Source organism: Mucilaginibacter sp. BGA-UO-ETr-C110 (assembly GCF_059567985.1).
Window position 1 is genome coordinate 5650635 of record NZ_JCAQPB010000002.1, and the last position, 461373, is coordinate 6112007.

390 protein-coding genes, 4 tRNA genes, 3 rRNA genes and 2 pseudogenes (2 of these 399 running past the window's edge) are annotated in these 461373 nt (G+C 43.1%); 190 read left to right on the forward strand and 209 right to left on the reverse strand.

The window, feature by feature from the left end:
• The 3 genes from AC57BQ_RS24335 to AC57BQ_RS24345 form a co-directional block, all read right to left on the reverse strand.
• Positions 1 to 492, reverse strand: the start of a protein-coding gene (locus AC57BQ_RS24335; RefSeq protein ID WP_496408721.1) for a M14 family zinc carboxypeptidase. Its footprint begins 1257 nt before the window's first position; the window shows 492 of its 1749 coding nt (coding positions 1-492); its start codon is at positions 490 to 492; its stop codon lies off the left edge, out of view.
• Between the two features lie 63 nt (positions 493 to 555).
• Positions 556 to 921 (reverse strand): MmcQ/YjbR family DNA-binding protein, encoded by a 366-nt coding sequence (locus AC57BQ_RS24340; protein WP_496408722.1) that lies wholly within the window; start codon positions 919 to 921, stop codon positions 556 to 558.
• On the reverse strand, positions 918 to 1670 hold the full coding sequence (locus AC57BQ_RS24345) for a hypothetical protein (RefSeq protein ID WP_496408723.1): 753 nt from the start codon (positions 1668 to 1670) through the stop codon (positions 918 to 920). Before AC57BQ_RS24345 ends, AC57BQ_RS24340 begins: the two co-directional genes overlap by 4 nt.
• A 78-nt stretch (positions 1671 to 1748) precedes the next feature.
• On the opposite strand from AC57BQ_RS24345, the gene pepT reads away from it, so the two are divergent.
• From pepT to AC57BQ_RS24360, 3 genes are all read left to right on the forward strand, one after another.
• Positions 1749 to 2999, forward strand: a complete 1251-nt coding sequence (gene pepT, locus AC57BQ_RS24350) for a peptidase T (protein WP_496408724.1) — start codon at positions 1749 to 1751, stop codon at positions 2997 to 2999.
• Between the two features lie 12 nt (positions 3000 to 3011).
• The gene (locus tag AC57BQ_RS24355; RefSeq protein WP_496408725.1) at positions 3012 to 3506 is read left to right on the forward strand and encodes a GNAT family N-acetyltransferase; all 495 of its coding nucleotides are present in this window, start codon (positions 3012 to 3014) and stop codon (positions 3504 to 3506) included.
• Between the two features lie 65 nt (positions 3507 to 3571).
• Positions 3572 to 4129, forward strand: a complete 558-nt coding sequence (locus AC57BQ_RS24360) for a hypothetical protein (RefSeq protein WP_496408726.1) — start codon at positions 3572 to 3574, stop codon at positions 4127 to 4129.
• A gap of 67 nt (positions 4130 to 4196) precedes the next feature.
• Here AC57BQ_RS24360 and AC57BQ_RS24365 read toward each other — a convergent pair whose 3' ends face one another.
• The 3 genes from AC57BQ_RS24365 to AC57BQ_RS24375 form a co-directional block, all read right to left on the reverse strand.
• Positions 4197 to 6248 (reverse strand): M13 family metallopeptidase, encoded by a 2052-nt coding sequence (locus tag AC57BQ_RS24365; protein WP_496408727.1) that lies wholly within the window; start codon positions 6246 to 6248, stop codon positions 4197 to 4199.
• Between the two features lie 231 nt (positions 6249 to 6479).
• Entirely contained in the window at positions 6480 to 8531 is a 2052-nt protein-coding gene (locus tag AC57BQ_RS24370) for a M13 family metallopeptidase (protein WP_496408728.1), read from the reverse strand.
• Between the two features lie 87 nt (positions 8532 to 8618).
• Entirely contained in the window at positions 8619 to 8861 is a 243-nt protein-coding gene (locus AC57BQ_RS24375; RefSeq protein ID WP_496408729.1) for a helix-turn-helix domain-containing protein, read from the reverse strand.
• Positions 8862 to 9261: 400 nt separating this feature from the next.
• Between AC57BQ_RS24375 and AC57BQ_RS24380 the strand changes: the two genes are divergently transcribed.
• Entirely contained in the window at positions 9262 to 10401 is a 1140-nt protein-coding gene (locus tag AC57BQ_RS24380; protein ID WP_496408730.1) for an acyl-CoA dehydrogenase, read from the forward strand.
• A 233-nt stretch (positions 10402 to 10634) separates the two neighbouring features.
• Positions 10635 to 11879: a peroxiredoxin family protein gene (locus AC57BQ_RS24385; protein WP_496408731.1), complete on the forward strand. Its 1245-nt coding sequence runs from the start codon at positions 10635 to 10637 to the stop codon at positions 11877 to 11879.
• Between the two features lie 165 nt (positions 11880 to 12044).
• On the opposite strand, the gene AC57BQ_RS24390 is transcribed toward AC57BQ_RS24385, so the two are convergent.
• Positions 12045 to 12794, reverse strand: a complete 750-nt coding sequence (locus AC57BQ_RS24390) for an ABC transporter ATP-binding protein (protein WP_496408732.1) — start codon at positions 12792 to 12794, stop codon at positions 12045 to 12047.
• Between the two features lies 1 nt (position 12795).
• Positions 12796 to 14271, reverse strand: coding sequence for a DUF5687 family protein (locus tag AC57BQ_RS24395; protein WP_496408733.1), 1476 nt, complete (start codon positions 14269 to 14271; stop codon positions 12796 to 12798).
• A 218-nt stretch (positions 14272 to 14489) separates the two neighbouring features.
• On the opposite strand from AC57BQ_RS24395, the gene AC57BQ_RS24400 reads away from it, so the two are divergent.
• Together AC57BQ_RS24400 and AC57BQ_RS24405 are read left to right on the forward strand one after the other, a co-directional pair.
• On the forward strand, positions 14490 to 14858 hold the full coding sequence (locus AC57BQ_RS24400; RefSeq protein WP_496408734.1) for a hypothetical protein: 369 nt from the start codon (positions 14490 to 14492) through the stop codon (positions 14856 to 14858).
• Between the two features lie 233 nt (positions 14859 to 15091).
• Positions 15092 to 15505 (forward strand): BrxA/BrxB family bacilliredoxin, encoded by a 414-nt coding sequence (locus tag AC57BQ_RS24405; RefSeq protein ID WP_496408735.1) that lies wholly within the window; start codon positions 15092 to 15094, stop codon positions 15503 to 15505.
• A gap of 202 nt (positions 15506 to 15707) precedes the next feature.
• Here the strand turns inward: AC57BQ_RS24405 and AC57BQ_RS24410 are convergent, their stop codons facing one another.
• Positions 15708 to 16988 (reverse strand): replication-associated recombination protein A, encoded by a 1281-nt coding sequence (locus AC57BQ_RS24410; protein ID WP_496408736.1) that lies wholly within the window; start codon positions 16986 to 16988, stop codon positions 15708 to 15710.
• Positions 16989 to 17188: 200 nt separating this feature from the next.
• Between AC57BQ_RS24410 and AC57BQ_RS24415 the strand changes: the two genes are divergently transcribed.
• A complete protein-coding gene (locus tag AC57BQ_RS24415; RefSeq protein WP_496408737.1) occupies positions 17189 to 17839 on the forward strand; it encodes a DNA-3-methyladenine glycosylase family protein in 651 nt (216 codons plus the stop codon).
• 212 nt (positions 17840 to 18051) lie between these two features.
• Here AC57BQ_RS24415 and cphA read toward each other — a convergent pair whose 3' ends face one another.
• Positions 18052 to 20685: a cyanophycin synthetase gene (gene cphA, locus AC57BQ_RS24420; RefSeq protein ID WP_496408738.1), complete on the reverse strand. Its 2634-nt coding sequence runs from the start codon at positions 20683 to 20685 to the stop codon at positions 18052 to 18054.
• Positions 20686 to 20953: 268 nt separating this feature from the next.
• Here cphA and AC57BQ_RS24425 point away from each other — a divergent pair, with 268 nt between their 5' ends.
• The 13 genes from AC57BQ_RS24425 to AC57BQ_RS24485 all read left to right on the forward strand — a co-directional run bounded on the left by AC57BQ_RS24425 (position 20954) and on the right by AC57BQ_RS24485 (position 34915).
• On the forward strand, positions 20954 to 21874 hold the full coding sequence (locus AC57BQ_RS24425) for a cyanophycinase (protein WP_090472677.1): 921 nt from the start codon (positions 20954 to 20956) through the stop codon (positions 21872 to 21874).
• A 187-nt stretch (positions 21875 to 22061) separates the two neighbouring features.
• Complete coding sequence (locus AC57BQ_RS24430; RefSeq protein WP_496408739.1) at positions 22062 to 22904, forward strand: isoaspartyl peptidase/L-asparaginase; 843 nt, start codon at positions 22062 to 22064, stop codon at positions 22902 to 22904.
• 76 nt (positions 22905 to 22980) lie between these two features.
• A complete protein-coding gene (locus tag AC57BQ_RS24435; protein WP_496408740.1) occupies positions 22981 to 23991 on the forward strand; it encodes an outer membrane protein assembly factor BamB family protein in 1011 nt (336 codons plus the stop codon).
• 223 nt (positions 23992 to 24214) lie between these two features.
• The gene (locus AC57BQ_RS24440) at positions 24215 to 24838 is read left to right on the forward strand and encodes a tetratricopeptide repeat protein (protein WP_496408741.1); all 624 of its coding nucleotides are present in this window, start codon (positions 24215 to 24217) and stop codon (positions 24836 to 24838) included.
• Between the two features lie 188 nt (positions 24839 to 25026).
• Positions 25027 to 27177 (forward strand): carboxy terminal-processing peptidase, encoded by a 2151-nt coding sequence (locus AC57BQ_RS24445; RefSeq protein WP_496408742.1) that lies wholly within the window; start codon positions 25027 to 25029, stop codon positions 27175 to 27177.
• A gap of 388 nt (positions 27178 to 27565) precedes the next feature.
• Positions 27566 to 28027, forward strand: coding sequence for a MaoC family dehydratase (locus tag AC57BQ_RS24450; RefSeq protein ID WP_090472680.1), 462 nt, complete (start codon positions 27566 to 27568; stop codon positions 28025 to 28027).
• A 115-nt stretch (positions 28028 to 28142) separates the two neighbouring features.
• Positions 28143 to 29162, forward strand: coding sequence for an LLM class flavin-dependent oxidoreductase (locus tag AC57BQ_RS24455; protein WP_496408743.1), 1020 nt, complete (start codon positions 28143 to 28145; stop codon positions 29160 to 29162).
• Between the two features lie 158 nt (positions 29163 to 29320).
• On the forward strand, positions 29321 to 29575 hold the full coding sequence (locus AC57BQ_RS24460) for a hypothetical protein (protein WP_496408744.1): 255 nt from the start codon (positions 29321 to 29323) through the stop codon (positions 29573 to 29575).
• Positions 29576 to 29629: 54 nt separating this feature from the next.
• On the forward strand, positions 29630 to 30364 hold the full coding sequence (locus AC57BQ_RS24465) for an acyl-CoA desaturase (protein WP_496408745.1): 735 nt from the start codon (positions 29630 to 29632) through the stop codon (positions 30362 to 30364).
• A gap of 384 nt (positions 30365 to 30748) precedes the next feature.
• Positions 30749 to 32005, forward strand: a complete 1257-nt coding sequence (locus tag AC57BQ_RS24470) for a pyridoxal phosphate-dependent aminotransferase (RefSeq protein WP_496408746.1) — start codon at positions 30749 to 30751, stop codon at positions 32003 to 32005.
• A 277-nt stretch (positions 32006 to 32282) separates the two neighbouring features.
• Positions 32283 to 32867 carry a DUF4142 domain-containing protein gene (locus AC57BQ_RS24475; RefSeq protein ID WP_496408747.1) on the forward strand — a complete coding sequence of 195 codons (585 nt, stop codon included), beginning with the start codon at positions 32283 to 32285 and terminating at the stop codon, positions 32865 to 32867.
• Positions 32868 to 33365: 498 nt separating this feature from the next.
• Positions 33366 to 34385: a Gfo/Idh/MocA family protein gene (locus AC57BQ_RS24480; RefSeq protein ID WP_496408748.1), complete on the forward strand. Its 1020-nt coding sequence runs from the start codon at positions 33366 to 33368 to the stop codon at positions 34383 to 34385.
• Between the two features lie 41 nt (positions 34386 to 34426).
• Positions 34427 to 34915, forward strand: a complete 489-nt coding sequence (locus tag AC57BQ_RS24485) for a TlpA family protein disulfide reductase (protein WP_496408749.1) — start codon at positions 34427 to 34429, stop codon at positions 34913 to 34915.
• A 104-nt stretch (positions 34916 to 35019) separates the two neighbouring features.
• Here AC57BQ_RS24485 and AC57BQ_RS24490 read toward each other — a convergent pair whose 3' ends face one another.
• From AC57BQ_RS24490 to AC57BQ_RS24500, 3 genes are all read right to left on the reverse strand, one after another.
• Positions 35020 to 35991: a transglutaminase family protein gene (locus tag AC57BQ_RS24490; protein WP_496408750.1), complete on the reverse strand. Its 972-nt coding sequence runs from the start codon at positions 35989 to 35991 to the stop codon at positions 35020 to 35022.
• A 15-nt stretch (positions 35992 to 36006) separates the two neighbouring features.
• Positions 36007 to 36942: an alpha-E domain-containing protein gene (locus AC57BQ_RS24495; RefSeq protein ID WP_090472688.1), complete on the reverse strand. Its 936-nt coding sequence runs from the start codon at positions 36940 to 36942 to the stop codon at positions 36007 to 36009.
• A gap of 138 nt (positions 36943 to 37080) precedes the next feature.
• A complete protein-coding gene (locus AC57BQ_RS24500; RefSeq protein WP_496408751.1) occupies positions 37081 to 38529 on the reverse strand; it encodes a circularly permuted type 2 ATP-grasp protein in 1449 nt (482 codons plus the stop codon).
• 261 nt (positions 38530 to 38790) lie between these two features.
• On the opposite strand from AC57BQ_RS24500, the gene AC57BQ_RS24505 reads away from it, so the two are divergent.
• Complete coding sequence (locus tag AC57BQ_RS24505; protein ID WP_496408752.1) at positions 38791 to 39156, forward strand: hypothetical protein; 366 nt, start codon at positions 38791 to 38793, stop codon at positions 39154 to 39156.
• 61 nt (positions 39157 to 39217) lie between these two features.
• On the opposite strand, the gene AC57BQ_RS24510 is transcribed toward AC57BQ_RS24505, so the two are convergent.
• From AC57BQ_RS24510 to AC57BQ_RS24525, 4 genes are all read right to left on the reverse strand, one after another.
• On the reverse strand, positions 39218 to 40348 hold the full coding sequence (locus AC57BQ_RS24510) for an acyltransferase family protein (RefSeq protein ID WP_496408753.1): 1131 nt from the start codon (positions 40346 to 40348) through the stop codon (positions 39218 to 39220).
• Positions 40349 to 40455: 107 nt separating this feature from the next.
• Entirely contained in the window at positions 40456 to 42225 is a 1770-nt protein-coding gene (locus AC57BQ_RS24515) for a RagB/SusD family nutrient uptake outer membrane protein (protein ID WP_496408754.1), read from the reverse strand.
• Between the two features lie 22 nt (positions 42226 to 42247).
• A complete protein-coding gene (locus tag AC57BQ_RS24520) occupies positions 42248 to 45736 on the reverse strand; it encodes a TonB-dependent receptor (protein ID WP_496408755.1) in 3489 nt (1162 codons plus the stop codon).
• A 235-nt stretch (positions 45737 to 45971) separates the two neighbouring features.
• Positions 45972 to 47030, reverse strand: a complete 1059-nt coding sequence (locus AC57BQ_RS24525; RefSeq protein ID WP_496408756.1) for a FecR family protein — start codon at positions 47028 to 47030, stop codon at positions 45972 to 45974.
• Positions 47031 to 47273: 243 nt separating this feature from the next.
• Between AC57BQ_RS24525 and AC57BQ_RS24530 the strand changes: the two genes are divergently transcribed.
• Positions 47274 to 47840, forward strand: coding sequence for an RNA polymerase sigma-70 factor (locus tag AC57BQ_RS24530; RefSeq protein ID WP_496408757.1), 567 nt, complete (start codon positions 47274 to 47276; stop codon positions 47838 to 47840).
• A gap of 19 nt (positions 47841 to 47859) precedes the next feature.
• On the opposite strand, the gene AC57BQ_RS24535 is transcribed toward AC57BQ_RS24530, so the two are convergent.
• The 10 genes from AC57BQ_RS24535 to AC57BQ_RS24580 all read right to left on the reverse strand — a co-directional run bounded on the left by AC57BQ_RS24535 (position 47860) and on the right by AC57BQ_RS24580 (position 55888).
• Positions 47860 to 48345, reverse strand: coding sequence for a hypothetical protein (locus AC57BQ_RS24535; protein WP_496408758.1), 486 nt, complete (start codon positions 48343 to 48345; stop codon positions 47860 to 47862).
• A gap of 26 nt (positions 48346 to 48371) precedes the next feature.
• On the reverse strand, positions 48372 to 49013 hold the full coding sequence (locus AC57BQ_RS24540; protein WP_496408759.1) for an energy transducer TonB: 642 nt from the start codon (positions 49011 to 49013) through the stop codon (positions 48372 to 48374).
• A 96-nt stretch (positions 49014 to 49109) separates the two neighbouring features.
• Positions 49110 to 49796, reverse strand: coding sequence for a peptidoglycan DD-metalloendopeptidase family protein (locus tag AC57BQ_RS24545; protein ID WP_496408760.1), 687 nt, complete (start codon positions 49794 to 49796; stop codon positions 49110 to 49112).
• A 9-nt stretch (positions 49797 to 49805) separates the two neighbouring features.
• A complete protein-coding gene (rbfA, locus tag AC57BQ_RS24550) occupies positions 49806 to 50177 on the reverse strand; it encodes a 30S ribosome-binding factor RbfA (RefSeq protein WP_176852138.1) in 372 nt (123 codons plus the stop codon).
• Positions 50178 to 50283: 106 nt separating this feature from the next.
• Complete coding sequence (locus AC57BQ_RS24555) at positions 50284 to 50655, reverse strand: hypothetical protein (RefSeq protein WP_090472700.1); 372 nt, start codon at positions 50653 to 50655, stop codon at positions 50284 to 50286.
• A 9-nt stretch (positions 50656 to 50664) separates the two neighbouring features.
• Positions 50665 to 51891, reverse strand: coding sequence for an ABC transporter permease (locus tag AC57BQ_RS24560; RefSeq protein WP_496408761.1), 1227 nt, complete (start codon positions 51889 to 51891; stop codon positions 50665 to 50667).
• Between the two features lie 108 nt (positions 51892 to 51999).
• The gene (locus tag AC57BQ_RS24565) at positions 52000 to 52638 is read right to left on the reverse strand and encodes an MBL fold metallo-hydrolase (RefSeq protein ID WP_496408762.1); all 639 of its coding nucleotides are present in this window, start codon (positions 52636 to 52638) and stop codon (positions 52000 to 52002) included.
• Positions 52639 to 52808: 170 nt separating this feature from the next.
• The gene (locus AC57BQ_RS24570; RefSeq protein WP_496408763.1) at positions 52809 to 53420 is read right to left on the reverse strand and encodes a SprT-like domain-containing protein; all 612 of its coding nucleotides are present in this window, start codon (positions 53418 to 53420) and stop codon (positions 52809 to 52811) included.
• Between the two features lie 126 nt (positions 53421 to 53546).
• Positions 53547 to 55661 (reverse strand): ferrous iron transport protein B, encoded by a 2115-nt coding sequence (gene feoB / locus AC57BQ_RS24575; protein ID WP_496408764.1) that lies wholly within the window; start codon positions 55659 to 55661, stop codon positions 53547 to 53549.
• Between the two features lie 11 nt (positions 55662 to 55672).
• A complete protein-coding gene (locus AC57BQ_RS24580) occupies positions 55673 to 55888 on the reverse strand; it encodes a FeoA family protein (RefSeq protein WP_076373926.1) in 216 nt (71 codons plus the stop codon).
• A 99-nt stretch (positions 55889 to 55987) separates the two neighbouring features.
• Here AC57BQ_RS24580 and AC57BQ_RS24585 point away from each other — a divergent pair, with 99 nt between their 5' ends.
• Positions 55988 to 56470 (forward strand): immunity protein Imm33 domain-containing protein, encoded by a 483-nt coding sequence (locus AC57BQ_RS24585; protein WP_496408765.1) that lies wholly within the window; start codon positions 55988 to 55990, stop codon positions 56468 to 56470.
• A 54-nt stretch (positions 56471 to 56524) separates the two neighbouring features.
• Here the strand turns inward: AC57BQ_RS24585 and AC57BQ_RS24590 are convergent, their stop codons facing one another.
• The 4 genes from AC57BQ_RS24590 to AC57BQ_RS24605 all read right to left on the reverse strand — a co-directional run bounded on the left by AC57BQ_RS24590 (position 56525) and on the right by AC57BQ_RS24605 (position 58347).
• Positions 56525 to 56683 (reverse strand): hypothetical protein, encoded by a 159-nt coding sequence (locus tag AC57BQ_RS24590; RefSeq protein ID WP_496408766.1) that lies wholly within the window; start codon positions 56681 to 56683, stop codon positions 56525 to 56527.
• Positions 56670 to 57065, reverse strand: coding sequence for a VanZ family protein (locus AC57BQ_RS24595; protein ID WP_496408767.1), 396 nt, complete (start codon positions 57063 to 57065; stop codon positions 56670 to 56672). The genes AC57BQ_RS24590 and AC57BQ_RS24595 overlap by 14 nt, the downstream gene beginning before the upstream one ends.
• Positions 57066 to 57443, reverse strand: coding sequence for a glycine cleavage system protein GcvH (gene gcvH / locus AC57BQ_RS24600; RefSeq protein WP_496408768.1), 378 nt, complete (start codon positions 57441 to 57443; stop codon positions 57066 to 57068).
• Between the two features lie 187 nt (positions 57444 to 57630).
• Positions 57631 to 58347, reverse strand: coding sequence for a hypothetical protein (locus tag AC57BQ_RS24605; protein ID WP_496408769.1), 717 nt, complete (start codon positions 58345 to 58347; stop codon positions 57631 to 57633).
• A 56-nt stretch (positions 58348 to 58403) separates the two neighbouring features.
• Between AC57BQ_RS24605 and AC57BQ_RS24610 the strand changes: the two genes are divergently transcribed.
• Positions 58404 to 59111 (forward strand): SAM-dependent methyltransferase, encoded by a 708-nt coding sequence (locus tag AC57BQ_RS24610; protein ID WP_496408770.1) that lies wholly within the window; start codon positions 58404 to 58406, stop codon positions 59109 to 59111.
• Between the two features lie 94 nt (positions 59112 to 59205).
• Positions 59206 to 60804, forward strand: coding sequence for an FAD-dependent oxidoreductase (locus AC57BQ_RS24615; RefSeq protein ID WP_496408771.1), 1599 nt, complete (start codon positions 59206 to 59208; stop codon positions 60802 to 60804).
• Between the two features lie 70 nt (positions 60805 to 60874).
• On the opposite strand, the gene AC57BQ_RS24620 is transcribed toward AC57BQ_RS24615, so the two are convergent.
• The 8 genes from AC57BQ_RS24620 to AC57BQ_RS24655 all read right to left on the reverse strand — a co-directional run bounded on the left by AC57BQ_RS24620 (position 60875) and on the right by AC57BQ_RS24655 (position 67179).
• A complete protein-coding gene (locus AC57BQ_RS24620; protein ID WP_496408772.1) occupies positions 60875 to 61408 on the reverse strand; it encodes a hypothetical protein in 534 nt (177 codons plus the stop codon).
• Positions 61409 to 61513: 105 nt separating this feature from the next.
• Positions 61514 to 62251: a dioxygenase family protein gene (locus tag AC57BQ_RS24625; protein ID WP_496408773.1), complete on the reverse strand. Its 738-nt coding sequence runs from the start codon at positions 62249 to 62251 to the stop codon at positions 61514 to 61516.
• Positions 62252 to 62373: 122 nt separating this feature from the next.
• Positions 62374 to 63075: a LytR/AlgR family response regulator transcription factor gene (locus AC57BQ_RS24630; protein ID WP_496408774.1), complete on the reverse strand. Its 702-nt coding sequence runs from the start codon at positions 63073 to 63075 to the stop codon at positions 62374 to 62376.
• Between the two features lie 5 nt (positions 63076 to 63080).
• Positions 63081 to 64247: a sensor histidine kinase gene (locus AC57BQ_RS24635; RefSeq protein ID WP_496408775.1), complete on the reverse strand. Its 1167-nt coding sequence runs from the start codon at positions 64245 to 64247 to the stop codon at positions 63081 to 63083.
• Positions 64248 to 64316: 69 nt separating this feature from the next.
• Positions 64317 to 64916 (reverse strand): MiaE family protein, encoded by a 600-nt coding sequence (locus AC57BQ_RS24640; protein WP_496408776.1) that lies wholly within the window; start codon positions 64914 to 64916, stop codon positions 64317 to 64319.
• A gap of 64 nt (positions 64917 to 64980) precedes the next feature.
• Positions 64981 to 65553, reverse strand: a complete 573-nt coding sequence (gene nadD / locus AC57BQ_RS24645) for a nicotinate (nicotinamide) nucleotide adenylyltransferase (RefSeq protein ID WP_090472714.1) — start codon at positions 65551 to 65553, stop codon at positions 64981 to 64983.
• A gap of 87 nt (positions 65554 to 65640) precedes the next feature.
• Positions 65641 to 66243 (reverse strand): guanylate kinase, encoded by a 603-nt coding sequence (gene gmk, locus AC57BQ_RS24650; RefSeq protein WP_496408777.1) that lies wholly within the window; start codon positions 66241 to 66243, stop codon positions 65641 to 65643.
• A gap of 60 nt (positions 66244 to 66303) precedes the next feature.
• Complete coding sequence (locus AC57BQ_RS24655) at positions 66304 to 67179, reverse strand: YicC/YloC family endoribonuclease (protein WP_496408778.1); 876 nt, start codon at positions 67177 to 67179, stop codon at positions 66304 to 66306.
• Positions 67180 to 67381: 202 nt separating this feature from the next.
• Here AC57BQ_RS24655 and AC57BQ_RS24660 point away from each other — a divergent pair, with 202 nt between their 5' ends.
• Entirely contained in the window at positions 67382 to 68179 is a 798-nt protein-coding gene (locus tag AC57BQ_RS24660) for a hypothetical protein (protein ID WP_496408779.1), read from the forward strand.
• A 181-nt stretch (positions 68180 to 68360) separates the two neighbouring features.
• Here the strand turns inward: AC57BQ_RS24660 and rnc are convergent, their stop codons facing one another.
• From rnc to AC57BQ_RS24675, 3 genes are read right to left on the reverse strand one after another with little or no spacing between them, the layout of a single operon-like run.
• A complete protein-coding gene (rnc, locus tag AC57BQ_RS24665; RefSeq protein ID WP_090472719.1) occupies positions 68361 to 69086 on the reverse strand; it encodes a ribonuclease III in 726 nt (241 codons plus the stop codon).
• Positions 69087 to 69098: 12 nt separating this feature from the next.
• Positions 69099 to 70352 carry a beta-ketoacyl-ACP synthase II gene (gene fabF / locus AC57BQ_RS24670; protein WP_090472720.1) on the reverse strand — a complete coding sequence of 418 codons (1254 nt, stop codon included), beginning with the start codon at positions 70350 to 70352 and terminating at the stop codon, positions 69099 to 69101.
• A 19-nt stretch (positions 70353 to 70371) separates the two neighbouring features.
• Positions 70372 to 70608, reverse strand: a complete 237-nt coding sequence (locus AC57BQ_RS24675) for an acyl carrier protein (protein WP_031266521.1) — start codon at positions 70606 to 70608, stop codon at positions 70372 to 70374.
• A gap of 148 nt (positions 70609 to 70756) precedes the next feature.
• Between AC57BQ_RS24675 and AC57BQ_RS24680 the strand changes: the two genes are divergently transcribed.
• Together AC57BQ_RS24680 and pyk are read left to right on the forward strand one after the other, a co-directional pair.
• Positions 70757 to 71182 (forward strand): IPExxxVDY family protein, encoded by a 426-nt coding sequence (locus AC57BQ_RS24680; RefSeq protein WP_255367033.1) that lies wholly within the window; start codon positions 70757 to 70759, stop codon positions 71180 to 71182.
• A 68-nt stretch (positions 71183 to 71250) separates the two neighbouring features.
• Complete coding sequence (gene pyk / locus AC57BQ_RS24685) at positions 71251 to 72687, forward strand: pyruvate kinase (RefSeq protein ID WP_496408780.1); 1437 nt, start codon at positions 71251 to 71253, stop codon at positions 72685 to 72687.
• Between the two features lie 211 nt (positions 72688 to 72898).
• On the opposite strand, the gene AC57BQ_RS24690 is transcribed toward pyk, so the two are convergent.
• Positions 72899 to 73393: a thioredoxin family protein gene (locus tag AC57BQ_RS24690; protein ID WP_496408781.1), complete on the reverse strand. Its 495-nt coding sequence runs from the start codon at positions 73391 to 73393 to the stop codon at positions 72899 to 72901.
• Between the two features lie 283 nt (positions 73394 to 73676).
• On the opposite strand from AC57BQ_RS24690, the gene AC57BQ_RS24695 reads away from it, so the two are divergent.
• The 3 genes from AC57BQ_RS24695 to AC57BQ_RS24705 all read left to right on the forward strand — a co-directional run bounded on the left by AC57BQ_RS24695 (position 73677) and on the right by AC57BQ_RS24705 (position 80114).
• On the forward strand, positions 73677 to 77003 hold the full coding sequence (locus AC57BQ_RS24695) for a vitamin B12-dependent ribonucleotide reductase (RefSeq protein WP_496408782.1): 3327 nt from the start codon (positions 73677 to 73679) through the stop codon (positions 77001 to 77003).
• Positions 77004 to 78573: 1570 nt separating this feature from the next.
• Positions 78574 to 79362: a DUF1835 domain-containing protein gene (locus AC57BQ_RS24700; protein ID WP_496408783.1), complete on the forward strand. Its 789-nt coding sequence runs from the start codon at positions 78574 to 78576 to the stop codon at positions 79360 to 79362.
• 2 nt (positions 79363 to 79364) lie between these two features.
• A complete protein-coding gene (locus tag AC57BQ_RS24705) occupies positions 79365 to 80114 on the forward strand; it encodes an SDR family NAD(P)-dependent oxidoreductase (protein ID WP_496408784.1) in 750 nt (249 codons plus the stop codon).
• Here AC57BQ_RS24705 and AC57BQ_RS24710 read toward each other — a convergent pair whose 3' ends face one another.
• On the reverse strand, positions 80115 to 81677 hold the full coding sequence (locus AC57BQ_RS24710) for a glycoside hydrolase family 10-like protein (protein WP_496408785.1): 1563 nt from the start codon (positions 81675 to 81677) through the stop codon (positions 80115 to 80117). It lies immediately after the preceding gene.
• A 350-nt stretch (positions 81678 to 82027) separates the two neighbouring features.
• Between AC57BQ_RS24710 and AC57BQ_RS24715 the strand changes: the two genes are divergently transcribed.
• Positions 82028 to 82942, forward strand: coding sequence for a DUF8428 domain-containing protein (locus AC57BQ_RS24715; RefSeq protein WP_496408786.1), 915 nt, complete (start codon positions 82028 to 82030; stop codon positions 82940 to 82942).
• Positions 82943 to 83094: 152 nt separating this feature from the next.
• Here AC57BQ_RS24715 and AC57BQ_RS24720 read toward each other — a convergent pair whose 3' ends face one another.
• The 10 genes from AC57BQ_RS24720 to prfA form a co-directional block, all read right to left on the reverse strand.
• On the reverse strand, positions 83095 to 83895 hold the full coding sequence (locus AC57BQ_RS24720) for a hypothetical protein (protein ID WP_496408787.1): 801 nt from the start codon (positions 83893 to 83895) through the stop codon (positions 83095 to 83097).
• Positions 83896 to 83916: 21 nt separating this feature from the next.
• Positions 83917 to 84417 (reverse strand): heavy-metal-associated domain-containing protein, encoded by a 501-nt coding sequence (locus AC57BQ_RS24725; protein WP_496408788.1) that lies wholly within the window; start codon positions 84415 to 84417, stop codon positions 83917 to 83919.
• A 77-nt stretch (positions 84418 to 84494) separates the two neighbouring features.
• Positions 84495 to 84884 (reverse strand): HYC_CC_PP family protein, encoded by a 390-nt coding sequence (locus tag AC57BQ_RS24730; protein ID WP_496408789.1) that lies wholly within the window; start codon positions 84882 to 84884, stop codon positions 84495 to 84497.
• Positions 84885 to 85032: 148 nt separating this feature from the next.
• Positions 85033 to 85713 carry a YiaD family glycine zipper/OmpA-like lipoprotein gene (locus AC57BQ_RS24735; protein WP_496408790.1) on the reverse strand — a complete coding sequence of 227 codons (681 nt, stop codon included), beginning with the start codon at positions 85711 to 85713 and terminating at the stop codon, positions 85033 to 85035.
• Positions 85714 to 85944: 231 nt separating this feature from the next.
• Complete coding sequence (locus AC57BQ_RS24740; protein WP_496408791.1) at positions 85945 to 87279, reverse strand: sensor histidine kinase; 1335 nt, start codon at positions 87277 to 87279, stop codon at positions 85945 to 85947.
• Between the two features lie 3 nt (positions 87280 to 87282).
• A complete protein-coding gene (locus AC57BQ_RS24745; protein WP_496408792.1) occupies positions 87283 to 87966 on the reverse strand; it encodes a response regulator transcription factor in 684 nt (227 codons plus the stop codon).
• 6 nt (positions 87967 to 87972) lie between these two features.
• On the reverse strand, positions 87973 to 88851 hold the full coding sequence (locus AC57BQ_RS24750) for a hypothetical protein (protein WP_496408793.1): 879 nt from the start codon (positions 88849 to 88851) through the stop codon (positions 87973 to 87975).
• Between the two features lie 29 nt (positions 88852 to 88880).
• Positions 88881 to 89210: a hypothetical protein gene (locus AC57BQ_RS24755; RefSeq protein WP_090472735.1), complete on the reverse strand. Its 330-nt coding sequence runs from the start codon at positions 89208 to 89210 to the stop codon at positions 88881 to 88883.
• Positions 89211 to 89401: 191 nt separating this feature from the next.
• Complete coding sequence (locus AC57BQ_RS24760; RefSeq protein WP_496408794.1) at positions 89402 to 90349, reverse strand: FAD:protein FMN transferase; 948 nt, start codon at positions 90347 to 90349, stop codon at positions 89402 to 89404.
• Positions 90350 to 90662: 313 nt separating this feature from the next.
• Positions 90663 to 91736 (reverse strand): peptide chain release factor 1, encoded by a 1074-nt coding sequence (prfA, locus tag AC57BQ_RS24765; protein ID WP_090472737.1) that lies wholly within the window; start codon positions 91734 to 91736, stop codon positions 90663 to 90665.
• Between the two features lie 241 nt (positions 91737 to 91977).
• Between prfA and AC57BQ_RS24770 the strand changes: the two genes are divergently transcribed.
• Positions 91978 to 92220 (forward strand): hypothetical protein, encoded by a 243-nt coding sequence (locus tag AC57BQ_RS24770; protein ID WP_496408795.1) that lies wholly within the window; start codon positions 91978 to 91980, stop codon positions 92218 to 92220.
• A 6-nt stretch (positions 92221 to 92226) separates the two neighbouring features.
• A pseudogene (locus AC57BQ_RS24775) lies at positions 92227 to 92298 on the forward strand (SHOCT domain-containing protein); the annotation flags it as partial.
• A gap of 2 nt (positions 92299 to 92300) precedes the next feature.
• Here AC57BQ_RS24775 and AC57BQ_RS24780 read toward each other — a convergent pair.
• Positions 92301 to 93053 carry a UDP-2,3-diacylglucosamine diphosphatase gene (locus tag AC57BQ_RS24780; RefSeq protein WP_496408796.1) on the reverse strand — a complete coding sequence of 251 codons (753 nt, stop codon included), beginning with the start codon at positions 93051 to 93053 and terminating at the stop codon, positions 92301 to 92303.
• A 115-nt stretch (positions 93054 to 93168) separates the two neighbouring features.
• Between AC57BQ_RS24780 and AC57BQ_RS24785 the strand changes: the two genes are divergently transcribed.
• Together AC57BQ_RS24785 and AC57BQ_RS24790 are read left to right on the forward strand one after the other, a co-directional pair.
• The gene (locus AC57BQ_RS24785) at positions 93169 to 93417 is read left to right on the forward strand and encodes a hypothetical protein (RefSeq protein WP_496408797.1); all 249 of its coding nucleotides are present in this window, start codon (positions 93169 to 93171) and stop codon (positions 93415 to 93417) included.
• 61 nt (positions 93418 to 93478) lie between these two features.
• Positions 93479 to 93820: a hypothetical protein gene (locus AC57BQ_RS24790; protein WP_496408798.1), complete on the forward strand. Its 342-nt coding sequence runs from the start codon at positions 93479 to 93481 to the stop codon at positions 93818 to 93820.
• 73 nt (positions 93821 to 93893) lie between these two features.
• Here AC57BQ_RS24790 and AC57BQ_RS24795 read toward each other — a convergent pair whose 3' ends face one another.
• Positions 93894 to 94646 carry a hypothetical protein gene (locus AC57BQ_RS24795; protein WP_496408799.1) on the reverse strand — a complete coding sequence of 251 codons (753 nt, stop codon included), beginning with the start codon at positions 94644 to 94646 and terminating at the stop codon, positions 93894 to 93896.
• A 365-nt stretch (positions 94647 to 95011) separates the two neighbouring features.
• On the opposite strand from AC57BQ_RS24795, the gene AC57BQ_RS24800 reads away from it, so the two are divergent.
• The 3 genes from AC57BQ_RS24800 (at position 95012) to AC57BQ_RS24810 (ending at position 100494) form a co-directional block, all read left to right on the forward strand.
• Positions 95012 to 97105, forward strand: a complete 2094-nt coding sequence (locus AC57BQ_RS24800) for a prolyl oligopeptidase family serine peptidase (RefSeq protein WP_496409494.1) — start codon at positions 95012 to 95014, stop codon at positions 97103 to 97105.
• A 106-nt stretch (positions 97106 to 97211) separates the two neighbouring features.
• Positions 97212 to 97982: a GDSL-type esterase/lipase family protein gene (locus tag AC57BQ_RS24805; RefSeq protein ID WP_496408800.1), complete on the forward strand. Its 771-nt coding sequence runs from the start codon at positions 97212 to 97214 to the stop codon at positions 97980 to 97982.
• Positions 97983 to 98223: 241 nt separating this feature from the next.
• Positions 98224 to 100494, forward strand: coding sequence for a Tex family protein (locus AC57BQ_RS24810; RefSeq protein ID WP_496408801.1), 2271 nt, complete (start codon positions 98224 to 98226; stop codon positions 100492 to 100494).
• Positions 100495 to 100611: 117 nt separating this feature from the next.
• Here AC57BQ_RS24810 and AC57BQ_RS24815 read toward each other — a convergent pair whose 3' ends face one another.
• Positions 100612 to 101088 carry an Lrp/AsnC ligand binding domain-containing protein gene (locus tag AC57BQ_RS24815; RefSeq protein ID WP_076373882.1) on the reverse strand — a complete coding sequence of 159 codons (477 nt, stop codon included), beginning with the start codon at positions 101086 to 101088 and terminating at the stop codon, positions 100612 to 100614.
• Positions 101089 to 101240: 152 nt separating this feature from the next.
• Between AC57BQ_RS24815 and AC57BQ_RS24820 the strand changes: the two genes are divergently transcribed.
• From AC57BQ_RS24820 to AC57BQ_RS24835, 4 genes are all read left to right on the forward strand, one after another.
• A tRNA-Asp gene (locus AC57BQ_RS24820) sits at positions 101241 to 101352 on the forward strand.
• A gap of 320 nt (positions 101353 to 101672) precedes the next feature.
• Complete coding sequence (locus AC57BQ_RS24825) at positions 101673 to 102563, forward strand: ParA family protein (RefSeq protein ID WP_496408802.1); 891 nt, start codon at positions 101673 to 101675, stop codon at positions 102561 to 102563.
• 6 nt (positions 102564 to 102569) lie between these two features.
• Positions 102570 to 102995 carry a hypothetical protein gene (locus AC57BQ_RS24830; protein WP_496408803.1) on the forward strand — a complete coding sequence of 142 codons (426 nt, stop codon included), beginning with the start codon at positions 102570 to 102572 and terminating at the stop codon, positions 102993 to 102995.
• A gap of 347 nt (positions 102996 to 103342) precedes the next feature.
• Positions 103343 to 106765: a ThuA domain-containing protein gene (locus AC57BQ_RS24835; protein ID WP_496408804.1), complete on the forward strand. Its 3423-nt coding sequence runs from the start codon at positions 103343 to 103345 to the stop codon at positions 106763 to 106765.
• Positions 106766 to 107024: 259 nt separating this feature from the next.
• Here the strand turns inward: AC57BQ_RS24835 and AC57BQ_RS24840 are convergent, their stop codons facing one another.
• A complete protein-coding gene (locus AC57BQ_RS24840) occupies positions 107025 to 107597 on the reverse strand; it encodes a porin family protein (RefSeq protein ID WP_496408805.1) in 573 nt (190 codons plus the stop codon).
• 261 nt (positions 107598 to 107858) lie between these two features.
• Positions 107859 to 109367: a MocR-like pyridoxine biosynthesis transcription factor PdxR gene (gene pdxR, locus AC57BQ_RS24845; RefSeq protein ID WP_496408806.1), complete on the reverse strand. Its 1509-nt coding sequence runs from the start codon at positions 109365 to 109367 to the stop codon at positions 107859 to 107861.
• A 523-nt stretch (positions 109368 to 109890) separates the two neighbouring features.
• On the opposite strand from pdxR, the gene AC57BQ_RS24850 reads away from it, so the two are divergent.
• The 5 genes from AC57BQ_RS24850 to AC57BQ_RS24870 all read left to right on the forward strand — a co-directional run bounded on the left by AC57BQ_RS24850 (position 109891) and on the right by AC57BQ_RS24870 (position 114803).
• Entirely contained in the window at positions 109891 to 110532 is a 642-nt protein-coding gene (locus AC57BQ_RS24850; protein WP_496408807.1) for a pyridoxamine 5'-phosphate oxidase family protein, read from the forward strand.
• Between the two features lie 727 nt (positions 110533 to 111259).
• Positions 111260 to 111475, forward strand: coding sequence for a hypothetical protein (locus AC57BQ_RS24855; RefSeq protein ID WP_090472749.1), 216 nt, complete (start codon positions 111260 to 111262; stop codon positions 111473 to 111475).
• Positions 111476 to 111528: 53 nt separating this feature from the next.
• Positions 111529 to 113283: a S41 family peptidase gene (locus AC57BQ_RS24860; RefSeq protein WP_496408808.1), complete on the forward strand. Its 1755-nt coding sequence runs from the start codon at positions 111529 to 111531 to the stop codon at positions 113281 to 113283.
• A 122-nt stretch (positions 113284 to 113405) separates the two neighbouring features.
• Positions 113406 to 113912 (forward strand): hypothetical protein, encoded by a 507-nt coding sequence (locus tag AC57BQ_RS24865; protein WP_496408809.1) that lies wholly within the window; start codon positions 113406 to 113408, stop codon positions 113910 to 113912.
• Between the two features lie 225 nt (positions 113913 to 114137).
• Complete coding sequence (locus AC57BQ_RS24870; protein ID WP_496408810.1) at positions 114138 to 114803, forward strand: hypothetical protein; 666 nt, start codon at positions 114138 to 114140, stop codon at positions 114801 to 114803.
• A 65-nt stretch (positions 114804 to 114868) separates the two neighbouring features.
• On the opposite strand, the gene AC57BQ_RS24875 is transcribed toward AC57BQ_RS24870, so the two are convergent.
• The gene (locus tag AC57BQ_RS24875; protein WP_496408811.1) at positions 114869 to 117334 is read right to left on the reverse strand and encodes a TonB-dependent receptor; all 2466 of its coding nucleotides are present in this window, start codon (positions 117332 to 117334) and stop codon (positions 114869 to 114871) included.
• 124 nt (positions 117335 to 117458) lie between these two features.
• Here AC57BQ_RS24875 and AC57BQ_RS24880 point away from each other — a divergent pair, with 124 nt between their 5' ends.
• Positions 117459 to 118112 (forward strand): metal-dependent transcriptional regulator, encoded by a 654-nt coding sequence (locus AC57BQ_RS24880; protein ID WP_496408812.1) that lies wholly within the window; start codon positions 117459 to 117461, stop codon positions 118110 to 118112.
• 7 nt (positions 118113 to 118119) lie between these two features.
• Here the strand turns inward: AC57BQ_RS24880 and AC57BQ_RS24885 are convergent, their stop codons facing one another.
• The 18 genes from AC57BQ_RS24885 to pdxA all read right to left on the reverse strand — a co-directional run bounded on the left by AC57BQ_RS24885 (position 118120) and on the right by pdxA (position 135044).
• Entirely contained in the window at positions 118120 to 118692 is a 573-nt protein-coding gene (locus tag AC57BQ_RS24885; RefSeq protein ID WP_496408813.1) for a hypothetical protein, read from the reverse strand.
• A gap of 60 nt (positions 118693 to 118752) precedes the next feature.
• On the reverse strand, positions 118753 to 119256 hold the full coding sequence (locus tag AC57BQ_RS24890) for a hypothetical protein (RefSeq protein ID WP_496408814.1): 504 nt from the start codon (positions 119254 to 119256) through the stop codon (positions 118753 to 118755).
• Between the two features lie 126 nt (positions 119257 to 119382).
• Complete coding sequence (locus AC57BQ_RS24895; protein ID WP_496408815.1) at positions 119383 to 119808, reverse strand: DUF6326 family protein; 426 nt, start codon at positions 119806 to 119808, stop codon at positions 119383 to 119385.
• A 331-nt stretch (positions 119809 to 120139) separates the two neighbouring features.
• The gene (locus AC57BQ_RS24900; RefSeq protein ID WP_496408816.1) at positions 120140 to 121123 is read right to left on the reverse strand and encodes a pyruvate dehydrogenase complex E1 component subunit beta; all 984 of its coding nucleotides are present in this window, start codon (positions 121121 to 121123) and stop codon (positions 120140 to 120142) included.
• A 221-nt stretch (positions 121124 to 121344) separates the two neighbouring features.
• The gene (locus AC57BQ_RS24905; RefSeq protein WP_496408817.1) at positions 121345 to 121890 is read right to left on the reverse strand and encodes a dihydrofolate reductase family protein; all 546 of its coding nucleotides are present in this window, start codon (positions 121888 to 121890) and stop codon (positions 121345 to 121347) included.
• A 24-nt stretch (positions 121891 to 121914) separates the two neighbouring features.
• On the reverse strand, positions 121915 to 123306 hold the full coding sequence (locus AC57BQ_RS24910; RefSeq protein WP_496408818.1) for a LutB/LldF family L-lactate oxidation iron-sulfur protein: 1392 nt from the start codon (positions 123304 to 123306) through the stop codon (positions 121915 to 121917).
• Between the two features lie 118 nt (positions 123307 to 123424).
• A complete protein-coding gene (locus AC57BQ_RS24915) occupies positions 123425 to 124996 on the reverse strand; it encodes a M28 family peptidase (protein ID WP_496408819.1) in 1572 nt (523 codons plus the stop codon).
• Between the two features lie 70 nt (positions 124997 to 125066).
• Complete coding sequence (rpiB, locus tag AC57BQ_RS24920) at positions 125067 to 125501, reverse strand: ribose 5-phosphate isomerase B (RefSeq protein ID WP_496408820.1); 435 nt, start codon at positions 125499 to 125501, stop codon at positions 125067 to 125069.
• A gap of 321 nt (positions 125502 to 125822) precedes the next feature.
• A complete protein-coding gene (gene tatC / locus AC57BQ_RS24925) occupies positions 125823 to 126686 on the reverse strand; it encodes a twin-arginine translocase subunit TatC (protein WP_496408821.1) in 864 nt (287 codons plus the stop codon).
• A 72-nt stretch (positions 126687 to 126758) separates the two neighbouring features.
• Entirely contained in the window at positions 126759 to 128093 is a 1335-nt protein-coding gene (gene accC, locus AC57BQ_RS24930) for an acetyl-CoA carboxylase biotin carboxylase subunit (RefSeq protein ID WP_496408822.1), read from the reverse strand.
• A gap of 138 nt (positions 128094 to 128231) precedes the next feature.
• Entirely contained in the window at positions 128232 to 128708 is a 477-nt protein-coding gene (gene accB, locus AC57BQ_RS24935) for an acetyl-CoA carboxylase biotin carboxyl carrier protein (protein WP_496408823.1), read from the reverse strand.
• Between the two features lie 173 nt (positions 128709 to 128881).
• Positions 128882 to 129871: a beta-ketoacyl-ACP synthase III gene (locus AC57BQ_RS24940; RefSeq protein ID WP_496408824.1), complete on the reverse strand. Its 990-nt coding sequence runs from the start codon at positions 129869 to 129871 to the stop codon at positions 128882 to 128884.
• 11 nt (positions 129872 to 129882) lie between these two features.
• Complete coding sequence (gene plsX, locus AC57BQ_RS24945; protein ID WP_496408825.1) at positions 129883 to 130821, reverse strand: phosphate acyltransferase PlsX; 939 nt, start codon at positions 130819 to 130821, stop codon at positions 129883 to 129885.
• A gap of 16 nt (positions 130822 to 130837) precedes the next feature.
• Positions 130838 to 131029, reverse strand: a complete 192-nt coding sequence (gene rpmF, locus AC57BQ_RS24950) for a 50S ribosomal protein L32 (RefSeq protein WP_090472767.1) — start codon at positions 131027 to 131029, stop codon at positions 130838 to 130840.
• Positions 131030 to 131043: 14 nt separating this feature from the next.
• Positions 131044 to 131568, reverse strand: coding sequence for a YceD family protein (locus tag AC57BQ_RS24955; protein WP_496408826.1), 525 nt, complete (start codon positions 131566 to 131568; stop codon positions 131044 to 131046).
• 258 nt (positions 131569 to 131826) lie between these two features.
• Positions 131827 to 132630: a hypothetical protein gene (locus AC57BQ_RS24960; protein ID WP_496408827.1), complete on the reverse strand. Its 804-nt coding sequence runs from the start codon at positions 132628 to 132630 to the stop codon at positions 131827 to 131829.
• 92 nt (positions 132631 to 132722) lie between these two features.
• Positions 132723 to 133907 carry a DUF5009 domain-containing protein gene (locus AC57BQ_RS24965; protein ID WP_496408828.1) on the reverse strand — a complete coding sequence of 395 codons (1185 nt, stop codon included), beginning with the start codon at positions 133905 to 133907 and terminating at the stop codon, positions 132723 to 132725.
• 81 nt (positions 133908 to 133988) lie between these two features.
• On the reverse strand, positions 133989 to 135044 hold the full coding sequence (gene pdxA, locus AC57BQ_RS24970; RefSeq protein ID WP_496408829.1) for a 4-hydroxythreonine-4-phosphate dehydrogenase PdxA: 1056 nt from the start codon (positions 135042 to 135044) through the stop codon (positions 133989 to 133991).
• Positions 135045 to 135262: 218 nt separating this feature from the next.
• Here pdxA and rsmA point away from each other — a divergent pair, with 218 nt between their 5' ends.
• On the forward strand, positions 135263 to 136051 hold the full coding sequence (rsmA, locus tag AC57BQ_RS24975) for a 16S rRNA (adenine(1518)-N(6)/adenine(1519)-N(6))-dimethyltransferase RsmA (protein WP_496408830.1): 789 nt from the start codon (positions 135263 to 135265) through the stop codon (positions 136049 to 136051).
• 477 nt (positions 136052 to 136528) lie between these two features.
• Positions 136529 to 137836: an alkaline phosphatase family protein gene (locus AC57BQ_RS24980; protein WP_496408831.1), complete on the forward strand. Its 1308-nt coding sequence runs from the start codon at positions 136529 to 136531 to the stop codon at positions 137834 to 137836.
• Positions 137837 to 138238: 402 nt separating this feature from the next.
• On the opposite strand, the gene AC57BQ_RS24985 is transcribed toward AC57BQ_RS24980, so the two are convergent.
• The 3 genes from AC57BQ_RS24985 to AC57BQ_RS24995 all read right to left on the reverse strand — a co-directional run bounded on the left by AC57BQ_RS24985 (position 138239) and on the right by AC57BQ_RS24995 (position 140336).
• Positions 138239 to 138802: a hypothetical protein gene (locus tag AC57BQ_RS24985; RefSeq protein WP_496408832.1), complete on the reverse strand. Its 564-nt coding sequence runs from the start codon at positions 138800 to 138802 to the stop codon at positions 138239 to 138241.
• Positions 138803 to 138988: 186 nt separating this feature from the next.
• Positions 138989 to 139519 carry a hypothetical protein gene (locus tag AC57BQ_RS24990; protein ID WP_496408833.1) on the reverse strand — a complete coding sequence of 177 codons (531 nt, stop codon included), beginning with the start codon at positions 139517 to 139519 and terminating at the stop codon, positions 138989 to 138991.
• Positions 139520 to 139622: 103 nt separating this feature from the next.
• The gene (locus AC57BQ_RS24995; RefSeq protein ID WP_496408834.1) at positions 139623 to 140336 is read right to left on the reverse strand and encodes a hypothetical protein; all 714 of its coding nucleotides are present in this window, start codon (positions 140334 to 140336) and stop codon (positions 139623 to 139625) included.
• Between the two features lie 249 nt (positions 140337 to 140585).
• Between AC57BQ_RS24995 and AC57BQ_RS25000 the strand changes: the two genes are divergently transcribed.
• The 3 genes from AC57BQ_RS25000 (at position 140586) to AC57BQ_RS25010 (ending at position 142798) form a co-directional block, all read left to right on the forward strand.
• Entirely contained in the window at positions 140586 to 141515 is a 930-nt protein-coding gene (locus tag AC57BQ_RS25000; RefSeq protein WP_496408835.1) for an NAD(P)-dependent oxidoreductase, read from the forward strand.
• 309 nt (positions 141516 to 141824) lie between these two features.
• Complete coding sequence (gene greA / locus AC57BQ_RS25005; RefSeq protein WP_090472776.1) at positions 141825 to 142298, forward strand: transcription elongation factor GreA; 474 nt, start codon at positions 141825 to 141827, stop codon at positions 142296 to 142298.
• Between the two features lie 104 nt (positions 142299 to 142402).
• On the forward strand, positions 142403 to 142798 hold the full coding sequence (locus AC57BQ_RS25010; RefSeq protein WP_496408836.1) for an HIT family protein: 396 nt from the start codon (positions 142403 to 142405) through the stop codon (positions 142796 to 142798).
• Between the two features lie 169 nt (positions 142799 to 142967).
• Here the strand turns inward: AC57BQ_RS25010 and ruvC are convergent, their stop codons facing one another.
• From ruvC to AC57BQ_RS25030, 4 genes are read right to left on the reverse strand one after another with little or no spacing between them, the layout of a single operon-like run.
• Complete coding sequence (ruvC, locus tag AC57BQ_RS25015) at positions 142968 to 143546, reverse strand: crossover junction endodeoxyribonuclease RuvC (protein WP_496408837.1); 579 nt, start codon at positions 143544 to 143546, stop codon at positions 142968 to 142970.
• Between the two features lie 57 nt (positions 143547 to 143603).
• A complete protein-coding gene (gene aat / locus AC57BQ_RS25020; protein WP_496408838.1) occupies positions 143604 to 144239 on the reverse strand; it encodes a leucyl/phenylalanyl-tRNA--protein transferase in 636 nt (211 codons plus the stop codon).
• An 11-nt stretch (positions 144240 to 144250) separates the two neighbouring features.
• Positions 144251 to 146194: a DUF3857 domain-containing protein gene (locus AC57BQ_RS25025; RefSeq protein ID WP_496408839.1), complete on the reverse strand. Its 1944-nt coding sequence runs from the start codon at positions 146192 to 146194 to the stop codon at positions 144251 to 144253.
• 6 nt (positions 146195 to 146200) lie between these two features.
• Positions 146201 to 148132 carry a DUF3857 domain-containing protein gene (locus AC57BQ_RS25030; protein ID WP_496408840.1) on the reverse strand — a complete coding sequence of 644 codons (1932 nt, stop codon included), beginning with the start codon at positions 148130 to 148132 and terminating at the stop codon, positions 146201 to 146203.
• A 284-nt stretch (positions 148133 to 148416) separates the two neighbouring features.
• Between AC57BQ_RS25030 and hflX the strand changes: the two genes are divergently transcribed.
• Together hflX and AC57BQ_RS25040 are read left to right on the forward strand one after the other, a co-directional pair.
• A complete protein-coding gene (gene hflX, locus AC57BQ_RS25035; protein WP_496408841.1) occupies positions 148417 to 149601 on the forward strand; it encodes a GTPase HflX in 1185 nt (394 codons plus the stop codon).
• 26 nt (positions 149602 to 149627) lie between these two features.
• Positions 149628 to 150176 (forward strand): hypothetical protein, encoded by a 549-nt coding sequence (locus AC57BQ_RS25040; RefSeq protein WP_496408842.1) that lies wholly within the window; start codon positions 149628 to 149630, stop codon positions 150174 to 150176.
• A gap of 173 nt (positions 150177 to 150349) precedes the next feature.
• Here the strand turns inward: AC57BQ_RS25040 and AC57BQ_RS25045 are convergent, their stop codons facing one another.
• The 6 genes from AC57BQ_RS25045 to mqnB form a co-directional block, all read right to left on the reverse strand.
• Positions 150350 to 151537, reverse strand: a complete 1188-nt coding sequence (locus AC57BQ_RS25045; RefSeq protein ID WP_496408843.1) for a hypothetical protein — start codon at positions 151535 to 151537, stop codon at positions 150350 to 150352.
• A gap of 79 nt (positions 151538 to 151616) precedes the next feature.
• The gene (locus AC57BQ_RS25050; protein WP_496408844.1) at positions 151617 to 152513 is read right to left on the reverse strand and encodes an alpha/beta fold hydrolase; all 897 of its coding nucleotides are present in this window, start codon (positions 152511 to 152513) and stop codon (positions 151617 to 151619) included.
• Positions 152514 to 152750: 237 nt separating this feature from the next.
• Entirely contained in the window at positions 152751 to 153245 is a 495-nt protein-coding gene (locus AC57BQ_RS25055; RefSeq protein WP_496408845.1) for an SRPBCC family protein, read from the reverse strand.
• 26 nt (positions 153246 to 153271) lie between these two features.
• A complete protein-coding gene (locus tag AC57BQ_RS25060; RefSeq protein WP_496408846.1) occupies positions 153272 to 153616 on the reverse strand; it encodes an ArsR/SmtB family transcription factor in 345 nt (114 codons plus the stop codon).
• A gap of 250 nt (positions 153617 to 153866) precedes the next feature.
• Positions 153867 to 154727 (reverse strand): menaquinone biosynthesis family protein, encoded by an 861-nt coding sequence (locus AC57BQ_RS25065; RefSeq protein WP_496408847.1) that lies wholly within the window; start codon positions 154725 to 154727, stop codon positions 153867 to 153869.
• A 91-nt stretch (positions 154728 to 154818) separates the two neighbouring features.
• Positions 154819 to 155439, reverse strand: coding sequence for a futalosine hydrolase (gene mqnB / locus AC57BQ_RS25070; RefSeq protein WP_496408848.1), 621 nt, complete (start codon positions 155437 to 155439; stop codon positions 154819 to 154821).
• Between the two features lie 76 nt (positions 155440 to 155515).
• Between mqnB and AC57BQ_RS25075 the strand changes: the two genes are divergently transcribed.
• From AC57BQ_RS25075 to AC57BQ_RS25090, 4 genes are all read left to right on the forward strand, one after another.
• The gene (locus tag AC57BQ_RS25075) at positions 155516 to 155932 is read left to right on the forward strand and encodes a 6-pyruvoyl trahydropterin synthase family protein (protein WP_076373999.1); all 417 of its coding nucleotides are present in this window, start codon (positions 155516 to 155518) and stop codon (positions 155930 to 155932) included.
• Between the two features lie 9 nt (positions 155933 to 155941).
• Positions 155942 to 156589 (forward strand): GTP cyclohydrolase I FolE, encoded by a 648-nt coding sequence (folE, locus tag AC57BQ_RS25080; protein ID WP_090472788.1) that lies wholly within the window; start codon positions 155942 to 155944, stop codon positions 156587 to 156589.
• A gap of 111 nt (positions 156590 to 156700) precedes the next feature.
• Complete coding sequence (fabD, locus tag AC57BQ_RS25085) at positions 156701 to 157585, forward strand: ACP S-malonyltransferase (protein WP_496408849.1); 885 nt, start codon at positions 156701 to 156703, stop codon at positions 157583 to 157585.
• 120 nt (positions 157586 to 157705) lie between these two features.
• Entirely contained in the window at positions 157706 to 161437 is a 3732-nt protein-coding gene (locus AC57BQ_RS25090) for a sensor histidine kinase (RefSeq protein WP_496408850.1), read from the forward strand.
• Between the two features lie 66 nt (positions 161438 to 161503).
• Here AC57BQ_RS25090 and AC57BQ_RS25095 read toward each other — a convergent pair whose 3' ends face one another.
• Entirely contained in the window at positions 161504 to 162061 is a 558-nt protein-coding gene (locus tag AC57BQ_RS25095) for a YfiT family bacillithiol transferase (RefSeq protein WP_496408851.1), read from the reverse strand.
• 89 nt (positions 162062 to 162150) lie between these two features.
• Between AC57BQ_RS25095 and AC57BQ_RS25100 the strand changes: the two genes are divergently transcribed.
• On the forward strand, positions 162151 to 163977 hold the full coding sequence (locus AC57BQ_RS25100) for an FAD-dependent oxidoreductase (RefSeq protein WP_496408852.1): 1827 nt from the start codon (positions 162151 to 162153) through the stop codon (positions 163975 to 163977).
• Positions 163978 to 164030: 53 nt separating this feature from the next.
• Here AC57BQ_RS25100 and AC57BQ_RS25105 read toward each other — a convergent pair whose 3' ends face one another.
• The gene (locus AC57BQ_RS25105; protein WP_496408853.1) at positions 164031 to 164549 is read right to left on the reverse strand and encodes a GNAT family N-acetyltransferase; all 519 of its coding nucleotides are present in this window, start codon (positions 164547 to 164549) and stop codon (positions 164031 to 164033) included.
• A gap of 88 nt (positions 164550 to 164637) precedes the next feature.
• On the opposite strand from AC57BQ_RS25105, the gene AC57BQ_RS25110 reads away from it, so the two are divergent.
• Positions 164638 to 167001, forward strand: a complete 2364-nt coding sequence (locus AC57BQ_RS25110; RefSeq protein WP_496408854.1) for a S9 family peptidase — start codon at positions 164638 to 164640, stop codon at positions 166999 to 167001.
• Between the two features lie 9 nt (positions 167002 to 167010).
• Here the strand turns inward: AC57BQ_RS25110 and AC57BQ_RS25115 are convergent, their stop codons facing one another.
• Positions 167011 to 167532 (reverse strand): hypothetical protein, encoded by a 522-nt coding sequence (locus tag AC57BQ_RS25115; protein WP_496408855.1) that lies wholly within the window; start codon positions 167530 to 167532, stop codon positions 167011 to 167013.
• Positions 167533 to 167678: 146 nt separating this feature from the next.
• Between AC57BQ_RS25115 and AC57BQ_RS25120 the strand changes: the two genes are divergently transcribed.
• The 10 genes from AC57BQ_RS25120 to AC57BQ_RS25165 all read left to right on the forward strand — a co-directional run bounded on the left by AC57BQ_RS25120 (position 167679) and on the right by AC57BQ_RS25165 (position 182664).
• The gene (locus tag AC57BQ_RS25120; protein ID WP_496408856.1) at positions 167679 to 168092 is read left to right on the forward strand and encodes a hypothetical protein; all 414 of its coding nucleotides are present in this window, start codon (positions 167679 to 167681) and stop codon (positions 168090 to 168092) included.
• 132 nt (positions 168093 to 168224) lie between these two features.
• The gene (locus AC57BQ_RS25125) at positions 168225 to 169262 is read left to right on the forward strand and encodes a hypothetical protein (RefSeq protein WP_496408857.1); all 1038 of its coding nucleotides are present in this window, start codon (positions 168225 to 168227) and stop codon (positions 169260 to 169262) included.
• Between the two features lie 499 nt (positions 169263 to 169761).
• Positions 169762 to 170226: a ribosome assembly cofactor RimP gene (gene rimP, locus AC57BQ_RS25130; RefSeq protein WP_496408858.1), complete on the forward strand. Its 465-nt coding sequence runs from the start codon at positions 169762 to 169764 to the stop codon at positions 170224 to 170226.
• A 3-nt stretch (positions 170227 to 170229) separates the two neighbouring features.
• On the forward strand, positions 170230 to 171465 hold the full coding sequence (gene nusA / locus AC57BQ_RS25135) for a transcription termination factor NusA (RefSeq protein ID WP_076373832.1): 1236 nt from the start codon (positions 170230 to 170232) through the stop codon (positions 171463 to 171465).
• 59 nt (positions 171466 to 171524) lie between these two features.
• Positions 171525 to 174551, forward strand: a complete 3027-nt coding sequence (gene infB, locus AC57BQ_RS25140; protein WP_496408859.1) for a translation initiation factor IF-2 — start codon at positions 171525 to 171527, stop codon at positions 174549 to 174551.
• 495 nt (positions 174552 to 175046) lie between these two features.
• Positions 175047 to 175787, forward strand: coding sequence for a hypothetical protein (locus AC57BQ_RS25145; RefSeq protein ID WP_496408860.1), 741 nt, complete (start codon positions 175047 to 175049; stop codon positions 175785 to 175787).
• An 89-nt stretch (positions 175788 to 175876) separates the two neighbouring features.
• Entirely contained in the window at positions 175877 to 178672 is a 2796-nt protein-coding gene (locus AC57BQ_RS25150) for a carboxypeptidase-like regulatory domain-containing protein (RefSeq protein WP_496408861.1), read from the forward strand.
• A 97-nt stretch (positions 178673 to 178769) separates the two neighbouring features.
• Entirely contained in the window at positions 178770 to 179939 is a 1170-nt protein-coding gene (locus AC57BQ_RS25155; protein WP_496408862.1) for a DUF4249 domain-containing protein, read from the forward strand.
• Positions 179940 to 179990: 51 nt separating this feature from the next.
• Complete coding sequence (locus AC57BQ_RS25160; protein ID WP_496408863.1) at positions 179991 to 182381, forward strand: hypothetical protein; 2391 nt, start codon at positions 179991 to 179993, stop codon at positions 182379 to 182381.
• A 209-nt stretch (positions 182382 to 182590) separates the two neighbouring features.
• Positions 182591 to 182664 (forward strand) — tRNA-Asp (locus tag AC57BQ_RS25165).
• A gap of 725 nt (positions 182665 to 183389) precedes the next feature.
• On the opposite strand, the pseudogene AC57BQ_RS25170 reads toward AC57BQ_RS25165, so the two are convergent.
• The 27 genes and pseudogenes from AC57BQ_RS25170 to AC57BQ_RS25300 form a co-directional block, all read right to left on the reverse strand.
• Positions 183390 to 184181, reverse strand: a pseudogene (locus tag AC57BQ_RS25170) (recombinase family protein); the annotation flags it as partial.
• A gap of 196 nt (positions 184182 to 184377) precedes the next feature.
• Positions 184378 to 184803: a hypothetical protein gene (locus tag AC57BQ_RS25175; RefSeq protein WP_496408864.1), complete on the reverse strand. Its 426-nt coding sequence runs from the start codon at positions 184801 to 184803 to the stop codon at positions 184378 to 184380.
• Entirely contained in the window at positions 184787 to 185590 is an 804-nt protein-coding gene (locus AC57BQ_RS25180; RefSeq protein WP_496408865.1) for a DUF3560 domain-containing protein, read from the reverse strand. Before AC57BQ_RS25180 ends, AC57BQ_RS25175 begins: the two co-directional genes overlap by 17 nt.
• A gap of 7 nt (positions 185591 to 185597) precedes the next feature.
• Positions 185598 to 186410: a DNA adenine methylase gene (locus tag AC57BQ_RS25185; protein WP_496408866.1), complete on the reverse strand. Its 813-nt coding sequence runs from the start codon at positions 186408 to 186410 to the stop codon at positions 185598 to 185600.
• Positions 186411 to 186452: 42 nt separating this feature from the next.
• Positions 186453 to 187400 carry a hypothetical protein gene (locus tag AC57BQ_RS25190; RefSeq protein WP_496408867.1) on the reverse strand — a complete coding sequence of 316 codons (948 nt, stop codon included), beginning with the start codon at positions 187398 to 187400 and terminating at the stop codon, positions 186453 to 186455.
• A gap of 23 nt (positions 187401 to 187423) precedes the next feature.
• Positions 187424 to 188419, reverse strand: a complete 996-nt coding sequence (locus AC57BQ_RS25195) for a hypothetical protein (RefSeq protein WP_496408868.1) — start codon at positions 188417 to 188419, stop codon at positions 187424 to 187426.
• On the reverse strand, positions 188416 to 188712 hold the full coding sequence (locus AC57BQ_RS25200; protein ID WP_496408869.1) for a hypothetical protein: 297 nt from the start codon (positions 188710 to 188712) through the stop codon (positions 188416 to 188418). Before AC57BQ_RS25200 ends, AC57BQ_RS25195 begins: the two co-directional genes overlap by 4 nt.
• A 30-nt stretch (positions 188713 to 188742) precedes the next feature.
• Entirely contained in the window at positions 188743 to 189006 is a 264-nt protein-coding gene (locus tag AC57BQ_RS25205; RefSeq protein ID WP_496408870.1) for a hypothetical protein, read from the reverse strand.
• A 14-nt stretch (positions 189007 to 189020) separates the two neighbouring features.
• Positions 189021 to 189845 (reverse strand): hypothetical protein, encoded by an 825-nt coding sequence (locus tag AC57BQ_RS25210; RefSeq protein WP_496408871.1) that lies wholly within the window; start codon positions 189843 to 189845, stop codon positions 189021 to 189023.
• A 33-nt stretch (positions 189846 to 189878) separates the two neighbouring features.
• Positions 189879 to 190379, reverse strand: coding sequence for a hypothetical protein (locus tag AC57BQ_RS25215; protein WP_496408872.1), 501 nt, complete (start codon positions 190377 to 190379; stop codon positions 189879 to 189881).
• 51 nt (positions 190380 to 190430) lie between these two features.
• Entirely contained in the window at positions 190431 to 191264 is an 834-nt protein-coding gene (traN, locus tag AC57BQ_RS25220; RefSeq protein ID WP_496408873.1) for a conjugative transposon protein TraN, read from the reverse strand.
• 19 nt (positions 191265 to 191283) lie between these two features.
• Positions 191284 to 192513, reverse strand: a complete 1230-nt coding sequence (gene traM / locus AC57BQ_RS25225) for a conjugative transposon protein TraM (RefSeq protein ID WP_496408874.1) — start codon at positions 192511 to 192513, stop codon at positions 191284 to 191286.
• Between the two features lie 7 nt (positions 192514 to 192520).
• Positions 192521 to 192823 (reverse strand): hypothetical protein, encoded by a 303-nt coding sequence (locus tag AC57BQ_RS25230; protein ID WP_496408875.1) that lies wholly within the window; start codon positions 192821 to 192823, stop codon positions 192521 to 192523.
• Positions 192824 to 192828: 5 nt separating this feature from the next.
• Positions 192829 to 193446 (reverse strand): conjugative transposon protein TraK, encoded by a 618-nt coding sequence (gene traK, locus AC57BQ_RS25235; RefSeq protein WP_496408876.1) that lies wholly within the window; start codon positions 193444 to 193446, stop codon positions 192829 to 192831.
• Between the two features lie 22 nt (positions 193447 to 193468).
• Positions 193469 to 194461: a conjugative transposon protein TraJ gene (gene traJ, locus AC57BQ_RS25240; protein WP_496408877.1), complete on the reverse strand. Its 993-nt coding sequence runs from the start codon at positions 194459 to 194461 to the stop codon at positions 193469 to 193471.
• Between the two features lie 27 nt (positions 194462 to 194488).
• A complete protein-coding gene (locus tag AC57BQ_RS25245; protein ID WP_496408878.1) occupies positions 194489 to 195127 on the reverse strand; it encodes a TerB family tellurite resistance protein in 639 nt (212 codons plus the stop codon).
• Between the two features lie 75 nt (positions 195128 to 195202).
• The gene (locus tag AC57BQ_RS25250) at positions 195203 to 196039 is read right to left on the reverse strand and encodes a hypothetical protein (protein ID WP_496408879.1); all 837 of its coding nucleotides are present in this window, start codon (positions 196037 to 196039) and stop codon (positions 195203 to 195205) included.
• Between the two features lie 40 nt (positions 196040 to 196079).
• Entirely contained in the window at positions 196080 to 196724 is a 645-nt protein-coding gene (locus AC57BQ_RS25255; protein WP_496408880.1) for a hypothetical protein, read from the reverse strand.
• Between the two features lie 18 nt (positions 196725 to 196742).
• On the reverse strand, positions 196743 to 197171 hold the full coding sequence (locus AC57BQ_RS25260) for a hypothetical protein (RefSeq protein WP_496408881.1): 429 nt from the start codon (positions 197169 to 197171) through the stop codon (positions 196743 to 196745).
• 34 nt (positions 197172 to 197205) lie between these two features.
• Positions 197206 to 197880, reverse strand: coding sequence for a conjugal transfer protein TraI (locus AC57BQ_RS25265; RefSeq protein ID WP_496408882.1), 675 nt, complete (start codon positions 197878 to 197880; stop codon positions 197206 to 197208).
• A complete protein-coding gene (locus AC57BQ_RS25270) occupies positions 197877 to 198410 on the reverse strand; it encodes a hypothetical protein (protein WP_496408883.1) in 534 nt (177 codons plus the stop codon). The genes AC57BQ_RS25265 and AC57BQ_RS25270 overlap by 4 nt, the downstream gene beginning before the upstream one ends.
• 6 nt (positions 198411 to 198416) lie before the next feature.
• Positions 198417 to 200954 (reverse strand): TraG family conjugative transposon ATPase, encoded by a 2538-nt coding sequence (locus tag AC57BQ_RS25275; protein ID WP_496408884.1) that lies wholly within the window; start codon positions 200952 to 200954, stop codon positions 198417 to 198419.
• Positions 200878 to 201291 (reverse strand): DUF4133 domain-containing protein, encoded by a 414-nt coding sequence (locus AC57BQ_RS25280; protein ID WP_496408885.1) that lies wholly within the window; start codon positions 201289 to 201291, stop codon positions 200878 to 200880. Before AC57BQ_RS25280 ends, AC57BQ_RS25275 begins: the two co-directional genes overlap by 77 nt.
• Before the next feature lie 2 nt (positions 201292 to 201293).
• Positions 201294 to 201815: a hypothetical protein gene (locus AC57BQ_RS25285; RefSeq protein ID WP_496408886.1), complete on the reverse strand. Its 522-nt coding sequence runs from the start codon at positions 201813 to 201815 to the stop codon at positions 201294 to 201296.
• On the reverse strand, positions 201778 to 202143 hold the full coding sequence (locus tag AC57BQ_RS25290; protein WP_496408887.1) for a hypothetical protein: 366 nt from the start codon (positions 202141 to 202143) through the stop codon (positions 201778 to 201780). The genes AC57BQ_RS25285 and AC57BQ_RS25290 overlap by 38 nt, the downstream gene beginning before the upstream one ends.
• Before the next feature lie 29 nt (positions 202144 to 202172).
• The gene (locus tag AC57BQ_RS25295; protein WP_496408888.1) at positions 202173 to 202466 is read right to left on the reverse strand and encodes a DUF4134 domain-containing protein; all 294 of its coding nucleotides are present in this window, start codon (positions 202464 to 202466) and stop codon (positions 202173 to 202175) included.
• A 175-nt stretch (positions 202467 to 202641) separates the two neighbouring features.
• Positions 202642 to 203061: a hypothetical protein gene (locus AC57BQ_RS25300; RefSeq protein WP_496408889.1), complete on the reverse strand. Its 420-nt coding sequence runs from the start codon at positions 203059 to 203061 to the stop codon at positions 202642 to 202644.
• 180 nt (positions 203062 to 203241) lie between these two features.
• On the opposite strand from AC57BQ_RS25300, the gene AC57BQ_RS25305 reads away from it, so the two are divergent.
• Positions 203242 to 203682, forward strand: coding sequence for a hypothetical protein (locus AC57BQ_RS25305; RefSeq protein WP_496408890.1), 441 nt, complete (start codon positions 203242 to 203244; stop codon positions 203680 to 203682).
• Between the two features lie 2 nt (positions 203683 to 203684).
• On the opposite strand, the gene AC57BQ_RS25310 is transcribed toward AC57BQ_RS25305, so the two are convergent.
• Together AC57BQ_RS25310 and AC57BQ_RS25315 are read right to left on the reverse strand one after the other, a co-directional pair.
• Positions 203685 to 204551, reverse strand: coding sequence for an RteC domain-containing protein (locus AC57BQ_RS25310; RefSeq protein WP_496408891.1), 867 nt, complete (start codon positions 204549 to 204551; stop codon positions 203685 to 203687).
• 309 nt (positions 204552 to 204860) lie between these two features.
• On the reverse strand, positions 204861 to 205301 hold the full coding sequence (locus AC57BQ_RS25315) for a hypothetical protein (protein WP_496408892.1): 441 nt from the start codon (positions 205299 to 205301) through the stop codon (positions 204861 to 204863).
• Between the two features lie 76 nt (positions 205302 to 205377).
• Between AC57BQ_RS25315 and AC57BQ_RS25320 the strand changes: the two genes are divergently transcribed.
• Positions 205378 to 206220: a LytR/AlgR family response regulator transcription factor gene (locus AC57BQ_RS25320; protein ID WP_496408893.1), complete on the forward strand. Its 843-nt coding sequence runs from the start codon at positions 205378 to 205380 to the stop codon at positions 206218 to 206220.
• 31 nt (positions 206221 to 206251) lie between these two features.
• Here the strand turns inward: AC57BQ_RS25320 and AC57BQ_RS25325 are convergent, their stop codons facing one another.
• From AC57BQ_RS25325 to AC57BQ_RS25335, 3 genes are read right to left on the reverse strand one after another with little or no spacing between them, the layout of a single operon-like run.
• Positions 206252 to 207481 carry a restriction endonuclease gene (locus AC57BQ_RS25325; RefSeq protein WP_496408894.1) on the reverse strand — a complete coding sequence of 410 codons (1230 nt, stop codon included), beginning with the start codon at positions 207479 to 207481 and terminating at the stop codon, positions 206252 to 206254.
• 39 nt (positions 207482 to 207520) lie between these two features.
• Positions 207521 to 208102: a hypothetical protein gene (locus tag AC57BQ_RS25330; protein ID WP_496408895.1), complete on the reverse strand. Its 582-nt coding sequence runs from the start codon at positions 208100 to 208102 to the stop codon at positions 207521 to 207523.
• Positions 208099 to 209388, reverse strand: coding sequence for a hypothetical protein (locus tag AC57BQ_RS25335; RefSeq protein ID WP_496408896.1), 1290 nt, complete (start codon positions 209386 to 209388; stop codon positions 208099 to 208101). The genes AC57BQ_RS25330 and AC57BQ_RS25335 overlap by 4 nt, the downstream gene beginning before the upstream one ends.
• Positions 209389 to 209593: 205 nt before the next feature.
• Here AC57BQ_RS25335 and AC57BQ_RS25340 point away from each other — a divergent pair, with 205 nt between their 5' ends.
• The gene (locus AC57BQ_RS25340; protein WP_496408897.1) at positions 209594 to 212416 is read left to right on the forward strand and encodes a lantibiotic dehydratase; all 2823 of its coding nucleotides are present in this window, start codon (positions 209594 to 209596) and stop codon (positions 212414 to 212416) included.
• Positions 212417 to 212421: 5 nt separating this feature from the next.
• Here the strand turns inward: AC57BQ_RS25340 and AC57BQ_RS25345 are convergent, their stop codons facing one another.
• Positions 212422 to 213144 (reverse strand): LytR/AlgR family response regulator transcription factor, encoded by a 723-nt coding sequence (locus AC57BQ_RS25345; protein ID WP_496408898.1) that lies wholly within the window; start codon positions 213142 to 213144, stop codon positions 212422 to 212424.
• On the reverse strand, positions 213141 to 213743 hold the full coding sequence (locus AC57BQ_RS25350; protein WP_496408899.1) for a sensor histidine kinase: 603 nt from the start codon (positions 213741 to 213743) through the stop codon (positions 213141 to 213143). The genes AC57BQ_RS25345 and AC57BQ_RS25350 overlap by 4 nt, the downstream gene beginning before the upstream one ends.
• A gap of 1035 nt (positions 213744 to 214778) precedes the next feature.
• Here AC57BQ_RS25350 and AC57BQ_RS25355 point away from each other — a divergent pair.
• Both AC57BQ_RS25355 and AC57BQ_RS25360 read left to right on the forward strand, forming a co-directional pair.
• The gene (locus AC57BQ_RS25355) at positions 214779 to 215240 is read left to right on the forward strand and encodes a MauE/DoxX family redox-associated membrane protein (RefSeq protein WP_496408900.1); all 462 of its coding nucleotides are present in this window, start codon (positions 214779 to 214781) and stop codon (positions 215238 to 215240) included.
• Between the two features lie 108 nt (positions 215241 to 215348).
• Entirely contained in the window at positions 215349 to 215603 is a 255-nt protein-coding gene (locus AC57BQ_RS25360; protein WP_496408901.1) for a hypothetical protein, read from the forward strand.
• 56 nt (positions 215604 to 215659) lie between these two features.
• On the opposite strand, the gene AC57BQ_RS25365 is transcribed toward AC57BQ_RS25360, so the two are convergent.
• From AC57BQ_RS25365 to AC57BQ_RS25380, 4 genes are all read right to left on the reverse strand, one after another.
• Positions 215660 to 217159 carry a TlpA family protein disulfide reductase gene (locus AC57BQ_RS25365; protein WP_496408902.1) on the reverse strand — a complete coding sequence of 500 codons (1500 nt, stop codon included), beginning with the start codon at positions 217157 to 217159 and terminating at the stop codon, positions 215660 to 215662.
• A 7-nt stretch (positions 217160 to 217166) separates the two neighbouring features.
• A complete protein-coding gene (locus AC57BQ_RS25370; protein WP_496408903.1) occupies positions 217167 to 218495 on the reverse strand; it encodes a RagB/SusD family nutrient uptake outer membrane protein in 1329 nt (442 codons plus the stop codon).
• A 54-nt stretch (positions 218496 to 218549) separates the two neighbouring features.
• Positions 218550 to 222089, reverse strand: a complete 3540-nt coding sequence (locus AC57BQ_RS25375; protein ID WP_496408904.1) for a SusC/RagA family TonB-linked outer membrane protein — start codon at positions 222087 to 222089, stop codon at positions 218550 to 218552.
• Positions 222090 to 222200: 111 nt separating this feature from the next.
• The gene (locus tag AC57BQ_RS25380; protein ID WP_496408905.1) at positions 222201 to 223211 is read right to left on the reverse strand and encodes a FecR family protein; all 1011 of its coding nucleotides are present in this window, start codon (positions 223209 to 223211) and stop codon (positions 222201 to 222203) included.
• 458 nt (positions 223212 to 223669) lie between these two features.
• On the opposite strand from AC57BQ_RS25380, the gene AC57BQ_RS25385 reads away from it, so the two are divergent.
• Genes AC57BQ_RS25385 through AC57BQ_RS25395 form a run of 3 tightly spaced genes read left to right on the forward strand, consistent with a single transcriptional unit; the run spans position 223670 to position 224840 of the window.
• Positions 223670 to 224038: an ArsR/SmtB family transcription factor gene (locus AC57BQ_RS25385; RefSeq protein WP_496408906.1), complete on the forward strand. Its 369-nt coding sequence runs from the start codon at positions 223670 to 223672 to the stop codon at positions 224036 to 224038.
• Positions 224035 to 224622: a mercuric transport protein MerTP gene (gene merTP, locus AC57BQ_RS25390; protein ID WP_496408907.1), complete on the forward strand. Its 588-nt coding sequence runs from the start codon at positions 224035 to 224037 to the stop codon at positions 224620 to 224622. Before AC57BQ_RS25385 ends, merTP begins: the two co-directional genes overlap by 4 nt.
• A gap of 2 nt (positions 224623 to 224624) precedes the next feature.
• Positions 224625 to 224840, forward strand: coding sequence for a GDCCVxC domain-containing (seleno)protein (locus tag AC57BQ_RS25395; RefSeq protein ID WP_496408908.1), 216 nt, complete (start codon positions 224625 to 224627; stop codon positions 224838 to 224840).
• Here the strand turns inward: AC57BQ_RS25395 and AC57BQ_RS25400 are convergent, their stop codons facing one another.
• The 6 genes from AC57BQ_RS25400 to AC57BQ_RS25425 all read right to left on the reverse strand — a co-directional run bounded on the left by AC57BQ_RS25400 (position 224841) and on the right by AC57BQ_RS25425 (position 230741).
• On the reverse strand, positions 224841 to 225254 hold the full coding sequence (locus AC57BQ_RS25400; RefSeq protein WP_496408909.1) for a VOC family protein: 414 nt from the start codon (positions 225252 to 225254) through the stop codon (positions 224841 to 224843).
• The gene (locus tag AC57BQ_RS25405) at positions 225241 to 225861 is read right to left on the reverse strand and encodes an ankyrin repeat domain-containing protein (protein WP_496408910.1); all 621 of its coding nucleotides are present in this window, start codon (positions 225859 to 225861) and stop codon (positions 225241 to 225243) included. Before AC57BQ_RS25405 ends, AC57BQ_RS25400 begins: the two co-directional genes overlap by 14 nt.
• A 160-nt stretch (positions 225862 to 226021) precedes the next feature.
• Positions 226022 to 226861 carry a DUF2971 domain-containing protein gene (locus AC57BQ_RS25410; RefSeq protein ID WP_496408911.1) on the reverse strand — a complete coding sequence of 280 codons (840 nt, stop codon included), beginning with the start codon at positions 226859 to 226861 and terminating at the stop codon, positions 226022 to 226024.
• Positions 226862 to 227027: 166 nt separating this feature from the next.
• A complete protein-coding gene (locus AC57BQ_RS25415; RefSeq protein WP_496408912.1) occupies positions 227028 to 227621 on the reverse strand; it encodes an RNA polymerase sigma factor in 594 nt (197 codons plus the stop codon).
• A gap of 112 nt (positions 227622 to 227733) precedes the next feature.
• The gene (locus AC57BQ_RS25420; RefSeq protein WP_496408913.1) at positions 227734 to 229767 is read right to left on the reverse strand and encodes a hypothetical protein; all 2034 of its coding nucleotides are present in this window, start codon (positions 229765 to 229767) and stop codon (positions 227734 to 227736) included.
• Between the two features lie 176 nt (positions 229768 to 229943).
• Entirely contained in the window at positions 229944 to 230741 is a 798-nt protein-coding gene (locus tag AC57BQ_RS25425) for an XRE family transcriptional regulator (protein WP_496408914.1), read from the reverse strand.
• Positions 230742 to 230812: 71 nt separating this feature from the next.
• On the opposite strand from AC57BQ_RS25425, the gene AC57BQ_RS25430 reads away from it, so the two are divergent.
• Genes AC57BQ_RS25430 through AC57BQ_RS25445 form a run of 4 tightly spaced genes read left to right on the forward strand, consistent with a single transcriptional unit; the run spans position 230813 to position 237798 of the window.
• Positions 230813 to 231556, forward strand: a complete 744-nt coding sequence (locus AC57BQ_RS25430; protein ID WP_496408915.1) for an ImuA family protein — start codon at positions 230813 to 230815, stop codon at positions 231554 to 231556.
• 3 nt (positions 231557 to 231559) lie between these two features.
• Positions 231560 to 233059, forward strand: a complete 1500-nt coding sequence (locus AC57BQ_RS25435) for a Y-family DNA polymerase (RefSeq protein ID WP_496408916.1) — start codon at positions 231560 to 231562, stop codon at positions 233057 to 233059.
• A 13-nt stretch (positions 233060 to 233072) separates the two neighbouring features.
• Entirely contained in the window at positions 233073 to 236303 is a 3231-nt protein-coding gene (locus AC57BQ_RS25440; protein WP_496408917.1) for an error-prone DNA polymerase, read from the forward strand.
• On the forward strand, positions 236233 to 237798 hold the full coding sequence (locus AC57BQ_RS25445; protein WP_496408918.1) for a hypothetical protein: 1566 nt from the start codon (positions 236233 to 236235) through the stop codon (positions 237796 to 237798). Before AC57BQ_RS25440 ends, AC57BQ_RS25445 begins: the two co-directional genes overlap by 71 nt.
• Before the next feature lie 31 nt (positions 237799 to 237829).
• On the opposite strand, the gene AC57BQ_RS25450 is transcribed toward AC57BQ_RS25445, so the two are convergent.
• From AC57BQ_RS25450 to AC57BQ_RS25460, 3 genes are all read right to left on the reverse strand, one after another.
• Positions 237830 to 238297: a macro domain-containing protein gene (locus AC57BQ_RS25450; RefSeq protein ID WP_496408919.1), complete on the reverse strand. Its 468-nt coding sequence runs from the start codon at positions 238295 to 238297 to the stop codon at positions 237830 to 237832.
• Positions 238298 to 238303: 6 nt separating this feature from the next.
• On the reverse strand, positions 238304 to 243415 hold the full coding sequence (locus tag AC57BQ_RS25455; RefSeq protein ID WP_496408920.1) for a DarT ssDNA thymidine ADP-ribosyltransferase family protein: 5112 nt from the start codon (positions 243413 to 243415) through the stop codon (positions 238304 to 238306).
• Positions 243416 to 243479: 64 nt separating this feature from the next.
• A complete protein-coding gene (locus AC57BQ_RS25460) occupies positions 243480 to 243968 on the reverse strand; it encodes a GNAT family N-acetyltransferase (RefSeq protein WP_496408921.1) in 489 nt (162 codons plus the stop codon).
• 86 nt (positions 243969 to 244054) lie between these two features.
• Between AC57BQ_RS25460 and AC57BQ_RS25465 the strand changes: the two genes are divergently transcribed.
• Positions 244055 to 245017 carry a DUF6615 family protein gene (locus tag AC57BQ_RS25465; protein ID WP_496408922.1) on the forward strand — a complete coding sequence of 321 codons (963 nt, stop codon included), beginning with the start codon at positions 244055 to 244057 and terminating at the stop codon, positions 245015 to 245017.
• Positions 245018 to 245028: 11 nt separating this feature from the next.
• Here AC57BQ_RS25465 and AC57BQ_RS25470 read toward each other — a convergent pair whose 3' ends face one another.
• The 8 genes from AC57BQ_RS25470 to AC57BQ_RS25505 all read right to left on the reverse strand — a co-directional run bounded on the left by AC57BQ_RS25470 (position 245029) and on the right by AC57BQ_RS25505 (position 254035).
• Positions 245029 to 245814: an abortive infection system antitoxin AbiGi family protein gene (locus AC57BQ_RS25470; protein ID WP_496408923.1), complete on the reverse strand. Its 786-nt coding sequence runs from the start codon at positions 245812 to 245814 to the stop codon at positions 245029 to 245031.
• 304 nt (positions 245815 to 246118) lie between these two features.
• Positions 246119 to 246919, reverse strand: coding sequence for a hypothetical protein (locus AC57BQ_RS25475; protein WP_496408924.1), 801 nt, complete (start codon positions 246917 to 246919; stop codon positions 246119 to 246121).
• A gap of 50 nt (positions 246920 to 246969) precedes the next feature.
• Positions 246970 to 248955, reverse strand: a complete 1986-nt coding sequence (mobC, locus tag AC57BQ_RS25480; protein ID WP_496408925.1) for a conjugal transfer protein MobC — start codon at positions 248953 to 248955, stop codon at positions 246970 to 246972.
• Between the two features lie 30 nt (positions 248956 to 248985).
• Positions 248986 to 250260 carry a relaxase/mobilization nuclease domain-containing protein gene (locus tag AC57BQ_RS25485; protein ID WP_496408926.1) on the reverse strand — a complete coding sequence of 425 codons (1275 nt, stop codon included), beginning with the start codon at positions 250258 to 250260 and terminating at the stop codon, positions 248986 to 248988.
• A complete protein-coding gene (locus AC57BQ_RS25490; RefSeq protein WP_496408927.1) occupies positions 250245 to 250652 on the reverse strand; it encodes a plasmid mobilization protein in 408 nt (135 codons plus the stop codon). Before AC57BQ_RS25490 ends, AC57BQ_RS25485 begins: the two co-directional genes overlap by 16 nt.
• Before the next feature lie 158 nt (positions 250653 to 250810).
• Entirely contained in the window at positions 250811 to 252421 is a 1611-nt protein-coding gene (locus tag AC57BQ_RS25495; RefSeq protein WP_496408928.1) for a hypothetical protein, read from the reverse strand.
• Between the two features lie 46 nt (positions 252422 to 252467).
• Positions 252468 to 253082, reverse strand: a complete 615-nt coding sequence (locus AC57BQ_RS25500; RefSeq protein ID WP_496408929.1) for a hypothetical protein — start codon at positions 253080 to 253082, stop codon at positions 252468 to 252470.
• On the reverse strand, positions 253079 to 254035 hold the full coding sequence (locus AC57BQ_RS25505; RefSeq protein ID WP_496408930.1) for a DNA cytosine methyltransferase: 957 nt from the start codon (positions 254033 to 254035) through the stop codon (positions 253079 to 253081). Before AC57BQ_RS25505 ends, AC57BQ_RS25500 begins: the two co-directional genes overlap by 4 nt.
• 514 nt (positions 254036 to 254549) lie before the next feature.
• On the opposite strand from AC57BQ_RS25505, the gene AC57BQ_RS25510 reads away from it, so the two are divergent.
• The 7 genes from AC57BQ_RS25510 to AC57BQ_RS25540 all read left to right on the forward strand — a co-directional run bounded on the left by AC57BQ_RS25510 (position 254550) and on the right by AC57BQ_RS25540 (position 263712).
• The gene (locus AC57BQ_RS25510; protein WP_496408931.1) at positions 254550 to 254945 is read left to right on the forward strand and encodes a response regulator; all 396 of its coding nucleotides are present in this window, start codon (positions 254550 to 254552) and stop codon (positions 254943 to 254945) included.
• A gap of 199 nt (positions 254946 to 255144) precedes the next feature.
• The gene (locus AC57BQ_RS25515; RefSeq protein ID WP_496408932.1) at positions 255145 to 261315 is read left to right on the forward strand and encodes a glycohydrolase toxin TNT-related protein; all 6171 of its coding nucleotides are present in this window, start codon (positions 255145 to 255147) and stop codon (positions 261313 to 261315) included.
• Positions 261316 to 261318: 3 nt separating this feature from the next.
• On the forward strand, positions 261319 to 261555 hold the full coding sequence (locus AC57BQ_RS25520) for a hypothetical protein (protein ID WP_496408933.1): 237 nt from the start codon (positions 261319 to 261321) through the stop codon (positions 261553 to 261555).
• Between the two features lie 260 nt (positions 261556 to 261815).
• A complete protein-coding gene (locus AC57BQ_RS25525; RefSeq protein WP_496408934.1) occupies positions 261816 to 262130 on the forward strand; it encodes a hypothetical protein in 315 nt (104 codons plus the stop codon).
• A 2-nt stretch (positions 262131 to 262132) separates the two neighbouring features.
• Entirely contained in the window at positions 262133 to 262369 is a 237-nt protein-coding gene (locus tag AC57BQ_RS25530) for a hypothetical protein (protein ID WP_496408935.1), read from the forward strand.
• 9 nt (positions 262370 to 262378) lie between these two features.
• Complete coding sequence (locus tag AC57BQ_RS25535) at positions 262379 to 263224, forward strand: porin family protein (RefSeq protein ID WP_496408936.1); 846 nt, start codon at positions 262379 to 262381, stop codon at positions 263222 to 263224.
• A 2-nt stretch (positions 263225 to 263226) separates the two neighbouring features.
• The gene (locus AC57BQ_RS25540; RefSeq protein ID WP_496408937.1) at positions 263227 to 263712 is read left to right on the forward strand and encodes a T9SS type A sorting domain-containing protein; all 486 of its coding nucleotides are present in this window, start codon (positions 263227 to 263229) and stop codon (positions 263710 to 263712) included.
• Between the two features lie 616 nt (positions 263713 to 264328).
• Here AC57BQ_RS25540 and AC57BQ_RS25545 read toward each other — a convergent pair.
• Positions 264329 to 266920 (reverse strand): DEAD/DEAH box helicase, encoded by a 2592-nt coding sequence (locus AC57BQ_RS25545; protein ID WP_496408938.1) that lies wholly within the window; start codon positions 266918 to 266920, stop codon positions 264329 to 264331.
• A complete protein-coding gene (locus AC57BQ_RS25550; protein ID WP_496408939.1) occupies positions 266907 to 267851 on the reverse strand; it encodes a HamA C-terminal domain-containing protein in 945 nt (314 codons plus the stop codon). The genes AC57BQ_RS25545 and AC57BQ_RS25550 overlap by 14 nt, the downstream gene beginning before the upstream one ends.
• A gap of 124 nt (positions 267852 to 267975) precedes the next feature.
• Here AC57BQ_RS25550 and AC57BQ_RS25555 point away from each other — a divergent pair, with 124 nt between their 5' ends.
• Positions 267976 to 268887 (forward strand): restriction endonuclease, encoded by a 912-nt coding sequence (locus AC57BQ_RS25555; protein ID WP_496408940.1) that lies wholly within the window; start codon positions 267976 to 267978, stop codon positions 268885 to 268887.
• Between the two features lie 80 nt (positions 268888 to 268967).
• Here the strand turns inward: AC57BQ_RS25555 and AC57BQ_RS25560 are convergent, their stop codons facing one another.
• The 21 genes from AC57BQ_RS25560 to AC57BQ_RS25660 form a co-directional block, all read right to left on the reverse strand.
• A complete protein-coding gene (locus AC57BQ_RS25560) occupies positions 268968 to 270260 on the reverse strand; it encodes a YecA family protein (RefSeq protein WP_496408941.1) in 1293 nt (430 codons plus the stop codon).
• 73 nt (positions 270261 to 270333) lie between these two features.
• Entirely contained in the window at positions 270334 to 271050 is a 717-nt protein-coding gene (locus AC57BQ_RS25565) for a metallophosphoesterase (RefSeq protein ID WP_496408942.1), read from the reverse strand.
• Between the two features lie 400 nt (positions 271051 to 271450).
• Complete coding sequence (locus AC57BQ_RS25570) at positions 271451 to 271618, reverse strand: hypothetical protein (protein ID WP_496408943.1); 168 nt, start codon at positions 271616 to 271618, stop codon at positions 271451 to 271453.
• An 88-nt stretch (positions 271619 to 271706) separates the two neighbouring features.
• Entirely contained in the window at positions 271707 to 271877 is a 171-nt protein-coding gene (locus AC57BQ_RS25575) for a hypothetical protein (RefSeq protein ID WP_496408944.1), read from the reverse strand.
• 45 nt (positions 271878 to 271922) lie between these two features.
• Positions 271923 to 272462 carry a sigma-70 family RNA polymerase sigma factor gene (locus AC57BQ_RS25580; protein WP_496408945.1) on the reverse strand — a complete coding sequence of 180 codons (540 nt, stop codon included), beginning with the start codon at positions 272460 to 272462 and terminating at the stop codon, positions 271923 to 271925.
• 1 nt (position 272463) lies between these two features.
• A complete protein-coding gene (locus AC57BQ_RS25585) occupies positions 272464 to 273159 on the reverse strand; it encodes a metallophosphoesterase family protein (protein ID WP_496408946.1) in 696 nt (231 codons plus the stop codon).
• Positions 273159 to 273929: a metallophosphoesterase family protein gene (locus tag AC57BQ_RS25590; protein ID WP_496408947.1), complete on the reverse strand. Its 771-nt coding sequence runs from the start codon at positions 273927 to 273929 to the stop codon at positions 273159 to 273161. Before AC57BQ_RS25590 ends, AC57BQ_RS25585 begins: the two co-directional genes overlap by 1 nt.
• Entirely contained in the window at positions 273929 to 275020 is a 1092-nt protein-coding gene (arsB, locus tag AC57BQ_RS25595) for an ACR3 family arsenite efflux transporter (protein ID WP_496407779.1), read from the reverse strand. The genes AC57BQ_RS25590 and arsB overlap by 1 nt, the downstream gene beginning before the upstream one ends.
• Before the next feature lie 33 nt (positions 275021 to 275053).
• Positions 275054 to 275689, reverse strand: a complete 636-nt coding sequence (locus tag AC57BQ_RS25600) for a hypothetical protein (RefSeq protein WP_496408948.1) — start codon at positions 275687 to 275689, stop codon at positions 275054 to 275056.
• A gap of 28 nt (positions 275690 to 275717) precedes the next feature.
• Positions 275718 to 276044, reverse strand: a complete 327-nt coding sequence (locus AC57BQ_RS25605; RefSeq protein WP_496408949.1) for a hypothetical protein — start codon at positions 276042 to 276044, stop codon at positions 275718 to 275720.
• An 87-nt stretch (positions 276045 to 276131) separates the two neighbouring features.
• On the reverse strand, positions 276132 to 276557 hold the full coding sequence (locus tag AC57BQ_RS25610; protein WP_496408950.1) for an arsenate reductase ArsC: 426 nt from the start codon (positions 276555 to 276557) through the stop codon (positions 276132 to 276134).
• On the reverse strand, positions 276554 to 276982 hold the full coding sequence (gene arsN2 / locus AC57BQ_RS25615) for an arsenic resistance N-acetyltransferase ArsN2 (RefSeq protein WP_496408951.1): 429 nt from the start codon (positions 276980 to 276982) through the stop codon (positions 276554 to 276556). Before arsN2 ends, AC57BQ_RS25610 begins: the two co-directional genes overlap by 4 nt.
• Before the next feature lie 11 nt (positions 276983 to 276993).
• Positions 276994 to 277560, reverse strand: a complete 567-nt coding sequence (locus AC57BQ_RS25620; protein WP_496408952.1) for a DUF6428 family protein — start codon at positions 277558 to 277560, stop codon at positions 276994 to 276996.
• Between the two features lie 53 nt (positions 277561 to 277613).
• Positions 277614 to 277943, reverse strand: coding sequence for an ArsR/SmtB family transcription factor (locus AC57BQ_RS25625; protein ID WP_496408953.1), 330 nt, complete (start codon positions 277941 to 277943; stop codon positions 277614 to 277616).
• Positions 277944 to 278332: 389 nt separating this feature from the next.
• The gene (locus AC57BQ_RS25630; protein WP_496408954.1) at positions 278333 to 281389 is read right to left on the reverse strand and encodes an efflux RND transporter permease subunit; all 3057 of its coding nucleotides are present in this window, start codon (positions 281387 to 281389) and stop codon (positions 278333 to 278335) included.
• The gene (locus AC57BQ_RS25635; RefSeq protein ID WP_496408955.1) at positions 281386 to 282333 is read right to left on the reverse strand and encodes an efflux RND transporter periplasmic adaptor subunit; all 948 of its coding nucleotides are present in this window, start codon (positions 282331 to 282333) and stop codon (positions 281386 to 281388) included. The genes AC57BQ_RS25630 and AC57BQ_RS25635 overlap by 4 nt, the downstream gene beginning before the upstream one ends.
• A gap of 1 nt (position 282334) precedes the next feature.
• Positions 282335 to 283570, reverse strand: coding sequence for a TolC family protein (locus AC57BQ_RS25640; protein ID WP_496408956.1), 1236 nt, complete (start codon positions 283568 to 283570; stop codon positions 282335 to 282337).
• A 144-nt stretch (positions 283571 to 283714) separates the two neighbouring features.
• Positions 283715 to 284974, reverse strand: a complete 1260-nt coding sequence (locus AC57BQ_RS25645) for a sensor histidine kinase (protein ID WP_496408957.1) — start codon at positions 284972 to 284974, stop codon at positions 283715 to 283717.
• The gene (locus tag AC57BQ_RS25650; RefSeq protein WP_496408958.1) at positions 284971 to 285648 is read right to left on the reverse strand and encodes a response regulator transcription factor; all 678 of its coding nucleotides are present in this window, start codon (positions 285646 to 285648) and stop codon (positions 284971 to 284973) included. The genes AC57BQ_RS25645 and AC57BQ_RS25650 overlap by 4 nt, the downstream gene beginning before the upstream one ends.
• An 86-nt stretch (positions 285649 to 285734) precedes the next feature.
• A complete protein-coding gene (locus AC57BQ_RS25655; protein WP_496408959.1) occupies positions 285735 to 286739 on the reverse strand; it encodes a YncE family protein in 1005 nt (334 codons plus the stop codon).
• 666 nt (positions 286740 to 287405) lie between these two features.
• A complete protein-coding gene (locus AC57BQ_RS25660; RefSeq protein ID WP_496408960.1) occupies positions 287406 to 287987 on the reverse strand; it encodes an RNA polymerase sigma factor in 582 nt (193 codons plus the stop codon).
• A 138-nt stretch (positions 287988 to 288125) separates the two neighbouring features.
• Here AC57BQ_RS25660 and AC57BQ_RS25665 point away from each other — a divergent pair, with 138 nt between their 5' ends.
• The 5 genes from AC57BQ_RS25665 (at position 288126) to AC57BQ_RS25685 (ending at position 297234) form a co-directional block, all read left to right on the forward strand.
• The gene (locus AC57BQ_RS25665) at positions 288126 to 289292 is read left to right on the forward strand and encodes a FecR family protein (protein WP_496408961.1); all 1167 of its coding nucleotides are present in this window, start codon (positions 288126 to 288128) and stop codon (positions 289290 to 289292) included.
• A gap of 205 nt (positions 289293 to 289497) precedes the next feature.
• Positions 289498 to 292845, forward strand: coding sequence for a TonB-dependent receptor (locus AC57BQ_RS25670; protein ID WP_496408962.1), 3348 nt, complete (start codon positions 289498 to 289500; stop codon positions 292843 to 292845).
• Between the two features lie 10 nt (positions 292846 to 292855).
• On the forward strand, positions 292856 to 294376 hold the full coding sequence (locus tag AC57BQ_RS25675) for a RagB/SusD family nutrient uptake outer membrane protein (protein WP_496408963.1): 1521 nt from the start codon (positions 292856 to 292858) through the stop codon (positions 294374 to 294376).
• 249 nt (positions 294377 to 294625) lie between these two features.
• Positions 294626 to 296656, forward strand: coding sequence for a PAS domain S-box protein (locus AC57BQ_RS25680; protein ID WP_496408964.1), 2031 nt, complete (start codon positions 294626 to 294628; stop codon positions 296654 to 296656).
• 107 nt (positions 296657 to 296763) lie between these two features.
• The gene (locus AC57BQ_RS25685) at positions 296764 to 297234 is read left to right on the forward strand and encodes a carboxymuconolactone decarboxylase family protein (RefSeq protein ID WP_496408965.1); all 471 of its coding nucleotides are present in this window, start codon (positions 296764 to 296766) and stop codon (positions 297232 to 297234) included.
• Between the two features lie 78 nt (positions 297235 to 297312).
• On the opposite strand, the gene AC57BQ_RS25690 is transcribed toward AC57BQ_RS25685, so the two are convergent.
• Complete coding sequence (locus AC57BQ_RS25690; RefSeq protein ID WP_496408966.1) at positions 297313 to 297789, reverse strand: YybH family protein; 477 nt, start codon at positions 297787 to 297789, stop codon at positions 297313 to 297315.
• A gap of 263 nt (positions 297790 to 298052) precedes the next feature.
• Between AC57BQ_RS25690 and treF the strand changes: the two genes are divergently transcribed.
• The 9 genes from treF to AC57BQ_RS25735 all read left to right on the forward strand — a co-directional run bounded on the left by treF (position 298053) and on the right by AC57BQ_RS25735 (position 315844).
• Positions 298053 to 299618, forward strand: coding sequence for an alpha,alpha-trehalase TreF (gene treF / locus AC57BQ_RS25695; protein WP_496408967.1), 1566 nt, complete (start codon positions 298053 to 298055; stop codon positions 299616 to 299618).
• A 111-nt stretch (positions 299619 to 299729) separates the two neighbouring features.
• Positions 299730 to 301355, forward strand: coding sequence for a SusR family glycan utilization regulator (gene susR / locus AC57BQ_RS25700; RefSeq protein WP_496408968.1), 1626 nt, complete (start codon positions 299730 to 299732; stop codon positions 301353 to 301355).
• 599 nt (positions 301356 to 301954) lie between these two features.
• Positions 301955 to 304924: a SusC/RagA family TonB-linked outer membrane protein gene (locus AC57BQ_RS25705; RefSeq protein ID WP_496408969.1), complete on the forward strand. Its 2970-nt coding sequence runs from the start codon at positions 301955 to 301957 to the stop codon at positions 304922 to 304924.
• A 26-nt stretch (positions 304925 to 304950) separates the two neighbouring features.
• On the forward strand, positions 304951 to 306474 hold the full coding sequence (locus AC57BQ_RS25710) for a RagB/SusD family nutrient uptake outer membrane protein (RefSeq protein WP_496408970.1): 1524 nt from the start codon (positions 304951 to 304953) through the stop codon (positions 306472 to 306474).
• 131 nt (positions 306475 to 306605) lie between these two features.
• Positions 306606 to 307535: a GyrI-like domain-containing protein gene (locus AC57BQ_RS25715; protein WP_496408971.1), complete on the forward strand. Its 930-nt coding sequence runs from the start codon at positions 306606 to 306608 to the stop codon at positions 307533 to 307535.
• 13 nt (positions 307536 to 307548) lie between these two features.
• A complete protein-coding gene (locus AC57BQ_RS25720; RefSeq protein ID WP_496408972.1) occupies positions 307549 to 310836 on the forward strand; it encodes a VCBS repeat-containing protein in 3288 nt (1095 codons plus the stop codon).
• Positions 310837 to 311086: 250 nt separating this feature from the next.
• Complete coding sequence (locus AC57BQ_RS25725) at positions 311087 to 313117, forward strand: kojibiose hydrolase (protein WP_496408973.1); 2031 nt, start codon at positions 311087 to 311089, stop codon at positions 313115 to 313117.
• A gap of 97 nt (positions 313118 to 313214) precedes the next feature.
• Positions 313215 to 314573 carry a vanadium-dependent haloperoxidase gene (locus AC57BQ_RS25730; RefSeq protein WP_496408974.1) on the forward strand — a complete coding sequence of 453 codons (1359 nt, stop codon included), beginning with the start codon at positions 313215 to 313217 and terminating at the stop codon, positions 314571 to 314573.
• A gap of 98 nt (positions 314574 to 314671) precedes the next feature.
• Positions 314672 to 315844, forward strand: a complete 1173-nt coding sequence (locus AC57BQ_RS25735) for a glycoside hydrolase family 130 protein (protein ID WP_496408975.1) — start codon at positions 314672 to 314674, stop codon at positions 315842 to 315844.
• A gap of 440 nt (positions 315845 to 316284) precedes the next feature.
• Here AC57BQ_RS25735 and AC57BQ_RS25740 read toward each other — a convergent pair whose 3' ends face one another.
• Complete coding sequence (locus tag AC57BQ_RS25740) at positions 316285 to 316695, reverse strand: ester cyclase (RefSeq protein WP_496408976.1); 411 nt, start codon at positions 316693 to 316695, stop codon at positions 316285 to 316287.
• A 67-nt stretch (positions 316696 to 316762) separates the two neighbouring features.
• Positions 316763 to 317656: a helix-turn-helix domain-containing protein gene (locus tag AC57BQ_RS25745; protein ID WP_496408977.1), complete on the reverse strand. Its 894-nt coding sequence runs from the start codon at positions 317654 to 317656 to the stop codon at positions 316763 to 316765.
• A gap of 327 nt (positions 317657 to 317983) precedes the next feature.
• Between AC57BQ_RS25745 and AC57BQ_RS25750 the strand changes: the two genes are divergently transcribed.
• Positions 317984 to 318454: a DinB family protein gene (locus tag AC57BQ_RS25750; RefSeq protein WP_496408978.1), complete on the forward strand. Its 471-nt coding sequence runs from the start codon at positions 317984 to 317986 to the stop codon at positions 318452 to 318454.
• 10 nt (positions 318455 to 318464) lie between these two features.
• On the forward strand, positions 318465 to 319154 hold the full coding sequence (locus AC57BQ_RS25755; RefSeq protein WP_496408979.1) for an ArsR/SmtB family transcription factor: 690 nt from the start codon (positions 318465 to 318467) through the stop codon (positions 319152 to 319154).
• Here the strand turns inward: AC57BQ_RS25755 and AC57BQ_RS25760 are convergent.
• Entirely contained in the window at positions 319143 to 320543 is a 1401-nt protein-coding gene (locus tag AC57BQ_RS25760) for a serine hydrolase (RefSeq protein WP_496408980.1), read from the reverse strand. The genes AC57BQ_RS25755 and AC57BQ_RS25760 overlap by 12 nt on opposite strands.
• A 149-nt stretch (positions 320544 to 320692) precedes the next feature.
• On the opposite strand from AC57BQ_RS25760, the gene AC57BQ_RS25765 reads away from it, so the two are divergent.
• The gene (locus AC57BQ_RS25765; RefSeq protein WP_496408981.1) at positions 320693 to 320863 is read left to right on the forward strand and encodes a hypothetical protein; all 171 of its coding nucleotides are present in this window, start codon (positions 320693 to 320695) and stop codon (positions 320861 to 320863) included.
• 3 nt (positions 320864 to 320866) lie between these two features.
• Positions 320867 to 321151 carry a hypothetical protein gene (locus AC57BQ_RS25770; protein ID WP_496408982.1) on the forward strand — a complete coding sequence of 95 codons (285 nt, stop codon included), beginning with the start codon at positions 320867 to 320869 and terminating at the stop codon, positions 321149 to 321151.
• Positions 321152 to 321166: 15 nt separating this feature from the next.
• Here the strand turns inward: AC57BQ_RS25770 and AC57BQ_RS25775 are convergent, their stop codons facing one another.
• The 3 genes from AC57BQ_RS25775 to AC57BQ_RS25785 all read right to left on the reverse strand — a co-directional run bounded on the left by AC57BQ_RS25775 (position 321167) and on the right by AC57BQ_RS25785 (position 323597).
• Positions 321167 to 321577, reverse strand: a complete 411-nt coding sequence (locus AC57BQ_RS25775) for a nuclear transport factor 2 family protein (protein ID WP_496408983.1) — start codon at positions 321575 to 321577, stop codon at positions 321167 to 321169.
• 259 nt (positions 321578 to 321836) lie between these two features.
• The gene (locus AC57BQ_RS25780; RefSeq protein ID WP_496408984.1) at positions 321837 to 322643 is read right to left on the reverse strand and encodes a helix-turn-helix domain-containing protein; all 807 of its coding nucleotides are present in this window, start codon (positions 322641 to 322643) and stop codon (positions 321837 to 321839) included.
• 72 nt (positions 322644 to 322715) lie between these two features.
• Positions 322716 to 323597, reverse strand: coding sequence for an oxidoreductase (locus AC57BQ_RS25785; RefSeq protein ID WP_496408985.1), 882 nt, complete (start codon positions 323595 to 323597; stop codon positions 322716 to 322718).
• A 384-nt stretch (positions 323598 to 323981) separates the two neighbouring features.
• Between AC57BQ_RS25785 and AC57BQ_RS25790 the strand changes: the two genes are divergently transcribed.
• From AC57BQ_RS25790 to AC57BQ_RS25815, 6 genes are all read left to right on the forward strand, one after another.
• A complete protein-coding gene (locus AC57BQ_RS25790) occupies positions 323982 to 326141 on the forward strand; it encodes a DUF5703 domain-containing protein (protein ID WP_496408986.1) in 2160 nt (719 codons plus the stop codon).
• Between the two features lie 7 nt (positions 326142 to 326148).
• Positions 326149 to 327531 carry a GDSL-type esterase/lipase family protein gene (locus AC57BQ_RS25795; RefSeq protein ID WP_496408987.1) on the forward strand — a complete coding sequence of 461 codons (1383 nt, stop codon included), beginning with the start codon at positions 326149 to 326151 and terminating at the stop codon, positions 327529 to 327531.
• A 497-nt stretch (positions 327532 to 328028) separates the two neighbouring features.
• The gene (locus AC57BQ_RS25800) at positions 328029 to 330593 is read left to right on the forward strand and encodes a galactose oxidase (RefSeq protein ID WP_496408988.1); all 2565 of its coding nucleotides are present in this window, start codon (positions 328029 to 328031) and stop codon (positions 330591 to 330593) included.
• A gap of 677 nt (positions 330594 to 331270) precedes the next feature.
• The gene (gene pheS, locus AC57BQ_RS25805) at positions 331271 to 332305 is read left to right on the forward strand and encodes a phenylalanine--tRNA ligase subunit alpha (RefSeq protein ID WP_496408989.1); all 1035 of its coding nucleotides are present in this window, start codon (positions 331271 to 331273) and stop codon (positions 332303 to 332305) included.
• The gene (locus AC57BQ_RS25810; protein ID WP_496408990.1) at positions 332302 to 332709 is read left to right on the forward strand and encodes a Rieske (2Fe-2S) protein; all 408 of its coding nucleotides are present in this window, start codon (positions 332302 to 332304) and stop codon (positions 332707 to 332709) included. Before pheS ends, AC57BQ_RS25810 begins: the two co-directional genes overlap by 4 nt.
• Positions 332710 to 332717: 8 nt before the next feature.
• On the forward strand, positions 332718 to 333299 hold the full coding sequence (locus AC57BQ_RS25815; RefSeq protein ID WP_090472850.1) for a TetR/AcrR family transcriptional regulator: 582 nt from the start codon (positions 332718 to 332720) through the stop codon (positions 333297 to 333299).
• A gap of 3 nt (positions 333300 to 333302) precedes the next feature.
• Here the strand turns inward: AC57BQ_RS25815 and AC57BQ_RS25820 are convergent, their stop codons facing one another.
• Positions 333303 to 333731, reverse strand: coding sequence for a hypothetical protein (locus AC57BQ_RS25820; protein ID WP_496408991.1), 429 nt, complete (start codon positions 333729 to 333731; stop codon positions 333303 to 333305).
• A 287-nt stretch (positions 333732 to 334018) separates the two neighbouring features.
• Between AC57BQ_RS25820 and creD the strand changes: the two genes are divergently transcribed.
• The 6 genes from creD (at position 334019) to AC57BQ_RS25850 (ending at position 339607) form a co-directional block, all read left to right on the forward strand.
• Positions 334019 to 335371 (forward strand): cell envelope integrity protein CreD, encoded by a 1353-nt coding sequence (creD, locus tag AC57BQ_RS25825; protein WP_496408992.1) that lies wholly within the window; start codon positions 334019 to 334021, stop codon positions 335369 to 335371.
• A 14-nt stretch (positions 335372 to 335385) separates the two neighbouring features.
• Positions 335386 to 336138, forward strand: coding sequence for a ferritin-like domain-containing protein (locus AC57BQ_RS25830; RefSeq protein ID WP_496408993.1), 753 nt, complete (start codon positions 335386 to 335388; stop codon positions 336136 to 336138).
• Positions 336128 to 336502: a hypothetical protein gene (locus AC57BQ_RS25835; RefSeq protein ID WP_496408994.1), complete on the forward strand. Its 375-nt coding sequence runs from the start codon at positions 336128 to 336130 to the stop codon at positions 336500 to 336502. The genes AC57BQ_RS25830 and AC57BQ_RS25835 overlap by 11 nt, the downstream gene beginning before the upstream one ends.
• 600 nt (positions 336503 to 337102) lie before the next feature.
• A complete protein-coding gene (gene rlmD / locus AC57BQ_RS25840) occupies positions 337103 to 338524 on the forward strand; it encodes a 23S rRNA (uracil(1939)-C(5))-methyltransferase RlmD (RefSeq protein WP_496408995.1) in 1422 nt (473 codons plus the stop codon).
• A 113-nt stretch (positions 338525 to 338637) separates the two neighbouring features.
• The gene (locus AC57BQ_RS25845) at positions 338638 to 339036 is read left to right on the forward strand and encodes a hypothetical protein (protein ID WP_496408996.1); all 399 of its coding nucleotides are present in this window, start codon (positions 338638 to 338640) and stop codon (positions 339034 to 339036) included.
• 61 nt (positions 339037 to 339097) lie between these two features.
• Positions 339098 to 339607 carry a phosphoribosyltransferase family protein gene (locus AC57BQ_RS25850; RefSeq protein ID WP_496408997.1) on the forward strand — a complete coding sequence of 170 codons (510 nt, stop codon included), beginning with the start codon at positions 339098 to 339100 and terminating at the stop codon, positions 339605 to 339607.
• 6 nt (positions 339608 to 339613) lie between these two features.
• Here the strand turns inward: AC57BQ_RS25850 and AC57BQ_RS25855 are convergent, their stop codons facing one another.
• From AC57BQ_RS25855 to AC57BQ_RS25870, 4 genes are read right to left on the reverse strand one after another with little or no spacing between them, the layout of a single operon-like run.
• The gene (locus AC57BQ_RS25855; RefSeq protein WP_496408998.1) at positions 339614 to 340120 is read right to left on the reverse strand and encodes a shikimate kinase; all 507 of its coding nucleotides are present in this window, start codon (positions 340118 to 340120) and stop codon (positions 339614 to 339616) included.
• Between the two features lie 7 nt (positions 340121 to 340127).
• Positions 340128 to 341186, reverse strand: a complete 1059-nt coding sequence (locus tag AC57BQ_RS25860) for an ABC transporter permease (RefSeq protein WP_496408999.1) — start codon at positions 341184 to 341186, stop codon at positions 340128 to 340130.
• A gap of 2 nt (positions 341187 to 341188) precedes the next feature.
• On the reverse strand, positions 341189 to 342340 hold the full coding sequence (locus AC57BQ_RS25865) for a BT_3928 family protein (protein WP_496409000.1): 1152 nt from the start codon (positions 342338 to 342340) through the stop codon (positions 341189 to 341191).
• A 9-nt stretch (positions 342341 to 342349) separates the two neighbouring features.
• A complete protein-coding gene (locus AC57BQ_RS25870) occupies positions 342350 to 342832 on the reverse strand; it encodes a DUF1599 domain-containing protein (RefSeq protein ID WP_496409001.1) in 483 nt (160 codons plus the stop codon).
• Positions 342833 to 342987: 155 nt separating this feature from the next.
• Here AC57BQ_RS25870 and folP point away from each other — a divergent pair, with 155 nt between their 5' ends.
• Together folP and AC57BQ_RS25880 are read left to right on the forward strand one after the other, a co-directional pair.
• On the forward strand, positions 342988 to 343854 hold the full coding sequence (gene folP, locus AC57BQ_RS25875) for a dihydropteroate synthase (protein ID WP_496409002.1): 867 nt from the start codon (positions 342988 to 342990) through the stop codon (positions 343852 to 343854).
• Between the two features lie 318 nt (positions 343855 to 344172).
• Complete coding sequence (locus tag AC57BQ_RS25880) at positions 344173 to 344631, forward strand: nuclear transport factor 2 family protein (RefSeq protein WP_496409003.1); 459 nt, start codon at positions 344173 to 344175, stop codon at positions 344629 to 344631.
• A gap of 230 nt (positions 344632 to 344861) precedes the next feature.
• Here the strand turns inward: AC57BQ_RS25880 and AC57BQ_RS25885 are convergent, their stop codons facing one another.
• The 6 genes from AC57BQ_RS25885 to AC57BQ_RS25910 form a co-directional block, all read right to left on the reverse strand.
• Positions 344862 to 345413, reverse strand: a complete 552-nt coding sequence (locus tag AC57BQ_RS25885; RefSeq protein WP_496409004.1) for an NUDIX hydrolase — start codon at positions 345411 to 345413, stop codon at positions 344862 to 344864.
• Entirely contained in the window at positions 345406 to 345810 is a 405-nt protein-coding gene (locus AC57BQ_RS25890) for a hypothetical protein (protein ID WP_496409005.1), read from the reverse strand. Before AC57BQ_RS25890 ends, AC57BQ_RS25885 begins: the two co-directional genes overlap by 8 nt.
• 70 nt (positions 345811 to 345880) lie before the next feature.
• On the reverse strand, positions 345881 to 346687 hold the full coding sequence (locus AC57BQ_RS25895) for a TPM domain-containing protein (RefSeq protein ID WP_496409006.1): 807 nt from the start codon (positions 346685 to 346687) through the stop codon (positions 345881 to 345883).
• Positions 346688 to 346699: 12 nt separating this feature from the next.
• Positions 346700 to 347134 (reverse strand): TPM domain-containing protein, encoded by a 435-nt coding sequence (locus AC57BQ_RS25900; protein ID WP_496409007.1) that lies wholly within the window; start codon positions 347132 to 347134, stop codon positions 346700 to 346702.
• Between the two features lie 119 nt (positions 347135 to 347253).
• A complete protein-coding gene (locus tag AC57BQ_RS25905) occupies positions 347254 to 347832 on the reverse strand; it encodes a LemA family protein (RefSeq protein ID WP_496409008.1) in 579 nt (192 codons plus the stop codon).
• Positions 347833 to 348405: 573 nt separating this feature from the next.
• Positions 348406 to 348975 (reverse strand): RNA polymerase sigma factor, encoded by a 570-nt coding sequence (locus AC57BQ_RS25910; protein WP_496409009.1) that lies wholly within the window; start codon positions 348973 to 348975, stop codon positions 348406 to 348408.
• Positions 348976 to 349442: 467 nt separating this feature from the next.
• On the opposite strand from AC57BQ_RS25910, the gene AC57BQ_RS25915 reads away from it, so the two are divergent.
• From AC57BQ_RS25915 to AC57BQ_RS25925, 3 genes are read left to right on the forward strand one after another with little or no spacing between them, the layout of a single operon-like run.
• Positions 349443 to 350993 carry an NAD(P)/FAD-dependent oxidoreductase gene (locus AC57BQ_RS25915; RefSeq protein WP_496409010.1) on the forward strand — a complete coding sequence of 517 codons (1551 nt, stop codon included), beginning with the start codon at positions 349443 to 349445 and terminating at the stop codon, positions 350991 to 350993.
• Positions 350990 to 351475, forward strand: coding sequence for a DinB family protein (locus AC57BQ_RS25920; protein ID WP_496409011.1), 486 nt, complete (start codon positions 350990 to 350992; stop codon positions 351473 to 351475). The genes AC57BQ_RS25915 and AC57BQ_RS25920 overlap by 4 nt, the downstream gene beginning before the upstream one ends.
• Entirely contained in the window at positions 351468 to 351833 is a 366-nt protein-coding gene (locus AC57BQ_RS25925; RefSeq protein WP_496409012.1) for a CoA-binding protein, read from the forward strand. Before AC57BQ_RS25920 ends, AC57BQ_RS25925 begins: the two co-directional genes overlap by 8 nt.
• 118 nt (positions 351834 to 351951) lie before the next feature.
• On the opposite strand, the gene AC57BQ_RS25930 is transcribed toward AC57BQ_RS25925, so the two are convergent.
• A complete protein-coding gene (locus AC57BQ_RS25930) occupies positions 351952 to 353325 on the reverse strand; it encodes a methyltransferase RsmF C-terminal domain-like protein (RefSeq protein WP_496409013.1) in 1374 nt (457 codons plus the stop codon).
• 789 nt (positions 353326 to 354114) lie between these two features.
• Here AC57BQ_RS25930 and AC57BQ_RS25935 point away from each other — a divergent pair.
• The 6 genes from AC57BQ_RS25935 (at position 354115) to AC57BQ_RS25960 (ending at position 360257) form a co-directional block, all read left to right on the forward strand.
• Positions 354115 to 355636 (forward strand): 16S ribosomal RNA (locus tag AC57BQ_RS25935).
• Positions 355637 to 355861: 225 nt separating this feature from the next.
• Positions 355862 to 355936: transfer RNA gene (locus AC57BQ_RS25940), tRNA-Ile, on the forward strand.
• Positions 355937 to 355950: 14 nt separating this feature from the next.
• Positions 355951 to 356024 (forward strand) — tRNA-Ala (locus AC57BQ_RS25945).
• Positions 356025 to 356396: 372 nt separating this feature from the next.
• Positions 356397 to 359277: ribosomal RNA gene (locus AC57BQ_RS25950) — 23S ribosomal RNA — on the forward strand.
• Positions 359278 to 359492: 215 nt separating this feature from the next.
• Positions 359493 to 359604 (forward strand): 5S ribosomal RNA (gene rrf / locus AC57BQ_RS25955).
• Together the 16S, 23S and 5S rRNA genes with 2 tRNA genes alongside form the textbook arrangement of a ribosomal RNA operon.
• A 164-nt stretch (positions 359605 to 359768) precedes the next feature.
• On the forward strand, positions 359769 to 360257 hold the full coding sequence (locus tag AC57BQ_RS25960) for a hypothetical protein (RefSeq protein WP_496409014.1): 489 nt from the start codon (positions 359769 to 359771) through the stop codon (positions 360255 to 360257).
• Here the strand turns inward: AC57BQ_RS25960 and AC57BQ_RS25965 are convergent.
• The 3 genes from AC57BQ_RS25965 to AC57BQ_RS25975 all read right to left on the reverse strand — a co-directional run bounded on the left by AC57BQ_RS25965 (position 360248) and on the right by AC57BQ_RS25975 (position 362163).
• Complete coding sequence (locus AC57BQ_RS25965) at positions 360248 to 360559, reverse strand: response regulator (RefSeq protein ID WP_496409015.1); 312 nt, start codon at positions 360557 to 360559, stop codon at positions 360248 to 360250. The two genes, AC57BQ_RS25960 and AC57BQ_RS25965, sit on opposite strands and share 10 nt — an antisense overlap.
• Positions 360560 to 360673: 114 nt before the next feature.
• Positions 360674 to 361390: a pirin family protein gene (locus AC57BQ_RS25970; protein WP_496409016.1), complete on the reverse strand. Its 717-nt coding sequence runs from the start codon at positions 361388 to 361390 to the stop codon at positions 360674 to 360676.
• 188 nt (positions 361391 to 361578) lie between these two features.
• Complete coding sequence (locus AC57BQ_RS25975) at positions 361579 to 362163, reverse strand: Crp/Fnr family transcriptional regulator (RefSeq protein WP_496409017.1); 585 nt, start codon at positions 362161 to 362163, stop codon at positions 361579 to 361581.
• Positions 362164 to 362402: 239 nt separating this feature from the next.
• On the opposite strand from AC57BQ_RS25975, the gene AC57BQ_RS25980 reads away from it, so the two are divergent.
• The 7 genes from AC57BQ_RS25980 to AC57BQ_RS26010 all read left to right on the forward strand — a co-directional run bounded on the left by AC57BQ_RS25980 (position 362403) and on the right by AC57BQ_RS26010 (position 371943).
• Entirely contained in the window at positions 362403 to 363575 is a 1173-nt protein-coding gene (locus AC57BQ_RS25980; protein WP_496409018.1) for a glycoside hydrolase family 172 protein, read from the forward strand.
• Positions 363576 to 363597: 22 nt separating this feature from the next.
• On the forward strand, positions 363598 to 364455 hold the full coding sequence (locus tag AC57BQ_RS25985; protein ID WP_496409019.1) for a fumarylacetoacetate hydrolase family protein: 858 nt from the start codon (positions 363598 to 363600) through the stop codon (positions 364453 to 364455).
• Between the two features lie 7 nt (positions 364456 to 364462).
• The gene (locus AC57BQ_RS25990; protein WP_496409020.1) at positions 364463 to 365680 is read left to right on the forward strand and encodes a DUF6786 family protein; all 1218 of its coding nucleotides are present in this window, start codon (positions 364463 to 364465) and stop codon (positions 365678 to 365680) included.
• Between the two features lie 44 nt (positions 365681 to 365724).
• Entirely contained in the window at positions 365725 to 367002 is a 1278-nt protein-coding gene (fucP, locus tag AC57BQ_RS25995) for an L-fucose:H+ symporter permease (protein ID WP_496409021.1), read from the forward strand.
• Positions 367003 to 367031: 29 nt separating this feature from the next.
• Positions 367032 to 367820, forward strand: a complete 789-nt coding sequence (locus AC57BQ_RS26000; protein ID WP_496409022.1) for an SDR family oxidoreductase — start codon at positions 367032 to 367034, stop codon at positions 367818 to 367820.
• 202 nt (positions 367821 to 368022) lie between these two features.
• Positions 368023 to 369627, forward strand: coding sequence for a SusR family glycan utilization regulator (gene susR / locus AC57BQ_RS26005; protein WP_496409023.1), 1605 nt, complete (start codon positions 368023 to 368025; stop codon positions 369625 to 369627).
• Between the two features lie 177 nt (positions 369628 to 369804).
• The gene (locus tag AC57BQ_RS26010) at positions 369805 to 371943 is read left to right on the forward strand and encodes a glycoside hydrolase family 97 protein (RefSeq protein WP_496409024.1); all 2139 of its coding nucleotides are present in this window, start codon (positions 369805 to 369807) and stop codon (positions 371941 to 371943) included.
• 115 nt (positions 371944 to 372058) lie between these two features.
• Here AC57BQ_RS26010 and AC57BQ_RS26015 read toward each other — a convergent pair whose 3' ends face one another.
• The 6 genes from AC57BQ_RS26015 to AC57BQ_RS26040 form a co-directional block, all read right to left on the reverse strand.
• Positions 372059 to 372835: a GLPGLI family protein gene (locus AC57BQ_RS26015; protein WP_496409025.1), complete on the reverse strand. Its 777-nt coding sequence runs from the start codon at positions 372833 to 372835 to the stop codon at positions 372059 to 372061.
• A 4-nt stretch (positions 372836 to 372839) separates the two neighbouring features.
• On the reverse strand, positions 372840 to 375659 hold the full coding sequence (locus tag AC57BQ_RS26020) for an outer membrane beta-barrel family protein (protein ID WP_496409026.1): 2820 nt from the start codon (positions 375657 to 375659) through the stop codon (positions 372840 to 372842).
• A 327-nt stretch (positions 375660 to 375986) separates the two neighbouring features.
• The gene (locus AC57BQ_RS26025; RefSeq protein WP_496409027.1) at positions 375987 to 377207 is read right to left on the reverse strand and encodes an ABC transporter permease; all 1221 of its coding nucleotides are present in this window, start codon (positions 377205 to 377207) and stop codon (positions 375987 to 375989) included.
• 9 nt (positions 377208 to 377216) lie between these two features.
• Positions 377217 to 377966 (reverse strand): ABC transporter ATP-binding protein, encoded by a 750-nt coding sequence (locus AC57BQ_RS26030; protein WP_496409028.1) that lies wholly within the window; start codon positions 377964 to 377966, stop codon positions 377217 to 377219.
• Entirely contained in the window at positions 377963 to 379249 is a 1287-nt protein-coding gene (locus AC57BQ_RS26035; protein WP_496409029.1) for an efflux RND transporter periplasmic adaptor subunit, read from the reverse strand. Before AC57BQ_RS26035 ends, AC57BQ_RS26030 begins: the two co-directional genes overlap by 4 nt.
• 12 nt (positions 379250 to 379261) lie before the next feature.
• Positions 379262 to 380608, reverse strand: a complete 1347-nt coding sequence (locus AC57BQ_RS26040) for a TolC family protein (protein WP_496409030.1) — start codon at positions 380606 to 380608, stop codon at positions 379262 to 379264.
• 337 nt (positions 380609 to 380945) lie between these two features.
• On the opposite strand from AC57BQ_RS26040, the gene AC57BQ_RS26045 reads away from it, so the two are divergent.
• The 7 genes from AC57BQ_RS26045 (at position 380946) to AC57BQ_RS26075 (ending at position 396535) form a co-directional block, all read left to right on the forward strand.
• A complete protein-coding gene (locus AC57BQ_RS26045) occupies positions 380946 to 383531 on the forward strand; it encodes a Kelch repeat-containing protein (RefSeq protein ID WP_496409031.1) in 2586 nt (861 codons plus the stop codon).
• A 1318-nt stretch (positions 383532 to 384849) separates the two neighbouring features.
• Positions 384850 to 388020 carry a SusC/RagA family TonB-linked outer membrane protein gene (locus AC57BQ_RS26050; protein WP_496409032.1) on the forward strand — a complete coding sequence of 1057 codons (3171 nt, stop codon included), beginning with the start codon at positions 384850 to 384852 and terminating at the stop codon, positions 388018 to 388020.
• 16 nt (positions 388021 to 388036) lie between these two features.
• On the forward strand, positions 388037 to 389944 hold the full coding sequence (locus AC57BQ_RS26055; RefSeq protein ID WP_090473625.1) for a RagB/SusD family nutrient uptake outer membrane protein: 1908 nt from the start codon (positions 388037 to 388039) through the stop codon (positions 389942 to 389944).
• Between the two features lie 11 nt (positions 389945 to 389955).
• Positions 389956 to 390705, forward strand: coding sequence for a DUF3823 domain-containing protein (locus AC57BQ_RS26060; RefSeq protein WP_496409033.1), 750 nt, complete (start codon positions 389956 to 389958; stop codon positions 390703 to 390705).
• Between the two features lie 74 nt (positions 390706 to 390779).
• Entirely contained in the window at positions 390780 to 392960 is a 2181-nt protein-coding gene (locus tag AC57BQ_RS26065) for a hypothetical protein (RefSeq protein WP_496409034.1), read from the forward strand.
• A 43-nt stretch (positions 392961 to 393003) separates the two neighbouring features.
• Positions 393004 to 394023: a hypothetical protein gene (locus AC57BQ_RS26070; protein ID WP_496409035.1), complete on the forward strand. Its 1020-nt coding sequence runs from the start codon at positions 393004 to 393006 to the stop codon at positions 394021 to 394023.
• Between the two features lie 232 nt (positions 394024 to 394255).
• A complete protein-coding gene (locus AC57BQ_RS26075; protein WP_496409036.1) occupies positions 394256 to 396535 on the forward strand; it encodes a GH92 family glycosyl hydrolase in 2280 nt (759 codons plus the stop codon).
• 265 nt (positions 396536 to 396800) lie between these two features.
• On the opposite strand, the gene AC57BQ_RS26080 is transcribed toward AC57BQ_RS26075, so the two are convergent.
• The gene (locus AC57BQ_RS26080; RefSeq protein WP_496409037.1) at positions 396801 to 398117 is read right to left on the reverse strand and encodes an amino acid permease; all 1317 of its coding nucleotides are present in this window, start codon (positions 398115 to 398117) and stop codon (positions 396801 to 396803) included.
• 161 nt (positions 398118 to 398278) lie between these two features.
• Here AC57BQ_RS26080 and AC57BQ_RS26085 point away from each other — a divergent pair, with 161 nt between their 5' ends.
• Together AC57BQ_RS26085 and AC57BQ_RS26090 are read left to right on the forward strand one after the other, a co-directional pair.
• On the forward strand, positions 398279 to 399004 hold the full coding sequence (locus tag AC57BQ_RS26085) for a hypothetical protein (RefSeq protein ID WP_496409038.1): 726 nt from the start codon (positions 398279 to 398281) through the stop codon (positions 399002 to 399004).
• 110 nt (positions 399005 to 399114) lie between these two features.
• Complete coding sequence (locus AC57BQ_RS26090) at positions 399115 to 400863, forward strand: PQQ-dependent sugar dehydrogenase (protein WP_496409039.1); 1749 nt, start codon at positions 399115 to 399117, stop codon at positions 400861 to 400863.
• A 20-nt stretch (positions 400864 to 400883) separates the two neighbouring features.
• Here the strand turns inward: AC57BQ_RS26090 and AC57BQ_RS26095 are convergent, their stop codons facing one another.
• On the reverse strand, positions 400884 to 403451 hold the full coding sequence (locus AC57BQ_RS26095; protein ID WP_496409040.1) for a hypothetical protein: 2568 nt from the start codon (positions 403449 to 403451) through the stop codon (positions 400884 to 400886).
• A 356-nt stretch (positions 403452 to 403807) separates the two neighbouring features.
• Between AC57BQ_RS26095 and AC57BQ_RS26100 the strand changes: the two genes are divergently transcribed.
• The 4 genes from AC57BQ_RS26100 to AC57BQ_RS26115 all read left to right on the forward strand — a co-directional run bounded on the left by AC57BQ_RS26100 (position 403808) and on the right by AC57BQ_RS26115 (position 419299).
• Positions 403808 to 415789, forward strand: a complete 11982-nt coding sequence (locus AC57BQ_RS26100; protein ID WP_496409041.1) for an Ig-like domain-containing protein — start codon at positions 403808 to 403810, stop codon at positions 415787 to 415789.
• A 78-nt stretch (positions 415790 to 415867) separates the two neighbouring features.
• Entirely contained in the window at positions 415868 to 416869 is a 1002-nt protein-coding gene (locus AC57BQ_RS26105; protein WP_496409042.1) for a PorP/SprF family type IX secretion system membrane protein, read from the forward strand.
• An 11-nt stretch (positions 416870 to 416880) separates the two neighbouring features.
• Positions 416881 to 418875: an OmpA family protein gene (locus tag AC57BQ_RS26110; RefSeq protein WP_496409043.1), complete on the forward strand. Its 1995-nt coding sequence runs from the start codon at positions 416881 to 416883 to the stop codon at positions 418873 to 418875.
• 91 nt (positions 418876 to 418966) lie between these two features.
• Positions 418967 to 419299, forward strand: coding sequence for a hypothetical protein (locus tag AC57BQ_RS26115; protein WP_496409044.1), 333 nt, complete (start codon positions 418967 to 418969; stop codon positions 419297 to 419299).
• A gap of 82 nt (positions 419300 to 419381) precedes the next feature.
• On the opposite strand, the gene AC57BQ_RS26120 is transcribed toward AC57BQ_RS26115, so the two are convergent.
• Complete coding sequence (locus AC57BQ_RS26120; RefSeq protein WP_496409045.1) at positions 419382 to 420245, reverse strand: NmrA family NAD(P)-binding protein; 864 nt, start codon at positions 420243 to 420245, stop codon at positions 419382 to 419384.
• A gap of 577 nt (positions 420246 to 420822) precedes the next feature.
• On the opposite strand from AC57BQ_RS26120, the gene AC57BQ_RS26125 reads away from it, so the two are divergent.
• Together AC57BQ_RS26125 and AC57BQ_RS26130 are read left to right on the forward strand one after the other, a co-directional pair.
• Complete coding sequence (locus tag AC57BQ_RS26125) at positions 420823 to 421926, forward strand: DNA alkylation repair protein (RefSeq protein ID WP_496409046.1); 1104 nt, start codon at positions 420823 to 420825, stop codon at positions 421924 to 421926.
• A 20-nt stretch (positions 421927 to 421946) separates the two neighbouring features.
• Entirely contained in the window at positions 421947 to 422519 is a 573-nt protein-coding gene (locus tag AC57BQ_RS26130) for a Crp/Fnr family transcriptional regulator (RefSeq protein WP_496409047.1), read from the forward strand.
• Between the two features lie 15 nt (positions 422520 to 422534).
• Here the strand turns inward: AC57BQ_RS26130 and AC57BQ_RS26135 are convergent, their stop codons facing one another.
• Positions 422535 to 423020 carry a GNAT family N-acetyltransferase gene (locus tag AC57BQ_RS26135; RefSeq protein ID WP_496409048.1) on the reverse strand — a complete coding sequence of 162 codons (486 nt, stop codon included), beginning with the start codon at positions 423018 to 423020 and terminating at the stop codon, positions 422535 to 422537.
• Between the two features lie 138 nt (positions 423021 to 423158).
• Positions 423159 to 423899: an SDR family oxidoreductase gene (locus AC57BQ_RS26140; RefSeq protein WP_496409049.1), complete on the reverse strand. Its 741-nt coding sequence runs from the start codon at positions 423897 to 423899 to the stop codon at positions 423159 to 423161.
• Between the two features lie 164 nt (positions 423900 to 424063).
• On the opposite strand from AC57BQ_RS26140, the gene fabF (AC57BQ_RS26145) reads away from it, so the two are divergent.
• The 3 genes from fabF (AC57BQ_RS26145) (at position 424064) to chrA (ending at position 427522) form a co-directional block, all read left to right on the forward strand.
• A complete protein-coding gene (gene fabF, locus AC57BQ_RS26145; protein WP_496409050.1) occupies positions 424064 to 425308 on the forward strand; it encodes a beta-ketoacyl-ACP synthase II in 1245 nt (414 codons plus the stop codon).
• Between the two features lie 358 nt (positions 425309 to 425666).
• Entirely contained in the window at positions 425667 to 426146 is a 480-nt protein-coding gene (locus tag AC57BQ_RS26150) for a DoxX family protein (protein WP_496409051.1), read from the forward strand.
• A 47-nt stretch (positions 426147 to 426193) separates the two neighbouring features.
• Positions 426194 to 427522, forward strand: a complete 1329-nt coding sequence (gene chrA / locus AC57BQ_RS26155; RefSeq protein WP_496409052.1) for a chromate efflux transporter — start codon at positions 426194 to 426196, stop codon at positions 427520 to 427522.
• Positions 427523 to 427677: 155 nt separating this feature from the next.
• Here the strand turns inward: chrA and AC57BQ_RS26160 are convergent, their stop codons facing one another.
• The 4 genes from AC57BQ_RS26160 to metK all read right to left on the reverse strand — a co-directional run bounded on the left by AC57BQ_RS26160 (position 427678) and on the right by metK (position 431685).
• The gene (locus tag AC57BQ_RS26160; protein ID WP_496409053.1) at positions 427678 to 428532 is read right to left on the reverse strand and encodes an NAD(P)-dependent oxidoreductase; all 855 of its coding nucleotides are present in this window, start codon (positions 428530 to 428532) and stop codon (positions 427678 to 427680) included.
• A 111-nt stretch (positions 428533 to 428643) separates the two neighbouring features.
• On the reverse strand, positions 428644 to 429417 hold the full coding sequence (locus tag AC57BQ_RS26165; RefSeq protein ID WP_496409054.1) for an SDR family NAD(P)-dependent oxidoreductase: 774 nt from the start codon (positions 429415 to 429417) through the stop codon (positions 428644 to 428646).
• A gap of 568 nt (positions 429418 to 429985) precedes the next feature.
• The gene (locus tag AC57BQ_RS26170; protein WP_496409055.1) at positions 429986 to 430405 is read right to left on the reverse strand and encodes a hypothetical protein; all 420 of its coding nucleotides are present in this window, start codon (positions 430403 to 430405) and stop codon (positions 429986 to 429988) included.
• 29 nt (positions 430406 to 430434) lie between these two features.
• Positions 430435 to 431685 carry a methionine adenosyltransferase gene (gene metK, locus AC57BQ_RS26175; RefSeq protein WP_496409056.1) on the reverse strand — a complete coding sequence of 417 codons (1251 nt, stop codon included), beginning with the start codon at positions 431683 to 431685 and terminating at the stop codon, positions 430435 to 430437.
• 218 nt (positions 431686 to 431903) lie between these two features.
• Between metK and AC57BQ_RS26180 the strand changes: the two genes are divergently transcribed.
• From AC57BQ_RS26180 to AC57BQ_RS26325, 30 genes are all read left to right on the forward strand, one after another.
• On the forward strand, positions 431904 to 432794 hold the full coding sequence (locus AC57BQ_RS26180) for a diacylglycerol/lipid kinase family protein (protein WP_496409057.1): 891 nt from the start codon (positions 431904 to 431906) through the stop codon (positions 432792 to 432794).
• A gap of 94 nt (positions 432795 to 432888) precedes the next feature.
• The gene (locus tag AC57BQ_RS26185; protein WP_496409058.1) at positions 432889 to 433224 is read left to right on the forward strand and encodes a translation initiation factor; all 336 of its coding nucleotides are present in this window, start codon (positions 432889 to 432891) and stop codon (positions 433222 to 433224) included.
• 401 nt (positions 433225 to 433625) lie between these two features.
• Positions 433626 to 434465 carry a MotA/TolQ/ExbB proton channel family protein gene (locus AC57BQ_RS26190; RefSeq protein WP_090473579.1) on the forward strand — a complete coding sequence of 280 codons (840 nt, stop codon included), beginning with the start codon at positions 433626 to 433628 and terminating at the stop codon, positions 434463 to 434465.
• 113 nt (positions 434466 to 434578) lie between these two features.
• A complete protein-coding gene (locus tag AC57BQ_RS26195) occupies positions 434579 to 435205 on the forward strand; it encodes an ExbD/TolR family protein (RefSeq protein ID WP_496409059.1) in 627 nt (208 codons plus the stop codon).
• A gap of 6 nt (positions 435206 to 435211) precedes the next feature.
• Complete coding sequence (locus tag AC57BQ_RS26200) at positions 435212 to 435757, forward strand: ExbD/TolR family protein (RefSeq protein ID WP_496409060.1); 546 nt, start codon at positions 435212 to 435214, stop codon at positions 435755 to 435757.
• 39 nt (positions 435758 to 435796) lie between these two features.
• Positions 435797 to 436624, forward strand: a complete 828-nt coding sequence (locus AC57BQ_RS26205; RefSeq protein WP_496409061.1) for an energy transducer TonB — start codon at positions 435797 to 435799, stop codon at positions 436622 to 436624.
• Positions 436625 to 436843: 219 nt separating this feature from the next.
• Positions 436844 to 437770 carry a PstS family phosphate ABC transporter substrate-binding protein gene (locus AC57BQ_RS26210; RefSeq protein ID WP_496409062.1) on the forward strand — a complete coding sequence of 309 codons (927 nt, stop codon included), beginning with the start codon at positions 436844 to 436846 and terminating at the stop codon, positions 437768 to 437770.
• A 6-nt stretch (positions 437771 to 437776) separates the two neighbouring features.
• Entirely contained in the window at positions 437777 to 439465 is a 1689-nt protein-coding gene (locus AC57BQ_RS26215; protein WP_496409063.1) for a tetratricopeptide repeat protein, read from the forward strand.
• Between the two features lie 114 nt (positions 439466 to 439579).
• Positions 439580 to 439951 (forward strand): NADH-quinone oxidoreductase subunit A, encoded by a 372-nt coding sequence (locus AC57BQ_RS26220; RefSeq protein ID WP_090473572.1) that lies wholly within the window; start codon positions 439580 to 439582, stop codon positions 439949 to 439951.
• A 265-nt stretch (positions 439952 to 440216) separates the two neighbouring features.
• The gene (locus tag AC57BQ_RS26225) at positions 440217 to 440759 is read left to right on the forward strand and encodes an NADH-quinone oxidoreductase subunit B (protein WP_076375850.1); all 543 of its coding nucleotides are present in this window, start codon (positions 440217 to 440219) and stop codon (positions 440757 to 440759) included.
• Positions 440759 to 441262: an NADH-quinone oxidoreductase subunit C gene (locus AC57BQ_RS26230; RefSeq protein ID WP_166091090.1), complete on the forward strand. Its 504-nt coding sequence runs from the start codon at positions 440759 to 440761 to the stop codon at positions 441260 to 441262. The genes AC57BQ_RS26225 and AC57BQ_RS26230 overlap by 1 nt, the downstream gene beginning before the upstream one ends.
• Before the next feature lie 102 nt (positions 441263 to 441364).
• Positions 441365 to 442576, forward strand: coding sequence for an NADH-quinone oxidoreductase subunit D (locus AC57BQ_RS26235; protein ID WP_496409064.1), 1212 nt, complete (start codon positions 441365 to 441367; stop codon positions 442574 to 442576).
• Complete coding sequence (locus AC57BQ_RS26240) at positions 442569 to 443093, forward strand: NADH-quinone oxidoreductase subunit NuoE family protein (protein WP_496409065.1); 525 nt, start codon at positions 442569 to 442571, stop codon at positions 443091 to 443093. The genes AC57BQ_RS26235 and AC57BQ_RS26240 overlap by 8 nt, the downstream gene beginning before the upstream one ends.
• 117 nt (positions 443094 to 443210) lie before the next feature.
• Complete coding sequence (gene nuoF / locus AC57BQ_RS26245; RefSeq protein WP_496409066.1) at positions 443211 to 444575, forward strand: NADH-quinone oxidoreductase subunit NuoF; 1365 nt, start codon at positions 443211 to 443213, stop codon at positions 444573 to 444575.
• Between the two features lie 167 nt (positions 444576 to 444742).
• On the forward strand, positions 444743 to 445732 hold the full coding sequence (locus AC57BQ_RS26250) for an NADH-quinone oxidoreductase subunit G (protein ID WP_369829207.1): 990 nt from the start codon (positions 444743 to 444745) through the stop codon (positions 445730 to 445732).
• Positions 445732 to 446778, forward strand: coding sequence for an NADH-quinone oxidoreductase subunit NuoH (gene nuoH, locus AC57BQ_RS26255; protein WP_090473566.1), 1047 nt, complete (start codon positions 445732 to 445734; stop codon positions 446776 to 446778). Before AC57BQ_RS26250 ends, nuoH begins: the two co-directional genes overlap by 1 nt.
• Before the next feature lie 4 nt (positions 446779 to 446782).
• Positions 446783 to 447280 (forward strand): NuoI/complex I 23 kDa subunit family protein, encoded by a 498-nt coding sequence (locus AC57BQ_RS26260; protein ID WP_419699959.1) that lies wholly within the window; start codon positions 446783 to 446785, stop codon positions 447278 to 447280.
• A gap of 58 nt (positions 447281 to 447338) precedes the next feature.
• Entirely contained in the window at positions 447339 to 447836 is a 498-nt protein-coding gene (locus tag AC57BQ_RS26265; protein WP_090473565.1) for an NADH-quinone oxidoreductase subunit J family protein, read from the forward strand.
• Between the two features lie 2 nt (positions 447837 to 447838).
• Positions 447839 to 448168: an NADH-quinone oxidoreductase subunit NuoK gene (gene nuoK / locus AC57BQ_RS26270; RefSeq protein WP_090473564.1), complete on the forward strand. Its 330-nt coding sequence runs from the start codon at positions 447839 to 447841 to the stop codon at positions 448166 to 448168.
• Between the two features lie 108 nt (positions 448169 to 448276).
• On the forward strand, positions 448277 to 450193 hold the full coding sequence (gene nuoL / locus AC57BQ_RS26275) for an NADH-quinone oxidoreductase subunit L (protein WP_496409067.1): 1917 nt from the start codon (positions 448277 to 448279) through the stop codon (positions 450191 to 450193).
• A 23-nt stretch (positions 450194 to 450216) separates the two neighbouring features.
• Positions 450217 to 451689, forward strand: coding sequence for a complex I subunit 4 family protein (locus AC57BQ_RS26280; RefSeq protein WP_496409068.1), 1473 nt, complete (start codon positions 450217 to 450219; stop codon positions 451687 to 451689).
• A gap of 49 nt (positions 451690 to 451738) precedes the next feature.
• A complete protein-coding gene (locus AC57BQ_RS26285) occupies positions 451739 to 453115 on the forward strand; it encodes an NADH-quinone oxidoreductase subunit N (RefSeq protein WP_496409069.1) in 1377 nt (458 codons plus the stop codon).
• 57 nt (positions 453116 to 453172) lie between these two features.
• Positions 453173 to 453814, forward strand: coding sequence for a DedA family protein (locus AC57BQ_RS26290; protein ID WP_496409070.1), 642 nt, complete (start codon positions 453173 to 453175; stop codon positions 453812 to 453814).
• Positions 453815 to 453832: 18 nt separating this feature from the next.
• Positions 453833 to 454378: an inorganic diphosphatase gene (locus AC57BQ_RS26295; RefSeq protein WP_370997112.1), complete on the forward strand. Its 546-nt coding sequence runs from the start codon at positions 453833 to 453835 to the stop codon at positions 454376 to 454378.
• Positions 454379 to 454385: 7 nt separating this feature from the next.
• The gene (locus AC57BQ_RS26300; protein ID WP_496409071.1) at positions 454386 to 455726 is read left to right on the forward strand and encodes a hemolysin family protein; all 1341 of its coding nucleotides are present in this window, start codon (positions 454386 to 454388) and stop codon (positions 455724 to 455726) included.
• Between the two features lie 88 nt (positions 455727 to 455814).
• Positions 455815 to 456522, forward strand: a complete 708-nt coding sequence (locus tag AC57BQ_RS26305; RefSeq protein ID WP_496409072.1) for a 16S rRNA (uracil(1498)-N(3))-methyltransferase — start codon at positions 455815 to 455817, stop codon at positions 456520 to 456522.
• A gap of 44 nt (positions 456523 to 456566) precedes the next feature.
• Complete coding sequence (locus AC57BQ_RS26310; protein ID WP_496409495.1) at positions 456567 to 457181, forward strand: DUF4159 domain-containing protein; 615 nt, start codon at positions 456567 to 456569, stop codon at positions 457179 to 457181.
• A 112-nt stretch (positions 457182 to 457293) separates the two neighbouring features.
• Positions 457294 to 457791, forward strand: a complete 498-nt coding sequence (locus AC57BQ_RS26315; protein ID WP_496409073.1) for an acyl-CoA carboxylase biotin carboxyl carrier protein subunit — start codon at positions 457294 to 457296, stop codon at positions 457789 to 457791.
• Positions 457792 to 457918: 127 nt separating this feature from the next.
• A complete protein-coding gene (locus AC57BQ_RS26320) occupies positions 457919 to 460978 on the forward strand; it encodes a SusC/RagA family TonB-linked outer membrane protein (RefSeq protein ID WP_496409074.1) in 3060 nt (1019 codons plus the stop codon).
• A gap of 15 nt (positions 460979 to 460993) precedes the next feature.
• Positions 460994 to 461373 carry the beginning of a RagB/SusD family nutrient uptake outer membrane protein gene (locus tag AC57BQ_RS26325; RefSeq protein WP_496409075.1) on the forward strand. 1033 nt of this gene lie beyond the right edge of the window, so only the first 380 of its 1413 coding nucleotides appear in the window; it begins with the start codon at positions 460994 to 460996; its stop codon lies off the right edge, out of view.

Below are 461373 nucleotides of genomic sequence, written 5' to 3' on the forward strand. Positions count from 1 at the left end.
GTTGCGGTAATTACCTCTAAAGCCATAAGCCACCGGGCCGTTTTGGCTAACCCGGCTCAGACCGCGGTTCAGGTTGCCATCAATATTATATAAAGCGATGAGGCAGATCACCACATCCTTGGGTAGTTTATTGTCTTTAAGCAGATCGCGCACCAGCATCATACTGGCGTCAATGCCTTCGGGCTCGCCGGGATGTATACCATTGTTAATGAGCAATACCCGTTTGTTTTGTTTTTTGATCAGTGCCGGATCAAAAACCTTATCGCGCGACAGTACAATGAGCGTAAGGGGTTTGCCCACGTCGGTAGTGCCATAATTGATCAGCTTCATTTGTTGGGGATAACGCTTATTGAGGTTTTGATAATAAGCGATAACCTCGGCATAGGTGGCTGTATAGTTGTGGTCTTTGCTTTGCTCAAACGGAGTTATCTGAGCTTGTGCAGTAGTAATAGCAACAAAACAGATCAACAAGGCGGATAGAATTCTCTTCATCAGGATGTATTATTGCCCAAATATAAGGTTAAGTATATAGCCCCGGGAAGTGTAAGTGCTTTTTTACTGTTCGCCTTTTAAGGCCTCCAATTCAGCCTGTAGTTTTTTTGGTAGGCCCAGGATCACCTGCTCGTAGGAATGATCTATCATTTCGCAAAGTTGCTTGTGGGTTAATGATCCATCCATATAAACGGTGTTCCACATTTTTTTGTTCATGTGGTAACCGGGCTGTACTTCGGTATAGCGTTCGCGCAGGTCAACGGCACGCTCGGGCTCGCATTTAACATTAAACCGGTTACCGCTTTCCAGTCCGATTAGTAAAAACAATTTACCAGCAACTTTAAAAACGAGGGTATCCTCTCCAAAAGGAAAACCTTCTGTTACTCCTGGCTTTTGCAGGCAATAATCACGTAGTTCTTCTATATTCAAAATCCGAAATCTCTTACCAGTTTATTGTATGATACCGTATTACCAAAATTGTACCGGAAACCTATGGTGAAGTGGGCATATTGATCTGGGGCGTTGTTTTTAAACTGTGCCGGAGGATCATTGTAGCCATCAAGCCCTTCGCCAAAAGCATAACTATGTTCATAGCCGAGGGTAATGGTATAACCTACCTGCTCATAGGAATCATAAATCTTAAACTCATAACCAAACCGCAGCGGTAACACCACGTTGGTACTTTTGTCTTTCCCCTGGAAACCGTTGGTGCTGCCCACCGCGCCGTTTTGAGCATATGCAGGTAAGTTAGTGCGCTGTATATCTTTCATGTTGTTGGAGATAGCACCTATCCCCGTACCCACATAAAAGTTCTTGATCACATTTAAAAAACCATTGTTGGAATAGTCAATAAAGCTGCCCAGCTGAACATCGGCATGGATCACTAAAGCTTTGTATGCGTTTTTATAGATCCGGCCGAAAGCATCTTTATCAGGGGTACGGCCACCACCCGAAAGCGTACCAAACTGATACTCCAGCGCAATAGGTACGTAGGGGTTAAAATTATAGGCTATGTTAAAGTTGTAAATAGGGTGGTAGTCCTGTTTTTTGGTATCGGCATAAGCCCTGCCATAGCCAATACCGCCGCCAACACCCCATTCGTAATAGTTGTATCCGTCCTGCGCCTTTGCGGTAAACCCGGCAAAGCCTAAAACAAAAAACAGAATAAATTTTTTCAAAGCTAAATTTTAATCAATATTTACAAATGGAACATGCCGGAATCGGTTGCCGGTAAAATTTTACTAATATAGAGCTTTATGAATTTTAATTCATTACTAAACTTCACCGTAACCGAACGCTTTTTACGTTACGTTACCATTGATACGCAATCAGACCCCTCTTCTGTTTCATTTCCGTCGACAGAAAAGCAAAAAGATCTGGCCCGGCTGCTGGTTGATGAGCTTTTAGCAATAGGTGTTGCCGATGCCCATATGGACGAATACGGCTATGTATACGCTACTATACCTTCCAATACAAACAAGCAGGTACCCGTAATTTGTTTTTGCTCGCACATGGATACCGCGCCCGATTGCAGTGGAAAAAATGTAAAACCTATTGTTCATAAAAATTACCAGGGACAGGATATTATATTACCTGATGATGCCTCGCAAATCATTAAGCAAGCGGAGCACCCCGATCTGAAAAATCAGGTAGATAATGACGTGATAACCGCCAGCGGAACTACGTTGTTAGGCGCCGATAATAAAGCCGGTGTTGCCGAGATCATGGACGCCTGCTACCAACTGATAAACCACCCTGAAATAAAACACGGGGATATCCGGATATTGTTTACCCCTGATGAAGAGGTAGGGCATGGCGTGGATCATGTAAATATTGCCAAACTGGGCGCTTATGCAGGTTATACCATGGACGGTGAAAGCGCAGGCAACATGGAGAACGAAACTTTCTCTGCCGATGGCGCAAGATTGACTATCAACGGAGTAAGTTCACACCCGGGTTTTGCCAAAGGGAAAATGGAAAGCGCCATCAAGATTGCAGGCGAGATCATCGCGGCTTTACCTGATGACCTGTCGCCGGAGCATACCGAAGGGATGGAGGGGTTTATACACCCCGTAGCTATTGAAGGGCATGTAGAAACCGCGGGTATTGATTTTATCATCCGTGATTTTGACGCGAAGAAGCTAAGCGATCATGCTGATGTGATCCGTAAAACGGCAGATGAGGTATTGAAAAAATATCCCGCATCAACCTATAGCTTAGCGGTGAGCGAGCAATACCGCAACATGAAAAATGTGCTGGATGAACACCCTGAGATTGTTGAGTATGCCATGGAGGCCATCAACCGCACAGGAATTACTGCTAAACTTTGCAGTATAAGAGGTGGTACCGACGGATCCAGGTTGTCGTTTATGGGTTTACCTTGTCCCAATATTTTTGCCGGTGAACATGCTTTTCACAGCAAACAGGAATGGGTATCGGTACAGGACATGCAAAAAGCCGTGGAAACCATACTGCACTTGTGCATGATATGGGAAGAAAAAAGTTAAGAAAATTTGAATATGTATACTATAAGAACAGCTACCGTAAGTGACACGGAAACCATTATAGAAATAGCCGACCAAACCTGGTGGGTTACTTACGGCCCTTTATTAGAAAAAGAACAGATCACATTTATGCTGAATGAGATCTACGCGGCAGATAAGATCAGGAAACAGATTGAAACCGGCGCGCAAACTTTTATCATGTTATTGGAAGATGAAGAACCGGTTGCATTTGCCGCCTATTCACCACGTGAAGAGAACGCCGATATTTATAAACTACATAAATTGTATTGCCTTCCCAAAACACAGGGCAAAGGCTATGGTAAAGTGCTGATCAACGAGGTGGTCCAACGAACTATAGATGCCGGCAAAAAAGTGCTGGAATTGAATGTGAACCGCTACAACAACGCCAAAACCTTTTATGAAAAAATGGGCTTTGCCGTTGCTTCTGAAGAAGATATAGCCATTGGCCCATATTGGATGAATGATTATGTAATGCGGAAGGAATTGTAGCAGGGCAGTAAAACTTTTGGAATGCTGTCTATAATGAATAAATTCGTACTACTAACCTGAATTTTATGCAACCATTCATAAGTCCAAGATCTAAACTAAAGTTAAAAATATTTGGTTGGTATCAGATAGTAGGGGGCATCATTGGCTTATTAATTACCATTTGGCTTTTAGCTCATACCGGTCAGATAAATGGGTTAATGCTGTTACTGCTTTTGATTGCCTTTGGACTTTATGGTTTTTCCATTTACTGTGGACGGCTGTTGTTTACAAACTATATCAAAGGGCTTAATTTATCTGTTATTAATCAAATACTTCAAATAGTTCATTTTGCTATGCTCGGATACGCCTACCAATACGTATCTGGTTTAGTTTTTGAAATCGGAATGAGCAAACAGCCAGGGTTCAATTTGATTTTTAATTTCAATTTTACTAATTCCACTTGGCAACTGTCAGTCGGAACTAGTGACAGGTCATTCGTTTTCGCCATTAATCTTGTGGCTATCGCTTGGTTATACTACATTGAAAAGTTAAGAAAGACTTTAAATATTGAGCAGGAAAGCTTTGAAAACTTGAGCATTGGTAACGTTCCTCAAGTTGATGCAGATGTTCCGGCTGTTGAATAATGACGTTATAAAAATTAAAAGAAAATAGCCCGATAAGGTTAATTCTTTATCAGGCTATTTTTTTATCCTACCAAATCTTCACCCGCTTAGCCGGGTCTACCCACATTTTATCGCCTTTTTTTACCTTAAATGCTTCGTAAAATTCGGGGACATCGCTAAAAGGGCCATTCACCCGCAGAAAACCGGGGGCATGCACATCTGTTAATATTTGGTTAGCCAACGCCTCATCCCGTTCCTGACCCAGCCAGCCTAGCGCGTAGCCTAAAAAGAAACGCTGCATTGGGGTTAATCCATTAATGAGCTTGCCTTGTTTATATTGTTGGGTCTTTTTAAAGGCATCAATACCCAAAACTATACCGCCCAGGTCGGCAATGTTTTCGCCCAAGGTAGCTTTACCATTTACATGGAGGCTATCCAATACTACATAACCGCTAAACTGGTCGGCCAGTACTTTGGCGCGTTGGGTAAATTTAACCGAGTCGGTGGCCGTCCACCAGGTTTTCAGGTTGCCTTTGGCATCAAACAGGCGACCTTCATCGTCAAAACCGTGCGTAATTTCGTGCCCGATGGTTGATGCCGCTACATAACCATAAGCCACCGCATCATCCACCTCGCTATCCTTAACACCGGGAATGGTGAACTGGGCAGCAGGCAGCGTGATCTCATTATTAGAGGGGCTATAGCTGGCATTATAGGTTTGCGGCGTCATGCCCCATTCGGTATGATCAACAGGTTTGCCTAATTTGTTAATGTTTACGGTATAAGCCCAATGCCTGGCGCGTATCACATTGCCTGCGTATGACTCGCGATCCATCACCAGGGTCGAGAAATCTTTCCATTTATCCGGATAACCCACTTTTGGGTGTATGGCGTTCAATTTTGTTAATGCTTTTTGCTTGGTTTCGGGACTCATCCAATCCAGTTTGGCAATGTGCTCACGGTAGGACTGCCTGATAGCTTCCACCATTTCGGTATAGCGTAGTTTAGCTGTAACCGGGAAATATTCTTTCACAAATAGCAGACCCAAAGCTTCGCCCATCAATCCGTTTTCGGTATCCAGTACACGCTTCCAGCGGGGTAATTGCTCTTTCCTGCCCGATATCACTTTACCACTAAAGCGGAAACTTTCCTGTTCGGCGGCAGCATTGAGATAGGGTGCATAAGATGAGATCAGTTTCCAACGGAGGTAGGCTTTCCAGTCATCAAGCGGGAATGTTTTCAGCGCGGTATTAACGGCCCTGTAATATTCAGGCTGACCCACAATTACGGTATCTACCGGTTTTAATTCCAATGTTTTAAATACAGTTGTCCAGTTGATATTGGGGGTGAGTGTATTTAATTGGGCAACAGTCATTTTATGATAGTTGCGATAAGGGTCGCGCAGGTTTTCGAGTTTACGGCTGCTGTCGGCCAAAAACTGTTCTATCTTAAAAATACTTTCGGCTCCTTTAGCTGCCTGTTGCTCATCCCAGCCACTGATTTTAAGCATGGTTGGCAGGTGATTGGTTTTATAATCGGTACGCACACGGGTAGTGCGGGCATCGGTTTTAAAATAATAATCGCGGTTGGGTAAACCCAGGCCAGCCTGTCCCAGCTGCAACATCATTTTTGAACTGTTTTTGGCATCCTGACCAACCCTGCTGCCAATAAAATTGCGGGCGCCTGTGGTAGTTAAAACAGCTGCGGCGCTCAGTATATCATTAGCGTCCCTGGCCTGATCTATCAGGTTCAATTGCGCTTTTAGTGGGTTGATACCTTGCTTTTCGATGTTGATGGTATCCAGACCGCTATAATAAAAATCGCCGATCTTTTGGGTGGTGCTTCCTTTTGGCGGATTGGCGGTTAAGGCATCTTCATTGATTTTTTTTAACCGGTTGCGGATCTCTTCCTGAACCACATTGCCAATTCCCCAATTGGAGTATGCCGCCGGGATAGGGTTGCGTTTAAGCCATCCGCCATTGGCATATTTAAAAAAATCGGAACGGGGATCAACAGATTTATCCAGGTTATCGTAAACCGGATCATGAGGGGTTTCGCCTTGCTTAACCCGATAGGCGCTTAATGCTAAAAGCGCTACAGAGGCGCAGCCCAGAAGAGTTGTTTTGTAAAGTTTTATCATACGGTTATAAGTTTTCCATCAAATTTAAATAAAAACGAGCTGTTGATTTACTGCTGATTGTAACAGTATTGATGGGGGGTGACCCGGCCTTTCGAAAACGCGTCATTGCGAGGCACGAAGCAATCCCTATGCTGTACAGAGTAAACAGAAAAGCATAACACCGTTTATAGTGACCTACCTGTGTAGAGATTGCTTCGTGCCTCGCAATGACGTGGTTTTTATAAGGGCGTACTACCAGATCTTCACCCTTTTATCAGGATCCAACCACATTTTATCGCCTTTTTTAATATGGAATGCTTCGTAAAACTCCGGCACATCGGTAAATGGCCCGTTTACGCGCATAAACCCAGGGGCGTGGGGATTGGTCAGTATCTGGCTGGATAAAGATTCCTGGCGATCCTGCCCGAGCCAGCCCAATGCATAACCCAGAAAATAGCGTTGTACCGGGGTTAATCCGTTGATGGTTTTTCCTTCTTTATATTGTTCGGTTTTCTTAAAGGCGTCGAGTCCTATCACAATGCCGCCCAGGTCGGCAATATTTTCACCTTGTGTGGCTTTACCATTTACATGCAGGCCGTAAATGCTATAGCCGTTGAATTGATTCACGAGCATTTGCGCCCTTTGGGTAAACTTTACGGAATCCTGTGGCAGCCACCATGCTTTCAAATTGCCTTCGGCGTCAAACTGGCGACCTTCATCGTCAAAACCGTGGGTCATTTCGTGACCGATGGTAGAGGCTGCGGCATAACCATATATCACCGCATCATCAATATCCTCGTCTTTGGCGCCCGGAATAGTAAATATGCCTGCGGGTAATACAATTTCATTGTTTGATGGATTGTAATAGGCATTATAAGTTTGCGGAGTGATGCCCCATTCGGTACGGTCAACCGGTTTGCCCAGTTTGGCGGCGCTGTATTTATGCCAGAAATTATTGCCTCGCATTACATTTAAAGCATAGGGGCCGCGGTTAATCTCCAGGGTCGAAAAATCCTTCCATTTATCCGGGTAACCAACCTTAGGCATTACTTTGCTCAGTTTATAATAGGCTTTTTCTTTGGTGGCGGGACTCATCCAGTCCAGCTTTTCAATATGTTCTTTGAATGAGGCTCGCATTACTTCCACCAGTTTCACATAACGCTCTTTAGTTTTTTCGGGAAAATACTCTTTTACAAATATCTGCCCCAAAACTTCACCCATAACTCCGTTCTCGGTATCCAGTACACGTTTCCAGCGTGGTAACTGTTCTTTTTTACCGTTAAGAATGGTGCCGTAAAAACGGAAGAGCTCCTGGTCAAAGGGTTTGCTCAGGTAAGAGCCAAACTCAGATACCAGGTTTTTGCGCAGGTAATTTTTCCAGTCGTCTATACTATAGGTATGGAGTGCTTTGCTGAAAGCGCGGTAATATTCGGGCTGACCAACAATAACGGTATCCACCTTCTTGTAATCCATTTTTTCAAATGTCGATTTCCAGTCTACCTCCGGTACCAGTTTACTTAAACCAGCCAGCGGCATTTTATTATAGTTATGATAGGGATCGCGTAGATCTTCGAGTTTGCGGCTGCTGTCTGCCAGTGATTTTTCGAGGGCGTATGTCTGTGTGGTGGCCAAAGTAGCTGCATCAGGCTGCAAACCGATCAACTTAAATATTGCAGGTAAGTGTTTTTGCTGATAATCGTTCCGAACGGCAACGCTATGCGCGTCCGTATTAAAATAATAATCACGATCAGGCAGACCTATACCATCCTGACCGAGCTGCAGAACGATCTTGGCGCTGTTTTTAGCATCCTGCCCGGCATAGGTACCCAGGGGGGTAGTGACGCCGATGGTACCCAGGTGTGCAAACTCTTCTATTAAGCCTTTAATATCTTTTACCTGGTCAATTTTGGCCAGCTCATCTTTAAGGGGCGATAAGCCTTGCTTCTCGATATCAACAGTATCCATACCGCTGTAATAAAAATCACCAATTTTTTGGGTATTACTGCCTTTGGGGGCACCGGCTTTAAGCGCATCCTCATTTATTTTTTTCATGCGGTTGCGTAATTCCTCTTCTACCACATTACCTATTCCCCAGGCTGAGTAAGCTGGCGGGATCGGATTTTTTTTGAGCCAGGTGCCATTCGCATACTTAAAAAAATCGTCGCCGGGTTTTACTGATGTATCCATATTTTTAAACACGGGATCATTATCGGCATAGGTCTTGGTTTTATCGTTACAGGCCGAAAGCGCCAGCAAGCCAAAAGCAAAAGCGATAGCTGTCGCGGAGGATGTTCTTTTGATCATAAATTTTTTATTGTGTATGTTAAAAAATACAACGGATGTATGGAATAATAGAATTTGAAATAGCAATTTAATAAAAAAAATACCTGTTTAATAAATGCCTTGAAAAAAACCGGCCAAAGAAACATCAAAATAGTAACAAACTTTCCTTAATGTATCCAGCCTGATATCGATTTTACCTGATTCTAAACGGGCTATATTGATGTTTGTTTCGGTAAAGAATTTCTCCTGAGTTACCTGGTTCTGCCTTCTCAGATTTTTGATTTGCAGCGCTACTTTTTTCTTAAAAGCTTCGTCGGAGTTGGTAAGGTATTCAAAATCAGTAAGTAGCATGTGCGGTATCGGCTTGGTTTATATATCGGGAAATTACCTTTATGAAAAAATAAATAACTATAAGTATTTAAAATTGCGGAAAAATATTGATAATAATATATGTCTGAACGGATATTTAATGACGTTTAAGTTAGCAAAAATTAAAAATTGTGGCAACAAAATTGTTTACTACAACTCGCCCTGCATTTGATCTGTGAAAAAATTAAAAAATCATCTACCAATGAAAAACTTTTTTTGAATTCTCAGACGCCCAAGTTGAGATTTTTTGTTCTTTGTTTTGGGTTTAATCAATAGTTTAAATTAATTAGGGGAAAGGGAGCTTTGAAAAAAGCTCTCTTTTTTTATGGAATAAATTTGCTATGCGTGCATAGTAATTGCTATATTTATTTTTTTAAATATTATGCATTTCGAATTTACAGAAGAACAACTCATGATACGCCAGGCGGCCCGCGATTTTGCACAAACAGAATTGAAGCCGGGAGTGATAGAACGCGACGAACACCAAAAGTTTCCGGCCGAGCAAGTAAAAAAACTGGGAGAACTTGGTTTTTTAGGGATGATGGTTTCGCCGCAATACGGGGGGAGTGGTATGGATGCGATATCCTATGTACTGGTGATGGAAGAACTATCCAAAGTTGATGCATCGGCATCAGTAGTGGTTTCTGTTAATAACTCCCTGGTTTGCTATGGTCTGGAAAAATATGGCTCTGAAGCTCAGAAACAAAAATACCTGGTGCCGTTAGCTAAAGGCGAAGTGATAGGCGCATTCTGCCTTTCGGAACCGGAAGCCGGCTCAGATGCTACCTCGCAACGCACCACCGCCATTGATATGGGCGATCATTATTTATTGAATGGCACCAAAAACTGGATCACCAACGGAAACTCCGCGTCGACCTATATTGTAATGGCCCAAACAGATGCTTCCAAAAAACATCATGGCATCAACGCGCTCATTGTTGAAAAGGGGATGGAAGGTTTTACTATAGGCCCAAAAGAAAATAAAATGGGGATACGTGGGTCTGATACCCACTCCCTGATGTTTACCGATGTGAAGGTGCCTAAAGAGAACCGTATTGGTGATGAAGGCTTCGGCTTTAAATTTGCCATGAGCACTTTAGAAGGCGGCCGTATTGGTATTGCAGCCCAGGCATTAGGGATAGCCTCGGGCGCCCATGAACTGGCCGTTCAATATGCCAAGGAGCGTAAAGCCTTTGGTAAAACCATTGCCGACTTGCAGGCTATCCAGTTTAAACTGGCTGATATGGCTACAGAAATTGAAGCTGCCCGCTTACTATGCCTTAAAGCAGCCTGGTTAAAAGACCACGGGAAATCATATACACAGGCAGGCTCCATGGCCAAGCTTTTTGCATCAGAAGTGGCTATGCGCACTACTACCGAAGCTGTGCAGATACATGGTGGCTATGGCTTTGTAAAAGAATACCACGTAGAACGGTTGATGCGAGATGCCAAGATCACCCAGATATATGAAGGGACATCAGAAATACAGCGGATTGTAATTTCACGTGAAGTTTTGAAATAATTCATAAAAAGTGATTTCCCGGGAAGGGTGTCATGCTGAGCACCGTCGAAGCATGTGGGTAAGGCCTCTGCGCTCTACCCTTCGACAGCGCTCAGGGTGACACCCTTTTTTGAACGTTACTTATTTGTCATATCTTTTCATACGATATGGTCCCCATAGGTAAATAGTTTTGAAATGGCTGGCAGTTTTTATACTTTTGACAAAGTATATCAACTTAGTAGACTATTTTAAAAATGAACTATAGATCGATCATAGCATTCCTGGTACTCGTTTTTCTTTTACAGGTATCATTTGCTCAAACCAAACTTAAAACCGGTATTTGGCGGGGCGCCCTTAAAACAGCATCGGGTACAGATATCCCCTTCAATTTTGAGGTGAAAGATAATGCAGGCAAACAAGAGCTATTTGTGATTAACAGCACCGAGCGATTGAAAGTAACCGATGTAGTCACCAAAGGCGATTCGGTGTTTATCCGTATGCCTTTGTTTGATTCGGAATTTAAGCTGAAGCTGGAAGCCGGCAATTTAAAAGGGAATTGGATAAGGCATTTAGGCGAGCGCGACGCTTTGATCGGGTTTTCGGCCGAACCAAATACTTCATGGAGATTTACCGCGACACCAGAAAAACCTGCCTTTGACATTAGCGGACGTTGGTCGGCCGTGATTGGTGAAGGTGCACACGCCGATACTACCGTTGGTGAATTTAAACAGATCGGCAACAAACTTACCGGTACATTTTTAACCACAACCGGCGATTATCGTTTCCTGGAAGGATCGGTGTCGGGTAATAAATTATACTTGTCATGCTTTGATGGCGGGCATGCTTACACTTTTACGGCAACCGTTAATGATGCACAAACCATAACCGAGGGTAAATTTATAGGTACATCGTTTGTACAAGCGTGGACAGCTGTTAAAAATGCGAATGCAAAACTACCCGACGCGTATTCGCTTACCGCGTTGAACCCGGGATATAAAAGAATAGATTTCAGCTTTAAAGATATGAACGGCAAAGAAGTTTCGCTTCAGGACGCCCGTTATAAAAATAAAGTGGTTATAGTGCAGATATTAGGCTCCTGGTGCCCCAACTGTATGGATGAGACGGCCTACATGGTAAACTATTACAAAAAGTTTCAGCCCAAAGGTGTGGAGGTTATAGGCCTGGCATACGAGCGTACCAATGATTTTGAAAAATCAAAAAAGGCGCTGCAGCAAGTGAAAAACCGGTTTAATGTACCTTATCCTTTGCTGATAACCGGCTACACCAGCAACAAGGCCGAAACAGCAAAAAGCCTGCCCATGCTGGCCAAAGTAGTAGGTTTCCCTACAACTATCATTATTGATAAAAGCGGTGATGTACGTAAGATCCACACTGGTTTCAGCGGCCCCGGCACCGGTGAATACTATACCGAATTTATCAGTGAGTTTGAGAAGCTGACGAATGATCTGTTGGCTGAAAGGACAGTGGCTTCTAAGTAGACCGCCTTATTATTTATAGACATATGGGGGCTTGTCACCCTGAGCCTGTCGAAGGGCGCGCGTAGAGGCCTTTGCCCACGAGTCTTCGACAAGCTCAGACTGACAGGCCTTTTTTTGCAGCGTTTTTCCAGCTTTAAGCCTTGTGCTTTCGGCTTTTAGCTCCTCCTAATGATTCTCTTCCTGGTCAATACCTACAACCGGTGCAGATCCCACTGTTTGTCCCACACCAAAATAGCTTTCCAACTCGTTTAAAGTAGATGAACTGGTGGCGATGTCTTTAATGATTACCCCTTTTTCCATCAGCAGGATACGGTCGCATACATCCGTAATGTGGTTAAGATCATGGCTGGATACGATGGTGGTAATGCCCTTGCTTTTATTCGCCTCCTTCAGCATATTTTTTAGCCGGAACTGTGTACTGGGATCGATATTGGCGAAAGGTTCATCCAGCATCAATAATTGCGGGTTTTGCAACAGGCATGATGCCACACCAACCTTGCATTGATTACCTTTTGAAAGGTCGCGGATGTATTTGCCCCGGTTTAATATTTCGCCATTGAAAAAATCGCCCAAAGCAGCCAATGCTTCATCAACCTGGGCGTGATTTTGCTGATGCAGGCCGCCGATAAAATACAGGTACTCTTCGGGAGTAAGGTATTCTATCAAAAAGCCTTCATCCAGGTATGATGCGGTGTAAGCCTTCCAGTTTTCGTGCCCGGCAACTATTTCGCCGTTTGACAATATTTCACCGCTTTCCGGACGTATCAGGTCCAGTATCATCCGGAAAAGAGTGGTTTTGCCTGCGCCATTGTTACCAACCAGGCCAACACTTTCGCCTTTGGCTATACTCAGGTGCGGAATGTCAACAACAGTAACTTCGTTATATACTTTTTTTAGGTTTTTGATCTCAATCATATTATTTGTTTCTGAAGCCTTCGGCTATCTGGTATCTTTTGGAGTAATAGTCGGCCTCCAGTTGTTTTATCCAATAATTACGGGTTAGTATAAATAGGGTAGCAATAACGCCAAGAGCTATCAGCCCCATATCCTGGTGTTTAAAAACCAAAAAAGGCAGGTAAATAAAATATGGTGCTAAAATAAGCGGGAACGACAGCAGCAATTGCGTTGCGCCAACACCCTCCCAGTTAAATGATGCCCCTTTTGACAGGTCGATGCGTTTAAAATTACGATTGGCAAAAAACAGCACCATCGTAGTATTAATGCCGATGTTCCATAGATACATGATAAAATGTACTACCACTATCTTCCACCCAAAATAAGCGTAGGGGGTGGTTAATAAAAATGCTACGGTTGATACCATAGTAAACAACAGGTATTTAGCCTTTAAAAAATCGGAGAAACTGATGTTACTCACCAACAGGCCATCAAAATGGGAGCCCTGCCAGCTAAACATAAACTGACCGTAACTGATAATGAATATACCGGTCATGAACATGCCCACAAAAATGTACCAGCTTTGACCGTATTGACTGTTGGTATAAAAGATAAGCCCGTAAAACATAAAGAACAGTCCCATAACCAGGGCCGAACGGGGGCGCTTGTTACGCATTATCAGTTTTATTTCGTTAGCAGCAAGGTCGCCAACTGCGCCAAAGCGAGCCAGGACCGGAATATCAGTACTGCTTTTATAATTTTTTACTTTATGCGCGGTAAGCGTTTCCAGGTACATGTTTTGTTTCAGGTACTGGAAGTTAAAATAGTACATCACAATTCCTAATATCAGTGGCACAACGGCCAGAGCAGGGATAGTGATTAAGCGACCGAAAAAGGCATAAGATATATCATGCAGGGAGTATAAGTGCCATTTAAAATCACAGGTGGTAATCAATATCAGTACAGCGGCGGAAACCAGGAAAACCCAGCCGTTTAAGTTCGATCTTCTTTTGATGTATAGTGCCAGGTAATTGTTAAAAACGGTAAGTCCGACAATAGCTATAATAAAAGCAAGGGCGGTAATAAAACCGGAATCGGGGACAATGATCTTGAATATAAAAGGCAGGAATAATATGAAGGGCCACAGGTTAAATACCGAAAAAACGGCAGTGAGCGCCAAATACCTTACCAGGGTATTTCTTTTAATAGGCAAGTGCAGATAAGGTTGTACCCTTAAGGTGGGTAATTCCTGTAATTGCAGGCGCATCAGGAGGTCAAACAGAAAGTAGATCAGAAGGATACCACAGAACGATTTAACCAGATCATCATTGGCGAATATTACTCCCAGGGCCTTGTCTAAAAAGATACCTACAAATAATACATTCAAAAATAAATAAAGAATGAGCAGCGCCATGACCACACGTATAGCAACGCTTTTCCCCGTGTTTTTTGATCGCCAGAAAGCTTTTAATTCATGCCTTATGAAAGTAGATACCATGGGCTGTTTAAAGTATTAGGTTAAGTATGGGCTCAATATACAAAATAAGATATTAGATAGGAGAGTCAAGAATTGAGAACCAAGAATAAAGAGCGGAAAAAAACAGATCCTGTGAAATTTGCAGAGGCGGGTAAACGCCTTTAAAATATTAGTTATAAGCGCGTTAAACCAAAGCAAAAGCTTTAGTCTATACATTAAACAATAACTCAAATTTAGCTATGAAAAAAGCAATTCTGGTCCTGGTGTTGGTTATTAGTTCGGTTTATGATTCCTATGCTCAGCAAAATGGTAAAACCAAACATATGATCATCTCTATTATGGAAAAATCTGGTAAGCCAGTGTTTGGCCGTACTCCTCCAAATGTATTTATTACCCGCGATGATACAGTTCAGGTTCAAAAATATGTAGAATTTAACCTCAAAGTTAAAGCGAGTGAGCAGGAGGCGGCTCACGAGAATCAGATAATGCAGTTACTGGAGCCTTATTATAGTGGTGGCTGGAAATTGGTTAGCGTTTCCCCGGCTCAAACTTTTAATGTTGATGACAATGAAGACATGACCAGGTTTTTCTTTACCAAAGACGAGTAGGGAAGGGTGACAGGAGGCAAGCGTCAGGAATGAGGATTCGAGGAAAGTCGCCTGTTGGTTGATTTAGTTTAAAATATATGGAAACTAATTTATTTATTAAAATATGTGGAAAAGTCTCAGGTTTATACGCTTTGTTATATAGTATTTTTTCATTTATATTTATAATGATATTCAATTGTAATAATAATACCTTAAAACCTTAACCATATTTACTCACCTTAAAATAATAGTTTATGCCTTACTCTCCTTTATTAATAAAACCCTTCAGAGACGAAATATCAGAAGTGGGCGTTCAAGAATTACTCACGTCGAATGACGTTGATGAAATCATGAAACAGACTGGCACTACGCTGATTTTTATCAATAGCGTTTGCGGTTGTGCCGCCGGTACTGCACGCCCTGGAATTAAATTGGCGCTGGAACATGATAAAAAGCCCGGCAGAGTAGCCAGCGTGTTTGCCGGGCAGGACCTGGATGCAACCGCACGGTTCCGCACTTATGTATCGGATATTCCCCCATCCTCTCCCTCAGTTGCGCTGTTTAAAGACAATGAGTTGGTTTATTTCATTCCCAAACACAGGATTGAAAGCCGGGACCCAAGTGCACTCGCGAGTGATTTAATGGGAGCATTTGATGAGTTTTGTTAAAGCAGATAACTTCTTTTGCTAAGATTTACCTCTTGCGCTCGTTTGCAACGAGTGCTTATTGTGGCGTGGCGATTGTTTCGCCATAGCGTTTAAAACGCAAACCCATGTTAAGCACTCGTTGCAAACGAGCGCAGGGGTGTAAGAGTCAAAAACCTGATGGAAATTCCCCCTTTTCACACTCTTGATTCTAATATCTTGCTTCTCAATATTTATACCTGTCGCCCCAGAGTTTTTTTAGCTTTTCTTTCAATTCATTCTCTTTGGCATTGTTACCGGGTTGGTAGATCTGAGCGCCGCGGATAGCATCGGGTAAAAAATCAAGATCGGTAAAATTACCCTCGTAGCTGTGAGCGTATTTATAGTCTTTACCGTAGCCTATGTTCTTCATGAATTTGGTTGGCGCGTTACGCAGGTGCAAGGGAACGGGCAGATCGCCGGTTTGGCGTACCAGGGCTATGGCCGCGCCAATGGCTGTTGTGGCCGAATTACTTTTGGCCGACGTAGCCAGGTAAATAGCCGTTTGTGAGAGGATCAATTGCGATTCGGGCATGCCGATCTTGTTAACCGCTTCAAAACAGCTTTGGGCCAGCAAAAGTGCATTGGGATTAGCATTGCCAATATCTTCAGATGCCAGGATGAGCATCCGCCGGGCAATAAATAAAGGGTCTTCGCCACCTACGATCATACGGGCCAGCCAGTACACCGCGCCGTTAGGATCGGAACCCCGCATGGATTTTATAAAGGCCGAAATAATATCATAATGCTGTTCGCCGGTTTTATCGTACAAGGCCATGTTTTGCTGTACATGTTCCAGTACAACTTCATCGGTTAAAACTATTTCGGGTGTGTCAAAGGCGTTTACCAGCAGCTCGAATATATTGAGCAGTTTACGGGCATCTCCACCGGAAAGGCGAAGCAGGGCTTCATGATCTTTGATAACGATCTTTTTATCCTTCAGTACCACATCTTCCTTCATGGCTTTGTCCAGCAGGTTCAGCAGGTCTTCCTCGGCTAATGACTGCAGGATATACACCTGGCAACGCGACAGCAAAGCCGAGATGACCTCAAACGAGGGATTTTCGGTAGTGGCGCCAATGAGGGTTACAATACCACGTTCCACAGCGCCTAATAACGAATCCTGCTGCGATTTGGAAAAACGGTGGATTTCATCAATAAACAATACAGGTAATGTTTCGCCCAGTTCTTTCAACTGGGATGCTTTTTCAATCACCTCCCTAACATCTTTTACACCGGAGTTAATAGCGCTCAGGGAGAAGAACGGCCGGTATAGCGACTGCGAAATGATATAAGCCAAAGTGGTTTTACCAACCCCCGGTGGCCCCCAGAATAACATGGAAGGCAGTGAGCCCGATTCAATCGCTTTACGTAGAACCGCGCCCGGTCCTACAAGATGTTTTTGCCCCACATAATCGTCGAGCGATCCCGGGCGCATACGTTCGGCTAAAGGAGGCAGATTGTTCATAAAGGTAAAATTCAGAAAACTAAATCCTAAATCCTAAAAAAATTAGTAATTTAATCGGCGTTATACCCAATTCGTCATTGCGAGCGCAGCGTGGCAATCCCCGATAGGTAGGGCCAACTTGCATTACTACTCTGTAAAGTTAGGGATTGCCACGCTGCGCTCGCAATGACATATTGGTTAATATCATTCATCACAAACCTATGTTAAAACAGTTTAACCATTCCAATTACCATTCCATCTGCGATAAACTGGCCCAATCTGATGCCGACCTGGCTCATATCATTAATACCCATGGTTATCCGCCTTTATGGTCAAGGCCAAATACCTTTGAAACTTTGGTGCACATTATTCTGGAGCAACAGGTTTCGCTGGCATCTGCTTTATCGGCATTGAATAAATTGCGGGAATATATACAGGAGGTCACCCCGGCAAGAGTATTACTGTTGACGGATGAAGAATTTAAGGCCTGCTATTTTAGCCGACAGAAAACTACGTATACCAAATACCTGGCCGAGGCCATCCTGAGCGGACAGATCAACCTGACCGAACTGGAACAATTGCCGGATGATGTTATCCGCGCCAAACTAACCGCCCTCAAAGGCATAGGCAATTGGACTGCTGATGTATACCTGATGTTTGTACTGCAACATGCCGATATTTTTCCCATAGGTGATTTGGCTGCGGTAAATGCTTTAAAAAGAGTAAAATCATTACCCAAAGAAACCACCCGGGAGGATCTGATCACCATAGCCGAAAAATGGGCACCATATCGTACGGTGGCGAGTATGTTGCTGTGGCATTATTACCTGAGCGCGCCAGCCCCAAGATCGCCTAAGCCCCCTAACCCCTGAAGGGGGAATGAATAAACGAGGTTAACCATTCTCTCTACACGTCATTGCGAGCGCAGCGTGGCAATCCCCAATTAGCAGAGCCGCTCTGTATAGCTGGGGATTGCTTCGTCGTTCCTCCTCGCAATGACGTGAGAATAAACAAAAAACGCGCGGCTCCAGAAGCCACGCGTAAATAAGATTTTCAAAAGCTCCCCCTTCAGGGGGCTGGGGGGTTATACGTTAAACAACCCGTTCCTCTCCTGTTCCTGGTAATTTTGTACGGTTTCAATGGCATTGTCTATCACATCGCTCAGGGCGGTGATGAATGTGCCGGGTTTGGCAAGGCTCATGGCATGCTTAATGGCGTCAACCTCTTTAGGTACTATCTCCACGGGTTTATTCACATCAACAGATGCTATGCCTTCTTTCAATAAACCGATGATGTTTTCGGCGGTACGGCCGCGCAGGTGTTTTTCCTGGCGTAGGATGATATAATCAAACATCTCGGCCGATAGTTTACCGAGCTCGCGGATGTCATCGTCGCGCCTGTCGCCGGTGCCGGCTATGATACCTATTTTAAGCGGCGAATCGATATGGCTTAAAAACGCCTTGATACCATTATACCCATCAGGATTGTGTGCGAAATCGATCATGAAGCGGAAATCTCTGAACTCAAAGATGTTCATCCGGCCCGGTGTTTGCGCTGCCGATGGGATAAAGGTTTCCAACGACATTTTGATGTCCTCGGTCTTAAATCCCCATAAAAACGTAGCCAATGTAGCGGCCAGTACGTTCTCGATCATGAAAGGCACGGTGCCCCCAAAAGTAAGCGGAATGAGGATGGTACGCTGCACGCGGATCTTCCAGTCGCCTTTTTGAATGGTGATAAAACCATTCTCGCAGATGGCGGCTATACCACCCTTGCGGCAATGCGATTTAATGATCGGGTTGTTTTCATTTAAGCTGAAATAGGCAATGTTACAATCGGCCTTGTTGCCAATACGCACGCAATGCTCATTATCGGCATTCAAAACACCCCAGCCATCTTTCTTAACCGAATTCAACACTACACTTTTTACACGGGCCAGATCATCAAGAGAGTGAATGTCGGCCAGTCCCAGGTGATCTTCCTGTATGTTGGTCACCACGCCTATATCGCAAAAGCCAAAACCCAGGCCCGAACGCAGGATACCCCCACGGGCGGTTTCCAGAACGGCAAAATCAACCGTAGGATCGCGTAATATAAATTCGCTGCTTACCGGGCCGGTGGTATCACCCTTCAACATCATGTTGTTCTGTACATAAATACCATCGGAAGTGGTAAAACCTACCCGGTGGCCGTTGTTTTTTACAATGTGGGCTATCAAACGTGTGGTAGTGGTTTTACCATTGGTGCCGGTAATAGCAATAATAGGTATCCGTGCCGATTTACCGGTAGGATAAAGCATATCCAGTACATGGCCAGCCACGTTGCGCGGCAGACCCTCGCTCGGGGCAATGTGCATGCGGAAACCCGGCGCTGCATTTACCTCCAAAACCACGCCGCCATTTTCGGTCAGCGGTTCGGTGAGGTTTTCGGCCATGATATCGATACCGCATATATCCAGACCAATAATTTTGGAGATACGCTCACAGATAAAAATATTTTGTGGGTGCACATGGTCGGTCACATCCACAGAGGTACCACCGGTGCTCAGATTGGCGGTTGATTTTACAAAGATCTTTTCGCCTTTTGCGGGTACGGTTTCCAGCGTGTAACCTTTCTTTTCCAAAAGGTCGAGCGTATCACGATCAATATCGATCAGTGTTAAAACCTTCTCGTGCCCGTAGCCGCGGCGTGGATCGGCATTTTCTTTATCGATTAACTCCTGTATCGTCAAACTTCCATCACCTATAATATGTGCCGGATCGCGTAGGGCGGCCGCCACCATTTTATTATCGATCACCAGTACGCGGAAATCATAGCCGGTAACAAAACGCTCCACAATTACTTTGTATGATATTTTGGCGGCATGCTGGTACGCAGCAATAGCTTCTTCTTCAGTTTTAATATTGATGGATATGCCGCGCCCGTGGTTGCCGTTAAGCGGTTTAAATACCAATGGGAACCCTATTTTGCGGATGGCTTCGGCCACGCCTTCCAAGGAGGATATGGTGATGCCTTTGGCAACAGGGATGGCCTGTTCCTGTAGCATGCGTTTGGTTTCGTCCTTATTGCTGGCAATATCAACAGCTATGCTGCTGGTTTTTTCGGTCATGGTAGCGCGGAAACGTACCTGATTTTTACCATAACCCAACTGCACCAACGATTGATTATTCAACCTGATCCAGGGGATATCGCGGGCAATAGCTTCTTCCACAATAGATCCGGTACTTGGTCCCAGGCGAGTATTTTCCCGTATCTCGCGCATTTGCTGTATATCGGCCTCCAATTGCAAGGTATAATCCTCGTCTGCTATCAGGGCTTCGGCTATGCGCACTGCCGATTCGGCTGCAAAAACACCAACTTTTTCTTCCAGGTAGGCAAACACTACATTATATACACCTTTGGTTTTGGTTTCGCGGGTACGGCCAAAGCCGGTATCCATGCCCGCCAGGGTTTGAATCTCTAATGCGATGTGCTCTATCACATGCCCCATCCAGGTACCGGCTACTACCCGCTGAAAAAAACCTCCGGGTACACCGGGGGAGCAACGATGGCTGTACAGGCTGGGCAACAGCGTTTCCAAACGGTTATAAAAGCCCTCAATTTCATTGGTGGGCTTATGCTCCATTTGCTGCAGGTCAAGCCGCATTTGTATTAATTTTTTACGACGGATGCTCCAGATGTTTGGTCCGCGTAACACTTGTATATTCTCGATCTTCATACCTTGGTTACAAAAATTTTAGCCGGCTTAATTTCTTTAAAACTATAAAACTTAATAGTGTAAATAAAACTTTTAAAGCTAAAAAGGCATTAAATGTTCACAACAGTCTGCGTTTGTGCGGGTTTTTATCTTAATTTGTATTTAAAACCGGTTGATTAGGTGAAAAAGTTGACGGAGTAAATGGTTATTTATGGGATATTGCCCAATTTAGGCTAACTCGGTCGGCCTGATATAGCCCAATCAGCCCCTTCAACTAAATATAAGAACTATGACTGTCCCGAAAGGAAAACTAATCATTATAGGCGGAGCTGTAGACATGGGGAGTAACGTGACCATCCAGGAGCACATCATGCAGCCCGATTATATTAAATTTTTTGAACAGGGAATTTTAAAGCGAATTATTACCGAATCTGACAAACACGAAGGTTCATTAATTGAAGTAATAACCACAGCCTCGCAGATCCCGGAGCTTGTTGGCAATGAGTATGTGAAGGCTTTTGGGCAACTAAATGTAACCAATGTAAACGTATTGCACATTAAAAGCCGGGAGGATGCCGGTAACCCGGAATATCTCGACCGGATCCGGAAGGCCGATGTGGTGATGTTTAGTGGTGGCGATCAATTAAGGCTTACGGCTATTTTTGGCGGCACCGAATTTTTACAGATACTGAAGCGACGTTATCAGAACGAAAACTTTGTGATAGCTGGTACTTCGGCAGGTGCGGCGGCAGCCTCAACACATATGATATACCGGGGGCAAAGTAATGAAGCTCTGATCAAAGGCGAAGTGCAAATCACAGCCGGCTTGGGTTTTATCGATTCGGTAATTGTGGATACCCACTTTGTACAGCGTGGCCGTATTGGCAGGTTAATGTATGCGGTGGCTACTAATCCCGGCATTTTGGGTATTGGTTTGGGTGAAGATACCGGTCTGTTGATCACGGAAGGCAATATGATGGAGGCGATAGGCTCGGGTTTAATTATCCTGGTGGATGGCCGTAATATTGTGGCCACCAATATTTATGATGTGGAGATGGGCTCGCCGGTATCTATCGATAACCTCAAAGTACACGTAATGTCTATATTTGATATATATGATCTTTCTCAGCACCGCTTGATCATCAAAAAAACAGTGAAGGTAGAGGAAGGTGTTTTTATACAGGCCCCGGATAGCGACCTGTTACAATAAAACCAATTATTAAAGTCATCCAGAATTTATTTCGGGATCTCATAGAACGTTTAACAGCCATGTTGTATACCATGCATGTGGGATGCTGAAACAAGTTCAGCATGACAAGCTGGTTTGCTAATCAAAATAAACCCATCACAAAAGAGTTATAGTTTATACAGCTTTTGATCAATTAACTCAGTTTAATATGAAGATCATTATACACGGCGGTTTCTTTAGTGAATCGCGAACCAACCAGGAAGTAAAGCAGGCCAAACAACAGGCTTTGAAAGAAATAGTAGAGGCCGGTCATAAATACCTGCAAACGCATAACGCCCTGGAAACAGTAGTGTACACGGTTAGGTTATTGGAAGATTGCGACCTGTTTAACGCGGGTACCGGTTCGCAAATTCAAAGTGATGGCCGGATTAGGTTGAGCGCTTCGCTGATGGACGGTAAAACACAGCGCTTTTCTGGAGTGATCAATATTGAGGATGTTAAAAACCCAATATGTATAGCCGAAAAGCTATTGGCTTATGACGATCGCGTATTGAGCGGCAAAGGAGCCCGTGATTTTGCTACCGAAAATGGCATAGGCTATTATAACCCCGAAACCCCGCAGCGGCGCCACGAGTATGAACAAAAACTGCGTGATTCTATTCGCCTGGGTACCGTAGGCTGCGTAGCACTTGATATTTATGGCGACCTGGCGGCGGCCACCTCAACAGGAGGTAAAGGTTTTGAGATACCGGGTCGTGTGAGCGATTCGGCCACTACTGCCGGTAACTATGCCAATGCCCATGCGGGTATTTCCTGCACCGGTGTTGGAGAGGATATTGTAAGCGGATCCGTGGCTTCAAAAATTGTTACCCGGGTTACCGATGGCATGCCTATATCTGCGGCTACCGATAAAACCCTGGATGAATTAAAGCCTTTTGACGGTTTTGCAGGCATCGTCGGAATATCAGCCGATGGTCATATTTATCATGCCGATACCCATCCTTATATGGTTTGGGCCCTGCATGACGGCGATGTAGAGGTTTTTGAATAAGCAGGCGACCTTCTCCTGTCTCCTTTGTCATGAATTGAGAAATTACTCCATTATAAAATGTGTTAATTTGCTAAGGATGAAATCATTAGTATTTATACTTCTTTTTATAACCGGATGCAGCTTTAAAAGCCCGAAAACGGATGATAAAAATAGGGATATAATTTCCAGCTCATTAACTGTCACAGATTCCCTGTTGATATATGCCACATGGTCAAACGAAATTATTGTTGAAAATATAAGATCACGAAAAATACTATTTACCAAAAAAGCTATCAGCACCTGTTACGCCCGCCCCGTTTTAATCGAAAAAAAACTTTATTTTCCGATAGCCGATTCCATTTTTACATGTATTGATATAGCTACTTCCAAGACTATTTGGAATACCCGTTTGGGCGGGAGATGCAGTGATTTTCATATTATTGATAATTCAATTATTGCTGATTCCAAAAGTTATGGGTTAGTTGGAATGGACCAAGAGTCGGGGAAAGTAAAATTTGAATTGCGATATAAATATGGCGTTGGATGCACAATCCCGGACTTATCGCCTTACAAGATATCATTTGATAAAAAAGCATTCTATGTTTGCGACTGGCAATGTGCAAGTGTATCTGCTTATCATATTGCAGATGGTAAGCGTTTATGGCAAAAAGTAACAGACTTTAGCAACAGTAATGTTAAGTATGTGGATGGGGTGTTATTTTGGGGCAGAAATAAATTTTATAAAGGCGGAGAGATCTTGTTGTTAGACCCCACAAACGGATCGGTTTTATATCAGGAGCAGTCTAAATTTGAGGCGAATTTTAATCCCATTGCTTATGCTCGCTATGTTTACTACTACTCATATGATGGTAAACTAAATGAGTTTGATGTAAAAACGAGGAAGAATAAGGTTGTTTATGTTTTTAAGCCAGAGAATGATGTGAGCGGGCACCAAATGTATTTGTTAAATGGAAGTTTATATTACAGCGCTCAAAACAAGGTATATCAGCTAAATCTAAAAGGTTTTAGTAATAAGGTAGTTAAGAGTGATGTTAAAGATATTTACGGCGTTTATCAAGATAAAGATAAGGTTGAGTTTATATTTTAATGAATTTTCTAATCCTCCGTAGATAGCTTTGCCATGCTTCAAATGATGATGTAGCGGTTTTGAATAAAAATTAAAATAATTAATTATAACATTAGGTAGGATTACTGCGTTAAAGGAACTATCTGTGTAAACTACCCACATACAGGGTATTGCATATAATAATATTTATATTATTATATTTGTTTACTGATTAATTTAAATTAAACCCAGTTAAAAAGATTAAATGAGAATCATTTTACTTGTATTCTTATGTTCACTTAGCCTTTCTGCGTCTGCACAATGGTATAAGTACAACCCTTTCAGAAAGCATGAACGCTATCCGCAGATCGCGCTTTTGAAAGATCATTCCATTAAAAGACTGCCCGTTGCACAAGTAGCGAAACCTAAGATCATGTATGCTCAAATAGAGCGCACACCATATGCCCTTTTCCTGATGGAAGCATCGGTGATGAAAACGGCCCAGCATAATATGCGTTTCCGGGTGTATAATTCGGCCAGCTATAATTTTAGTGATCTGGCTCAGATGTATTTGAAACAGAATAGGTTATCGGAAGCTAAATGGTATTTGCTGCAAAGCCTGCAGATATCGCGCCAGCAAAATGATAATAGGCATACCATCACCAACCTTATTAACCTGGCCGCGGTAAAAACCGGCTATGGCGATTTCCCGCAGGCTAAACAGGATCTGATCGAGGCTCGTACCATTGCCAATTCATTGGGCCTTACCATGGATGTGGCCGCGGTTGATAAACAAATGCGTTATTTGGAAGAGAATAAGACCCGTTTAAAAACCGAGATCCGCTATGCGGAAACCGCTGATACTGACTCCAAAGCAGCTATAAAGTAAAATTTTTATGTAACATTAGCGTAAAATGCTGGTAGTTATATACTACAAGCAAAACATTATCGTATAATTGTTATTGTAATTAAGAGACAGTATTTCAACTGTCTCTTTTTATTTACATTTAGCAAATTAATAAAAAGGCACAAGTATTGATGTTTTACACGAACCCCGATTTAACTACAGTAAAAGATATGTTTAAGAAAGTATATTTAGTATTGCTACTGGCTGCCGCACTTGCTTGTAAGGCGTCGCCGTCAAAACCAATAAAAGTCCCCGGCTCAACTGATCTGCAACCTGATGAACAACAAAGTGTTGTTTGTAAGCAGATTACCTCATTGATTTTAAACCACAACTATAAAAAGGTTGATCTGAATGATTCTATTTCGAACGTAGTTTTTGACCGGTACATAAAACTGCTGGACGAAAACCACAGTTATTTTTTGGCATCTGATATCAAAGAGTTTGAAAAATATAAAACTGTTTTGGATGACGATCTGAAGAGTGGAAATTTGAATGACGCGTTTTATATATTCAATGTGTTTCAAAAAAGATACCTGGAACATGTAAACTATTCCCTGGCACAGATCAATACCAATTTTGATTTTAACAAAGATGAAACCTTTGTTTATGACCGCGATAAGTTGCCATGGCCTGCTACTCAAGCCGAAATGGATGCCATGTGGGCACAACGTGTAAAATACGACCTGCTGAATCTCAAATTAGCCAGTAATGATATGGCTAAAAACAAAGAAACGCTTAAAAAACGTTACCAGAATTTGTTGACGCAAGCCAATAAACTATCCAACCAGGATGTTTTCCAGTATTTTATGGATGCCTTTACCGAGGCTATCGACCCGCACACCAATTACTTTAACCCATCAAACGCGGCAAACTTTAATATCGAAATGTCGCGCCAGTTAGAGGGTATTGGAGCTTCGCTGCTTACAGAAAACGAATATGTAACTATTAAAACAATAGTACCGGGCGGCCCTGCCGATAAAAGTCACCAGGTTAATATCAACGACCGTATAGTTGGTGTTGCACAAGGTAAAACCGGCGAGTTTCAGAATGTAATAGGCTGGCGGGTTGATAACGCCATTGCTATCATACGCGGATCTAAAGGTACTGTAGTCCGGCTTGAAATATTACCTGCAGGTGCCGGTGCCGGCAGTAAACCCAAGGTTATTGAACTGGTGCGCGAAAAGATCATCTTAAAAGATCAATCGGCCAAAAAAGAAATACGCACCTATAACAATAATGGTAAAGCCGTTAAAATAGGGGTGATATCAATACCTGCCTTCTATATCGACTTTAATGATTATAAAGCAGGTAACCCGAATTACAAAAGCACAACCCACGATGTTAAGCTGATACTGGACTCCCTGAAACAGCAAAATGTAGATGGTGTAGTTATTGACCTGCGTGAAAATGGTGGTGGTTCCTTAATGGAGGCGATCGAGCTTACCGGTTTATTTATCAAAACCGGACCGGTAGTACAGGTTAAAGATACCCAGGGGCAGATAGAGGTGGATAAGGACGATGACGCGGCGGTGGCCTATTCTGGTCCGCTGAGTATCCTGGTTGATCGTTTCAGTGCTTCGGCATCAGAAATATTTGCCGGTGCGATACAGGATTATGGCCGTGGTATTATCATGGGTACACAAACCTATGGTAAAGGATCAGTTCAAAGCGCTATTGATCTGGACAGGGTCTTAGGTTCGCCGATACGTGACAAAATTAACCAACTGGCAGGTGCCGCAGCCGGAGGAAAGAAAGCAATATCAACAGGAAGCCAAAGCACTTACGGTCAGCTTAACCTGACCATTGCCAAATTTTACCGCATCAGTGGTAATTCAACACAGCATAAAGGTGTAACGCCTGATATTGCATTCCCATCGTTAATCCCATTGGATAAATATGGTGAAGATACCGAGCCTTCGGCTATGCCATTTGATATCATCGCTAAAACCGACTTTACCAAAGCAGGCAGCTTTTCCGGTGTTTTACCACAGCTTCAGAAATTGCATGATCAGCGTATGACCACCAGCGACAGCTATAAATATATGCTGGAAGACATTGCCGATTTCAAAAAACACGATGCCGAAGACAGCGTAACCTTGAACGAGGCGGCATTAAAGAAACAACGCGACGCGGATGAAAAGAAAGCGTTTGAACACAATAACCTTCGCAGGGTAGCTTTAGGATTGCCAGCCCTTAAAAAAGGACAGGCTAAACCAAAAGACGAAGACCTTGACTTTGTGAAACGCGAAGCCGGCCAGATCATGACGGATTATATTAGCCTGGAGCCCAAACTAACAAGTACAGGAATGATGAAACCGTAAGCTCCAAACTAATAAAGGCTTATAGAAATATTATTCAAAACAAGGAAAACCCGCCTTTTAAAGGCGGGTTTTCCTTGTTTTATACCCAGGCGTCATTGCGAGGTACGAAGCAATCTCTATGCTATACAGAGCGAATAGAACTGTTTAAACCTTGAATGACTAAGCTGCTTGCGTAGGGATTATTAATCTTTTGATTGTTTTTTATTGGTATTAATGAGCTCCCTCCGGTCGGTTGTCTTCGTACCTCGCGATGACGTATTTGTTGTTGAAAGGTTGAATATGCAAATCAAAAGCTTCCCCTTTAGGGGGCTGGGGGGAATTTAATTTTAGTTCATGTAATTAAATTTATTGTAATTACTTTGCTGTACAAATTATAAACCGAATACTGATGATCATTGTAAATAATTATAACGAGTTTGAGGCGCAATTAGGTAAAGAGTTAGGCGTGTCTGAATGGCATACCATAACCCAGGAACAGATCAATAAATTTGCCGATGCCACGCTCGATCACCAGTGGATCCATACCGATCCGGAAAAAGCCAAAACCGAAAGTCCTTTTAAAACCACCATTGCCCATGGTTATTTAACCCTGTCGCTCATCCCGTATCTGTGGAAACAGGTGGCCGATATTCGTAACCTTAAAATGGAGATCAACTACGGCATCGAGAGCCTGCGTTTTGCGCAACCGGTGTTGGTAAATGATAAAGTACGACTGAAAGTTAAACTCTCCAACCTGATCAACCTGCGCGGGGTTACCAAAACCACCATGGCTATCGAACTGGAAATTGAAGGTCAAAAGAAACCCGCCTTTGCCGGCGATGTGGTTTTCCTTTATCATTTTATTGATTAAGAGCCTCACCCAACCCTCTCCAAAGGAGAGGGCTTACAAAGTAATCCCAATGCCATAAAAAGCCCCTCATAAACCCGGGCAGCAACCCTATCATTACATTTGTGTTTATCATATTATGGACACAAAGAAAATCCGTTTAAGCGTGCTCGATCAGTCGCCGATAAGAAAAGGCGCCACCGCCGAGCAGGCCGTAAAAGAAACCATCGAATTAGCAAAATATACCGAACAGCTGGGCTATACCCGTTACTGGGTTTCCGAGCATCATAACACCGGCATCCTGGCCGGCTCAACACCCGAGGTGCTCATTGCCTACCTGGCCTCACAAACCCAACGCATGCGTATTGGCTCGGGTGGTATCATGATGCCGAATCACAGCACCCTAAAGGTTGCCGAAAACTTCAGGATGCTGGAGGCGCTCTTTCCTGGTCGTATTGACTTGGGTATGGGCCGCGCGCCGGGTACCGACCGTATTACCGCGTCTGTGCTCAATCCATCAAACCAGTTTAGGGAAGATGATTTTGTAGAACAGTTGACCGATCTGAACAATTATTTTCATGACACCTATGAGCCGGGTACCGTACAGGCCAGGATAAGAGCCATTCCGCAGGTAAAAACAGTGCCCGATAAATGGCTGCTGAGCTCCAGCGGACAAAGCGGTTTGTTTGCCGCGCACTTTGGCATGGGCTTTTCCTTCGCGCATTTTATAAATCCCAGCGGTGGTCCGCTCAATGTAAAACTATACCGCGAACGTTTTCAACCATCCGGCGATCTGGCGCAGCCGGAAGTGAACGTTGCCATATTTGTTTTTTGCTCGGAGGATGAAGAAAAAATAAAACAGCACAGGGCTGTAATGAGCCATCGCTTTTTGCAGTTTGAAAAAGGCGGCCCCATTGTACCACTGAGTTATGCTGATGTGAAGGATGTGGTGTATGACCCGAGCGAACTGGAGCGCATCAGGCAGAACAGCTATCGCGTAATTACAGGTAACCCCATGGAAATAAAGAAAAAGCTCACCTGGCTGGCCGAAGACTATGATGTAGATGAAATTATGGCTGTAACCATCACCGAAAACTTTGATGACCGCTTAAAATCATATGAATTGCTGGCCAGGGAATTTGAATTGGAAGCATTTTAAGTAATATTAAAATTTAAAGTGGCGGCCCAGTGCGATTCCCTCCCAACGGGAGGGGGAGGGAGGGGTTTATTCACGATGATCGTCGCAGAAACCTCTCCCTGCTACAACACAATCCATCGCACCCCTCCCGTGGGGAGGGAATTTAATCTGCGACGAGTATGCATCATAAACAACTTGTCATCCTGAGCGATAGCGAAGGATCTTCTTCAACAGGCATGACGTACAATAGATGCTTCACTGCGTTCAGCATGACAAATAATATTAAAGAGCTTGTCATCCTGAGCGATAGCGAAGGATCTTCTTCGCCATGCCCATCATCCAATAAAAAACTTTCCCCTGATAAACACACAACCGCCTTTTTTGCGTTAGATAGTAATCATTCTGAAACTGTAAAAACTTTATTTGGGTTTTAATCGTATCTTTGGAAAGATTATAAATAACATTCAAATTCTAATTCATTCAATTCAGTGGTAATCATAATATTCTTTATAGCGCACTGGTTTTTGTCGCTATTCTTCCAAACGTTCTTTTTACACAGGTATGCTTCTCACAAAATGTTCACTACTAACAAGTTTTACGAAGGGACATTTTACCTGCTTACTTATATCTGCCAGGGCTCCTCGTTTTTAAATCCAAGAGCTTATGCCATCATGCACCGCGAGCACCATGCTTACAGCGACACCGAGAAAGATCCGCATTCACCACACTTTTTTAAGGATGTTTTTCAGATGATGATCTACACCTCAAAAAGCTACAGCATGCACGTTAAAAGGTTGTCAAATCCCGAAGAGCGTTTTAAAGGAAACATCCCCGAGTGGCGTTTTGTTGACTACGTAGGTTCGTCCATGGTGTCACGTATATCATTTGGTATCCTGTATATCGCTTTTTATGTGGTTTTTGCCACACAATGGTGGATGTACCTGTTAATCCCGATCCACTTTTTAATGGGGCCTATTCATGGCGCTATTGTAAACTGGTGCGGTCATAAATACGGTTATGCGAATTTTGACAATGGCGACAAATCAAAAAATACTACCCCTTTCGATTTCTTAATGCTGGGCGAATTATTTCAGAACAATCACCACAAAAACCCAAACAGGGCCAACTTTGGCGCCAAATGGTTTGAGATAGATCCAGTTTACCCGGTGATGAAACTGATGCACTGGATGCGCATTATCAAATTAAGAAAAGCGTATTTATAAGCTGAAAGCCGAAGGCTCAAAGCTGAAAGCGAAAAGTAAGATCTCCGGATGTTACTTTTCGCTTTTTTGTTTTATATAAAAATAACGTCATTGCGAGGTACGAAGACAACCGACCGAAAGGAGCTCATTAATACAGATAAAAACAATCAAATATTAATAATCTCTATGCTATACAGAGCCGCTCTGTAAATCGGGGATTGCCACGCTACGCTCGCAATGACGCTTCTTTTAAGAACCTAACACAGATCGGGTGAGTCTAATCGTCGTTTTTATAGCTTTATGCCTTAAGCTTTCTGCTTTCTGCTTATTTTCGGCTTTCCGCTTTCAGCCTTTCGCTTTCAGCTTTTCCCCGTATATTTGCCGCTCATAAAATTCATATTTCCAATGAGTATTTCCGTATTAGCTCAAAATCTGCGCGGCTCCGAGATCATCAAGATTGCAGGCGAGATAAACGAATTGAAAAGACAAGGCCAAAACATCGCCAATTTAACCATCGGCGATTTTGACTCCAATATTTATCCTATCCCGGCCGAACTGAAGGCTGGTATTGTGGAGGCGTATAACCAAAACCAAACTAATTATCCACCGGCTGATGGGATGCTGAACCTGCGCCAGAGTGTTTCGGCTTTTTTAAAGAAGAGCTTTAACCTGGACTATTCGGCCAATGAAATACTGATCTCTGGCGGTTCACGTCCCTTGATCTATTCTACCTTTCTGGCGGTTGTTAATCCCGGCGAAAAAGTGGTATTCCCTTTACCATCATGGAACAATAACCACTACAGCGATCTGTTAGGCGCCGAAGCCATCATGATACCAACTACTGCCGAAAATAACTTTATGCCTACTGCCGACGAGATCCGTCCGCATTTAAAAGGCGCGGCATTGCTGGCTTTATGCTCGCCATTAAACCCAACCGGTACCATGTTTGGCAAAAAAGACCTGGAAGAAATTTGCGACCTGGTTATTGCCGAAAATAAAAGTCGCCCGGCAGGCGAAAAACCATTGTACCTGATGTATGATCAGATCTATTCGCAGCTGACCTTTGGCAGCTTCGAGCATTTTGATCCGGTTACTTTGCGTCCGGAACTGAAAGACTATACCATATTTATTGATGGCGCTTCCAAATGTTTCGCTTCAACAGGTGTAAGGGTAGGCTGGGGCTTTGGTCCGGCACATGTTATCGATAATATGAAAGCTATTGTAGGCCACATGGGGGCATGGTCGCCAAAAGCCGAACAAGTGGCTATGGCCAGCTTTATTACCAATGATGCGGCGGTAGATGCTTATCTGACAGACATCAAAGCTAAAATTCAGGCCAGTCTGAATACGCTGCACGAAGGTTTCCAGGCATTAAAAGCCGAAGGTTTCCAGGTAGATTCGATCCAGCCGATGGGAGCCATCTATTTGACCTTAAAAATTGATTACGCCGGCAAAACCACACCGGACGGAACCGTGCTGAAAGACTCGGCCGATATCAACTTTTACCTTATCAAAGAAGCCAAGGTAGCCCTGGTGCCGTTCTCGGCCTTTGGTACAGGCGATGATGTAAACTGGTTCCGTGCCTCGGTAGGCGCCAGCACCCTGGAAGATATCCAACAACTGATCCCACGCGTAAAAGCCGCTTTGGCAAAGTTGAAATAAAGGATTTATTTATAGATTTAAAAAGGCCATCATGCTTGCATGATGGCCTTTTTTTACACCTCTTTCTCTGTGCGTCATTGCGAGGTACGAAGCAATCTCTATGCTGTACAGGGCGAATTTTCATAACCGATCTGCCTACGTAGAGATTGCTTCGTACCTCGCAATGACGTGGTAGATGTAGTGTGTTATTTGTATTAAATTATTTTACAAATAAGAAAATGAAACTTATGTGAGTAAAAATTGTTGACTATAAAAACAATATAAACACTCACTTACTATGAAAAGATTAAGTTTAATGATGATGTTCGTGCTATCGGCATGGATGTTCCAGGCATGTAATAATGGTACCAAAACAGATAGTAAAGAAAGCGCTGACAGTGCCAATCATACCAAAGACACCACCACAAGCGGCGCTACAGGCATCGCGGTAGACCAGGGTGATTCTAAATTTGCAACGGATGCTGCCAATGGTGGCCTGGCCGAAGTTGCGGTAGCCACAGTCGCGGTGCAAAAAGCCATTAATCCGAAAGTAAAGGCATTTGCCGAAATGATGGTAAAGGACCATAGCAAAGCTAATGAAGAATTAGCCGCTATCGCCAAAATCAAAAACATCACCCTGCCTGCCGCGCCAAGCGAAGACAAGCAAAAAGAGCTGGCAGATCTTTCGGCTAAATCAACCACCGATTTTGACAAGGCCTTTGTGGATGCTATGGTTGATGGACATAAAAAAACCATCGCGATGTTTGAAGATGCTGCCAAAAACTGTAAAGATGCCGATCTGAAGGCCTTTGCTACTAACACACTACCGATTATAAAAGGTCACCTGGCCGAAATAGAAGCCATTAAAAAAGGATTGAGATAAAAATAGATGTGCGGATGTGCAAATTACAGATGTGCAGATGATTTGTTTCATTTCAAATGTTCTGATTTACACCGGTTATTTTGACTGTTTTATAGGGAAATAAACCGAAATAATTGCGTATCTTTAGGTGTATCACCTCCACGGCCCTGCTTGCTTTGAAAAATGTAAGCAGGGCCGTTTGGTTAAAGGAATAAAAAGGGTAAAAAACAACCTGTTTTTTATTTAGTTCATTGAAAATCAATAATCTAATACTTTTTAAAGTTTTTAAAACACGTTAAAACCGCGTTAAAATTTGTTAAAAAGTGTTAAAATAGATGATTTTGAATGAATTTTGAGCTTTTTTTACACCGTTTTTGACCAGAAATTTGTTAAAATTTGAGGGTTAAAAAGTATTTTTGAGATACACGTTGTTTGATTTTTGTAATACGACTAAAAAACTAAACAGGCAAAAGCTTTCGGCCTTCGGCATTGAGCTTTTGGCTTAAATAAATTCTATCTATGTCATCAAAACCAATCGTTACCGGCCTTATGGCCTACGGCATGTCGGGCCGGATATTTCATGCGCCATTTTTAACCACTAATCCGGGTTTTACCTTTAAAGCTGTTGTTGAACGCCACGAAAAAAAGGCCGGAAAGGTTTATCCTGATGTGATCAGCTATAATACCACCGGTGAGCTGCTGAACGATGCTGAAATTGAACTCATAGTCGTAAACACCCCGAACAATACACACTTTGACTATGCCATACAAGCCCTCAACGCGGGCAAGCATGTGCTGATCGAAAAGCCGGCGGCGGTGACATCGGCAGAGGTGAAAACCCTGTTCGACCTGGGTAAAAAATTGAATCTGAAGGTGATGATCTATCAGAACCGCCGGTACGACAGTGGTTTTATATCGGTAAAAAAGGTGATTGAAAGTGGTAGGCTGGGTGAACTAATTGAAGTGCATTTCAGGCTGGACAGGTACCGCATGCCTATTGGACCTAAAGTATTTAAGGAAACCAAAGACACCCCCGGAAATGGGCTTACCTACGATTTGGGCGCGCACCTGGTGGATAATGCTATCAGCATATTTGGCAAACCGCTGAGCTATGTAAAAACAACAGCCTCGCACCGCCCAGGTTCGCAGGTAGATGATTATTTTAATATCCATTTATCATATCCTAACCAACTGAACGTATACTTAACATCGGGTTTGCTGATAGCCGAACATTTACCCGGCTTTGTGATCCACGGAACACTGGGGAGCTTTGTAAAGCTGCGTACAGATGTGCAGGAAGCGCAACTGGATGCCGGCATGAAGCCAACCGATGATGGTTTTGGTATTGAACCCGAGGGCAGCGAAGGCAAACTGGTGCTGATGGGAGTTGATAACCAGAAAACCGTAGAGTGGGTTGCGTCAGACAAGGGTAATTATAATGGTTTATTTGACGCGGTTTATCATACGGTACGCGAAAATGCGTTGTTCCCTATAACCGAAGAGCAGATAGCCTGGCAGCTGGAATTGCTGGAAAGTTAAAAATATCGTAAATATGCTTAATGAAATACTATATTAATCTAATGAAAAAGATATATCTGTTCCTTTGTTTGCTTATCGCGGCTGGCTGTACACAGGCCCAAACCCTTGGCGCCAATACGGGCATTCCGCCATATCATATATTGACTACTGATAGCGTATACGTTACCCCGGCCAATTTGAAAAAGAACAAACCTGTGATGCTTATCTATTTTTCGCCAGATTGCGGCCATTGCCAGCATTTGATGTATGACCTGAAACCGCAGTTAAAAAACCTGCAGAATATGCAGATAGTGCTGATCACTTTTGTAACGCAATTGAAAGCCATACAGGTTTTTCAGCGCGATTTTGACCTGGCCAAATATCATAATATCACTATTGGGACCGAAGGATATACCTACCTGGTGCAAAAATACTTCCAGATAAAAAATACACCATTTATTGCCATTTATGACCGTAATGGTAAGATATCAAAAACCTATGATAGGGTGCCAACTATCCCGGTATTGGTAGCCTCTGCTAAGAAAGTATAAACCGAAGATGTGCGAATGTGCAGATTTTAGATGTGCAGATGATTGGAAGATTTTCATTCACTTTTTCATCTGCATATTTGCACATCTGAAATCTGCACATCAATTCACTGCTGCTGTTGTTGTTGCTGTTGAATGATCTCCATATGGCGCTGATAACTGTTTTTGGTGTATTCCGTCACGGGTTGCAGCGGAGCGGTTTCATGGATAGCATTATTATAGTAAGCAGGTGAGTTTTCATCATCAACCGATACTGAAACCTCCAGTTTATGTCCCGATGAGCCTTTGTAAACACCTTTTACGGGTGAGCAATCCGGGAAACTACGACCAACAGCCAGGCGTACATGAGTTTCATTAGCTACGCAGTTATTGGTAGGGTCGATGCCTAACCAGCCATAATCCGGAATATAGGCTTCGGCCCAGGCATGGGTGGCGCCCTCACCACGCATGGCACTGCTATGGGTACATATATAACCACTCACGTAGCGTGCCGGTATTTTGAGCGAACGAAGCATCACCATTAAAATATGAGCAAAATCCTGGCAAACACCAGCCTTTAATTTCCAAACCTCGTCGAGCGTGGTTTCAACGGTAGTAACACCCTTGATATATTCAAAATTCTGGTACACATAATTGCAAAAACGGAGCGCTATCCGGTAAGGTGTATCGTCCTTTGATCTTTCCTGTTCTACAATAACCTGTAGCTCGGGCAGGCCTTCAAAATACTCCTGTTTTAAGAAATCAATGTAGGGCACCATGTATTGCAGGCGTTTCAGATCTTCCCACTGCTGTTCGGGGAAAATATCGTTCACGGGTAGGGGGCGTTGGCGGGTGATCACATCCAGCTTGGAGTTGATGGTTAGCTGGGAATGCTGTTCGCTATAAGTAAAACTGCCTACCTCGTTGCCATAATAATCAATATGGGTGTCAACAACCGGGTTGCCGGTTATATGCAGTTCCTGTTTTACTACATCCTGATACTCATCTTTTATGGGGAAAAGAATGATCTGATTGGCACTGTCACGTACCAGGCTTTCGTAAGTATAACGGGTTATATGTTGTATTTTAAATTCAGGCATGGCGTTCAAATTAAATTATGAATTGGCAAAATAGTACTCATTCAGCGAGTTGCCTACGTTGTATAATTCAGTCCGGATCTGGGTGAGAAATCCGTGCAGGCCTTCCTGTTTGATGCTGCGTACCGAACTGTACTTGATGCGACTTTGTAAGCGTCCTATCTGGAATGACATTTCCCGGTAGGTATCCACATTGGTATCGTTTTTCAACCTGTCGAAATAGCGCTGGATATTGTTTACCGAATAAATTACCGACCGCGGGAAATCGTTGTTTAAAACTACCTGCTCCAGGATGTTTTCGGCCTCAAAACCTTCGCGATAGGTTTTCAGGTACAGCTCATAGCCGCCTAGGGAAAGCAACAGGTGTTTCCAATAGGTGGTGTCGGTGAGCAAGTTGGGATTGTCACTTACCGAGCTGAATTTGGTATCCAGGATATCGACCGATTGTATGGCTCGCTCCAGGTATTTGCCGATGTTCATAAAGCTGCGACCTTCGCCACGTTCCATCGTGATCTCGACGGTGCCGTAATAGAGCATTACCTGTTTTATTAAAATATCGAGTACGCCGATAGGGTCTTCCCGCTGCAGGGCCCGCTCTATGCGCGGATCTTTTACAGCATGATAGTACTCGTTGAGGCATTGCCACAAGTCCTTGGTGATGTGTTCCTGAACGCCACGGGCATTTTCACGGGCCAGCGTAATAATATTCAGTATGGAATTTGGGTTGTTTTTACCCGTAACCATATATTTTAAAACCGACCGGCTATCATTATCCAGGGTGTCAGCGTCGGTCTCATGCAGACCAACAAATATCCTGATCACAGGCTCCCAGGTAAATTCCTGTACGGTATCCTGCGATGAGGCATAGTTTATTTTGAGCATCCGCAGCATACCGTCGCTGCGCTCAATATAACGGCTTAACCAATAAAAACTTGCTGCAACCCTGCTTAACATATATCTTTTTATTTCGGATATCGAATTTTCGATTTCGGATTTATTTTCAATTATTTATTGTGCCGGATTTACGGAGTTTAGAATTAGGAGAGTAATGGACAACCACCAAATCCGAAATCAAAATTCCGAAATCCCAAATCAGGCCAGCACCCATGTATCCTTGCTGCCGCCGCCCTGTGAGCTGTTCACTACCAATGAGCCTTCTTTAAGGGCCACCCGTGTTAAGCCGCCAGGAACTATCTCAATGCCGTCCGGGCCATAAAGGGCATAGGGACGAAGGTCGACACGGCGGGGCTTTAATAAACCCTGCATGTAACAAGGTGCCGCCGAAAGACTAATAGTTGGCTGAGCAATAAAATTGCGCGGATCTTTCAGGATCTCTTTTTTATAGTCGTCAATTTCCTGTTCAGTAGCGGCATGGCCCATGAGCATACCATAACCTCCGCTGCCATTGGTTTTTTTAACCACCATGTTGTTCAGGTTTTTGAATACATGTTCGCGTTCATCAGGGTTACCTAATTGGTGCGTGGGTACGTTTTTAAGGATCGGCTCTTCGTTCAGGTAATAACGTATCATATCCGGAACGTAGGCGTAAACCGCTTTGTCGTCGGCAACGCCGGTGCCTATAGCGTTTACTATGGCTACATTGCCTTTGCGGTAAGCACCCATAATGCCGGCAACGCCCAGCATGCTTTCCGGGTTAAATACCAGCGGATCAAGGTACTCGTCGTCAACGCGGCGGTATATTACATCTACCTGCTGCAGACCGGTGGTGGTTTTCATGTATACCTTATGGTTGTTCACCACCAGGTCACGGCCTTCTACCAATTCAACGCCCATGAGGCGGGCCAGGGTAGTATGCTCAAAATAGGCCGAGTTGTATATGCCCGGGCTTAGCAATACGATAGTTGGGTTTGATATTTGCCTGGGCGAAAGCGCCAAAAGGTTTTTATACAATATGGTTGGATACTCGGTTACACTGCGAACCCCGCATTGCGGCAGCAGATCGGGAAACAAACGCTTGGTGATCTCGCGGTTTTCGAGCATATAGCTTACGCCAGATGGAGTGCGCAAATTATCCTCCAGTACATAAAAAGTACCATCCTCATCACGAATCAGGTCGATGCCTGATATGTGTACGTAAATATCATAAGGTACTTTGAGCTGGTACATCTCGCGCAAAAAATGCGGGCAAGAATAAATAATATCAATAGGTACTATGCCATCTTTTACAATAAACTGGTTGTTGTATATGTCCTTCAGGAACAGGTTAAGGGCGGTAAGCCGTTGTTTGATGCCTTTCTCTACAAAGGCCCATTCGCTGGCTGTAATAATGCGTGGGATGATATCAAAAGGGAATATCTTTTCGATACCCTCGCCGCTGTTATAAACCGTAAAAGTAATACCCTGGCTCATGAAAAGGCTCTTGGCCAATTCTTCTTTTTTGTTCAGATCATCGGCCGATTCTTTTGAAATATATTCGATTACTTTCAAATAATGGTCGCGAACGCTGCAATTAGCGCCATACATTTCGTCCCATACGCCGCTAATGGGGTCGTATTTATTAAAATAAGCTGATTCCTCCATATAAAATCGTAATAATTAGAAATCTACCAATCAGTTATTTTTAAAAATGTAATTTATGAAGTGTTTTTGATAAAAAAGCAAATTTTTATTAAAAAAATTCAATTATTTATATCAAATTTTCATTTTAGATGAATTTATGCTTGATAATTTCATTTTTTAATTCTTTATATATGTAGTTATTGATTTTTATGCAGAAGAATTATAAATACAGTAATTGAAATTAATGATCGGCGGAGTTTTATCTTTACCTTTTTTAAGATAATGATGGATTTTAAGATCACTTTCCCGTCCGGATATAACGAGGTCAACGAACTTGATGGCAATATTGATGTACACATTGTGCTTGAAAGCGGCGATGTGTTGGTGGCGACCTTATTTACGTTGGCTAATATTCAAAAAATGATCACGCAGTTTAATTCGGCAAGTTTCTGGGCCTCTGATATGATCATTGTTAAAAACCTGAGCCATGAAACGATAAGGGATGCCATACAGGAAATAATTGATGATGAATACCTGGAGCATGCCTGTACTCATATTGGCAGAGTAGAAAAACGTTACCCGGGGATGTCGTTCGAACAAATACCCGATATGGCCGATGGTTACAAGCTTATTGCAAACCGGGACTGATACAACAAGGGGCAGCCGTTGATAACGGCCACCCCTTTAGCAATATATTTAGGTTGAAAATTTAAACACGGATATAGATCTTCTTTTTATCCAGTATCCAGCCTACACACCAGCAAATAAGCATATAGCTTATGGCAAACAACAGTGAGCCGATAGCTCCCGGGGCTATTACCTGGTAAACAGAAGTATTGATCCAGTCATAAAAGCTGGTTCCTTTTACGCTGAGCATATAAAAGAATATCACCAGTATTTCTGACAGTACATAAATAGGCAGCGGGTTTTTACCCAGGATAGTAAAAAAGCGTGTCCAGTTCCCTTTGTTCCAGTTATTGATCTCGAGCGCGTAAACAAGGAATGAAAGGATCACCAAATCGAGTCCGGTGGTAACCAGCACAAAGGAGCTTGTCCACAATTTTTTATTGATCGGGAATACCATGTTCCAGCAAAGGGCCAGAAATATGAGCAACGTTCCGGTAAGCAACATTTTAGCAATGGTGTCATAACCCTTGCCTTTTTGCTGTATGAACTTACCTGCATAATAGCCAATAATTACATTCACGATAGCGGGCAGGGTACTCAGGATGCCTTCGGGATCAAAGGCTATTTTTTCACCATGATACATATGGCTATCGCCCAGAATAAACTTATCCAGGAATATGCCTGCATTGCCGGTCATACTCAGGGGATCATTAGGGTCGCCAAAAGCCAGCAGCAAGATCCAGTAGCCAACTAATAGCAACACAGATAAAATAACCACCGATTGCTTCGACAGAAAGTGGATCATGAGTGACGCAAAACAATAACACAAGGCTATGCGCTGTAATACACCCATGATGCGGGTATCTGCAATAGGAGATAAGGAAATGTGGCCGCCCTTGAAGTTAAAAAACGGGAACCAATACATAAGGTAACCTATTAAAAAAATAAGCAGGGTACGTTTAAATATTTTGCCTAAAACTGCGGCATTGCCCATTTCCTGATAGCGTTTCATCGAGAAGCTCATGGCGTTGCCCACCGCGAACAAGAATGAGGGAAATACCAGATCGGTAGGGGTGAAACCATGCCAGGCCGCGTGTTCAAGCGGCGAAAATGCAGCCGCGCCACTCCCCGGTGTATTTACTATGATCATAAAGCAGATGGTCATACCGCGAAATACATCCAGCGATAAAAACCGCGTTGATGATTTATTCATAAAAATTAATATTTAGGTTTTGAATGCTTAAAACAGGAGAGGTGATAAGCGATGGTTAAAAAACTTACCGGAATAATACGTCCCGGTAAGTTTTGGTTGAATTTTTATTAATATCCAGAGTTTTGTTTAAGTACCGGGCTGCCACCACTTGCGCTTAAGTCAATTTGCCGTTGCGGAATAGGGTAGTAATCGTTTTTGCCTTTAACATACTTTCCACTTCTAAGGTCAGTTGTCACGGTATTTTGGTATTTAAAATAATTATTCAGCTCGGTATCGGCAATACCCCACCTAACCAGGTCAAAAAAGCGGTGGCCTTCCATGGCTAGCTCAATCTTACGCTCAAAGTAAATGGCTTTTAAAGCATACGCCTGACTTGAAAATGCACCACCTGGATACGGGCTTACTTTATAATTAGCCGCCGGTATATTTGTAAAGCCCTTGGTAGGATTTGCAGGATCTATATAAGTATGTACAAAGCCAATTGGATTTGCCGCCCTGTTACGTACCTGGTTCACATAATCCTCTGCCTTGGCCAAATTGCCCTGCTGAGCCTCAACTTCGGCAGCCATTAAAAGCACATCGGCAAAACGGATCACGTTATAGTTAATAGCTGAGCCTGGAGCCCAGGAGTGGTTATCCCCGTCGACGTCTTGTGTTCCATTCCAGTAAACGTTTTTTATTGGCGAATACGGGCCGGCATAACTTTGATCTCTTACCCATGAATCGCCGGGATGTACGCCCCAGTCAAGATATGGAATGCCACGGCGGCCTGCTGTCCAATCCAAACGTGGGTCGATGTTACCCGCATCAGGTGTAAAATCTGCCGAAGATGGCAAATGCATATCATTTTTTATAGCGTGACTGTTAAAATCATCCAGGTAGGGCAAACCACTATTATCTGTACGGAAGTGATTTACCAGATCGGCAGATGGCTGATAAAAGCCGCAGCATGGAAATGGGCTGTTTGTGCCGTACGGAAAATTCAGCATGTCGCCATTATTGGCATTGGTAGGGCCGTCCGGGTCAACATTGGCTGCCATTTGTATAGCAAACACAGCTTCTTTGGAGTTTTCAGTTTCCGGCGTAAAATTGTCATCAAACTTATCATTCAAGCCATATTTAAGACCATTTGAGGTCACCCCATTCAAAATAACATCATCAAATACCGTTTTTGCCTGTGGGTATTTTTGCTCGTATAAATAGGTTTTTGCCAGGTAAGAGCCCGCGGCCCATTTATTTACCATGCCAACGCTTGCTTGAGTAGCTGGTAGGTTTTTATAAGCAAAATCAAAGTCGGCTTCTATTTTTGCCCATACATCGGTATTGTTGGGCTGATTAAAGTTAGTAGTAGTTTCGTCGATATAAGGTACATTCTTGAAGACCTTTCGCAGATCAAAATAGTAATGTCCTCTTAAAAAACGAGCTTGCCCAATAATATTTGCCTTTTCCGCATCGGTAAGGGTGGTTACCTTGGCAACCACTTTTAAAACATTGTTAGCCCTTGAAATTCCTTCGTAATCAGCCTTCCATTTACTGTTGTAAAAAACGTTGGTAGGATCACTATAAAATTGCATAATAGGCTCAATCTCAGATACGTCGCCCGCTATACTGCCTTTGTTGGCATCGCCGCCGGCCACACCGCCTAAAACCCAGTTATCCGGTGAGGTTTCCCAGGGATTGCCGCCGCCGATGGCCGAAGTGCCTGCCATGCCGTCTAAAGCAGCATACGTGCCTATAAGAAGGCCATTAACGCCATCCTTTGTTTGAAGCAGTGGAGACTCCAAAGCTCCCAGAAGAGGCTTATCCAATGATTTTTTACATGAACTGATTGATACGGCAAGAGCCATACTTAAAGCGATATATATTTTTGTTCTCATTGTAATCGTGCTTAATGATGAATTATAACGTTAAACTAACACCAAATAAGAAGGTACGGGGACTTGCATACGTACCTTCGTCAATTCCGAAAGTGGTATGACCCTGGCCGTCGGGCTGTCCCTGTAGTTCAGGATCGATGCCAGAATACCCGGTTATCGTAAATAAGTTGGTGCCAGATACATATGCTCTTAATTTTTGAATGCCTAGTTTTTTAAGGCCGTTTGGTGAAAAGGTATAGCCTATCTGCGCATTACGCAGGCGTACATACGAGCCGTTTTCAACAAAATAAGAGTTTGGTTGAGCGTTACTGCTAAATGAAGAGTTGACTTCCTGTATCGGCGCTTTAGCATTTTGATTTGTCGGCGTCCAGGAGTCATAAAGTGCTGTTTGGCTTTTTGCTGTTGTAAACGACGAATAAAAATCTCTCCAGCGCTTAACGTTGTTCCATATTTTATTACCAAAAACACCGTAAAATAATGCGTTAAAATCAAAGCCTGCATAGGTAACGCCCAGGTTTAGTCCCGAAGTGAATTTAGGGTTTGGATTACCGATAAAAGTTCTGTCGGCATCTGTGATCTTGCCATCGCCATTAACATCTGTATATTTAAAACGACCGACAGCAACATCGGTTTGGTAGGTTGCATTGGGGTCATTTGATGCTTTTTGAACTTTGGCATTAGCGGCATCTATTTCCTGCTGTGAATTCCAGAAGCCGGCTATTTGGTAACCATAAAATTCTCCAATAGAGTGACCTACCTGGTTGCGTACAAAGCCTATGTCAAAACCCCTTGGATTATCTGTGTCAAAATAATTAGCGTCGTTTGAAACCTTGGTTATTTTGTTATTGAAAGTGGTTAAGTTGAACGTAGCATTAAACCCAACTTTGTTTACCTTAAAGTTAGTAGCTATGCTCGCATCCAAACCATCCGTTTTCATTTTGGCTATGTTTACATATGGCGGGGCGCCATTGCCAATAGTTCCTAAAACCTCAGGATTGAATAATAGGTCACGAATATCCTTACGGTAATAGTCAATCGTAACGGTAATTGCACTATTTAATATAGAGGCATCAAGCCCAATGTTGGTGTTGGCGTCTTTTTCCCATTTGGCGTTGGGGTTGCCAATTTGCGACTGGTAAAAGCCAGCTACAGCGGCGTTACCACCATTGATGGCGTAGTACGATTGCCCTACAGCGCTGCTAAATGCATCAAAGCGATTTGACGTAGTTAAGTTAATCTGGTTTCCCATGATACCGTATCCACCACGTATCTTTAAGTCATTAAGCCACGTAGCTCCTTTCATGAAGTTTTCCTGAGATATTCTCCAGCCTGCACTGAATGCCGGAAACCAGCCGTATTGGTGAACTTGTGAGAAATTGGATGAGCCGTCACGACGAATGGTAGCATTGAAAAGATACTTGCCATTAAAAATATAATCAACCCTACCAAAAAGTGAAAATAGAGATGACTCGCCGCGGTAGCTGTAGTTGCTGGCGCTACTTACATCCCCAGAACTCAAATCGGTATAATTGGGATCAAAACTAAAATAACCTTGTCTTGCACCACCCAAATTACTGCTATAATTCCGGTTGGCTTCGGAGCCGACAACTACTTTAATGTCATGATTTCCGATGGTCTTATGATAAGCTAAAGTATTAGTCCATGTCCAGTTATAATTGCTGTATGAGTCTTCGTTATATTGATTGGTTTGCGAATTCTCTACGTTTTCATATTGAGGATAGGTGAAGCTATGAGAGGCTCCCGAAGCGGTTTCGCCACCAAAGCTGGTGCGGATGGTGAAATCATTTAAAAAGTCGGCTTCCGCAAATACGTTACCAAACAATCTGTAAGCCAGTGATTTGTTATTTCGCGTACGTTGCTGCATAGCTACAGGGTTAAAGGCATCACCCAGGCCAGATCCGTTATCACCGGCGTAATTGCCCTTGATATCATATACCGGTATGATGGTTTGCTCCCTAAAAGCATGGGCTATAACCGCATCCCCGTTATTGTAACCAACCTGCGGATTACTGACTACAGAATAAGCCAGATTTTCGCCGATGCGCACATGTTTGTTGAAATTATGCTGACTGTTGGCACGAATAGTATATCGTTTTTCGTAGGTGTTGATCAAAGTACCTTGTTGGTTGAAATAGTTTAATGAAAACAAATAGCTACCCTGTTCATTACCCGAGCTTACGGCCAGGTTATGGCTGGTCATAGGCGCGGTTTTAAATATTTCATGGTACCAGTCTGTTCCCGCTTTATTCGCTTTGGTGATGCGGTAAAAGCTATTATAATCGTCAGAGTTGGTATAATTAGGATTTACGTAGTACAAAGAAGGATCGGTGGAGGGGTCTCCATTTTTTGCACCAGCCGGTGAAATGTAATCAGGTAAAGTATAAGTTGAACCTGTACCATCTGGATTATACTGATCATCCTGAAAATCGGTAACGCCAGAATTTGTTTGGGCCAGGTGTTTTAAGTCGGCCAGCTCCTGCGGGGTTAGCGTATGCCATACGTTGCCACCTTTGGGTACTTGCCTGCCGTAATAGGCATCATATTGTATAGTAACTTTGCCCTTACCTTTTCTGGTTGTAATGATAATTACACCGTTTGATGCACGTGCACCATATATAGAGGCCGAGCTGGCATCCTTTAGTATTTGAAAGCTCTCAATATCGTTAGGGTTAATAGTGCTGATATCCTGTGTTGGTATACCATCAACCACGTATAAAGGATCATTATTACCAAATGAATTGAACCCTCGTATACGTACCTGGGGTTCGGCACCTGGCTGGCCCGATCCTATGATGGTAACACCGGATGCCTGCCCCTGCAACTGGCTATTTACCGATCCCGAAGCCTGTTTGTTCATGGCTTGTACATCAACTACAGCTACAGCACCCGTCAAATCCTTTTTTCTTTGTGTTGCGTACCCTACTACTACAACCTCGTTCAGCGACTTTGATTCCTCGGCCAGTGTAACATTGATGGAGGTTTTACCATTAACGGATATTCGCTGAGTTGTAAAGCCCAGAAAGGTAAACTCCAGCGTACCATTGGCATCGGGCAAGGTAAGGCTGTATTTACCATTAACATCAGTTACCGTACCTAATGAACTACCAGTCAATTTAACACTTACTCCGGGTAGGGGGGTGCCACTTGCATCCTTCACTATACCGGTTACGGTAACTGTGGCAATAACTTTACCATCTGCCGGTTTAATAATAATGATATCGTCAACCACCTGGAAAGTTAATGGCTGGTTCTGAAGTACATTTTTCATCACCGTTTCGATGCTTGCGTCCTGTAACTCCACGTTTATCCTTTTATCGGCATTTACCTGGTCAAGCCTATAAAAAACAGTGTATTTACTGTTTTTTTCTATCTGCCTGAACATCTGTTTTACCGAGATATTATTAAGGTTAAAATTGTAAACGTTTTGTGAATAAACAGCAGCATGTATGTGCATTATGCCCGCAAAGAGCAAAACAGTAACAAGCTTCATAATTTTAATGGTTTTTTGCCATGCATGCACAGCCATTACAGGTTTTCTGTCAAAATTTATCATAAATTTGTGTTTGTTAATTAGTTAATACAATGCTTCCCCAAGCGTAGGGTATTAGCTATTAATTTTTTACATAGCCCGGAGTGTTAGCGCACACCGGGTTTTTTATTGAGAGGAGAGAGGAGTTATTTTTTTGCCATACGTGCTTTTTTAATGGTTTATGTTTTATTGTTGATTAATTGGTGTTTTTAGTAATGGTTACGGTATTGCCAGTTATGGTATAATCAATGTCTGTATTCCCTTTTATTAAGCTCAATACCTTATCAATAGTGGTTATATTTTTAAAGCTCCCGGAATACCTTAAATTTTGCAGTCCGGCATCGTTCATGATTATTTTTACGTTGTACCTGCGCTCCAGTACTTTGGATATTTCATCGAGCGTGTTGCCGTCAAATACCAGCAGATCTTCTTTCCAGCCATCGTACTTATCCATCTTTGCGGAATCTACCTGTAAAACCTGTATCTCATTCAGATCTTTGGTCGTCTGATCATCTGGTTTATAGGTGTATTTTTCTTTTTGTTGTTGATAATATATACGCAGTACCTGCCGTGGTTTAACATATATGCGGCTCATTTCGCGGGTATTATTATTAATATTACCCTCCACAGAAACCTCACCTTTTATAACCGTTGTTTCAAAGAAAGAATCGTTAGGGTATGACTTCAGATTAAACTTAGTGCCGATGTCCCTAATGGTATAATTTTTTGTATTCACAATAAACGGGATGGTTTTTTTGCCCGGTGCTATTTCAAAAAATGCTTCGCCTTCCAGGTACACCGTGCGGTTTGTTTTACCAAAATCGGTATTGTAGTTCAACTTACTGCCCGCGTTTAACCAAACAAGCGTGCCGTCTGTTAAAATTATTTTTTTAATACCTCCGTTATTAACAGATACCAGCCTGATGCTTTGTACATTTTTTGAATAATGCTTTATTAATAAAACAGATAGTACACTAAATAGTGCTACAATAGCTGCTACCTTACTCCATTTATATAATTGCCTGTATTTTGTTTCCTGCGGTATTGTCGGTAAAAATTTTTGATACGCTTTTTCCTCATCAACAATCCCGGGTTTCAAATACAGCATGTTTTGCCAGGTTTCATACAGCTGGGCAAAATACTGTTCATTTTCCGGATGTGATTTTACCCACTCCCTTACCCGGTCTGTTTCCTGCTCGTCAGCCTCACGGGTAATATACTTTACTAATAATAGTTTTATCTCTTCGTTATCCATTCTTATTATACCAACAAGACAATTAAAAAACGGCTTACCCTCAAAGCTTTTGAAAATATTTTTATAACATATTTCGAAATGAGCTTTAAAACCCCGAATTAATTGTGTTTATATTACACTATGCAGAATGTTTTATAATTACTTTATCATTATTTCCATATTAAATTTGAAACATTTAAATTTTTTTATCTAACTTGTTAAAGTTTTTTAAAAAGTGCCTCATTTTGATCGAACTATGAATAAATGATTACTAAAAGCGACGAAATACTCATTACTAAACTTACGCAGGGCGATACAAGGGCATTTGAGGCTTTATTTAAGCTTTATTATACCCGGCTTACGCTTTTTTGCAACCGTTTTGTTAATGACCTCTCTATTTCTGAAGAAATTGTTGCTGATGTTTTCACCCTTTTATGGGAAAAAGGCCATGAGGTTACTTTTTCAACTTCGGTAGGCTCTTATTTATTTAAAATGGTGCAAAACCGGAGCCTGAATTATTTAAAACATCAAAAAATTGAGAATTTATATGTGGCTTACCTGGAAAAGAATAATCTTTTTGATGAGGTACGCAACACCGTAGAAAGCGGATACGAAGAAAAAGAATTAACCCTCCAAATTAACGCGGCTATCAATACCCTGCCCGAAAAGTGCCGTGAAATTTTTGTGATGAGCCGTTTTAGCGATATGAAATATAAAGAGATCGCCAGTAAGCTTAATATCTCGCCAAAAACTGTTGAGCGCCAGGTGGGCATCGCACTCGAAAAACTGCGGCAAACCTTAAAACATGTCACCTACATGCTTTTTCTGTAACCCGACGATTATTCTCCCTTCAGGAAGTTAGTGTCTCCAGCTTTTTAATATCGCGATAGCAAATGTAAAGCGGTATAATGCCGAAGATGCCAAAGCAACAATCAATAAAACGCCAGTAAAGCGGTATTCCCCTTATGGGGCCGGCGATGAAAGCCAACGGAAATACCATAACGCAGGCGATCATTCCGAACTGGATAACCCAGCTATTTTTTACAGGATCTTTTAATGGGCCGATAAATACCATGGCTATGACCAGGTGACCAAATGCCAGCCAGTCGGTACCGTAACTTAAATAAGGATAGTTTTGATTGGTGGTTTTTACAGCGAGGTATACCTTCATGATCCAGGGTTGCATGAAGGCTGGGAATGACTGTACATGTGCTGCAAAAAAGCCCAGTTCGGTTTCTATCGGGAAGGCAGTCACGCCACTCAATACTAAGCCGATGATGAATATAATGATCCAGGTTTTTACCTTTTTGCGTAATTGCTGCTCGTGTTGAACCATGCAGTGAATGTAGATATTTTAGAAAATTATTGCCCGCAATATTTTTTAATAAAGCTGTCGGCTTTATCGCTGCCTATGTTGCGGATAAAGGTCCAGTCGGTGCAGGCTCCTTCTTTATCATCCTGTTTTAATTTCTGATTAGCCTGTTTTAGCAGGTCGCTGATCAACTCGTCATCAAAACCCAGCTGTTTTTTTAAGGCCAGGATAGTAGGCTCTTTACTGGTATCGGCTTTGCCTTTATATTTATTGATATAGTAATTGGTAACGGCGTTTTCCAACTCCTGCCGGTTCTTATAATCGTCGATAGCGGCTTGCATATTTGCGGCGTTATTCAGGTTGCCACAATTGGTTTGGGAAGGATCAAAACGGATTGGTTGTACCAGATTGGTATTCTCGTTATAATCAGCAGGCACGGTCCAGTGCCCCGATGTCAATTTAATAACCCGGAGGGCCTCATCGTCCAGGTCGATACCCAGGCCGCGCTGTACGCTGGCGCCTGTAACTTTACCGTTGTGATTAAGCCTGAAGGCTACATCAATAGTGCCCGAAATACAGTTTTTGCTGGAATATTCGGGGTATACGATTTTAGTTCTTAAAAAATCCATGAGCGCGCTTTGCCCACCCTTAAATGCGGGTTGGGCAAAAGCCGTTATTGCCGTGGTTGCCATCAGCGAAACAAGTATAAACAAGCGTTTTACCATACTATAAATATCGACAATAAAACGGATATAAAGTTTAATGTGAGAGCCGCTTTTATTCAGGCATTAAAAGCCCAGTACCAAACCAGGATCAGGAATATTCAATCGGTATTTTTCCTTTTCAGAATATTTGCATACGCCGGGGTAGTCGCCATGTTTGCCTTCCATATCATACATGAGCTGGAAATGCAGGTGTGGCGGCCATTGCCCGTTCTCCTGGTTATTGCCTAGTGTGGCTATCTGCTGGTTTTTATGGATGGGCATACCAATGGTCAATCCATTCAAACTTTTGCGGCTCAGATGACCATATAGGCTGTATAGGGTTAAGCCATCGAGGTTATGCTGTAAGATAATGGCAGGGCCGTAATCGCCCAGGTTGTTATTATCCTGAAAGCTATGCACTATACCATCAAACGGTGCATAAATGGGCGTATTGGCATCGCCCCAAATATCAACACCCAGGTGCAGCCGGCGCGGCTCACCCTCTGTATCAAAATGCGGACTAACGGCATAAATAGTACGATGCTCCATATAACCGCCAATGCCATAGCGGCAATTATTGGTCCTTAGTTTTTCACTTACCCAATCACTAAATTGTTGCGTATCCGCAATAATGGTCATGTTGAGTTCTGTGTTGGCGGCGGTAAAATCCAACGGAAAAAGCCGGTCGGTGCCGGCATTATAGTCAACCACTTTGCCAATGGCAGTGGGGTTGTTTTGCAAATAAGTTTTTAAACGGGCATGCGGGTCCATCCGGTAATATTATTCGGCATCGGGCTGGCGCTCTTCTTTGCTTATTTTTTCAAATATCTTATCCATGCGCTCTACGTACTCGCTGGTATCATCCACAAAAAACTCCAGTTGCGGAATGATCCTTACCTGGTCTTTAATCCGGGCGCCCAGTTTATACCTGATCTCGGAGGCGTGTGATTTAATGGTTTGCAGGGCCAACTGCAGGTTATTGTTACCAAAAAAGCTTAAAAATATACGGGCAATAGCCAAATCGGGTGTTACGCGTACTTTAGTAATGGTTACCAGGGTATTGGGCAAATAGTTCATGCCTTCGCGCTGAAATATGGCGGCCAGGTCCTGCTGTATTACTCCGGCGAATTTTTGCTGACGTTTTGATTCCATAATAATTAGTTAACGCCACTGTGGCAGATGAGTTTTATTTATTTGGTTTAGAACGGCTGAAATATAGCAGGCGTTACGAATAATTAAAGCTATTAATAATAAGGTATTAATTGCAAATGTCCTGCGGTATCTCTTTGGTTATTTTTATAACTTTTTTTACAACCAGGGTGCTGTCATACTCAGATCCCATACCTTCTTTTCCTGACTTTGATTTGATGCCTTCTACCTCGACATACACCGGCTCGTAAGGTTTTTCGAAATTAAGCTGCGAATATTGCAGTTCTAACTGGGCCGAGCTATCGGCAACCCAAAACTCACGACCACTATCACAATCCTTGAATGATTTTATTTCGGGGCCAAAACTGTACAATCCTTTATAAACCGTTGACTCTTTGGTTTTTGACGAGTTTCTGTTACATGAGCATGCAGCAATTAAAACAACTAAGAACGCGAAATATTTAATATACCCTATCCTCATACCACAAATTTACAAATCCTGTTTGATTTCATCTAAACCTTTAATACTTAATCGTGCGCTGATGCCCGATGCTATTACAGAAATGATGCCAACTGTTAAAAATACCAGGCCAATATCAACCGGGTTAATATCAACCGGGTAGGCATCAATTACCGACATTTGCGCGCCCATTTTTATCCAGCCAAAATGCTGTTGCAGTAAGCAGAATATCAAGCCTAAAACAATACCGGCAATACAGCCGATCAATGATATCATCATTCCCTCAAAAAAGAAAATGCCTTGTATGATTTGCTTGTTGGCGCCCAGGCTGCTTAGTATGGCAATGTCCTTGCGCTTATCAATCACCAGCATGGTTAACGAACCGATGATGTTAAATATTGCTATAATGAGTACGAAGGTAAGTATCATGAATATCGACCAGCGCTCATAGTTGAGTGTTTTGTATAGTTCGGTGTTTTGCTCTTTGCGGTTTTTTACGGTGAACTTGTTGCCGATATCGTCTATTATTTTGTTTTGTACCGATGCCAGATCCGTCCCCTTCTTATAAGTAAGTTCAATGGAGGATACTTCTTTGGGCTGATCGAGCAAGTCGCGGGCAAACTCCAGGGGGGTGACCACAATATCATCAAACTCCTGCTGTATACCAAACACGCCCGATGGGTTGATGGAGCGCACCACAAATTCATTGAGCGGATTGTCCGAGCTTTCCGTACCCCGCCTGGGCGAATATATTTGTATAGGCGAAAGCTCATCATGGATATTGATACCCAGGTTATTTTGGATAGTTGCCCCAATAACCGCGAAATTTTGTCCCCCGCTTTTTAAAGTGAAAGAGCCAGCCTGCACTGTACTATCCAGCCGTTTGTTTTTTAAAAAATCGTCGCTTACACCTTTTACGGTCGCTAAAAAAGTTTTGTCGCCATATTTGATCAGGGCCTTTTCCTGCAGTACCGCTGTATAGGAAATAAGGCGTTTATCCTGGTGCAATGTATTGAAGTAAAGGGTATCCGGATTAAAAGTTTTACCGAGTCGGGTTTCGATCTTTATTTCGGGCGTAAAGTTGCTGTACAACGACAGGATCACTTTTTCGAAACCGTTGAATACGGATAAAATAATGATAAGCGCCGCGCTACCAATTAAAACACCGAGCATAGATATACCCGAAATGATATTAATAGCGTGCATTTTTTTGCCCGAGAACAGGTACCGTTTAGCTATATATACCGAGGTGTTCAATTACGTGGTAAGTTTGATGTGTGATGTAATACGTTCTTTTGATCTGTAAATTACTAATTTTTGTAAACGTATTACGTAAAACGTATCACGTACAACCCAAGCGTAGGATTAATTCATAAATGGGTTGTTTTGTTTTTCGTAACCGATGGTAGTTTCGGGACCGTGGCCGGGATAAACTATGCAATCATCGGGCAGGCGAAACAGTTTGATGGTAATACTATCCATTAGCGTGCTGAAACTTCCACCGGGAAGGTCGGTTCGGCCAATGCTCAATCTGAACAGCACGTCGCCGCCTATCAGGATATTGGCCTCTTTATCATAAAAGCACAAGGAGGCAGGCGAATGGCCGGGCGCGAAGATTAAATGGAGTGTGGTATTACCAAACTGTATACTACCAGTTTCGGGCAAGAACTCATCTGGAAGGGGAGATACTTCATAACGGATGCCCATTTGCGGGGCATAAGCAACTACAGCCGCCAATACTTCCGACTCACCAATATGGAACTTTGGTTTTAGCCCGTATTTGTCAAATACAAACTTGTTGCCCAGTACGTGGTCAATATGGCAATGGGTGTTTAATAACATTACCGGCGTTAAATTATTATCCTTTATAAAATTGGTGACCACATTTTGTTCAGTAGCGGTATACATACCCGGATCAATAATGACACATTCGCCGGTTTCATCATATAAAAGGTAAGTGTTTTCCTGGTAAGGGTTATTTACAAATGATTTAACTTTTGCCATGCCGCAAAAGTAAGGATTTAATTGATTTGGGTAGATGTTGTTTAGGTATAGAGCAAAAACGCGTCATTGCGAGGCACGAAGCAATCCCCAATAAGCAGAGTAAACACGCAAATTCGCCCTGTATTTTGGGGATTGCCACGCTACGCTCGCAATGACGGGGGGATAAAAGATCAATCTTCTACCAGTTCCACCTCAGCAACGGGGCTAAACAGGTAAACGCGTTTGGTGGCTATCTCCACGCACTTAAAACGCTTACGCAATTGCTCTTCTTTGCGGAAAACCCTGCCGCCTTTTATTTTGAACAAAGCTTTAAGGGGAACTTTTTCTACCGTAAGTACCGACTCTTTTGGCGCGTCATATTTACGCAGGGAGCGGTACAGGTTCAAATCTGAGCAGCTGGATGCCGCAGGATTATTCAGATAGCTGGTGATGGCGTGTTTTACATCGGATGGAAAAATGTCCTTTTCAAAAAAGGGCTGCATCATTTTTTTGAAATTGGCTTTCCACTCCGTGCCATGTGGTTTGGCTTTTTGTTTATGTTCGTTCCAGGTATGCAGGTGCGCAAACTCATGCACTGTAGTTACCAGGAAAGCGTATGGGTTCAAATCGTAATTAACAGAGATGCGATGCCCTTTACCGCCGTATGGCGAACGGTAATCGCCAAATTTACTGCCGCGGTTGCGCGAAATTTTAAACTCACATTTAAAGTAATCAATCCAGCGGCCAATCAGGGGAGCCGCGTCTGGCGGAAGATACTTTTCTAAAACTTTTACTTTATCCAATTTTTACCTCAACACAAATATAATAATTGGCAGTTGATAGTCCATAGACCATAGTCGATGGTTTGTAAAGTTTTCAGTAAAATGAGTTGATGCTATGGTCTACTGACCATCGACTATGGACTAAAATCACTTCAACCAATGGTAAACTATAAAACTGGCGACGTAGGCCAGTCCGGTCATATAGGCAAACTGCACTGCGGGCCAGCGCCAGTCTTTGGTTTCGCGGTATACTACGGCCACGGTGCTGGCGCACTGCATGGCAAAAGCGTAGAACATCATGAGCGAAAATGCCACAGCAAGCGTAAATACCGGTTTCCCGGTATCAGGGTTAGTGGCACTGTGCATTTTTTGCTGTACCGATTCCATCTTATCCGCATCTCCCTCCACACTGTAAATAGTAGCCATGGTGCCTACAAATACCTCGCGGGCTGCAAAGGAGCTGATGAGCGCTATACCTATCTTCCAGTCGAAGCCCAGGGGTTTGATCACAGGCTCAATCACATGACCAAATACGCCGGCATAAGAGCTTTCCAGTTTTTCTGACGCGATAACCTTGGTCAAGCTATCAGGCGTCATGGTTTTAACGTATTGTGTTTGATGATATTTTTGATCAATTTTAGCAAAAGTATCTCCCGGGCCGTATGATTTCAATACCCATAATATCACCGATACCGCTATGATCACCTTGCCGGCCTGCAGCACAAACGTTTTGGAACGGTCATACATGGTAAAGCCTACATTTTTCCAACGGGGCATACGGTACACGGGCAGCTCCATGATAAAGTAACCGCGCTCGCGGGCCTTTAAAATAAATTTCATGACAAAGGCTACCGTAACTGCCGATACTATGCTGAGCAGGTACATAGCGGTTAATGCCAGGCCCTGCAGGTTAAAGATCCACCAAACATTACGATTGGGTACAACCAGCGCGATCATCAAGGTATAAATAGGTAACCGCGCAGAACAGGCTACCAAAGGGGTCACCATAATAGTGATCATCCTGTCTTTCCAGTTTTCGATGTTGCGGGTACTCATAATAGAAGGCACCGCGCAGGCAAAACCACCAATAAGTGGTACAACAGATTTGCCATTGAGGCCAACTTTGCGCATCACCTTATCCATCATAAAAGTAACACGCGACATGTAGCCGGTATCTTCCAGTATAGATATCAGGGCGAAGAGGATGGCTATTTGTGGTATAAATACCATTACACCGCTTAAACCGGCAAGCACACCATCAACTATTAAACTTACCAGTGGTCCGGCAGGCAATACGTTGCTGATCACTTTTTGTAACCAGATAAACAGGTCCTCGATCAACGACATGGGGTAGGCCGACCAGGAAAAGATGGCCTGGAAAATAAACATCAATATGGCAAAGAAGATCACAAAGCCGAATACCTTGTGTGTAAGTATCTTATCAATTTTATTGCTTACGGTTTCGTCATGCGCTGTTTCGGGTTTTTTAACGGTATCGTATAATAAATCGTTGATGAAATTGTAGCGGGCGATGGTTTCTGCGGCCTGTGATTTTTGTGAATGGAAAGAAAATTCGTGCTCCAATTTCTCAATACGGTCACTTTGCTCGGTTGAAAGATAGCTTAACGTTTCATGCTGATGCGCCAGTTGCAAAGCCAGGTAGGAGTTGTCGATCTTCAGGTCGTCCTGAATTTGCGCTATAATTTGCGGGGCAATAGCTTCTACATCAATGGTGTCCTGTTGCAGTGCTATTTTATTGGCGTAAGCGATGGCGTTTTTAAGCTGATCGATACCCTTGATCTTGCGAGCGGAAACAGGCACCACCTGTACCCCTAGTTTTTTAGCAAACAGATCGATGTCAATATCTATGCCTGCTTTATCCGATACATCGATCATGTTTAAAGCTACCACGATGGGTATTTTAAGATCGGCTATCTGGGTATAAAGCAGCAGGTTGCGTTTCAGGTTTGAGGCATCCAGTATCACCACGATCAGATCGGGTGTTAGCCCTTTGGCTTTATCGGCCAGAACTGAAAATACGATGGATTCGTCTTTACTTTTAGGATAGATGCTGTAAGTACCGGGTAGGTCAATGATCTCGGCGGTGCGGCCATCGGGCAGTTGGCAAAAACCTGTTTTTTTGTCAACAGTAACCCCGGGAAAATTTCCTATTTTTTGATTAAGACCGGTTAGTATATTAAAGAGAGTTGATTTACCGGTGTTGGGATTTCCTACAAGTGCAACTCTTATGTCGGCTTTCAATTTTTACAAAACTACTGCAACACAATGGTGGAAGCTTCAAATTTACGCAGACTTAACTGGTAGCCCGAAACATGGATAGCGATTGGATCACCGAGCGGGGCGATGCGCGAAATTCTTATTTCCTCGCCTGGCAGGCAACCCATTTCCATCAGTTTTACCGACATTTCCAGATCAGTAAATTCCTTTACAATTCCTATTTCGCCTACTTCAAGTTGTGAAAGTGTCATCGTATAATTTTAAACCACAGCAAATGTAATCTTATTTATATTAAATCCAAATAACAACAGTGAGATTGATGTGCAGATGTGCAAATTTCAGATGTGCAGATGAGAAATGATAAAATGATGACGATTTTAGATGTGCAGGTGTGTTTCAGATGTGCAGATGTGCAAATGAGAAAAGATAAAAATATGGCGAGTTTAGATATGTGGATTATTCAGATATTTATGCGAGGAAAGAAAATGATGGATTGCAAAACAGAACAAATGGCTATATGTGAAAAATATGGCTCACCTTACTACGAATCATTACCGATTTCAAAAATAGGAGTAGCTAAGAATCTAAAAGATGGAATTTGGCCTATAAATGGGCTCCGGCATCCCCATGAAGGTGACACAACTGGTTGGTACATTTGGGCGGGAGAGAATTTTTCATCAGATCCTGACTTTTTTGAACCTGTACATGTAATACATATCATTGAATCGTTTCCGATAATCGCCCAATATTTAGGCCTTGCTCCTGGAATGAGATTTTTAATAACAGATACTTACGAAGATGTTTGGGAGGACCCAGCCTTACTTCTTATTTGAGTATACTATCAACACTACCCCATAATCTGCACATCTGCATATTTGCACATCAATCTACCCCATCATCTGCACACCTGCATATTTGCATATCCGCACATCCGGCTTTACTTTCCCAAAGTGCGGGCAGTTGCAGCTTTTTTTAAATATGCCGCATGACGACAGGCCAATCAATGCTATCATGGCGCCTAATACAATGAATTTATTTTTTACCATAACCCGTTGCTCTTAATGTTACCAGTACTGCAAATATACCCATGCAGGTACCCAAAGTATCTGCAAAAAGATCGCTCCAATCGGCGCTGCGCCAAGTAAAAATGGTGAGCTGAAGTATCTCTATCAGCCCACCAAAAAAAATGGCAACTATTGTAACTAAAACTATCTGTTTATACGAGAGCGACCGTGGTTTTTGTTGCCTTATTATCCCATTGCAAAAAAGCACTATCAGCGTGAAAAAGAAGCCGGTATGGGTCAATTTATCAAAGCCCGGGAAAAACATGGGCGAGTTGCCGGCATCTCCCAAATCAACGGCGCACATGGTAAAAACAAATAAGGCCCACAAAATAGTGAGCCCATGATATTTTAGAAATAATTTCATTTAAGAAACCAGCTTCGTATAGGCATCAGCCGATAGAAGATCATTTATTTCTGATGCATTTGTTATCGAGATCTTAACCAGCCAGCCTTCGCCATAAGGGTCGCTATTTACCAACTCAGGCTCTCCGTCTAAAGCTGGATTAACTTCTATAATGGTAGCGGCAACCGGCAAAAACAGGTCAGATACGGTTTTTACAGCCTCTATCGTTCCAAAAACTTCATCCTGTTCAAGGGCTTTTCCTTTGGTAGGAACGTCAACGTAAACAATGTCACCTAATTCGCGCTGTGCAAATTCGGTAATGCCCACAGTTGCTTCTTGGCCTTCAACTCTTATCCACTCGTGGTCTTTGGTGTATTTTAACTCAGCTGGAAAATTCATGTCGTTAATTTTGTGAGCTCAAAAATAATAAAACTTTGGGCTATCACAATATTTTAAGATTTATTGTGCCTGGGGTTAAAATCACAACGTCATGCCGAATTTATTTCGGCATCTTATATGCAAAATATACAGTATGACGGCTACCGTTTAATGAGATCCCGAAACAAGTTCGGGATGACGGAAAGGACTACGCCGCGCTCGAAATATATTTTACCAAACTCCTTTTAGCTACCGGCAACAGCGTTTGCTCCAATGGAAAAGTGATATCGCTGTGCACATAATATACCGCCGGGTTGGGTAAAAACTTGTTGCGGTTGATCAGGCTCAGCTTCATAGCCTCGGGTGTGTTGGTGATGCTGTGCTCATAAGTATCAATAAATGATATATTGATGCCACGGTACTTATCATCCTTATCCTCAAAAATAGTAAGGTGATATTCATATATCCAGTTGGTACGCTCCTTGCCGTTGCGTAACGAAAAATAGCCGTGATACGGCATCAGGGGTACAATACCTACCGGATCAATATTAAGCCGGCTTTCTACAAAATCATAGATCTCTTTGCCCGTTTGTATCGCGGGATCCATTTTTGACAGGGCAAAGGCGATGATCTGCTCTATTTCCTGCATGTTTTGATCATCTTTAATGATCTTTTGATAGGTAAGCTTTACCGCGTCGATATCTGCCTGTGTTAAGCGTTGCGGAAAGGCCTGCTGGAGCACCGTTTTGTTCTTTCTAAAATCAACCAGGTTGTTGTAATGAAAAATAAGATCGGCCAGGTTGGGATACAGCCTGCTCTTATCAAAATGGCGGTTAATTTCCTGTAAATAATTCAGCAGGACGTACTTTTTTTGCTCAAAATCAATATATCCCTCAATAAACCAGTTTACGCCTAATGAATTCATTTTTTTCAGGCTCCTTTCAATAGCTTAAATTAAACAAAAAACACCAACTTTGCAATATGCCCTATGGAACCCTTTATTTAATCCCCGTACCGCTGGCCGAAGAAACGGCTGCCAAATCATTTACCCCTTACCTGGTTGATACCATTAACAGTATCAAAGAGTATATTGTGGAGAATGAAAAGACCGCCCGCAAATTTTTAAAGCTGGCCGGTTTAAAAACGCCGCAAAGCGAACTGCTCATTCACGATTACAGCAAATATAACCGCGATATGGGTACAGCCGACTTTTTTAAAGGCTTACAGGCCGGTAACGATGTGGGCTTGATGAGCGAAGCCGGCTGCCCTGGCATAGCTGATCCAGGCGCCGAAATTGTAGATAAAGCACACCGCATGGGTATTAAAGTAGTACCTCTGGTAGGCCCAAGCTCTATTTTACTGGCGCTGATGGCTTCTGGTTTTAACGGCCAAAGCTTTACTTTTCATGGCTATTTGCCGATTGATAAGTTACTGCGCAGTAAAAAGATCAAAGAACTGGAAGCTACAGCCATTAAGCTCGATCAAACTCAGCTGTTTATTGAAACACCTTTCCGCAATAATCCCATGTTGGAAGAAATATTAAAGACCGCCAATCCAAAAACCAAACTCTGCATAGCAACCGATCTTACCGCTCCTACAGAATTTGTACAAACCAAAACTATTGCCGAGTGGCAGAAAAAAGTACCCGAATTGCACAAGCGGCCAACAATTTTCCTGCTTTTTCATTAGAATTATTTGTTTTTTAAAGGTAATGAAGCTATCATGAGCTATATTTATTTCGGTTTTTTGAGCGGTCGCTCATGATGGTTTCATTAATAATTAAATGACGGTTACGCAGCATCATACCAGCGTATTGATAGTGGGAGCCGGCCCTTCGGGCCTGATGATGGCTGCTCAGTTATTGCGCTATGGTGTGCAGCCTGTAATTATTGATAGTAAACAAGGCCCAACCACTCATTCCAAGGCATTGGCCGTGCAGGCCCGTTCGCTGGAGATATACCGGCAAATGGGCGTTATTGATACCATTATAAAAGGGGGAAAACAAGCTTCGGGGGTTGTGTTTAACCAGGAAGGTAAAGAAGTAGCCTCCTTATCATTAAGTAATGTGGGCGAGGGGCAAACCGCTTTCCCGTTTGTGCACCTGTACCAGCAAAGCAAGAACGAACGTCTTTTGCTCGACTTTTTAACATTGAACTGTTGTCCCGTTTACTGGAATACTTCGTTATTGACCATAGAGCAGCAGGCCGGTAAGGTGATAGTACAATTACAAAGCGCTGAGGAAACCCAGCATATAACCTGCGACTGGCTCATTGGTGCCGACGGGGCACACAGCCTGGTGCGTAAACAGCTACAGATACCCTTTAATGGAGATACCTACCAGCACCAGTTTTACCTGGCTGATGTGAAAATAAGTAATGCTTTTGGCGATAAGGTTAATCTGTTTTTATCAAAAAAAGGATTCGCTGCCTTTTTTCCAATGCCCGAAGAGCAATGTTATCGCGTTGTTGGTCAGCTGCCCGCTGAGCTCGATCAACGAGAGGATCTGCAAATAGAAGAAGCGCTGCCATACCTGGATGCTATTACCGGGCAAACTATAGGGATGGAGCGTACCAATTGGTTTACTACCTATCAGTTGCATCATCGCATGGCCGATAATTTCAGACAGAACCGATGTTTTTTAATTGGCGATGCCGCGCATATCCATTCGCCAGTGGGCGGGCAGGGCATGAATACGGGTTTGCAGGATGCCTACAACCTGGCCTGGAAGCTGGCTGGGGTAGTGAATAACCAACTCCAGGAAAAAATACTGGATAGCTATGCTGCCGAACGTATGCCCGTAGCGAAAGACCTGCTGAACACCACCGACCGTATTTTTAAATTGATACTATCGCGCAATTGGTTTGTGGGCCTGTTCAAAAAATGGGCCTTACCTGTTATATTGAAACACGTTTGGGGTAAACCAGAATTAAGAGCAGCTTTTTTTAAACGGATATCTCAAATCGGTATTAACTATCGCGAAAGCCAGATCAGTTTACATTTGAGCCATGATTCGCCTGTAAAAGCCGGCGACAGGTTGCCCTACCTCAAAGTGTTCGACGAAAAGAAACAACAGGAAACCGATCTGCATGAGTGGTGCAGCAAGTCCGGTTTTACCATGATAACCCTGGGTAAGCTACAGGAGATAGATCTGTTTACCCTGGCCAAATGGATTACCCAAAACTATACGGGTACCCTTAACTTTTTTTACCTGCCGCCATCGGCCAAAAACCAGCAAGTGTTTGATGCTTTTGGTATTAAAGAAAAGCAGAAGAAAGCCATCATCGTACGTCCGGATATGTACATCGGTTTTATTAACGATGTGGTTGATATTGATATGATGGACAACTACCTGCAAAATGTGGTAGGTTTTGTTAAAGCATAACAAAAAAGCGCCTGCGTGTAAAACACACAGACGCCAACCTGACATCATGAAAAAAGGGGATAATAGCGGGCTAAACCTGTTGGAAAGTATCTCTAAACAGCGGCTCGGGTTGATACTCCTGGTAACTGGTTATAGAAAGCCCATGCTGCATTTTTAATATAAATGTATCCGCTACAAATTTTTCGGATACATCGCCCTCTGCCAACACCATAAACTCCGCCAGTTGATTAACCAGGGTTAAAATGCCGGTGGTATAAGTGATAGCTACTTTGTGCGACGAAATATCATTGATATGTGATTCTATCAGTTCAAACTGCGGCAGCTCAAATTTGACAGCGTTTCCCAGGTTATCGGTCAATCCGGGTATCTTATTATCCAGAGCCTGTATAAAATGACCGACCGAGAAACTCAATTTATAATGCAGCGAATTGGCCCGGCCATCGTGGGCTTTTAACGCGGTAAAAGTTTTAAATTCCAGGTTAGGGTTATAGGTTTGCATTTTGAGCAAAAACTCCTGGTACGATGCCTGCAACACGCTTCTTTCAAACCTGCCCTGCGCCGATGCATCAATGATCTGTTTATATGCTAATTTGATGAGTGCCATTTCTTTTGATTTTTTTAGGTCATACGTTGTACGTAATACGTAATAAGTTTTGAATGAGAATACAGCTGTGTACGTATAACGTCAAACGCATCACGTACAACTTTTTTAAAGTGCCACGCCAATAGTAAAAGTGCCCGAATATCCTGCCGAAACGCTGCCCGTTAAAGCCAGGGTTTCCAATGCCAGGTCGGTTGCCGAGTCGCCAAAAACACTGTCGCTCGCGTTGCGTATGGGGTTTACACCATGTGCTGCATATAAAGTAGAAACATGCACGACATCAGATATGGTTTCAGAGAAAGTAAGCTGGGATACTTTTTTCAATACACTATTCACAAAAACTTCCATGTGTATGTGGGTGGCCCTGCCGCCATACCAACCGGGATAAATGGTAGTAAATTTAGCCAGGCCCGAACTATCAGTAAGTAAGTATCCGCGCAGCCAGGTTTCGCCCACATAGCTTTTGCTACCCAGCAGGCCGGGTTGGTTTGCGTATCCGGAGTAATAGCCATCTTTATTACAATGCCATATGTCTACCCGGGCACCGGTAACTACATTACAGTTGTCGTTTACGTTCACTACCAGGAAATTTACGGCTAAGGGTACTCCGGTTTGCCCGCCGGTAACATCAGCCCTGTTCAGCGGGTTGGTTATTTCGCCACCAACGTAAGGGTATGGCCCTTCTGTTTCTGTTGGGGTGGTGGTACACGTAGTACCATTAGTTGATGTAGTGGTGGTAGTAGTGTCTGTTTGGGTTGATGTTGAATCTTTTTTACAGGCTTCAATAAGCAAGGGGCCAGCCGCCGCGGCTACAGCAAAGGTGCGAAGAAAGCTTTTACGTTCCATGATATACCGGATTAATAAGGTTAAACAATGTGTTTTATTATTAATGTAAATGTATATGAGGAAGTAGTCTGGAAGGGGAGTGTATCGGTAAACGGGTGTTTTGTGCCGATAGATACGATTTTTTACCTGGATTTCATCCAGTTGCGGACCATTTCATGATAACTGTCACTCACAGGAAGCTCAACATTAGTCAATTTAATTTTGCGGTTCTGGACAGAGCGGATCTTGCCAAGTGGTACAATATAGCTGCGGTGTATGCGCTGAAATTTATCGGGAGGCAATTTTTCAAGTACCTTTTTTAACGACATCAGTGTGAGCACTGTTGGGGCATTGGTTTGATGTATCTTAATATAATCTTCCATGCTTTCAATATATTCAATGGCGTTTAGGTCTATTTTTACCATACGGTATTCTGAATACACATACAGGCTTTCTTCGGGTTGCTCGCTACCTGTACTGTTCTTATAGCGGTAATAATCAACGGCCTTTTCCACCGCTTTTTCAAAACGCTTAAAATTGATGGGTTTCAGGATATAATCCAGCGCTTCCAGCTCAAAACCCTCGAAGGCAAAGTTTTTATAAGCGGTAGTAAATATCACCATGGGTTTTATCTGCAGGGCGCGTACCAGGTCGATACCGGTGATATCAGGCATATTAATATCGATGAAAAGGAGATCGACGGGTTTGGTTTTTAAAAACTCGGCGCCTGATATAGCATCGTCAAATGTTTTAACCAGTTGCAGCGCCGGGAAGCGCGATACATACTCGCTTATCAGCCGCAAGGCCAAAGGCTCATCATCAATTGCTATACATTGAAGTACCATAGATGTCAGATCTTTATAATAAGCTGTACTGAATGCTGATCATTTTCGCTCCATATATTTAATAGATGGCTGCCTGGGTACAGGTGGTTTAACCGCTGCCGGGTGTTTTTGATCCCTATTCCGGTAGGCTGGCTCTCATCCCTGCTCACAAACACGTGGTTTCTGCAAAAGAAAGAAATATCAGTGTCGCTCACGCGAATATTGATGTCGATAGTTGTTTTTTCATGTTTGCTCACCCCATATTTAAATACATTCTCTATAAAGGTCATCAGTACCAGTGGCGCTATTTTTTTGCCTTCAACATTACCTTCTACGATGAAGTTGACGGTGGTGTGATCACTGATACGTAAACGCTGTAATTCGATATAATCGCTGATACAGTCTACCTCGCTTTGCAGTGGTACCAGATCATCCACTACATCATCGGTCACATAACGCATAATGTTTGACAGCTTCATGATACTATCGGCAGCATGATCATCCTTTATAACGGCAAGCGTGTAAATATTGTTGAGTGTATTGAACAAAAAATGCGGATTGATCTGTGCCTTTAAAAAGGAGAGCTCGGCAGTAGTTTTATCGGCTTCGGCACGTATGGCGCGGCGCTCCGTAAGTCGCCATTGCTGTATGATCTTAATGGCTGTGCTTAAGGCCATGATCATGATAAATATAAACAGGCTAATGCTGTCCAATGATCGATGACGCGTATGCCATCGTAAGGGTGGATTTTGCCCGGGCCTATCATCCGGAAAACGATTTCTGTGATCTGGTCCCCCAGGCGGCGGCGGTGGAGCACCATCATTCCGGTAATCTGCGGTCGATGATTCAAAAGGAGGGCCCTGGTTTACCGGTTGATCATTTGCCCGGTTCTCGGCACTGTGTAACAGCCTGTCAAAGGGTTGCAGGTAATACACGCCGGCAAATAGCAGCAGCACAATGATACTGTATAGCGTATACTTCTTTTTTAAAAAGAATTTGGGAATAAGAAAGTAAGCATTGCTGTAAAAAAGAAAAACATAAGTATAGCAAAACAGCCAATAGTTGTGTTTTTGCAGCAATGACCAGGTGATGTCATCCTGCCCGCGGTTGTTTAAGAACAACAACGGGAAAGCCATAAACAACAACCAGCCCGCAATATGTATAATAACAGAAAAGGCTTTAAAGCGCGACATTCATAAAGTAACACAATCAAAGCCAGTAATAAAAAAAGTATCGATATTTAGCCCGTTTGTATAGACGAACTACCCGTGTATGGTCTCGCTCTTACCGTAGTTTTGTATCACCTTGGCTTCGTATTCCAGGAACTCTTTCCAGCGTTTTTCTACATCTATTTCAACCGCGTATTTTTTAGCCAGGCGAATGAACATGGCATAATGCGTGGCTTCACTCACCATCAATTCGTGGTAAAATTCAGATAGATAAGTATCACCAATGTTTTCTGATAATACCTTGAACCGTTCGCAGCTACGGGCCTCTATCATGGCCGAAAACAGCAGCCTGTCGATCAGCTGGGCTTCGCGACCGCCGCCTATAATGATGAATTTACGCAGCTCATTCACATAATTATCCTTACGCTCGCGGCCCAGTACAAAGCCGCGCTGCAATATAATATCGTGAACACGCTTAAAATGATCCATCTCTTCCTGAACCAGCAGCGCCATCTCCTGTACCAGATCGTTCAGGTTGGGGTTTTGCACAATAAGGGTAATGGCATTGCTAGCCGCCTTTTGCTCGCAAAAAGCATGATCGGTCAGTAACTCCTCAATATTGCTTTCTACCACGTTTTTAACCCAAAGCGGATCGGTAGGCAGCTGCAGTTTAAGTATGGTTTTTTCGCTCACAGGAACAAAGATAGGAAGATAGAATCAAGAAATAAGAATCAAGAACCAAGACTGTAATGATAACCTACCGATACAATCCCTTGCTTTCAATAAATTTCAGGACCGGGTCTGGTACAAAATATTGTATGTTCTTTTTTTCGGCGATGGATTTGCGAATAAAGGTAGCCGACAGCTCCATTTGTGGGGTCATGGTGATGGTAACCGCTGGGTGATCGGCCAGTTCGGCATTCTCATAACCCGGACGGGGATATACGTATATTTTGTAATCGCGTAGTATCAGCTTATAGTTTTTCCATTTGTGCAGTGTACCCAGGTTGTCTGAACCCATGATTAGGGCAAAATCGTGTTCGGGATATTTTTCTTTCAGATGGGCAAGTGTATCAATGGTGTAGGATGGCTGGGGCAATTTTAGCTCTACATCGCTTACGCTAATGTTGGTGGCATGGTCTGTAGCCAGTTTAGCCATTTCCAATCTGTCGTAAGTATTGATCAGATCGCCATACTTTTTTAGCGGGTTTTGTGGTGATACCACCAGCCAAACCTTATCCAGGGTGGTATGATTGGCCATATAATTGGCAATGATCAGGTGCCCTATGTGTATGGGGTTAAATGAACCAAACAGTAAGCCTATTTTCATGTTATGCGCCCTAACCCCCAGCAGGAGGAATAATTAAAATGTTTTTTGAAAGGCCCAGTCCTAAATGAGTTATCCAGAACTCCCCCTTTAGGGGGCCGGGGGGCTAATAAAATCCCTCACCAGTTGTTCAGCTTCGTTACAAGCCGTTTCAAGATCGTAATTTTTAAGGATAATATCAAACTGGGGGGCGTATTTTAGTTCTTTTTCGGCTTTGGCAAAACGTTCCTTCAGTTTTTCTTCGCTGTCGGTACCGCGGCCGGTAAGGCGCTCTATCAAAACCTCTAGTGATGGGGGTTGTACAAATATGGCCAGGGCCTGTCCATCGTACTTACGTTTCAGGTGCATGCCGCCTTCTACGTCAATATCAAATATAACGGTTTTGCCCATTGCCCAGATCCGTTCAATTTCGGTACGCAGGGTGCCATAAAATGTGCCGCTGTAAACTTCTTCAAACTCTACAAACTGCTTTTTGGCAATACGGTGCAAAAACTCCTCTTTGCTGATAAAGTAATAATCTTTCTCATGAACCTCATCTCCACGGCATTCACGGGTTGTTGCCGAAATTGAAAATTCAAGCTCGGGCATTTTGCTAAGCAGGTGATGTACTATGGTGGTTTTACCCGCTCCCGACGGAGCAGAGAATATGATGAGTTTACCTTCCGGGTTCATAGTTAATGGATAATGGTTCATAGTTAATAGCACATAATCATAGCAAAAGGCCATGATCTATGAACCATCAACTATAAGCTACTATAAAACGTTTAACAGTTGTTCTTTAATTTTTTCGAGCTCTTCTTTCATGCCTACTACCAGTTTCTGGATGTTGGCATCATTGGCTTTGGAGCCCAGGGTATTTATTTCGCGACCGATCTCCTGTGAGATAAAACCCAATTTTTTGCCGTTTGCATCGGCATTTTTCAAGGTTTCGATGAAATACTCGCAGTGAGTTTTAAGACGTATCTTTTCTTCCGTGATATCCAGTTTGTCAATATAGTAGATCAATTCCTGCTCAAAACGATTTTGGTCGATAGCTTCCCTGTCGGCAGCTTCGCTTAAAAAAGTATTGAGGCGTTCACGTATCAGGGGTACACGTTTAGGATCTTCCAATTCTACCAGCTCCAGATTTTTCAGGATGATGTTGATACGGTGTTTCACATCATTCTCTAATACATTACCCTCATCCGAGCGGAATTGCTGAAATGCAGCTAAAGCCTGCTGAAATGTTTTTTCAACCAGCTTCCACTCATCTTCTGATGCGGTTTCATCGTCATATTTCACCACTTCCGGTAAACCTAAAGCAAGTTGTAACAGGTTGCTTGTGGGTTCATTAAGTTCCTCACTCACTTCTTTAAGCTGTAAGTAGTATTGTTTAAGCAGATCTTTATCGATGCCGGCAGCTTTTACCGCGGCATTTACCTGCTCAATATTGATAGACAGGTTTACTTTACCACGCTCAATTTGCTTGCTGCAATCATTACGCAACTGAAACTCTTTTTCGGAGAATATTTTCGGCAAGCGAAGGGATAACTCAAGAAATTTGCTGTTCAGGGATTTGATCTCAACGGTATATTTAGTATTACCGGAGTCAAAACTGGCAATTCCATACCCTGTCATGGATTTTATCATGTGCAAAGATAGGGTTTTTGTTTTGAAGTTTGAAAGGGGGAGTTCTGAGTCTGAAGTCCTGAGTTTTAAGCCAAAAGTTACAATTATTAATTGGCTTTAAATGTCCTTTGCTTCGTTTATTGACTAAGGTGCAATGCCAATTTTAACACTTTTTTACATTTGGTGTAAAATACAGTTGGTATCTTTACGTTATATCACACTCATGCATTATCGTTTTTCCCTGCTTTTTATTGCCTGTTTTTGTTCCGCTTTAATAGCTTCAGCCCAGGATTTTACGCTCAAAGGAGTGATCTCAAAAAAGAGCACACCCGAACGTATTGGCCAGGTTTTGATCAAAAACCTCAAAACAAACAGTCTAATGATCAGCGATGATCTGGGCTGGTTTTCGATAAAGGCCTCTGCCGGCGATACGCTGCTTTTTACGAAGGATGAGTTTACCCCACAAAAGATTGTGGTACTGAATAACAGCGATATGCCGGTATATATGCAGCCGGTGATTAAGCTGGCCGAAGTAAAGGTGCTTGGCCAAACCAAAAAACAGGAGCTTAACGAGATCATGAGCGATTATCGCAAACAGGGTACTTTTTATAATGGCAAGCCCCCTGTGCTTTCGTTTTTAAGCAGTCCACTTACAGGGCTTTACGAACTGTTTGGCAAAACCCCGGGCCGCGCGCGTCGTTTTGCCAATTTTGCCAAAGGAGAGGCCGAGCAGGCTGAAATTAACAAACGGTACAATACTAGTTTTGTAAAACAATATACCAAATTGCCTACCGACAGTGCCGCACGCAGGTTCATGAATTACTATACCCCATCATACGAGGATCTGAAAGGCTGGACCGATTACGACCTGATCAAGCATATGCAAAAAGCATATGATTACTATAAAAGCAGTGGCGAAAAAGATGTGCTGGAAGGATTGAATTCGCCAACCTTTATCAAAAAGGATAGTACACTGCAACTATCACAACCAGGTGAGACTTTGAAAAAGGAAAAACATTGATGGGGAGTTGAAAAAGTCATGCCGAACTTGTTTCGGCATCTCACTAGCGGGGTTACAATAGTATTATAAAAGGTGTATGTAAAAGAGCCTGTCAGTCTGAGCTTGTCGAAGACTCGTGCGTAGAGGCCTGCCCACCATGGTTCGACGGAGCTCACCATGACACCCACCTTTTAAGCTGATATTAAATGCCTAAAGACTCACAGGCTTTTTCGGCGGCCAGTTTTTCGGCATTCTTTTTACTGAACTCCTTACCTTCGCCCATTACTTCGCCGTCAACACTGGCCTGTATGGTAAAAAGCTTGGTGCTTTCGCCTTCCAGGTTGGTTACCAGTTCAAAAATAATATCACGACCGTGGCGCTGGCACCATTCAATCAGTTTGCTTTTGAAATTTGTTTCGGTTTGTTCCAGCTTATGGATATCAATATGCGATTTGATGATGTGGTTGATCAGGAAATTTTTGGTAAAATCATATCCTTTATCCAGGTAAACGGCTCCAACCAGCGCTTCAAAGGCATCGCCCAGTAATGATCCCTGCCTGCTTGAATTAAGCATACGGCTATCATACTCAATCAGTTTATCAAAACCCAGTTTGCGGGCAAGCTGGTTAAGATTTACACGACTTACTATTTTGGAGCGCAGTTCGGTCAAAAAGCCTTCGTCTTCATAAGGGTATAACTTAAAGAGTACTTCGGCCACAACACTGCCCAGCACGGCATCGCCCAGGAATTCCAGGCGCTCGTTACTGTTTTTTACCCCTTTTTTTACGTTTTGAGCAACCGACTTATGCCGGAAAGCCAAACGGTATAAAGACAAATTGCCCGGCACAAAACCGAGCAAATTCTTTAAAATCTTAACGTATTTCCTATTGGGTGATATATATAGCTTATAAAACTGACTGATAGGCATCCACAACCACGATTAATCTTCGTACTTTTTAAATATAACAGAAGCATTATGGCCACCAAAACCAAATCCGTTGCTTTGAACTATCCTTATATCGCGCTTTTGAGCCGTGTTAAAGGTAAAATTGATTTTAGGGTCAAAAGCAGGATCGTCAGTAAAATGGTTAATAGTAGGGGGGATGATACCATTCTTTAAAGCTAGTATTGACGCTATCGCTTCAACCGCGCCAGCCGCACCTAACAGGTGACCGGTCATTGATTTGGTTGAACTGATATTGATACGATAAATATCGTCGCCAAAAACATCATGTATAGCCTTGATCTCCTGCGGATCGCCGATTGGTGTAGATGTTCCGTGAACATTTACATAATCAATATCGGCAGGTGTAAGGTTAGCATCCTGTAGGGCCGATCTCATAACCAATGCTGCGCCAAGCCCATCCGGGTGTGGTGCTGTCATGTGGTAAGCATCGGCACTCATGCCACCGCCCATCATTTCGGCATAAATTTTAGCGCCACGAGCCTTTGCATGCTCCAGTTCTTCTAAAATTATGGTACCCGCGCCTTCGCCGGCCACAAAACCATCCCTGTCCAGATCAAACGGACGCGATGCCGTTGCCGGATCATCGTTACGGGTTGATAAAGCGTGCATAGCGTTAAAGCCTCCGATACCTGCTTCATTGATGATGGCTTCAGAACCACCACTGATAAACATGTTAGCTTTACCCAGGCGGATATAGTTAAATGAATCTATCAATGAATTGTTTGATGAAGCACAGGCAGAAACGGTTGAGAAATTTGGCCCGCGCAAACCATATTTAATAGAAATATGGCCGGGAGCAATATCTGCTATCATTTTAGGGATAAAGAAAGGGTTAAAACGGGGTGAACCGTCGCCTTTGGCAAAGTTAACAACTTCGTCCAAAAACGTTTTTAAACCACCAATACCTGATCCCCAGATAACTCCTATACGGCTGGTATCTAATTTTGTAAAATCCAATCCCGCGTCTTTTACGGCCTCTTCTGTTGAGAAAAGGGCGTATTGAACAAAGGGATCTAATTTACGGGCGTCTTTACGGCCCAAAAAACCATCCGCATCAAAGTTCTTTACTTCACATGCGAATTTAGTTTTGAACTTTTCAGTATCAAAACTTTTGATTAAGGCAGCGCCACTTACCCCATTGATCAAACCGTTCCAGTAATCTGAAACCGTGTTACCAATTGGAGTAAGTGCTCCAAGCCCGGTTACTACAACTCTTTTAAACTCCATTTAATCCAGTTAGGGAGTCTTATTTAACGTTTTTTTCAAGATAAGCAACTGCCTGGCCAACAGTACCAATAGTTTCAGCCTGATCGTCAGGAATAGCCACGTTAAATTCTTTTTCAAACTCCATGATTAGTTCCACGGTGTCTAACGAGTCGGCACCAAGATCATTGGTGAAACTCGCTTCTGGTGTAACTTCACTTTCGTCAACACCCAGTTTTTCTACGATAATAGCTTTTACTCTTGAAGCGATATCAGACATAGTCTTTATAGTTTAATGATTAATAAAAATTCAGTGCAAAGAAAAATAAATTCTGTCAATTATCAAATCTAAAACTTTTACAATATATTTCGGTAACAAAATTTTATTCAAACGGTTTGTATTCGTAATTTTGACGTTTGTAAAAGTAATGATTTTGAACAGGAAATTTTTAAAGTTTGAGATCGATTTTGATTTTGTGCTTATCGCCATAACCACATCATTAAAAGATTACCGCGTTTGTTACCTTATCAACAAATCTTTAAACTTTAATTTTGTTAGAACAAACGACCTCGCCGTTGATATATATCAGGGGGCCGAACCCGTTTTGTTCTCGCTGTTCCATTACCAGTGGGAAACCACCGAGACCGACTTCTATTTTATTGGTAATAAGGGATCTGACGGCTATTTGGTGCCCGAGATAAGGAGTGCCGACTACTTTGTGATGATCAAGAATTACATTGACGACGACGATCTGGACAACCTGGTATCAACCATTAATAAGATACCCGAAATTGTGGCCGCCGTAAAGATTGATCCGAAAAAAATAAAATCACGGGAAAATCTGTTATTTTAGCGCAAAATTTAAAAATAGAGTGTTGGTTTTACACTAAATATAATGTAAGCCAGTTTAACCCGAACAATATGAAACTATACTATAATCGTACTAAAATTGTAGCCACCATGGGCCCGGCGTCAGCTAAAAAAGATGTTTTATTAGCCATGATCAAAGCCGGTGTTAATGTTTGCCGCCTTAATTTTTCGCACGGAAGACCGGAGGATCATAAAGCCGTAATTGACATCATTCGCGAAATTAACGAACAATACAAAACCAACGTAGGTATCCTGGCCGATTTACAGGGCCCTAAAATCCGTATCGGTTTGGTAAAAGATGGTGGCATTCACCTGGTTAACGGAACTCATATTAAAATCACCACTCAGGAATGTATCGGTAATGACGAGCAGATCTACATTACTTATGATACCTTCCCTCAGGATGTACAGGCCAATGAAATTATTTTGCTGGATGACGGTAAACTGCAGTTACGCGTTATTGAAACCAACAAAAAAGACACCGTTATTTGCGAAGTGGTTCACGGCGGTATCTTAACTTCACGTAAAGGGGTTAACCTGCCAAACACCAAAGTATCTATCCCAAGCTTAACCGAAGAAGACTTGATCAACCTGCAATTCGCGTTGAAATATGATGTGGAGTGGATAGGCTTATCATTTGTACGTACCGGTCAGGACATTATTGAACTAAAACATATCATCGCCCAAAGCGGCAAAGCTGCCAAGGTTATCGCTAAAGTTGAAAAACCTGAAGCTATTGATAACATCGACGAAATTATTGCCGCTACCGACGGTGTGATGGTGGCCCGTGGCGACCTTGGGGTAGAAATGCCATTGGAAGAAGTGCCATTGCTGCAAAAAATGATCGCCACCAAATGTCGCGCGGCTTCAAAACCGGTAATTGTAGCTACCCAGATGCTGGAATCTATGATCACCACCCCGCGCCCAACACGTGCTGAGGTGAATGACGTAGCCAACTCTGTACTGGATGGCGCCGATGCGGTGATGCTAAGCGGCGAAACTTCAGTTGGTGAGTTCCCGGTTATTGTTATCGAAACTATGGCTAAAATTGTGCGTAACGTAGAGGAGTTTGGTTACAGCTTCAATACCGCTAAGGTTAATGATACCGACCCGGCATCGCCAGATTATCTGAGCAACGCGGTTTGCGAATCGGCCGTTCACCTGGCACAGCACACCAACGCGGTAGGTATCGTATCCATGACCACATCGGGTTATACCGCCTTCCAGATCTCGAGCCACAGACCGCAGGCAAGTACTTATATATTTACCTCCAACAGACAACTGCTAAATGCTTTAAGTTTGGTTTGGGGTGTACGGGCCTTTTTCTACGATAAACTGGAAAGTACCGATCAAACCATCAGCGATGTAAACGGCATCCTGAAATCAGAAGATCTCATCAAAGCCGGCGACGTAGTGATCAACACTGCCGCTGTGCCTATTATTAAACAAGGTAAAACCAATATGCTTAAAGTAAGCATTGTTGAATAACCTTATTTAAATATACTTTTAATGGAAAAAGGCTCGCCGTAATGGTGAGCCTTTTTTTGTTGATATAATTTTATTCCCGAATGATTGCGGTTATTAAAAAGGATGTCATGCTGAGCTCCGTCGAAGCATGGTGGACAGGCCTCTGCGCTCAACCCTTCGACGGAGCTCAGGGTGACAGCCACTTTTAGGACATTACTACTTTTAGGAGGTGCTACTTCGCCTTTTCGTAACTTTTTGGATCAACCGCGGCTGGCGACCAGTCTTTCAAAAAGCCCATGACTTTTTCTTTACTGTGGCCCTTACCTTCTTCCAGATAGCCCGAATTTTGGGTATGCAGGCGTGCACCCTTATCATCCAGCACCACAAATACCGGGAAACCGAAACGCTGTGGATAACCCAGGTCGGCCAGTACGGCCTTGTTCTCGTTTTCTTTGCTATAATTTATGTGCAAAACCACGTAATTATCATTCAGGTATTTGTTCAGGTCGGCATCTTTGGTCACCAGCTCGTTAAATCGCATACACCAAACGCACCAGTTACCGCCAATTTGTAAAAGCACGTTTTTATGTTGTTGCGCTGCTTGTTTTACCGCGACTTTGATCTCCGCTTTGGCGTCGGCATTTGGGTTGTATACTTTGGGCTGTTCCTGCGCATGGGCGCTCAGTGTAAAAGCAGCGATGAACACTATCAGAATTAATTTTTTCATGTGTAGGGACTGGTAAATTAATTAACAGTTTAATATACGCGTATTGCACCGGATCAATGCACTGTAAGCTACAAAAAATTGCTACAAAAAGATAATTTTTTAATTATTAACACGTGTAATTATTTAATAATCAGATAATTAAAAGTTAATATATGACACAGAGGGCTATTAACTGACATGTGTGGAAAACTCTGAAATAAAAGATAATACCTATACTAATAGCTTTGATTAAAACACCCTTAGTGTTTTTAAAATACCACACTTATCTCCAATCTATTATACTATGGCCAAAAACATTACCTCCAAAATGTCCGCCACCAGCAGCGGGAAAGGGCTTAAAACAACACGCTACTTCACTAAAGAAGGAATTAACGTATTTGATTTGTTTAAATACGATAGACGATCGTCGGTGATCCGTAACCCATCGGGCGATGCTGTGTTTGAAATGAACGATGTAGAAGTGCCCGCGGCATGGAGCCAGGTGGCAACCGATATACTGGCACAGAAATATTTTCGCAAGGCCGGCGTACCGCAAGCCGATGGCAGCACCGGCGCCGAAAAAAGCATTAAGCAGGTGGCGCATCGCATGGCCAATTGCTGGAAAGACTGGGGTGTACGCTACGGCTACTTTGCCAGTCCAAAAGACGCCGATATTTTTTATGACGAAATAGTTTATACCATTGTTGGCCAATTAGCAGCGCCAAATTCGCCGCAATGGTTCAATACCGGGCTGCATAACTCATATGGCATCACCGGTAAGCCGCAGGGGCATTATTTTGTGGATCCGCTTACCGAAGTGCTGAGTAAATCAACTTCGGCTTACGAGCGCCCGCAGCCGCATGCCTGCTTTATACTTTCTGTTGATGACGACCTGGTGAACAAAGGCGGCATCATGGATCTTTGGGTACGCGAGGCCCGCATATTTAAATATGGCTCGGGCGTAGGTACCAACTTTTCCAAAATTCGCGGCGAAACGGAAAAACTGGCCGGTGGTGGTTATTCATCGGGCTTAATGTCCTTCCTGAAAATAGGCGATCGTGCAGCCGGTGCCATCAAATCAGGCGGTACAACCCGCAGGGCAGCCAAAATGGTTTGTCTTGATCTGGATCATCCCGAAATTGAAGGCTTTGTAAACTGGAAGGTAGAAGAAGAAAAGAAAGTGGCCGCGCTGATAGCTGCCGGATATTCATCCGATTACGAAGGCGAAGCTTACCGCACGGTATCTGGCCAAAACTCCAATAATTCGGTGCGTGTACCTAACAGCTTTTTCCATGCCCTCAAAGGCGGTAAACCCTGGGAACTCACTAGTCGTATTACCGGCAAAGTGACCAAAACCGTCGCTTCCCAAAAGCTTTGGGACGATATCGCTTTCGCGGCCTGGGCCTGTGCAGATCCGGGTGTGCAGTTTGATACCACCATTAACGAGTGGCATACCTGTCCCGAAGGTGGCCGGATCAACGCCTCCAATCCCTGCTCCGAATATATGTTCCTGGATAATACGGCCTGTAACCTGGCTTCTATTAACCTGGCGCATTTTTTTGATCCGCAAACACGAATATTTGATGTAAAAGGTTTTGAGCATGCCTGCCGCATGTGGACTATCGTGCTCGAGATCTCGGTACTGATGGCGCAATTTCCATCCAAAGAAGTAGCGCAGCTATCCTACGATTACCGTACCCTTGGCCTTGGCTACGCTAACCTGGGTTCGGCTTTAATGGTGAACGGTATACCTTATGACAGCGACAAGGCCCGTGCTATTGGCGGAGCCATCACCGCTATCATGACGGGTACAGCATACGCTACTTCCGCCGAAATGGCCCGCGAGCTGGGGCCCTTCCGCAAATACAACGATAACAAACAGCACATGCTGCGGGTGATGCGCAATCATCGCTATGCGGCCTATAATTCTACCGAAAATTACGAGAATTTAGAGATCGCCCCTCCGGGTATCGATCCAAAATATTGTCCCGATTACCTGTTATCAGCAGCCTGCAATGCCTGGGATAAGGCTGTTGAAATGGGCGAAAAGCATGGTTACCGCAATGCCCAAACCACCGTTATTGCCCCAACCGGCACCATTGGTTTGGTGATGGATTGCGATACTACAGGCATCGAACCTGATTTTGCGCTGGTAAAATTCAAAAAGCTATCGGGCGGTGGTTATTTCAAGATCATTAACCAGGCCGTGCCTGAAGCCCTGCGCAACCTGGGCTACCGCGAGCACGAGGTTACCGCCATTGTAAACTACGCGAAAGGCTCGGCCAGTTTAAAAGGCGCGCCGCACGTTAATACCGACAGCTTAAAAGCCAAAGGTTTTACAGATGATGAACTGGAAAAGCTCGACAAAGGACTGGTATCGGCCTTTGAGATCAGCTTCGCGTTCAATATCTGGTCGCTGGGCGAGGAATGCCTGAAACGCCTGGGCATCACTGCCGATCAATACAATGCACCCGACTTTAATGTACTGCGCGCGCTGGGTTTCAGCAAAAAACAAATAGCCGAAGCCAATGAATACATCTGCGGCACCATGACCATTGAAGGCGCTCCTTATTTAAAAGAAGCTCATTACCCCATATTTGATTGCGCCAATAAATGCGGCGCCAAAGGCGAGCGTTATATCCATGCGCATGGCCATATTAAAATGATGGCCGCCGCGCAGCCTTTCTTATCTGGCGCTATATCAAAAACCATTAACCTGCCTAATGAGGCCAAAGTTGATGAGATCAAGGATTGTTACCAACTGTCATGGGAACTGGGCCTGAAAGCCAATGCACTTTACCGCGATGGTTGTAAGCTGAGTCAGCCGCTATCCACCAAATCCGACGCTAAAGAAGAGGCCGACGACAAACTGGAAACCGTGGAAGAGGTACTGGGTGAAGCCGCCAACGTAAAACTAAGCGACCTTACCCCGGAGCAGGTGATTGAAGCAGCCATGGCTATCATGGAAAGATCGAAGGATACCAATTTTATGCGGCAGTTATCGCGTGTGGTAGAGAAAAAGAACCTGCCCTTTAAACGCGGTGGATTCACCCAGAAAGCCATTATCGACGGACAAACCGTGTTTGTGCGCACCGGTGAATATGAGGACGGCACCCTGGGCGAAATATTTGTGGATATGCACAAGGAAGGTGCTACCTTTCGCTCGCTCATGAACTGTTTTGCCATCGCTGTGTCGGTTGGATTACAGTATGGTGTACCGCTGGAAGAGTATGTAGAGAAATTCACTTTCACCCGCTTTGAACCTGCCGGTATGGTGGTAGGTCATGCCAATATCAAAAGTGCCACCAGTATTATCGACTATATTTTCCGGATGCTGGGTTACGAATACCAGAACCGGACCGATCTGGTTCATATCATTACTGATAAAAATGGCATTCTCGGCAACCCGCAAATGGGCGACGAGGATTTTAATAGCGACGAAAGCAATGTGTATGTACCGGTTAATAATCCAGCTGGATTTAACAATGCTAAAAAACAAGGCCTTTCTGTCGACCTGAGCATGGGCGTACAAAGCGATGCCCCCAGCTGCAACGTATGCGGGCACACCACCCTGCGTTCGGGTACCTGTTACAAATGCCTTAACTGCGGCAACTCGATGGGGTGTTCTTAAAATGAAGTTTTTTGTTCAGTTATAAATAGTTAAATGTGCGAACCCTGCCGGAAGGCAGGGTTTTTTGTTTAGGAGAACCCAACAACTCACGTCATTGCGAGGTACGAAGCAATCTATAAGCTGTACAGAGCTGCTCTTTGCAAGGCGTATACCCGCTCTTGGCCGCGGGAGGGCCAGTCACTTTTGTCGCCACAAAAGTAACCAAAAAGGCTGTCACCAGAAATGCTTCTTTGCCGCACATAGCCTTTACCCTGCAAATCAGGCAGAACCACGGGCTGCTAAACCTCACCTCCACTTCGTTCGCTCATTCCCTGCGCTTCGGCAAGGTTCGCTAATGCCTCACCAACCGCACAGGCCGCCATTGTTCTGCCCGCTTTCGCCCGAAGCTGTTCTGCTGACGGGGAAGGAGAAATCTTTTACGAGGGATAAGTTCTCTATGACAAGGGTTGCAATAGCGTGGGAGAAAATGATGATAAATAAGCACCGTCATCCTGAACTTGTTTCAGGATCCCACAGGACAAGCTAACCGCCTTATTGTACACCCTGCTTATGGGATGCCGAAATAAATTCGACATGACTTCAGGTTCTCTTTGTCATCCTGAGTGTAGCGAAGGATCTATTATTGAATGTGTTGGGTCTTCGGGCAGTGATGATTACATGCACCCGATTTTACCGTTTTCGCATGTATGCTACCAGTGCAAATAGTAGAATGGTGCGCGCTTTTTTTGTTCAGGATGGGCGGTGGCGGTGCCAATATCACAGGTACAGTCGCCATTAGGAACACGATTGCGATATAGATACTTTTCATGGCTTTGGTTTTTGATGGTAGTTAAATATCGGAATTTTTAGCCAGCAATCATCAATATTTCAATCAATTACCCTATATTTTAAACGAATAGGGTGTTTGGTACTATTAAATAAGCAGGGTCATCCTGAACTTGTTTCAGGATCTCTCATGACAGGTTAATCACCATATTGTATATCCTGTTTATGAGATGCCGAAACAAGTTCGGCATGACTTCCGGCTTTCTTTGTCATCCTGAGCGTAGCGAAGGATCTATTGTGGAATATGCAGACCACACGCCAGGCATCTTCAACCTACCATCCACCTTCCCAACATTTGATAATACCCTTAAATTTTCGTATATTTATATCAATAGCAGCCCGGTCCTCTGAAAAAGAGAGAACCGGGCTGTTTAGTTAAAGACAAAACAAGGCCAAAAATCAACCATTTGGTATGTAGTTATTTGATAATCAGTATATTAATACTTTTTAAACCTTTCAAAACCCACCAAAAATTTGTTAAAAAGTGTTAAAATGGTGTTAAAACGTTATTAAAACGAATATTATCGGGTCGTTTTACGCTGTTTTCGACCGAAAAAGTGTTAAAATTTAAGGTTTAAAAAGTTTTCCGCTTCTGGAAAGTAAGAAAAAGTAGCCAACGTCATTTCATCTTCAGAATTTCCTGTAAATTTTTGATAGGGTATAATTGCTGCATTTTTAAATTTATTTTTACCATCAGGATGCTTCGGCAATTACGGCCGTCGCTTCACTACTAATTCTAAAACTAATGAGTAATATATTGCATATTTTAAATGGTGATGCCGCCCTGTCGGGATTTAACGAAACCGGATTGGATGGTGATGTGCTGGTATGGCGCGAAGTGCTTTCTGAGGGCCCATTGCAGGAAAATATCCTGTCGGGCAGTTTCTGGAGCGCGCGTGCCAAATGGGTCAGCCAAACGTTCAAAGAGGACCTGGATGCCTACCAGAACAAGGTAATTGACGAACTGGGTAAGCTCAACAGCGACTATACCGAAATTAACCTGTGGTTTGAGTTCGACCTGCATTGCCAGGTGAACTTACTGGGTGTTTTACAAATGCTTAGCCGCAAAACGGATATGTCGGCACCGGCTATTTATTTGATTTGCCTGGCCGATTGCGTACAATTTAATTTTGCCAAAGGCCTGGGCGAGCTCAACGGGGAGCAGTTTGAAGAACTATACGATGGCCGCGAACGCCTGAACGAATGGGAGTTTGAACTGGCCACCGAAGCATGGCAACTATATGTACAAGGCGATGCCGCCGAACTGGAAAAATGGCTGGGCGAAAATAGCTTTTGGGGTGGTGTGCCTTTGTTGAAACCCGCTTTACAGGCCCATTTGAAGCGTTTACAGGTAAATGAAACCGGCCTGGGTTATATTGAACAGCGACTATTGGACATTTATAATAGCGGTGCTAAAACACGTTCATCCATATACGCCACCTTTTGGAACGAGGATAAAATATTCGGTATGGGCGACAGCGAGATAGATATTTACCTAGACCGTCTGCAACAAAAGCAACTCATCAACCTATAAATATGACCAACACCTATATCATTAGCGGTGCCGGGAGCGGCATCGGGCAGGCTATCGCGCAAAAGCTGGCGCAGGATGGCAATACCTGTATTTTGCTGGGTCGCGATGAACAAAAATTAAAACAAACGCTGCAAAGCCTGCCCGCAGGCAATCATAGCCTGTTGATAGCGGATATCCGTGATCAAAAAAGTCTTGCCCGTGCCTTTGGGCAACTGGGCAATACGGCGGTTAACGGATTGGTAGCCAACTCAGGTATCGGCGGCGAAAATTACTGGGGCGATGATGACCGTTGGGCAGATATTATCAATACTAACCTTACCGGTACTTATAATTTTGTGAATACATTTTTACCAGCATTGCGGAATGCAGTGGGGGAGAAACATATCCTGATCACTTCGTCTGTACTGGCACGGTTGGGCGTGGCCAATTATTCGGCTTATTGCGCTTCTAAAGCGGGTTTACTGGGGCTGATGCGTTCATGGGCGGTGCAGTTTGCTCCCGAAAATATATTGGTGAACGCCATTTGCCCGGGTTGGGTAGATACCGAAATGTCGCAGGACGGTTTACAGGGCATTGCCGATGGTATAGGCATCAGCAAACAGGAATTTTATGAAATAGCTATGCAAAGCGTACCACTTCGGCGTATGAGTCAGCCAGATGAAATAGCCGGCTTGGTAGCCTATCTGTTAAGTCAGCGGTCTATAACCGGGCAAACTATGGATATCAATTGTGGCTCGGTGATGAACAGCTGATCAGCGAACCGTTACGGCGATAGTAGGCGAGCGGTCGCTCTCGTTCTTTAGCCTGTCGAGCGCGGTGATCACATACATATAGGTTTTTCCCTTTAGTACAGTGGTATCTTCAAAGCCTAAACCGTTGTTGTATTGAATATGCAGTATGCTTTTAGGATCGTCTATGTTGATCTTTTCGCCATCGGTAAACCGGTAGATCACGTAGCCATAAACGGGTTGCTCGTCGCGGGCCAGGGTAGGTGCCATCCATCTTAATTGTACATGACCCTGTAAAGCTTTCGCGGTGAACTCCCGGGGAACATTCGGAGCAATAGAGTCGCGCCAAAGCATCACCGGCGGTAAGGCAGGGTATTTATAATAATTTTCACGAAGCGAGTCGGTAAAACCCAAGGGATTACTGGTCAGCGAATTGGAGCTGAAGTAAACACTGCCCTGTACGCGGGGATTAGCGCGCATCATATTGATCTGGTCGGGTAGCTGTTTGGGGTTTTTAAAGGCCACTGTTTTACGCTCATTGATACGATAGGCCGCCTGCCCAATATACAGGTGCCTGCCATAGGTATTGTCACTCCACCAGTCCAGCAGTTTTTCAAAATCTGCCGAGCGGTTGCCAATGGGCCAGTAAAGCTGCGGATTGATGTAGTCAACCCAGCCTTGTTTTATCCATTCGCGCGAGTCGGCATAGTTTTCGTAAAAGGAGGAGCCTCCACTGGTTTCAGAACCTTCGTCGTTCTGCGCCTTATTGGCCCATATACCAAAGGGACTAATCCCAAATTTGATATCCGGGTTGTGCGCGTGTACACTATCGCCTATCATTTTTATCAGCAGATCCACATTATGGCGGCGCCAATCCTTAATATTGTCAAAACCTTGTCCGTATTTTTTAAAGGTGTCATCGTCATTGATCTTCTGGCCGGCAATAGGGTATGGATAAAAATAATCATCCATGTGCACGCCATCAATATCATAGTTGTCAACCACATCCAATATCACCTGTACAATATACTCGCGCACTTCGGGCAAACCTGGATTAAAAGTTTTGATACCGCCATAGGTAAAAAACCAATCGGGCTTTACTTTGGTGATGTGCTGCGGACTCAGAGCACCAAAATTACCGTCAAAAGTAGCCCGGTAGGGGTTAAACCAGGCATGCAGTTCCATACCGCGTTTGTGGGCCTCGGTTATGGCAAACTCCAAGGGGTCATAAGCAGGGGTGGGGCCCTGACCTTGTTTGCCGGTTAAATATTTCGACCAGGGTTCGCGGCTTTTGGCATAAAAAGCATCAGCGGCAGGCCTTACCTGTAGCATTACCGCGTTGATACCTGTTTCCTGATGCGAATTGAGTATATCTATCAGTTCCTGTTTTTGTTTATCGCTTGTAAACTTAGTACTTGTGGGCCAATCGATATTTACCACGGTTGCTATCCACACTCCCCTGAATTCCCGTTTGGGTTCGGTTTTAACTATTGGTTCATCAGACGAGGGTTCGGCAGGCTGCGCATAAACAGTTGCGATGGTAAGCAGGGATATGGTTAGTAGTATAAAGTGGCGAAATATATGCATCAAAAGGGATTAAAGTAAAAGCTGCAAAGATATAAAACTCATAACGTTGCACTTTTATTATGAAGTATAAAATTTGCAGGTTTATTGTGATTTTAGCATATTGTATTTATTTTTAACCGTTGCCTAACATAATTGTTTACCTGTAATTCTTTTAAATATCATATTTTTAGTGTTTCAACGTTTAAATATCGTTGAGCATAAAAGTGCTGAAAAAGTAAAAATACAGGTAAAGCGGGCAATATCTATCAGTTTAGATTTGCTTGTAAATTAATCACGATAGTTAAATTGCTGCATTTTTTTAAAACAGCTTTGCTTTTTAACTGTATTAAAACATTAAACATTTAATTGCTATGGAAAATCAATCCGGTCAACCATCTAAGAAAAACTCCAACGTCATTTATTTCCTCATCGTGGTGGTATTGGCTCTATTGGGTACAGATGTATATCTGTATTTGCAAAAAAACAAGTCAGATACTAAAATCGTGTACCAGCATGATGAGCAAACCCGCCTGCAAACAGAATTGGACAGTCTTGAGTCGCAAATTGAGCAGGTAAACACCGGCAAAGCCAAACTGTCGGCAGCATTGCAGGCCAAAAATGATTCGTTGCAGGCCAAAATCCATGTGTTAAGAACACAATTGGCCAAAGGTAAATTAACCAAGGCCGAACTGGCCAAAGCCCAGGAAGATGTAAAACAATTAAGGTATTTTGTAACTAAATACACTGCAGACATCGACGAATTGAAGAAACAAAATCAATCCTTAACAACAGAGAGGGATACGCTAAAAACCAATCTGGCTACGGTAGCTAAAAAGGCCGATACACTCACCAAGCAAAACCAGGATCTGGACGCGAAGGTGAAGGTGGCGCAGGCGCTCAAGCTGGCCACATCAAATGTGGTAGCCTATAAGGTTAAAAGCAGCGGTAAAGAGGTTGATGTTACCCGTGCCAGCCCGGCTAAAAAAATCAAGATCAATTTTACAGTGGCCAGCAATAGCATCGCTATAAAAAGTATGCACGATATTTATGTGCGTATTATTGACCCAACCGGCAACCTGATAACTCCTGCCGATGGCGGAACTTTCAGCGCTGATAACCAGGATCTGCAATACACCTATAAAACATCAATTGATTTTAAGGACGACGGCAGCCAGTACACTATTGATTGGGTAAATCCTAACCTGCCATTCCAGAAAGGTACTTACACTGTATTGCTTTATGCCGATGGTGGTACCATGGGTAAAACAGGCTTTACACTTAAATAAGCTTATTTAACAGATTATATAAAGCCCCGTTCCGGTATTCGGAACGGGGCTTTATTGTTTTTGTCATCCTGAGTGATAGCGAAGGATCTGTTTAGTAATATGCATGGTCGCGAATAGATCCTTCGTCCCTCAGGATGACAATATTAATGGAGCTACAGATTAAAAAAGTTATATTCTAACCGTACCAGGTACATGTTCTTGCTGTTGCGGAGCATGTCATTATAGATCGGTGTACGGTACGACAGGTCCAGGCGGCAAACACTGTTAAAAATAAACTGTACCGCGGGCGCCACATCCAGGTAGCTTTGCCCATGGCCCGGATTGGTTTTACCCAGCAGTTCGGCATACAGGTTAACATTGGTTTGCTGATAGTCCTTATAATTTTTAGGGAATAACAGATACCCGGCTGATAGCGTATAGGCTACCGCGTTGCGGGCCTGTGAAGGTGAAAGATCATAGCCGCCACGGTTATCAAAAGCACGCAGATAACTTGCCGATCCGGACAATGCCAGCTTATGCAAAAGCTGGGTGAATACTACACCGCTTTGCAGGCCGGAGTTATCACCTTCCAGTGTTATTTCCTGGTTAACGATAGGGTTATTGATGCTGGATGCCTTCGCGAAAAAAGCTCCGCGAAAATGCTTCTGTACGGTATCTATAGATAAAAACCGGTATTTAGCATATACACTGCCACCCTCAAAGTGCTGATTGTTGTGGTAATAATCGGATGCATACAGTGATCCGTGTACCATTAAATGCCTGCTCACACCATACATGGCCTCAAAACTTGTACGGTTTTTATAGTCGGGTTTAAAAAATCCCTGGTTCTCTAAACGTAAGCCGAGGGAACCAGTGGCCATGTTGCTGGCCGGTTCGGTATTTACATATAGCTCCTGCGAAAATGCAGAACATGCCAGAGCCATAAGGCCGATAGCCAATATCAATTTCTTCATGATCGTTTTACTTAATGAAGATTATATAGCTAAATGATAAATGCGGCCGCTTGCAGGAGCAGTATCAGTAACCTGGCTCAAATACTTTTTAGATACTGATTTGGGAGCGAAGCCATTATCAACAACAGTGAGGTTTACATTGCCATTGATAGCTTTATCCGTTGGATTCAACAACCTGTAGGTATCACCGCCATAGCTGAAAAGATTATTAGCAATCTTGGTATTGTCAAAATTAAAAGTGGCTTTTAGGCTGTTTACCGAGAATCCTGAGCCTTGAACCTTTTTGCTGATCTGCTCAAAATTTACCGGCACATCACTTTTAAAGGTAATAAGATATAAATTGTGCATCAGGTCGGTCTTGATCTCGCTTACAAAAGGAAGAGTGCGCAATGCTTTTTCGGTGGATTTAGCGCATAACGCGCAGGTGAGGCCGCTAACCTGCAGCTCGGCTTTAGTGAACTGGGCTTTTGCAGCCGTAACACTAAATACAAAAAGTACGATGAATATTTTTAGAGTTTTCATTTTGATCTTTTAATTAATTGTTGGAAAAATAAACTACCGGTAGTTTTACCGGGTATGCTGTAGACAATTAATGCTGATCAAATACGGAAAATGCAGTTTTTAATAAATGTGGCTATGTTTTGCCAGGGCATGCCAGGCGGCCCGCGCTCCAAAGACGGGCTGGCAAATGATTGCCTGGAAGGTGTAAATAGTCCGTTGAAAGATAAACGGGGCACATCAAACCCAAAAAGTTTGGAGAGGATAGAAACCGGTTCAATCTGATGCGCATCCTTTACTTTGATCTGTAGTTGCTTATCCTTGCAGCATTTCATTTTGCCACAAGTCTGCGCCATTTTACAACTAACGGCGGGTGAATCAATTTTAACAGAAGCTATCTGCGTACCACAATAATGCAGATTAAGAGCAAAGCCCAGCACTGTAACGGTGTACAGCAAGGTCAATAATAAAGCTCCTGATCTTTTTATCATAAAACAAAAATAACGGATTAACTCGTTGATTACAAATTGTTTTTATGTATTACCAAAATATGACCAAACCGCATATAAGCACAAAGCACCGGACCCTCGCGGCCCGGTGCTCTGAAATTAACTTGATCTTATTATGTGGATATGGTTATTATTGGGCAGCTTGTTTAGCCTGCTGTTTCATTTGATCATTTGCCACAATTACTATTTCAACCCTGCGGTTTTGGGCACGACCCTCAACTGTGGTATTATCAGCAATTGGTTCGCTTTCGCCTTTACCGGAAGTGGTTAGGCGTGATGGGCTCACATTATTGCCTGCAATGTATGATTTTACAGATTCGGCTCTTCTTACAGAAAGATCCATATTATGTGAATCTGAACCGGTGTTGTCTGTATGACCAACTATTAAAATGTTAGTGTTTTGATTGTTTTGTAATGAAGTAGCCAGTTTTTGCAGGTTACTTTGTGCCGCAGGCTTAAGATCAGATTTGTCGGTATCAAATAATATGCCCGAATCAAACTTAACCAAAATACCCTCACCTTCGCGTGTAACAGTAGCTCCCGGAACAGTTTGTTTTATCTCAGCAGCCTGTCTGTCCATGTTACGACCAATAAATGCACCGGCTGTACCACCTACGGCACCACCAATAATGGCTCCCAAGGCGGTGTTACCTGCTGCTTTACCAATAAAAGCACCTATTGTACCACCTGCACCCGCACCAATTGCCGCGCCTTTTTGTGTTTTGGTTAATGAATCGCAACCTGAGCCTAAAATACCTACAGTGGCTAAAGCCAAACTCAGGGTGGCTATCTTAATTCGAAGAGTTTTCATATATAATTATGATATGTTTTATGTATCATTTGCAAAGCCAATGCCAAAAACAGCAAAAAATGGTGATTGTTTTCTAAAGCTCGAAAAAGCTTACTGTAGCTATATTTTTTTAATGTTTAGGAAAGTAATTTTCGGTCCGGAAAAAGACTTTTTGTCGAAACCTTTAAAAATGGCTTATTTTTAGTACAAGTAATGTAAAATTGTCGATACAAATAATTGCCGCAGATGCGCTTAATGAACCACAATGAGCGTAGCCGGAAATATGAGTTTAAAGGTGCTGCCGATGTCTTTAACGGAAATTACTTCCATGTCGATATCATGGAAAGTAGCTATTGATTTAACAATGGGCAAACCCAAACCAAAGCTATCCTGTTGAAGTGATTGTCTGAACTTTTTAAAACGGTTAAATATAAAAGGTATGGCTTCAGCGTCGATGCCAATACCGTTATCGGCTATGCTGATGATAAAGTTATTGTGCCCGGCTGTTCCGGTTATTTTGATATAACCACCCTCGTTATTGTATTTGATAGCGTTGTTGATGAGGTTGAAAAACAAATTGAACAGCAGGAATTTGTTAACATTCACCAAATTCCAATTTTCAGGAACGTCGATGCTGTAACCGATGTTTTTATCTTGCAGGCGTATGGAAATTTCGTCATACACATCCTGGAGTAATTCAGCTGCCGGAACCTTATCTTCTTTTAAAAATTGTTCGTTTTCAATTTGCGATATCAGTAACAACGTTTTGGTGATGCTTTTTAAACGGTTGAGTATTTTTTGCATTTCGATCAAACGCACCTTCAGGTCATCGCTGATATCCTCCTCCTCAAACATGTTTTCGATCTTGGATTGCAGGATGGATATGGGAGTCATCAACTCATGCGAGGCATTGGAAATAAATTCACGTTCTTTCTGGAACTTATCAGCAATGGTTTCCATCATTTTATGGATACTGATATCCAGGTATTCAAAGTCGGAAGTAGTGGTGCGTACCTTACGGTAAGAGTTAAAATTGGGAAACTTTTGACCAACAAGCTTGGTTTTAATAATGAGCCGCAGAGGTTTGAGCACATAGTTGGAGTAAAACTGATCGGCCAGAATGGTGAGTAATATCATGCCCAGCAATACCTGGAAGGCGATATTTTGCAGCGGGATACTGGTTTCGTCAAGTGTATCAACACTCTTGCCTATTTCCAGCAGGTAATTTTTGTTCTTAACTGTAAATGTGTGGCTTAATATCCGGTACTCCAGTGTATCACCCTCGCTAAACAAGCGTTTTCCCAGCTTAATGGTATCTAAAAAGTAATGGGGATCCACCTCATCCAAACTAATGAATTCCTCCTTAAGGGGCAGATAACTACCGTAAGGTTCGCCATTTTCGATATAGGTTTCAATACCATGGCTTTTTACTATCTGCAGCAGTTTGTTTTTTTGTTTGATGAGTTTGCTGTCGACATAATTACTGCTTATATTTTTGATCAATACGGGTACCAGTAATACAAACAGTACTACGATCACCAGTTTTGAGATGGCGTTAAAAAGTGTAAGTTTTGTTCTGAGTCTCAATGCTTAAGCGTTGATCTTTATTTTATAACCCAGGCCCCGCACTGTTTCCAGCCAATCGGGTGAGGCGAAGGCGTTTAACTTTTTCCGTATATTTTTAATGTGGGCGTCTATATAGTTGGAGTCGTAATCATTATTTACAACGCTGCCCCAGATATGTTCGCTTAACTGCATACGGGTTAAGGTCCTGTTTTTGTGTAAAATTAAATAGGCTATCAGGTCAAATTCCTTTTTGGTAATTGTATTTACAACGCTGCTACCATGCGATATAGTACGATTGGTCAGATCGATCAGGAACTCTCCCAATTCAATCGTGTTATTTTTTACCCCAAATTTGCGGCGTATAATAGCCTGCATACGGCTTTGAAGTTCCAGCAACGAAAATGGTTTAGGCAAATAATCATCGGCTCCCAGATCAAGCCCTTTGATGCGATCATTAATTTCGGCACGGGCGGTAAGTATGATGCAGGCGGCTTCAGAATCTACCCTTTTGGCCTCTTTTAACAGATCCAGACCATCATAATCTGGCAGACCAAGATCTATCAGGATAAAATCATACAGGTTAACGGCGATTTTTTCGGAAGCCGATGTGCCGTCAAAACACACATCGCAGATGTAGTTATAATTGGTCAAAAATATTTCCAGTTCCTGTGCAAGCGCGCGTTCATCCTCAATGATCAATACATTCATACGCCGTTAATAAAAAAGGTAGTAAAATGTAAAGTTAAAAAATGATTCCCGACGGTTTTCAAGAGTTCCCTCCACATTAACAGGCATCGAATAGCGCCAGGACGCTTCCAGCGTATAATGCGGCCGGTTATAGGCAACAGGCACTTTAAAGCTATAATTAAGCATATTGAAGATCCTGTTGCGGCGGGCAGCACTGAGGTTGAGGTGTTCCAATACATCCGGTGGTAATACGTGCTGATAGTTATGATCAACTTCGTAACGCTGCACAAAGTTCTGTGTACCCAGGATCATGTTGAATGACGGGTTGAAGGACAGATAATCTTTATCGTCAAAAATGCTCCAGCTGCTTTCAAAATATTTTGAATTGCTGATGGTGGTAAAAAAGTCATTCGATTTTCCGAAAAGATAATCCAGAACAACGGTTGTTTTTAGAATATGCCAGTCGTAAGCGTTTTTGATGTTGATATCATTGGATGATGCCGACTTGATCACATTGGCATTTTTGTTAAATATGAACCGGGTATAGCTGGCTGCGCCCGAAAACGATTTTGAAAGTTTGTAAAAATAGCCGCCACCTACATCAACCTCATCAACGGGTGCATAACCCAATACTTTGAGTACCGAACCGTATACAAATATGCCCGATTTACTGTTATATATAGCATCGCCGGTAACAAAGGGATATTTGATGGGGCCGGTACGACCGAAAAATAAAGCATCACTGCCATAACTTACACCTACAGAAACCGATCTTTTTCTGACAATAGTATCAGTATCGGCAGTAAGCCGATAACTGTGACCTGTAGTCAGAAAGCTCCGATCAATACCTGCAGCGTATAAGGCATTGCTGCCGGCAATAAAAAAAAGTAAGCAAAAGTACTTCATCAATAATTGGTAAATTTTTTATTAACCTGTTAATTGCCATTTCTTCGGGGTATCTCCGGCGGGCGTTCCATGCCCTCGGGCCGGCGTTGTCTTTTGGGTTTGGGTTTAGAGGTCACGGGTTCCCCTGAATCATCAACCTTTGTGGGCTTAGCCTGCTTTTTTGGTTTTGCTACCTCTTTAATTTTATTTTTTTCATCCTTCGCATTTTTTGCCAATATCGTATCCGCCAGAATTTTATTGTGCTGAATGGTTACGATTTTGCTATAAACGGGGTCTGACAGACTGTTTTTAGCGCCGGCAAACAATAAACATGGTGCAAATATCAATACCAGGACAATATACGCAAACCACTTTATCATTGAGGGGAAGAAAAACTTAAAATTATTTTCAAATATCGGTCAATTTAAACAGTTAAATCCAAGGGGAGGGATACTGTTAATAAAAATACCATCTGCTCCGGTATTCTGTATACAAAATGCCCAGGTAGATGAGTAACGAAGCTGCAGGTTTGCCAGAATAATTATGATATGTTTATATATAAATGCTTGTATCAGATACTAACATCCTTTGACGTATAAATACGGTTTTGGTCGTCAATAATAATACAGGCAATTTGGTTTAGTTGGTTGATCAGGTATAAGCCTGCGTTAACACCAATGTTGATCAATGGCGAAGCCATGGCATCCGATAGTTCGGCTGTTGGGCTAATGATGCTTACACTGGTGATCTCGCTTACCGGGAACCCCTTTTTTGCAGCCATCACACTTACAAATTTTTTGTTGCTGATGCTAGCATATTTTTCGGCATTAACCGATGTGGCAAAAGCCATATTGCTGATATCCAGATGAGCAAATGGTTGTTTTCTTTGTTCAGGATCGGCAGCAGCAACTGTCCACGGTTTTTGATTGGGTTGTGTACCCCAGGTCAGCAGATCGCCGCCTGCATTGATAACACCACTGCTTACGCCATTCATTTGCAAAATGTATTTGGCGCGGTCGGCCGCATAACCTTTACTGTTGGCGCCAAAACCAATGCGCATGCCTTTTTCCTTTAAAAAAACGGTTTGTTTAGTGGCATCAACCACTACGTTCTTATAATTGGTCAGCATCACTGGTGAAGGTGCTATTTTAACATCAGCATTTTCGGCAAGCGCGGCATCGTCACCGGTATAACCGGTGCCGGTAAAGTAAGTAATATCAAAGGCTCCGTGTGTAAGCTCAGATATCTGAAGCGCCCTGTCAATCAGTCTGAAAATTTCAGCATTCGCTTTCACAGGTTCGATACCCGCATTGCGGTTGATCTGGTTAATATTACTGTCTTCGCTAAAGGCCGACAGTAATTTTTCAACGCGGTTAATTTCGTTGATGGCAATATCAATTTGTTCATCGGCCAGTAGAGGATCGTTCCCAACTACACTAATTTCAAATTTATCACCCATTAAGCGTGCACTACGCCTGTAAGTGGTTAAATTATTGGTTAAAGTTTTTACTGCCAGCATAAATAAAATTTAGTTATTGTCAAAAAAATAAACAGTGTTATGAAGTGCTAAAAGCAATACGCATGTGTTGTCAAAAGCGCTACATTATCGCTGTACAAAAACTAAAGTAGCCCCCTTATATGAAAATAAGATGAAAAACGGATTGTAATTATCGCATCGCGACAGTTTTCACATTTTTTAACAATTGGATTACAGTTGGTTAGATGGAATAGGTTGCCTGTAAATTAAAAATGCCATAAGCAGGTTGCTTATGGCATTTTATATATTATCAAAAGACCTGCCTCCGACCTCGAAAAACCGGATAAGGCGTCTTTTAAACTACTGTTCCTTCTTTTAGCTTTTCAGCATTTTCGGCAAACTGTAAAGCCTCCATAATTTCCTGCAGATCGCCGTTCATTACGCCGGGCAGGTTGTATATGGTAAGTCCGATGCGGTGCTCTGTTAAACGACCCTGCGGATAGTTATAGGTACGAACCTTGGCCGAGCGATCACCGGTAGAAACCATGGTTTTACGCTTTTTAGAGGTTTCTTCCAGGTGTTTTTGCAATTCCATTTCATAAACACGTGAACGTAATACCTGTAAAGCCTTATCGTAATTTTTTAACTGCGATTTTTGATCCTGGCATTGGGCTACTATACCGGTAGGGATGTGGGTTAACCTAACAGCCGAGTAAGTAGTATTTACCGACTGACCACCTGGTCCCGATGCGCAGAAAAGGTCCTTGCGGATATCACTTACCTGCAGATCGATATCAAATTCATCAACCTCTGGTAATACCACAACCGAAGCGGCCGAAGTATGCACCCTGCCCTGGGTTTCGGTATCCGGTACACGTTGCACACGGTGAACGCCCGATTCATATTTAAAGTTGCCGTAAGCATCTTCGGCATTTATATTGAACACAATTTCTTTATAACCGCCGCTTGTACCTTCGGTGTAATCAACCAGTTCGGTTTTCCAGCCGCGTTTTTCGCAATAACGTATATACATGCGGTAAAGGTCGCCGGCAAACAGGGCTGCCTCATCACCACCCGTACCACCGCGAATCTCGACCATAGCATTCTTGCTGTCTTCGGGATCTTTAGGGATCAGCATCAGGCGGATGGTTTCTTCCATTTCTTCCTGCTGAGTTAATAGCTCATCCAGTTCTGATTTGGCCATTTCGCGAAACTCTTCGTCTTTTTCTGTAGCCAGTATCTCTTTATTAGTATCAATATTGCTCATGATGTTGCGGTAAATGTTATACTCATCAACAATTTTGGCAAGGTCTTTATATTCCTTATTCAGCTGGGCAAAGCGTTTCATATCCGACATTACTTCCGGATTGCTCAATTCGCCTTCTACGTTTTTCCAGCGTTGAAATATCAGCTCTAATTTCTCTAACATATATTATCCTCAATATCTATGGCAATATTGCAGTTAAATGGTGGTCCGGCCAGGAAAGCTCTTTATGTTTTCGATCGGGTTACAGACATACTGCAAAAAGCGCACAAAAATACATATTTTCAGGCATATATAATTCAGTGTATTGTAAGTTATAAGCATGGGGATTTTGAATGGATTGATACAGACATTGTCGGTGCTTAAATTATTCCTATATTTATGCATCAACTTAAATCTTATTATCATGGGTGGATTAGGCGCACCAGAAGTCATTCTTATTCTTATAACACTTGGCACTTTAATCATCTTCCCGGTATGGGGATATAGAGCAGGTTTAAACAGGACAATAGGACCTATGGGAGGGCTGCTATTAGGGCTGTTTTTGAGCTGGATTGGCGTAATTATAGTTTATTGCACCAAAAGGATCGATGAGCAAAAGCTATATAACTTTCCTAATCAGTCATCAGCAGATGAATTGAAAAAATAGAAACAGCTATTAGATAGCGGTGCAATAACGGAAGCTGAATACCAAATTCAAAAAGCCAAAGTTTTAAATTCAAACTGAGATTAAAGCTTTTCAAAATGCTTTAGTTGGAGTTCAACCCCGTCAAATTCGGCGTAGGTGTTGTAGTTTACCCATTCGCCCAGGTTAATGTAGCGGCTGTTGGGGTTTAGCTGTATATCCAGCGGCAGGTGCCGGTGACCGAAAATAAGATAATCGTAAAAATTGGTTTGCAGTTCTTCGCGGCAAAAGGTAACCAGCCACTCCTGTTCGCCGGGTTTCGGATTTTCTTTTTTCTGATTGCTGATACGGCTGTTGGTCGACCAATAATTGGCTATACCCACACCCAGGTTTGGATGTAGCCGCGCAAAAAGCCATTGACAAAAGCCGCTCCTGAAAAAGTTTTTCAGCACTTTATAAAAGCCGTCGCCCGGGCCAAGGCCATCGCCGTGGTGCAGGAAAAACTTTTTGCCATTCCGTTCTATCTTCAATTCATTGCTGATGATGACAGCTCCCAATTCCTTTTCAAAATAATCAAACATCCACATATCATGGTTGCCTTTAAAAAGGTAAAGTTTTACGCCGGCATCGGTAAGTTCGGCCAGTTTGCCTAAAAAACGGGTATAGCCTTTAGGAACCACGGTTTTATACTCAAACCAAAAATCAAATACATCGCCCATTAAAAACAGTTCGGCGGCATCGGCTTTTATGCTATCCAGCCAGCGAACTATCCGGTCTTCGCGTTTACGGCTTTCGGCATAGCCGCCGGCGCCCAAATGAAAATCGGAGGCGAAGTAAAGTTTGTTACGGATTGGCATACCCGGCAAAAATACATTTTAAGCACGAAAGGAGAAAACCCAGCAACCCACTGCATTTAATAAGGCAAACATCCCGGCTTCTTTATCGTTGTATAGCTATTAAACCAATAAAATTATGGCAAACCCAGAAAACCCAAACCTCGACGATGCCCAGGAAGATAAAGACCCCGGCAATGAATTTGAACAGGGCGACGGAATTGATACCGGCAACCAATTGCTTAATGCCGATGAACCTAATGTGAGTGCCCTGGAAGCGGCGAGCCGTGCATCAGAATCTGCCTATACACTAAACTTCGAGGATGGTATAGCTCCAAAGGCTGATCAGCAAGAAGGCAAAAAAACAGATACCCAGTCGGGTACTTAATCATTTGTAAATATTTGATGACAAGCATGGTAAATCAAAGCTTTCCATTATAATTACAGAAATGAAAAAGATATTAACCTCAGCCGTTCTGCTGTTTGTTTTTGCAGGTGCGGCAAATGCGCAACACGCGTTTAACGCGGCAGATTTTAAAAATAACCTGGGTAAAACCGGTACCCTTTGCGATACTGTTTATTCCATGAAAATGGTAAACGATACATTAACCCTGTTAAACCTGGGCGGAGCTTATCCGCATCAGAAATATACCATCGCGGTAAAGGGCAAAACAACATTGGATCTGCCGCATATTAAAGGCAAACAGGTTTGCGTAACCGGAGTTTTTGAAATGTTTAAAGAACAGCCCGAAGTAGTGGCCAGCCAGCCTCAACAGATAGAGGTTCATTAAAATAAAAAGCTGTATCATGATTGATGATACAGCCTCTTTTTATGCTAAACAGATCTCGTCTGTTTTATTTCAATTAAAATTCTTTTACTAAACCAAACACAACCTGAAGTTCGGTCATCGGTTGTTTGGTAACTATACGGCCCAGGCTGCTGGTGCGGCTGGTAGTAGAAATAGTTGGACCGTCCGATTTAATATAGTTGCCTTTCAGTAACAGGTCCCAGCCAGATCCCATGTCAAAACGAACATCTGCACTGCCTCCGTAAGCAAAGGCTGTACCTTTTGAGCTTTGTTGGGTAAAAGTTCCTGTTTGTGCCGGTACTCCGGTAATAGCAACCGCTATACTTGGCGTGGCGGTGTTTTTAATAGCACCTGCCGATGCCCTCAGGTCAAACCGTAAGCGATGGTATACAAATGTATATTGTGGGCCGAGCAAAATATTATAGCTTCTGTACCGCTTGTCGGCAGTAACGGTTGAACCGTCGGCTTTAAAATCATCAGTATATCCCTGTGAAAGTATTTGATCATCATTATAGGTTAAATTACCCTGATCTTGTTTGGATACGGTAAAACCTACGGCAAAATGTTTGTAAAAATAAACGGCTCCATCCACACCCAATACAACCCCGTTTTTGGCAAAACCGGCTTTTGTGTTACTGTAATCGGTGCTCTTAAAGTCGCTCAATGGACGTGACTGACCACCAAATATGCCAATATAACTTTTAAGCTTGGCTGGTTCGTCGCCGTCGGCTTGACTATCCTGAGCCCGTGCGTTAAACACTATCAGCATCATGAGGGCTGCCGTAAGTAATGTAAAGATTTTTTTCATGTTATAAATTTGTACTAACAACTTGTATAAGTTTGCCGCTTACCATCTTATCCGGTTTAGCAAACGTGTAAAAAAAAGCATTATTATCAATAAAGGCGCAGATAGTAAAAATCCATTGTAAATAAATAATTATATCCAGAGCACGTTATCAATACAAACCGGGCTAAATAACCTGGCTTTGGCTTGTTTTCGTAATCGGGGGCTAATATAGCTTGCCCCGTTCAATTAAATAGCAGGATTAATTAAAATTAACAACTTTTAACCTTTATTATGCCCGGACGCTTGTTGGCATAATGCCCAAATCCCTATCTTTAGTTTTCCTGTAATTTAAAATCAACATGAAACTAACTACCTGTTTATTTGCAATGGCTGTTTTATTTTGCAGCTATACCCACGCACAACAAATGACTATAAAAACGCTACCCTACCCCCAAACCAAAAAAGTTGATACCGTTGATACTTACTTTGAAACCAAAGTGCCAGACCCATACCGCTGGTTGGAAAATGACCAGGCCGCGGATACCAAAGAATGGGTGAAAGCCGAAAATAAGGTTACCCAAAACTACCTGGGCCAGATCCCATACCGCGAAGAAATACACAAACAGCTGGAAACTTTGTGGAACTATGAAAAATACAGCGCGCCGTTTAAAGAAGGCAAATACACTTATTTTTATAAAAACGATGGCTTGCAAAGCCAGTCGGTTTTGTACCGGCAGATAGGTGATAACGGTACGCCCGAGATGTTTTTAGATCCCAATAAATTTTCGGCCGATGGTACTACCTCGCTGCAGGGAATCGATTTTACCAAGGATGGCGACCTGGCCGCTTACCAGATATCTGAAGGCGGATCTGACTGGCGCAAAGTGATCGTGATTAAAACCGCCGATAAAAGCGTAGTAGGCGATACCCTCACCGATATCAAATTCAGTGGTCTGGCCTGGAAGGGTACCGATGGCTTTTATTACAGCAGTTATGATAAACCCAAGGCAGGCAGTCAGCTATCGGGCATGACGCAGTATCACAAATTATACTACCACAAACTGGGTACACCGCAAAGTACCGACAAGCTTATTTTTGGTGGCGATAAAACCCCGCGCCGCTATATTGGCGCTTACCTTACTGAAGATGAACGTTTTTTGGTGATCACCGCTGCCACATCAACCACCGGGAACGAATTGTATATACAGGATCTGAGCAAGCCTGGCAGCAGCATTGTAAACGTGATAGATAATTTTGATAATCAGCATTCCATACTGGATAATGTGGGTAGCAAGCTGTATATCCTTACTAATATATACTCGCCTAATTTTAAAATTGTTACCGTTGATGCTGCCAATCCAACCGTAACCCATTGGCAAAACCTCATCCCCGAAACCAAAAATGTATTGAGCGCGACAACAGGCGGTGGCAAGATCTTCGCGGAATACCTGCAGGATGCCACTTCTTTTGTGCAGCAGTATGATATGAATGGTAAGCTGGAGCGTACCATCGCCCTGCCATCGGTAGGTACCGCTTCTGGATTTGGCACCAAGAAGGCCGAAAAGGAAACTTATTACACTTTTACCAATTATGTATATCCAACTACCATTTTTAAGCTGGATATTGCCACAGGCAAATCAACCCTGTATAAAAAATCGAGAGTGAAATTTGATCCTGAACAATACGAATCAAAACAGGTGTTTTATACCTCGAAGGATAAAACAAAGATCCCGATGATCATCACCTATAAAAAAGGTACCGTGCTTAATGGTGAAAATCCTACCTTATTATATGCCTATGGAGGTTTTGGCATCAGCTTAACACCTGCTTTCAGCACATCAAATATTATATTGCTGGAACATGGCGGTATATACGCCGTACCAAACTTGCGTGGCGGCGGCGAGTATGGCGAAACCTGGCACCGCAAAGGCATCAAAATGAAAAAACAAAACGTATTTGACGACTTTATTGCCGCGGCCGAATACCTTATCAAAAATAAATATACGTCCAAAGAACATCTGGCGGTATCGGGCGGTTCCAACGGCGGCTTACTGATAGGCGCCATGATCACCCAGCGTCCGGATTTGTTTAAAGTAGCCTTCCCCGCAGTGGGCGTTTTGGACATGCTGCGTTATAACAAATTTACCGCAGGAGCAGGCTGGAGCTATGACTATGGTACCGCCGAAGACTCTAAAGAAATGTTTGAGTACCTGTATAACTATTCGCCATATCATGCCTTAAAACCGCAGGAATATCCGGCAACCATGGTGACCACGGCCGATCATGACGACCGGGTAGTTCCGGCTCACTCCTTTAAGTTTGGCGCACGTTTGCAGGAATACCAAAAAGGCACGGCTCCGGTACTCATCCGTATTGAAACCAAAGCGGGCCACGGTGCGGGGCAATCAACAGCCCAGGTGATCAGCGGTCAGGTTGATAAATGGGCGTTTATGTTCTGGAATATGGGCGTGAAGTGGTAAGATGGTTCGGGTTACCAGTGTAGAGTTATGAGTATTATTCAAAGCGGAGCCATGTGCGATTCCTTCCCTCGGGAAGGGGAGGAAGGGGTTTGTTAAACTATTCAATATGAAACATTTTTTTATTGTTGCACTGTTACTATGCAGCATTTCGACCTTTGCCCAATCCCCCAAAATAAACATCAACGTTGTTTTCATCGGCAATAGCATCACACAAGGGGTACAAATGAGTGACCCCGCTACGGATGCACCACCTGCTACTGCCATAGCCTGGTTGCGCAACCACGCAAACCAGGGCACGGTGGAGTTTAGCAACCAGGGTCACAGTGGTTATACAACCCTTGATTTTTTACCCGGCACTAACACGTTTGCCCAGGTGGAGCAAGCCGCTGGTGCCTTTACGGATAAAGAAGCCCTGCTGATATTTTCGATGAAGCTGGGCACAAATGACAGTGCCATCCAGGGCCCCCACGGTGCGCCGGTATCCCCTGTAGATTATATCCAGAATGTAAAAACCATTACTGATAAACTACTGACCGATTTTCCAAAAGCTATTATTATTTATCAGCACCCCGTTTGGTATAGCCCTAACACCCATAATGGCGCCAGATATCTACAGGAAGGTTTATCCCGCCTGCAAAGCTATGTGCCCAAACTGGATAGCCTGGTGGCCGCTTATGGTGAAAGCAATCCTAATCATGTTTTTGTGGGTGATAAAAAAGCATTCAACTATTTCAAGAAACATCACCTTACCCATCTGATCCCTGAAAAGGGTAATCAGGGTACCTTTTATCTGCACCCAAATAAACAAGGCGCTTTAGCTTTGGGTGAGTTTTGGGGTAAGGCGATTGAGACGGTTGTGAAGCGGTTATCGAATTAATAAATATATACTATGTCATTGCGAGCGCAGCGTGGCAATCTCCTCCCATGCCGAATACGAATAGCTACGGGATTGCTTCGTCGTACCTCCTCGCAATGACATATTTAAGATGATCATCATTTTTGATATTTACGGCAATCAAATGTGTTTATACTTAACGCCGAATTAACCACCATTCTTTTTACAAACCATTTTTGCTTTTTAACCAAAGAGTACCCAACTTCGCAGTCCAAAGTTTACTATGATATCGCATTATAAAAAAATAGCCCAGGAGCTTTCCATTGCCGAAAAGCAGGTAAGCGCCACAGTTGACCTGCTTGACGAGGGCGCTACCGTTCCCTTTATTTCCCGTTACCGTAAAGAGGTTACCGGCACGCTCGATGAGGTGCAGGTGACCGAGATTCGCGACCGTGTGCAGCAACTGCGCGACCTGGATAAACGCCGCGAGGCCATCCTGAAATCGCTGACCGATATGGGTAAGTTAACACCCGAACTGGAAAAACAGATCAACGAGGCCGAAACCATGGTAGCGCTGGAGGATATCTACCTGCCATACCGCCCCAAACGCAAAACCCGTGCTACCACAGCCCGCGAAAAAGGTTTGCAGCCCCTGGCCGACTTATTACTGGAGCAAAATAAAATTGATCTGGAAACCGTTGCCGAGGTATATATAGATGCCGAAAAAGGCGTGAACAGCATAGAAGAAGCCCTGGCCGGTGCAAGGGATATTATTGCCGAAACCATCAGCGAAAATGCCGAAGTACGTACCCGCATCCGCGAGCTGTTTATTGAAAAAGGAACTTTCCAATCAAAAGTAGTGGATGGCAAGGAGGTGGAAGGTATCAAGTATAAAGACTATTTCGACTGGACAGAAGCCGTGAAATCGGCACCGTCACACCGCATCCTGGCTATGCGCCGCGGCGAAAAGGAGGAGATTCTGTGGTTGGATATTAAACCCGAAGAGGATGAAGCCATTGCCATACTGGAAGATACTTTTGTAAAAGGCATCAACCCATCTGCCGACCAGGTAAAACAGGCCATTGCTGATGGCTATAAACGCCTGCTGAAACCATCTATGGAAACCGAAGTACGCCTGTTTACCAAAAAGAAAGCCGATGAAGAAGCTATTCGTGTTTTTGCGGAAAATGCCCGCCAGTTGTTACTCGGTGCGCCGCTGGGTCAAAAACGTGTGATGGCTATCGATCCGGGTTTCCGCACGGGTTGTAAACTGGTTTGTTTGGATGAACAAGGTAAATTGTTGGAAAATACAGCCATATACCCACATACCGGGGCAGGACAGGCGCGTGAGGCCGAAAAAACGGTTCAACACCTGTTCCAAAAATATAATATCGAAGCGATTGCTATTGGTAATGGTACTGCCGGTCGCGAAACGGAAGTGTTTGTACGTAATCTGAATTTGCCGGGCGTGGTTATTGTGATGGTGAACGAAAGCGGGGCATCTATCTACTCGGCATCAGATGTGGCGAGGGAGGAGTTTCCAGATAAAGATATCACCGTAAGGGGAGCAGTATCTATTGGTCGCAGACTGATGGATCCGCTGGCCGAGTTAGTAAAAATCGACCCAAAATCAATAGGTGTTGGGCAATATCAGCACGATGTTGATCAGAACAAACTGCAAACCTCACTGGACGATACCGTAATGAGCTGCGTAAACGCCGTAGGTGTTGAACTGAACACCGCATCCAAACAGATACTGGCTTATGTATCGGGCCTTGGTCCACAACTGGCACAAAATATAGTGGAATACCGCGATCAGAATGGTGCCTTTAAACGTCGTGACCAACTTAAAAAAGTTCCCCGCCTGGGCGATAAGGCATTTGAACAGGCCGCCGGATTTTTACGCATCCACCAGGCCGAAAATCCGCTGGATTCAAGCGCGGTACATCCGGAGCGTTATAGCCTGCTGGAGCAAATAGCCAAAGATATGAGCTGTACGGTGAAAGATCTGATGAGCAACGCTCCGCTGCGTAAAAGTATTCCGCTGCAAAAATATACATCAGAAACGGTAGGTTTACCTACCCTGAACGATATCATGGCCGAGCTGGCCAAACCCGGTCGCGATCCACGTGAGCAGTTTGAGGCTTTTAGCTTTACCGATGGTGTAAATGCCATAGGCGACCTGAAGGTAGGCATGAAACTGCCCGGCATAGTCACCAACATCACCAACTTTGGGGCTTTTGTGGATATCGGTGTCCATCAGGATGGATTGGTGCATCTAAGTCAGATCACCAACCGTTATATCAAAGATCCAAACGAGGTATTGAAAGTACACCAGAAAGTAGAGGTTACCGTGACTGAGGTTGATGTGAACCGTAAGCGTATAGCTTTATCTATGAAAGAAAATGATAAAAGCGCCCCGCAGGAAAGACGAAATGACGATAGAAGGCCTGCAGGCGGCAATAACAAACCCACTTATAACAAAAAACCGGCACAGGAGCCGGAAACAGATATTGCCATAAAACTGGCGGCGCTGAAAAATAAGTTTAAGTAGGAGATAGATTAACGGCTGTCATGCTGAGCTTGTCGAAGCATGTGGGTAGGGCCTCTGCGCCCTATCCTTCGACAAGCTCAGGATGACAGCCTTCGCTTTTTATAATCGAGTAAAATTTTATTCCAAAGTGATCTGCCTCCTGATGCTTTCTTCAAGCGAGATAAAAGTTTCGGTGCGTTGGATACCCTTAACACCCTGAATCTGTTCGTTCAAAACCTCGCGCAGGTGAGTGGTATCATGACACACGATCTTGGCGAAAATGCTCCATTCGCCGGTAGTATAATGCAGCTCAACAATCTCTTTTATGGTTTTTAGTTGCTTAACCGCTTCGTTGTACTGAGAGCCCTTTTCAAGGTATATACCCAGGAAGGCTGTAATATCATACCCTAATTTCTGAGGATCTACTTCCAGGCTGGCTCCCTTTATTACACCCATCTCTTCCAACTTTTTCATTCTCACGTGTATGGTTCCGCCAGAAACGATCAACTCTTTAGCTATCTCGGTATACGGAGTAGTAGCATTCTTCATTAATATTGATAAAATCTGGATATCAAGATTATCAATTTCTAAATTTTGAGCTTTTCTGTGGGACATAAATTTGAATATCTATATTGAAATACAAGTTTAATTAAAATTTGAATAAAAATAAAATATTTTTGTTGAAATATTTGCAAGGAATTGATGGGTCTATTAAATTTGTATCAAGCAAATGACAATTGCTTTCTGTTCTTTAAACAAAAAAACAATGTTGGGTGGTGAAATTTTTGGCAGACACACCTCCTTGTCCCGGTGGCGGAGATCATAGAAAACCCGAAGCGGGCTAACTACTCTGTGGAGGTTCGAATCCTTCCCCAACAGCAAGTTCCTCAGCAAGTCGTGGAACTTATATCCTGTAGGATGGTGAAATTTTGGCAGACACACCTCCTTGTCGCGGTGGCGGAGAAATTGGGAAACTTTCAGCAATGAAAATAACCACTCCGTGGAGGTTCGACTCCTTCTCCTACAGCTCTTCTCATAATTTAGGTTTATAATTGGTTAGTAAAGGCCCCTGCCCATCAGGGGCTTTGCTGTTTTTAAGCCTTTTTGCGCGCTGCATTCTCACGTATATATTATAATAATAATTTATATACATTTATCAATTGATAAACTAAACCTTAATTTCAATAAAAATGGTAATCGTGTCTGTAATTAATTACAAGGGTGGCGTTGGAAAAACGACATTGACAGCAAATCTATCTGCCGAATTAGCCTTTCGAGGGTATAATGTTTTAATGATCGATTTAGATCCTCAAGCAAGCCTAACCTTTTCATTTATTAAACCCGATGATTGGAAAAGTAAGTACGCAAACGATAAAACAATAAAAAGTTGGTTTAAGCCTTCAAAAAAATCACTCATTACCTCGTTTGAAGAACTCATTATAGACACGGGTAAAAACTTGAAAGGAAAATTGGATTTAATCGCGTCGCATTTAGATTTAATCAATGTAGATCTTGAATTAGCGACTCAATTGGGAGGCGCAAATTTACAGCAGTCGAAACAACGGTTTTTGAAAGTTCATACTCGTTTAATGAACGGCATTAAAGAATTGGGAGATGAAGAATATGACTACATCTTTATTGATTGTCCACCAAATTTCAATATAGTAACTAAAAATGCTATAGTTGCTTCGAATCAAATTTTAATTCCTGCAAAACCCGATTATCTCTCAACAATGGGAATTGATTATCTTCGCAGAAGTCTCGATAGCTTAATTAAAGAATATAATGAATACTGTGATGTACAAGATGATGATGATGTAGAAAAAATAGGCCCTGAAATTGCGGGTGTTGTTTTTACTATGGTTCAATACTATGGGGGGCAACCGATAGCTGCCACAAGACCATTTATCACTCAAACAAAAAAATTGGGTGTAAAAGTATTTGATCATTATATTAGAGAGAACAAAACATTATATGCTGATGCACCACAATATGGTACGCCTGTAGTTCTAACTAATCACTACCGAGAAGATATTATTAAGGAAGTGGAGGATTTTGTATCAGAAATAGAAAAAAAGATTAAACCTTAAAAAGAAATGGAAAAGAGAAGGCAAATACTGGGGATAGTTAACAAATTTGTTAATTATATTGATAAGCTTTCCGATGAAGAGATTGACCAAATAGAATCAAAAGAAGCTACAATTAAGTTTGAATTTATAACTAATTCTGGATCTATCAGGCCCAAAAGCAGAGTTATGAAAAAGACCGAGTTGAATAATATAGATATAGACTCTTTAATAAATAGTTTGAATGAAATTTCAAGTAGGCAGGAGGGAGAGACTTTTCTCCAAAATCGTTGCCCCAATCGTATTCAAATGGAAAAAGTTGCGAGAAAGCTTGATATCCCATTTCAAAAAAAAGATAATACTGAACATTTACGGAATAAAATAATAGAAGGAACAATAGGATATAGATTGAGATCTCAAGCAATCCAAACAACAACTAATATAGACTATAAATAATTTTAGCGTATATAAACATCAACTAAATTTTATGGTCAAATCCAATTGACCATAAAATTTAGTTGATGTAAAAAGCCTTTCATAAGAACATGAAAGGCTTTTTTTGTAGATGTTTACGATGCGTTATTATTCAGTGCAAGGCATTTTACTATAATCCTTTTTGTAATCACTCTTATCTCTCCAAATTTTATTGTGTCATTTTTACGCATTGGATATTGTTTCGTAAAGATTTAGTTATAAATTTGGTAGGCAACAATTTATTACAATCGATTGAGTAGATTGCGGCAAAAAACCTGAATTCAACAGTATTTAAAACCAATTAATCCAAAAACCCACAATAAGCCGATATGAAAAAAATCGTCCTGATAGTTCTTGTGGCATTTAGCTGCATTTACGTATCCTGTAACAAAACACGCCCCAATAAACCCCGGGTGCTTATTTTTTCCAAAACCATGGGGTTCCACCATTCATCTATTGATGCCGGCATAGCGGCTATCCAGAAACTGGGCAAAGAGAACGGATTTGATGTGGATACCACCAAAAATGCCGACATGTTTAACGAGGAGAACCTGAAAAAATACTCCACCGTTATTTTTTTAAGTACTACCGGCGATGTGCTCAATTATCGGCAGGAAGCCGCCTTTGAACGCTATATACAGGCGGGCGGGGGCTATGTGGGTGTACACGCCGCTGCCGATACCGAGTACGATTGGGGCTGGTACGGCCGTTTGGTTGGCGCCTGGTTTTATGATCATCCGGGTATTCATGATAAAAACCCCAATGTGCAGCCAGGTACTTATAATGTTATTGATAATACCAACGATGCTACCAAACATTTACCCAAAGTATGGAAACGTACCGATGAGTTTTACAGCTTTAAAAAGGAACTTGCTCCGGATGTGCACACCTTAATAACCCTTGATGAAAGCACTTATAAAGGTGGTAAACGTATGGGCCGGCACCCGGCAACCTGGTATCATGATTTTGATGGCGGCCGCGCGTTTTACACCGCCTTGGGTCATACCGAAGAATCATACAAAGAGGATAACTATTTAAAATTGTTGCTGGGTGGTATTAAATACGCCATCGGCGAGAATAAAGAGCTCAACTACGGCAATGCCAAAACGCAGTTGCCGCCAGATGAGGACAGGTTTGTAAAAACACAATTATCAACCGGCCAGTTTTTTGAGCCTACCGAAATGACCATCCTGCCTAATCTGGACATCCTGGTATTGCAGCGCCGCGGCGAGATCATGCTGTACAAGCACGATACCCAGAAAGTAAAACAGGTTGGCTTTTTTGATGTGTACTTCAAAACACGGCACACCCCCAATGTAAATGCCGAAGAAGGCATGCTTGGCCTGGCCAAAGACCCTGAATTTGCCAAAAATAACTGGGTATACATTTACTATAGTCCTGCCGATAGCTCGGTTAACCGTTTGTCGAGGTTTACTTTTGTGAATGATACGCTGGATAAAAAGACCGAAAAAGTAATACTGGAAGTAAAAGCCCAGCGCGAGATCTGCTGCCATACCGGCGGTTCTATTGCTTTTGGTCCGGGTCCGGATAAAATGCTGTTCTTCTCGGCGGGTGATAATTCTACTCCTTTTGATGAGAAGGGACAGAAATATGTAACCAGCGGTTACGCCCCTTTAGACGACAGACCAGGTCACCTGCAGTTTGATGCCCGCCGTTCGGCCGGTAACACCAATGATCTGCGCGGTAAAATTATGCGCCTCAAGATCAATGACGATGGTACTTACAGCATCCCCGAAGGAAACCTGTTCCCGAAAGGAACGCCAAAAACACGTCCCGAAATTTATGTGATGGGTGATAGGAACCCTTACCGTATTACGGTTGATCAAAAGAACAGCAATTTATATTGGGGCGAGGTTGGCCCTGATGCGCACAATGATAGTTTAGACACCCGCGGCCCAATGGGTTATGACGAGGTGAACCAGGCCCGCAAAGCCGGGAACTTTGGCTGGCCATATTTTGTGGGCGATAATAAGCCATACCATCTTTATGATTATGCTACCGGTACTTATGGTAAAGCATTTGATCCAAAACACCCGGTTAATGAGTCGCGCAACAATACTGGTTTAAAAGATCTGCCACCGGCGCAACCGGCATTTATATGGTATCCTTACGGGCCTTCGGCTGATTTTCCGCAGGTAGGTACTGGCGGTCGTAACGCGATGGCCGGCCCGGTTTATTATACTGATCTATTCCCGGCCGAAACACGCCTGCCCGATTATTATAACGGCAAACTGCTTATTTACGAGTGGATGCGCGGTTGGATAAAAGCAGTTACCCTAACTCCCGAAGGTGACTTTGATAAAATGGAACCTTTTTTCCCAGGGCTTAAAATGAACTCCATGATTGATATGGAAGTTGGTCCGGATGGAAAGTTATATGGTTTAGAGTACGGCAGCGGCTGGTTCGCCCATAACCCTGATGCCGGGTTGTTCCGCATTGATTATATTGTAGGAAACAGGCCGCCGTCTATCAAAAGTATAAAAGTGGATAAAACCTCGGGCTTATTGCCATTTGCTGTAAAACTCAACGTACAGGCCAAAGATCCCGAAGGTGATAAGATCACTTATGTTTGGAATTTAGGCAACGGCACCACCAAAGAAACCCAGGAACCACAACTGGATTATACTTACACTAAACCCGGCGATTACAAGATAACTGTAGAGGCTAAAGACAGCCAGGGCGCTACCAGCAAAAGCTCGCCGGTAAGTGTTTATGCCGGCAACGAGCAGCCACAGGTATCGGTAAAATTAACCGGGGGCAACAAATCGTTCTACCTGCCGGGTGTGCCTGTAAGCTACGCGGTGACCGTAACCGATGGAGCCGACACTAAAAAGATCGATCCGAAACGCATTTTTGTAGAAGTTAACTATATCGACGGTTATAAGAAACCGGTATCGGCATCACAATTAGAGCAAACTGCCCCGGAAAATGCCGGGAAAGCCATTATGCTGACCATGGATTGCAAAAGCTGCCATAAAGAGGTGGGTAAATCTATCGGCCCAGCATTTTTGGATGTGAGCAACAAATACGCGAAAGATCCTAACGCCATGGTCAAACTGAGCCAAAAAGTAATTAAAGGCGGCGCGGGTGTTTGGGGCGAAACAGCCATGTCGGCCCACCCAAGCATCAAAAAAGGCGATCTTGACCAGATCATTACCTGGGTGATGTCGCTTTCTAAGGATGCCCAGAAAAAATCGTTACCGGCATCAGGCACCATTTCGCCCGATCCAGGCAAGCAGCTTGCAGCAACGTTTGTGCTTTCTGCACGTTACACCGACGATGGCGGAAACGACATTAAAGCATTAACCGGCGCAGGGATAGCCACCTTAAACAGCAGTAATTATTTGTTTAGCGGCACCGAAAAGGTAAATGGCTTTACCGGCTTTAAATACAATGGCATCAACCTCATGATCATTCCGCCAAACGGTGGATGGTTCGCGGTTGATAATATCGATCTGACTGGTGTCCGTTCGGTAAACATGACCAATTTCTGGCAGGCACCGCCATCGATCAGTCTTGATTTTGAGGCTCGTTTAGATGCGCCAGATGGTAAACTGATAGGTAAAGGAAGTATGCCGGTACCTGCAAAAGATCAAAAGGCAGGTGTTACCCATGTAGCTATCAGCCCGGTAACGGATGGTAAAATGCATTCGCTGTATTTGGTCTACAAACCGGTAAAACCGGCGGCTATGCAAGCTGGTGTAACTGGTGTACAGTTTAGCGCGAAGTAAGTAAATGGCCTGTCACCCTGAGCCCGTCGAAGGGCGAGCGTAGAGGCCTTTGCCCGCAAGTCTTCGACAAGCTCAGACTGACAGGCTTATTAAAGTATAAAACAAAGCCCCGGCAGGTAACCTGCCGGGGCTTTTGTTGTTGAGTTTGTCATCCTGAACTTGTTTCAGGATCTCTCAGGACAGTTATCCATTGTGCTGTATAACCTTGCTGATGAGATGCCGAAACGAGTTCGGCATGACTTTATGTTCCTATCAACCCTTAAAGTATCTTAAACCCTACGCTAAGCGCCCAAAGGTTTTGGCGTTTGGCAAAGCTGTCGCTTACCTTGGTTAAGCCGCCTTCATAACGCAGATCGGCAGTGATAGCTCCGATGTCAACACCGGCGCCTACCTGGTAACCTACATTACTTTTGTTAAAATTATTAGCGGCCCCGCTGATATTGCTGCCCAAACTTACGCTGTTATCCAGTTGATAAGTGTAAATAGGACCACCCATTACACGGAAATTCAGGTCCTTTTGACCAAATGATCTACCAATTAACAAAGGCACGTTCAGGTTGGTGAACCGCACTTTACCATTAAACGCGGTATTGTTATCGCTCGATTCAAATTTACCACCTGTGCCGCTTAAATAAAGCTCGGGTTGTAAATACCAGGTGTTGCCAATACGGGCAAATAAACCAGCCTGGTAACCGGTAAGGGTTGATTCTTTTACATTGTCGGTGCTGATCCTCGAAAAATTGACACCGCCTTTAATACCTAATGAAACTTGTGCTTTGGCCCCGATGCTTACCGCTATCAGTAATGCCGCACTTAATAGTAACTTTTTCATAATTGTTGATGTTGGTGATGCCGCATGCGTTTTGACTTACACACGCGGCTGTTTTAAAATAAATTTGTTATAAAACGGGTTTTGTAACAAATACGTATACATAGCCTATCAATTGACACGCCAAAAAGGTAAACGTTGCCTGTGAAATCTGTTTTTAAGGCCTGTCGTAGAGACGCATAATTGCGTCTCCCAATGGCTGATCAAGCCTTTTGGCGGGGAGACGCAATTATGCGTCTCTACAAGAAAAAATGGATAATTATTTTAAATATTGTTGAGTAATTTGGCCAGAATTTCTACACAAAGCTCTAATTCTTCAACAGTGGATGATGCAAAACCAAGCCGGATAGCGTTAGAACCAGCACTCTCGCCACCAAAGTACAGGCCTTGCTTTAAGGCTTTTTGGGATAGCGCGGCCAGGTCGATACGTGCATCAAACTGTGCCCATACGGCCAATCCCCCGTCGGGTACTTTAAATTGTACATAATTGTGCAACTGACTGGTCATCAGATCGCAAAAAACATCGTGCCGTTGCCGGTATACCCGTAATGATTTGCGTAAATGACGCTGAATAATACCGTTTTGCAGTAGCTCAGCAACGGCATTCTCCAGTAAAGCATCCCCCTGGCGGTCAATAATACGGCGCAGACGGGCCAGATGCCCGATCACGTTTTCGGGACCGACAAGGTACCCCACCCGGATGACGGGTGATATGCTTTTCGAAAATGAGCCGCAATACAATACCATACCTGCTTCGTCGGCGCTGGCCAAGGGCATCAGCGGTTTGTTCTGATAGTGGAAATCGTAATCGAAATCGTCCTCAAAAATAATAAAACCATATTTCTGGGCCAATGCCAGGAGTTGTATCCGGCGATCGGCCCGCAAGGCTACGGTGGTGGGGTAGTGGTGGTGCGATGTTACATAAACCAAGCGCACCGGCTGTTGCCGGCAAAGTCGATCGAGCTGATCGATATCCAAACCGTGATCGTCAACAGGTATTTTGACCAGGTTGGCGCCCGCTTGTAAAAAGTTCATTTGCGCGCCCGCCCAGCCTGGTTCTCCGGCCACTACCGTATCGCCGGGCTGTAGCAAGCCGGTGCAAGTTAAATACAAACCCATCACTGTTCCGCGTACAATAAGGATGTTGTTGGGCGTAATACGCAGGCCCCGTGTTTGGTTCAGGTATGTCGCCAGTTCTTCGCGCAGCCAGGCTGTACCCCGGGTGTCGCCATAACCTAAACGGGAATACGGATTGCCGGTTAACAACTGGGTGCGGTATGCTCTTGACAGTTCGGTTACGGGCACCAGGCGTGTATCCGGAAAGCCATCATCAAGATGTAATGATGTACTCAAATCGGCCACTTTGCGGTTAAGGTGCGGGGCGCCATGAATGGCAAAACCGGCCACTTTCTTGGTATTTGCAGAAACGGCGACTAAAGGCTGCGGCTTAACAGCAGGTAAATGCCGGGCTACAAATGTACCACTGCCGGTTTGACTTTCCAGCCAGCCCTGCGCCAGCAATTCATCATAAGCGCGGATCACCGTTTTGCGGTGGATATTTAAGGAAAGCGCCAGCTGGCGAGTGCCGGGCAGCCGGTAACCAGCTGGTAAGGTGCCTGCCTTGATCAATGCCATCAGCTGATTGCCAATTTGTAAATAAACCGACTGGGCAGCGTTTTTATCAATGTTTAAAAGAGATGAAAGTATCTGCATAACAAACTGGACTACCTGTTTTATAATAATTGGATGATTACGGTGATCCAATAAACGCATAATTTTATAAAAAACAAAATGGCAATTAAGAAAGGGGCCTGTGCGAACCCCCTCTCTACAAAGTAATAGTCCATGATTAGGCGGAACTGGCTTTGTTGAGAAATAGCATGGTGCAGAGCCGACTCACCCGGTCTACGCTGCGCTGGACCACCCTCTCTTCGCCTTTGGCGGAAAGAGGGTAAAGAAAAAGTAAAATCCCCTCTATGCGCGAAGCGGAGAGAGGGGTGACGAGCGCAGCGATGTCGGGGTGAGTCGCCTCCGGCGATATTTAATTAAAAAAACAAAAGTATGGTAAGTCAGGAATCACATCTCGTTCAATTGTCCTCTCCGGGTCTTATGAAGGTGATCAGGAGACTTTTAAACCGGGCTATAATCCTGGGTAAGTGTGTACTGGGAGAGCCCCCGCGCGGACATAAAAGCATTAATCATATCCTCGCGTTCTCTCACCGGTAAGAGTAGCTACGGGATTAAGCATAACTATTTATAAATACTTGATCATTAAATACATAAACAAATAAAAACAATGGCAACCCAAAAATCACATCTCGTTCCGAGCCGCTCGGCCAAAAGGGCCAACTATGAACCAGAAACCATCCATAGCATATTGGACGAAGCGCTTTATTGCACCATCAGTTATTCGTTTGAAAATAAGCCGTTTTCTATCCCCACCGCTTTTGTGCGCTATGGGGATAAAATTTACATCCATGGTTCGGTAGGCAGCCACTTTATCCGCGAACTGGAAAAAGGCATCCCGGTTTGTATCACCGTAACGCTTATGGATGCCCTGGTAGTGGCCAAATCGGCTTTTCATCACTCGGTGAATTACCGCTCGGTAGTAATATTCGCGCAAGCCGAAAAGGTGGAAAGTATGGAGGATAAAATAGAAGCTTTTAAATGGCTCACCGATAAAATTGTACCGGGCAGCTGGGATTACCTGCGACCCATTAAAGAAAACGAAGTGCGCAAAACAACCGCCCTGGCTTTCAAGATCGATGAGGCATCTGCCAAGATTCGCTCAGGAATGCCGGTTGACGACGAAGAAGATGAGATACTCCCCATCTGGTCGGGCTTGATCCCGCTGCAAAATGGCCGTGGGGTACCGCTGCCCGATGCTTTTAGTGAAAAAATGCCTTTGCCGGCGCACCTGGTTGGTATGGGGATTTAGTTGGGAGTCTGAAGTATTAAGTCCAAAGTCGGGAGCCTAAAGGAAAAAGCTGGGGTATGTGCGATTCCTTCCTCGGGGAAGGGGAGGAAGGGGTTTAGCCAGACGACTCACCCCGTCTGCGCTCCGCTGGACGACCCTCTCTTCAGCTTCGCTGGAAAGAGGGTTGGGAAATATCATAATAAACACGTCATTGCGAGGTACGAAGCAATCTCTATGCTGTACAGAGCAGCCTATGTGTGTTTGACCTGCCTGTTTAGAGATTGCTTCGTACCTCGCAATAACGTGCGGAGACTGTTCAACTGAAGAGAGGGTGACCAAGCGCAGCGATGGTCGGGTGAGTCGATTCAGCCCAATTTCCACTTCCGCCAAAATTTTCGTATATTTATATCAATCAGCAGCCCGGGTGTCTTTTTAACAGACATCCGGGCTGTTTGGTTAAAGGAGAAACAGGCTCAAAAATAGGTTGTTTTGAACTTAGTTCTTTGATTATCAATAAATTAATACTTTTTAAAGTTTTAAAAACACGTTAAAACCGTGTTAAAATTTGTTAAAAAGTGTTAAAATCGATGGTTTTGAATGAATTTTGGACTGTTTTTATGCTGTTTTCGACCAGAAATTTGTTAAAATTTAAGGTTTAAAAAGTTTTTTTGAAGCGGCTATAAGGCAGCTGATATTTTAAAATTCTGCTGCCGTGTATTTTTTATATTTTTGCTGAAAATAATTAGTCATGGCTGAGATCAGTATCACCAACAAAGATTGGGAGCGCATCAAAATAAAAGTACAACGCAAATATAACCACCTTACCGACGAGCAGTTACAATATGCCGAAGGTCAGGAAGAAAGCCTGATAACCAAATTAATGGACCTGGTGAACCGCGATAGGCAGTATGTTGTGTTCACTTTGAAAAAGGCTTTGGTAAATATTGACAATAACAGGCTGTAAATAAGGCCTGAGTTGTAAAAAACAATAAGCTTTTTTGTATTTTTATAGGCTTAATGACGAAACAGGGTATGGCGATCAATAAAAGATACAAAAAGATAGGTTTATTTGCCGGTATAGCATTGCTGGCAGGCGGCGGGCTGGCTTTTAATGACGACCTGTTCCAGATATCAAAAAACCTGGATGTTTTTGCCTCGGTATATAAAGAGGTGAACATCAACTATGTAGATGACATCAATTCGGCCAAGTTAGTAAAAACAGGCGTTGATGCCATGCTCGACGGGCTCGACCCCTACACCGAATTTGTTCCCGAATCGGAAATTGAAGATTATAAGCTGCACTATGTAAGTACCCAGTACGGGGGCATCGGTTCCAGCATTTTTGCACGCAATGGCAAGGTATATGTATCAGATGTTTTTTCCGGTTTCCCGGCTCAGAAGGCCGATATACACCCTGGTGACCAGATCCTGAAAATAAATGACATTGATCTTACAGGAAAAAATAACGACCAGGTAAGCCTGTTGCTGAAAGGCTCAAAAGGGGCGCCTATCAAATTGCTCATCAAACGCGATAATACACCGCAGCCCTTTGAAAAGAACCTGATCCGCGACGAGATCAAACAACCCAACGTATCCTACTTTGGTATGGTTGACGGCAACATGGGTTACATCAAACTGGATAAATTCCTGGAAAATTCCGCCGCCGAGGTAACCAATGCGTTGGTAACACTCAAAAAGAGCAACCCTAACGGCATCATATTAGACTTACGCTCAAATGGTGGTGGTATACTACAGGAAGCGGTGAAGATCGTGAACCTGTTTGTACAAAAAGATGTGGAGGTAGTATCGCAAAAAGGGAAGATCAAGGATAAAAACTTTACCTATAGTACAGTAAGTACGCCATTAGAGCCCAATCTGCCCCTGGTGGTGCTGGTGAACAGCCACTCGGCCTCGGCTTCAGAAATTGTGGCGGGCTCACTACAAGATCTTGACCGCGCCATTATCATCGGGCAACGCAGTTATGGTAAAGGCCTGGTACAGCAAACTTTTAACCTGCCTTATAACAGCCTGGTTAAAATAACCATCGCCAAATACTATGTACCGTCGGGCCGTTGTATACAGGCGCTTGATTACACGCATCGTAAAGATGATGGCAGCGTAGTAAAAGTTGCCGATTCGCTGATCCATGAGTTTAAAACAAAAAATGGCCGGTCGGTTTTTGATGGCAGCGGCATTTACCCGGATATTTTTATCAAACAGGAAAAATTTGCCAATGTAACCCAGGCCCTGGTAGGCAAACTGCTGATATTTGATTACGCCACGGTTTACCGCGATACACATGCTAAAATAGCCGAACCAAAAGAGTTTAGCCTATCAGATGCTGATTACGGCGATTTTGTAAAATATCTTTCCGATAAAAATTACAGCTATACCACCACTGCAGAAAAGGTGCTGAGCAGTTTGAAAACAGAAGCTACCAAAGAAAAGCAGTTTAATGATATTCAGGGCGAATACGATATTTTAAAATCAAAACTGCTGACCAGCAAAAAGAACGATCTGCAACAGCACAAAGTCGAAATAAAACAGGTTCTTGAAAATGAGATAGCTTCCCGCTATTATTTTGAAAGAGGCCGTTACGAAACCAATTTTAAATACGATAAAGAGCTGGCCCAGGCGGTAAAAACCATGCAGGACAAAGCTCAGCTGGCGTCGATATTAAAGGGTGAGGGTAACTACAAAGTGATCGGAAAACCCGTGCTGGCCATGGCCGGGAAAAAGGCTACGGATAAAGACTCTGACGACGAACAATAGGCTAATTCATTGTATATCAATTTATTGTGTGTTTGTAACTGATTAGTTACTGCCTAAGACGGCGTACTGGCTAAACTTTTGTTTAAGCTTGTTGTCATACATACAAACAACACGAAAAAACAATGAAAAAGATCATTTTAACAGCAGCCATACTGCTTAGCTGCTTATCAGTAAAAATAGCCAGCGCTCAAATAAGCCTAAGTATCAATATAGGCAGCCAACCCGATTGGGGCCCCGTAGGTTATGATCATGCCGATTATTATTACCTGCCTGATGTTGATTCATATTATGATGTGAACGCTCATCAGTATGTTTACCAGAACAACAATGTATGGGTACATGGCGCCTCTTTGCCATCCCGTTATGGCAATTATGATGTTTATCACAGCTATAAAGTAGTAGTGAATCAACGTAATCCATGGGTTCATAATGATGTGATCAGGAAGAAATATGTAACTTATAAAGGTCGCCGCGATCAAACTATCATCCGCGACAGCAAAGAGGTTAAATATAGCAATCACTGGAAAGGTGACCGTGGAAATGGCCGTAAGGTAGTAGTACACAAAACCGTTAAAGATCGCCGTGGCGATGACCACCGTGACCGTGGTGGTGACGGACACAGGAACTAATTATTATTGTTAATTTTTATATACGAAACGAGTCTGCCATAATTGGCGGGCTCGTTTTTTGTAGTATGGGTTTAGATGCAGAAAAAGCCCGAAATAAAAAATTTAAACTTTTTGCGTTAATTAGTGTCATACATGCAAACAATGTTATTAATGAGTGATCGTGGCCTGCTTTTCAACTTAAATGAAATTTTACCACGATACTTATCAACACTAAAAAAAACATAAATGAAAAAGCTCATTTTATCGGCAGTATTGTTATTAAGCTGCTTTGCAATTAAAACCGCCAGTGCTCAGGTAAGCGTAAGCTTAGGGGTAAACATTGGTAGCCAGCCAGCCTGGGGCCCGGTAGGCTACGATTATGCCAACTATTATTACATGCCCGATATTGATACCTATTATGATGTACCAACCCATCAATATGTGTACTTTGACAACAATATATGGGTACACCGCGCTTATTTGCCGGTACGTTACCGCAACTATAACTTATATAATGGTTATAAAGTAGTGATCAACGACCGCAATCCATGGTTAAGGCACGGATACTATAGAGATCATTATGCTGGCTATCGTGGCCGTCATGACCAGGTGATCATCCGGAACAGCCGCGACGCACACTATGCCAACTACTGGCGTGGTAACTATGCCCGCAGAGCGGCTTATGCCCGTCCTCATTATAATGGTGGAAACCGTGGTAATTGGGGTGGCGGTCGTGGACACGGCAACGGTAACTGGGGTGGTGGAAATCACGGGGGCGGACGTCCCGGTGGTGATCACGGAAACCATGGTGGTGGACGCCCAGGTGGAAACCATGGCGGCGGACACGGTCAAGGTGGAAACCATGGCGGTGGTCATGGTGGAGAACATGGCGGTGGCCACGGTCATCACTAATTTATCATATTCAATATATAATAGAAACGGGCTCTCTGCAAAAGGGAGCCCGTTTTTGATTTTTGTTAAAAATGCAGAATGACCTTAAAGCTCAAATTTCGCCCCATATTATAAATACCGGTATGCCCGTTGGGCGATGATTTATAATATTCAAAATACTTTAAGCGGTTCAAATTAGCCTGATAAGCGGTATCAAATAAATTATCGCCCTGGATAAAAAACTCATAGAAAGAAGATTTAGCTTTCTCGGCTTTAATGGTAAAACCCAGGCCCGCGTTAAAAAGGGTATATCCTTTAGTAAAAGTTTCGGTATTATCCAGTGCATAAAAATGGTTCTGATTAGCATAAGCATCGGCCTCAATACGGGCATTTAACTTGGTAAATACACCATAAACTCCCGGCAATGTAGCTTTTAGGGCCGACCGGATATGCAAGGGCGGTATAAAAGGCAAATATTTCGCAGCATCGCCATACTTATCTATCAATTGCTGATTTTTGTTGAGCCCTGTTACATAGGAGATGCTGTTGTCTAAAGCGAGCCATTTAATACTTCGTGGATGCAGGTTCAGCGTTAATTCAGCGCCGTAAAGCCGCGCTTTTGATTGCTGATACTGATAAGTGCTGTTGCCCGGCACAATAATAACGGGATTCCCGTTGGCATCATTCAATTTGGCCTGGTAAATATAGTTGTTGATGCTATTGTTGAATACTTCGGCAATAATGTCCATATCTGGCAGATAGGCAATAAAACCCAGGTCCTCCTGTAAGCTAAATTCGGGGTTAAAACTGCGGTTACCCAGGTAAACAATATGCGCGCCGGGATCAAGCCCGTTTGAACCTATTTCGGTAATGTTTGGCGCGCGATAACCCCGGGCAATATTGGCTTTGAGCAACAGACGATCGCTGATATTATAAGTAAGCCCTAAACTACCCGAAAAGCCCCGGTAATTATGTGTAAAGGCCGGGAATTGCAGACTGGCGCCTGCGGTATCAGGCAAATGTACCTGTTTGCCAAAACCGGTTTGCGCATCTGTGCCCACATAAAAATTGTTCCAGGTTACATGCCTCGTATCGTACCTTAAACCACCAGAGATATCGATTTGTCCAAAGCTTTTTTTGGCAAACAGAAAACCTCCGGCATCAAACAAGTTATAATCGGGTATAGGGAAATCAGTCGCTGCCTTGCTGCGGTTGGTTTGGTACATGCCATTGATACCCGCGGTGGTTTCAACGCCGCCAAATGAAGGCAGATTGTAGCGTACATCATAATTAATGGTATTCAACACAACATAAAGACCTGCCTGTTCCGGAACGGTGGGGTGGTTGTATTCCCTGCGGATGCTTTGCTGAAAGCCCAGTGAGGTATTGATGCTGCCATCGCCGATTTTAAAAGAATTGGTGTTGTATACCCTGTAGTGCTGTATACGCTGGTGTAATGCGGTAATGGCATAAGATCGCAATTCGTCGTTAGAAACTATAGGGCGGTTTTTGATATTGTCTTGTCCGGCCTCATAGATCTGTTGGGTAAAACGGCGACTGAGCGAATCGCGGCTGCCATCGGGGATCTCCTGCCGGTTATCATATAACGTAGCGCCAATTTGTGAGTAACCCCATGATTTGTCGACCCGGGCAATGCCCGACAGGTTAAATTCGCGGAAACCGGTATTATAAACAAAACCGTCGATCTTGTTCTGATAATCATGCGCTGTTTTAGCTGTAGCGCGGAAAGCGTATTTCCAATTGTTCTGCTTGTAGGATAAGCCTACGGAGGTGCCGATCATGCCGTTGTTGGTATGATAATCGGTTATAATATCGCCATTGAGCTTGCCATCGTCGCCATTGGGGATGTAGGGGATCAGATTGATAACACCAGCCAGCGCATCAGAACCATAGGTTAAACTTGCCGGACCTTTTACCACTTCAGCGCGACCAATACCGTATTGATCAATCTCGATACCATGTTCGTCGCCCCATTGCTGCCCTTCCTGGCGGATACCATCGTACAAAGTTAAAACACGATTGTAGCCCAATCCGCGGATAAAAGGTTTGGAGATATTGGGCCCTGTGGTAACCGCGCTTACGCCTGGTACACCTTTAACAATAGCATCAATGATGTTGTTGTTTACATGCTGCTCGATCTCCTTTTTGCTCATTACCGTTATAGGCACCGGGTTGCTGCGTAACTGGGTGGCGCGTGAAACCCCGGTGACTACTACCTCGTTTAGTTTGGATGGTTTTTCTTTCAGGCTCACGTTTTTTATAACCGGTTCATTATCGTTAATGGTAATGCGGATGGTGTCGGCTTCATAACCGATACTGGTAATGGTGATACCGTAGGTGCCTGGAGGAATGTTTTTGATTTCGAAATAGCCCTTCGTATTGGTACTTACGCCTTTCCCGAGCCCTTTAATATTGACCGAAGCGTATGACAAGGGTTCATTATTGGCGGTAACATGCCCCCTTAAAACTCCTGTTTGAGCAAAAAGCTGATTAGTTATCAATAATATAAAAAGTAAAAGTAGTGTTCGCATATAACTTAAATTTATGCAAACATATTTAAATTATTTGATTAATTAAATATATAAAATTAGATAAGACTAATTTTATAATAAACGAAATGATTTTAACTATGTTTGTGTGTAATCATAAAGGTGGATGTACACATTATCAGAGGAGAATTACCTAAAATCAATTTACAGGCTTAGTCAGCAACCTAATTTTAAGATCACGCCAACAGCCATTGCCGAATCGTTGAAGAACAACCCGGCATCGGTAGTGGATATGATACGCAAGCTGACCGATAAGCAGTTGATAGAGTACGATAAGAAAAAAGGCGTAAAACTAACCCCGGTTGGTTTAAAAGACGCCGTATTGATAGTACGCCGTCACAGGCTTTGGGAGGTGTTTTTGTTAGAAAAACTGGGGTATCATTGGGATGAGATCCACGATATTGCCGAAGAGCTGGAACACATCAGTGATGCTTCACTGGCCGACAGGCTGGATAAATTTCTGGGTTTCCCGGAATATGACCCTCATGGTGATCCCATACCAAAAGCCAATGGTAAGGTTCCCAAACCTTATTCGGTAACTTTAGCCGATCTGAAAACAGGGGATACCTGCCGGGTGGCAGCTGTAAAAGATACAAGCAGTTCGTTTTTGCAGTACCTGCAAAAATTGGATATAGGTATTGGTACCAACATCAAGCTGCTGGAAAAAATACCTTACGATAATTCGCTGGTGATCAGTATCGGTGGTAAAGAAAGTACTACCGTATCGCAAAAATTTGGCGAAAATATTTTGGTAGACTGAGAAACAATTACAGGTCTGTCAATAGTTCTGCTGGCAATATTTTGCTTAAAAATGGTTTTTTACTTTTTTCCGCATCAACAAATTTCCATTCTTTAGAGGGTGGAGAGTTTATCGCGTACATTTTTTTAATTATTGCTATTTCATATTTATCAGCAACGGTATCATATTTTACATTTTCTTCCCCATACGTTTTTTGATAAGTAGCTAACATAGAAAATCGGTCCTTTAATTTAGTCGCATCGTTATCTTTTATAAACATTGTCATGGTATATGAGTATTCTACAAGCGCGAATTTTTCGTCCTTAATGATTCTTATATCGCCAATATTCCCAATTTTAGAATTGGAAAACTTGAACGTAAAGTCAGGATTGTTGAAAATATTTTTGAAACCGGCAGCCAATTGATCGGCGCTTACAAAGGTTAGTAGTTTAGGGTATATAAAATTTACGGTTTTTTCATATTCACCTTTTTCAAATAGGTTCATATAAGAACTTATATCTGCTGTAATTTGGGCCTTCTCATCCTGTGAATATCCTCTAAAACATGAAAGACAAATAAGAAGTGCAATGATTACCCTCATACGCTGTTTCCGTCAGATGAAAGAAAATGATATTTAAAACCGGTAAATAATCGCAGGTCTTTATTGTGTTTTTCCGTTTATCTTGGCCGATTCTTCCAGTTCATTATCAACCTGGTCGTCAAAATACAGACGGTATATCACCCAATCATTTTTTGGTTTGTAAAACATGAAGGTAAAACGTACCGGTTGGTTCTGATGTTTAACCAGGTAACTATACAATATCAGACTGTTTGATGCTTTGCGCTGTACAATCAGCTCCTTACCAATATACAGACCGATCAGAGCACGGGTGGTATCAATTTTGGCTATCAGTCCTCTCAAACTGGTTGAATCAACCAGCGGGTTTGTTTTAAAAATGTTGATGATAGCTCTTGAAGTACCATCTTTTTCATACGTTTTAAAAAATTTATCAATGTAAGTTGTCGCGCCGGTAACAGTGGCGGCTGGCGCTTTAGTCGCCGTGGGTGCAGCCGCCGGGGTTTGCGCATAAGCGCTGCCACAGATAATACAGGCTATTGCTAATAGAAATATTGACTTTAATGCTTTTGGATTGAAGTATTGCATACCGATGATTTATTAGCTAAAAATAAGTAATTAAATAATATCAATCCTGGCGTACGGTAAAATGGTGGTAAAATTTATAAAGAACGGGGCGATCGGGCAACAAACAAGCTGCTTTTTATAGGGAGATCATCCCTCTTTGGGCCACCGCCATGCATACCTTACAATTAAGCAGGTAGTTATAATTTCAATAACGCCCAAATAGGTATAAAAAATCATCCATTTATGAATAGAAGTGCCAACCACTAATAGCATAACCAATGTAAAGAATATCCCAACCATGATGTTAATCAGCCGGTTTACTTTGGGCCTTAGTATTAAGGATAAAAATATCATTACCGGAGGTATAGACAACAGTATGGCATACATAAGCAGCACCAGTGGGGTAATTGGCCCTGCCCCGGATTGGCCATTCATCAGACCCTTAATTCTGCCTGGTACAAATAGTGAAAAGAAGTCGCCATAGATATAACAGAACATTACGGAGATCCATAATGCCGAAAGTTTAATCTTTACATTTATTTTGAAGTCCTGATAATTAGCTACTGAGCTCATTAGATAGGGGTAAAGAATAAAGTGGTTAAAGTTTTTTGTTTTGACGATAGTACAGTTGAATTGTTACAATCAAAAGCCAAACAAGAGAAGAGGAGTGAGTAGACTAAAATTTAGCCAAAATCATGGTTTACACTGTAAACCGTTTTTTGTGGCAAAATAAAAAATAATTAATTGATTATCAATCGATTAAATAAGTGTAACCCGTAAAAAGTGTAAACCATGTAAACCCACTTTTTAATAAAATATTCAATGGTAGAACTATCTCAACTCACATGAAATAAAAAAGCCCCGGCCAATCGGTCGGGGCTTTATATAATATGGTATAACGTTATTATTTAGTAACGTACATTACCTCTTTAACCGCTTTAATAACACGCTCCGGATTTGGCAGGTATTCCTGGATCAGGGTTGGTGCATAAGGCAAAGGAACGTCGCCACCCATAATGCGTAATATAGGTGCATCAAGGTAATCAAACGCGTCTTTTTGTACTTTAAAGGCAACTTCTGTAGCGATTGAACCTAAAGGCCAGCTTTCTTCAATGATCACTAAACGGTTTGTTTTTTTAACCGATTCAATCACTGTAGCGTAATCGATAGGACGTACAGTACGCAGGTCGATCACTTCGGCATGGATACCTTCTTTTTCCAGTTCGGCGGCAGCAGCTACAACCACTTTCATGATCTTACCAAAGCCTACCAAAGTAACATCGGAGCCTTCTTTAACAACTTTTGCTTTACCTAATGGTATATAATAAGTTTCTTCAGGAACCTCGCCTTTATCGCCATACATTAATTCAGATTCCATGAAAATAACGGGATCCGGATCAAGAATAGCTGATTTTAATAAACCTTTAGCATCGTAAGGGTTTGATGGTACTACCACTTTTAAACCAGGGCAGTTGGCATACCAGTTTTCAAAACACTGACTGTGCTGTGAGCTTAACATACCCGCATTACCGGTTGGGCCGCGGAAAACGATCGGAACCGAGAACTGGCCACCGCTCATAGACATGATCTTGGCTGCACCGTTGATGATCTGGTCAATAGCCACTAACGAAAAGTTAAAGGTCATGAACTCGATGATCGGGCGCAATCCATTCATGGCAGAGCCAATGCCTATACCGGCAAAGCCTAATTCAGAGATGGGCGTATCAATAACGCGTTTGGCACCAAATTCATCCAGCATACCCTGGCTTACTTTATAGGCGCCATTATATTCGGCAACCTCTTCACCCATCAGGTATATTTTATCGTCGTTGCGCATTTCTTCGACCATGGCCTCTCTTAGCGCTTCTCTGAACTGTATTTCTCTCATTATATTTATATAAAATGATGTTTTTTGCGACCGCAAATATAAACACTAATGTGTAAAATGCAATCCCTAAGCCCGTGCAGATAAGCTTTTACCGCATATATTTTACAAAAATCAGTACATTGGATAAATAAACCTTACACCAATGAAATTTCCATCATTGAAAAATCTTGCTGAAGGCATCATTGATACCGTAAAACGTTACCCCTTTGAAATTTTGGTTTCTACAAATTATCCAACACACTCATATCAAATTTGGGTTTGAGGGTGTATTTCAATTGTACCAAGCCGCTGCTGAATTGTTCACTGCCAATGAGTATGAGTTCTGTGCGTTCTTTTATATTGATAAAAAGCGGTTTGCCGGCGCCTAAAATTACCGGATGTACAGAAAGTAATAGCTCATTGATCATGTTATGAGCTATAAATGCCGATACCAGTTCCGCCCCGCCAAACAACCATATATTGGCGCCGGGTTGATTCCTGATCTCTTCTATACGAGTTTTGAAATCGGCTTCAGTAATAATTTCAGCGTTACCTTCAACTTTTGTCAGGGTATTGGAGAAAATGTACATTTTAATTGCCGAAAATACCTCAGGACTATCGCGCATGAGCATCTCATAACTTATTCTCCCCAAAAATATGGCATCGGTACTGCCTAAAAACTCGGTCATGCCATAATCCTGATCGGCAAAACACCAATCATACTCGCCATTAGGGCCTTCAATGTAGCCGTCAAGGCTCACAGCCAGGTTCAAAATTATTTTTCGCATAGTAGTTTTGGATGTAGTACAGATCTATTCTTCTTCCTGAACACGGTTTTTTTCCTGCCACTGTTTGCTGAATGATTTTTCGGCCACATTTGGCATATCCCGTAGGTGCCCCCATGTCTTTTTAAAGAAAGTTTTAAGGAGGTAGTTCTTCATTTTACCGCCAAAAAAGTCCATGAGTTTGCGTTTGAGCATACCTTTTGTCCAGATACTCCAGCCCCAGCGCTCTTTAGAGGTAACCAGGTGTTCTTTTACCGCATCGCGACGGTTAAGGAGTAACATTTTATGAATGTCGATTTTAACAGGGCAAACCTCGGTACACCTGCCGCATAAACTTGAGGCGTAGCTTAAGTGCTTAAACTCGCCCATCCCCCTGGTATGTGGCGTAATAATGGAGCCAATAGGGCCGCTATAGGTTGTATTATAAGTATGGCCGCCTATGTTTTTGTAAATAGGACAAACGTTTAAACAGGCACCGCAGCGTATGCAGTATAATCCCTGGCGCTGTTCTTTCTGAGCTAACAGGTTGGTGCGGCCATTATCCAGTAATATCACATACATTTCGTCGGGCCCATCGGTTTCATTGGGTTGGCGCGGGCCGCTTAAAATGGTATTATAAACCGTAAGGTTTTGGCCTGTACCATGGGTGGATAACATAGGCCAGAACAGGTCGAGATCCGTAATAGAGGGTATCAGCTTTTCGATACCCACAATCGCGATATGTATTTTAGGGAACGTGGTACATAAGCGGGCATTTCCTTCATTTTCACTAATAGCGATACTGCCAGTATCAGCCAGTAAAAAGTTGGCACCGGTAATACCGATATCGGCTTGCAGGTATTTGTCGCGCAGTAATTCGCGTGCTTTAAGGGTAAGCTGTTCCGGTGTGGCATCAATAGGGGTGCCGAAACGTTCATGAAATAGTTTGGCTATATCTTCTTTACTGAGGTGCATAGCCGGAGTAACTATATGGTAAGGTTTTTGCCCCAGGAGCTGTACAATGTATTCGCCAAGGTCGGTTTCTAATGATTCTACCTGGTTACTTTCAAGGAACTCATTTAAATGAATTTCCTCGGTAACCATTGATTTTGATTTTACTACTGTTTTAGCGTTGGCTTTCCGGATAATATTCAGGATCTCGCGATTAGCTTCTTCGGCGTCATTGGCCCAGATTACTTTGCCGCCGCGTTTTTGGAAATTGGCTTCAAACTCCGGTAAAAATTTATCCAGATTTTCCATTACCTTCCACTTGATCACATGCCCTTTGCGTTTGGCATTGTCAAGGTTAGTAATGCGGGAAAGACCGCGCTCAACGGCGGTGCTGTATTTATCAATATTATTATTGATAATACGGCGGTGATCAACGTCAAACGCCTTCTCTTCAGAGGCTACCAAAAACTCTTCCGCAGTGCTTCCCATATATGCGAAAATAAGATTTTTTTTGTAGAGAGAGGCATATATGCGTTTTCTGAATATTTGTCAGAAACAAAAAGAGACGCATATTTGCGTCTCTACATTTAAAATCTTCAAAAAGGTCTTACCTGGTTTCTTCAGATATTTTGCCGTCTACAAATGGTCGTTTATCACGGTTGGCCAGTTCCCAGCCTGTGTAAAATACCAGTTGCGCACGTTTAGCCAGTAGCGGGAAGTTGATCTTGCTTACTTCATCGCCAGGCTGATGATAATCTGCATGTACGCCGTTAAAGTAAAAAATAATAGGTACGCCATGTTTGGCAAAGTTATAATGATCACTGCGATAGTAAAACCGGTTTGGATCATTTGGATCATCATATTTATAATCTAAATGCAGCTTGGTGTAAGTATTATTGGCATTCTCCCCAACTTCATGCAGTTCTTTACTCAACATAGATGATCCTATGGCATAAACATAATTAGCTGAATCAGGCTTGCCTATATACTCTTCACCCACACGACCGATCATATCAATGTTGAGGTCGGCTATAGTGTTAGCCAGTGGAAAAACCGGGTGTTCAGAATAGTACTCGGATCCCAGTAAGCCTTTTTCTTCACCCACATTACCTAAAAACAGGATACTGCGGCGTGGGCCGTGCCCATCTTTTTTGGCTTGTGAAAATGCACGGGCAATCTCGAGTATCCCGGTAGTGCCGGAGCCGTCATCATCGGCACCGTTATTTACTTTATCCTTTGCATTTTGATCAGGGTTTAAACCGATGTGGTCATAGTGTGCCGAAAATACCAATACTTCATCTTTCAGGTCGGTACCCGGCATATAACCCAGTACGTCAACCGCTTTTACATCTTTCTTTTCGGTATGATAATTTAGTACGATATCAGTATTCGCAGTCACCGCTGGAGTCGTCTTAGCGGCCGACTGTGCCTTTAACTGTTCATAGGTTATACCGGTAGTTTTTAACAGCTCATCAGCCAGGTTGCTAGTGATATTGAATACCGGCGCATTTGGATTTGACGATGCTGCGTTTTCCTTTTTGATAGTTAAACGCGCACTTGCTATACTGTTACCGAAGCGACTCAATGCAGCAGCAATACCCGGGTTAGCTGCAAGTATGGCTAAGGGTTTTTTGCTTTGCAGGTTTTTAACAATTTTGGTACGGGCGGCCGTCATGCGGTAGCTTGTGTTGGGGGTAGAGCCGGCTTCTGGTTTGTCCTCATTTATCCAAAGCAGTATTTTCCCGGTCAAATCGATAGCGCTTATTTCAGCTTCGGTTCCATAACCCACGAATACGACTGTATTGGCAGTTAAGTTTTTATCGGGATAGGTTCCGGTAAGGTAGAAGTCTTTTCCATAAGAGAACACTTTTCCGTTTACTGTAAAATCGGTTACCTGCAACAGATTTTGTGTAAGCGGAACATCCAAAAAGTACGATCCATTTACAGGCGCCTGCAAGCCTAACCGTTTAAATTCAGCCGCGATATAATTTGCCGCTTTCTCGGCGCCGGGTTTCCCGGTTTCGCGACCCTCAAATGCGTCTGATGCTATTATACTCAGGTGTTTTTTGGCGTCATCAGCAGTGATCAGCTTGGCGTATTTTATAATGGTTGGATTTTGCTGGGCGCAGGCATTTAAAGCAAATGCCGATGAAATAGTCCACAGGTATATTTTTTTCATGTTTGTTAGTTATGTTCTTAGAATATTTTATTCCGGGCTTTCGACCTTGGGCTTTTTGCTTTCAGCTTCCTCAACAGGCAATTTTACCCACGCGTGTGGCATGGCGACCGCCTTCAAAGTCTGTACTTAGAAAGACTGCTACAATTTTTTCGGCCTCATCAATGCTGATAAAGCGAGCGGGAATGCATACAATGTTGGCATTATTATGTTTACGGGCCAGTTCTGCTAGTTCAACGGTCCAGCAAATGGCTGCGCGGATGCCCTGATGTTTATTGGCTGTAATAGCTACACCATTGGCGCTGCCGCAAACCAATATTCCCAGGTCAAATTCGCCGCTTTCAACGGCCGAAGCAACAGGGTGGGCAAAGTCGGGGTAATCTGCCGAGGTGTTGGAGTAGGTGCCAAAGTCCTTTAGTTCGGCTGCTGGTACGGTTTCCAGTAAAGCCTGTTTATAATCAAAGCCGGCATGGTCGGCGCCAATGGCAATCTTTAGCCCTTCTTTCATCAGTTAAATAAGTATTAAGTTAATGTACAAATGTGCAAATTATTTAGATGTGCAAATGTGCAAATTTCACATATGTGGATAGGTGCTTATAAAGACGTCATGGGGGGAGGCATAATCCTTAAAAAGCCAGACCATTTGCTTAAAAAATGGGTTTACATGGTTTACACTTTTTGGGGTTAACGCGTTTTTATATCATTTATAATCAATTAGTTATGATTTTTTTGCTATAAAAAAACGGTTTACAGTGTAAACCATGATTTTAAATAAAAAAAGCGGCTACTTAGTGACCGCTTTTTTTTATTTATTGTACGTATATCTTATTTACGACATTACCTCTTCGTGGCGTTTTAGTTTTCGTTTTTCAACCAAACCGGCTACTATAATACTTACTTCATATAATACAAACAGCGGGATACTTACTACAGTCATGGTTAACATATCAGGTGTAGGCGTTACTACCGCTGCGATGATCAGGATGATCACAATAGCGTACCTGCGTGTTTCGCGCATAAACTTAGGCGTTAAAATACCCAGATTTGATAATATGTAAACCAGGATGGGCAATTGAAAAACCACACCGGTTGCCAATGTTAAGGTAGCAACGGATGATATGTAGGAATCGATAGAAAATAAGTTCTGAATTTGGTCACTTACCGTATAGCTTGATAAAAAGTTAATGGACATGGGGGTAATGACATAATACCCAAACATCACACCCAGGAAAAACAGCATACAGGCATAAAAAACAAATCCGGTAGCGGCTTTACGCTCTTTTTCATGCAGGGCGGGTTTTATAAAGCGCCATATCTCCCAGATGAGGTAGGGGATACCCAAAGTAATACCTATAAGGAGCGCCGAATTGATCTGGAGTGTAAATTGTCCGGCCATTTCGGTATTGATCAATTGAATATTGATCTTCTCAATACAAAACCCAGAGCGATGTAAAGCTGCACCAAGATCGCACAGCATCCGGTATGTCCAGAATGCGGGCTTGCTTGGGGCCATAATAACGTTTTTGAAAATCCAGTCGTAAAAATAAAATACTACAGCGGTAAATATTACAATGGCTATTGATGCCCTTACCAAATGCCACCTCAGCGCTTCCAAATGATCGAAGAAAGACATTTCTGCCTCCATCGTTTTGCCTTTGTCTTTGATGGCTTTAATTAACTTGTTATCGCTCATGGTTTAAATACCGCTGTAAAAACGCTATTGTGCTAAGTACGTTTAATTATATGAAGATAGTTTGAATTTATATTAAAATTCAAAGGTTTCCATAAACTTGGTGGTGAAATTACCGGCACGAAAGTTAGGATCCTGCAATAATTTAAGGTGGAATGGTATAGTTGTTTTTACACCTTCTATCACAAATTCACTTAATGCTCTCTCCATTGTGCTTAATGCTTCATCACGGGTTTGTGCTACGCAGATCACCTTGGCTATCATCGAATCATAGTTTGGCGGGATCACGTAACCGGTGTACACATGCGTATCTATACGCACGCCATGACCACCCGGTGAGTGGAAATTGGTGATTTTACCTGGTGAGGGACGGAAACCATTGAACGGATCCTCGGCATTGATACGGCACTCGATGGCATGCATAGTTGGCTCGTAGTTTTTACCGGAAATAGGGATACCTGCGGCAACCTTTATTTGCTCCTTAATCAGGTCAAAGTTGATCACCTCTTCGGTAACCGGGTGCTCTACCTGGATACGGGTGTTCATTTCCATAAAGTAGAAGTTACGGTCTTTATCAACCAAAAACTCTACTGTACCAGCGCCTTCGTATTTAACGGCTTTGGCGCCTTTTATAGCCGCATCGCCCATTTTTTTACGAAGCTTTTCGGTCATGAATGGAGAAGGTGATTCTTCTACCAGTTTCTGGTGACGACGTTGGATAGAGCAATCGCGCTCAGAAAGATGACATACTTTACCGTATTGGTCGCCTACTACCTGTATCTCGATGTGGCGGGGATCCTGTACATATTTTTCCAGATAAAGGCCGTCGTTACCAAAAGCAGCACCCGACTCGGCACGGGCCGAATCCCAGGCATTTTCAAATTCCTCGTCTTTCCAAACAATACGCATACCGCGGCCACCACCACCGGCAGTAGCTTTTAATATAACAGGATAACCTATTTTGTTAGCTATGGCGATACCTTGTTTTACATCGGTAAGCAAACCTTCTGATCCGGGAACAATAGGTACACCGGCTTTTTTCATGGTTTCTTTTGCTGATGCCTTATCGCCCATTTTATTGATCTGATCGGCCGTAGCACCAATAAATTTGATACCGTAATCGGCACAGATAGACGAAAATTTAGCATTTTCAGACAAAAAGCCGTAGCCAGGATGTATCGCATCGGCATTGGTAAGTTCGGCTGCCGAAATGATATTAGGAATACTTAAGTAAGAATCGCGGCTTGGTGGCGGACCTATACAAACGGCCTCATCAGCAAAACGCACATGAAGGCTATCACGGTCGGCAGTTGAATATACAGCTACGGTTTTTATACCCATCTCTTTACAAGTACGGATAATACGTAAGGCAATCTCACCCCGGTTAGCTATTAATATTTTTTTAAACATCTTTTTTTAAATGTGCAGATTACAAATGTGCAAATATGCAGATGATAAATTACAGATATGCAGATGTGCAAATTATAAATGTGCAGATGAATTAAAACCGATCATCTGCACATCTGAAATCCGCATATCTGCAATCTACTAAATAGGTTCTACTAAAAATAAAGGCTGATCGTACTCAACCGGCGAAGCATTGTCAACCAATACTTTGACAATACGACCTGAAATTTCAGACTCGATCTCGTTGAAAAGTTTCATGGCTTCGATGATGCAAACAACAGTGCCTGTTTTTATTTCATCGCCAACGTTTACAAATAATGGTTTATCTGGACTGGCCGAACGGTAAAAAGTGCCGATCATTGGAGATTTGATAGTAAGATACTTTGAAGTATCAGCCGCTGCAGGAACTGCCGGGGCTGCGGCCTCTGCCACAGGTGCAACGGGAGCTACCGGTAATGCAGCAGGGGCGGTTTGTGCCGGGATGCTTGCATGAATAACCTGCGGCTGAACCTCGTTGGTTTTTATGGTGATCTTAAAATCTTTTTGCTCAATTGACACTTCGTTTACGCCTGATTTTGAAACAAAACGAATAAGGTCCTGAATTTGTTTAATATCCATACTTTGGGATTGAGTGGTTTTGGATAAAGTTTATTATCTAAGTTATATGATAATGTGCAAACTGGCAATATGCAAATATGCAGACTGCAAATGTGCAAATGTTTTTTATGATTTGGCTATAAATTAAGTAACATATTAAAATGAACAGATGTTTTATTTTTCTGTATGTACACTTAATAGGCCCATTTTAAATAAACAGAGCCCCAGGTAAAGCCACCGCCAAATGCCGCTAGAATAAGATTATCGCCTTTTTTGAACTTGCTCTCCCACTCCCACAAACATAATGGTATTGTTCCATTAGTTGTGTTGCCATAACGTTCAATATTGATGATCACTTTATCGGCACTTAAACCGGTACGACTGGCTGTAGCATCAATGATGCGTTTATTGGCCTGATGAGGTACCAACCAGGCAACATCATCGGCACCAAGGCCATTGCGTTCCATTACTTCATGGGCTACATCGGCCATGTTGGTTACAGCGAATTTAAATACCGCCGGGCCTTCCTGGTAAGCAAAATGTTCACGGGCCTCAACAGTTTCATGAGTTGCCGGTTTTACCGAGCCGCCGGCTTTTTGATGTAAATACTGGGCACCGGCGCCATCACTTTTCAGGATAGAATCGATAACGCCATAGCCTTCGGTATTAGGCTCAAGCAACACCGCGCCGCAGCCATCACCAAAAATAATGCAGGTAGCACGATCCTGGTAATTCACTATCGACGACATTTTATCGCCGCCTATAACCAGTACCTTTTTATGTTTACCGTTTTCAATAAACTGGGCACCTGTGGTAAGGCCAAATATAAAACCAGAACAGGCAGCCTGAAGGTCGAAACCCCATGCGTTCACCGCGCCAATTTTGTTGGCCAGGATGTTTGCTGTTGCCGGGAATGGCATATCGGGCGTAGTTGTGCAAAAAATAATAAGGTCAATTTCCTCAGCGCTTATGCCTCGTTTTTTTAACAAGCCATTAACCGCGGGAACTGCCATATCAGATGTACCCAAGCCTTCGCCTTTAAGTATACGGCGCTCTTTAATGCCTGTACGGCTTACAATCCACTCATCATTGGTATCAACCAGAGTTTCAAGCTCCTGGTTGGTTAGGATATAGTCGGGAACGTAACCATGTACAGCAGTAATAGCAGCATGAATTTTACTCATCTTTTATTTTTTTACTGAAAAGCTTGTTTAATTTTGTCCACCAGTTTGCTCTCAATCATGTTTTTTGATAAAAGGATCATGTTTTTGATAGCTTCGGGACTCGAAATGCCATGGCCTACAATTACCGGGGCGTTTACACCCAGGATAGGGCTGCCACCGTATTGCTCATAATTGAACCGGTCAAAAAACTCGTCATTAAGCTGTTTCTTTCGTGTTATCACATAAAACGATTCGGCAAGCTTTAATATTACATTACCGGTAAAGCCATCGCATACATAAACATCGGCAGTTTCACTAAACAGGTCGCGTCCTTCAACGTTACCTACAAAGTTAAACAGGGATGTTTCTTTCATTAAGGGGTAGGTGGCCTGACTTAGGATATTACCTTTTTCTTCTTCTTCGCCAATGTTCATTAAGGCCACACGCGGATTGGTTATATCATATACCGACTGTGCTAGTAAGCTGCCCAACACGCCAAACTGCACCAGAACATCTGGTTTGCAATCGGCATTGGCACCTACATCCAACAAAATACCCAAACCTCCTTTAAGTTTGGGTACAATAGTGGTCATAGCCGGACGAATAACGCCGGGAATGGTTTTTACGCTGAACATGGCACCAACAAGCATGGCACCGGTATTACCAGCCGAAGAAAAAGCTTGTATTTCTCCCTCTTTAAGCAACTGAAAACCAACCGAAATACTCGAATCCGGTTTTTGAACAATGGCTTTTGTAGGGTGTTCGCCCATACCTATCACTTCGGTTGTGTGTACAAACTCAAAGTGATCGGGGCTCACATTGTTTTCCTGAAGAATAGTGGCCGCAATTTCTTTATCACCAATAAGCACCAGTTTTTGGTCGGCAGATAAAGCCTTATAAGCTTCGATTGCCCCTAAAACGGCTGCTTTGGGAGCAAAATCACCGCCCATAATATCTAAGCCAATCTTCATTTTCAGAAAATTAAACTTATGCTACTGCTGCTTTCTCTATCAGTAATTTACCGTTGTAGTAAACGTTACCATCAACAGTATAAGCTCTGTGCGGTAAGTGAATAGCACCGGTAGTTTGGCAGGTAGTTAAAGTTGGAGCTTCAGCTTTGTAGTGTGTTCTACGCTTATCTCTTCTTGATTTGGATATTTTACGTTTTGGATGTGGCATGATCCTGTTATTTGTTATTTATTTATTTTCCTGAGTACATCCCACCGTGGGTCTGTCTGCTCATTTTGTCCGTCAGTTCCCGAAAGGTTATTTAACTTTTCGAGCATCTCTTTATCACAATAAGAGGTGTTACCCTCATCGCTGCATACCGATATAAATGGCATGGCAACATTTATGTATTCATATATTAACCCCGCTATATTGATCTCATGATCATTTTTACTCAGGGTGATGATCTCATCATCTTCGTCAATCACCTCGTCGCTAAATTTGGCGATCTGTTGTTCGGTTATATCCAGCGGTTGCGGATATTGAGCCAGACACCTGTCGCAGGTGGTGTTAACGGTTCCGCTGATATGAAAATTCAGTATCAGCATTGTTTCCTGTTTGTCCAACTCTACCTGGCACTGCAGGTTAGCCTTTTTTACAAGCGAGTAATCAAACTCGTCAAAAAAAGCATCGTCAACAGCGTATTCAAACTGGTGTTTTCCCAGTTTAAGCCCTGTAAAAGGAATCGAATATGTTCTAAGCGATTTCAATGAGCAACAATTAGCCCGCAAATGTAGGGAAAAATACCATAACTGGAAACTGTTTTTTTAATTTGGTTTTAGGCCTGATAAAACACTAATGGTTAAAGGTAAAGATAATACTTTAATCTACAAGGCTAATTATTAAAAACAGGGCATTATATAAACCGAATACCATTTCGGTATTTGAAAATAAACAACTGGTATTTGGTGTTAGGCCCGTTGTTTTAACGTTTTATTGAGCCGATATTTAGTAGCCAAAAGGGGGACTTATTTGATCGGGCTTTTATCATGAAGTGGGATTCGTATGCAAAGTAGCTTGCAAACTGTCTTAAGGGTTTTATTAGGTAGGGTATTTTTACCTGTAAGAAACAGGTTTACTTCTTCGTCACTGCCAATAATAAATGTTAGATGAGAGGGATTCATTTCGAGCATTTCCATTTTAAGTTTAATGACATCTAAAAGAGCAAGCCGGGGCAACTCAATATAGCAGGCTTCGTAATGCCTGATGAATGGTAGCAGTAAGGCCAACTCGTCAAATTCAGGCGTTCGGGGCTGCGCATCAAATAGGGCGATCGCTTTGTTCAAAGCGTTTTCGTATTCGGTTTGAGTTTTCAGATCCAATTCGCTGGCTACATAACCTTCAATTGTTGATGGGAATATTTCAGTGGCTTTACCTTGAGGAGCATCGGTACGATGAACAATTCTATCTTCTGATTCTTTCTTAGAACGACGTGTCGAGGCGGGCGTTGTAATTGTTACAGAAGTTGTAACGAGGTCAGGATATTTGATTCTTAACTTTTCAATCTTCGCGTTCTCATATTCGATTCGAGCTTTTTCGGTACCTATCCACACCATATAACCGGTTTTAAGCCATGGATTAAATTTAAATTCGATCCAATAATCGCCCCGGCCTAGACCAAACCATCCGTTAAGTATTCCTACTATAGGCTGGGTTTCGTTATTATTTGATTCCCAGTAAGGAAACTCTTTAATCCATGTTAAAAAAGCAGTTTGAGCCTCAGGATGTTGCTCAATATAATCGGCTATTTTATTTTTAGTGATAAGGTACATACAAGATAAGAAGCTTAAAGCACAAAGCCAAAGGCCTAAAGCTGTATTTGCTTTAAGCTTTGGGCCTTTAGCTTTAAGCCTTCGCCTTCAAGCTATATTTTCAGCCGGATATTGATCTTATCCAACAAACCGGTGAGCCAAACCATAACAAAAGCGAACAGGATACATTTAATAAGGCCGCCGGTTCCCTGGCTCAGGTATTCTGGATAGCCCAGGTTGCTCATTTCATACATGGGGTAAAACAGGAATGGCACAATATAACAGGTAAACGTGTTGGTGCCGGCCGGCTCAATGATCTTGAACCAGTTGTACTTATGTTTAAAGTCAACCACGTAAATAAAAATGGCGTACATCACCAAACTGATACCCGTACAAATAAGTACCCATGAAGGGGTATCGCGCGCCTTGGAAATGCCTCCACTAAAGTAGCGTACTATAAAGCCCATATTAAACATGATAATGGCAATCATGATCAGGGCGGCCCATAATAATTTAAGTTCGTTGTTGGCCTTAAGCCGCATATATAATACCGATACAAACACCCCCGCCATGGTGAAGGCCTGCATGGCTCCGTTGCCGGCTATCCATACATATTTTTGCAGAGGGGCAAGGAAATCCAAAAAGCCGAAATGAAAATCGATGTTAAAGAACATGAAGAATATCCATGCTGCCGCCTGGATCCACAGGTACCCCCCGGAGTAATAGTATATAAGCGCACAAAGCAGGTATGCCCAGCCTATCAGCCCCAGGATACCCCACCAGGTAAAGTGAAGCCAGGTATGCCCTGGGTCGCTGGTTTTATAGAGTATGGACATGGCCAGGAGCAATGCAATGCCAAATCCTTGTAATATGTATCGTTTAAGGTTGGAAGTATCTTTGCCGTAATCTAAAAATATAAAGAAGAAACTGAACGTAACCAGGCTTTCCCAAACGGGTTTGGGGAGCAGCGTTGTAACCTCGTTATAGGTTTCCATATTGGCATGATAAAAGCCAATAAACACCAATGCGAAAGATCGCGTCGCAATGCGCCACAACAGTTTATAATCGCCTTTTTTAAGCCTGTTTTGAAACGCGAACGGTATGGATAAACCTACAATAAATAAAAACGCAGGGAAAATAGTATCGGCCATACCTAAGGCATCAACATTTTCTCCAGCATGTTTGAGCCAGTTTGGTGTATTTGGAATACCGTCGAGGTCATTCACAAATATCATCAGGAACATTGTTACCGCACGAAAAGCGTCAATGGATCGGACTCGACTAAAAAAATCATTCATTAAAGTGGTAAATGCGATAACTAAGCAAATGTTTTAATCTAACGTTAATTAAATTGAAACATTACTATTACAGAGCGGATTTTAATCCCTGTCGCGGCTCAGTTTGGTAAATACCAACGGATTTTCATTCAGCTCCAGAGTTTCGCGACGATGCTTCACAATATGTATAGCCGTGAACAGCGCCTCACGGAATGATATTTCCGAAGCCTGGTTTTTACCGGCGATGTCATAGGCGGTACCATGATCGGGTGAGGTGCGTACAAAATTTAAACCTGCTGTAAAATTAACTCCCGATTCAAATGCTATTTGCTTAAAAGGAATAAGTCCCTGGTCGTGATACATGGCCAGTACGGCATCAAATTGCAAATAGGTTCCGTTGGCAAAGAAACCATCGGCCGAGTATGGGCCAAAAGCCATGATATCATTGTTGCGGGCCTCTTCAATAGCCGGTATGATCACTTCTTTTTCCTCGTTACCAATCAGTCCGTTATCGCTGGCGTGTGGGTTAAGGCCCAGCACCGCGATCTTTGGTTTGCGTATCCAGAAATCATTTTGCAGGCTGTGGTTCATCAGCTTAAGCTTGGCCAGTATTTTTTCGCCGGTAATACTTTCAGATACTTTACTGATAGGGATGTGTCCGGTTACAACGCCAACACGCAGGGTATCACTCACTAAAAACATCAGCGATTCGGCGGCGCCATCGCGTTGTTGCAAATATTCGGTGTGACCCGGAAAATTAAACTGCTCGCTTTGTATATTATCTTTATTGATAGGTGCGGTGACCAGGGCGTCGATATAGCCCTCTTTTAAGTCAAAGGTGGCACGTTCTAAGGAGATGAAAGCGTATTTGCCTCCAGCTTCGGTAACCTGGCCCATCTCAATTTTTACATCCTCTTCCCAACAATTGATCATGTTGGGTTTTTTTGGCTGCGATTGCGACGGATCATTAATAACATGAAAATTAAGCTCACTAACCTGGGTTGCACGGCGGTGAAACGAGGCTACCTTGGTATGCCCGTAAACAATGGGTGTACAATAATCGTAAATGCGGGCATCAGCCAGGGTTTTAATAATTATTTCTAATCCAATGCCATTTACATCACCTATGCTTATCCCTACTTTAATTTTTTCGCTCATGTTATTATGTATGATTACACTGATCATTATAGGATTTCACCGATTATATGATGATTTCACTGATGTTGATCTGTTATATTTATGTTGAAGCCGGCCTTAAACTTTATGCTTTTGGCCTTTGGCTTTCGGCTTTTTTTACTGCAAATAAAAGATTTTAAGCTTATAGTTCCTGAATAAAGCACAAATATGCCTTAATTTGCTCAAATATTTGATTAATAATGACGTTGGTAAGGGCAAAAAAACATTTAGGGCAACACTTTCTTACTGATAAAAATATCGCTTCCAAAATTGTGGACAGCCTGAAACCCGATGGCCGTTACCAGCACGTGCTTGAAGTTGGCCCGGGTATGGGGATATTGTCCGACTTTTTATTGCAGAAGCCTGAATACGAGGTATCCCTGATCGATATTGACGAGGAATCATACCAGTACCTGCAAAAAAAATACCCCCAGCTGGGCAGCCGCCTCATCAATGCCGACTTTTTGGAGATGGATTTTAAAGCGGTATTCAATGGTCCCCTGGCTATTATCGGTAATTTCCCCTATAATATATCCTCCCAGATACTGTTTAAGGTGCTCGACAACCGCGAGCAGGTGGTTGAAGTGGTTGGCATGTTCCAGAAGGAAGTAGCCGAACGCTGCTCCGCTAAAGCCGGTAGCAAGGAATACGGCATCCTGAGCGTGTTTTTACAGGCCTATTACAAGGTAGAATACCTGTTTACCGTAAAAGCCGGTGTGTTTAACCCACCACCCAAAGTGCTTTCGGCAGTGATCCGGTTGACGCGGAATAGCGCTGAGGCCCTGGACTGCGACGAGAAGCTATTCTGGCAAATTGTAAAGGCCGGTTTTAACCAGCGCCGCAAAACGCTGCGCAATGCCATATCATCATTGATCAACAAAGAACAGATGACCGGTAATACCACCCTCGACCTGCGGGCGGAGCGACTCACTGTTGCCGATTTTGTAAAACTCACCAACGAAGTGACGGCAGGGCGGAGTGCTCAGTAATTTTCCATCCCAAAAACTTTTTAAACCTTAAATTTTAACAAATTTCGCGTCGAAAACGGGTAAAAACGGCTCAAAAACGCTCGAAAAAATTCGATTTTAACACTTTTTAACAAATTTTAACACGGTTTTGATGTGTTTTTAAAACTTTAAAAAGTGTTAAGTAATTGTTTATCAAATATATGCGTTGAAAATGGGTTGTTTTTGGGGCCTTTATCCCTTAACTAAACAGGCCTGCTCCCTTTAAAAAAGAAAGCAGGCCCGTTGTATATCTATAAAGATACTCATTTTTTTTGACCCCGGTAATTATGCTTTCAGGCATATCCATCCCTCGCCATAAATAAATCGTCAGATGCTCTTCAGGCAAATTAAATAATCATAACATCATAAAAAGTTAACAGAATTACAAACACCTTTGCGCTGTTCTTTTTACCTGTTCGTGGATTCCCCCTACTCCCGCAAAACCCTGACCGGATTAATATGAAAAAACAATTATCAATAGCACTACTTGCCTTGTTTATGATAACAGGGCAGCTTATGGCACAAACTGCCAAACACGTTATCTTTATTACCATTGATGGCTTCCGGCCCGATTTTTACCTCGACAGCGAATGGCAAACACCTAATCTGCGTGCGCTGATGAAAGACGGCGCTTATGCCAAAGGAGTAAACAGTGTATTCCCATCCATGACCTATCCTTCACATACCACCATCGTTACGGGTGTGCAGCCCGCAAAACATGGCATATTTTATAACAATATATTTACCCCTGATGGAGCGCCGCAACAGCCTTACTGGCAGGATAGTTCCATTCATGCACCCACCATCTGGAAAGCCGCCAAAGAAAAAGGCATGACCGTTGCTTCGCTCTACTGGCCCGTATCTGCCAATGCTCCTGTAGATTATAACATCCCCGACATTGGTGGTCTGGGCGATGATGTTCGCGCGCAATATTCCTTACCGCAAGGTTTTTACGCTGAGGTGAAAAAAGAAGTGTTTGGTGGTGTTGACAAGATAGATGCCGGGAAAAATCAGAACATAGCTAAGATAGCCGCGTATGTGATCAAAAAAAGTAAGCCCGGACTGATGACTATTCACGTATTTTCTGTCGACCATGCAGAACATGTCGAGGGGCGTTACGGAACAGGTGTACAAGAAGCGGTAGCTGATGCAGATGCTGCCGTAGGCATTATCGTAGATGCTTTGAAAGAAGCAGGTATATGGGAAAACACGGTATTACTTATTGGCGGCGATCACGGATTTTATGATGTCAAAAAAACGATCGCACCCAATGTATGGCTAAAAGAAGCCGGGTTGATCAACGACCTGAAAACCGGCGACTGGAAAGCGCAATTCAATGCATCCGGCGGATCTGCTTACCTGTATCTGAAAGACCCTGCTGATAAAGCTACCGCCAATAAAGTGAAAGCACTATTGGATGCACAGCCCGACAGCGTGAAACAATATTACCGCATCATCAGTAGGCAACAATTGGACAAAGGTGGCTATAACCCAAACGTTGCCTTCGCAATTACCGGTGAGCATGACGCTGCATTCAGCGCAGCCAGCACCGGTAATGCCGTAAAACCCGGCAAAGGCGGTACACACGGGCATTTCCCCGATACAAAAAATATCCGTACCGGACTGATAGCCCATGGCCCGGGCATTCGTAAAGGCGCTGTGATCGAAGAAATGAACCTGCGCGATATGACGCCCATCATGGTAAAACTTTTGGATATTCCGTTTCCAAAAGTGGATGGAAAAATACCTGCGGGGTTATTGGAATAAGTGGAGTCTGTTTATTAATAACAGTTGTCATTTTTAATTCCCTCCCCACGGGAGGGGCGCGCCGGGCAGGTGTAATGGCAGGGAGGGGTTTCTACACGCGATGATTATCCTATTTCATAAACTTCGCTGTTCGAAGTCTCTGACTTCGAACGACTATGCCTGTAGTTTTAAACTACAGACAAGTGGCAGGTCCAATGTTTTCCTGTAGTCTGAAGACTACAAGCATAATGATTCGAAGTCAGAGACTTCGAACAACGCGAGCTTTGGCTTTTTTGGCCGGGTGTCATGCTGAGCTCCGTCGAAGCATGGTGGGTAGGCCTCTGCGCTCTACCCTTCGACGGAGCTCAGGGTGACACCCCGCTTCACATTATTCTTTTCATAGGCTATTCCCCCTTCAGGGGGTTAGGGGGCTATGGGGATCACTACCGGCGTATCCTGCATTTTTTTTACCATTTCGCCCATGCGTTTAATGAACAGGTAGTTGGCAGTTCCACCAATCACGGCGCCTACTACGGGTACCATTCTTTCGGCGGTGCGGGTGCCCAGTACCATCAGTAGTTTTTCGGCAATGCCCTCCATCATGGTTTTGGATATAGCCACACCGGCCTCTACCCTTAGCGAAGTGGCTACCAATCCCATAAAATCATTAAACTCAATTTGGTAACTGCCCTTGTTATAGTACATAACGGCCATAGTTACCCGGAATTGCTGGGTAATGAGGTTGGCAAAATCAAGAGGCATGCCTGCTATCAGCGTGACCATGCCACCGCTGCCCGATATAGCTCCCGAACCGGCCGCCATGAGCGCGCATTGGTTTATAAACTTATCCAGCCCCATGGTATCAACCCCTTTTTTTATCTTGAGCTGATCTATGTGGACAAATATTTGTTTAAAGCCGCTATCGGCCAGTTTGCCGGCCTGGTGTTTGATGTCAGAACCCAGTTTTTTTAATTTGATGAGTTTCATCTTTTGCAATTATTGATTTAGTGAGTTATTGAATTAGTGATTTAAAAAGCTTCAAGGATCTTTTATCATCTATAAATCAATAATCTTATAAGCTTACATTGCTATTCCCGTGCCAATTTATAAAGGCATGCAAAATGGCAGTCGGTTATTTGGATACTGATGGCCAATGAAATGGTTTTTCGGGGCTTAAATGGTGGCTGTGATTTTTCTCGCAACCTGATTGAAATCTTCCAGAGAAGTGGTTGATGTTATTTTGTTCACTTTCATATTGAATACTTTTTTGCCTTTTCTGACCATTATAAAATAAAAATGTTCATTATCGGTATGGAAGTAAGCTTCATCCCCCAAATTATCCAGAACCTTAATCCCATTGTGTTCATTAGCGGTTTTGATGTCTGCATATTTCTTTTGTGCCGAAGAAACCTGGTCAAATTGTTCCAGCAGAAAATAGATGGCACCTGTACTGCCGCTCTTTACGTCTTTCGCATTTGCCTGGTATCCGCACAGATATCTCGAAATCCCTTTTTCTTTTTTGGTCGAATTGTCGGTCAGGTGAAGCTTTTCACCCATTATTTTTTCCGCATCGGCCAGGGTCAATAGTTTGGCTGCAGTAACAGCCGTATCAATTGGGTTTGTTCTATGTGTAGCTGATCCCGATACCCGGGTACAGGTGCATAACATTATACCGGCGATCATTAAAAAGATGAAGTTTTTCATGACTATGCAAATTCTGGTTATCAACTGATTGGTTGTGGCTCGGGCTTTTTCATAATAACGTGTAAACGCCCTGCCGTATTACGTAGATTGAAAGAGCTGCCACTTATTTTGATGCCAATACCTCGCCTTTGTCATCCAGGGTTTCCATAATGGGTTGGTTTTGCTGATTGATATAAATTCTGAGGCGGGGACGGCCTTTATCGTCCCGCAAAAACAAACCGACTTCGCCTTTGGCGTTCTTACCTACAAAAAGCCGTTCGGCGGTTATTACACCCGGTTGCTGTAGTTTTTTAATGCCGGCATTGTAGGCAGCAGTATCATTTAGTTTTTTTAATGAATCGGCATAGGCTATTACCTTTACCGTTGGAAAGCTATCGTACTTATCCCACAGTTTTAAACCATAGCTGCGCTGCAGGCTGCCTGCATCTTTATCCTGGCTGTATTGGATCTGCATGATCTGGTCGTTTTGGTACTGATCGATAGAGTAGGTCATGCTGGCGCTCTTTTTATTGCCATCATACACCAGTCCGCCGCATTCGTCGCCATCATCATTAAAAAATATCATGCCGGCGGGACGGTCGCGTTTAGGTAGCTCTTTTCCGCCGATGGTTCCCGGGTGCTGACGTTCATGGTTACTGATAGCCATGCGGATCTGACCGTTGGCATCCACAATATCGATGCGCTCGGCAGTAATCTGTTTAAAATGACCGGCAGCGTTTACTTGTTTAAGCACGATGACCATAAACACCAGTACTATTACGGTTAAAACGCCCGCGTATATTTTTAATGCCTTAACCTGTTTCTGTAAGTTTTCCATAATTGAGATTTGTTGCTGAACAAATATATTTAAACGGGGGCGAAACGACTCACCCGACATCGCTAGCATAAAGAGAGAGCGAAATGTGTAAAAAATAACGTCATTGCCACGCTGTGCTCGCAATGACGCGCGAAATTAAAGAGTTCATCCCCTAATTATATTCAAACTGTAAAAATGAGGCATGCAATAAATAGCTGATGGCTAATCACATGAGGTTTTGTAAATTCGCCCTTTCCTAATATTTCGAAATTGAAAAATAACATTCTTATTGTCGACGATGTGCATCCCATATTTATGGAGATGGCCGTTGCCAAAGGTTACCAGTGTGATTACAAACCCCTGATCAAAGCCGACGAAGCCTTACAGATCATTGGCGACTATGCCGGACTGGTGATCCGCTCCAAATTCAGGGTTGATAAACAGGTGATAGATGCCGGAACCAATCTGCGCTTTGTGGCCCGTGCCGGCGCAGGTATGGATAATATTGACGAGGCCTATGCCGCGGAAAAGGGTATCAGCCTCATCAACGCACCCGAAGGTAATTCTGATGCCGTTGGTGAACATGCCATAGGTCTGCTGCTATCGTTAATGAACAATTTAAATAAAGGCGATGCCGAAATACGCGGCGGCAGCTGGCAGCGTGAGGCCAACCGGGGCTTTGAGCTTAAAGGTAAAACCGTAGGCATTATTGGCTATGGCCATATGGGGCATAGCTTTGCCCGCAAGCTGTCGGGCTTCCAGGTGGATGTAATTGCTTATGATAAGTACAAAACCGGCTTCAGCGACCGCTATGCCCGCGAAGTGAGTATGGAAGACATTGTGAAGCATAGCGACGTGCTGAGCCTGCATATACCGCTTACCCCCGAAACAAACGGACTGGTGGACGACGAATATCTGTTCCACTTTAAAAAGCCTATATTTTTTATCAATACTTCGCGCGGTAAAACCGCCAAGGTGAGCGCTGTATTGAACGCTATTAAGCAAGGTAAAATACTGGGCGCAGGTTTGGATGTATTAGAGGTAGAAAAATTCCCGGCCCTGGCCGAGCAGGTTTGGTTTGATGAACTGCGCCAAAGCGGCAGGGTGCTGCTGAGCCCCCACGTTGCCGGCTGGACATTTGATTCGTACCGGAAAATAAGCGAGGTAATGGCCGAGAAGCTGGTTGCGGTTAGTTCATAGATCATAGTTGATGGTTCATGGCCAAGACATTTGGTTGATAGTTCATGGTAGTAATAAATATTCCATATTCTCTCTTGCTATGAACTATGATCTATGAACCATTAACTATTAGCTAACCCGCAAAGCCGGTAAATAAATTTGGATATTAAAATTTAAATAACTTATCTTCGTTAAATACAAAAGCAAGACTATGTAGGCTCGGGCCCATGTAGTCTTGTTTGTTTTTAGAGTCATTGCGTCCTTCTTAAAACAAGGGGGGCGGTTTTTTTTTGGATGACCAACAGAATAAACATTTAATAATTTATTGTTATGGCAGAGGTATCATACTTTACCAAAGAGGGTTTAGAAAAATTAAAAGAAGAGTTACAGCGATTAAAAACTACCGGACGCTCGGATATATCAAAAGCGATAGCTGAGGCCCGGGATAAGGGCGACCTTTCTGAGAACGCGGAATACGATGCGGCAAAAGAAGCGCAGGGTTTGCATGAGGCTAAAATATCACAGATGCAGGAAACCCTGGCCAATGCTCGTTTGCTTGATGAGTCGAAACTGGATGTATCAAAAGTATTGGCTTTATCTGTTGTAAAGATCAAGAATGTTAAAAACGGCGCTACCATGAGCTACCAGCTGGTATCAGAAAGCGAAGCCGATATGAAAGCCGGTAAAATATCGGTTACATCGCCTATTGCTAAAGGCTTGCTAGGTAAAAAAGTTGGTGAAACCGCCGAAATCACTGTACCTGCCGGTGTTATTGAATTTGAGATACTGGAAATTAGCAGATAAGGCCATTTGTGAATGGTTGATTAGGTAAGTGGTTGATTAAGTTTTAAAAAATCGTTAACCCAATCAACCACCCAATAATCAACTTAATAAACTACTCACCAACCATGAGCATATTTTCAAAAATAATAGCAGGGGAGATTCCTGCGCATGTAGTAGCTGAAAGTAATGAGTTTTTGGCTTTTCTGGATATAAGTCCGCTGGCCGAAGGGCATGTGCTGGTGATACCCAAAAAAGAGGTTGACTATATATTTGACCTGGATGATGAAACCTATACCGGGCTGCACATTTTCGCGAAAATTGTAGCAACTGCACTCAAAAAGGCTATCCCTTGTAAAAAGGTTGGCGTTGCGGTGATCGGTTTAGAAGTACCCCATGCGCACATCCACCTGATACCCATGAACCGGGTTGATGACATGAACTTTGCCCGTCCGAAATTAAGCTTTACTCCCGAGGAGCTTAGCGCCACCAAAGAAAAGATCAAAGCCGCGTTGAAGGATTGATTTTTTGGAGGGATGCTTTCTCCACGCGTCATTGCGAGGTACGAAGCAATCCCCGATAGGCAGGGTCGATCTTTATAGTTTAGAGATTGCTTCGTACCTCGCAATGACGTGGTTTTTTATTGTTTTTCATCTGCACATCCGCATATCTGCACATCTGAAATCCGCACATCTACTTCACAATCCTCTTCACATTATCCTTTACAAAAGTATCCCAGCCGGAGTATGATTTTTTGTTGCCGCTTTTGCTGCCGGTGGATATGCGTTGAAAGGAATGACAAACAGCAACGGCCAGGCCATCGGTTGCATCCAGAAAATCGGGGGTTTCTTTAAAACTGAGCAGATTTTGCAGCATGGCGGCCACCTGTTCTTTAGTAGCGTTACCATTACCCGTGATGGATTGTTTTATTTTACGGGGTGCGTACTCTGTGATATCGATACTGCGTGAGAGCGCGGCTGCCATGGCTACGCCCTGCGCCCGCCCCAGCTTGAGCATTACCTGTATGTTTTTGCCATAGAAAGGGGCCTCAATAGCCAGGCAATCGGGCTTGTAATTATCAATAAGGGCTACGGTTTTTTCGAATATACGCTGCAGCTTGAGCATATGATCGTCCATCTTGTCCATCTTTACTACGCCCAGGGCTATGAGTTCAATTTTTGGTCCGGTTTCTTTAACCAGGCCATAGCCCATCACGGCGGTGCCGGGGTCGATGCCTAAAATAATACGTTCTTTGGTGTTTGCTTGCTGCACGTTTCAAAGGTAACTATATCGGAGCTAAAAGCGGAAGGCTTAAGGCTGAAAGCTTTTTTAATTTTCGGGGTTTAAAATCGCCATATACTCTTCCCGGCTGATCATGCGGGCACCCATCGATTCCATGTGATTGGTATGCACCTGGCAATCTACCAGTTTATAAAGACCGCTCTGACATACGTGGATGAGCGCGGTTTTGGAGGCATTGCTTACTTTACTAAACATGCTTTCGCCGCAAAAAACATCACCTACCTGTACGCCGTAGATGCCTCCAACCAATTCGCCGTTTTGCCAAACCTCAACAGATTGGGCATGACCTTCGGCGTGCAGCCGGTTATAGGCCGCTTTCATATCATCGGTGATCCAGGTACCATCCTGGCCCTCACGTGGAACGGTGGAGCAAGCCGTGATCACCTCATTGAAACAGGTATCGGCAGTAACACTAAACCTGCCTGAGTTGAGTACACGGCGCATGGAACCGGATATGTTGAGCTCTTGCGGATAAAGTACAAAACGTTCATGCGGCGAATACCACAGGATAGGCGTATCATCACTATACCAGGGGAAGATGCCGTTTTGATAGGCCAGCAGCAGGCGCTTGGTCGACAGGTCGCCGCCTACAGCCAAAAGCCCGTCTGGTTCGGCCAGATCGGGCTCAGGAAATACTAAACGTTTATCGAGCCTGAATATCATCAGGCGCAAATTTAAGCTTTGCGGCGAATCACCAGTTTTTTATTTTGAGCTTTAGCCACGGCATCCATATAAACCTGCATTTCGGTGTATTTAGCGGCGGGTATCATCTGGTTGGTTAAGTTGAATTTAGCGGTGCAGATCACCTGGTTTTTAGTAGCATCGTACTGATACTTTGCCTCATAGTTACCATACGTAAACTTCAGGTTTTGATCGGTAGGGAGGGTTTCCATTTCGAAACCTACTGGCAGATCAATAGTGGTTACACACGTTTTAGCAACCGGGGCCTTGAAATAGTAATTGGTTTTTCTTTTCTCTTCGGCGGGCAGGGTAAGGTCCCAAAGCATAAAGGCCAGCGGACGATAAAATTGCTTATCGCCGGTAGCGATGTCACAAAACTTATCATACTCCATATCAATGTTTACCTCCTTAAAGCCTTTGGTGTCATCGGCAGGTTTAAAGTTAAAAACAGAAGGTTGTTTGATATCCAGGTGTTTTAACAGGTACTCTTTTTGTTCATCAGCCTTGTAGGTGGGCAATACATCAACAAACATGCTGCGGTACTCGCCGCTGCTTAAAATATTGATGTGGGCTTTGGCACCTCCGTCGGCATCCAATACCAGATGCACCTGGCCGTTAAGCTGGTTGTCCTGTGGATTGCTGCGGGGGGTATTTACCAATTTGCCACCCTCGTCTGTGATCAGCAGGGCGTTGCGGTTTTCGGTAAATGGCCCCAGTTTGCCAAATGCGGTTGTACTGCTGGTGCACTCCAGCCAGGTGGTATCATTTTTAAAGGGAATACACAATATGGCATGGTTAAAGGAATTATTGGGAAATGCCTGGTTGGCTGGCTCTGCATTGTAACCAGCCCGGATAATGGCATAATTTGATGGTATATTAACAGCCTTAAGCAAAGCCCGCATGTAATTGGAAAGCGCTTTGCAATCACCGTATTTTTTCTGGTCGACAAAAGTGGCCGGGAAGGGTTTAAAACCCCCGATACCTAATTGGATACCAACGTAGCGCATGCTTTTTTGCATATAGTTATACAGAAAGCGGGCTTTCTCCTTATCGGTTTTGATGGTATCGGTCATTTGTTTTATCTGGGCGATACGTTCGGGACTTAAGGAAGAAACATCATCATTTAATGATTTTATCCAATTGCCGAATGATTGCCAGCTGGTAAAATCGCCGGGATAGCCATAGCAATTGAAAGTACTTAATGCGAAATTGATCTTGGGGATGATGGTCCAGCTTACAATATGTTCCTGTTTTTTGATAGCCTTGAGATTCTTAACCGTCCAGGTATAGGTGTCGAGGCCATCTGCATTGCTTTTAACGGGTTTAATATTGGTATTACTGTTCTGGAACCTGAAGCCCAGGGTAGGGGCTGCCGAGATCTTACAGTATTCGTTTTGTACGGCTTGCTCCATTTTATCTTGTACATACCAGCTGTTCAGACTAATAAAACTGCTTTCGTTCTCTTCATACTGAATTTCAATAGTTGCGGGATAGGCGGCTATGGCATGGCGTATGGCCAAAAAGCGCTGATCGGTCACCATGGTTTCATCATCAGCGGCCGAGCCGTCGTACATATCGCTTTTGTGATATTTTTTGATCAGCAGGCCTGCCGCATTATAAATGTTTATTTCGATGCCGCTGTATGAATCGTATTTTTTGTTGTAAGGCAATATAAAGGTAGCATCTGCATCGCCTTTATCATTGAGCACGGTTACAATGCTATGTTCTTTGGTGACCTGCCTGCCTGCTTCCTTCACAATAGTTTCACGTGCTTCATAGCGAATCACCACGTTGGCATCCTCTTTTAATGAATCGGGTATGGTTGAGGCTATGTACAGATCTTTAGGGATGTTTTTATCCTGGCTGTAGCCATGACTACAGAGTGCGCATAAGGCTGCTATAGTTAATAGCAGCCTGTTATATTTTTTAGTAAGCATAATTTATCAACCTTTTTTGAGTACTACCTGCTCATTCAACATTTCGTACATTTTTTTACAGAATTCATGAAACTCAGGATAGTTCTCTTTAAAATACATGGATTGTTTAAAATCAACATTAAGCCTGATCATGATGGAGCCATCCTGCTCGGCAACCATACGCCTGAAAACAATGCTTTTATCAGGGATCATCATGGTGATGCTTTTGGGCATGGCATCAACCTTATAACCGGCGGGTAATTTAAAAATGCCGGTTATGGCGTAGTTGTCGCGATAGCCAAAATCGATATCTGTAACACGGTTTTCATTCAAAAAAGGATTTGTTTTAAGGTCGGTGAACAGGTTGGAATTAAAGTAAATGTAATTGTCATCGGCCCCGGTAAGATCGAGGTTAAAGTCCATTTTTTGTTGCAGCGGCAGGGTATCAACCTCCATATTCTCAAACTTAACCGAAGCAATTTTCATGTTATTATTGTCGTTGCGCAAAAAGTCGATGTATTTTTTTTCACCATCGGTTTTATATTTCTTGATACAATTAACGCGGTTATAAACAAAGCTGCTGATATCGGCAGTTCCGGTCATTTTACCCTCGGGTTTTATTTCGGCATTGATGAGTACTACCTGCCTAACAGGGTCTTTATCATCTAAGAAGGCGAGATCATAAACTTGGTCGTCCTTATTAATATATAAACCAAATGAGTTTAGATAGTTGTTAGGTACCTGGTTGTAAATATTGTATTTGCTGGTGGCATCAAGCACATAGTATTTATTGCTGTCAACCGGAACATAAGCCACCGTGGTATTAAACTGATAATAGCTTGGATAAGCCGGGTTAACACGACCATGACTACGGGTACTCACGAGCATTGGGTATACTTTAACCCCCGATTTTTTGAGCAAGTGGGTAAGTATCAGATTAATTTCGGTGGAGTTGCCTATTTTTTTATCCCAGGCCTTTACCGTGCCATCATTAGTATAGCGGGCATAGTCATCGTTCCATTTCAGGGTGTTTTTAACCTCGTTAAATAAGTAGGCGATCTTATCATCGTCGGTTTTCAGGCTTTTGGCTTTGGCAATAATGGCTTCTTCGCCGGCAAGTTTACGGTTTATCTGGCCGCCAAAATCTTCTTCGTCTGCCTTGTTCTGACCAACTTTTTTCCAGGAATCTTGAAAAGTTTGCGTGAAGCCATTAGTTGGTTTGATACTTAACAGCTGAAACAGGATGCGTTCTGAGTTATCATTGCGGGAACTCATAAACGGCTCGTCTTTTAATGAAGGAATGTTGGCCAGTGCCTGGATATGGGCGTTACTTGAATTGGTTTTATCTACCACATAAGGGGAGTGCACATTTACCAGTTGTTTATAATATAAAATATCAGGTACATTGGTACTTAGTTCACTATAACGGGTTGGCAGGTCACTTTGGAAATACCAATCCGGAAGGTCAATAGAGGCGGAGGTTAAACGGTATTTGTACTCGAGGATGGAGCCTGGCTTTACGTTCGGAAAAGAAAATACCATGGCGGAGCGGTACTTGTCTATCAGTTCGGTAAATATTTGCTTTTTATCAACTTTCAGTATTTCAACCGTGCCATTGGTGGAGTTGATAGTTTGTGCCTGCAGGCCTGTAATATATTCGAGGCGGTTGGCGCTATAATATTCTATGCGGATGTTGGCTTCCGACTTGCCGTTATCGTTAAATACTTTAATGCGTTTGTGCCTTTCGGTCACAATGTTATAGGTTTGGTCAAAGTAAACCTCGGCCTTGTCAAAAAGGATCTCGGCGTTGGCGTCTTTTTCAAAATCGCAGGCTTTCAGTTCCAGATCGGCTTTATCAACTTTGCCAAATGCTTGTGTGGTGGGTACAGGTGCGGGTGTTTGCGCTTTGGCAGCAACTGCCATACACCCTAAAAGGAATAGGGTAAAGATTCTGTTCATGTGCTAAGGTTTAATCAGTAGTGACAAATAAATTACTAAAGTAATATAGCAATTTAATAAAATGAAAATAAAAAAAACAATTTAATAGAGTTAATTGTATTTGCGCTTGTTTTTGATCAAAGAGCTGACCGTAAACTTGTAATTATTTGAAAGGCTGGCGCGTATAGTAAATAGAATATAATTTATATATTGCTTTACTGTAATTTTGGCATCAGCAAAATAAAGGTTGTGCTTAAATGTATGCCATTTGTTGAACTGGCATTTAGATTGATATACTGTAATTAATGAAACAAAAATTTTATGATACTGCTGTGAAGCAGGAAAAAGCTGTTTTGGTTGGTGTAATGACACCGCACGTAACCGATGAGCAAGAGAAGGAGTATTTAGAGGAGCTGGAGTTTTTAGTGGCCACAGCCGGTGGCGAAACCGTAAAGAGCTTTACCCAAAAACTACAACGCCCGGACAGGGCAACTTTTGTAGGCTCTGGTAAGCTGGAAGATATTAAAGCCTTTGTTATAGAAGAAGAGATTGATATGGTGGTTTTTGACGACGAGTTATCGCCATCGCAACTGCGTAATATTGAACGGGAATTGCAGGTGAAAATACTTGATCGTAATAACCTGATACTGGATATTTTTGCCAACCGGGCACAAACCGCCCAGGCCAAAACCCAGGTGGAACTGGCCCAACTGCAATACCTGTTACCCCGCCTTACCCGTTTATGGACTCACTTAGAGCGCCAGAAAGGTGGTATTGGTATGCGTGGTCCGGGTGAATCCCAAATTGAGACTGACAGACGTTTGATCCTGGATAAAATATCATTGCTGAAAGAAAAACTAAAGCAAATAGATAAGCAGAACGAAACACAGCGCAAAAACCGTAATCAGATGGTACGTGCCGCCTTGGTAGGTTATACCAACGTTGGTAAATCAACCATCATGAACATGATATCCAAATCAGACGTGTTTGCCGAGAACAAATTGTTCGCTACGCTGGATACTACGGTTAGGAAAGTAGTGATCGAGAATGTCCCCTTCCTGTTATCAGATACGGTTGGATTTATTCGTAAGCTGCCTCACCACCTGGTGGAGTGTTTTAAATCGACCCTCGATGAGGTGCGCGAAGCTGATATCCTGGTACACGTAGTGGATGTATCGCATCCCAATTTTGAAGACCAGATCCGTACAGTAAACGAAACCCTGAAAGATATTGGCGCTATTGATAAAAAGATGATCACGGTGTTTAATAAGATAGATGCCTTTAAACCCGAAGAGCATCAATTGGAGCCACAGGCAGAGCCACTTACTTTGGATGATTTTAAACATAGCTGGATGGCTAAGAATAACAGTCCTGCGATATTTATATCAGCTACTAAAAAAGAAAACGTAGATGAATTCAGGGATCTGCTTTACAACGAAGTAAAGGCCATACATACCGAAAGGTATCCGTATGATCAGTTGTTGTATTGAGGCCTGAGATATTAGTACAGAAAATAATGATGAATAAAGTTTTTACATCAGCAATATTAACGGTTATAATGGTGCTAATGTATGCCACTGTTCATGCGCAGGCACACAGCGGAATAGGCCTTGGTTTGGGTGCCAATATACCATTTGCATCGGGTTACAGCCCCGGAGTTGATGTCAATGTTCAGGGTAATATACGCCTTAGCGATGCCTTTGCGCTGGTACCTGCAATCGGTGTTAAGCAAATAAAAGGCGACAATGCGATTATTCATGAGGGCCCTATGGGTTATAGTACCTATACCCGGGGCGACCTGGGGGGAGTTAGCCTTGCTTTTAGCGGCAAATACTATTTTGATAAACAATGGTTTGCGAGTGCCGGAATTATAGGAATTATTAATGCCGACAGGTCCAGCAGTGGAGGCACGCTTGCTCTTGGGTACCAGGTTCCGCTTGATAACCAAAACAATGTGGAGTTCAACCTGAATGGCAGCGTTTTAAAGTGGAGCAGGACAAGCGGCAACACTACCGTGCCGGTGGCTGGTTTAAGAATAGCTTATAATTTTAATTTCAGAAGATAGTTGCTTTACCGGTTCAAGGGTACCAAAGGGGGAGCTTCTGTATAAATACTGAATCATGCCGAATTTATTTCGGCATCTCCTATAGCTGATTGTATGCATGATGATCACCCATCCTGTGGGATCCTGAAACAAGTTCAGGATGACTGTGGAGAATAGGATAAAAAAGGAAATTATCAGGAGCTTTCCCGGTATTTTAAATTTGTTAATTTATTAGGTTTCAGATAGAGGTAATCGTTTTTGAAATCCAGGATCATATTAAATCTCTTCAAAACATCATCGCCCAAATAGTTGATCATAAAGCCCACCGGGTTTTTACTACCTAAAATAAGGGTTGGGATATTGGTCAGTTCAAAACCATTGATCTTTAATGCAGGAGCAAGCACTATTTTAGTTTCATATCCAACTCCTCTTGGGTCATGAATTACGGATGATTTGAGCAGCTTTAAATTCCTGGGGAAATTTTGCTGGCTTACCCAGGTACTATCTACAACTGCGGCTTGTTCTGAGCCGGTATCAAATAAAAAACTGCCAGTATATTTTTTATTTTCTATTTCAAAAGTCCCTTTGGCGGTAACAAAAGAGCGGATGATCTCCAGCTTTGATCGCACATAACCTTTGGGGATTTTTAAGGGTTTGGAATGGATGATCAACAAATTTTGATCATAGTTGATCTCCAAAGTTTTGCTCTCAAACAGATTCCAGCCAAAACGTCCGTCCATATCGTACGCGGTTAATCCTGTAGCCACTATTTCGGGATCGGTCCAAACGGATTTCCCCATTTGTAATTTAAAAACCTTAATTAAATTATTGTAATTAGGCTTTGCTTTACCGGCCAAAGCATCGGGCTGGTTGGATAGTAGCTTTGTTTTTTTGAGGATAGCATCCCTGGTTAGCCTAAAATCCCAGGAACCGGTATCAAAATCAAGGTTTAAAGTATCGATATTGTTAATGATGGTTTTTACACAGATGGCATTATTGGCGGTTAACGTAAACGGGATAGTATCATGTGTGGCAATATTATTTTGTGATTTATCTTCGGGTGGTATAGCGCTTGCAATTTGCGTATAGCAGGAATCTTTACCATTTAACAATACCACGAAGTTAAATTTAGTCCCTGGCTTTACTTTTACCCTGATGGAGTCGATGTTGGTATAAAAAGTAACCCATTTGGCTTTTCTTGACCTTTCGGCAGTAAACACATCCGGCCTGATCTTTGGCGAAAGTGTCCAGGCATTTTTATCTAAATAGCCTCCGTCATTGATATCCGCACTTTTTGAGGTGGCTTTGATAACCGGCAGTTTTGATTGCGCAGATCCTGCATGAATCCATAAACACAGGATAAAGAAAAGAAGGTATTTCATTTATTTTGATTGAGTTTTCTATGCACTTACAAGATACATTATTCTGCTCTTGCAGAAGCAAAACCTATTCAAAAGTTCACTATTCTCGGGTTTTAATATCTGCAATCGCCTTATCTAAAAGAACATTAAACTCCTGTGGTTTTTCAATCATAGGGAAATGCCCGGTAGCGTGAATGTATAGTAATTTAAAGGGGATCTTATTGGCTGCTAAATGAGTGGTGTCGGTAGGTTCTACATCGCTGTTGATGAGGTATAACTTTGTTTTCGCTGCTTTCAGCCCGGCTATCTCGTTAAAGTCGTTATTGTCTTCCATGCAGGCGGCGGCAATTGCAGTATCCACATGGGCAACGTCGTTAAGTACTCTTTTTTTAACTGCCGCGGTAGTTGTGGTATAAAAGAGAGACTGATTGAAGTATTCAAAAGCTATTTGTTTGAAATGATGTTTCAGGGAATCTATAGCAGCGGCATATTCTTTTTTTGCTTGTGCGGTTTGCACCTGGTTCTTTCCAACATTTTTAAAAATGTCGACCACCACCAGGCCAATTACCTTTTGGGGATTATCGACGGCAGCCTGTAATACCACATCGCCCGACATGGAATGACCTACCAGGATCACCTTTTTCAGATCCAACTGCTTGATCACCGAATCAACATCGTGGCTAAATGCCAGTGTGTTCCACTGATTGCGGTTTTTACCCGATTGCCCAAAGCCAGGCAAATCAATAGCCACCACCCGGTATTTTTTGCCAAAATAAGTTACCTGATCGGCCCAGTACGATTTGTTGATGCACCAGCCATGCACAAAAAGTAAAGTGGTATCATTTTTACCCGTATCTGTATAAGCTATATTGACGCCATTATCATGAACGACTATTTTATCAATAGTATTTGATCCTGGGTTTTTAGAGGGGCTGTTGCAGGAAGTCACGATTCCAGACAAAACGATGCCGGTTAACAGGTAGAATAATGGCTTCATATGCAGTGATAGATTAATCGCTGCAACATACCATTGTTTTTGCTGATAAAGTAATCATAAAGAGGGATTTAACTTTATTTAACAGATGTGCGTTACCTATAACGAGTCTCCCTAATGTCATTGCGAGGAGGAACGACGAAGCAATCGCGAACAATGCAAGACGGCTCTGTATTCTACGAGATTGCCACGCTGCGCTCGCAATGACATATTCTTTATAATAATTTGGTTTGTGCCTTATCAAGCTGTAACACTCGCAAGCAATTCTTCCAGTCGCGCATGCGAGTCAAGAACGCCTTGCTCCATGCCCGATTGCAGCATTCCATCGCGATCAGCAACGGATTGAAATACAGATTGTGTAACTATCCTTGTCCGGTTATTGGGTAAGGCTTCAAATTTTGTAGTTTCCATTGCTACATGACCTGCTTCCGGTAAGCCTTCAAACTCAAATGTTTGGATGATACGTTCGGGGGCAGTACTTTCATGACAAACTCCATGAAAACCATACTCATTACCGGCCGGGTCTGTATGAATATAGCGATAGGATCCGCCTGCCCTGGCTTCAAATTTTTCTATCCTCATAGTGAGGTCGCATTGGCCGCCCAGCCATTGTAATAGTAATTCAGGGTCGGTATATGCTTTAAACACAAGCTCGCGTGGAGCTTCAAATTCCCGGGTGATGAAAATTTCCTGTTTGCCGGGTACGGCGGCGATGGTTGTTTGATTCTTTTCCATTTTTTTAATTTTTAATTGGTGCCTCTTTATTTTTTATCATTTGATCCATTTTCCTTTTGCATACGCGCCAGCAGATCATCCATTTTAGTAAAGCGTTCTTCTATACTCCTGCGGTATGGCTCTATCCATTGGGCCACTTCGTTCAATGGTTCAAGCCTCACTTCGCAATAGCGTTCGCGTCCGGCTTTTTTAATATCTATTAAACCGCACTCTATCAGGATCTTGATATGTTGCGATATGGCCGGCCGGCTTACCTCAAAGTTGTCGGCAATGGCATTCAGGTTCAGGGGTTGCTGCGCGATCAGGTTAATGATCTGGCGGCGGGTAGGGTCGGCTATGGCCTGGAATACGTCTCTTCTGGTACTTGTCATAATATGTAAGCGTTTGCTTACTCAAATATATATGTAAGTATTTACTTACGCAAATTTTATTTGAAAAAAATTTTGAGTGGTGTTGGAAAGGGAAGGATTAAGAGGCTTTGTTTGTGGTTTTACAACAAAAAGGTTGTCATTCTGAACGTAGTGAAGAATCTTCTTGATCATGCATGTTGGTATGCTTGGCTCTCGAAGAAGATCCTTCGTACCTCAGGATGACAAGTGGAGAATTAGGAACTAATATACCTTAGTGGGCAAGAGAGGTTAAAAATAACTCTTCTTTTATAGCCGGAATGGTATTGTTTTTCAGCGCGGTATCAAAAAGCAGGTTGATGGCTTTGCGGCCTTCTTCACCAAGGTCAACAGAATATTTATTTACGTAAAGCTCGATGTGTTTGTACATCACTTCTTCACTCATTTCCTGGGCATGCGAGCGAATAAACTCCAGGCCCGATTTTGGATTGGCGAAGGCAAACTCTACCGATTTACGCAATACTCTATTTAGTTTATGCTGAACATCAACAGGTAAATTACGGTTGGCTACAATGCCGCCCAAAGGTATGGCGCAACCGGTTTGTTTTTCCCAGTAATCGCCCAGGTCCAGGATCTTCTTTAACCCTTTGTCCTGATAGGTGAATCGGTTTTCATGGATGATCAAACCCACATCAACACGACCTTCCAGCACCGCATTTTCAATGTCCGAAAACACCAGTTCCACCTTATTGGTAGCATTGGGGAAAGCATATCCTAATAAAAAGTTGGCGGTGGTGTATTTACCGGGGATACCGATTTTGAGTTGTGGGTTTTGAGTTTTGAGTTTTGAGTGGAGTTGTTCGGGATCATCCTTGCATATCAGCATGGGGCCTACGCCGTAGCCTAGCGCGCTGCCAGAGTCGAGCAATACATATTTATCGGCCACATAGGCAAAAGCATGATAGCTTAGTTTGGTCACATCCAGTTCGCCGCGAAAAGCTTTCTGGTTCAGGGTTTCCACATCATCATAAAAAACCTCAAACTCCAGGCCTTCGGTATCAATTTTATGATGTATCAGCGCATCGAAAATAAAAGTATCGTTAGGGCAGGGCGAAAAGCCGAGGGTTAGCTTCATAAGTTATACGTTGTAAGTTATACGTTGTACGTTCCTGGATCCTCACGTAAAACGTATAACGTAACACGTAAAACCACAACAAGCGTACAGCCTAATTATTAATGATCCGGTTAACCAGCTCGATGGCAAAGTTATTCAGATTTTTAATGGCAAGTTGTATGTCCCAGTTGTCGCGGTTACGTTTTTCCACATAATTTGACACTGATCTGATTTGCAGGCAGGGTGTATTGAACTGACGGCAGGCATAAAAAAAGGCTGCGCCTTCCATGGTCTCTATCTGTGGGTTCAATCTTCGCTGTATTTTTTGAATGGATTCCTCGTTGCCATGCACGGTATTTACCGTAATGGCCTTTGCTTTGGCCAGGTAAAGACTATTGCAAACCTGCTCCAGCGTGGTAGTTGGCTTAAACTTATTTTCACCAAAGCCAAGGGTGGTGATAGGTATAAATTCCTGGTCATCCTCGGCGCCTGTTTCGGCAAAAGTATCTTCGGTAATTTCAACTACATAGCCCGGGGTAATACTGCGGTCAAAGCTGCCGGCAATACCCAGGTTAATCACCAGATCATATTTGTGCATATTAAACTGCCGGCCCAGGGCAAAGGCAGTGGGTACCATGCCGGCGCCGGTTATCAGTACATCAAGCTTATTTCCAAAACTGTTTACTAAAGGTTCAACCTCAAAGGAGGTGGCTGCTACAATTAATATGAGCATATAGGTTTTTTTTGACTGCTAAGATAAAACAACTCAGCTATTTTTGTTTTGTATATTTGCACCCACAAATATTATGATGATACATATTACGCGCAAGGAACATTTTAATGCCGCTCACCGGATGTACCGTGAGGAATGGAGCGCTGAAAAAAACTTTGAGGTATTTGGCAAATGCGCCAACCCCAACTGGCATGGGCATAATTACAACCTGTTTGTAACCGTTAAAGGCGAAGTTACACACGCTACAGGTTACCTGATAGATCTGAAAGAACTCAAAACCATCATTAACGATTACGTGATCGAAAAGCTCGACCATAAGAACATCAATAAGGATGTACCTTTTATGGAAGGCAAAATGGCGTCGACAGAGTTATTGTGCATTGAGATATTTAACCAGCTTAAAGCGCCTATTGAAGCTTACGAGGGTGTTTTTTTACACTCGGTTAAATTATATGAAACCGAAAACAACTCTGCCGAGTACTTTGGCGGATAATTTGATAAGATGAACAACGACCACATTCCACCAGTCCGCGATGACGACGATGATGACGCGTATGGTTACACCAAGGTTGACAGGTATAATACCGAACTGATCACCAACCTATCAGCAAACTACCATGATGTTTTAAAACAAATTGGCGAAAACCCGGAGCGTGAGGGCTTGCTAAAAACCCCCGAGCGTATGGCCAAAGCCATGCTGTATTTGACCCATGGATACGATCTTGATGCTAAAGAGATCATGAATTCGGCCATGTTTAAGGAAGAATACAGCCAGATGGTGATCGTAAAGGATATTGAAGTATACTCTATGTGCGAACATCATATGCTGCCGTTTTTTGGCAAAGCGCATATCGCTTACATCCCTAACGGCTATGTGGTTGGCCTGAGCAAAATACCGCGTATTGTTGATGTTTTTGCCCGCCGCCTGCAGGTACAGGAACGTTTAACCAATGAGATACGTGATTGTATACAGGAAACCCTGAATCCTATTGGTGTAGGGGTTGTTATTGAATGCCGTCATTTGTGCATGAGCATGCGCGGTGTACAAAAACAAAACTCGGTAACAACCACATCGGCATTTACCGGTGAGTTTTTAAAAGAGAAAACCCGTACAGAATTTTTAAATTTGATATCAGCTAAGCTGGGTTAAGTCCGGGCGAGAAGCAAGATATAAAAATCAAGAACCAAGAGAAGACAAAAAGGAAGTAGATTGCCGGATAAAATAAATCCGAAATCGAGCATCCGACATCCGAAATAAGAAATGAAAGCATATATTTTTCCGGGGCAGGGCTCCCAGTTTCCAGGTATGGGTAAAGATCTGTATGAACAATCAGATAAAGCCCGTGAGTTATTTGAAAAAGCTAACGAGATATTGGGTTTCCGTATCACCGATGTAATGTTTGATGGCACTGCCGAAGATCTGGTGCAAACCAATGTTACCCAGCCGGCCATTTTTTTACATTCGGTTATTTTAGCTGCTGTTTTGGGCGATGATTTTAAACCGGAAATGGTTGCGGGCCATTCGCTGGGCGAATTTTCGGCATTGGTATCGGCAGGTGCATTATCATTTGAAGATGGTTTGCGTTTAGTGGCTGCACGTGCCAACGCCATGCAAAAAGCCTGCGAGCTGCAGCCATCAACCATGGCAGCCATTTTAGGCCTGGATGATTTTACGGTAGAAGACGTTTGCCAACGGGCAACCGCCGTAGTGGTGACTGCTAATTATAATTGTCCCGGGCAGCTGGTTATTTCGGGCAGTATAGAAGGTATTGACGAAGCCTGCGAAAAACTGCTTGCAGCCGGAGCGAAGAGAGCACTGAAACTTAAAGTTGGCGGCGCGTTCCATTCTCCCCTGATGGAATCGGCAAGGGTTGAGCTCGAAGCAGCCATTGTTGCTACCGAGATCAAAGAGCCTGTTTGCCCGGTATACCAAAATATCGATGCCAAACCTTATACAAATACGGCATCTATCAAACAAAATTTAATAGCCCAGCTTACCGGTCCGGTGAGATGGACACAAACTGTAAAACATATGCTGGAAGATGGAGCAACATCATTTACCGAAGTAGGGCCGGGCAAAGTGCTGCAGGGTCTGGTAAAAAAGGTAGATATGGCGGTACCCACCAGCAGTGCGGTTTTACAATAAATCCAGTATCAAGTAGTTAGTATCAAGTATCAAGACTTTTTTACCAATTCTAAATCCGTATTTAAGAGGTCTTGATACTTGATACTAATTACTTGATACTAACTAAAACATACAGGAAATTTGACTACCTCAGGAAAAATACGCTTGTTGCTTACCTTAATAGGCCTTAGTTTATTAATTACGGCCATTATTGTTCAAAAAGCGTATTCTCCTGTAAATAACCTGGTAAAAGCCGGCACCACGCTGGAAGAAAACCTGCATAAAAAAGAGGCTTACGTAAATGAGCTGATCAACAATAAGCTAAGCTTCAGGTTGCTAAAATACCTGCCCGATAATGAGCAGGATGCCCTTAACGATATTAATGACATCACGGTTAATAATCGTATATTGTTTGTTACGCTGCAAAACAATAATCTACGGTTTTGGAGCGGGATAAGGGTTATTCCTGACAATTTGGGGGCTATAAAAGAAGGTTACTCTTTTACCAGGCAACCCAATGGTTACTACGAAACAATAAGAAAAACCAAAGGCGACTTTTCCGTTATCTTTTTTATTCCGATAAAGCTCAACTACGCGTTTGAAAACCAGTATCTGCAAAACACGTTTGATAAGGACCTGGTTAAATATAACAACGTTGAAATAGCCGAGTTTGCAGACAATAACGTTTATGAGGTACACAGCAGCAATCACAGCTATTTATTCTCTATAAAGCTAAAGCCCAACAGCGTTAATTACGCCTTTGTTTATTATGAGCTGACATTCTGGATATTAACCGTTATGGTGTTGTGCATTTTAATGCACAGGGTATGCAGCTATGTAGCTTTAAAAGGATATGCGCTGCTATCCATCATACTATTAGCGGCGTTCATAGTATTGTTCAGATATATTAACCTGCACTTTAACCTGCCAGATTTTGCTTATACACTGTCGGTATTTAATCCTATATATTATGCCTCCAGCGTAGTATATCCTTCCCTTGGCGATTTTTGTATCAATATCCTCTGCATATGCTGGTTTGTTACCTTTATGTATCTGCAGCGGCGCAGGTTGTTTACAGTTGTACCCGGTAAAACGGCTGGCTACTTTATTGTTGTAGCCAGTATATTGATACTCATTGCCAGCTCAACGCTGCTGTTAAACTTATTTTATGGTTTGATCATCAATTCAAAAATAAGCTTCAATGTCAATAATGTATTGAGCCTTTCGGGCTTCAGTTTGCTTGGCGTATTCATGCTGTGTTTCAGTTTTCTGGTATTTTATATTATTGATGAGATCATCCTTTCTATTTGTCTCAGGTTATTAGTGCCGCGTTCGCATCAGTTATTTCTGCTATTGCTGGGCGTGGTTGCTACAACAATAGTTTTTGCCCTGTACCGGGAGTATACATCGTTTTACCTTTTGTGGTGCATCCTTGTTATTATCAGGGCTTATGGGCATTTATATCATAAGGGGCGGCTCAATGGCACAACATTGCTGGGTATTATACTGATATGTGCCCTTATTTCGGCTATTAAGCTTAACCAGTTTGAAAACGTAAAGGAGCGGGAAACACGTAAAGCACTTGTTCAGAAACTGGAGGTTCCGGATGATGCAACTGCCGATTATATTTTCAAAAAAATAGAGGGGCAGATCATTGCCGATACAGCCATTATCGGATACTTTACGCCGAATGCTGTTCACAATAAAGATTTCCTGAAAACCCGTTTCCAGAAATTATATTTTGATGGCTATTTGTCGAAATACGAATTTAAAGTACATGAGTATAACGAGCTGGAGCAACCACTAACAGATGATAATTATACGCTGAATGTATTTAAGGACCTGGTATTGTACAGTTCATTTAAGGTGTCGGATTATTTCTACCGTGAAAATGAATCGTTCGGGTTTCAGAATTACTTTGCCATTTTACCCGTTAATCATGGCGGCAAACAATTGGGTACCCTGGTCATTGAATTAAAATCAAAGCCATTGCAGCCATCAGGCACCTTTCCGGAGCTGCTGGTTGACGGGCATATCAAGCCTGAAGATGAATTTAAAGATTACTCCTACGCGTTTTATATCGACAATAAACTCCTGAGCCAAAAGGGTAATTATGTTTATACCCTTAATAATACCGAGTTTCAGGGAGTTATTAAAAAGTACATCATCAAAACCACACGTAGTACTAACGCTGAGTGGTATGATAGCTTTACTACTTACAGCCATTTAATATATAAGCCCAGTAACCGTAATTTGATAGTGGTGAGTAAAGAAGAGAACCCCCTGTATAACGGGATCACCTCGGTTACCTTCTTTTTTGTGGTACTATTAATTTTTAGCTCGGTTATTTTAACCATCCGCTGGTTACGGATGCGTGTAAAAATATGGAGCATTAACGATCATGATTTAAAATGGGGTTTCAAAATAAACTTCGACAGGATATTATATCGAACGCGTATCCAATTTTCGATGGTATTTGCCGTAATGATCACCCTCTTGATGGTTGGTTTCATCACTTTTGTATCCATCAGCACCCAATATCACACGCAGCAGGATAAAATGATCCGCGATAAGATAACCCGTATAGTTACGGCCTTTGAAAGCGGTCAGTTCAATAAATATATATACAATGTTAATGAAGAAAGCCAGGTGAGTTTTAACGAGCTGGCCAATAATTATTCAACCGACCTTACTTTATTTGATACCAACGGGGTACCGCTGGTAACTACCCAGCCCAAAATTTATGAGTATGGCTTAACCGCCAAAAGAATGAATGCCAAAGCTTTTATTTACCTGAGCAGGCTTCAAAAATCGGAGTTTGTGAATGAGGAAAAAATAGGCGGATTGAGTTATAAAGCGGCTTATGCACCTATTATCAGCTCAAATAAAACGATAGCGTATATCCAGCTGCCTTATTTTTCGAACGAAGCGGATTACCGGGAACGTATCAGCGCTCTGTTAAATGTGATGATCAATGTATACGCGGTGGTGTTTTTGGCTATCGGGTTGTTCGCGGTTATTATTGCCCGGCAAATTACAGCGCCCCTAAACTTTATACAGGAAAGCTTAAGTAAAACCATATACGGTAAAAAGAACGAACACATTAAATGGGCGCGTAATGACGAGATCGGGGCGTTGATATCTGAGTATAATAAAATGATATCAGCACTGGAGAACAGCGCGCACCGCCTTGCTCAGTCCGAACGGGAAAGCGCCTGGCGCGAAATGGCCAAACAGGTGGCCCATGAAATTAAAAATCCGCTAACGCCGTTAAAACTGGGCTTACAGCTCCTGGATAAATCATGGAAGGATAAAGACCCTAAGTTTGATCAGAAGTTTGAGCGTTTTAGCCGGTCGTTTGTGGAGCAGATCGAAAGCCTTTCGTCTATCGCGTCGGAGTTTTCGGCCTTTGCCAAAATGCCCGATACCCGTATTGAGCAGATCAATATTTTTGATATGCTGGGCCAGGCCGTCACCATCTTTAAGCAAATGGATAATATCCTTATTGCCTATCAGCCGCCCGAAACGCCATTTATGATCAATGCCGACCGCGACCAGCTACTGCGTTGTTTTAATAACCTGCTCAAAAATGCTATTGAAGCAACCCCACCAGACAGGCAAGGGGTTATCGACATCAATTACCTGATAACCAGTAAAAACGTACTGCTCACTATTAAGGATAATGGTAACGGTATCCCCGAGAATATGCGCGAAAAAATATTTGAGCCCAATTTTACTACCAAAAGCTCGGGCACTGGTTTGGGGCTGGCATTTGTTAAAAACTCCATCGAAAATGCCAATGGCAAAATTTGGTTTGAAACAACCATTGGCAGCGGTACCTCTTTTTATCTGAGTTTCCCGGCGGCCATTTAAGCGAAAAGCTTAAGGCAAAAAGCCCAAAGCAAAGAACATGGTGATTTTTGCTTTCAGCTTTTTGCTTTAAGCCTTCAGCTTTTCGCTTTCGGCTTTCTTCTTGAATTTCTTCACTGTTTCGGTAACATGGGCCAGGTGATGGTTGCTGTGCCATGCATAAAGTCCAAGCCCCCTGATGAGGGAAACGGTATCGCCCGAAGCCGGGTGAACAAAGGTGCGTGACCATTCATTTTCTGTAAAGCTTTCAAACAGGGCAACAAAATGCTGGTGTATCCCTTCCAGGATTTTTAAGGATGGCTCAACCGGCAGACGATAATCCGGCAGCAGGGCCCAGTCGGCCTCTTCGTATGGTTTTATTACCGGGTTGTTTTCAGTTAAAGCCAGCTTAAAACGGGTAATGGAGTTCATGTGGCTATCGGCCAAATGGTGTATCACCTGGCGCAGTGTCCAGCCTCCGGTGCGGTAGGGCGTATCCAGTTCCTGGTAGTTTAGGCCGGCAATAGCATGTCTTAATTTACCCGGCAAGGTCCTGATATCGTCTATCCATTCGCGTATATCTTCGTTGGTATATGATGCCGGCGGTGTAAATTTCCCTATCGGGAATTTCATTTGTTCATCTGTCATGGGCTGTAAAAAAATTTAATTTAGGTATAATTTAAAACTACCACAAGCTTTTGCTATAAATTAGCGTTCTGTACCTATTTAATAAACCGATGGTTAAAAAGATATTGTTAGTACTCCTGCTTTTAAATGCCTCATTTTTATATGCACAAACCATCAAAACCGATATACTGGTTATAGGTGGCGGAGCTGCCGGAACCGCGGCAGCTATACAGGGTGCACGCAGTAAACTAAAAACCATATTGGTTGAACCCGGGCCATGGCTGGGTGGCAGCATGACGGCAGCCGGCATGTGCGTTGTTGAAGGTAACAGGAATTTGCCAACGGGTATCTGGGGCGAATTCCGCAGGCATGTGCGCGATTTTTATAAAAGCAGGCTGGGTTATGATACTACGTATAATGCCACCCTGCGTTTTGAGCCCTACACCGGTGCGGCCATCCTTAAAAAGATGACCGATACCGTTAAAAATCTCACCGTAAAATTAAATACACCTTTCACCGCCATTGAAAAGGATGGCACTGGCTGGCAGGTGAGCATTACCGAAAATAACAGAACCACCACCATAAAAGCCAAAGTAGTGATTGATGCAACGGAAACCGGCGATGTAGCAGCCAAGGCTGGTGAGGTACTCATAGCGGGTTTTGACAGCGCGCAGGATACCGGCGAAAGTTTAGCCCCGGCCACAGCTTTGCCCCGTATACAGGATATTACCTGGATAGCCATTGTAAAAGACTTTGGGAAAACAGCCGATAAAACCATGGCCAAACCACAAGGTTATGATGCCGCGGAGTACGCCTGCCTGAAAGGAAAAAACATCAGCAAAATGCTGGCTGAAGGCAGATTGCCTAACGATAAATACATGATCAAATGGGCAGGATGCGGTAATCAATACCCAACCACTGCCGAGGACCTGAAACCGGCCAACCGCGAGGCTTTTTATGCTAAAGCACGTTTACATACGCTGGGTCTGATATATTACCTGCAAACAGAGCTGGGTTTTAAAAACCTTGGCTTGGATGATGAATACCCAACGCCCGATCACCTGCCTTACCTTCCCTACATCCGGGAGGCCGGCCGGGCTAAAGGCTTGGTCCGTATGACATTGGACGATCTTTACCAGCCTTACGATCGCCCGGTAAAATTGTACCGTACCGCTATTGCCGTTGGCGACGCCTCGCCCGGGCAACATTATGGAGAAGGTACCGCGCCGAAAACAAACTATCCGCCGTTTATGGCTTACAGCATTCCGCTGGGTTCTATCGTGCTGAAAGATCTGGACAATCTGCTGGTTACGGAAAAAGCACTATCGGTATCGCACCTGGTGAATGCCAGTAGTATGTATCCTTCTGTTCAAATGGCAGTAGGGCAGGGTGCGGGAGCAACGGCTGCTTTTTGCGCTTTCTTTAAAACAACCACCAAAAAACTAAATGTGCGGATAATACAAGGCGAATTGCTTGATTTTAAAGCCTGGTTATTGCCTTTTTCAGATATCAAGCCAAACGACCCTTATTTGAGGTCGATGCAGCAAATTGGGGCTACGGGTTTACTTAAAGGGATCCAAAAGGTTAACGGCAACAGCGCACAGTTGCTGTTTATGCCAGATTCTGTAGTAAGCACCGCCGAAGTGGAGCCTTTTTTTAAGGAGATATACGCCCGTGCCTTTTTATGGTTCAACAAAGAAAAACCAGGCGAAAAGTTCACGCAGGGTAACCTGTTGTCGTTCATCAGCGAGATCACTTTGACCGAGCCTAAAACGCTGCAGATAAGCCTGCAGAAAGCCTGGAAAACGCAGTATAAATTCAGCTCTGATTTTGACCTGAACCGGCCGGTAACCCGGCGCGAGTTTGCTGTTTTGGCTAATAAGTTTTTAAACCCCTTTGCCCGTACGGTCGATCTTTCCGGGCGAATGATGAATTAGTATGGCATTGTATTCTTGTCCTCTCCGGGCCTCCTGAAAATAGTCTAGCTGAATCATTCAGGTTTCAAAATAGCGTATAGGTGCTTATCCATCACTACGCCTTTTTTGATCAGCGCGTTGCGCATAATACCTTCTTTAACATAGCCTGCCTTTTCAAGCACCCGCATGGATGCGGTATTTTTGCTGAACACACCAGCCTGTATACGGATGATGCCTAAGTTTTCAAAAGCATAATGGGTAAGCAACTGTACAGCTTCGGTGATAATGCCGCGCCCCCAGTAAGGTTCGGCGAGCCAATAACCTATTTCGGCTTCTTGGTGGTTGGCATCAACTTTTAAGTCTACGGCAATACCGCCGCAAACCTGGCCGTCAACAGCTATCGCGAAATTGGTTAACAGCTCTTGTTGCTTCATAAAAGCCACCCAGATAAAGGCATCGTTCAGGGTATAAGGATAGGGAAAGCGATCCAGTAAAAAGGCAGACACATTCGGGTTATCCGCATGTTTTTGCAATGATGCTTCATCGCCATCAAACCATCCCCTTAAAGTAAACACTGAACCCTGTATTTCCATTTTGTAACAATAAAATGTTTAAAAATAACAATGATAACCGAAACTGCTAAATTGCAGATATTTTAAGGCATTTTGCCGTACTGATCACATGAAGAAACTCATTACTTTACTCCTCATCGTTAACGCTGCCGCTGCGTTTGCTCAGAAACTGGATACGTTGACTATTGAAAAGATCATGCGCGACCCCAAATGGATCGGTGTATCGCCATCCAATATCCGCTGGAGCGACGACAGTAAAAAGATCTATTTTAAATGGAACCCCGGTCATGATGATGCCGATGTATTATATGCCATTACTACCGGTAACACCAGTCCGCAAAAAGTAAGCATAGCCGAGCAGCGTGGTTTAACTACAGATGGTGAGTGGAATAAAAGCCATACGCAAAAGGTTTTTGAAAAAAACGGCGATCTGTTTTTAGCTGATATTACAAGCGGCAAGATTACCCAATTGACCAATACTGAGCAGCGCGAGGATGACCCCATTTTTAGTGGTGATGAGCATGATATCATATTTAAACAAAACAATAATCTTTTTGCCCTGAAACTCAGCGGCGGACAGTTAAAACAGCTTACCAATTTTGTGCGCTCCTCAACGGATAAAAAAGATGCCGAAAAGCTGAACGATGAGCAATTATGGCTCAAAAAACAACAGCTGGAACTTTTTGATATCATTAAAAAAGAGGCGAAAGAAGATAAACTGGATTCCACCCAAACCGCAGCCCTGGAGCCTCAGCAATTAAAAGAACTGGTTACTGCTGGTGATCGTGTGGGTTTGGTAAAAATAAGCCCGGATGGTAAGTACGTTACCTATCGCTTAACCAAAACTGCCGATGGCGTAAAAAATGCTATCGTCCCTAATTATGTAACGGCTTCGGGCTTTACGGAAGATATCCCGAACCGCTCCAAAGTCGGCAGGCCATCATCTACCTCAAAAATGCTGGTCTTTGATACCCGTCGCCAGTCCTTTTACCCGGTGCTTACCCAGGACATTCCGGGTATTAAAGATCTGCCCGATTACCTGAAAGACTACCCAACAGAACTGGCCGAACGTAAAAAAGCAAACGCAGACAGACAAGTAGATATAGAAGGCCCTTTCTGGAGCGCGGATGGTAAAAATGCTGTTGTGGTGATCAGCGCGCAGGATAATAAGGATAGATGGATCATGCGCCTCGATCCGGTAACAGGTAAACTAAGCCTGCTCGACCGTCAGCGTGATGAAGCCTGGATCGGTGGCCCGGGTATTGAAACCAGTGCCGCAGGTAATGTTGGTTTTACAGATGATACTCACTTTTATTTCCAGAGCGAGGCCAGCGGTTATTCGCATATTTACCTGGTTGATGTGGTAAGCGGTGCAAAAAAACAACTCACCAGCGGCAAATGGGAGGTGCAGACCCTGCAATTATCAAACGACAAAAAGACATTTTACTTTACCGCCAATATAGAGCACCCGGGGATCACGCATTTTTATAGCATCCCGGTAAGCGGCGGCAAACCGGTTAAAATTACCGGAATGAAAGGCGGTAACGACGTAAGCCTTTCGCCCGACGAAAAATGGCTGGCTATCCGTTATTCCTACTCCAACAAGCCCTGGGAATTGTATCTGCAAGCCAATAAGCCGGGCGCAAAGGCGGTACAGATTACACATTCTATAAGTCAGGAATATACTTCATACCCATGGCGCGATCCGGAGATCATCACCTTTAAAAACCGGTATGGCAATGATGTTTACGCGCGCCAGTATCTACCTAAAAAGGCCGATCCGGCTAAACCCGCAGTTATTTTTGTACATGGTGCCGGTTATCTGCAGGAGGTTACTTATTCCTGGAGTTATTACTTCCGCGAGTTTATGTTCAATAATATGCTGGCCGATAATGGCTATACGGTACTGGATATCGATTATACAGCCAGTGCCGGCTATGGCCGCGATTGGCGCACAGGCATTTACCGCCACATGGGTGGTAAGGATCTGACTGATCAGGTTGACGGGGTAAAATACCTGGTTGAAAAATTTGGTGTTAACCCTAAGCATGTGGGTTTGTACGGCGGTTCATACGGTGGTTTTATTACCTTGATGGGTATGTTTACCGAGCCCGATGTTTTTGCAGCCGGTGGAGCTATCAGATCGGTGACCGATTGGGCGCATTATAACCACGGATATACCTCCAATATTTTAAATGAACCATTTACTGATGAGCAGGCTTACCGTAAAAGTTCACCTATTTATTTTGCCAACGGTTTAAAGGGCAACCTGCTGATGCTGCATGGTATGATAGATCAGAATGTGAATTACCAGGATATCATCCGCCTTACCCAAAAACTCATCGAGTTGCACAAGGAGAACTGGGAACTGGCATCGTACCCGGTAGAAGATCATGGCTTTGAACAACCCAGCAGCTGGGCGGATGAGTATAAACGAATATTTAAACTATTTGAGCAAACGTTGAAAAAGTAAATAAGAAGGTTAGCTTTTTCTTCTGCGTTCAACAAAGTTCACAATCAATCTGCTATCGACCATCATAAAATAGCCAATAACCAGTTTAAGAAGCGCATAAACTATCCATGGAGATGACCGATTGTGTTTAAATCCATCATAGGAATCCTGAAGCTGAAAATAGGTGAAAAGATTTTGGAAAAGGACTGGAAACGCATCAGCCACGAATATGCCACCCAATACCACGACAATTATTTTTAAGACAACAGACCGATGAACATTGATCTCAAATTTTTCGTCCTCAAGATCCTTTTCAAGCTTTAATTTTTCAATGACCCAGTCGGTCTTAAAAATACAGCCCCAGGCAGCCAGTAAACAAATGCATCCTTGGGTAAGAAGTAAAAGTTCGGATATGAAAACCTGAGAGTTTTCATGATCCTTTGTGCCTAAAGAAGCTAACACAAAAAATTGAGGTAATAGTAATAGTGATTGCCATATGATGTAAAGGCCGGCGATTTTGATAATGATTGTCCAGAGTGATTTTAGTGCCATCAAAAAATGTTTTAAGGTTTAGCTCAATAGTTAAACTAAATTCGACTTATTTTTGATCAACACCAAATAGTATAAATAAAGATATCCCTGACTTAATGTGTGGTTGTCTGATCATGATATAATCAATAGTAAGAGAATATACTTGTATGAAAAAAATAGGATTGCTTTTGATTTTTTTCTGCGCTGCTTGTAGCAGTAAGCCTCAATCTCCCGTAATCCATATTAGTAAGATTGATCAGGAACGGTCTATCAAAATAAGTGGTTTAGATGCGGCCATTATCCAGGACATTGCCCGTGATTCATCGGGAGCGAACTGGCAGGGGCTGATACCGGTTTATAAAATGCCGGTTGATACGGAGATGAAAAATTATCAGCCCGTACAGCCTGGTATATACCATATAGCGGATGGTTCCGTTATTTTTACGCCGGATACCCCGTTCATGAGCCATCAAACTTATTTTGTGCGATATTATAAATTGGATAGCGGTAACCAACTGACAGATTTTATTGCGGGGCGTAATAAGCTGAACAACCTGCACTATAATGACTTAAAGTTTTAGTTTAACATAACTGGTTTGTAATATTACTTAACTTTGCTGATCATAATATCTCTCTGGGCGGAATGAAAGCCGCCTAAAGATCTTTCAATCGAGAATACCTAAACACTTATTATTAACCTAAATCCATGTAAAATGAAACATCTAAAAGTATTAGCCTTAGTGGCGGTGGCTTATGGCCTCATACTAATTTCCTGTAGTAAGCACGGCACAAACCCAAATCCAACTGTCCCCAAAGTCAAAGATGTGTATTTATCAGGCCGTATAAATCATGACACCTACCAGGCAGCAACTTACTGGAAAAATGGCGTTCCTGTTGATCTTAGCGATAAGGTACATGCTACTTTTGCAAATTCAATGGTAGTTGTGGGGAATGATATATATGTTGCTGGTGAACAATCGTTAGGAGGAAACCTTACAGCGGCCAAGTACTGGAAAAATGGAGTGGTTACTACCCTGAGTACTTATAAGCCTTCCTGTTCTGCAAACTCTATCGCGGTTGCCGGGAGTAACGTATATATTGCTGGTAATGAATATGATGATAGGGGAACCCAAATACTCACTGTACCCAAATACTGGAAAAATGGTATAGCAGTTAACCTTCACGATGGTACAAGTACAGATTATGCTGCTACGAATTCCATTGCGGTTGCGGGAAGTGACTTATATATTGGCGGGAATGATGACATAGGGGGACTATACTGGAAAAATGGAGTGGTTACCAGGCTTGTTGATGGTTCAAATCGGACTTCTGTATCTGCAATTGTGGTTGTTGGAAGTGATGTATATGCTGCGGGTTATGTGGCGGCTGTTAATCCAACGGGAATAGGCGTAGCGGCGTATTGGAAAAATGGCGTGGTTACCAGGATTGGTAATGGTACAGCTACTTCTTATGCAACTTCCATTGCAGTTGTGGGAAGCGATGTATATGTTGCAGGTAATCAATCAACAGGAGGCCGATATGTAGCGGCGTACTGGAAAAACGGCGTAATTACCAGCTTCGATGATGGTCAAAATCAGTCTTTTCCAAATTCCATCGCGGTTGTCGGCAGCGACGTATTTGTTGGAGGGTATGGGCCGCAGGGGGTTGTATACTGGAAAAATGGCGTGGCTACTACTGTTACCAATGGTACAAACGCTGTTTCTTATTCTCTGTTTGTAACAACCAAATAAGTACTTAGCCTGGTATCATCCTGAAAAAAAAGATAGCCCGGTTTTCATAAAAAAATCGTATATTGTATATATCAATAGCCCGGCTTTCTTTTTTTAGAAAGCCGGGCTGTTTGTTTCAAAGAAAACAAGGGCAAAAATCGACCGTTTGGTATGTAGTTGTTTGATTTTTAGCTATTTGATACTTTTTAAACCTTTCAAAACCCATCAAAAATTTGTTAAAAAGTGTTAAAATCGATGGTTTTGAATGATTTTTAAGCGGATTTTGATCCGTTTTGGCCCAATTTTGAGCTGAAAAGTGTTAAAATAAAAGCTTTAAAAAGTTTATTGGCTTAGCCAATAACAGTAAAAAAGAATACAGTCGTCTTGGACATGTGTTGCAATAAATTGCTTGAAAATCAAATAATAATATGTATATTTGCACCTAATTAATAAAAGAGGGGGCGATTTGTCCCCTCTTTTATTTTATCAATCAAATTATCAATCAAAATACCGGAGGGTAATGAATATTGAAAAAAGAGTAAGAGAGCTGGTTGAAGAGAAGATAGCCGATAAGCCGAATTTGTTTATAGTGGATATCAAAATGCACTCAAACGGAAAGCTGATTGTGCTGGTAGATGGTGATAACGGCCTGGGAATTGATGATTGTGTGCAGATAAGCAGGCATGTAGGCTTCCACTTGGAAGAGGAAAATGTGATAGAGACCGCATACAACCTGGAGGTATCATCGCCGGGGATTGATTTCCCGCTATCGTCAACCAGGCAATACGCCAAAAACATAGGGCGTAACTTGGGCATCAAAATGGCCGACGGAACCAAAAGAGAAGGCAAATTGACAGCCATAACAGAGGATGCCGTTATCATTGAAGAAAAAGTAAAAGAAAAAGGGAAAAAAGCCGAAACTGTTGAAAGCGTGATCCCTATTGATAAAATAACAGAGACAAAAGTTTTAATATCATTCAAGTAGAAAATGAGCAATATTAATTTAATTGATTCTTTTCAGGAATTTAAAGATTTCAAGAACATTGACCGCCCAACCATGATGAGCGTTCTGGAAGACGTTTTCAGAAGCATGATCAGAAAAAAGTATGGCACAGATGAAAATTGCGACGTAATTGTAAACACGGACAACGGTGACTTAGAGATCTGGCGTACCCGTAAGGTGATGGAAGATGGATTTAGTGAGGATGACGACCTGGAAATAGAATTAGCCGAAGCACAGCGGATTGACGCTGATCTGGAAGTAGGAGATGATTACATTGAGCAGATCACGCTGGAAAGCTTTGGTCGCCGTGCTATTTTAGCCGCCCGCCAAACACTGGTTTCAAAAATTCTGGAACTGGAAAAAGACGAGATCTTCAAAAAATATAAAGACCGTGTTGGTGAAATTGTTACCGGCGAGGTTTACCAGGTTTGGAAAAAAGAAACCTTGGTGCTTGACGATGAAGGCAATGAGTTATTGCTGCCAAAAACCGAGCAGATCCCGGCTGATTACTTTAAAAAGGGTGACAGTGTAAAAGCGGTTGTTCATAAGGTAGACATGCTGAACAGCAACCCTAAGATCATTATTTCACGTACCGCTCCTGAGTTTTTACAGCGTTTGTTTGAACTGGAAGTACCGGAGATCTTCGACGGACTGATCACCATCAAGAAAATTGTACGTGAACCAGGCGAAAGAGCTAAAGTGGCTGTTGAATCATATGATGACCGTATCGATCCGGTAGGTGCCTGCGTGGGTATGAAAGGATCACGTATACACGGTATCGTTCGTGAATTAAAAAATGAGAATATTGATGTGATCAATTTCACCAACAATGTTCAGTTATATATTCAACGTGCATTATCACCAGCCAAAATAACTTCTATTAAGCTGGACGACGATAAAAAAACAGCGGCGGTATATTTAAAACCCGATCAGGTATCACTGGCCATTGGCCGTGGCGGTCATAACATTAAACTGGCTGGTAAATTAACCGGCTATGAGATAGATGTTTACCGCGAAGCAGATGAGCATGACGAGGATGTGGACATCGAAGAGTTTTCAGATGAAATTGATAGCTGGATCCTTGATGAGTTTAAACGAATAGGTTTAGACACCGCAAAATCGGTACTTGCTTTAACAGTAGGCGAATTGGTAAAACGTACAGATCTGGAAGAAGAAACTGTAAAAGAAGTGTTATCAATATTGAGTGCTGAGTTTGAATAAGCATAGAAACCAAAATTAAAATCGTATTTTTGCGATAATAAGCAGAGAAATTATAATAAATGTCAGAAGACAAATCAATAAAATTAATTAAAGCAGTAAAAGAACTCAACATTGGTATGGGTACCATTGTCGATTTTTTGGCTACTAAAGGCTATAAGGTAGATAAACAACCTATGGCTAAGCTGGATGGCGACATGTACACCGCATTGTTGAAGGAGTTTGCTGTGGACAAAAGTATTAAGGAGGAAGCCAAGCAGATCAGTATCGGAAAGATCAGAAAAGAAGAGCCTGCTGGGTTTCCGGAAAAGCCGGTTGAAAATCGCCGTTCACGGGATTTTGAGAACGAAGAGATCCTGATCAAAAACGCCGGTAACTATACTTCGCCACAGGCAGAAAAACCAAAACCGGTTGAACCTGTTGCCGAAAAGTCTGACGAACGTAATGACGTTTTGCCGGGTGTTAAGGTAGTGGGTAAAATTGACCTTAATAATCTGAACGCGAAACCTCAGCCAGCGGCTGAAAAACCGGCAGAGGTGGTAAAACCTGTAGAGGTTGCTAAACAGCCCGAAGTTGTGGCTCCTGAGCCCAAACCGGAACCAAAGGCCGAAGCGCCTGTAGAAAAGGCCCCTGAGGCCCCAAAAGCAGAGGAGCCAAAGCAACAGCCTGTTGTTGAAACTCCAAAAGCCGAAGAACCAAAAGCACCAGTAACACCGGTAGCCCCGGTTGTGCAGGCACCGGTTATTGAAGCTGCTGCTGACGAGAACCAGGAACCTGATGTGATCAGAGCAAAAGCCGAAAGACTTACAGGGCCTAACGTGATTGGTAAAATACAATTACCGGTTAACGCGCCTAAACGTAATCCGGTGGCATCATCATCGAACGCTAACAGCGCCGATCATAAACGCAAAAGAAAACGTAAAGATAGCCAGGGTAATCCTCAGCATGGCGGTGGACAGCAGGGTGGTGGCAATCACCAGCAACCGCAGCAGGGACAAGGGCACAATAACCCACCTGCAGCCGGCGGAACCATTAATCCAAACCGCCCTGATTTCAGGAATCGTGGTAACGGCGCTCCCGGAAATGGTGGCCCTAACCAGGGTGGCGGCAATCGTCCTGACTTCAGGAACAGCCGTAACAACCCGCCTCAAAATAGCGGTCCAAAAGAGGAACCATCTGAAAAAGATATACAAGACCAGATCAAAGCAACGCTGGCCCGTTTAAGCGGAGCTGGTAAGTCGGGTAAATTTGCGCAAAGGGCTAAATTCCGTCGTCAAAAACGTGATGATGTGGCCTCTACCGCCGAAGAACTGGCATTGGAGCAGGAATTACAGTCGAAAGTATTAAAGGTTACCGAGTTTGTAACCGCGAACGAGCTGGCTTTGATGATGGATGTATCTGTAACACAGATCATATCTACCTGTATGAGCCTGGGGCTGTTTGTGTCTATTAACCAAAGGCTTGATGCCGAAACCCTAAGCATTGTTGCCGACGAGTTTGGCTACCAGATAGAGTTTGTAAAACCACAGGATGAAGAGGGTAACCTTGACCAGGTTGATGAACCAGAAGATCTGATACCACGTGCGCCAATTGTGACCATCATGGGACACGTTGACCACGGTAAAACATCCCTGCTCGACTTTATACGTAAAACAAACGTAATAGGCGGCGAAGCCGGTGGTATTACCCAGCACATTGGTGCTTATGAGGTAACCCTGCCTGGTGATAAAGGTAAAATTACCTTTCTGGATACTCCGGGTCACGAGGCGTTTACTGCCATGCGTGCAAGGGGTGCGCAGGTAACGGATATAGTAATTATAGTAATTGCCGCAGACGATAGCGTGATGCCGCAAACCCGCGAGGCTATAAACCACGCGCAGGCTGCCGGAGCACCTATTATTTTCGCTTTCAACAAAATTGATAAGCCAGGCGCTAATGCCGATAAGGTACGTGAGCAGCTTTCGGCCATGAACATTTTGGTTGAAGAGTGGGGTGGTAAATACCAAACCCAGGAAATATCGGCTAAAACAGGTTTAAATGTTGAGCTGCTTTTAGAAAAAGTATTGCTTGAGGCCGAATTGCTTGAATTGAAAGCCAACCCGAATAAACGTGCCGTAGGTACTGTTATTGAAGCAGCCCTTGATAAAGGCCGTGGTATTGTTACCACTATCCTTGTACAAGCTGGTCGCTTAAAAGTGGGCGATCCTATACTGGCAGGCTGTTACAGCGGTCGTGTTAAGGCCTTAACCAACGAGCGTGGCCAAAGGGTTGAATCTGCAGGGCCATCAACACCGGTACAGGTGTTAGGTATGCAGGGCGCGCCTACAGCAGGTGATAAGTTTAATGTACTGGAGAGTGAAGTTGAAGCCCGTGAAATTGCTAACAAGCGCTTGCAATTGCAACGTGAGCAAGGTTTACGTACCCAGAAACACATCACCCTTGATGAGATCGGCCGTCGTTTGGCAGTTGGTAACTTTAAGGAGTTGAACATTATTGTTAAAGGTGACGTCGATGGATCGATCGAGGCATTGTCTGACTCTTTACTTAAACTATCAACCGAACAGATCCAGGTTAATATCATATCTAAAGCAGTTGGTCAGATCTCTGAATCTGATGTATTGCTGGCTTCCGCGTCTGACGCGATCATTATCGGTTTCCAGGTTCGTCCGTCAGGAAGTGCCCGTAAACTGGCCGAGGCTGAGCAGATCGATATCAGGTTATACTCTATCATCTACGATGCGATCAATGAGATCAAAGCTGCGATGGAAGGTATGCTTGCACCAACATTTGAAGAGAAGATCGTTGCCAATGTGGAAATACGTGAAACCTTTAAGATCAGCAAAGTGGGTACTATAGCAGGCTGTATGGTGCTGGATGGTAAAATTAACCGTAACAGCAAGATCCGTATCATACGCGATGGTGTGGTAATTTACACTGGCGAACTGGCTTCGTTAAAACGCTTTAAAGATGATGTTAAGGAAGTAGCAACCGGTTACGAATGCGGTTTGAACATCCTGAACTTTAATAACATTGAAGTAGGCGACATTGTTGAAGCTTATGAAAATGTAGAAGTGAAACGTAAGTTGTAGTAACAGCTTTCCTATATTCAAAAATAAAAAAGGCCCTTTTAAGGGCCTTTTTTATTTTAAATATTATGATGACGTGGGTGATGCACCACACGGTGACGATGATGTGTTTGTGCGCTGGCTGCGGTGTAGGCAAATGTTGCAAATAATACAACGGCTAATATTTTTAGAGCTTTCATAAAATTCTTATTTGGCTTGTTATAACTGATAGACAGCTGTTTTGATTGCCGGGTTAATCAATGCAGATGTAACAATAGCGTTTCATTTTAGGTGTGATCGCTATCTTTATTTGCCAGGCAGCTATGCGGCTTCATAATGTGTCGTCAGGCATTCTATAATCGGTTTAGCAATCTATTAAAGGCGTGATTTGTACACGGGACGTAAACCTGGTCATTGTAACATGATTAATACAATGAAGGCCTGGGCTTAAGTATTTTACGTAACGCTTTGATTTTTAGCTAAAAGTAACGTAATTTCCATTTCCTTATCAGAACCTAAATGATCAAAAAACTTTTACTGAGTTTTATCGTAATTCTCCTCTGTGATATTACGAAGCAAACTCAGGCCCAAACCACATCAACAGATACCTCTGGGCAGCATCTGGCGCGTATTACAGATGCCTATAATGTTGCTATTGGTCAGCAATCGCGTTTGTATAACGGGCCCGAATATGAAGCTTATAACCCGACTATAAGAGGAAACGCCTATTTTCAGGATATAGATAAGTTTAGCCCAGGCACGGTTACTTACGACGGTTTGTTTTTTAAGGATGTACCTATCATGTACGACCTGAATAAAGACGTTGTTGTAGTACTCTTATATAATAAATTTTCTATGTATACCCTGCTGAATGAACGTGTTGAGCGTTTTGATCTGCTCAATCATCATTTTATAAATATCATGTCCGATTCATTACATACAAATACAGGCATCGACCCAGGTTTTTATGATGAGTTATATCATGGCAATATTGTTGTGCTGGCAAAGTATTCAAAATCAATCCAAACAACCTCCGTTTCAAATACGCTCGAAAGCTATTTTTCATCAAGCAAAAATTTTTACCTGAAGAAAGGGAACAATTATTACAGTATCAGCGGACAGGGCGCCCTCCTTGATATTTTAAAAGATAAAAGGAAGGAGCTGAAGCAATACATTAAAACCAATAAGATCAAATATAGGAAAGCCCCGGCAGAAGCTATGGTAGCTATAGCTGGCCGGTATGATGAGTTATCCAGATAGGATGTCTAAAAATTGACCGGCAAAATAGCATCCTGACGATAGGGATTCATATAATATTTTACCGGTAGGGGTAAAAAATAAAATTACAGATGAAAAAAATTTACTTTCTGAGTTTCTGTTTTTTGGTACTTGCTAAGTTGGGTTTTGCTCAGCAAAATACAATAGCGCCAATAAGTGTAAACTTTCAACAGGTTACCATCGGCCAATTTGTAACAGAACTGGAAGCAAAGACAGGGTATCGTTTTTATTATAACTCCATTCAGTTTGATAGTTTAAAAATTTCTGTTGAAGTAAATAATAAGCCAATTGAAACGGTGTTGGATATGGCTTTTAAAAATACTGATTTTCATTATGCTATTACCGCGCAGCGCCAGATATTCCTTACCCGTGGGCGCGAGATACAAACCAAATTACCTGCTGGCTTTTTCGGGAATAAACCGGGAGTTGCTCCACCAGTAACAAATCAACCTATAACTGTTACAACTAATGCTACAGTGGCTGATTTTACTGATGAAAAAGAAAAAAAGGTTCCGGAGGCTACTACAGAAAATAAATTATATGAAATAGGTGCTAAAACAAACACCATTCAGCCAGGTAAAGCCACGCTATCGGGGTATGTACGTGACAATAAATCGGGCGAATCGGTGGTAGGCGCCAGCATTTATGTTACCAATACTAAAACGGGTGTAGCTACTGATCAGTTTGGATACTTTACTATTGTATTGCCAAAAGGACGGCAAATTTTAAGTATAAGAGGTATAGGCATGCGCGATACGCGACGTCAGATAGTGTTGTACGCTGATGGTAAACTGATCATTGAAATGCAGGAACAGGTAACCAGCTTAAAGGAGGTAAAAATATCTGCCGAAAAGGTAGCCAATGTTCGTAATGTGCAGTTAGGCGTAAACAGGCTCGATATTAAAAGCATTAAACAGGTACCTACCGTATTTGGCGAAGCCGATGTGTTGCGGGTAGTGTTAACACTGCCTGGTGTGCAGTCGGTAGGTGAGGCCACAACCGGATTTAATGTTCGTGGAGGCTCTGCCGATCAGAATTTAATATTACTTAATGATGCCACTATTTATAACCCCTCGCATTTTTTTGGGTTCTTCTCTGCATTTAACCCTGATATTGTAAAGGATATTGAGTTGTACAAGAGTAGCATCCCCGAAAAATTTGGTGGACGCCTGTCGTCCGTATTGGATATAACCGATCGGGAGGGTAATAAAAAGAAATTTGCCGGATCGGCCGGGATTGGCTTAATAACCAGCAGGCTCAATGTGGAGGGGCCAATTATTAAAGATAGAACCTCATTTATATTTGGTGGGCGTATCACTTACTCAGATTGGCTGCTCAAGCTATTGCCCGAAGCGTATAAACATAGCCAGGCCTCCTTCTACGACCTTAATTTTGATGTAAGCCACCAGATAGATGATAAAAACAATCTCTATCTTACAAGCTACCTGAGTCACGATCAATTTAAACTCAACAGTGATACAGCCTATAGTTACAGCAATAGAAATATCAACATCAAATGGAAACATAATTTTAACGATAAGCTCTTTAGCCTGATAACAACCGGCATTGACAGATATCAGTATAATATTGCAAGTTTTGATAACCCGGTAAATGCCTACAAGCTTAATTTTGATATCAATCAAACCAACCTTAAGGCAGATTTTACTTATTATCTTAACAGAAAAAATACGGTTGACTTTGGCGTAAGCTCCATTTATTATAAACTTCACCCCGGCGACTTTCAGCCTAACGATGCAAAATCATTAGTAACGCCTGATGTAGTTCCGGCTCAGCAGGCTTTGGAAAGCGCGGCCTATGTTGGTGATAAATATGACATCACAGATGACCTCTCATTAAGCGCCGGTATCAGGTATTCGCTTTACAATTACCTGGGGCCTCAAACTGTTTATAATTATGCCCCCAACCTGCCAAAAACAAGTTCAAACCTTTTGGATAGTACCACCTACTCCAAAAATAAAGTGATCAAAACCTATTCAGGGCCCGAGTTCAGGCTTTCTGCCCGGTATAATTTAGGGGATAATACTTCTATAAAAGCAGGATATAATACTTTGAGGCAATATATACACCTGCTTTCAAACACTACGGCCATAGCACCAACTGATGTATGGCAGCTAAGCGACCCTAATATTAAACCACAATATGGCGACCAGGTATCATTAGGCCTGTATCATAACTTAAAAGCAAATACCATTGAAACCTCGGTTGAGATTTATTATAAACGACTAAGAGATTATCTGGATTACAGAAGCGGAGCCAACCTGGTGCTCAATCATCACATTGAAAATGATGTACTGGGTACCCAGGGTAAAGCTTATGGTATTGAGTTTTTGATCAAAAAAACCACCGGTAAAGCCAATGGATGGATCAGCTATACCTATTCCCGTACGTTTTTGAGGCAGGATAATATAAACGAAGGAGAGTTAATTAATGGGGGGGCTTATTACCCGGCCAATTTTGATAAGCCGCATGACTTTAATTTTATTGGTAATTACCGGTTTTCGCACAGGTTTAGCGTATCGTTAAATGTAACTTATAGTACAGGCAGGCCAATTACACTGCCTATCGCCAAATATGAATATGGCGGTTCTGAAAGGGTGCTTTATTCTGACAGGAACACTTACCGGATACCAGACTATTTCAGATCAGATTTTTCGATGAATATTGAAGGCAATCATAAAATACATCAGCGAACGCATAATTCATTCACTTTGGGGGTTTATAATCTTACCGGAAGGCAAAATGCTTACTCTGCGTATTTTACCCAACAAGCTGGGGTAATTAGTGGTTTTAAGCTGTCCATATTTGCCAAGCCAATACCATTTATTAACTATAACATCAGGTTTTAACAATAATGAATAATAGCCTCATCATCAGTATGATTTCTGCATATAAAGTTTTACAAAAATTGAACAAAAACCTATTGGTAGTAAAATGAAAAGCAACATGAGTAAAAGTAAATATATATGGTACTTATTTGTGGTAATAGGGGTTGTGATAAGCTGTAAGAAGCCATATAACCCACCCATTGTAAGTAGCGATAACCACTACCTGGTTGTTGAAGGAGTAATTAATAGTGGTAACGACTCTACTATAATTAACCTAAGCAGAACGGTGAAGTTATCTGAAAGTGTAAGCACACAACTAATGACCAATTATACCGTGGCAGTAGAAGGAGAACAGGGAGGTAGTTACCCTTTGCAGTCGGAGGGGAATGGTACATACGATATTGGCCCAATGCATCTTGACCCTTCGCAAAAATACAGATTACATATTACCACTCCGGATGGCAAGCAATACGCGTCAGATTATGAAGTAGTAAAGCCAACGCCGCCTATTGATAGTATTGGTTTTGCTCCTAAAAGTAACTATCTGCAGATATATGCAAATGCGCATGATGCCAGTAATACTACCCGCTATTATAGATGGGACTACTCGGAAGCCTGGCGCTTTCATGCTAAATTTCAATCAAGCTTTATCGCCGATGGTAATTTAGTACGAATCAGGCATGCTGATGAATCAGTATATTATTGCTATGCGAATGACAAATCAAGCAATATAGTGTTAGGTTCATCAGAAAAACTCACTCAGGATGTTATATTTCAAAGCCCTATAACCACCATATCATCAGATGCGGAAAAGCTGGAATTACGGTATAGTATTTTACTAAAACAGTATGCACTAACCAAGGCCGGTTATCAATTTTGGGAAAACCTGAAAAAAAATACCGAGCAATTGGGTAGTATATTTGATGCGCAGCCTACTCAATTGCAAGGAAATATTCATAATATAAATGACCCTACAGAGCCTGTTATTGGGTATATAAGTGTTACCAACCCACAATCAAAAAGAATATACATCAATAAGGGGCAATTACCGAATAATTGGATAGAAAAGTATCCTTATGATTGTGGTATGCCCGATTCGGCCTTTTTTTCCCCAAAGGGAGGAGGACAAAATGAGGTATTATTCTATATTATTCAAGGGGGAGGAATAGCAATAAATGCAATATATGGCCCTTCTGCCATCTTGGGATACACCTATTCATCCTCTCAGTGTGCAGACTGTACCATACGGGGCAAGGTAAAAAAGCCTGCATTTTGGATAGATAATTAACAGATAAATATATTGCTATATAAAAATAGAACTAAATACCAGGTACCGGTTATGAAAAAAATTAAGGCGACTACTAAGATTATAGCTTTATTGATTGGAGGGTTATTGCAACTGCACACGAATTGCCCGGCACAGGTATTAAATCAAATTAAAAATAGCTTTAATCAGTACGGGCACGAATCTGTACAGGAAAAAATATTTGTTCATACTGACAAGAGTACTTATTTGCCCGGCGAAATCATCTGGTTTAAGATTTATAATGTTGATGCCAGTGTTCATAAATCGATCAGTTTAAGTAAAGTTGTATACATTGATGTACTTGATCGGGAACAAAATGCTGTATTGCAGGCAAAAATTGCCATGAAAAATGGCGTGGGAAGCGGCTCTTTATATATCCCGGTATCTTTGAATAGTGGCAATTACAAATTAAGAGGATATACCAACTGGATGAAAAACTTCAGTCCTGATTATTATTTTGATAAAACCATTCTTATTGTAAACCCGCTAAGAATACCTGATGCGGTACCCCAGCAAACACAGGCAGGTTACGATGTGCAGTTTTTCCCTGAAGGAGGAAATTTGATCAGCGGTATCACCAGTAAAATAGCTTTTAAGGTAACAACGCCAAATGGCACAGGATTGAATGTATACAGAGGCTTTATTATTGACGAACATAATGATACAGTAGCCCGGTTTGAACCATTGAGATTTGGGATAGGTAGCTTCATGTTCGGCCCGGTTGCTAATACTACGTATAAAGCTATTATTAAAACAGCTGCGGGGAGTGTGATTTCTAAAGAGCTACCGGCAATCAGTAGCCAGGGTTACACCATGCAGTTGAAAGACAGTGGTGGCGGGCAATTGGAGGTCACAGTGAGTGGCGCGGGTACCGGGAGTGGAGAAGTATATCTTTTTGCCCATACCCGGCAAATGGTTAAAGTAGCTGAAAGTGCCAGTCTTAACTCCGGAATAGCCAATTTTACAATTGATAAAGCAAAACTCGGTGAAGGAATATCGCACATTACCATATTTAACAATGCTAAGCAACCGGTTTGCGAGCGGCTTTATTTTAAACGCCCTAAACAACAATTGTTGATCGAAGCATCTGCCGATCAGCCACAGTATGCAATTCGCAAAAAGGTTAATATCAATATTTCGGCGAAAAGTGCAGCCGGGAATCCATTGCGGGCTAATTTATCTCTATCGGTTTTTCGGATCGATACGTTACAGCACGCGGATGGGGACGATATTGTGAATTACCTTTGGCTGAAATCAGATTTACGCGGAAATATCGAATCTCCAGGTTATTACTTTAAAAACATTAACGCAGAAACGGATGCTGCTCTTGATAACCTGATGCTTTCGCAGGGCTGGAGAAGATTTCAGTGGAACAATGTATTGAACAATAAGCCTGCGGTGCTTAATTTTCTGCCCGAATACAATGATCATTTAATAACCGCTAAGGTGGTTAATGCAGTTACAGGCCATCCTGCCGAGGAGGTATTGGTATACTTAAGTGTTCCAGGGAAAAGAGTTCAGCTATACACTTCAAGAAGTGATTCATTAGGTCGGTTGGTGTTTAATACCAAACAACTGTTTGGCCCTGGCGAGATCATCGCCCAAACAAATTCAGAGCGGGATACCTCCTTCCGTATAGATGTTTTGAGTCCTTTTTCTGAACAGTATACAAAGTATAAGGTACCCTCGATAAATATAACCCCGGGCATGCAAAAAGCCCTGGAAGAGCATAGCCTGGGTATGCAGGTACAAAACATATATGCAGGCAATAAAATAAAACAGTTTTATGATCCGGGAGTTGATAGCTCGGGTTTTTTTGGAACACCATATAAAACTTATCTTTTGGATAACTATACCCGCTTTACTACGATGGAGGAGGTATTGCGGGAATATATAAGGGAGGTGAACGTTGTACGATCACATAAAAGATATCATATAAAAGTATTGAATGACAAAGGGTTTTTAGACGGAGATCCCCTGGTTATGCTTGACGATGTACCGGTGTTTAATATCGATAAAGTAATAGCTATTGACCCGCTAAAGGTGAAAAGGTTAGAAGTGATCAGAGAAAGATATTATTATGGACCATCTGTATATGAAGGTATATTAAGCTATACAACCTATAAAGGCGACCTCGGTGGAATTGAAATGGATCCGCACGCGGTAGTGCTTGATTACGAAGGCTTGCAGCTGCAGCGGGAATTTTATTCGCCGGTTTATGATACAGATGAGGTGGCCAAAAGCCGGACGCCAGATTTTCGGAATCTTTTATTTTGGCAGCCCAATGTCAATATCAACTCTGGCGGAACAAGCCAATTGACGTTTTATACCTCTGATCAAACCGGGAAATTCATAGGGCTAATACAAGGACTGACCCCAAATGGAGATGCCGGCAGCCAGTATTTTACCTTTGACGTAAAATAAATTAAAAAAAGTTTAAAAGATCTCAGAGGTAAAATATTGGAGAATTTGCACTTGGTTTGGGCTGATATTGAGTTGTTTATAGAAGAGGTAAGTATTAACTGATTATACCTGATAACCCCTTCAAAGAGTAATACAGCCATGATAAATGAGTTTTTTTTTAAAACCATTTGCGTAATACAAAAAGCTGCGTATATTTGCAGACCCAAAACGGAGTGGTAGTTCAGCTGGTTAGAATACATGCCTGTCACGCATGGGGTCGCGGGTTCGAGTCCCGTCCATTCCGCTGAGCGGGGGAACTGAAAAGTTCTCCCGCTTTTTTTCATATATAAGCAATCCTTTTTCTTTCATTATCAACGAGTTGTGGGCTAACTCATCTATCATTGTCGGGGTTCGATAGATACCGTTTTGATAGTAGAGGTTGTTATCGAACCCCAGCCTTATTAACTCCTGTTTTTCGGTTGTATCAGAACATTTGTAAACGAAATTAAGATCAGTTAATCGCTCGAGGTTCTCATAAAGCGCTTTATATACTTTGCTTTGATCTTGTCCTAACCGATCAATAGCTGCGCTTAATTGCATCCGATTATTAGTGATGATGGTGAACCACTTTTGGTAAGTTTCGTGGTTTATTTTGTTTGTAATCCATTTCTCTTCTATAGACATCAATTTCGCATCCTCCTGGGCCAACTCGCGCTGCTTTTCCGCAAGTAGCGTCTTTTCATTTTTGATGCGTAGGCTAATAGCATCCTCACTTTCATTTTTGATGGCTTTAACGACATTAGATGGCAAACTCATCAAATCAAATATCTGGGATAGCTGATCATGTGCTTTTGTGGCGCTGAGGTTAAGGTGGACCGTTTTATTGCACTTATAGTAGTAGTAATATTTACCCCAGCGACCGCGAGACGGCGCTCCTGTTAGCGGTTTACCACAATGGCACTTTAATACACCACGAAGAGGTAGTTCGTCCTCTACGACGACCTTTTCTTTTTCGGGCTTGGTTAGTTTCTGTTTGACATTGTGCCACGTGACATAGTCAATAATAGGCTCATGGTTTGCCTTAAACAGGCCACCAGGATAGTCCTTATAAGGCTCGACGTATTGGAGGCCGGCATAGACGGGATAGCTTAGTATTCTTTGGATGGCAACATTCCCTGTTCTTTTTAGTCCAAGTTCCGCAGCTTTCTCCGCGATCTTATAGGGAGGCACACCGTTTAGAAACGCGTCGTAGATGTATCGTACAATTTCGGCTTCCCGCTCATTTATTTCAAGATGCCGCTCCTTGCGTTCACCAACCTTTCTATAACCAAAAGGTGGATTTTTGTAGATGTAACGACCCTCTTTAGCTTTGGCAGTATAAATGCCACCTCTTACTTTTACGCTACGGTTGATGTTATCCTCTTCCGCAAGTAATAATTGTAACCCTGTTCTAAAAAAACTTCCAGGCGTTGTGTAATCGTAAGTAATTCCCTCTGTGACGCTCACAATCTGGATGTTGTATTCCATTTGGAGCTTTTTAACCATTTTGATCGCTTCGCCTGCATCCCGACTGAACCTATCTAACTGGTCCACGATGAGAAAATCTACAGACCTATAATGTTTCCGAATGAACGCCTCCAGCTTTTTAAAGTCAGGACGGTCGAATGTACGGGCACTTTTACCCCGGTCAATAAATGTATCTACAAGATCAACATCATTGTTTTTTAACCATTGGTCAGTGTATAGTTCCTGACGTTCGATAGAGCCATTGCTTTGGTGCTTATCACTAAATCTCAGGTATCTGATCGCTCTCTTTTTCATAACATTGTCTTATCGTCGCATTAACAATTATCCTCACTATTAAAGATACCAATTTTCGTCCATTTTCGGACAACTCAATGGGGTTATTTACTTCATTAGCAGCGCTTTCTGAAGGTTGTCTTACTGTTCCTGATTCACATTGCTTTTCTGTCATAATACACCTTCTAAATAAAAAAAAGCCCGTTTCCGGGCTGCGTTATTGTTTGGGTTTTATTACCCTGCCGACCAGCAAGATTTTCTGCATTTCCAGCCACTTGTCAAATGAAGTCGTGCAATAAAATTTTGCGGTATCGTTTAACATAGCGATCTGCAGCGCTTTTGCATGTTTGTTTTGATTTACCAGCCGTCGGATCAGCAATAAACATTGCTGATCTTTTGCTGATTGTTCATTTATGCATGAAAGAATTCCCTGTGAAATTACCTGACGGGGTAAGAGAGTGATTAATCCCATTGGATCGTACCATCCCGCCACGCCGTCAGTAAAAGATATCGTTACCTTGTCAGGATCATCAACTGATCCTACGCGACCGACAGCCCCTTGCCTGTTAAGAGGGTCAGTAGTTAAGTCCGGATGAACCATAACAATTCTGCCCTGTCCATTTTTGTTATTGTGCCTGGCCATTTGTTTTTCCTTTCGTCTTTTTAGTTGTCGGTTTCCAATCCGGATCTATAGCCAGCATTTTTCCATAGAAGAATTGCAGCTTGTCCCGTTCTTCTGTTAATCGACCATTGTAAAAATCCTTTGCCTCCGGGGTGATTTCTCTTTCCGGCGAGTGCCGGTACATTTTTCCTTGCAACCGCAATTCGAGAACCCTTATGTGTTTCTCGCATTCTTTGATGCGGTTGTTCAGGTATTTAGGGTTGGTGAATTTCTTTCCGGATGCGGTGTATTGAGCATTCTCTGCCTTTTCCGCATAGTATGCAGCCTTGTCCTGCTCTGCGAATGCTTTACCGAACGTGTTGTGTATTCTTTCCCGGTAGTTCCGGTCGCGTTGCTCACTATGATGGCCTACATGTATTGGCTGACCAAAAGGAATTGCAGAAGCCATTTCTTTCGCTTTGTCATACAAGCGATCAGATTCGGATAGCGCACTTTGCTTTCGACCCTCAGCCCGTTCAGCTCTATCTTCGGCACGGTGCTGCTCTCTTTCAACCTGCCGTTCAAACGAAAGTTTCTCACCAATGGGGCTTCGCTCTTCAAACCCAAGCTGGGTAAGCTGGCTTTTTAGATAACCAGCATTCTCTGATTTCGCCTTACTAACCCAGCACTTCTGCTTATTATTAAAGAGACAATAATGTGAGAAAATCTTTTTCTTCTGCAGGTCAAGCTTTTGATAGAATTCCTTTGTAGTATAAATATTCAGCTTGCCTGTTTCCAGGTTTTTGTGATAGTAGTTTTCTGTTTCCATCGTAAGCTTACTTTGTATCCGTGATTGGATAATTCGCGGTTAGCATTTCCGTCTTCATTTTGGGGTTTCCCCCTTTGGCATTGACCGTTACCAGTATTTCCCGGTTGATAGAATACCAGCCATTGGCTGCGCTATATCGCTCCAATATATCTGTGGGATAAGAGGATAGCAGAAATTTCCCTTTAATGCGCGATAGCAGGCGCAACAGCGCCTCATAATCCGCTTCCGTATATCCTTTATAGTGACCGCAATTACTGCCGATATAAGGCGGGTCACAGTAAAAGAATGCCCCCTCATGATCACGGCTTTCGATAATATACAAGGCGTCTGCATTCTCGATAGCAACTTTCTCCAGCCGCTGAGCATACACTTCGGTGAAATTCTCTCTTTTGTTAGCAATGCGTTTAGACGTAGTATTATCAGTTTTATCAAAACCGAAAGGGCCATCCAACTTTGAAGCGAACCCCTGTGAAGAAAGTACCCATACTGCCCAAGCCCTACGCACTTCATCAAACAGATCCGGATTGTAATAAACAATTTCTGCCTGCCTGTGTGCATTCCGGCAATGCAGCGTTCGTTGGATCATTTTCTGTAGTGGCCTGAACTGTTCTTTGGTAGCTTTATAGAAATTCATCAGCTCGCCGTTGGTATCATTAAGTACTTCCGATTTAGAAGGCGGCTTATGGAAGAACACTGCCCCGCCACCGGTAAATGGTTCGCCGTATAAGATGTGCTCCGGTATCAGCGAGATAATAAGCGGTGCGAGCGTTTGTTTGCCACCATAATAAGTCAGCGGTGGACGCATTTTTTTGTCTGTCATACTTCACTATTTCATTTTCACTAAAAATTTTTTTTGAATTACTCAGGGGCGTTGGCCCCCTCGCGTTTTTATTTTATGATAGCCGCGATTTTCGACAGCTCTTATAAGAGTGTGTGGAGGGTTGTTTACGATCTGAATTTCTCTTTGCTCCGGATCAGCCTGTAAATAAATAGTTCGCTCGGTCCGTTGATCCCGGACAGGGACAATATTGCCATTACTTAAATCTTCAGCTATCCTGATCTTTTCATCATCGCCCATCGGCTGAACCGGGATAATTTCATTTAAACTTTCCCCAAGATCAAAATCCGCAAGTCTCTCTTCTACAAAGGAGCAGTAAGGGTCAGGTATCACAGGCCGTTTTAAGATCAGCCAGTGTGGACTGCCATCGGCTTCTTCTCCAATCGCGGGCCTTTTCACAGACCTGCCTGAAAGCAGATTATATGCATGTTCGGCATTAATGTCATGATGCGGCCCATTTGTTCGAAACTCAAAAGTTCTGTCGTAACGGATCGTTTTTAGGTCGAGGTGAACAAACTGCTCAGCAATTGTGCCTTGAAAATATTTTACTTGTAATTGCTGTAAGATGTTAATTGCGTTTTCAGCACCAGTCATTCTAAACCGCTCCATCTGTTTCCAGATGTCAGCAACTTCATCTTTTAAAGCATCGAATGACCCTGATGAGTGCTCATTTCTAAAAGCTGAAAGTCGTTGTTCCAGTTTGCCGCTATTGACGCCATTGTAAACTGCATGATGAATAGGCGGTACATAGCGGAGTGTAGCCTTATAGCTACGCAGGTAAGGCGGTTGTTTCTCCGTCCGGTGAAGGGTCAGATAATACATCATTACGCCTTTTTCAAAAAGCTGGCTTTGATTCAGGTTATAAAAATCTGTGCGAAGCCGCATCATATGATCGTAAGCATCGCCTAAGTCTTTTTCATAAAAACCGTAGGGATGCATTTTTTCTAAAAAACGCTGTTTGATTTTATACATAGTGGATCGACTTAAAATTTCGGCTATACGGACGGTCCTTTACCTCTGCCTTTTCGATTTTGCCGCACGCGCAAAACTGGGCGGTTATTTTGTCGGAAGGGTGTTGACTTTGTTTTAGCTACAAGAGTGGTGTCCAGGTTCACTTTATTTAAATGCTGATCAAACAATAGCAGGGATTGCGATTTGGGGTCGGCGCTGACATAGAACAACTGATTTTTATCGTCTCCTGACAGATGAACCGGTGAAAGATCGCCTTTTATCAAGTCTTGAATGATTTGAAGACCAATCTGATCATTTTCATATCCTTGTATGTTTAAGCTTTTTAGCATTCCGGTTATATCAAAGTCCTGAAACTCTTTCAACTGCCCGCCAGCAAGCTGTTTCCACTGACCGTAAAAACTATTCGGATATAGCGGGTGCTGATTGAATTTTACTATGCCACGTCCGCACAAAAGGTTATAAGCCTCTTTTGCGGTGATGTCGTTTAGTGTATTATGCAGCGATATACCCATTCTCTTTTCGTATCGGTAAACGTGTTGGGCCACACCGATGTGCTGCTCAACCGGAGTGTCTAACCAGTAGCGTACCTGCAATCGCCGGGCAATGTCCTGCACGTCTTTGTTCTTACTTTTCTGTAACTTGAGAACTTCATCGACCGTTCGCGTTGTCATATTTTCCAGCTCAATAGGTGGGCGCTTATACTCGCTCCAATTAATCGACTTTAACTGCGCTTCCAGGTGAGCGGTATCTATTCCTTCAAATTGGCCATGTTTAATTGGGTGCGTTGTAACGAGAAGGGCGTTGTAATGCTCAGGTAAATACATACCGGTGTCTTTGTCCAGCTTTATTCGCAATTGCCAGGACATATGATCGTCACCGAACCGCTGGCGTTGGTAATACGGTATTACATCCATGCCAATACACCCTTCCAGATACTCGAACATATTGGGTTTGCTAAACCCTAATTCTGCTAATCGCTCCGTTAACCACTGGATGTCGTCTTCGCTCAATCTTTTCATGACTTTAGCTCAGCGTTTGAACTGCCAGCCGTTTGCGGCTTTTTCTTCTTAGGGGTGACCAGGTTATCCCGGATCTGCTTCGCCTTATCAAAGCCGATCCATTTACCCTTTTCATTTACCCCACGTTCCAGCAGGCCAAGGCGGATAAGGGTAACGAGGTTAACATCTTTTTCCAATAGCCGCACCAATAGGTTTGTACTGGTATTGGCAAATAGTAACAATGGATTCTCATCATCTGGCAGGCTGCCATCCTTTGCAGCCTGCCGGTATTTATTTATTAATTCCGGTGTCATAAATAGTTAGATTTTTATTGCCAGCTAAGCTTAAGGTCTTTGACCTTTCTTTGGTGGCTTCTGCCTTTTGAGGTTTTCAGCAGCTTTATCAAAGCCGACCCATTGGCCTTGCAGATTTAAGCCTCGATTAGCCAAAGTCCTTTTTGCCAGTTCGGTAAAGCTGAATTCTTTGTTCAGTCCCATCATCAGCAATTTGATCGGCGTTGTGGCAAATAAGAAAATTGGATTCTCCTCATCAGGAATGGTCCCATCCTCAGCTGCTTTATTATACTTGTCAAACTGTTCCTGTTTCACGCGCTTAAAATAAATTAGGGAGTTATACTGCGCTTTTGTTGTGGCGGCTTACTCCAGTTCACTTTCTGTTGCTGTGCCCCGGTCTTTTTTTTTTCGTCAGCGGTTGGCTGTTGTTGATTGGTTTGCTGCGCCTGAACCGGTGCCAGTTCCTCAATGAGGTTAAGTTTTGAATCAAGCAGGTTTACTTTTCCTGCTTTTGCATCGACAGCGAGCCGTGCCTGCGTTTCTTCGCCGTTCAACTGGATGGTCACCGGTACCAGGTTGGCCTTTTTCAATGACTTTTCGAAGTCAGCAGCAATTTTTGGGTTGTCGAGAAATTTTACCGGTATGGTTATCGCCTGAAGTGCATCAGAAAGGTTAAAAGGCTTTTCCTTGTAGTAATTCGTATGATAGCTGTTGACCGGGTAATTGCCGTATTCATCCTTCTGCCCTTTAATATCAAGGGTCAACCAGGTATTGTAAGACTGGCCTTCTTTGTTGAAAAGGTCTTTGTTTACCGCAACGAGTTCGCCGTATTTAAGCATGCGGTGGGCTTCAGTTGCCGAGATCAGTTGGCGGGCATGGAAATTGTGCTGCCTGATTTCCCCCTGTTGCAGGTCGGGGCTGTTATGGATCATCGTATCAAAGGAATTGAAATACACCTTGTCCTTTTCCGGATCGTCATCCCTTCTGAAATGCAGGCGATAGGCTACATCATCATCTTTTATTTTTGCGGTATGTTCCAGGAAAAACTCGGCTTTGCCCGATTTCAATTGCTCTTCTAATGCCTGGTAGAGGCTTTCTCCAAATCCTTTTTTGTATAGCTGCTCTTTGAGCTGCTCAAAATTGTCTTCTCTCATGATCTTATTTTTTTTATTGGTTACTAACTGAGGTTACATGCGCACACCTTTCCTGTGCTTATTGTGCCTGGGTTTCGCTTTCTGGTTATACCGTAGCTGCGGAAGCTGCCTGATTTTTGCCGGTTGCCTTTGGCCATCTTTTATGGGGATCGGTACGCTATGAGCGTTATCAAGCTTGTTCGCTTGCTGCAACGCCATTTTGTTTTTTGCTTCTTTTCCGGCACGAATAGCAGCATTTATTCTTGCGGTGATCCGGTGTGCAACGCGTGCTAAGATTCCCGGATATAGTGTTCTTTCCAGTTTTCTGCGCTGAAAGCGGAGCATAGTCAGCAGTGCCCGCTCGTCACGTGTTAACTGCCTATTGTCGTATTTAAAATACAGGCGGTCGAATTCTCCGAGCTTCATCTTCAGAAATTCCCTGTCTTTGAGCGCAGCTTCGGAAAACAACTGGCCAAACTGTTGCTCCTGCCCGTTCCAGGCCGAGATCTCGCCGGTAAGTGTATCCTGTTTAACTGTTTCCTGTCCTGTTTCCATATTTATTTCGGTTACTGTAAGAGATTGCTTTAGATGCGGCCTTTACTTGTTTTAACGGTGCAGGGGGCGTGCCTCCAGCAGTTTGTCTTCATCAAGCTTGCAAGTGGTATTTCGGTCGCCGTTCTGTTCGGTTAGTTCGACAACAAAATGCTTGCTGTCCGCTATGGTAAACCGGGGAAAGGCAACAATGATTGTCTGTCCGCGTTCTGCCTCCGGACTGCCAACATGATCAACATAAAGGGGAGCCGTTTCGTTATCCTGCACGGAAGTACGCTTTGCCTTTTTGCGGTCGCGGATAAAGAAACGCAGCGATCCTTCGCTAAAAGGAATTGCAGTATTGTTCTTAACCCACAGGCGAAAGAAGAGTACGTCGTTGCTGATATAGATACCATCCACTGTCAGCCGCATGCCGTGCGTGCGGTCATGTACCCCTGTTAAGAACGGCTTACTACCAGCTACGATTTGCGCATATTCTTCGATCTGTTTACCGTTCAGCGATACACCTTTAAAAACTGCAGCGGCGTATGGTGGTTGTTTTCTCAGGTCGAGTGTCTGGTAAGGAGGGATTTCCCTGTAGCTAACATTAAAGTCATATACTGTGCCGTCGGCAGTAATCACGTGCAGATTGCTCGGGGTAAAGTCCTTCTGGCCAGCTTTCACTTTCAGCACGTTTTCTACGCCTTTTACCTTCTCGGCAAGCACGTAACTATCACCGCGATCTGCTGCCTGAATGGTATTCGGAAATATCAGCAGCGTAGTTTTATGCGCAGTGATCAGTAATTCGGTTGCCGGAACCTGGGCGTTTTGGTCAAAATTTCTTACCTGCTGAGCATAAGAACCTAACACCGGCAGCAATGCTGCCAGTAGCATGATTAGTTTTTTCATATAGCTATTTAATTATTGGTTACTGATTATTTTCCTGTTTAGCTTTCTGGTCGAGCAGTAATACCGGATAACCGGCTTTCACCGTAACGCGCACCAGTTTTACTTTTTTACTGAATAGCCCTTTGGCGGCTTCCACCCCAGCGCTCGCAGCCTGTGCACCAATCGAAGGGTCAAGACTCATTAGCTGTACACTTTGAATGGCTCTGTCGGCCCCTTCTTTGGAAGCGTCGCGGCCAATAGCACCGGGAATGCGAATACCTTCTATGCCGTCCTGGTCATATACTGAAAGATTAACGGGATATAGCGAAGTATGGTAACGCACACTGGTGATTTCGATCTTCAGACGTTCGCCGTCTACACTGCATGTACCGAATATGAAGTTATTGCGTGGTATAAGGGTGCCGTTCACCATAATGTCTTCTGACAGGCGAAGCTTTACCGTTGCACCGGCAGTAACAGTCTGATTCTGTTCCGTAACAGCAGCAATAGCGGCCATTCGGACGGAATCTTCTTCTGCGTCATCGCTGATATCATAAAAACCATTGCGCGATGGAACCTGGAAATTGCTTTTGAGGTTCCCCGCCAGTACAGCTGCACGATCATCCTGCCCAGGTTTACCTACAGGGTACACCCGGCCTTTGTTCTTTAATGATTGTTCACGAAGCTGATCTTTTACCCTGTCCGGATGCTGTATGTCCAGTATCTTTTCCAGCATACCGTTGATCTGCGCCATTTCCGGGTCCTGCGAAGATGTGCCGCCTTGCTGCCCGAGCGATTGTTGCGTACGGGCGAGGTATGCCTCCATGTCTTGAGGCGGATAAGCCGGCGCGCTATAATAACCAGTGGACGAAGCCGGAGGCCGGTTAATGGCCTGCTGCAGCTGATCCAGCCTGTCCTTTATCTTTGCTTCATTAGCATCGGCAGACGTAGTGCCTGTGCCCGGAGTACCGGCAATAAAGGAATCAGTCTTTGCTGTGCCCGCCACCATACTGTCCTGTTGAATACCACTATTTGCCGTTGTGTCTTTTCCGGCCTGGTTATACAGGCTCATCTTGTCGAGCGAACCGGTGTCCATTTGAGGCTTGGGCAGTGTTACATTAAGCCCTTGTTGCTGGCTGGCAACCTGGTTTTTTGATTTTCCAACTATGCCGAGCGACCAGCAGGCAAGTGTGATAAAAGGAAGGGCGATCATTGGGATGACCAGCAGCGCCTTTCTTTTTCTGTTGAATTTTTCTGATGAATTGTCCATAAGTATGCTATTTTTTTAAAGTAATCTGAGGTCTGTTTGGCTGACGGATAGTCGTGTCCTGTAACCGTTTAAGCCAGTCTTTTTTTGCCGTTCCGGTCAGGGCGGAAACCAGCAGATAATTGCAGTAACTCGTGGCTGCAATCACAAAGAATATGAAGACTGCTTTCTTTTGGCGCATGGTCATTCTGCGTTCGCAGCCCTTCAGTATGCTTACTATGCGATCCTGCATAATCCGAAGCTTCGCGGCGATCTTTACAGCCAGCACGTCGGTCAAGCCTGATGTTTTGGTTTTGTTTTTCCTGTTCCACATGATTGCTATCTTTTCTGTACGTCTTTATCGCTATTATCCAGGATGCGCCAGCGTTCAATAAGAAATCCATGCGCATTGTTATCCGAACGGCCCACACTGCGCAGGTAACCGTCTGTTGACAGGTTACGGGTTACAATAGCTGTAGGCCGGATGATCTTCTCGGTGCCGGAGTATTTGAAATAGTAGGGATAACTGCTTAGGTCTATTCGTATGCTGTCGGTTGTTAACTGCTGGCTGACATTGCCGGAGATGACCGAACTGTAATAGCCGTTCTCCTTCAGATCCTGGTACTGCCGCGACGCTGTATTGTCGGCCAGGTAAAGTGCCTGCCGGATGTTGGCTTCGATTACTTTGTCATCCGGATCGAGGGTGAAAAAATAATAATGGAACATCCGGATATGATCGCGTGCTTCCACCTCCATGTTATCCTTTCGGTCGGATGAGCGGGCGGCCAACGCCTGGCCACCGGTAAGCAGGTATATCGTCTGCTGTGCGCTGCTAACCATGCGGTAACTTTCATATACAGTATAGCAGGTGGTGGCCGCGCAGGCGGCAATGACCACGAAAGTGAATAATCGCACATGCCGGAAAGCCGTCTCTATATTTTTTAATTGCTGAAACATAATTCTTAATTGCGTTAAGTGATTAAACTGCGGCCATAACAGCCGTTTTACCGGCCTGGGAGGACATATCGGATACTTTATGGAGCAGCGTGTCCTTACTGCCCGGTTGTATGATATAACCGGCCACGGTGGGTACAGTGAAATAACCCACGATGGCTATGATCATAAAAATGATATAGGTAGTGCTGCTATAAAAATCGGTGTCCATGACCAGCATATTAGCCAGCAGCTTACTGATGATCGCGCCGAAGATATTGGCGACGGGAAGCCACATGTACACATGCACATACCGCGCGAACCAGTTGGCCAGCGTATGATGAAAACCATCGAATACCGAAAGCGCCAGAACTAAGGGGCCAAGTATGGCCAGCACGATCAGATAAAAAGTGCGCACGGTGTTTATGCATAAGGCGGCAGCTTTATAGATCAGTTCTACCACATAGCGCACCATATTTTGAAAGCCGGTTTTCATTACCGACCAGGCGAAGTTGGTGAACAGCCCACCCGAAGAACCGGAGCTTCCGTCGTCGGCCTGTCCGTACTTATCGGCATCATTATTATTGCCATCCTGGTAGCTGCCGGGAGGTGGGATCAAAAAGGATTTCTGTTCCTGGGCTATATGCCATTCAATGGCCTGTTTACTGTCTTTGGACATATCCGCAGTTGCCTGAACAACCGGCTCCAACACTCCGTTCATCAGGCTGATGAGCGCAGGGAAAAGGATAATTGCCATTCCAATGGCAAAAGGCTTGAGCAACGGGTAGAAATCTATGGGTTCGGCTTGCGCCAGGTGTTTCCATACACGTAAACCGATATACCATAGGGCCGCAAATCCCCCGATTGCCCGGCCAACATCGATCAGCTTGCTGCACAATGGCAGCATCTGATCAAACAGCTTTTCCAACTGGCCATTTAGCCCGGTAACATTATTTCCGAATCCTTGCGCCTGCGACAGCATCGGTAACACCATACACAATAAGGCCAGTAGCCATTTTTTTCTTACACACTTTTCCATACCACACGTTTTTATATTATTGATTACTTATTTATCCGGCTGGCCATAAAGCTTACCTACGTTCTGCTGCGATCTTTGTATAACTGCACGCTGGCCGTCCATTGATGATGCTCGTCGGTTAAAACTGCGTAGGGCAGTGAGTGTACTGCTCATATCACGGTCGATACGGTCTATCTGTTCCATTCGCTCGTCATCACTCATACGCAGCTGGTTATCGGTTAGCACCAGTGTCAGTTCGTCGAGGCTCCGCATACTTTCACTGAGTAGCTGCTGATAGACGGAACCCATATAGGATATTTCAGCCGCTGAGAAACGGTTGCCGGCCTTGACGGAACTGAACACCGATTTATATTCTGAAAGGATATGGCTTTGGTTGCTAATAATAGATCCGATCCTGCTGTAATTGCGTAAAGCCGGGCTTACCTGCAACAGACTATTCAGGAAGTTATCATGCAGGTTAAAATTGCCTTTGGAAATGCCCTGAATGGTGGAATAGCCGTTGTTGACTAATTCGTAGCCTTTTTTCAAGTCGGTCAGTATCTGCTTAAATTGCGCGAGCTTCTCTATATTAAGCGCCAGCTGTTGCAACTCCGCCGATTGGGCGGCAGCAAGGTGTAGCTGCATACTGCAGCCAAGGGTCATTACTATGATCAGTATCTTTTTCATAATCTTTCTGATTTCTTTGGCTGCAAAAACCGGCGCACGCCTGTTTTTGCGTTTTTCTATTGATGCCGGTCGGCGCTATACATGGCAGTTGCCGGAACATTCACCCCACGACCGGTCTTCTGTTACATCGAAAACGGCATCGGCCAGCGGGCGGCAGGAACGGTGCAGGTAGACCGGGTTATGAATGCCCTTGCTCGTGCTGTTACGGATGGCTTCATCTACGGCTACCGCCGCCGCAAAATCTTCCGGTGCATTTCTTTTCTTCAGCGCCCAGCTACGGTCTGACTGGTAGGGGCAAAACACGCAACTTGATTTAGGCGGTACAGCTAATCCGTGCAGCAAGTACCAGCGCACTACATCATCACGGCTCATCGGTCTGGCCCAATCAAGGCGGTCAGCCATTTCATTTTTGTGTATGCCCTGACCGATAAACGGATAGGTTTTGATTTTCCACGCTTCTTTCGGAGCAGACAGCCGCTCAATTTCGTCAAGGGTTATGCCGTGCCAGATGGCGGTAACAGGGCGACGCGAGCCTTTGGGAAGACCGTAAATATGGTCACGTATATAGTCATCCACTATCTTGATCTTATAGTCAGCCGTACACTGCCGCCTGAGCATACCAATAGAACTATCAGGATTTTTTGTGAAACCGGGAATAGAGACGAATCTTCGTTGGTCTGTTATATTGAGCAGATCTTCGTAAAGATTTTTATCCCTGCGTACTGCAATGGGAATTCCATTGTTTTTCTGCTGCCATTCTAGCAGGAAATCGAGGTAGGCGTATGTGCCTGTACCTTCTTTACCCGTATCAGAAAAAACAGCATAATCCGCTCTCGGCAGCTGTCCCATACTGCTCATCAGGTACAGCGCCGTGCTTTGCACGCCCATACCAAGTGATATTATCTGCACCATATCTTTTTCACTTATCTTTTATCACTTTCTGCCTGGCTTCTTACCCGCCGTATAGATTCTTTAAATTGCTTTGGTCTTTTGTTTCCCTGGTTCGGCTTGCAACAAGTTCCAGCGCTTGCCGGTTCAGGTGTTGCGACCGTCCAAAGTGTCGCTGCATGCTTTTATAAAGCCGGTCGATAAGTAGTAACCGCGCATCATCGGTCATCTTTAATTTCCCACTGGTAACGACGAGTTGTAATTCTTCCATGTCAGCCGCTGCCTGTTTTAATATCGCTTCATAACTACCATTAAAGCTGATCAGTTCCGAAGTTGTAAGCCGGGTGCTACCGGACAGCTGCGGATAGACTTTTTGATGCGCGGTAATAATTTGCTGCTGAAGCCGGATAATGTCTTTGACTTTAGCGTAATTGCGCACTTTGCTGCTCACAGTATTAAGGCTATCAAAATGGGCAGTATGCAGGCCGAGATCGCCATTCTTGATCCGGCTGATCGTGCCGGTTCCATCTTTGACAATTTTGTATCCTTTCTTCAGGTAATTTTCATAAACTTTCAGGGCTGCGATCTGCTCCATCAGGTATCTGCGCTGTTTGGCATTCTGACTTAATATTTGCCCTGTACCCTCACTATAAGTAGCCAGTCCGATTGCTATTTGTATAATTAATGCTGTTAAGAATCTACGTTTCATAATTTTTGATTTTGGTAGTTAAAATGGCCTGCGCCCCTTCCCATGCCTGTCCCAGGGCTTTGGCTTCGGGAATAGTCCCTGCACTGCCTGACTGCCCGGAATTTGGTTGTTATGTATGATGCGGTACACCTTGTTATTAGTAGTCGTACTATCAATAATTTCCATTTTGCTTATTTTGAAACCTTCCAGTTCCTTAAAAGCGACGTTGAAAATGCACCGCAGGTCGTCGTTATAGGGGGCATTGGTTTCCAGTTGCAGCAACTGATTTTTACCATTGGTTTCCTGGTATATTTTTAGAAATGTTTCGAGACAGCTTTTCAAGTCACCCACTGACATCTGCCTGTCGCCGGTGATCTTTCCGAGCAGAAACCTGCCGCGATAACCTTTCTGGCGCATCAACTGTACGAATTCCGCCACCTCGTTTTCAAATGATTGCTCACGTTTCATAATTATTGCGATCCGCCTTTCTTCTGACCTATCTTTAATTCAATCCATACCACTGCTTCAACTGCTGCGCCTCCCTGGCATCAGCTGCACGGGACAAGCTTAGGCCGACGTTACGCCTCGTAAATCCACGCAGTACGGATATATTGTGGTCTACACCTGCGCCAGCCTTATGGATCAACTCCAGCCTCTGACCATCCGACATTTGGGTACTAAAGGAATTAATGACCAGCTCCAGTTGTTCAATATTGGCGAGGCTCTCGTTAAGTATGCCGGAGTACACCGAGGACATGTATTGCAATTCCTGCGGGGTAAAATGTTTGTCCTGTTTGAGCAGGTTCCAGGCAGCGCCGTATTCATTGATTAATTGTTTTTGCCGCTCTATGATGTTCTTTACAGCGCTGTATGTAGCAATCGCGGCTTTAACCTTTTTGAGTTCTTCAAAGTAATCAGCATAGAGCTTGCGCTGCTTTTCCGTCCATTTGGAGATGTCATCCAGCTTCATTTTGGCCATCGCATTTTCGAGTTGCTTCTGGGCGTTCTGCAGCCAGATCACCTTGTTCTGCTGCCGCTGAATGGCCAGGTCAAGCGCTCTGATAACTTTTTTAATGGCACTGGTAATAGTACTTACAATAGGTATCTGTGCCTTTGCCTCGTATACAAGCGGGCCGGTAAACAGGCAAAACATTAATATTAAAAACACTCTTTTCATATGCCTCGGGATTTTCTTTTCGCGGTTGTTTTGGTTTTTATACTTCCCTGTTTCAGGGGGTTCATTTTATCGGCAACCTTAACTTCATTTTGAAGCGGGGTAATAATGGCCTTGTGATACATTTTCTGCCGTATGCCATCCTGTATGTAGTATTTATCATCGTCTTTGCCGTAGCGGCGGGCCATTCCAACAGGATCAAGCACAAACAGATTGGGTATCTCAATCCGGACCACGTTTGCGGGGTACATCCCAGCATTCGGATCGATGGCAATCGCTTCTTTTAGTTCTTTATCGTAGTAGCCAATCATGTGTCGGCTATTAGTATCGACAGAAAGTTTGTTAAGCTCAATTCCCATAGTAGAGAAGTCGTCTTTAGGCCGCAGCAATCCGATGCGGACGTCTACATAGAAGGGGTGTTCTCCAATTTCAATAATTGGCAGCATGCTATCTTTAGTGCGTGCCTCGAATGCCTGCTGCCCTTTCAGTGCTTTGTAGTATTCAATAAACTCTTTGTTATCCTGTGATTTCATGCTTCATTAATTTTTAGCCTCGGCAGCTAATACACGGAGCGCCTGTTTAATGCCGCCATACGCTACAGTGTACTTCTGCAGCTTTAATTTTTCCGTCTGTTCAGTAGTATATGCATAGTATTCCGCGACAGATGGTTCATAGCGGTATACTTTCATGAGCTGATTGCCCAGCTCGATATAGATCTCACGGTATTTTCGGGCGGGGTCATTTGCTTTGTTCAGGGACAGCACCTGTTCTTTGCCTTTGTCACTCATGCCCATTACCGCCTGTATCGCGTCGAACTTGTTCTGGAACTTTTTCATGTCCAGCAGTATCTTACAATCCGCGTTATTGATAATGGCTTCTTTAATGATGGGTGAACTGATCACATCGTCAATTTCCTGCGTTACGGTGATTGCTTCCCCGAAATATTTGCGGACGGTTTTGTACAGGTATTTGATAAATTCAGCCATGCCGCTGCGGGCAATTGCTTTCCACGCTTCCTCAATACAGATCACCTTTCGGATTCCTTTCAGCTTTCGCATTTTCGAGATAAACATTTCCATTATGATCAAGGTCACGACTGGGAAGAGCGTCGGATGACCAGCTATTGAATCAATTTCGAATACCACGAACGGCTGCTGCATTACATCGAGGTTCTCCGTTGCGTTGAGCAAATAATCAAACTCGCCGCCTTTATAGTAAGGTCGCAGGACGTAGAGGAAATTGTTAATATCGAAATCGCGGTCTTTCACGCCATCCGTTTTCAACTCCTCGGTAAAATGTTCCTGCACGAATTCATAGAAGCTGTTGAAGCAGGGAAATATGGCATCGTTCTGGTCCAGGAATGTATAGTAAGATTGCAGGGCATTAGAAATGGCCACGTATTCCGAGCGGCGAAATGATTCGTCATTTTGTTTCCATAATGCAACCAGCAGCGTCTTTATGCTTTCCTTTTTTTCTGTGTCCAGAATGTCGCCGAACGCTATATAAAAAGGATTAAATCGTATTGGGTTATCTTCTGTATAAGTGAAATAATAACCATTCACTATCTGGCATAAACCTTCGTAGCTGTGCCCGACGTCGACCACAATGCAATGAGCGCCCTGTTGCACGTAACTATGCAACATGTGGTTCATAAACATCGACTTTCCGGAGCCACTGCCACCAATCACTATCTTATTGCGGTTGGTTGTTATACCGCGCTGCATTGGCTCGTCGCTGATATCAACATGGACGGGTACACCGGTCAGCCGGTCGCCCAACCGGATGCCGAACGGGCTGTTTGATGAACGGTAGGCCGTCTCCATATTTAAAAAGCAGGTGGCCTGTTCCGCAAACGTGTCGAATGTTTCATTTTCAGGCAGATCGGCTTCATTTCCCGGAAGCCCGGCCCACCATAGTTGCGGCGCACCGTTTATCTCCATGTGCGGTACCGCCTGCATCCGCGCCAGTGCCGATGCTGTTTGATTGCGCAGGTCTTTTAGCTTTTCGTAATTGTCTGTCCAGCAAAGCAGGTTAAAATGAGCCTTTATCGGATGCCGTCCCTGCGAGATCGCTTCATTCAGATAATCGGCGGTTGCCTGCATGCCTATTGAATTTTCGCGGCTATACATCGATAGCGACTGCAGGCGGGTGCGTTTGCTTTCCAGCCGTTTTATGGTTTTCTGCCCGTCAGCGATAACTATAAACTGGTTATAGATATGATTTACCGGTAGCAACAATCCAACGGGAGTGGCAAAGCCAACCGAGAATTTTGTTTTGTCGGTAGAGTACTTATCATAATTTACGCGAGAGCTGCAGCTTGCGGGCATATGCGCTGTGTCGGCCAATGTGTACAACTGGCAGAAGTTTTCGCCGATCTTCCATTCGGGTTTTAGTACAATGTCTTTAAGAATGACCGGTTGCTCTGTACGGTTTAAAAGGAACAGGTAACGCTCCAGAATACCCGGTTTTGCCGGGTCACCTGTTAACTGCGACTGCTTTAACTGTTCCAGCTGTAACATGCCGCTGTCGGTAAGGATACGCCGGAATTGCCCGATACTATCCATTGCCTTTTGCAGCAGACGTGCATCCGTTGCGTGCGGTGGCACGATACTGCTTCGGAGTAAATTGGTAAAAGCTGAATTGGCCGGTTTTCGGTCTTTTGCCTTTAAGGTGATCATCAGGAAGCAATCGTGTTCCAGGTATGGCCGCTCGTTGAAGAATTGCTCACTGCTGCGCAGCAGGAAGTTCTCATCGTCGCTCTTAAAACCAGCCTTAAAAGATGCGTCTACAAACCAATCCTGTTTATGTAACACCGAACCGACGGGTAACACCTTGATGGCTTTTAACCAGGCGTGATGCAGCGCTTCATAGTCGTCGTTGGAAAGGGAAAATATTTCAGGCAGAACTACCCGGAGTACGATTGTAATATCCCCGTGCTTGGAGATAAGACAATCCCGCTCTATTTTCCAGATCGGCAACAGGCCATTAACGTCACGGCTGTTATCTTTTGGCGCTTTGTTTTGTAGCGCGACTATTGCTACGGCTACGCAGGCTGCTATTATCAGTATCACGGTCATCTCTCTTCACTTTATCTTTTCTACTGCTTAACTTTTTAAACACGTCAGCCGAATGGCAAACCAGTGCGATTGGAATGCGCCGGTAGGCTACTGCTTTCATTAGTCCGAATTCACCATAGGCATGGCTGTATTTGTATACGCCAAAGAACAGGGCTGACCCACCTGCCAGTATTATAGCAAGGCAGAGGTAAACCGGAACACTGGCGATATACATTGCGGAGAACAGGATCAGCAGCACAGCCAGCCCGATGGCCAGGTAAAATATATACTGCGCCTTCAGCCCCTTAAATTCAATGGGGCGGTTCACACCTTTATTGATCTCGTATTGTACACCCATACCTATAGCCTGTTGCCTTTCCTGCGTATTTTTGTTTGCTTTTGTTGCCCACCCAGCAATCGTCGTTTGTCCTGGTTTCTTTTTACCAATTGCACCATTTCCGTTTCTTCGATTGGCGTAACGGTCACTTTAAGTCCCGGTTCAATGGGAAAGTCCTTGAGCAAACCTTTTTCATCCATACCCATCTCCCTGGCTACGGCAACCGGATCGAGTTTTAACTCGTATGGGATGGTCAGTACCACCACGTTCTTCGGCAGTGCGGTCATATGGATGTCGGGGATAACCGTCTGGTGCAGCTTACTGTTATAAAAGCAGAGGTAGTTCGTTCCATCAGCGTCCATCGGCAGGCTTCGCAACTCTATCCGGTCGGTAGGATTATCTGCACAGCGTAGTTCACGCAGCCGCCAGTCGACAATAAAGTCACGGCCACCTATGTCGATCCGGGGCAATTCGCCCGCAAGCCTGCGGTTGATCAACTCCTGCTGATCAGCTGTAGTAGTCTTCGAATAATCCGTCTTCTTCATCGTCATCTTTATTTATAGTAGCCAGTTCAGGGCATAGAATGGAAAGAGGTATATCATATTTCAGGGCAATCCCCTCCGGATCAAGTTCCATTAGTGCCGGTATGGTGATCCACTGCATACCTTCCTCCATTTGTTTCAGATCGGCCTTATTTTCAGGGACGTTCTTCCTGCGGCTGTCATAGAGGAAGGTGTAACCGTCGCCGTCCTGGTCGAATACATTAAAGGATATCGTATTGGTGGGATTGTCTGTTTGTCGCAGTTCGTCGTGCAGCACATCCACATAAAAAGATGTACCTGCAATCTCCACGATGGGTAATTGCCTTTTCATTGCAGTTCTGTTAAATAATTATTGGAATTTTATACCCCGAAGAAGCTTTTGAGCACAGTAGCCACGACAACCAGGAAAATACAGGCACCAAACCAGCTGCTGGCGACTTTGGCGGTGTCGGGTTCCCCGGCACTCCATTTATTGTACACCTTGACAGCGCCGACAAGTCCGGTTATTGCGCCAATAGCATACATCAGGTTAGTACCGGTTGCGAAGTACCCTTTTACTTTATTAGTAGCCTCGCTAATACCGGCGTTCCCATCCTGTGCAAAAGATATAGAGACATCGTAGAGGATAAAGTAGACACATATTGTTAGGGACATCAGCCATATCCTTGCCCACAACTTTCTTCTTTCACTTGGCTTTGTTTTCATGATTTATGATTTGATAATAAAATTTCTGTTTTAAAACTGCCTGGGAAACGCCCTTTCCATCCACACCTTTCATTTCCGCCACCAGAGCGTTCCCGGCAGTCTGTTGTTACCCGCACGGGCCGGCTTATTGCATCACCTGTTCTAACTCATCTTTCCCGATGCCGACCCCGCAGATCTCTTCCGCTTTTGCAGTGATATGATTAAGAATGGCAACCCTGTAGGCAGGATGGCGTAACCCGCCGAAGCTGGCCAGCTTTGGTGTCAGCTCACGTAGTAGCTGATCCTTTGTGGCGTTTGTTCCTGCCTGTTCCAGAATGCCATCGATTTCATGAACCAGTTGTTCCAGCTGCACGAACGCCGGGGGATCGATCATGTCTTCTTCGGCAGCCTGGGTAACTTTGCTTGTTTGGGTAGAAGCATTATTACGGTTGAGCCAGCCCTTGATCTCCGGCCTGTAGAAGAGCGCGGCAACGCCGCTGTAATAGCAGCCGAGCAGAACGGCTGCCCCTTTGATATAACTGCTCCATGAAATCGGTTCTAACATATGCTTTGCTTTTGCTGCGGCCCGATGTATTTCGTGCCGGATAACGATAGCAAAGGTGAAAATGCCTGAACTCTGTTTTCGCTACTACAGGGGTTAGATAATAGATTTTGTTTTGATGTAGAGAGGCTAGAAATTATGCGCAATCACAAAAAGGTTGTAGGTTTCATTCAAATATGCAATATGAATAAATGGATTTTGTGTTTTCTGCTAATAGTAGGTTACACAACTACCTATGCACAGCCAGAAGTAAAAATCACGAAGAAAGTAATAATCTCTGATCGCGAAGGCAAAAAACTGATTGCTAACATATCTGGTGGCGATACGACATATCTCTATTTATTTCGTAATGTCAAATATGAAACGCTTATTGATTACAAGGCGGTTTCTTTATCGAGATCCCAACTAAAGGATTTTGCGGATGCTTTGGAAATGCTGACGTCCGATGAGTATAAAGCGGGCGAAGCATCGATAAAACTAGAAAGAGTAGAATTGACCAAATATAGGTCATTTGGTATAACGTCTGTTTGGGTTTGGGCGGATCATGGTTTCGCAATGTATCGTTTGCCGCAATGCCATAAGGTGAAAAAAGAGATTTACGGATTTCTGGACATTAAGCCGTGAGTCTAATATCTAGGATTTACATCCTGATCATCCATACGCTGCTCCAGATGCATTTTTAACTCATCGAGGTAAGCCGTCCTATTCTTTTTGCGTATTCTGATGTTTTGCTGAAATACAGCATAAACATTACCCAAGTCGATATTAAACATATCTTCAAAATCTTTCACAATATCTTTTACATCAGCGGTACCATTATTGACAGCCCCTTTAGAATGTAACGCGTATGCCACCTCTATCAACGCGACTTTGGAATCCGTCCAAAGACTTTTCCGTCGTTGTGGTTTTTCGATTTCCTTGAAGATTGATGGTATTCCATCCAGATTATCTAAACAATGCTGTAAATAGCGGTGTAGCTTTTCGAAAGCCTGAATTTTTGAAATTTTGAAACCGGCTATTGTCGTGAATCTTGGATCGATATCGGGGGAATACTCTGGTATTATAGTCATCGGCTCCGCGCCACGGATGAAATACAGTTCGTCGAAAGTGTTTTTACCAGTTAGGTAGTAAACATGTAAATCATGATTACGTTCAAAGAATATTCTTACGCGGTCCATTTCATGCCAATAATATCGCTTTAGCTCATCGTGGCTACCAACAGGCTTTCTGGAATCAACGTGAAAAACTTCTGAGAAATATATTAGTTCTTTAAAGAACCTCGGTTTAATCTCTTTAAAGAAATTGATTTCTTCCTGCCTGTTCGTAAATACATATGCTAACAGGAAGTCCTTCAGGTTTTGGAGGCTCTTTTGAATTATCATGCAGGATTGTTCTGCTTTTTGTAATTCGTTTGCGGCTTCAATAACAATCTTGTTTAAGACAAGAGTCATCGCTTCATACTCTGACGAAGCAAAATCTATCAATTGTTCCATAGCGATCAGACTAATTCTTACGGCATCAAAATTAATAGTGGTGGTACGTTGAAACAGAACTTTACTCCGCCCGAAAATGCCCAGGTAGTGAAAAAGATTGCTGAAATACGCAAAACCACGAGTGAAATAAATATTTCATCTCGCTAAAATCTCCGGTTATGTAAAGAATATGTGTGTGGTGCTTTCGGACACTAAAAGAGGACAATTGGGAATAGGTAGGAAAAATGAAGAGAATCTGTAAAAATAAATGCAAAAATATAACCGGCCAATACTGTCCGGTTATATTGGTATCAGCGCTGTATATTGTACTTATTCAGGTCCTATATTGATATTTAGCTCTCCCGAAACGGACATGCCGTTCGTATTGTAGATCACATCGAAATTATCCCGCGAGCGAATGAATTTGCTTGCACCGGATGGGACTGCAGTTTGCGTAAAATTGACCGGCAGGCGATTATTAATAGCATTGCTTAGGGATCGGGACAAGGTATTTACAAACCCCTGATCAAGATTTGTGAGATACGTTTGTTGCGAAGAATCAAGCGTAAAATTGTCGGTCATCCACTTTCGGAAATTGCCTAAAATAAGACTTGCCTGCGTAGTTAAATCGGAGTTGGCAAGGCGGTACAATTCAGCAGTCTTCTGTTGTACCCCTGCCGGAGTGAAAGGTTGTTTTGCCATAATGATAAAATAAGTTTTTAATAGTTGCCATTTAAAACATTTAGCTGGCAGCCTTGTTTTTGCTTTCATTCATTAACTGTATTTTTTCAGCTTTTAATAGATGAAGTTCATCTGTTTTATTAAGGCTTGAGAAAGGATAACCTAAATGGAAATAGCCGCTCCGACATCACTTGCCAGCTATAAAGACCTGGTCATTCGTATTATTGTCTCTATTCTGGCAGCGCATTTTATTGTCACGTTTGGAGAGGATAAGACTTTCTTTGAATTTCTGCTCCTGGCTGACTACTATAAGTCTGTTGCGGGAAGCGCAATCATTGCATTTCTCTTATTTAGCCTGGTAAGGGCAATCATCATAAAGCTCGACGCAAAATCTCCGTGGAACAAAGTGCCGCTGAAACGAACCTTACTACAGATACTATTAGGAATCGTGTTGGTTTCGATCATTGCTTTTTTACTCGCCGCAGTGTATTTCAGGATTTACGGGATCAATATTCTCACCACTGTCTACCTAAAGTATGATTTTCCAGTCATCGTGCTGTTTGTTTTGCTATTGAATGTATACTACTTCTGTTACTACCTGGTTCAGCAGGTTTGGCTTACCAATCAATCAGACGGTAAACCAACCCGGCGGGGAGAAAAGTATGCAGCGGTTTTCGTGGTAAACAAGGGTACAGATAATCTTCCGGTACCCGTAGACGAGATTAGCAGCTTTCACCACGATGGTGACTATAATTTTATTCGCTTATTCGATGAAGGGAATTACCTGATTCCACAAACCTTAGATGAGATAGAAAAACAGGTTGACCCGCAGTTGTTTTTTCGTATTAACCGGCAGATCATTATTAACTATAGGTCTTGCAAATCCTTTCGCACGCTGGAGTACGGCAAACTGGAGGTGGTTATTGAACCAAAAATGAAGGAACCTGCAATTGTCAGCCAGAAAAGATCGGCTGTATTTAAAAAGTGGCTGGAGCGAAAAGTAGTTTAGCACAGTTTGGTGGTGAAAATATTTTAGTTACTTATGTCGTCTGTCTATCAGATCTTTGCTGGCCTCTCTTAAGATCATAATTTACACTTATAGACGGTGATGTTGCAATTTCCTGGTCATTCAACAGGTCTTTAATTGTTTCATTTAATTCATAGAATTTCAGAAGATCGATCTTATTGGCTTTTGCCGTTTCGATAGCGGGTTTTGAATAGTCACTTGTCGTGACCATTTGCCCTTTATCTGCTTTGAAAAATAAACTTGTTCCGATCAGTTCCCGTATTTCTTTCGATCCAACCTTATTGCTTTGGTTATATCGTTTAGCCTGAACGACCGTTAGGAATTTATCGCCCAAAACTGGCGGCGCAGTCCAGACCAATAAATCAGCACCATCATCCCTTGATTGTTTGGTCAGCTTTGTTTCATGTCCGCTGAGATCATAGATATAGGCCACGAGTTCCTCAAATTTGCGCGGTGAAATCTTATATACGTAACTGGGATCGATGGTTAATGCTTTAAGCAATTCATGATTAGTATCCGGAATGATGATCTTCGAACTACTTGTCGCTATCGGATACTCACTTTTCTTTATAAAATCTTTTACCTGTAAAATAATGTCTTCAAGTCCAGGAGTTAGTACTATTGAAGTTTTATTAATAATCTCGAGACTATGAATTTCAAATGTTATTTCTTTAATGACCTCAACAATAGTATAGTCAATCTTTCTAAAAGTCTCGTCAACGGTTAAGTCACCAAATGCTTTGTGGAGGATATCATTCTTTAGCAGAATTAATTTATCAGTATACTCATTCAGATGCTTGATGACATCTACTGCCGCCGTTGTCTTTTGTCTTTCCTCGAAGGAAAATGGCAACGTTCCTATTACTATGAATCTTTTACCTGCTTTATGGAGGTCTTCCGACAGATTATTGATCAGACCAGTGAATAACCCCCCTCCGAAACCTCCAACGAGTATATAAATCAAGTCTTGTTTGATTAGACGCAGAAATAGGTCTTTATCTTCGAAATATGCCTTAGCCGCTATACTGAGCTCTCCTTTTGTGCTTCTTCCAAACGCTACAAATGTCCCTATTTTAAATTTGTTTACTACCGAACTCGTATTCAGGCACTCTGTATCAGTATCGAAGTAAAATATTTTTTGTTGGTCAAATCCGCTTTGGAGTAGTGCATTCGCTACACTATTTCCGGCCCCGCCGAATGCCAGTATCCTGTAATTATTCAACTCAGTATTTTTAGTCGCCACCGCTGCTCTTGTTTTAGTGATTAAAAGTTTACGTAATTATCAATCATTTTTATCGCCCTTCGGTAAATCTATTCCTTTGACCAATCCATCAATCACCTCGCTATTCAATGAGTAGCGTGGTGTATAAATGAATCCTAAATCCAGTAATTGAGCGGGAGTGGATATTAAAGCCCCACGTCCTTCACCAAATCTTTCAATGATCGTCTTTTTGATTTCTGTATGCATATTACCATAGTATAACGTCCTGAAAATCGATGCATCGGCAATTAGGCCGCCAAACTCAAGCCAACAATGTCCATCCCATAACTCCAGTTGGGTGGCATTTTCCTGGGTACTGGCAATCGGTCTGTTACACACAAAAAGCTTTGTTCCTAAATACTGCAGATCACCGCAAATTACAGCTGCAGGTATAGTGCTATGATCTTTTATCATTGCAGCCCACAGCGCGGAAATCTGGCCGCAATTGAAAGCCTTTTGTGGAATATGCGTCATTGTCGCCGCAACAGATTTCTTTAAAAAATCAATTTGATCCGCATCCGGAACAAACGTTAGATTGTCCAACGCTTCCTGTTCTGAATAATTCTGCAAAAGTGCTTTTTTTAATTCGTCGTATCTGTTCATTGATGGTTCTTCGCTTTTAAAAATTCTTCAAATGTCATCGTATAAGCCAATATTTTTCCGTTATAATAACTACGAATGTTGTCCTTTAAAACTCTTGGAGCCAGGTCATGCTCTTGAATATAGGGAAAGAACCTTAGCACAAGGTCAGTTTCCATTCCATTCGTAAGAAAAGATGGATCAACGATTGTAATCTTTACCAGCGGATTGTGCCGTAATGCGGTTCTCAAACTTTCATTGATATGCTCATCACCAAATGAATATCCTGCAACATAGATATCATCTGCAAAACAACAATCCCTGTCAAATGCCGCCTGCATCTGTTTAACAGGCGCGATCATTGCTTTCTGCGCTTTCTGATAGCCCGTTATAATATTCGTGACCGAAAGTGTTTTCCCTTTTTCAACTTGGTAGGTTGCGGGAGTGTTGTTGATTGACAAACGTGGAATGGAAACGAACGCAATTTCCGGATTCGGTAATAGCGCATTATCCAATCCGAGTACTTCCCAAAACGCTGATCCGTGCAAATTGTAATGAACATGTGAATCTGTATCACTAAGAATCCTCTTTATATCGGCTCTGTATCTCAGGACGTGCTCAACGCGCTCCCCATATTCAAATCCTTCAAAAACCTCAACTCCCGCTTGCTCAATGAGCAATTTGAATATCCGGTCGTAATTTAAAGTATATAAGCGAAGTATATTTTCAGCCGAAAGATCTAGCATCCACTGAGCAAACAACTTACTAATCGGGCTGTCAAATTTAATGATAGAATGACTGTGGGTATGATAGGCAAAATCAGAAATTCGCGCGTCAATCGCAGTAAGCAGTGCTGAAAGCAGATGTTGCAGGAAAAATTGTTTGGGCGGTTCTCTTTGATAAGCATTGTGCGATGCATAATAGTCAGAGCCAGCAGGAATTTGAAGTACATACCCATGCTGGTTTTCATCTCCTCCTTTAACTGAAAAATTGAAAATCTGTTCTTCAAACGTAGGCTGAAAAAAACAACTCATTAAAGAAGGAAGCTTTTTGTCCTTACTGTAGTCAAAATGTCCATAGTAAACGACAAGCTCTTCAATTACATTGATAATAGTCTCGAAATTCGCTTCCCAGGGTTGATACCCTGCGGCTATCAGGGTTTCGTAGATGAACCTTGTAATCGTCTTATCCTCTCCTTTGATCTTGAATCCAGATGTCAAAATTAGTTCCGTTAGATCGGGAGTACGTGGCGATCCCCAAGGCAGAGTTGCACCAGCACCAAATAGAAAAACACTTCTTTTTTTGTCCACGAGTCGAGGGTTAGGTTGTCAAGTAAATTTATCATTTAATTTATATATAATGCATTAGGTGTTGATATTCGTATTGTGACCCTTATAGGATGATAGAGGTTTTTTTCGGGGTTGAGTCTAACATAGTGTGGTTTCATGCTATGAAAACAGCGTTTCATATAATTTTATTGACGTTCCATAAAGTGTTTTGCATTTTCACTGGCATATGAAAATGCAGACCCTTCCAACCTTAATTTTCCGCGTTCCCCAGTTCAGTTTTAGTACCAACCTGGAAGATTGCTGGCATGAACTTAAGGAGTCCATCGCTCAATCGTCCCCAAGCTTTTATGCGATAATCAGGAATATAAAATATGAAGAAATAAAAACGTTGTCCGACAGCGTGCAACATACTATATGGAAATATTTTAATCGAGCTTCTTACAGGGCAACTCCATACGGGGGCTTTGCAGGAATAGGGACCATCGAACTCAGTAAGGGCAGTGCAAGGCCACCGGTCATTACAAAAAATCAGGAACTCAAGCGGTTCGTCGATTGGACATGTACAAACCGACTGGCAATTAATTTTGCCGATCTTTTAAAGGCAGATGCTTTGCTATTTGCAAATAGCACCTATTACCTTACCGAGTTCGACATCCGATATGTCGGTCGATTCGATGGCCAGTATGAATTAATTGACACAACTAAGAGTGAGCTAAAGCTAAAAATTTTGAAATTGTGTAAAACTCCGCAATCAATTTCTATGGTCACTTCCATGATCCCGGAATCAGCGAACGAGGCGTCCTTTTTACAGGTACTGGAAACAATGGTCGCAGATCAGCTTTTGATATCGGAGATGCAACCAAATATCATCGGCGCGGATTATTTCCAACGGGTGCAGCTTACATTGCCCGTTCAGGAAGTGGAGTATATTATCGCGCATAGACCGCTGCTTGACGGAAGTCTTGGGCAGGATATGTTCAGGCATTTACCTGATTTAATTGAGCGACTACATCAAATACTGCCATCTTATCGATCTCCTGAGCTGGATCAATTTATTAAAGCATTTAGCAAGAAGTTCGGGACAAAAGAAATTCCTATCATGGAAGCATTGGACCCTGAACTTGGCATAGGCTATGGAGCAATGGAGCAATCCTTGCTTGCAAGTGAACTTATACATCAGCTCGGAAATCAGCCTGCTACAGATGAATTAATGAATTCCACATTCAATATGTTGCTGCCGGAATTAATTTCAGGTAAATCCGGAACCATCGACCTCGAAGACCTCGTATGCCCCCAGGGACTGTCAAATGCCCCGTTACCTAACAGTCTTTCTGTTCTTTGTACATTAGGGGACGGGCTTATACAGTTAGAACACCTCGGTGGCTGTACTGCTACTTCGTTATTAGGCAGATTTACTTTGGCTAATGATGATGTACTCCAACAATGCAAACAAATTGCAGATATTGAGCAACAGGCTAATCCCGGAGTGCTGTTTTTTGACGTCGCTTACATGGTCGGTAATGTTGTTGATAATGTAAACAGGCGAAGATCTATATATAGTCATCAGTTGAGCGTTCTTAATTATGATACGACCCAATCCCCTTTAATGCTGACAGATATTTTGCTTTCGGTGCAAGGCAATGAGCTTATCTTGCGCTCACGGCAACGTAATATGCGGCTCGTTCCGCGCCTTGCTTCTGCCTATAATTATCTTTTAAGCGACCTCCCGGTATTTCGCTTGTTGTGTGACTTACAGCACCAGGGAATTCATAAAAATTTGTACTTACGTTTAAGAGACCGGCTTCCCGGCCTGGCTTATTATCCCCGGCTGAGTTATAAAAACATCATATTATCGCCTGCCACCTGGCGAATCAATCTGCATGATGTTCAAGAAAAAGGGAAAGTCTGCAGTGTTGATCATTTGATCCGCTATCTGAAACAAAACCGCATATCCGGATTTGCTAGGGTAGGAGCTACAGATCAAACCCTTTGCATCAACACAAATAATAGCTTTGAACTTGGTGAGCTGCTTACCCTGCTTATTAAACAGAAAACCCTATATCTTGAAGAGACCATTGTGCCTGAGCAACCGATTATAAAAGACAATGATCAGCAGCCATATACTTCACAGCTACTTTTAAGCCTCTATCACAAGCAAACTATCTATAAGCCCGTAGTACAACGTAGTCAAGTCCGAGGCGATATATCAAACGGACTTGTACTACCCGGTGCTGACTGGATTTACTTTGAAGTATTCTGTCATCCTACACGCAGTGATGAATTGCTGACGAATCACATTCAAAACTTCATATTGGCCAATCAAGGGAGTGTTTTGCAGTGGTTTTTCATTCGCTATTCTGAATCAGGACACCATCTTCGAATAAGGTTTAAGCTTCATAAATTGAAGAAAGTTTCTGCCATTATAGAAGCTTTTTCAAATCTTTTTAAGGACAAGATTGAAGTCGGGCTGGTATCAGATATTTTGATCCGCATTTATCGAAGGGAAACCGAGCGTTACGGTGCTGCTAACATGCACTTAGTGGAAGCACATTTTCATAAAGACAGTCGCTTTGTGGTCAATCTGCTAAAACAAAGATTTGATGATTCGGAAAAGTACAAGCTTTGCGTGGAGTTGGCATATGCCGTCTATGTCTCGGGCGTTTTCCCAGCCAGTATGTTCAGTAAACTCGTAGAGGTCACAAGCAATAGCTTTAGTGAAGAACACAGCCTCGATCCGTCAAAATATAAGTTAATAAACGCTGCTTATATAAAGTTTCGGGAAGAAGAAGCGCCATTCTTGTCGAACGAAATAGAGCAAGACTACGAGGTTTTCAAAAAGTCTTTTATTGATACATTATATCAATATTCCGCCAGTGAAAGGCCAGAAATATTCACCGCACTGTTCCACATGCATATTAACCGGCTATTTCCCACCGCACAGCGGATACATGAAACGGTGATTTATTATTTTTTAACTAAGGAATTTAAAAGCCCCAAAGGGTTCTATAAACTTTTAATGTATACAAATCCCCGTTATCAACTCAATTAATGAGATTACTCTGGTAGCATTTTTTTTATAACTTCCTCGGTAAAATATTCACGATATTTCTGACCAATTGGTATGATGAAATTACCGCTGAGCCGAATGTTGTTTGACCAGATCGAATCGATGAATTTCAGGTTGACAATGAACTTCTTATGCACCCGACAGAACAAAAGCCCAGCCAGGCGCTTTTCTAAGGCGATAAGGGAAGTGTAGGCAAGCTGAACCGTCCCATCATGCATAGTCATTCGCATATAATTCGCATCACTTTCTACAAACAACAAATCTTCCAGCTTTATATGAATAAAACTCCCTTTGGTGCCGTCTTTTATGATGAGTATGTCATCTTTAATCTGAAGCTGAGGATTCTTACCTTCATACCATTGTTTGACCTTTTCTATTGCTTCTGAAAAATCCGCTCTGATCAATGGCTTTACCAAATAGGCTAGTCCATATTTAAATGCCGGAAGCGCGAAATCAATATTACCGGTTATAAAAATGATCGGGAATTTTGCTGTAATTTTTTGCGCAAAATCTATTCCGTTGATGTTCGGCATCATGATGTCCAGGAACAAAATATCGGGGACAATCTCTTTTTCAATGAGCTTCCTCATTGCTTCTTTCTCATCGGTTTCATAACCTATCAGCTCCAGCCCCTCTGTGCTATTTATATATCTACATATAATTCCAATGCTGGTTAGTTCGTCATCAACGACAAAACATTTTAGTTTCATAGTTCAATCGAAAATAAAAGTTCATAAAATTGTGCTGTTTCGTTTATAGACAGCTTATAGCTGGTGGTAGATTGTCTCGATAATTGGTTTTTCACATAGCGCATACCCACGCCTGTTGTATTTAGTTTTCTTGCTGTAGTTTTAAGGTTCCATGATCGCATTTGTAACATCCGCCCTTCGTTGGAAATAGAAAGCTTTGCCGGTTGTTCCTTATCAAGAAGGTTACCGTGCATGAACATGTTTTCGACAAAATTTAAAAGGAATTGCGGCGGTATTTCCAGTTTATCAATTGCCGGGTCTGTATTGATGTCAATGTCTAAACAAAGCTGATCTCCTAGTCTTGCCCTATTCAACTCGATGTAGTCATTTACCTGCTCCAGCTCGTTAATCACAGGCACGTTTGCTGTAGAATTGACCAAATAATACCGCATAACTTTCGCAAATAGACTTATCGTCCTGGAAGCCTTTTCTGAGGTTTCCTCTACCAATCCATGTATAAAATTGAGTGTGTTGAAAATGAGATGGGGTTTGATTTTAGAACGATAATAAGCGGCTTCGAGTTCCAAATTTTTAATCTGCAGATCTTTTAATTTTTCCATTCTCTTAATTCCTTCCTGTGTGAGAAAATATCCCATTGCCCAAGTTAAAAGGTAACTCGCGCGAAAAATTGATTTATGATAGGACAATCCAGACCAAATCATTCTATGGGATATAACGTATGTCAACACATAGTCCATCAAATTTTGCACTACGATATATCCGCAAAATGTCAGGAAGAGAGTAAATGGCAACCTTACTAATAGATTTTTGCGTAGCACAGCATATGGTATAACGTAGTTTGCTGTTATGAAAAAGAACGGTATGTCTATTGCGTAATAGGCGATGATCAACCCAAACCGGAGCGCGTGCGTTTGTGTATAGACCATCGTTTGTTCCTGTACAATAACAACAAAAATGGCGAGCAATATAAATCTACTTTTATAACCCCATTCACAAATTCTCATAGTGCAAAATGATTTTCACATACGTGATAACAGGTTTTGTATAATAAATTCACAGTTCTACTGTAGGCTATTTATCTTAGATTCAGTTAATTATAAAACAAATTAGATTTATGAACATTTCAATCACACCTTCAGTAAGAAGAACGGCCTTCCGTTTTAAAAACGTCAAAAACATTGGTAGCCCACAAGCGGATACAACAAACACGACAACCACCACAGTCTCTATGTATCCTACTTGCACCTGTCCAACAGGATTAAAGTAATTGTTGCTATGCCTTTGGTCGGCATTAAGATGCCGGCCAAAGTTTTCCATCAGCTTCAATGCCGCGACCTAAATCCGCAGATTTTCACTTCAATTCGACCTTGTTTTTGGGGTTTTTAGAGTTTCGTAACGCTAATACGGGCGTTCAAATAATATCTATCCACGGTAATTCAATTCTCATTTACCTTAGTTCTGAAGTAAAAAAACTACCGGTAATATTTGCTTTTCCTATAGCCGATTTTTAAACGCCAATCGGAAAATGCTTATCCTTCTTTTAAAATTAAGGGAAATCACGCAGTTCCGATACCGTTAAAACACTCCTTTTTGACCCGAAGCAGAATTTGTATCACTATCAAAACTATTATACAATGCGTGCCAGGCTTTTCATTTTTGAATTTTTTCGGTTTTGCCTCATCATTCTATGGCTGTATGCAGCTACAATTAAAATAATAGACCATACGCGCTTCATTTCTCAATTGGAGATGTCGCCATTACTTGCACCCGTTTCGACCTTAGTTTCATTTACATTTCCATTTTTTGAAATCGCTACCGCTATCCTACTTATTAACTCCAAAACAATTCAACGTGGCCTTTTTGCCTCCTTTCTAATGTTAATTTTATTGGCATTTTACATCTCCTATTTATTTCTATTCGCACCAAAAGTACCCTGTGCTTGTGGTGGTATAATCGACCAACTCAACTGGACCGGTCATTTGATCCTCAATTTTTGCGGCGCAGCATTATGTCTTATCCTTATCAGGATGCATCAAAGCAGAACACAGCTAAATGCCCCCGAAAAATTGAACCAATATAGCCCCAGCGCCCTATAAATTTTTGTTGCAACAGACAGGTTAATGCCGAAATCCTGTAAAAATGTAGGCACCTTTCCCGATCAATATACTCCCTGTCGTATTTCTAACTTTCAAAACTTTAACAACATGAAAAAGTCTCTCAAACTCACATTGACAGCCCTTGCCATTTTCGTTGGCGTTGGCGGTGCCTTTGCTGCCCGTCTTGACGCCCAGGCATGGTTCTATCTGACTGCTGCAGGCCAGCCGACCGGCAACGCGTTACCTGGTGATCCTGCCTGCGCAAATGGCACCGACAATTGTGCCCAGGTATACACCATCGATGGCAATGGCCATCCTGTTGCACCTGTTGGCCAACCCAAAAAAGGCGCGATCCATCCTTAATTTACCTGATAAAGTGCCGGAATGAACAACGTTCCGGCACTTTATATTTTATTCAATTAAGGACCAAGCAGTATATTATCCAGTTTGTTTCGGAAATTACTCCAACCTTCTTTAGTTCTTGGGTCCGGCGCTCTGGCCATCACAATGCTCCCAGCTTTATCAATCAGGACAATAGTAGGGTATGAATTCACCTGGTAGTATTTAACTACCGGATGCATTGTTGCCTTCCCATCTGTGAAAAGCTGAATGGCATTTTTGCTACTGTAGGTGCCGATGCCTTTTTTCCAGGTTTCTGTTAATTTATCTACCGAAACGGAAACGAAAACAATCGGCTTACCGCTGTATATTCTTTCCAGGCTGTCGATGTATGGCGTGGTAGTGATACACCCGACGCAGCCGGTAAAGAAGAAGTCTAACACGACAACCTTGCCCTTAAAATTGCTTTGCCTGATAACGTTTCCATTCGTATCACGAAGGGCGAAATCATAAGCTGTAACACCTTTCTCGAATTTCGACTTATAGCTATCGAGCATTTGCCTCATCTCCCGATAATCTTCGTCAGACTTATTACAATATGCTATAAAATCAACAATGCAGGTATCTACAGCGTGGCTTTTGCCTTTATATAGAATTGCATTAATAATCAATTGAGCTAGTATTGGTTGGGTGATCTGCCTGTCTTGTCCATAAGTGGTTTTTAAAAGCTTATATTGATTATAGAGATTCTTTGAATAGTATTCCGCGTCATATTTCTTATCTGTTTTTAACAAAACATCCAGCCGCGCAAGGATTTGCATCAGTGCAAAATTGTTGTAGTCGTAACGAGCGTTACTATCGGTAAATTCATTTTTCAACATTGATATGTACCTGGCATACTTCCTGCGATCTTTCATTCCGTTAATATGCTCCAATAATGAACTTACTGCGGACGAGTAAGCATTCATTGTATACTGCAATTTCAAAACTTTATACGCGGTAGGCGAGATTCGACTCTTATAACGAGCAGTTATTGTATTGATTTCCTGCTTATCTGAATCTGCCCTTGCAAATAATTCATCTACATTCAGATAATAGTCCCACTTTCTCTGTTTTCCGTTAACTTTTGAAATAAGCTCCTGGATCAAACGATACTTGGCCGAACCTTTTCCCGTGAATACAATGTTTTGAATGCCCAAGTCCAAACGCCCGCCAACCTCTAGATGTAAATTGTCGCCTGGCTCCATCATAAACCCCCTTGTTATAGAGTGCGCTTGCCGGGAAGAATAAAGGGATAAACTATCAGTTTCAAATCCTATTATAACAGGATGATCGATGTCTATATGAAAGCTAAAATTGTTATTGACTATTTTTCCTGGGTATATTTTCTGATAATCAGTAAAATTTCTGGCATCCCAAACATAAGTGTCAACGAGTGACCAATCAGATTCAGATTTAAAATGGATGGTTACTTCGGCCTTCTGTTTTCTGTGTGATGAACGACTATAAGAACAGTGTTCGATTGCCCATGTACTGTGCAACGAGACAATTGTAAGCAATACTATAATAATATTTTTCATGGCTTTTTTATCGAGGTGTTTGTTGTATGCCGGAGGCTTTAATTACATACTCAGGAATAAGGAAAGTGTATTGGGGCGCATCTGGCGATAAAGAATATGTGCGTCCATTAATTGTTTTGCTGATTGTTATTTTAAAAGTATTCTCCCTGTTCAGCCGTCGCAAGTCGGACCACCGTAATCCGCGCATCAGTAACTCCTTCTGTCGCTCTTTAATGATTAATGCTAATGCACTGGCAGGATCGGTCAGCTTATATGGGACAAACTTACCCGACTGATAGCGGTTCTTTAAAAGTGTATTTAAGTCCTCTGCTGCGGCATCGAGATGACCGGCTCTTACGGCGCACTCTGAACGTATCAAATATTGCTCGTCCGTTGCTATCCCTCCAAACAATTGGCCATCATTTGTATAATTGCCTTTAAAGGAGGACGTCCCATCCGGGTTTTTAATAAAAAATAATTGCCCCCGCAGATCGTTATCATCATAAGAATCTACTAAGCTTTGATCAATGGCACCGGTTGGGGCTGAAAAGGAAGTATATGACTGTATTGGTGCATGAAAAATAACTTCATCGTTATATGCCGGAATAGGGCTATTTGAAGAAGCGTCGAGCGTATTGTAGTCAATGAGATTATGATAGTCTTTTAGACAAAGATCAGCATAACTGAACGCCTGATCGTATATGCCCATAGATAAATAGCAACGCGAAAGCAGCGCGTATACAGCGGGTCGGGACGAATCCGTTTTATAGGCGGGAACTACTTTTAAAAGAGTTGCCGCTTCTTTGAGATCTGAAGTAATACGATCATAAGTTTGCTGGACAGTAGCCCTAACCGATTTTACATTGATATCTGATGTAAGGCGCAGGGGGATGCCAAGGTCTTTATCTGCAGTTGCAGGGTCGAACGGTTGTGCGAAAATTTGCGCAAGGCTAAAAAAGGCTCTTGACCTTAAAAACAGAGCGCCACCTTTGACATCATTATATTCTAGCTGGTTGCCTGCATCAGGCTTTATTTTGGCAAGGCCGTCAAGGATCACGTTGGCCTGAAGGACCTCCTGGTAAGCATCGTCCCATTCCGGAGTATAAGTAATAGAGGCGAACGTGTTATCGCTCCATATGTAACCCAGTTGCTCCACTGAATATAGTGAGCCGTAATAATTATCCGCTATGCTGTACTCGTCCGCAGCAACTTCGGCTATGCCAATAACATTGGTGCCAATGGGATAGCTGTTGTTAAGTAAAAGTCGAAAATCCCGAAGCGTCGTTGGGACCAATAGTGAGCTGTCACGCTTCTCGTTTAGCCAATCTTTTTTGCATGATGTGCTCAGTAGAACCATTGACGCGAGAATTATATATCGTATGTTCTTTTTCATCTTGTTTACAATTAAAATTTAAAAGCCAGCCTTTAACCCAAATGCAATTGTCCTCGGAAGGAGAACGTTGGGATAGTCTGGATCTATGTGATCTTTATTTGCCGTCCACAATAACCCCACATTATTCATGTAGACGTAGACCTGCAGCCGATTCAAATGCAGCTTGTTGGATAATTTCGACGACAAGTCGTATGAAACATTTATATCCTGCAATCTTATGTTGTCGCCTTTATCAATCAAAGCTGCTGATCTTATATAGAAAAGGTCCCGGCTTTGATTATCAGGATATATCAGTGATGGTACATTAGTATGGGATTCATCACCTGGCTTCTGCCATCTTTTTGCATAATCGGAATGCGAAACATTGCTGTATAGTAGCTCGGAATAATTGACTGAATTCCGATGGAAATAATAGCCCAACCTGTAGCTAATGTTAAATGAAAAAGAAACCTGGCCATAAGAGAAAGTATTTCTAATGGCACCGTATATATTAGGGGTAGCCCGTCCTTTATATTCCAGGCTGTCAACCGGCACATTGGTTAAAGCGCTGTAATCCTTACTTGCCTGGCCTGCTTTGTAACCCATTGGGTCACCCGTTTGCGGGTCAAGGCCCGCCCATTTATAGGCATAGATACCGAACAAGGGTCTTCCAACTAAGGGCGAGTAGTTGTAAACAGCAGATGTTATACTTGCATCATTTAGGTAAGCAACTGCATTGGTGTTTTTTAAATCGTAGGACGTGATTTTATCTGACACATAACTCAGACTAAAGGATGTTAGCCAGCGGAATTTATCATTCACGTTCTTAGTGTTTAGGATTACGTCCCAGCCGTTACCTTTCATCCCGGCAACATTCCCTTTGTATTGAGTGAAACCAGTTGTAGGGTCCAATGCCGCGTAGCCAATAAGGTCAGTTCCTTTTTTATGATAGTACTCTATCGAACCTGAAATCCTGTTGTTTAGTGATGAAAAGTCAATGCCAAGATTTAGCATTGCCGTTTTTTCCCATTGCAGATTGGTATTCGGGGGGCTTTGCAATGTGGCGGCTGTTTGACGGGAGTAGAAATTGGTCGTATAGTAGGCCGTGGTAAATGCGGTAATGGTATTATCATAATTGCCGCTATAACCATAAGTTGCCCTGAAACTTAATTCTGGCAGCCATTTGCTTTGATAAAATGCCTCCTTATCTATTGCCCATTTAAAACCCGCTGACCACAGTGGAACGGATCGTTGGTTGGCACGTACACCAAATAAGTTTGATTGATCGATCCTGCCACTGGCAGAAACGGTGTACCGGTTATCGTAGGTATAAGAGCCGTTGGCAAAATACGAGCGAAACCTATCCAATGTTTTAATAACCGCGGTATTGCCGGGAATCGCCGAATAGTACCCTGACGGATAAGTCTGAAAATAATCGGCGTAGTTCACTGCTTGACCCTGGCCTACAGCGGGGTCATATCCATACAGGTAGCTTTGATCAGTTGTAACAGTTGCCTGTCTTATCTCAGCACCCGCTATAGCTGCTATCTGGTGTTTACTCCATTCGGTATTGTAGGTTAACTGGCCTCTGCCGTTTTGGGAAGACAGGATGGTATTTCCTTTGATACGAATACCTCCGAGTGGCACAACGCGTGATACGGAGCCATCGCCGTTTAACGTACTCAGGCTGTTTATCAGATTACGTGTATAATAAGCGTCCTCACCCTGTAGTTGGGTATTGTCTGCATTCTGACGTTCATACTGGTAATTGATCGAAGCAGCCAATCCCTTTATGATTGTATATTTCAGGATTCCCGAGAACCGTGTGTCTGAAAGTTTAGTTTCATTTGAATTCGATGAAAGTTCGTTGACCGGAACGTAACTCCAGTTCAGTAGTCCTTTTTGAGTGGCAGCATTTACAAAGTCGCCATTGTATTGCCTGGCTACAACTAACGGCTTCCCACTGCCGTCCGCAAGCTGTGCATAGGGGTAGATATTTTTGTTCCCCATAGAAATATCAGATGCGGCTGTATTTGTAGCAGTATTGCTTTGGGTGTAAACAATGCTCGTGCTTATATCCAGGTTGTTTATCGGTGTAAACGTCTGTTGGGCATTCAGCACCAGCCGGTCATAAGCATTATTTCTAAGGTTTGTAAGGTTTTTGTCGTAGCCAGCCGAATAATAGTAAGTATATTTTTCACCGCCACCTTTAAAACCGAGTGAATACTGCTGATTTACGCTTTTGCGGTAGAAATACCTCGCAATGTCATCTCTGACATCGTAATTTTTAAGTGCATTGATTTGTTCTGCTACTGCCGCAGGTTGAATTGTCCCGGCGCGGCCTTTAGCTAGTAAATCGACAACCGGGGTAAGCACCGGATAATTAATATTGTCCGATATGTTGGCATCATAAAAACCTTTTGAGAACAACAACTTTTCAAGATCCACGAAATCTGCCGAACTAATTTGTGGCTTATAGTATAGGTCCGGCTTATTTCCTATCGTAACATTGGTATTTAATTCTACCTGTGGGGCCTGATTTTTCCTGCCCCTTTTCGTAGTAATAACTATTACGCCGTTCCCGGCGCGCACCCCCCATATGGATGCAGCTGCTGCGTCTTTGAGTATAGTAATGCTTTCTACATCGTTGGGATTGACATTGGTTATATCACCGTCATATGGGAAGTTATCTACAACGATCAATGGCTGGTCATTTGCAAATATGGTGCTGCGTCCCCTGATGCTCAACTTCGTTTTACCGTTTCGCTCATCAAATAAAAGATCGGGCGCTATAGCTTTTAATCGACTGATAACGTCAGTTGAAACCTGCCGCGTATACAGCGCATTGTCCACCTTAGAAAATGATCCGGTCGCACGTTCTAACGGTACTTCCTGGTACCCGGTTGAAACTACCACTTCCGTTATCGCAGTGCGGTCATCCTGAAGTACAATTACGAGGTTATTTAAATCGACCGCTAACGTTACTTCTTTGGTGACGTATCCAACATAGGACACGACAATTATCGGACGGTCGTCCAGGTTCAATAAATAAAAAACACCTTGTGCGTCGGTGGTAGTTACTTTGTCCGTCCCCTTAATTCTGATGGTAGCACCGACCAACGGTGTCCCTTTACCATCGGTAATTCTTCCCTTTACCGGTAAAACTTCCTTTTTCTGTTGCTTTCCTTGTTGCTCCTGCTTTAATTTATCTGTGTCGTAACGTATCAGTACATCATTATCAACTGCACTGTAACTATAAGGCAGGTTGGTCAGCGCCCGTTTCAAAACACTTGAGAGCTTTTCGTTCTTGGCGTGCAATGTAACTTTTGCATCTGATTGCGCTATGTTACCACTGTAGAGTATTTTCACCGTGGCTGTGCGGGCAATCTTATCGAGAGCAGATTTTAACCCTTCTTCTTTTATGTTTATGGAAAACTTTTTATCCAGAACGGATTGGCCTGATGCCGACGTAGCCATTACGACAAACGTCGAACTGCAGATGATCGCAAATAATGTAGCTGTCCATTTCATAGCATACACGATCATGCGCCCCAATATGTGGGGTACAATTATTTTCATACTTTTACTTTGTTAAATGTTAGGGTGGGCAAGCGCTTAAGTTGTCGAGACGGAGACGCTTACCATTTTAAATCGCATTTACGGGCCACTGCACTATGCAGTGGCCTTTTTCTAACAGCCTTTTCCTACAATCGTAATTCCATTTTCATTTCTTTTGAATTGAGCGTTAATGATGATGCATACTTTACGAAGGAATACCAGCGGATCATCACCGTTTTTAAAATCACCGTAAAAAGTGCAGTTGCCGAGATCGCCCTCGGTTTCGATATTAATATTGTAGTCTCTTTTCAGATCAGCGATAACGGCAAGAACCGGAGTGCCTTCGTAGTGATAGAACCCATTGCGGCGGTCAAGCATCTGCGAAGCCTGCGGATAATCTGTTTTTAGCAGTTTATTCGTCGCAGGGTTGAATTCGGCAATTTGATTCGGGATAAGATCGGTTTGGGCATGCCTGGCAGTTGTAATAGCGACTTTTCCCGTAAGCAAAACCACCGTTATTTTTTTATCCTCGTTGTACGCCCTGATATTGAAAGTAGTTCCGAGCACTTTTGTATTCAATACACCAGTATGTACGATGAAAGGGTGCTTCTTATCTTTTACAACATCAAAGAATGCTTCGCCTATAAGTTTTATGTCCCTGGTTGATTTGCGAAATTCATCAGGGTATTCCAAAGAGCTTGCCGGGCTTAACCATACTTTTGTACCATCCGCCAACTCAACGACCTTGCGTTCACCACGGCTTGTTTTGGTACTCACCAGGTGGACAGGGTTAATTCGGTCGTAAATAACAATGCGAAACCAAAATCCGACTGAAAATACTATCAAAGCTGCCGTGGCTACAAATACACGGAACCACCGTTGTTGATACATTGGGACAATGCGGGTACTACTACCAGCAGCGATGCGTTGCAAAAGAGTTTGTTTGGTACGAACCAATATCTCGTGCGTTTCATCGGTATTAATACCCGTTGGCTGCTCGTGGTACGCATCCCGGATAAGCTGGCGCAATATTGGCGAATGTTCCTTCAGGTTAAAGTGCGCTAACAACGTATTGACATCTTCCGCTGATGCTTTATCCTGCAGATACCGCTCGAATATTTCCGACAAGTTTTCCTTTTCCACTACTGTTTTTCGTTCAATACGTAGTTAACATAGATTTCATCTGCTCCTAACAAAAAAATAAGCAGCAGACCGCTCGCCGGTCTACTGCTATAACTATTAATGAACTTATAATACCACCGCTACTACCTGGATTTAAGATAATCCCTGAGCAGGATAATAATAAATACAAGCAATGCCGTCATCAGGGCTGTGAAAATGACCTCATTTATTAGGGACCACATATCCTGGGCAGCAAAGGCAGTATAAATCATTAATCCTGTTGTAAGGAAATAGGTAATAATCGGTTAACATTACGAAAACTATCACCTATACGGCGCAACATCACAATTCATCTGCTGCAATTTTTTTTATTTGTCAATAACATCTTATGATGTCTCACATTTACATCTTTTAATGTCACACTTGCTACTCAAATAAATTATATTTAAGCGATTGCTTAAATGCTTATATTTGTCGCAATGGATAATTGCACACGAATATTTGCAGACAGCGGACAGATCAATAATTGCCGAAATGTGGTGAAAGCACATCAGCAGGCCTTTACCGATCTTTCACAGGTGGTGTCCTTAGCAGGTAATGAGGTCCGTTTAAAAATATTATTCCTGTTAACACAGGAACAGGAACTTTGTCCCTGCGATTTGAGCGATATATTGGAAATGACGATCCCCGCCGTGTCGCAGCACCTGCGTAAACTCAAGGATGGCGGCGTTATCCGATCCCGCAAGGTTGGGCAAACTGTTTTCTATTCGGTTAATCCTGCGCAAATTCCTTTACTACAACCGTTCTTTCAGATCATCCAGCAACCATTAGCCGAAGTGAAAATATGAAAAGTTGGATCACCGGCTCCATTGCAGCTATCGCCGCTTCACTTTGCTGTATCGCACCATTGCTGGCCATCTTTGGCGGATTAAGTGGTGCCGCTACTTATTTCAACTGGATAGCGCCATACCGGCCTTACCTGATCGGTATCACAATATTAGTTTTCGCATTTGCCTGGTATCAGCAATTGGTGGTTGCCCCTAAAAAAGAAAAAGATTGCTGCGCCCCTGCAACCCGTACCTTTTGGCAATCCAAAAAGTTCCTGTTGATCGTTACTGTTTTTGCGGCCATCCTTACAGCTTTCCCTTATTATTCTACTATATTCTATAAAGCACCTCCGAAAACAACTGCTGTTACTTTGCAAAACAACTTTAAATCTATCCGGTTGAATATAAAGGGCATGGGCTGTGCAGATTGCACCAAACATATTGACGGCTCCCTTTTGAGCCTGAACGGTGTAATTACTTCCAGTACCTCATTTGAAAAGGCACAAACCATCGTGTGTTATGATCCGGCTAAAACTAATGCGGACAGTATCAAACATAAAATCAAAGTAATAGGCTATCAGCCAACACTCCTTAAAAACAACTAAATATGGCTGCTACGCTACAATTGAATTCAACTATTACTTGCCCTAACTGTGGTTTTCAGAAAGAGGAGGAAATGCCGACTGATTCTTGCCAGTACTTTTATGAATGCGAAGCCTGCAACACTCGCTTAAAGCCGCTGGCTGGTGATTGCTGTGTTTTTTGCAGTTATGGTACTGTTAAATGCCCGCCGATACAGCAAGGGACGTCCTGCTGCGGCTGATCAGCTTACGACCTCAAAGAAAGTGATGAGGTTGCGATGTAAGTCAAGCGTGGGGAAATCCCGGTGTCCCCAAGGCTGGTCTTCTACGACTGTTTGCGCATTATAAATCACGCCGGTAGCTTTCATTTCCTCGTAAAGGTCATCAATATCGGTCACTTGTATCCGGCAACTGGCAGTTCCTGCCAAGAAGCTTTCCGCGCCATTACCAATGGGACGAAAAACCAGCCAAAACTTAATACGCCACGACTGATCACAGGCCGCCCAAAGATGGATCTCGACTCCATCCCGCACGAGGATGGCGAAATACTTCTCCTGGTGGCGCGCTTTAAAGCCCATCTTACTTTCATAAAAGGTTACTGCCCTGGCGACGTTCACGACCGGCAAAGCCGGGATACTTCTTTTAAATTCCTTCATGCTGCAAGTAAAGTAAGGTGTCTTTGTCTAAAACCGCACGATCTGCACCGGCTTTTAAAAGCAATTGAACACAGCCTAACTGGTTGTGCAAATTGCCGGTATCGCCGGATGTTAAGGTGTGAACTGCCCAACCGATGGGCGTAGAATTGAATGTGGTATCCTGCTGGTCAATGTTTGCGCCTTGGGCAATTAGTGCTGCTACTAAATGATCCCGTCCGCAGAAAGCTGCCCAATGTAATGCGGTTGCACCATCATGGTCAGCATAAAAGATATCGGCACCCTCTTTTATATAAAATATACACAATTGTTCCGCGTGAAGGCTGGCGGCGGCAATGAGCGGTGTGTTTTTATCCCCGGCTGCTTGATAACCGTTAATGTCCGATCCATATTCCAGCAGGACTTTGGCGATCTCGATTGCGTGTTCATCAGTGATTGTTTTGGCGAAAACCAAATCGCAAATACGGTGCAGCGGATGTCCTTTCATATCCGGCTGCGAATCACTACAGGGAACACCCGCATTGGCGAGCGAGGGGTCAGCCTGAAGCACTTCTTTTAACTGCCGGAGATCTCCTTGGGTAACTAACTTGAATAACTGACTTGCCAGCATTGTTGCATTGTTTACTCAAAGCTAAGAAAATGTTATCGTGTTAAGATTTAAGTGTGACATCAAATGATGTAAAAATGCGACACTAAAAGATGTTATTGACATTATTTAAAAGAGGGGATAAAAACCTGCGATAGGCGCAGTGCTTCTTGACAAACTATAACTATGGTAATTCATTACCCGTAGGGAAGCTTGATAAATCGTATTCCTTAATCTCCAGCTTAAAATTAGCCTCCACGCGTTCTGCCATATAAATACGGATAAGAGGATGTTGTTTTAGAGCTATACTTGTGTACTCATGAACAGTTTCGTATGGTGTTTTGCATCCAAAAATTAAACCGGTTATCGTATTCTTAGGCAATGGATGAACAGCAGGGTTCTGAGGTTTTGATTCAGTTACCCAGGCATGCTTGATGATCCTTTTCTCCATTTCATAGGACCAGCAATCGGATTTCATCAGAATACTATCTTTAATCGTATTGACCTCTGTAAATGCCGGAACATAGTTCACGTCATAGATGTCACCCATCTTCGCCATTTGCCCGGCGTCAAATTCGAGGCAGATGCCTTGATGGTTGGATGCATAATGACTCCACATCAAAATGCTGTCGTTCGCTGTTGTTACGCACAATATGCCAGTATCTTCAAAAAACACTTTTTTAAATGAAGTCTCCGAATCTGAATAAGACTTTCTCAAAAGGACATATTCATACGTTTTATAGATAATATAATCCGAATCATGGATCATCGCCGGATTTTGTTCCCTGATAAAGGCAAACAGGGCGTTAAATTCTCCTTTTTTTTCCTGTTCAAGATATGCGCCGACAAGATTTTTTAATTCTTCGGTTTTGGAAAGCTTTAACTCCTCATTGTATCTGGAGGGTAATTGGCATTCAAAGGGATCGTTAAAATTCGCCGGGGGACAAAAGAATATTTGATTTGTTTCGATAATAGATTTGGTCCAGTCGCTAACTGATGCATATTTATAAAGTTTTGGAGCCATAGTCTATGATTTAATGAAAAAAGCCATCAGTTAGATTTGTAATAAATTTAAGGAAAATAATAATCATAAATAAGAAGATTTCCATTGTGTAAATAGTAGATAATCAATTTCCGACTTCAAAAAAAGCGGAAATTTGTAACATCATAAGTGAGAAATTACAAGATAATTATTTGCTAAGAATATATGCAATGACCAGCGAAAGGGCAGCTTCACCAGAACGGTAAAAATATTCTTTGAGATATTTGGTGGCCTTCACGATATGGTCATTAATGGTGGATTCTGATATTCCCAACAAGCTGCTCACCTCTTGGTATGATTTACCTTCCAGTTTGCACAGAGTAAAAACCTCTTTACGTTTAGTCGGTAGGCCCGCAAGGGCAGACTGGAGTAGAGTGTTGTTTTCCTTAGTTTCGATCAACACGTCAATGGGATTGTATTCAACCACCCGCTCCAATAGTTGCTGCGCAAGTTTCCTGTCTTTGGCGATGCGCCGGAAATGATCAAAGGCAAGGTTCTCCGCTATTCTAAAAAGATAGGCTTTGAAAGGTTTATTGGGGTCTATCAGCGATCTTTTTGCCCACAGCCGGTAAAAGGTTTCCTGAAGCAGTTCTTCGGCTATATCTTGTGATTTGGTAAGCCTGACGGTATTCTGTAAAATTCTAAGGGAATACGTGTCGTATAATTGTTCAAAGGCCTCCTTATCGCCTTCCTTTAATCGGGAAAGCAGCTCTTTTTCATTCAAAGAGATCGGGGCACTCAATTTTTCAAATATAACTTTCTAAGTTAAAAAAATCCTATGCCAATGTAAAGTCTTTATGCAGAAATAGTGATATTACCACTATTGGTACAACAAAGTAATCAGCAAATTTTACCTAGCTATTTTTAGTAAATAATTTGTCAAAAAATGGGTTATGCCGATCTGTTGAAAAGTCTAGTAATTTACGAAATGTCATCACCTCAATATGTAAATTGAGTGCAGGTTCGATTTTGAAAAAGGTACCAAATGGGGTTTTCTGCCACCCCTTGTCCAAATTATATTCAGCCAACTGTGAGGGGATAACATCCAGAATTACAAACCCAAACTTAGGCGTAGTTTTTTGTAGAACAACCTGGTTGCCTTTGTAATTCTTTTTATTTGATTGATATAAAAATTCCTCGAAGTATGGACTGATTAATTCTGAAAACTGCCACCTATAATCTGTTTTCCTTTTTTGATGTGCAGTATCACCTGGCCGCTTGAATTCGAAAATAACCATTGAGCTTATTTCGCCGCTACTGCGATCACCAAAGCTAATGGGATTGTCAAACATTGGTGGTTTATCAATGAGTACCAGATCAAGTTCTTTTCGGCTATTCTTTTGCGAATAAGAGGTAATCGGCTTATCCGATGCAATAAATTTATAGGTGATAAATCTTTCATCAAGCAGCCAAAGATTATGATTTTCGTAGTCCAGATCATTATTGGTTAAACCTAATGGAAAAATCAGATTGTGAACGTCCTCTTCGAGTTTGTAGTCTCCGTTTTCATCGGCATTTAAAAACTTATCAAATAGTCTGAGTATGGCTTTTCTCCGTGTCATATAATCAGCCAGGCTATCGACGTCATAGGCCGTTTTCTCTTTTATATCCAAAATGATTTTACTGATCGCTTCTTCATTTACAGATTTATCGTCAATGAATTTTTGAATATTCTTTTCGACATTCTTCCTGGCATTAAAAGAGATACGATAAAGATGCTCCTCTAATTTATCTTCAGGCAAATTGGGAGGAATGCCCTGTATAATTGATGGATTGCGAAGAAAACTGTTATATCGCGGGGCCTTTGCAGCAATATAGCTTTTTATCTCATTGAAGCTTTTTTCCTTGGCCTGTTTTACAAAGCTCTCATATTCATTTTCAAGAATTTCCGAAACCTTTTCTTCTATTTCTTGAAAAGAAATAATTCCAGAGCCGTTAAAAAGCAAATTTTCTTTTTCTTTAGGCAGATTAAATCCATTGCGGGTCTTATATACTTTGGCATTCAGAAAATCGGAAACAAGGTAGATGTCAAAGAAATAGTAATCGCCTTTCACAATAATCGGATAAGTAAATAGACTGTTTACGTTTTTGAGATTTCTTGGATTTCCGACAGATCTATTGTTCGCACAATAATGCAAATAATTATTTTTCCGGTTACCTTCTTTTAAGGTCTTTGTTATATACAGTTTGAACTTTTTGTCTTGAATAAAAAAGTCTCGTTCATTTTCTTTAGAAACCTTTTCAAAAAGTTGGTTTATTACTTCACCTTGATTGTCTTCTATGTCAAATAGTTCTATCGTTGGCAATGTACCATTGAGGTAATATATGAAGCAATGCTGCATAATAGTTTCTGCAATTTGGGAAATAGACAATGCCGATTTTTCAAGTACAATCTCATTATTACAATCCTTTATTTCAATTGTCGTTTTCCACTGGGTATCTGAGCTATCCTCCAATTTCAAAGCTTCAATTTCCTTGTCTGTGGTAAATCTGAATACACGGTTCTGCCACTTATTATTTTCCTTGAAATTACTGTCAACTAAATATTCGTTATAAGCTGCAAGAACAGTGAAACGACCTATTCCTTTGCAGCCATATTCTTTATTTAATTGGGAAAACGGCGTTTCAAAGGATGTGTAGTTTTTGTTATTAAAACCTACGCCATTGTCTGTAACCTTGAAAGAAGAAATTGTTTTAAAATTTTCAAAAGTGGGACTTTGCGGAAGATCCCCCCTTTCAATTTTAATTTGAATTTTTTGTTTGTTAATTGGCAGATCTGATTGTTGCAAGCTAATAATGGAATTTACCACGCATTCCAGTAAAGGCAGTAAAACATCTTCCGAGGTTAGATCTACAGTTTCAACAAGGTTCTTTACAGGTACTATCATTTCGAGATTGATTATATTGTATACATTAACTTAAGGGAATAGCAATTATGCCGCAATGGTTGCTGTATTATTAGTTGCATTTAAAGTGCCGAAGTAAAAATACATTATAATTATTAGTTAGGTACCCTATAGATGCACTGAAACTAAGTATGCGGAATTACTAAAAATTTCGCCTCTCATTTTTTTGAAATTTGCTTTTGCAAGGAAACAATCAGCTGCTTAATTTCCTGTAAATCCGTTTCCGCATCTGGCAGAATTCCTGTTTGATGTTTATAGTATTTCCATATTTCCAGTATATCATCACCGCTTACTATGTATGTCTCATAATTTCGGTTCAATGATTTCAGTTGCACTTCTCCGTTATTATATACCGTGACCAGCTTAAACACAAAATCCTGTTCCCCTTTTAAAACAACGATACAAGGTGTATCCGGTTTGAGACCCGTCCAGTCCTGGACAAACTGTGCAATGACGTCGCTGTTTTCAGGAATAGGGAGCATCGAGTCCCCTGTAGTTGGGAACATGCGAAAGCTTCCCGATTTAGGTAGGTTGGGTAAGGTGAATTTGGGTAAGCCCGCTATAAACTCTGGATCTCTGAACCCAGACCGGTAACCTGCTTTTGCCTTAACCGGAACATACTCTATGTTCTCCTTATTGTTTCTGTCAACTGTTATGGCGAGCACCCGGATGTTGCTACCGGTCATATACACATCGTTACCCGCCAATAATTCCCGCAGTTTTAGCTCACCCAGTTTTGTAAGATCAACTTTCAGCAACGTATCAACGCTAACCTTAAAGTATTCGGAAAAATTTACGAGGTCTTCTACCACCGGGTTTTTCGTTCTTCCCGATTCTAACGCCTGCAACTTATCCCGCTTAATATCAAGTGCCTGCGCTAAATCTTCCTGGCTAAAATTTTTTCGCTCACGGAGGAATTTAATGTTGCTATGAAAAAAAACTTTTGCTTCTGTCATTTGTGATTGTTATTATTGATAACAACTAAATGTTACTAATAATAACAAATATATAAATTGTTTTAAATATTATGGTGCTGCCGGAAGAAAAAAGTGATGTGATCCGTGCCCTGCAAAATGAGATACTCTCTTTGCAGGGATTTAAGGGTATGTCCGGCGGTCAACTTTTAAATAGTGGGTTAGGGCCTATAGAAGGCGCGTTTCCCAATAATACTTTTCCAACCGCAGCAGTACATGAGTTTTTAAGTGAAGCCCCGCAAAATGCTGCTGTTACCAGTGGGTTTATTGCCGGCCTGATAAAAAGCTTTATGAAGGATGGCGGTACTTGTCTTTGGATCAGTAATAAGCGTACCCTTTTTGCACCTGCACTAAAGTCATTTGGCATTGACCCGGAAAAGGTTATTTTTTTAGATCTGGTGCGGGAGAAAGATGTGTTGTGGGCTGTTGAGGAAGCATTAAAATGTGAAGCATTAGCAGCAGTGGTTGGAGAACTGAGGGACATCAGTTTTATGGAATCAAGAAGGCTGCAGCTTGCGGTCGAAAAAAGCCATCTGACCGGATTTATTCACCGGTACTATCCCAAGACCCAAGATAACGTAACCTGTGTTTCCCGCTGGAAAATTACACCATTGTCCAGTGAACAAATAAGCGGAATGCCCGGCCTCGGGTTTCCCCGCTGGAACGTACAGTTGCTTAAAGTAAGAAATGGCAGGCCGGGAAGCTGGCAGGTCGAATGGACAGGAGGCAAATTCAGACAAGTCGCTATACCACCTATCACCATGATACAAAATACACCTATTCAAAAAACAGGGTAAATCATGGCTAAGCGTTTTGTTTCATTGTGGTTTCGTCACCTAACGACGGACCGGCTGACCCGTCGTCGTCCGGAACTAAAGGAGGTGCCGTTTGTTTTGGCAGCACCTGAACGGGGACGTATGGTTGTAAAAGCGGTCAGCGCCCCGGCCCTGGCTAAGGGTATAAATGTGGGAATGGTTGTTGCCGATTGCAGGGCCATTTTCCCCGGACTTGAGGTTTTTGATGATGACCCCGACCTTACTGAGAAATTATTGCAGGCATTAGCTGAATGGTGTTTACGTTATACTCCAATAGCGGCGGTTGACGTGCCGAACGGGTTAATCCTCGATGTGAGTGGCTGCCCGCATCTATGGGGTGGCGAAAGGGAGTACCTTAAAGATATTTTAACCAGGCTTACCGGCTATGGATACCATGTACGCGCAGCTATTGCCGATACTATTGGCACCGCCTGGGCGGTGTCCCGTTTTGAAAAAGCTACATCAATCATACCGCCGGGCATGCAACTGGAGGCATTACTATCGCTTCCGCCGGCAGCACTACGTCTGGAAGCGTCCGTTATAGCCCGTATGTATAAACTTGGGTTATATCAAATTAATAATATCATTGCTATGCCGCGTAGTGCTTTACGCAGAAGATTTGGGCAATCAACAGTAGATAGATTAGCACAGGCGCTCGGTGAAGGAATAGAGACTATTCTGCCTGTTCAACCGGTTAATCCTTACCAGGAGCGACTCCCAAGTCTTGAGCCGATCCACACAGCAATAGGAATAGAGATTGCTATAAAACGGCTGCTGGTTAACCTTTGTAAGCGATTGCAGCAGGAAGAGAAAGGGCTGCGAAAAGGAATGCTGACATTATACCGCATAGACGGGAAAATACAACAGATCGAGATTGGAACAAACCGCGCATCCAGTAACGCGGATCATCTGTTTAAATTATTTGAACTTAAGATAAGTACGATAAAGCCAGCTTTGGGTATTGAACTTTTCCTGCTTGAAGCGCCGGTAGTTGAAGACCTTCCGGCTAATCAGGAGTCAATGTGGAAGCAAACAGGCGGAACGGATAACGGTGCCATCGCCGAATTGCTTGATAAGCTGGCCGGCAAACTAGGAATGCAAACAATCCATCGCTATCTGCCTGAAGAGCATTACTGGCCGGAGCGTTCCATCAAATTAGCAACCTCATTGGAAGAAAAACCACTGACCCAATGGCGAACGGATCTTCCCAGGCCGGTGCATCTGTTATGTCAACCTGAATCTATTGAGGTGATGGTTCAGATACCGGATTATCCACCGGCACATTTTGTCTATAAAGGACAACTGTATATAGTGAAAAAAGCAGATGGTCCTGAACGTATAGAACAGGAATGGTGGATACAACAGGGGCAACACAGAGATTATTATTGTCTCGAAGATGAGAACGGTGCCCGTTACTGGATTTTCAGGCTGGGACATTACAATAGTGGTGAACCCAAATGGTTCATTCATGGATTTTTTGCATAAAGGAGGGTGACGTATGGATTATGTGGAATTACAGGTAACGACGAACTTCAGTTTTCTTCGCGGTGGTTCACACCCGGAAGAAATAGTAGAGCAGGCAGCTTTACTTGGATATAAGGAAATTGCGATTACAGACTGCAATACGCTTGCTGGTATTGTACGTGGCCACGCAGCAGCCAAAGAAAAAGGATTACGTATTGTTCCTGCCTGCAGGCTGGATTTACTGGATGGGCCAAGCCTGCTGGCTTATCCTACGTGCATGGAAGCATATGCACAGTTGTCGGGACTACTTACCGAGGGCAATCTGCGGACGGAAAAAGGGCGATGTCATTTATACAAGGCCGATGTATACCGTTATGCCAGCGGGATAAAATTTATCGTCATTCCTCCGGCAACATTAAATGAGGATTTTGACTTCAACACACAGTTTGCCAGTGATCTGCGGGAGTATCGCAAATTCTTTGGCTCCAATCTTTATATCGGCGTAAACCGCTCCTACCAGGCAAACGACAATAAAAAGCTGTTTCGCCTTGCACAACTATCCAGCGAATTAAACATCCCCTTAGTGGCTACGAACGATGTACATTACCATTGTCACGAGCGTCGGGAATTACAGGATATATTAACCTGCATCCGTGAAAAATGCACCATCTATAATGCGGGCTTCCGGCTACATCAAAATGCAGAACGTTTTTTAAAGCCTGCCGAAGAAATGATCCGGTTATTCAGGCAATATCCGGATGCAATAAGCAATACCGAGGAGATCGCAAAGTCTTGCACCTTTTCCCTGGACTCTCTGAAGTATGTGTACCCGGAAGAACTAACGGGGGATGGACGAACACCGCAGGAAGAGTTGATTTACCAGACATGGAAAGGAGCAAATGAGAAATTTCCGGACGGCATACCCGAAAAGATCAGCCGCACCATAAACGAGGAGTTGGAGTTTATCGAGCGAAAGAACTATGCTTCCTATTTTCTCACTGTTTATGACTATGTGCTTTTTGCCAGAAATGAAGGTATCTTATGTCAGGGCCGTGGTTCTGCGGCTAACTCTGTCGTTTGTTATTGCCTGGGAATTACTTCGGTAGATCCTTCAAAACATAAATTGCTATTTGCCCGCTTTATGTCCGATGCGCGGGATGAACCGCCGGATATTGATGTAGATTTTGAGCACGAGCGGCGCGAGGAGGTCATGCAGTACATTTTCAACAAGTACGGCAGGGATCGCGCTGCTATTGTCGCTACGGTTACACAAGTACATTTTAAAGGCGCTGTCCGTGACGTAGGTAAAGCGATGGGGTTATCTGTGGATGCCATTAACCGGCTTTCTGCTTCCGGCTGGGAATTTACCGACGACTGGTACGAAGGAAAGCAAGTTTCATCTGAAGGTTTTGATGCGAAGGATCAGCATCTGCTAAAAGTCCTTGATCTTACCCGTCAATATATAGGCTTCCCCCGCCAACTTGGACAGCATACGGGTGGATTTGTAATTACGCAAGGTAAATTATCAGACCTCTGTCCGATTCTGAATGCCCGTATGGAGGATCGCACAAATATTGAGTGGAACAAAGACGATATTGAAGTATTGGGCTTTTTGAAAGTGGATGTGCTTGCGTTAGGAATGTTAACTTGTATTCGCAAAGCTTTCGAGCTGGCAAAAGAGCATTACGATCTCAGCCTTACATTGGCAAATATTCCACAGGATGATCCCGCGACCTACGAAATGATCAGTCATGCCGACACCATCGGCGTTTTCCAGATTGAGAGCCGTGCTCAAATGTCAATGCTGCCACGTTTGCAGCCGAGATGTTTTTATGATTTGGTAATTGAAGTTGCCATTGTTCGACCCGGACCAATCCAGGGTGATATGGTGCATCCGTATCTACGGCGGCGCAATGGGCAGGAGCCGGTAGAATATCCATCAAAAGAGCTGGAGGAAATCCTGGGACGAACACTAGGTGTACCGCTGTTTCAGGAACAAGCAATGGAAATCGCCATTGTAGCAGCAGGCTTTACGCCCGCTGAGGCTGACGGTCTGCGCCGCAGCATGGCAACTTTTAAAGCAAAGGGGCTTGTCAGCCAGTACAAACAAAAACTCGTGGAAGGAATGGTTGGCAATGGGTATAAGGAAGATTTTGCATTGCGTGTATTTAAACAGCTGGAAGGATTTGGTAGTTATGGATTCCCGGAAAGCCATGCCGCCAGCTTTGCCCTGCTGGTGTATGTTTCTTCGTGGATCAAATGTTATTACCCCGATGTGTTTGCTGCGGCACTGCTCAACAGCATGCCAATGGGATTTTATCAACCGGCACAGATCGTTATTGATGCGCGTAAGCATGGTGTAGAAGTAAGGCCGGTTGACGTGAATCATTCGGATTGGGATAACACGCTTGAAGAAATATCGGGAAGTTATTATGCGCTACGGCTGGGATTCAGGCAGATCAAAGGTGTTAGAGAGGATGATATGCAGATACTGATGGCTGCGCGTACAAAAGCATTTACTGATATTCATCTATTGTATGATGCAGGCATTCCTCCCGCAACGCTGGAAAGACTGGCAGATGCTGATGCGTTCCGCTCTCTTGGTTTGGACAGGCGCAAAGCATTATGGGAAGTATCAGCTTTGGGCGACCGTCCCATAGGCATTTTTGAGGGTCAGCTTTCGGAGACAGCTTATGAGCAAAATGTCCATTTACCAGAAATGACGGCATCCGAGCATGTAATACAGGATTACAGCGCAATGTCACTCTCATTAAAAGCCCACCCGGTTAGTTTTGTACGTCGGCAATTGATAAAAGCGCAGGTGCTAGCTACCAGAGAGCTAAATCTGTGGCCTGATGGAACGCTTGTAAGGGTATCGGGACTTGTTCTTGTCCGGCAAAGGCCGGGAACAGCGAGCGGCATCTGCTTTATCACAGTAGAGGATGAAACGGGTATAGCTAATCTGGTTGTTTTTAAAAAGCTTTTCGACAAATACAGGAAGGAAATTCTACAATCGCAATTATTGATGGTAGAAGGGAAATTGCAACGGGAGGGAGAAGTTACCCACGTGGTTGTCAGTTGTTGTTATGATATGTCCGGATTGCTGCGGCACATGACAGAATCGGAAAATGAAAACCCACAAGTGCAAACTTTATCGCGGGCGGATGAAAAAGATGGCAAGCCATTTTCACCTGATGAAAAAGAAAATCGGGGACGTAAGCCTGTGCAGATGGAAATGTTTCCTTCGGGAAGGAATTTTAAGTAGCGGCAAACCTCATGCTATTGCAAAGTCTTTGAGACGAACTCATTTCACGCCGGTGGTTGTGTTTATGATGCTAATGCCAGGGATGAATACTGTGCAACTAAAGATTGTAGAATCTTATATTTGTGAAATAATAAAATTTATGGGCAGCTATTGCTATGATTTCCTAAATAATAGTTTTCTGTTTAATGATGAGCAAATCTCAACAGGCTATAAGCAATATTCGGATGACCAGCTTTATAGCGAATTGAGTAATTACAGAGACTTTGTGCTTTCTAAAAGGGACGATCTTGTTCAGGACATACTGGCAACCAAATCTGCCCTGAAGGTATTTTCGACCATTGACAAGATACCGGAAGCCACCTTAAAACAAAGTGCGCTGTACATAGACCAGTTTATTATAGATGATCCTTTGTTTAAACTGGGTAGGCTGCCTGGAGAACAAAGCGAAACAGCGGGAAAATATCTAGGTTATCAAAGCAGTTCATTAGACCGGAAGAGCCTCACAGATATCGTTAAACTATTAAAGCGTATTACGCCGATGATCGCTTCAGACTATGTGAAGCTTTTGCCGGTAAGTCTCACATTTGAACCTCAAAAGAAAACACCAATTTACTATTCCAAAAACTACTTCGAAGATCACCTCCCGCCATCTCTTAATGCCTTCTGTAAAGAGCATGCCGTTGTTAAATCGATGGAAGAGCTTAATGGGAAAGGATGGCGTACTTTAAATGAAAACGACTATACTCCTGGATTATTTATTGGGTTTGGGGAAGAGTGGATGAAAAATGGCATGATGTATCATTTTTTCGAGCAGGAATATTTTCCAACGGAAGATCCCAGTAAGTTCTATGCAAAAATGAAACTGGCTGAATACCCAATGCCTGCAGATACCTGGGATGTTTGGGTTAAACAGTCTATAAACCGTACTGCAATTAATTTAGTAGACAAAGTTTATAAAGAGATCTGCATATCCACTAACCTCCAGGCGACGTATATAACGGACGAAATATTTACATCTGATCTTGTAAAGCAAAGCTTCGACTCAAACACTAATCCACAAACTATCTCTACGGAGCAGATATTGAATATTGAATTGCCTTTTATTAATGAAATTGACATTCAGAAATTAATGGATGTGAGAACTAATGAGCAGGATACTTTTACAAATTTCAGAATGGAACTGGAAAGGGAATTTAGGGAACTTCGTTTTGTTACCGATCCAAAGGAGTTAAAAGAAAGACAGCAAAATATAATGCATGAGCTAGGTGTCGTCGGTGTTAATAAGATAAATACCAAATTGAATACGCTGAGAAAAAAATCAATATTGGATGGTTTGATAGTTGTCGGCGGACTCGCAGGTAGTGTGGCAAGTGGTGGCTGGACGTTGCTTGCAACTGCTGTATCTGCCGCTTCCGGTTATAAATCTTACGTAGAGTATAAGCAGGCATTACATGAAAACCCATCGTACCTGCTCTGGAAAGTTTTAAAAAAATAACAGGTAGGGCAATTGGTACATTTTTGAGGTATTAAAAAAGCTTATTTGCTATTGGAGTCGGCGTATAAGCCAGGTAAATGGTAACAGGGATCTCACAACGCTGTAAATATCTGCTCATGATCTGTAATGAGACTTCCGGCTCAATGCCACCATTACTAGCCCCCAATAAAGGGAACGCAATGGATTCTATGCCCCGCTGTTTATAGGTCTCTAAGAATTTCTCAAGCCCCTGTTCAAGATAGTACTCACTACTGGGAAATCGCCAGTCATATTTGGTCGGGAAATTCAGTATCCATCTGTGCTCTGTTTTATAGAGCCACAGTTTGCCGATATCGAGCAGCCGGTCATGACAAAGCTTCTCATAAGCATCAAACATATCGGGATATCTTTTTTTAAACTGAAGCGCAAGTCCTTTACCCATTACACCTATGCAGTTTACGGTGTTTACCAGCGTTTGTGCCTTGCTGTCAAAAATATTTCCCGATTCTATTATTTCCATTAATTATTACAAAAGCTCGACTGTATCAATGAGCGACTTAAATTTAGTTTCATATTCTTCATTAAACAACAAACGTGATCCGTCCTCTGTCATTATCAATTTATCATCTTCAATGGTCAAAAATAACCTTTTGCGAAGTGAATTGTACCCGGCAGCATCACATTGATAGTATAAAACTAATGTTTCCAGAAAATCGCCGAAATCTATTGCTACCCCCTTGCTCATTGCTAGGATCTCATCACAGGACTCTTCAAATGATTGCCCTATGGCGGGATTGAGGTATTTCCCGATAGGATCGGCATTAATAAGTACTTCCATTTTTTGCAGGGTGCCGTCACTAACTGGAAATACTTCACGCAGGCGCTTAATTATTTCCAGTGTCTTACTATGCTGCAGGTTTCTGTTGCCCTCTGCAACTGCCCCTGGTTTTCCAATATCGTGCAGGGCTAAACAAAACAGGTATTCCTTTTCTGTAGAAAATACTTTTTGTCCGCCTTCAAAATAATTCATGTAATTATCAATGACCGCAGTGGTATGCTGTTCAAGAGATAACCCGTCCGGCCCTCCGACTGGCTTTTCAAACCAATAGGCTAGTTCGGGGTGTGCTTTTAAGGCATTAAACAGGCCAGCGACATCTGGTGATGGCGAGGCAAACCATTCTTCCAAACCAGCTTTTACAAATTCAATATCAAAGCCGTAATGATCGGTGTTAGTATGGATAAGCCAGGTTCTGCCTTTATAGCAGTAGAATATCTTAAACCGGATATTTTCGAGGTTCCCTTTTATCGAAATGGATGAGCCGGAGAAGGTTGTAATCCAGCCCCCGCCGTTATATTGCTTATCGATCTGGCCTGTTATTTCTTCCCATTCCTGATCGGCTGAGTGCTGCAACATAAAGAAACCGTTATGCTTGCTGGATAGCGATGCATTTAATGTATTTCCGGAAATTTCTATGTTCACTTTAGGGTTTTCCTGGTTATAGAGCGATGCATCCACAATTATCCTTGCTTCCCAATCTGCCGCGTCGTCGCCCAGCATTGCCAGCAGGCATATCTTTGCATTTTCATCCTGGACCGCCAGATGGTAAGCCAGGTTACTCAGATCAAGTTCGTCCTTTACAAGAAACTCCTGGTGTGCTGCTATCAGGAAGCGCTCCCTGCCGACTTCCGGTAAATTCTTATAAACACCATCGAAATCAAATTTGGAGATAGTTTCCGTATCATTTCCGAATTTTACCTGGGGAGAGGCCAGTGACCCTATACTGATGCTCCAGTCACTTTGCCCCATTGCGTCTTCGAGAGGAATAACAAAAAAGACGGGTACCGGACAAAGCGGATCACTACCTATCCTGGCGATGGATTCTGCACCCTTTCCAAGATTTTCAATATAATACTGCGTGGGTGTTTTTGTGCGAAAATAAAACCGGGCAAATACTTTTCTGTCTGCATCTGTTTGCGCAATGATGCCAGAACCTGCACTGTCTTTGAAAACCGCATCCCTGCGGCTTTTGATAGCCGTTTCCCGGATAATGGAAACCGCGTTCTCAATATGACTGAAGTGATATACTTTCAGTTCCCCGTCAGGCTGTTCTTTTGTTAGACCATTTATGAGCAGGACTTGGGGATCACTGCCGAATTCTTCTACCAGTTGAGCATTCCGTTTAACGCTTTCATTCCAATAGCGTTCGTAATCCGTGCTGGTTTTCGGTGAAAAATCAAAATCTGGTATAGCTGAGGAAGGCTCCTGAGATGGGGAATGCTCATCTGCAGTTATTTCTTCAGGCAACGGCGGTAACCCGATCCCTTCTTCTTCAAAATGTTCTTTGATCTCGGGTATCGTTGACTTCAACAGATATGCGATCTCATTGCTGTATTTTTTAACCTGGAAGATCTCGCAGAACTTATCAGGTAAGGCGTACATTACCTTAGCTGATGCCCAGGGATCAAGGACATACAGGGTATTATCCAAATGATGCACGGTAACTTTCTTCTGCCAGTCTTCACCATATGTTATGTTAAGCTCCGTGGCCTCCAGTATTTCAAGGTCATCAAATTTCCGTTCCAGGTCATAGAGCATTTCTTCGTACCCACCTTGCCTTTCCTTTTCCATCCATTTCGCCCAGTAAGGAATAACCTCTTCCAGTTTGTCTTTAAGGGCCGAAGGCCTGAGATCATCCGAGGTGTTCAGTTTGAATTCACTTTGCCTCAAAATGCTGACCTGGAACAACCCGAGCAGCTTTTCAATATCCGGATGCCGCTGCGCAGTTTTTCCGAGTTGTATAAAACTGTAACTGTTACCAAATATGGTAAAGTCGCCATCGGCATAATACTTTAATTCTGCAGTAGCTTTATAGGCTCCTGAACTATCAGCCAGTTTACCGGTTTTAGCCCACTCCACAATCACATTTTGTTTTTCAGCATTCCATGAATGATAGTTGTCCAGGAGGTATTCGTAAATCGATTGGGTACGGATTTTATTATCCCCGGTGGGGTCTTCAGCTATTTTTGTCAACAGCTGTAGATAGTCTTCCAGTTCAAGGCGCGGCTTAAAATTGAAGAAAGCACGCCAATCAGCGTTCAACTCCGGTCCATCAAAAACCGGCAGGTATTTACCCGCTATTTTGATAGTTTCCGCTTCATTGAGGAAAATAACTTTACTATTGAGGCACTCGCCGGTAGTGGCTGGCAAGCATGCCATATTTGCCACAAACCATTTTGGATAATTGGAAACTTCGTCTCCCGTGGTGTTGCCAGGGAAGCCAGCGTTGCCCCAGAAGGCCGTTGCGGGTTTCTCTAATTCCTTCACATCCATCGCTTCAATAACATCTTTCCAGAAAAGCCTTGAAAATCCAACGCTCCGAAGAGTATAATATGAGAGGGAAAGAGTACCCAGGTTTTTGTATTCATAAGCAGAAAAAGTGCTTACAAACGGCTTAAACTTGTGATCAAAATAGTCTTCGCTAAATCCAATGCCAATTAACTCGTAGTTGGACAGGCGTTTTTCATAGCGGATTATATCTATGCCCTCATTTACGCCCATGAGCAGGAAAAAACCTTTCCACTGAGTGTGTGTAGTCCCTTCTCCTATATACACCCTATTTAAGTAAATATCTGCCGTTAAAACGGATTGAAGCCCCAGTCGTGGACGATAATCAGCAGATAGGTAGCATTCATTTGCCGGAATTAGACTGTTTTGTTCCGTTAATAATTTAATACTACTTAGCTGTTTTATTGTTTCGATACCTATATCACCTTTCAGATACAAGTTGAAGATTCTCCGAATCGTATCAATCGCATTTTCCTGTGTTACATAAGTACCAGCATTGGGAATAATTGTTTTTTCCAGGTAGGTCAGATCTGATTTTTCAACCACACCTAAACGTTCCAGCCATTCCTTAATTGCCGGGCTTCCATTTAGCCAACTTTGCAGATCAGGATGAATAAATGAAAGATCACTGGTGGCATCGTATACATCGTCGGCGGACGGAAAAAAAACATCTTTGGGGGACTTCAACTCATTTTTATGGTTGAGGATGAAAGGCCAGCTTTTAAGTACAGCATCAGTGACATCCGTTACTCTTTCATTCTCACTTATATCCTTCAAATGGCTTATAAGCGCAATGTTGTGTTGAGTCGTATGGCCGGACATAATTCCGGGCTGTTTTAAAAGAGCGGGTAGCTGTCCCCATTCAAAAGCAACAACCCCTATTTTCTTCAATTTTGTTCCAAAACCTATGTTAGAGACAAAGGGGTTTTCATTAATATCGGTAAGCCCTTTGTCGGCGACCAGAAAATTCTTAACAGCCGCGCGGCCAATAAATTGCTTTTCCGATAGAAAAGTAAAATCGATGATCGCTTCGCGGACTTTTAGTAATTGTTTGTTTGTATTTATTATGAAAGGGATCTCCTCAATAGCTTTGGTAAATGCAGTATTGTAGGCGGTCGCCAGGTGGTCACCCTGTGACAGGCGGACCGGAAGCAAATTATAGCTATCGTACTGGCCGGCTTGCACCAACTCAGCAATCCATTTAAATAGTTCGGTTGGGATACATTGAAATATCCATTCATTCCAAGGAGATTCTTTATGTAATGTTTCCCTGTTGGCTACTGTGTAAAAAGCCGCATTGACCAGGACGGGAATATTATATCCGTTCTCTTCCGTTGGCAGGTAGGCATACAGCAATCTTTCAGCAGGATCAAGGGCTTCAATCCCCTTAGCCGTAATTTTAGCAGCGAGTGTAATGTCAACTTTATTAGTTTTTTGTAGCTTCTCCGGTACATCTTTATCTTCAGCTAATCTTGCCTTTGTTTCAGCAGGCACATCCAGCGTTACTGTTCGCTTCAACCATCTTGCTTTTTCTTCATTATTTACTACAAGCAGTGTTTGATGTTCGGGCGTTTCCCGTATTTCTATATTGATAGCACCGTCTGTGTAAATTAAAATGGACTGGATGTTTTTTAAAAACAAAAACATGTTCACGTTGTCAGCCAACTTTCCAATAGCTTCAATAGCTCCAGCTACATTTCGTAGTGAGATTATTGTGCCAACATTCCATCCATCTGCAGTCAGGAAGTCGTTTATTGCCGCAGGAACATGCCCCGCTTCTGTAAATATGGGAATAAGTTGCCAGGGCATTTCAAACTTCCGTCCGTCTTCTTCTTCCCAGGCGGCCTGGCTTAAACCCCACGCCGGTTTCCATTCATGGGTATAACCAGCATCAAATCTGAAATATTCGCCTTCAGAATATACCACAACATGATCTGATTGACCAAAAACCGATTTAAACCCTATACCCTTAAACCCGGTTTTATCAGGAGCGTCTTTTTTTGTTCCATCATCAACGGATGAAATCCCCCTTACATCACGGCTGTCAAAGCCTTTTCCGGTATGGGCAACAACCAGTTTATCACCAAATAGTTTAATGGCAACCTTGACTTTGCCATGATCTACAGAGGAATCATCGGCATTCTGTAAGAGTTCATAAATGAAACGCTTGGAATCACGATAAAGATCAGTTGAAAGATATTTGAGTGAAGCTGCCTGATTGACCAATTGGTGTGCTTCTGAATAATTAGTGTTCTGCCCGAATTGCTTTTTTACAGCTGCTGATAGTGACATGGTTGAAGAAATAGGTGGGTAAATGTAATGATTTAAGAAGCGTTATTGGCAAATGCCATTATGTTCAACTTCTTCCATCCAGAAAATACAGATTGAGCTTTTCTTCAGCATCATTGTAATAATCATTTCCTGCCTTCTTGAAATGAAATTTCTCCAAGATGTGACGCATTGCATCGTTTTTTGTGGTTGCAAATACCGTCCCGGTTTTATGTTTATTGACTATTTCTTTGATTAATCGCTGTCCAATTTTTTTGTCTTCATAATCGGGCACTATAACAATCCAGCCAAGCTCATATTTATATTGATTGAGTAAATCAATTACTCCTGCTTTCTGGAAAACTTTCTTTGCGTAGCCCGGTCGGGGTATTTTTAAAGCTGCAGTACCAACGATTTTATTTCCGACTTTTGCAAAGGCGAGCAGGAAAGCTTGATTTATTCTATCTGCTAATCCGGCCAACTGTACCTGCCCACCAGTGACTACAACCTGTTCAAACTCTCCAATGTCCTTGATTTTGCATTCCGATGGTGGCAATATAGTCAGCTCTATTTCCATTTGATAAAGTTTATTTATTTAATATTGAAGATAGCATTAGTTATTCCAGATTTAATTTTTAATTCTCCTCTATAAGCATGTAAAGTATGAGCCTCGATTACTATTTAGATTTAAAATCCGTCCTTCCTAACCCAACAGTTTGGGATGTGTTTGAAGCTGGGGCATACGATACGTGGTGGCGTATCCAGTTCTCAAGATCCACTCCAAGAATGAAAATCCATGAAACAACAGTTACACAGAATTTAGTGTACGAGATGCAGTTGCTAAAAAAGCGATACAAAATCAAGGGGCTTTCACTTTACGAATCAACAGACGAAAAAGCCAACGGCGATGATCTTGAATTGAGAGTATTGCACAGAAATGGGAAGGTTTATACGTATGCTCTCCAAGCTAAAATAATTTATCACACTTTCAGTAAAAAAAAACACCTTTTGCAAAGTGGGAAATACACTCAGCTAAAACATTATGTAGGGAAGGGAAGTGACCGTAAAAATCAAGTTGATCTGCTCCTAAAATATACTAAGAAACCATCTCACGGTTATATACCGCTTTATCTGCTATACAACTATATCAGCCGGAGATTCGGAACAAAAGGTTATGCAAGGGAGTGTTTCGGGTGTAGTGCAGTATCAGCATATTATTTAAAAACCAATCACGCCATAGCTGATGGCAATCTGGCATCAAATGTAAAATTTAGAGACCTGCATCCTAATCCTGCTATTCCCTGGCAGGCTCTGGTATGCGACCTTGTAACGTTGGACGAAGCTGGCCTAAAACAAAAATTCATGCTACCCGATGATTACCATGTAGTGAGCATCGATAGAAAAGATTTAGCGAGAGAGCCTAATTGGCAACTCATAGGTGCAGAGAAGGATATACTGGAGGAATCTGAAGACGTCACTAATGCTTTCGCAGAAGTAACAGGTGAAACATTGATCAGGTCAGAAGGCGATAAATTGTCAATCAACGTGCGGCCCGCTTTCCGCCCGAAATTCAGGATTGAAGTATTTGGTGAGGATTTGGATGTAAAAAATGAAGGAGGATCGTGATTAAGCCACCTTTAATCATAATCCGGAATATGCCTTGTTGTATTAATAATGATCCGGGGTAACACAATTTGATCACCAAATCTGGCCTGCAGTATATTGATCACTTCCTCTTGCTGGTAATCAGTTTCAATGATAATTGCGTCAATATCTTCCGGTTTAAAATCAATTCTCATCGCAGCAATCTGTTTACTATACTGAGATTTATTATCGACCTCTTCGCCAATAAGATAGGGTCGCACACTGGCCTCGCTTATTACCAGTCTCCATTCCCGTTCCAGTCCAAATGAATATTTATCGCTTACCAATGCTCCGCCCCGTATTAACGGCGCGTCATAATTTTTTGAATAGGAAAAAGTATTGATCAGCATTTTTAGAAATAAGTGGCGCTGACCAATTAGAACTCCGTTAAGGCTGGATTCGATATCTTCAAGGCTGTATTCTTTGACAACTTCAAATGAATTAACGATCTGCCCGGTGATATCCGAGCTGCGATCAAGGTATAGAACGGGGTTTAATTTGTTAGCTTCTCCCCATGTTTTTTTCATAGCTACGCCTAGGGTACCATACGAACGCATTAGGGCCATTGACGTTGTTATATCCATGTTAGAAAATGAGATCATTGGAAATGCTGCAACAATTGTTCGGTTTTTATCGGAAAGGAACTCTTTACAATAAGAAGGCTTGAAACCCTCATTTAAAATCGCCCTAATAACTTCCCATGTCTTTACGTAATGTATCAATGGATATTCCAGTTCTATAGGAGCAAACTCGCGGTCGTGGTCAATGTAATAACTCATGTGCAAAAAGATAAGAACCAAGTTTAATAATTATATCCATATATTAAACAACAAAGCCTTCGGAAAAAGAAGGCTTTGTTGTTTAATTGGAGGGACGTTAACAAGCAATTTCCCTAATCAATCTGGTGGCACCCATAGTTATGTTATTCCTGGCGTCAAGCTGACACCTGTTCAAGCACACGCAAACCAATCGTACCATAAGTAAATGAACTGGTAGGCATGTGCCCACAAACTTCTCCATCTGACACTTAGGATAAAGTAAAATCACTCCTACAAAATGTAGAGATGTTAGCTGATAGGATTCTTAGTCGAATATGCTGCCTCCGGGTATAGCATTAAACATATAATTCCCCCAGGCGCTTGCCGACGCACCGGCAGCAGCGGCACCGATAAGTCCGGTTCCATCTCCACTAGTCGCCCCGTTGAATGCGAATGCCACCGCATCGGTAAGGGCAACACAAAAAAAACGCAGGAAATTAAATGGTCGCGCCGCAGGTGTTGTATCAACATCGGGATTATTCTGCCTTAACCAATACGACAGCGAGTACCTACCCACCGAAGTTGCTCCCAAAACAACGAACTTATCTTTTTCAGTCAAAGAACGGTCTGCCACAATGTTTTTCTCAAGCATGGTGATCCTGCTTTTTATCATAGGGTACTTACCGGAAGAAAAGCCGGTGGTGTCTGTTAGTACGACCACTAATTTCTGCAGCCAAATTTTGGCCTGGCTCGAACACTGTGTGGAATTAATAATGTTAACGAACTTATTATTGACGTCTTTTGAAATTGCCAAAGCGGCGGCTTTGCTTTCCTCGTTCAAATGCACACCCATTCCAAGTGCGGCTTCTTTTGCTGTAGCGTGAATGAAATCGAGGCTACTATCCTCTCTAAGGTCCACCTGTTTCATTATAGTCGCGAGTACAACATTATGCAAATAACCCGCGCTATCATAAGGGTTGAGCGGATTGGCCGGTCCCTCCACGCTTCCGGCAAACACATTCATTTTGGCTTCAGCAATGGGTTTCGAATTATCGAAACCGCTTTTTTTACAGGCAGTACCAGACAGCACAGCCAATACGATCATTGTCATTAATTGATTTTTCATTTTTAATTGGATTTATAGTAAACAATCTGTGAATTACATATTAAGCTTCTTTATTCATCTCTCACAACCAGCAGGTGCGCCAGCTCCGGTGTGTCATAGATCCGTTCCATTTCCGCATCGACAATCGCAATTATTTCCTCTCTTATCCGGCTGTAATTTTCTTCAATTTCTTCCTGTCCGATCTCCCTTATTTGGGGAATTGGGACATAACCATCGACTTCTTTTTGCAATGCGTCGTGGTCGTTGATAATTTCGCAGTGGAAGGTTTTTAACTCTATTTTTTCAGTGGGATCATCGGTTACTGCACCCACAAACTCTCCAGACGAAAGCGAGGAAATCCGTGATGGCGGAATTGCGGATTCCAACTGTGTTGAACGGCTAATAGATGTGTCCTGGCTATTAATAGAAAGGCTTTCTCTTTCCTGCATGATCTTGCCAAATCGTTCGCTGAGTGTTTTGGCAGTATCACCCACCACCTGGCCGCTAATGATGTTACCGACAATATTGGATATAACTTCGGCCTGCTCACGCCCGTAATCTTTCCGTAATTGAGAGAAGTCCTGCACACCGAGACATGTGGCTACTTTGTTGCTTCTCGCTGTGGCTATCAGGCTGTCAATGGCGTTAAAATATATCGTCGGAAACTCGTCGAATATCAGACTGCTCTTGGCTTGCTTCTTACGATTAACCAGCTTAATCATACGAGAGATGTATAGCGACAATACCGCACCATAGGTTTGTTGTTTCTGCGGATTATTACCCACGCAGATGATCTTTGGCTCCTGCGGGTTGTTCATGTCAAGCGTGAAGTCGTTACCGCTAAGCACATAGTAAAGCTGCGGTGAGGCCAGACGGGCCATTGTAATCTTGGCGCTGGCAATCTGGCCTTCCAACTGTTCCATCGCACCGTTGACATAGGCTGTCACAAACGGATTGATCAGTACTTCGATCTCCGGCTCTGTGCGCAGCACAGGGAATAGTTGCTCATAGTTGACCTGCATGAGTTCGATTACATGGGGCAGCGTACAGTATTTACCGTTCTGGTATTTGCGCAGAAACCAGATGATGGCAGTAACAAAGTTGATTGGGGACTCGACGAAAAAATCCCCGGTCTTGCGTATCCACTCACGATTTAAGCCCAGCATTATTGTCCGGCTTGACTCTGTAGCGTCGGTAATATCAGTCATGCTATCCGGGTACAAAGGATTGCAGCGATGACTTAGGGAAAGATCATCGAAATTGATCACATAAAACTTCGGCTCTACCGGATAACGGTGTTTATGTTTTAAGAACGTGTTGTACGCGATAATGGAGAGATCATCGAATTTAAAGTCATAAATAAACATGGTGAAGCACTTCTTAATGTGCTGGGTTATTACATGCCTGATTACGAAATAAGATTTACCGGCCCCCGGCGTACCAACAACCAGCAGTGCCCGAAACGGGTTGATAACATTGATCCAGGACTTCCGGATCTTGCCTTTGAGGTTATAACGCGCCGGAAGATTGATGGAAAATTCGTTTTCCAGTAACCGTTCTTCCTGTGGGAATGTCTCCTGCAGCCGGTTGAAAATATCGCCGGCCAGTTTTTGTTTTAGCAGGCGCGATAGTAATGCGCCACCGTTTAGCGTTAGTAAGTAGCCAATGGATGTGGCAGTCATGTAACAGGCTGCTAATACCTGGACTGAAGCGTAAAAATGCAATATAAGGTAGCTTAAAATATAAACCGTCAGTCCGGACAGGAAGTATTGCAGGGCGGTGGACAGTTTAAGTTTTTCGTTCTTTTTACCGCGCGTTCCGATCAGCGACACCAGCAGTAATCCCAGCGCCGCCAGCTTGGAAATGTAGAAATGAAGGAATAAGCCGGTCTTACCGAGATTGCCCAGCAACTGCGCAACCATCGGGTGGGCCAGGTGCCACTGTGCGAATGCCGCATAGCAATAAATGTAAAAATGCAGGCATAGCAACAGTATGCTGCCTTTTCGGATCAGGTCTGTTATTTTTCTTAAAGCTTCTGCGTTCTCCCCCGTATTCATTCCTCACTGCTTTATAATCGTTGTCACTGGTTACTCGGCCTGGAGCCGCTTCTTCTTTTTCCTCCGATAAGGGTCGGGGTTAATGTCTTCATTACTTACCTCGAGCAGTTCATCGATAATGTGCACAATGGCAGGCTCTTTATTTGCCGGATAATCGCTTAACGATGCTGCCGTATTCGTTTTATTTGTCGAGCCGCCGGTGTGAATATTTTGCTCCGGATGCCCGTTTGTGTCGATAGTTTGTGCCTTTGGTCCAGCCGCAGCAAGACGCTCCATAAATGCTTTTGCTGCGTAAGATTTGCCGAGATCACTGCCGTTAAAAATTGTTCGGGTAGCGTTATCGATAAAGCTTATCCCGTAAATATTGCCCTGAACATTCTCGCGGACAATAATGCGGATGCCATGTTGCTTCAGTTGCGCTTCCAGTTCCGGCATACTGCGTGCTGCTAATATTGTTTTGTCCAGCAAGTGTTTTAAGCGTTGACCGTATGGCTTGCGTGCGGCTTCATTTGGCCGGTATCGCTTCTCCAGGTTTTTAAGCGTGGGACTGCTGTAAATGGAACTGGCCTTGATAGGGATGCCAATCGGTAAGCCCTGCTCATTTAAAATCTGGTAAATCAGCCCGCCTTTCTCGTGCATTTTTGTTCCTTCCTCGCCCCGGTATGCACGGATATTAAACTGCCGGAGTATGGCGTTATATTCCGGAAGAGAAGTAAACTTGTAGGAGTCAAAAACCTCCCTGACAATTGCGGAAATAGCCGCCTTTGTTTCTCTTTTACCGTATTGGGCTTTCTCCAAAGGCACGGCCTTTGGTATATAGTTTAACTCTTTCTGCTGGTCCTCGGCTTTGACGAGGCCGTACCAGGTTTCAATCTCTTTCCTGGCTTTTTCCGATTGAATCCTTCCGATGTTGTGCGTTTCGATCCGTTCCCCACCTTCCGCAATGTTGACCGTGGCAATATGGATATGAGGATGGGCAGCATCGTAGTGCCGGTAAACAAGGTACGGCTGGCCGCCGAATCCGATGCGGTTCATGTAATCTTCAGCAATCGTTTTTAACAGCTCATCGTCCAGCTTATCGGCGCGGGAAAAATTGAGCATAACGTGCATGGCATTGGTCTTCGTTTTCTCATTTTGCCGCAGGAGCATTTCAAAACGGTCCATTTTGTTTTTAAATGAAAGCTCACCGGGATCGCGCAAAAAACCGGCAGCCATAAGTAAGGTCGCTTCCGCATGCTCAATCTTGTTTTCATTATAATTAAGCACGCTCCTTATATTTTTCCCGTTCACTACTTTGGCAACCATTGTTCGGAAAATTTGGCCATGATGGTAAATAGTTCGCTTACTTTCTGATCCGTTTGCTGGTACAGGCGGCCTACTTCCAGCGCCTGGAATAAACGTCCTTCGGCGGAATCCTGCAGGTGAAATCTACGCGTTACCTGATTAATATTAGTACCGATAGCATTCAGCTCTGCCCTGATTGCAGATAGCTCTGTCATCATTTTGCTGCCAGTCATATCATAGGCACGAACGGCTATAGTTTTATTATCCAGTATGTTCCTGAGCAGTTCGCTAAGCGAATGGATGCCGACGCTTTGCTTAAGAATGCCGGTCAATTCCTCATACTTTCCTTGCGTTACCCGCGTATGTATCCGGTGAGATAGCCGATTATCCGTTTCACTTTTTCCTGTTCCCATATCCGCACATGTTGTAAGCAATTATCTCTAAAAACCCGACTCCGGAGGGTTTTTCTCCTGCGCCCCAAAGCGCAGGCAAGATGGGTTTGTCGACAAACCTACATCTTGCCGGATACCCGAAAAACGTATCCTTACCGTTTTAAAGCAGGCATATCTTTTTATAAACCCTTTCTCCTATGCTTTTTATAGGTGTTGTTTAATCCTGGCTTCGGCTTTCTATTTGGGAGTTGTTGGTTTGTTTTTTCGGCCTGTTGGCCTTCGGATTGTGTAGGTTTCCAGTCCGGATCAAACCGGATATTGACAGGTATTGGAATCATATCCGGGGTAAATAATTTTATTTCCCCAGCCCTGATATCCATTTTAATCGCTACGGTCTGTCCGTTTCGCAGTCTGGCTTTGAGTACATCACCATCCATCATGCCCATTTTAATATCATCTAATGCGTCGTTTGATACAGGGAGTGCTGCGATCTGGGTTTCGAGTTCCGTCAGATCCGGTCCGACAGTTTTTAGAATTGAGGGTGTGTTATCCGTTTCGCGTTTTGTATAATCGAGGCTTAGCCATACGTCTGTTCCACGGTTCTCCTCGAATTCTATCGGTGAGAGAATAGCGCGTCCACACAGTAGGTTATAAGCTGCGGGAGCGTTAAAATCAATCGGAAATTCCTTAGTTATAGAAGGGAAAGTATCTAACAGGTGGTATGCGCTTTGCGGAATTTCATCATTAAGATTTTTAACGCCAGACCAATATTTAAGCATTAGCGTGTTCGCAATGTCAGCGCCGATACTATCTTCGCTTAACTGCCGGAGCTGCTCACGGATATGCTCCACTTCAGGTTGGAATACCGGACCCCATTCTTCATAGATTGCATGAAGCACGTTGCTGTCCCGCCAGTTCATTTCGCTCATTTGGTGTTCGAGTTCTCCAGTGTCAACCTCATTGATCGTCCTATGCTCAATTTCAGGATGTGGAATTACCTGTAAGAAATACGACTGTATATAATAAAGCTCGTCTATCAGACCAACCGGAACGGTATACCGCGCAAACGCTTCCTGCTGATTATCTTCGAACATAAGAGTGAAATGCTCCTGGGTTGCAGAAAGCGCTTCATCCATAGGCGAGTATAGATCCAAACGGGAAAGATTCACCAGTCCACTTAACGATAGTTTTTCCTGCAAATCATCAAACCTGCCGGACAAAATATTAAAGGCTAAGTCTGCATTTGCCGTTCCGTTTTCGCCAACCGAAAAAGTACGGCCTTTACGAAATATTTTAAGCAGATCTTTAGTTTCATTATCCCAGGCATGGTCCGGCCAATATTTATATTGCAGGACACTTTGAATGCGACTGCCTTCAACCGACTCCCTGGAAGTAAGTTGCCATAGGTCACTTAACAGGGATTTAAATTCTAAACGCTGGCTTTCGTTTATCTTTCCCCTGGGGTCATTAAAATATAGGTTCCAGTCAACAGATTTGAAGCTGTCTTCCAATTTTGCGGTATCAATCCCATTAATTTCCTGATGGCCGATTTGAATATTGTTTTTAAGGATGGCTTCATATTCCGTAAACCGGTACGCATCGAACTGAAGATCTTTTTTGAATTTCAGTTGGAAGGACATGCTGGCATCGGGATAAGCTATAGCATGGCTGAGCATGAAAGTTGATGGTCCCTGGGCAACTTTTTCCTTTAGTTTCTGCTCCAGCTCAGCGCCGGTGAACTTTAAATCAGCGAGGAATTTAATTAGTTTTTGTGTTTGGTCATCCGTCATGTTTTCTTATTTACAAATGATACTTCGTGGCTTTGTTTATCGCCTGCTACATTCGAGGCCTTGGATTTTTCTTTACTGCTTTAATTTTTTTTGTGCCGTTAATATCCTGTTTTACGAATTGATCAGGGGTCAAACCTGCCTGTTGCAAGATGTTTTCGGGAATATTTGTGTTAAGGAGAATGATGCCGTCTTTAAGTTCCGGGAGTATTTTCTTTTCAATCATGTCACGCATAATGTTATTACCCGCTGGCAATACCAAAATCATGTCAACCGGGAATTTCAATCGTAACATGGTGAAAGATTGATTAGGAATTCCAAACACTATGTGGTCTTTCATGTGTCTGTCAAGTTTGTTGTTAAAGTGCTGCAATGCTTTCTGTCGGAGGTGATCTTCAAGCAGTCTGTCGATGAAATGCTCAAGATCCATCGCCACAGTAAATGTGGAATATTCAATAGGTGGTAGCCCTTTACAGTATGCTTCAGCCTCTTTAATGAGTTGCCTGCCGGTTTCGTTTGTTGCATGATAATCCGTTGGGCCACCATGACCTTCATTGGAAGCGATGCCAACCTTTTTACCTTCAATGTACAGGTCGGCAGCAAACGCGTTTGTTTCCTGGCTCAGCCGTTCACTATACTCAATCTTCTTCAATTCTATTTTCATCTGATCAATGCTTTGTTTGTAAACATTTTAATCGACTGGAATATCTGGAAGGCTATGTGCGGGACTATTGCATTACCTCCGGCTTTTAAGCTTTCCGTCCTCCACTTAGAAAAGGTAATAGCGTCCAGCATGTCGGAAAGCCCATCATCTCCATCACAAAGCGCGGGTTGAGATGGGAAGTCTTCCCAGGTATTCCGAACAAACCATGCAGGGCATTTACCAAGGTTCCGTTTTGCCTTTTCGGATCTGTCCTCGTTACTCCCCCCTTTGGATCGCTTATCGCTGTTGGGGTTGGAAGCATCATGTTGTTTTTGCTCCATCCCTTTAGCATCATCGTGATCTGTTCCGCAAGATTGCCCGGTGGTACCGTCGTGCGGCCCGACCGCTCCCGCCAGGCTTTTCGTTTCTTCATTGCCTCTTCGCTTCTTGCCGATACCATCGTGGCCGTCGGTGTAAGCAATAAACCAGATCCTGTCCCGCCGGTGCGGGGCGTTGACGCCAGCAGCTGGAAGTAAAAACGGGACAACTTCGTATCCCGCAGCTTCCAGGTCAGCCTGCACCTCGTCGAATACCATCCCTTCATTCCAATTAACAAGGCCGCGAACGTTTTCGCCCACGACCCAGCGCGGGCGTATAGCGCGAATTGCTTTAAGCATGTACGGCCAGAGATGCCTGGGGTCTGCTTTTCCGAGTCGCTTGCCTGCGACACTATATGGCTGGCACGGGAATCCTCCTGATAACACATCGATCTTTCCTTTCCACTTTTCCCACTCATAACTGATTATGTTTTTTATTGAAGCAGCTTTTGGCCAGTAGTAATTCAGTATCCTGTTGCAGAATTCATTGACCTCACAATGAAACATATTTTGCCAGCCGCACCACTCTGCGGCGAGGTCAAAACCGCCTATGCCACTGAACAAGCTGCCATGCCTGAGTACCTTTCTGTTTGCCATCACCGCTCCACCTTTCACATTCCAATCTTCACCGTTTTGCAGAACTATTGCCGGCTCTTTGCAATTCAGTAGGTCAAAATTCTGGATGCTGGAAATGCTTTTTCGCTATCACGACAATTATCTAATAGATTTTTTTATCGGAATAATGGCTGAAGCGCACTAAGGCGTAGTTGAACATCTACAGAAAAAAATCCCGTCTATTAACGGTGGTTTTATACTTTTGCGCTGCGTAACATTGCAGTTAAGTTTCTCTAATGCGTTCTGACGCTCGGAGGAATTGACGTAATCATATTAGCGTTTAGCTAAACGAGGCTGTAGTTGAAATCCTTGCAATTTTTCAAAAAAGTACACAGCCAAGTAAATGCTAAACGCCTGCGGCCTCGCCGTGGGCGTTAGTGTTGCTTGTGTACTGGTCTTGCAAGGGCCTCAACTACGGTAGCATGAAGCCTGCGGCGAGGCCGACCTATTTTCATGTTCATCCTCTTTTAGCAAACGTGCTTATAAAAACAAGCACATGAATACTGCAAACGTTTACTCAATTGCAATTGCGGACGATCATAAAGAAGTCCGCGAAGGAATTGCATCCTTGTTAAAGCAAATGGACTATGAAATTATCATTGCCGCTCCCAATGGCAAAGAATTAATAGAAAGCATACGCCATTGCAAAGCCCCACCAGAAATTTGTATAGTAGATATGACAATGCCAATTATGGGTGGGCTCGTGACTATTGCGGCCCTGAAAAATGAATGGCCGCAGATGATCGTCATTGCAAGTTCAGCTTCCGCCAAACCGCATAATATGGACACGTTGAAAAAAGCTGGTGCCAACCATTTCTACCAGAAAGGCGCACCACTCAAAAAATTGATTAATTTATTTTCCACGTCTGAATTCAGCGTGGTCATACCGTGAAAAATACCCCCCATTGAATTTTAATAATCAACGGTATGCATCTAAAATAAATGTACTTTCGCACACTATTTCCCCCATAGATAGATCCACCTCTAGCCCTCCAACATCGTAAGGTTGATAGTTTCTTTCGTTTACCAGCGAGTAAATTGATAAACCCCGTCAATTGATTTACTAATCTGAAAACAACCTTTTAAATTTCATGAAAAAGAAATTTTTCGATGCCCGTTATGGGTACTGGGCTATTATGCTTTGCTCTTTGCTGATCGTACAACCGGCATTGCGTTCAAATGCACAAACCGTGAGCTATGGACAGCTCTACAATAATTCAAACTTCGTAAAGAATATTGACCTTTCAAGACCTGTCGGTATTACAGAAGGCGGTATTAACAGCACAGCTTCCGGCGCTGTCAACTATTCTATTCCGATTAAAATACCTGTAGGTACCGGCCATATGGTACCGAGCCTTGCATTGGTATATAATTCCCAGGGCGATAATGGCATCGCAGGTATGGGCTGGGATATCAGCGGTCTTTCGGCCATCTCCCGGACGGCCAGTAATTGCCATTTTGAAAACAGGGCATCGCCGCTCAATTTCAATATTCTTGACCCATTCTCTTTCAATGGTACAAGAATGATCCCGCTCAGTGGGGCGAACGGAGCCAATGGGACAACCTATGGAATGGAGATCGAAAGCTACAGCGCTATCCAGTCTTTCGGCGGCATCGGGTCTGGCCCGGAATGGTTCCAAATGACCTCTAAAGAAGGTATTACCTATGAATTCGGTAACACTAAAGATTCCAGGGTTATCAATGATAACAACACAGAAGTGCTTTCCTGGCGGGTCAACAGGATACACGACAATTATGGCAATTATGTTGATTTCATCTATGATAACGGACAACGGGATTTTCGCATAAGCGAAATCCGGTACACCGGGAATTACAACACCGGCCTTCAACCCTACAATTCTGTAAAGTTCTATTACCTGCAGCGTAGCGACCAGAATACACAGTATGAAAAGGGGACGACACTTAACTACAATTACCTGCTGGATAAAATTGTAATCACAGCCGAAGGTCAGCAGGCATTCAAGACGTACCAGTGCAGGTATGGTTATGACAATATTTATTCCTTCCTTACAGAGATAGAAGAGACCGGCGCGGATGGTACCAAACTGAACCCCACCATCTTCAAATATGGGGAACAGCCGGATGATATGACAATCGATAATACCGGGATTGCCCTTAACTGGCAGGATCGTTTTTCCGGTGACTTTGATGGCGACGGCTACGGCGATGTGATATTTGCTAAAAGGAGCAGCACAGCCAGCGGTCTCTATGGTTTAAGTTACCATGATCAGTATGATGTCTATAAGGGCAGTAGTAACAACACCAACCTGCAACCGTACAGTACGACTAATATTGGCAATTCGCAAACAATAGCCCTAGTTAATTCCAGCGGAAGGAACATATTGCCCAAAAGCCCTGCGAGCTTTTTTTCAGCGGATTATAATGCAGATGGAAAGGATGATATACTCCGGGCTGAATTCATCAATTCCAATGGAACAATCATATATACCGGTGTTGCACAATCCCTGAGTAACGGTAATGGCAGCTATACGGATGTAAGTATGCCGCTGCCACAGGTGAATGGCAATGGCGGCAGCTACACTATACCGCTCAATGGCGAGTACGTGCTGAACGGTGATTTCAACGGTGATAAGATAGCCGATTTCCTGTGCCTCGGCATCAATAACACCAGTGCCTACATGTTCATGGGCAATAAATACCCACCTGGTACAGGCCTGATACAAGTACAATTTTTAGGTGCGACCGGAAGCTTAAACGATATATCTGATGCAGACCAGGTAATTGTATCGGATTTTGACGGCGATGGCCGAAGCGATATCATGGCTGTAAAGAATAACCAGGCCGGAATCTACGGCCTGACGGATAATTTTAATTCCGGCTCCTATACCGTTTTACAGCTGAAATCGACGCTTAGTTACCCGCAAAAGAACGATGATATTTATACAGGCGATTTTAACGGCGATGGAAAAACCGACATCATCACACGGGACCGTATAAATAGCTATTGGCAGATCGGTTATGCCAATGGCTGGGGATTTACCGGCAGCTCATTTACCTTGTCCAGTCTCACGACTTATCCCTATGAAGAGCAACGGCAATTTGAATACAAGAAAACCAAGATCGTAGTCAGTGATAAAATAATCATCGGTGACTTTAATGGGGACGGAAAGAGTGACATCCTGCATGTCGTGCCTTATATGAACGGCACCACGCCGCGCAGCCACATTTTCCGGTACACCAGCCGGGGCAATAGCTTTTACCAGGCTACTTACGATTATAGCGGCTGGTTTTCGAATACCGACGGCACCATGACCTTTGATATGAATGGTGATGGCCGGACAGATATATTAACATCCAATGAGAATTTCCAGGCAAACGTTATCAGCTTTGGTGCGAACGGTACAGAAAGATTGCTGGAAAAGGTAAATAATGGCTTTAATTATACCACAACGATCAGCTATGATTTTTTAAATAAATCCAGTAGCTACAACACCAATACGAACCTGCAAGCCGGTCCTTATCTCCGCAGTGGTGTTCGCCTGCCTGTCATGGTAGTGGACAAAATCTCACAACCAGATGGAACAGGTGGCGTCAGTGAGCTGCAGTTCCAATATCAAAGTGCAGTATTTCATGGGACGGGTAAAGGGTTCCTGGGCTTTGAGAAAACTACTGATATTAATACGTCAACAGGTATAAGGCAGGTATCAGAATACTCCTATAATGTACCGTTCGGGCAATCTTACCTGTCCAAATTTTACTCGGAATCGGCGGTCACCGGTGCCTTGCTGAGCAGCACCGAATCGGTCATTTCTTTTACCAACCTCGGCAATAAACGTTATGCGGCCTTCCCCATCAGTACTAAAGAAATCAACGGGCTTGCCGGTACTTATAAATATACCGCTAACAGCTTCGATAGCTACGGAAACATCACCAAGCAATCCATCGACTTTAACGGCGTCGAACAGAACGAGGTCACTACCAATTATACCGCCAACAGCGGCACGCCAGTCCCCGCTTTGCCCTCAGATATCACAGAAACAAAAACACGCACAGGAGCGCCACCGCTTACGACTAAAACCACTTTTGCCTATAACAACAAGGGTAGCCTTACTTTCAGGAATGAGTATGATGGGCAACTGTTGCCTATAAATCATGCTTACGTACACGACGGATATGGCAATGTTATCGATGAAAGTGTATTCACGCCAAATACTGCCGGTGGCTTCCGCCACAGTTTATTTGTCTTTGACCCCAAGGGCAGGTACCCTATAAAAACCGTCAATCCACTTGGGCAGACGGAAACAGCAACCTTTGATCCTAAATGGGGCAAACCTTTATCAATTACCACAAAAGATGAGCTGACCACTTCATATATATACACCGGTTTTGGCGACCTGGTGGAAACCATTTTGCCGGCAGGATATAGCGGCACCAATGAGCTGGTATGGAGTACCGGGGGCGTACAAAACGCAGTATTCTTAAAACGCACTATCGAGCCGGGCAGGCCAATGAAGATCGTATTTTTCGATTTCCTGCAGAGGGAGATGGAACAAAGAGTATTTGCTTTTAAAGCTAATTTATACCCGCTGCTTTGGTACACGTCACAGTTAACTACCTACGATGGGAAAGGCAATATAGCTACACGGACAAACCGCTATCTCCCCAATGAAACGCCACTTACTACCAGTTACAGTTATGATAACTACAACAGGGTAAGCAGCGAAAGTAATGCAATGGGCATAACCAGTTATGGGTATGGTTATGCTAACGGCGAATTTAGCGCTACCAAAACAAACCCTGCAGGGCAGTCGATCACAATCGTCACCGATGCCACCAACAAAAAGATAGCGATAAAGGACAATGGCGGCACCATAAAATATTCATACGATAGCCACGGGAACTTGCTGGAGACAAAGCATGACGTACTGGTTCTGTCTAAGAACAGTTATGACGTCTATGACCGGCTTACTGCCACATCGGACCTGGATATGGGCACACTTCAATACCAGTATGACGGGTATGGAGAATTGACCACGCAGACAGATGCTAATGGCAATACTTATAAAATGGAGTACGATGTGCTGGGCCGGAAAATAACACGCGCAGGGCCGGAAGGAATTACTAAATATGAGTATAATGGCAGTAATACCGGTGTTCCCGGCATAGCCAACCAGTTGAAAACAGTAACCGGGTTCAATGGTGTAAATGAAGGATTCCAATATGACAATCTTGGAAGAAAGACCCAGCAGACAAAAACCATTGGCGGCATACCGTATGCTACATCGTTTAGCTATGATCAGTACAGCAACCTATCCGGCATTGTTTATCCCTCGGGACTAAAGATCAACAATGAATACGATAACCTGGGTAACCTAAAGACCGTAGCGACAGATGGCGGTACAATGCTTTTTACCGCTGGTGACATGAATGGCCTGGGGCAATACACAAAATACACTACAGGAAACGGTCTTTCTACAGAGAATACCTATGTGTACGGCATGCCGGTGCGATACTATACACCGGGGGTTGAGGACCTGCAGCTATACTATAACATCCCCAGCCGCAAAATATTCAAGCGTTATGACGGCATAAAAGATTTGACTGAAACGTTTAGCTATGATAACCTGAACCGGCTTGCGTCCTCTGTTGTAGTGGATGCGAACGGGCAAAGCTATACGCCGGTAAGTCTTATCTACGACAACGTGAATAACCTGAACCTGTCGATGGGTAATATAAAAACCAAGTCGGATGCGGGTGCATATTCTTATAATGGGAGTACCCATGCGGTAGCTAGTATCAGCAGCCCGCAGAACATCAGTTTATTAGAACAGGATGTTGTTTATACGCCTTTCCTAAAAACAGCCAGCGTAAAAGAAGATGCCAGTGAGCTGTACTATACTTATGGGCCAGGTTATGAACGCTGCAAGTCCGAGTTAAAACAGAATGGCATCGATATAGAAAACAGGATATATGCCGGACCGGGCTACGAGACCTTTACCGGCCAGAACAACCAGGATATGAGGATACACTATATCCCCGGCGGCGACGGTATTTGTGCAATCATACTCAAAGACAAAGCAGATAACCAGCAAATATACTATCCCTACAAAGATCATCTTGGTTCAATAGTCGCTTTAACCGATGAAAACGGCGCTGTAATAACCGAGCAGAATTTCGATGCCTGGGGCAGGCTGCGCAATCCTTCTGACTGGACTTACAACAACCTGTCACCTAACCTGCAATTCAAATGGCTGCGCGGCTTCTCCGGCCATGAGATGCTACCGGAATTTGCATTGGTGAATATGAATGGCAGGATGTATGATCCCGTGGTAGGCCGGATGCTCAGCCCGGATAACTATGTCTCCGCTACAGCCGGAACGCAGGGCTTTAATCGATACAGCTATGTAGGGAATGATCCGCTGAATAACATTGACCCTACCGGCAATAATTGGGTATATATAGGCGCTGGCGTGATCGGAGGTGGTATGAACCTGTACAATAACTGGCATAAGGTGCGTACCTGGCAGACAGGACTGGCTTATTTTGCCAGCGGCGCTGCCGGGGGTATCACAACCGTAGCAACAAAGAACATACAGTTAGGGACTTCCATTACGATGGTCGGTAATGTGGCCATCGATGTGGCTACGGGTAACGCACCCAATCCCAAAAAGCCGACCGATATGGTCATGTACATGGCCAAAACCTTCTTCGATGGTTTAGCTGCTGCGGGTGGCGGCCCGTTGTCGGAGGCGATCTTTGACCAGCTATTTGGAAAGTCGGTAGTTTATTCCGGTACTTTAGCCATGAATCATGTCGCTTCGGGTGACGGGGTTATCTATAATGAGCTACAGGGCGATTTTACCATTACCGCCAGCCGAAGTATTGGCGGGGAATCAGCCGCAGGATCTGCGGTAAATAAGGCTGTCATAGCCGAGCAAGAGCAAGTTTCTACCGCACTTGGGCACTATTATCCACCAAATAACGGAGCTTTGGGAGAAGTGACTAAAAAATATTTAATGAAGGGTGATATAATCGATCGGTTTGGAGGGAATACTGGCCGATATTTTTCTCCATCCGGCACTCCAATAGAAATGAGAGCGTTGCCTTATCACGCAGATCCAAATATATATAACGTTTATGAAGTGGTTAAACCTTTTGAAGTAAATTCAAGTACTATCTTACCTGCCTTCGGCAAGACAGGACTTGGCATTCAATATGAATCTCAATTTACTGTTGAATTTTTATTAGACAAAGGAATAATTACGCCATTCAATCCTTAAAAAATGAATAGAGAAGAATTAAAAAATGAATTTGAGAAAATAGGCGTGCCTGCCCGTATGTATTCATTATTTGACGACCTTAATCCTGACACAATTGTACTATTTCACAATTATGCAAAATGGGAAGTTTTCTATTTTAGTGAACGAGGGGTACGCTATGAGGAGAAAGTGTTTTTTTCCGAAGGTGATGCTTGCGAGTACATTTATAATAGATTAAAAAGATATGGAACAAATAAATAGCATGTCGTTTTTTGAAAAAGCACTGTTGTTATTTGTCGCCAATTGAAAACTAAAGATATCCTATATAAACGCTAATACTCCTGTTCCCTTTGGGCTACGCATGGGCAAATAGGAATCATCAATGTCAACCATAATAAATGAGTAGGGAAGAATTAAAAAAAGAATTTGAAAAAATGGGAGTTCCTCCTAGCTTTTATTCGTTATATGGCGATCTTAATTATGGCAATACCATTTAATTCTTCTTTTAAATGTAAAACAGAATGGAACTAAACCAAGCCGTAAAAGAACAGCTTGCACCAATATTTTTCAATCATGGTTTTAAGATAACGCAAGATTTTACGAAATACATAAGTTTTGAATCTGACGTCGTAATTGTCATTATAGCCTTTGACACAAGGGAAAGGAATACTTATTCATCTGTTGTACGAAAAAATTCTAAGGATATCCATATCGAAATGGACGGATGTTTCGTTCAAAAGTTCTTTTTATATGAATGGTCACAATTTATTATTCCTGCAAAAACACAACAAGATTATGTGTATAACCTGAGTGTCCTTTTTAAAGGGGGGGAATAAGTTTGCTTGAAGGTGACCTGGCCCTATTCTTTGAGATAGATGATTACGTCAAAAGCTTGCAAACAAGCGATTATCATAACCAAATGATGCATAGTCAAAAACTTAAAGCGGCCGATCATGCCTGGGAAAAACAAGACTATGAAGAATTCCTAAAGCAACTCGATATCCTTAACGTAGGCACACTTCCTGGTTCTTATAAGCTAAAACAAAACATTGCTATTAAAAAATTAAATAAATAGAAACATCCTATGAAAAAACTACTGCTTATGTTCCTGTTTGCACCCTGCCTTGCACAGGGGCAATCCGGTGTCTTCTTCGGCATTACCAATGGTTTTAATAAAGTCTCCTTGCAGAATAAAGATGATAGAAAGGCGGACAATGAACTGGACCTGAAAAGTACATTTAAGTACAGTGGAGGTATTGTTGGTGGTTACCATTTTAAAAGACAATCAGGACTTACTGCAATTTCATTAGGTGTTCAGTACACTCAAATGGGACAAAAATATGCAGGTGATCGTGGACCAGATGATGATTTCCCTAAACTGGAAGGATACTCAAACCTTAATTATTTGAAGATTCCATTAGATATTAAGTTTTCGATTAAATCATCCAGCAATCTCCAACCCTACTTCTCAACTGGATTATACTTCGCCTACCTGATGCAGTATAAAGAATATTATTTGGGAAAAGGCGCAACCAAAAATGAAACGTTGATCATTGAAGATAAATCATACACTTCAAATTATTTAACAACTGTGCTGTATCATGGAACGCTTAGCGAAGGGATTTATCATAGGCTTGATTTTGGTGGCCGGATTGGATTAGGAGCTGAATACTTCATTAATGACCGTTGGTCACTGGATGCTGCGGTACGAATGGATTACGGCTTTATAAATCCCGAAAATCACAAGGAAGATATCGACTTGACTTTTGATCCGGACGTAATAATGTTTAACCCTCATGCCAAATTATCCTATTGGTCAGATTTAGAATCAAAATATAATTATGGTAACAACGGCATTGCCAAGCGCTCTACCACACATAATATGAGCCTGGGCTTTTTTCTCACAATTAATCACTACCTCAAATCTTAACAATGAAATTATTGCTTATAATAATCGTGACGCTCATTTGCTCTGCGACAATTACTGTGGCGCAAAACCTTCCGCAACCCGGTGGTGGTTGTTCTATAAAGTTTAATTATGATAATGCCGGCAATCGTGTAAAGAGATATTATGACTGCACTGATCCTATTGGGCCTAACGGGACGGATACGGTTAACGGAGACACCGGCCCGGTTATAATTGGCCAACGTGTGGCAAAGAATGAAAGCATACATGGTGGAGATATCAACGTTAGCATTTTTCCCAATCCAACAACCGAGAAATTCACCGTTGCTATTAGCCAGGTCAACATCAATAGTTTACTGCGGCTATATGATGCGGGCGGCAGATTAGTACAGGAATGGAAAATGAATAATGCAGAACAAATATTTGATATCGGGAACCTGGCTTCAGGGGTTTATCAGCTTACTGTTTCTATTGAGGAAAAAAATTACATTTTCAAAATAGTCAAACGTTAAATGACGATTATGAAAAAAATATAAAAGAGGCCGTAAATGATACGGCCTCTTTTATTAATCTGATTATGGTTTCAGAGTAAGGACTGGGTTGGCCGTTCAGCGGCGCGGAGCTGGTTTGGTACTTACCTGTATACAATTGATTTAGAACTATTCAATTAGTGACACTATTTTTGCAGAATGATAGAGCGTTTTAAAACCGTCGTTCCTTTGCATGGAAATAATATCGAGTTCCGATTCGAGCCAATGAACGTATGGAAATTGCAAGTTTTCCAGGTCTATGTAAATTATGAAGGAAAGGAAAAAAGATTTCATATGCAGGTCGACGGAAATAATTCATTCAAGTTTGCGATGACGGAAGCCGTACCTGAACCATATCAGGAGCTCGAGTGCGTTTTAAATGATGCAATATTTTTGAACTGTAGTGAGGTGAAGTCAAAAAGTGATTAAGAAATCTCACGTTGTTTCTTGATACAGCTTTGATATTACTATGTTTGTTATTCATAGGCATCTTCTGCCTATTGTGATAAGGTTTAGGTTGAAGCCCCCGAGCAGCGAGTGTTAGGGGGCTTTATTTCCAGCAGACGCGGTCCATTTGGATTATTATTGGATCTAGAAATTATTCAAAATTCTTTTCATAATCGTCCTGGCAGACACGCGGTAATTCCGATTTTTTCCTTTCCATATTATCGTCTATCCATTTCCGACATTCTGACCTGTCTAAATTATTGTTCCCTATTATACCTCTTAATCTTATGGCCGTTGTTCTTGAAACACCGAATGATAGTAAACTTAATGTTGTAAGATGATATGCCCCAAGTTCCAAATAGGCTGAAAGATTGATCACATTGATCTCCTTTCCTGTACTGATCAAGAAATACTGAAGAATGTCAGTATAGCATTTTAAATATTTGGAGTATTTAAAGGTGACAATGCGTTCGATCTCGTCTACCATAGAACGGACACATTTATTAACAGAAACAAATTTCTTTTCTTTTTTTTCATAAGTTATCCGTTCCTGAATTAAAAATCCGATAGAGTTTTCGTTTATCCATTGCGATGATATAACGGCGAAATGCTTTAATATTTTTTTGTCAGATTCACCTAAAAAAACCTCATCAATAATTTGATAGATCGCCACTAGTGAATCGTAAAACTCTTGACCAGATGCCGGATATTTAGGAAGGAAATAAGTATAAATTCTGGTGTGAAATAATAAAAATAGCTGATTTTGAAATCTTGGATCTATACCAGAATTTTTTCTTAATATTTCTTTAGGCAGTACGTTTTTTGTCACAATTGATTTAATAGATTCATCAATCTTTAGTATGTTATCTAACGAGTTTAACACGATTTGGTTGTCGTTGACAAACCGTTCGACCGTATTGGCATTGTCTTCTAAAAAATCAAGTACAAACGTCGATGCAGCTTGTTCTAAAAGTTCTCTTTCCTTTAACGGGAACACTTCTTTAGCATTTTCCATATAAACTGAGAGGTCGCCACTACGAGTAGTTAGCGAATCTTCGGTTGCGCTCTCTATTGCGTAGTTTTCAATTGACTTTTCGGGTATGTACCCCTCGCCCCCCCATTCACCGACGTCGATACAATAAATGTTTCCATAAAAGTCCTTCAGTAGCCGACCGGCTCTACCCGCCAGGTTCCAAAAATCAAACTTGCCCATTTTCGTACCCTTGCCTTTGGTTGGTTTATGGATGAACACGTTCCTTGCCGGCAAATTCATACCTTCCAAAAGCGTGCTCGTACAGCACAAGTAGTTTACGGGAACACTTTCATCAGCAAACAATTCCTCTATTTTTTCTTTGAGTTCGCGTGGCATTGTTGAATAGTGAAATACAACCCCCTTTTTCAGACAGTCAATTAAGGTATATTCTGCATGAATATTATCCTTGATAAAATCTGAAAATATGCTGATCGCGTCATGTTGGACATCCGGTAAATATTTACATAATTCACTTGCTAACTCTTCAGTATCTGCTGCACCATTCGCATATAAAATATTAGATTGGTTTTTACCAAGATGGAACGCCCAAAAAGCCATCTTAGCTTTGTTGGTTTTCGGACATTGTTTTTGTAGTTGTGATTCTTTTAAGATCGGTATTTGTTCAACGCCTAAACAGGCAAGGAATTCCTGCTTTTTATTAGAATTGAGAAAAATAACATTTTGATGGACCTGGGAATAATTGGTCTGAAATTTTTGAACAGATGCTTTATACTTTTGAAAAAACTCGGGGTTGGACGCAAGCGGAGAAGAAAAAACAACCTTTAGTGACGGAAACCTTTTTATAGTTTGACGTATAACACGTTCCAATATAATCCCTCTATTACCATCATTAATCTTTTGTGCTTCATCTACAATCAGTACATCTAAATTAATATCCAGCTCCTGTTTTGACAACAGATTGCTTAATCTTTCTTGCGTTAAAATTAAAATATGCTTTTCTTGTTTGATTTGGGCATAGATATCTTCAAATTCAAATGAGATGGTTGAAGAGAGCACGCGGACACCATCTATATTGTATCGTCTAAAGCTCTCTCGGATGTCATTCTTTACTTGATTTATCAATGCTTTTGTAGGAACGACATAAACAATATTAACCTGTTCCTTTGTTTTGATTAAATTGATAATATAGAGAATCAACAAGAATGACTTACCCGCCGACGTGGGCGCCGAAAAGCTTGAATCAATTCCCGTGGTCAATGATTCTAACAGCTCACTTTGGAAATCCGTTAATAAAAGCTCCGTCTCACCAATACGCACTTTGTTTTCCACACTCTTACTTGCTGATTCAATTTGTAGATCGAAAGGCATTTCTGAAAATTTCTCAGTGTCGGTCAATGCACATTTTTTCATTAGCAACTGGTGCGCGGGAAAATTACCCAGTCGGACCAGTAAAAAAGAGCAAACATCTATAATTTCGGGATATTCATCTTTATAGTAGATATATAGTAGAGTCCCAATGCTATAACCTATTTGCTTGTATTCGTCTTTAGTGGAACAAGCAAATATTGATGCAGATTTCACCAGGAACTGGATGTCGTCGATCGACAGATTCACTCCAGAAATACCTTGTAAATTTAGACTGTCTAGAATTTCGTTTTGTATAAGCCGATTATAAACTCTAAACTGACCAGATTTACTTATCCGATCTGAGAGAATATCATAAATCGACTCTTGATTATTTTGTTCCATAAAGCAGGTTGAGGAAACTTGTTCTCAAATCATCGATATCTTTGAACGGCATCACAAAAAAGAAAAAACGCTGTCTAATGGTCGGATAAACTATCTTTTTACTCAGGTAGGATTTTATTATCGCTACTTCCGCAGTTAGCTGATTTTTCAATTCTTCCATTAATTTATCATTTGTCAGAGATGCCTCAATTTCTACAAACTTATCCCAGTTAAAACCGATAAAACAAGTATGAACTTCGAGCCAATCATCGCTTTTAGCTTTGGTTGGGTCTAAAAATTCGATGACGGCTTCGCGTAATTCGGCGTCTGCAACATCTATATGATTGCTGATAATTGATATTTCGAAATCCTTTTTCTTTCCTTGAAAATCCAAAACGGATTTCACACAATCCTCAAATGCAGCATCACGTTTTTTGTTGAGTTTTGATTCGCAATAAAAGATGCACTTTTTATCTCCCTGAATGCCTAAATGTATTCCGTCAGAACCTTTAAAGTTTTCCCCTTGTGTAGTCTTTAAAGACATTTTACTAATAATCTGGGGTGCCTTTAAATATGATTCCAATAAAAAATATAAGGCTATTTCTCCGAGTTCGCCTGACCTGCTGGAACCTTTACGGCCATTAGCGGAATCCTTAGCGTTAAAAAACTTGTCTCTTCCTTCAAATACCAAGTCTGTAATTTCGTCAACGGTTTTCCCCTTATACCTTGTTTTAGGGAAGCAATAATAAACCAAATGTTTTCGAAGGGTTTTTAAAAAATCTTTTTCTCGGTTGATACAGTCATGATATTTTATAAAATGAAAACAGGCATCGACCCTATCATTTACTTTAATATCCTCTTGTATGAAGTCGATCAGAGCATTGTAACTATCGTCCGAAACATCAAGTTCACTGTCCGCTAAACTGACCTGCTCAGCTTGGTTTTGAATCATAATCTATTTGATAAGGGTGGCAAAAAACATTATATAAGTTCTAAGTTACAAATTAACTTGTTATCAAATGATTATGCAGTAATTAAGAACTTTATTTTATATTCATCCATACATATAAATCGATATGACATTTAAGGATAGTGATATTAAATTCGAAAAAATTGACTGGAAAGAATTTGAGGAATTGTGTTTTGATTTGTTGCTAAAATATCAATTTCACTCCCTTAATTGGCGAGAGGGAGGCTCTGACAAAGGACGGGATATAGAAGCCGTTCATACAGTAGTGAATCCTTTGATGGGACCGTATTCCGAAAGATGGTTTATTGAATGTAAACATCACGCGAAGGGAATTCCGGTTTCTGAGGTATCTTCAAAAATTGATTGGGCGGTAGCCTCAAGAGTCCAACATTTTCTACTGTTTACTAATAAATATCTATCTCAGGTGACAAGTGATTATTTGGAGCTAAGACAGAAAGAGGTAAACTTTAAAATACATATTATAGATGGCAAAAGTTTTAAGCAAAAACTACTTCCATTTCCAGATCTAATCGTAAAGTATTTTGCGGACGATACAACCGTACTCGTTCAAAACATGTTTAAGCAATGGCTTTTTCATGATCTCTTACCGGACGTTAAAGCCTTATATAAGCTTTCAAAAAATGTCGATCCAAGTAAATTAAATAAGATTGAACTAGTTTTTCTGTGGTTCGCATTTATCATGAGCGACTATGACGAGGATTTGTTGGACAACGATATGGAAGTATTCTCTTATGACTTTTTACTACCTTTTATTGGTAAAGAAGCCACTGATGAGTTTCCAATTCGATACGAAGTAGAAGGAGGGGTGCATCATGTTAAACAAAGTAGTACGGGCTATAAGAATACGAGCATTGAAGACACAGACATTAATATTTTTACACAGGGGCTGGAGTTACCAACGAAGGAATTTTTACAAATTCTGTTTAAAAGAAAAGATCGTCAAGTGTTAACTAAACTGGCTATGAAAAAAGCTGGTAAAAACGGTCGCAAATCATAGTTACACTCGTCCATATGACATCCATTCTACTGCCCTAAGACACTAAAAACATCTTCTGCCAGAAAACATGCGCTCACAGATTAGCTTTCTTCTAAAAGAAGCTGTTTTGAAAAAGCATCCATCTTGTTTTGTTGCGTTTCTATTGCTAAAAATAGTTCGTGCAAATTGTCAAACTCCATCTTCATCGTATATTCTAGTTTCAGCTTAATAAGATTCTTGTATTCACTCAATAGATCGGTAAGTAACTGATGCTTTTGTTTTTTTGATAAAGGCGGCATTAGCGATTCCAGTTTCAGTGTAACTCCGTCTAAGTAGTCGATCTGGGCGTTACAGTCTTCCAAAATTAATAGACGTTTTTTTTCCAAGCTGGTTAGGCCGTTGAACTCTTCCATAGTAAAAACCGGTTTGAGCTCGTACATCATTATTGATTTTATCTTCGATCTCCAATTTTCAACTAAATAATTCAGGACTAAATTCGAATACTGTTGAGAAATTCTCGACAGCAGGAGATTATAAATTTGTTCAAGGTCGATTAAATGCTTCTCTGATATATCTCTATTGTGCGCTTCTTCCCTCCTTATGATATTAAGCTCAACCATCGCGTCTTCGAAAGCTGTCTTCTTATCGAATAGGTGTTTAAAAACACCCCAGTCCGCACTGATGATTTTTTTCAGATCAAGTGTGAATGTGTATTTAATCAGAATATCTCCATCGGAAATTGAAATACCAAATTGGTTAAGATAGGTCCGTTTGACTGGGTCGCCAATTGTTTTATTCAGAGCCAGATCCCACCAAGCGCTTCCAAATTTGTTCTTGTATAAATCATTGATAACATCCCTAAGTGCATTCTCAATATCCGATATAATAGTCTTCGCTCGTGCCAATCTGTAGTCGGGCGTGTTTTCCTGAAACCAAGTTGTCCTTAGCCATTCTATTGAATTTCCACTACTAATAGCTTCTGCTGCTTTTCTTTGAGAAATCGCGTAAAGCAATTCACTACCACTATTATCAAATGCTTTAGCTCCGAAATAACTGATGTTTATGTCTCTATATAGGTCCCCTTTGAACAACCCCGAGAAATAACCCATAATGGATGCCATTTCTCCTTTTATGTCTAGGGCGTGAATATAATCTGAATAAAACTCGCAAAGTATGGTGTCACCACCATTTGCCAGTTTTATGTCTTTAACCCGAATGCTTTTGGCTCCGCCCGGCAAGATATCCATATTCTCTAAGCCGAATTTTACAACACCAAGTAATGAAGGGATAGACAATTGAATAGGTTTTTCTTCAGTATTTTTTTTAACCCCGCAGCATTTTTTAAATTTTAATCCACTTCCACAATGGCACGATTCGTTACGACCCAATTTCATGATTTATTGATATAATAATGAATATAGCAGAAACTTTGGGTCTTTCACTTAAAACTCCACTTTTATGTCAATGTTAATCTGATTGCCAAAATTGTTTAGTATCAATATCCATGATCGTCAATCGTCCGCTTTGTCCTATTCCGGTATCTAAATTCCAGATGTTATAGACGTTCATTGGCTGGTTTGTACCAAACCTTGTTGTGGGAGTATGCCCTATATAAATTTCACGAAATTCAGTTCGTGATTTCAAAACCTGGCCGTTGTTGCTCCGAAGCAGCGCATCAGTCCATAACCCCCTATTCCAATAGAACGTTTCCGCCTGTTGGTTGTGAAATGGTAATTCAGGGTCAAAACCACCGTGCAGGAAGCAACGCTGTTTTTCGTCGATGTAATACGGTATCTGAGTGGCAAAAAAACGTTGATGGGGTTGCGGAATGTCTTCGGCGTTTAGTGCTGTTTTGAACCCATTGCCGGATGCAAAGAAACGCCCGGCCTTTCCGGCATGCTTAAGATAAGAGACAAGCGTCCCTTTGCCGCCAAAGTTCCATAAAACGGGATGAAGTTCCGTCTGAATAAAATCGTGAAACCAGTCATCATGATTTCCTTTTAAACTAATGAGTTTTTTTATTTTCAATAATTCCTCTACACATTCATATGCTTCATCATTGCCGTCAACAATGTCACCTAATTGAATAAGCATGTCATTATCATAATCAAACCCGGCTTTCTCAAAACATTGCCCCATGGCTCTGTGAGCACCATGTATATCCCCCATAACGAACGTTCTCATCTTGTGATCATTTTTTTTTAACTAATGTCCAAAGGATAAAAATTTAGATACGAGAAGCAAGCTTTTTAAGTAAATTTTGAAGGGAGTCCAGCAATTGGAGGTACAAAAGAATACCGTAGATATATCTACAGGTGGTGACCTCCCTTTTTATTTTTAGGGTTCTTTTTTATTTTGGATTCATTAGCTGAACGATTGATTAGTTGATTAACAGCCTTCTCATTTTCAATAGCGGAGCGTAGGTTTTTATTGACTTCTATATTGCCAATAAACGTTAAAAAAGGGATGAGGGGTTCGAGTGTAGCCCCGTTCAGCCCGCACATTAACAAGTCGCTGTAAACCAGCGACTTGTTTTATTATGTGAGTGTCACAATCGAACCCCGGTTTTGCAACTGATTGATGGTTAGGTCTTTTTGATCTCAACGCTACTCTGTTCGCTTTCTTCAAAAGCAATTCTGACTACAATACAAACGATCAGCTTAATAAGGGCGTCGATACCCTGGGATTCGATTTTTGCGAAGGGAACTTTGGAATTGTATCTTTTCTTTGTATAGTAAATCTTTGATTTCATTTTGTTTGCAGTAAGACTGAATAGTAAACCTCAACTAATGGCCATTAAATAGTAAAGCCTTTTACCGTTGGGCAAAAGGCTTTAGAGATTACTTGCAACAGGAACCGCCGCCGCAACAATTAGGTTCTTTTTTGCCCTTGTCGCAACATTGTTCCTTTTGAACAACTGCTTTTGCTTTCTTTCCTTTTTTGATGTTTCCGGCAGTAGCGATGCTGGCTACTGACAAGGCCATAAGGCCAGCCATGAGAAGTTTTTTCATAATACTATTTAACCAAAGACGGAGCAGCTTTAAAAAAGACACAACTCAGCAAGAATGATTTCCCACGATGTTGCCGTAGTTGTCAAACTCATAGTTACAGCATTTCAGGATTGCAGCCTTGAGTTGCTGACGTGCACGTTGTACACGGACTTTGGCAGCAGAAAGACTAATACCCGCCCTTGTTGCCAGTTCCTTGTGGGGCAAGCCTTCAATGTCTGCCAGCAACAATGCCTCACGGTAAATAGGTGCTAATGCTTCGATCATGGGCCGCAGACAGCAGTCAGCCAGCTTTAAGCTGCCGTCCCTGATCTCCGGATCGTGAACGGGCCGGTCAAATTCCATGACTTCATGCAGTTCATATTTCGTATTGTTACGATAATGATTCATCACTTCATGATGTGCCATGCGAAATAAGTATGATGGCAAATTATGTGCCTTTTTAATCAGCTCCACATTGCCGTCAATTTTAAGGTAGAGGTTCTGCAATATATCATGGCATTCCTCTCCGTGATTGACTTTGCCGCATACATATTGCTTCAAACCTTTATCAAACTGTTTCCAGATGTTTAACGTCTCGTTGTGCATATCAGTAAGCTTTGCGCAGGCGGTCGGCAAGTTCGTCCAGCAATGGACTATCTTCAATTGCTTTAGCTGCCCGTTCTACATCGTAAGATATCCTGATAAAGTCTACCTGAATTCCGTCCTTATCATTGACCGAACTATTTTCATTTATAGTTAGCAACACGTAACAGCCAGAGGGATTACCATCTTTGGGCTTGCCGACAGAACCGATATTAATGACATGCTTAAAGCTACCGTCAGCAGCTTTTAATATGCGGTGATAATGTAAATGAGAATGCCCCACACATAAAATATCCGCTCTAGCTTCGTTCATCATATCCAGTACATAAGCTTCATCAGTGTTTTCCAAAACATATTCATTGATGCTGCGGGTACTGCCATGCGCCAATGCCACATCCAGATGGTCATTGTTGAGCTGGTATTCCAGTTTAATGTGTGCAGGCAAAGTGCTTAAATAGTCCCGGTTATCAGGTGAAACTAACTCATAAGCATAACCCGTTACTTTTTGATCATGGTTGCCAGCCAGCGTGGCGATACCCCGCCTACGGATTTCAGCGATGACTTCGTTCGGCCAGATGTTATAACCAATCAGGTCGCCCAGGCAATAAACCGCATCTGGCTTGCGGCTATCCAGGTCTTTTAAAAAAGCTTCAAATGCCGGTAGGTTGGCATGTATATCAGAAAATAGCGCTATCCTCATTATCCGTTCCTTAACATATCCGCATATTCATTCGGCAACGGGCTGTCTTCAACCGCTTTGGCCGCTTTTTCAATATCATAATCAAAACGGATAAATTCCACCTTAATACTGTCTTTGTCCTTGACAGAACTATTTTCATTGATGTGCAATAACACATAGCCGCCACGGGGATCTTTGTCTTTTGGTTTACCAACCGAGCCGATATTGATGGCATGACGGTAATGGGTGTCTTCTGTTATTTCAGTTGGTAAAATGCGGTGATATGGCTGATGGGTATGCCCGAAGCACATGACATCTGCATCAGCTCCTTCCATAATACGCAGCATACTTTTTTCATCCCGGTCTTCAAACAGGTATTCGTTTACTTTACGGGGGCTGCCGTGTACAAAAAGCACGTTTAGCTTATCGTTATTTAATTGGAACTCTAAACGGATATGAGCGGGAAGCGTACGGAGATAAGCTCTTTGCTCATCTTTAACCACTTCATTGGTGTAGGCAATGGATACTTTGCCCATCCCTTTTTCTTCGTCTGTTTTGTATGCGCAGCCACAATCATCACTACGACGTCCTATACCAAAATCATAGTTTCCGGTGATACAGGGGATGCCCCGTTTACGGATCTCATCGATGACCTCATTCGGCCAGATATTATAACCTACAAGGTCACCCAGGCAATAAATGGCATCGGGCTTTTGGGTTTCTACATCAGCGAAGAAAGCCTCCAGTGCCGGTAAGTTGGCGTGTATATCAGAAAAAAGAGCAATCTTCATTATTGTATAGTAGTTAGTGTTTTAGTTTTAGAAGTATAATATTTTTTACGGAAATAGAAAGCGAGGTTAACTAAAGCGATCAGCGCGGGCACTTCCACCAATGGGCCTATAACCCCGGCAAAAGCTTCACCTGAATTGATACCAAAAACACCAATGGCTACAGCAATAGCTAATTCAAAATTGTTACCTGTAGCGGTGAATGCGATAGATGTACTTTTGGAATAATCCGCCCCAAAAGATTTGCCGATAAAAAAGCTCAGCACGAACATGATAGTAAAGTAGATCACCAGTGGTATTGCGATACGTAATACATCAAAAGGTATCTGAACGATTAAGTTGCCTTTCAAACTGAACATGACTACGATAGTAAATAAGAGGGCTATCAGGGTGATCGGAGATATAAACGGTACGTATTTCGTTTGGAACCATTCTTCCCCCTTAATTTTTATAAGCGCATATCGGCTGATGACACCGGCGGCAAACGGGATACCTAAGTAAATACCTACGCTCTTGGCTATCTCCCCAATAGTAATATTAACTGCTAAACCTTTCAATCCGAACAAAGGCGGTAACACCGTAATAAATACATAGGCATACACACTATATAGCAGTACCTGGAAGATACTATTCAAGGCGATCAGACCGGCTGCATACTCGCGGTTACCTTCAGCCAATTCGTTCCATACCACCACCATCGCAATACAGCGAGCCAGGCCAATCAGGATCAGTCCAACCATGTAAGCAGGATGGTCGCGCAATAAGGTTATTGCCAGTACAAACATGAGTATAGGGCCAACGATCCAGTTTAAGATCAGGGATGCACTTAATACTTTAGTATCCTTGAACACCTCACCCATGTTCTCATATTTCACTTTGGCTAACGGCGGGTACATCATTAAGATCAGACCGATAGCAAGCGGTATATTGGTTGTTCCGCTGGAAAAAGAATTGATGAACCCTGATGACGAGGGAATAAAGTAACCGATACCGACACCTATGGCCATTGCTAAAAATATCCATAGAGTTAGGTACCGGTCAAGAAAACTAAGTTTTTTTCGTTCGGCCACCGGGGCACAGTTGTTTGCTGACATATTGGAAGTTCGTGTTTTAGTGTGAAGTAAATATTAATAATTCCAGTTATCTTTTATCTTATTGGCCACAAAGATCATTTCGGCTGCGATCAGTTTTTCCTGCTGCTGCAATTGTTCATCTGTCGCGCCTGTAAGACCTGGGTATTTTAGTTTAACCGCGAATTTGTCCGGGCTGCTCAGCAGAGACGACGCATCCTCATTCAGCAGTACATGCACCGCCTGCGGATTGGACGGTGAACTTTCAAATGTAACAGAGCCACCCTGGTCATTATATTTGGCGTTAAGACCACCATCCGTGCCTACCTTGAATCCGAGTTTGTTCAAAGCCGGTGATACTTTCTCCAATGGTGCAGCACCCACAGTAAATACTTTGACATCGTTAATGCCATTGTTCGATAAGGCTGCTTTCAAAACGGCTTTCGCAAAGGGAGCGCTAAAGCCGTCATTACTGATCAGTTCGATCAAAACCGGCTTCTTCTGGCCTTTTGCTACAATGCCCATCTGCTGTATGCCGGTCAATACGTCCTGTCGCTCATAAGAAACAGGGTTGCTCTTTTTGATTTGTTTAAAAGATTGCACCAGTTCAGGATAAATAGAATCCGCCACCGGAGTGAAAGCAGAACCTGCTACCAGCAGCCCTGCTAAAAATACATTGAATAAGGGTTTCATAATTTTAGGTTTTATTGGTTATTGGGTTTTATTTCTGCGGTTCGTGACTGGCTATTTCGCTGACCAGCGTACTTAGATGGCCCGTCATCGACTTAAAAAGTTCATGATTTAGCTGGTAAAAAGTATGGCCGTCACGGGTCATTTTCCTGATCAATTTCACTGTTTTCAAGGCGTTCAGATGCTTTTCCGTTACCTCAGCTGCTAAGGGCAAGTCGATAAACCGGCTATTGTCCACCCAATCCTCCTGTTCCATGAGTATCCTGATGATGGTTACCCGCGCAGGTAATGCCAGCGCCCTTGAAAAATTTGCCAGTTCAACATCCGGTAAATCAAATTTGTATTTAGCCTGTCCCATTGCCTTATTTTAAATCATTGCTTTATTGCTATTTAGCGATTGATATAGTTTTTAAAAAAGCACGGCTATTTCACCCATGCATTCCAATCAGTTCTTTACGTTATCCTGAACAAAGTCGGCTGCATAAACCTTGATCAGATCTCTTACCCGCCTGAACTCATCCATGACTTCATCCGGTGTCCCTGTTGCTTTTGCCGGGTCAGGAAAGTTCTCATGAAAACGCTCCACCTTGCCCGGAAAGAAAGGGCAGGCTTCATTGGCGTTATCGCATACCGTGATCACCTGGTCAAAGGGGATGCCGTTATATTCATCCACATGATTAGAGGTATGTTTCGAAATATCAATATGATCCTCGGCCATGACCTGAATAGCTTTTGGATTAACCCCGTGTGTTTCTATCCCGGCGCTGTATACATTCGCCTTTTCACCTGCAAAATAGCGCAGATAACCTTCGGCCAGTTGGCTGCGGCAACTGTTGCCGGTGCATAAAACCAGTATGTTTTTCTTGCTCATTTTAGTATTTTTTTCATTACGATGGCCGATGCTGGGCAAACATGGCTGAACTCTGATGACTGATGCAATATGGCAGGAACATCCAGTCTCGAGATTTGACGATAACCTTTGCGGCTGAAATAAGCCGCAGCAGTTTCGGTTAACAGATAAACCTCTTTCAGAGAGGCCGTCAGTGCCGCACTTTCCAAATGCTGTATCAGATACCCGGCTATCCCTTTGCTGCGAGTTTCCGACCCGACAGCGAGGGAACGCAGCAAACCATAATTTCCGTAGGTTTCCAAACCAATCACCCCAATCACTTTACCATCTTCGACCGCAACAAAAAAGTTCTCCAGGGTTTCTGGCAAATCGCTTACAGGCAGCTTTTCAGATGCAAGCAGAGCCAGTATATCATTCCTGTAATTTTTAACTTTTTCGATTTTCATCGTCATATTATTTAGCAGCAGCCTCCCCCAGGTGTGCAGCAAGCTTCAGCTGTAACAGCCAGATTTTTTAATTCTATTTTCGGTTTTTCAGCAACAGGTGCACAGCATTCTTCGCCTTTATCGTTTGTGCCGCAACTCCCCCCTCGGGTTTGTGCTTTGCATTGTACGGCATCAGGGCGCAGGTCAATCGTTAATGCGTCGCCGTTCACGATCATTTCGTTAGGGAACATCTGGCGGGTATCAAATTCAGAATTGCCGAACTCAATCTTTACTGTGCCGTTCGGATTAAGCGGCAGCATTTTTTCTACAATGTTTACTATTGATAAAGCTTTGCCAACTTTCATGGAGCGCTCTTGCTGTTCACCTTCAGGTACCCAAAGCTGTACGATGATCTCCGTCCAGGCATTCATCACACCGCCACAGTCTACCGATGTGATTGGGGCCTGTTTAATCTCTGTAATGTGATAAGCAGCATCTACCAGCTTGCCCTCAGCATATTGAAATTGCAGGTCAAGGTCAGGATGCTGTAATAATGTTTCTTTAAAAGTTTTCCAGTTGATCGCTTCTACTTTATTCATGGCTTTATTCTATTTTATTATTGCAATATTGCGATTAATATTAGTAAATTTTTTCAGCAGCAATTTCCTTGTTCCTGATAGGTCAGGAAAAAGTCGTTCAGGTTCTCATGCAACAATTTCCAGGCTGTTGGCTCTATGCAATAGCAAACGCTTACCCCTTCAATTGTACCTTGTATTAGCCCCGCGTTTTTAAGTTCCTTTAAATGCTGTGAAATGGTTGGCTGAGCCAGCCCCAACTCTTCAGCAAGGTCCCCACAGATACAGGCGTTTGCTCTGATAATCTGTTGCAGGATAGCAATACGCGCAGGATGCGCTATAGCTTTCAGCAAAACGGCTAATCTGTTTTGCTCATCGGTGAACATTTCGGTTTTTGTTAAGCCCATAATTTTATATTGCAATATTACGATTAATGGAATGACACTTGCAAGTTTTATCTGAAATTTATTTTATCATAACGATAGGGTGCCTATCTATGAAGCCCCTTATTCTTTTTGGACTTACCAACTTTTGGACTTCGGAGGATATTGTTAGTCGCTGCGGTATCTTTCTCATTTCCAATAGATTTATTAATTGATTTATCCAAGTCGATACTGCCAATGAAGGTCAAAAGCGGCACAAGGGGTTCGAGTGTGACCCCGTTCAGCCCGCCAAGTAAATGCAAAAGCCTTACTGAAAAGTAGGGCTTTTTGCATTTTAGCAATGCCTTTAAAAGATCTCAGATAAATCAATTATCCAGGTAACCTCGTTCCGTACTTTAAAAATGTAACCCCTGTTATTTTGTTGTTGATGGATGAACAAATGTATGATTACGGTATAGGAGCCATAACATACTGGGCAGCACGATTAACAGCAAGGGTAATGCCGCCAGGAAACCACCAATAACCGCTATAGCTAAAGGCTGGTGCAGCTGAGCGCCCGCGCCTATGCCCAGGGCCAATGGCAACAGGGCAATAATGGCTCCAAGAGCCGTCATTAATTTGGGGCGCAAACGGGTAGAGATGGAATAAATAATAGCCTCGTTGATATTGTTATGTTTGGTACTCTCCCTAAACTGCCAGAAGGTAAAAATGGCGTTTTCGCCAATGATGCCCACAATCATGATCAAGCCAGTATAGCTGCCCACGTTTAATGGGGTACTGGTTAGCCACAAGGCCAGGAAACTGCCACCAATGCCCAATACGGCCACCACCAGGATGAGCAGCGCGATACGGAACTGTTTAAACAGGAAAAGGATCACACCAAAAACCAGCAGACTTGAAGTGATCAGAATGATCAATAGTTCTTTGAACGATTGTTGCTGCTCGGCATAAGCCCCGCCGTACTCCACGTGATAACCCGTTGGCAGATTGATGGCGCTGATGTTTTTTTTGATGGCTGGCATAACAGAGCCCAGATCCACATTATCCAACCGGGCGCTGATAACGCCCATGGCCTGCAGGTTTTCGCGCTGTACTTCGGCGTCGCCTGTTCTTAACTCTACATTGGCAAGCTGACTGATGGGCAACGGCTTGCCATTGGGTAAAAAGACGGTTAGTTTTTTAAGGCTGGCTACATCTAATGATCGGTTGCCCGGATATACCATACGGATAGGCGATTGCTGTTCTTTCTCGAACAAACTACCGATCACATTACCTTGCAACGCCGATTGCACCTGTGTTTGCAGATTGGCGGGTGTAAGGTTGTATTGTGCCAGCATGGTATAATCGGGTACAATATTTACCGATGGGCCGGCAATCACAATGCCATCAAATACATCGGCAGTGCCTTTTACGTTGCTTATAGTAGCTGCTATCTGTTTTGATAGTTGTTGCAGTTTAACCTGGTCATCACCAAAAACTTTGATCTCGATGGGCTGTGTAGATGTCATCAGATCGCCCAGCATATCACCTATTACCTGTCCAAAATCTACCCGCAGGGCAGGTTGGGTCGATTCAATCTTCTGCCGTAAATCACTGATCACTTCCTCTGTAGTTTTATGGTGACCTTTTTTGAGCTGTATCAGGTAATCGCCGGTATTGGGCTCGGTGATAAAAAAGCCCATTTGCGTACCCGTTCTGCGTGAATAGGCAGCAACTTCGGGATCTTTGATGATGATCTTCTCGATGTCGCGCAGCATGCGGTCCGTTTCTTCGAGTGATGTGCCGGGAGGCGAAGTATAATCGAGTACAATACTACCCTCATCCATATCTGGTAAAAAGCCTGTTTTTAAGCCCGCCGGTATAAAAATAATTACAGCGGCAAGGGCCAGCATCATGATAATGCTCAAGTATGGGCGTAATATAAAAAAGGATACCCAGCGCTGCCTTTTTACGCCATGCGCTTCTTTTACCTGCACACTGTTGGTTTGATGGTTGCGGGTAAGCAGCAGATATATGACAGGTAAGCCTATCCAGGTTACAAAAAAGGAGCAGACCAGGGTAATGATCATGGTGTTGGTCATCACCTTAAAATAGGCCCCGGCAACACCTGTCATCATGACAAACGGAATAAAAATAACAATAGTACTGATGGATGAACCCACCATGGCCGGGAAAAGATAATCAACCGCCCGTTGTAGCAGCGTTAAGGTGGGTTCTTCAGGATGCTCTTCATGCGTTCGATGGATCTGCTCTACAACAACTATAGCATCATCAATAATGAGGCCTATGGCCGCGGCTATGGCACCCAGCGTCATGATATTAAAGGTATAACCCAACGCATACAGAACAATCAGGGTTAGGCAAAGCGTAACCGGTATGGTGATCAGTATAGTAGCGCTGGCCTTTATCGACCATAAAAAAATAATGGCTACAATAATAGCCAGCGCCAACCCGATCCATAAACTGTCGCCTACGCTTTTTACAGAGGCGTTTACAAAATCAGCCTGAACATAATATGGTTTGATGGTTACACCGGCTGGGAGGATCTTTTGCAGATCGGCCACCTTTTGCGTCATGGCATCAGACAGGTCGATCAGATTGGCATTGGGCTGTTTGATCACTGCTATTAAAACACCTTCGTGGCCGTTGGCATTTACCTTGGTATACTCAATGCCGGGATTGATCTGTATGCTGCCGATGTCTTTAAGTTGTATTACCCGTTTCCGGTTATTGCTGATCACCAGGTTTTCCAGTTGCTGGCTGGTATTTACAGAAGCATCCGTAACAGTTAGGTACAGCATTTTATAGTCCGACAAATAACCTTCCGATTTGATAAAACCTGTTTGGGCCAGCGTATTGGTGATGATGTCTGGTGTAAGCCCAAGGGAGCCCAACTTTTGTATGTTAAGCACCAGCCAGTACTCTTTTGTTTTACCGCCTATAACCCTGATCTCAGATACACCATCCACCTGCGACAGGAACGGTTTTACCGTATAGGTAGCGAGCTGTTTTAACTCAATAGGCGATTTGCTATGGCTCTCCAACGTATATCCGCTTACCGGCAGAATAGAGGGATTCATTTTTTCGACACTGATGTTCACATCCGGTGGCAGGTCATTTTTGATCTGGTCTATACGTGATTGGATCTGTTGCTGACTCAGATCAATATCGGCGTCCCAATTCATGAAAGCTGATATTTCGCAACTTCCGCGGCTGGTGGTACTACGTACATATTGTAGGTTGGGTACTTGCTTCACGGTATTCTCCAACGGTTTGGTCACCGTAATCATCATTTTGTTTACCGGTTGCAAACCAGCATCGGCTATGATCTTGATCTTAGGGAAAGTGATCTCGGGGAACAACGAGGTTTGTAAGCGTGAATAGGCAAAACCACCACCCAGCAATATGATGAACAATAGCAGACTGATGGGCTTTTTATGCGTAATGAAAAAGTTATTCAGGTTTTTCATGGCTTCACAATTTTCACTTTGGCGGTATCGGCCAATCCATAATTACCTGTAACTATAATTTTATCAGCCGGGCCGAACTTTGGCGAAAGTATCTCAACCTGGTTCATGGTTTCGATACCTTTTTGAACCGGTACCTTGATGGCTGTAGTATCATTAATGAGTTTCATTACCCAGAAATCGGTTTGTGTTTCATTGGCTAACACGGCTGATTTGGGCAAGGAGAGCACATTGTTTTTTGCCGATTTAATGATATGCGCCCTGGCCACCAGGTTTTCAGGGATCGGATCGCCACTATTTACCCTAATCACTACGCCCTGTGTTTGAGACAGGGTATCCACCGAAGGTAAAACCGACGCTACACGACCGCTGAGTGTGCGGCCACCAGGTAAGGTGAGCGTAATGTCCTGGTTATTGCGTAAAGTGCTTTGAAGCTCGTAAGGTAGCTGCATCACAAAGGCGAAGCTTTCCTTATCGCTTACGGCTGCTAATTGTTCACCATCCTGCACGTAGTCGCCAACCTGGTGTAGCAGTTGGGTAATATAACCGCTGCTTGAAGCCTTAATCCGGTTTACGCCCGAAAACTTAAATGTGGTATCCAGCACATTGATGGTATTGCCAATGCTTTGCGCCTCCTTTGTTTTAATAGTAAACAGCAATTGGCCCGCACTTACATATTGCCCTGGTTTTATGTATACCTTTTGTATATAGCCTATAGCATTAGCCTTCACATAGCTCTTTTGCATAAATGACGAAGTTGCGTTGAGTGTGATGGAATCGGCCATTGTACCATTACTGATGGAAGTTACCGTAACCGGCGTTTGCGACTTTACCGCGGCATCTTCGTCGGCAGTAGCGGTATCATGATTACATGCCGATATGGTTAATACCAGGCAGGCACATGCGAAGGCTAAAAATTTAAAATATGGGGATGATAAATTCTTCATATTATCGGTTCCAGTAGTTGAGTTGGTTAATAAGCAGCAATCTGCTAATGGTGTTTTGCGTAAGCAGGTTACGGATAGTGAGATAATTATTGATAGCCAGTATCAGATCGGCCATTCGGAGGTCGCCGGTTTGCAGTAGCTTGGTATCCACCTTTATTAATGTTTCGGAATATTTGAACTGTGTATTAATATCAGCTATCAGGTTATCATAGCCATCTATCTGCTGGTTCAGCTGTATGATCTGTTGGCTGTACTGCTGAGCAAAAAAACTCTTATAGTTTTTGCGCGATTCTTCTTCCAATGAAAGTTTTTTGTACGATAGTTTGCGCTGCCCACCATCGTAAATAGGTACGGTAAGGCTAAAGCCAACACTGGCTCCAAAATGTTTATAATAAAGAGCAGTGAGATCGGAGTTATAACCACCATCGGCAAAAGCCTTTATTTGGGGTTTGTAGCTGTAGTCGATAAGTTTGCGGGTATTGAGTAAGCGTAGGCTGTCAAGCGCATATTGTCTGAAAAATATGCTGTTGGTTTTGTCAGCAGTGATGGCCCTTTGCAATTCGGGTTTTTGTAACTCGATGACTGTGGTATCCGTAATCCCAGTGAGGTAATTCAACGTGGCAAAATCTGTTTTATACTGCAATGTGGCTTGCGAAAGTTGCAGCTGCGCCTGTTTTAAGGTAACCAGGAAAGTAAGATAATCGCTTTGGTGGTACACATTGTTGCGGGTGAGCTTTTTAAGCAGGTCCTCTTCGCCGCTTAGCAGGGTTACCACTTCTTTATTGAATTTAACCTGCTGCAGGCTCCCATAAGCGGCTATGTATTGCGCGGCGATAGTACGACGCAGATCCTGCTCAGAGAGTTTAATATTATTGCGTAAGGAATCGCGCTGAAAGCCTATGCCTGCATATTGGGCCTTCAGGTAATTGTTACTGACGAAGGATTTATTTACCGATAATAAGGCATCGAGCGTTTGTCCGTTAGTGATGGCCTGCGAATAGCCGTAGCCATGAATAACCGGAGCATACAAACCGGCGCTCCCGGCAGTTACCTGTGGTTTTAATCCGGCTTTTATACGAACGCTATCCAGTTGAGCCGATAGTATCTGGTTATTAAGGTCCTTCAACAGCGGACTGTTTTTTACGGCTACTTGTAAGTAATCGTCCAGTGTTTTTTGCTGCGCGAAGCAAAAAGAACTCATCATTAAGCATAGAAGTGATACGAGCAGATGTTTCATAAGTTAAGATGGCCCATACCGGTTACTCAGATGGGGTTGAGCTTAGCGACCGATAGTTTAAATCTAAGCTTTATAATTAATCTTTAAAAGTTTGAATACAATTCCATTTTTTCGACGTTACTAAGCTAAATATCAATTCTGGAATTATTCTGGAACTGAAAAGTTTACTGTGAACTGATGGATGTTTTCGCTAAACTGATAGTGAAGATCGAACCCATAATTATTACAGATCTGCCGGCAAATGGTGAGGCCAAGCCCAATACCTTCAGAGGCAGAAGATTTTTGAAAGCGCTTAAAGACCCGCTCAATATCTATTTCGCCATCTTTTCCAGTATTGCTGATGCGGAGTTGATGCTGATCCAGCACGACGCTGATATTGCCTCCCGGCCGATTGTGCCTGATGGCATTAGTGATGAGGTTATTGATGAGCACCTCCATTAACAGTAAACTGGCCATAACTTCACAATCGGTAAGCTCTGTTACCAGTTTGATATTTAAACTGCCCAGGAGTTCCTCATATTGGGAGAAACTGGAGCTGAGTAGTTCTTTCAGGTTAACGGTTTGCTGGTCATGTATCAACCCATTCTCAATTTTAGTGAGTAACAGCATTGATTTGTTAAGCCGGGTTAAGCGGGCAACCGTATTATAAATATCATTGAGCAATTTACTTTGCGGATCAGTGAATTGCCCGGTTTGTACCAGCGTATCCAGTTTGGAATTGATGACCGATATGGGGGTCATCAGCTCATGTGCGGCGTTCTCGGTAAAAGCCTTCAGGTTAAGGTAATCATCTTTAGCCTTGGTGGCCATGATCCCTACGGCCTGGTCAAGTTCCGTAAACTCATCAATGGTTGAAGGTACGGAAGCCACGGTTTTATCTTCGGCCAGATTAAATACTTTAAGTTGGTTGAGTATAGTGTAAAAGGGCTGCCACATGCGCCTTAATATCAGTCGGTTTGATAAGAACAATGCTATTACCAGGATAAAAATAAGTACAATAGTGATCAGGAAAATATCGCCTATAAGGTCCTCGGTTTCTACGGTTGATTGTATAACGGTTATCCGATACAGTTGCGAACCCACAGTTACCGAGGTGATAATGGCACGTGCCGGCTCCATGTCCTGATCTTTAGTATCCCGGTAGGAGGTATCAATAAATTTTCTTTTAACCGGACCATCAACTGCTTTAAAAAGAATTTCCTGGTGATTGGTACGGAATACCTGGGGCAGGTGATGATTAAGTTGTACGTAATCGAATACCTCACGTTCTTCTACCAGTAAGGCCTTATCAACCTGGTGTGTAAGGATAGCATGGATCGTAAAATAATAGATAACACCCGTAACCAGCATGATGACTACGGTTACGCTGATGTTGATCCGGTTGTATTTGTCAAGGAGCTTCATGCATCAGTAAACTTGTAGCCCATGCCGTAGGCGGCTTGTATATAATCTTTACCGCCTGCTTCCACCATTTTTTTGCGGATATTTTTGATGTGCGAATAAATAAAATCAAAGTTGTCGACAATGTCAATACTGTCGCCCCAAAGATGTTCTGCAATGGCACTTTTTGAAACCACTTTACCTTTATTGGCTATAAAATATAAAAGCAAGCTATACTCCTTCCGGGTAAACTTAACTGGAACCTGGTTGATCTTAACTTCTTTCGCGGTGAGGTCGATAAAGATCTCATGCAGGGTAAGGATATTGTTGCCATTAAACGCTTTGCGGCGAACAATGGCTGCAACCCGGGCCCTTAATTCCGAAAGGTGGAAAGGCTTGGTCAGATAATCATCGGCGCCCAGATCAAGCCCCGTGAGGCGGTCGTCAAGGGAGTTTTTGGCCGAAATGATCAAAACACCGTCTGCCTGTTGCCCGGCTTTCAGGTGTTTTAAAATATCCAGACCATTACCATGAGGGAGGGTGATATCCAGCACAATACAATCATACCGGTAGAGATTAACCTTGGACATGGCCGAAGAAAAATCGTGCGCTGTTTCACAGATATTGCCTTCCTCGGTAAAGTACGCTTCAATACTTTCCCGAAGCCCCGCCTCGTCTTCTATGATCAATAACTTCAAGCTTTTTTCTTTAAAAATACAATTTAATTCCAGAGAGCGGGTGCGAGGGTTAAGTGTCGGTATTTGATCTCTCGCACTCGCTCTATTTATTTCAGTTTGTAAACCAATACTTTAAAAGTGTTGGGTAATGCAGTTCGTGTCCCTTTTACAAATTCAGCCACGCTTAAATAGATCTTGTGTGTTTTTGGATCCAGAGCCATGGTTTTGGCACGATAAGCCGTCTGTAATGTCTGGATCACTTTATACTCATCGGCCGATAGTTGCTTGATAATAGTAGTTACGCCATCGCCGCAGGAGCAAAAGATCAGCTTGGTTTCAGGATCGTAAACCACGGCATCGACACCGGCGCCAATAGGTAAAGTGGTCACTACCTTGCCGGTATTAATATTTACCACGCTTACACCTTTATTTTCGCGGCAAACCGTAAACACGCGCTGATTAACGGCATCCAAAGCCAAACCCGTAGGGCCACCACATGGCGCAAGCGGATAGTTTTTGATCACCTTCAAGGTTTTACTATCTATGATGTTCAGGCTGCTTTTATCTTCCAGGTTATTGTAAATTTTGCCTTTACCATCGGCTACAGCAAATTCGGGAGCACCACCAAGCGCAACCGTGCCAACCTGTTTTAGTGTATTAGGATCAATTACCGATGAATTATTACTCTCGCCATTAAAGCTGAAAACACGATCAGCGTATGGGTCGTACATAATGGCATCGGGGCCATTAGCGTCTGTTAAGGCTATGGTGGCAATAACTTTCAGTGTTTTGAGGTCAAATGCTACCACGGCATTGGCTTTACCATCGCTGATAAAGCCACGGTTGGCTTTATTGTCGATAGCGATTCCATGTATGCCTTTCAGATCGCCGATTAGGCCCGCTGGTTTTTCTGTTTTCAGATCGATTACGTTTACAACTGTACCATGCGATACATATAAACGGTTATTTACTTTGTCGATCGACAGGTAATCATAACCACCATCGCCGGGCAGGGAGATCGATTTATCCAGCTCATAGGTTTGTGCATGCAATAATTGCGGGAGCAGGCCAATGGACACCATCAAAGCCAGGACCGATACAAATTTTTTCATGGGTTCTTTTTTTGATTTAAATTTCGACTTTGATTCTGTAGAAAACTTGTACAGACCGGGGCCAATGCTACACACCTTTCAAAAACTTTTTAAACCTATTATTTTAACACTTTTTTAGTCAAAAACAGCGTAAAACGCTCGTCTTTTGGTCACTTTAACAAAGTTTTAAGGCCGTTTTAACACTTTTTAACAAATTTTTGATGGGTTTTGAAAGGTTTAAAAAGTATTAATATATTGATAGTCAAGTAATTGAATGTAAAATGGTTTATTTTTGGCTTGGTTTTGTCCTTAATTAAACAGCCCGGTTTCCTCTTCTAAAAGGAAACCGGGCCGTTTGATATATAAATATACGAAAAATTATCGAAACACCTGGTGGAGAAGGCGTGGAAATTTGCCCGACTGAACGCAGGCGACGACTCACCCCGTCTGCGCTTCGCTGGCCCCCCCTCTCTTCGCCTGCGGCGGAAAGAGGGGGCTTAAAAAACAACGTCATTGCGAGGTACGAAGCAATCTCTATGCTATACAGAGCGGACTTGCCTATTGGGGATTGCTTCGTGCCTCGCAATGACGCGCGGAAGGAGAAATGTCTTTACCCTCTTTGCACCGCAGGCGAAGAGAGAGTGACTGAGCGCTGCGATGGTCGGGTAAGTTGGCTATGCGAAAAGCCTATTTAAGAATATACCACAAAGAAATAATAGCCGACGCATGTTTAAGGCAACCCCGCAGATGTTTGAGCGCCATGGTGATCTGGTTTTCGACCGTTCGCTTAGAGATGCCCAGGCGACCGGCTATTTCCTGGTTCGAAAGGTGATCGATGCGGCTCATCTGGAAAATTTCCTGGCAGCGCTTGGGTAATTGGTCCAGGTACCGTCCTAATTCATGCAGCAGCTCCTGGTCTTTGATCCGGCTTTCACCGTCATTATGAACCAGCAATTCGCTGATCTCCGTATCGGAAATGGTTAAAACAACCGGCGATTTTACCGCCCGCATCCGGTTATAAACCTGGTACCGGATAGCCGTTAATAAAAAGTTAGGGAATGATTCGATCTCGAGTTGCTGCCTCCTGTTCCAAATATTCAGGAACACATCATGTACTGCTTCTTCGCTGGCCTCGCGATCTTTCAGGTAGCGTAAAGCCGTTTTATACAGTCGTAACCAGTACCGATCAAAAAGCACGGCAAAAGCCTGTTCGTCATCATTACGGATGGCAAGCCACAGCTCAGCGTCATTAATCGGGGAATTGTACATACAACTGGTTGGATAAAATTAGGAAAAGCCCGCCAAATAATTCGACAATTAATGATTAACCGAAAAAAAAATAAAAATTGATGTGTGTGTCTATATAAAATTTACACTAACAAAGTATAAACCTGCTATTACAGCCTAATGATAACCAAAGAAGAATTCCTTGCTTTGTACGAAAAGTACATGAGCGGGCAATGTACAGCCGACGAAAAAAAGTTGCTGGATACATACCGCGATGAAATGATATTGGCCGAAGAGGGCTGGAATGATGACCTGGTGAAAGAAGAAGATGTGCGTACCCGCATATGGCAGCGATTAAACGATAATCGTAAAATAGTTCAGCTACCATCACGTAAGGTTACCAAATACCGTTGGTTGCAGGTGGCGGCGGTTTTTGTGGCGGTGTTGTTTGCAGGGCTGTTTTTTATGCAGCGTAAAAAAAATCAAGAAACTGGTACTGTAAAGCTGACAAATAAAGTACAGCCGCCCATATTACCCGGCGGCAACAAAGCATATTTAACCTTGGCCAATGGCTCGCGCATTGTGCTTGATGATGCCCAAAACGGCAAACTGGCATCCAGACCTGGTGTTACTGTAAGTAAAACCGGGAATGGTATGCTGGTATATCATTTTACCAATTCAAATAACAATACTACTGCTGTCACAACGCCCGAGTTTAATACCATTACTACACCCAGGGGCGGGCAATACCAGGTTGTACTGGAAGATGGTACACGGGTTTGGCTCAACGCGGCTTCATCTATCAGGTTTCCGCAAGCCTTTACCGGTGTAACCCGCGAGGTTGAATTAACAGGTGAAGCCTATTTTGAAGTAGCTAAAAATAAAGCCAAACCTTTTATTGTACAGGCCAACGGCACAAAAGTGCAGGTGTTTGGTACCCACTTTAATATAAACGCTTATGGAGATAACAATAATATAACCACTACGCTATTGGAGGGCTCGGTGCGGATGACCAGCGGCAGCTCGGCAGTAATGTTGACGCCAGGTCAGCAGGGTGATGCTGTTAACGGCGCGACCATCAAAGTAAGCCCCGCCGATATACAGCAAACCATGGCCTGGAAAAACGGTCTTTTTATATTCCACGATCTCAATATCACCGAGGTGATGAAACAAGTGGGCCGTTGGTACGATGTTGATGTGGAATACCGGGATGATGATGTGAAGAAGAATGAATTTGGAGGTACTGTATCCAAATACAAAAATATAACGGAGTTACTGGATGTGATGGTGCTAACCCGCTCAATTCATTATAAGATAGAGGGAAGGAGGGTGATTATTATGAAGTAAATTTTCCTTACCCATAATATTTACCTGTTTATAACCAGGAGCGTTCGCAGCGCCCCTGGTATAAAGCTTTGAATAGCTGCCAGGTATCAATCAATGATCATATTTCTCATAACCAATTATTTAACCTAACATTCAAATGTATAAAAAATCTGCTGCAATAAGATGCAGGGAATGGCCCTGCCTTAAATCTAAATTATTTCTGATTATGAAATTGTCGTTTTTTTTGTGCCTGGTTTCTATACTGCAAGTGAGCGCCGCAACGTCATTTGCACAAAAGATCAGTCTTGATAAAAATAACGCTTCCCTGGCCGAAACCCTGCAGGAAATTCACCTGCAAAGTGGATTCAGCGTGTTTTATAACGCCAAACTGCTCAAAAAGGCGGTGCCGGTAAATGTACACCTGCAAAATGCCGATCTGAGCGATGTTTTAAAGCAGTGCTTCCAGGATCAGCCATTTAGCTACGTGGTGAATAACAATACCATTGTGGTTACTCCCAAACAAGCCGAGGTCGCTGCTGTCCAGGATATTGTTGTTACCGGCCAGGTAACAGACGATAAAGGCGTACCGCTGCCAGGTGTAACCGTTAAGGTAAAAGGTACCGATGTAGGCGCCCAAACCGGTATTGATGGCCGTTATAAAGTATCGGTAAGCAATAGCAGTGCTGTACTGGTTTTCAGCTTTGTGGGTTTCGCGTCAAGAGAGATCGCGGTAGGTACCCAAACCCAAATTGATGTGATGCTTAAAGAGCAACCATCGGCATTAAATGAAATTGTGGTAGTGGGCTACGGCACACAAAAGAAAGTGAACCTCACCGGGGCGGTTTCGTCTGTTAGCGGCGAAACGCTGAACAAGCGCCCGGTAGTGAATCCTGCCTCCATGCTTCAGGGATTAGCTCCCGGTGTAGCGGTAAATGTCGGCTCTGGTGAACCAGGTAACGAAAGCGTATCCATTAAGGTTCGTGGTGTTGGCACCTTTAGCGGCGCTGGTACGGATCCCCTGGTGTTAATTGACGGTGTACCTGGCAATTTCAGTGATCTTAACCCAACCGATATTGATAACGTATCCGTATTAAAAGATGCTGCTTCTACTGCTATATATGGATCAAGGGCAGCCAATGGTGTTGTGCTCATCACTACCAAACAAGGTAAGGCCGGGCAAATGTCGGTAAGTTATGATGGCAACGTGGGTTTTTACAGCCCTACCAACATGTATAAACTGGTAACCAACTCGGCGCAGTACATGGAGATGTTTAACCAGGCCCGTATTAACAGCGGCACAACAGACCCTAACTCCCTTTATCCGCAAGATCAGATCGACCTGTACCGTAACAGTACAGATAAGCTACACTATCCGAATACCGATTGGCTGAGCCTAATATTCAGGACAGCTCCAACCCAAAATCACAACCTTACTTTTAGCGGCGGTAATGATAAAACCACCTATAATGTGTCATTGGGCTATATTAATCAAAATGGTATTGAGCGCGGCTTTGATTATAAGCGATACAGCGCCCGTATCAATTTAGCCTCCAAGATCAACGATCATATCAAATTCGGCACCAACGTATTGCTAAAATCAGGTACCAGAGATGCGGTGGCGGGCAATCCTTCATCACCAAGCCAATGGGACGGTTCTTCCATGGACCTTTTTCTTTCGGCCATGTCGCAAGCGCCTACTTATGGGCCTTACCTGACTGATGGCAGCGGACATTACACCTTTAAAGCCTATGACTTTGAGTATAACAACAAGAACCCGATAGCTGTATTGGATCAAAACTTTACCAGGGTTACTAATGATTATGCCGTGAACGCGCAAGGCTGGGTTGAAGTGCAGTTCAATAAGGATTTTTCCTGGTACACCAAAGGTGCGGTGAACTTTAATATGGATAAGTACAAGGATTTTAAAGCCACCCTGGATGAATACAACTTCAAGACCAACCAACTGCAAACTCAATTGGACCTGGGCAAGGGTTTAACCGACCAGGACGAACAAACCGTTTACACCAATTTATATAGCTACTTAAATTACGCCCATGGTTTTCACGGGCATAATATTAAGGCGCAAGTTGGTTACAGTATTGAGCAAAGTAAATATCAATATCTACAAGGCTATCGAAAAAACTTTCCTGACCTGGATTTACAGGAATTGAACGCAGGGGGGGCAGATATACAAAGTGCATATGGCACCTCTAATCAATGGGCGTTAATGTCATACTTTGGTCGTTTGGATTATGATTATAAAGGCCGTTACCTGTTGGAAGGTAATATTCGTGATGACGGAAGTTCAAGATTCCCGCCTGCTAATAAATGGGCAATATTTCCTTCGTTTTCTGCCGGATGGCGGGCTACTGAAGAGCCCTTTGTAAAAGCCATGAATTTAACCTGGCTGGATAACTTTAAACTCAGGGGCTCATGGGGTAAGGTAGGTAATCAAAATATTGGTAACTATCCTTTCCAGGCATTATTGAATTTGGGAGGAAATCCAAACCTTAACTACTCTTTTGATAATTCAACACTAACAACAGGTGTAGCGCAGCAAGCCCTTAACAACCCGGTTATCAGATGGGAAACCACCACCATGACCGATATCGGTTTGGATATAACGCTTTTGAGAAACTTTAATTTAACCGCCGATTGGTACAATAAAACCACATCTGATATTTTAAGACAGGCCCAGGTTACCGCCGTTGTGGGCTTAAGCGCTCCTATTATTAATGATGGTGTGGTGAACAACCGCGGTATTGAGCTTGGTTTATCATACAATAACGTTATACGGGATGGCGCTTTAGGCGGCTTTGCTTATAACGTGGGTGTTAACGTTGATCATAATACTAACAAGCTGGTAAAATTTGGCCAAACAGAGATCGGCGATTATACTATTAACCAAACCGGGCAGCCGATAAATTCATTTTATATGTTGCAGGTGATTGGTATTTTCCAATCAGCGGCAGAGGTGGCCAATTCTCCTAAGCAGTTTTCTGACTCAACCCTGCCGGGCGACCTGAAATATAAGGACGTAAACGGCGATGGTAAAATTGATCAGAATGACAAAACCATCATTGGCGGCGTTTTTCCTAAATTGAACTATTCATTTAATCTTGGAGCAAGTTTTAAAGGTTTCGACCTGTCGGCCATGTTCCAGGGGGTTTACGGGGTTAAATCATACGTGTCTGGCTGGGGAACTATCCCCTTTGTTCAAGGTGCTGCGCCAACTACAGATTGGTTAAATGCCTGGACGCCTGAGCATCCGTCAACCACCATGCCACGCATTTATTTTGGTCAGAGCGCGCCGGATAAGATCGGCCGCCGGTCTACCTTCTTCCTGCAGGATGCATCCTATTTAAGGCTTAAAAACCTGGTGTTCGGGTATACCATTCCTGCACAGCTCACCAAAAAAGTGGGTATCAACAGAGTTCGGGTTTATTTTGCCGGCGATAATTTATTTACCATAACCAAGTTTAAGGGTCTTGATCCTGAGCGTTATGGAAGCGGCGACGGGGTACAATACCCGCAAAATAAAATATACTCCTTTGGTTTAAATGTTACTTTTTAATTAGCCCCACATGAAAAATCGAATTATAATAACCATCATATTAATTACATCGCTGTTTGTAGGCGCGTGTAAAAAAGCGTTGGATCTGAACCCTTCGGATCAGATAGCGACGGCTACCTTCTATAAATCCAAAGCTGATTTTGATGAGTCCCTTGCGGGTGTGTATGCAGCTTTACAACCCGAGGAATTTGCCGTAGGTATAGGCTTCAGGGATTGCTTTACCGATAACGGGTACAACCAGTTTAACTCCGGCAGTTCCAAGGATTTTGTTCAGGGTAACTTTAACCCTACTACCGGCGGTTACGAAACCGGTATTTACAATGACAGTTATACTGGTATCACCCGTATAAATCTGTTCCTGCAAAACCTGGCTAACTACAAAGGGTCTGATATTTCTGATACGCAAAGAAAAGTGTACGAAGGCGAAGTAAGGTTCATCCGTGCTTTTTTCTACTTCCAGCTATACAGCATTTATGGTGATGTGCCATTGGTGCTGCAACCGCTTAACCTGAGCAACCAAAAGCAACCCAAAGTGCCGGCTGCACAAGTTTTGACCCAGATCACCACTGATTTGGATTATAGTATTGCCAATTTGAACACCGCAGCTTATTATGCTAATGGTGGACATGCGGCTGCATCTTCGGCAAAAGCCTTAAAAGCAAGGGTATTGTTATTTGCCGCTTTCGGTAATACCGGTACGCCTGATCCGACCATACTCACCCAGGTAAGGGATCTGTGTAAGGACCTCATGGGACAGTATAAGCTGAGCACCAATTTTGAGGATATCTTCCGGGATGCCACACAGAAGAATAATACCGAGATCATCTTCTCTATTAACTTCCTGGCGCCTAATAATACAACTCCCTGGGATATGTATTATGGCGACTGGGATGCTTGTGCTCCGCTGCAAAATATGGTTGATGCGTTTGAATGTACCGATGGTCAGCCTTATGGCACATCGCCGTTAACCGATACCAAGAATCAGTTCAATAACCGCGACCCAAGGCTGGCGAAAACCGTGTATGCCGATTCTGTTAATTTTGGTCCGGGCAAGGTATATCATCCATCAAACCTGCGGCCTACCGGTTATGGTACCATTAAATTCCTGGAACCTAATAATATGCCGTATGGCTTCTCGACCCTGAGTCAGCAGGATGCTGTGGTATTACGTTTGGGCGAAGTGATGCTGATGTATGCCGAAGCTCAGAATGAGATCGCTGGTCCGGACGCCACCGTTTATCAAGCGATGGCTGATCTGCGGGCACGTGTGAGTATGCCGCCATATCCGGCAGGTTACACTAAAGATCAGATGCGCGAAAGGATAAGACATGAACGCCGGATCGAGCTTGCTTTTGAAGGCCTGCGTCATTATGATCTGCTGAGGTGGCACATTGCCGGACCGGTACTTAACGCGGTAAAAAGCACCCTCATCAATTATCATTTTGAAGATAAGTTTTACAAATGGCCACTGCCACAAACAGAAATTGACAAGAGCGGAGGGGTGTTGATCCAAAATCCGGATTATAAATAATCACTAATTAACTATTAACGAACAAAAACCGGCAGCAAATTTTTGCTGCCGGTTTTTTGTTATAAAGAAATGGGGATTTCGTTAATTCCTGGAGGCTGCGATACAAAGAGTATTTCATACTAATTAAACAATTTGCTCAATCCTTTTCATATTAAGCAAATAGCTTATTGAAAAATGATAAAATAATCGATTTTTATGGTTTTTATTGGCAGGAATCAAAATTCAATAACTTAGTTTTGTATCTATACCATGGAAAACCTTACCGATTTAAAGCAACAGCTGGCTCAATATCAACAACGTGAGGCCGAGCTCGAAAAGAGTGAAGCCCGGCTGCGTATGGCCATCGCTTCTGCTAATTTGGGGACATGGGATTATAAACCATTAACCGGCGAACTTACCTGGTCTGACGAATGCAAGCATCTGTACGGCCTGGCACCTGAAGCTGAAATAAATTTCGAGCTGTTTACAGAGCATATTTACCCTGCCGACAGGGATGCGCTGGAGCAGGCTATGAATAAGGCCATGGACCCGCTTGGCGACCATATTTATGATATGACCTATCGTATTATTCGTTTTGATAAGCCGGAGGTGAGATGGCTAAGGGCACAGGGTAAAGTTTACTTTAATAAATTACAAGAGCCAGAACGTTTTATTGGTACCATAGTTGACCAAACCGAAACCAAACTGGCCGAAGAAAAAAGTGCCAAACTGGCTGCCATTGTAGAATCGTCGGATGACGCCATTATCGGTAAAACCCTGGATGGGGTCATCACCAGCTGGAATCCGGCAGCAGAGCATTTACTGGGTTATACAGAAAAAGATGTTATCGGAAAACATATCACCATACTTATCCCTGAGGACCGCTTAGAAGAAGAAGATCTGATCCTGGAAAGAGTCCGGAATAACAAAAAGGTGGAACATTATGTAACCTTCCGGGTAACTAAGGCTGGTTTAGAGATCCCCGTTTCTATATCGGTTTCACCTATCAGGGATGTTACCGGCAAGGTGATCGGCGCCGCCAAAATTATCCGGAATAACGCCCATCAAAAAGAAACAGAAGCAAGATTATTACGCTACGCGGAAAACCTGGAGGTATTGAATGTGCTTGGGAAAGTTATTTCAGAGAAGATGGATGTGAGCGATATCCTGCAAAAAGTAACGGATGCAACCACCCGGTTGATCGGCGCGGCGTTTGGGGCGTTTTTTTATAACAACGTGAGCGAGGCCGGGGAATCCTATATGTTGTTTGCACTGTCGGGCGCACCAAGAGAAGCCTTTGAACGGTTTGGAATACCCAGGAACACGGCACTTTTTCATCCAACATTTACAGGGGAGGGTATTGTACGCGCCGATGATATAACCAAAGATCCGAGATACGGAAAGAATAGCCCCTTCTTTGGGATGCCCGAAGGGCATTTACAGGTAACCAGTTATCTGGCTGTCCCCGTAATTTCCAAATCGGGCGCGGTAATAGGCGGATTGTTTTATGGGCATCCCGAGCCGGGTAAATTTACCCGGGAGCATGAACAATTGATATTCGGGGTTGCCACACAGGCTGCCATTGCGCTGGATAACACCAAGCTGTATGAGGAGATAAGGAAGCTTAATGATAAAAAAGAAGAATTTATTGGCCTGGCCAGTCATGAGCTAAAAACGCCGGTAACCAGTTTGAGCGGTTATTTGCAGATATTGAATCGTACACTTCCGGATACAGACCGTAATAAACCATTTTTACAGAAAGCGCTGCTCCAGGTTAAAAAGCTATCCGAACTGATCTCCGATCTGCTGGATGTTTCTAAAATAGAAACCGGACAGCTGCCCCTTTCTTTTAGCGATTTTAACATCACGCAGATTGTGCAGGAAACCATTGAGCTGATCCAGTATTCGACCAAAACACACCAGATCATATTACAACAACCGGAACAGGAGATCATCATTTCGGCCGACAAACAACGGATTGAACAGGTTATTGTTAACCTGCTTTCCAATGCTATTAAATACTCTCCAAAGGAAAAACTGGTTAATGTAACCATCTCTGCCACGCCTGATAAAGTTAAAGTTACGGTACAGGATTATGGCATGGGGATCCAGAAAGAACACCAGGAACGCATATTCTCACGTTTTTATCGGGTAGAGGAACTGGCCTCCCATATATCGGGGCTTGGCATCGGTTTATATATCAGTAAAGAGATCATTAGTCGCCACCATGGCAAGCTGTGGCTGGAAAGCGAGCCCGAAAAAGGTTCCTCATTTTTCTTCGAGATACCTCTGAATACATAGCTGCAAAAATAAATGTAAATTTTTTTATTAAATAATGTCCAGTTTCTAAGATCTCATTCATCATTGGAGTATAAATTAAATATTCATACTCATTAAAGATCAAGAAAATGGAACAACGACTTAATGTACATCAAAAAGGCCAGGCCGCTATGAAAGCTATTTATGGTTTAGCTATATACCTGTCCAAATCTCCGGTTGAGGAATCACTTTTACATTTAATTGAATTCCGCGTATCACAAATTAACGGATGCGCCTTTTGTTTGGATATGCACTCCAAAGATCTGCGCGCCGAAGGTGAAACCGAACAACGTTTATACCTGCTTAGCGCCTGGCGCGAGGTCCCTTTTTATACCGAACGTGAACGCGCCGCGCTAGCCTGGGCCGAAGCCCTTACAAAAGTTACCGAGAGCCATGTATCTGACGAGATCTATCAGCAGGCAAGTAACCAATTTTCAGAACAAGAGCTCATTGATCTGACTATGGCAATTATCACCATCAATAGCTATAATCGGCTTAATATTGCGTTTCCGGCACCTGTTGGCGAGTATCAACCCGGAGAGTATAAGGTACAAGCATAACGAACATAGTCAACCGAACCAGGTGTTCAGCCCCAATCTGAACACCTGGTTTTTACGAACAGGAATCCATAATTCCCCTTATTTCCTCTTGCGGTTGCTGCTAAATGAGTCCCGGAACATTTTCCAGCCTTTTGCTGTTTTTTTCCAAAGCACCAGGAATTTTCCATTATCAAAAAGCCGGTGCTGCGCATCAAATGACTGCCATATCCCTTCTTCAGTAACAAATGTCCCGCCGTTACCATAAACAGCAGTAGTGATAAACTTACCATCGCGTAACCCGAACTGATCATACGCCATTTTGAAAAATTGGCGCGCACCTGCTACTCCATGCAGCGGCTCCATGTTGGGGGGCATGATCACACAATTATCCGCGTACCGGTTAATAAAAATAGCCGGATCGTTTTTTACAAAAGCCTGGAAATAAATTTGGTTGCTTGCAGCGATGGCTTTTTTAGCCTCACTTAAATTTGATTGGGTTTCGGGTTCAGGGCTTTGGATATGGAAACACATCATGAATATGGCCCATATGGGCACGGCACTTAAAAGCTGGTTCATCTTTCTTGAATTAATTTGTTGATCTGTTAAATAAGCTGATTCAAAAATACAGTACCCCTGAGTGGATAAATTGTACAAAACGGAAGAAGTGGACCTGGATTAAATATTTTAATCCTTAGCGTAATTGCAGCAATTGCCGCCGCTTTTTAAACAAGCAGGTTGTTAATTGACCCATCACATGCCAAAATGTTAATTATTTACGCCTTTTAACATATTTTGAGCTTTTTATTTACCTTCATACTTCCATTTATATTAACTGAAGCATGAGAAAAGCACTTTTAACATTAGTACTGTTATTTGTTTTTTTACTAACATATTCCCAAAGTCTTACTCCCCGGCAATTATATCCGGGCTTGTTTGAGGCTGTACAGCTTACCGATATATTTCCTGATAATAAGATATTTGTTGATGCCACACCCAAACGTAATCCCGAACTGATCATGAAAGATTACGAGGCGCAAAAAAATAAACCCGGTTTTGATCTGAAGCAATTTGTAAACGATAATTTTTTTATTCCCGGCACCCATAACGATGTTTTTAAAAGCGATATCACCGCAGGTATCCGTAAACACATTGATACTTTGTGGCAGGTGTTGTACCGCAGGCATGATACCGTTTCTAAATATTCGTCATTGCTGCCCTTGCCGCATGATTTTATAGTCCCCGGAGGCCGTTTCCGTGAAACCTATTATTGGGATTCGTACTTTACCATGCTTGGTTTGCAGGAGAGCCATAAAACACAGATCATTGAAAACATGATCGACAATTTTGCTTACATGATAGATAAGTATGGCTTTATTCCAAACGGAACCCGTACCTATTATTTAACACGCTCGCAACCACCATTTTTCTCGGTGATGCTTAACTTGCTGGCAAAGGATAAGGGGGAGAAGGTATTAGTAAAATATCAGCCGGAACTTTTAAAAGAATACGCCTTTTGGATGGAAGGCGGCGAAAAATTAAAGGCCGGCCAGGCTCACCGCATGGTAGTACGCATGCCGGGTGGCGAATTGCTGAACCGTTACTGGGACGACTCGGACCAGCCGCGCGAGGAGTCATTTAAAAAGGATGTGGAAGCCGCCAAAACAACCCTGCAAAAGCCGGGTGATTTTTATCGTAACATCCGTGCCGCGGCCGAGTCGGGCTGGGATTTCAGTACCCGTTGGTTTGATACCACAGGCAATCTGGCAACCATTCAAACCACCAGTATCATTCCGGTTGACCTGAATTGCCTGCTTTATCATTTGGAATTATCCATCGCCCAAAGCTACCAGTTAGCAGGAAATGGCAGCCAATACAGGGTTTATTTAAGCAAAGCTCAGCAACGTAAAAAAGCGATACAGAAATATAGCTGGAGCGAAAGTACAGGCTGGTTTATGGATTATAACTGGCAATTGAACAAGATCACCCCCCATCAAACCTTAGCCGGTGTATTCCCGCTTGAGTTTAAGATAGCCGACGAGCGGCAGGCAAAAATAGTGGCTCAAGCGCTCCGGATAAAATTCTTTAAATCGGGCGGTTTGGTAACCACCTTTAACCGGTCGGGCCAGCAATGGGATAGCCCTAATGCCTGGGCGCCGTTGCAATATATGGCTATAGACGGCTTAAAAAATTATGGTCAGAACGAGCTGGCCCGTTCCATTGCCGAAGCCTGGATACGTACCAATATGCGGGTTTTTGATGCAACGGGAAAGCTGATGGAGAAGTATAATGTGCTGGATACGGGATCAAAGGCCGGTGGCGGTGAATATCCGCTGCAGGATGGTTTTGGGTGGACCAACGGTGTGCTGCTAAACTTGTTGAATCATTACCAGGTTGATCAGTTGTAACAGTTTTTAAACAATTATCATTTTTTTTGGTGTTGTAGGTAAATTACAACGCCAGTTTTTTTAGACAAATTTAAGCTATTGCAGTACACCATATCAGTTAATCGATTTACTATGAGAGTTTATATACTAATTTTATTTCTTGTACTTTTTGGATCTGCCGCCACCTTCGCGTCATCAAAAACAGATAGCCTTTTGACCGAGCTAAAGCGGGAACTTACAAGAAAAAAAATTTACGACGACAAAAAAGAGGCCGACATACAAAAACTCAAAACAGCATTATCAACAACCCCTTTAACTGACCAAAATAGCAGATACAGGCTATGCAGCAATATATATGAAGCGTATAAAGTTTATCAATTTGATTCGGCTTACGTATATATTCATAAAATGCAGGATATTAGCGATATACAGCATGATGCTAAAAAACAGAATGATTGTAAAATTAAGCTCGGTTTCATATTGCTTTCGGCTGGTATGTTCAAAGAGGCCTTTGACTGCTTTAACGGGATCAACGTTCAATTACTAAGTGATGACAGTAAGATTGAATATTATTCGCTAAAAGCCCGTGCCCATTCAGACCTGGCCGATTATGACGACAATGTATTTTATAGTCAGTATAATAACAACTTATCCATCAAATATCTCGACTCCACCATAGCACTTTGTAAGCCAAATTCATATGAGTGGTTAAGGCATCAGGGTGATAAACAGGTAAGGCTGGGAGATACCAAAAAGCCGTCTGAATATTACTCCCGCTTACTTTATCAGTATCCTTTAACCACCCATCAGCGGGCTATGATGGCTACGGGGCTTTCGCAATTTTATCGTGCTCCCTCAGAGGTAGAAGAACGCACCAATCTGCTGATCATCGGTGTTATAAACGACATCCGCTCATCAACAAAAGAAACCCTGGCGAGTTTTGAATTAGGTAATTTACTGTACCGGACCGGTAATATCATAGATGGCTATACTTTTGTGGATCAGGCTATGAATGATGCGGAATACTATGGCGCCCGGCTCCGGAAAATAAAGATCGGGGCTGTATTACCTGTTGTAGCTGCCCAGAAGCTGGTTTTAATGGAAAAGGAAAAAAATAAATTCCTGGTATACCTCTTATCTATTACTGCTGTTTCACTTTTGGTACTCATGGTGGCCTTCATCATATTTAACCAACTCAAGCGCTTAAAGGTGAAAGAAAAGATCATCGAAGAAAAAAATCAGCAACTGGAAAGCATCAACGACAAGCTGATTGAGGATACGCACATTAAAGAGGAGTACATCGGGTATTTTTTTAATGTGATATCGGGTTATATCCTCAAGCTCGAAAAACTGAAACGAAACATCGACAGGAAGCTATTGGCAAGAAAATATGATGATATACAGCTGGCTGTTAATGAAATAAATATTAAAAAAGAACGCGAGTTATTATTCTATACTTTTGATCATATTTTTCTGAAAATATTCCCCAATTTTATTACTGTTTTTAACTCATTATTTAAGCAGGAAGACCAGATATGGCCCCGCGATCATGAAGTGCTGAATACCGACCTCCGGATATTCGCACTGATACGGATGGGGATAAGCGATAATGAAACTATTGCTAATATTTTGGAGTACTCTGTAAACACCATATACGTATATAAAATGCGTATCAAAGCAAAAGCAATAATTTCCGGCGATCAGTTTGATCAAAAAATAATGGAAATTAAAGCAGTAGAGGTGTTAAATAAAACCTAACCCATAAGTGGTTGATTTAAGTATAACATGTGGTATAAAATCACCTTAAAAACGCTTAAATTTTATTTATATTTTTTGAAGGGTGTGTTTTTTTAAATGACTCATTATCAATTTATTGAATTATAAAAAAGCCATATATTCTTATATTTTAACAAAAAAAATAGGTAATGCCCCCAGTCGCATATTACTTTGTATGAGGTGATTTAATATCCTGTAAAATAATTTAAATATTTTCATGATAAATCATCCTTTCCTGGATAATAAAATATAAACCATAATAAATTAAATTTTCATGTGAGTAGCTTTTAAGCTACCAACGTAGCAAAGGATATTGATCTTTTGCAATAAACGGGTTAAATGCTATTGCCGATTGTTGGGCATTGGGCTTTGACGTAATTTTTGATTTAAAACCAACCTGAATATGAATATAAAGCTTACCAATACCTGTAGTCCTCCGTAATTATGAAAAGTAACGATCGTAATAAATTAATCGCCAGTTACTTAATATTTATTATAACAAAATAACATTTACGGTTATTTTATTTGATAAATTAATAGTTTACATTTATAACAAACCAATTAACACTAAATCTAAATTTATGCAGCTAAAAAATTTACTTAAAGTAAGCTGTCTTGCCATTTTTTGCTTCTTTGCTGTGCCGGTAATGGCACAAAACAAAGTAATAACCGGCAAGGTTACAGACTCTCATGATGGTTCGCCGATGCCTGGTGTATCCATCGTAGCCAAAGGCTCAACCATTGGTACCAATACAGGGCCCAATGGCGATTTTAAACTCTCATTACCGGCCTCAAATAATACACTTGTGGTATCATTTATCGGCTATGCCAAACAGGAAGTTGATATAACCGGCAAAACAGCAATAACTGTTGAACTGGTAGGTAGCGCTACCGCATTAAGTGAAGTTCAGATAGTGAGCGTGGGTTACGGCTCGCAGCGCAAAAAGGATCTGACCGGTGCCGTTTCAAACATTAGCGCCAAGGACTTTAACCAGGGAGCTGTTATTAACCCGCTTCAACAGATCCAGGGTAAGGTTTCGGGTGTAGTGATTACCGAAGGTAGTGGCGACCCGAATCAGAACATCAGCATCCGCCTGCGTGGTCAAACCTCAATTTCGGGTGATCAATCGCCATTATTTGTGGTTGATGGTATCCAGCTGAATGACCCAAGCCAGTTTCAAAATATCGCTCCGGGTGATATAGAATCTTATGACGTACTGAAAGACGCGTCGGCAACAGCTATTTATGGTTCAAGAGGTGCCAATGGTGTTATCATTGTAAATACCAAAAAAGGTAAAGCCGGTCGTGCCGAGGTTACCTACAATGGTTATGTAAGTATGGCCAAACAGGCAAATTATTATGACCTGTTAAACACTTCGGAATATTTGGCCACCGCCCAAGCTAAAGCCAATCCGCAAACACAGCAAGGTGAACGTGATGATGTTAATACCGATTGGCAAAGGGCTATGAACCGTACGGCAGCAATCCAAAGCCATAACCTGGCTATCTCAGGTGGTAGCGGCAGTTTTAATTACCGTGCATCATTAAACTACCAAAACCAGCCAGGTATCATCATTAACAGTGGTAAACAACAATTAGGCTTAAGATTTAATGCAGAACAAAAAGCATTAAACGATAAACTGGATGTGGTGTTGGGTATATCGAATGTTAATACCAACAGAAGCTTAACTAACCTGGCTAACCTGGGCTATGTTTTCAACGCCTTACCAACTATCCCGGTTAGACTTGCCGATGGTTCATTTAATGACTTTGGCGCTGGCTATAATGCTTACAATCCGGTATTATACCAAACCGAGATATATAATAGGCATAATGAGTACCTTACTAATATCAATGGTACTGTTAACTATAATCTTTTACCTGAATTGAAGATCGGGGTTACCGGTTCAACCGTTCGTAACAATGTTCAAACGCACTATTTTCAGCCATCATTTAAGGCTCAAAACAGCGTGAGCAATGCCAATGATTATAACTACAACACTAACTCTTACAGTGGGGACATACACGCGAGCTATGATAAAAGCTTTGGCAAGCACAATATTTCTGTTGTAGCCGTAGCAGAAAAAGATGTGTTTTATTATGATTACTTCTTCGCTGCAGCACAAAACCTGCTGGTTCCCGAAGGTTTGGATAATAACTTAGGTACCGGTATTTCCCCGGTTTCTGTTCCTATCGGATCTTATAAAGAAGAGTACCAGTTAAGTTCATTACTGGCCCGTGTAAATTATAACTATGATAGTCGTTTTTACGCAACTGTATCTGTACGTAATGACCGGTCAAGTAAATTTGGTGCTAATTTCCAATCTGCCTACTTCCCGGCAGTTGCCTTATCATATCGCCTTAAACGCGATTTGTTTAAAAGCCTGGATTGGGTAGACGATTTTAAACTTAGAGTTGGATTTGGTGAAACCGGTAACCAAACCCCAATTGGTGATTATAGCAGTTTAGCGCTGGTAGCACCAGGTAACAGGTATTATGATGGTTCAACCGGTAATTATCCGGCGAGTTACGCACCTAACCAAAATGCCAACCCATACTTAAAGTGGGAAACAAGGGTAGGCAGAAACATTGGTGTGGATTTCTCTTTGTTTAACAACCGCTTAACAGGTGATATCAACTATTACAGCGATAAAACAAAAAATCTGCTCTTTAACAGCACCGTTGCAACACCTCCAAACCTGGTTAGCACCACATTTGCCAACGTAGGTACAATGACCAATAAAGGATTGGAAATTGCCCTTACCGGCCAGATACTAACAGGCACCGGGCTAAACTGGACCGCGTCTGGAAATATCAACTTTGTTAAAACCAGGATAGCTAACCTTTCCGGAACTTTAGCCGATGGGCAAAAAGTAAACACCAGCTTTCTGGATGTTGGATTTGCACAAGGTCAGGGCTTAAGCTCAACAGCTATTACCCGTTTTGTACCAGGATATTCTCCTTACGTGTTTTATTTGCCGCATTATACCGGCATCAATGCACAGGGTGTAGAGCAGTTTGATGGCAAAACCCTTGCCGAATACACTGGTAATATTCCGCCAAGCCATTATGTTGATCCGAGCGCCAAATTTAACTACGGTTTTACAAACAACTTTAGTTATAAAAACTGGAGCCTGGGCTTCTTCTTCCGTGGTGTTTATGGTAACAAAGTATTTAACAACACCTTGTTAGATTATGAAACAGTTTCTCGTTTACCATCAACAAATACTACCCGTGCTGCTTTAACAAACGGAGTTACCAGCGCGCCAACAGCATCTGACAGATGGCTGGAAGGTGCATCTTTTTTAAGATTGGATAATGCGTCATTGGGTTATACATTTAACCATATTAAAGGGCTAAACTCTTTAAGGCTTTATGTGGCAGCCAATAACGTTTTTGTAATTACCAAATACAGAGGCTTGGACCCAGAGGTTGACGTTGCACCGAATAACAACCCTAACCAAAACTATATTGATGCCGATTATGGTGGTTATGCTTATTATCCAAAAGCAAGAACATTCACATTTGGCGCAAGTGTTTCATTTAAATAGTGGCTGTTATAATTAAATTTAAAGAGATGAAAAAAAGAAATATATTATGCCTGCTCGCGTCTGTAGTGGCGGGGAGCATACTTACTCAATCCTGCAAAAAGCTTGATCAAAATACCTATAGCGTTGTGCCTATAGAAAACTTTTATAAAACGCCGGCACAAATAGCTGCTGGTTTGGCACCTGCCTATGCGGCATTAACACCATTACAAACCGAAAATGTTTTTCAACTGAATGAGGCCTCAACCGATGAAATGATCATTCCTACCCGTGGTAACGACTGGTATGATGGCGGTGTGCACGTACAGTTATGGCAACATACGGTAGATGCCAATAACTCCAATGCTAATGGCGGCTGGCAAGATTTGAGCAACGGTATTACCAAATGTAATTTTGTTATCAGTATTATCAATGGTTTGGCCGATAAGCCGTCAAATGCGCCGGCGCTTGTTGCTGAGATTAGCGTTTTAAGGGATTATTATTTGTTTTTAATGATGGACCTTTATGGTAACATACCTGTGGTAACATCATATAGCACATCCGCAAGCTTAGCTCCGGTTAAAAGAGCAGATGTTTATACCTACCTGGAATCAGACCTGGTAAAAAATATCCCGTTGCTGTCAAGCGATAATGCCACCAAAACCCCGGCTATTTACGGACACTTTAATAAATGGGCAGGTTATATGCTACTGGCTAAACTATACTTGAACGCACAGGTTTATACAGGTACCGAACAATGGGACAAAGCCCGCCAAACAGCCCAAACGGTTATTGACTCTAACAAGTACAGTTTAACACCTAACTTTTTAGATAACTTTACTTACACCAACCGTAGTTCTGTCGAAAACATATTCTGCATACCATTCAATTATCCGGCAATAAAGGGTAACGTGATACAGATGTACACGCTGAATTATAACAACAACCAAACGTTCAATTTAACCAATCAGCCTTATAACGGTTTTTGCGCGCCAACGGCTTTCTATCGTACATTTACAGCCGACGATGCTCGTAAAAAAATGTGGCTTACCGGGCAGCAATTCACCGCTGCAGGAGCTCCTATTAACGGCACGGTGTTAAGTATTTATGTTAATGAGTTAAGCAATGCTGCTGATAGCTTTAAATATGCAGGCGCCCGTAGTGTGAAGTATCAACCACAACCCGGTACCGGTAGTGATGGTACCAGTAATGATGGCGTGCGTTTTCGTTTAGCTGATGCTTACATGATGGTAGCCGAGGCAGCCTTTCATAAAGGCGATATGGCTACTGCCCTCACCAATGTGAACAAAATAAGGAAAAGGGCCGGTGTGCCTGATTTTACCACCATTACCTATGACAACCTGCTGGCCGAACGCGGTCGTGAGTTTGCGTGGGAAGGCTGGCGCAGGAACGACCTGATCAGGTTTGAAGTAGCAACCGGTACAAAATACTATACTGGTCCGCGCCTGCCTGGTAAAGTTCAGGATGCAGCCGATAATCATACATTCCTGTTCCCAATACCTCAACCACAAATTAATACTAACCCATTGTTGAAACAAAACCCGGGTTATTAATTAATACATTTGATTTATGCTAATAGAACAATGGAACAGCTTAAAACTGTTCCATTGTTTTTATAAAAAACGCTGAATAAGATTGCAGACCAATCCAAATAATATTGTAATTTCAGTGTGGTTCCTAAAACATGAAAATAACATTTGCTGTACTCGTTTTACTCATCATTGCGGCCTTTATACCATTTCATCAACATGCCAGTATTAGTATCAAGGCAAATTATTTTGAGGTATGCCAGCAGTTGATATCAGCCGATAACTGGAAACGCTGGCAGCCCGATATCAGGAATGAGTTGACCAATGCTAGACAAGATAAATTAACTGCAGATAGTCGTACATTTTTGATCAGTATACCCGGGCAGTCTTTTAAAGTAGAAAGTATGAGCGCTAATACTTTTAATGTTACCAGAACACAAAATCATTTGGAACACCAGTATTGTTATACGGTGATGCCGGATGTGGCAAATAACCATACGACCATAGTTGTTGATGTTAAAAATAACGTGGGTAAATGGTTGCTTTCGAAGCTTGATTCGTCCGGAAACATACTTGACGATCTTAGATCGTTGAAGGGATTTATGGAAAATGCCAAACAGTATTATGGGTTTAATATCAACGAAAAAAATGTTGATGAAACTTATCTGGCTATTAAAAAGGAAACCATACTTACCAGAAATAGATATGCTGAAATAGCCCGTGCGGCAAAAGATGTACGTGATTTTATCGCGCGGAATAATTTACAAGTCCGGCAATCTTTAGCAGGAGCTTATTATCCTAAAAAAACAGATTCGTTGCAGATATTGATCGGGATACCTGTAAATAAACAGGTAAATTCAACCGGCGATATTACCTTTATGCATATGCCTGGAGGTAAATGGTTAGTGGGCGATTATAAAGGCAAATACAGCGGCAGGCAACAGTTATATAACGCTATGGAAAAATATATGCAAGATCATTCCTTATTAAAACAAATAGCGCCATTTGAAAGATATCTGGATAATAAACCCCCTGCCAGCGACGATGATATCATAAACATGCAGGTTAATTACCCGGTGCTTTAACATAATTTATACCATGCAGTACAGATCACTTTATTTTTTAGCGTTATTGCTTTTGGGAGTGATTTCGTGCAAACAAAAAACTGTTGCACCCCCACTCCTTGAGCAGTTATCCTCCGCTCAAACTAATATCCATTTTGTAAACCGCATCAGCGATAATGAACGGCCAGGTATTCTGGATTATCTGTATTATTATAACGGTGCTGGCGTAGCTGTGGGCGATATCAATAATGATGGACTGCCAGATCTGTTTTTTACAGCCAATCAAAAAGGGGGAAATAAACTCTATCTGAACAAAGGTAATTTCAAGTTTGAAGATATTACCCAGAAAGCCGGTATCGCAGGTTCGGCCGATTGGAGCACCGGTGTTACCATGGCCGATGTTAATAACGATGGCTACCTGGATATTTACGTATGCGCGGTAGCCGGGAAGCTGGGTTTAAAGGGGCATAACCTACTCTACATCAATAACCACAACGGTACGTTTACCGAACGTTCTGCTGAATATGGGCTTGATTTTTCGGGTTTCTCTACACAGGCTGTGTTTTTTGATTATAACCACGATGGCAAATTGGATTGCTACCTGCTCAACCAGTCGGACCATTCCGTAGCTGTTTATGGCGATACGGCCATGCGTAAAACCGAAAATAAACTGGCGGGTAGTAAATTATATCTCAATACCGGCGGGCATTTTACGGATGTAACCAAAAAGGCGGGTATTTACAGCAGTGCGCTGGGCTATGGCCTGGGCGTAGCGGTTGGTGATCTGAACAACGACGGCTGGGAAGACATTTATGTTGGTAATGATTTTCATGAGAATGATTATTACTACATCAACAACCACAACGGAACGTTCACTGAATCGGGCGCCAAACATTTTAATCATTACAGCCGCTTCAGCATGGGTAATGATATGGCCGATTTTAATAATGATGGCCAGCTGGATATTATCACCGCTGATATGCTTCCATCCGAAGAAACCGTGCTAAAAAGTTATGGCGGCGATGAATCCTATGATCAGTATAAATTCAAGATCACCCGCAATGGTTTTCAGGATCAGTACTCACGCAACGCCCTGCAAAAAAACATGGGCAATGGCGAAGCTTTTAGTGACGTAGCCCTGATGGATGGCGTGTATGCTACCGACTGGAGCTGGAGCCCGCTATTGGCTGATTTTGATAACGATGGCATCAAAGATCTGTTTATAGCCAATGGCATCAAACGCCGCGCGCTGGATATGGATTATGTTACCTATGTTTCGAACGACCAGGTGCAGGGTATGCTGAACAGCGGCCGGGGCTTTGATAGTACGGTGCTGGATAAAATGCCATTGGGATCGGTACACAGCTATTTATTTAAAGGAAACGCAAATGAAAAATTTACCGATAAAAGCATCGACTGGGGAATGGGAACCCCCGGCTTAGCCAATGGCGCGGTGTACGCCGATCTGGATAACGACGGTCGGCTCGACCTGGTGACCAATAACGTGAACCACGAAGCCGGTATCTATAAAAATAATTCACCCCAAACATCCTATCTCAGTCTCAAATTTATGGGTAGGCATGATAACAATTTTGGTATAGGTGTAAAAGCTTATGTTTTTTGTGGCGGGCAAATGCAATATGAACAATTGATGCTTACCCGGGGCTTTGAATCATCGGTAGAGCCGAGGCTGCATTTTGGTTTAGGCAAAAGTAAGAATGTGGATAGTGTGCTGATCGTTTGGCCCAATCAGGCAACCCAGTTATTCAAAAATGTAAAAGCTAATCAGCAGTTAACGATCGATCAACATAACGTGACGGGCCAGTTTGATTATAAACAGTTCTTCCCCTCGCCGAAACCTTTACTTCAGGAAATTACCAATACCATTCACACCAACTGGAAGCACCGCGAAGATGATTTTGTTGATTTCAACCAACAGCCCCTCATTCCTCATATGCTTTCGGCCGAAGGACCGCGGATAGCTGTAGCCGATGTAAACCATGATGGTCTGGACGATTTGTATGTTTGCGGGGCCCGTAACCAGTCCGGCGCTTTATTTATCCAAACCACAACCGGCGATTTTAAACCCTCAGTGCAACCCGCTTTTGTAACGGATTCGGCAAGTGAAGATGTGGACGCGGTTTTCCTGGATGTCAATCATGATGGCTTCCCCGATCTGTATGTGGCCAGCGGTGGCAACGAGCTACGAACCGGCTCGCCGGAGTTGGCCGACAGGCTGTACATGAACGATGGTAAGGGCAATTTTTCACGCTCAGTCAATATTCCATCCATCAAAGTAAATAAAGCAGCTGTAGCTGTAGCCGATGTGAACCATGATGGATATCCCGATATTTTTGTGGGTGGCGCACCGGATAGTTTTGGCTTTGGTAAGATCCCTGAATCGTACCTGTTAATGAATGATGGTCATGGTGTATATCACCTGGTAGCTATTCCCGACGAATTAAAATATGCCGGGATGCTGCGCTCCGCCGCCTTTGCTGATCTGGATAATGATGGCTGGCCCGACCTGGTGGTTGCAGGCGAATGGATGCCTGTAAAAATATACCTCAACAAAAAAGGTAAACTGGTACAACAGCATCAAACCGAAATGGAACAGCTATCGGGCTGGTGGCAAAAAGTAGTACTGGCTGATGTGGATGGCGACGGGAAAATAGATATACTTGCCGGTAATTATGGCTGCAATTCCAAACTGAAACCTACGCTTGATAATCCGCTGAAACTTTACCTCTCTGATTTGGATAAGAACGGTACTGTTGACCCCATTGTAGCTTATGGCATCGATCAAAAGTATTACACCTTTTTAGGCAAAGGCGATATCGAAAAACAGGTACCGCTCATCAAAAAGAAGTTTTTATACTTTCACAATTTTGCCGGTAAAACGGTCGAGCAGTTATTTGGTGATAGCCTAAATACCAATAAACCGTTGACGGCAGCATCGTTTCAATCAGGTGTTTTTTATAACAAAGGTGAGGGGAATTTTGAGTTCAAAGCTTTCCCGGCATCGGCTCAGGTAGCGCCGCTTTTTGGCCTTGATGTATTTTCTTTGGGAAGCAATAAAGGCGTACTGGCCGGTGGTAATTTTAGCGGCGTATTACCTTATGAAGGCAAATACGATGCTGATTATGGCGATGTGATGCTGTTGAATAATAAGAAGGAACTCATCAATAGCTCCGGCGCATCTTCCGGGTTATTATTCCGGGGCGAGGTACGGGATATTAAAACAATTAAAACGGCGAAGGGCATTATATATGTCGTCGCGATTAATAACAAACCACTCCGGTTTTTTAAATGGAATAATTGATATGAATAAAATCGACTCACCCGGTCTACGCTCCGCTGGACCGTCCTCTCTCCAGCTTCGCCGCAAAGAGGGCAAAAAAAGGAAAAATCCCCTCTTTCCGCCGCAGGCGAAGAGAGGGGTGACGAGCGAAGCGATGTCGGGGTGAGTCGATACTGCGACTTGCTTTTTAACCTTATAAGTTTGAAGGCTGTCTTTTAATGGACTATTACGCTCAAGAGGGGATTAATAAAATTCAGTTTAAATAATTGATATGAACAAAGTATATATATTATTGATCGGCTTTTGTTGTTTGGGCGGGGTATTAAAAGCCCAGGATGCCTGGAAAATAAAGGCTGATAAGATAGATCCGGCTAATTACTACGGCATTACGGTAGCCAACGGTATGATTGGTATTGTATCATCGCCCGAGCCGTTTAAAGTAAAAAATGTGGTGCTTGCGGGGGCTTATGACCTGTATGGCCGGGGCCGGGTGAGCAACTTCCTGAACAGTTTTAACCTGCTCAGCATGTACCTGGAAATAGACGGCAAACGCATCGATGCCAAAAACATCAGCAACTTTAAGCAGGAGCTGGATATGCAGCATGCCGCCTTTACCACCACCTTTGATTATGGCGATGCAGCCTTCGTTAAATACACCTATTACTCCTTAAGGCAGCTGCCTTTTACCGTGTTGATGGATATCAGCATTACGGCTAAAAAAGCCATCAAAGTTACTGCTGCCAGCGTGATGGAAGCTCCTGATGCCTTGAAGGAAGTGCAGAACTATTATAACGAGATAGACAGACCACACGTAACCATTAGTCTACTCACATCAACCGCTAAAAGTCCGACGGGTAAACTACAGCTTTGTGCCTCCAGCACGTTTTTATTTAACGAACAGCACGGCCGGGAGCCACGGGTGATCCACGAAATGTGGGACAACAACATGCACCTGATGAAGTTTAGCAAGACTATTGCCGCCGGGCAAACTTATCAGTACGCTTTGGCCGGTTCTTCCATCACCTCGGCACATGACGCCGACCCTCTGAACCAGGCGGAGCGCCTTACCATGTTTGCCAAACTGGAAGGCCGGGAAAGACTGGTCAAATACCATGAACAAGCCTGGGATGACCTCTGGAAAAGTGATATCAAAATTGAAGGCGACGCGCAGGCCCAGCAAGATGTGCATAGCATGTTGTATCATCTGTATTCTTTTTCACGTGCTGGTACTGCCTACTCACCATCGCCTATGGGCTTATCGGGTTTAGGTTATAATGGTCACGTTTTTTGGGATGCCGATTTGTGGATGTACCCGGCTTTGCTGGTGATGCACCCGGATATCGCGAAATCATTGGTCGAATATCGTTTTCAGCGATTGGCTGCCGCAAAGCAGAATGCTTTTTCGCATGGTTACAAAGGTGCGATGTATCCCTGGGAAAGTGCCGATAGTGGGGTGGAGGAAACCCCGGTTTGGGCGCTGAGCGGTCCGTTTGAACATCATATTACCGCTGATGTGGCCCTGGCCGCCTGGAACTACTATTGCGTTACCCAGGACAAGCAATGGCTACAGGAAAAAGGATGGCCGATCCTGTCAGCAACAGCTGATTTTTGGGCGAGCCGGGTAGAGCGTAACGGCGATGGCCATTATGATATTAAAGATGTAGTGGCTGCCGATGAATGGGCCGAAAATGTAGACAACAACGCCTACACCAATGCCGCTGCCAAAGCCAATCTGCAAGCCGCAACAGCTGCTGCCAAAATATTAGGTATTACTGCTGACCCGGATTGGCAACAGGTTGCACAAAATATTCCTATCCTGCAATTACCCGATGGCGTTACCAAAGAGTTTGCCAGCTATAAAGGCGAAGGCATTAAACAGGCCGATGTCAATTTGCTGGCTTATCCCCTGAAAACCATAACCGATCCGGCGCAGATCAAAAAAGACCTGGAATATTACGAAACCCGTGTACCTAACGAAGGTACACCCGCTATGACGCAAGGTATATTTACTTTGTTATATGCCCGTTTAGGTAATGGCGACAAAGCCTATCATTTTTTTAAGGACGCTTATGAGCCCAACCTATTGCCACCGTTCCGGGTTATTGCCGAAACCAAGGGCGGTACCAACCCATATTTCGCTACAGGAGCAGGAGGTATTATTCAAAGTTTACTGATGGGTTTTGGCGGGCTGGATATTACACCTGAAGGTATTGTGCAACTCAAAAGTAAACTACCCAAAAACTGGAAATCGTTAACCATAACCGGTGTGGGTATCGATAAAAAAACGTATGTTGTAAAGTAAAAATGGGTGTCACCCTGAGCTCCGTCGAAGGATGAGTGTAGAGGCCTGCCCACCATGCTTCGACGGGTTTAGCATGACAGCCTTTAAAATATATGATATGAAATTACTACTGATTTTTATAACTGCTACTGTATTACTTACCTCCTGCAAAAAATCAGATTATAAAACTGTTTTGCATGATCCGGCATTGTTCAGTCGTACTGTGCATGAACTGAACCGGGTGGTGATGGGTAATAATTTTACGCCGGTGGTGGCCTCACGTAATTATGCCTATGCTACGGTGGCCGCCTATGAGGTGATCGCCGCAGGCAACCCGCAGCAATACCGCTCACTGGCGGGACAGTTGAATGGCCTGCAAACCGTAGCTAAACCACCGGCCAACCAAACTATTGATTTTGAATACGCCGCCCTGCTGGCATTTTGTAAAGTAGGTGAGGCTGTCACTTTTCCCGAAGGGAGTCTGAAATATTATACCGACAGTTTACACAATATGGCTGTTCAGCATGGCATGCCATCGGAGGTGGTTAGCAATTCCGAGGCTTTTGCAAAAGCGGTTGCAGGTTCCATTATGGCCTGGAGTAAGAAGGATAACTATCTGAAAACCCGTAGCGCCCCCAAGTTTGCCATCAACAATGTGCCCGGCAGGTGGACACCTACGCCACCCTTGTACGGTGAAGCCGTTGAACCACACTGGGGTGAGATCCGTACCATGGTGATGCACAACGCCAAAGAATACAGCGTACCGCAACCGCCGCCGTTTAATGTGACCGACAAAAACAGCAAATACTATCAGGAAGTGATGTATATCAAAAACTCGGTCGATAGTTTAACTCATGACCAGGCGCATATGGCTGATTTTTGGGATGACAATCCCGGTAAGCTCAATGTAACCGGGCATGTAATGTTTGTGACCAAGAAGTTTTCGCCGCCGGGGCATTGGCTCAGCATTGTGGGCATCGGCGCCAAACAGGTAAATGCTGATTTTAATACAACGGTGTATGCCTATGCCAAAACCGCCATCGCACTGTTTGATGCTTTTATTGAATCATGGACGGCCAAGTATACCTACGCTACCGCACGCCCCGAAACAGTGATCAATAAATACATTGATCATGAATGGCGGCCGCACCTGCAAACGCCGCCTTTCCCGGAATATACCTGCGGGCATTGCACCATATCTGCCGCCGCTGCCGAGGCATTGACCAGCGCGCTGGGCGATAATGTAGCCTATACCGATACCTCCGAACTGGAGTTCGGTATCAAGAGCCGATCATACAAATCATTCCGCGATGCGGCGAATGAGAATGTTTGGGCCCGGTTTTATGGAGGCATCCATTTTCATAATTCTTGTATCGTATCTAACCAATATGGTAAAGTAGTGGGCGATTCTGTGGCGATAAAACTGGTAATGAAGAAGGAGAGTCAGGAATCAAGAGACAAGAATCAAGACAAATGATTTTAATAGAAAAAGACTGTTAAAACAAAGAACTTTATGATTAGATTTTTTGTTTACTATCTTGACTCCTGATTCTAATATCTTGATTCTTATCCACTATGAAGCTGAATTTTATTGTCATTTCATGTATCGCGGCTGCCCTAACTCTGGGCGGTTGCCAAAGCAATCAAAAGAAAGTTGCGGTTAAGGTTGATACTACCGATAACTGGGCTATTTTACCCTTCACCAAGTTGGATAGTGTTAATCCGGTCTTAGGGCCGGGCCGGGGCAACTTTATCGACCCGATATTAAAAACTAAAGTTTTGTGGGAAGTCAAGGATGTGTTTAACCCGGCCATTGTGAATCGTGGCGGAAAGATCTGGATGCTTTACCGGGCGCAGGATAGCACGGGCAAGCCGGCGGGTACCTCGCGGATAGGTTTGGCCGTAAGTACCGATGCCACGCATTTTGTACGCAAGCCAACACCGGTATTGTATCCCGATAAGGACGATTACCAAAAACTGGAATGGCAGGGTGGTTGCGAAGATCCGCGTGTGGTAGAAGATGGTCGCGGAACTTACTACATGACCTATACCGCTTTTGACGGCACCACAGCCCGCCTGCTCATAGCCACTTCAACCGATCTCATCAACTGGAAAAAACATGGCAGCGTGTTTGCCAAAGCAGATAGCGGTAAATATGCGGATAAATGGAGCAAATCTGGTTCTATCGTATCTACTTATAAGAAAAGTGGTAAAGTGATCGCCACCAAAATTAATGGCAAGTACTGGATGTATTGGGGCGATACCCAGATCTGGGCAGCCACTTCAAGCGATCTGATCAACTGGACGCCCGTAAAAATGCAGGCAGGTGAAAAGCCTCCTGTAAAATTACGATCGCAGGCGCTCAACATGCCCGAACTCAAGATAGCTCTGCCCACACGTGAAGGTAAATTCGACAGCGACCTGGTGGAATCTGGTCCACCGGCTATCCTGACTGATAGAGGCATTGTGTTGATCTACAATAGCCGCAATGTGCCATCCTTTGGCGATAAAACACTGGCTGAGGGTACATATACCGCGTCGCAGGCTTTGTTTGACAAGAACGATCCCACCAAACTGATCAAACGGTTGGATCATTATTTTATGAAACCCGAAAAACCATACGAGCGCTCGGGACAAGTGAACCAGGTTTGTTTTGTAGAGGGTTTGGCTATATTTGACAACAAGTGGTACCTGTATTATGGCACTGCCGATTCCAAAATAGCAGTGGCCGTGAGCCCCGTTAAATAATTATTGAATTATTGAGTTTTTTCTGAACCCTGATCCATCGGATTGAAGAATTCTATAATTTTTACCCATCCAACCCTATTCCTTCTTCCCGTCAGCAGATAAGCTTCGGACGAAAGCGGGCAGAACGATGTGGCCTGTGCGGCTGTAGGGGCATAGCAAGTTTTTGCTGAAGCGCAGGGAAATGTGCGAACGAAGTGGGGCAAAATAATTGCAGCCGTGGTTCTGTCCGGTTTGCGGGGTAAGGGCCTTGTGCGGCAAAGAAGCATTTCTGCTGACTTGATTTTTGGTTACTTTTCATCAAGGAAAAGTGACTGGCCCTCCCGCGGCCAAGAGCGGGTATACGGCATACAAAACCATGATAGATCCTTCACTTCGCTCAGGATGACGAATCTAAAAAGAGGCCTGTCCACCCATGCTCCGACAGGCTCTCAGTGTAAAACTCAATTAGCCTTTTTCAGCACATCCTGTATATCCCTGATGGCCCAATGATCGGTGTAGAGACCATCTTTTAAATAAATAATATCCATAGTAGGTATCACCACTTGTTTGCCGCTGCCTTTTATCCCCATAAATTCGCCAATATGTGTGCCGTGCAATAGTTTATGGGTAAATACTTTATTGCCCTCGGCTACCATGTTTTTGATCTCCATCCGAAGATCTGGGAACGCTTTTCTAACCACCTGCTCCACAAAATCAAAAGTGGCCTGGAAACCATTGTCGGTGCCTGCGGGAGCTGTGTGGTTTATAAAAGCCGGACTTACAATTTCCTGGTAAGCATTAAAATCGCCTTGTTCTAAAACCTCGCGGTTAAAACGGGTTACTACCGCTTTGTTTAATTCTTGTTCTGTCATGTTTTATCTTTTAAGTAGCGGCAAAATTATCCCGCAAAGCTTAGGGGGTATGGTACAAAACGATGCATTAACGGTAAATTTCAAGGATGGCCCTGCGATACTCCGTTGGGGTTGAATTTTCAAAACGCTTAAAGAAACGGTTAAAGTAAGCATCATCTTCAAAGCCCAGCTCAAAGGCAATTTCTTTTACAGAGTGTCCGGTATGAAAAAGCAGGCGCTTGGCTTCAACTACCAGACGCTCATGGATATGCTGAATAGGCGTTTTGCCGCTTTGGGCCTTCACAATGGCTGTTAAGTGACCTGTGGAAATATGCAGCAATTGGGCATAGGCGGCTACTTCATGCAGTTGCAGGTAATGTTCCGTTATTAAGGTGGTAAATTGACGGAGCAGTTGCCTGTCAGTATTTTGTTCTGTGGCGGTAAACTGTTGCTCATAAAGGCGACTAAGATAGATAAGCAGAGTATGCAGGTAAGCTTGCAAGGCAGCGTTTTTCCAACTTTGATGCAGATGTTGTTCGTCCAGCATCAGGCTGATAATATGGCGTATGAAATCACGGTCGGCGGCTTGAAGTTTCAGCTCATGCCCGTTTTGTGGATTTGCAATAATGGGCAGGTTCCGGAAAAGGCGGTTGTTTTCCATCTCAATAAATTCGCGGGTAAAGCAAATGTTTACACCCATAAAAGGTTTGGCCTGCTCCTTGATATGAACCTGCTGCGGGGTAGAAAAGTAGAAACAATTGGGATCAAGCTGGTACAGGGTAGAATCGACCCAATGCCGTCCGTCGCCTTCATCAACCAGTCCCAATTGGTAATAATCGCGCCGGTGTGGTGCCAGGAACATCGCTTTATGCTTGTTAAGCTGGCCCTTGGCTTCAACCAGCTCAAACATGCTATTGCCCATGGGAAACATTTCCTGAAAGGAGTATTGCGGTATGATATGATCTTTTGCAGATAAAGCCATAGTGCAAATTAAAGAATACTTAGGAAACATAAAAAGGGCTGTCACCCTGAGCTCGTCGAAGGGTGCGCGCAAAGGCCTGCCCACCATGCTTCGACGGCGCTCAGCATGACATCCGGTTCTTTTATCACCCAATAATTTTCACCCTACAGTAAGGGTAAAAGCACTTGCACGTGTTGTATATAAAAAGGTTTAATTTTTTAATTTGTGTGTGAGCAGGTAGCCCGGCCCCTAAAAAGGTTGGGCTCTTGCTTTTTTATGTACAGTTAAAGCCAGCCCGAAGTGTAAGCTATTGAACAATTGTATCATTGCATCAAATAATAATACAATATGAATAGCCAGGAAATTATCTGTTTAAATTTTAATGAAATAAGACGCCGGAGCATCAAAGTATGGCTCGGCATACCCCAGGATAAATATGATTGGAAACCTGATGCCAGTGCGATGACCTGTATAGAAATTATCCGCCATATCATCGAAAGCCAGTATATTTATCAGCAGATCGTGATTAACCGGGGAGACCTGGAAGAATTGATTACGCCATGGCAGGATAAGCCGTATATGAGTATTGAGGAGGAAATAGCATTTGCATCACCGCATCATGCGGCTTTTATGGAAGTGATCAGCCATTTTTCAGAAACGCAGCTGGAGGAAATTGAGATCGTAAGACCCAAAGCAAATCTAAAACGGAAATTGGGTGATTATTTACAAAGGATTGCCTATCACGAAGCTATCCACACCGGGCAACTGCTATCGTACTTAAGAACAATGAATGTTGACCGTCCCCAAATTTGGGATTAACCGATGAGATATGACCAACCTAAGTAGTTTTAAACAAGCGGCGGCTTTGTTTGGCGAACCGGCCCGCGCCGCTATGATATGGGAGCTGTTTGACGGCAAACCGGTATCTGCCGGCGATTTAGCCATTGCGGCAAATATCACACCGCAGTCGGCCAGTAGTCATCTCAAAAAGCTGGTAGAATCTGGGATACTCAAGGTGCAGAAACAAGGGAAACATAAATATTTTGTATACGCTAACCCCGAGATAGCAGTGGCCGTTGAAACGCTTTCCAATATTTTTTCGGCACCCAAAGAGCTTAGCCATGCTCAACGCGAAGTGCGGGCAGCTCGCAGTTGTTATGACCACCTGGCAGGTCAGGCCGGGGTGCTGGTAACCGAAGCGTTGTTGAAGAAGGGATTTATTACCGATCATCCCGATCATCTCAAGGAGTTTAGCGTTACCCCACAGGGCCTCAGCTGGTTTAAAGAATTGGAAATAGAAGTTCCACAGTTAATTGTTGCCAAAAGACCGCTTGCCTTAAAATGTATTGACTGGACCGAGAAAACCCCTCACCTGGCGGGAGGACTTGGCGCGGCCATGCTGCAATATTTCCTGAAGGAAGGCTGGTTCAGAAAAATTTATCAGAAAAGAAACCTGCTGATCACCTCCAAAGGCGAGTTTGAACTTAAGCAACGATTGAACATAGACTTAAAGGGGTAGTAGCTCCAGTTTTTTGATATGCTCCGCGGCATTGTTATTTTTAGGGTTTAGCTCCAGTGAGTGTTTATAATTTTTAATGGCAAGTTCTCTTTCGTCTAAAGCCTCGTACGCTTCGGCCAGGCTGTCGTAAGTATTGGCGCTGTTTGGATATAAGTTAACATTTAGTTTAAACACTTCTGCTGCTTCCTTTTTTTTGTTATCGGACATCAGCATATATCCCAGGCTATTTAAATCATCCTCGGGCAGTTGATAGGCAGGATTGTTCTTCTTTTCTTTTTCTACTATTTCAACAGCGCGACTGTAGCCACGTTTGGCCAGTTTGGCGCGCAAAGCTTTAATTTCTTTAGGCGATTTAAATCCATAATCGAGCCATTGGGCCTGCCACCAGGTTTGTTTGCCAAAAAAAGTATTCAATATATCGGCGGTGATATTTAAGCCGTAAGGGTTATGAGTAAAATATACGAGGATCTCCTGTCGATCAGGAAAGGCAATAAAGAAACCTTTAAAATCGCCGTTGTCGCCCCAATGCCAGATTGATTTTCCCAGTTCATTTTGTTGTAAGCCCACACCAAGCCCCCAGTCAATATGCTGGTTAGCTTCTATGATGGGATGATCAAAGCGCGTTCCCGAGCTTGATTTTTCAAACATCAGCTGACGGGTAGCCGGTTTTAATCCCTGTCCGGCTAATAAGGCCTGCAAAAAGAGCGTATAATCATGGGCGGTGGTGAGCAGGCTATAAGCCGCGTTTGCATTTTTATGCCGGTTGATGGCCCCGGAGCTATTGCCAAATGCAGACACCGTATCGAATTTACTTTCCCACACGTAACTGCTGCTGGTCATTTTAAAAGGGATGAATACCTCTTCTTGTGCCAGGTCATTCAGTGATTTACGCGTTAGTTTTTCAACGGCCTTTTGTAAAAACACATACCCTTCGCCGGAGTAGGAGAAACAACTATCAGGCGTAAATAATAGCCGGGCACCTTTATCATCGCCCCAGTTGGGTAAACCTGTTGTATGCCTTAGTACCATCCTCGCGGTTATTTTGGCGTAGCGGGCGTCTTTGGGATCAAATCGTTCATAACTGCCTGTATAATGTAATAGTGGTGTATCCAGGCTAATGATGCCCCTGTCATACAAACGCATCACCGTGTAGGCGAACACACATTTACTTAATGAGGCAGCCTCAAAAATGGTATTGGAGCCTACTTTTTTATCAGAACCTTTGCTTACTGTACCGATGTTGTAGGCCTGGGTCTTGTTGCCCTTAACATAAACCAATTGTAAGCCTTGTATGCCGTATTCATCGGCAAAGGATTTTATTTTTTTCTCCTGAGAAAATGCATGGATGAAAGCCAGAAGTAAAATAACAGCACAGCTTATCTTTTTCATGTAATGAGGATTAGTAAGGGAACTGATTAAAAGACGCCGCGATTTCAAATTCGTTACAGACGATCTGGTGCGGATCAAATAAATTTTATATCCCGGTAGGGGTAAATTGCCCTGGGCGTGTTTTAGTGGAAATAAACATCAATAAAACTATGAATGATATAAGCCATTGCCCGCCAGATAGTTTTGGCAGATTAAAGTACGAAACCCAGAATCCCGTGAAAATAATCGAAGACCATATAGACAGAGCCTTAAAAGCACTCCATTTTAAATTGGTTGACGATTTGCCCATGATCATCTGGTATGTAACCAGCAGCCTTTAGTTTATGGATACGATGGACAGGTTGTTAATAAAATATATGCTGGGCGAAGCCAAGCTTGCCGAAATAGAAGTTATCGACAAATGGGTAGCCACCAGTAAACATAATTTGAGATATTTTACACAGTTTAAACTGGTATGGGAGATTTGCGAACTGGTAAAACCCGAAAGTAATATCGATATAGAAGAAGCCTGGGAAAAGTTTAAAAAAATGGCCAAAAGAGGCAAAGGCCCGGCAGCGATCATCAATATGATCTGCCAAATCGTGAAAGCCCCTACATTAATTAATTAGCCCCTAACCGGCAGGTTACAGCCGGCGGTCCGCTTCATTAATAAGCACATCGTTGATACTGGCGTATCTTTTTTGCATCAGGCCATGCTCGTTAAATTCCCAGTTCTCGTTACCATAGGCGCGATACCATTGCCCGGCTGCATCGTGATACTCATATTCAAAACGTACCGCTATCCGGTTATCGGTAAATGCCCAAAGTTCCTTTTTTAGTTTATAGTCGAGCTCTTTTTGCCATTTACCACTCAAAAATTGTACAATCTCCGCACGGCCATTAATAAACTGCGAGCGGTTGCGCCATTCGCTGTCAATAGTGTAAGCTAAAGATACCCGCTCAGGGTCCTGGCTGTTCCAGGCATCTTCTGCCAGTTGTACTTTTTGGGTAGCCGTTTCAAAGGTGAATGGCGGTAATGGTGGTTTTTGTTCCATGATGAAACAAATATAAGCAGGGTAATAGCAATACTAATGGTATCATTCAATGATTGTATGGTACCTATTATCGAAACCATTAAGCCTTGCGCTCGTTTGCAACGAGTGCTTAACGTGGGTTTGCGTTTAAAACGCAAGGGCGATGCAATCGCCGCTCCATAATAAGCACTCGTTGCAAACGAGCGCAAGTAGTAGCCTCACCTAAACGGCGAAGCCCTCATGTAAAAGTCCTCTCCAAAGGAGAGGGTTGGGGTGAGACTCAAACCCTTGATGGCGCTACGCCAAACGTTTTCTTAAAAGCGTAGGAGAAATGTGAAAGATCCTCAAAACCCAGCTCCAGGTAAATATCAGATGGGGCTTTGCCTTGTTCCTTGATCTGGTAATGTGCTTCCTGTAACCTTTTTTGCTGTAACCATCTGCTGGGGGTAATGTGAAAGATCTTTTCAAAATCGCGCTTAAAAGTGGCCAGGCTGCGGCCGGTTAAATAAGCAAACCTTTTGAGCTGTACATTGAAATGAAAGTTTTTATTCATAAAACCTTCCAGGTCGATTTTGCCGGGTTCGCTAAAATCAAACAGCACATCTTTGAGCTCGGGGTTGCCCTGTAATAGTATCAGGATAGCCTCACGCAATTTAAGCGACAGCAGATTTTTATCAGCCGGTTGCTGGATATGTTCATAAGGCTGTAGTGAATCCATAAAGCTTTTATAAAGCGGGTTGGGTTTTAGGATGATGATACTATCGTCCTCATATTGCTTTTGTGCTGTATAGCCGTACTCCATGCTGAAATTACGGAGCGTTTGCTGGTCCAGGAATACCGAAACCGATTTAAACTCGCCGCCGGGTGGTGGCTGCTTCAGGAATTTAACCAACTGGTTCCTGCGGCTCAGCCTGAAATCGCCGGGACCGGACTGATATACTTTATCCGTACCGGTTAGCGTAAGATCGCCGGAAATCTGGAAGCTGAAGGCATGCTCCGGAATAAACTGTTCGCCGCCACGGCTCCTGGTATAATAACAGGAGTAATGGATCTCTGATTGCGCGCTAAGCTCGTTCTCTTTAAGCATATGTTCAAATTTAAAAAATTAAACAGCATTGTTGTTTCAAACCGATACAACAATGCTGCCGGAATATTTATATTATTTCGACTTCATCAGCAATTTACCCGCTTCTGATTCCAGGAAATTCTCTGCCTCGTGATGATCTGTGGAAAGGCTCACCGGCATCCATTTTTCCATCTCGGCGGCGCGCAGGCTATCGGCATTTTTTAGCAGAGCAATGGCTTCGCTGCCCAGTACCAGGTGTGTTGGCGGTTCGGGATGATCAACCAGATCTACCATTACTTTAGCCGCTTTATCCGGATCACCTACGGGTACAAATTTGCCGCTTTGAAAAAATCCAACGCGTGCGTCTACGGTTGATCCATAGCCTTCAACCGATGGGGCATAGGTCATGGAATCACCGGCCCAGTCGGTGCGGAATCCACCCGGTTCCACGCAGGTTACGTGTATGCCCAGATTGGCCACTTCTTTGGATAACGCTTCGCTGAAACCGCCCAGGCCAAACTTGGCCGCCTGGTACATGGTAAGCCCGGCATTACCTACACGCCCGCCAACCGAGCTGATCTGCAAAATACGACCAGAACGCTGTTTGCGCATATAAGGCAATACCACGCGGGTGATCTCGATAGGGGCATACAGATTAGTTTCCAACTGACTGTGTACCTGCTCATCGGTAAAAGCTTCGGCAGCGCCGATGATGCCAAAACCGGCATTGTTCACCAGTACATCAATACGACCAAAATGGGCTATGGTACTTTCGACCGCCGCAACGATCTGCGCTTTGTTGGTCACATCCAGTTGTACCGGGAATAGCTGATCGGGATATTTATCGGCCAGGTCTTTTAGTTGTTCGGGTTTGCGTGCGGTGGCGGCAACTTTATCGCCTTTGGCCAGCACGGCTTCTGTTAAGCTGCGTCCCAATCCGCGGGAGCTGCCTGTTATAAACCAAATCTTTGTCATTGTCTTTTACTTTAATTTTGTATAACAAAGGTCGGTGGTATTTGAAGATGCAGCTTTGTTGAAACGCTCAAGTTGCTTTGTTGAAACGTTCATGGCCTCACCCCAGCCCTCTCCAAAGGAGAGGGAGTTAAAAAACGCGTCATTGCGAGGTACGAAGCAATCTCTACGTAGGCAAGTCGGTTATTCAAGGTTTAAACTATTCTGTTCGCTCTGTATAGTATAGAGATTGCTTCGTACCTCGCAATGATGCGTCTGAAAATATCTTCTTCCCCCCAGGTTAATCCTTTTTTAATAATTTATTAAGTGCAGCTGGTTTATTTGTATCACCAATTAACCTATTATTGTTATACCAAACCAATTAAAACATTATTCCGCAAATAAATTATGTATAAAAAGTACTTCAGGCAATTAAGCTTTGGCTTATTATCGATTGCGTTGGCCTCAACCGCGTTCGCTAAACCCACTCAACAGGATACCCTGCTTAACCAATACAACGTAACCTGGGATACCCCGGGACCTACATCGGCACAATCCATGCCTTTGGGTAATGGCGATATTGGCCTCAATGTATGGGTTGAAAAGAACGGCGACCTGGTGTTTTACATCAGTAAAACCGATGCCTGGGGTGGCGAGCTGGAAGCACAAAAAGACCCCTGGATGAAACAAGGCGGCGTGTTGATGAAACTGGGCGCCATCCACGTTTCGGTAAGTCCCAATCCGCTGGCCAAAAGCACCGCCTTTAAACAAATACTGAAGCTTAAAAACAGCGAGATCATTGTGCAGGAAGGCACCGGTAAATCGGCTGTAAAGCTGCGGGTTTGGGTGGATGCCAACCATCCGGTGATCAGGGTGGAAGTACTTAGTGGCAACCCGGTGAGCATCAATGTAAAGCTGGATAACTGGCGCGCGGGCCAAACCGATACGGTGCTAAACAATCAAAACAACCAGATCGCCTGGTATCATCATAACTCCCCAACCGCTAATCCGCACCTGGCCAACTTAACCTTTGGTGCTGTGGTAAAAGGTAAAGGGCTTGTAAGTAAAGATGCCTCGACATTGCAATCCGGCAAAGTTACCTCGCAGTTGATATCTATTTATCCTTTAACCGCCGTTGCCGGTAGTGGTGATCAATGGCTGTCGAAATTAAAACAACAGCTGGCCGGGATAGAAAAACTTAGCCTGGAACAAAACCGCGCGGCGCATCAGCAATGGTGGCGTCAGTTCTGGAACCGCAGTTGGGTGTTTTTAAATGGTAATGAACAGGCCACACAGGTTACCCAAGGCTACGTATTGCAGCGTTTTGTTACCGCTTGTGCAGGGCGAGGTACAGGGCCCATCAAGTTCAACGGGTCGATATTTGTGGTGGATAACCCCAACTGGAAACATGATGGTAAACCCGATCCGCAGAATGCAGATTTTAGGGCATGGGGCGGGCAATACTGGTTTCAGAATACCCGGGCTATGTACTGGCCAAGATTGATGGCCGGCGATTTTGATATGATGCTGCCCCTGTTTAATATGTATGCCAAAATACTGCCGGCTAATACGGCGCAGGTGAAACAATTTTACAATCACGACGGCGCTTACTTTGCCGAAACCTCGCCTTTTTGGGGAGGCTTACAATATATGGGGCCCGATGTAAAGGCCAACTATACCGGCCATTATTTTACTCCAATACTGGAACTGAGCATGATGATGCTCGACTACTACGAATACACCGGCAATGCTAAATTTGCCAAACAAACCCTGTTGCCCATAGCCACCGCCGGACTGCAATTTTTCGATCAGCATTTTGGCCGCGACAGCACAGGCAAGCTCCTGCTTGATCCGGACAATTCCATAGAAATGTTCTGGAAGGTACACAACCCGGCGCCCGATATCGCAGCTTTGCATGCGGTGATCAGCCGGATGCTGCAATTACCTGCTACCATCGTTGATGATAAAACCCGGGCGCAATGGCAAAAGGTATACAGCATATTGCCGCCGCTGCCCGTAAGTGAGGATAAAAAATTGCTGCTGCCTTATACCGGTCCGCAAACGGCCAAATCATTCAATAGTGAAAACCCGGAACTGTATGCTATATACCCATTCAGGCTGTATGGCATCGGCAAGCCTGATCTGACATTAGCAAAGAACACTTTTGATGCCCGTAAACAACGCTCCAAAGGCTGCTGGGTGCAGGACCCCATACAGGCCGCCATGCTGGGCGAAGCCGATGTAGCTAAAGATTATGTGAGCTTCGCGTTTACCCGTAAAGCGCCCGATTTGAAATTTCCGGCCTTTTGGGCCTCTGGCAATGATTATCACCCCGATGAAGATAACGGTGGCAACGGCGAAAACGGCCTGCAACAAATGCTGCTGCAAGCTGATGGCAAAAAGATCATCCTGCTGCCCGCCTGGCCCGCCGGATGGAATGCCGACTTTAAGCTGAATGCGCCTTACAACACTACTGTTGAAGGTAAAGTACTGAACGGCAAATTACAAAACCTGAAGGTTACACCGGCCAGTCGTACGGTCGATGTGATAGATATGAGCAAGAAATAAGATCACCATGAAAAACATCCTCATCCTCCTCATAGCCTTATGCCTGGTAGTACCGGCAGGGGCCGTCACCCGTATCACCTGCATAGGGGCCAGCATTACTTATGGCGCAACCCTGCCCGATCCGGCAACACAATCGTTTCCGGCGCAGCTGCAAACGCTACTTGGTAAAAGCTACCAGGTGAGTAATTTTGGGGTGAGCGGTACCACGCTGCTGCGCAAAGGTAATTTCCCTTATGTGAGCACACCTGCCTATCAGCAGGCGCTGAAAAGCAATCCGGATATTGTATTTATCGATCTGGGTGGTAACGATGCCAAAGCTATTAACCGCCCGCATTATAAGGAGTTTGAGGATGATTATCACGCGCTCATCACTTCATTCAGACAGTTACCATCGCACCCGCGGATCATTCTATTATTGGCAATGCCATCGTTCGAAAAAGATAGCGTGGGTATTTATGATCCCGTTATTGTGAACCGGGTTAACCCGCACATCAGGCAGGTGGCCTATGACGAGAAGCTGGAAGTACTGGATATGCACTCGCCATTGATCAATCATGAAGAGTTGGTGCCCGATAAGATCCATCCCAACGTACAGGGTTCGGCCATCGCCGCTAAAAAATTGTATGATGCGGTGTTGCTGCCGCGCGATGCCGGGTTTGATATTTTTAAAGCCATCAAAGAACCCTATAAAACCGACTCCTTTTACGGCTATCCCTGCGCTACTTTTACCCTTAATGGCCGCGAGTGCAAAGTGGTAAAACCCAAATGGGCAGCCAAGGGCCATCCCTGGATCTGGCGGGCACGCTTCTGGGGCCACGAACCGCAAACCGATATCGCCCTGCTGGAACATGGTTTTCATGTGGTATACAGCGATGTAGCTGAACTGCTGGGCAACGACGAGGCCATCACCCGCTGGAATAATTTTTACAAGATCCTGCACGATGGTGGTCTGGGCCAGAAAGCAGTGTTGGAAGGTATGAGTCGCGGCGGTATCTACATGTATAACTGGGCCGCCGTTAATCCAAGCAAAGTTGCCTGTACGTATGCCGATAACGCCCTGCTCGATCTGCAGTTCTGGTCAGATTCCACCCTGCTCAAAAAAGATTTTAACCTCGCGCGGGTAAAAGACCTGGGAGCCTTAAAGGCAAGTCCGCTGGATAAGGTTGCGCAGATCGTGGCGGGAGGTTATCCTATGCTGCACCTCTCGGCCGATGAAGACGAAGCGCTCGACCCCTCAAAAAATACGCTCCTGTTTGAGCAAAAGGTAAAAGCGCTGGGCGGTTCCATCACCGTGATCCACAAACCCGGTTTTAAACATCATCCGCACAGCCTGCCCAACCCGCAGCCCATTGTTGATTTTATTTTGAAAGCCACGGGGTATGTTAATTAGTGAATTATTGATTTAGTGAATTAGTGATTTTTTACTTGCGCTCGTTTGCAACGAGTGCTTATTGTGGTTGGGCGATTGCATCGCCCTTGCGTTTAAAACGCAAACCCATGTTAAGCACTCGTTGTAAACGAGCGCAAGGTTGAAGAGGGAGTTAAAAGCTTTTTCTCTGCGCGTCATTGCGAGGTACGAAGCAATCTCTACATAGGCAGGTCGGTTATTCAAGGTCTAAACTGTTCTATTTGCCCTGTATAGCATAGAGATTGCTTCGTGCCTCGCAATGACGTACTAAGAATAGATGTTAAAAAAGTATCATGTTTGGTTTTAATAGTATGCGTTCCTCCTTCAGAATTGTTACCTATATAATCACATTACCTTTGAATGTAAACTGTTTTTATTGTAATTTAGCCATTGCCGCCAGCTACATAGGTTACTGTTTAGCTGGCTAAATTATAAATACAATACGGGTACTTAAGTCCTAATAGTAAGTACTGATCAACATGAGGTTTTTTGTTTCGGGAATAATTGCGGTTATTTTTTTAAATATACTATGGATACCACCTGTTCATGCGCAATCATACGGGCTTGGTTTTTATAGCCACGAAGTAGTACAGGATAAACGCACCACCTTAAACCTGGGTATCAGCAACGTTGCTGCCAAAGATAATCTCGAGATATCCTTCGATCTGTCGTTCATCCCTAACCGGCAAATATACTTTGGCTATATGCTCAGGCTGGTTGGCGACGATAAGCAAAACATCGACCTGGTTTATGATAACCAATACAATACCAAACATTTCAAGATCATTATTGGCGAAAAGCTCTCCAAAATATCCTTCAATATCGACGATAAAGATCTGCTTGATAACTGGAGCAAGCTCAAAATATTTATTGATTTTAAGAACGATAAGCTCACCGTATTTGCCGGGAAGGCATCCTACAGCGAGGTGGGTGTGCACTTAAAGCAAAGCTCCAACTATAAATTGCTGTTTGGCGCCAATGCCTATAAGCAGTATCAAACTACCGATCTGCCGCCATTTAAGCTGCGCGATGTAAAGATTGTACAGCAGGATAAGCTGTTATCCTGGTGGCCGCTGAACGAGTGGCAGGGTGATGTGGCGCACGAAACCGTTAATCAGAACAACGGTACAGTTACCAATCCGCTATGGATCAAGGCCCGTCACCGTAACTGGCAAATGGAAAAGGAATTTAGCGTGGCCGGCGATGCCAGTTTGGCTTTTGACCCGGCTACCGAAACGGTTTATATCATCACTGCCGATTCATTGCTTTCTTACTCGGTCAATAAAATATCGCCTTTAAAGAGCGAGGTATACAAAGCAGGCAGACAACAACTTATTCCCGGCGACCAAGCCCTGTTCAATAATGGTAACTTATACTACCTGTTTATTGATCAAAAGGGGATAGCTACTTATAACATTAAAGACCAAAAGTGGGACAAGGGCTTTAAAAACCTGCCCCAGGAAACCAATACCGGGCATCTGAATAAATTTTTCTGCAAAACCGACTCGTCTATATATACTATTGGCGGTTATGGGCAACTGGTTTATAAAGACAGTGTGAAACGCTATCATGTAAGCACCGGCGCCTGGCAGGAGATAAAAGCCAACGGCGACGTATTTACGCCACGTTACATGGCCGGTTTGGGAGCCAATGCCGCGGGCGATACGGTGTATGTGATAGGTGGTTATGGCAGTGCCTCGGGTCAGCAGATCGTAAACCCGCGTAACCTGTATGATATGATGCAGTTTACTGTCAAAACTAAAACGTTTAAGAAATTATTTAACATCGGAGTTAAAAGCGAAGACTTTGTATTTGCCAATTCGCTCATCATCAACAGTAAAGCCAAAACGTATTACGGGCTCATATTTCCGCAGCATAAGTTTAACTCCAATCTGCAGCTGATCAAAGGATCGTTGGATAAACCGGCTTACCAGCTGGTGGGCGATACCATTCCTTATTTATTTCATGACGCACGTGCTTATGCCGATATTTATTACTGTCCGCACAGCAATAAATTTTTAACGGTTACTCTTTTTAAAGATAAAGAGCAGACCAAGATTAAAGTGTACTCGTTACTAAGTCCGCCCGAGCCATTGGATATCCCGATACTGAGCGAGGCAGGTATTAACTATATTTTGTGGATCGGCGGCTTATTGGTTGTGGGCTTGGGTATAGCCGGTGTGGTGATTGTTTACCGCCGCAAAAATAAGGTTCAACCGCCACCGCTATTAATATCACCTGTTGCAGAACCCCTGGTTCATCATCATGCCGAACATACGGAACCACCTATTGAGCCCGATCATGATAACCGGGTAAATAACAATAAGAACGCCATATTTTTATTTGGCGATCTGCAATTGTTTACACCCGAAGGCCACGAGATCACCAAGTATTTTACACCCCTGCTTAAAGAGTTGTTCCTGGTTATTTTGCTGTATTCGGTAAAACTGGGCAGGGGAGTAAGCTCCGAAAAGCTGAACGAGATCTTGTGGTTTGATAAATCAGAAAAAAGCGCACGTAACAACCGTTCGGTAAATATTGCCAAGCTCAAATCGCTGCTGGACAAAATGGGGCATTGCCATTTGTCGAAGGACACCGGCTACTGGAAAATTGAGATCGACTATAACCAGATCATGGTTGATTATCATAACTATCTCAATATCGTATCCAATAAAAGCAAGCTCAATAAGCAAAAGATCATCCAGCTTACCCACATCACCCAGCGCGGCAATTTCTTATCAAACATTGAATATGAATGGTTGGATGCCTTTAAGTCAGAAGTATCCAACGAGATCATCGACTCCTATATCCAATTTGCCGGATCGGTTCAGATTGCCGACGATGCGGAGTTCCTGATCAAACTGGCCAATGATATTTTTTACTTCGACCCGGTGAACGAAGATGCTATGATATTGAAATGCAAAGCCCTTTCGTTCCTGGGCAAACACTCGCTGGCCAAAAACACTTTCGAGAACTTTAGCAAAGAGTACAAAGTGATCTATGGCGAAGGTTTTGAACGTGATTTTCATTCGATATTGGAATAAGATAGATCGCCTGTGGTAGCCGACTCCTCCACATGTTTAACCTTATGTCATTGCGAGGAGGTACGACGAAGCAATCTCGTAGCTATTCCTATTCATGAGAACGCGAGGGGATTGCTTCGTGCCTCGCAATGACATGTTTTTTAGTTTTTTCTTTCCTATATGTAAGGAATGGCATGCAACTTAAACTCCGCACTTAAATGCGTATATTTGTATATACAACGGCCCGGTTTTCCCTAAAAAAGGAGAACCGGGCCGTTTAATTTAGCGATAAAAAGGTCCGAAAACAGATCGTTTTGTATGTAGTTATTTGACAATCAATAATTTAATACTTTTTAAACTTGCAGAAACCATATTGAAATTTGTTAAAAAGTGTTAAAATCGATGGTTTTGAATCAATTTTGAGCGGCTTTTCACTCATTTTTGCCCTGTTTTTAAGCAAAAAAATGTTAAAATAAAGCTTTAAAAAGTTTTTATATAATGCGTGCCTGTGTTAAAGCCGGGTAATAATAGCGTTACTCGTAGGCCCTTATGCTATATATTCATGCAATCGCTAAACACATTAGAGCCGTTTTTTTATATTTGCAAACTTGTTGGCATCAGATGCCCAACCGGTTTACACCGCAGGCGATATCAGGAAGTTGGCTTACCGCCAGTAATTTTTTAATAACACCAGAATAATGCAAGCTCAAATTGACCAGTATACAGCCGAAATAAATGCTTTTTCACCGGCTAATGCCGATGAACTGGAAACGTTTCGAATCAAATTTTTAGGTACCAAGGGAATTATAAAAGACCTTTTTGAGCAGTTTAAAACCGTTGGTCCTGAGGAAAAACGCACTTTTGGTAAAGTACTTAACCAGTTTAAGCAACTGGCCGAGGCTAAATACAATGAGCTAAAAGAAACACTTGACTCCGGACCAAAGGCTAAAGACTTAACACTTGACCTTACGCTACCAGGCGAAGATTTTGCTGTTGGCTCACGTCATCCGCTTTCGCTGGTACGTAATGAGATCATCGATATATTTAAACGCCTGGGCTTTGTGGTTGCAGAAGGACCGGAAATTGAGGACGACTGGCATAACTTTTCGGCCCTGAACTTTCCGGAAGAGCACCCCGCGCGTGATATGCAGGATACCTTCTTTATCAAAAAGAACAGCGGCAAGGATGATATCGCTTTGCGTACCCATACCTCATCGGTTCAGGTGCGGATGATGGAACATGGTAAACCACCGTTCAGGGCTATTATGCCAGGCAGGGTTTACCGTAACGAGGCTATATCTGCCCGTGCCCATTGCTTTTTTCACCAGGTGGAAGGTTTGTATGTGGACGAGAACGTATCCTTTGCCGATCTGAAACAAACACTATATCACTTTGTGCAGGAATTATATGGCGAAGGTACCAAGGTACGTTTTCGCCCCTCATATTTCCCGTTCACCGAGCCATCGGCAGAGATGGATGTTTCCTGTACCATTTGCGGCGGTTCTGGCTGTAATATGTGTAAATACAGCGGTTGGGTAGAGATATTGGGTTGCGGTATGGTTGACCCGAATGTGCTGGAAAACTGCGGTATCGACAGTAAAAAATATACCGGCTTTGCTTTTGGTATGGGTATGGAAAGGATCGCGAACCTGAAATATGTGATCCGTGATCTGCGTTTATTTTCTGAAAACGATGTTCGCTTTTTAAAACAGTTTCAAACCGAAATATTATGAGAAAGTTCATAATGGTCATATTAACAGCTGTTTGTTTACTTTCATGCGGAAAAGGAGATCCAGTTCCGAGCATACCGGTAAACTTTCAGGCAGAGATCAACCCTAAATATAGTGCGCTGAATAGCCCTGGTGGGTATGCTGTGGTTAACGGATATGGAGTGGCAGGCTTAATTTTATATCATTCACAAACTCGCGGAATTGTTGCTTTTGACCGATGCAGCAGCTATCAGCCCGAAAAAAAATGCGCGGTTACCATTGATGCTTCGGGTTTTACGGCTACTGATCCCTGCAGCGGGTCAAAATTTTCATTAGAGGATGGTACACCGGTAAAGGCGCCAGCCACAAAATCGCTGAGGTCATACCAGGTTATAACAACCCCCTTCACCATTCAAGTTGTCAATTAATTTAATAAATGGAAGCCGATAAAATAAAGGATAGTATAAAGAGGGCGGCGCAGGAGCTGTTCCGCAAATTCGGTTACCATAAAACCAGTGTTAATGAGATAGCCAAAAAGGCTAAAATTGCCAAGGCTACCATTTACAAATATTTTGATAGTAAAGAAGCGGTTTTACATATACTGCTGATGGATTATATCAAGGCCAGCGTTGACGACCTGGTACAGCACAACGCCCCGGATATTGATGAGGAAGAGTATCTGAACAACCTGATCATGAAAACCTGCCGCCTGTCGTATACCATATGTAACGAATTTATCGGCTGGGATTTTATCAGGGAATCAACCAACTCGCAGGATTTTTTAAAAAATCTGTCCAACGAGCTGGAAGAATTGTTGATGGCTTCGTTTATACAATTACCCGGCATCCGTAAGCACGAAACCTACCAGCAAAGGCTGCGCTTTTTAATAAAATGCAGTAAAAGCATTGTGTTTAGCTTTGCTTTCACTTCGGTGAGTGATTCTGATGTACGCAAGAATTTTGTTTCTTTTCAAAAAGAGATACTTCCTTACCTGGTGAAGGCGGCAATTTCAGTTTAAATACTATGACCTGTTGGCCATGCCCAGGAGCATTAACAGAATGTTATGTAAGGCAACGTGATCATATCCGTTATTTGTATGTAAAACGTATTGATCGTTTTGTTTATTAAAAACGATCAGTTCGTCCCATTCCTCTTTTTTTTTATTTTGATTAAATCCTCTAATACGGACTATATCTTCAAAATCAAGCTTAAAGGTTTTTTGATCATGGTATCCAATAACCTGTTTTGTGCAAACTAATGTCCATGCTTTTGATGGCTTGGTAAAAAAAATGACGGGTGTCCCACTTAGGTTTTTATCCAAGAAAGTCATTAAATATTGCTTTATTTCATGGCTCAGCTCATCGAAGAAAAAAGTATAGCCTGTTGATAATGTATATTTGTCGGCTCTCCATTTTATTCGGTTTTGTATAAATTCATCAGTCTTTTGCATGCTGGAATTTAGTAATAAATAGTAATTTGCAGAGGTTATACCTATTATTTGGCTTTATAAGTGCCCCATTACTTTTAATTAAGTATTCAGCTTCCCTGGTATTATCTAAAGAAGAACGTTTTTCTGAAATAAATTTTTAAAAGAAATTATTTGGATTGTTTAATTCTTCTTTGTTACTTTGAATTTCAAAGTACTTTCTATGATAGAAAAATACAGGAAGGCTCTCAGAGCCTTCTTTTTGATCTTTAAACTTTGAATTTCAAAGTACTTTATATTTTTAAAATAATATGACCGAAGACAAATCATCAAAACAAGGAATAATGGACGGGCTCAAGGAGTCGGTAACCATTAAATTGCTTTTTATTGCTACACTGGTACTGGTATTGCTGGTACCATCATCGCTGGTCAATAACCTCATTGATGAACGGGCCAGCCGGCAAGATGAAATGATGCGCGATGTGTCCGACAAATGGTCGGGCAGCCAGGTGATCAAGGGGCCGGTATTGGTTATCCCTTACAAAAAGCAGATCACCGCGATGGGGACATCGAATAAAGAAGTTACCAGGGAGATCATCGAAAATTTATACGTTCTGCCTGATAACCTGCATATTAAAGCCGGGTTAAGCACCCAGATACTGCATCGCGGAATATTTGATGTGGCGGTTTATAATTCCCTGGTAAAGGTTTCGGGCAATTTCTCCAAAGCCGATCTGGCTAGCCTATCCCTGAATGCCGACCAGCTTTTACTGAATAAAGCCCGGATCGTATTTAGCATCAGCGATTTAAAAGGATTGAAAAACAACCCGGTGATCAAAGCTAATGATCAAACGCTGACTGCCGAACCCGTATTTGACAACGCATCGGTATTTGGCGGAGGCTTACAGGTAGCTGTGGATATTTCGGGGGCAAAAGACGGAAATGTACCTTTTGAATACGCCTTAGATCTGAAAGGAAGTCAGAACTTAAGCTTTTTACATCTGGGTAAAACTACCGACGTGGAAGCAAGCGGAACCTGGAACAGCCCGAGCTTTGATGGCCGCTATCTCCCTGACGAACGCACGGTAAACAAAGATGGCTTTAAAGCCCGTTGGCGCATGTTGTATTATAACCGCCCTTTTCCACAACAATGGATAAATAATGATATCCTGCTAAACAATGATAAAAAGCTTGGCGATGCCATCTTTGGCGTAAAATTACGCCTGCCGGTTGATCAGTATCAAAAAACAATGCGCACCAGCAAGTACGCGCTGCTCATCATTATGCTAACGTTTATCTCGCTGTTTTTAACCGAGGTGATCCGTAAGCAAAGGATCCATATATTTAATTATGTACTTATTGGCATAGCCATGATCATTTATTATTCCCTGCTGCTTTCCTTTTCGGAGCAGGTGGGTTATAATTACGCTTACCTCATTGCCTCGGTGTCAACCATAGCATTGGTGTCAGTGTTTATCGCATCCCTGTTAAAAAATAAAATGGCGGCTTTGTTGTTCGCCTTTATCCTGTCGGTTTTTTACGCGTTCATCTTTGTGATCATCCAATTGGAAGATTTCGCGCTCATTATCGGTAGCATCGCCTTATTTATGGTAGTGGGTATACTGATGTACTTCTCCCGCAAAATAAACTGGGATAAGCATTAATAACCGGAATAATTATGCATACAAGTAATTATTGGATCGGGCATTTCAAGGTAAATGCAGATCAAAAAAGGGTGAACTGGAATGTAAAGCCTTCTATTACGCATGATGAAGTCGATACCATACTCGCCTCATTGCAAGCCTGGCAGTTGGGCGAAACCTCTGAAGGGAAAAATCTTATAGCCGCGTCAACTCTATATGCAAAGGAAATTGCTGATCCGGATTATGTTGATGCTGTGAAGCTATTTGTTAAAGAGGAACAAAAGCATGGTAATAACTTAGGCACGTACCTTGACTGCATCGGGCAGTCAAGGATCAAAAAAGATTGGGGCGATAGTTTATTCAGAAAGATAAGATATTTTAATACCAGCATGGAAATGTGGACGGTGGCTGTTATTATAGTTGAAAGCACGGCGCAAATATTTTATCAATCGCTAAAGGATGCTACAAAGTGCGAATTGCTGAAACAGATCTGCACGGATATATTGATTGATGAAGCACATCATATTGTTTTCCAGACCGAAAGATTGGCAATTATTTATGATACGAAGAGCATTTTAGGGAAAACCTGGCGGAGGACGCTTTATAAGTATTTCTTTTATGCTACTTCATGCCTGGTATGGTTTGCACATAAAAAAGTATTTAAGGCAGGAGGGAATACGTTTAAGCTATTTATCAAAAAAATGCGACTAAAATATGAAAAGACAATTAAGGCCATAACAATCAAACAAGCAGATCACAAGATGCCAATTTTTAAATATGGATACTGAAATTTCACTCATAGCAAAGCAATGGTGGTGGAGAATGAGACTCAAATACAACATGGGGCTAGTTATTGCCGGTTTTATTGCCTTTTTGCTTTATTGCATTCTTGGGCCTATAATTATAGCACCTCATGAAGAGTTTGAAGAAACAATATTTGAGATGGCCTTTCAGGGATTTGCCTATTTAATAATGATGGGCATAGCAAATATATTTTACACATTAGGTTGGATGATTGATAGCTCTTATAACACAAGCAATAGCCAGCTTTTCCGAAAACGACTTTTTTGGTTGGGCTATTGGTTTTCATTTGCTTTGCCAATTCTGCTTATCCTAAGTATCATGGTAAGGTTTCTTATCTGGGGTAAATAGTTAATTGAAAGATCATCGTTTTTTGCTCAATATAAGTTGAAATAGCTTAAGCCCAATAAAGAATGAAATTCTTTTTAATTTTATAAAATACCGTATACCGATTTGGTTTTTAGTATAATATTTACTATGTTAGCATAATAAATTTTTTGTCATGAGTCCCGAACTAACAGAATTTTCAGACATGATTGATGAGCAATTTGATATAGCCGATATGGATACAGATGATTTTGTATCCTATATCCTAAGCTTGTTCGCCTGATTGCTTATTGTATTCTCTGTAGTTCGCTTTTAAGCGGAACGGATATTCTTTTGTCCGGTAATTCATGAATCCGAATCTATAAACCCTAAACCTTAATCAAAAAGCGAGTCGGGGAATTAGCCATTTTCTTATTTCCCGGCTCTTATCTCCTTAGCAAGATGCGTTTACACTGGGTTTACATGTAAACCCAGTTTTTTGTATAAAAATTAATTTAATATATTGATTGTCAATTAATTGAATAAGTGTAAACCATGAAAAGTGTAAACCATGTAAACCCACTTTGTGCTTATCTCTAAGCTCCAGTTTTTATCCTAAATAAATACGGTTAACTTTGCAGCCTGATGAATAAAGTTGCCAAACAGAAGTTTTTTGAGGATGTCCGGATCATTGATATTGCCGAAGAGGGTAAAGGTGTAGGTAAAACCGACGATTTTGTGCTTTTTGTAGATAAAGCCATTCCCGGGGATATAGCCGATGTACAGGTTTACAAAAGCAAAAAGAATTTCGGCGAAGGCCGGATAGTCGGGCTTAAACAACCTTCCGAATACCGGGTTGAGCCTTTTTGCGAACATTTTGGTACCTGTGGGGGCTGCAAATGGCAGCACATGGATTACACCGGACAGCTCAAGTTCAAACAAAAATCGGTGGCCGATGCCTTAGGACGTATAGCCAAAATTGATGTGGAAGGCATTATGGATATTGTTCCATCACCTGAAGATCGTTACTATCGTAACAAGTTAGAATATACATTTTCTGATAAACGCTGGCTGTACGACGGTGAAAATAAAGAAGATGAAACCCTGAACATGAACGCGCTGGGTTTCCATATCCCCGGTCGTTTTGATAAAATATTGGATGTGAAGCATTGCTATCTGCAGGCCGAACCGTCCAATACACTGCGTAACAGCATCCGTGATTTTGTAATAGCGCAGGGTTACACTTTTTATAACCTGCGTAACCATGAGGGGGCCTTACGTAACCTGATCGTGCGTACCTCATCAACCGGCGAGGTAATGGTGATTGTAGTGTTTGCCTATGTGAGCGAGGAGGAAGTCAACAAGCTGATGAACTTTATTGATGCCGGTTTCCCGGAGATCACTTCGCTGCTATACATCATCAACCAAAAAAAGAACGACACCATTTTTGACCAGGATGTGATCGCCTTTAAAGGGCCCGAGTACATCCATGAAGAAATGAATGGCATCAGGTTCCGTATCGGGCCAAAATCATTTTACCAAACCAACAGTATTCAGGCATTGCGGCTATATGAAATAACCCGCGATTTTGCTGGTTTTAAGGGCGATGAACTGGTATATGATCTCTACACCGGCGCCGGGACTATCGCTAATTTTATTGCGGGCCATGTAAAAGAGGTAGTGGGGGTGGAGTACGTTCCTACCGCTATTGAAGATGCTAAAGTGAACTCGGCCATCAACAATATCACCAATACCAAATTTTACGCGGGTGATATGAAGGATGTGCTGGTTGCTGATTTCGTAGCTGAGCATGGCAAACCCGATGTGATCATTACCGATCCGCCGCGCGCGGGCATGCACCCCGATGTGGTGAATCGACTGATGGAAATTGAAGCTCCAAAAATTGTTTATGTAAGCTGCAATGCCGCAACCCAGGCCCGTGACTTACTGGTATTGAAAGAGAAATACGACACCGTAAAAATACAACCCGTTGATATGTTCCCCCATACACAGCACGTAGAGAATGTAGTGTTGCTGGTGTTAAGGGAGCAAGGACAAGGGGAATAAAGAACAAGGACAAAAGGAACAAAGAGCAAGGACATGATTTCGGAATTTTAATTTCTTATTCAGAGATTAAGATTTAGAGTTTAGAAATTAGAGTTTAGAATTTATTTTAAAGTATGCAACCCGAAGACCTGTTAAACGAAGGTAACGAAAGCCAACAACCAGCTCCGGACAGCCCGCTGCTGGGCCTGGAACGTGAGCTTAAAATTTTTAAAGAATCGATCCATGAAGTGGCTGTCGAAATTATGATGGAGGGGTTATCTACATATCCTATTTTCATTGCTCATCAGCATGAACTGAAACTGGGAGAGGTTATTCTGGATCGTAACGATCTGAACACCGATTGGAGCATCCACGCCTCAACCCTCGAAGAATTTGAAGAGCGCGGCGTTATTAAACCCGAACTGAAAGACCGTTTCATCAACAGCTACAAAAATCCTAACGATTTTATGTGCGTTTTTGTGGTAGTACCCGAGGGCGCAAATTTTGTTTATTTCCCGTATGGGAAGAAGTAATTAAGGCTTTTGTTGGATAGTTAATTTTCTATATTTACATCAGTATTTTATTATTCGCCCGATGTCTGAAAAGAAACTCCTGATATTAAATCAGCACCAGATAGAGCAAAAGCTCGACCGTATTGCTTACCAGATACTGGAAGATAACTTTGACGAACAGGAAATACTGATAGCGGGCATATTGCCCCGTGGTAATCATATCGCTCAACGGATCAAAACTATATTAGACGGCATCGCACCATTTACCAGCAAGCTACTTACTATTGAGTTGGAAAAGCAAAGCAGTACCCTGCAGGCTAAGGTTGATTTCGATGTTCAAGAATGCAGCAATAAAGTAGTGATTCTGGTTGATGATGTACTGAACAGTGGCAAGACACTGGCTTATGGCCTGGCTGTATTTTTAGACGTACCCCTCAAAAAATTGCGTACTGCCGTACTGATCGACCGTAATCATAAAAGTTTCCCCGTAACTACCGACTTTGCCGGTGTAGCCCTTTCAACCGTGATCAAAGAACATGTTGATGTGGTATTGGATGAAGATGGCCAGGAAGACGCGGTTTATTTGAGGTAAGGATAATTAGTCCTCAATCCCCAAAGCTGCTTCCAGCTTTTCAACAGACATATCAATGCCTTCTACAATGTGGCTGGCTTGTAAATAAAAACTTTCACGCTCGGCCAGTTTGCCGGTTATAAACTCCACCAGTTCATCGCCTTGTTTACCCTGCAATACCGGGCGCACGGTTTTACTGTTGCTGAGCCTGTCGGCCAGTGTTTTGGGTGATAGTTTGATGTAGAGGGTTTTGCCATTGGCATTCATCCATTGCATGTGATCAAAAAAGCAGGGTAGGCCGCCACCTGTTGATACCACTACATTTTCAGGGTATTCGGTTTGTTTCAGTACGTCAGACTCCAGCTTACGGAAAGCATCTTCTCCAAAGCTCGAAAAATATTCAGCAATGCTCATGCCTGCTTTTTCTTCCAGCACGTGGTCAAGATCAATAAATTCATAGCCTAATTTGGCTGCCAGTTTACGGCTCCAGGTGGTTTTGCCACAGCCCATAAAACCAACTAAAAAATACTTCATTATAATATTAGCTTAATTTAACCCGCGGATCGATCCAAACATAAATAATATCGATCAGAATACTGATCACCACAAAAATAAAGGCGATAAAAAGGATAGATCCCATCACTACCGGAAAATCCGACATCTCCAGGGCATCAACAGTAGCTTTGCCCAGGCCATTGTATCCAAAAATATATTCCACAAAAAACGAACCTGCTAATAAGGATGCAAACCAGTTGGCAATAGCCGTAATTACTGGATTCAACGCGTTTTTTAAAGCATGGCGATAAATAATAGCCCGGTTACCGAGACCCTTTGCCTTCGCGGTGCGGATATAATCCTGCCCCAATACATCCAGCATGGCATTGCGGGTAAGCTGTACAATAATAGCCAGCGGGCGCAAACCCAAAGTGATCATCGGTAATATTAAATTCCGGATGCTGATCACTTCGCCCCGGAACGGGTCATAGCTGTATAAACTGCCCGACATATTGAGACCAGTATATTTGCTGAGCTCAAACCCAAAGATCCAGGCAATAATGATCCCCGCGAAAAATGAGGGTGCCGATATGCCTAGTGTCGAGAAACTGATTGCCAGTTTATCTATCCAGGTATCTTTATTTACCGCACTTAGTACTCCCAAAAATACGCCGATAATAATGGCGAATATCATGGCAGTAGTAGCCAGTACCAATGTATTTGGTATCACGTCCATCAACAAGCTCGCTACATCTTTACGGGTTTGGTACGACCGGCGCAGATAAGGCCATTTCAGAGCCAGTACCTTGGTATCGCTTACCGCGAACAGTTTGGCGTAATGATAGCGTTGTTGCTCTTTGGCATTGTTTAGATGGATGCCTACCGGTGAAAGATCATTCAGGTAATAGGCAAATTGTACCGGTATGGGTTTGTCCAGGCCAAATTCTTTACGTACGGCCTGTAATGATTGCACATCGGCGCGCTGCCCCTGCGTCATCCGGGCTGGGTCGACAGGTAGTATATTGAACAGGAAAAAAACCACCAGCACCACGCCCAGCATTACCGCCAGTCCGTAAAATAATTTGCGGATGAGGTAACGGATCATGGCTATTGTTGCTGAAAATATTTTTTAACTAAAGCATCATAAGTTGGTACCGTATGGTAATGCCATTTATTAATGATGGTGCCGTTTTTAAGCAGCAGCACACCCGGGTTGGCCCGTACCATTTCTTTTAGCGGAACGCCATCGGCATAAAAAATTTCGGTAACCAGTTTATGGGCCTTGGCAAATGCCTCAGCGCTTTGTGCCGAATTGGACGTAAGTAATATGGTACGGATATTATAATTTTCGGTGGCGTTTATGGCCAGGGCATTTAAGCGGTTTATGGCTTCGGCGTTGGTTTTATCCAGATCATGAGCTACAATAACCAAACTGTAAAATGGGTTTGATAATAGCTCTTTGGTATAATCATTACCCTGACCATCTTGTATCGAGAGGTCGCGGATCTTAGGTTCAAAACCTTTTTTTACCAGGCGGCTTTCCGGGTTACCCACAACTTCCCAATTAGCATCCTTCCAGATATTGGTTTTCAGGTATTCCTTATCGCTCATGGTTTTGGTTTCGCCGGTCTTTTTGTTTTTGAGATTGTAGGTTACCTCAAACTCATCCAGTTGTACCCCAGGCGGAATTTTCATTTCATCAGGAATATTGGCGCCTATTTTATAGGGTAGAAAATCAATAACAGGCATAAAGTTATAGGTATATATGCCAAAGCCCAATGCAACCACAGCCGCACCGATAAGCCAGTTATCGGCCGTTTTGGGTTTAAATATGGGCTGTATCTTTTTGCGGTTGATAAAAGGCACCAATACCAGCAAAAGCAAGATCATATCCTTACTGAAGGATTGCCATGGCGTTAGCGGTATAGCATCGCCAAAACAACCACAGGTTTGTACCACTTTAAAAAACGCGGAGTAGAAAGTTAAAAAGCCGAAAAATATAATGAGCAGTAATAAACCCCATGCCACTTTTACCGCACGAACGCCGATGAGCAGGGCAAAACCCAAAAGCATTTCCAATGTACACAACAATATAGCCATGGTAAGGGCGAAGCTATTAAGGAACATGATGTGGAAAACCTCAAAATATTCTTCCAGCTTGTACGAAAAACCCAGCGGATCATTGGCTTTGATCAGTCCCGAAAAAATAAATAGCAGGCCAACCGCTATTCTGCAAAACCAAATAAAGCTGTTTTTCATAGATGTAGTCTATTGCACTCCTAATTTTATTAAAGCAAATACCGAATAATTGAGCATGTCCTGGTAATTGGCTTTTACACCCTCTGATGCTTCGGTAAGGCCCTGGTTATCTTCAATTTGTTTAACACGCAGTAATTTCATCAGAATAAGATCAGTTAATGAGCTGATACGCATATCGCGCCAGGCCTCACCATAGTCGTGGTTTTTGGCAAACATGAGCTCTTTGGTTTCCTTTACCCTATCGTCAAACAGCCGTTCCACATGATCGGGAGCAAGTTCCATGGCGGTTTCGGTACTGCATTCCAGCTGCATCATGGCTATAACACAGTAGTTTACTATCCCAATATATTCGCCGGTAATGTCTTCACCCACTTTTGATACTTTTTTTTCTTCCAGCGTACGTATGCGCTGGGCTTTTATAAATATCTGGTCGGTGATAGACTGTGGGCGCAGTATGCGCCATGCGGTTCCGTAGTCGCGGGTCTTTTTCATGAAAAGGCCCTTACATGTGTTAATTACTGCGTCGTACTCTGCTGATGTATTAGCCAAATTTGAAATATTTGAATGTTGAAATGTTTGAATATAGCGTGCTTGCGCCAATGCTGCAAAGTTAAACTAAATTACAATATTTAAACTTTGTAAAACACATGACCCAAGATACATTTTTCCATAAAAAAACTACCCTTAATGCGGGGGGTAAACTGATAGACTTATCCACCCCAAAGGTTATGGGGATCATCAATATTACGCCTGATTCTTTTTACGCGGACAGCCGTAAACCGGGTGTCGATGAGGCCCTGCAACAAGCTGAAAAAATGCTGACCGATGGCGCTGCTTTTTTAGATATCGGCGCGTACTCTTCACGACCTAATGCCGAGGATATTTCCATTGCCGAAGAAACTGACCGCCTATTGCCTGTTGTTGAGGCTATTGTAGCGGCTTTCCCGGATGCCATATTGTCTATCGATACCTTCCGGGCGCAGGTTGCGGAAGCTGCTATCAAGGCCGGAGCACATATCATCAATGATATATCGGGCGGAACTTTGGATGAGGGTATGTTTGCTACCGTTGCGCGTTTACAGGTTCCTTATATTTTGATGCATATGAAGGGCACACCGCAGACCATGAACCAATTGGCCCTGTACGATGATGTTTTTACCGAGGTGCTGGATTATTTTGTGTCACGATACCAGCAGCTCAAGCAGTTGGGTGTACACGATGTGATCATCGACCCTGGGTTCGGTTTTGCCAAAAAGAACGAACATAATTATACCCTGATGAGCCGCCTGCAGGACTTTGATATTTTAGGTTTGCCCACTTTAGTCGGCATCTCCCGCAAACGGATGATCTACGGACTACTCGATACTACCGCCGCCGAAGCCCTGAATGGCACCACTGTTTTGAACACCATAGGTCTGACGAAGGGTGCCAATATCCTAAGAGTTCATGATGTTAAAGAAGCCATGGAAGCGGTGAAGATCTGGGAGATGATTAACAGCTCAAAAACTTTTTAAACCTTGAATTTTAACAAATTTCTGCTCGAAAATGGCCTGTTTTTCATCAAAAAGCACTCAAAAAACGTCGATTTTAACACTTTTTAACAAATTTTAACACGGTTTTAACGTGTTTTTTTAGGTTTAAAAAGTATTAAATAATTGATTGTCAAATAATTATGTGCCAAATGCTCGATTTTTGGCTTGGTTTTTACCTTAACTAAACAGCCCGGTTCTCTTTTTTATCAGAGGATCGGGCTGCTATCTATACAAAGATACGAAAATTAAAGATGCCATTAAATAACTATATTTAGTTTCCCAATATTCAATAAGCTTGTCATGAAAAATTTAACGCTGCTGCTATTTGTATTACTCCTGTCATCCAAAACATTTGCCCAGCAAACGGATGAGGCCGATGTAAAGCAAACGATCAATACCCTGTTTGATGCCATGCGTAAGGGAGATAGTACCCTGTTGCGATCGACGTTTGATCAACATATCGTTTTTCAGAGTATCAATGATAGTAAGGCGGGAGCACCGGTATTGGTTAACGAGGATCCCAGTGGTTTTCTGAAATCAGTAGGTACACCGCATAAAGAGGTATATGATGAACGTATTGTTTTTAACAGCATCAAGATCGATGGTCCCCTGGCCAGTGTATGGGCGCCGTATAAATTTTATGTTGGCGATAAATTCAGCCATTGCGGTGTGGATGTTTTTCAGCTCCTGAAAACCAAAGACGGCTGGAAGATCATTTATATTGTAGATACGCGACGGAAGAATAATTGTCCGGAGTAGTATCGTGAATGATGAGTAGTGAGTTGGGGGTTGATAAAAGGAGAAATTTCTACTTTGGGCTTTACATGTTGAAGAGGTATTATAGGGGTGTCACCCTGAGCTCCGTCGAAGGGTAGAGCGCAGAGGCCTGCCCACCATGCTTCGACAGGCTCAGCATGACACCCTTTTTAGACAAATATCTAGGCATGTGCGAATCCCCTCTCAAGAAGGGATTTTAAATAAAATTAATATTACAAAGCTCCCAGTTTCACCATACCATAAAACAGCCCGGCGCAGTGCATGGCCTGTTCTATTTTATTTTCGAGCAGGAGTTGTTTTACTTCGGCGATGGTGTATTCTTCCACAATCAGTTCCTCGTGAGCATCCAACGACTGGCCCTGAACTTTTTTGCCGCCCTTGGCCAGGAAAGTAAAAGTTTGGTTGTTGGTTGTTGCCGGATTGCCGTAAACGGTACAGATCAGTTCGAAATCATCAAACTGGTAACCGGTTTCTTCCAGTAATTCACGACGCAGGGCCTCAACGGGTTTTTCGTCGCCATCTATTACGCCGCCGGGGATTTCCAATGAGATAATTCCTGCTGCATGGCGATATTGTTTTACCATCAACACTTTATTGTCTTCGGTTATAGCTACGCCGTTAACCCAGTTGCTGTATTCTAATACGTAGTAATCATCAACAATGCGGCCATCGGGCATTTCGCATTTGTCAATTCGTAAGGTGGCCCAGGGGCCTTTATGTATATAATGTGATGAAAGTAATTTCCACCTAAGTTCTTTACTCATAGTTGTTTTGTAGAAATTGATAGATAGTGTTTCGTCTATTGATATTTTCGAATGCGGAGCGGTGATGTTTTTGCTCCAGGCGGTCAAAAATGATCAGGATCTTTTGTAATGTCGCCAGGGTTTCAGGACTGGGATTCAATGGCTGTTGATACATATATAACAATTGCGCCAAAGCATCCAGCTTATCGGGGTGATAATTTTGCTTTTCGAGCAGCAAGTCAAAGTCGGGTTTGCTTAGCTCCAACAGTTCCTGTAATTTAATATTGTATTCGTTTTGCAGGGTGGTATCCGCCAGCTGAATAAATTCATCAAGTTTGGCTTCTTCCTTAAAACCGGCTAAACGAGCCAGGATAAGCGTAAGCTTTTCCAGCTCGTTTAATATATAGTCTTTAAACATACAGTTTGAATTAGAATTTAAGGGATGTTCGGAAATCAATAATTCACTAAATCACTAATTCAATAATTAATCACCAGCTGCCACTGGAGCCGCCGCCGCCGAAATCGCCGCCGCCGAAACCACCGAAGCCTCCGCTGTCGCCACCACCACTATCGTTGCCGCCGCCGCTGAAACCTCCCCAACCACCACCACCGCTGCCGCGACCCAGCATGTTGCCGGCTAAGAACCACCAGAACGGACTGGCGCCGCCACGGCTGCCAATGATCTGGCGACCGCCACCACCACCGCCACGGTTGCGGAAAATGAGTACGATAATCACAATTACGATGATAATGACAATGAGCACACTGCCGCCACCGCCGCCATTTTGTTTGGCCTGCGGTTTTTTATCGGCCTTGTATTCGCCTTTGGTGTATTTAATGATCTGGTCTACACCTGCGTTTAATCCGCCATAATAGTCGCCCGCTTTAAAGCGTGGGTTAATATCATTTACCCTGATCTCCTGGGTTACAATATCAGGCAATGCGCCTTCGGCACCGTAGCCGGTTTGAATGGTAAGCTTCCGGTCGGCAAGGGCCACCAGGATCAATATGCCGTTGTTTTTCCCTTTTTGCCCGATTCCCCATTTACGACCCAGCGCGGCACCATATTCGGCGATGTCATAATTCCCTACCGATTTGATCATTACAATAGCGATCTGGGTAGAGGTAGAATCGTTAAAAGCCACCAGTTTACTTTCCAGCCGTTGTTTATCATCGGCTGATAGGGTGTTGGTATAATCGGTAACCAGCGTGGTTGATCGTTCCGGGAAATCCTGCGCGAAGGCTGTAAAGGCGCATAACACCAGGCTAAGGAACAATATGATTTTTTTGAACATGAGTTTTAAAGGTTAATCGCCATCCATAAAGGCAATGTCATCGGGCAATTCATTGTTATTGTCCTGTGTATGCGGAAAATATTTTTGCAGCTGCTCACCGGCAATTTTTAAACCGGTAACTATGCCCTCTATAATATCTCCGTATTTAAAATGCTGCAGCATATCTTCTTTGGTAGCGTCCCAGAAATTAGCCGGTACTACCGAATTGATACCCGCATCGCCAATAATAGCAAACTTCCTGTCCACCGTGGCTACATAAATGAGTATGCCGTGGCGTAAATTGGTTTTATGCATATTAAGCTGGTAAAAATACTTAGCGGCACGGTCAAGCACATCTTCGCTGCATTTTTTTTCGATGCATACCCTAATCTCGCCCGAACTGCGGTTCTCGGCTTCCTGTATAGCTTTGCGGATCCGCTGTTGCTCTTCGTCGGTAAATACTGCCATCTTTTTAATTACTGAATTATTGAATTATTGAGTTATTGAATTAATAAGGTAGTGAACCAGTGACTGGGGCGCGTTGCTGAAGCTCAAATCACTAATTCACTAACTCAATAATTCAATAATTAAAACTGAACCTTAGGCGCTTTATCAGCTCCGGGTTCGGCGGTGAAATAGCCTTTTTCGCTAAAGCCAAACATTTTGGCGGTTATATTGGCAGGGAACGAACGGATCTTGGTGTTAAATTCCTGTACGGAAGCGTTAAAATCCTGGCGGGCTACCTGTATGCGGTTTTCGGTACCTTCTATCTGTGCCTGTAAACCCAGGAAGTTTTCGTTGGTTTTTAAATTCGGATAGTTTTCAGTTACCGATAGTAACCTGCCCAGCGCGGTGCTTAACTCGCCCTGTGCTGCCTGGAAAGCTTTGATAGATTCCGGGGTTAGCTTGGTAGGGTCAACCTGTACAGATGTTGCTTTGGCGCGTGCCTCCACAACAGCGGTTAAAGTGCTTTTTTCAAAATTGGCAGCTCCTTTAACAGTATTGACCAGGTTAGGGATCAAATCGCTGCGGCGTTGATACTGGCTTTGAACAGCAGCCCATTTGGTTTTTACGCTTTCGTCCATTTTAACCATGCTGTTATAACTGCATGAGCTTAACGACATAGCCGCCGCTATAATTAATATTACCGAGAATAACTTTTTCATTTTAATGATGCTTTTTAGATGTGTTTTGAATTTAGATTACAAAAGGCGTACCGTTGTTACAACAGCTAATGGTTATGACAACATGACAAGATACACATCGCTAAAGATAATCAAAACATTTTTGTACACGATTAAAGGATTGAGATGATTTTTGTGATGCAGAAGACTCTGTCTACGCTTTCGCTGGAAGGCCCACTTCTGCTTTGTCGGAAAGAAGGGGAACACGCTCCATAAAAAACGCGTCATTGCGAGGTACGAAGCAATCTCTACATAAGAAGGTTGGTTATTAAAGATTTAAGCTATTCTGTTCCCTCTGTATAGTATAGAGATTGCTTCGTGCCTCGCAATGACGTATGGGGGATTTTTATTTTTTTTATACTACAGCAACGATGATCGAGTAGTCGATTATGCGGTAGTTTGATTTGTAGCAAAATGTGTTGAGAATAAGCTATTATGGCTTACTGGTATAAGTTCAGGCGGGTTGCCTGAACTGCGGCGGTGATAAGTATATGGTTGAATTAACCGTTGATTTAGATAACTCAAGATTCACAAGTAGGCAGGGTAAGGGATTGATTACCCTGCCAGGCAATGCTGCTCACGCATGGTAAGCTGGCTGATCATGTCTTTTAAAATATTACGTGCACGGTACAGGGTAGTGCGTGACAACAATTCTGTCATACCCAATGAATTACCAATTTCCTGGTGTGAATAGCCTTCGATAGCATACATGCTAAATACGGAACGGTAAGTTTTTGGTAGTTTTTGGATCAGTTTCATCAGATCTTTTGCTTCCAGTCCGTTATCGTTGTATGATTTGCTCATCGGCATGCTGCTTTCGGCAGAAAAATCTTCTACCAAAACCATTGGTTTTAATTTGCGGTAACGTGATATAGCGCAATGTACCATGATGCGGCGAATCCATCCTTCGAGGCTGCCATCGCCACGATAGTTGTTCATGTTTTTGAACATTTTTATAAAGCCTTCCTGCAGTATATCCTGCGCTTCGTCTTTATCAGTTGCATAACGCATGCAAACTGCCAGCATGCGTGGTGCTAATATCCGGTATAATTGTTCCTGTTGCTTGCGGTCGTTTTTCAAACATCCTGCCCATATGGTCATCAAGCGGTCTTCGGCGATATTCATTTTGTGTGTTATTTTTATAACGAGCCTATGCCAATATGGATGCCATATTGTAAATTGTTGATTTTCAATGAAATAAATTTTAATGGACATTTAAAACTGTTCGATAGCGGACGGTCATTGTGCACGTTCGGACAGTTTGCTTTTTTGCGATTTATGGAACATCACCCTTTTGGGGGGAGGGAAAAGGGTATGCTCAAATGCGTCATTGCGAGGTACGAAGCAATCTCTACGTAGGCAGGTCAGTCACTCAAGGTTTAAATGTTCTGTTCGCTCTGTATAGCATAGAGATTATTAATATTGCCAATTGTTTTTTCAGGGTATTAATGAACTCCCTGCGGTCGGTTGTCTTCGTACCTCGCAATGACGTGGGTTTTAATTTGGTGATGAGGGGGTGAGTCAGCTCTTCTGGTGCAATGCATTTTTCACTACCTTTGTACCGATCCGGGATAAAAACCCGGCAATACCATATGATCAAAGAAGTAGAAATAGTATGCCCTCCCGGGCAACAGGAAGACGAAGCCGTAATAACCCGTTTAGCGGCGGCTTCCTTAAATATTCAACCCCAAAAAGTTTCGGCGGTAAAAGTTTTAAAACGATCTATCGATGCGCGTGGCCGTAAGGTGGTTTACCGCATGCAGGTGCAGGTGTTTTTAGATCAGCCTTATCAGCCCGAAATATTCACCGTCAATTATCCCGATGTGCAGTTTGGGCGACCGGTTATTATAGTAGGTGCCGGTCCGGCGGGGATATTCGCGGCGCTGCAATGTATCCAATCGGGACTAAAGCCCATTATTGTAGAGCGCGGTAAAGATGTAAAACAACGCCGCCGAGATCTGGCTAATATCAATAAACAAGGATTGGTAAACCCGGAGTCGAACTATTGTTTTGGCGAAGGTGGGGCTGGTACCTACTCCGATGGGAAGCTGTATACTCGCTCCACCAAACGGGGCGATGTGAACGAGGTGCTAAAAATGTTTGTGGCACACGGCGCCGAGGATAATATACTGATAGATGCCCGGCCGCATATCGGTACCAACAAACTACCGCAGATCATTACCGCCATGCGCGAAACCATACTGAATGCGGGCGGCGAGATCTTGTTCGATACCAAAGTGACCAGTTTGCTGGTGGAGTTTGGTAAAATAAAAGGTGTAAAACTGGCCAGTGGCGAAAAACTAACAACAGACGCAGTGATATTGGCCACAGGCCACTCGGCACGTGATGTTTTTGAAATGCTGCATCACCAAAATATATTGATCGAGGCCAAGCCTTTCGCATTGGGCGTGAGGATCGAACATCCGCAGGAAATTATTGATCGCGCCCAATACCATTGCGAATACCGCGGTCCTGATCTGCCGCCATCCTATTATAACCTGGTAGAGCAGGTAGATGATCGGGGCGTGTTCTCCTTTTGTATGTGCCCGGGTGGTATCATAGCCCCCTGCGCAACAGAAGCTAATGAAATTGTAGTGAACGGCTGGAGCCCGTCCAAACGAAACAATCCTTTCGCCAACTCGGGTACGGTTGTACAGATCAATATGGAAGATGTGGCTGGCGATGATACTGATCCCTTTAAGATGTTGCGCTTTCAGCAGGAGATTGAGAAAGCCGCTTTTGTGGCGGGTGGTGGTAACCTGGTAGCTCCCGCGCAACGCATGGTTGATTTTGTGGAAGGGCGACTGTCTAATGATCTGCCAGAGAACTCCTATCTGCCCGGAACCAAAAGCACAGAGCTGAAAGAGGTGTTGCCTTTATGGATACATAAACGCTTACAAAAAGCATTGCCGGCCTTTGGCAAAAAAATGAAAGGTTATTATACTAATGAAGCTATATTAGTAGGAGTAGAGTCGCGCACATCATCGCCGGTAAAAGTTCCGCGCGATAAAGAAACGCTGCAGCACCCGCAGGTTCAGGGTTTATTTCCCTGTGGTGAGGGGGCCGGTTATGCAGGTGGCATTATTTCTGCTGCTATTGATGGTATCAATTGCGCTTTGGCAACTTTAAAAATATTGAGATGAGTACCTCAGAAAATCTTTCGCACGAATTGCAAAATGTATTGTCAGGCGATCCATGGTATGGTTCGCCGGTTTATACTATTTTAAAAAGTATCAGCTTTGAGACCGCGTACGAAAAGCCGCCGGGCTCGATACATAATATAGCGGAGATCGTACTGCATATGATCGCCTGGACAGAAGAGGTGATGGACAGGATGAATGGCCTGCCATCGGGCCAGCCCACCAGCGGCGACTGGCCCCCAACCGGGAAACCTGAGGAGCAAAAATGGCAGAATTATGTTGATGATTTGAAATTGGTTAGCGTAAATTTGATTGGCATTATTCAAAACTTCCCTCCGGATCAATGGAATGAGCCTACAAATGACGAAAGGAACCGCGAACAGGGAACCGGTGTTACCTATGAAGAGCTGATTAACGGATTAATACAGCATCATATATATCACTCGGCCCAGATAGCGCTACTAAAAAGGATAATTAATGGCTGATAAAAAAACATTGGTATTAGGCGCAACACCCGATACCAGCAGATATGCTTACCTGGCTGCCAATAGGCTGGTGAGTAAGGGACATACGATAGTAAACGTAGGGATAAAAACCGGCGAGGTGGCCGGGATCCCCATTGAAAAGCCCGAAACTATACACCATGATATTGATACGGTAACTTTATATGTTGGTCCGCAAAACCAACCACCGCTATATAATTATATATTAGATACCAACCCCAAGCGCATCATTTTTAATCCCGGTACCGAAAACTCCGAGTTACGTCGCCTTGCCAACGAAAAAGGTATCCAAACGGAGAATGCCTGTACGCTGGTGTTGTTATCAATAGGGGAGTATTGAGTTGAGGATGTGCAGATGTGCAAATTTCAGATGTGCAGATAAAATCTATATACAAAAGATTTAACCCATTAAGCCAATTAAAAAACATTTGCACATCTGAAATTTGCACATCTGCACATCATTTAAAAGGAGCCAGTATCCTGATCTCTTTTGGGAAATAATTGTTAATGCGATTAGGCAATAGTTTGGCCCAGCCCAACGCATGGCCTTCAAAGGTCATCAGGCTCCAGCCTTTGTCTGTTGGATTAAGATCGATGTTATCCCGGCGCAGGTATTGGATAGCCTGATCGTGATTGAGCTCGGTTTGTAAAACTATGTCCTTATTAATAATAGTACTCAGGGCAAGTTCGTGATCGGGTATCAGATCTTTTCCCATTAGTTTGCCTACCCGTACACCTGATTTTTTAAGATACAGGTGGCGCTGTAAAATATTCAGACTTTCTTTATGGGTACGGTTAATGGCCAGCCAGTCATCATTCACTTTAAAATAATAGAAGCTTTCGGGGTTATTGATGTAGGTCTTTACCTGGTCAATCTCCTTACTGCTTATTTTTTGCTGCATGTTGTTTTTAAAATTGCCCAGTTCGCCAGTATTGTTTTTCTTGCGCAGGCAGGCGGCAAATAAACCTTCGCCCTTTACCTGGCCCGGGTAAAAGCGGTAACCCCATGCTTTTTGCTGAGCCGATTCGGTTTCCACAATACCCCAGTCCTTATATATAGGTATACGGATGCTTTCGAGGTCAAATTCCTGGCAGAGCCAATCCAGTATATCCTCGTTTTCCTGGTGCGAGTAGGAGCAGGTACTATATATAAGGTAGCCATCCTCATTTAAGGCGGGCAATATATCGGCCAGTATGCGTTCCTGCCGTTGATGGCAAAGATTGACGTTGGCTTCAGACCACTCGTTCATCGCCTGCGGATCTTTACGGAACATGCCCGAGCCGGAGCATGGCGCATCAACCAGTATGATATCAAAAAAGCTTTTCAAACGACCGATGTCTTTCGGGTCGTTATTACTAACAATCACATTGCTTTGACCCCAGCGACTCAGGTTATCTGTTAATACAGGTACGCGTGTTTTAATGATTTCGTTAGCCAGCAGCAGATCATCGGCCCCGACAGCCGAATTAAGCAGGGTGCTTTTGCCGCCCGGCGCCGCGCAAAGGTCGAGCACCTTAACGGGTTCCTGCTTGTTTTGCCTGATGTGTTTTACTATATGATCAATAAACATAGATGATGCTTCCTGTACATAATAACATCCGGCATGAAAAAGGGGGTCGAAAGTGAAGGACGGACGGGCATCTAAATAAAAACCATCGGCACACCAGGGCACTTGTGCGCCCGTTTTTAAGCCCGAAGGTTTAAAAGGATTTAACCTTATAGATGTAGGGGCATTAGAATTTTCATGGGCTTTGATAAAATTTTGCTCATCAAATCCGTTTTCTGCGCTTAATGAGGCCAGGAAGTTTTCGGGAAATGGGTGCTTGTTCATATACTTTTCAAATATACAAATAAGGTAAATGCTATTATTATAGGCTGAAGTAAGGGTGTAGTGAATGAATTTGGGGTTAGTTTACAGACAGTTGTAAAATAGTTTTAATTATTTCAAAATTTCTCTTGGAAGGGAAGCGTTTTTCTCTGTACATTTGTGACCGCTTAAGGAAAAAGGGCGTTGTTTTTTGAAGATCTAGCGAATAAAAAAAAGTTTAAAAAAGTGAAAATTTCACTTGATAAATTAAAATAAGATTCGCACCTTTGCAGCCCGCTGAGAGGGAAGAGAAGAAGAGGGAAAAGCGGTACAAAACTTAGAATAAAAAAAAGAAAAAAAAGTTTTGGAAAATAGAAAAAGGTTTCTACCTTTGCACTCCCGAAACGAAGGAAAGAAAAAAGCGGAAACGCTGAGAGAGAAAGAAGGGAAAACAAAGAGAAAGTTAACGCAGGTTAACGAGTAGCAAAAAAGAGAAAGTTGACCAAGGTTAACGAGTAACACAAGAGAAGTCAGAGCGATTCTGACGGACAAAAAATGAAAGTTTGATCACGACGCAAGAAGTGAAAAAATATAAGCGGAACCGGGACGGGGAAGCGCAAAGTTCTTTTAAGAAATAGAAAATCATGTAGCGTAACGATCGGAAACTAAACCCTTCCGGTAAGTTATAAGAAAGCGGGAAGCTGTATAAAGATACACGATTGAGTAGCAATAAAGAACGCAAGTTCATAAAGCTAGCTCATCAAATACAGATTCTATTATTAATAATAGGGTCAGAGACAAACAAAACATTTTACAATGGAGAGTTTGATCCTGGCTCAGGATGAACGCTAGCGGCAGGCCTAATACATGCAAGTCGGACGGGATTGGAGAGCTTGCTTTCCATGAGAGTGGCGCACGGGTGCGTAACACGTATGTAACCTACCTTGTTCAGGGGGATAGCCTCTCGAAAGAGAGATTAAGACCGCATAACGTTATTGAATGGCATCGTTTAATAACCAAATATTTATAGGAACAAGATGGGCATGCGGAACATTAGCTAGTTGGTAAGGTAACGGCTTACCAAGGCTACGATGTTTAGGGGATCTGAGAGGATGACCCCCCACACTGGTACTGAGACACGGACCAGACTCCTACGGGAGGCAGCAGTAAGGAATATTGGTCAATGGGCGCAAGCCTGAACCAGCCATGCCGCGTGCAGGAAGACGGCCCTATGGGTTGTAAACTGCTTTTATACGGGAATAAACCTTGATACGTGTATCAAGCTGAATGTACTGTAAGAATAAGGATCGGCTAACTCCGTGCCAGCAGCCGCGGTAATACGGAGGATCCAAGCGTTATCCGGATTTATTGGGTTTAAAGGGTGCGTAGGTGGTTCTTTAAGTCAGGGGTGAAAGACGGCAGCTTAACTGTCGCAGTGCCTTTGATACTGAAGAACTTGAATCCACTAGAGGTAGGCGGAATGTGACAAGTAGCGGTGAAATGCATAGATATGTCACAGAACACCAATTGCGAAGGCAGCTTACTATGGTGGTATTGACACTGAGGCACGAAAGCGTGGGGATCAAACAGGATTAGATACCCTGGTAGTCCACGCCCTAAACGATGAATACTCGATGTTGGCGATATACGGTCAGCGTCTAAGCGAAAGCGTTAAGTATTCCACCTGGGGAGTACGCCCGCAAGGGTGAAACTCAAAGGAATTGACGGGGGCCCGCACAAGCGGAGGAGCATGTGGTTTAATTCGATGATACGCGAGGAACCTTACCCGGGCTTGAAAGTTAGTGAATAAAGCAGAGACGCTTTAGTCCTTCGGGACACGAAACTAGGTGCTGCATGGCTGTCGTCAGCTCGTGCCGTGAGGTGTTGGGTTAAGTCCCGCAACGAGCGCAACCCCTATGTTTAGTTGCCAGCACGTCAAGGTGGGGACTCTAAACAGACTGCCTATGCAAATAGAGAGGAAGGAGGGGACGACGTCAAGTCATCATGGCCCTTACGTCCGGGGCTACACACGTGCTACAATGGGCAGTACAGAGGGCAGCTACCTGGCAACAGGATGCCAATCTCATAAAGCTGTTCACAGTTCGGATCGGGGTCTGCAACTCGACCCCGTGAAGTTGGATTCGCTAGTAATCGCGTATCAGCAATGACGCGGTGAATACGTTCCCGGGCCTTGTACACACCGCCCGTCAAGCCATGGAAGCTGGAAGTGCCTGAAGTGCGTAACCGTAAGGAGCGTCCTAGGGTAAAGTCGGTAACTGGGGCTAAGTCGTAACAAGGTAGCCGTACCGGAAGGTGTGGCTGGAATACCTCCTTTCTGGAGCAGTTTCCACAGCAAGTAATGTAACAGGTGTTACCTACATGATTATTTCTTAAATTAAAAAACAAAAGAAAACCCAAAAGATGAAGCCATCAGTGGTTGTAACCGAAAGGAAGCAAAGGACACGGTTGGCAGTTCACAGTGGGCAGTAAAGAGCAGTTAGCAGTTGGCAACAAGAGCTAACACTGTAAACTGCAAACTCCAGACTGCAAACTAATAAAAAGTCCTGTAGCTCAGCTTGGTTAGAGCACTACACTGATAATGTAGGGGTCAGCAGTTCAAATCTGCTCGGGACTACAAGTAACATCTAAGGGGGATTAGCTCAGCTGGCTAGAGCACCTGCCTTGCACGCAGGGGGTCAACGGTTCGAATCCGTTATTCTCCACGACATTTGCGCGAAGCAAATGATTATACTTAATGTAGTATAGGAAATCAGCCATAGGGGCTGGAGCATCCCGGTTTTACATCGGGAGCGTCAACGGTTCGAATCCGTTATTCTCCACACACCCTCCGTTTCCTGAAAGGGATAGGATATCATGCAAATGACCATTTAATTGGAATGGGGTAAAGTTCTTTGACATATTGGAAGAAGTAATTGAAACAAGAGAAAACAACAGAATAGGGACGTTGTGGACTGAGGTTTCAGGTACGAAAATAAGGTAAAAAGACTTCGGTCTGGATACTTGATACTAATTACTTGATACTAAATCATAACTAACTAAATAAGACATACTATACGAGCAAAAGCGTATTAGTAGAAGAAAGTAAGAAAGGGTACACGGGGGATGCCTTGGCTCTCAGAGGCGATGAAGGACGTGATAAGCTGCGATAAGCCGCGGGGATTAGCAAATATGAATTAATCCGCGGATTTCCGAATGGGGAAACCTAGCTAGTTGAAGACTAGTTGCATAAATGCGCGAACCTGCTGAACTGAAACATCTAAGTAAGCAGAGGAAGAGAAAATAATAATGATTTCCTGAGTAGTGGCGAGCGAAAGGGAAGAAGCCCAAACCAGTTATGTTACGGCATAACTGGGGTTGTAGGACCACAATATGAATATCAAAATGAACCGGAATGGGGTGGGAAACCCAGCCATAGAGCATGAGAGCTGCGTACGGGTAAGTAATGATAGGATAGTGGTATCCTGAGTACCGCGAGGTCGGAGACGCCTTGTGGGAATCTGCCGGCACCATCCGGTAAGGCTAAATACTCCTGAGAGACCGATAGTGAACCAGTACCGTGAGGGAAAGGTGAAAAGAACCCCGAACAGGGGAGTGAAATAGAACCTGAAACCGTGTACTTACAAGCGGTCGGAGCAGAGCAATCTGTGACGGCGTGCCTTTTGCATAATGAGCCTACGAGTTACTCTTCCCTGGCAAGGTTAAGTGTTTAAGACACGGATCCGAAGCGAAAGCGAGTCTGAATAGGGCGTATAGTCAGGGGAGGTAGACGCGAAACCTTGTGATCTACCCATGGACAGGTTGAAGGTGCCGTAACAGGTACTGGAGGACCGAACCGATAAACGTTGAAAAGTTTCCGGATGATTTGTGGGTAGGGGTGAAAGGCTAATCAAACTGGGAAATAGCTCGTACTCCCCGAAATGTTTTTAGGAACAGCCTGGCGGTTGAGTTAATAAGAGGTAGAGCTACTAATTGGGTGCGGGGGAGTCAAATCCTACCAAATCCAGATAAACTCCGAATGCTTATTAATATACGCTGGAGTGAGGCTCTGGGTGCTAAGGTCCAGGGCCGAGAGGGAAAGAACCCAGACCATCAGCTAAGGTCCCCAAATTACTGCTAAGTTGAACTAACGAGGTCCGATTGCACAGACAGCTAGGATGTTGGCTTGGAAGCAGCCATTCATTTAAAGAGTGCGTAACAGCTCACTAGTCGAGCGATCGGGCATGGATAATAAACGGGCATCAAGCAGTATACCGAAGCTATGGATTTGCAGCAATGCATCTGGTAGGGGAGCATTCTATATGCCGGCGAAGCAGGAGGGACAACCGACTGTGGAGGTTATAGAAAAGCAAATGTAGGCATAAGTAACGATAAGGCGGGAGAGAAACCCGCCCACCGAAAGACTAAGGTTTCCTGATCAACGCTAATCGGATCAGGGTTAGTCGGGGCCTAAGGTGAAGCCGAAGGGCGTAGCCGATGGACAACTGGTTAATATTCCAGTACTTTTTATAACTGCGATGCGGTGACGGAGTAGTGACACTGACGCGAACTGACGGAATAGTTCGTTAAAGGCCGTAGGTATATGGACTGTAGTTAAGTACGCAGACCATGCTGAAAGCTGATAGTACTTGAAACCTTCGGGGGACGAGATAGTTCAGGTAATCAGACTTCCAAGAAAACCCGCTAAGCTTCAGGTTATAAAAACCCGTACCGTAAACCGACACAGGTAGTCGAGGAGAGAATCCTAAGGTGCTCGAGTGAATCATGGCTAAGGAACTCGGCAAAATGGCCCTGTAACTTCGGGAGAAGGGGCGCTTTCAGCAATGGAAGCCGCAGTGAAAAGGCCCAGGCGACTGTTTAACAAAAACACATGGCTATGCAAAATCGAAAGATGACGTATATGGCCTGACACCTGCCCGGTGCCGGAAGGTTAAGAGGGGATGTTAGTCGCAAGGCGAAGCATTGAATCGAAGCCCCGGTAAACGGCGGCCGTAACTATAACGGTCCTAAGGTAGCGAAATTCCTTGTCGGGTAAGTTCCGACCTGCACGAATGGTGTAACGATCTGGGCGCTGTCTCAGCCATGAGCTCGGTGAAATTGTGGTATCGGTGAAGACGCCGGTTACCCGCAACGGGACGGAAAGACCCCATGCACCTTCACTACAACTTAACATTGATATCGGATACAGGATGTGTAGGATAGGTGGGAGACTGTGATCCAGCTTCGCTAGGAGTTGGTTAGTCAACGTTGAAATACCACCCTTTCTGTATTTGGTGTCTAACCCTGTAAGACGGGGGACATTGTTTGGCGGGTAGTTTGACTGGGGTGGTCGCCTCCAAAAAGGTAACGGAGGCTTTCAAAGGTAAGCTCAGTACGCTTGGTAACCGTACGTGGAGTGCAATAGCATAAGCTTGCTTGACAGTGAGACAGACAAGTCGAGCTGGGTCGAAAGACGGATATAGTGATCCGGTGGTTCTGCATGGAAGGGCCATCGCTCAAAGGATAAAAGGTACGCTGGGGATAACAGGCTGATCTCCCCCAAGAGCTCATATCGACGGGGAGGTTTGGCACCTCGATGTCGGCTCGTCACATCCTGGGGCTGGAGAAGGTCCCAAGGGTTGAGCTGTTCGCTCATTAAAGTGGCACGCGAGCTGGGTTCAGAACGTCGCGAGACAGTTCGGTCCCTATCTGTTGTGGGCGTAGGAAGTTTGAGTGGGGCTGACCTTAGTACGAGAGGACCGGGTTGGACTAACCTCTGGTGAATCTGTTATGGCGCCAGCTGTATTGCAGAGTAGCTACGTTGGGAATAGATAAGCGCTGAAAGCATCTAAGTGCGAAACTAGCCACAAGATGAGACTTCCATTGAGGGTCGTAGGAGACTACTACGTTGATAGGTTACAGGTCTAAAGGTGGTGACATCATAGCCGAGTAATACTAATTGCCCGAAGCTTTCTTCAGATAGAAAAAGTGCGGGTATGGTAGCAATACCATACCCCACCAAAACAAAAACAACAATGTCTGTTGTTTTCTCTTCATCAATCACTTCTTTCAATAATATGTCATTGTTGAGCTAAAAGCGGAAGGCGTAAAGCCGAAAGCGGATAGTGAAACAAAATAATGAATTGGCAAAAAGCTTTAAGCTTTGAGCCTTGAGCGTTCCGCTCAAAAGAAATTCAGGTGCCTATATCGGCGGTGTCTACCTCTTCCCATTCCGAACAGAGAAGTCAAGCCCGCCAGAGCCGATGGTACTGCGGTAAAACGTGGGAGAGTAGGTCGGTGCCCAATCTTAAATCAAGCCCTTGCTGGTAACAGTCAAGGGCTTTTTTGTGCGTATATTTTTTCGATGCTAAGTTTGTAAACTCTCTTTGGCAAAACGGCTTTATTAATGATAATCGTTTTGAGATAAGGTAATAGAATTTATTATTTTCGTTGCGGTTAGATAAACTTATATGATGCAAAATCAGATCTACATTATAGATGAAAATCAACTTGATAATTTAAAGCGTAGACTTTTATTCCGGGGGATAAGGATAATTCTATTACTTACATTATGCGCGGGGGTATTACAATTTCTTCAGGCTAAGAAGGGGGAAACCTTGATTATCATTGGAGTAATGGTTTTTTGCACATTAATTTTAAGCATATCAGTTTTCAGGGCTACTAATAAATTGTTAAAATCTTACAGAACACTTCAAATTATATTGAATGATAGCGGTGTTGAGGCTAAAGCTGAAATGATGCCTTATAAAAGCATTCGCTGGGAAAACCTGATGGTTAAAGTTAAATCTAACGGTACAATTAATTTGTATGACAAAAGTATTTCGTCATTTATGAGAAGTATGTATGGAAAAGGAGCGATTATTATTCAACCGGAAATTTTAAATAGAGAAATTCTGGTAAATGAGTTAGTAAAATACCAACAACCGCACTATAATTGATTTGATTTTAACGCTTCATAAATCTCAGCACTCAATAACCCACTTCCCCCGCCATAATGCTGCACTATTTTGATATCAGGTTTATTAGCCTTAAAGTAATCGCAAAGGTCTTGCTCAGATTGTTCTTCGATACCACCGCCAAGTAATACCAGGGCAAATTCCTGCGCTTTAAAAGTACTGATAGCCTCTTCATCAGTTATACAACCAGTAGCATTCCATGCGGGATTGTTATTTACCAGGCGTATCACGGTTTGCAAGATCTCCGGGTGCCTTCCTATCACTAATATCTGTGTTTGGTTCATTGTTTTAATTCTTAATAACGGTGGAATGATTCGTTATCACCTTGCCCGGCGCCCCTCCTTCTGCAAAGCAAAAAGAGGGGGCGAACAAAGCTCTATCAATCATCATTAAAAAATTCAAAATTTCATAGGAACGTCTATCAGCAAAAACTCTGCATCTGTAAGTGCGGTTATCTTAAACTGATCGGTATCCCAAATACCTAATGCGTCGCGGGTATTCAATAACTGTTCGTTTATTTCAACTTCGCCACTCAATACAAAAGCATAAACGCCATTACCTTGTTTTTTGATGGTATATTCGGTATCGATACCTTTATCAAACTTACCCAAATGAAACCAGGCATCCTGGTGTATCCATACACCTGCATCATCGGGGTTGGGTGATAATACTTGTTGTAGCTTGTTGTGCCTGTCGGCCAGATTTAAGGTAAGCTGATCATACCGGGGCTCTACATTTCTTTTATTGGGATATATCCATATCTGTAAAAACTTTGCCTGGCTTTCCCTGTCGTTATTGTATTCGCTGTGGTAAATGCCGGTACCGGCACTCATGGCCTGTATATCACCATTTTTGATCACCGCCACATTGTTCATGCTATCTTTGTGTTCCAGACCGCCTTCTAATGGTATGGAAATGATTTCCATATTATCATGCGGATGCTTGCCAAAGCCCATGCCGGCATCTACAGTATCATCATTCAATACGCGTAATGCGCCGAATTGCATCCGGTCGGGATTATAATAACCGGCGAAACTAAATGATTGATAGCTGCTTAACCAGCCATGGTTAGCGTGACCGCGGGTTTCTGCTTTATGTAAAATGGTTTGTGCCATGATGTTTACCTTTTTGTTTATATAACAAATTTAAGGCAATGGCAATGATGCACACTTGATGTAGATTAAGAAAAGTCAGGCACGAATTTCACTAATTATATCGAATTACACAAATGTTAACGGGCGCAAATTTTACGGATTTATAGGCGTAATTTATGATTTAGACTAATTCGTTCTTATTGATGGCGTTAGTGCCTCTTTATCATCTCGCTCCGCATCCGGCTAAAAAATTCAGGAGTAACACCAATGTATGATGCTATTTGTTTTTGCGGTAGGTGATCTATCAACGTTGGATAGCGTTTGCAAAAATTGTTGTAACGTTCTTCGGCAGTCAGGCTCAAACCATCAATTAACCTTTGCTGACTGGCAACTAATGAGTTCTCGGTCAGTATCCTGAAAAAATGCTCGAATTTGGGTATTTGCTGATAGAGTTTCTCCTGATTGGCTTTGGACAGCAGCAATACCTCTGTGTCTTCTAATGCTTCGATATTCAAGATGCCGGGCTTTTGAGAAAGCAGGCTGTACATATCAGCAATCCACCAATCTGGCGGGGCAAAACTCAGTACGTGTTCAATGCCTCCTTTATCAACGGTATAGCCCCGTAAACAGCCAGAAGTTACAAAGGCCGAATGTTTGCATATATCACCATCAGTAAGCAAAAACTGTTTCCGTTTTATCTTTTTGGTTTGTAAATAGGCAGTAAAGGTTCCCTGTTCATCGGGTGTTAGATGAATGTGCTTGGCAAGATTATCCAGTATAAGCTGAAATGACATACGCAAAAATGGATTTAATTTTTATAAAATGTAAATTAGCTTTCATCAATCAATGATTTAGCCCTGTCCCTCATGCCAAAATAAAGGTATGTTATGCTGATAAGCCGCATTTATAAATTAAAAATTATTGATAAGATTGTGAATACCTTGAGATATTATGTCCCGGGAGAATTTGCAAACAATGTAAACCGATGTGCATTTCCAATTAGTGCATGCAGCAATTGTTAATAAATAGCCTTATGATGAAGAATTATGCTTTAGTAGTCTGGATGTTTGTTCTTGTTACATCATCTGCATTTGGGCAGCAAAAATTTAATGGGCTCGATGTAAACCTCGGAAACATTTACCGTTTGTCTGATGCTAAAACCCGGTCAATAAGTCCGGAGAATTTTAACGGCGAAAAAGGTAAAGGTGGCATGGCCACAACCGGAACCGGCGCCAATGCTTCCCGCGATCTGGGACAAACCTGGAAAGTGAGCCCAAGTGTTATTATCAAAAAAGGAACCACCTATACCGTTGCCGAAATTGATGGCCAAGGTGCTATCCAGCACATTTGGATGACCCCAACAGGGAACTGGCGCTATTCTATACTTCGTTTTTATTGGGACGATGAAACTACGCCTTCTGTAGAAGTACCCGTAGGCGATTTTTTTTGTATGGGCTGGGGTAAATATGCGCCACTGCAATCACTGGCTGTGGCGGTTAATCCGGGCAGTGCTTTTAACTGCTACTGGCCTATGCCTTTTCGTAAAAAATGCCGTATCACCATGGAAAACATCGACGACCGCGACATGGTGCTTTATTACCAGGTCGACTATACACTCACTCAAGTACCCGAAGATGCTGCCTATTTTCATGCGCAGTTTCGGAGGGTAAATCCATTACCCTATAAAAAGGACTATGTTTTGGTTGATAGTATTCAAGGCAAAGGCCAATATGTGGGTACTTACCTGGCCTACGGCTCCAACAAGAATGGCTGGTGGGGCGAAGGCGAGATCAAATTTTTTATGGATGGCGATACCAAATTCCCTACGATAAACGGTACGGGAACTGAAGATTATTTCTGCGGATCATATGATTTTGATACCCATCATAAAGATGCCAATGGCAAAGAAGAAGATAAAACCGAGTACACCGAATTTTGCAGTCCGTACAGCGGCCTGCACCAAGTGATCCGGGGTGATGGTCATTATAATATAGCCCAACGCTTTGGTTTATACCGCTGGCACATTGCCGATCCTATACGGTTCGAGAAAAGTTTAAAGGTTACCATCCAGGCCTTAGGCTGGCGACACGACGGACGTTATATGCCTTTACAGGATGATATCGCCTCTACAGTTTTCTGGTACCAGAGCGGGCCGCATGGCCCTTTCCCTAAGTTCCCATCACGTGATGAATTAGAAGTTAATTAATGTTATTTTATAGATCTAGCTCATGAAATTATATAAAATAGCAAAAGGCATCTTACTGGAACATAACGATTCGGCTTACATTATTGATGATGAATGGGACAGCCTCATCAACCGTGATGACCTGGCCGGATACCTTCAATTGATATCTGCTGACACCACTCCCATCAATGCTGAAGTAAAGGACGAACACCTAAATGGAAAAATATTACCGCCAATCGGCAGCCAGGAAGTTTGGGCAGCCGGTGTCACCTATTTAAAAAGCAGGGACGCCCGGATGGAGGAGTCTGAAAGTTCTGGCGGAGCGAGTTTGTACGATAAGGTGTATGATGCCCCACGCCCCGAATTGTTTTTTAAAGCCATAGCGCAGCGGGTTGCTGGAGCTGGCGCCGAGGTTTATATCCGTAAAGACTCGGAATGGAACGTGCCCGAACCGGAACTTACCTTGTTTATCAATTCCAAAGGAAACATACAAGGTTATACCATTGGTAATGATATGAGCTCGCGAAGTATTGAAGGCGAAAACGCTTTGTATCTGCCGCAGGCAAAAATATATGAAAAGAGCGCTGCGCTTGGCCCTTGTTTGCTGGTAGCAACAGAGCCCATTGCCGTGGAGTCGGGTATTAAAATGCTTATCAAACGTAATGGAGAAACGGCCTATCAGGATGCCACCACTGTATCGCGGATGAAGCGATCATTGACTGAACTGACCGGCTATTTATACAGTGAATGTGATTTTCCCGTAGGTGCATTTTTAATGACAGGTACCTGTTTGGTGCCACCACCTACCTTTACCCTGCAACCGGGCGATGTAGTTGAAATTACTATCGACGGTATTGGTACACTGGTTAATACCATCGCTTTAAATCCAAAACATAAATGATCATCGTATGAGAGTCGTTAAAACTTTATTCTTTGCTTTATTGATAGCTGGTTTAAATGCATGCAACTTACAGACAGCTCCACCTCTGGCTGCTAAAGGCACTTTTGGTTACGACCTGCAGTTTTTAAAAGCAAAGGATAGTGTTGTTGTTTTAAAGAGCGATAATGGCAAAGGACAGATCATCGTTTCGCCCAAATACCAGGCTAAAGTATTTACATCAACCGCTGATGGCTTAAATGGTAAAAGCTTTGGCTGGATAAAATACGAAACTTTTAGTGCCAAACAATTGGACGCCCATATGAATGCTTATGGCGGTGAAGACCGCTTGTGGCTTGGCCCCGAAGGTGGCCGGTTCTCTTTATTTTTTAAACCAGGCGCCAAAATGGAGTTCGATAATTGGCATACCCCGCCGGCTATCGACAATGAAAGCTGGGACCTGGTTTCATCAACCGGTAAAAAGGCCAGCCTGACAAAAAACACCAGCATACAAAATTATGCGGGTACAACATTATCCATCAAACTACAGCGCGACATTGAAATATTAGAACCCTCGGCTATCAAGCAAATGTTAGGGATCGATGATTTGGATAGTACCGTCAAATCTATGGGCTTTACTACGTTAAACACCATTACCAACAGTGGTACTACCGCCTGGGATAAAACAGCAGGAGCGCCCTGTTTGTGGAGCCTGGATATGTTTACCCCTTCGCCAAAAACGGTAATTATTGTGCCTTACAAAGAGGAGGCTACAGGTAAAGTCGCCACCACCAATTACTTTGGGGAGATACCTAAAGACAGGATAGTATACAACAACGGAACCTTATTATTTAAGGCCGATGGCAAATCGCGCGGTAAACTGGGGATCCCGCCCAACCGGGCCAAAAACAGGATAGGCAGCTATGATGCTGCGAATAATGTTTTAACTATTGTACTTTTTGATCTGGACGATAAAGGCGATTATTTAAACCAGGAATGGAAACCGGATACAGCACCCTTTACCGGTGATGCCGTTAACGCCTATAATGACGGTCCGTTGGCAAATGGCAGCCAGATGGGGCCATTTTATGAACTGGAAAGCGTATCGCCCGCTGCATTTTTAAAACCCGGCGAAAAATTATCGCACAAGCATAGTGTATTTCATTTTATGGGTGATATCAATGCCCTGGATAAGATAGCGTTGAAAACACTTGGTTTCTCGCTTCATGATAAAACCCACAACATTTAAATAAATATTCAAAACCTAATTATTAAACCCATTACAACCACCCGATGACCAAGAACAACAATCTGTTTGCCGTAGCCCTGATCACCTCCCTGTTTTTTATATGGGGCTTTGCGCTCAATCTTAATCCTATCCTTATCCCGCATTTGAAAAAGGCCTGCCAATTGAGCGACCTGCAGTCGTCACTGGTTGATTCAGCCTCTTACATAGCCTATTTCTTGTTACCTATACCAGCCGCCCAGTTCATGAAACGTTATGGTTATAAAGGAGGTATATTATTAGGCTTGATCTTGTTTTCGGTTGGGGCATTTTTGTTTTATCCAGCCTCTATAGTGCGTAATTATGCTTTTTTCCTGGGCGCGCTATTCATCATATTTTCGGGAGCTGCTTTTTTAGAGACAGCCGCGAATCCCTATATTACCGCCCTCGGCGATCCGGATGGAGCTACGCAGCGCATCAACTTTGCGCAATCATTTAATGGTTTGGCGGCAGTTCTGGCTCCACTTGTTGGTGGGGTGGTTATTTTATCGGGCAAAACTTTAACAGCAGCGCAGGAGGCAGCTATGTCACCGGCGCAATTAAATGATTATTTAAACAAAGAAGCCTCATCGGTACAAACACCTTTTATCATCATTGGTGTGGGCGTACTCATTGTAGCTATACTTTTATACAGAACACACTTACCCCAGATAACTGAAGAAGGCGAAGGAATGGAGCATCATGAAAGTCTGTCGCTTTTTCAAAGGATGAGTTCCCTCTTTAAAGAAAAGAATTTACGGTTTGGCGTAATCGCGCAGTTCTTTTATGTAGGCGCACAAGCCTGTGTGGGTAGTTTCTTCATCCGTTTTTCTGAACGCGTGGCGGGGATGGATGAAAAATCAGCAGCCTATTATTTAACAGCTGGAATGTTCGCGTTTTTGGCAGGCAGGGCTATCGGTACATTTTTAATGACATTTATTAATCCTGTAAAACTGCTGGCCATTTTTGGTATTACCAATGTAATACTGATTGTGGTATCTGTTTTTCTGCATGGCAAGTTCCCGGTATTTGCGTTGATAGGTGTTGAGTTTTTTATGTCGATCATGTTTCCTACCATTTTCTCCTTGAGCATCCGGGGATTGGGCGCCAAAACAAAGGAAGGCTCGTCATTGGTGATCATGGCTATTGTGGGCGGGGCTGTTTTTCCTCCCATTATGGGCCGCTTGTCCGACTTAACCAACATACAAATCGCCTACCTGGTACCGGCAGCCTGCTTTTTGTTTGTGTTTTATTTTGCCATAAAAAATCTGAAAGTAAAAGAGGTGAAACTTTCCGTTTCCCATTGATCAATATTGGATAATTATAATATATAAAGATGAATTTAGAACTCACTGATAAGGTAATTATAGTAACCGGTGGTGCAAAAGGCATTGGCGAAGGGATTGTAAAAGTGCTGGCCAGCGAAGGTGCCATACCGGTCATAGTAGGCCGTGTAGAGGCGGATAACCTGAAAGCGGTACATGCAGTAGAAGCAGCGGGCGGGAGAGCTTTCCAGGTAGTAGCTGAACTGACGGATCCTGCAGCAAGTGAAAACGCTATTAAGGCTGTGGTTGCCCAGTTCGGCCGTATTGATGGTCTGGTGAATAATGCCGGTGTAAATGATGGTGTAGGTTTAGAGAGTGGTGATTATGAAGGCTTTATGGCTTCGTTGCATAAAAACGTTGTGCATTATTATTTGATGGCGCATCATGCTTTACCCGAACTAAAAAAATCAAAAGGAGCGATACTGAATATCACCTCCAAAACGGCAGATACCGGTCAGGGCCATACTTCCGGGTATGCGGCATCAAACGGGGGGCGCAATGCCTTAACCCGCGAATGGGCTGTTGAATTATTGAAATATGGCATCAGGGTTAACGCTATAGTGGTAGCCGAATGCTGGACCCCGTTATACGCTAACTGGATAAAAACACTCCCGGATCCGGACGGTAAATTGCGCGAGATTGAATCCAAGATACCGTTGGGTAACCGCATGACCACCGCCGAAGAAATTGCCAGTACCACGGCATTTTTATTATCACCGCGCTCAAGCCATACCACCGGGCAACTTATTTATGTAGATGGTGGTTATGTGCATCTGGATAGGGCATTAGCCAACGCCTGATAGCCTAAGGCAGCAGCAGAATTTCAGGAATGTGAACCCTTTGATCTTGGAAACGAGTTATACCCGGCCCTAAGATCAAAGGGTTTCATTTTAACTTATTTTTATAATTTTAAGATATAAACTATTGGAGTGGTTTATACTTTTAACCAATAAGAACCTGGAAATATAATAGTCCTTAACTATTAACTGCTACCTTATCGATATGAAACGAAGTTTACCTGTTATCCTGTTTTTATTACTAACCGGCTCCTGCGTTATGGGCCAGGGTAGTGACAGCCTTTTAACCCGGCTCAATAGCATACTCGAAAAAAAGAAGGACTTTGACGAGGCTAAACTGGCCAGGATAGCCGACCTTAAAAAAGAGCTGCTTAATGTAGGTAATACCAGTCTGGTATCGAAATACAATATCTACCTGGAGTTGTATAACGAGTACAAATCATTTAACTATGACGAGGCTTTTAATTATGCTCAAAAACTGCAGCAGGTTGGCCATTTGTTAAATGATCCCACAAAAATAGCATACAGCCGAATTAAACTGGGGTTCATACTGCTATCCTCAGGCATGTTTAAGGAAACTTTCGACTCCTTAAAAACAGTAGATGTTAAATTGCTGGATACCACTGCCCGCCGGGAATACTACTTTTTAACAGCCCGTACCTATTATGATCTGGCCGATTTTGATAAGGATAATTACTATACACCAATTTACAACAGCCGCGCCGAAAAATATATAGACTCGGCTACCTGGTTATGTGCCGGCAATTCGTTCGACTACATTTATTATAATGGTTTAAAATATTTAAAAGCCGGCAGCATCAATAAGGCTGTAGACAATTTAAAATTGCTCATAGATAAATACCGGTTAACCGACCATCAATTTGCGGTCACCGCTTCAACCCTTAGCGATATATACATACGCAACAATCAGCCCGGTACCGCTATAAATCTGCTGATACAGGCTGCTATGGCCGATGTAAAATCATCCACCAAAGAAGCCGCGGCCATGACCAACCTTGCCCAACTGCTGCATCAGCAGGGGGATGTGAAAAATGCCTATGTATTTATTAAAGCCGCTATGGACGATGCTGTTTACTACGGAGCCCGGCAGCGCAAAATACAGGTAAGCGCCGTTTTACCCATTATAGCAGGCGAACAGATAAGCTATGTAGAACAACAGCGTAAAGTGTTATTCTTGTACGCGTTGTTGTTAACCGTGCTGGCTATCATTGTAGTGGTATTTGCTGTCATTATTTACAAACAACTGCAAAAACTGAAACAGGCCGACAAGCTGATCCTGGAGACCAACCACAATTTGCAGGAAAGCATCAAAAAGTTGAACGAAGCCAACCGGATAAAAGAAGAATATATCGGCTACTATTTTAACCTGATAGCGGAGTATATTAATAAGCTGGATAAGTTTAAACGATCGGTTGACAATAAGCTAACCACCAAACGTTTTGATGATATCCGTACCCTGGTGAATAATATCGACCTGGTTAAAGAACGTGAAGAGCTGTTTGTTAATTTTGATAAGGCTTTCCTTAAATTATTTCCCAATTTTATTATCGATTATAATGCCCTTTTCAGTAAGGAAAACCATGTAAAGCTTTTACCTAAACAGCTGCTCAATACCGATCTGCGTATTTTTGCCCTGATACGCCTGGGGATCACGGATACCGAAAAAATAGCCCACATACTGGAATACTCCGTTAATACCATCTACAATTACCGAACGCGTATCAAAGGAAAATCAAACATTGCCAATGACGAATTTGAACACAAGATCATGGCTATCAAAGCAATTTGACCCCAAAATAGTTTATACATAATTTATATTTTAAAACCGCTATATTCCTTTAATTTATTGATTAATAATGAATTAAAATTAAATTTCTGGATTTGATTTATATTCTGGTTATGAAACTTGATGGCACTGCCCTAATCTGTTCTATTTGGTTGTATTATTCAGAACAGTTAATCACTAATGAGAAAAATAACCATTCTATTGTTAAGCCTTGCCATTTTAATAACTACCTGTGCAGGGCAGGATAAAAATATAAGCGCAACGCTTGAAAAAGTGAAACTCGATTTTTCGCTTGATGCAGGCGGTCATCCGCAATATTCGGTTTTTTATAACCAGCAGATAATTATTAAACCTTCGCGCCTGGGCATAAAGTTACTTAACGATGCCGCTTTTGACGGCGGTTTTGAAATAAGCGGTACGGAGCAAAAAAATGTTGATGAACTATGGAAACCTGTTTGGGGCGAAGTTAGCATCATCCGCAACCATTACCAGCAGCTGTTGGTACATTTAAAACAAAAACAAGCCCCGGGCAGGTTGCTGGATATTGTTTTCCGGGTGTTTGTAGATGGCGTTGGGTTCCGGTACGAATTTCCGCAGCAGCCTAACCTCCGGTATTTTACGGTAACTGATGAACTCACCCAGTTTAGCCTCACCGGTGATCATAAAACCTTTTGGATCCCGGGTGATTATGACAGTAACGAATATTCCTACACCACTTCAAAGATCAGCGAGATAGATAATTCTAAAATGGTGGCTGCCTCTACCGATATAGCGGTACGTGTAGCACCTGATAAATACGCCGTGCAAACCCCCTTAATGATGAAAACAGATGCCGGTTTATACATCAACATACATGAAGCCGCCCTGGTTAATTATACATCGATGCAGTTGCATGTGGATAAGGCCAATCTGCAGTTATCTGCAAGTTTAGTACCTGATGCGGTAGGTAACAAAGCCTATATGCTGGCTCCTTGTAAAACCCCCTGGCGTACCATTATTGTGAGCGATAAAGCAGCGGATATCCTGTCGTCAAAATTGATATTGAATTTGAATGAACCCAGTAAAATTGTGAATACTTCATACATCAAACCCATGAAGTTTGTAGGGGTTTGGTGGGAGATGCAAACCGGTAAAAGCACCTGGAACTATGCCAACAGCATGACTGATGTTGATGCCGAGGGTAAGCTAAAACCCAACGGCAAACATGGGGCAAACACTGCCAATGTAAAACACTATATTGATTTTGCCGCTAAAAATGGCATCCAGGGGGTACTGGTTGAAGGCTGGAACCGTGGCTGGGAAGATTGGTTTGGCAACTGGAAAGAGGATGTATTTGATTTTGCCACGCCTTACCCTGATTTTGATGTGGCAGAAATTAGCCGCTATGCCGCCTCAAAAGGGGTAAAGATGATCATGCATAATGAAACATCGGGCTCGGCAACCAGTTATGAGCGGCAAATGGATACGGCTTTCCGTTTTATGAATAAGTTTGGATACCCGGCGGTAAAAACCGGTTATGTAGGCAGGATCATTCCCCGCGGTGAGCATCATGATGGGCAATGGATGATAGAACATTATGTGCGTGTAGCTCAAAAAGCCGCCGATCATCAGGTTATGCTGGATGCACATGAACCGGTACGCCCTACCGGCTTGCAACGTACCTATCCAAACTGGCTGGCGAGTGAAGCAGGCAGGGGGAATGAGTACAATGCCTTTAGTAATGGTAACGCGCCTGAGCATGAAACCATTATGCCATTTACCCGCCTGATGGGTGGCCCGATGGATTATACCCCGGGCATATTTAAACTTAAAGGATACTCAGATGTACCCGGCAGGCAGGTACATACCACGCTTGCCAAACAGTTAGCGCTATACGTTACCATGTATAGCCCCCTGCAAATGGCGGCCGATTTGACTGAGAATTATGAACCGCACATGGATGCCTTTCAGTTTATTAAGGATGTAGCTGTTGACTGGGATGATACCCGCATTGTAGCCGCAGAACCCGGCGACTATATCACCATTGCCCGCAAAGAAAAAGGAGCAGCCAACTGGTACATCGGTGCTATTACCGATGAGAATAGCCGCAAGGCCAGTATTCCGCTTGACTTTTTGGATAAGGGTAAAAAGTATATAGCCACCATTTATGCCGACGCGGATAATGCCGATTGGAAACTTAACCCGGAGGCTTACCAGATCCATTCATACCTGGTAAATTCAACCACCAAATTAAATATACAATTAGCCAATGGGGGCGGTGCGGCCATTAGTATAAAACTGGCCCCGGCCGATGTTAAAGGACTGAAAATATATAAATAAACCTAAATCAATTCAACTAAAAAGCCATACGCAAATAGCGTATGGCTTTGTTTGTTTACCACAATTTGCGGTAAACTAATTGTATAATGTTCAGGTTGGTTGCATTTTGGTTAAGCTAAAGCGTAAAGGCCTTTAAATAAATCTGAGCGTATTCGCCCCAGTTTTTCATTACAGATGACAGTGTTGTATTCAAAGATTTATTATTTACCGCTTTGCCCTTTTTGGGTGGCACCAAGGCTTTATCTTCAATCGGTACATCGGTTACTTTAGTTGCAAACCAGGTAACATTTTCATGTGGGAGTGCCACACCTAATATCATCCCTGGTAAGCCGTTAAATAATTCAGGTCCGCCGGATAGGGGGATCTCATCCGTATAAAAAGCTACCACATAGATAGAATCAAGTACCAGGGCATTAGCGCGGCGACAGCTATAACCTGCAATTTCGCGGGTTTCGCTGGTGATCTTCCAGTTTATCTTCCGGGTACTGTCTTTTACCAAAAAGGTTTCTTCAAATACTTTTTTCTGGTTGGTAACCATACTGGCGGACAGATCGGTAAAAACAGTATTTACCTGTCCGGCCATTGGACTGTCGCTAAAAAAACCTCCGGTAACAGTTTCGGGTTCAATAGGTGTAAACAGGGTTTTGTTGCTACCAAAAGTCATGGTGCTTTTTAACACTTTGAATTGTTTTTGCGTTTTTTTATAGGAATCAAAAGCCGGGCGCAGGAAGCTTTCATTATCCTTGGTGATCTGTTTTTCGAAAAGGGCATACATGTTTATCGTTTTTTCAAACGTAATGGTACCATTTTCGGTAAAGTGTTTGTTTTGAGCAAACAGCCTGTCGCTGCCAAGCGCTAACAATATGGTGATGGTTAATATGATGTATTTCATGTGATTATTTTTTAGGTGCTCCACCGCCCATGTGATTAAAATCCCAAACAAGCGAAAGCATAAAGTATCTTTTTATAGCGGTGTACCGTTCCTGGGTTAGGAGGTTGGCCGATCCTGTACGATTATAACCAACATTCTGGTTCAGGAGGTCGTTCCCGGATATGGATAATTTAAGGCTTTCATCTTTCATAAATGATTTGGTGATACTGGCATTCAGGGTAGTGCGCCTGAAATCTTCGCTAACGGATTGTGTAGCCGCGTTATATTGATAATTAGCGTCGGTACCTATCTGGAACTTGGCTGGCAGATAAACGTTAAAGCCCGCGTAGCCATTAAACCCGCTCCCGTTGTTATTGATCAGTGGTTGTAACGATTGGGAGTTTACCGTATAGGTTGGGCCTGCACCGGCCCAAAAATCATATTTCTTTTGCTTGTATTTTGATAACCTGAAGCTGGCAGAGTAAGTGTATGATTTGGTTTCGTTCAGTTGGGTATTGCTGAGGTTAAAATAATTGTTGCCGTTCATGTTTAAGCCAAGGCCCGCGTTAATATCCACCTTGGGTATTTTTTGATCAAAGTAGGCATTAAAGTACATGTTGGAGGTTTGATGCCCTTTAAGGTTTGATGATTGATACGTACTTGCGCCGGTTGCATCATCGGTAGTTACGTTGCTTACAATGGGGTTAATGGTACGCGAATAAGAGCCACTTATCCAGATGGATTGCCCGCTGATAACCTTGTAAGAGTTGTAACTGGCACTGATGCGGTTGGTAAACGATGGTTTAAGATCGGGATTGCCAAGTGTTATGTTTAGTGGATCGGTATTTACCCTTACCGGTTGTATCTGGTCAATAGAGGGTTGTGAGGTATTACCATTATAGTTTATCCGGAACGATTGCTGTTGCGAAAATTTGTATTGAAAACTGGCTTGCGGGTACCAGTTCACAAAGTTGCGGGTAAGCGTATTATTGGTAAACTCGTCTATTTGCTTAAAGTTTACGGTAGATACCTTTGAACCGAAGTTGATGATCGTTTTTTTCTTTTTATAATTGAAGATAGCCCCAAATTGGTTTGATAACTGGTTGAGTTTGAAATTATTACTCAATGTGTTATCCAATACGGTATACTCCCCGGAAGCATCTTTATCAAACGAGCGCCTGTCTGACCGGCCGTTGTTAATGTTGAGGCCATAATTTACAACCAGCGCGAGCGCTTTGGTAAAGGGCTCTGAATAAGTAATATTGGTGTTGAGAATAGAACTTTCGCTCAGCCCGGTTTTATACTGATCTATTTTTTGAGTACTGTCTATACCGCCCTGTTTGCCATAAAAATCTATTTCGGATTTTAAAAAGCCATTTGTTTTATTTTGATTATAGGCCTCGGTGATATTTACAGAAAAGCTACGCCCTACTTTTTTGAATTTCTTATTATAAAATACACTGGCATTGAATATTTTTTGATCACCATTATTAATAACGCCCCTGGTGTTCTTATTCAGCAAAGTATCATTGCGCAAGCTTGTAGTATTATAATCACTATTGGTAATGGAACTTTTGGTGGTACCATCAACAGATACTTTAAGGTTGGACGAGGTATCGATCTTCAATTGATAGGTGGCATCCAGCTTTTGCCTGAACATATGATTGTGGAAAGTTTGGTCGCTATTGCTGTTTAAAACAATTGCCGGTTGATCGTTAGCCCCCGGCAGGTTATTTTGGGTTTGCGTATTGCGGGTACCATCAACGTTTAAAGAGCCTATTTTATAATTGGTATTGATCGATTCTTTGTCGCTGTTCCATTTGGTATCATAATGAGCGCCGCCTGACCGGGCAAGCGGGATACCCTGGCCATTGTACTGGCCGCTAAATGAATCCAATCCATCATCACCGCCACCGCCATAAAAATAGACATCGCCATTGTCACCAAATTCCAGGCCTCCACCCGAATTGCCGTACTTTGAATTATCCTCCCAGCCTAAACCTGTTTTACCAGTATTGCCGATGGTACCATAAAGCGAAAATTTTTGTTTACCCTTAAACCGGTTAAACATCAATTGTTCCTGGTAATATTTATCGGTGCCGCCTTCTGCATCTATCTTGCCGAAGTAGCCATTCTTCTTATCCTCCTTCAGTTTTATATTGATGGTCTTGTTTTTTACGCCATCATCGATACCGGTAAATGCAGCCTGATCGCTCTTTTTATCGTATAGCTGCACCTTATCAACCATATCGGCACGCAGGTTTTTGGTAACCAGAGTAGGGTCATCCCCAAAAAACTCTTCCCCGTCAACCAATACTTTGCTTACCGTTTGCCCCTGGGCTGTAATTTTGCCATCCTTATCCACTTGTATACCCGGTAGCTCTTTAAGCAGGTCTTCCACTTTGGCATTGGGCTGTACGGTAAATGCGGCGGCATTAAATTCGGTAGTATCGCCTTTTATTTTAACAGCTGCTGCTTTAGCCTTAATGATCACTTCGGCAAGCAACTGGGTTTTCAGGATCATCTTAATACGACCAAAATCATGCGTGGTATGTGCCGAATCCAGGGTGAAGCGATCAACATAATCGGCATAACCTGGATAAGTTATCAGTAATATCAGCTTTCCTTTTTTAAGATTGTTTATTTCAAAGTTGCCTTCCTTTACCCGGGTAAATTTCTGGAGAATAGAATCCTTGGCATTTAATACGCTGACGGTAGCATTGGTTAGTTTGGAACTGGAGGCGGTATCAGCAACCGAACCTTTAATGGAATAAGTATTTTGCGCGAATACCGAAACCGTACTTAAACAAAGTATTATAATTAGTGTAGGTATTGTGATTTTCATAAGGTTCTTTATGGAAACCAAGGTATAACTAAAACTTTAGTATTCAAAAGGTTTTGGTAAATTAACATGTGGATTTAACATTTATTAACATTTGGGGTTATAAGTGGTTGATTGTTAATGATATTTAAATTGAATGTTTTTGTCTACTTAGGGTCCTCTGCAAGAGATCTGAGACATAAAGTTGGGTTTACACTGTAAAGCCATTATATGATATAAAATACAGTTAAATAACTGATTTATAATTAATTATAAACATGTTAACCCCGAAAAGTGTAAACCATGTAAACCCACTTTTTTGAATTTTACCTAACCTGTAAGTGTACGGATTTACTCGTATCGCAAGGCTTCTATGGGGTCAAGACGGGAGGCCTTTTGTGCAGGATAATAGCCGAAGAAAATACCCGTAACGGCGCAAACAATAAATGATAATACTACCGATGATTCGGAAACTATAGTTGGCCACGATAGCGTAAGGGTAACTACATTTGAGGAAACAATACCTAAAATAACGCCAATAATACCCCCGGTAATACTGATGAGGATAGCTTCCATTAAAAACTGCAGCATAATGTCTTTTCCACGGGCGCCAATGGCCATGCGCAGGCCAATTTCGCGTGTACGTTCGGTAACCGAAACATACATGATATTCATAATACCTATACCTCCTATCACTAATGATATACCCGCTATTACCGTAAGCAAAACGGTAAGCAGGCCGCTGGTTGAGCTCAGGGTATTTATTAATTCGGCCTGGGTACGCACGGTAAAATCATTGTCCTCATTATCACGCAGGCGGTGCGAAGTGCGTAGGATAGAGGTCATTTCAGCTGTAGCGGCATCTGTGACTGCTTCGCTGGCAGCCGAAGCATAAATGTTCTGGTAATAAATAGTAGCCAGTATCCTTTTTTGAATGGTGGTATAAGGTGCGATCAATATATCATCCTGATCCTGCCCGAAAGCGTTTTGTCCTTTGGGGTTCAATATCCCGATCACCTGGAAGGGGATCTTGTTAAAGCGGATCACTTTGCCTATGGGGTTTTCGCCATTGGGGAAAAGATTGTCAATAACGGTTTGCCCAATGAGGCATACTTTGGCCGAGGTAAGCACATCCTGCTGTGTAAAGGCAATGCCATCCTTTAAGGTGAGCATACGGATGTCCAGATAATCGGGACTTACACCCTGCATCGATGTTGGCCAGTTTAAGGCCCCGTTAATGGCCTGGCCTTTTGCTGTTAATGAAGGTGATATCTCCGTAATATATTGCGCTTCCCGTTTCAGGGCCACGATATCTTTTTCAGTAAGAGTCTGGAAACTGGAGCCGGCAATACGTACACCTCCTGTAAGGTTACTACTGGGCAATACGGTGATCATGTTGGAGCCCATGCTCGACAGCTGATCATGGATGCTTTGTTTTGAGCCCTGACCAATGGCAACCATAGCAATAACCGCGGCCACACCAATAATAATACCCAGCATAGTTAAAAAGGCCCGTAGTTTGTTGCGCTGCAGTGCCTTAAAAGCTATCCGTATGAGGTTTAATATATTCATGGTTGCTGGTTAATAATCTTCAGTTACGGGAAGGCTGGCTAATACTTCTTTCGCCGACCGGGGTTCCTTGTTTTGAGTATCTTTCTGAATTTTGCCATCGCGCAGCTGAATGGTACGGCTGCTGAAAGATGCAATATCCGGCTCGTGGGTAACAAACACAATGGTTTTACCCTGTTGCTGGTTCAGATCCTGCATTAATGACATGATCTCGTATGATGTGCGGCTGTCGAGATTTCCAGTGGCCTCATCTGCCAGGATCATCACTGGTTCATTGACCAGGGCACGTGCAATAGCCACGCGCTGTTGCTGCCCGCCAGATAACTGACTTGGCGTATGGTCAAACCGATCGGCCAGTTTTACGGCTTCCAAGGCGTGGATGGCCCTTTCGCGCCGCTCGCTCACGCTGATATCTTTATTATAAAGCAGGGGCAGCTCCACGTTTTCCAGAGCCGAGGTACGTGGTAATAAATTATAAGCCTGGAAAACGAAGCCTATTTTGTGGTTACGCAGCTGAGCCAGCTCATCACGTGATAGTTTTTTGATATCCACACCATCCAGCAAATAATCGCCAATGGTAGGTTTGTCCAAGCAGCCCAAAATATTAAGTAATGTTGTTTTGCCCGATCCGCTGCTACCCATGATGGTAACAAACTCGCCGGCCTGTACGGTAAAGGAGATGCCCTTAAGCGCGCGTACAATTTCGCTCCCCATCTGAAACTCACGTTTCAGTTCGCGGATCTCTAATATTGTTTTGCTCATCGTCCTCTTCCGCCTCCCCCTCTTCTTTGTGGCATAAACGGACTGGCTCCTGCTTTAGTTGCCGATGCGGTACCTGCCGCGCCGCCGGTAATACCCGTAACTACAGCATCATTGGCAGTTAAGCCGCCCAAAACCTCCACCTGTGTATTATCGTTTAAACCGGTCTGTATTTTCTTTCGACTTAATTTTTTACCATCCAATATCCATACAAATGCGGTCTGTTTGGTAACCCCGGTACTGTCTTTACGACTTTTACCGGTATGGGCAGCTTGTGCATTATCATCGGTAACGCCGGTGGTCGCGGCTTTTTTTCGGGAGCCTTTATGCCCAATCTTACCCACAATTTCATAGTCTTTCATTAATGAGGAATCGGGGGTAAAGCTTAGTGCCTTTGCCGGTATCAGCAGGGCGTCCTTAACCTCTTTGGTATAAATGATGATATTGGCTGTCATGCCGGGTTTTAGTTTCATATCATCATTAGGGGCGTTAATAATGGTAGTGTAAGTAACCACATTTGATGACACCGATGGATGCAGCCGGATGTCTTCAACCGTACCTGCAAACTGATCATTGATAAAAGCATCAACGGTAAATGAGGCTCGTTCGCCTGCTTTTACATCACCGATGTCGGCCTCATCGACGTTCGCTTCTACTTCCATTTTGGTAATATCCTTGGCTATTACAAACAGGGTAGGCGTACTGAAACTCGCGGCAACGGTTTGCCCAGTACTTATATTTCTGTTGAGTACCACACCGTCAATAGGTGAATAAATATCGGCATACGACAAATTTTTTGTGGCCGACCGTACCTGCGCCTGCGCGCTCACTACCGATGCCTGCGCTGCGTTGAGTGTGTTAAGTGCGCTGTCATAATCGGCTTTACTTATAGCATCTGTCTTATAGAGCAGGTTTTGCCGGTTAAAATTATTTTTAGCGTATACCAGTTGGCTTTGGGCGTTTTGAAGGTTCCCGTTATACTGATCAAGCGTAGCCTGTAATAAAGATTTATCGAGTTCGGCAATCAGCTGCCCTTTTTTAACCTTTGAGTTAAAATCGGCATATAAGTATTTGATAATGCCAGAAACCTGCGTACCTACGGTAACCGTATCCACAGGCTCTATTCTACCGGTAGCGGTTACACTTTGTGCTATATAGCCCTTAGTTGGTTTTTGCGTAGTAAGCACTACGGGAGGTGTCGGTTTCCTGATAAAGAAAAACCAGATGAGCACCAATACTATGAGTATAGCTACTATGATGATGATATTTTTATAACTTTTCTTCATGATATCAGGTGCTTATAATTTAATAGGTACCCCTCTGTAAAAATCATAGATCTTTAAGGTTAATAAGGTGTTGTATTTGGCTTGTATAAAAGCCTGCTGGGCCTGCACGTACAGGTTTTTCTGTAATAAGAAATCAACCGTATTGGCTACACCCACTTTCAATTGCTCGCTGGCAATACGGTAGCTTTCTTTACTATATTTATATTCTTCGCTGGCCGCATCATACTGGCTGCGCGCGTTCTGCACGTTGATGTAGGCACGCTCAACCGTTTGCGATAGCGTGATGCGGGTATTTTTAAGATCGAGCTGCGCCTGTTTTACATTTATTTTGGCTTCCTCCACCTGGGTTTTTACCACCCGCTTGGTAAAAATGGGTATGGCTAGGGTAAGCCCCAATTGCTGGGTAAAATTATCATTGAGCTGGCTGCCAAAGGAGGTGCCCTGCCCGTTGGCATAGCCCGAGTTGAGCGACGCCCCACCCGTTAACGTTGGCTTATAACCCGCCCGGGCCTTATCCACATCAAATTGCGCTATTTTAACCCCCAGCTCGCCGTTTTTAACCTCGGGGCGGTTTTGCAGGGCGGTTTGCTCAGCATCACGAAAAGCGGCTACACTGTCTATCGGCGCTATTACGGTATCGGGCTTGGTAATATCAAACCGGGAGTCGCTGGGTAAAAGCAGCAGTTGTTTTAGGGTGATGAGGTCGCCACGCTCGGCATTTTGCGAATTCACCAGCGTATATTGATCCGATGCCTGCTGTGCCTGTAACTGGATCAGATCTTTACGGGCTACACTGCCCACATTATATCGCTTTTGCTCCAGTGCCACCTGCGCTTTGGTAGTGTTCAGCAGGTCGGTATTGTAAATAACATTCTCTTTATCCAGTAGTATGGCCAGGTACGCCTGCGTTATTTGCAAGGTAATATCGTTTTCCTGCTGTATGATGTTTAGGTTGGCCGATTGTACCGACAGGTTTTTTTGCTGGATATTATTGTTGATATAGCTGCCATTATATATAGTAACATTTGAACTTAAACCGTATGAACCTGATAGGTTATAACCCGAATGCCGGCCGTTGTCGCCATTGCTGAAATTATTACCATGAGCGGCAGTTTGCGAGGCTGAGCCTGAAAGATCGGGCAGTCGCGCCGCTTTTGCCAACAGGTATTCCTGCTGACTGGTTTGTTGCGAAAGCCGGAGTGTATTGATCTGGATATTATTCTTTTTGGCATAATCAATACATTTTGCCAGGTCCCAGTTTATCGAAGTCCCCACTAATGTACTATCCTGCGCATAAAGGTTAAAACAACCCGATATCAGCAGGATTAAAAGAAGGATATGTTTTTTTAATAACAACATAGCGTAAGGTTATACAGGCTAATGCCTTGTGTATCTTAGTATTGTTAGTGTTAATATACTGAACGATAAAAATGTTTCATGCTATGTGTCAATAAGCTGCCAATCTTTGTAATAATTGTATTACCATTATTTATAGTGAATTATATTTCCTGTAACGAAATTTATAAAGCGTTTTGGAACCAACATGGAAGGCAGTAATTTTAATGAGGGTATGATTTATAAAAAAGCCAGGCAACACCATCGTGTTTAGGCTGTCTGTTACTTAAAAAAAGTATATTTTAGCGTTGTTATTTGAACTGGCCGCCCAGGTTGGTTTTTTGTAAACAGATTCCCTGCGATGATAAAAAAAGGTAAAGTTTTAATACTTGGTTTAAAGGTATATAAGATCGTATTTCTTTTTATTTTGCTCATGCCAACGCTTAAAAGCCAGGCACAGGGATTGATGTTCAATTCAAACGACGCCCTGATGAGCGAGCGTACTTCTTATACAGTGTTCAGCTCAGATGCGCCTACCTTTCATGATCATTTGCGGATGAACTTCGATCTGTCGTTATGGGACAATGAACACCTGGGCTATGTTTTTAACATTATTGATGGCCGCAAAAACTCTTACAGTTTAACTTACATTTTTAATCTCGACGGCTCGCCCGCGCTGAACTTTAATATCGACAGCAAAAGCAACAAGATCAAGATCCCGCTTCATTTATCGCAACTGAACAAACGGACCTGGATAAACGTCAAAGTAGATATCGACCTGAAAGCTAATACCGTTGGTTTTTATGTGAACGGGCAATGGTACAAAGCCGGCGGTTTTGGCTTTGATGATAGGATAATGCCGGTTATTACTTTTGGCAAAAATCCGCATTACTCCGATGTTCCTAAAATGGCCGTTAAGAATTTAACCGTTAGCGATGATAGTAAAACCTACACCTTTCCGCTCAATGAGTGGTCTGGTAATGATGTACATGACAATTCCGGCGAAATTCGCGGACATGTGGATAACCCGGTTTGGCTCATCAATGGCTCTTACTTTTGGGAAAAAAGGACAGCCTTTAGTTTTCATGAAGTGGCCGGTGCTAATTTTAATCCTAAAGACCAGTCCTTGCTTATTTTTAAAAGTGATTCGCTGATTCGTTATGATATGAAGAGCGGCGGTATATCAGCCAAAGCTTTTCAGAACAAAGCGCCTATACCCTTATTCCTGGGTAAAAGTATCCTAAATACCCGGGAGAATAAATTGTACGCCTATGAAGTTCTGCGGGCAGCCAAACCTGGCCCCTGTGTGGCCGCGCTTGATCTCAGTACCCTGAAATGGGATGTTGTTGGAAACGCTAATATCAAAGAACAAAGGCACCACCACAATATTTTTTATGATAAAGACCAAAACGACCTTTATCTGTTCGGTGGCTACGGTTCGTTTGCCTATCATAACGATTTTTTTAAGCTCAATAAGCAAACCGATAGCTGGGATAAAACAACATTTACCGGCGACAGGATCACCCCGCGCTTTTTTTCGGCCAGCAGCCAGGCAAATGAAAACAATGAGGTATACATATTCGGTGGTTATGGTAACCAGTCGGGTAACCAGATTGTGGGTGGCAGGCACTTTTATGATCTGTACCGGGTTAACCTGAGTAACCGCACTATCAAAAAATGCTGGGAAATAAAACCCAATGAAGAGGATTTTGTACCTACCAACAACCTCATCATTTCTAAAGATGGCCGGTACTTTTACGCATTGTGCTACCCCCACGAGCATCCAAAAACCCAGCTGCGACTATATAAATTCTCCATTAAAGACGGCTCGTACCAGGTGGTCAGCGGAACTATCCCGGTTACGTCTGAACGGATCGAGAGCGATATCAACCTGTTTTTTAACCCCTTGCAGGATGAGTTCTTTTGCGCTATACAGGAGTTTACCGATCCTTTCCGCTCAACCATCCGCATCCTGGCGCTGGAGTTTCCGCCTGTGAGCCAGCAGGATTATGAACGATCTCAAAAAGCGATTGCCCCGGCCAGCCCGGTTTTTAAGTATGTGATGTTTGGGATGTTGGCCATCCTGGTAATTGGCATAGCCCTCCTGGTTATCAAAAAAAGAAGGGCGAAACAGCCGATACAAGCACCGTTTGAAGATGAAGATCCCGCCATAGCCGTTATTAATAAAAAGAACGATGAAAAGCGCGCCAATGCCATTTACCTGCTGGGTGAATTTACCGTTTACGATAAGAACAGCCGGGATATCACTTACCTGTTCAGCCCTAAAATAAAGCAGTTGTTTATCCTCCTGTTACTCAACAGCAGGAACGCGACCGGTGTGGTATCCAAAAAAATATCTACCATTTTGTGGCCTGATAAGGATGTGGCAAAAACAAAGAACATCAAAGGGGTGACCATTAACCACCTGCGCAACATTGTTGCCGATATAGAGGGTATCGAACTGACTTTTTTAAACGACACCTATTGCTTTAAGCTCGACGACAACATTTTTTGCGATTACTTTACCGTAATCAGCGCCCTGGAACAAATAACTGGTCCCGACAAGGCTGCTGAGGCAACTATCCTGCAGTATTTTGAGCTTATTGCCCGGGGCGGCCTGCTGCAATATATCCCCGAAACCTGGCTGGATGATATTAAGCTGGGTTACGAAGAAGCCCTGATGCCCGTGATATTGCCTGAGGTTAAAAAGATATATGAAAGCGGCGATTTCCGTAAGGCGCTGGATATTGCCCGGGTTGTTTTAAATATCGACCCGTTTAATGATACCGCTTTGAAATACAAGCTTAAGGCCCTTCGCCGTATCAAGGGAATAGAGTATGCCCGCAAGGTGTATGACGAGTTTACCGCCGAGTACGAAAAATCGCTGGGGATTAGTTACCAGGTGCCCTTTGATAAGATCTGTTCCAACAAAACGGAGCCGCGGTAAAATAAATCCCGGAATTGAAATATCACGTCCTATCAATTTAACATTTCCCGCTCAGAAAACTTTTTAAACCTTGAATTTTAACACTTTTCTGCCCGAAAAGGGGTTAAAAACGTTCAAAAATTGATTCAAAACCATCGATTTTAACACTTTTTAACAAATTTTAACACGGTTTTGAGCAGTTTTTGAAACTTTAAAAAGTATTAATTTATTGATTATCAAATAATTATTTGTAAAATGGTCAGTTTTTGGCCTTGTTTTATCCTTAACAAAACAGCCCGGTTGTCTTCTGAAAAGACAACCGGGCTGCTATTGATATAAATATACGAAAAATTAAGGAGAATGCCAAAACGGCCGGAGGCCGGGTAATAGTGGTCACTCGGCTGGAGCCGAGCGACGGCGGGGATTAACCAATCCAACTATGTCATTGCGAGCGAAGCGTGGACAACCGACCGTAGGGAGTTCATTAATACCTTAAAAACAATTAGCAACATTAATAATCTCCTCACAAGTAAGCACGTGAGGAGATTGCTTCGTCGTACCTCCTCGCAATGACATATCGATGAGAACCTGGAATATAAAACAACTCTTCCGTCATGCCGAACTTGTTTCGGCATCCCATAAGCAAGGTGTACAACATAATGGTTAAATATCCTGAGGGATCCTGAAACAAGTTCAGGATGACTTTATATTTTCTTCTTCCCGTCAGCAGATAAGCTTCGGGCGAAAGCGGGCAGAACGATGGTGGGCTGTGCGGTTGCAGGGACATAGCAAGTTTTTGCTGAAGCGGGGGGAAATGTGTGAACGAAGTAGCGCAAAATAATTGCAGTCCGTGGTTCTGCCTGATTTGCGGGGCAAAGGCCTTGTGCGTAAAGAAGCATTTCTGGTGACAAGCCCTTTGGTTACTTTGTGGCTACAAAGTAACTGGCCCTCCCGCGGCCAAGAGCGGGTATGCGATAGGCATATCGAAGAAGATCCTTCGCTGCGCTCAGGATGACAAGCCGCCTTTTTACTAATATAATTTCCGTCATGCCGAACTTGTTTCGGTATCCCATAAGCAAGGTGTTCAACATGAAGGTTAAATCTCCTGAGAGATCCTGAAACAAGTTCAGGATGACTTGTGGGATTAATTTATCTAATTCACTATGGTTAATGAAATTTTAGCCGTATTAATCCATTTATTAACCCATCTTTTAATACCGCCCGGTCTATAATTGTTACGCCAAATGAACGCGTAGTGCCGATCAACAGGTTTAACCAGCCTGTTTATTTATAACACTCATTTGGGCAAATTATTATAAACCATTTTAATCAATTATTTATGAAGGAAATTTTTACCTATTATGGTGGATGCCATGGTATCCATTATCCGGCAAAATTTAAAGGGGTGGTACGGCATGGTATCATGGCCCTTTTGTTTTTGCTTGTATGCTCGGTGGCTATGGCCCAAAGCAACCGTAGCGGTTTGGTTGTTGATGAAACCGGGCAGGGGCTGCCCGGCGTAAGCGTAAAGATCAAGGGTACAACTATTGGCACTGTTACCGGTGTTGACGGTAAGTTTGTCATCAGCGCTTCAAACGACCAAACCCTGGTATTTACGTTTGTGGGTTACACCTCGCAGGAGGTTGCCGTTGGCAGTCAAACCAGTATCAAAGTATCCCTGGTATCCAATGCCACCAATGTGAACGAGGTAGTGGTAGTAGGTTATGGTACGCAGAAAAAGGCGACCGTTACCGGATCCATCGCGTCGGTTACCAACAGCGAGATCGTGACCACTAAAAACGAGAACGTGCTGAATATGCTTACCGGTAAAGTAGCCGGTGTGCGTATCGTACAAAACTCAGCCGAACCGGGCTCGTTCGACAACGCTTTTGATATCCGTGGTTTTGGTAATCCGCTGGTGGTTATTGATGGGATCCCCCGTGATAACATTACCCGTTTAGATCCCAATGATATTGAAAGTATCTCGGTATTGAAGGATGCTTCGGCGGCCATTTATGGTGTGCGCGCGGCAAACGGTGTAGTTATCGTGACTACTAAAAAAGGTAAAAAGGGTACCGTGGAATTAAACTACTCGGGCACTTATGGCTGGCAGGTACCGGCTTACATGCCAAAACCTGTAGGCGCGCTTGATTTCATGACGCTGGTTAACGAGCAATTGCTGCATAACGTAAACGGGGGGCAGATAAAATATACCGATGCCGATTTTGCCGCTTACCGCAACGGTACCAAAACCAGTACCGACTGGTATGGTAATGTTTTTGCCAACAGCGCGCCTCAGCAGCAGCATAACCTGAACGCTATTGGCGGCACCGATAATACCAGCTATTTTGTGAGTATGGGTATTACAGATCAGGACGGCTTTTTCAAAAGCGGGGACTTGAACTATAAAAAATATAACCTGCGCTCAAACCTCACTACCAAGGTCAATAAAAACCTGACCATTGATGTGAACCTGAGCGGAACGCTGGAGCAAAAGAACCAGCCATACCAGGATGCCTGGTGGATCATCCGCTCGTTCTGGCGTCAGGTGCCTACGCAAAGCATCTATGCCAACAATAACCCCGCCTACCTGAACAATGGCGAGGTCGACGGATCAAACCCGGTTGCCATGTCTGATGCTAACATTGATGGTTATAAACAGATCAACAATAAGTGGCTGCAATCATCAGTTTCGGCAACTTATAATGTGCCGTTTGTACAGGGCCTGAGTGCTAAAGGCTTGTATAACTACGACTATTACATGTCGAGCAATAAGCTTTACCAAAAACCATACAATCAGTATACTTATGATGCCAACTCCCAAACTTATAACGCGATAGCCAATCAAACACCAGGATCACTCGAGCGGCAGTTTTATGAAAAGCCCAGCAGCTTAATGCAATTATCATTAAATTATAACCGGGCTTTTAAAGGCGGGCACAATGTTACTGCTTTAGCGCTTTATGAAGAGAGCGAACAAAAGGGCGATAATTTTAACGGGCAACGCCAGTTATCATTACCGGTTGACCAGTTAGGAGCGGGTAACGCGCTAAACCAGACCGCTACGGTTGATGGCGGCTGGCCATATGACTTTGTGACCAAATCATTTGTGGGTAGGGTAAATTATGATTACAAAGGAAAGTACCTGGCCGAGTTCAGTTTCAGGGATGATGCCAGTTCCAAAAACTCCCCGCTTAAAAGATGGGGCTTTTTCCCGGGTGCATCCGTAGGATGGCGGGTATCACAGGAAGGTTTCTGGAAAGACTCCAAGGCGCTGTCGTTTATTGACGATCTGAAGATCCGCCTGTCATACGCCAAACTGGGCGATGATGCCGGTTTAAATGCTTACCAGTACCTGAGCGGTTATAACTATCCGGCAAACGGCAATAATAACCAAACGCCTCCGGGATCGGTATTTGACGGCACCTTTGTAAACGGCGCGCAAAGCAGGGGTATCCCTAATCCGAATATTTTCTGGTATGTAGCCAAAACGTATAACGCCGGTATCGACCTGCAGGCCTGGAACGGTTTATTGGGCTTAACGGTTGACGCTTTTAGGCGCGACAGAAGCGGATTGCTGAACACCCGTGCCGATAATTTACCCGGTGTAGTGGGTGCAGGTTTGCCACAGGAAAATCTGGACAGCGACCGTGCGCAAGGTTTCGACATCGAATTAAATCATCGTTACCATATTGGCAGCTTTAACTATTTTGTGAAAGGAACCTTTGGCTATACCCGTACCCAGTGGATCAGCAGGGTACATTCAGACTATGGCAACTCCCAGCTTAACTGGCATAATAACAATGACAATCGCTACAGCAACATCTTCTGGGGATATGGCTCAAACGGGCAATTTCAAAACTATCAACAGATCCTGAACAGTTCGCAGTTTGTATCACGTAACGCGGTGGTAGGCGATTATATTTTGCAGGACTGGAACGGCGACGGCGTGATCAACGATCAGGACGTACATCCTATAGCCCAAAACGTAAGTAATAACAACTACAGCGTGCCATCAACCACATTTGGTTTAACGCTGGGTGGTTCATACAAAGGGTTTGACATCAGCACCGTATGGCAGGGAGCCGCTGGTATCAATGTTTCTTATATCGAACAGCTTAACATCCCGCTATGGGGCGGGGGCAGTGCGTTGGCCATGTTTATGGACAGGTACCACCCAACCGACCCTAAAGCCGACCCTTATGATCCTAACACCGTATGGACACCGGGTACCTTTGCTCTTACCGGTACCACGGCCGATGTTAACTCGCTTTCCAACATCCACAGCGCGGCTTATGTAAGGCTTAAATCGGCCGAGCTGGGTTACAGCATTACACCTGCAGTGGCCAAAAGGTTAGGTATTAAGGGTGCAAGGATCTTTGTAAATGGTTACAATATGCTAACCATCACCAACTTAAAATATCTTGATCCGGAACACCCATCGGCCACTTACGGCTATTTATATCCATTAGATAAAATATTCTCCGTTGGTGTAAATGTTAAATTATAATCAATCCATACAGATCATGAAAAAATACTCATATATCATATTCGCTGTTTTGCTTTGCTGGACGTCGGCATGCAAAAAGCTCGATACGCCACCACCAAGTATTGTTAAAGACGCCGATATTTTCTCGAACAGCGCCGGTATACAGGCCTACATGGCCCGCATGTACGCCGAGCTGCCTATTGAAGATTTTAGGTATTCGCCAACCCGTGGCTTAAACTTCTTCTGGATCATCAGTCCTTTCAGCTGTATCAGCGGCGAAGGCTTAAGCCGCGACCAGAACAGCGCCACGCAGGAAACTTTTGGTTACTGGGGCGATGCTTATACGCTGATCAGGGATGCTAATTATTTTGCAGAAACCCTGCCTAAGTATTCATCAAACTTTACCCCTGCGCAGATTAGCGCCTGGTTGGGCGAGGCCCGTTTTTTGCGTGCCGCTACCTATTTCGCATTGGTAAAACGCTACGGCGGTGTGCCCATTGTTGATAAAGTGCTCAACTATCCGGCACAAAGCATCGATGAGTTAAAAATTCCGCGTTCGTCAGAAGAAAAAGTTTATGATTTTATCTCTACCGATCTGGATTATGCTTATGCCAATTTGGGCGAAAGTAACCAGGTAGGCCGGGCCAATAAATACGTAGCCGCAGGTTTTAAATCGCGCGCCATGTTGTATGCCGGTTCCATCGCCAAATACAACAACATTACCCTTACAGATGCCAGTGGCAACAGGCTTTGCGGTATCCCAGCTGCTAAAGCGGTTACCTATTTTAAAGCCGCTTATGATGCCGCCGTATTGCTCGATGGTAAATACAGCCTGTATAAAAAAGCATGGGCCGCCGGCGATAAAACCGCGCAGTATCAAAACTATGTGAACCTGTTTTTTGATGCCACCAGTCCGGAGAATGTGTTTGTTCGTCAATATCACTATCCCGAATCGGTGCATGGATATGATGCTTATAACGTACCGCGCCAGCTGATGGGGGCAAATGGGTACTCATCAGAAATTAACCCTACGCTTAATTTTGTGGAGATGTTTGATGGCATCCCAAAAAATGCCGATGGTACTATTAAAACCACAACCGGTGGTAAATATGACTTGTACACCAATGCCATGGATCTGTTTGCCAATGCCGAACCAAGGCTGCGGGCGACCGTTATTTTACCGGGCGATGTGTTTAAAGGCGTAAGCATTGAAATACGCCGGGGTATTTATACCGGCAGTTCAACAGGAGGTATCAGTCCGCTTTTACCGGCTGGCTCAACCGCGCATTATCCAACCGATCATATGGTTCAATCATCCAACGCGAGCCAGACGCCCTACACTTTACCTAACGGAACAACCATGAACCCTGCCGGTTTAAGCGGTTATTTTACCGGCGACGGAACCTGCTCGGTATCGGGCTTCTCGATCCGTAAAAACCTGGTACCGGATAAGCCGACATCAGAAGTGCTGGAAAACCGATCTGACCAAACCTGGATAGAGCTGCGTTATGCCGAAGTATTGTTAAACCGCGCCGAGGCTGCAATCGAGCTGAATGCCTTAGGTCAGAATGACAAAAGTTACCTGCAGGACGCGTTTACCGCCATTAACCAGATCCGCGACAGGGCCGGTGCCAACTTGCTGCTAAGCCCAACCGATCTGAGCAATATTAACGTGGTACGTACCGAACGGAAAAAAGAACTGGGCTTTGAAAACAAAACCTGGTGGGATCTGCGCCGCTGGAGGGTGATAGACAAGGAACAGAACAGTACCATTTACCGTACGCTGATGCCATTTTACTCGGCCAATGACGGCAAGTACTTTTTCGATGCCCGTTTAGATGAGCGTAACAGCCGCTATACTTTTGATGTGCGCTGGTACTATGAACAAATTCCGCAAGGCGAGATACAGAAGAGTCAGAATTTAATTCAAAATCCGGGTTATTAATTTTAAGAGAGATGAAGAAACTATTTTATAGCATAGCATTAAGTGTATTGGTTGCCGCAGGCAGCTCGTGCAAAAAGGTTGATAATTATGCAGCGCCCGACGTAACTTTAAAAGGCGTGGTAACTGATGCCGTTACCGGTAAAAGCGTACAAACCGAGCAGGGATCGGGCACCAGGATCAAGTTGCTGGAAATAAGCTGGAGCAGCAACCCTACACCTTTTTATATATCCTCGTTTCAGGATGGTACCTATAACAATACCAAACTGTTCGCGGGTAAAAATGTGATCTCGGCCGAAGGTCCTTTTGTACCGTTGGTGCAGGTGGATAATACCGGCAAAACCATTGTAGATAAAAGTCAAACGGTTGATGTGAAGGGAGTGACCACGGTGAATTTTTCGGTAGATCCTTTTTTAAGGATCGACTGGGTAGGCGATCCGGTTGTTAACGCGGATGGTACCATTACCACCAGCTTTAAAATTACACGTGGCACCAGCGATCCAAACTTTCAGCAGGATGTAAGCGATCTGGCGATATTTGTTAATTCAAACAAATATGTGGGCAACAATAATTATGATAACCGTTATACGCCAAAACTTAGCGGCTCTGATGCCAGCACTTCGGTAGGGAAAACCTTAAGTGTTACAACCATTGGTGGTCCGCTGCCGGGCAAGCGAGAATACTTTATAAGGGTAGGCGCCAGGATCTCATACGGTTTAAATTATTACAATTATACCGACGTTAAAACGGTAACCGTTCCTTAAATTTTATCATATATTGAACCGGAAGGATATCAGATCCTTCCGGTTATTTTAGAAAGTACTACAAATAATATCTAATGAAAAACATTCTATTTTCTTGTTGCCTCGTCGCATTATCATTCGCGGGTTATGCGCAAAGTTCAAACCCGGTGACGCTGCCAGAGAAAACGGCCTTCCAGACGAGCAGTCGATGGATCCCGGAGATCGATGTACGGTCGGATATCGCCATTGTTTATGGCGCCAATGACCGTCCGGGTTTAACGTTTGAACAGCGCGTACAATCATGGCGCGACCACGGCTACCAGGTAAACTTTATGACCGGCATAGCCTGGGGCGACTATAAAGATTATTTTTTAGGAAAATGGGATGGCAAAAACCACCTGGGCGTAGGTCAGGTAACCATGAAAGGTGATACCATTTTTCACGGCAAGGATATGCCTTATGTCGTGCCCGATGCTTCGTTTATCGAATACATGAAAACCGCGGTGGTAAAAAAAGTGATCAACGCAGGTATCATCAATATATTTTTAGAGGAACCCGAGTTTTGGGCGCGTGCGGGTTACAGTGCAGGCTTTAAGGAGCAATGGCAAAAATATTATGGCTTTCCCTGGAAACCGCAGGATGCTTCGGCCGAGAATACTTACCTGTCGAGCAAGTTGAAATATCACCTGTATTATGAAACTATCAAAGAGGTTTCCAACTACGCCAAGGCCTACGGCAAAAGCAAAGGTTTAAATATTAAAGTATTTATAGCTACGCACTCGCTGGTGAACTATTCGTCGTGGCAAATTGTAAGTCCGGAGGCCAGCCTGGCTTCTCTGCCGGGTATTGATGGGTACATCGCGCAGGTATGGACGGGCACTGCACGTGAACCAACATTTTTTAACGGCCTGCGTAAAGAGCGTGTGTTCGAGAATGCTTTCCTGGAGTATGGTTCGGTAGTTTCCATGACCGCACCAACGGGTCGTAAAGTATTTTTCCTGACCGATCCTATTGAAGACTGGCCGCGCGACTGGAGCGATTACAAGCGCAATTACCAGGCTACCTTCACTGCTAAACTATTATATCCCATGGTTGCCGATTACGAGGTGATGCCATGGCCCGAGCGCATTTACACCCACCCATATAAAGTAGCCGGTACCGACCAAAAGACGCTGATCCCGCAGTTTTACTCCACCCAGATGCAGATCATGGTGAATGCTTTAAACAGTATGCCGGCATCCACCAATAAAGTATCGGGCGTAAACGGTATTGGCGTGCTGATGAGTAATACGCTGATGTTCCAGCGTTTCCCAACGCATAATGGTTTTGAAGATCCGCAGTTCTCTAACTTTTACGGGCAAACCCTGCCCTTACTAAAACGTGGCGTACCGGTACAAACCGTGCACATGGAAAACCTGGAGTACCCGGCATCGTTAAAAAACATCAAGGTTTTGGTGATGAGTTATTCCAACATGAAGCCGGTATCGGCAGCAGTGCATACTTACCTGGCTAACTGGGTAAAGCAAGGTGGTGTTTTGATCTATTGCGGCAGAGATGATGATCCCTACCAAACGGTAATGGAATGGTGGGATACCAAAGGGAATAAATTTACCGCGCCATCGCAACATCTGTTCAAGCTGTTGAATATTAAACCAACAGCTGATGCTCAGCAATTTAAAGTAGGCAAAGGCGCGGTTTATGTACTGAGGCAAAACCCTAAAGAGTATGTATTAGAGACCGGGAAAGATGATAACTATATCAGCACCGTAAAACAAGCTTATGAAAAAAGCGCCAAAGCTGGTGAGCTGACATTTAAGAACAGCCTGTACCTGGAACGTGGTCCTTATGATGTGGTATCCGTAATGGATGAAAATCCCGACAGCAAACCATACACCATCAAAGGTCCGGTGATCGACTTGTTCGATCCGCAATTGCCAGTACTGACTGAGAAAGTGGTGAATCCGGGCGAGCAGTCTTTATTATATGTGGTTGATCGTGTGCCCGATAAAAAATTGCCGCAGGTACTGGCTTCGGCATCAAGAATCTATGATGAAAGCAGGCCGGGCAGCAGTTATTCTTTTGTAGCCAAAAGCCCCGCAAAAACATTAAATAGTGTACGTGTGCTGTTGCCCGCGCAACCCAAAGAAACAAAGGTAACCGATAGCACAGGCCAGAATATCAGTGATGTGAAAACATCCTGGGATGCATCGTCAAATACCCTCTACCTGGGTTTTGGCAATAGTCCGGATGGTATTAAGGTTGATTTGAAATGGTAAGAGAATAATTAACCAATTATCTATAAACCTCAATTACACACCTATGAAGAAGAACATGATGATGATCAAAAGCATGCTTATCCTGCTGGTATTTGCGTCTTGCCAAAAGAACAACAATACTGCGGCCAACCAACAGAAAGACAGCGTACAAAAAGTAACCGCCGCGCCGCCATCTGATGCGCCGCGGGCCGCCCTGCGTAGTATTGTTGAAAATGTAACCACCGCCGATGGTAAAATTTACAATGCCAAAGACAATACCGGCAAAACCATGGATTGCCTCAAGATCATTGCCAACCCATCGGGTGGTTATATTGGGGTGTATCATACCATGATCAACGGGACGTTTAAAACCAATGTGGCATCATCAACAGATCTGCTGCACTGGACCTGGATCCGTGAACTGGCAGGCAGTAATACCGGAGGCGCGTCGCAGCCTACTATTGCCGCTACTTCAACTGGTGGTTTTGTAATGGTTTGGGAACAGGAACCCAACAACCACTTAAAATTCAGCTATTTTAACAGCTGGACCGACCTGCAGAACGGTGCCGTAGCCAAATCATTTGAAGCCCCGCATACTTTATCAACCTGTGCGGAGGGTACACCTAACATTTACTCGGCCAGCAGCACTTCTGTTGATGTGGGTTTCCATTACTGGTCCAATTGTGATGTTGACCGCCAGGCCCGAGGTACCACCACCTGGACATCATGGAGCGCCAGTGCCCAGCCTCAAATTGATAATGCCATTTTGTACTGGGGCGTGCAGGGTAATATTGGCGACCGTGACGGCTACCTGAAATTTCAGAATTTTAATTTTGGTTTGATCGAAGGACAAGGCACCAAGGGCGATTTTGGTACCTGGCGCTGCTACCTGTATGATTACCAAACCGGCAATGCCGATAAGCTGAACATTCACACCGATGGTGGTAGCCAGGCATTCGCTAACCCAACTATTACTGCTTTAACTGTTGGTGGGCAAGCCGCGCTGGTAATCACCCAGTTTATCCCTTCGCAGTTATCTGCAAATGGCGAAGCCGGAGAGTTGATCTATTATAAAAAGCTGTAAGCCGGTGATTTTTTAATAGTTATGATACCATTTTACACAGCGCCCAACTTAGCGAGCGCTGTGTATTCATATTTTATTCGCATAAACACATAGTATATTGTTACACATAATCCACCCAACTTTATCAAAAAATATCACTGTACAACTATAAAATATTGAATTCTGCCCGTATATTGCATGGCCTGATTAATCGATTTAGCGATGTTGATATAAGCCCATCTAAAAATTAATAATGAAAAAAATATTCTTATTGGCGTTTGCCCTTTTACCAGTAGCAGCTATTGCGCAGCAAACCACCCCGCCTGTTACTCCTGTTGATTATATTAACCCTTTAATGGGGACGGAATCCAAACCCTCGCTTTCAAACGGAAACACTTATCCGTCTATCGCGCTGCCCTGGGGCATGAACTTCTGGACGCCGCAATCCGGTAAAATGGGCGACGGCTGGCAATATACTTATGATGCCGATAAAATACGGGGCTTTAAACAAACCCATCAGCCATCACCCTGGATGAATGATTATGGCATGTTTTCCATATTCCCGGAAACAGGCAAACTTAAACTGAACGAGGCGCAACGAGCCAGCTGGTTTTCGCATAAAGCTGAAATCGCCAAACCTTATTATTATAGTGTATACCTGGCCGACTATGACGTAACTACCGAGCTTACACCCACAGAACGTGCAGCCAGTTTCCGGTTCACTTTCCCCAAAAGCGACAGCTCACATATTGTGATCGATGCTTTTGATAAAGGATCATACGTGAAAATTATTCCCGGAGAGCAAAAGATCATCGGCTACAGCACCAAAAACAGTGGTGCCGTGCCTGCCAATTTTAAAAACTACTTTGTTATTTATATAGATAAACCTTTTGAGCTGGCTTCCACCTGGCATAACTGGCAAAAAGATGGCTCGCTGGAATATACCGGCGATCACGCAGGCGCGGTTATCAGCTTTAAAACCAAAAAAGGCGAACAGGTGCATCTTCGCGTAGCATCATCTTATATCAGCACAGAACAGGCCGAACTTAACCTGAAGCGCGAATTGGGTACCGATAGTTTTGATGTTACCTGCCAAAAAGGAAAAGATGTATGGAACAAAACATTAAGTCATTTAACACCCGAAGGTGGTACAATTGATCAAACCCGTACTTTTTACTCTAGTCTTTACCGCATGCTTTTCTTCCCTAACCGGATGTATGAAGTTGACGCTAAAGGACAAACCGTGCACTACAGCCCGATAAATGGTAAAATATTGTCGGGATATTATTTCGCGGGTACCGGTTTCTGGGATACTTTCAGGGCGCTGTACCCATTCCTCAACCTGGTTTATCCGTCGATGAATAAAGAAATGCAGGAAGGCCTGGTGAATTCCTATAAAGAAGGCGGCTGGCTGCCCGAGTGGTCGAGTCCGGGTTATGCCGATTGTATGATCGGTAATAACTCCGCATCGGTAGTGGCCGAAGCTTATTTAAAAGGCCTGCGCGGATACGATATTAACTCGCTTTACGAAGCATTAAAACATGGCGCCAATAATGAAGGCCCGAATGCTACCGGCCGCAGGGGGGTAGAGTATTATAATACCCTGGGCTATGTACCTTATGATGTAAAGATCAACGAGAACGCTGCCCGTACACTGGAATATGCTTATGATGATTTTGCTATATACAAGCTGGGTAAAGCCCTGGGCAAACCAGCTTCGGAAACGGATATTTACAAAAAACGCAGCCAAAACTACCGCAACCTGTTCGATCCTTCCACCAAACTGATGCGCGGCAAAAATAAAGATGGCTCTTTTGAAACGCCATTCAATCCCTTTAAGTGGGGCGATGCCTTTACCGAGGGCAATAGCTGGCATTATACCTGGGGTGTGTTTCATGATATACAGGGGTTGATCAACCTGGTCGGGGGTAAACAGCAGTTTGTGGCCAAGCTGGATTCTGTATTTACGCTGCCGCCTGTTTTTGATGATAGCTATTACGGTACCGTGATCCATGAGATCCGTGAAATGCAGATAGCCGCCATGGGCCAGTACGCGCACGGCAACCAGCCTATCCAGCACATGATATACCTGTACAATTATGCCGGCGAACCCTGGAAAACGCAATACTGGGCACGCGAAACTATGAATAAGTTGTACAAAGCTACACCAGATGGCTACTGCGGTGATGAAGATAACGGACAAACATCAGCCTGGTATGTGTTTTCGGCGATGGGCTTTTACCCGGTAACGCCAGCCAGCGATCAGTATGTATTGGGTGCCCCATTGTTTAAAAAGTTGACCGTGAAACTGGAGAATGGCAAAACCATCACCATCAACGCACCAAAAAACAATGCCGATAATAAATATGTGAACAGCTTAACCGTGAATGGCAAACCTTACGACTTTACCTGGCTTAGCCATAAAGCCTTGTTAAGCGGAGCCGAGCTGAACTTTGATATGTCGGCCACGCCAAACAAACAACGCGGTATTAAAGCTACCGATGTACCTTACTCCATGTCGAACGAGAAGTAGGGGAGGGGAGAACGTAGACTTAGGAAGTTTTCAAAACTTCCTAAGTCTTACCTCAAAAGTAATTCAACCCATACATGTCATTGCGAGCGCAGCGTGGACAACCGACCAACGGGAGCTCATTAATACCTTAAAAAATAATTAATAGCATTAATAATCTCCTCGCGTTTATGTATACGACGAGATTGCTTCGTCGTTCCTCCTCGCAATGACATGTGTTTATAAGTAAGAGTTCAATAATGCCAACTGCCCACCGCAAACCGCCCACTCAATCACCGCTATTCTTTTTATAAGCCAGCCATACGTAAAAGGGTATGCCGCCCATCAGCAGTAAAAAGCCATAGTAAACGGCTTCTTTACCGGTACCGGCAATAGTCCATAACGCGTAGCCAAAAGCTAAAATAGCCAGTATCACCGCACCGGTTAAGCCATCAACCTGTTTTTGCTTTACGCGGATAATCAAGTATGAAGCAGCCGAAAGCAGGTAAGGGATCAATATAGATAATAAGGATAGCAAAAGTAAAAAACGAAATTGCTCTACCAATCCCTTGGTATAATTCATGCTCATGAAAAGCGATACCATTACGCTGCTCACCAGGATACCCACATAAGGCACACCCTTTTTATTTTTGCGGGCAAAAGCGGCCGGGAATAGTTTGTCGCTGGCAATGGCAAAAGGCATTTGGCCTTGTAACAATGTCCAACCGTTGAGCGAGCCAAAGGCGGCAATGGCTATACCCGCGCTCACCCAGTAACGGGCATTGCTGCCATATATCACTGTGGCCGCATCGGCAAAAGGCGTAACCGAGTGTTTTAAAGCCTCCGCCGGGATTATCCCGATCACGCTAAAACTGCTTAATATATAAACCAATGTCGCGATCAGTAAACCCAGCAAAGTAGCCCGGGGAATGGTTTTTTCGGGATTGGCCACACTGCCGGCCGGTACCGTAGCGCTTTCAATACCGATGAAGGCGAACATGGTCATGGTGGCTGTGGCGGTTAAAGCACCATATATAGTAGTGCCACTACCATTAAAAGGCGAAAAGTTTTTGATCTGTATAAAAAATAAGCCGCCGATAGCCACCAGTATCAACGGAGTTACCTTTAATATAGTAGTAACCAGCTGAACCTTGCCACCGGTAACCACGCCACGGGTATTAATATAAGTAAGCAGCCATATAGTGCATAAACCGGTAACTATGGCCGTAACAGCGTTGGAGGCCAGCACCGGGAAAAAGGTGCTCAAGGCGCTTACAAAGGATATGGTGATGGCCGCGTTGGCGCAAGCTACAGCCAGGTAATAACCCCAGGCCACCAGAAACCCGGCAAAATCGCCCAGGCCGTTGCGGGTATAAGCATAAGGGCCACCCGTGGCATGAGGCAGTAGCTTGCTCAGGTTACTGAAAACTTTGGCCAAAAAGTAGGAGCCCACCGCCGAAAATACCCAGCCCAGTAAACCGATACTGCCATAGGAGGCCATTGCCGCCGGCATTAAAAATACGCCTGCGCCTATCATATTACCAACCACCAGGGAGGTGCTGGTCCATAAACCCAATTTATTTTTTTCGGAGGATGATGCAGGCATAGCTGTCAATAATTTTTGCGAAGATAAGATAGGATATTTATTTGCGCTATTCTTCAAAAATGGATAGATGGATCAGAATAAGTACGATCAATACATGTAGATGTTAAAATAAGTTAAAACTGAATTAATTATCAGGCACTTGCGCTAATTTTATGTTGCCTATGAATCCTAAGATCCTGATATTGCTTTTTATTATTTATCTAATACCACTGACTACGGTTAACGGACAGGTGGCTAAAGTGCAGCAGGGCTTGGTGCTTAAGAGTGGCAATGCTGCCAGATTAGCGGATGTGCAGGTTTTAAATAAGCGCAGCCATATCACCGTCAGGTCAAATACAGAAGGCGTATTTAGTATTGTGGCTTTACAGGGTGATACTTTGCAGTTTTCAAGCCCTAATTACTTAACCGGGGAATTGGTTGTAAGCGATTTTGCTGATAAACTCATATACCTGCAGCCTATTATTGAATTAGCAGAGGTGGTGATCAGAGAGAACTCTCTTATCAAAGAACTCCGCGAAACACAGAAGGGATACCGGAAGAAGAGCGTTTTTTATACCGGCACACCACATTATTATTACCTGTTTTTAAAACCTATGACCTTTATATATGAAAACTTTAAGAGCGAGGTTAAGCAGGCCCGGCGGTTTAACCGCTTTGCCAAACGGGAACTAACCGCTTACGAAATTACCAGGCGCTTTAATGATTCATTGATAAAAAGTGTTGTGCCTCTTAAGGTTAATGAAATGGATGATTTCAGGGTTGATTATGCACCTACCTTACAACAGTTAAATGCCATGAGCGATTATGACCTCATTATTTATATCAGAAATAGTTATGAGGATTATAAAAAGAAAAGCGCTGATAAAAAAACACCTCATCAGTTGTAACGTTTACATCTCTGCTATTTTATCTCGCATCAGCAAAAAACACCTCATTAGTTAAACATTTATAGGGTAAAATTCGTTGTAGCTGGTACATCAACCTTTCGACTTATCTAATGAAAAACCGCGCCATTTTATTTTTGACGGCTATTGCCGCGTTTTTTATCATCAGTTTTACCATTACCGGGAATAAGGACACTTTACCCGTTGCCGACAAAAACAACGGCGGCTTGTTTTTACCCGGCCATTTTAAAGCTGTTGTGGTAGTGGATAGCCTGGCCGGGCGTGCCCGCCATCTGGCTGTTAATGATAATGGCGATGTATATGTGAAGCTCCGCTTTCCTGATTCTATAGGTGGCAACGTAGCCATGCGGGATACCAACCACGATGGAAAAGCCGATATCATCAAAAAATTCGCGGATTATGAGGATAAGGGGAGCTATGGCACAGCTATGCGTGTACATAAGGGTTATCTTTATTTTAGCTCAGAGATCAATGTATATCGGATGAAACTCAATCCCAATACATTCGTTCCAGATGGTAAGCCGGAACTGATTGTGCATGATATACATCCCCCGCAGGAGCATGATGCCAAACCGCTTGCTTTTGATAACAAAGGACATATGTATGTGGCTTTTGGTGCGCCCTCCAATGCCTGCCAGGAGCAAAATCGCGTGCCCGGATCTATGGGTATTGAAGGCTGCCCCCTGCTGAAAGAGTACGGTGGTATCTGGCAGTTTGATGAGGATAAACTTAATCAGCAGCAAACCGATGGCATGCGCTATGCTACAGGACTGCGCAGCGTAGTGGCTATGGACTGGAATACTGCCGACAACTGTTTATACGTAGTAGCGCATGGGCGTGATGACCTGCGCTTGCAGTTCCCTAAACTGTTTACCCCCTGGCAAAGCGCGGTGCTACCTGCCGAAGAGTTTTTGAAAATTAAGGAAGGTACAGATGTCGGCTGGCCATATTATTATTACGATCCTATTAAAAAGAAGAAACTCTTAAACCCGGAATATGGCGGTGATGGTAAAAAAGCGGGCGATGGCGCCAAATATGCCCAGCCTATTATGGCTTTCGCGGCGCACTGGGCGCCAAATGACCTGCTGTTTTATACCCGTAACCAGTTCCCGGCAAGGTATAAAAACGGAGCGTTTGTCGCGTTTCATGGTTCTACCAACAGGTCGCCTTATCCGCAGGCTGGTTTCTTTATTGGGTTTGTGCCTTTTAAAGGAGGGAAGCCGACTGGTTCATGGGAGATTTTTGCCGATGGATTTGCCGGGCGCACTACCATAGCAAGCGTGAGTGATGCCGTTTACCGGCCGATGGGAATATCGCAGGGGCCCGATGGTTCCTTATATATAAGCGATACCGAGAAGGGTAGGGTATGGCGTATATTTTACCAGGGCGATAAAGCCAAATTCACAACGGCCCAACTGGCAAAAATGGAATTGCGGAAAAAGCTACCAAGCTTTAAAACCCCCGACATAACGCGTAATAATTTGATGAGCGGGATGTTAACCGGCGGAGCTAAGCTGTACGCTACCTATTGCACCAATTGCCACCAGAAAAACGGTAAGGGCGATGGTAATCTTTTTCCGCCACTTGGTGGATCTGAATGGGTTACCGGGGGTAAATACATGGAAAAGGAAACGGCTATCCGGGTACTGCTTAATGGGTTGGAAGGCCCCGTGAAAGTTAAAAATGTACCTTATAATAGTGTAATGCCCAAGCATAACTTTCTGAGCGATGATCAGATCGCCCAGGTGCTGACCTATATCCGCAACAATTTTGGGAACAATAGCAGTTTGGTCACTGCGTTAGAAGTAAAAAAAGTACGTGCAAGTTTAAAAGTAAAATGATTGCTTCAAATACGATGGGTTTAGTTGTTAACCTTTACTTTTAATGCCAGCACTTCGTTTTTGGGCTTTATAAAAACATCGATGCTTAAACCACATTCGCGTAATAAACGGGTATGGTTGTAAGATACCTGTTTGTACAACTGCGGATCAAGGTTCAACAATGCCTCATTGTTTAAGATGCTGGCATATATGAACAGCTTTGACAATTTATTTCCCGACTCATCTGACACCTGGTTTAAACAATTCAAATAACCGTTGATAGTTGAATAATCATTATTTGAAATAGCGCTTTTTATTTTAAGCCCATAAAACAACGACTTCATAAAAGGAGTAAATAAATACTCTTCCTGTTTATAGGAGGCTGAAATTTCATCGTTGTTTTTCAGCAGATCGGTTTGGCTATCCAGTAAAAAATAAGCATCGCACTCGGCTATCTTTAAAAAGAAATTATAAGAGAATGATGTTTCGGCACTGGTTTTATCTATTGTATGAAGTGCGTTAACAAACCTTAATGTCTTGTAAGGTTTCTGACAGATAAAAGTAGAGTAAGCCGATAGCAGGAAAATAAGATCATTCGCCTTTCTGTTATGTATGGTTTCGCTTTGTTTTGGCGGATTAAAATAGAAGCGGGTGATCTCGGCAAAAAAGTCCTTCCTGATCATGCCATATTTCAGGTACTGATAAATAGCATTCAGACAATGCAGCGGGTTGATCGCGAATTGATGGAAATCATGCTGCGGGAAACTTTTTAATTTCGCCAGGTAATCTTCCAGTTGCTTCAAATCCAGCTGAAGTATGGCTATAGTAGCTAAAGCTGTGTAAGTAAGTACCTTTTTATGGTCAGAAAGCTCAAACTTCAATAAAGTTTGCAGTGCTTTTTTATAATCGGTATTTACCAGTTCCAGTCCAAAAAAGTAATAAAAAAGCCCGTCGCTGCAATCCTGCTTAAAATAGTTGGCAGTAGCTTCAGCGTTCGTCGACCCAAAGCAGACTCGCTGGAGTAAATCGCCTAAAAAAATGATCAGCTCCGATTTTTCTTTAGGATTAAGATTAGTTTGCGCTAAAAGCTCAAAGCTTTCCTGCTGCCCGTTTTTAACGGCATGTATCACACACCATTTGATAACCGGTAATTTATGCTCGCTGTTATTAAATGCATTGTTGATCAGTTTGATCAGCTGCAGGTCAAAACGTTGATTGTTATCTAAAAGGAGCTTGCGGGCTATGGTAAACTCCAGGAAATTATTGTTCCCGAACTGAACCATAGTTTTAAACTGAAAATCGTTGCTGGAGTTTATTTCGCGTAAAAAACCAATGCTTAGCAATTCATTATAAGCATGGCTGTATTGTTTAAGCAGATCGTTGCATTTAAACTTATCCAGCTCATATACACCAGCCTGAAAGTCCATTTCATCAACCAAGCCCTTCAATAGTAGGATCTTTTCGGTTGCGTAATGGCCCAGGTAAACCTTGTTGAGTATGAATATGGAAATGAGCTCGTATATACAGATGTGATCAATGTTGTTGAGCGAAAAATTGTTCTTGTTCTGTTTGTAATAGAATTGAAAATATAATGGATGATTGAAATTATTGGCCACATCAATGGCGATAAGGTTCTGAACATCGGGGTTTATTTTGCGGCTCAGTTCTTTGATCTCCTGAATATTAAACAGCGGCACATTAGTGGTAAGGTCATGATCTGTTATAAAACCGGTGAACCAGTTTTTAAGACCAAACTCCATATTGTGTTTATTATTGATCCAGTTAGCCGACCGCATGGTTAAAACCAGCTTAAACCACTCGTGCGATTGATAGAAAGAAAAAATATCCATTAACTGGGTAAGCACCAGTTCAAACTGATCGTTTTTGAACATGTGTTCATCAAAACCATCAATAACCAGGTAAAACTTACCATCGTTACGCTTATTGATATCAAATAGTGCTTCAATATCTTCCTCATGCGAGTAGCCCAATAGGGCCAGCAGCCAGTCGTTCAGGTCGCGGCCGCTTAAAAAAACGTTCATTAAAGCGCTGCTGCTAAAAAACAGGATGATATCGTTACTGTCTGATTCTAATTTTTCATCTATCCAATGGCAAAGTCCGATGGTTTTGCCGTAGCCGGAAGGGGCGGCAAATACAGTTGCTGTGTAATCACCTCTTAAAAATTCATCAAAATGATCGTCGATAAATTTGCGGCGGATAGTTTGGCCAAAAGGGATGCCGGAGCGATTTTTTAAAGCCTGAAGTGTAAAATGAGTGATCTTGGCCGCATTTTGACTTAGAGTTTTCCAGTCAACATGTTCGTTTTGCGATCTTTCAGAAGGTACACTTTCACGTTCGCAAAAATCATCCCAGCCTTCGTAGTCACAAAATTTTGCTAAAACATCAATGGTGAATAAAGATGGTTTGAATTTACTGTATGCAAAACCATAAACCCGTTTCAAAGTAGTTTCGCTTACGGTTAATTTCGTTTTTGAATATATTTGAAATGCAAGCGCCTTGCAATCACCCGGGGTAATGCTTCTGATATTAGCATTAGCGAGTACTCGGGATTTCAACGTTTCAAACTGAATTGGTGAAAAGGATATCATAGGCTCAAGCAATTAGGTTAATAGGTTTGTATTTATATTACGCAATTAATCTGAATAGGTTGTTGTTATTTACACAATTAATGTTACTGCTATTATTATACGGGGGTAATATCAAATAATGTTGCAGTAGTATTTTACCCCAATATTGGGCTTTTAACAAAATTTACTGTGTTTACGAGAAATGTAGAGCTGTAGGTTTTAAAATAATATTTAATGAACAAAATGAACAATAAATTGAACCGTGAATGGGAATTGAATCGGCCTGAATAAGTGAATAAGATGTATTAATAATTATCCTCAACAGCTATGTAGTTTTGAAAGGTGTAACTATTTGCACCTACCTTAACTTCATTTGCATGAGAACCTTTACCTTTTATAGCAGGTACATAATAGTTTTATGCCTGCTATTGTGTGCCACAAGCCAAATATTCGGACAACGCCATTTTGCGACAACTCAGCAAAGCGGTGCTACTGGTTTGCTTTGCTTGGGCTGCGTGGTTAACAATCAAGGCAATGCCATTGATGCGAATCTGCAAACTTTCTCCACTTTAAACGTACCAGTTGGACTTTTAGCATCAACTTACCAGGAACTTATTTTTCCAGGTACAGTTCCGGCTAATACACAACTGACCATTAAACTCGGAACCGGCGATAACTTGCTTGATGTAACACTTCTTGGAGGGGTTACTATTACTCCGTATAATGGGAACGTGGCAGGTACTCCTGTTACCGCCCCTACTTTGGCAAGCGTTGCCAGTAATAATAATCAATTGGAGCTGATTTACGCTCCAACACAAGCTTATGACAGGGTAAGGGTAACACTTAGCGGTGGCTTGTTAGGGGCATTAAGCAGTATATACCTGTATGACGCGTTTTACACTACTCCTGGTCCGCCTATTTGTAATACGACTTATGACGAATTACATGGTATATCATCAGCATTGCTTGGCCTGGGGGTAAACGTAGGAGGAGTAGCAAATCCTCAAAACGCTATTGACGGTAACCCAAATACAGCATCCACCCTTAACGCGGGTGTTGGTGCGTTAGGGGCATTTGCACAACAAACACTCATTTTCCAATCAGCATCAACTATTGGCGATTCTGTAAGGCTTACCTTAACTTTACCTAAGGCATTGCTTGATGTAGGCCTTCTTTCCGGTACATTCGTATCAACTTTTAATGGTAATACCGATAATAATGATACACAGGTTTTAAATGGATCATTACTACGTTTGCGTTTGCTTGATTTGTCAAATAACAGGCAAAGGTTAACGATTACCTTCGTGCCAACGAAGGTATTTGATCGTGTTCAGCTCAGGCTGGGTGGGATAGCCAGCGTGCTATCAACCCTTGATCTTAATGAGGCCGAGATACTGATACCGCAGCCGATAATAACAGTTAATAATGTGGCGGTAACCACGGCACAATTATGCGCCGGCAGTACAGTTACCTTAAACGCTACTGCCAACTTAGCTGGTACAACTTTTAGCTGGTATACCCAGCCAACAGGCGGCATCCCAACATTTACAGGTGCAAGTTTTACTACACCAGCTTTAACTAACAATATTACTTATTATGTATCGGCAACCCGACCGGGTTGTGCTACGGCATCTGCCCGTGCTCCGGTAACTATTAATGTTAATCAAATTCCGGTAGCACCCGTTGTCGCCAATGCTAATATTACCGTATGTCCTAACTCAACTGCAGTATTTGCGGCTACACCCGTAACAGGTGTTACTGTTAACTGGTATGCAGCGGCAACCGGTGGAACGTCATTGTTTACAGGAAATACTTTTACCAGTCCTGCTTTAAGCGCTACTACAAGTTATTATGCCGAAGCAGTAAGCGGGGGTACCTGCGTAAGTACTACACGTACTAAAGTAACGGCTACTATAAGCCCGTTACCTGCAGCACCGACAGTGACTACACCAAACGTAACTATTTGCGATGGTGATGTAGCAGTACTGGCCATTGCTTCGCCTGTAGCCGGACAAACTTACAACTGGTATGCTGCCGCAACAGGTGGTACGCCATTGTTTACCGGAACTAACTTTACAAGCCCTGCTTTAACTGCCAACACTATTTATTATGTTGAAGCGGTTAACGCTGCCGGTTGTGCAAGCGGTACCCGTGCTGCTGCCAATGTAACTGTAACACCTAAACCAGCAGCTCCTACGCTGACAGTAAATAACTCAACCATAGTAGCAGGCCAAACAGCTACCATCAATGTAAGTAACGCGCAAACAGGTATTACTTATAAATGGTATTCTTCGGCAGCGGCGGCTACACCTGTTTTTACAGGCAATCCGTTCATAACACCAGCACTTTTCAGTACTACTACTTATTATGTAGCTGCTGTTAACGCTACTGGTTGCGAATCGGCTACACGTACACCGATAACCATTACGGTAACCATCAATAATAATTCGCCTTGTACATTTGCTAATCAGCAAAGCTCGGCCATTAATGGTTTGTGTTTATTATGTTCTATTAATAACGATGTCCTTGCAGCTGATGCCGACACAACTACGGCATCAACCATAACTGTACCTGTTGGACTTTTAGGCGGATCGGCTTCACAAACCTTGATATTCCCTAACCCCGGTTTTGCAGGCGATACCATTAAGCTTGCTTTACAAACACCAGGCGGTTTAGCCGATGTAAGTTTGCTTGGCGGAATAACTGTTGCTGTTTACAATGGAGGAACATTGGTAGGCAGCTATCCGCTTAATAATTCATTGCTGACTTTAAGGTTGCTAAGTGGAACCGGTAAGTATGCAGCATATATACCCGCTGTTGGGAATTATGACCGTATAGTAGTAACCCTTAATTCGGGTGTTGCTACCTTGCTTACCTCATTACAGATCTACTACGCGGTACAGCAATATCCAACACCGAAATTTAATCCGGCCGCCCCTGAAATTTGCAAAGGCAGCCCGGCTACGCTGACTATTACATCACCAACACCTGCTAACGGAACTTTTAGCTGGTTTACTACGCCAACTGGTGGTGCTGCTGTTCATACCGGAACATCTTATACTACTCCTGCTTTAACCGCAAATACAACTTATTATGTTGAATACAGCCGTAGCGGAAGTTGCGTAAGCCCAACACGGGCCCCGGTACAGGTAATAGTGGACGATGCACCGGTGAAACCAGTTGTAACGCCTTCGAGCGCTACGATACTGGCCGGACAAACAGCTACTTTCAAAGCTACTGTTGTAAACGGAGCCACTATAAAATGGTATACTTCTGCAACCGGTGGCACACCAGTATTTACAGGCAGCACTTTCACTACCCCGGTATTGAATGCTAATACTACATACTACGCCGAAGCTTCATTAGGTAGTTGCGTATCACCAGACAGAACTGCTGTACCTGTAACCGTTACTCCAATAGTAATACCTGATGTAAGCGTTAATCCGCCAACACAATCAGTTAACATAGGAACAACCGGTACCATAACCGCGAGTTCAACCACTCCCGGAACTGTATTTAACTGGTACACTACACCAACCGGTGGTACCCCGATATTTACAGGAGCAACTTTTGTAACTCCGCCTGTATTTGCCAATACTACTTATTATGCCGAAGCTGTAGTAACAGCAACCGGCGCAAAATCAGCCACCCGTGCACCAGCAGTAGTTAACATTATCCCTGTTGGTACTGACCCGGTAGCCTGCGCCGCCGCCACAGCACAAACCAATTCTGTTAATGGTTTATGTTTATTGTGCGGTATCACCAACGCTGGTGGAGCAATTGATAACGATCGTAATACATTCTCACAAATACACGTACCAATAGGTTTATTAGGCGCTTCGGGACAGCAAACATTGCAATTTGCCCATGCAGGTATTGTGGGTGATAGCGTTATTGTTGAATTGGGTATCCCTGGTTCACTGGCCGACGTAGGTGTGTTATCACAAATTCAGATAGGTACTTATAATGGAGGCACTTTCAATAACGACTTCTTTACCGTAAACGGATCTTTATTAAATGTTACTTTATTGAACGGCACAAGCCGTTTCAGGGTAGCCTTTAAAGCTGGTGCCGCATTTGACCGGGTTGAAGTCCAGTTTAACTCAGGTTTAGCCGGCTTACTGAATACCGTAAATGTTTATGACGCTTACCAGTCGGTAGCTACACCTACTATTGGCACTGCTAACGTAAGCACTTGTCAGGGTACAACCGCTACGCTGACCGCCAACAACGTACCGGCCAACGTAACTATCAAATGGTATACTGCCGCTTCAGGTGGCACACCTGTATTTACAGGTGCAAACTTTATTACGCCTGTACTCAATACGACTACCACTTATTATGCCGAGGCCAGCCGTACTGTTGATGGTTGCGCTCAAGCTAAACGCACACCGGCAACTGTAACCATTGTTCCGGCACCAGCCGCTCCGGTGGCTAACGCTACAACGGTAGCTGTATGTTCTGGTCAACCGGCCATATTCACAGTACAAGCTGTTAATGGCGTTACCTTTACCTGGTATGCTACTGCAACCGGTGGCACTCCATTATTTACCGGCCCACAATTTACCAGCCCGGCGTTAACTGCTAATACTTCCTACTACGTTCAGGCTAATGCAGGTTCATGCGGAAGTTCTGCCCGTACCCAGGTAACGGCTAATGTAATTACAACGCCTACAGTACCAAACGTAGTTACACCGGTTCAAATATGCTCTGGCTCATCAGCTGTATTAGCTGCTTCATCAACCCAGGCTGGTGTTACCTTTAACTGGTACACTACCGCTACCGGAGGCACACCAGTAGCTTCGGGCGCTCAATTTACTACCCCGGCATTAACTGCCAGTACATCATATTACGTTGAAGCTGCGTCAACAGGGGGCTGCACCAGCTCAACAAGGGCAAAAGCGGATGTGTCGGTTAATCCGACACCCGTTGCGCCTAATATCACTGCCCCTGGACAGGTGACATCGGGCCAGGCCGTTACTTTATCAGTCACATCGCCTACAGTGGGCATCACCTATAAATGGTACCTTTCTGCAACAGGCGGTACCTCTATATTTACAGGTACTTCATTAACTACTCCGCCTTTAACTTCAAATACCTCCTATTATGTGGAGGCAAGTACTGCTGCGGGTTGTACAAGTGCAACTCGTACTTCGGTAACTATTATAGTTAACCCTATATTCTCAACCAGTTGCGATTTCGCGTCAACACAAACATTTGATGTAAACGGCGGCCTGCTTTGCGTTGGTTGTGCAGTGAACAATCCTAATAATTCAGTTGACCAGGATACCACCAACTTTAGCCAGTTGAGCGTTCCAATCGGTTTGGTTGGATCAAACGTATCGCAGAAATTAATATTCAGCGATGCAGGTGCTGTGGGTGATACCGTAACTGTTAAAATAGCAGTTCCTGCGAGCTTAGCTACCGTGGGTGTATTGAACCAATTACAAATAGCTTCCTATAACGGAAACACTTATAATAATGACCGCGTTACTTTAAGCAGCAACCTGCTGAAAATTACATTGCTGAACGGTAACCAGACCGCCTTAGTGAAGTTTGCTCCGCAAACGGCATTTGACAGGGTCGAGATCAGGTATAACGGTGCTTTAGCATCAGTATTTAATACACTGAATATTTACTATGCTACCAAGCAGGTAGAAGCGCCAAGACTTGCCGCGAATGCTGTAAGTATCTGCTCAGGCAGTACGGCTACCTTTACCGTGAACAACGCACGTGCAGGTGTACAGTACAAATGGTACACTTCAGCAACTGGCGGCACTTCGGTACATACCGGTTCAACATTTACAACTGCGGCATTAAACGCCACAACAACTTATTACGTAGAAAGCAGCCGCGTATCCAGCAGCTGTGCTAACCCAAACAGGGTAGCTGCAACTGCCAATGTTACCCCTGCACCGGTTAACCCGGTTCTGGCACAAGCGTCTGTACAAGTGTGTTCAGGTTCATCTGCAGTGTTAACCGTTTCACCTACACAAGCAGGTGTGGTATATAACTGGTATGCAGCAGCAACAGGCGGTACACCAATATTTACAGGTGCACAGTTTACAACCCCAACACTTACTGCCAATACATCTTATTATGTAGAAGCATCAGCAAATGGTTGTGTTAGTCCGGCCCGTACCAAAGCAGACGCGGTAGTTAGTCCTTTACCAGTTGCTCCAACAGTAGCAGTAAGCCCGGCCGGTGGTCAGGTCACAACAGGAAGCTCAGCTACGCTGACCGCCAGTTCAACTACTGCAGGTGCTATCTTCAAATGGTATACTACAGCAACCGGCGGAACACCAGTGTTTACAGGATCGGTATTTATTACCCCACCTTTAACCGCTACTACAACTTATTATGCTGAAAGCTCACTGGCTTCAGGTTGCGTAAGCGCGCAACGTACCCCAGTGATCCTGACTGTTACTCAGCCTATCATTATACCGGATGTGGCCGTTAATCCGCCAACACAAACTGTTAACGCGGGTACTTCGGGCAGCTTAACAGCGTCATCAACTACACCAGGTGCTGTATTTAACTGGTTTACTACGCCAACCGGTGGTACCAGCATATTTACAGGACCAAACTTTGTAAGCCCTGCCGTATTTGGACAGGTTACTTATTATGCTGAGTCAAGTATCCCTGCTACCGGAGCTGTATCTGCTTCAAGAGCATCGGGTATAATTAATGTAAACGCAATTGGGCCTAACCCGGTTCCTTGCGACGCGGCGATCGATCAAACCAATTCAGTAAGCGGCATCTGTTTACTGTGCGGTGTGAGCAATCCTGGCGGCTCTGTTGATAACAACAGCGAGACTTTCTCACAAATACACGTACCGGTAGGTTTACTGGGCGGATCGGCACAACAAACCCTGCGTTTTGCCAATACAGGTATTGTTGGTGACAGTGTAACTGTTGATCTGGGTATACCAGGCTCACTAGCCGATGTAGGCTTACTTTCACAGATCCAGGTAGCAACCTACAATGGCTCGACTTATAACGGCGACCGTGTTACCGTGAACGGATCATTACTTGTTATTCGTTTATTGAACGGAACCAGCCGTTTCCAATATAAATTTAAAGCAGCCCATACATTTGACAGGGTAGAGATCACCTTTAACTCAGGTGTTGCAGGCTTGCTGGCAGCAGTAAATGTTTATGATGCTTATCAATCAGTAGCAGCACCAACCATCAGCGCGCCAAATGTTACTATTTGCCAGGGATCGCAAGCTACTTTAACTGCAACCGTACCTGCTAATGTTACCGTAAGATGGTATACTTCGGCAAGCGGCGGTACAGCAGTATTTACCGGTGCTACATTTACAACCCCGGTATTGAATGCCACTACAACTTATTATGCCGAAGCCAGCCGCACCGCTGATGGTTGCGCCCAGGCTGTACGCACACCGGCTAAAGTGACTGTTACTCCGGCACCTGCTAAACCAGTTGTTGCCATACCAACAGTAACTATATGTTCTGGTCAGCCAGCCACATTTACTGCACAGGCAGTTGCAGGCGTTACCTTTAACTGGTATACCACTCCAACGGGAGGCACACCAGTATTTACAGGTAATCCGTTCACAACCGGTTTATTAACAACAACTACTACTTATTATGTTGAAGCTTCGAGCGCGGCATCTTGCGGTAGTTCAACCCGTACGCAGGTAACTGCTAATGTAGTGGCTACACCACTGGTGCCAATTGTATCGCAAACACCGGTGTCAACCTGTTCCGGTTCATCAGCTGTATTGTCGGCTACTTCAACCCAGCAAGGTGTTACCTTTAGCTGGTATACTACTCCAACAGGTGGCACACCAGTAGCTACAGGTGCACAGTTTACAACACCAACATTAACTGCCAACACTTCATATTATGTTGAAGCCGCAGCAGGTGGTTGCACCAGCTCAACAAGGGCCAAAGCAGATGTGATTGTTAATCCAACACCTGTTGCTCCGGTTGTTACCTCAAACGCTCCGGGCGGACAGATCACATCTGGCCAAACAGCTACTTTAACTGCTACATCAACCACTGCAGGTGCTACCTTTAAATGGTATACCTCAGCAACCGGTGGTACAGCAATATTTACGGGAGCTTCATTTACTACTCCGCCTTTAACATCAAACACTACTTACTATGTTGAGGCTGTGTTAACAAGCTCTGGTTGTACCAGCGTAACACGTACTGCGGTTACTGTTAAAGTAAATCCGATATTCTCAACCAGTTGCGATTTCGCATCCACCCAAACATTTGATGTGAACGGCGGCCTGGTTTGTATTGCCTGCGGTGTAACTGATGAAAATAATTCAGTTGACCAGGATACTACCAACTTCAGCCAGTTGCATCTACCTATCAGCGTATTGGGCTCATATGTAGCTCAGAAACTGATATTTGCTGACCAGGGTCTTGTGGGTGACACAGTAACCTTGAAAATAAGTGTTCCAGCAAGTCTGGCCGATATAAATGTGTTAGGATCTATCCAGTTAGCCTCATACAACGGCACTACATATAATAACGACCGTATTACACTGAGCAGTAACTTAATAAAAATAGCTATCCTGCCTGGCGGGCAAACAGCCATCATCAAATTCGCGCCAAAAGCAGGATTTGACAGGGTTGAAGTTCGTCTGAACTCAGGCTTAGCAACATTGTTAACTACGCTTAATATCTATTACGCGACCAAACAGGTTGAAGCACCAAGGCTGGCTACCAATACGCAAAACATTTGCGCGGGTGGTACTGCTACATTTACAGTGAGCAACCCACGCGCCGGCGTAACTTACAGATGGTATAGTGCGGCAGTAGGAGGTACACTGCTACACACAGGTACAAGCTATAGCCCAACCAATATACTGGCAACTACTACTTATTATGTAGAGAGCAGTCATACCGCAACCTTATGTCCTAATCCGAACAGGGTAGGTGCAACGGCTAACGTTACGCCATCACCGGTAAACCCGGTATTGAGCAGCTTCCCTGCTGAGATTTGTGCGGGTCAGCAAGTAACCCTTACAGTAACTAATGCTAACGGGGCTACTATTAACTGGTATACATCATTAACCGGTGGAACACCAGTATTTACAGGTGCAAGCTTTAACGTAACACCAGTATCAAATATCACTTACTATGCTGAGGCCGTAAACGGTTCTTGTACCAGCCCGGCGCGTACGCCAGCTGCAATAAAAGTTGATCAGCTGCCATCGAAACCAGGTGTAGCATCACCAAACGTGGCAGTTTGCTTAGGCAGTCCGGCTGCACTGGCAGTAACTTTGCCAGAGGCGGGTGTTACCTATAATTGGTATACTGCAGCTACCGGCGGTACATTGGCACATACCGGACCTACATTTACTACCCCGGCTATTACACAAAGTATCACCTACTACATTGAAGCCACTAACTCTACCACCAGCTGCGTGAATGGTGGTGGTCGTACAGTGGTGAATGTTACACCAAACAGTTTGCCTATTGCGCCAACATTGAGCGCTACGCAAAGTTCAGTTTGTAACGGCGGTAGTCTTACATTAAGTGTGACTAACCCGGTTGCAGGTATTACCTATAACTGGTATACTACAGCTACCGGTACTACAATTGCGTTTACCGGTACCTCATTCGCTCTTACTAATTTAACTGCGAGTGCTACTTACTATGTTGAAGCGGTAAGTACAAGCAATTGTACCAGTACTACTCGTACACAAACAACTATTACAGTGTTACCGGTACCTCCAACACCTGTAATACAGATACCAACAGGTGGTTTAACCGCTTGTTCAGGATCATCAGCTACTATCAATATATCTAACCCGCAACCAGGGTTAGTTTACAGATGGTACGATGCACCTGTTAACGGAACGTTGTTATTTACCGGGACACAATTTATTACACCAGCTTTAACTGCAACTACAACTTACTATGTTGAGGCAGCAAGTGCAGGTAACTGTAATTCATCAGCACGTGCACAGGCCACGGTAACAATTACTCCGCTTCCATCAGATCCGGACCTGACCTTGGCTAACGTACAGGTATGTTTAGGCAGCCCTGCTACATTATCAATCAAAACACCACAGGCTGGTATTACTTATAAATGGTACACCGATGTTACTAGAACTCACTTACTGTTTACTGGTAACCCATATTTAACCGGCCCTATAACTGCAACTACCGATGTTTATGTAGAAGCAGTAAACGCTACAGGTTGCAGCAGCAGTAGCTTTGCTTTTGCACAAATTACTGTTGTACCAGCACCACAATCACCAGTAATCGCAGGTGGTAACACGGTGCCAACTTGTTCGGGATCCGCTGCTACATTAGCTATTTCTAATCCGAGTGTGCTGCTTACTTACAAATGGTACAGCTCAGCTACCGGTGGTGTAGCATTAGCAAGTGGGGTAACTTTCACCACACCTGTATTAACAGCTAATACTTCATATTATGCAGAAGCATCTAACAGCATAGGTTGTACTTCGGCCACCCGTACTAAAGTTGATGTGGTTGTTAACACATTGCCTAACGGGCCAACAGTAACTACCCAGGCTGGTTCGTCAACACCAACTGTGTGTGCAGGCGGTTCGGCAGTATTGATTGCAGCAAGTACTACGCCTGGGGTAACCTTTAAATGGTACAATGTAGCAACCGGCGGCACACCGATATTTACAGGTGCTACATTTACTACCCCGGTGATTACAGCAGCTACTACTTATTATGTAGAGGCAGTAAGTACTACCACAGGTTGTACCTCAAGTTCACCACGCACTTCGGTAACTATTAATATTGATAACACCAAAGCACCAGACCCTACAGTTGATGCGACCAGCTTAACTACTTGTCAAAACAGTGCAGCTACTATCAAAATAACTAACCCTGTAGCTGGCACAACTTATAGCTGGTATACATCAGCAAGCGGCGGAACTTCTGTACATACAGGTTCAACCTTTACAACACCGGTGTTAACTGCCGATGTAACCTATTATGTTGAAGCTACAAACGCGCAAAGCTGTAATGCCTCAACAAGGATAGCTGCACCGGTGAAAGTAACGCCTCAACCACAAACACCAACGGTTTCTGTTCCGAATCCGCAGGTATGTTTAGGTAGTTTGGCAACGCTTTCTGTAGCATCACCACAACCAGGTATTACTTATAACTGGTATACCGATGCTGGCAGAACCAACCTGGTAAATACAGGATCAAGCTTCTCGCTCGGAGCTGTTAACGCTAATGCCACTTATTATGTAGAAGCAGCAAGCGGATCATGCTCAAGTTCAGGTTTGGCAACAGTGCAGGTAACTGCGGTTCCGGCACCTGGAGCACCGGTAATAGCGGGTGGTAATTCTGTAAATAATTGCGCAGGAGGTTCAGTAACATTAACTATCGATAACCCGCAACCAGGCTTTACTTATAACTGGTATAGCTCAGCAAGTGGTGGTACTGCATTAGCAAGCGGCACAAGCTTTATTACGCCTACGCTTACTACCAATACTATTTACTTTGCCGAGGCAGTAAATACTACAGGTTGCCCATCTGCTTCACGTACAAGCGTTACTGTTACCGTAACATCTGCACCAATAGCACCACAGGCAAGTACTCAGGGTACATCTATATGCCCTGGAACAAGCACTACAATATCAGCTACAAGCGCTACACCAGGTGCTCTTATAAAATGGTACGCTGCTAATACAGGTGGTGCGGCACTATTTACCGGTACTAACTTTACTACACCGGTATTATCTGCAAACACTACTTATTATGCCGAAGCCGAAGTTACAGGCGGTTGCGTGTCAACCACCAGAACACCAGTAACTGTTACCATGCTTACTCCGCTGGCTACGCCGGTAGTTTCCGTAGGCTCAACTACTGCAGAAAGCATAACCTTTACATGGGCTGCTGTTACAGGAGCCACTGGTTACCAGGTCAGCTTAGATAACGGACAGCACTTTGTTGCACCAAGCACCGGCGCAGCAGGCTTAAGCCATACTGTAACCGGCTTACAACCTGGGCAAACGGCTACCATTATTGTACGTGCCACCGGAAGCACGGATTGTCAGCTAAGCGCTAACTCTGCTGCCGTAACCGGAACTACAAGCAACCCTTTTGGCAACGGATTATTTATACCGAATGCGTTTACTCCTAACGGTGATGGAAATAACGACATACTGTACGTTTATGGAACTACTATCAACACCTTATCATTATCCATATACGACCAATGGGGTGAGTTGCAATTCAAATCAACTAATAAAGCAAGCGGATGGGATGGTACCTATAAAGGCACCAAGCAGCCGGTAGGTGTATATGTTTATTATGTTGAAGCTACCATGAATGATGGTCAGGTAATCAAGAAAAAGGGTACAGTTACGCTATTAAGATAAGGCCTTTGTAAGTGCGGTATCATGTAGCAACTACATGATACTGCACTTTATGACCGCATCACAATTAATAAAACTACTATGAAAAAAAGAGTTATAGTTATCATGGCAATACTGCTTCAGATTGGAGCAATAAGTCAATTAAAGGCGCAGATCGATCCGCATTTTTCGCAGTATTACGCCTATCCCCTGTACCTGAACCCAGCCTTAACCGGTGTGATCAATGGGGATACCCGTATCAATGCGAACTTTAAAAATCAGTACGCAACCATCAACAACGCGTATCAGACGGGTGCCTTGTCTGTTGATTTCAGGCCAACTGATAAAGTGGCGGTAGGTTTTAATGTGATCAATCAGGCTGCGGGTGATGTAGGATATAACTATTTTGCTGCTTATGGATCTTTTGGTTATGCCATAGCGGTATCAAATGATGGCTATAAAAAAGTAAGCTTTGGTGTGCAGGCGGGTATAATTAACCGTAGCTTCGATCCTACAAAGGCCCAGTTCGGCAGCCAGTTTAACCCAAGCAGCGGTTTTGATCCATCGTTGCCAAGTAACGAAAACTTTTTAAATACAAATGCTACCATCTTTGATGCGGGCGCGGGTGTTTTTTATTATGATGGTGATCCCCTGCATAACGCCAACTTTTTTGGTGGTGTAAGTGTATCCCACCTTGCCAGGTCAAAAGACCCGTTTGCGGTTGATGGTAGTAGTCTTAAGTTACCCATACGCTATACTGTACACGCTGGTATACGTATAAAAGCTTCTGATTATTTTGATATTATTCCGCATGCCATTTATATGAGGCAACAAAAAGCCGAAGAAAAAGCCGTAGGTGCTTATTCAGAATTAAAACTACAGGATGATAAAGGTTTAATATTGGGCGGTATGTATCGTTTTAAGGATGCGGCTATTGCTAACATAGGATACCATGTTAACAGCTTGATCATAGGCGCCAGTTATGATTTCAATACATCATCGCTTACCCGGGCCACATCTGGCAACGGAGGTATTGAATTATCAATAAGTTATGTATTTCGTAAACGCATCCAGGAACCGGAAGCAGTTTGCCCAAGGCTTTAAACTTTATCAACATGAAGAAAATAATTTTTACATTACTTATACTGCTTGTGTTTAAGGGGGTTAACGCCCAGTATAGTAAGGACAATCCGAAGGTTTATGGCGACAAAGCCTTTAACAATAAGGATTACTATGAGGCTGCTTTTTATTATAAAAGAGCTGCCGAAGGTTTAAGTCTTACCCTGCTACAGGCTATACCTTATCATGCCGGCGAAAAAACCAGCAAGAAACCTACAAAGCAAAGTGATCAGGCTTATATATCCTATCAGTTAGCCGAGTCATACCGATTGTATGAAAATTATGTTGAGGCCGAAGGCTGGTATTATAAAGTGATCAGCGCCAATTATGAAAAAGAATATCCTTTAGCCCGGCTTTGGTATGGTGTGTGTTTAAGGGCCACACAACGCTTTGATGACGCTATAAAGCAACTGGAGCAATTTAATGCTAATTACAACGGCGACAGCAAGTACAAGGATATCGCGACCAAAGAGATCAAAAACTGCCATTTTGCAAAAGATCAATATCAATATCCATTGTTGGTTGAGGTGACTAAGCTGAAAGAACCTTTTGCCTCTGATGGTTCCGACTACTCTTTGGTTCAACGTGATGGCGATAGCTATTTTACTTCATCGAGGTTTGTTAAAGATGATAAAAAGCACTTTAACCGGGTATATCTGCTTGATAAATCAAAACCTGGCGTACCTACGGTGATCAATTTCAAAGATCCTGAAAATAAAAAAGAAGTAGAATACGGAACTCCATCGTTCAACGAAAATGGAAAGAGGATATATTTTACCCGCTGGTATAAAGAAGGCAGCAAAACGGTACATGCCATTTATTACAGCGATAAGGTAGATAACGATTGGTCGGCCCCAAAGAAAATGAACAGCAATGTAAACGCAGATGGGTTTAACTCTATTCAGCCATTTGTTACTTCTGATGGTCTGCGTATGTTCTTTTCTTCGAACAAACCGGGTGGACAGGGTGGCGACGATATCTGGGTAGCATACCTGAATTTTAATGGCGATGCTGTAAGTGCAACTAACCTGGGTAGTGTTATCAATACCGCATTTGATGAAGAGGCTCCTTATTACGATCTGCCGAATAAAAAATTGGTATACAGTTCAAAAGGATTTGTAGGTCTTGGTGGTTTTGACTTTTTTGAAAGCCAAAGCACGCTCGATAAGTGGAGCGAGCCTAAAAACCTGGGCTATCCAATTAACTCGGCAAAAGACGACTTGTATTATCTGTCTGACCATGACGATGCCAAGAAATTCTATATCAGCTCTGATCGTGAATCAGATTGTTGTTTGGCTATTTTTTCAGCCGAAAATAAAAAATATACGTTATCAGGTATCGTAACTGATTGCGATACTCATCAGCCGTTAGAAGGCGTTAAAGTAAGTTTTATTGACTCGTTAACAAAAGATACCATTCAGCGAATGGTGGTTAATAAAACAGGACGGTATGCATTTGATGTAACCGATAAACGCCCGCATAGCCTCCGGCTTGAAAGAGGCTGTTACTTTGCTAAGAATATCCCAGCACCGGCTTCGGGTACCATGCGTAATGATACTTTATACAGCCCCGATATCTGTTTACAGGCCTTTACTCCTGATAAACCTATCGTGATCAAAAATGTGTTTTACGACTTTAACAAAGCTACGTTACGACCTGCCTCAAAGCTTGTTTTGGACACGTTGGTGATTGTGTTGAAGGATAACCCAACTATAAAGGTTGAATTAGCCGCACACACCGATTCAGTAGGCTCAAACCTGTATAACGATAAGCTATCTCAAGCCCGGGCTCAGGCATGCGTTACTTACATCATATCAAAAGGGATTGAATCGGCACGTATATACGCCAAAGGCTATGGCAAAAGAAAGCCGGTGGCACCGAATTCACTGCCTAATGGAAAAGATAACCCGGCTGGCCGCCAGTTAAACAGGCGTACTGAGTTTAAAGTATTAAAAGACCCGAAGATAGGACCTTTAAATCCTTGTAAATAGAGGGTATGACGATGACGCCTGCTTGTGACTTGTAATTTAGAGGTGGTCATAGAATAAATAAAATGATGTAAAAATATTAACAACAGGGTTTATGATTAAGGAGGATATATTATCAGTAAGCAGGCCGTTACTCAAAACCAAAGGATTTTCAACCCTGCATTTGCAGATATTTGAATACATACTAATAGGGAAAACTAACCGGGAAATAAATCGCATATTAGGATATACCGAACGATCACACGCGGTTGTTGATCATTCGCGTAAAGTGATGTACAAACTATTGGCCATGGAGGATCTTCATAAGGCCGATTTTAAGGACAGGGTTGTATATCCGCGTAAATTTCAGTTCTGGTGGAAAAAACTATTGAATAAACATAAGACTGAATTGTTATCCATGGCGATAGCGCCTAAGTTTTACGAATAAAATTTAACGCCCAGGGCGTCTAACTGATCTGATAAGGAGCAATGAAAACATGATTCATTGCTCCTTTTGTATTAAAAGGCTATTAGTTTACCGCGTTATTGATATACTGCTGTAAAGTTGTGTTTCCCTTTAGCACTATGGTACCTTCATTTTCGGCATGGGCCGAACCCGCGATCACCGCATCTGTCATTTCAATAAAGTTTTTTATCGCATCATCCGAAAACCCTATTTTCTTAAGGGTAGATGGCCATTGATCGCGAGGGATCTGTTTAGCTTTTACATCCTGATGCAAAGCTTTTGAAAAGGCATCCGCAACATCGGCCGAAGTGTGTGACGCCGGACCGTATACTTCGTAAATCTTACCTCCGGAATCATCATTGGAAATAATATCCGAAGCGAATTTGGCTACATCCATAGGGGATATCATGGGAATTGACAGATCAACCGGGTAAAATGTTGGTAAAGTGCCACTTTCTTTTACCACGGGCAGATAAGCTAGCCAATTACTGTAATAATAAGCGGGTCTGATATAAGACTGTTCAATAGCCAAACCGTTAAAGGCATGTTCTAAAAGATACGACATCAATAAGTTTCCCGTGCCCTTATCATATTGCGCCCCCATTGACGAAAGCCCCACCACCTTTTTTACCTTCGACTTTTTTATGGCTTCCCTGATATTGGCAAGACTCTTTTTAGTATCGCCTATTACGTCCTCACCTTTTCCTGTTTCAGGAGTGATAACAAAGAGTGTTGAGCCGTTTTTAAGAGCCTCTGTTAAGGCCCGCTGATCAAAAACATTAGCGATAGCAGCTTCGGCACCTTGTTTTTTAAGCGGTTCTACTTTTTCTCTATTTCGTACGATCCCTTTCACGGGTTCACCTTTTTTTACCAGGTTAGCTACAACTGCCGAGCCAACCTGTCCTGATGCTCCTTGAATAATATTCATAGCTTTAAGTATTACATTTAACTTTAATAATTATAAAGAAGCAAATACTAATCCAAAAACCCCTCTTTAATATAAAAATGATTGGTTTTGGTTAATATAATATCAATAAGTGTTAAAGCTACATTAATTATTGCTTTGACCTTGTTCTTGAATGAGTAAATTATATGGGCTTTATAAGCTGATTTTTTGCAATTAATATATGAAAATAAATTAAGGTGCGAATTGACATACAGTAGGTTAATCATGAATCCTCTTGATAACGCGACTTATGGGTAATTCTGGATGGGAATGAAAAATAAAGTAAGACAGTTATTTCATTTCTCCATACTTTAAATTTTTTATTGACAGATAATAATACTCAACAAATTTCAGATTTGTTAATGAGAGACAAAATGAAAGAACATAAAACTCTTTGCTAAACCTGGATTACCGATAAGTAATAATAGGTGATCATATTATTTGTTTAAACATGTATTATTTATTAAAATGATAAGTATTAAACGCTATTTGAATCGTTTGAATGGACGACTGGTGAAAACAGCCTGTAATTGATACCTTTAGAAGCTAAATAAGATCAATGAGTAGTTTATTAAAAGATATTTATTCTCTGGCATTTTATAGCCGGTTTGCAGATGTACTTGCCGTTGTACTTCCTGATTTTGATAAAAAACACTTCCTGTCGCTTATTTTTACTGATGGGTATGAGAACAAAGCGTTAAAAGAACGGATGCGGCATAACTCCATTGTGCTGCATGAGTTTATGCCGGCTGACTTTCTGGCTGCTGCCGAAGTAATGAAAAAGATCATTATCCGCCTGCGTGCCGAACATTTTGGCGAAGATAGCCTGGCTATGATGTTCCTGCCAGATTATATAGAGGTTTATGGCATCAATCATTATGAAGCTTCTGTAAAGGCCCTGGAGTTTATCACCCAGTTTGTAAGCTGTGAATTTGCGGTAAGGCCGTTTTTATTAAAGTATACCGAGCAGCTGATGAAGCAGATGCAGCAATGGTCCTTACATGAAAACTACAAAGTACGTCGTTTTGCAAGCGAAGGCAGCCGACCGCGATTACCCTGGGGATTGGCCATACCGGCGTTGAAAAAAGATCCGGCACAGGTGTTGGCCGTTTTGGAAAACCTGAAGAACGACCCTTCCGAATGGGTGCGCAAAAGTGTAGCCAATAACCTGAATGATATTTCCAAAGACCATCCGGAGGTAATGATAACCATTGCCCGCCAATGGTATGGGATCAGTAAAGAAACTGACGCTATAATAAAGCACGGCAGTCGTACGCTATTAAAAAAAGGCCATGCTGAAATACTACAACATTACGGCCTGGAGAGCAAAAGCCTAACCATGACCGACCTTCAAATCCTGACACCTGAAGTTAAAATAGGGGATAGCCTGGAGTTTATGTTTACCGTAACAAATGATCATTCCGAAAAACAAACCGTAAGACTCGAGTATGGTATTTATTATCATAAAGCTAACGGACAGCTCAGTAAAAAGGTGTTCAAGATAAGTGAACGGCCCTACCTGCCCGGTGAAAAAGCTGTGGTTAAAAGGAAGCAGCCGTTTAAGCTCATCACTACCCGTACTTTTTATCCTGGTTTGCATCAGCTTTCCGTCATCATTAATGGGGAAGAGAAGGAACCCAAAAGCTTTAATATATTTGTCTGATTATTATTCCTTGAAAACAGATGCCCAACCCGCTTATCAGTTATTTTCAACAGTTTCGGCATATTTCTGATGAAGATGCCTGCCTGATCCTGAACGCTTTTGAACTTAAAAGTTTTAAGGAAGGGGAATACCCGTTTAAAGGGCACCGGATCTGCTCCGAAATGTATTTTATTTGCCAAGGTGTGGTGCGTATAGCAACTCATAATGAACGGGGCGTTGATATAACCCACTTTTTCTATCGCGAAAATCACCTGTGCACTATTCTGCAAAGTTTTAATGAAGGCATCATCACTCCAGCGGCAATTCAGGCCTGTTGCGATGCCGAAATTATGGTGGTAACCAAAAGTAAGCTGATGGCCCTGTATGCGCAGCTACCTTACCTCCGGGACCTGATAGATAACATTAACCAGCAGCACCTGATACACAAAGTAAATGTTCGTAACCGTTACCTTGGTGAGACCGCCGACGATCAGTACAGACTGTTTGTTGAACAAAATCCTGATATCGCGCTACGCGTACCTTTAAAAGATATTGCCAGTTATTTAGGTATCACCCCACAATCGCTTAGCCGGATCCGAAAAAATATACGCTGATAAAGCGTTAGTGATCTAACTAATCTCCTGGAACATAATATAGGCATCCACATAACCCAACTGCCGGTGGTTAAAGCCTTTTGGAATGGTGCCGATGATGCGGAAACCCAGTTTTTGCCAAAGTTTTACAGCTGTAGTGTTGGTGCTTACTACAAAATTAAACTGCATGCCTTTAAACCCGCTTTCTTTAGCTATCAGTAACGAATGCTCACAAAGCTGTTTACCCAAACCCCTGCCGCGTGTATCCGGATGTACCATGTAACCGCAATTAGCCACATGTGCGCCCAGGCCAACCTGGTAGGGTTTAATAAAATAGGTGCCCAGTATTTTATTGTCCTCTTCTGCAACAAAAACCCTCATGGTTGGTGCAAACCAAAATTTAGGCAGATCTTCCTTAGTGCTGTCCGGGTCAAAAGCATAGGTATCGCCGGTTTTAATAACTTGCTCAAAAATTTCCCAAACGCCGTCGAGGTCATTTAGGGAGGCTTCTCTGATGATCATAGGTATAAGATGGCCCTTTTGCTGGACCGGAGCAATAATACACAGATAATCCTAATTTATCATTCCGCGAAATCTAGACTTACAAAGTTTTTAAAATTTTGTAAGTCTTTACCTTTCCTTTTGCCAGTAATGGCTTTATTACACCAGCACAGTTCCGCCATCGGTGATCAGTATCTGGCCGCTTGAAAACTGTTGTTTCATGAGGTAAGTAAATGCCTGGGCAATATCTTCGGCTTCACCAACACGTTTTACCAACAGGGAGTCGCCAACTGATTTATAGTAAGCTTCACGATCTGCCTCGGGTATGCTGTTCCACAGGTTAGTTTTCACAACACCTGCCGAAACCGCGTTTACACGTACCGGAGCCAACTCCACAGCCATGGCCCGGGTTAAACCCTCTATAGCGCCGCAAATACTTGCTCCAAGCAACCAGCCAGCTCCCGGACGTGGGTTAGCAATGCCACTCATTAAAGAGATAGAACCACCCTGATTAATATGAGGTGCTCCATATTTTATCGATGCCAGTACACCCCAGTAACGCAGGTTAAAATAGCTGTGCGCTTTTTCCAGCTCCAGCTCGTTTACATAAATTAAGCTGATGTTTTCGGCGGCAGTGTATACCAGGTGGTCAAAATTGCCTATACCATCAAAAAACGTTTTGATGTTTTGCTCCTTGCTTAGGTCTACCGCGTAACCCGCGGCACTTTCAGGCAGCTCTGCCAGGGCGCTATCTACGCGTTGTTGGCTGCTGGATACTACAACCACGTTTGCACCTTCGGCGGCTGCTGCTTTGGCAGTGGCCAAACCAATACCCGATGTACCACCCATCAATATAATTCGTTTATTCAGTAATTTGCTGTTTTGATTTTGTGTGTTCATGATATAGATTATTTATAGCACAAAGTTCCGCAGGTTATGGGCGTATCCACTTACCATTTGGTAAAAACGTTCAACCCGTCAGCAAAAAATATATTTACATTATGAATATACCATCCGGTATTTTTATAATTACTTTTGCCACATTTTATTTAAAGTTTAAAACCATGTTAAAACGAGTAGTGGTAACCGGCCTGGGGGCGCTAACCCCACTTGGCAACCAGATAAAAGATTTTTGGCAAAATGTTGTGACCGGCAAAAGCGCTGCCGCGCGCATCACCCATTTTGATCCCACTTTATTCCGCACGCAGTTTGCCTGCGAACTGAAAGATTTTAACGCGGCCGATTTCCTGGACAGGGCCGACCTTAAGCGTACCGACCCTTTTACCCAATATGCCCTTGTAGCATCTGATGAGGCCATCAAGGATTCGGGCTTCGACCTCGAAAAGATGGATCCTTTTGATGTGGGCGTGATCTGGGGATCGGGCCAGGGTGGTATGGAAACTTTTGAAGAACAAGTGCGGGACTATACCCTGGGCGATGGGCATCCGCGGTTTAGTCCGTTTTTTGTGCCCAAGCTCATTACCAATATGGCCTCGGGTATGATCTCTATCCGCCATGGGTATATGGGGATCAACTATACCACCGTATCGGCCTGTGCAACCTCAAATACGGCCATTATGGATGCTTTTAACTACATCCGCCTGGGTAAGGCCAAGGTGATCATTACCGGTGGTTCTGAGGCGCCTATTACGCCCGCTTCCTTTGGTGGCTTTAGCTCGATGAAGGCCATGTCGACCCGCAATGATGACCCAGAGGGAGCTTCCCGGCCATTTGATACACGCCGGGATGGCTTTATCATGGGCGAGGGAGCCGGTGCCCTGGTGCTGGAAGAATATGAACATGCTGTAAAACGTGGAGCCCATATTTACGGCGAAGTGCGTGGCGCCGCCATGACCGCCGATGCCTACCACATGACGGCCACCCATCCCGAAGGTTTGGGCGCGGCTAAGGGTATGCAGCTGGCCCTGGAAGAAGCCGGGGTTTCCATTTTCGATGTGGATTACCTCAACATGCATGCCACCTCAACCCCGGTGGGCGATCTATCCGAACTGAAAGCGATACAGGTACTAACCAAAAATCAACAGAACAATATACAGATCAGCGCTACCAAATCCATGACCGGGCATTTGCTGGGCGCGGCTGGTGCCATTGAGGCTATTATTTGTTTGTTGGCCATGCGCGACAGCCTGATACCACCCACCATCAATACTACCAAGCTTGACCCTGCAGTACCCGACAGTCTGAACATTGTTTTAAAGGAGGCCATCAGGCACCAGGTGAATTTAACCATGAGCAATACTTTTGGTTTTGGCGGGCACAATGGTATTGTTGTATTTGGTAAAGTGTAAAGGATAAAAACTTTTTAAACCTTTAATTTTAACACTTTTTTAGTCGAAAACGGTATAAAAAAGCTTAGTTATTGCCCATTTTAACAAAGTTTTAAGCCATTTTAACACTTTTTAACAAATTTTTGATGGGTTTTGAAAGGTTTAAAAAGTATTAATATATTGATAGTCAATTAATTGATGTAAAATTGATCAATTTTTGACCTTGTTTGGTCTTAACTAAACAGCCCGGTTATCTACAAAGATAACTGGGCTGCTGTTTTGATACAATATACGAAAAATTTGCTGGATAATTCTCTTCCCGTTTCATTAAAAATCAAATAATTTGTAAGGAATGGTGTTATAATATGACTAAGGTCATATGAATACGAAATATCAACAATACGCACCTTTGATTTTAAGATTGGTGATGGGATTTGGTTTTATCGCGCATGGCTGGGTGAAACTGAGTCGCGGGCCCACGGGTTTTGAAAAGCTGATTACGCAGACTGGTGTTCCCTTTCCGCATTTTACTTCATGGCTGGTGCCCTTAACAGAAGTTGGGGGAGGGTTGGCTCTGATGGTCGGGAGCTTTACCATGCTGGTGACTATTCCACTCATGATCACCATGCTGGTAGCCATGATCACCGTACAACTCAAATTTGGTTTCAGCTCGGTGAATACCATAGCTCTAACACCCCAGGGACCCAGGTTTGGCCCGCCGGGTTATGAAATAAACCTGCTTTATATTGCCGGGTTAATATCATTGATGATAACGGGTGCAGGAGCATTTTCTGTAGATGGTTTATTAGCCGGGCAGAAGACAAAAAAAGCACAAATAGGCACAAAAACGAGTAATTAAAGGCCTTGATAATTTGGCCATGAGGGGATTTTTGCGTATTTTTAAAGATGCCGGATAAGCTATCTGCAGGGCGACCCGAGTTTAAAGAAGCCTTGAAATTTTGGTTCAAATTAGGCTGGATAAGCTTTGGCGGTACTGCCGGTCATATCGCTATCATGCACGATTTTTTAGTGGATAAAAAGAAGTGGATCAGCAACAGCCGGTTTTTTCATGCCCTGAGTATCTGTATGCTATTGCCTGGTCCCGAAGCACAGCAACTGGCCATTTATATAGGTAAACAATTGCATGGCCGTAAAGGCGGACTGGTAGCCGGTACCTTGTTTGTGCTGCCCTCCATGTTTATCTTACTCGGCTTGAGTATCATTTATGTATCCTACGGTAACCTGCCCTGGATATATGCCCTATTCAACGGACTAAAGCCCGCCGTGATCGCCATTATTATAGGCGCCTTATTTAAGGTAGGCCAAAAATCATTGCAAGGCGTTTTGCATTATGTCGTTGCGGGTATAGCATTCATTTGTATCTTCTTTTTTAATATATCGTTGTTGACCATCATCATCGCTACTATTCTGCTGGCCCTCGCTATCCGGTATGTTTTTCCGGGGATTTTGAAAGGTGATGCGGAGCAGGATGAGCAGCTATCGGCTAATGAACAGGAGTATTTTATCAATAAATTTTCGGCAACTGCTAACCATCAGTTTCAACCTAAACAACTGATACTGCAATTGCTGGTATTCCTGCTTTTATGGTTGTTGCCTTTTACTTTCTTTTACCTGTTTAGTCCCGATTTTCTGTTCTGGAAAACATTGATCCTGTTTTTTACGCAAACAGCTTTTTTTACCATCGGAGGTTCCTATACGGTATTGCCTTACGTGGCGCAATTCGCGGTGGGTAAACTCAACTGGCTGTCCAAGTCGCAAATGGTTGATGGTTTCGCCCTTGCCGAAACTACACCCGGGCCGCTCATCATTGTAGTAGGTTTTGTTGGTTTTATGGCTGGCTTCAATCATTTTCATGCTTCCATAGCCATGGGTAGCATCGCCTTGTTCGCTACCATATTCTATACCTTTTTGCCTTGTTTTTTATACGTATTTGCCGGCGGACCGCTGATCGAAAAATCACACGGCAGCGAGGTAGTGAGCCAGATCCTGAAACTGGTTACGGCCGCGGTAGTAGGCGTGATCCTGAACCTGACCTTATTTTTAGGTAAAGATGTTGTTTTTCCCGGAGGGTTGTCATGGCGTCACTTCAATGTTTTGTCGCTGGTGTGGATAGTGATCTCCCTCGTTTTGATGCAGCGATTTAAACTCAATGTAGTATACCTGATTTTGTTAAGCCTGATGTTGGGGTTAGCGCGGTTTGTGTTGAAGGTGTAGTGGGGCACCCGATAAAAAACACGTCATTGCGAGCGCAGCGTGGCAATCCCCGATGAGCAGAGCCGCTCTGTATTTTAGGGATTGCCACGCTGCGCTCGCAATGACGCGTGTGGTAGAAGGGTTTTCAAGCCCCTCTTCCGGCGAGGCTGACCGAATTATTTCCCCACCTGTTTGATCACCGCGATGATATCCTCTTCGCCATGTAGGGCTTCGGCTTCCTGGAAAGTTTGGTAAGCAATTTTAGCCAGGGGCGAATTCAGTCCTTCGGCCTTAGCCAGGCGCAAGTCTTTAGCGATATGTTTCAGTGCGAAGGCTGCTTTATAATTATCATTCAAAATAGCATCGCCTTTTATTTTGGCAAAAACGTTGCCCAGGGCGCTGTTATTAATAATGGTGAGCATATCTTCAGTCTTGATATCATTTTGCTGCGCGAACAGCACTGTTTCGGCCAAACCCTGGGCGTGGAAGCTTAATAAGGTATTGATGGCCAGCTTGGCGCTGTTGCCCGCCCCGGTTTCGCCCACCAGCAAAACCATTTTGCCCAATTTTTCCAGTATGGGTTTAGCTTTTTCAAATGTGGCCGATGTACCTCCCGCCATGATCACCAGCGTGCCATCCTGGGCCTGTTTTACACTGCCCGATACGGGTGCATCCAGGTAGTCGCTGTCTTGTTCGCGGCACAAAGCGGCCATTTCTTTGCTGATAGCAGGCGATACCGTGCTCATGTTGATGATGATCTTGCCTTTAACTTTGGCGCTTAGTAAGCCATCCTTGCCGTTAAATATATCACTGATGGCTTCGTCGTTGGAAACCATGATGAAAATTACTTCGTTTTGTTGTATCAATTCTTTGGGTGATGGCGCTATGGCCGCGCCGATGGCTTTCAGGGCAGCCTCTTTTGATTTACTGCGATTGTAAACGGTTACGGGGTAGCCTGCATTGATGAGTTGCTGTGACATCGGGATCCCCATGTTGCCCAGACCTATCCATCCTATTTTTGTTGTATTCATGGTATATGTTGATTTAAAATATGCTGCAAAGTTTCGTAAACAAAACGGATAGAATGCTTAACCAAATGGTAAAATCTTCTTTACGTATTGTCATTTTTTGACGGGCAATCATTATGCCGGGAATTGAATGCCTGATAAGTGGGCGCATTCGGTGATGAATTTTTCCTGCACCGCCAGATCTGCCGCTGCCGGCAGAAACTGACGGTGCTGCATATGGTAAAAATATTCGCCCGATACCATGGCCCGCGGATCATTGTTAGTGGCCAGCCACACCTGCGTTTTTGGCGCGTCGGCCAAACTATCAGGGGCACCGGGGCCGCCCATTTTGGTGGCTACCCAACCGGGTTCCAGGGCGTTTGAAAATACCTTGGGCCATTTGCGGGCCGCGGCAAAGGCCAGTATCACGTTATGCAGTTTGGAGTCGGCATAGGCGCTAAAACCGTTCCAGTGGCGGTCGGTCCAGCTAAGGTCGTTCAATGTAGCGTCACCGCTGCGATGCAGGCCCGAGCTGATGTATACCAAGCGTTTGGGCTGATGAATCAGCGCGGTCAGTATATAGGGTGCCAGGCTGTTCACTGCGAAAACGTGCGACAGGCCATCGACTGTTTCTATACGCCTTGGTTCGGTATAACCAACGGCTGCGTTGTGGATAATGGCGTCGAACAAACCCAGGGTATTTACCTTTTCGGCCAGGGCTATGGTTTCTTTAATACTGGAGAGATCGCCGCTTATCGCGGTTTCCGCACCGGGTACAGCGGCCAAAGCTTCCCGGGTCCTTTGTTCGTTACGGGCATGCAGTACTACCGAGTGCCCGGCTTTAACCAGCAATTGAGCGGCCGTTTGCCCCAGCCCATCTGCCGATCCTGTTATCAATATTCGTGACATGATCTTTTTCTTTCGTTTTTATGATAACAAAGTTCGGATAGAAAAGGTGAGGGGGGATTACCAAATGGTAAAAAAGGAAGTAATAGAGATGTATGTAATTTGTAAAATCGGGTCGTGTCGAACTTGTTTCGGCATCCCATAAGCAAAGCGTGCCGTATGGTTGTTAGTTTGTCCTATGGGATCCTGAAACAAGTTCAGGATGACAGGCTGTTAAACAAAAAAGCAGTGGGTGAAACCCGCTGCTTTTTCAGCCTTGCGCTCGTTTGTAACGAGTGCTTAACATGGGTTTGCGTTTAAAACGCCATGGCGATGCAATCGCTTTTCATACAATAAGCACTCGTTACAAACGAGTGCAAGTAGGGTAGAGAAAAAAAATAATGCCACGCTTAAGGCAACCCCAGCGGGGTTAAAGGTCGGTAGAAAAGAAAATGGGTATAGATTTCGTGCCGTACGGTACGAGACTGTTCATGTTGTGTACCTCACGGCACACGGAATGATTTAAATTTATTTTTTCTACCGACATTTTGCACCGATGGCGCAAGCTAAACTCACAGTAGTTTAAAAGCAACTATGCTCTATTAGTCCAAAGCAGAAACTCAACATTATCTGTACAACCCATTGATTTGGCTGCATTCTCAAAATTGAATCCTTCGTATTTAGATACTACTTCATAGACATCCTCAAATCCTTTAGCTCCCTGTGGGATCATACAGCGACTATTATTATCAACAAGTGTTAACCATACGTCCGGTAACCAAGGACCTTCGTCTGTATTTACAAGTAAAATGGTATGAAGCTCGTTCCATCTAACCGAACCCATTCCCCATTTAGGATGCTCTACCTTAACAATTTCTTTGGTTATGGTAACCTCGTACAAATCCTCCGGTTGAGGCGAACGTCTGTTAAATAACTTATTAAATAATCTTATCAGGCTCATCTTTTTATTAGTACGGGTATAAAACAAAAATAGCGATGAGTGAATATTCATCGCTATTTTATATGGGTATATAATGAATTTTACAAACCAAAAGCTTGTTTTACTTTGTCAACATAGTCCAGTTTCTCCCAGGTAAACAGTTCTACTTCGCGTTTCAGTTCGCTGCCATCATGGGCAATGAATGTTTTGGTTACTATTTCGCTTGGTTTACCAAAGTGACCATAAGCAGCTGTTTCGCTGTAAATAGGGTTACGCAGTTTAAAGCGGGTTTCAATAGCATATGGGGTCATGTTAAACACTTCCTCTACTTTTTTAGCTATTTCACCATCGTGCAGGTTTACTTTGGCTGTTCCGTAGGTGTTTACATAAATACCCATGGGTTGTGCCACGCCAATGGCGTACGATACCTGAACCAGTACCTCGTCGCAAACACCGGCAGCTACCAGGTTTTTGGCGATGTGACGGGTTGCATAAGCCGCAGAGCGGTCCACTTTTGAAGGATCTTTACCTGAGAAAGCGCCACCACCGTGCGCGCCTTTACCACCGTAAGTATCCACAATAATTTTACGACCGGTTAAGCCGGTATCGCCATGCGGTCCGCCGATAACGAATTTACCGGTTGGGTTGATGTGATACTTGATCTGATCGTTAAAGAAGTGAGCGTATTTTGGATATTTAGCTTCAACACGTGGAATAAGGATGCTGATGATGTCCTGTTTGATCTTAGCCAGCATGGTTTTTTCCTCATCAAAATCATCGTGCTGGGTTGATATCACAATGGCATCAATACGTTGTGGCTTGTTATCGTCGCTATACTCTAAGGTAACCTGCGATTTGGCATCCGGGCGCAGATATTTGATCTCGCTGTTTTCGCGGCGGATGGCTGCCAGCTCAATTAAAAGGGCGTGGGCAATATCCAGCGCCAGTGGCATATAGTTATCAGTTTCTACAGTGGCATAACCAAACATCATACCCTGGTCGCCGGCACCCTGCTCTTCTTTAGCCTGGCGGTCAACACCCTGATTAATATCTGGCGATTGCTCGTGAATGGCCGATAGCACACCGCATGAGCTGCCATCAAACATATACTCGCCTTTGGTATAACCAATTTTATTGATCACCTCGCGGGCAATTTTTTGTACGTCTAAATAAGCTTTTGACTTTACCTCGCCGGCTAAAATTACTTGTCCGGTTGTTACCAGTGTTTCACAGGCAACTTTTGAATTTTCGTCAAACGCCAAAAAATGGTCGATCAGGGCGTCTGATATCTGGTCTGCAACTTTATCCGGATGTCCTTCTGATACGGATTCAGAGGTAAATAAGTATGGCATATAAATTTGATAAAAAATTAATTAATAAAAACCGAAAGGTTAAGTTTTAACGGATCGAGGTAAAAAGAAGCGTTGGTTTTAGCACTTTTTTACGTGGTTGCAATCCAGCCTTGTGTATCAAGGCAATTAAATCAGTCCACTTTCGGGTGGCAAAAATAAAACAAATTTCACAAAGCCGAAAATACATTTACTTTTGGGGGCTGAAATAATACATATAATTGAAACGTAAAGCGTTATTTATAATAAACCCCATATCGGGTGGGAAGAAGAAGGACGGGGTGCCTGAGCTGATAGATCAAAACCTTGATAAAGCGGTGTTTGATGCAACCATTGTATTTAGCGATGGCGTATCACACGCGCGCATCATTGCGCTGGAGGCTGTAGGCAAGTACGATATTATTGTGGCTGTTGGCGGCGATGGTACGGTAAATGAAATAGCATCGGCCATTGTAGGGAGCGATACGGCCCTGGGTATAGTGCCTTATGGATCGGGCAATGGCCTGGCTCGTTTTTTAGGTATCCCCATGAACCCTAACCAGGCCATACAAACCCTGGTAAAAGGTCATGCAGAAAGCATTGATTCGGGTACGGTGAATGGGCAGCCATTTTTTAATATGGCGGGTATGGGCTTTGATGCCCATATCAGCGAGGTGTTTTCGCACGGAAAAAAGCGCGGCTTTATATCCTATGTTAAATCATCTATGCAGGAGATAGCTACCTATAATGAACAGGAGTACCATCTTGAAATTGATGGCCAGGTTTACAACCGCAAGGCATTTATGCTCAGTATAGCCAATTCATCGCAATACGGCAACGACGCGCATATATCACCCAATGCATCGGTTCAGGACGGTTTGCTTGATATTTGCCTGATCAGGAAGTTCCCGTTGTGGCGTTTCCCGGAAATGGGTATCAGGATGCTGACCAAAACATCTGAGAGTACCAGCTATGTAGAAATTATACGCGGTAAGCAAATTAACGTAACCCGCCAAAGCGAAGGCCCTATACACCTTGACGGCGAACCGCAGGTAATGGGTACTGCTATACATATTAATATAGTACCCCATTCGTTAAAAGTTATTGTGGGGCCAACATATAAAAAGAATTAAGTAAAGAGAGCGGGTGTGGTGCGGGTGCCTGATTTCGGGTATTCCGATTCCGTTCCTGGCAACTGGCTCCTCACTCTCGCTTCAAAAAAAAGTTATGGCTAAAAAGAATTTCACTGGGGTAGTATATTCTACCGATCCTGATTTTCAATACCAGGAGAACGGGGGGCAAAGCGCGCAAACACTGCCCCCGCAACAGCAAAACCTTAAAATTTATCTCGACCGCAAGGGCGGCAGTAAACTGGTTACCCGTATCACCGGCTTTGTGGGCACCGATGCCGATCTGGAGCTTATTGGCAAGAAATTAAAAACAAAATGCGGGGTAGGCGGTTCGGTAAAGGATGGTGAAATACTGATACAGGGCGATTTCAGGGATAAAATTTTAACCCTGTTGCAAACCGATGGGTATAAGGCAAAAAAAGCGGGCGGGTAATTTATGCTTGTAAGTGCTATTGGGTTAGTACCTAAGCGTATATGATACACTAAAATAAAATAAAACATTTAGCGTTATACTACTCCCGGCCGCTATGAAATGGCTTTAAAACCAATATTGTAACATATTAGTAACACAATTTTTATCAGTTAATGCTTGATAATCTAAAAAAAAATGGTTTTCATTGCAAATAATTGTCGTGGCAACACACAATATTTAAGCATTGTTACGTTAATAATGACCAATTAGGCACAAAATGTAATTCGGTATTAAAAAATTGTAAAGAATAACATAAAAGATTTTTTTATTTCATTAAAATTCTATTTTTGTTATTCGCTAATTAAAAGCACATTTAACAAACTTATAATATAAACAAAAACTAAAACTAAAATTTAAAAGTAATGGCAAACGCACCAACAAAACCAACTACTCCTGTTAACAAAGAAAGCTCAAGTGCATCTGGCTTGTTTGCATCCTTAACTATTCCAATCTGCCTGATTGTTACTACTCTTATTTTCATATTCGTTCTGGGCGATCCAAGCCACTTCAAAGGCGGCGACAAAACTGCTTTTCCTGTAGATATTTTCGGAACTGTATATAGCGGTGGTGTAATCGTGCCGGTGATCATGGCGTTTTTGTTAATGGTTATCGTTTTCTCTATCGAGCGTTTCGTAGTAATCGGAAAAGCTTCTGGTACAGGCAGTGTAGATGCTTTTGTTAGAAAGATCCAATCACAACTGAACGCTGGTAACATCTCTGGCGCATCAGCAGAATGCGACAAACAAAAAGGTTCTGTAGCAAACGTTATCAAATCAGCATTGAAAAAATACGCTGAAATGGAAGCTGAACCAAATCTTGACGTTGATCAAAAAACTTTGGCTATCCAAAAAGACATTGAAGAAGCAACTGCATTGGAAATGCCAATGTTAGAGCAAAACTTAACTATCATCGCTACATTGGTATCTATCGGTACATTAACCGGTCTGTTAGGTACGGTTGTGGGTATGATCAAGGCCTTCTCTTCATTAGCGGTATCAGGTGTACCAAACCAGATTGAATTATCTTCACACATTTCTGAAGCTTTGATCAACACTGCGTTCGGTATCAGTACTTCGGCTGTTTCTATCGTAATGTACAACGTATTTACATCAAAAATTGACAAGTTAACTTACGCAATTGACGAAGCCGGATTCAGCATTGTACAAACATTTGCTGCATCTCACAAAAATGCCAACAGATAATAAGTATATAGGTTAATTAGCTTTCGTCCCCCCATTTGTGTCCTATATATAACCAGGAATAATGCGTGGATGTTATAATTATTAAATTCTATATATTTTAAAAAAAATCAAATATGGCAAGGATAAAAGTTCCAAGAAAGAGTACAGCCATTGACATGACCGCCATGTGCGACGTGGCCTTCCTGCTACTGACTTTCTTTATCATGACCGCGAAAGTACGTACCGAGGACCCGGTTCCTATCGATGTGCCAAAATCATCGATACAGCAGCCGATTCCGGAGTCTGACTTCGCTACCATTTCTGTGGGTTCACAGAAAGCATTTTTTGGGCTTGAGGGAGTTGACCTGCGTAGGCAAACCTTGACTCAAATGGCCGAAATCTACAAAACAACATTTACGCCAGATGAGTTAAACAGGTTTTCTACCATTACATCAATAGGCGTTCCCTTTGGTCAGTTACATCAGTTTATTGCTTTATCAGCTGATGACCAAAAAAAATATAATAAGCCAGGTATCCCCCGCGATTCTGTAAGTAACGAATTGTTTAACTGGATACATGAAGCCCGTAAAGCTACCGTAGCATTGCATAATGCTCAATTACGTATAGCTATAAAAGGCGATAGCAAAGAAGAATATCCGGTTATTAAGGATGTTATAGACATTTTGCAAAAGCAAAAAGCGAACAAGTTTAGTTTAATAACAGACTTAGGCGGTAGCGGTGGTGCTGCACCTAAAAAATAAAAGATCATGGCAGAATTAGACACCTCCGGGGGAGGCAAACATAAAGGCGGGAAGGTTCGCAGTAAAAAGCAGTCCACCCGCGTAGATTTAACAGCGATGGTTGATTTGGCTTTCCTGTTGATCACTTTCTTTATCATGACTACAACACTGGCCAAGCCCAAAGCGATGGACTTGACTATGCCAGATAAAGATGAAAAAACAAAAGATCAATTAGCGATTAAGGCTTCATCATCATTAACCTTATTATTAGGTAGTAATGATAAATTGGAGTGGTATTTGGGCGAGGCCGGAAAATCGGCACCTACTATAATTGGTTATGGTCCAAATGAGCTGCGCAAATTGCTTGTTGAAAAGAAAGCAGATATCGAGAAAGCTACAGGCAAACCGATGTTTGTTTTGATCAAACCAAGTGTTAAATCAACCTACAAAAACGTGGTTGCCGCGCTTGATGAGATGAATATCGTCAACGTATCAAGCTATGGTATTGTTGATATTATGCCCATTGAAATCGCTGATTTACAGAAGAATGGGCTTTACAACGATACTAAATAATTAAAAATAACGTTATTAACTACCATTAAATCTTAAAAGATGTTTGGATCGAAATTAGACATATTAGATCAGAAATGGATCGACGTTGTTTTTAGTAGCAGGAACAAGGCCTACGGGGCTTATGAACTGAGAAGAGATAACTCCAAGAATACATCAAGAGCGCTCATTATTGCAATCATTGTGTTTGTATTTGTTATTGCTTTACCTACTATCATCAACAGGATCCAGGGACTTATCCCAAAAGCTGATCAAAAAGTGAAGATAACAGACGTAGTGCTGTTACCTCCACCACCTGTGGATCAAACCAAAAAACCACCTCCGCCGCCACCTGAACCACCTAAACCAAAGGTTGACCAGGTACGTTTCCCACCTCCGATTGTAAAACCGGATAACGAGGTTAAGGAGAAAGATCCACCAACAATAAAAGATTTGGAGACTAAGGACCCTGGTCAGAAAGACCAAAAGGGTGATCCTAACGCCGATATCAGAATTGATGAGCCGGTAGGTAACTCCGATGTTAAACAAGTAGTAGAAGCCGATCCTAACCAGATCTTTACTTCGGTAGAGCAAGTTCCGGAATTCCCGGGAGGTTTAGAGAAGTTTGGTTCATACCTGCAAAAGAATATGCGTTATCCTGCAGTTGCCCGTGAAAACGGAACTCAAGGTAGAGTAATCTGTACTTTCGTAGTTGAAAAAGATGGATCTTTAACCGATATTAAGGTTACCAGAGGTATCGGTAGCGGCTGCGACGAAGAAGCGGTTCGTGTATTGAAAAATTCACCACACTGGAAACCAGGTATTCAGAATGGTCGCCCGGTACGTGTACAATATAGCGTGCCAATCAGCTTTACGTTAGCAAGCGAATAATGCCACTCAATTTTAATAAAGAACAAAAATCGCCCAAAAGGCGGTTTTTGTTTATTTTAGGCGCTGTCACCTTTGTTTGTTTTGTCGTTTTAGGCTTAATGATCATGTTTTGGGACCAGTTGCCCTTACAATTACCGCAATACCAGCGAATGCTCTTTGGAGCCTTTGTTATTGCTTATTCCATTCTGCGGTTTTCAAGATTGTTTAAGAAGGATCAGTATGAAGATTAATTTTAATAGTCAGTTTTTATTTTTTGCATTGCTCTTAAGTGCGGGCCTGCAGGCCTGTAAACAAAAGCCGACAAAATTTTCAACTGATAATGATGCTAAATCGGGCAAAGCAACTTTTGTTGCCGATGCTTCCTTCTCACCTATCTTAGATCAGGAACTGTATATATACGCCAGCCAAAATCCCAATGCCAAGATCAATGTTTTGTATAAAACAGAGAATGAGGCCGTAAATGCCCTGTTAAACGATAGTGTGCGCGTAGCCGTACTATCGCGCGAGCTTACAGCCGATGAGCGTGCTGTGATCACCAAAAGAACATTGTCGGTGGAATCTGTACGTTTTGCCATTGATGCCATAGCGCTTATCGTGAACACAGCTTCAAATGATACCACCATTACTGTAGGCCAATTGAAAAAACTGCTCACAGGACAGGGCGATTTAAACAGAACCATTGTTTTTGATAACCCTAATTCGAGTTTGGTAAGATATTTGAAGGACTTTACCGGAAGTAAGGGATTTACGCAAAAAAACATTTATGCGCTTAAATCGAATAAAGAGGTTTTGAAATATGTAAGCGAACATCCGGATGCTTTAGGCATAACCGGGTTTAGCTGGCTTAATGATCCGGATAAGGATTATGCCGGATATGTGGAAAAGGTTAAAGTAGTAAGTGTCAGGGATGAGTCAAACAAACAATACCCGGACACTTATTTTAAACCATCACAAGAGTCGCTTGTCTTAAAACAGTACCCTTTAAGCAGAGGGCTTTATGTAATCAATTGTACAAGCAAAGTAGGTTTGGGCATGGGTTTCGCCAAATTTTTGGGCAGCCAGCCAGGTCAGCGTATCATACTAAAATCAGGCCTGTTGCCCGATTCTATACCAACGAGAGAGATTAGTTTAAAAAATAAATTTTAATTAAAGATGAAAATGATCAGTAAAATAGCCACGGCATCATTAGGACTGTTATTAGGAGGTTCATCAGTTTTTGCGCAAAGTCTAGCCGACGCCAAAAAAGCTATTGACGCCGAACAGTATCAGAAAGCCAAATCAATGCTTAAAAACCTTACGACAACACAAGCCGATAAGGATGAGAACTTTTTTTACCTGGGTTGGGTATATATCAAACAAGATTATGCCGACTCGGCAAAAGCGGCCTTTAACAAAGGTATTGCCGTAAATGCCAAATCAGCTTTAAACTATGCTGGTTTAGGGGCTGCTGCCCGTTTAGATAAAGATAACTCGGGAGCTACCAACAACTTTAACCAGGCCGTTACACTGGCTGGTAAAAGCTCAAAACCATACCAATATGTAGGTGAGGCTTATTTATTGGTTGCACCAGGTGCAAAAGTAGCCCCGGCCGATGCCAATGCTGCTATTGCCGTTTTACAAAAAGGTAAAGTAGTAAACCCTAAAGACGCGGAATTATTAATCACTTTAGGTAATGCATACCGCTCGCAATTAAAGAGCAACGAAGCTTACCAGGCTTACTCAGATGCATCAACCATCGATCCTAAAAACCCGGCTGCAAAAGTAGCTACAGGCGTCTTATGGCAGTTTGCCAATAACTTTGAAGATTCTGAGAAACAATTTCAGGACGCCTTAGCTATCGACCCTAATTATGGTCCTGCTTACCGCGAATGGGCTGAAACAGATGTACGCTGGTCATATACCGATCCTAAAATGGCATCAGCGAAGATCAAAGAGGCAGCTGATCATTATAAAAAATATATCAGCCTGACCGATCAGTCTGTTGAGTCACAAATGCATTATGCCGACTTTTTATTGTTGGCCGGTGATTATAAAACCTTACAACAGGTGGCTGCTGATCTTTCAAAATCAGCAAACAGTAATGCAAGGGCATATCGTTACCTGGGTTATTCGGCATTGGAGAACAAGGATTGTGCTGCTGGTTTAACAGCCATGAATACCTGGTTCCAGAAAGCTGAGCCAAAGCGTATCCTTCCTCGTGATTATTTATACCTGGGGCGTTTACAAATATGTAATGGTCAGGATTCATTAGGTATCAATACTTTGAGAAAAGCTTTAGCGCTGGATTCGACTCAAACAGATGTTTACGCCGAGATTGCTAAATCATTGTTCCGTGGAAAAAAATATGTAGAAGCCGGGGATGCCTATAAAGTGGTTACCCAAAAAGGTGGACGTAATGTTAAGCTTACAGATTATTTTTACGAGGGTATTAGCTATTACTATGGTTATGACGAGAAAAAACCAGGTGCCGATTCATTAATAGCCAGAGCCGATTCAGCTTTTAGTTATGTTACCCAAAAAAGTCCAACTACTGCTGATGCTTACGTTTATCGTGCACGTGTTAATGAGTTAAAGGATAAAGACCGTAATAACATTATGGGTTATGCTAAGCCTTTTTATGAAAAATATATTGAGCTGGTACTTGCTAAAGGAACACCAGATGATAAAACTAAAAAGGCACTGGCAGAATCTTATGTTTATTTGGCTAACTATGCTGAGTTTAAGGAAAAAGACTTAACCAAGACTGCTGATAACTATGCTAAAGCCCGGGATGCAGATCCTACCAATAAACAGGTTGTAGCCTACTTTGCGAAAAAAGGCGGTGCCGGTAAAAGCAAATAAGGTTTTATAACAGCTGGTACAGAGAGCTTATCTCTGATACTTAAGCTTAAAAATAAAAATGGCCTCTTGTAAAAGAGGCCTTTTTTATTATAGTTGCATTAGTATATTTGCAGCATGGAATTACAAAGTACACCGCTTAATTATTTGCCCATCATTATTCAAATGTTAGTGGCTTTAGGGTTTGTGGTAACCACGATGTTTGTAACGCATAAAATTGGTCCTAAGCGTAAAACTAAGGACAAATTAACCCCCTTTGAATCGGGTATCGAAGTAGTGGGTAACGCCCGTACCCCTATATCCATTAAATATTTTCTGGTGGCCATATTGTTCGTGTTATTTGATGTGGAAGTGATATTTATGTATCCCTGGGCCGTTAATTTCAAAGAAATGGGCGCCAAGGGTATGGTCGAAATGTTCATATTTATGGCCACGCTTTTATTGGGTTTTATATACGTAATAAAAAAGAAGGCATTAGACTGGGATTGATCAGATGTGCAGATGATAGATGTGCAAATGTGCAGATGATAGAGTTTTTTTAATTCTAAAATTTAATAATCATCGGCACATTTGAAATCTGCACATTCGCACATCTGCATATCTGCACATAAAAAAGGATTGGAGAATCCTTTTTTAGAACGATTCTAAATATAGCTACAGAGTAGCCATCGTGTACTTTTTACATGGTTATTATTGTAAATTTGCGCTCGTTATCCGTCTTTTCCGGATAGTGGATTTCTATTAAAATAGTTCAATGAGTGATATTCAATTAGTTGACGCTCCTGCTGGAGTAGAAGGCGCCGGATTTTTTGCTACCTCGCTTGATAAAGTAATAGGTATAGCACGCTCAAATTCATTATGGCCCCTGCCATTTGCCACCTCGTGCTGTGGTATTGAATTTATGGCAACTATGGCCTCTCATTATGACCTGTCGAGATTTGGTGCCGAGCGTTTAAGCTTTTCGCCACGTCAGGCCGATCTGTTAATGGTTATGGGTACTATCGCCAAAAAAATGGCCCCGGTATTAAGGCAGGTATATCTGCAAATGGCCGAACCTCGTTGGGTGATGGCTGTTGGCGCCTGTGCCTCAAGCGGCGGTATATTTGATACTTACTCTGTTTTGCAGGGTATTGATGAAGTGATACCGGTTGACGTTTATGTGCCCGGTTGCCCACCCCGCCCCGAAGCTATTATTGATGGCTTTATTAATATTCAAAAATTGGTACAAACAGAATCGCTTCGCAGAAGAAACGAACCTAAGTACCAGGAATTGTTAGCTAAATACGGAATTCAATAATGGCCCAGATCCCTAACGAAGAGCTTTTAAAAAGAATTGCTGAAAAGTTTGACCAGCAGGTAACGCTGGTAGGCGAACCTTATGGTTTGCTTACTGTGGAAACCGGCCGCGAGCAGATCATTGATCTGTTAACCTTTTTAAAGACCGACGACGCTCTCCGGTTTATATTTTTAACGGACATTACCGCTATACATTATCCGGAGCAGGAAAAACAGATTGGTATTATTTATCACCTGCACAGCTTAACCACCAATACCCGTATCCGCATTAAAGTGTTTTTAGCCGATGGCGATGTACATATCCCTACGGCTACTACCGTTTGGGAGGGCGCTAACTGGATGGAGCGTGAAACGTACGACTTTTTTGGGGTTATATTTGACGGCCACCCCGACCTGCGCCGTATACTGAATGTTGATGACATGACGGCTTTCCCGATGCGAAAAGAATTTCCGCTCGAGGATCCAAACCGTGTTGATAAAAAGGATTACTTCTTCGGAAGATAACATATATAGAATCAAGAGGTAAGAATCAAGAATTAAGACAAAACAAGTCTTTTCATCTTGACTCCTGATTCTTGACTCTCAATTCTAAAAATAATTATACTGATGCAAAATCATCCTGTATATACAGACAACGATCCGCAAAACGAGCTTTCGACCCTTAACCTGGGGCCAACGCACCCTGCAACCCATGGTGTGTTCCAGAACGTGCTGCAGCTTGACGGCGAAAGAATTGTAAGTGGCGTATCAACCATTGGTTATATACATCGCGCGTTTGAAAAAATTGCCGAACACCGCCCTTTTTACCAGATAACCCCGCTTACCGACCGTTTAAACTATTGCTCATCACCCATTAACAATATGGGCTGGCACATGACAGTTGAAAAGTTGTTGGGTATCACCACTCCAAAAAGGGTTGATTACCTTAGGGTGATCATCATGGAATTGGCCCGTATCTCTGACCACATCATCTGCAACGGTGTATTGGGCGTGGATACCGGCGCGTTTACAGGTTTCCTGTACATGATGGAGCACCGTGAGTCTATTTATGAAATATATGAGGAGATCTGCGGATCGCGCCTCACTACCAATATTGGCCGTATAGGCGGCTTTGAGCGTAATTTTAATACTATCGCTTTTGCTAAGCTACGTGCCTTCCTGAAGAACTTCCCGGTTACACTGAAAGAATTTGAATCGCTGTTTAACCGTAACCGTATTTTTGTTGACCGCACCAAAGATGTGGCCGCCGTTACTGCCGAAGCCGCGTTGAGCTATAGCTGGACCGGTCCGTTATTGCGTGCAGCCGGTGTTGATTATGACGTAAGGGCCATGAACCCATACTCATCATACGAAGATTTTGATTTTGAAGTGCCTGTGGGTACCAATGGCGATGTTTACAGCCGCTTTTTGGTACGTAACGAAGAAATGTGGCAAAGCCTGCGCATTATTGAGCAAGCCCTGGTAAAACTGGAAAAAGAGCCAACCGACATTTTCCATGCCGATGTGCCTGAGTTTTACCTGCCTCCAAAAGAAGAGGTTTATAATAACATGGAAGCCCTCATCTATCACTTTAAGATTGTGATGGGCGAAATTCCAACCCCGAATACCGAGGTATATCATTCAGTAGAAGGCGCCAATGGCGAACTGGGCTTTTACCTGGTGAATGACGGCGGGCGCAGCCCATACCGTTTGCATTTCCGCAGGCCAAGCTTTATCAATTACCAGATGTATGCGCCAATGAGCCGCGGTATGTTATTATCAGACGCTATTATTAACATGAGTAGTTTAAACGTTATAGCCGGAGAGTTAGATGCTTAAAGTGGAAGATACTCAGGTACCGGTTGATTTTTCGCCGGAACTGATCAGTAAATTTGATGATATCGTAAGCCGTTATCCTAAAGGAAAACAAAAATCGGGCTTACTGCCGATATTGCACCTGGTACAGGCCGAATTTGGCTGGACAAGTGTCCCTGCAATGGATAAGGTGGCGGCCTATTTGGAGATATTACCAATTGAGGTATATGAAGTAGCTTCGTTTTATAGCATGTACTTTTTACGCCCGCAAGGCAAATATGTACTGGAGGTTTGCCGTACCAGCGGTTGCTGCCTGGTAGGCGCCGAAAAGATCATGGATCATATTGAGCAAAAGCTGGGTGTAAAAGAGGGTGAAGTTACCGCCAATGGCCTGTTTAGCTGGCGTGGTGTAGAGTGTTTGGCGGCTTGCGGATTCGGTCCGGTTTTACAAATTGGCCCTGAATATACTTTTTACGAGAATTTAACTAACGATTCGGTAGATAAATTGATCGGCGATTTAACAGCAGGAAAAAGAGATTAAGGATTTAAAGACAAAGGATTAAGGACTAAAAATCTGGGTTTAGAATTTAGTAATTAAAGTTTAGAATTTAGAGACTAGTATTTAGCTTTTAGAATTTAGAGATTAGAATTTAAACAAATGGGTCGCAAATTATTATTAGAACATATAAACGTACCCGGCATCAATACTTTTGATGTTTACCGCTCAAAGGGTGGTTACGCTTCTGTTGAAAAAGCTTTGAAAACCATGTCGCCAGAGGCGGTGGTAGAAGAAGTGAAGAAGTCGGGTTTACGTGGTCGTGGCGGTGCGGGTTTCCCAACCGGTATGAAGTGGAGCTTTTTGGCTAAGCCAGAGGGTGTGGCACGTTACCTGGTTTGCAACGCCGACGAATCGGAACCCGGTACTTTTAAAGACCGCTACCTGATGACCTATATCCCTCACCTGCTCATTGAGGGTATGATCACATCGAGTTTTGCATTAGGAGCCAATACCTCATTTATCTACGTTCGCGGCGAAATGATGCCGCAGATCAGGATCCTGGAAAGAGCTATCGCTGAAGCAAAAGCTAAAGGCTTTTTAGGTAAAAATATTTTAGGCTCGGGTTACGATCTGGAGCTTTATGTGCAACCAGGCGGTGGTGCCTACATTTGCGGCGAAGAAACCGCTTTGCTGGAATCATTGGAAGGTAAACGTGGTAACCCGCGTATTAAACCACCATTCCCGGCTATTGCTGGTTTATATGGTTGCCCAACTGTGGTAAACAACGTGGAATCTATAGCGGCGGTAGTACCTATCATCAACGAAGGTGGCGACGAATATGCTAAACTAGGTATCGGTCGCAGTACAGGAACAAAGCTGATATCAGCCGGTGGTAACCTGAAAAAACCAGGTGTTTACGAAATTGATCTGGGTTTACCTGTTGAAGAATTTTTATACTCCGACGAATATTGCGGCGGTATTGCCAATGGCAAACGTCTGAAAGCGGTTGTAGCCGGTGGTTCATCAGTACCTATTTTACCAGCCAACCTCATCCTGAAGACCATTAACAACGAACCTCGCTTAATGAGCTACGAATCATTAGCTGATGGTGGTTTTGTAACGGGTACCATGATGGGTTCCGGTGGTTTTATTGCGTATGACGAGGATGCCTGTATCGTTCGTAATACCTGGAACTTCGCCCGTTTTTATCATCATGAAAGCTGCGGACAATGTTCGCCATGCCGTGAAGGTACCGGATGGATGGAAAAAGTATTGCACCGTTTAGAATACGGTCATGGTAAACAAAGTGATATGGACCTGTTGGTTGATATCTCAAAAAAAATTGAAGGAAACACGATTTGTCCGCTGGGCGACGCGGCAGCATGGCCGGTGGCCAGCGCTATCCGCCACTTCAGGGATGAATTTGAATGGCACGTAACTAATGCTTCAGAAGCAACAACAAGGAATTACGGTTTGGCTCATTATGCTGATCCGCTTCCTAAGTTGGAATCAGCTACAGCTTAAATAAAATATGTCATTGCGAGGAACGAAGCAATCTCCTCGCATACAAGTTGAGGAGATTGCCACGCTACGCTCGCAATGACATATCAAAGAATAATGAAGGTTTCTAAAACCTTAGGGTTTAGAAATTAGAATTTAGAGTTTATACAAGGACGTTATATAAAATGTCAATGAAAGTAACCATAGACGGGATACCCGTTGAAGTAGAACCGGGAACAAGCATTCTGAATGCCGCAAGGCAGATCGGGGGCGATATTGTTCCGCCTGCGATGTGCTATTACTCCAAGCTGGAAGGCAGCGGTGGTAAATGCCGTACCTGTTTGGTTAAAGTAAGCAAAGGCTCTGAAAAAGACCCGCGCCCTATGCCTAAACTGGTAGCATCATGCCGTACCACGGTAATGGATGGTATGGAAGTGCAAAATATTACCTCGCCCGAAGTGATTGAGGCACGTAAAGGTGTGGTTGAAATGTTATTGATCAATCACCCGCTGGATTGCCCGGTATGTGATCAGGCTGGTGAGTGTCATTTGCAAGACTTAGGTTTTGAACATGGCGCAGCTAAAACCCGCTACGAGTTTGACCGTCGTACATTCGAAAAAATTGACATCGGCGATAAGATACAGTTACACATGACCCGTTGTATTTTGTGCTACCGTTGTGTGTTTACTGCCGATCAGATCACCAATACCCGTTTACATGGTATCCTGAACAGGGGCGATCATTCCGAGATCTCTACCTATATATCAAAAGCTATTGATAACGATTTCTCGGGCAACGTGATCGACGTTTGTCCGGTAGGAGCGTTAACTGATAAAACTTTCCGCTTTAAAAACAGGGTATGGTTTACCAAACCAGTAGATGCGCATCGCGATTGCGATAAATGCTGTGGTAAAACCACTTTATGGTATAAAGGCGAGGATGTGATCAGGGTAACCGGTCGTAAAGATGTTTATGGCGAGGTAGAGGAGTTTATTTGCAATACCTGCCGTTTTGATAAAAAGAAAACAGCCGACTGGGTAATTGAAGGCCCACGCAAGATATCGCATAAATCAGTGATCAGCTCAAATCACTACGAATTTATACCGCTGCCGGTGGTTAAAACCAACCCGGTACTGATGGAAGCGAATAAAGAACAATTTGAACGAGACACACGCTTATAATGGGATCAACTGCAGATATACTGATTAAAATTGGCCTGATACTGATCATTTTCGTTATCAGTCTGGTGATGGCTATGTACTCCACCTATGCCGAACGTAAAGTTGCCGCGTTTTTCCAGGATAGGATAGGTCCTAACCGTGCCGGTCCGTGGGGAATTTTACAACCCCTGGCCGATGGTGGCAAAATGTTTTTAAAGGAAGAGATCATCCCAACTAATGCAACACCTTTCCTGTTTATTGTTGGGCCTTCTCTGGCTATATTGACCGCCTGTATAGGTTCGGCTGTTATTCCATGGGGGCAAACAATGGTTATCGGCGGTCACAGTATCGACTTGCAGGTAACTGATATTAACGTTGGTGTGTTGTACATTTTTGGTGTTGTATCATTAGGTGTGTATGGCGTAATGATAGGTGGCTGGGCATCAAACAATAAATATTCCTTATTGGGTGCTATCCGCGCGGCATCGCAAAATATCAGCTATGAAATTTCGATGGGTTTATCCATCATCGCTTTGCTGATGTTAACCGGTACTTTAAGCATGCGCGAAATTGCCGAGCAACAACATAGCTGGCACTGGAATGTATTAAGGCAGCCACTTGGTTTTATACTATTCATCGTATGTGCCTTTGCCGAAACCAACCGTACACCGTTCGATTTGCCCGAGTGCGAAACTGAGTTGGTAGGTGGTTATCATACCGAATACTCCTCTATGAAACTGGGTTTTTACCTGTTTGCAGAGTATATCAATATGTTTATCTCATCGGCAGTTATGGCTACCTTGTATTGGGGCGGTTACAATTATCCGGGTATGGATTGGGTATTGGCCCATACAGGTCCGGCTATAGGTCCGCTGATCGGGGTTGGCGTATTCTTTATAAAAATTATCTCATTCATCTTCTTTTTCATGTGGGTTCGCTGGACTATCCCGCGTTTCCGCTATGACCAGTTGATGGATTTGGGTTGGAAAATATTGATACCATTGGCCATTGCCAACATTGTGCTTACCGGTATTGGTAGTACATTACTTACACACTTTGGATTTTAATAAAATGGAATCATTAAGCAATAAGAAAAAAGTACTGGAAGTAAAGCCACTCAATTTTATGGAGCGTGCTTACTTGCCGGCCATTGTTAGTGGCCTGGCTACTACCATGAAGCACTTTTTCAGGAAACCGGTTACGATCAGTTATCCTGAAGAGAAGCGCGAATTTTCTGAGAACTTTCGTGGCATGCACTCCCTGAAACGTGATGAGAATGGTAAGGAACGCTGCACTGCCTGCGGATTGTGCGCGCTTTCATGCCCGGCAGAAGCCATCACCATGACGGCAGCAGAGCGTCAGCCAGGTGAAGAGAACCTGTACCGCGAAGAAAAGTATGCCGCTGTTTACGAAATAAACATGCTGCGTTGCATTTTCTGCGGATTGTGTGAAGAGGCTTGCCCTAAAGAGGCGATATATCTTGACGGTGATATTGTACCTGCCGACTATTTGAGGAAGGATTTTATTTACGGTAAAGACAAATTAGTAGAGGCCCCCTTAAATCAATAAAGAAGTTTTATACCTTTGCCCAAACTTTAATGGGAAAGGGTATTTTGTAAATATAAACATGAGTACATTTTACTTCATCGCGTTTTTGTCCATATTCTTTTCGATACTGGTTATCTCGGCCAAAAACCCGGTACATAGTATCCTTTACCTGATACTTACCTTTTTTACGTTCACCATTCACTATATTTTATTGAATGCCCAGTTCCTGGCCATCGTTAATTTTATTGTGTATATGGGCGCTATCCTGGTATTGTTTCTGTACACGCTGATGCTCATCAATCTGAACAAGGAAAGTGAGCCAGTAAAGCCATTTATGATAAAAATAGCAGGTGTGTTTGGCGGAGGTATCCTGGCGGTAGCTTTGGCATCGTCATTAAAACTGATAGCCACATCAAACCCGGTGATCTTAAAAAACCCCGATCTGGGCCTGGTGAAAAACCTGGGCAAAGTATTGTTTAATGAATTTTTACTGCCATTTGAAGTATCGTCTGTATTGCTGTTATCGGCAATGGTAGGCGCTGTTTTACTGGCTACTAAAGACCCTAAAACTGCATAATAATGGATAGTTTAACAAATACCCTACACGCGGTACCGCTTAATCATTATATATTATTAAGCGCCATTATTTTTTCGATAGGGGTAATGGGCGTATTGATACGCCGCAATGCTATCGTGATTTTCATGTCGGTTGAGCTGATGCTTAACGCGGTTAACCTATTGCTTACCGCTTTCTCGGTTTACCGTGGTGATGCCAGCGGACAGGTTTTCGTGTTCTTTATTATGGCATTAGCTGCCGCGGAAGTTGCGGTAGGATTAGCCATCATTGTGATGATCTATCGTAATACCAACTCGGTTGACATCAACGTACTGAACAGGCTGAAGTGGTAGAGTGATTTCGGATTTCGGAATTTCGGATCTGTCATCTATAAAAATATAAACGCGTTACGTAAAATATTCACGTATCACGTACAACATAAAACGTACAACGTATAAAACATGAATCAATACATCTGGCTTATTCCCATATTACCGTTAGCCGGTTTTATTATTAACGGACTTGGCCGCAATTCATTATCAAAAAACGTAATTGGCTTTATTGGCAGCCTGCTGGTACTGGTGTCTTTTGGTTTAAGCCTCGCAGTTTTCTTCCAGATCAAATCAAGCGGTCATCCTATTAATGTTACTTATTTCGACTGGATCTCTGTTGGCACGCTAAAAATATCTTTCTCGTTCCTGGTTGATCAGTTGAGTGCTATCATGCTGTTGATCATCACAGGTGTTGGTTTCCTCATCCACCTGTATTCGATAGGGTATATGCACGATGATAAAGGCTTTGGTAAATTCTTTGCTTACCTGAACCTGTTCGTGTTCTTTATGCTTTTATTGGTGATGGGTTCAAATTATCTCATCATGTTCATCGGTTGGGAAGGTGTAGGTTTATGCTCCTACCTGCTTATCGGTTTCTGGTATACCAATCCAAGTTATGCCGATGCCGCTAAGAAAGCTTTTATCATGAACCGTATAGGTGATCTGGGCTTTTTATTAGGCATATTTTTGATCATACATATTTTTGGCAGCATTGATTTTGCTATCATATTTCCTAAAGCAGCTAGTTTAACGGCCAGTCAAACAGGGCCCTTAACGGCTATAACTTTACTGCTTTTTGTAGGTGCTGTTGGTAAATCGGCCCAGTTGCCCTTATTTACATGGCTGCCAGACGCGATGGCCGGCCCAACGCCGGTATCGGCACTGATACACGCGGCTACCATGGTTACAGCTGGTGTATACATGATAGCGCGTTCCAATATTTTCTATTCCCTGTCTCCGTTTACTATGGAGGTAGTAGCCATCATTGGTTTGGCAACGGCATTGTTCGCTGCATTAATTGCATTAACACAAACTGATATTAAAAAGGTACTGGCCTATTCAACCGTATCACAATTGGGCTATATGTTTTTAGGTTTGGGTGTTGGTGCTTACACAGGCGCTTTCTTCCACGTATTAACACACGCTTTCTTCAAAGCTTTATTATTCCTGGGCGCGGGCTCGGTGATCCATGCTATGAGTGGCGAGCAGGACATGCGCAAAATGGGGGGCTTGAAAGGTAAGATCAAAATAACCTTTGCTACCATGCTGATAGGTACTATCGCGATATCGGGTATCCCTCCATTTTCTGGTTTCTTTTCAAAAGACGAAATCCTGGCTCATGCTTATGCGCATAGCACCACATTTTATGTGATTGGTGTATTTACCGCTATGCTGACTTCATTCTATATGTTCCGGATGTTGTACCTTACTTTTTATGGAAAGTTCCGCGGTACACATGAGCAGGAGCACCATGTACATGAGTCGCCGGCAACCATCACTATCCCGTTAATTGTACTGGCCATTCTTTCGATGATCGGTGGTATGATCGGTGTGCCCGAAGTTTTAGGCGGCCATCATGAGTTGGAACATTTCCTGGCACCGGTGTTCGAGAAATCAAATGCTATTTTGGGCGAGCATCATCTACAAGCCAATACAGAATTTATACTGATGGGTACATCGGTACTGGTAGCTTTGATCGCGTTAGCTTATGCTTACTTTAAATATGTAAAGGGTGGCAGTTTGCCGGTGGCGGATACCGAAGAACGCCCGGCACTCACCAGCATATCCTATAACAAATTTTATATCGATGAGCTGTATGATTTGATCATCCGTAAACCTTTGGATTTTCTGTCCACTTTCTTTTATAACGTGGTGGAGCGCCTGGGTATTGATGGTTTGGTGAACGGATTAGGCAAGGGTACTATTGAAACCAGTAAAGGTTTGCGCTTATTGCAAACCGGTAATGTAGGTTTCTACATATTTATCATGGTACTTGGAATTATTGCTGTATTGGCGTATAGCATATTTGGATTAACTAAAATATAAACGATAAGCGTTTACCATATAACATGACCGTTAGTATATTAATATTTTTACCAGTAGTAGCCGCAGTTATAGTAGCCTTATTAAAAAACGGGACCGCTAAACACGCTGCATTATTTTTCTCAGTTGCCGAACTGGTAATTGCCGGCTTATTTTTAAGCAAGTTTATACCCGATGCAACTACCCAGTTTGCTATTGACGTTCCATGGATACCCAAATTTGGTATCTACTTTAGTGCCGGTATCGATGGTATCAGCATGATCATGGTGCTGTTAACCACACTGCTTTTACCGCTTATTATTTTATCAACCTATCAGCACAAGTATAACAACGAAGGCGCTTTTTACGGTTTGATATTATTTATGCAAGCTGGTTTGCTGGTTGTATTTACTGCTTTAGACGGATTTTTGTTCTACGTAGGCTGGGAAGCCGCGTTGATCCCGATCTATTTTATATGTGCCCTGTGGGGTGGCGAAAACCGCATCCGCATTACCATTAAGTTTTTTATATACACGTTTGCCGGTTCGTTATTTATGCTGGTAGGTATCATTTACCTGTACTTGCAATCCCCTGGCAAAAATTATGATATCCACGAATTTTACCGCATAGGTTTGGATGCTAAGCATCAGTCGCTGGTGTTCTGGGCATTTTTCCTGGCCTTCGCTATTAAAATGCCTCTGTTCCCGTTCCATACCTGGCAACCGGATACTTATACCGAAGCGCCTACAGCGGGTACCATGCTGTTATCGGGTATTATGCTTAAGATGGGTATCTATGGTGTTATCCGCTGGTTAATCCCAAATGCACCTTTAGGCTTTATGCATTGGCAAGCCCTGGTCATGATATTAGCGGTGATCGGTATCATATATGCTTCGCTGATCGCCTTTAACCAAAAAGATGGTAAACGCTTAGTCGCCTATTCGTCCATAGCACACGTTGGTTTAATAGCCGCGGGGATATTTGCCTGGACATCGATAGGTGTTCAAGGAGCTATGATCCAGATGCTTAGCCACGGGATCAACGTAGTAGGTATGTTCTTTATCTGGGATATCATTAGCCGTAGGTTAAATACCCGCGATATCAGCCAGCTTGGTGGCATTGCCAAAGTTGCGCCAAAATTTTCAATAGCTTTTTTAATTATAGTGCTGGGAACAGTTGGTTTGCCTTTAACCAACGGTTTCGTGGGCGAGTTTTTACTGCTTAACGGTGTGTTTGAATACAGCGCCTATCATTATTTCAATATAGCATTGGGAGCAGTTGCTGGTTTAACCATTATTTTTGGTGCGGTATATATGCTGCGGATGTACAAAAATGTAATGCAAGGCGAAACCAACGAGCTAACCGCTACTTTTACTGACATTAGCGGATCCGAGAAACTGACCTTATGTATTATTTGCGTGCTGATCATCGCAATAGGTGTTTATCCGCATCCTATCCTGCATATATCAGAGGCTGCTGTTAATAATTTAATACATTCAATAAACATTAAAACTTATTAAAGAAAACTGAAGGTTCGTTTTAGAGCTTAGGATTTAGAATTTCACATAAATGAATACTTTAATCATCATATCTGTTTTACCAATAGTGCTTTTGTACCTGGGCTTGTATAAGGCTACAAAATCATTATTACCGGTTACTATTATTGGTTTGCTGGCGGCCTTAGGTTTAGCCATTGCCCAATGGAATAATGTTGCCTTGCCTATATACCACGGTATGATGATGTTTGATAATTTTGCTATCGCGTTTTCGGGGATCACCATTATTGCAACTATACTTATCCTGATGCTTTCAAAAGGATATTTTGATAGGATAAGTAAACATATAGCGGAGTACTATGCTATTATCCTGTTTTCGTTGGCAGGTATCATTGTGATGGTATCGTTCTATAACCTGGTGATGTTATTTATCGGTATCGAGATCATGTCAGTAAGTTTATACATACTGGCAGGTATCAAGAAAAGTGATTTTGCATCGAACGAAGCGGCTTTAAAATATTTTCTAATGGGTGCTTTTTCAACAGGTTTCCTGTTGTTTGGTATCACATTATTGTACGGAACAACAGGCTCATTTAGCCTGGAAGTAATCCGCGACTGGGTTTTGGCCCATCCGCATGCCGACCCTATGTTTTACACCGGCATTGTATTGATCATTGTTGGTCTTTGCTTTAAAGTAGGCGCTGCCCCTTTCCATTTCTGGACACCGGATGTATATGAAGGAGCACCAACCTTGATTACCGCGTTCATGTCAACCGTGGTTAAAACCGCGGGCTTTGCCGCTTTCCTGCGCCTGTTCTCGGCCTGCTTTGCGCCATTGTCTGATTTTTGGGTCCCTGTAATATTGGTTATCACTGTTATTACTTTGTTTATCGGTAATATCACCGCCCTTTATCAGCAAAGCTTTAAACGCATGCTGGCTTTTTCGAGCATATCACACGCTGGCTACCTGCTTTTTGCTATAGTAGCTTTAGGCTCAGGCTCGGCTAATTCGGTATTTATTTATGCTACGGCTTATTCTATAGCTTCGATCATTGCTTTTGGCAGTTTAATATTGGTACAGCAACAAAGTGGCAGCGATAATTTTGAAAGCTTTAATGGTTTGGCAAAAAGTAATCCTTTCCTGGCATTGGTATTAACTATTGCCATGCTTTCATTGGCAGGTATACCACTCACCGCGGGCTTTATGGGTAAGTTCTTCATGTTCTCCGCAGCGCTGGCCAAATATCATGTTTGGTTGGTTATTATAGCGGTAATAAACGCCATTATCAGTATTTTTTACTATTTCAGGGTTATTATCGCCATGTATTTCCGCACGGCTGATCGTACCGAACTGGTGGTACCTGCCTACTATAAAATAGTATTTATCATTTCGGCACTGGTAACTATTCTTATCGGTGTTTATCCGGATTTTATTGCCAGGTTCATTTAATCAATAACTGGATAACTGCAAATTGATTTAATATTTGTAGTTTTACAGATATAGTGAATGGAAAGTTTTTGGGAATACCTTCAAAATTTAACGGACGCTCAATCCATTATAAGCAGGGGGGGCTTTTATCTCTTGCTTGTTGTTGTGTTTGCTGAAACCGGCCTGTTTTTTGGTTTTTTTTTACCGGGAGATTATCTGCTGTTCATGGCAGGTCTGCTGTGCGCGGCAGGGAAGGTTGATGTAACTATATCCACATTGGTTTTATCGCTTATTGGTGCCGGAGTATTAGGTAACTTTGCTGGTTATTGGTTCGGATATCGAACGGGGCCGGTATTGTTTAATAAAAATGATTCCCTGTTCTTTAAAAAACGATACGTGACACTGGCCAGCGATTTTTATAATAAGTACGGTGGCATGGCGTTGATTTTAGGCAGATTTTTCCCTATAGTTAGAACATTTGCCCCTATATTTGCAGGTGTGGTAAAGGTTGATATAAAGAGGTTTACTTTATTTAACTTTATAGGCAGTGTAACTTGGGTATGCGCATTTACCCTGAGCGGCTTTTTTCTGGGGAAACGCTTTCCGCAGTTAAAAGATTATCTGCAATACATTGTTTTAGGATTGATCATAGTTACATCAATTCCTTTGATAGTAGCTTACATAAGAAAGAAAATATTAGAAGCAAAAGAAAATAAATAATATAAATACAACTACTAAATGAGTACACAGCACCCCTGGCACCAGGTTTCTCCTGGCGAAAATATCCCTGAAATTGTTAATGCAATCATCGAGATCCCCAAAGGTTCAAAAGCCAAATATGAAATTGATAAAGATTCAGGTTTATTAAAGCTTGATCGTGTTTTATTTTCTTCGGTAATGTACCCGGCAAACTATGGTTTTATCCCGCAAACTTATTGCGATGATAAAGATCCGTTGGACATCCTGGTGTTATGCTCTATTGACGTATTCCCGATGTCGATCATCGAGGCCAAAGTTGTAGGTGTGATGCACATGGTTGATAATGGCGAGCAAGATGATAAGATCATTGCAGTAGCCAAAAATGATATGTCGGTAAATTATATCAACGATTTGAATGAGCTGCCCCCGCATGCCATGACCGAGATCGTTCGTTTCTTTAAAGATTACAAAAAACTGGAAGGTAAAAACGTAACCATTGAACATTTACTCGGTGTTCGTTACGCACATAAAGTGATACAAGAAAGTTTGGAATTGTATAAGACTACTTTTCCTGTCACGCAATAATTAATAGATGGACCCCGCGCATTACGAAATAAGCCCCCTTTATTTAATTGCAACCGTGTTGCTGGTTTTGCTCAACGGCTTTTTTGTAGCCGCGGAGTTTGCCATGGTAAGGGTACGGGGTTCACAAATTGAAATAAAGGCTAAATCGGGAAGCGGGGTTGCCAAGGTTGCACGTGGTATATTGCACAATCTGGATGGTTACCTGGCTGCAACACAGTTAGGCATTACTATAGCATCACTGGCATTAGGTGTTGTGGGCGAAGAAGTAGCCACCAATATTGTGATCAGGGGTTTTCTGTCTATTGGGATAACACTTTCCAGTGGTTTTATTACCGCCAGTCATATTTTAGCCTTTACTTTTATTACCGTATTGCATATTGTGTTTGGTGAGCTTGCCCCTAAATCAATAGCCATTCAAAAATCGGTACGTACCGTGCTGGCGGTTTCTCTTCCGCTTAGGTTTTTCTTTGTGTTTTTCAAACCTTTGATATGGTTGTTAAATGGGTTCGCTAATTTTATTTTGAGGCTTTTGGGTATTAATACCTTAGAAGGCGGAGAGGCCCACCATAGCTCAGAAGAATTACAATACTTGCTTGAACAGGGTAAAGAATCGGGCGCTTTGGATTCAAATGAACACGAACTGATTCAGAACGTGTTTGATTTTAACGAGCGTGTGGTTAAGAACATCATGGTGCCCCGTACAAAAATATCTGGCATTGATATCAGTTCCACTAAAGAAGAACTGCTGGATATGATCATCACCGAAGGATATTCACGTATGCCTGTTTATGATGATGTGATCGATAAGATCATTGGAATTGTACACGCCAAAGATATTTTACCGCTACTGGCCCGCAATGAAGAGATCGTACTAAAAAACATTATCCGCAAGCCCTATTTTATTCCTGAAACTAAAAAGATCAACGATCTGATGGCCGAGCTGCAGCAGAAACGGATTCAGATAGCCATTGTGCTTGACGAATTTGGTGGTACCGCGGGTATGGTTACGTTGGAGGATATTGTAGAAGAATTGGTGGGTGAGATACAGGACGAGTACGATGAGGAAAAGCCTATTGTTGAAAAAGTGAACGACCGGGAATTTATCGTGAATGCGCTTGCCCCTATATATGATGTGAACGAACATTTGCCGCATGATCTTCCGGAAGATGGCGACTTTGATACTGTATCGGGATGGCTGGGAGATATATTTGGCAAAATCCCAGATGTAGGCGAACAAAAAGAATCAAACGGATATAATATTACCGTGTTGCGTAAATCCGATCAAAACATTGAATCAGTTAAGTTAGAGTTACTGATAAATGAAGAAGATGCGGTAGATTTACACTGAGTGATGCTGAAAGCTTAAGGCTGAAAGCACAAAGCTTTATGTATTCAGGCTTTTGGCTTTAAGCCTTGAGCTTTCAGCTTTTGATTTTATGCTTTTTTATACTCCCGATATAGCACCCTCGCACCCGCAATATTTTCTTAGTGAAGAAGAAAGCAAACATGCTATCCGTGTATTACGGCTGGAGGCAGGCAGCGAAGTACAACTGATTGATGGCCGGGGTGGCTTTTATACCGCGGTGATACAGGATGCCCATCCTAAACGCACCATACTGCAAGTTACTTCGGTTACAGAGAACTATAACAAACGCAACCATTACCTGCACTTAGCAGTAGCCCCTACCAAAAATATTGAACGCCTGGAATGGTTCCTGGAGAAAGCTACCGAGATTGGTATTGATGAGGTATCATTGATCATCAGTCAACGGTCAGAGCGTAAGGAAGCTAAAGTTGATCGCTTAAAGAAGATCATTACAGCTGCTATCAAGCAATCTATTAAAGCTTACCATCCGGTTTTAAATGAACCGGTAAAGCTAAATGACCTTTTATCACGCCCGTTTGATGGACAAAAGTTTATCGCACACTGCGAACCCGGCGAAAAACTTAGCTTGCGTGATGAGTTACTACCGCATGGCCGCTACCTGGTATTGATAGGACCTGAAGGTGATTTTACACCCGCCGAAATTGAAAGTGCTTTGCAAAACGGTTTTAAACCCATAACTTTAGGTGAAAGCCGCCTGCGTACCGAAACAGCTGCACTTGAGGCCTGTTTTGAGGTGAACTTTTTAAACCGTGTATGAAAACTGCTAAAATATTTTGTTTTGCCTTTGCTGCCATTATATTCATGAGCGGTTTTAATAATCCTGCCTATAAAATTGCCAGACTTAAATACAATGGGGGTGGCGATTGGTATGGCGACCGAACCGCATTGCCCAACCTGATCAAATTTTGTAACGAAAATTTAAAAACCAACTTTGAGGCCGATGATGATGTAGTAGAAGTTGGTAGCGCCTCCTTATTTAACTACCCCTTTACCTTTATGACCGGCCATGGCAACGTAATATTTACCGATCAGGAGGCACACAATCTGCGCAAGTATTTAACCGGAGGTGGTTTTTTGCATATCGATGATAATTACGGCCTCGATAAGTTTATTCGTCCGCAAATGAAAAAGGTTTTCCCGGAGCTTGATTTTGTGGAATTGCCGGTTAACCATCCCATCTATCATCAAAAATATCCCTTTCCCAATGGCCTGCCTAAAATTCATGAACACGATGGTAAACGGGCGCAGGGCTTCGGACTTATTTACAAAGGCAGACTGGTGTGTTTTTATACCTATGAGTGCGATCTGGGCAATGGTTGGGAAGATTATGGCACCTATGCCGGCGATACACAGGAAGCGCGCTTAAAAGCATTGAAAATGGGCGCAAACTTGATTCAATACATATTTACGCAATAGAAAATCCGGAATAGTGATATTCGCATATTTACTGTGAACTAATAAATGGTAGATTTATAATAATTGTTTCTTAGATTTAAGCAAATCAAGGCTTAATCACTAATCCCCAGGCATGTATCAACTCAAGATAAATAATCGGCATGATATTGAAGTTAACCGAACCGGAGAGAACCTGTTGGTAAACAATACCAAAACCGAACCGGATATTAAACATATTGGAGAGGGGATATATCATGTTATTGAAAATGACAGATCGTACCGGGTTGAAGTGGTTAGTTTTAACAGCTCTGATAAAACTGCCGAGATTAAAATAAACACCAATACTTATTCAATAACCGCCAAAGATCAATTTGATGTATTGCTGGATAAACTGGGCTTAAGTAGCCTGAATAGCACCAGGGTGAGTGAAATAAAAGCCCCGATGCCGGGTATGGTACTTAAAGTTTTTGTCGCTGAAGGTGATGAAGTTAAAAAGGGTGATAACCTGTTGGTACTGGAAGCCATGAAAATGGAAAACATCATCAAATCGCCGGCGGATGTTTCTATAAAGAGTATAAAAGTAAAGGCAGGTGATAAAGTAGAGAAGGGACAGATCCTGATGGGATTTTAATAAACTCACCTACTTCCTGGGCATTATTTGATGTAAATCGCAAAAAAGCCAACGTTTTTTTATGGTTTTTATTGTTTGTTTATTCATTTTTTATTAAATTACTTTTCTCAATTTAATATTTCACTACATGAAGAAAAATTTACTAACAATTTTGTTGTTGTTTTCTTGTATTACATTTGGTTTAGCACAAAGCCGTGTTATTACAGGTAAAGTAACAGATCAGAAAGACGGTTCGCCCTTACCTGGGGTAAGTGTAACTGTGAAGGGGGCTCAGGGAACAGGCACTCAAACCGGTGTGAATGGGACGTTCAACCTTACGGTTCCTGCTAACGCAAAGGTGCTGGTTTTTAAATTTCTTGGATTTAAAGACGCCGAATTGCCAATCGGTAGCAAGCCACTGAATGTGCAATTGGAATCAGACTCAAAACAACTTACCGAAGTTGTAGTGGTTGGTTACGGTACGCAAAGCAAGCAAACGTTAACCGGATCGATATCAAAGATTAAAGGTGCCGATATTGAAAATATCCCCGTACCCAGCTTAGAATCGGCAATACAAGGCAGAACACCGGGTGTTTACATACAAGCCCAGAATGGTAAGTTAGGCCAGGGTATCCAGGTACGTATTCGAGGCGCTTCATCAGTATCGGCAGGTAACCAACCTTTATACGTAGTTGATGGTTTGCCTATTACGGTTGATGATTTTTCAACCAATGGAGCATCAACCAATCCGCTGGTGGATCTTAACCAAAATGATATTGAATCCATTGATATATTGAAAGACGCTTCGGCAGCTGCAATTTATGGTTCAAGAGCGTCAAATGGGGTAGTCTTAGTAACTACCAAAAAAGGCAAGGCGGGTGATACAAAAGTAACCTACAATCAGTATTATGGCTTTAGTAAGCCAACCAATGATCGTGAGTTTTTAAATGCACAACAATATGTTACAGCGTTAACTGCTGCGGGTTTAGCAGGTGGATATTCCGCTGCATCTATTGCCGCAAGATTGCAGAGATATGCCGCCGGTAGCGATAATTATAAAACATATGCAGTAAATACCGATTGGCAGAAAGAAATAACCCAACATGCACCGGTGCAAAATTATAACCTGGTGTTATCTGGCGGTAACGAAAAAACAAAGTTTTATATATCCGGTACTTACAATAATCAGAAAGGATTTTTGATCGGTAATGCGATTAATCAATATAGTTTAAGAACTAATATCAGCAACCAGGCCAACAAATGGTTAGAGGTAGGCGCCAATTTGAGTGTGTCGCGTACAAAAAACTATCGTTTGTCTAATGATGATCAGTTTTCAACTCCAGAGCAAATTGTTGCATTATCGCCAATTACGCCGGTTATTGACCCGCGTACAGGCTTAACCAGTGGTGCACTTGATCCGACTACCGGTCTTCCAAACTCCAATTTTCCTATATATTTTAATCCGCTGTTGAATTCCCAAAACAGCTACTTTAATACAACAGACTACAGGAACCTTGGGAACGTTTTTGCCCAGATAAAAATACTTCCGTCATTAAGCTTTCGTTCAGAGGTGGGTGTAGATATATTAAACTCAAGTGAAGACAACTATGCGGGTAGTTTAACATCCCGTAACTCGGGCACGCCAAACGGAGCAGGCTTTAACTCATCTGTAACATCGGTGAATTTTAACACCAATAACTTTTTACAATTTATTAAGGATATTGGCAAGAGTAATATTAATGCTGTTGGCGGGATGACTTATCAGCGTCAACAAAATGATCTTAACTCAATTACAGGTCAGCAGTTCCCGAGTGATGCCTATAAAAAATTAAATAGTTCGGCTAATATTACCGCCGGTTCATCCACTTCAACGGCTTATTCTTTACTCTCTTATTTCAGCAGGGTAAATTACAAGTACGATGAAAAATATCTTTTAACATTAAGTGGACGTATTGACGGATCATCAAGATTTGGTGCTAATCATCGGTATGGCTTCTTCCCGGCAGGTTCGGTAGGCTGGATTGTTTCAGAAGAGAGCTTTATGAAACAACAGCAACTCGTATCTCAATTGAAATTGAGGGCGAGTTATGGTTTAACAGGTAACTCTGAAATTGGTAATTTCCCATCACGCGGATTATTTTCAGAGTTTGGCTATGCCGGTGTTGCCGGTTCAAGACCAACTCAATTACCTAATCCCGATTTGAAATGGGAAACTACTGCTCAATCAGATATCGGTTTAGATGTTGGTTTCTTTAACGGACGCTTATCCGGACAATTTGATGTTTATTTAAAGAAAACTAAAGATCTGTTGCTGAATGTACAAGTACCAGCTACATCTGGTTTTACAACCATAACCCAAAACCTTGGTAAATTGCAAAACAAAGGCTTTGAGTTACAGATAGATTCAAAGAATATTGTGGGTAAAGAACTAACGTGGACAACCAGCTTTAACTTCTCGGTAAACCGAAATAAAATTACTGACCTAAAGGGGCAAGTTATAACAGGAAGTGGTGATGCTGTGAATCGGGCTGTTGAAGGCCAGCCATTGGGTATATTTTATACTGTGGAATTTGCCGGTGTTGATCCAGCTACTGGTGACGCACTATATTATAAAAATAACGATCTGGGAGGGGGAAAGCTAAATAAAGAGACTACAAATGATTACAACAAGGCAAATCCTGTGGTTGTTGGCAATCCTAATCCTAAATTTATTGCTGGTTTAAATAATACTATAAGCTATAAAGGTGTTGATTTTAGCTTTTTATTGCAGGAAGTAAATGGTGACCAAATTTATAACGGAGGTGGCCAATACATGTCAGTTGGCTTTAATAATGGAGCTGATAATCAAACTATTGATCAGCTTCAATCATGGAAAAAGCCGGGTGATATTACTATGGTGCCCGAGGCTCGTTTATTTGGTGGAAACGGTATAAACCCCAGTTCAAGATATTTAAGCGATGGGTCGTACCTGCGTTTAAAGAATATTGTTTTAGGGTATAATTTCCCAAAAGCAGTGTTGGAGAAAATTAAATTACATAGTTTAAGAATTTATGCGCAGGCAACAAATTTAGCTACATGGACCAAGTATAAAGGTTGGGATCCCGAGCTAAATTCTGATGCATTTTCTGGCAACATTACTCAAAACTATGATTTTTATGCAGCCCCGCAGGCTAAAACAATAACTTTTGGTATTAACGTGGGATTTTAATTTAAGCTGAAGAAGATGAAAAAAATAAAATATTCAATAATAGCATTAAGTACGTTAGCAATGCTATATAACTCCGGCTGTCAAAAGCAGTTAAATATTAAGCCTCAAAATTCTGTAGAATCGGATCTGGCTTTAAAAACATCAAAAGATGTGGAAGGTGTGCTTATCGGGGCTTACACCGCAGCGGGCTTAAGGGGACTTTATGGTGGCAGATTGCAGTCAAGTACAGATTTTTTAGCGGATGATGGTGATTTCTCATATCAAGGTACTTTTTCTGATTATACCGAACTTGATAATAAAAAAGTAACTATCAATAATACCTTTGTTGAGGGGGTATGGGATGCGGGTTATAATACCATTGGTGTTTGTAATACGGTTTTGGCCAATATAACTTT

What these genes read in the sequence shown, in the direction of transcription:
- AC57BQ_RS25250 (WP_496408879.1), bottom strand. Translation starts at nt 196,039, where the DNA reads ATGGTGCAGATAATATCACTTGGTATGGGCGTGCAAAGCACGGCGCTG.
- AC57BQ_RS25780 (WP_496408984.1), bottom strand. Translation starts at nt 322,643, where the DNA reads ATGCTTAAAGAGAACGAGCTTAGCGCGCAATCAGAGATCCATTACTCC.
- AC57BQ_RS25960 (WP_496409014.1), top strand. Translation starts at nt 359,769, where the DNA reads ATGATGCAAAATCAGATCTACATTATAGATGAAAATCAACTTGATAAT.
- AC57BQ_RS24655 (WP_496408778.1), bottom strand. Translation starts at nt 67,179, where the DNA reads ATGATAAAATCCATGACAGGGTATGGAATTGCCAGTTTTGACTCCGGT.
- AC57BQ_RS25315 (WP_496408892.1), bottom strand. Translation starts at nt 205,301, where the DNA reads ATGAAAGCAAAAACAAGGCTGCCAGCTAAATGTTTTAAATGGCAACTA.
- AC57BQ_RS24940 (WP_496408824.1), bottom strand. Translation starts at nt 129,871, where the DNA reads ATGAGTAAAATTCATGCTGCTATTACTGCTGTACATGGTTACGTTCCC.
- AC57BQ_RS25730 (WP_496408974.1), top strand. Translation starts at nt 313,215, where the DNA reads ATGAAATTACTACTGATTTTTATAACTGCTACTGTATTACTTACCTCC.
- AC57BQ_RS25295 (WP_496408888.1), bottom strand. Translation starts at nt 202,466, where the DNA reads ATGTCCCTAACAATATGTGTCTACTTTATCCTCTACGATGTCTCTATA.
- AC57BQ_RS24910 (WP_496408818.1), bottom strand. Translation starts at nt 123,306, where the DNA reads ATGGGAAGCACTGCGGAAGAGTTTTTGGTAGCCTCTGAAGAGAAGGCG.
- AC57BQ_RS25185 (WP_496408866.1), bottom strand. Translation starts at nt 186,410, where the DNA reads ATGACAGACAAAAAAATGCGTCCACCGCTGACTTATTATGGTGGCAAA.
- AC57BQ_RS24500 (WP_496408751.1), bottom strand. Translation starts at nt 38,529, where the DNA reads ATGGAGGAATCAGCTTATTTTAATAAATACGACCCCATTAGCGGCGTA.
- AC57BQ_RS25775 (WP_496408983.1), bottom strand. Translation starts at nt 321,577, where the DNA reads ATGGAACAAAAACCACCATTACCGCCATTCACCTTTGAAACGGCTACC.
- AC57BQ_RS25490 (WP_496408927.1), bottom strand. Translation starts at nt 250,652, where the DNA reads ATGGGAACAGGAAAAAGTGAAACGGATAATCGGCTATCTCACCGGATA.
- AC57BQ_RS25420 (WP_496408913.1), bottom strand. Translation starts at nt 229,767, where the DNA reads ATGATAGTACCTGTAAAGAACCTTGTTGAAACTGTAGATCTAACCTCG.
- AC57BQ_RS24490 (WP_496408750.1), bottom strand. Translation starts at nt 35,991, where the DNA reads ATGCCTGAATTTAAAATACAACATATAACCCGTTATACTTACGAAAGC.
- AC57BQ_RS24565 (WP_496408762.1), bottom strand. Translation starts at nt 52,638, where the DNA reads ATGGCAAAAGTTAAATCATTTGTAAATAACCCTTACCAGGAAAACACT.
- AC57BQ_RS25125 (WP_496408857.1), top strand. Translation starts at nt 168,225, where the DNA reads ATGAAACATCTAAAAGTATTAGCCTTAGTGGCGGTGGCTTATGGCCTC.
- AC57BQ_RS24365 (WP_496408727.1), bottom strand. Translation starts at nt 6,248, where the DNA reads ATGATAAAACTTTACAAAACAACTCTTCTGGGCTGCGCCTCTGTAGCG.
- AC57BQ_RS26095 (WP_496409040.1), bottom strand. Translation starts at nt 403,451, where the DNA reads ATGATATCCTTTTCACCAATTCAGTTTGAAACGTTGAAATCCCGAGTA.
- AC57BQ_RS25400 (WP_496408909.1), bottom strand. Translation starts at nt 225,254, where the DNA reads ATGAAGGAATTTAAAAGAAGTATCCCGGCTTTGCCGGTCGTGAACGTC.
- AC57BQ_RS25620 (WP_496408952.1), bottom strand. Translation starts at nt 277,560, where the DNA reads ATGAATAAAGTAGAAGCGATCAACTGGAAAACTTTTAAAGAAACATTA.
- AC57BQ_RS25410 (WP_496408911.1), bottom strand. Translation starts at nt 226,861, where the DNA reads ATGGCTCCAAAACTTTATAAATATGCATCAGTTAGCGACTGGACCAAA.
- AC57BQ_RS24880 (WP_496408812.1), top strand. Translation starts at nt 117,459, where the DNA reads ATGTACACATTATCAGAGGAGAATTACCTAAAATCAATTTACAGGCTT.
- AC57BQ_RS24395 (WP_496408733.1), bottom strand. Translation starts at nt 14,271, where the DNA reads ATGGTATCTACTTTCATAAGGCATGAATTAAAAGCTTTCTGGCGATCA.
- AC57BQ_RS25930 (WP_496409013.1), bottom strand. Translation starts at nt 353,325, where the DNA reads ATGAACAAGCACCCATTTCCCGAAAACTTCCTGGCCTCATTAAGCGCA.
- AC57BQ_RS24625 (WP_496408773.1), bottom strand. Translation starts at nt 62,251, where the DNA reads ATGGAACGTAAAAGCTTTCTTCGCACCTTTGCTGTAGCCGCGGCGGCT.
- AC57BQ_RS25815 (WP_090472850.1), top strand. Translation starts at nt 332,718, where the DNA reads ATGGAAGCCGATAAAATAAAGGATAGTATAAAGAGGGCGGCGCAGGAG.
- AC57BQ_RS24780 (WP_496408796.1), bottom strand. Translation starts at nt 93,053, where the DNA reads ATGCCAATCCGTAACAAACTTTACTTCGCCTCCGATTTTCATTTGGGC.
- AC57BQ_RS25525 (WP_496408934.1), top strand. Translation starts at nt 261,816, where the DNA reads ATGGAACTAAACCAAGCCGTAAAAGAACAGCTTGCACCAATATTTTTC.
- AC57BQ_RS25910 (WP_496409009.1), bottom strand. Translation starts at nt 348,975, where the DNA reads ATGAATATCGCCGAAGACCGCTTGATGACCATATGGGCAGGATGTTTG.
- AC57BQ_RS25640 (WP_496408956.1), bottom strand. Translation starts at nt 283,570, where the DNA reads ATGAAACATCTGCTCGTATCACTTCTATGCTTAATGATGAGTTCTTTT.
- fabF (WP_090472720.1), bottom strand. Translation starts at nt 70,352, where the DNA reads ATGGAGTTTAAAAGAGTTGTAGTAACCGGGCTTGGAGCACTTACTCCA.
- folP (WP_496409002.1), top strand. Translation starts at nt 342,988, where the DNA reads ATGACCCAAGATACATTTTTCCATAAAAAAACTACCCTTAATGCGGGG.
- AC57BQ_RS24985 (WP_496408832.1), bottom strand. Translation starts at nt 138,802, where the DNA reads ATGAAACTCATCAAATTAAAAAAACTGGGTTCTGACATCAAACACCAG.
- AC57BQ_RS26285 (WP_496409069.1), top strand. Translation starts at nt 451,739, where the DNA reads ATGAATACTTTAATCATCATATCTGTTTTACCAATAGTGCTTTTGTAC.
- AC57BQ_RS25845 (WP_496408996.1), top strand. Translation starts at nt 338,638, where the DNA reads ATGCAACCCGAAGACCTGTTAAACGAAGGTAACGAAAGCCAACAACCA.
- AC57BQ_RS25355 (WP_496408900.1), top strand. Translation starts at nt 214,779, where the DNA reads ATGCGTGCCAGGCTTTTCATTTTTGAATTTTTTCGGTTTTGCCTCATC.
- AC57BQ_RS25680 (WP_496408964.1), top strand. Translation starts at nt 294,626, where the DNA reads ATGGAAAACCTTACCGATTTAAAGCAACAGCTGGCTCAATATCAACAA.
- AC57BQ_RS26170 (WP_496409055.1), bottom strand. Translation starts at nt 430,405, where the DNA reads ATGAATATTCACTCATCGCTATTTTTGTTTTATACCCGTACTAATAAA.
- AC57BQ_RS25200 (WP_496408869.1), bottom strand. Translation starts at nt 188,712, where the DNA reads ATGACACCGGAATTAATAAATAAATACCGGCAGGCTGCAAAGGATGGC.
- AC57BQ_RS24545 (WP_496408760.1), bottom strand. Translation starts at nt 49,796, where the DNA reads ATGGACCCGCATGCCCGTTTAAAAACTTATTTGCAAAACAACCCCACT.
- AC57BQ_RS24745 (WP_496408792.1), bottom strand. Translation starts at nt 87,966, where the DNA reads ATGAATGTATTGATCATTGAGGATGAACGCGCGCTTGCACAGGAACTG.
- AC57BQ_RS25465 (WP_496408922.1), top strand. Translation starts at nt 244,055, where the DNA reads ATGAGCCTCGATTACTATTTAGATTTAAAATCCGTCCTTCCTAACCCA.
- pdxR (WP_496408806.1), bottom strand. Translation starts at nt 109,367, where the DNA reads ATGCGTTTATTGGATCACCGTAATCATCCAATTATTATAAAACAGGTA.
- AC57BQ_RS26125 (WP_496409046.1), top strand. Translation starts at nt 420,823, where the DNA reads ATGAGTAGTTTATTAAAAGATATTTATTCTCTGGCATTTTATAGCCGG.
- AC57BQ_RS24585 (WP_496408765.1), top strand. Translation starts at nt 55,988, where the DNA reads ATGAGAAATGATAAAATGATGACGATTTTAGATGTGCAGGTGTGTTTC.
- mobC (WP_496408925.1), bottom strand. Translation starts at nt 248,955, where the DNA reads ATGAATACGGGGGAGAACGCAGAAGCTTTAAGAAAAATAACAGACCTG.
- AC57BQ_RS25540 (WP_496408937.1), top strand. Translation starts at nt 263,227, where the DNA reads ATGAAATTATTGCTTATAATAATCGTGACGCTCATTTGCTCTGCGACA.
- AC57BQ_RS25305 (WP_496408890.1), top strand. Translation starts at nt 203,242, where the DNA reads ATGAATAAATGGATTTTGTGTTTTCTGCTAATAGTAGGTTACACAACT.
- AC57BQ_RS25495 (WP_496408928.1), bottom strand. Translation starts at nt 252,421, where the DNA reads ATGACGGATGACCAAACACAAAAACTAATTAAATTCCTCGCTGATTTA.
- AC57BQ_RS25795 (WP_496408987.1), top strand. Translation starts at nt 326,149, where the DNA reads ATGAAAAACATCCTCATCCTCCTCATAGCCTTATGCCTGGTAGTACCG.
- AC57BQ_RS25905 (WP_496409008.1), bottom strand. Translation starts at nt 347,832, where the DNA reads ATGAAAAAGTTATTCTCGGTAATATTAATTATAGCGGCGGCTATGTCG.
- AC57BQ_RS24700 (WP_496408783.1), top strand. Translation starts at nt 78,574, where the DNA reads ATGAGTAATATATTGCATATTTTAAATGGTGATGCCGCCCTGTCGGGA.
- AC57BQ_RS24375 (WP_496408729.1), bottom strand. Translation starts at nt 8,861, where the DNA reads ATGCTACTTACTGATTTTGAATACCTTACCAACTCCGACGAAGCTTTT.
- AC57BQ_RS25065 (WP_496408847.1), bottom strand. Translation starts at nt 154,727, where the DNA reads ATGAAGCTAACCCTCGGCTTTTCGCCCTGCCCTAACGATACTTTTATT.
- traM (WP_496408874.1), bottom strand. Translation starts at nt 192,513, where the DNA reads ATGGACAATTCATCAGAAAAATTCAACAGAAAAAGAAAGGCGCTGCTG.
- rnc (WP_090472719.1), bottom strand. Translation starts at nt 69,086, where the DNA reads ATGCCTATCAGTCAGTTTTATAAGCTATATATATCACCCAATAGGAAA.
- rimP (WP_496408858.1), top strand. Translation starts at nt 169,762, where the DNA reads ATGAATATTGAAAAAAGAGTAAGAGAGCTGGTTGAAGAGAAGATAGCC.
- AC57BQ_RS25120 (WP_496408856.1), top strand. Translation starts at nt 167,679, where the DNA reads ATGAAAAAAATAGGATTGCTTTTGATTTTTTTCTGCGCTGCTTGTAGC.
- AC57BQ_RS26250 (WP_369829207.1), top strand. Translation starts at nt 444,743, where the DNA reads ATGAAAGTAACCATAGACGGGATACCCGTTGAAGTAGAACCGGGAACA.
- AC57BQ_RS25405 (WP_496408910.1), bottom strand. Translation starts at nt 225,861, where the DNA reads ATGCTGGCAAGTCAGTTATTCAAGTTAGTTACCCAAGGAGATCTCCGG.
- AC57BQ_RS26135 (WP_496409048.1), bottom strand. Translation starts at nt 423,020, where the DNA reads ATGATCATCAGAGAAGCCTCCCTAAATGACCTCGACGGCGTTTGGGAA.
- AC57BQ_RS24785 (WP_496408797.1), top strand. Translation starts at nt 93,169, where the DNA reads ATGGCAAACCCAGAAAACCCAAACCTCGACGATGCCCAGGAAGATAAA.
- AC57BQ_RS24425 (WP_090472677.1), top strand. Translation starts at nt 20,954, where the DNA reads ATGACTGTCCCGAAAGGAAAACTAATCATTATAGGCGGAGCTGTAGAC.
- AC57BQ_RS24390 (WP_496408732.1), bottom strand. Translation starts at nt 12,794, where the DNA reads ATGATTGAGATCAAAAACCTAAAAAAAGTATATAACGAAGTTACTGTT.
- AC57BQ_RS25350 (WP_496408899.1), bottom strand. Translation starts at nt 213,743, where the DNA reads ATGGAAAAATTAAAAGATCTGCAGATTAAAAATTTGGAACTCGAAGCC.
- AC57BQ_RS26075 (WP_496409036.1), top strand. Translation starts at nt 394,256, where the DNA reads ATGAAAAAAATATTCTTATTGGCGTTTGCCCTTTTACCAGTAGCAGCT.
- AC57BQ_RS25635 (WP_496408955.1), bottom strand. Translation starts at nt 282,333, where the DNA reads ATGAAGAATTTATCATCCCCATATTTTAAATTTTTAGCCTTCGCATGT.
- AC57BQ_RS25890 (WP_496409005.1), bottom strand. Translation starts at nt 345,810, where the DNA reads ATGTTTAAAGACTATATATTAAACGAGCTGGAAAAGCTTACGCTTATC.
- prfA (WP_090472737.1), bottom strand. Translation starts at nt 91,736, where the DNA reads ATGTTAGAGAAATTAGAGCTGATATTTCAACGCTGGAAAAACGTAGAA.
- AC57BQ_RS26065 (WP_496409034.1), top strand. Translation starts at nt 390,780, where the DNA reads ATGAAAAACATTCTATTTTCTTGTTGCCTCGTCGCATTATCATTCGCG.
- AC57BQ_RS26020 (WP_496409026.1), bottom strand. Translation starts at nt 375,659, where the DNA reads ATGAAAATCACAATACCTACACTAATTATAATACTTTGTTTAAGTACG.
- AC57BQ_RS25100 (WP_496408852.1), top strand. Translation starts at nt 162,151, where the DNA reads ATGGTTAAAAAGATATTGTTAGTACTCCTGCTTTTAAATGCCTCATTT.
- AC57BQ_RS25055 (WP_496408845.1), bottom strand. Translation starts at nt 153,245, where the DNA reads ATGGAAAAGAATCAAACAACCATCGCCGCCGTACCCGGCAAACAGGAA.
- AC57BQ_RS24475 (WP_496408747.1), top strand. Translation starts at nt 32,283, where the DNA reads ATGAAAAGATTAAGTTTAATGATGATGTTCGTGCTATCGGCATGGATG.
- AC57BQ_RS24890 (WP_496408814.1), bottom strand. Translation starts at nt 119,256, where the DNA reads ATGCAATACTTCAATCCAAAAGCATTAAAGTCAATATTTCTATTAGCA.
- AC57BQ_RS24495 (WP_090472688.1), bottom strand. Translation starts at nt 36,942, where the DNA reads ATGTTAAGCAGGGTTGCAGCAAGTTTTTATTGGTTAAGCCGTTATATT.
- AC57BQ_RS24805 (WP_496408800.1), top strand. Translation starts at nt 97,212, where the DNA reads ATGAAACATTTTTTTATTGTTGCACTGTTACTATGCAGCATTTCGACC.
- greA (WP_090472776.1), top strand. Translation starts at nt 141,825, where the DNA reads ATGGCAGAGGTATCATACTTTACCAAAGAGGGTTTAGAAAAATTAAAA.
- AC57BQ_RS25500 (WP_496408929.1), bottom strand. Translation starts at nt 253,082, where the DNA reads ATGAAAATAGAATTGAAGAAGATTGAGTATAGTGAACGGCTGAGCCAG.
- nuoF (WP_496409066.1), top strand. Translation starts at nt 443,211, where the DNA reads ATGGGTCGCAAATTATTATTAGAACATATAAACGTACCCGGCATCAAT.
- AC57BQ_RS25285 (WP_496408886.1), bottom strand. Translation starts at nt 201,815, where the DNA reads ATGAAGAAGACGGATTATTCGAAGACTACTACAGCTGATCAGCAGGAG.
- AC57BQ_RS24725 (WP_496408788.1), bottom strand. Translation starts at nt 84,417, where the DNA reads ATGAAAACTCTAAAAATATTCATCGTACTTTTTGTATTTAGTGTTACG.
- AC57BQ_RS25515 (WP_496408932.1), top strand. Translation starts at nt 255,145, where the DNA reads ATGAAAAAGAAATTTTTCGATGCCCGTTATGGGTACTGGGCTATTATG.
- AC57BQ_RS25440 (WP_496408917.1), top strand. Translation starts at nt 233,073, where the DNA reads ATGGATTATGTGGAATTACAGGTAACGACGAACTTCAGTTTTCTTCGC.
- AC57BQ_RS26240 (WP_496409065.1), top strand. Translation starts at nt 442,569, where the DNA reads ATGCTTAAAGTGGAAGATACTCAGGTACCGGTTGATTTTTCGCCGGAA.
- AC57BQ_RS25790 (WP_496408986.1), top strand. Translation starts at nt 323,982, where the DNA reads ATGTATAAAAAGTACTTCAGGCAATTAAGCTTTGGCTTATTATCGATT.
- AC57BQ_RS24555 (WP_090472700.1), bottom strand. Translation starts at nt 50,655, where the DNA reads ATGAGGATAGGGTATATTAAATATTTCGCGTTCTTAGTTGTTTTAATT.
- AC57BQ_RS26210 (WP_496409062.1), top strand. Translation starts at nt 436,844, where the DNA reads ATGAAGATTAATTTTAATAGTCAGTTTTTATTTTTTGCATTGCTCTTA.
- AC57BQ_RS26315 (WP_496409073.1), top strand. Translation starts at nt 457,294, where the DNA reads ATGTATCAACTCAAGATAAATAATCGGCATGATATTGAAGTTAACCGA.
- tatC (WP_496408821.1), bottom strand. Translation starts at nt 126,686, where the DNA reads ATGAGCGATAACAAGTTAATTAAAGCCATCAAAGACAAAGGCAAAACG.
- metK (WP_496409056.1), bottom strand. Translation starts at nt 431,685, where the DNA reads ATGCCATACTTATTTACCTCTGAATCCGTATCAGAAGGACATCCGGAT.
- AC57BQ_RS25580 (WP_496408945.1), bottom strand. Translation starts at nt 272,462, where the DNA reads ATGCACAACGAGACGTTAAACATCTGGAAACAGTTTGATAAAGGTTTG.
- AC57BQ_RS24720 (WP_496408787.1), bottom strand. Translation starts at nt 83,895, where the DNA reads ATGAAGAAATTGATATTGGCTATCGGCCTTATGGCTCTGGCATGTTCT.
- AC57BQ_RS25830 (WP_496408993.1), top strand. Translation starts at nt 335,386, where the DNA reads ATGCATACAAGTAATTATTGGATCGGGCATTTCAAGGTAAATGCAGAT.
- AC57BQ_RS25535 (WP_496408936.1), top strand. Translation starts at nt 262,379, where the DNA reads ATGAAAAAACTACTGCTTATGTTCCTGTTTGCACCCTGCCTTGCACAG.
- AC57BQ_RS24860 (WP_496408808.1), top strand. Translation starts at nt 111,529, where the DNA reads ATGACGAAACAGGGTATGGCGATCAATAAAAGATACAAAAAGATAGGT.
- AC57BQ_RS26115 (WP_496409044.1), top strand. Translation starts at nt 418,967, where the DNA reads ATGATTAAGGAGGATATATTATCAGTAAGCAGGCCGTTACTCAAAACC.
- nuoK (WP_090473564.1), top strand. Translation starts at nt 447,839, where the DNA reads ATGGATAGTTTAACAAATACCCTACACGCGGTACCGCTTAATCATTAT.
- AC57BQ_RS25340 (WP_496408897.1), top strand. Translation starts at nt 209,594, where the DNA reads ATGAAAATGCAGACCCTTCCAACCTTAATTTTCCGCGTTCCCCAGTTC.
- AC57BQ_RS26055 (WP_090473625.1), top strand. Translation starts at nt 388,037, where the DNA reads ATGAAAAAATACTCATATATCATATTCGCTGTTTTGCTTTGCTGGACG.
- AC57BQ_RS25575 (WP_496408944.1), bottom strand. Translation starts at nt 271,877, where the DNA reads ATGAAAAAACTTCTCATGGCTGGCCTTATGGCCTTGTCAGTAGCCAGC.
- AC57BQ_RS26220 (WP_090473572.1), top strand. Translation starts at nt 439,580, where the DNA reads ATGGAATTACAAAGTACACCGCTTAATTATTTGCCCATCATTATTCAA.
- AC57BQ_RS26205 (WP_496409061.1), top strand. Translation starts at nt 435,797, where the DNA reads ATGTTTGGATCGAAATTAGACATATTAGATCAGAAATGGATCGACGTT.
- traN (WP_496408873.1), bottom strand. Translation starts at nt 191,264, where the DNA reads ATGAAAAAACTAATCATGCTACTGGCAGCATTGCTGCCGGTGTTAGGT.
- AC57BQ_RS25555 (WP_496408940.1), top strand. Translation starts at nt 267,976, where the DNA reads ATGACATTTAAGGATAGTGATATTAAATTCGAAAAAATTGACTGGAAA.
- AC57BQ_RS26150 (WP_496409051.1), top strand. Translation starts at nt 425,667, where the DNA reads ATGAATACGAAATATCAACAATACGCACCTTTGATTTTAAGATTGGTG.
- AC57BQ_RS25370 (WP_496408903.1), bottom strand. Translation starts at nt 218,495, where the DNA reads ATGGTTCTACTGAGCACATCATGCAAAAAAGATTGGCTAAACGAGAAG.
- AC57BQ_RS24535 (WP_496408758.1), bottom strand. Translation starts at nt 48,345, where the DNA reads ATGGTTCAACACGAGCAGCAATTACGCAAAAAGGTAAAAACCTGGATC.
- AC57BQ_RS25320 (WP_496408893.1), top strand. Translation starts at nt 205,378, where the DNA reads ATGGAAATAGCCGCTCCGACATCACTTGCCAGCTATAAAGACCTGGTC.
- AC57BQ_RS25330 (WP_496408895.1), bottom strand. Translation starts at nt 208,102, where the DNA reads ATGAACAGATACGACGAATTAAAAAAAGCACTTTTGCAGAATTATTCA.
- nuoH (WP_090473566.1), top strand. Translation starts at nt 445,732, where the DNA reads ATGGGATCAACTGCAGATATACTGATTAAAATTGGCCTGATACTGATC.
- AC57BQ_RS26060 (WP_496409033.1), top strand. Translation starts at nt 389,956, where the DNA reads ATGAAGAAACTATTTTATAGCATAGCATTAAGTGTATTGGTTGCCGCA.
- AC57BQ_RS25155 (WP_496408862.1), top strand. Translation starts at nt 178,770, where the DNA reads ATGAGTAAAAGTAAATATATATGGTACTTATTTGTGGTAATAGGGGTT.
- AC57BQ_RS26190 (WP_090473579.1), top strand. Translation starts at nt 433,626, where the DNA reads ATGGCAAACGCACCAACAAAACCAACTACTCCTGTTAACAAAGAAAGC.
- AC57BQ_RS24695 (WP_496408782.1), top strand. Translation starts at nt 73,677, where the DNA reads ATGGCCAAAAACATTACCTCCAAAATGTCCGCCACCAGCAGCGGGAAA.
- AC57BQ_RS24525 (WP_496408756.1), bottom strand. Translation starts at nt 47,030, where the DNA reads ATGGATAACGAAGAGATAAAACTATTATTAGTAAAGTATATTACCCGT.
- susR (WP_496409023.1), top strand. Translation starts at nt 368,023, where the DNA reads ATGAAACGAAGTTTACCTGTTATCCTGTTTTTATTACTAACCGGCTCC.
- AC57BQ_RS25450 (WP_496408919.1), bottom strand. Translation starts at nt 238,297, where the DNA reads ATGGAAATAATAGAATCGGGAAATATTTTTGACAGCAAGGCACAAACG.
- AC57BQ_RS26130 (WP_496409047.1), top strand. Translation starts at nt 421,947, where the DNA reads ATGCCCAACCCGCTTATCAGTTATTTTCAACAGTTTCGGCATATTTCT.
- AC57BQ_RS24615 (WP_496408771.1), top strand. Translation starts at nt 59,206, where the DNA reads ATGACGGTTACGCAGCATCATACCAGCGTATTGATAGTGGGAGCCGGC.
- AC57BQ_RS26200 (WP_496409060.1), top strand. Translation starts at nt 435,212, where the DNA reads ATGGCAGAATTAGACACCTCCGGGGGAGGCAAACATAAAGGCGGGAAG.
- AC57BQ_RS25800 (WP_496408988.1), top strand. Translation starts at nt 328,029, where the DNA reads ATGAGGTTTTTTGTTTCGGGAATAATTGCGGTTATTTTTTTAAATATA.
- AC57BQ_RS25275 (WP_496408884.1), bottom strand. Translation starts at nt 200,954, where the DNA reads ATGACCGTGATACTGATAATAGCAGCCTGCGTAGCCGTAGCAATAGTC.
- AC57BQ_RS26295 (WP_370997112.1), top strand. Translation starts at nt 453,833, where the DNA reads ATGAGTACACAGCACCCCTGGCACCAGGTTTCTCCTGGCGAAAATATC.
- AC57BQ_RS25690 (WP_496408966.1), bottom strand. Translation starts at nt 297,789, where the DNA reads ATGAACCAGCTTTTAAGTGCCGTGCCCATATGGGCCATATTCATGATG.
- AC57BQ_RS25610 (WP_496408950.1), bottom strand. Translation starts at nt 276,557, where the DNA reads ATGAGCAAGAAAAACATACTGGTTTTATGCACCGGCAACAGTTGCCGC.
- AC57BQ_RS25460 (WP_496408921.1), bottom strand. Translation starts at nt 243,968, where the DNA reads ATGGAAATAGAGCTGACTATATTGCCACCATCGGAATGCAAAATCAAG.
- AC57BQ_RS25835 (WP_496408994.1), top strand. Translation starts at nt 336,128, where the DNA reads ATGGATACTGAAATTTCACTCATAGCAAAGCAATGGTGGTGGAGAATG.
- AC57BQ_RS26310 (WP_496409495.1), top strand. Translation starts at nt 456,567, where the DNA reads ATGAGCGGTTTTAATAATCCTGCCTATAAAATTGCCAGACTTAAATAC.
- gcvH (WP_496408768.1), bottom strand. Translation starts at nt 57,443, where the DNA reads ATGAATTTTCCAGCTGAGTTAAAATACACCAAAGACCACGAGTGGATA.
- AC57BQ_RS26090 (WP_496409039.1), top strand. Translation starts at nt 399,115, where the DNA reads ATGAAAAACCGCGCCATTTTATTTTTGACGGCTATTGCCGCGTTTTTT.
- plsX (WP_496408825.1), bottom strand. Translation starts at nt 130,821, where the DNA reads ATGAAGATTGGCTTAGATATTATGGGCGGTGATTTTGCTCCCAAAGCA.
- AC57BQ_RS25545 (WP_496408938.1), bottom strand. Translation starts at nt 266,920, where the DNA reads ATGGAACAAAATAATCAAGAGTCGATTTATGATATTCTCTCAGATCGG.
- AC57BQ_RS26030 (WP_496409028.1), bottom strand. Translation starts at nt 377,966, where the DNA reads ATGAGCAAAACAATATTAGAGATCCGCGAACTGAAACGTGAGTTTCAG.
- AC57BQ_RS24455 (WP_496408743.1), top strand. Translation starts at nt 28,143, where the DNA reads ATGGACACAAAGAAAATCCGTTTAAGCGTGCTCGATCAGTCGCCGATA.
- AC57BQ_RS24505 (WP_496408752.1), top strand. Translation starts at nt 38,791, where the DNA reads ATGATGGATTTTAAGATCACTTTCCCGTCCGGATATAACGAGGTCAAC.
- AC57BQ_RS26265 (WP_090473565.1), top strand. Translation starts at nt 447,339, where the DNA reads ATGAGTACATTTTACTTCATCGCGTTTTTGTCCATATTCTTTTCGATA.
- AC57BQ_RS25675 (WP_496408963.1), top strand. Translation starts at nt 292,856, where the DNA reads ATGAAAAATCGAATTATAATAACCATCATATTAATTACATCGCTGTTT.
- AC57BQ_RS25115 (WP_496408855.1), bottom strand. Translation starts at nt 167,532, where the DNA reads ATGGCACTAAAATCACTCTGGACAATCATTATCAAAATCGCCGGCCTT.
- arsN2 (WP_496408951.1), bottom strand. Translation starts at nt 276,982, where the DNA reads ATGAAAATCGAAAAAGTTAAAAATTACAGGAATGATATACTGGCTCTG.
- AC57BQ_RS24875 (WP_496408811.1), bottom strand. Translation starts at nt 117,334, where the DNA reads ATGCGAACACTACTTTTACTTTTTATATTATTGATAACTAATCAGCTT.
- AC57BQ_RS24385 (WP_496408731.1), top strand. Translation starts at nt 10,635, where the DNA reads ATGAACTATAGATCGATCATAGCATTCCTGGTACTCGTTTTTCTTTTA.
- cphA (WP_496408738.1), bottom strand. Translation starts at nt 20,685, where the DNA reads ATGAAGATCGAGAATATACAAGTGTTACGCGGACCAAACATCTGGAGC.
- AC57BQ_RS25060 (WP_496408846.1), bottom strand. Translation starts at nt 153,616, where the DNA reads ATGACAAGTACCAGAAGAGACGTATTCCAGGCCATAGCCGACCCTACC.
- AC57BQ_RS26100 (WP_496409041.1), top strand. Translation starts at nt 403,808, where the DNA reads ATGAGAACCTTTACCTTTTATAGCAGGTACATAATAGTTTTATGCCTG.
- AC57BQ_RS24855 (WP_090472749.1), top strand. Translation starts at nt 111,260, where the DNA reads ATGGCTGAGATCAGTATCACCAACAAAGATTGGGAGCGCATCAAAATA.
- creD (WP_496408992.1), top strand. Translation starts at nt 334,019, where the DNA reads ATGACCGAAGACAAATCATCAAAACAAGGAATAATGGACGGGCTCAAG.
- arsB (WP_496407779.1), bottom strand. Translation starts at nt 275,020, where the DNA reads ATGTCAGCAAACAACTGTGCCCCGGTGGCCGAACGAAAAAAACTTAGT.
- AC57BQ_RS25425 (WP_496408914.1), bottom strand. Translation starts at nt 230,741, where the DNA reads ATGACAGAAGCAAAAGTTTTTTTTCATAGCAACATTAAATTCCTCCGT.
- AC57BQ_RS25665 (WP_496408961.1), top strand. Translation starts at nt 288,126, where the DNA reads ATGATAACCAAAGAAGAATTCCTTGCTTTGTACGAAAAGTACATGAGC.
- AC57BQ_RS24750 (WP_496408793.1), bottom strand. Translation starts at nt 88,851, where the DNA reads ATGAAGTACTTTTGCTTACTTTTTTTTATTGCCGGCAGCAATGCCTTA.
- AC57BQ_RS24590 (WP_496408766.1), bottom strand. Translation starts at nt 56,683, where the DNA reads ATGGTAAAAAATAAATTCATTGTATTAGGCGCCATGATAGCATTGATT.
- AC57BQ_RS25740 (WP_496408976.1), bottom strand. Translation starts at nt 316,695, where the DNA reads ATGACAGAACAAGAATTAAACAAAGCGGTAGTAACCCGTTTTAACCGC.
- AC57BQ_RS25280 (WP_496408885.1), bottom strand. Translation starts at nt 201,291, where the DNA reads ATGGGTGTACAATACGAGATCAATAAAGGTGTGAACCGCCCCATTGAA.
- chrA (WP_496409052.1), top strand. Translation starts at nt 426,194, where the DNA reads ATGCCGGATAAGCTATCTGCAGGGCGACCCGAGTTTAAAGAAGCCTTG.
- AC57BQ_RS26300 (WP_496409071.1), top strand. Translation starts at nt 454,386, where the DNA reads ATGGACCCCGCGCATTACGAAATAAGCCCCCTTTATTTAATTGCAACC.
- AC57BQ_RS25565 (WP_496408942.1), bottom strand. Translation starts at nt 271,050, where the DNA reads ATGAGAACGTTCGTTATGGGGGATATACATGGTGCTCACAGAGCCATG.
- AC57BQ_RS25745 (WP_496408977.1), bottom strand. Translation starts at nt 317,656, where the DNA reads ATGGCTTTATCTGCAAAAGATCATATCATACCGCAATACTCCTTTCAG.
- AC57BQ_RS26085 (WP_496409038.1), top strand. Translation starts at nt 398,279, where the DNA reads ATGAATCCTAAGATCCTGATATTGCTTTTTATTATTTATCTAATACCA.
- AC57BQ_RS24730 (WP_496408789.1), bottom strand. Translation starts at nt 84,884, where the DNA reads ATGATAAAAAGATCAGGAGCTTTATTATTGACCTTGCTGTACACCGTT.
- AC57BQ_RS25965 (WP_496409015.1), bottom strand. Translation starts at nt 360,559, where the DNA reads ATGAACCAAACACAGATATTAGTGATAGGAAGGCACCCGGAGATCTTG.
- AC57BQ_RS24795 (WP_496408799.1), bottom strand. Translation starts at nt 94,646, where the DNA reads ATGAAAAAAATCTTTACATTACTTACGGCAGCCCTCATGATGCTGATA.
- AC57BQ_RS26080 (WP_496409037.1), bottom strand. Translation starts at nt 398,117, where the DNA reads ATGCCTGCATCATCCTCCGAAAAAAATAAATTGGGTTTATGGACCAGC.
- AC57BQ_RS24530 (WP_496408757.1), top strand. Translation starts at nt 47,274, where the DNA reads ATGATTACTAAAAGCGACGAAATACTCATTACTAAACTTACGCAGGGC.
- AC57BQ_RS26235 (WP_496409064.1), top strand. Translation starts at nt 441,365, where the DNA reads ATGCAAAATCATCCTGTATATACAGACAACGATCCGCAAAACGAGCTT.
- AC57BQ_RS25605 (WP_496408949.1), bottom strand. Translation starts at nt 276,044, where the DNA reads ATGGGACAGGCTAAATACAAATTTGATTTACCGGATGTTGAACTGGCA.
- AC57BQ_RS25900 (WP_496409007.1), bottom strand. Translation starts at nt 347,134, where the DNA reads ATGGCAGTATTTACCGACGAAGAGCAACAGCGGATCCGCAAAGCTATA.
- AC57BQ_RS24705 (WP_496408784.1), top strand. Translation starts at nt 79,365, where the DNA reads ATGACCAACACCTATATCATTAGCGGTGCCGGGAGCGGCATCGGGCAG.
- AC57BQ_RS24965 (WP_496408828.1), bottom strand. Translation starts at nt 133,907, where the DNA reads ATGAATGATTTTTTTAGTCGAGTCCGATCCATTGACGCTTTTCGTGCG.
- AC57BQ_RS24595 (WP_496408767.1), bottom strand. Translation starts at nt 57,065, where the DNA reads ATGAAATTATTTCTAAAATATCATGGGCTCACTATTTTGTGGGCCTTA.
- AC57BQ_RS25970 (WP_496409016.1), bottom strand. Translation starts at nt 361,390, where the DNA reads ATGGCACAAACCATTTTACATAAAGCAGAAACCCGCGGTCACGCTAAC.
- AC57BQ_RS26010 (WP_496409024.1), top strand. Translation starts at nt 369,805, where the DNA reads ATGAGAAAAATAACCATTCTATTGTTAAGCCTTGCCATTTTAATAACT.
- AC57BQ_RS25075 (WP_076373999.1), top strand. Translation starts at nt 155,516, where the DNA reads ATGATACATATTACGCGCAAGGAACATTTTAATGCCGCTCACCGGATG.
- rbfA (WP_176852138.1), bottom strand. Translation starts at nt 50,177, where the DNA reads ATGGAATCAAAACGTCAGCAAAAATTCGCCGGAGTAATACAGCAGGAC.
- AC57BQ_RS25030 (WP_496408840.1), bottom strand. Translation starts at nt 148,132, where the DNA reads ATGAACAGAATCTTTACCCTATTCCTTTTAGGGTGTATGGCAGTTGCT.
- AC57BQ_RS25385 (WP_496408906.1), top strand. Translation starts at nt 223,670, where the DNA reads ATGGATAATTGCACACGAATATTTGCAGACAGCGGACAGATCAATAAT.
- fabF (WP_496409050.1), top strand. Translation starts at nt 424,064, where the DNA reads ATGTTAAAACGAGTAGTGGTAACCGGCCTGGGGGCGCTAACCCCACTT.
- AC57BQ_RS24410 (WP_496408736.1), bottom strand. Translation starts at nt 16,988, where the DNA reads ATGAACAATCTGCCTCCTTTAGCCGAACGTATGCGCCCGGGATCGCTC.
- AC57BQ_RS26045 (WP_496409031.1), top strand. Translation starts at nt 380,946, where the DNA reads ATGATAAAAAAAGGTAAAGTTTTAATACTTGGTTTAAAGGTATATAAG.
- aat (WP_496408838.1), bottom strand. Translation starts at nt 144,239, where the DNA reads ATGATATTCAGGCTCGATAAACGTTTAGTATTTCCTGAGCCCGATCTG.
- AC57BQ_RS26225 (WP_076375850.1), top strand. Translation starts at nt 440,217, where the DNA reads ATGAGTGATATTCAATTAGTTGACGCTCCTGCTGGAGTAGAAGGCGCC.
- AC57BQ_RS26305 (WP_496409072.1), top strand. Translation starts at nt 455,815, where the DNA reads ATGCTTTTTTATACTCCCGATATAGCACCCTCGCACCCGCAATATTTT.
- AC57BQ_RS24620 (WP_496408772.1), bottom strand. Translation starts at nt 61,408, where the DNA reads ATGGCACTCATCAAATTAGCATATAAACAGATCATTGATGCATCGGCG.
- AC57BQ_RS25290 (WP_496408887.1), bottom strand. Translation starts at nt 202,143, where the DNA reads ATGAAAAGGCAATTACCCATCGTGGAGATTGCAGGTACATCTTTTTAT.
- AC57BQ_RS25855 (WP_496408998.1), bottom strand. Translation starts at nt 340,120, where the DNA reads ATGAAGTATTTTTTAGTTGGTTTTATGGGCTGTGGCAAAACCACCTGG.
- AC57BQ_RS24690 (WP_496408781.1), bottom strand. Translation starts at nt 73,393, where the DNA reads ATGAAAAAATTAATTCTGATAGTGTTCATCGCTGCTTTTACACTGAGC.
- AC57BQ_RS25265 (WP_496408882.1), bottom strand. Translation starts at nt 197,880, where the DNA reads ATGAAAAGAGTGTTTTTAATATTAATGTTTTGCCTGTTTACCGGCCCG.
- pepT (WP_496408724.1), top strand. Translation starts at nt 1,749, where the DNA reads ATGAATTTTAATTCATTACTAAACTTCACCGTAACCGAACGCTTTTTA.
- AC57BQ_RS25050 (WP_496408844.1), bottom strand. Translation starts at nt 152,513, where the DNA reads ATGAAGCCATTATTCTACCTGTTAACCGGCATCGTTTTGTCTGGAATC.
- AC57BQ_RS26025 (WP_496409027.1), bottom strand. Translation starts at nt 377,207, where the DNA reads ATGAATATATTAAACCTCATACGGATAGCTTTTAAGGCACTGCAGCGC.
- AC57BQ_RS24815 (WP_076373882.1), bottom strand. Translation starts at nt 101,088, where the DNA reads ATGTCCCACAGAAAAGCTCAAAATTTAGAAATTGATAATCTTGATATC.
- pdxA (WP_496408829.1), bottom strand. Translation starts at nt 135,044, where the DNA reads ATGAGCGAAAAAATTAAAGTAGGGATAAGCATAGGTGATGTAAATGGC.
- AC57BQ_RS26160 (WP_496409053.1), bottom strand. Translation starts at nt 428,532, where the DNA reads ATGAATACAACAAAAATAGGATGGATAGGTCTGGGCAACATGGGGATC.
- AC57BQ_RS26035 (WP_496409029.1), bottom strand. Translation starts at nt 379,249, where the DNA reads ATGAAGAAAAGTTATAAAAATATCATCATCATAGTAGCTATACTCATA.
- AC57BQ_RS25920 (WP_496409011.1), top strand. Translation starts at nt 350,990, where the DNA reads ATGAGTACCTCAGAAAATCTTTCGCACGAATTGCAAAATGTATTGTCA.
- AC57BQ_RS25010 (WP_496408836.1), top strand. Translation starts at nt 142,403, where the DNA reads ATGAGCATATTTTCAAAAATAATAGCAGGGGAGATTCCTGCGCATGTA.
- traK (WP_496408876.1), bottom strand. Translation starts at nt 193,446, where the DNA reads ATGTTTCAGCAATTAAAAAATATAGAGACGGCTTTCCGGCATGTGCGA.
- rpmF (WP_090472767.1), bottom strand. Translation starts at nt 131,029, where the DNA reads ATGCCACATCCAAAACGTAAAATATCCAAATCAAGAAGAGATAAGCGT.
- AC57BQ_RS26230 (WP_166091090.1), top strand. Translation starts at nt 440,759, where the DNA reads ATGGCCCAGATCCCTAACGAAGAGCTTTTAAAAAGAATTGCTGAAAAG.
- AC57BQ_RS25760 (WP_496408980.1), bottom strand. Translation starts at nt 320,543, where the DNA reads ATGAAAAAGATAAGCTGTGCTGTTATTTTACTTCTGGCTTTCATCCAT.
- AC57BQ_RS25475 (WP_496408924.1), bottom strand. Translation starts at nt 246,919, where the DNA reads ATGAAAAATCAATTAATGACAATGATCGTATTGGCTGTGCTGTCTGGT.
- AC57BQ_RS26110 (WP_496409043.1), top strand. Translation starts at nt 416,881, where the DNA reads ATGAAGAAAATAATTTTTACATTACTTATACTGCTTGTGTTTAAGGGG.
- AC57BQ_RS24900 (WP_496408816.1), bottom strand. Translation starts at nt 121,123, where the DNA reads ATGAGAGAAATACAGTTCAGAGAAGCGCTAAGAGAGGCCATGGTCGAA.
- AC57BQ_RS25255 (WP_496408880.1), bottom strand. Translation starts at nt 196,724, where the DNA reads ATGAAACGTAGATTCTTAACAGCATTAATTATACAAATAGCAATCGGA.
- infB (WP_496408859.1), top strand. Translation starts at nt 171,525, where the DNA reads ATGTCAGAAGACAAATCAATAAAATTAATTAAAGCAGTAAAAGAACTC.
- AC57BQ_RS25880 (WP_496409003.1), top strand. Translation starts at nt 344,173, where the DNA reads ATGAAAAATTTAACGCTGCTGCTATTTGTATTACTCCTGTCATCCAAA.
- pheS (WP_496408989.1), top strand. Translation starts at nt 331,271, where the DNA reads ATGCAAGCTCAAATTGACCAGTATACAGCCGAAATAAATGCTTTTTCA.
- AC57BQ_RS25720 (WP_496408972.1), top strand. Translation starts at nt 307,549, where the DNA reads ATGCAGTACAGATCACTTTATTTTTTAGCGTTATTGCTTTTGGGAGTG.
- AC57BQ_RS25025 (WP_496408839.1), bottom strand. Translation starts at nt 146,194, where the DNA reads ATGCTTACTAAAAAATATAACAGGCTGCTATTAACTATAGCAGCCTTA.
- AC57BQ_RS26320 (WP_496409074.1), top strand. Translation starts at nt 457,919, where the DNA reads ATGAAGAAAAATTTACTAACAATTTTGTTGTTGTTTTCTTGTATTACA.
- AC57BQ_RS24485 (WP_496408749.1), top strand. Translation starts at nt 34,427, where the DNA reads ATGAAAAAGATATATCTGTTCCTTTGTTTGCTTATCGCGGCTGGCTGT.
- AC57BQ_RS24515 (WP_496408754.1), bottom strand. Translation starts at nt 42,225, where the DNA reads ATGAGAACAAAAATATATATCGCTTTAAGTATGGCTCTTGCCGTATCA.
- AC57BQ_RS24710 (WP_496408785.1), bottom strand. Translation starts at nt 81,677, where the DNA reads ATGCATATATTTCGCCACTTTATACTACTAACCATATCCCTGCTTACC.
- AC57BQ_RS26185 (WP_496409058.1), top strand. Translation starts at nt 432,889, where the DNA reads ATGGCTAAAAAGAATTTCACTGGGGTAGTATATTCTACCGATCCTGAT.
- AC57BQ_RS25985 (WP_496409019.1), top strand. Translation starts at nt 363,598, where the DNA reads ATGAAATTATATAAAATAGCAAAAGGCATCTTACTGGAACATAACGAT.
- AC57BQ_RS24885 (WP_496408813.1), bottom strand. Translation starts at nt 118,692, where the DNA reads ATGAGGGTAATCATTGCACTTCTTATTTGTCTTTCATGTTTTAGAGGA.
- hflX (WP_496408841.1), top strand. Translation starts at nt 148,417, where the DNA reads ATGAAACAAAAATTTTATGATACTGCTGTGAAGCAGGAAAAAGCTGTT.
- AC57BQ_RS24990 (WP_496408833.1), bottom strand. Translation starts at nt 139,519, where the DNA reads ATGAAAAACTTCATCTTTTTAATGATCGCCGGTATAATGTTATGCACC.
- AC57BQ_RS24480 (WP_496408748.1), top strand. Translation starts at nt 33,366, where the DNA reads ATGTCATCAAAACCAATCGTTACCGGCCTTATGGCCTACGGCATGTCG.
- AC57BQ_RS24960 (WP_496408827.1), bottom strand. Translation starts at nt 132,630, where the DNA reads ATGTACCTTATCACTAAAAATAAAATAGCCGATTATATTGAGCAACAT.
- AC57BQ_RS26260 (WP_419699959.1), top strand. Translation starts at nt 446,783, where the DNA reads ATGGAATCATTAAGCAATAAGAAAAAAGTACTGGAAGTAAAGCCACTC.
- AC57BQ_RS25765 (WP_496408981.1), top strand. Translation starts at nt 320,693, where the DNA reads ATGAATGATATAAGCCATTGCCCGCCAGATAGTTTTGGCAGATTAAAG.
- AC57BQ_RS25175 (WP_496408864.1), bottom strand. Translation starts at nt 184,803, where the DNA reads ATGGCCAGGCACAATAACAAAAATGGACAGGGCAGAATTGTTATGGTT.
- gmk (WP_496408777.1), bottom strand. Translation starts at nt 66,243, where the DNA reads ATGAACCATTATCCATTAACTATGAACCCGGAAGGTAAACTCATCATA.
- AC57BQ_RS24405 (WP_496408735.1), top strand. Translation starts at nt 15,092, where the DNA reads ATGCCTTACTCTCCTTTATTAATAAAACCCTTCAGAGACGAAATATCA.
- AC57BQ_RS25210 (WP_496408871.1), bottom strand. Translation starts at nt 189,845, where the DNA reads ATGAGAGAAGACAATTTTGAGCAGCTCAAAGAGCAGCTATACAAAAAA.
- AC57BQ_RS26050 (WP_496409032.1), top strand. Translation starts at nt 384,850, where the DNA reads ATGAAGGAAATTTTTACCTATTATGGTGGATGCCATGGTATCCATTAT.
- AC57BQ_RS24835 (WP_496408804.1), top strand. Translation starts at nt 103,343, where the DNA reads ATGAAAAAAATCGTCCTGATAGTTCTTGTGGCATTTAGCTGCATTTAC.
- AC57BQ_RS24635 (WP_496408775.1), bottom strand. Translation starts at nt 64,247, where the DNA reads ATGTCGCGCTTTAAAGCCTTTTCTGTTATTATACATATTGCGGGCTGG.
- AC57BQ_RS25260 (WP_496408881.1), bottom strand. Translation starts at nt 197,171, where the DNA reads ATGAAACGTGAGCAATCATTTGAAAACGAGGTGGCGGAATTCGTACAG.
- AC57BQ_RS25395 (WP_496408908.1), top strand. Translation starts at nt 224,625, where the DNA reads ATGGCTGCTACGCTACAATTGAATTCAACTATTACTTGCCCTAACTGT.
- AC57BQ_RS24540 (WP_496408759.1), bottom strand. Translation starts at nt 49,013, where the DNA reads ATGGCAACCACGGCAATAACGGCTTTTGCCCAACCCGCATTTAAGGGT.
- AC57BQ_RS25435 (WP_496408916.1), top strand. Translation starts at nt 231,560, where the DNA reads ATGGCTAAGCGTTTTGTTTCATTGTGGTTTCGTCACCTAACGACGGAC.
- AC57BQ_RS26290 (WP_496409070.1), top strand. Translation starts at nt 453,173, where the DNA reads ATGGAAAGTTTTTGGGAATACCTTCAAAATTTAACGGACGCTCAATCC.
- AC57BQ_RS24715 (WP_496408786.1), top strand. Translation starts at nt 82,028, where the DNA reads ATGGAAAATCAATCCGGTCAACCATCTAAGAAAAACTCCAACGTCATT.
- AC57BQ_RS24865 (WP_496408809.1), top strand. Translation starts at nt 113,406, where the DNA reads ATGAAAAAGATCATTTTAACAGCAGCCATACTGCTTAGCTGCTTATCA.
- AC57BQ_RS24660 (WP_496408779.1), top strand. Translation starts at nt 67,382, where the DNA reads ATGCATTATCGTTTTTCCCTGCTTTTTATTGCCTGTTTTTGTTCCGCT.
- fabD (WP_496408849.1), top strand. Translation starts at nt 156,701, where the DNA reads ATGAAAGCATATATTTTTCCGGGGCAGGGCTCCCAGTTTCCAGGTATG.
- AC57BQ_RS24790 (WP_496408798.1), top strand. Translation starts at nt 93,479, where the DNA reads ATGAAAAAGATATTAACCTCAGCCGTTCTGCTGTTTGTTTTTGCAGGT.
- AC57BQ_RS24460 (WP_496408744.1), top strand. Translation starts at nt 29,321, where the DNA reads ATGCATCATAAACAACTTGTCATCCTGAGCGATAGCGAAGGATCTTCT.
- AC57BQ_RS24800 (WP_496409494.1), top strand. Translation starts at nt 95,012, where the DNA reads ATGGCTGTTTTATTTTGCAGCTATACCCACGCACAACAAATGACTATA.
- AC57BQ_RS25485 (WP_496408926.1), bottom strand. Translation starts at nt 250,260, where the DNA reads ATGGTTGCCAAAGTAGTGAACGGGAAAAATATAAGGAGCGTGCTTAAT.
- AC57BQ_RS25885 (WP_496409004.1), bottom strand. Translation starts at nt 345,413, where the DNA reads ATGAGTAAAGAACTTAGGTGGAAATTACTTTCATCACATTATATACAT.
- AC57BQ_RS24580 (WP_076373926.1), bottom strand. Translation starts at nt 55,888, where the DNA reads ATGACACTTTCACAACTTGAAGTAGGCGAAATAGGAATTGTAAAGGAA.
- AC57BQ_RS25820 (WP_496408991.1), bottom strand. Translation starts at nt 333,731, where the DNA reads ATGCAAAAGACTGATGAATTTATACAAAACCGAATAAAATGGAGAGCC.
- AC57BQ_RS26040 (WP_496409030.1), bottom strand. Translation starts at nt 380,608, where the DNA reads ATGTTGTTATTAAAAAAACATATCCTTCTTTTAATCCTGCTGATATCG.
- AC57BQ_RS25360 (WP_496408901.1), top strand. Translation starts at nt 215,349, where the DNA reads ATGAAAAAGTCTCTCAAACTCACATTGACAGCCCTTGCCATTTTCGTT.
- AC57BQ_RS25270 (WP_496408883.1), bottom strand. Translation starts at nt 198,410, where the DNA reads ATGAAATCACAGGATAACAAAGAGTTTATTGAATACTACAAAGCACTG.
- accB (WP_496408823.1), bottom strand. Translation starts at nt 128,708, where the DNA reads ATGGATATTAAACAAATTCAGGACCTTATTCGTTTTGTTTCAAAATCA.
- AC57BQ_RS24510 (WP_496408753.1), bottom strand. Translation starts at nt 40,348, where the DNA reads ATGAATAAATCATCAACGCGGTTTTTATCGCTGGATGTATTTCGCGGT.
- AC57BQ_RS24770 (WP_496408795.1), top strand. Translation starts at nt 91,978, where the DNA reads ATGGGTGGATTAGGCGCACCAGAAGTCATTCTTATTCTTATAACACTT.
- AC57BQ_RS25990 (WP_496409020.1), top strand. Translation starts at nt 364,463, where the DNA reads ATGAGAGTCGTTAAAACTTTATTCTTTGCTTTATTGATAGCTGGTTTA.
- AC57BQ_RS24870 (WP_496408810.1), top strand. Translation starts at nt 114,138, where the DNA reads ATGAAAAAGCTCATTTTATCGGCAGTATTGTTATTAAGCTGCTTTGCA.
- AC57BQ_RS25040 (WP_496408842.1), top strand. Translation starts at nt 149,628, where the DNA reads ATGATGAATAAAGTTTTTACATCAGCAATATTAACGGTTATAATGGTG.
- AC57BQ_RS25895 (WP_496409006.1), bottom strand. Translation starts at nt 346,687, where the DNA reads ATGTTCAAAAAAATCATATTGTTCCTTAGCCTGGTGTTATGCGCCTTT.
- nuoL (WP_496409067.1), top strand. Translation starts at nt 448,277, where the DNA reads ATGAATCAATACATCTGGCTTATTCCCATATTACCGTTAGCCGGTTTT.
- AC57BQ_RS24370 (WP_496408728.1), bottom strand. Translation starts at nt 8,531, where the DNA reads ATGATCAAAAGAACATCCTCCGCGACAGCTATCGCTTTTGCTTTTGGC.
- AC57BQ_RS25630 (WP_496408954.1), bottom strand. Translation starts at nt 281,389, where the DNA reads ATGAAAAACCTGAATAACTTTTTCATTACGCATAAAAAGCCCATCAGT.
- AC57BQ_RS24605 (WP_496408769.1), bottom strand. Translation starts at nt 58,347, where the DNA reads ATGAATTCATTAGGCGTAAACTGGTTTATTGAGGGATATATTGATTTT.
- AC57BQ_RS25160 (WP_496408863.1), top strand. Translation starts at nt 179,991, where the DNA reads ATGAAAAAAATTAAGGCGACTACTAAGATTATAGCTTTATTGATTGGA.
- AC57BQ_RS25660 (WP_496408960.1), bottom strand. Translation starts at nt 287,987, where the DNA reads ATGTACAATTCCCCGATTAATGACGCTGAGCTGTGGCTTGCCATCCGT.
- AC57BQ_RS24360 (WP_496408726.1), top strand. Translation starts at nt 3,572, where the DNA reads ATGCAACCATTCATAAGTCCAAGATCTAAACTAAAGTTAAAAATATTT.
- AC57BQ_RS24520 (WP_496408755.1), bottom strand. Translation starts at nt 45,736, where the DNA reads ATGAAGCTTGTTACTGTTTTGCTCTTTGCGGGCATAATGCACATACAT.
- AC57BQ_RS24435 (WP_496408740.1), top strand. Translation starts at nt 22,981, where the DNA reads ATGAAATCATTAGTATTTATACTTCTTTTTATAACCGGATGCAGCTTT.
- accC (WP_496408822.1), bottom strand. Translation starts at nt 128,093, where the DNA reads ATGTTTAAAAAAATATTAATAGCTAACCGGGGTGAGATTGCCTTACGT.
- AC57BQ_RS26195 (WP_496409059.1), top strand. Translation starts at nt 434,579, where the DNA reads ATGGCAAGGATAAAAGTTCCAAGAAAGAGTACAGCCATTGACATGACC.
- AC57BQ_RS25300 (WP_496408889.1), bottom strand. Translation starts at nt 203,061, where the DNA reads ATGTTAGAACCGATTTCATGGAGCAGTTATATCAAAGGGGCAGCCGTT.
- AC57BQ_RS25045 (WP_496408843.1), bottom strand. Translation starts at nt 151,537, where the DNA reads ATGAAATACCTTCTTTTCTTTATCCTGTGTTTATGGATTCATGCAGGA.
- AC57BQ_RS25600 (WP_496408948.1), bottom strand. Translation starts at nt 275,689, where the DNA reads ATGAAACCCTTATTCAATGTATTTTTAGCAGGGCTGCTGGTAGCAGGT.
- AC57BQ_RS25655 (WP_496408959.1), bottom strand. Translation starts at nt 286,739, where the DNA reads ATGAAAAAATTTGTATCGGTCCTGGCTTTGATGGTGTCCATTGGCCTG.
- pyk (WP_496408780.1), top strand. Translation starts at nt 71,251, where the DNA reads ATGAAACTATACTATAATCGTACTAAAATTGTAGCCACCATGGGCCCG.
- AC57BQ_RS24895 (WP_496408815.1), bottom strand. Translation starts at nt 119,808, where the DNA reads ATGAGCTCAGTAGCTAATTATCAGGACTTCAAAATAAATGTAAAGATT.
- folE (WP_090472788.1), top strand. Translation starts at nt 155,942, where the DNA reads ATGAACAACGACCACATTCCACCAGTCCGCGATGACGACGATGATGAC.
- AC57BQ_RS25670 (WP_496408962.1), top strand. Translation starts at nt 289,498, where the DNA reads ATGAAATTGTCGTTTTTTTTGTGCCTGGTTTCTATACTGCAAGTGAGC.
- AC57BQ_RS25590 (WP_496408947.1), bottom strand. Translation starts at nt 273,929, where the DNA reads ATGAAGATTGCTCTTTTTTCTGATATACACGCCAACTTACCGGCACTG.
- AC57BQ_RS26140 (WP_496409049.1), bottom strand. Translation starts at nt 423,899, where the DNA reads ATGAACACACAAAATCAAAACAGCAAATTACTGAATAAACGAATTATA.
- AC57BQ_RS24760 (WP_496408794.1), bottom strand. Translation starts at nt 90,349, where the DNA reads ATGCTGGCAGTAAAAACTTTAACCAATAATTTAACCACTTACAGGCGT.
- AC57BQ_RS26000 (WP_496409022.1), top strand. Translation starts at nt 367,032, where the DNA reads ATGAATTTAGAACTCACTGATAAGGTAATTATAGTAACCGGTGGTGCA.
- AC57BQ_RS24355 (WP_496408725.1), top strand. Translation starts at nt 3,012, where the DNA reads ATGTATACTATAAGAACAGCTACCGTAAGTGACACGGAAACCATTATA.
- AC57BQ_RS25550 (WP_496408939.1), bottom strand. Translation starts at nt 267,851, where the DNA reads ATGATTCAAAACCAAGCTGAGCAGGTCAGTTTAGCGGACAGTGAACTT.
- AC57BQ_RS25735 (WP_496408975.1), top strand. Translation starts at nt 314,672, where the DNA reads ATGAAGCTGAATTTTATTGTCATTTCATGTATCGCGGCTGCCCTAACT.
- AC57BQ_RS26105 (WP_496409042.1), top strand. Translation starts at nt 415,868, where the DNA reads ATGAAAAAAAGAGTTATAGTTATCATGGCAATACTGCTTCAGATTGGA.
- AC57BQ_RS24980 (WP_496408831.1), top strand. Translation starts at nt 136,529, where the DNA reads ATGAAAAAACAATTATCAATAGCACTACTTGCCTTGTTTATGATAACA.
- AC57BQ_RS25230 (WP_496408875.1), bottom strand. Translation starts at nt 192,823, where the DNA reads ATGTGGAACAGGAAAAACAAAACCAAAACATCAGGCTTGACCGACGTG.
- fucP (WP_496409021.1), top strand. Translation starts at nt 365,725, where the DNA reads ATGACCAAGAACAACAATCTGTTTGCCGTAGCCCTGATCACCTCCCTG.
- AC57BQ_RS26165 (WP_496409054.1), bottom strand. Translation starts at nt 429,417, where the DNA reads ATGTCACGAATATTGATAACAGGATCGGCAGATGGGCTGGGGCAAACG.
- AC57BQ_RS25685 (WP_496408965.1), top strand. Translation starts at nt 296,764, where the DNA reads ATGGAACAACGACTTAATGTACATCAAAAAGGCCAGGCCGCTATGAAA.
- AC57BQ_RS24440 (WP_496408741.1), top strand. Translation starts at nt 24,215, where the DNA reads ATGAGAATCATTTTACTTGTATTCTTATGTTCACTTAGCCTTTCTGCG.
- AC57BQ_RS25625 (WP_496408953.1), bottom strand. Translation starts at nt 277,943, where the DNA reads ATGGGCTTAACAAAAACCGAAATGTTCACCGATGAGCAAAACAGATTA.
- AC57BQ_RS25750 (WP_496408978.1), top strand. Translation starts at nt 317,984, where the DNA reads ATGAATAGCCAGGAAATTATCTGTTTAAATTTTAATGAAATAAGACGC.
- nadD (WP_090472714.1), bottom strand. Translation starts at nt 65,553, where the DNA reads ATGAAAATAGGCTTACTGTTTGGTTCATTTAACCCCATACACATAGGG.
- AC57BQ_RS25455 (WP_496408920.1), bottom strand. Translation starts at nt 243,415, where the DNA reads ATGTCACTATCAGCAGCTGTAAAAAAGCAATTCGGGCAGAACACTAAT.
- AC57BQ_RS24675 (WP_031266521.1), bottom strand. Translation starts at nt 70,608, where the DNA reads ATGTCTGATATCGCTTCAAGAGTAAAAGCTATTATCGTAGAAAAACTG.
- AC57BQ_RS25915 (WP_496409010.1), top strand. Translation starts at nt 349,443, where the DNA reads ATGATCAAAGAAGTAGAAATAGTATGCCCTCCCGGGCAACAGGAAGAC.
- AC57BQ_RS24915 (WP_496408819.1), bottom strand. Translation starts at nt 124,996, where the DNA reads ATGAAAAAAATATACCTGTGGACTATTTCATCGGCATTTGCTTTAAAT.
- AC57BQ_RS26280 (WP_496409068.1), top strand. Translation starts at nt 450,217, where the DNA reads ATGACCGTTAGTATATTAATATTTTTACCAGTAGTAGCCGCAGTTATA.
- AC57BQ_RS24445 (WP_496408742.1), top strand. Translation starts at nt 25,027, where the DNA reads ATGTTTAAGAAAGTATATTTAGTATTGCTACTGGCTGCCGCACTTGCT.
- AC57BQ_RS25190 (WP_496408867.1), bottom strand. Translation starts at nt 187,400, where the DNA reads ATGTATAAAATCAAACAGCGTTTTTTAGAAAAAATGCATCCCTACGGT.
- AC57BQ_RS25865 (WP_496409000.1), bottom strand. Translation starts at nt 342,340, where the DNA reads ATGAAAAACAGCTTTATTTGGTTTTGCAGAATAGCGGTTGGCCTGCTA.
- AC57BQ_RS24840 (WP_496408805.1), bottom strand. Translation starts at nt 107,597, where the DNA reads ATGAAAAAGTTACTATTAAGTGCGGCATTACTGATAGCGGTAAGCATC.
- AC57BQ_RS25705 (WP_496408969.1), top strand. Translation starts at nt 301,955, where the DNA reads ATGCAGCTAAAAAATTTACTTAAAGTAAGCTGTCTTGCCATTTTTTGC.
- mqnB (WP_496408848.1), bottom strand. Translation starts at nt 155,439, where the DNA reads ATGCTCATATTAATTGTAGCAGCCACCTCCTTTGAGGTTGAACCTTTA.
- AC57BQ_RS24415 (WP_496408737.1), top strand. Translation starts at nt 17,189, where the DNA reads ATGTTAAAACAGTTTAACCATTCCAATTACCATTCCATCTGCGATAAA.
- AC57BQ_RS25520 (WP_496408933.1), top strand. Translation starts at nt 261,319, where the DNA reads ATGAATAGAGAAGAATTAAAAAATGAATTTGAGAAAATAGGCGTGCCT.
- rsmA (WP_496408830.1), top strand. Translation starts at nt 135,263, where the DNA reads ATGACGTTGGTAAGGGCAAAAAAACATTTAGGGCAACACTTTCTTACT.
- AC57BQ_RS25310 (WP_496408891.1), bottom strand. Translation starts at nt 204,551, where the DNA reads ATGGAACAATTGATAGATTTTGCTTCGTCAGAGTATGAAGCGATGACT.
- AC57BQ_RS25645 (WP_496408957.1), bottom strand. Translation starts at nt 284,974, where the DNA reads ATGAAGCTCCTTGACAAATACAACCGGATCAACATCAGCGTAACCGTA.
- AC57BQ_RS24735 (WP_496408790.1), bottom strand. Translation starts at nt 85,713, where the DNA reads ATGAAAACTCTTCGAATTAAGATAGCCACCCTGAGTTTGGCTTTAGCC.
- susR (WP_496408968.1), top strand. Translation starts at nt 299,730, where the DNA reads ATGAGAGTTTATATACTAATTTTATTTCTTGTACTTTTTGGATCTGCC.
- AC57BQ_RS25770 (WP_496408982.1), top strand. Translation starts at nt 320,867, where the DNA reads ATGGATACGATGGACAGGTTGTTAATAAAATATATGCTGGGCGAAGCC.
- AC57BQ_RS25245 (WP_496408878.1), bottom strand. Translation starts at nt 195,127, where the DNA reads ATGAAAAAGATACTGATCATAGTAATGACCCTTGGCTGCAGTATGCAG.
- AC57BQ_RS24905 (WP_496408817.1), bottom strand. Translation starts at nt 121,890, where the DNA reads ATGCGAAAAATAATTTTGAACCTGGCTGTGAGCCTTGACGGCTACATT.
- traJ (WP_496408877.1), bottom strand. Translation starts at nt 194,461, where the DNA reads ATGGAAAAGTGTGTAAGAAAAAAATGGCTACTGGCCTTATTGTGTATG.
- AC57BQ_RS25505 (WP_496408930.1), bottom strand. Translation starts at nt 254,035, where the DNA reads ATGGCAAACAGAAAGGTACTCAGGCATGGCAGCTTGTTCAGTGGCATA.
- AC57BQ_RS24470 (WP_496408746.1), top strand. Translation starts at nt 30,749, where the DNA reads ATGAGTATTTCCGTATTAGCTCAAAATCTGCGCGGCTCCGAGATCATC.
- AC57BQ_RS25470 (WP_496408923.1), bottom strand. Translation starts at nt 245,814, where the DNA reads ATGAGTTATTACATTGACCACGACCGCGAGTTTGCTCCTATAGAACTG.
- AC57BQ_RS25850 (WP_496408997.1), top strand. Translation starts at nt 339,098, where the DNA reads ATGTCTGAAAAGAAACTCCTGATATTAAATCAGCACCAGATAGAGCAA.
- AC57BQ_RS26215 (WP_496409063.1), top strand. Translation starts at nt 437,777, where the DNA reads ATGAAAATGATCAGTAAAATAGCCACGGCATCATTAGGACTGTTATTA.
- AC57BQ_RS25715 (WP_496408971.1), top strand. Translation starts at nt 306,606, where the DNA reads ATGAAAATAACATTTGCTGTACTCGTTTTACTCATCATTGCGGCCTTT.
- AC57BQ_RS25860 (WP_496408999.1), bottom strand. Translation starts at nt 341,186, where the DNA reads ATGATCCGTTACCTCATCCGCAAATTATTTTACGGACTGGCGGTAATG.
- merTP (WP_496408907.1), top strand. Translation starts at nt 224,035, where the DNA reads ATGAAAAGTTGGATCACCGGCTCCATTGCAGCTATCGCCGCTTCACTT.
- AC57BQ_RS24400 (WP_496408734.1), top strand. Translation starts at nt 14,490, where the DNA reads ATGAAAAAAGCAATTCTGGTCCTGGTGTTGGTTATTAGTTCGGTTTAT.
- AC57BQ_RS24850 (WP_496408807.1), top strand. Translation starts at nt 109,891, where the DNA reads ATGGCAACCCAAAAATCACATCTCGTTCCGAGCCGCTCGGCCAAAAGG.
- AC57BQ_RS24830 (WP_496408803.1), top strand. Translation starts at nt 102,570, where the DNA reads ATGGAAAAGAGAAGGCAAATACTGGGGATAGTTAACAAATTTGTTAAT.
- rlmD (WP_496408995.1), top strand. Translation starts at nt 337,103, where the DNA reads ATGAATAAAGTTGCCAAACAGAAGTTTTTTGAGGATGTCCGGATCATT.
- AC57BQ_RS25785 (WP_496408985.1), bottom strand. Translation starts at nt 323,597, where the DNA reads ATGACAAAGATTTGGTTTATAACAGGCAGCTCCCGCGGATTGGGACGC.
- AC57BQ_RS25375 (WP_496408904.1), bottom strand. Translation starts at nt 222,089, where the DNA reads ATGAAAATAATTGTACCCCACATATTGGGGCGCATGATCGTGTATGCT.
- AC57BQ_RS25150 (WP_496408861.1), top strand. Translation starts at nt 175,877, where the DNA reads ATGAAAAAAATTTACTTTCTGAGTTTCTGTTTTTTGGTACTTGCTAAG.
- AC57BQ_RS24630 (WP_496408774.1), bottom strand. Translation starts at nt 63,075, where the DNA reads ATGGTACTTCAATGTATAGCAATTGATGATGAGCCTTTGGCCTTGCGG.
- AC57BQ_RS25585 (WP_496408946.1), bottom strand. Translation starts at nt 273,159, where the DNA reads ATGAGGATAGCGCTATTTTCTGATATACATGCCAACCTACCGGCATTT.
- AC57BQ_RS24680 (WP_255367033.1), top strand. Translation starts at nt 70,757, where the DNA reads ATGATTTTGAACAGGAAATTTTTAAAGTTTGAGATCGATTTTGATTTT.
- AC57BQ_RS26120 (WP_496409045.1), bottom strand. Translation starts at nt 420,245, where the DNA reads ATGAATATTATTCAAGGAGCATCAGGACAGGTTGGCTCGGCAGTTGTA.
- AC57BQ_RS25925 (WP_496409012.1), top strand. Translation starts at nt 351,468, where the DNA reads ATGGCTGATAAAAAAACATTGGTATTAGGCGCAACACCCGATACCAGC.
- AC57BQ_RS24380 (WP_496408730.1), top strand. Translation starts at nt 9,262, where the DNA reads ATGCATTTCGAATTTACAGAAGAACAACTCATGATACGCCAGGCGGCC.
- rpiB (WP_496408820.1), bottom strand. Translation starts at nt 125,501, where the DNA reads ATGAAAGAAGGGCTAAAGATTGCCATTGGCGCCGACCATGCCGGCTTT.
- AC57BQ_RS25755 (WP_496408979.1), top strand. Translation starts at nt 318,465, where the DNA reads ATGACCAACCTAAGTAGTTTTAAACAAGCGGCGGCTTTGTTTGGCGAA.
- AC57BQ_RS25145 (WP_496408860.1), top strand. Translation starts at nt 175,047, where the DNA reads ATGATCAAAAAACTTTTACTGAGTTTTATCGTAATTCTCCTCTGTGAT.
- AC57BQ_RS25810 (WP_496408990.1), top strand. Translation starts at nt 332,302, where the DNA reads ATGAGAAAGTTCATAATGGTCATATTAACAGCTGTTTGTTTACTTTCA.
- AC57BQ_RS25560 (WP_496408941.1), bottom strand. Translation starts at nt 270,260, where the DNA reads ATGAAATTGGGTCGTAACGAATCGTGCCATTGTGGAAGTGGATTAAAA.
- AC57BQ_RS24810 (WP_496408801.1), top strand. Translation starts at nt 98,224, where the DNA reads ATGATATCGCATTATAAAAAAATAGCCCAGGAGCTTTCCATTGCCGAA.
- AC57BQ_RS24450 (WP_090472680.1), top strand. Translation starts at nt 27,566, where the DNA reads ATGATCATTGTAAATAATTATAACGAGTTTGAGGCGCAATTAGGTAAA.
- AC57BQ_RS24755 (WP_090472735.1), bottom strand. Translation starts at nt 89,210, where the DNA reads ATGATAAAGTGGTTTGCGTATATTGTCCTGGTATTGATATTTGCACCA.
- AC57BQ_RS24430 (WP_496408739.1), top strand. Translation starts at nt 22,062, where the DNA reads ATGAAGATCATTATACACGGCGGTTTCTTTAGTGAATCGCGAACCAAC.
- AC57BQ_RS25430 (WP_496408915.1), top strand. Translation starts at nt 230,813, where the DNA reads ATGGTGCTGCCGGAAGAAAAAAGTGATGTGATCCGTGCCCTGCAAAAT.
- AC57BQ_RS26070 (WP_496409035.1), top strand. Translation starts at nt 393,004, where the DNA reads ATGAAGAAGAACATGATGATGATCAAAAGCATGCTTATCCTGCTGGTA.
- AC57BQ_RS25570 (WP_496408943.1), bottom strand. Translation starts at nt 271,618, where the DNA reads ATGAAATCAAAGATTTACTATACAAAGAAAAGATACAATTCCAAAGTT.
- AC57BQ_RS25445 (WP_496408918.1), top strand. Translation starts at nt 236,233, where the DNA reads ATGAAAAAGAAAATCGGGGACGTAAGCCTGTGCAGATGGAAATGTTTC.
- AC57BQ_RS25095 (WP_496408851.1), bottom strand. Translation starts at nt 162,061, where the DNA reads ATGACAGATGAACAAATGAAATTCCCGATAGGGAAATTTACACCGCCG.
- treF (WP_496408967.1), top strand. Translation starts at nt 298,053, where the DNA reads ATGAGAAAAGCACTTTTAACATTAGTACTGTTATTTGTTTTTTTACTA.
- AC57BQ_RS25110 (WP_496408854.1), top strand. Translation starts at nt 164,638, where the DNA reads ATGAAGAAACTCATTACTTTACTCCTCATCGTTAACGCTGCCGCTGCG.
- nusA (WP_076373832.1), top strand. Translation starts at nt 170,230, where the DNA reads ATGAGCAATATTAATTTAATTGATTCTTTTCAGGAATTTAAAGATTTC.
- AC57BQ_RS25365 (WP_496408902.1), bottom strand. Translation starts at nt 217,159, where the DNA reads ATGAAAAATATTATTATAGTATTGCTTACAATTGTCTCGTTGCACAGT.
- AC57BQ_RS25975 (WP_496409017.1), bottom strand. Translation starts at nt 362,163, where the DNA reads ATGTCATTTCAGCTTATACTGGATAATCTTGCCAAGCACATTCATCTA.
- AC57BQ_RS25215 (WP_496408872.1), bottom strand. Translation starts at nt 190,379, where the DNA reads ATGGAAACAGGACAGGAAACAGTTAAACAGGATACACTTACCGGCGAG.
- AC57BQ_RS25870 (WP_496409001.1), bottom strand. Translation starts at nt 342,832, where the DNA reads ATGAAAAAGACCCGCGACTACGGAACCGCATGGCGCATACTGCGCCCA.
- AC57BQ_RS26015 (WP_496409025.1), bottom strand. Translation starts at nt 372,835, where the DNA reads ATGAAATACATCATATTAACCATCACCATATTGTTAGCGCTTGGCAGC.
- AC57BQ_RS25510 (WP_496408931.1), top strand. Translation starts at nt 254,550, where the DNA reads ATGAATACTGCAAACGTTTACTCAATTGCAATTGCGGACGATCATAAA.
- AC57BQ_RS25980 (WP_496409018.1), top strand. Translation starts at nt 362,403, where the DNA reads ATGATGAAGAATTATGCTTTAGTAGTCTGGATGTTTGTTCTTGTTACA.
- AC57BQ_RS25710 (WP_496408970.1), top strand. Translation starts at nt 304,951, where the DNA reads ATGAAAAAAAGAAATATATTATGCCTGCTCGCGTCTGTAGTGGCGGGG.
- AC57BQ_RS24995 (WP_496408834.1), bottom strand. Translation starts at nt 140,336, where the DNA reads ATGGAAAACTTACAGAAACAGGTTAAGGCATTAAAAATATACGCGGGC.
- AC57BQ_RS25180 (WP_496408865.1), bottom strand. Translation starts at nt 185,590, where the DNA reads ATGGAAACAGAAAACTACTATCACAAAAACCTGGAAACAGGCAAGCTG.
- AC57BQ_RS25105 (WP_496408853.1), bottom strand. Translation starts at nt 164,549, where the DNA reads ATGGAAATACAGGGTTCAGTGTTTACTTTAAGGGGATGGTTTGATGGC.
- AC57BQ_RS25195 (WP_496408868.1), bottom strand. Translation starts at nt 188,419, where the DNA reads ATGAAAAGATTGAGCGAAGACGACATCCAGTGGTTAACGGAGCGATTA.
- AC57BQ_RS25725 (WP_496408973.1), top strand. Translation starts at nt 311,087, where the DNA reads ATGAACAAAGTATATATATTATTGATCGGCTTTTGTTGTTTGGGCGGG.
- AC57BQ_RS24610 (WP_496408770.1), top strand. Translation starts at nt 58,404, where the DNA reads ATGCCCTATGGAACCCTTTATTTAATCCCCGTACCGCTGGCCGAAGAA.
- AC57BQ_RS25345 (WP_496408898.1), bottom strand. Translation starts at nt 213,144, where the DNA reads ATGAAACTAAAATGTTTTGTCGTTGATGACGAACTAACCAGCATTGGA.